We start from the raw sequence: 458,802 nt of genomic DNA, 5'->3' as shown, positions 1-458,802 counted from the left end.
ACGATCGCGCGCTGCGGGCCGATGGCCAGCCCTACCCGTTCTTCCTCGCGCATCCGCTGCAGGCGCCGCTGGAGCAGTTCGACGCTGTGCTGGGCGCGCCCGAAGACTGGTTGGTCGAATGGAAGTGGGATGGCATCCGCGCGCAGCTCGTTTGCCGTGGCAGCCAGACCTGGCTGTGGTCGCGCGGCGAGGAACTGATCACCGAGCGTTTCCCCGAGATCGTCGACGCGGCTGCGGCGCTGCCTGAGGGCACCGTGCTTGATGGCGAGATCGTGATCTGGCAGCAGGGCCGCGCGCAGCCCTTTGCGCTGCTGCAGCAGCGTATCGGCCGCAAGACGCTGAATGCCAAGCTGCTGCGCGAAGCGCCGGCCATCCTGATGGCCTATGACCTGCTCGAATGGCAGGGCGAGGACTGGCGTTCGCGGCCGCAGGCCGAACGCCGTGCGCAGCTGGACCAGGTCATCGCCCGGCATGTGCATCCGTCGCTGGAACTGAGCCCGCGGGTCGAGGCCGATGACTGGCCGCACTTCGCCAGGCTTCGCGAGGCCTCGCGCGATCTCGGCGTGGAGGGCTTTATGCTCAAGGCTGCCAGCGCGGCCTATGGCGCGGGGCGTACCAAGGATGTGGGCGTCTGGTGGAAGTGGAAGATCGACCCGTACTCGGTCGATGCCGTGCTGGTCTACGCGCAGCGTGGACACGGCCGTCGTGCCAGCCTTTATACCGATTTCACCTTTGCGGTCTGGAGCGTGCCGCCCGGCACGCCGGGCCGCACGCTGGTGCCGTTCGCCAAGGCGTATTCCGGCCTGACCGATGAAGAGATGCGCGCGGTCGACGCCATCGTGCGCCGGACCACGGTGGAGCAGTTTGGCCCCGTGCGCAGCGTACAGCCGACACAGGTATTCGAGTTGGGCTTTGAGGGGATCGCCCGAAGCGGACGGCACAAGAGCGGCATCGCGGTGCGCTTTCCGCGCATGCTGCGCTGGCGCACCGACAAGCCGATCGAGGAGGCCGATACGCTGGCCACGCTGGAGGCTATGCTGCCGGGCGCCGGCAAGGTGAATCAGGTGGCAAGCCCTGCTTCATCGAGTACGGAATCGAGCTGAGCCTTCAGCAGACCGAGCAGGCAAAACACACTGAAGCTGGCCTCGGATCGTTCGCATTGCAGTTCCAACAATTGCAGGACACCGTCGAGACGGCGTGGACTTGCTCCAGGCTGGCGTTGGCTGCGGACATATCAATCTTGGACATTTGACCTCCATCGTTGTGGAAGGCCCTGCCGGGTTTGTGGGGAGAGGGGTGGCGGGCCCGACGACGAGGGTGGAAAGCGACCCCAAGAGAACGCTCAGCCTTGCGGCTGCCTCGCCCGGCCCGCCGTAGAAAGAGGCGTGCTTGAGCACGAAGCGTCTTGAGTAGGACGATCCGCTTGGGGGTCGGGTTTCCACACCCGGTCACCGTTGTGCGATGACGGGAACTAGTTTCGCTTCTTGCTGTGATCGTGAGTCGATAGGACGGTTCGCATTTTTTCTCCGGACCGTCTGTGAGTGGGTGATGACTGGCTTGTCGTGCTTGGCAGGCGCAGCTGTTTCGCCGGCGTAGCCGGCGAGTCACTTTTTGTCCGAGCGACAAAAAGTAACCAAAAAACGCGTCGCTTGCCCTAACGGGCGAATATTGATCGTAGCGTACGACGAATTTCGTACGGGTATTAACTTCAGAGCGTGCCTGGCTGCCTGCCGCATGGTGCGCGTCCGCATGCAGGCTTTCAAGCCGTGATTGAACCAGCCCCGAACCTGTCCGTGGCCCCTGCTTCCACCGCTATCGCATCATCGCCTTCGGCTGCTACGCGGCTCACTAGTCGGATTGTCAGAGGCATTAACGGCGCTGGCGTCGGTGCTTCCGCTTCCCCTTCGCCGTTTCATTTTCTTTCGCTGAGCCGCGCGCAGCGCAGCCGTAGGCGATGATGCGATATCGCGGGCAGTGTCGGGCCACGGACAGGTTCAGGGCTCGTTCAATCATTGGCCGAGAGCCTACATACGGTTGCGCACCACGCGGCAGGCAGCGGGGCAGACTCTGAAGCGAGTACCCGTACGAAATTCGTCGCGCACTACGATCAATATTCGTCCGCTAGGACAAGTAAACGCGTTTTTTGGTTACTTTTTGTCGCTCGGACAAAAAGTGACTCGCAGGCTACGCCTGCGAAACAGCTGCGCCTGCCAAGCACGACAAGGCAACCCTATAAGTGGATTCCGCGCTGCATTTCCAATGCCTCACCCACACCCCCCTCTTCAGCGGGGACCGCATCAAACTCATCCCGCCATACCACCCGATCGGGTGTCGTAATCCTCGCGAATCAGTCGCCGATATAACGCTTTCCGCACAACAGCATCCGCAAAGCGGCGACAACGACACATATCGTTTTCCACACGCATCATGCAAATTGACCATGGGGAAAACCCCCTCGGTCCGCACGAGCCTTGCTTTCCCCCATCCCCTTTCATATGCTCGTTACCAGAGTTACGAATACTTACATCTGAGTTCAATGGCGTCTAAGAACGCCATCGGGTTTGATAAGCGTCGGATAGACGCAAACGGGGCGATTCAACATCTCCAAGGGAAGGGACCATCAGCAGACCGGACGGGTACGCTGAAGGGGCTGGAGCGCTGTCGGATCGTAGGGAAAATGCATCCCGCAGGATAGCGAGGCATTTTCCGACCGCAAGTGCGGGTTGTCGCAGGGTTCGCGCTTGCCGCTACAAGAAAAGAGAGCGGCCATGGCCACCATCCTCTTGATCGAGCCTCATCCACTGTTGCGCCTGGGGCTGCGCCATCTGCTGGCGCAAGCACACATCCCCGGGGACCTGATCGATATCGATCCGCTGGCGCCCATTGAATCTGACCTCTGGCTGCATGGCGCAGACCTGCTGGTGTTCGGACTGCCGTCCGACACCGGCACCGGCTGCCAGCAGCTGGCCGAGCTGTGCGAGCACCTGCAGCCGCAACGCGTGCTGGTGCTGGCCGAGTCTCCGGCCGCTGCGCTGGCCACCACCGGCTTGCCCGAGTCCGTGCGCGGCTGCATGCACAAGCACAGCAGTGCCGAGGCGCTGGACGCAGCAGTGCGCCTGGTGCTGGCCGGCGGCGAGTGCTTTCCGTCCCGCATCCAGATGGAAAGCACGGCAGACGCCATGACCGATGCACCGGTCGCGCACAGCATGCTGTCCGACGCGGCGGCCGGCGAGGCCCGCAACGTCGTGGCGCTGCAACGCGGCCATGGTTTGCTGGCGACTGGCACCCACATGGAAACTGCACAGCCCGCACCGCGCACCGTGTCGCTGTCGCAGGTAGGCGGCTACGAAACACCGTCCGCTGGCGCGCACCTGCTCAACATCACCGAGCGGCAGTACGAGGTGCTCGCACTGCTTGCGCGCGGCTATCCGATCAAGACGGTCAGCCGGATCCTCAACATCTCGGTCGCCACCGCCAAGACGCATGCATGCACGCTGTACCAGCGGCTGCACGTGCGCAACAAGGGCGAAGCGGTCTACGTCGCGCTGCAGCGCGGTGCCACGCTCAACTGGGCCGGTCCGCCAACGGCCGGCCAGCCGCAGATGTCGGCGGGCATGGCGGCGGCATAGTCGCTGCCGAGCGGTCTCATCCTTCTGTAGAGCCGGGCTCATCCAAAAGCATGAGGCAGGCGTTGCGGCGGGTTGCTACGTTTCAAGCGAAGGCACGGTGCGCCCCGCTTGCCGCGCTGGGCAGGCGGGTACAACGTGCTCCGATTCTTCAACGGTGGTATTGCTTCCGCGGCCAGGGCCGCCGCTCCATACCGTCAATGTCGACCTATCTGATTGCCAGCAATGAAGTGATGTGCCGGGTCCTGGCCCGCCGGCTGCAGGCGCTCAGCCTGCCCAGCCCGATCCGCTGGCGCGCGCCGCAATGGCTCGACGAAGCCGATGCTTCCATCCCTGCCGAACAAGCCGAAGACCCCGCCGACATGGCGCTGCTCGATTGCAGCGGGGTCGAAGGCGATCAACGCGCACTGCTCGACCGCCTGCACGCCAGGCTGGCGCCGCGGCGCTGGCTGGTGATCTCCGACCGGCTCGACGCTGCGCTGATGCTGCATGCCGCGCTGCTTGGCGCCAGCGGTTGCCTGGCGGCGCCGGTATCGGCCGAACTCGTGTGCGCCGCCACGGCGCTGATCTGGGCGGGTGGCCAGTGTTTCCCGCGCACCGCGCTCACGCTCGGCGGTGGCACGCCGCTGTCCTCCCTCGTTTGCCCGGTGAGGACTACGGCGACCGGATGAGGGCGAACCGCGCGCAACGCGGCTATGCTTGATTTGCCCGCGACAGAAGCTGGTCCCGCTTCAGAGGCCGCCGCCGCGGGAGTGCAAGGGGGTCGTATGGAGTGCGGTCTGGAATTTCTCATCGTGCGCGGCTTTGCCGTGCGCGAAGGGCGAGGCAAGTGGGCATGTTGCTTCGAAATCCGGCTGGCCACGCAAAGCGATGAACCGCTACTGTACCGCGGCGAACTGCATGGCCGGCAATTCGACTGCGAGCTCGCCGCCGCCGAGGCGGCCCGCGAGGCAGGCGAGCGCGAGGCGCGATTGCGCGTGGACAGCCTCAAGGCACTCATCATTGCCCAGCACCGCCACCGCGTCCCGGAATCATTTGTTCCGTAAGCTAAGGCACAGCACGAGCTTTGCGAAAGCGGGAAGGATCGGCGTTCGCGACGTCGATCCGCTCAAGCTTGCCGGCCAGTGCGCCGCGCAGCAGCCGAAGGCGATGATGCGATAACCCTCGCAGCAGGCCGCAGCAGGTCGCCACCATCCATCCCCCAGCAGAGAACCAAAAAAGAAGCCCGCCGACCGGGGGACCATGCGGGCTTTGAACCGTGCCAGCCGTGAAAAGCGCCTGCACGTCCCATCGACGATAGGCAATCGCCGTCCCGCTCTCCATCCGCCAGAAGCACCATGAGTGCGGGGTCGCGCACCAGGCATTCATTCCTCCTTCAACCCTGCCGCAGCCGTGCGATGACGCCCTTCGCGACCCGCCGCGCGCAGGCCCGCGGGACTCTGTGCGCCGTCCAACAGACTGCCGGGAACACGCCGCGCAATGATCGCCAGCACGACCGGTCACAGCAGCAGCGGATACGGTGGGGGAGGCGCGCAGGACAGGAGTAGATGCACGGGCATTCGACTGCAGGCGCGCTGGCGTGTGCAGCCCTGGCCGTGCGCGCCCGCGAACGCAACGTCTTGGCACGCGCGGAGGCCAATGGTGTACGGCGACACAAAGATGCGTGGGCGTGGCGGTCCGGGATTGCGCGGTGGAAATCCGGTCTGGTCGCACGTCAACAGCCACGTCGATCTGTGGATCGAACTGCTGCATGGCCTGGACCTGCCACCGATCGCTGCGCTGCCTTGCACGGTCAGGCAGGCGTTTGAAGCGGACCACTTCACGCAGTGCCGGATACCCGAAGCCGACCTCGAGCGGCTGTTCGGACTGAGCATCCATGCGCTGACCTTGTATGACTCGCTCGAGAGCCACGTGGCCGCGCAGACCAGCCGCGGCAATATCGTGGTGATGGAAGTCGACAGCAGCCAGCTCCCGCCTGCGCCGGGTACGGCCTACCATCGACAGCGCACGCTCTCGTGCATCGGCATCGACGTGATGATCCCCGATGCGCTGGCGGTGGGGTATTTCCATTCGGACGGTTATCACACGGCCAGCGGCGAGGACTACACCGCGCTCTTCGGCCGGGTGGCCGGCACCCGCGACCCGGAAGTCCAGCTCTTCACCCATGCCGACGTGGTGCGCCGCAATCCCTGCACGCACAGCGAGGCATCGTTGCTGCAGGCCTCCCTGGAGCTGTTTCGCTTTCACCTGGCGAACCGCCCGTCCGACAATCCGGTCAGCACCTTCCGCGCCGCATTCCCCGAGCATCTCGAGCGCCTGATGGCGCGTGGCGAGCCCGGCTTTCATCACTATGCGGCCGGCGTGCTGCGCCAGCTCGGCGCCAACTTCGAACTGCTTGCGCGTTATCTGCGCTGGCTGGTCGCGCAGGGCGAGCCGGTGCCCGACAAGACCGCCGAGGCCTGCTACACGATGGCCTCGGAGGCCATGGTCATGCAGTTCCGGCTGATGCGCGCGGTGATCAGCCGCAAGCCCGACACCTGCGAGGATTGCCTGGACCAGCTCGAAGCCTCGTACCAGGCTTGCGTACCGGTGTTGGCACGGCATTTCGCGGGGAGCAAGGCGTGACGACCGTGCCCGCCATCGCCGCGTGCGTGCGCCGCGATGCGCGGCTGCCCGGCGTGCTGCGCGTGCCGGGCGACTGGTCGTGGCTCGAAACCCTGCCTGGCGCCGCGGACAGCCCGGCCTGCCTGGACGAGCGCGCGGCGTGGCTGCCGGCGCCGGTGCCGGGCACCGTGGCCGACGCCTTGCGCGTGGCAGGCCGCTGGCGCGAAACCACGCCAGTCGCGGTGCATCGGCACGATTACTGGTATCGCCTGCGCTTTGCCGGTACCGGGCGCCGGCTGCTGCGCTTGCGCGGCGTGGCCGGCGCGGCGCAGGCCTGGGTGAACGGGCGCCCGATCGCCGCACCGCAGGCACTGTGCGATGCCTGCGATGCCGAAGTGGAGCTGGCTGGCATCAACACCCTGCACCTGTGCTTCCGGGCCAGCGTGCCGCGCCTGCATGCGGCACGCGGCACGCTGTGCTGGCGCACGGCTCCGGCGTTCCAGTCAGCCCGCGTCATCGGACATGCCGCTGCCGAGGACACGCCGCTGCACGCAGTGGGCTTGTTGCAGCCCGTCGAAATGCTTGAACTGGGCGGCAGCGACGTGCTCGCCGATGCCGCGGTGGATCTGCGCGCCGGACTTCACGATGGCGCGGGCCGTGTGGCCCTGCGCCTGCACCTGCACGGTGAAGCACCGGCGCAGGCGAGCCTGAGCCTTTGCAACGCGGATGGCGCCGTGCATGCGCCGCTCTTGCGCGAGAACGCCTTTACGCTGTCCGCCGATGTGCGCGTGGACGCTCCGCGCTTCTGGTGGCCCCATACGCATGGCCAGCCGGCGCAGTATCGCGTGCTGGCCGAAGCGGGCGGACACGTGCTCGATTGCGGCCGGCTCGCCTTGCGCAGCGTGCGCGTCGACCGGCAGGGAAGCGATCCCTTGCCCCGCATCAACGATGTGCCGGTGTTCTGCCGGGGCGCGCGCCTGGACGCCGCCGAGCTGGCTGCGCTCGTGTCGTCGCCGCTGGCCGCGCGCCACCGGTTGCGCCTTGCGCGCGGAGCCGGCCTGAACGCGCTGGTTCTCGATCGCGACTGCGCGCCGCCTGCCGATTTGCACAGCGCCTGCGACGCGGTCGGCATCCTGCTCTGGCGCGAAGGCATGCAAGCGCCCGACACCGCATGGTTTCCCGAGATCGCAGCCGTGCCGTGCGCGCGCACGCTCGATGCGCTTGGCCTGTCGCAAGCGGTCGGCGACGCGCGCTGGAAGGCCGGCGTACTTCACCGGAGCGGCACGCTGTGCGATGCCGAGGACGCGCGCGACCGGCACTTGCTCGCGCTGTACGGCGTGGATCCGCCGCGGCTGCGCCGCACGGATCCGCAGCGTTATCTGCGCCTGTCGCGTGCGCTGGCCGCGGAACTGGCGAACGACTTCATTGCCGGTTGCCGTCGCGTTGGCGGCCAGTCCGGACTGGCGCTGGTGCCGGCGCTGCGCGATGTGGCGCTGGCCAATGGTGCGGGTGTCGTCGATGTGCAGGGACGGCCGAAATCGGCCTGGCATGCAATGCGGGCCGCATGCCGCCCGCTGCAGGTCCTGCTCGGGACCGATGCCGCGGGCCGCCTGCGCGTGGACCTGCTGAACGAGACCGCGAGCGCGCGAGACGTCCGCCTCAGGGTCTGCTGGATCCGCAACGGCATGCACGTACACGCCGAGTCAATGCAAGGGCTGCAGCTGGCGCCACGTCATTCGCTGATGCTGACGCCGCTGCCGCAGCATGGCGAGGCGCCCGAAGCGGGCGATATCGTGCTGGCCACGCTGACCGACGCCCGCAGCGGCGAGCCGCTCAGCCAGGCGGCGCACGTGCCCGATCGCCGCGCGCAGGCGCTGCCGCAGGCGGGCCTGCAAGCCGAAGTGCGACACGACGCGGGGCACTGGTGGCTGCAGATATCGGCCACGCATTTCGCGCGCTGGGTGCATATCGAGGACGATGTGCTGCGGCCGGCGCAGGACTGGTTCCATCTCGCGCCCGGTGCGCGGACGCGCATCCGCCTTTTGCATGAAGGCGGCCATACGTCTCAACCCGGAGTCATGCCCGCCGGCAAGGTGTGGGCGCTGAACCAGGACCACCCCGCCTGCTACGCCGCATAGCGGTACTCCGCCATTGCCCGCGTGCAGGCACGCGCCGCGCGCATGCAGCCCTGCATGTCCGCTTTCCGGCCGACCTACCAATGGATGACGGCGCACCAACCGTCTGCCTACTGTCCCATTGGCAATCCATAGCGCTAAATACAGAAACCGGGTCAGGTGCAATGCCGCGGGGTGCGGGTCCGCGGCAGGCCTGTCCGGGAGGAAACACCAATGAAAAGCGCCGGCACGGCGGGACAAGCCGCCGGCAGGCCGGTCCGGTGCGGCCGAACCCCATGGCAATGTGGCAGCGTGGCGGGGCGGTGACACCGGCAGGTAGATTCTTGCCCGGATACGGGATTGGGGGGTACGGAAATGATCACGCATCGCTCGGATCTGAATGCCAACTATCTGCTCAATGCCTTGCCGCGCAGCGAATGGGAATCGCTGGCGCAGCACATCGAGCTGGTGCGCCTGCGTGCCGGCGAGCTGTTGACGGATTCGGGGCAGCGCATCGTCCATGTGTACTTCCCCACCACGTCGGTGGTGTCGCTGCTGTCCTTGCTGGAAGACGGCGCCACCGTGGAAATCGCCGCGGTCGGCAACGAAGGCCTGGTTGGCGTGCCGGTGGTGACCGGCGGCGACACCATGCCCTGCCGCGTGGAAGTGCGCAGCCCGGGCCTGGCCTACCGCGTCCCCGCGCGGCTGCTGCGCAGCGAGTTGCCGCGCACGCCCACGCTGCAACGGATCACGCTGCTCTACGTGCAGGCCATGCTCACGCAAATCGCGCAGACGGCCGCCTGTAACCGGCACCATTCGCTGAACAAGCAACTGTGCCGCTGGCTGCTGCTGGCGGTGGACCGGCTCAGCTCGAACGAGCTGGTGATCACGCAGCAGGTCATCGCCAACATGCTCGGCGTGCGCCGCGAGGGCGTGACCGAAGCCGCCGGCAAGCTCGAAGACCTTGGCCTGATCCATCACAGCCGCGGCCACATCACGGTGCTGGATCGCTGCGGGCTCGAGAAGCATTCCTGCGAGTGCTACAAGCTGGTCAAGCGCGAATACGACCGCCTGCTGCCGGCACTGGCGCATGCGTGAGGCGGGCACGCCGCACCAGAACCGCCATGGCCGGTGCCGCAGCACACGCTGCGTGTCCGGCCTTCATCGCTTTGAGGATGAGGAGTCGTTTCCGTGAGCAGACTGTCCTATGCCGGTGCACCGGCCGACCGGGAGATGCCCCGGCATGAAGCCCCGGCGGCGCGGGCCTTGCGGGCTCGCGTCCTGATGGACCACCTGGGCTGGATCGTCGCCGCCGGAGCGCTCGGCGCGGCCATCGGCGGCATGGTGGCGCTGTCGTCCCCGCTGGAATACCGTGCCCAGGCGCTGGTGCAGGTGGAAGGCAAGGATGGCGCCGCGCGCAATGCCGCGCAGACGCAGCCGGGCGCGCAGCTCGACGCCGGCCTGCTGCGCAGCCGTGCCATCGTGGCGCCGGTGGTCGAGGCACTGCACCTGGACATCACCGCGCGGCCGGTGCGCGCGCCGCTGCTCGGCGCGCTGTTCGAGCGATGGTCCACGCCGGGCCAGCCGCGTGGCACGTGGCTTGGCTATGCATGGGGCGGCGAGCGGCTCCTGCTGGACCGCCTGGCCGTGCCGGAGCGGCTGGTGGACCAGCCCATGATGTTCGAAGTGCTGCGCGATGGCAGCTACCGCATCAGCTACCAGGACACCGCGCTGGTCGAAGGCGTGGTCGGCGAGAATGCCGCCGGCAACGGCGTGGAGCTGCGCGTGGCGCGCATCGAGGCCGCGCCCGGCACGCGCTTCGTGCTAACGCGCCACGACCCGGCCCGCACCGCCGATGCAATCCGGCAGGGCCTGGTCGTCGACAGCGAAAGCGCCGAGTCCGGTGGCAGCACGGTCCGCGTCGCCTGGCAATCTCCGGAGCCGGATGCCGCCGCCGCGCTCGTCAACGGCGTGACGGCCGCCTACATCCGCGGACAGACCGCCCAGCGCCGCGGCGACGTTGCCGACTCGCTGGCCTTCCTGACCGGCGAGTTGCCGCGCGTACAGGCCGAACTCGCGCGTGCCGAAGAGGCGCAGAGCCGCTATCGCGCCCGCACCGGTTCGATGCAGCCAAGCCGCGACGCGCAATCGTTCCTGAACAACAGCATGGAGTACCAGCGCCAGATCACTGCGCTCAGGATGGAACGGACCAAGCTGCTGCAGCGCTTCACCACGGATGCGAACGAGGTCAAGACCGTCGACAGCCAGATCCAGCAGATGACACGCGATCGCGCCGAGATCGACGCCCGCATGCAGAGCCTGTCGGCCTCCGAACGCGAGTCGGTGGCGCTGGCGCGCGACGTCAAGGTGGCCGAGGACATGTACATGACGCTGCGCACGAAAGTCGAGCAGTTGTCGCTGCTGCGCTCGGACAACTCCAGCCAGATGCGCCTGGTCGACAAGGCCATCGTCCCGGCGCGCTCGGTCGGCCCCGGAGCCTGGCCGTACGTCTCCGGCGGGCTGCTGCTGGGGCTGTGCCTGGGCGTGGCCGGCGTCGGCGTGCGCCAGCGCCTGAAGCCATCGCTGGCCACGGCCAACGATGCCGAGCAGCGGCTTGGCATTGCCATGCTCGGCGATGTCGCCTTCAGCGACGAACAGGCGGAGCTCGAACGCGAGATCGACGCCAAGCGGCGCCTGGGCATTGCCGCGGGCTTTGCGTTGCACGCGAACGGCCGCCTCGAGGCCCCGCGCGCGGGCACGGCGCTGGTCGATGCATCGGCCAGTGACGAGTCCGACAGCGAATACGCGGAAAGCGAACGGCTGCTCAGGCAGGGACTGCATGACCATTTCCTGCTGGCCCGGCGCGCGCCGCATTCGCTCGCCGTGGAGGGGCTGCGCAGCTTGCGCGCGGCGCTGCATTTCTCGCTGCGCGGTGCGCCCGATGGCGTGGTGGCCGTGACCAGCCCCGCGGTGGGTGCGGGCAAGACGTTCTCCGCGGTCAATCTCGCGGTGCTGTTCGCGGAAGCCGGCCAGCGCGTGCTGCTGGTCGATGCGGACCTGCGCCGCGGCAAGATCGCCGACTGGTTCGACCAGCCGCCTGAAGGCGGGCTTGCCGAAGTCCTGGCCGGCCGCCTGCAGATTGCCGAGGCCGTCCGGCCGACCGTGGTCAGCGGGCTGTTCATCCTCACGCACGGCCAGACGCCAGCCAACCCGTCCGAGCTGCTGATGCTGCCAACGCTGGCGGACAACCTGCGCCGCTGCGCGGGCCGCTTCGACCTGGTCATCGTCGACACGCCGCCCGTGATGGCGGTGGCCGACGCGACGCTGGTCGCCAGCCTGGCGGGATCGACGCTGCTGGTCATTCGCGCCGACGCCACGCCGGCGGAGCAGGTCAACGAAACCCTCAAGCGCCTGGCGCGCGCCGATGCTCGGCTGATGGGCGGCATCCTGAATGGCGTGGTGCAGCGGCGCAGCAACCGCGCGGATTTCAACAGCATCAATCCTTACCTCGGGATGCCCTTGCCGCGCGCCGCGATCAAGCATCCGGCGTTGACCAACCATGCCGACAAGGCGGCGGACGCATCCGGTACGAAGGCCGCATGAGGCAGCCCGGCGGCAGCCGGGCGTACCCGTTTCTGCGTGGCCCCATCCGCGTCCATTCCGCGTTCATTCGGCGTCCATTCGGCGTCCGATAGCGATCGGCGCGCGGGTCCCATACCACGATCAGTGTCCTCCGCTCGCGACGATGCATGGCTGCAACATCCGGGGCGATCCGGTGATTCGAACATGCAACGTTCGTGTGGCACCGCACCGATTTCTTCCACTGGTTTAGGCCAAATGGGTGGACACACGGGCAAGCAGCCCGGCCACGGGAGCGCAAGCATGAAAGCAGCGATACGTACCATCCTTTCAGAAGTCGCCCGCCTCGATGTACCGGTGGAGTCGTTGGACGACCAGGCCGACCTGTATGCGGCGGGACTTTCGTCGCTGGCCACCGTGCATGTCATGCTCGCGATGGAGAACGAATTCGGCATCGAGATCCCTGACCGGCTCTTGACCCGCCAGTTGTTCCGCAGCATCAACTCGCTGGCCGCCGCGGCGGAGCTGATCAAGCAAGAACAGGAGGCCGCATGAAACCCGTCCTTGCCAGCGTGGAGCTGGCGCATCCGCGGCCCGATGTCATGGAGGCCGGCGACTGGCTGGCCGCAGCGCATCGCACGGTGCCCGAGGCGGCCCGCTTTGCGGACCAGGTTGACGGCGACGCGCGTTTTCCGCACGAAGCCTTCGCGGTGCTGCGCGAGCAGAAGCTGCTGGGCGCCATGGTGCCGGTGGCCTTCGGTGGCGGCGGCGCGTCCCTGGACACCATCGCAGGCGTCTGCCGCATCCTTGGCGGCGCCTGTGCCTCGACCGGGATGATCTACGCCATGCACCAGATCCAGGTGGCGTGCCTGGTCAACCATGCGAGCGACAGCGCCTGGCATGCGCAGCTGTTGCGGCGCCTGGCCGGCGAACAGTTGCTGCTGGCCTCGGCCACGTCGGAAGAAGCCATCGGCGGCGCCTTGCGCAACAGCGGCTGCGCCATCAATGTCGACGGCGCCAGCCTGCACCTGCTCAAGATGGCGCCGACCATCTCCTATGGCGCGCACGCGGATGGCATTCTCGTGACCGCGCGGCGCAGTGCCGATGCTTCGCCGTCGGACCAGGTCATGGTCAGCGTGCTCAAGCCCGACTATGCGCTGGAAAGCCTGTCCACGTGGGACACGCTGGGCATGCGCGGCACCTGCAGCAATGGCTACCGGCTGGAAGCCCGTGGCCATACCGACCAGGTTCTCCCGGTGCCGTTCGGTGAAATCGCCGACGCCACCATGACGCCCGTGTCGCACATCCTGTGGTCCGCGTTGTGGACCGGCATTGCGGCCGATGCGGTCCAGCGTGCCAAGTCGCTGTTCCAGGGCCAGGCCCGCGCCCGCCCCGGAACACTGCCGCCATCGGCCACGCGCGTGGCGGAAGCCGTGGCCATCATCCAGATGCTGGAAGGCAGGCTCGAACTCGCGCTGACGCACCAGCGCGAGCGTGACGCGGGCCAGAGCATGTCGGCGACTTTCAACCTGGCGGCGGAAATGAATGGCCTGAAGACCAGCGTGTCGGCCATGGCGCTGGAAGCGGTGCATATCGCGATGCTGGTCTGCGGCATGGCTGGCTACAAGCACGGCACACCCTTCAGCCTGGGCCGCCACCTGCGCGACCTGTGGTCCGCGCCGCTCATGATCAACAACGATCGCATCCTGACCAACACCGCCAACCTGTTGCTGGCGGACCGGTCCGCGTAAGGAACCGACCATGGAAAATGCCAGCAGCGCTTATGCGCCGGACGACGAATCGCCGGCCGCTTCCGGCCGCAGCTATGCCTCGCCACAGCCCGCGCCCGATCCGGACGCCGGGCGCCGCGCTTACCGGCAGGCGCTGATCGATGCGCGCGTGCTGTATCCCAGCGCGGTCGACGGCATCTACGGCCGCAGCGGCTTGTTCGAGAGCATCGCCGATGGCCTGAACGCCGCCGTGACCCGGCTTGGCGCCGACCAGCACGCGGAGGTGATGCGCTTTCCCCCGGCCATGCCGCGCCAGGATTTCGAGGCCAGCGAGTACCTCAAGAGCTTTCCGCAACTGGCGGGTACGGTGCATTGCTTCTGCGGCAGCGATCGCGACCACCACCGCCTGCTGGCGCGGCTCGAGCAAGGCGAGGAATGGGCCGACCAGCAGCGCCCGACCGATGTCGTGCTGGCGCCCGCGGCGTGCTATCCGGTGTATCCGCTGATTGCGTCGCGCGGACCCATGCCCGTAGACGGGATGGTGGTCGACGTGCTGACATACTGCTTCCGCCATGAGCCATCGATCGATCCGGCACGCATGCAGATGTTCCGGCAGCGCGAATACGTGCGGCTCGGTACGGCCGAGCAGATCGTCGCGTTCCGTCAGGTGTGGATCGAGCGCGGCAAGCAGCTTGCCGGCATGCTGGAGCTGCCCCATGAGGTCGACCTGGCGAACGATCCGTTCTTTGGCCGCGGCGGCAAGATCGTCGCCGACAGCCAGCGCGAACTGAAGCTGAAGTTCGAACTGCTGGTGCCGATCAACGATGGCGCGCCGCCCACGGCCTGCATGAGTTTCAACTACCACATGGACCATTTTGCCCATGCGTGGCCCTTGCGCACGGCGGACGGCGAGCCGGCCCACACCGGTTGCGTCGGCTTCGGCATCGAGCGCCTGACGCTGGCGTTGCTGCGCCATCACGGCTTCGAGCTGGCGAAGTGGCCGCGGCGCGTGCGCGAGGCGCTCGGGGGCCTCTGACACGCCGCGGCGAGTGCCTCATGACGCAGCACAACTGCCTGGACACCAGCCGTGTGCCGATCTGGGGCGCCGTGCCGGCCGGCCGGCCAGGGATCGGCATCGTGAGCGCCGCGCTCGACGGGGCATGGACCTGGGCGCAAACGGCCGCCGGCGCCGCGCCAAGTCCCGCCGCCTTGCAGGCGGGCATGGCGTGGTTGCCGGCCCCGGTGCCGGGCACCGTCGCCGGCGCGCTGCGCGCCGCGGGGCGCTGGGACGACGCGGCACCGCCGCCCTTGCACGTGCACGACCATTGGTATCGCACCACGTTCGCCGGCCAGGGCCGCAGGACGCTGCGCTTCAACGGCCTGGCCACGGTCGCCGAAGTCTGGCTCAACGGCACGCTGGTCCTGAGCACGCGGCACATGTTTGTCGCGCACGAGGTCGAGGTCGACCTTGCCGGCGACAACGTGCTGCATATCTGCTTTCGCGCGCTCGAACCGTGGCTGCGCAAGCAGCGCGGTCCGGTGCGCTGGAAGCCAAGGATGATCGTGCCGCCGCAGTTGCGCGCGGTGCGCACGACGCTGCTCGGCCACATGCCGGGCTGGTGCCCGCCGGTCCATGCGGTCGGTCCCTGGCGGCCCGTGGAACTGCTGGATCCGGCCAGCGGCGATATCCTGCACGGCCTGCGTGCCGACCTGCGCGCGCGCATGCAGGAACACAGCGGCGTGGTCTCGGTGCGCCTGCATTTTCCGGCAACGGCGCCCGCGTCGGGATCGTTCGCGGTCAGCGACGAAGCGGGAGGCCGCCATCGGGGCGCGTTGACGCGAATCGATGGCCACACGCTGGAAGGTGCCATCCATATCGATCGCCCGCGGCTATGGTGGCCGCATACGCATGGCGAACCGCATCTCTACGGCGTCGAGGCGATGATTGAAGGGCACAGCGTCCACTGCGGCCGCGTGGGCTTTCGCAGTGTCTCGCTCGGCCTGACTGAGGCAATGGGCGAGTTCGCCCCGCACATCAATGGCGAGCGGATCTTCTGCCGCGGCGCCTGCATTTCCAGCGTGGACCTGCCCGGCCTGGCCGATACCGAAGACGCGTCCAGGCGCTGGCTGGCACTGGCGCGCGCGGGCGGCATGAATATGGTCCGCGTGAGCGGCGTGACGTGCTATCCGGGCGACGCCTTCTATCGGGTTTGCGATGAACTGGGCGTGCTGGTCTGGCAAGACTTCATGTTTGCCAACTTCGATTACGGCAGCATCGGACCCGGCGTTGGCCTGACGGACGATGCGGCGCGCGAAGTGGCCGAGTGGCTGACTTCGACGCGCACGCATCCGTCGATCGCGGTGGTCTGCGGTGCCAGCGAAGCGGAGCAGCAGGCCGCCATGCTCGGGGCCGCGCGCAGTGACTGGAAGCAACCGCTGTTCGATGCCTTGATGCCGGACCTGGTTGCCACGCATCGGCCCGATGTCGTGTATGTCGGCAACTCGCCTAGCGGCGGTGCCTTGCCGTTCCAGCCCGATACCGGCGTCAGCCACTATTACGGCGTCGGTGCCTACCAGCGGCCGCTGGCCGACGCGCGCCTGGCGCAGGTGCGGTTCGCCTCCGAATGCCTGGCCTTCGCCAATGTCCCGTGCGACCGCACGCTCGCTGAGAGCGGTTCGCCCCCGCTGCATTCGCCGCGCTGGAAAGCGAGGGTGCCGCGCGATGCCGGCGCCTCGTGGGACTTCGAGGATGTGCGCGAACACTACCTGCGCACCTTGTATGACGTCGATCCCGCGCGCCTGCGCTATGAGCAGCCGCAGCGCTACCTGATGCTGTCGCGCGCGGTGGTGGCCGAGGTGATGAGCGATGTCTTCGCCGAATGGCGGCGTGTCGGCTCGAGTTGCGCGGGCGGGCTGGTCTGGCAGTTCCAGGATCTGCTGCCGGGTGCCGGCTGGGGCATCGTCGATGCGTGCGGCAGGCCCAAATCGGCCTGGCATGCGTTGAGGCAGGCCTGGCAGCCGCTTCAGGTACTGATCACCGATGAAGGCCTCAACGGCCTGCACCTGCACGTGCTCAACGAAACGGCGCAGGCGCGTGCGTTGTGGCTGGAGCTGCGTTGCCTGCGCGATGGCGAGATCGTCGTGGCCCAGGCGCGCCAGCTGGTCCAGCTGCCTGCCCACGGCGCGGCCTGCATAGAGGCGGCGGCGCTGCTCGACCGGTTCTTCGATTTCACCTATGCCTACCGCTTCGGCCCGCCCACGCACGACGTGGTGCACGCAACGCTGCGCGCGGAAGCGGGCGGCGAACCGCTGAGCCAGGCCGTGTACCTGCCTGATCGCCGCGCCGCCGCACTCAAGGCGCCGGATCTGCAAGCCCGGCTCGAACGCGTGGATGACGACTGGTGGCTCACCGTCACGGCCCGGCGCTTCGCACGCTGGGTGCATATCGAAGACCGCAGCTACGACGCCAGCGAGAACTGGTTCCATCTCGCGCCGGGCGACAGCCGGCGGCTTCGGCTCGTGTTCGATGGCCAGGCCGGCGGCGATGCCGCGCCGGCGCCCTCCGGCGAAATCTACGCGCTCAACGCCGAGCACCCGCTTGGCTACGACGGATAGCGGCGCACGACATGCGCGCTGTGGTGCGCGCGATTCCAGTCGCCTGCGAGGCGACGGGAATCGCCGAAGGCTTCAGGCGGCCGCCGCGACTGCGACTGTGGGGCCGAAGGCCGCACGCAGCTTGTCGATGGTCTTCTCGTAGCTGGACTCCAATGCTTCCAGGCTCTGCGTGCAAGGATCGGCGCGGCGGCGCGCTACGGCGCGGGCGAGGCGGAACTGCAGCACCTTTGCTTCCGTTGCGATGGCGCTTGCCGTCTCGGCGGCCTCGGCCGTCAACGTTGTACCGCGGCCCTGCTCGTCGAGCCACCGTAGCCAGTGATGCAGCATCTCGAAGTTAGCACCGAGCTGACGGGGCAGGTTGAAGGTGTAGAGGTGGAAGTAGGCTTCGTCACGCGCCAGCAGCGTATCCATATGCGCGTCGAATTCCTGGCGCCATTGGCTGACGGGATTGATGGCGGGCAGGCGCTCCAGATGCTGGCGCATCAGCGCGACCGAGGCATCTGCCATCGCAGGCATGGCCAGCGCGGGCCGCACGCGCTTGGCGCATTCGGCATAGGGAAACAGGATGTTGCCGTTGCCGCTCAGTTCCGGCGACAGCCGCAACAGGCCGCGATAATCCTCGTCCTGCGCGCTGTGATAGCCGAGGCTGTGGAAATACGAAAGCCGTTGCGCCTGGGGATTGATGTAGTCGATCGCCACCGTGGTCTTGACGTGCTCGCGCCGGTACGCCGTGGCGTGCGTATCGGGCAGGTAGAAGCTGTCGACCTCGACCAGCACCGTATGGCCGCGCTCGACCTGCGCGACGACGTGCGCCAGCAGCGTGTCATAGACCGCCATTTCCTGGACCACCGTGCCGTACAGCGTTTCCAGGTCGGCTTGCGGATACTTGAAGAAGGTGAAGTGGTCGCCTTCGAAGTCCTGCGCCACCGTGAACGGCAGCGCGGCGCGCGGATCGAGGCCCCAGGCGTGCAGCAGTTCGACCCACAGGTCGATATAGCAGTTGGTTTCCTGCCAGATCGCATCGGGACCGTGCAGCGGGTGGGGGGGAAGCGTGGCTGGCGTGGTGGCGTCGAGTCCGCCACCGCCTTCGCTGGGTACGGTCGTAGATTTCATGGGGATCCTCTGCACCGGTCAACGCCGGGCGTGTAGCAAGCCCGATCGTCGAGGCTGACTGTACCGATGCCGCCGGGCTGCATCGGTGCGCTCTCCAACAGATGCCCGGCGCCACGTGGGGACGGGCGTACCGAACACCACTGCATGTGTGGGACTGGCAACAGTGCTCCCGTTTGCCGAGGGCCACAATGTCAGGACAAAGCCCCCGTTCGGGGCATACATAGCCGTCCAGGCCACGATCGGGAGCACAGTAACCATGTCCAAGCCAATGCTGTCTTCCGTCCAGTGCCTGCGTGCCATCGCAGCGATGGCGGTCGTTGCCTACCATTGCGCCGCCACCATACAGATCCAAGGCTGGAAACCGGGGATCGTGAGCCACGCGTCCGCGTGGGGATGGGCGGGCGTCGACATCTTCTTCTTTATCTCCGGCTTCGTCATGGTGATGACGACCGCGGGGCGAGACCGGGGCGTGGTGGCGGCAAGGGAATTCATGGCCGCCCGGATCGCGCGGATCGCCCCGATGTACTGGCTGCTCACAAGCCTGATGCTGGCGATCGTGTGGGTCGTGCCGAGCCTGAAGACGACGGAGTTCACGCTGGCGCAGGCGGTGACTTCGTATCTCTTCCTCCCCTACGAGGTCAGGGAAAGCGGCAGCTATTACCCGATCCTCTATGTTGGCTGGACGCTGACCTACGAGATGTTTTTCTATGCGATTTTTGCCGTGTCGATCTGCTTCGCGGAAGCACGCAGCCGGCTGGTCCTCGTCGCCATTTTCGCAGGGCTTTCCGTCCTGTCATTGACGCGGCCGTCGGCGTACCTCTTCAGGTTCCTGACCGATCCGTTGTTGCTGGAATTCGTATTCGGCTGCCTGTTCGCCTGGGCCTATCGATCCGGCTTCAGAGTCTCCGCGCGGACCGCGGCCGTCATCATTGCCGCAGGTGTGTTGGGGTTCTGCGTAGGGACGCCTGCCTCCGACATGGCGCACAGGGTCGTATGTGCAGGGATTCCGGCAGCGCTGTTGGTCTCGGGGGTGATCCTCAGGGAAGCCGCGGGCGGCTGGAAGGGCAGTGACCTGCTGCAGCAGGTCGGGGACGCATCCTATTCCCTGTACCTGCTGCAGGCGTTCACGATTCCTGCGTTTGCACGGGTGCTGACCGGAGCGGACAAACATCGCCTCCTGCCAGGGGACCTGATCTGCCTGTCGCTGATGTTTGCGTCGGTGCTGGTAGCGGCCTTTGTCTATCGAACCGTTGAGCGTCCTGTCGATATCAGGCTTCGTGCATGGATCAGGGACTATCGGCAGGCGCGTGCCGCCGGGAACGCCGCGCTGGCCCAACAGGCGGCGAGGGTCACGCAACGCGACCACGGGATGTAAGGGTGAAGGGCACACTGTGCCCGCCGCCACATATCGATCATCGGCAGGCGTTTGCGCTCGATTATATTGATCGAATGGTGCAGATCGGCCAGGGTCTGTCTTTGCACAGAGGGCCAGCGCACGATATCAGGCGGGTGACGAGCCTCGTCCTGCGGTGTTCCGCATCCAGGCTGCGAACGTAGTGGCTTGCCCAGGCGACTTTCAAGGCAGGAAGCATCATGAAGCGCATCTTCGACGTGGTTCTCTCCCTGGTGGGCCTGCTGCTGCTCGCCATTCCTCTTCTGGTCCTGATCTGCGCCGTCCGCCGGAAGCTGGGCACGCCGGTCTTTTTCCGGCAGGTGCGGCCAGGACTGCATGGCCAGCCATTCCATATCGTCAAGTTCCGCACCATGACCGATGCGCGCGGGCCGGATGGCGAGTTGCTGCCCGACCCGGACCGGCTCACGAAGTTCGGTGCTTTCCTTCGCGCTACCAGTCTCGACGAGCTGCCCGAGCTCTGGAACGTCCTCAAAGGCGATATGAGCCTGGTGGGCCCGCGTCCGCTGCTGATGGAGTACCTGCCGCTTTACTCGGCGGAACAGGCGCGTCGCCACGATGTCCGTCCGGGCATCACCGGGCTGGCGCAGATCAGCGGGCGCAATGCGATCAGCTGGGAGGAGAAGTTCAGGCTGGACGTGTGGTATGTGGATCATGTGTCGGTGTGGCTGGATATCGTGGTGCTCTGGCGGACGGTCAACAAGGTGCTGGCGCGGGACGGGATCAGTGCGGCGGGAGAGTTCTCGGCGCCACGGTTCAGGGGGAGCCCACGGCATGCGGCGGATGCCGATGTTGGGTAAGGCCTTCAGCATCATCATTCCGCATTTCGCCGAGGCGGATGCAGACGACGATCTGGAGCGAGCGTGCATATTCCCTGGTTCCTAGTTGCGCGGTTTGGCGATGCCTCTTTCCTGTTTCCGCTCGCGGCCTTTGTTGCGATGCGTCTCGCATACCAGGGGCTCTGGAAGCAGGCCTACTACTGGCTCTTCACACTTTGCGCGGGCGCGTCCGCGATCGTCGCCGGAAAGCTGGCTTTCGAGTTCGGTGGGTGGTCCATCCCCTCTGCCAACCTGTACAGCATCAGCGGACACGCCATGCTGACCGCTGCCGTCTATCCGATGTCGTTGACTGTGCTGGGATCGATCTGGGGCGAAAAGGCGGCCCGCATGGGAACGAGGGCCGGCATTGGCGTGGCATTGCTCGCGGCCGTCGCGCTGATCGCAGGCCGCTATCACACGATGGCGGAGACCGTGATCGGCATGGGCATCGGTTTCATCGTGACGTGGGCGAATCTGCGTCCTTCCCGCAGGAAGATCCCGGCTGTCCGGGCGCCCGCCTTGAATGGCCTGCTGCTAGGCCTGGTCCTGGTCGTGCTGGTTCCTGTATCGCTGTATCCGATCCGCGTTCAGCTGTGGTCGAAAGGGTTGGACTGCCTTGGCGTTACCGAGCGATATTCGCGCAGGATAGCGACTGACCCTATCTCCGGCGGGACCGTCGTGACGATCTTTGTCCAGTGGCGTCGTCTACGTTCCTAGCGGGCTCGCCGCAGACGGGACGCATGGTGGCCGCGCAGGCCACGCCCAACCTATTCGTCACGAATGCGGCGTGAAGCAATCTGGTACGCCCCGGAGGTGACGAACTGCCGGTCCTTGACGTTGGACGACACGCCTGTGTGAGAGTCCACCGTGCATTCCGCGCCGACCCTGACGCCGGGATACACCGTGGCGCGGGTACCCAGGAAGCAGCCGGGCCCGACGGCGGAATTGCCATTCAGTACGACATGCGGGGAAAGCACCGAGCAGTGACCGACGGAAGCCCCATGGCCGATGCCGCAGAACGCATTGGCAACCACGCCGTCCTCCACCGATGCATCGCGGCTCACGACGGTAAACGGGAAGATCAACGCGGCCATGCCCAGGCGGGACGATGTTGAAACCAGTGCCGTGGCATGGACATACGACGGCATCATGGCGCCTTGTTGCGATAGCCAGGCGAGTACCTCGCGACGTGCCCCGGGGGCGCCAATGGCAACCATCACCCCTTGATGGGGCGCGGCAACGAACTGCCGGATCGGACCGAGGTTGGGCCGGTCCACGCCATCCGGTACCTTCCCGGGCGTGTCGTCAATGAAGCCGACCACCGGCGGTCCCCCATCCAGGGCTTCCCTGTCAAGGTAATCAAAGAGCTCCAGCCCCAGGCCGCCGGCCCCGGCGATCACGATGGAGACCACTGAGGAAGCAGTGATGAGTGGCATGGCGACCTCGCCTACGTCAGTCACCGGGGCCTGGCAGAGGGCTCCGGCGCGGGACTTGCAAAAAGCCTGGCCTATCTTGCGTATTCCAGGCACACGACGACCGTATCACGCGCGCTTCGAATTCACGTTGCCATATTCGCCAGAGTAACGATATTTGCCAAAGTAGTAGTGTGCCCGGTACCAGCGTCCTTCGACGTTCAGTCCGTTGAAGATCACGCCCCTGACCTCTCCGCCTGCCTGCTGGATCTCCCGCCGCGATGCGACCAGTTCGCTGATCGTGGTGCTTTCCGCACGGACGACCATGAACACGGCACCTGCCTTGCTGGCCAGGATACCGGCGTCGGAGGCCGCCAGTACGGGCGGCGTATCAATCAGGACCAGGTCATAGCGCGACTTGAGTTCGTCCAGCAAGGCGTCCATACCCGGACCCGACAGCAGGTCGGCAGCATGCGGTGGCTCGCTTCCCGTAGGGATGAAATCCAGTCCCGGCGCGACCTGCCGCCGTATCACGCGATCGAGCGGTGCACCCATCAGCAGCTCGGTCAGCCCGGGGCTGCGCTTGTCGTTGAAGCGGCGATGCAGTTCGCCGCGGCGCAGGTCTCCGTCAATGAGCACCACACGATGCCCGGCGGCCGCAATGGCGGCAAAGTTCGAGCAGACGAACGACTTGCCCACTCCGGGGGCGGGCCCGACAAAGACGACCACTTTGTTGTTCCTGCCAGTGATGGCGAACTGCAGTGCGGTCCGGAAGCTCCGCAGACATTCCGTGATCGGGTCATCGGGGTGCTCGGTCGCCAGCAGTCCCACGGGATTGCTCCCGACCGGATCGAGTTGCGACTGCTGTCCGCTGAACGGGATCGTCGAGTACACGATCATCCCGGTCTTCTCCTCGATTTCTTCCGCATCGGCCACGCCCCCGTTCAGTAGCTGGCGCACGATGACCAGCGAGAGTCCGGCCATCAGCCCGGACAGGACCGCAAGCATGCCGATCATCTTGCGATTGGGCCGCACAGGCTTTACCGGAACCTCCGCGGGGTCGACCAGGCGAGCCGTCCCCACCTTGCTGGCCCGCATCAGCCGCAGCTGCTGAACATCGTTGAGCGTGGATTGCAGCATCTCTGAGTTGACCTTGACATCACGCATCAGGCGCAGCACCTTCTGTTCATCGTCGGGAAGCTTCTGGATACGACCGGAAAGACTATTGAGTTCGCCGGTCAGGCCCGCTATCTGGCTGTCGATCAGGCCAATGGCGGGGTGGCCCGACGTGAAACGCGATGCCAGGTCCTGCCGTCGTTGCCTGAGCTCCTGCAGTTTCGTGTGGATCTGCACCTGTTGCGCCAGGAGCAGCTTGGATTCTTCATTCAGGTCCACGGTCCCGCGCTGGTTGCGCATGGCGTTGTACCGGGTCTCCGCGGCCTCCACCTGTTGGCGGAGTTCCGGCAGCTGCTGTTCCAGGAATGCCAGCGATTTTTCGGCTTCCGCTGCCTTGCGTCGCACGTTCTGGTCAACGTAGGCGTCGCCAATTTCATTGAGGATCTGGGCAATCGTATCGGGGGATTCGCCTTCCAGGGAGACGCCGATGACCCCGCTTTGCTTGCCTCGTTCGGCAATGGTCAGCCGCACCTGCAATTGCGCAATCGCATCGCCGCGCGAAATCCGCCGCAGCGTGAAGGCCGTACCCGCCTTGCTGTCCAGTTCGCTCACAAGAAGCGTCACGGGCCCCGCGGCAGTGGAAATCGACAGTGGCTCTCCCACCGTGCCCGTGGCGGTTGCGTTGTCGCTGGAAAATCCGACCCGGTAGTGGCGGTCTCCCAGGGCGGTCAGCAAGATCTTGCGGCCTTCCATGTTTGCCGGCACGTCCAGTTGCCGGACGGTGATCGATTCATGCCCCCAGGCAAAGCCACCCCAGCCGAACAGGCCAGGCGTCGACAGTTCGCGATTGAAGCTGGCGATGACCTTGCCGACCAACGGGAAGTAGCGAGGCTTCGCCTCGATGTAAAGCTGCAGGTTGTCGACCGCTTTGCCCACCACCATGCGGGAACGCAACAGCTCGACTTCGGCACTGGCTGTGGGCTTCACGTCCAGCATCGGAAAAATCCCGGCATTGAGCTTGCCGTTATTGGCGTTGGTGTTGCTGTTGGGCTCTTCCACCTGGACCATCACGTCGCTGCGGTAGATCGGGCTTGCAAGGACCGCGTAGAGGACGCCGATCCCGATGACGATGGCCGCCGTAACCAGGAACGTCCAGCGATAGCGCACCAGGACGTCAAGATAGGCCGTCACGTCGATCGACTTGCCATCGATGTCCCGGCCGCCGGACGTGTCATCGTGCATATCGACCGTTCTCATGGCGAATCTCCATCGGTTTTAGCGGCGGCTGAATCCGCCTCGAATTGCGTGAGCCATGTTTCGATGCCGTGCTTCATCAGCTCAAGCACGATACCGAACATGCTGGCGGAACAGCCGTAAGGATCCGGTACGTCCGCGTACACAAACTCGCAGATTCGATATGTTTTGCCCTGGGCGTGCGGGAAAAGATCCTCCAGCTGCCTGCGCTGCTCGCCATCCATCACAAGAATCAGCTCGGCGGTCGCCACCATGGCCGCGTCGACGGCGCGCGCGCGGTGGGCGGCAAGGTCGCACCCCTCGCTCGCAAGAAGCCTGACGGCGCGCGGATCTGCCTTGGCGCCGATCGGCGGGGCAAGACCCGCGGATGCAACTTCGCAGTCGGGCAAGGCTCGCCTGAACAGGCATGCAGCCATGGGACTGCGACAGACATTGCCGGTGCAGATGATAAGGATTGACCGGATCATGGCATGGCACCTGACTATTTGACGACGCTGGCGGTGCCGAGCACCGGTTGCGTGACGGGCAGCAGCAGGTTGATCACGCGGCTCCAGCGCACCAGGTCGCGCGCATCGACATAGACGACATCCTTGGGCTCAAGCTCGAAGCCCTCGGCGATGGCCAGCGCAACCGGCGAGTTGCCATCCAGGTGGTACACCTTCGGTTCGCCATCCGACATCTTGCGGATCACAAAGATCTGCTCGGCGTTGGCAGAGCCAGGGTTGACACCGCCGGCATCCCCCAACGCCTCGTTCAGGGTCATACGGCCATTTCGCATCAGCAGCGAGGTCGGACGCACCACTTCCCCCGTGACGAAGATCTTGTTGTCTTCCCGCTGCTCGACGCGAACAATATCGCCAGACTTCAGGAGGATCTGCGCAGGGTCCACGCCCTTGGCCAGTAGCGCAGGGATGTTGACATACCAGCTTTGCTCCCCGCGGGTCACGCGCACGCGGCTGTTGTCGCCGGTTTGGTTCAGTACGCCCCCGGCGCGATTGAGTGCCTCGACCAGCGTCATGGGCGCGTCGTCGATGGCCTGCATGCCCGGGACCTTGACTTCACCGTCTACGTACACACGCTGGCTGCGAAAACCCAGTACCCGAACGGTCATCTGCGGATCCCTCACCACGCGCGAGAGGATGCGAGCCATGCGGTCCCTGACTTGGCCTGCTGTCATGCCTGCCACATGCATCACGCCAGCATAGGGAAACTGGATGTCACCTTGCGCGCTGACCACGTACCCAGGCACATTGGACCCACCGCTGGACTGCGGAACCTCGAACGCCGCGCCGATGCTGTACGTTTGCGTAGGAAAGACCAGTTCGGGGTGGTCCCACACCACCACCGAAAGAATGTCGCCGGCGCCGATCCGATAGGGCTCTGGCTTTGCGAACAATTGTTCCACGCGTTCGTTATCCACCCTTGGCTTGCTCTTCAGTTCGCGCACGAGGTCCAGCGTGATCGGCGTCACGTTCGGCACGGCGTCGGGCCCGATCGCCGAAACCTTCGCCTTCGAATCGAAGTACATGCCGGGTGACGCCGCGCATGCACCGAGCAACATCACCGCGACGATCGCGGTCAACATTGACGCGGTGGCATGGCAGCGCCCTTCCAGGCCCAGCCAACCTGATTCCTTTCCTTCAGGGATCGCTCTCATAGCAGTCTCCTTCCTGGGTACGGCCGGACATCGCGCCCGTGCATGCCCGCCTTTGCATCGTAGGAAGGCACCGACCATGCTTCGGTGCGTTCTCGCACACTGAAGGGCCGCGACCAAGCCTGTGGCAGGACGCTCGCGCGGTACGAGGGGCGTTGCGCCCAACAGCGGCCAGCCATCCGCTTTCACCAGGGGCGAAGGACCGATTCGTTCGGCAACCCACCCACCGGTATTGAAGGACGGCGGCCTCGAACGGTAATCTGCGGGCAACGAAAGCCTCAGGTCGAACTGCAGGCCAAGCCATAGGACTCACCCCAAACGCACCCCTGTTAAGTCAATGAAAACCAGCACGCTTGCAGCCAATCTCGGCAATCAGGACCTCTCGGCTCCATTGGCATTGGAAGCCGGCACGGTACGCGTTCTGGTGCTGTCGAAGTACGGGCGGCTTGGAGCATCCTCGCGTCTGCGCGGGCTGCAGTTTCGCCCCTGGCTGGAGCAAGCCGGCTTGTCACTGACGGTGCAGCCACTGCTGTCCGATGCGTTGCTGGGCCAGCGCTACACCGGAGGCGGCTACGGGCTGGCGCCACTTCTCCATGCTTATGCGCGGCGCATGCTTGCGCTGGCCGGGCGGCGGAACTTTGATCTCGTCTGGATCGAGAAGGAAGCGCTTCCCTGGTTGCCAGCCTGGCTCGAGCGCGGACTGCTGAAGGGCGTGCCTTACATTCTCGACTACGACGACGCGCAGTTCCACGTCTACGATCTTCATCGCTCCGCGCTGGTTCGATTCTGGTACGGCCGTCGCCTCGATGCATTGATGGCTGGAGCGCGGCTGGTCACAGCCGGAAACGCCTATCTCGCGGAGCGCGCCAGGCGCGCAGGAGCGCGCTGGGTCGAGACGGTTCCGACTGTCGTTGACCTGAACCGCTATGGCATCCGGCGTCGGTTGAGCGAGGATCCGGCAGCACCATTGCGGCTCGTCTGGATCGGATCTCCCTCTACGGTCGGGTATTTGTCTACGCTGGGGGCGGCGTTGGCTTCGCTGAGCCCTGGTCGTGAATTTGTGCTTCGCGTGATCGGCGGCAGCGTCGCGATCCCGGGCGTGAAGGTGGAATGCTTGCCGTGGACGGAAGATACCGAGGCGCAATGTATCGCGGATTGCGATGTCGGGCTCATGCCCCTGCTCGATTCTCCGTGGGAGCGGGGCAAGTGCGGCTACAAGCTGATCCAGTACATGGCATGCGGCCTTCCGGTGATTGCATCGCCGGTCGGCGTCAACAACGAGATCGTGCGGGATGGCTTCAACGGATTCCTTGCGCGGGACGAAGCGGAATGGACTTCCCGGCTGTCACAGTTGCTGGATGACGGGCACCTGCGGCGCACCATGGGAACCGCGGGACGTGGGCTCGTCGAAAGCCTCTACTGTGTGCAGACGGTGATCCCGAGAATTGCGAACATGTTCTCGCAAGCCGCAACCTCGGGAAGGTGAACGGCGCTCAGCCGAATCCCATCTCGCGCAGCATCACCGCGTTGATCTTGTGAACGTCGTACTTGTACTCGGCGATCTGGCGTGAGCGCTGGCCCATGCGTTCGACCTGTTGCCAGTCCTCGATGAGGCGCATCATTGCGTGCTCCAGTTCGCCGGCGGACTTGACCGGCACCAGCAGGCCATTGTCGCCATCGACAACCGTCTCGCGGCAACCCGGTGCGTCGGTCGTGATAATGGGACGCCCCATCGCCATGGCTTCGAGCACGGCGCGCGGCGTCCCTTCGCCATAGGATGGCAGCACGAACACGTTGCAGTCGGCAATCGCGGGACGTACATCGGACAGGCGCCCAAGGAAATCGACGGTTCCGTCCGCCACCCACGCGTCCAGTTCATGCTGGGCGATCGCATCGGGGCTGGTATCGATCCAGCCTACCAGGCCGAAGCGGGCACCGGAGCGGCGTGCCCGGATGCGCCGGGCCGCTTCCGCATATTCCCGTACGCCCTTGTCGCCCAGCAGGCGGGCGACCAGCAGGAAGCGGGGACCGTCGTCGGGCAAGGGGGTCACCTGGAAGCTGGCGATATCGACGCCGGACCCATTGACGATACAGGACCGCTTGTGGCGGGCCAGTATTCCCGAACGTCGGAACAACGCCTCATCGTCAGGATTCTGGAAAAACGTAATATGGGCCTGCCTGAGCGCCAGCGTGTACAGCCGCAGGACCACCGCGCGCAGGCTGTTCCTGCCCTCTTCATTGCGGAAGGTGTAACCCAGCCCGGTGATCAGCGCGAAGCGGCGCGGTACGCGCGCAAGCCATGCAGCCAGGATGCCGTAGATCACTGGCTTGATCGTATAGCTCATCATGCAGTCGGGCCGGATGCTGCGCATCAGCCGATAAAGCGCGAACAGCGTGCGAAAGTCGGCGAGCGGGTTCTTTCCGGTTCGATCGAGCGGGAAATGGTGCACGACTACGCCGCGCGCTTCCAGCGCGACGCGTACCGGATGTCCTGCCACCAGGCCCGGCGCCGCGACGTGCATTTCCAGTCCACTATCCTGCAATGCTTCCATCAGCGGCCCGCGAAACGCGATCAGCGACTCTGCGTAGCTCGCGATCATCAGAAAGCGCATGCCAGCCTCCTATCGGATGTGGGGATATCGGTGAGCGGCGACGCGGTCCGCTCGGCTGCCTCGTGCCCCAGCCAGGCCTGGAACATGAGCACACACCATAGCGGATGCTGCCAGTTGCGCCGCCCGGACAGATGCTCGGTCCAACGCTGGCGTATCGGTTGCGGGTTCAGGTAGCCTTCCCGCCGCAGGCGCTGCTCGCTCAGAAGATCCTCGGCCCAGTCGCGCAGCGGGCCGCGCAGCCATGCGTCGATCGGAACGCCGAATCCCATCTTCGGCCGCTCGATCAGCGCACGCGGCACATAGCGGTCAAGCACGCGCCTGAGTACCCATTTGGTCGTGTAGCCGGCGTCCTCCTGCCGGATCTTGTAAGCCAGCGGCAGCCGCCAGGCAAACTCCACGACGCGGTGATCGAGGAACGGGATGCGCGTTTCAAGGCTTCGCGCCATGGCCGCGCGGTCGACCTTGGCGAGAATGTCGTCGGGCAAGTAGGTCAGCATGTCGGCCGCCATCATGCGTTCCACGTCGCCGAGCATCGCCAGTGCCGTTGCAGCAGGCGCAAGCAAGGTTGCCGGTTCCGTCCCGCCGATGACGATCGCATCCGGGCATTGCCACTGGGAGACCATGCCGCGATAGAGTTCATCCACGGAGCGCGCGGCCATGACGCCCGCGCCCTTGTGGATCTTCTCTCCCACATGGGACCAGCGCGATGCCATCGGCAGCAGCGCCGCGACGCGATTGATCTGACGCGGAGAGAGGCGGGTCAGGCCCCATGCCGCCGCGGCACGCAACGGACCGGGGATGCGGGCAAGCCGGCCCCACAGCTCTGCCGTGATCTGGTAGCGGTTATAGCCGCCGAACAACTCGTCTCCCGCGTCGCCCGAGAGGGATACCTTCACGTGCTGCCTGGCGAGTTCGCTGACCAGCAGCGTTGGAATCTGCGACGAGTCGGAGAATGGCTCGTCGTAGATCTCCGGCAATCGCGGAATCACTGCCATGGCATGCTCGGGCGACACATACAGTTCGGTGTGGCTGGTGCCCAGGTGGCGGGCGACTGCCTTGGCGTGTGCGGCCTCGTTATAGGCGGCGTCGTGGAAGCCGATCGAGAACGTGCGGATCGGCTGCGTCGACTGGGACTGCATCAGTGCGACCACGGTCGACGAATCGATGCCCCCGGAGAGGAAAGCGCCCAGCGGCACGTCCGCCATCATCTGGCGGCTCACAGCCTCTCGCAGCAGCACATCGAGACTGTCGACGGCTTCCTCGGGACTGCCCGTGAAAGGGTCCTGCCTGCCCTGCAGTGCCGCGGCGGAACCGGACCAGTAGGCGCGCAGAACGGGCTCGGGGGCCTGCATCGACACGGTCAGCAAGTGCGCAGGCGCAAGCTTGGCGATGCCCTGATAGATCGAATGCCCGCCGCTGACGTTGTTGTAGCGCATGTACAAACTGAGGGCGTTGCGGTCGATGCTGGCCTCGAACGCCGGGTGCGGGCGCAGTGCCTTGAGTTCGGATCCGAAGAGGAAGGTACGCGCCTGGCCCGAGCGCTGCCAGCCGTAGTAGAGCGGTTTCTCGCCCAGCCGGTCGCGCGCCAGCGTCAGCGAATGCGTCTGGCGGTCCCACACGGCAAAGGCAAACATGCCGACGGCGCGCCGGAGCGTGGCATCGGCGCCCCACGCGTCGATGCCGGCAAGCAGCGTCTCGGTGTCGGAGTGCCCTCGCCATCGTGGGGCAGCCCCTGCGCCTTCGAGTTCGGCGCGTATGTCGGGATGGTTATAGATTTCGCCATTGAACGCGATGACATAGCGGCCGCTCGCCGAAATCATCGGCTGTTGTCCGGCGGGCGACAGATCGACAATCGCGAGGCGCCGGTGCGCAAAGCCGAATGGGGCGGCAGGATCGCACCAGAGGTCGCCATGGTCCGGCCCCCGGTGAAGAATCCGCTCGCCCATGCGGGTCAGCAAGATCGCACGATCCTCCAGGGAACCCGGGATACCGCCAAGAAATCCAGCAAATCCGCACATCGCGCTCGTCCGTTTTGTCTTCTGTGCCGCTCAGGCGTCCTGCGTCCGGTGCAACCGCACATACCAATGCATGGCCTCGGCCAGTCCGTCGCCAATGCGGTGGGTGGGCTGGTATCCGAGCAACCGTTGCGCCTTGCCGATGTCCGCCTGGCTGTGGCGCACGTCGCCTGCGCGGAAGGCCCGGTAAGTGGGCTCCGTGTTCGCGGGGATGCCGTAGGGGCGAAGCCCGTCGCGCAGAAGCTGGAACAGCGTACTCAGCGTGGTGCGGTCGCCGACGGCGACGTTGTAGACCAGGCTTTCCGCGTCCCCGTCGCTACTGAGCGCGGCCAGCAGGTTGGCCTGCACGGCGTTCGCCACGTAGCAGAAGTCGCGGCTCGTTTCGCCGTCGCCATTGATGTAGACGGTCTCGCGTCGCAGCAATGCGGAGATCCACCGCGGAATCACGGCAGCGTAGGCGCCGTTCGGATCCTGGCGCGGACCGAACACATTGAAGTAGCGCAGTCCGATGGCACGCAAGCCGTAGCAGCGCCCGAAGACGTCGGCGTACAGCTCGTTCGTGTATTTCGTGACCGCGTAGGGGCTCAATGGCTTGCCGATGCGGTCTTCGACCTTGGGCAAGCCAGGGTGGTCGCCGTAGATGCTGCTGCTCGCGGCGTAGACGAAAGCACGCACGCCGGCGTCGCGCGCCGCGACGAGCATGTTCAGGAATCCGCTGATGTTGACGCTGTGGGTCGCGATGGGGTCTTCCAGGCTGCGCGGCACGGAACCCAGCGCGGCCTGGTGCAGCACGAAGTCGACCGGATAGCCGCTCGCGCCGGGCGTTCCTTCGCGCTCCCCCGAACGAAAGCCCATGGCGCTCCGGCAATGCCCGAGGTCCCGGATGTCGCCTTCGATCAACTGGAAGTTTTCCCACTGCGCGGGAGATACCAGCGCCTGGACTTCAAGCAGGTTGCGGCGGTGGCCGGTCGAAAAGTTGTCCAGTCCAACCACGCGCTGGTTCAGGCGCAGCAAGGCTTCCAGCAAGTTGCTGCCGATGAATCCGGCCACTCCAGTCACCAGCCACGTGCACGGGCTGGCAACCAGGTCGGTCCTGAAATTCGCATAGGTGTTGGATTCCATGTGAGCGCTTGCTGAAAGTTCGCTGCTAGAGGCGGGCGTCGACATCGCTGCGCGGCAGAATGCCCTTTACGTCGAACAGCACGGCGTGCGATTTGCCAAAGGCCCGGATCGCCCGCACCCCCATCGTGACAAACTGATGATGTGGCACCGCCAGTACGATGGCATCGTACTGATCATGGCGCGGAAGTTCGCGCAGGCAAGCCAGGCCATACTCGGCTTCGGCTTCTTCGACATCGATCCAGGGGTCGTAGACGTCGATCGTGGCGTTGTAGCCGCGCAGCGTGGTCACGATGTCGACTGCCTTCGTATTGCGAACGTCGGGGCAGTTTTCCTTGAAGGTGAGACCGAGCATGAGGATGCGGCTGTCCAGCACGGAAATGCCCCGGCGCAGCATCAGTTTCACCAGCTCGTCGGCGACATGGATAGCCATCCGGTCGTTGATACGCCGGCCCGCCAGGATGACCTGCGGGTGATAGCCCACCTCCTGCGCCTTATGGGTGAGATAGTAGGGATCCACGCCTATGCAATGTCCTCCCACCAGTCCCGGACGGAAAGGCAGGAAGTTCCATTTCGTGCCGGCTGCCTTCAACACCTCCAGCGTGTCGATGCCCAGCTTGTGGAACAGCAGGCTGAGTTCGTTCATCAACGCGATATTCACGTCGCGCTGGGTGTTCTCTATCACCTTTGCGGCCTCCGCCACGCGAATGCTGCTGGCCCGATGCGTACCGGCCACAATGATCTTGCGGTAAAGCTCGTCGATGGCCTCGCTCACCTCGGGCGTGCTGCCACTGGTGACCTTGCGGATGTCCGGGAGCCGGTGTTCCTTGTCCCCCGGATTGATGCGCTCCGGACTGTAGCCGCAATAGAAATCCACATTGAACTTCAAGCCGCTGTGTTGTTCGAGCAGCGGTACGCAGACTTCTTCGGTCGCGCCGGGATAGACTGTCGATTCATAGATCACGACAGCGTCCTGTCCCATGACGCGGCCCACCGTCTCGCTGGCGCGCACCAGCGGCGTGAGGTCCGGTCGCTTCGCCCTGTCCACAGGCGTTGGCACCGTGACGATAAAGACCTGGCAGCCCTTCAGATCCGCAGGATCGCAGGAGTACTGCAGGCAGCGTGCGCTGCGTAGTTCGTCGTGACTGACCTCGAGCGTCGCGTCCTGTCCGCCACGCAACTCGTCAATGCGTACAGCATTGATATCGAAGCCTACGACCGGGCGTTGTTTGCCGAACTCCACTGCAAGCGGCAGGCCGACATAGCCCAGGCCGATGATGGCAATCTTTGCGTTGCTGAGGTCCATGACCGAAATCTCCGTGATGAGTGGGCCTGGCGGCATGGATGTGGACTTTTAAAGAATTATCGCGGGCAGGCGGCGCCCCGTGCGCAGGGGTTCGTGTCTTGGCGTACAAACGCAGGGCGGTTGAGGACGATCAAGGGCGATAGAAGGCGATCGGGCTCGCGTGGGTCCGGTGCGCCCGTGACAGGTCCGGCTGCTGCGAGCGGAAACGGGTGCTCCTGGTCGCGGGGTGCATCCGCGGCCAGGCGGACTGATGCGCGTGCCGTCGTCAGGAGCTTCCAGGGATTCCGGAGATGCCGACTTGCGCGGGCTTCAGGTTGAGCACGGGCAATGGTGTCGGTTGCCGGGTCTCGTCCGCAACCGCGCCACTGTCGCGCGGTGTGTCGAGCGAACTGTAGGGCGCGTATTCGGGGACCAGGCTTTGCACGGCCACCTGGATGGCAAGCTCATCGCGGGTTTCGCAGGCGGCCAGCAGCTTGCCCAGTTTCTCGCGATACTCCGCTTCGTCCATGGATGGCTCGTGCGAACACATGATGCGTTCATGCTCGCTTGGCGTCACGTCGCCCCCGATCAGCAACTCCTCGTAGAGCTTCTCGCCCGGGCGCAAGCCGACAAACTTGATTTCGATATCGCCCGCGGGATTCTTGCGTGTCTTCTCCACAAGTCCGGACATCTCGATCATGGTGCGGGCAAGGTCAGTGATCCGGACCGGTTTTCCCATGTCGAGGACAAAGACCTCTCCGCCCCTGGCCATGGCGCCGGCCTGGATGACCAGCTGCGCCGCTTCGGGAATCAGCATGAAGAAGCGGATGACGTCGGGGTGCGTGATGGTCACAGGGCCGCCGCTGCGGATCTGTTTGCGGAACAGTGGCACGACCGAGCCGGACGACCCCAGTACATTGCCGAAGCGAACCATCGAGAAGGTGGTGCCGGTATTCGGCCGTGAAGCGGCGGCCTGGAATGCCAGCTCGGCAATGCGCTTGCTGGCGCCCATGATGTTGGTTGGACGTACGGCCTTGTCCGTGGAGATCAGGACACAGGTCTTTACGCCAAAGTGATCGGCCATGTTGGCGATCGTCGCGGTCCCGAGGACGTTGTTGCGAATGCCCTCCGACATGTTCGACTCAACCATCGGAACGTGCTTGTAGGCCGCGGCGTGATAGACGGAGTCGATGCGCTGGCCGCGCATGGCGGCTGCCACGGCTTCGACGTCGCAGACCGAGCCGATGCGCGCGACGATCCGCAACTCGGGAAACGCGCGCCGCAATTCCTGCTCGATGACATAGAGTGCGAATTCGGAATGATCGAAGAGGATGAGCTTGCTCGGTTCCCTGCTGGCGATCTGCCGGCATAGTTCGCTGCCGATGGAGCCGCCCGCGCCGGTAACCATCACGACTTTCCGGTGGGTGCACCTGGCAAACAGCTCTTCGCGCGGCGGCACGATATCCCTGCCCAGGAGATCTTCGATCTTGATGTCGCGGACCGACTGCATGGTGATCTTGCGGTCGACGAGTTCCAGCAACGTTGGCAGTGTCCGCACACTGACCGCGTACTTGTGCAACTTGTCTACGATCTGCTTGCGACGCTTGATGGAGAGAGAAGGCACCGCGAGCACGACTTCATTGATCCCCAACTGGTTGATATGGTCCTTCATGTGGTCGCTGAAATACACAGGCAGATCAGAGAAGATTTTCCTGTCGAGCGTGAGGTCGTCGTCGAAGAAGCAGACGAGGCGGTGGCCGGAACTGGCACGCATGGCGGCGGCCAGCTGCGCCCCGGCTTCACCTGCACCAAAGATGGCGACCCGCAGCACATTGCGGTCGCCAGTCTGTTTGCGCTGTTGGGCGCGTGTGATCACGGCCCGCGCCAGGAAGCGGGAGATGACGACGTATGAGAACGCGATGAACCAGTAGATCAGGAGGCCGGTCCTGGGAAGATGGCCGATCGCCACCAGGTAGGACAGGGCGTAAGTGAGGACGACCAGGCAAGCCAGGCTTGCACCGGAGACCCACAGGACCCTGAGGTCGAAGTATCGAACCACCATTCGATACAGTCCGCTGAGCGAGAAGACAGGAATTGTGCAGGCCGCGATGATCAGCGAAGGCAGGAACCCGTACTGCTGCAGGAGTTCGGTATTGCCGGCGCGCAGGAAGAGCGCCAGGGAGAAGCACACGGGGAGGGCAATCAGGTCCGCGCAGATCATCAGCGCGATCTTTTGCCGGCGAGGAAGGGACGTTAGCCAGACGGGGGGGTAGATCCTCATTTTCGGCAGCTCTTTTTCTACCGGACCTTGAGCAGGGCGGCTCCGGTCGAACCGCTCGCTTTCAGTTCCGACCTGCCACCGAAGTCCCGGCGCCGTCTTGCAGAGCGCGACAGCTGACTTCTCGGTGGCGTCAAGGCGAGTACAGGAACGTTGCGAAAGCAGTCCGCCTGGATCTGCCTTCCTTAGCGACATTATTCATGCGTTGCCGGTCACCGGAAGCGGCGCTGTGTTCGCTGCCGAACGCAGCGTGCCACCGATGAGGCGCAGAATCGGAATCGTTCAAAGGCGTCGCAACGCGCAGGCGTCAGCCGGGTGGCTCTCATTCACCTGGCTAGCTTCATCGAGCCGTGCAACTCTGGTTAGATGAGAAGCGAAGGGGCTGTGGCTACCGACATCCCTGTCTCAAGCTGAGAGAGAAAAGGCGCCACAGCGTCGCGGACGCTCCCGTTGAGAGGGACGAGAGAGAGGATCTATGCTCGACACGCAATTTTCCCCCTGGCCGAGTTTTACTCCGGAAGAAGCTGAAGCGGTTGGCCAGGTTCTCTTGTCCAATCGCGTCAATTACTGGACCGGATCGGAGTGCCGCCAGTTTGAATCCGAGTTCGGCGCCTGGGCGGGCGCCAGGTATGCCATTGCCCTGGCCAACGGCACGTTGGCACTGGACCTTGCGCTCAAAGCCCTCGACATCGGAGCGGGCGACGAGGTGATCGTGACGCCCCGCACTTTTATCGCCAGCATATCGTGCGTTGTCAACGCCGGCGCCACCCCTGTGTTTGTCGATGTGGACGAAGACAGCGGGAACATCTGCGCATCGACGATTGCGCCGGCATTGACTTCCCGTACCAAAGCGATCCTCTGCGTCCACCTGGCAGGATTGTCCTGCGAGATGGACGACATCATGGCACTGGCCCGGTCGCATGGACTGAAGGTGATCGAGGATTGCGCACAGGCGCATGGCGCCCGGTACAAGGGTCGATCGGTCGGCACGATCGGTGACATCGGCGCATGGTCCTTCTGCCAGGACAAGATCATGACCACGGGCGGGGAAGGCGGCATGGTCACGACCAATGACCGCGAACTGTGGTCGCGCATGTGGTCATTCAAGGATCATGGCAAGAGCTGGGAGGCGGTCTACGAGCGCGAGCACCCGGCGGGGTTTCGCTGGGTACACGACTCGTTCGGCACGAACTGGCGCATGATGGAAGTGCAGGCCGCGATCGGCCGCATCCAGTTGCGGCGGATGCCGCAATGGCACGCGCAGCGAACGTCCAACGCCGCCATGCTCACAGAGGCCTTGCGCGCTTGTGCCGCATTGAGGCTGCCTGTGCATCCCTCCCATATGCAGCACGGCTGGTACAAGTTCTACGCCTTCGTGCGTCAGGAGGCTTTGCGTGACGGGTGGACCAGGGATCGGATGATTGCGGAGATCAATGGACAGGGCGTGCCGTGTTATGCCGGCAGCTGTTCCGAGGTCTATCTTGAAAAGGCGTTCGACGGCACCGGGTTGAGGCCTCGGCACAGACTGCCGGCTGCCCGGGAACTCGGCGAGGCCAGCCTGATGTTCCTGGTGCACCCCACGCTGACGGACGCGCAGATGCACAAAACCGCCGAAGTCGCCGTACGGGTAGCCTCGCGCGCAGTGTCCTGCGAGGCGTCGGTGGACCGATGAGAGGCGCTGCGCTGCAGCGAATCCGTGATGCTTCGCTGCAATGCTGGGCGTGGAGGCGGGGCGCGATGGCCATCGCGGATTGCCGCCCTGCACGAGAACTCGGTCCGCACATTCATGTCTGTATTCAGGAACAGGTGGAGTCCGGGTGAGAGCCCGTTCCACCATGTCAGCGAGTCCTGATACGTTTTCGAAGGGGGAGCGATGATTCGAGTCAAGTTCCTTGGGACCGCCTCTTCAGAATGGGCCGCTGCGCTGCAGCGATGTCCGCACGATTGCTACCAGCTCCCTGGCTGGATGCAGGCGGCCGAGTTTGCCGATGGCGGCAAGGCACGCGCCATCTACGCGACCGACGGAGAGCGCGAATTGCTCGTACCGATCATTCGAAGAAGCGTCGATGCTGACTGCTGGGACGCGGTTTCGCCTTACGGGTATGGCGGCCCGGTCTACACGGATGACTGTTCCCGCGACTTCATCGATGCAGCCTTGCGTGCGATCGTCAAGCGCCTGCGTGAGACGGGTTGCGTTTCGTGGTTCATTCGCTTGCATCCATTGCTGAATGCTGACTGGGAGAGCTCCGTCGGCGAGCTCGTCGAGCAAGGCATGACTGTGTCCATCGACTTGACCAAGAGCGAGGAAGAGCACTGGCGGGAGATGCGCACCGATCATCGGCGGAATATCACCAAGGCGCTCAAGGCGGGCGTGACGGCCCATATCGATCGCGATTTTAATGCACTGCCGACGTTTATCCGCCTCTACAATGAGACGATGCGTCGTTTGGGCGCCGCGCCAGGCTACTTCTTTGACGAACGCTACTACTACGCGCTGGTTGCCGAGGCAGGCGCCAACCTGAGACTCTTTGTGGCCGAAGAGGCCGGGGAAATCATCGGCGCCACGCTGTTTTCGGTGGCGTGGGATGCTGGAATTCTCCAGTACTATCTCGTCGGGACAGACCAGCGATACCAGCATCGGCACCCCAGCAAAGTCATGACGCACGCTGCCCGCAATTGGGGACGGGAACGAGGTCTCAAGCGCCTTCACCTGGGTGGCGGGGTCGGCGGATCGTCGCTGGATTCTCTGTTCAGGTTCAAGCGGGGATTCTCTCCCGATACCCATGTTTTCAAGACGCAGCGCGTGGTTGTCCATCCGGAGCGATATGTGCTGCTATGCGGTGGCGATGAGTCGGTCCTGTCTCATTTGGAGGGGTATTTCCCCGCGTATCGACGCGACACCGCAGACGCCGTGGATCACGGCGTCGAAGAAGCCCTCGCTGCGAGCGGGGCTTGCTCGCGATAGGCCCGTCAGGCTGCAGTGCCTGGAAGCCGTGCCCGGTCGTCGAGTTCCGGGTACTCGTGGCCACATTCGCGCAGCAGTCTCCGGAATTGGCCGATCGTGCGCCAGGCGGTGGCTGCGCCTTGCAAGCCCTCTGTCCTGACACACCTCCCCAATATGTCGCTCCATGCCAGCAGAACGAACGCCAGCGCCGTGAAGGGTCGGTGCAGGAGATGCTTGTAGCCCGAAAACATCGCATAAAGCCGCGAAGCATCGCTGAGCTGCGCTTCGTCGGCAAGCGACGCCCTGGCGACACTCCGGTTCACCGCGCTGGGCACCAGTTCAATCCGATGCCCCCGCGCATGGACCGCATGATCGACCAGCTCCACCGTGTCATATCCGCACGAGAGCTGTTCATTGAAGCGCCCCGGATCGAACAGCCGTCGCGGGAACACCGCGCAATGCAGCAACACCGACCGCGGCCGTTCTCCGCACCGGTATTCCGGTGACGGATAGCCGAGGAATGAAGCCTTGCAGGGCCTGCAGCAGCGACCGTCCCGCATCTCCATGCCGGTCAGGATCAACGGCGCTACCGCTTCTCCAACCTGCGCGCGATGGATATAGTCATCGGCGATCCGCTCCGCCATCTGCTGCAAGAAGGTCTCGCCCAGCAGCGTCGTGTCGTCGATGAACAGCACGTGCGAGCCGGTCGCGACGCGCACGAGCCGGTTGCGGTTTGCCGCGGGCGTGCGCCTTGGCCCTTCGAGATACGGGATCGCGGCATACTGCTCGCGCATCATCCGCCGCGTGTCGTAGTTGCTGCTGTCGTCAGACACCAGGATCTCGTGCGGCGGCATGGTCGATGCCAGGACCGAGCGCAAGGTCTGGCGCAGGCCGTCCGGATTGTCGCGCGTGCAGATGCACACGGAAAACGTGGGCAGGAAAGTGCTGGCAGGCATGGCTGACCCCTTCAATCCCCGGCTTGGCCCGGGACAGCGCCGGCCCGCTTGTCTCGCGGGTCTCGGCGTCGGTGCTGGCGTTCAGAGCGTCGGGCTTGCGGCCTCGTAGACGGCCGCTTCGCTATGGCGCGCGATCACGGGGCGCATGCTGCTGTCCCGCGTCACGCGCTCGTCGCCGCTCACCCATTCGAGCGTGGCGCCACGCTGCAACGCGGCGTAGACGGCTTCGCCCTTGTTGCGCACCTTGAGTCGCTGGTAGAGCGTGCAGGCATGGCTCTTCACCGTGGCCACGGAGATGTTCAGCATGCGGCTGACGGTCTTGATCGGATAGCCGCGCGCCAGCAGCACCAGCACCTCGTACTGGCGCGGCGTGATCTTGAGCATCTCGGCTTCGTCGTAGCTCGGCTCGGCCTGGGCCAGCGGCTCTTCGACCGGGCGCGCGCTGCCCGACAACGGCAAGCCAGGCTTGAGCCCGGTGAGGTCGCGCACGGCAACGCTGCTGCGCATGCCGCTGCGCGGCGCGCTGGCGCACGTGGCCAGCGAAAGCTGTTCGGGCAACGCCGTGGCCGGCAGCGGCGTGGCGGACGCCAGCGATTGCGCGACCGGCAGGGCCGGGCGCGATGCCGATGGCAGGGTACCGGTCTCGGCGCTGAACAGCAGGCCTTGCACGGCGGAAACCGCGAGCCGGATGGCGGCCTCGATGACCGCCAGCGATGCCGATTTGGGCAGGCACCCGCAGACGCCGCGCGCGCTTTGGGCATCGGGCATGTGCAGTGGCAACTGATCGGCGAGGATCAGGATGCGCTGGGGCGAAAGGCGTTCGCGAGCGACTTGCAGTTGCGCCCATCCGCTGCGGATGTCGGTGGGCATGCCGAAGACCAGCAGGTCTGCGTTGTGCGGCACATTGTCGTGTCGTCCGAGCTCGTCAGGCGCGAGCGCCGCAACATGACCCGAATCCTGGATGTTCTCGAGCATCTGCAGCAGCCCGAGACGGAGCAAAGGATGCTCCTCGATCAGCAAGGCGTTCATTTGTTTCACTCCCCGTTACTCGGGAGGGAATGCGGGCGCTTTGCGTGTGGGAGACATGACGCGGCAAGCGGGCGCGCGCTGCGTTCCGCTGCTGCCTTGACCCCCGTGCTTCCATGTCCGGCCTGTTCCCTTATCTGCTCGGAACTTGTCGGCGGCTGGAAGATGACCCGAACCCAAACCCGAAAATTACTCACTCCTAAATCGGCTTAAAACCATCTTATGGGGTGGTGGTATGGATTGCAAGCGGCGCTAATCGGCGGGGAGGGAGGGCGTAATGAAGCGAGCTTCATAATACCCGCCGAAAATCCCTCCAAATGGTGGGGGAATGTTGTGAAGGCGCCATGCCGGCGCCCGCGCGCAACCGTATCAGATCTGAGACATCGCTTTGCGGGGTGGTTACAGGCCTGCAACCGATTTGATTATTAGTGGGCTTGCCGTGCCGGATTTATAACCCCTTCGGGGGGATAAAAGAAAATCAAGGGTTATTTAGTGACGCAATTATGAAACGGTCCGAATTACCCGTGTTTACCCATATCTGCGTCTTTTGATGCGCATGCCTGCGCATGCGGTCTAGTGCTTCTGGATGAGAGGGCACTGCCACTTCGGGATGAGGCCGGAGCAGCGTGCGGCGCAGCCGCTCCGTGGCCTTGCCACCAACCTGTCGCGCCGAGGCGGCCCGGCTGGCGCCGCCTCGGCGCGACCCTCAACGCGTCCAGTAGCCGGGGCGCATGACCCAGCCGTGCGGGCCCTGCACCCAGCGGTCCGGCACGTAGCGTTGACCGGGGCGTTGCGCGTGCCAGTAGCCGCCGCGCCAGTCGTAGTGTCCGCCGCGGGACACCCAGTGGCCGGGCACCCAGGCCTGGCCGGGGCGTGCCGGTGGGCGGGCTTCGTAGCGCGGCGCGGGCGGCGGGTGGCCATAGGCGCGGGGACCGTCATGGGCTTGCGCGGGGCTGAGCAGGCCGAAGGTGCCTCCGGCGGCGAGGACGGCTGCGGCGAGAAGGATCTGGCGTTTCATTTTGGTTCTCCTGGTGTCGGGTGGACGGACCGGGCCGTAGGGATCAGTAGCGGTCGTGGTAGTAGTGGTAGCGGGGCGGCGGGCCGCCGCGCGGCGGTACCACGATGCAGGCGGAAAGCAGGGCTGCGGTGGTCGACAGCAGCACGGCCAGGCAGAGGGCGCGTTTCATGTGGGGCTCCGGATCGTTCGCGTTGAACACGGCTTCAATGTAGCGACGCGGCCCCGCGCTGCGTGCTTGCACTTGTAAGTCTGTCTCACATGACGCATGCGTGGCGCGGTGGCCGGAGCTGCCCGGTGGTATCGCCTGCAAAGCCTTGCGGCACAAGGCATTGGCGCAAACGTGCAGGCGCCGCCCGGGTGCCTGCCGTGTCCGGCCAAGGGGTAATGTGGCGTTACATCGGAAATAAGTCTTGCAAAGGATTCGGCGTGCGCGGCCATCCCGCGATGGCTCGCACGCCGCCGTGGCGGCGGCGCAGTCTTACGCAGAATCGGGTACGCCCGAGCATTCGGGCGTCAGGTTGGCGGCAGGCGGCTACGCCGGATGCGGAGCGGCGCCGGCCATGGACCTGGCGTAGCGCGCCGGGTCCAGGCGCATGGTGAGTGCCGCCACCAACGCCACGCAGCCAAGGTGGTACCACCACCCCATCACGAAATCGCCGGTGTGCGAATGCAGTGCCGCGGTGATCCACGGCGCCAGCGAGGCCAGCAGGAAGCCGCCGCCCTGCATCAGCGCGCTCAGTGCGCCCGCGCCGTCGGGGTCGGGCAGGTGGTCAAGCGCCACCACCAGGTACAGCGCGAAGCAACCGCCCAATCCAGCGCCGCCAATGGCGGCCCAGGCATAGGGGGACCATTCGGGCCACAGCGCCAGGCCGGCAAAACCCACGGCCTGCATGGCCAGGGCCGCAGCCATCCACCAGCGGCGGTCCTGCCGGCTGGCGGCTAGCGTAGGCAGCAGCAGCGCGGCGGCGGCCTGGGCCACCGCCATCACGGCCACCAGGCTGCCGCTGCGCGCCACGCTCCAGCCATGCTGCTGGTAGAACGGCGCCAGCCACGCCACGAGCGAGGCATAGCCGCCGTTCATCGCGCCGAAGCAGGCCATCAGCATCCAGGTGCGGCGGCGGCGCAGCAACTGGCTGGCCGGCCGGTGCGCGGCACGGGCAGCGGACGGGGCTGCTGCTGGGGCCGGCAGCGCCCGCCAGGCCAGGACAAGCGCCGCCGCGGTGGGCAGCGCCCACCAGGCCAGGCCTTGCTGCCACGCGCCGGACAGGTCCGAGATCAGCGGGGCCAGCTGCGCGCCGAGCGCGCCGCCGCCCATCAGCGCGGCCGAATACAAACCCATGACCGGGGCCACGCGCCGCGGGAATTCCTGCTTGATGATGCCCGGGAAGGCGGCCTGCACCACGGCCACGCCAAGCCCGCACAGGGCGGCGGTGGCCACCAGGATCGCGCCATCGGCCGCCAGCGCGCGCAGCGCCGATCCCAGGCACAGGGTGGCCAGCGCGACCAGCACCGCGCGGCGTGCGCCGAGCCGCTGGCGGATGGCCGGGGCGGCAAACGCCCCGGCACCCATCAGCAGCATGGGCAGCAGCGTCAGCCAGGCCATGCCTTCGTAGTCCAGCCCCGTGCCGGCGCGTATGGTGGCGGCCAGCGGCCCGACGGCGGTCAGGAACGGCCGCAGGTTCAGGCCGATCGCCACGACCGTGGCCAGGATCAGCCAGCGCGGCGGCGCACGGTGCGAGTCGTCGAACGGCATGGCTTCAGGCGCGCGGCGCACGCGAGCCGTAAAGCTGTGCGGCGGCGATGTCCACCGGCACCCGCTGCAACGGCAGCGGCGGCGGCACCAGGGGCAGGCGCAGCGCCTGGTAGGCGGCTTCGCTGGACAGGCCGTAGGGCGCTGCGTCGTTGTTGTCGAAGGCGTAGTAGACCGCCTGCACGCCGGCCATCGTCATCGCGGCCAGGCACATCGGGCACGGATGGCCGCTGGCATAGACCACGCTGCCGCGCAGGTCCGGCCGGCCGAGCTTGCGGGCGGCGGCGCGCAGCGCTTCCATCTCGGCATGCGTGGTCGGGTCGTGGCTGTGGACGATGTCGTTGACGCCGGTCGCCACGACTTCGCCGTCGATCGCCAGCAGCGCGCCGAACGGGCGGCCGCCGCGGTTCCGGTTGATCAGCGCGAGGTCGACGGCTTCGCGCATGAGTTGTTCGTGGGTTGCCATAGCGTAGCGAAAGTAAGCGCCGGCTCACCGTACGTGCCGTCAACGCGGCCTGCGGGGAGGGGGGCGCAAATGAGGGAGAGCCGTCAATCTACGCCGTGGCTTGGCAATTGGGAAATTAAATGATGAAATCCCCGGCAGTGGAAAACCCAATACCTGATCGCCGTGCATGACGCCCGCCTCGATCCCGCGCTGTTGCAGAGCTTTGTCGCCGTGGCCGAGAGCGGCAGCTTCACGCGCGCGGCGCAACGCGTTCACCTGACCCAGTCGACGGTCAGCCAGCAGGTGCGCAGGCTGGAGGAGCAGCTGGGCTGCCCGCTGCTGGACCGGGGTGGCCGCTATGTCACGACCACGCCCGAAGGCGAGCGCCTGCTGGGCTACGCGCGACGCCTGCAGCAGCTGATGGCCGAAGCCGTGGAGCAGGTGCGGCAGACGTCAGGCCAGGGCGAGATCCGGCTGGGGGTGCCGGAGGATTTCGCGGCGCAGCCGCTGACGGCGATGCTGGCGGGGTTTGCGGATACCTGGCCGGGGATCCGGCTGGAGGTCACCAGTGGTCTCAGCCACGATCTCTGGCAGCGCTTCCAGGACGGCGAACTGGACCTGGCACTGGTCAAGCAGCGCGTCGGCCATGCGGCCGGCATGGCGTGCTGGCCCGAGCCGCTGGCGTGGATCGACAGCCGCACGCGCCCGGCCGTGGCGCGCGACCCGGTGCCGCTGGTGGCGTTCCCGAGCGGCGGCCTCTACCGGGGCGAGATGACGCACGCGCTCGACGCCAGCGGGCGGCGCTGGCGCATCGGCTTCGTCAGCGCCAGCCTGGCCAGCATCAGCGCGGCCGTGGCCGACGGGCTGGGCATCAGCCTGCTGCCGCGCCGGCTCGCAGGGGCGCCGCATCGGCTGCTTGACGACCAGCCGTGGCTAGGCGCCGTACCGGCCATCGAACTGACGCTGCATGCGCAGCCGGAGCCCTCCGCCGCCGCGCGCGACATGATGGAGCGGCTGGTCGCGCTGTGCGACCAGGCCATGGGCGCGAGCGCGGCGCCGCTCAGCTGAAGAACTCGCGGAAGTACCCGGCGCAAGTGCCGGTCTGGCGGAAGGTGTAGGGCAGTTCGACCATGGCGGCGGCGTCGAGCGACCCGAACGGGATGTCCGGCTCGTTGTCCGGGCGGGTGATGTCTTGTTCCTTGCTGTCAGGGTGCTGCGAAGTCATGTCAGGCTCACTGGTGGCGATGAGTTGGGCGGGGTTGCCGCCTGACCCACATCCTAGCGGGCTTGCCGCCGGCGATCAGCCTGCCGCAGTGCAACACACTGTTGCCGTGTTGCGTCCAATGCGCAGCGCCCATGGCGGCGGGGTGCAACGCCGGGGACAGACTATAGTGGCTTAGGGGGTTCGGTCCTGCCCCATGTGTCGAACTCGCCCACCACACCCACACGCCCATATGCCGACAGCCGGCCACCCTGCAGGAGCGCGCCATGCCATTGCCGCCGTGCTTTGCCGACCGACGTGAGGCCGGCCTGTACCTTGGGCGCCGCCTGGCCGAACTCGGTGTGGGCCAGCCGCGCGACGGCGTGCCCGCGCTGGTGCTGGCGCTGCCGCGCGGCGGCGTGCCGGTGGCGTTCGAGGCCGCGCGCGCCATCGGTGCGCGGCTGGACGTGCTGCTGGTGCGCAAGATCGGCGCGCCGGGCTATCCCGAACTGGCGCTCGGCGCCGTCGTGGAAGGCGATGCCGGACGGGATCCGCATACCGTCGTCAATGACGATCCGTGGGTGCGGCGCACGGTCGAAAGCGGGAGCTTCGCCGCTGAACGCGGGCGGCAGATCGACGAGATCGTGCGGCGCCAGCAGCGCTACCGTAATGGCGCACCGCTGCCGCGCCTGGCGGGGCGCACGGTGATCGTGGTCGACGATGGCGTGGCGACCGGCGCCACCATGCGCGCCGCGCTCGAAGGCCTGCGCATGGCAGGCGCCGCGCCGGTGATCGCCGCCGTGCCGGTTGGGGCCGCAGACGGGCTGGCCAGCCTGGAAGCCGCCGCCGACCAGGTGATCTGCCTGAACACGCCGGCCAGCTTCGGTTCGGTGGGCGCGTTCTACCTCGACTTCACCCAGACCAGCGACGAAGAAGCCCTGGCGCTGCTCAGAGAGGCAGCCAACTGGCCGCCGCAGGGGCCGACATAGGCGTCGGGCCGGGTCTCAGCCGCGCGCCAGCCTGGCCTGCAGATGCGGGATCAGCCCGCCCGCGCTCAGGATCTTGCGCAGGAATGCCGGCACCGGTTCGCAGGCGACGGTGGTGCTGTCGTCCAGCAGCAGCACCGCGTTGTCCAGGTCGACCCGGGCCGCCGCGCCATCCGCGAGCCGGCTGGTGTCCGGGCAGACCAGCACCGGCAGGCCGAGATTGATCGCATTGCGGTAGAACAGGCCGCCAAACGATGGCGCCACCACGGCTTGCACGCCCAGCTGGCGCAGTGCCTGCGGCGCCTGCTCGCGCGACGAGCCGATGCCGAACTTGGCACCCGCTACCACCACGTCGCCGGCGCGTACCTGGCCGGGAAATTCCGCACGCAGGCTTTCGAGGCAATGCGAGGCCAGGACCTCCGGCGCGGCCTTCATCCATACCGCCGGCGCCATGGCGTCGGTATCGATGTCGTCGCCAAAGCGCCAGATGCGGCCGGCGCGCGCGGGGAGGGAAGGCTCGCTCATGCGGAAAAGGAAAACGGGGTTCAGAGCAGGGTACGGGGATCGGTGATGCGCCCGGTCACGGCGCTGGCCGCCACCGTCAGCGGCGAGGCCAGCCAGACGGCGCTGCCGGCATCGCCCATGCGCCCGGAAAAATTGCGCGCGGTCGAGGCAATGGCGCGGCTGCCGGCGGGAAAGCGCGCGGCGCCATAGCCGGCACAGGCACCGCAGGCATTGGGCAGCAGTTCGGCGCCCGCTTCGGCCAGGATGGCGAGGGTGCCCTCGCGTTCCGCCTGCTGCTGGTCGCGCACCGAGGCGGGCGCCACCTGCAGGCTGACGCCGGGCGCGACGCGCCGGCCCCGCAGCATCTGCGCCGCCATGCGCAGGTCATCCAGCTTGGCGCCGGTGCAGGCGCCAAGGTAGGCAATCTGCACCGCTTCGCCGGCCGCCTGCTCCACCGGCGCGCTATTGGCCGGCGAATGGGGCGCGGCCACCTGCGGCGCCAGCGCGCCGGCATCGAAGACATGGGTGGCCAGCAGTGGCGCGCCGGCGTCAGTGCGCCACCAGGCCAGGTCGATGCCGGCCAGCGTCGACGCCGGCACGCCCGCCGCCGACAGCCACTCCAGCGTGGTGGCGTCGGGCGCGACCAGGCCGGTCTGCGCGCCAAGCTCGGCGCTCATATTGGCCAGCGTCATGCGTTCCTGCATGGAAAGGGCCGCCACCGCGCTGCCGGCGTACTCGACGGCTTCATAGCGGCCGCCGCCCAGGCCCAGCCGCGCGCACAGGAACAGCATCATGTCCTTGGCGCAGACGCCGGGCGCCAGCGCGCCGTCCCATTGCAGCCGGATGGTCTGCGGCACGCGCAGCCAGATTTCTCCGGTGGCCAGCACGCCGGCCATCTCGGTGGCGCCGACGCCGAACATGTAGGCGCCGAACGCGCCGCCAGTCGGGCTGTGGCTGTCGCCGCCGACGATCAGGCGGCCGGGCAGCACATGTCCGTGCTCGGGCAGCACCACATGGCAGATGCCCTCGCCGTCGATCAGGTGCGCGCCGCTGCGGCGTGTCCAGTCGCGCGTGAAGTGCAGGATCGCTTCGGCCGAGGGATCGCCGGCCGGCACGAAATGGTCGGTCACGACCACGTAGCGCGACGGATCCCACACGGTGACGCCCAGCGTCTCCAGCAGCGGCGCGACACGGCGCGGACCGCTGGAATCGTGCGACATCGCCAGGTCGACCCGGCACATCGCCAGCGCGCCCGGCTCGACATGCGCCTGCCCCGCGGCGCGCGCCACCAGCTTCTGGGCCAGCGTGGCCGGACGGGCGGGCGCCGGGGCTGCGGCCACGTTCATTCCGAGGTGGCCCCCGAATACTTCACCACAGCGGCCCAGCGCTTCACGTCCTGCTTCACGAACGCGGCGAAGGCTTCCGGCGTGGTGCCGAGCGGCTGCGCGCCGTCCGCTTCCAGGCGCTTGTGCACCGCCGGCGCCTCCAGGCCCTTGTGGGCCGCCTGGTAAAGGGCCTGGGTCACGTCTGCCGGCAGCCCGGCCGGTCCGAACAGGCCGAACCAGGCGCTCGATTCAAAGCCCTTGACGGTGGCGCCGATCGGCGCGGCGCCCGGGAACTGCGGCAGCGGCGCGGGGCTGGTCACGCCCAGTACCTTGAGCTTGCCCGCGCGCACGTGCGGCAGGACATTGAGCGTGCTCGCGAACATCAGGTCGCACTGCCCGGCAAGCAGGTCCGTGATGGCCGGCGCGGTGCCCTTGTACGGAATGTTCACGATGTACGTATGGGTCATCATCTTGAACATGTCGCCGGCCAGGTGCACCGACGAACCGACCGAGCCGATGGCGAAGTTAAGCTTGCCGGGCTGCGCGCGCGCCAGCCGGATCAGTTCGGGGACGTTGTTGGCGGGCAGCTTTGGATTCGCCACCAGCACGCTGGGCACCGTCGCCACCAGCGTGATCGGCGTGAAGTCCTGCAGCGGATCGAACGGCAGCTTCTTGTAGAGCGTCGCGTTGATGGTATGGCTGGTGAAGCTCATCAGCAGCGTGGACCCGTCAGGCGCGCTCTTGGCGACCAGGTCGGCGGCGATGTTGCCGCCCGCGCCGGGGCGGTTCTCGACCACCACCGGCTGGCCCAGTTGCTGCGACATTTCTTGCGCGATGCTGCGCGCCAGCGTGTCGGTGGTGCCGCCGGCCGGGGCCCCGACCAGGATGCGGATGGCCTTGCCGCCGGCGATCTGCGCATCCGCCGCCATCGGGACGGCGCACAGCGCCAGCACGCAGGCGCCTGCAGCGGCACGAAGCGCACGAAATCGGGTGGCGAGTGAACGTCTGCGGGTAGACGTGCGCGGACGGAACGACGGCATGACGGCAGCTCCTTGCGAAAAGTGAAAAAGTGATCACGAATGCGCATTATCGCCCGGACCGCGCTCGCGTGGGGCGGTCCCGATGGCGTGGCAGGGCGTTGAGGTGCCTGCCGTGGCCTGTCGCGCGGTATCAGTCGCGCAGGCCGGGGCGGGTTTCGTTTTCCACCCAGACGTTGGTGCTGTCCTCACCGGCCGGCGACAGTTCCATGCGGTACTCGTAGCGATCCGGCCGGTACTGGCCCAGCAGGAACTGGACCGGACGGCCATCGGCGTCCTTGACCACGCGGCGGACCGCCAGCAAGGCGCCGCCGACCGGCACCTCGAGCAGCGGGGCAACCACCACGTCGGCGAGTCGCGCCGACAGGACCTGGCTGGCGCGGCCAAGCCGCACGCCGCTGCTTTCGAGCAGGCGCAGCACCGGCTGCTCCTCGAGCGCCTTGCGCGTGAGCGGGCGGCCCAGTTCGGCGGGCAGGTAGACCGTGATATGGGAGAGCGGCCGGTTGCGGTAGTGCCGCACGCGGATGATCTTCACCACCGGATCGCCCGGGGAGAGATCGAGCGCCTCGGCCACTTCCGGCGTGGCGTGGACCTCGTCGATCGAGATCACCTTCACCGCCGTCTTCTGGCCCATGTCGATGATGTTGTCGAGCAGGCTGGCGCTGCGCTCCTCGGTCGTCGAGACCGGCCTGACCGGATGCGGGTTGACGAAGGTGCCCAGCCCGCGGTGCCGGCGCACCAGTCCTTCCTGGACCAGCCGGTCGAACACCCGCCGCATGGTCACGCGCGACGCGTGGAACTGTTTGGCCAGGTCAATTTCGCCCGGCAGCGGTCCCTGGCCGAAGCGGCCTTCGACAATCTGCTGGCGCAGTACCACGTAAATCTGGTGATACAAGGGGACGACGGCTTCGCTCATGGTTTCGCTTGCGGAGACATGACAACTCTGTAATGCCTCTAATGTACTGTAAATCAGACATAAGTCCTAGATGGACCGTGCAATGAGTGGGTTTCGGCACCGTGACTGCGGCGATTCTGTTGCAACGGTGCACCTGAGACCCGAACGCCGCATTCCAGCTGCGTGCGGACGCCCGCAATGTCTTGCCCAAGCCGCTGCCACAGGGCTTTGCGGCATGCGATCCCGAGGCGATTTCCTCAGCGTGCCACGCCCCGGAACGCCTCTCGGCCTGTGCATCGCCGGGCACCCTGTTTCAGTGCCGATACGCACTCAGGCGCATCGGGCATTCCCGCGTGCGTCTTCTAAGCCGCTGAAAACAATAGGTTTCTGCACTGGGTCCTAAAACCGCCTAGCAGTCAGGCGGGACTCGGTGTCACATCGGTGTGACATGTCGCTTGCGATGCACTGCGGCGAAGGTGGGGGAGGATTGCCAATGGCCCCGGAAAGTTCCCCGGATCGGGCTGGCAAGCCCTTGTCCTGCAAGGGATTGTCCATTCGCGTGCAGAAGCTGGCACCGATTATGCGCAAGGGGAGTCTGGTTTGGCACTGTGCCGGACCGAACCTCCAGCCATCACTCGGGATGGGTGTTGCGCGGAGGCTGAGCCGCTGTGTGAAATTCTCCTGGGAGCTTCATATGAAAAAGACTTTACTGGCGTCGGCGATTGCCTTGGCATTCGGTTTTGGCAGTCAAGCGATGGCGAACCCGACAACGAATGCGGGCGATAGTGGCACGAGCAATGCACAGACCGCAACTGCCAACTCGACTCAGGGCGGCGGCGGTGCACAGGCGAATGAAAATTCACGTGCCTTGAACGTGAATGTCAGCGGCAACACCTCCAACAGGACGTCGAACAGGACTTCAAACAGAACCGTCAACCGTGCCGATCAGGATATGAGCGGCTATGGCAATGCATCGGCGGCCAATGGCAGCACGGCGCAGGCCAATTTCTCGAACTCATTCAACAGCAGCCGGGCACTGGCTGTCAGCCGGCTGAACGGCACGGTTTCCAATAATACCTTCGCCGGCGTAGGCAACATGGCCTGGAATACTGGCGCTACCAGTGCTGGCACGGGCGGCGCCGGCGGTGCTGGCACGGGCGGAGCCGCTGCTGGCGGTACCGGTGGACACGGTACTGGCGGAAACGGCGGAAACGGTGGTAATGGCGGCAATGGCGGTAGCGGCGGCCTGAATGGCAGTGCCACCGCCGGAAACGTGACGAATGGCAGCGCCACGGCGGGCGTCGGTGGTACCGGCGGCGGTGCGGGCGGTGCAGGCGGTGGCGGTGGCAGCGCTACGTCGACTGGCGGTAGCACGCTCAGTGCATCCGGCAGCGCGGGCGGCGATGGCGCAAGTGGCACCAGCCGTGGCGGCGGTGCTCTGAGCGCATCGCTCGGTGCCGGTGGCCGTGGCGGTAGCGCCCTGGGCGCGAGCGGTGGCTTCGGTGGCTTGGCAGGTTCGACGGGCGGCAGCACGGCTGCGACCAGTGGCGCTGGTGCTGGCAGTTCCGCTGGCGCGGGTGCGGGCGGCGGAGCGGGCTCGCCTACGGCTAACGGTTCCGGCGGTACCGCCAGTGGCAGTGGCGGCGCTGGTGGTGCCGGGACTTCGTCGGCCAGCGCAACAGGCGGCGGAGCCGGTGCAACCGGTGGTGCAGGCGGTGCAGGCGGCGCGGCAACGGCTAGCGGCACGGGCGGCGCTTCCACGAGCAATGCTGGCGCTGGCGGCGCGCAAGCGAGCATTGCCGGCAATGGCGGCGCAGGCGGTACGGCTACCAATGGCAGCGCTTCGAGCACGGCCTCCAACGGCAGCGGCGGCGCCGGTGCTGCTGGCGCTGTTGGCGCTGCCGGTGCTGCCGGCGGTGTCGGCAATGGCGGCGCAGGTGCTGGCGGCACGGGTGGTACCGGCAACGGTGCGGTCGGTGGCGTCGGCGGTGCAGGCGGCTATATCTCCGTCAGTGCCGGTTCGTTCCAGATGCAGAACGTCATGACCAGCGTTGGCCAGACCGCTGCCGGCATCATGATCGCCGCGCAGAACAATGGCGCCGGATCGCTGATCCAGCATAGCGTCAACGTGCAGGCGAACATGAACGTCGGCAAGTGAGGCCCCGCACGGCGCGGTCCGGCCAGTCGCTGTCATGGCCGGCCGGACGGTGCCGTCGCAAAGCTTCACGCGGCCGGGTGCGGCATCTCGCGGGGCACCGTTCGCCCCGGCGTGATGCCTTCTCCCGGCCTGTCAGCCTGCGAGTATCGCCATGGGCCGCCGGATGGGGCGGAACGTGGCGATCAACAAGGAGACGCACCATGCGACCGGTTCGCACCGCAGTCACCCTTCTGGGGACGGCATTCCTGGCTTGGCCCTTCGTGCAAGCCAAGGCGGATCCCATGGCGGACCCTGCGTCCGCGGCAGCGCAGGTCAGCGCGGCCAGCGCAACTGGCGTCGGCACGCAAGCCGCTGCAAAGACCGACCTGAACCCAGAGGCCCAGCGCAATCCGTTTGGCCCGAAGATCGTGGCCGTGGCAAGCGACAAGCTTGATGGCGTGCGTGGCGGCGCGGAACTGGTCGTCAACGACATGCGGCTGCACGGCACGGTGGCGGACAATACGACCAACAACTCGATATCCGGCAACAACATCGTGACCGACGGCGCGTTCGCCAATGCGGCGGGCATACCGACGGCAATCCAGAACACCGGCAACAGCGTGCTGATCCAGAACGCGACCATCATCAACGTTCAGTTCAAGTGATGAAGATGCTTCGACGGGGGTGGCTGGGGGTTCTGTCGTTCGCGCTGGCTTTGGGACACACCGCGCCGGCGCTCGCGGACCGGGTGTCAATCTACGGGCCCGTCGGCGAGTACTACAGCGTGCCGGTGACGAGCCTGCGCGAAGCCCGCTTCAAGACCACGGTCCGGCAGCAATACGACTTCAGCTGCGGCTCGGCCGCCGTGGCGACCCTGCTGACCTTCCAGTACGGCGAGCCCGTGACCGAGGAACTGGCCTTCGCCAACATGTACCTCAACGGCGACCAGGCAAAGATCCGCCATGAAGGATTTTCCCTGCTGGACATGAAGCGCTTCCTGGAGTCGCGCGGCTATCAGGCCGACGGCTATGAATTGCCCCTGTCCAAGCTGGAGGAGACGCAGATCCCCGCGATCGTGCTGATCTCCGAAGCGGGCTACCACCACTTCGTGGTGGTCAAGGGGGTCAGGGGGGACCGCGTGCTGATCGGCGATCCCGCGCGCGGCACGCGCTCCATTTCGCGCGAGCATTTCGAGAGCATCTGGGAAAGCCAGCTGCTCTTCGTGATCCATAACCGTACCGAACGTGCGCGGTTCAATCTTGCGGCCGACTGGCGCGTTGCGCCGATGGGCCCCTATTGGATGGGAGTCAACCGGGACAGCTTGTTCTTCACCGTCATGCCAAAGCATGGCGCCAGCGATTTCTGAGGAACACATCATGCTCGAGACGTCCGCTTCATTTCCTGGCCTGGCCGGCAGCCGATGCGGCACGGCGGGGCCGGCCACCGTCCTGTTGCTGCTTGGGGCGGGCATGGCCTATGCTGGTTCCGTGCGCGCGGCCGATGCATCGCCGCCGGACCCGCTCGATGCCGGCGCTATCCCGGCGCAGGCAGCGCTGGCGCGCGGAGACCGCGCAGATGAGATGCCGCCGGACAGCCCTGTCGTCGCCGCGCGCGGCGACATGGCCGGCTGGAAGCCCGTCGCGCAGGAACGGCTCGAAGATGCGCGGGGCGGGTTCGATGCGGGCGGGCTGCAGGTTTCGTTCGGTATCGAACGCGCGGTGTACATCAACGGTGCGCTGGTCGTGGCAACCAGCCTTAATATCCCCGATGTGGGAAGGATCACCACGGAACAGGCCTCTCGCCTGGCCTCGACCCTGGGGCCGTCGATCGTCAGTGCGACCCAGGGCGCTGCCCTCGGTCCGGCGACCGGCGTGTCGGTCGCGGCCGGCAGCACTGGCGGCGCAGACAGCGCGGCCAGTGCAAGTGCGGCGGGCAGTGCCGGCGCGGCAGGCGCCAGCACTGCCTCGGCCGCCGGGGCGACCTCGGTCGCGACCGCGGCCGCCGGCGCGGGTGGCATGCCGGTGACGACGGTCAACACCGGAGCCGCCCAGGTGGTAACCAATGGCGCCTTGACCGTCATCCAGAACGGCCCGGGCAATCTTGCGAACGTCGGCGCGCTGGCGGGCTCGCCGGCCACGGTGATCCAGAACTCGCTGAACAACCAGAGCATACAGAGCGTCATGACCATCGACGCCGGCGTGAACACATTGCAGGCATTCCGATCACAGCTGGCCAACACAGCGCTGAACAGCGCGCTGATGCGGGCCGCGAGCATGAGGTAGTCGTAGCGAAGGCATTGCGCAGTGCAGGCAGCGGACTCCTGCCCAATCAGTCCGCCGTCCGGGGGAGGATAGACGTCATGAAGAAGCGGTCGATGCAGGGCATCCGCAACGCGGGATGCTCGACGTTGCTATTGGTCGGAGGGCTGGCACAGGCCCAGACCTTGCCGGATGCCGGCGCACCGCCCGCACCGGGCATCGAAGCCTTGCAGCACCAGTTGACCGAGCAACAGAGCCAGCTGGAAGTCATGAAGCGCGCGCTGGCCGAGCAGGAAGCGGTCATCAGGGAGCTTCGCAGTGTGATCGGCGACGATGTCCTCGCCAGGAAACGCGGGGGCGCGGGGCCGGGCGTGGCACCCGCGGACTATGCGACCAATGCCGCGGCCGCGGCCGCCGCCGCGAGCGCCACGCAGGGTACGGCGCCCAATGTCGTCAACGCGCCCCAGCAGGTCACGGGCCAGCAGCAGGCCGTTGCGCCACCGCAGCAAGGCCAGCCCCAGCAGGGCGAATCGGCGGACCCGCAGACCATGGCCGGCGTCGAGGAGCCGGTGGGCCAGCCGCCCGAGCGCAACACACGGCCGCCTGAAATTGCTCCGATCACGGACCAGCCCGGCGTGCTGACCGGCGAAGGGAAGCTCGTTGTCGAACCCGGGCTCCAGTACGGCTACTCGTCGAACAATCGCGTGGCCCTGGTCGGCTACACGGTCATTCCCGCCATCCTGATCGGCCTGGTCGACGTGCGCGAGGTCAAGACCACCACGTACCTTGCCTCGGTCGCCTTGCGCTACGGCATCACCAAGCGCCTGGAAATCGAAGCGAAGGTGCCCTATGTCCACGCCTCCGGGTCTACCGTCAGCCGCGAGATTTTCACGGGCACCGCGGTCGACAACGTCTTCAATGCCAGTGGCACCGGCCTCGGCGACGTGGAAGCGACCCTGCGCTACCAGCTCAACTACGGCAATGAAAAGATGCCGTACTTCATCGGCTGGCTGCGCTACAAGTCGGCCACCGGCAAGGACCCGTTCGAAGTCGTCACCGATTGCATCACGCGCTGCGTGGGCAACGCGACCGGCACGGGCCTGCCGCTCGGCCTGCCAACCGGCACGGGCTTCCAGGCGCTTCAGCCTGGCATCACGTGGCTGCTGCCGACCGATCCGGCGGTGTTCTTCGGCACCTTCAGCTACCTGCACAACTTCGCGCGCGACAACGTCAGCCGCACCGTGCTGAATGGCCAGAAGGAAGACCTGGGCAAGATCGCCCCGGGCGACATCTTCGAGTTCAGCTTCGGCATGGGACTCGCGCTCAACGAGAAAGCGTCGTTCTCGATCGGCTACGACCAGGCCATCATCTGGCCGACCAAGCAGAACGGGCAGACGGTGCCGGGCTCCGTGCGCGTGACGCAGGGCACGCTGCTGGTGGGCTACTCCTATCGCTTCAACAACCGCTACACGATCAACCTGTCGGTGGGCGCGGGCCTGACGCGCGACACGCCCGACCTGCAGGTCAATGTGCGTCTGCCGATCACATTCTGAAGCGCTGTTGCGGCGTTTGTGACGCGCGCGGCCGATGCGCGCGTCACATCGCCAGGCCACCGGATTGGTTGCCTTGCACTCGCTGCATGAAGGGCGTACAAAGAAACAACCCCCGTCCCACAGACGGTATCCCCACTTCCGGGACGGCCTGATTAAGGAGACAGACATGCGCAAACGCATCTTCTGGTTATTGCCCGATCTGGTCAGCGCCCGACGTACCATGGACGACCTCCTGCTGGCCCGCGTGGAAAACAGCCACATCCACTTCGTGGCGCGCGACGGGGCCGACATGACGGGCCTGCATGAAGCCAACCTGTTCCAGACTTCCGACATCATCCACGCCGCCGAGATGGGGCTGATGGTCGGCGGCGGCGTGGGCCTGGTGGCGGGCGTGGTGGTGGCCATGTTCCCGATCGTCAGCGATACCCCGCAGTGGGGGCTGGTCGGCGTGCTGGCGGTGCTGGGCGCGGTGTTCGGCGCCTGGGCCTCGAGCATGATCGGCAGCTCGGCGCCCAACAGCCGCTTGCGCGCGTTCGAGAAGGACATCGAGGCGGGCAAGATCCTGCTGATGGTCGACGTGCCGCGCGGCCGTGTCGAGGAAATCGAGATGCGGCTGCAGCAGGCCCATCCGGAAGCCGCGTTCGCCGGCCTGGATCCGGCCGTGCCGGCATTTCCCTGAGCCACGCGATTTGCCATCCTGAACCCGGTAGTTCGATCCCTCCAGGCGCGCCCGTCGGCGCGCCCTGATGCGCGGTTGCGCCTTCGTTCCTGCCTCACACCCGCACCGGCGGCCGGTGCCGGTGTGAGGCCGCAGCAACACTCCCCCGTTCCCCCGTTTGCTCCGATACCCTGCTTGGGGTAATTTGCGAAGCGTCGCTCGCGCCTCGGCGCCGGCGACCGTGACGCTACAACTACAGACACGCCACCAGGCGGAGGGGTCGAGACGATGAAGGCAACATGGATGGCGTGCGGCATGATGGCCGCCGCGCTGGGGTTCGCCGCGCCTGCGGCAATGGCGGAGCCGGGGGTCAGCAAGGCGGCGATCCGCATCGGGCAATCGGCCGGCGTGACCGGGCCGGTGGCGGGTTCGGTCAGGGAACAGATCGAAGGCGCGCAGGTATACCTGCGCGCGGTCAATGCGAACGGCGGCGTCGCGGGGCGCCGCATCGAGCTGGTGACGCTGGACGACGGCTTCGACGCCAAGCGCACGCCGGACAACGTGCGCAAGCTGTTGCAGGACGAGAAGGTCTTCGCGCTCTTCATGGTGCGCGGCACCCCGCAGAACGAAAGCATCCTGCCGATCATCGCGACCGAAAAGGTGCCGCTGGTGGCGCCGCTGACGGGCGCGATCACGCTGCATCGCCCGGTCAACCGCTACGTCTTCAACGTGCGCGCCAAGTACCAGGATGAAGTCGCGCGCGCGATCAACCATCTCGCGACCTCGGGCATGACGCGCATCGGCATCGTCTATGCCAGCGACGGCTTCGGCAAGGACGTGTACGAGGGCTTCAACATCGCGCTGCAGGCGCGCGGCGTCCAGCCGGCCGCATCCGCCAGCTTTACGCGGCCGATGGGCGACATCACGCAGCAGGTGGCGACGGTGAACAAGGCCGATCCGCAGGCGGTGCTGGTGATCGGCTCGGGTTCGGAGGCCGCGCGCGTGATCCGCGACCTGCGCAAGGCCGGCAGTCAGGCGCAGTTCGTCACGCTGTCGAACAACGCGGCTGACTCCTTCATCAAGGAACTTGGGCAGGATGCCCGCGGGCTCATCATCACGCAGGTCGTACCGGGCATGAACTCGAGCCAGATGTCGCTGGCCACCGAATACCGCAGCCTGGCGCGCCAGCAGAACGTGGACCCGACCAATGCCGGCATGGAGGGCTTCATGTCCGCGAAGGTGCTGGTGGAGGGCCTGCGCCGCGCGGGCCCCGACCTGACCCGCGAACGCCTGGTCGCGGCGCTGGAGAACCTGCGCGACTATGACCTTGGCGGCATTCTCATCAGCTACAGCCCGACCCGCCACACGGGCTCGTCCTTTGTCGAGATGTCGATTGTCTCGTCGACGGGCAAGCTGATCCGCTGATCCGAGGCGTCATCGAAGGCAGGGCGTACCCGTTTCTGCGTGGTGCTTCGCTCTGCCTTGCAAGGCCCGCCGCACACACCCTGCCGAACGGCATAATCCCCCAAAGCGTACCCAATTCTGCGTGCCCTCAGCCCCGGCGGCGACGGTAGTGTTCGCGCAGGCAATCGACCATTGCCGCCGCCGCGGCGGAGTCGCCACGCTCGCGCAGCCGCACCAGGCAGATATCCCTGACCAGCGTCGGCATCTGCAGCGGCCGGATCGCCAGCCCTTCGCGCTGGAACTGGAACAGCGCCAGCGACGGCACCACGCTGACGCCCAGCCCGGCCTGCACCAGCGCGGCGACCGTGGCCAGGTGCTCCACTTCCATCACGCTGCTGAGCTTGAGCGGATGCAGCGCGGCATCCAGGTGCTGGCGCACGCTGCTGGTCCGCGACAGGTGGATGAACGGCTGGCCCGCCAGCATCTGCGGAGTGATGCGGCGCTTGCGCGCCAGCGCATGCGTCGCCGGACACACCAGGTGGAAGGTGTCGTGCACCAGCGGCTCGACGCTCAGGTCGTCGTCCTGGGCGGGCGCCGGGGCCAGCGCAAAGTCGGCGCGTCCGCGCCGGACCATATCGATGCAGCCGTCGGCCAGCTGGTCGAACAGCTCCAGCGCAATGCCCGGGTAGCGCTCGCGAAAGACTGCCAGCAGCGGCGGCAGGTCGCCACCGGCAATCGACGGCAGCGCCGCGATGCTGACGCGGCCCTTGCGGCGCTCGGCGTGGTCGCGCAGGTCTTCGAACGCGGCTTCGAAATCGGCCAGCAGGCGCCGCGCGGTTTCCTCGAAGCGCACGCCGTCGGCGCTCAATTCGACATGCCGCGTGGTGCGCTCGAACAGGCGGCTGCCGGCCTGCTCTTCCAGCGTCTGGACCAGCGCGCTGAATGCCGACTGCGACAGGTGGCACGCACGCGCGGCGCGCGTGAAGTTGCGATGGGTGGCCAGCGCCACGAAGGCGCGCAGGTGCTTGACGGAGAGGTTCATGGCAGTCGTGCCGGATTCATCCTGAAAGTCGATAGATTAATCCAAATAATCTGTTTTTTGGTTGATTGAAGCCGGCCTAGAATGAGCCGGAACAATGATGCAACCGTCCCAGACACCATGACCGCTCCCCTGCTGATCGGCTCCGGCGCCGGCTTCTCCGGCGACCGCACCGATGCCGCCCTGCCCGTCGTGCGCACGCAGATCGCCGCGGGCGGACCCGCGGCGCTGATCTTCGAGACGCTGGCCGAGCGCACGCTGGCGCTGGCGCAGCTGGCCCGCCGCAACGACCCTGCGGCCGGCTACGAGCCGCTGCTCGATGCCTTGCTGACGCCCGTGCTCGGCCTCTGCCTGGCGCACGGCATTCCCATCATCGGCAACTTCGGCGCGGCCAATCCGCGCGGCGCGGCGGCGCGCGTGCGCGAGCTGGCGCACGCGCTCGGGCTGTCCGCGCCCCGCGTGGCGGTGGTGGAGGGAGATGATTTGTCGCACGACGCAGGCCGCACGCTGCTGCGCGATATCGTCGGGCCGGCGTTTGCCGAGGCGCGCTTTGTCTGCGCCAATGCGTATATCGGCGCACGCGGCATTGCCGATGCGCTGCAGGCCGGCGCGCAGGTGGTGGTCTGCGGCCGCGTGGCTGACCCGGCGCTGGCGGTGGGCCCGGCCATGGCGCACTTCGGCTGGTCGTGGCAGGACTGGGACCGGCTCGCGGCGGCAACCATGGCCGGCCACCTGCTCGAGTGCGGCGCGCAGGTCACTGGCGGCTACTTCGCCGATCCTGGCAGGAAGGACGTGCCGGACGTCCACGCCGTGGGCTTCCCGATCGCGCAACTCGACGAGGCCGGTGGCATCGAGATCTTCAAGGCCGCCGGCACCGGCGGCTGCGTGGACCTGCGCACGGTCAAGGAGCAGCTGCTGTACGAGGTGCACGACCCGGCTGCGTACCTGACGCCCGACGTGGTTGCGGATATCAGCGCGGTCACCGTCGCGCAGATCGGTCCGGATCGCGTCGCCGTGCGCGATGTGCGCGGCCATGCGCGGCCGGAGCAACTCAAGGCGAACCTGTTTTTCCACGGCGGCTGGATGGCGGAGGGAGAGATCTCCTACGCCGGCCCGAATGCCGCCGCGCGCGCGCGGCTGGCCGCCGATATCGTGCGCCGGCGCATGGCGCTGCTCGGGCACGATGTGCCCATCCGCTTCGACCTGATCGGCGTGCTCAGCGTACTCGCCGACGATGCCGGACGCATGCTGGCGCAAGCGGGCCCGCACGAAGCGGCCGCCGAGGACGTGCGCCTGCGCGCCGCGCTGGCGCACGAGGACATCGCGGTGGCGCAGGCCCTGCTGCGCGAGGTCAACGCGCTGTACACGTGCGGGCCCGCGGGCGGCGGTGGCGTGCGCACCGCGCAGCGCGCGCGGCTCAACGCCATGTCCTGCCTGGTCCCGCGCGATGCGGTGACGCCCGGCCATACCTTCATCGATTGAGCGGAGCCCACGACATGACCGCCACTGCAACGCTCTACCAGTTTGCCCACGGCCGCACCGGCGACAAGGGCAACCGTTCCAACATCAGCGTGATTGCCTATGACGCGCGCGATTTCGATCACCTGGTCGAACACGTGACCGAGGACGCCGTGCGGGCGCTGTTCCGCGACCGCCAGCCCACCGCCGTCACGCGCTATCTCGTGCCGTCGCTGCAGGCGATGAACTTCGTGATCGACGGCGCGCTTGACGGCGGCGTCAACGATGCCTTGAATCTCGACGCGCACGGCAAGGCGCTGTCATTCCGCGTGCTGCAGTTGCAGATCCCGTTGCCGCCGCGCCTGGCTGCGGGCCGCTGAGCAAACGCTTGTCCGCTTATACATCGAATAACACCCTTCAACAGGAGACATCCATGCCAGGTATCCACAGGATCCTTACCGCCGCCGTATTCGCACTGTCCGCGCTGCCTGCTGCACAGGCGCTCGCCGAGTACCCGGACAAGCCGATCCGCTTTGTCGTGCCGTTTGCGGCCGGCAGCGCCACCGACCAGCTTGCGCGCGCGATCGGGCAGGCCGTCACGGTGGACAGCAAGGTCACCGTGGTGGTCGACAACAAGCCCGGCGCCAACGGCTTCATTGCCGCGAGCGATGTCGCCAAGGCCAGTCCCGACGGGTATACCGTCCTCATCACGACCAACACCACGCACGCCGCCAACGAGCACCTGTTCCGCAAGCTGCCGTATGACCCGGTCAAGGACTACGCGCCCATCACGGCGCTGGGGCGCGGCGGCCAGATCATGGTGGTGAACCCGCAGCTTCCGGTGAAGACCGTGGGCGAGTTCATCGCGCTGGCGAAGAAGCAGCCGGGCAAGCTCAGCTTCGGCAGCGGCAGTTCGTCGTCGCGCATCGCCGGCGAGCTGTTCCAGCAGATGGCGCATGTCGAGTTGCTGCACGTGCCCTACAAGAGCAACCCGCTGGCCGTGACCGACCTGCTCGGTAACCAGATCCAGATGATGATCACCGATACCGCCACCGGTCTGCCGCAAGTCAAGAGCGGCAAGCTGCGCGCGCTCGGCGTATCGGGCAAGGCCCGCTCGCCGCTGGCGCCCGATGTCCCGACCATCGACGAAGCGGGCGTCAAGGGCTATGAGATGAGCTACTGGTTCGCGGCGTACGCGCCGGCCGGCACGCCGCCCGCGGTGGTCAACAAGCTCAACGCGATGCTGGTGAAGGCCGCGCGCAGCGACACCGCCGCGAGCTTCTACCACGGCACCGGCACGGAAGTGTTCACGAGCACGCCGGCGGAACTCGCGCGCTTCCAGCAGCAGGAGTCGGCCAAATGGGGCCGAATCATCAAGGCCGCGAATATCCAGCCTGAATAAGGGGAACGCGATTTTCACCTGCAACGGGGCCGCTGGCCCCGTTTGTCTTACGCAGAAGTAGGTACGCTTTTGCCTGGGAGCTAACCGCTAGCCCTTGTCGCGCCTTAAGATACGCGTTCAGCTGTCTGCACCGCAGAAATTTCCGCGCGCGCCCGGCTCATCCAGCCGCCAGCGTCCAGAACGCAAATCAAGAAAGGAACCTGACATGAAGCTGCCGAATGCCTTGCACCATCGACTTGCCCGATCCCTGGTAGCGGGAGCGGTCCTGATCGGCGCGGCGTTGCCGCTGGCCGTGCCCGTTGCGCATGCCGCGCCGCCCACGCAGGTCAGGAGGCAGGCGCCGGGCTACTACCGCATGATGGTGGGGCAGTTCGAGGTGACGGCACTCTACGACGGCTACGTCGACCTGGACCCTAAGCTGTTCAAGTACACCAGCGCGCGTGAAGTGCAGCGCCTGCTGGCGCGCGGCTTCGTCAGCGCGACGCCCGGCATGCAGACAGCCGTCAATGCGTATGTGGTGAATACGGGCAGTCATCTCGTGCTGGTCGATACCGGCGCAGCGAACTGCTTCGGGCCGACGCTGGGCCAGATCGTCACCAACCTGCGCGCGGCGGGCTACGAGCCGGCGCAGGTCGACACCGTGCTGCTCACACACCTGCACGGCGACCATGCCTGCGGTCTTGTTTCCGGCGGCCAGGCGGTGTTTGCCAACGCCACGGTATACGTCGACAAAGCCGATGCCGACTACTGGCTGGGCGATGCCAGCGCGGCTGCGACCGGCAAGGACAGCCAGGCCTTGTTCGGCATGGCGCGTGATGCCGTGGCGCCATACCAGGCCGCCAACCGCTTGCGCACGTTTGATGCGGCCGCGGGTACGGCGCCGGTGCCGGGCGTGCGCACGGTGGCCGCCTACGGCCACACGCCGGGGCATGCGGGTTACCTGTTCACGTCGGGCAAGGAAAGCCTGCTGCTGTGGGGCGACATCGTCCACAACCACGCAGTGCAGTTCCGCCGGCCATCCGTATCGCTCGAATTCGATGTCGACAGCCACGCCGCGGCCGTCACGCGCAGCCGGATCCTGGCCGATGCCGCCAAGGGCAGGTTGTGGGTCGGCGGCGCGCACTTGCCGTTCCCCGGCCTTGGCCACGTGCGCCGGGACACGGTCGGCTATGCGTGGGTGCCGGTCGAATTCGGCCCGATCCGCGCGGACACGCTCGCGGCGCCGCGCGACTAGGCGCAACCAGACACAACTAAGCGCAACAGCTCGGCACATCGCGTCTTCGGCGCACGTCAGTCGAACTGGTAGGAGTACGTCATGTTGAGGCGCGGCGACCGGTGCGAGGCATTGGTGGGTTTGTCGCCGACGGGCTGGGCCACGGACAGGTCGAGCGTGTAGTACTTGCGGTCCGACAGCCGCACGCCCAGCGCCACCGATGACAGCTTGCGATGGGACAGCGAGGCGCTGTTGGAATACACGCGGGCCACGTCGACCCAGAGGTAGGGCTGCACCGTGCGCAGGTACGCCAGGTCGGGCACGAACAGGTGGTTCAGCTCGGCCGCAGCGCCCCAGCCCTTGTCGCCCGCCACTTCGCCGGCCGGATAGCCCAGGCCGAAGAAGCGGCCACCGAAGCTGATCTGCTCGCCCGATGCGAGCCGGTTGGCACTGTACTGGCCGGCTGCGGAGAGGTTGCTGCCGAAGCCGAACGGCAGGTCATTCGATTGCGAGACGAGCAGGCGCGTACGCACGAAATCGAGATCGTTCAGGTTGTTCAGGCGCCGGGCGCCGAGCGCGTCGAAGCCCTTGTACAGCCCGAGCAGGGCATTGCGTGTCTGCCCTTCGCGCCGCTGCACATAGTTCAGCTCGGCGGTGCCGACGCGCACATCGGTGCCCATCGTGACCGCCGTGCCCGAGGCATGGGTATAGCGCTCGAACTGGTCCGTGCCGTAGAAGCCGCCCGTGAGCGTCAGCGCATGCGCATTCGACAGCAGCAGCGGATAGCTCAGCTGGCCGCCGATCCGCTTGGTGTCGTTGACATAGCGCGGATCGAAGCCGAGCGGCGCGAGCGTGGCGTTCTGCGGCACCCCGCGATAGTGCGAAGCGGTCAGCCGGGCCAGCATGCCCTCGGTGCCGATCGGCTGCGCGTAGGAGGCGGCGTAGTACTCCTCGCTGTCGCGGCCCTTGGGGAACAGTGCCGAGACGGAGATCTGCTCGCCCAGCGGCGTCAGGCTGCTGGTGGTGGCGTTGGCAATCGCGCGGAATCCGGGCGACATGTAGTCGATGGCGGTGCCGAAGGTGAACGGCTTGCGCTTGACGTCGAGCACCATCTCGCAGGCGCCGTCGGTGGTCTGTGGCGGCTGCACGGTGGCCGCGACTTGCATGCCGGGCTGCTGCGACAGCACGTTCACATAGCGCTCGAAGGTGTCGCGGCGCAGCGGGCGGTCCTGCGCGAGCCGGTCGGCGATGGCACGCAGGCGGTCCTCCGCCGGACCGGCCTTGCCCTTGACCGTAACCTTGGCGACGTAGCCTTCCACCACCGTGACCAGCACATTGCCGTTTTCGAAGTTCTGCGCCGGCACGAAGGCGAAGGCCAGCGGATAGCCGCGCGCCTCGTACATCTTCGTCACCGCATTGGCGGCTTCCAGCAGCTGGGCGATCGTGATGTCATGGTTCGCCAGCGGCGCGAACTGCGCGGCGATCTCGTCGAACGGCAGCGTCCTGGCGCCCTCGATCTGGAAATGCTTCGGCGTGATCCGCGCATTGAGCAGGTTCTGCATGGCCGCATCCGGACGCGCCACCTCGACCGTGACGCTGCTATCCGGACGGGCCGGTGCGATCTTGGGAAGGGTTGCCGCCGGATCGCCCTGGACCGGGCTGCGCGGATCGGCAAAGACAAGGCTGGAATGGAGCGCGCCGACGCCGACCAGCAGCGCGGCGACACGATGATGTGCACGCATGGCAAAACCCCTGTAAGCAATGCTTTGCGGCTATGGAGGGACGCACCACTGGCGCCAGGGTTGCCGCTACCCTGGCGCCTTTTCAGACAAACAGCCTGGAGCGGTGGTCGCCTTTCGAACTTGGTACTTCGGACTGCGGGACGCGCTTACTTGCGGCCGGACAGGCCGCCGAGCAGGCCGCCAACCAGTCCGGTGACCGGCGCGGTGACGCCCGTGGCCGGGCTCTTGGTGGCGCCTCCCGTAAGACCCGAGACGAGACCGGTGACAGGTGCCAGCGGGCTGGTGCTGCTGCCCGTACCCGTGCCGGCGCTCGTGGGCGTCGCCACGCTGGCGACGGTACTGACCACGCCGCTCACTACGCCACCGACAGGCGCCAGCGGCGAGCCCGCGGGGGCACCGCCGGTTGCTGCAGTCAGGCCACCAGTCAGGCCACCAACGAGACCCGTAACCGGCGCCAGCGGCGAAGCGCTGTTGCCGGTGCCGGCCGTGGTGATGGACCCGAGCACCGGGGCGAGGGCGCCGAGCGGGCTGCTGCCGCTGCCGGCCTGACTATTCACCGCACCGCCCAGGGCGGCGACCGTGTTGCCGGCGCCCGTCACCGTGCTGCCCACGCCTGAAACCAGCGGCGCGCCCGTCTGCGAAAGCGCGGTGCCGCCCGTGGCAAGCGCGCCGCCGACCGTGGCGAGCAGGCCCGCGACCGGCGTGCCAAGCTGGGTGGTGGCGCCCAGCGTCTGCGTGGTGTTGGTCAGCTGCGAAGTGAGCGGCACGATGGCCCGGCTCACGCCCGAGGTCAGCTGTTCCACGGGGCCGCTCGACAGCGCCGTGGCCAGGGAACTGCCGCCCTCGCCCACGGCCCCGCCTGCCTGCGTGACGATGGCACCCAGCGTCGTGGTCAGGGGCGCGAGCGGCGCCAGCGCGCCGGTGCCCAGTCCGCTTACCGCGCTACCGGTGCTGCTGACGGCAGTGCCGAGATCGGCCACCACGTCGCCGGTGCTGGCCACGGTGGTGCCCAACGGATTGGAAGCGTTGGGGATATTGCCCAGCCCGGATTGCAGGCCGGCGCCGAGCGCGCTGATCGCGTCGCCGGCGGATTTCACCGCGTCGCCCAGACCGCTCTGCGTTTGCGACGACAACAGCGGCAAGCCGGCGCCGCCGAGCTGCGTGCCGAGATCGCTCACCGTGCCGCCAGCGCCGGTCACGATCGTGCTGGTCTTGCTGATGACTTCGGAGGTCGGGGTCAAGGCAGCCGGGGTCTTGATGCCGCTGTTGTCGCCGCCTGTATTGCCGTTGTCGCCACCGCTGTTGCCACCGTTAGTGCTGCTGTCACCACCGCCCGTGCCGGTCGTGCCGACCAGGCCCGAGCCATCGCCGCTGTCCCCCGTTCCGGCCTTGGTGCCGGCCGTGCCGGCGGTTCCCATGGAAGTCGATCCGCTCCCGCTCGCGCAGCCGCCAAGGGCCAGGAGCGTGGCAAGCAGTGCCGTCATTGCGATTTGATGTGTGCGCATGATGTTTCCTTTGTCCCGTCGTTGAATCGCATCGCCGCGCCTCGCGTTGGTCTGCTGTTCGCTGCGGGCGTCGGTAGCGGGCATGGCGCAATGGGCGTGCCAATGTGTGCGATGGCGTACGGACAACGCCGGGCGCGGCCGTACCGGTGCCCGCATTGCCTTGCCGGGCCTGCGCTTGCGGCGATTCGCGCGGGGTCTGCCACGGCGCTTTCCCAGGCGTGCGGCGGTGTGCCGGCGCGTTACGCGTTACGTAACGTGTGTCGTGGGATCGGGAACAAACGAGGTCCGGAACGGGCCGTGTTGGAGGCGCCCGGCAAGGGCGCGCGGGCCGCTTCGCGATGCGGGCGATGTTCCGCCGCGGGCGGAACACGTTACGTAGCGCGTAACACCGCGGGCGCCTCGCGAAACCCCACGCCAAGGCCAGGGACGGCTGGCCATGCCGCGGATCGAAACCCGCGCCGCACAAGGCGTTGCGGGTGTTCGCCGCCGGCATGGCGCACCCCGCTGCCGCCCTCGCACCGGCGGCTGGCACGCACCTTGCCACTTCAGGGTCGATGCAGGGCGATCCAATCGCTGGGACAACACGATCAAACGGGGGTCATCGCGGTCACGGACGTGGCAGCGACAACGGGAGCACAACAATGAAAAAGAACACTTCGGCACAACGCCGCATGACATGCCTGGCAGGATCCTGCATGGTCGCGCTGACCCTGGCGAGCGGCTGCGCATCGCACGGCGAAAGCGGCGCGGGGCTCGGGCCCCAGGGCGGCGGCGGGGACATCGTGCCGCCGCCCCAAACGCCTGCCTCGACGACCGACACGACGCCCACCGCCAAGCTGGCCGCAGGCGCGGGCAACACCGTGGTGGCCGCGGGCAACGCCGTGAGCGAGATCGGCAAGCACATCCAGAGCGCCCCGATTCCCCTGTTGCCGACCGACGCGCGCCAGGGCGCCGGCGGCGTCGTGGTCAATGCCGGCGAGACCGTCGGGGCGCTGGGCGCCGGCGTGCGCGATGGACTCGGGCAGATGGGCTCGGTCGCGAACCCGGTCGGCATCACCGTGGCCAGCACCGGCGATGTCGTGCAGAAGGCCGGCGACACGGTGACGAGTGCGGGCCAGCTGGTCAGCGGGCTCGGCACGGAAAAGCTGTCCCCGCTGTCCCCCCTGGTCACGCCGGCCGGTGACGTGGTGCAGAAGGTCGGCATGGCCGTGTCGCACGGCGGCGCCGGCCTGGGCGGGGCGCTTTCGACGGTGCCGGTTGCGCAGCTCACCGAAGGCACCAGCAAGCTGATCGTGCCCCTGACCACCCGGCTCACTGAAAGCACCCAGGCAGTGGGTGCGGCAACCGTCGTCGGCGCTCCCGTGGATGGCCTGCTGTCCAAGGTGGGCTACGGCGTCGCCGGCGGCGGCGGGCTGCTGGCGAACAGCCGCGCCCCCGTGGTGTCCGGACTGGGTGGTGCCGTCGTGGAAGCCGGCAAGACCGTGGGCGCTGCCGGCGCGCTGGTGCACGGTACCGGCGCCGAGGGCGCCAATCCGCTGGGCGCCCTGCTGAACCACCTGCCGCTCGCCGGCGCCGACGGCCGGCAGGGTGGCCCCGGCAGCTGCGAATGCAAGCCGAATGCGCCCCACCACGGCGGCAAGGCTGAAGCCAATCCGCTGGGCATCCTGGCACCCGTGCTGGCGCCGATGACGGCCCTCGCTTCCGGTGGCACCAAGTATTCGACCGGGGAGGTCAAAGCGCTGCCGGCGTCGCCGCTGTCAGGGCTCGGAGTCGGCGGCGGGAACCGCTGAATGTCTGGTCTCCCCTAGGGGTTTTCACGGTGCGCCGTCGCACATCACCCCGTCGCGGCGCATCTTTTTCTTCTGGCTGGCCGGGTGCTCCGCATTCGCCGCAAAGCCAGGCTGCAGGCCGGCCTTCCGCCTGCATCCAACGCTCTTTGACAATCCGGGAAAGCTCGATCGAGGGCTCTCGTTGCAGGAAAACGACTTACTCCCGAAGTAGGGGGGTCGTCATTCAAAGGTGGGGTATGGTTGATACATTTCCTGCCCTATAAGTTGAATGTAGTCAGCGTGAAACTGCAGGAGACGCAGGCGCCAGAGAGCGCTGCGATATTGAACGGGAAGATGTGATGACGATGCTTGAAATCACTTGGGGGTTGAAATCATGAAGAACGTACTGACACGTTTTATTAAGGACGAACGCGGCGCAACGGCTATCGAATATGGCTTGATTGCGGGCCTGATAGCACTGGCCATTGCCGTGGGCGCGGGCAAGCTTGGTACCAACCTGGGGCTGGCCTTTGAGGCCCTGGCGACCAAGGTAGGCGCCTTCCTCTGACCGTGTGAGCCTCGCTTGATCGCCGCGCTGTTCTGCGCGGCGACCCTCTGGACCGATCTGGCATATCGACGTGTTCCGAACGCCTTGCTGGCGGCGGTGCTGGTGGCGCTTGGCCTGGCACTGCTGACCGGCAACGCACCGGAACCGGCGATCCCTGCGCGCCTGCTCGGCGCGGGACTTGGTATCGCCGCCACGCTGCCTGTTTATGCGCTCGGGCGCATGGCGGCGGGCGATGTCAAGTTCCTCGCCGTGGCCGGGCTCTTCACGGGCCCGCACGGACTGGTCACGGTATGGGTCGTCGGCAACCTGTTGGGGCTGGCCCATGCGCTGCTCGCGTATGCCATGGGTTCGCGCGCAGGCACGGCGCCGCAATCCGGTCTCGAACGGCAAGTCAGCAAGGCGCGTGGCATTCCGTACGCTGCGTATCTTGCCGTGGGCATGCTGGTATGGATGGGTGCCGGGGTTTGACCATCCCCTGCACGCAGCAAGGCAAGCGCCGCCGGTCGGCGCACACAAACAAGACCGGGTGAAGCATGCTTTTGCGGGGAAGCAGTTTCGGACGACGGCGCGGCAAAGGCATTGCGGCGCTGGAATTCGCCATCGTTGCGCCGGTGCTGATCGCGATCGTGATCGGCATCGTCTATTACGGCATGGTGCTGACGCTCCAGCAGTTGCTGACCCTGGCCGCGGAAGAGGGCGCGCGCGCGGCGCTGCGCTATCCGGGCGGCGCTGCAGGCAGCAACGCTGCCGCCATGCAGGCGCTGCGCGTCAATGCCGCGGGCAGCACCGCCCTGGCCACCTTGCCCCCGTCCATTGCCGCGCTGATTCCCCAGGCCGGCGTGGCCCAGGCCGTTCCCTGCGCGTCGGCTTCCGGCAACGTTTGCGTGCGTGTCACGCTGAACTTGCCGACGACGCAAATCCTCCCCGCTGTCCCGATGGTGCCGGTGCCGGCGGCCTTGTCTGGCTCGGCAATGGTCCAGCTTTCCCCGGATACGTGACCGAATGCCAGGGTCCGCACCGTCGGGCTTTCCCGTGCCACGCCGATTTTACGCACGCATGCCGTTCGCCAGACCATCAGCGGGAAGGAGTCATTCATGACCAGTAAGCAGATCCGCATCGTTGCCGTCGTTCTCCTGGCCCTGGCGCTGCTGCTTGCCCTGCTCGCGTGGCAGGTGAACAGCCAGTCCGCCGTGCCGCCGAAACCGCAAGCCAGTACGGCCGTGCCCCATCCGGTAGTGGTGACGACGCGCGCGGTCGAGGCCGGCAAGCCCATGCCCGCCGACGCGCTCAAGGTCGAGATTCTGCCGATCGAGCCCGCCGGCGCCTATACCGAGGTCGCGCGGGTGGCAGGGCAGATTCCGCTGGTCAACATCGGCGCGCACGTCCCGGTGCTCGAGAGCCAGCTGCTCGCGGGGCTGGCCGCGCAGATTCCCGAAGGCGAACGCGCGATGGCGATCGCCGTGGACGAAGTGATCGGCGTCGGCCACCAGGTGCAGCCGGGCGATTACATCGACGTGTTCGTGGTCCTGCGCCGCGACAGCCAGGAAATCGGCGCCAGCCAGGCGCGCCTGCTGCTGTCCAGGCTGCGCGTGCTGGCCTACGGCGGCGGCGCCGTCAACGAGCCGGCCAGGCAGCAGCCCGAGCAGATGATGACGCGCCGCGACGGCGCCAAGACCGCGGTGCTGTCGGTGCCGCTGGAACAGGTCAGCAAGCTGGCGATGGCGCAGCAGTCCGGGCGCCTGCTGATGGCCCTGCGCAACCCGCGCGACGAGACTATCCCGAGCGACGGCATGTTCACCGAACCCGCACCGGCCCTGACCGTGCGCGCCGGCGTGCCCGCGGATGCGCCGCGCGCCGCCGCCGACAAGGCGGTGGCCGGCGTGATGCTGGCCGGCATGGCCGGTGGTGCGGCGCCGGCCGCGCGCATGCCGCCGACGCCAGGCGCCGCCCCGCCCAAGGCGCCTGCCGGCGCAGCGCCGGCGCAAGCCCGCTCGGAGCGGCAGCTCGCCGGCGTGGAAGTCATTCGCGCTGGCAAGCGCGAGATCGAATAGCGAATAGCGAGCCGCGCATGAACCATCGAACCCGAGCCGCCACCATGCCCCAGGCCGCGCCGCTGCGCCCATCCATGATGAAGATCCTGTTTGCCTCCCTGCTTGCCGTGGCCATGCTGGCGACAACGACTGCGCCGGCGCAGCAAGCCGAGGGTGCGCGGCCGATGCTGCGCCTGATGGCCGGTGCGCAGAAGGAGATCCGGCCCGCGTTGCCGGTCGAGCGCATTGCGGTCGGCAATCCGGCGGTCGCCGACGCGCTGCTGCTCAAGCAGCGCAGCGGTCCGCCGAGCGTGCTGGTCGTGGCCAGGCAGCCGGGCGTCACCGAGGTCATGATCTGGTCCAAGGGGGCCGCGCCGGTCACCTACAACGTGCAGGTGGATGCCATCGCGTCCGATCCGGATGGCGCCAGCATCAGCTATTCGGCCGCGGGCGCGACCATTGCCGGCCAGTCGCCCGACGCCTATGCCGCGGCACGCGCGCAGACCGCGGCGCGCGCCGCGACCGGCAAGGCCGACGGCAAGGGCGGGCTGGTGGTGGACCGCTCGACCTTGCCAATCAGCGGCACGGTCCAGGTCGATGTGAAGGTGGTGGAAATCAGCAAGACCGTGCTCAAGGAAGTCGGCATCAATTTCTTCCGCAACAACTCGGGCTTTGCTTTCGGCACATTCTCGCCGTCGACGCTGAACAAGTTCACCTTCACGCCCGGCACGGGCGGCGCCAGCGGGAGCTTCAGCGCCGAGATCGCATCGCCGATCAGCAATGCCTTCAACCTGGTCGCGGCGTCGCTGACGCATGGGTTCTTCGCCAATATCAGCCTGCTGGAGGCCAACGGCCTGGCACGCGTGCTGGCCGAGCCGAGCCTGGTGGCGCTGTCCGGCCAGAGCGCGAGCTTCCTGTCGGGCGGCGAGATCCCGATCCCGGTGCCGCAGGCGCTGGGCACCACCACCATCCAGTTCAAGCCGTTCGGCATCGGGCTGACGGTGTCGCCGACAGTCCTGTCGAGCCAGCGCATCGCGCTGAAGGTGGCGCCCGAGGCGAGCGACCTCGATCCGTCGCGCGGCATTTCCATCAACGGCACCATCGTGCCGGCCATCGTCACGCGGCGTGCCGACACCACCATCGAGCTGGGCGACGGCGAGAGCTTCGTGATCGGCGGGCTGGTCAGCCGCAACACCGTCAGCAACGTGAACAAGGTGCCGGTCCTGGGCGACCTGCCGGTGATCGGCTCGTTCTTCAAAAACCTGAATTTCCACCAGGAGGATCGGGAACTGATGATCGTGGTGACGCCGCGGCTGGTGAAGCCGCTGGCCAAGGCGGCGCCGGCCGTCGATGCGGTCAGCGCGGACGGGCGCACCAGCGCCGACCCGGCCGTCTGGGGCAAGTTCGTGGCGGGCGAGTATGTGGATCCGACGCTGCCGGGATTCTCGCGCTAGGCCGGGCACCCTCGTGCAACGCCATGTCTGACATGAAAGAGAGCGGATGATGGACCATTTTCTGCTGCACGCAACACAGGGCGATGTGCGCGACTGGCTCGGCGGGCTGCTGGGCGGCGCCGGTACGCTGATCATGGAAAGCCAGCCGGGCGAGACCTTTGTCGGCCGTGTCGGTGAACTGCGCCCGGGCCTGGTGTTCCTGCATTTTTCGCCGGAGCTCGCGCAGGCCTCGGCCAAGCTTGGCGAGCAGCTGACGCAGGTCTTCCCCGGCTTGCCGCTGGTGGCGGTTGGCCGTGCCGACGAGCCCGGCATGATGCTGGCCGCGCTGCGCATGGGCGTCAGGGACTTCATCGACCTGCGCGACGCGCCGGCCGACGCGATGGCCGTGGTGCGGCGCCTGATGGTGCCGCGCGACCAGGTGCGGCCGGTCGAAAGCGCGCGCCAGGGCAAGATCATGGTGCTGCTCGGCGCGCGCGCGGGCGTGGGCGTGACCACGCTGGCCGTCAACCTGGCCGCCGCGGCCCGCCGCCAGCTGGCCTGCGGCATGTCCGACAAGCCCGACGCACGCGCCGAAGTGCTGCTGCACGACCTGGGCCTGCCGGCGCGCGACGGCGCGCTCTACCTCAACCTGAGCCCGGGCTTCCACTTTGTCGAGGCCGTGCGCAACCGGCGCCGCTTCGACCAGGTGTTCGTGCAGACCGCGCTGTCGCGTCATGCCAATGGCGCTTGCGTCCTGCCCCTGCCGCCTTCGCTGGCCGAACTGCGCGACATCTCGTATTCCGACGCCACCGCGCTGCTGGACCGCCTGCGCGCGTACTTCGACCTGCAGATCGTCGACCTCGGCGGCTTCACCAATACCGAGTTCACGGCGCAACTCGTCAAGGCCGCGGACACCGTGGTGCTGGTCACCGAGCAGAGCGTCGGCGCGATCGTTTCCGCGGCCGAACTGGTGCAGGAACTCAAGACGCGCGAGGTCGAGCGCCAGGACCTGCACCTGGTCGTGTCGCGCTTCGACGCGCGCCTGGGCCTGGATGCCGACATGATCCGCCGCCGCGTGGACGTGCCTACGGTCGGCATCCTGCCCGAGCGCCGCGAAGCGCTGGTGCAGTCGGTCAACCGCGCGGCCGTGCTGGCCGATGATGTTCCCCAAGACCCCTACGTGCGAGCGCTGGTGGACCTGCTGTCCGACACCGGCTACCGCACGGTGCGCCTCACCGAGCCGGCGCTGCTGACCCGCATGCGCAACAAGCTGCCCGTCGCGTTGCGCGCCATGCGCATCGCCCTGCCTGGAAAACTGACATGACGCAAGCGATTGAATTCTCGGACAGTGTGCCCGCACCGTTCCCGGTCTCGCAGGAGTTCCACAACATCAAGGAGGCGGCGCACGAGCATTTGCTCACCCGCATCGAGGAGCTTGGCGCGGAGTTCGGCCGCTGGTCGCGCACCGCCATCCAGCGCTTCGTCGATCTTGAGCTGGAGAGCTTCACGCGGCTGCGGCGCATTCCGATCAACGAAGCGGAACTGCGCCAGATTGCCGAGGCGCTGACCAAGGAGCTGGCCGGCTTCGGCCCCATCGAAGACCTGCTCAACGACCCCGCGGTCGAGGACATCCTGGTCAACGGGCATATGGACGTGTATGTGTCCCGCCACGGCGTTCTCGAACGGATTCCGGTCCGGTTCGCCGACGGCGGCCACCTGCTGCGCATCGTGCGGCGCATCCTGGCCCCGATCGGGCGGCGCCTGGACGAGTCCAATCCCATGGTCGATGCGCGCCTGCCAGACGGCGGGCGTATCAACGTGATCGTGCCGCCACTGGCGCTGGAAGGCCCGGTGGTGTCGATCCGCAAGTTCCGCAAGGACCCGCTCACGCCGGCGGACCTGCAGTCGCTGGGCACCATGAGCCCGGAGATCTCGGAGCTGCTGGAGGCGGCCGTCAAGGCCCGCTGCAATATCCTGGTCAGCGGCGGCACCAGCTCGGGCAAGACGTCGCTGCTGAACGCGCTGGCCACGTTCGTGCCGGACGGCGAGCGCGTGATCACGATCGAAGATACGGCGGAGCTTGCGCTCAACCACCCGCACGTGGTGCGCCTGGAAAGCCGGCCCGGCGGTTTCGAGGGCACCGGCGTGGTGACCATTCGCGACCTGCTGCGCAACAGCCTGCGCATGCGCCCGGACCGCATCATCGTGGGCGAAGTGCGCGGCGGCGAGGTGCTGGAAATGCTGCAGGCCATGAGCACCGGCCACGATGGCTCGATGGGCACCATCCACGCCAGCAGCCCGCGCGAATGCCTGTACCGCCTGGAGATGCTGGCCGGCTTTGCCGGCTTCCAGGGCAGCGAGCTGAGCCTGCGCCGGCAGATCGCCAACGCGATCGATTTCATCGTGCAGATCGGGCGCCTGTCCAATGGCAAGCGCCGCATCCTGTCGATCACGGAAGTGACCGGGCTGGGCGACAACATCGTTTCCACGCAGGAGCTTTACCGCCACGAACCGTTCACGGGCCCGGACGGCGCCGAGGTCGACCGCTGGCTTTCGCTTGGCCTGAACCCGCATTCGCCCAAGCTGGCCCGCATGCGCCCGCAGGGCGGCTTCATGCTGGATGACCGCTTCGATGTCTAGCGCCGCACTGCTGCTCGTGGCCATCGCCCTGGTCATCACCGGCCTGGGGCTGTTGCTGCTGGCCAATGCCCAGTCGCGCGCGCGCAAGGAGCAGGCGGACGCGTTCCTGCGCGCGCAGACGGAGCAGGTCCGGCTGCGCTATGCGCCGGCCCAGGATCCCCAGCTTCAGCAAGCGCCGCGCGACCTGCGGCGACGCTGGCACGACATGCTGCGCCGTGCCGACCTGGCGCCTACACGGCGTAACTACCTGGCCGGCGGCGTGCCATGCGTGCTGCTGACGGTCGTGGGTCTCGCCGCGGGCGGGCTGGTCGGCGCCGCGGCCATGCTCACGGTTTGCGTGGCGGTCGTCGCGTTCGTGCTCTGGAACCGCGTGCGGCGCATCCGCCAGAAGCTGTTGCTGCAGTTGCCGGGCTTCCTCGATGGCGTGGTCCGGCTGATGGCCATCGGCAGCAGCGTGCCGGCGGCGTTCCAGAACTCCATTGCCAATACCGAGGCGCCGCTGCGCCAGTGCCTGGTCCAGGCCGTCCACCTGCAACGCGCCGGCAAGGAACTCGACCAGGCCGTGCTGCAGGTGGGCCGCACCTACCACGTCGAGGAACTGGTGCTGGTGGCCTCGGTGCTGCGCCTGTCGGTGCGCTACGGCGGACGGGCCGACGTGATGATGGAGCGTACCGCCGCCTTCATGCGCGACCGCGAGCAGGCCCAGCGCGAGCTGATGGCGCTGTCGGCCGAAACCCGGCTGTCGGCCTGGATCCTGGGCTTGCTGCCGCTGGTGGTGGCGGGTTCGCTGTTCGTGCTGAACGCGGGCTACATCCTGATGATGTGGCGCGATCCCACGGGCAAGACCATGCTGCTGAGCGCGCTGGGCCTGGAGGTGGCCGGGGCGTTCATGCTGTACCGGCTGGCCAAGTCGATCTGAAGGAACACCATGGACCGCGCCACCTTGATCTCCCTGAGCCTGCTTGCCGCCGCGTGCGGCGTGGCGGCGCTGACCGTGCCGCTGCTGGGCGAGTGGCGCAGGCGCCGGCTGGCCGCGCGCACCCTGGACTCCGCGCTGGCGCGGCGGGGGGCGCCACGAAGCCCGCGACGGGCGCGGCCGCCAGCGGCCAGGGCGCCATGCCGGCCGCCGCGCGGGCCGCGCCAGCGGGTGCGGTGCCCGCGCCGGGCGCGCAGGCCGGCGCCGCCGCGCAGCTGGGGGCGCGCCTGGGTGGGCGCCTCGACGAACACTGGCTCGATTCACGGCTGGGCCGCGCCGTGGTCTCGGCCGAGGACCAGCGCCTGCTCGAACAGTGCGGCTGGCATGGCCTGCGCGCGCGCGTGATATTCGGCATGCTGCGGCTCAACCTGCCGGCGCTGCTCGCCGTCGGCGCCGTGGCCTGGCATGCCAGGCAGGGCGTGCTGGTGTGCGCGGCCTGGGGCTTCGCCACCTTTGCCGTGTCGTACCTGGCGCCCAAGCACTACCTGAGTCGTCGCGCCGGCGCGCGGTCGCGCAGCGTCGAAGACGAACTGCCGGTGCTGATCGACATGCTGCGGCTGCTGCAGGGCGTGGGGCTTTCCATCGACCAGAGCCTGCAGATCATCGTGTCCGAGTTCGGCGCCATGCTGCGCGTGCTGGGCCCGGAACTGGCGTTGTCCAACCAGCAGTTCGCGTCGGGCCGCTCGCGCGAGCAGACGCTGCTGCGCATCGGCCGCCTGTTCGACAGCGAAAACCTGAAGGGGCTGATCACGCTGCTCACGCAGGTGGACCGTCACGGCGGCGCGGTGCAGGAGCCGCTGCGCCTGTTCGGCCAGCGGATGCAGGAAGCGCGCAAGTCGCGCATGAAGGAAGAGATCGGCAGGCTGACGGTCAAGATGACCAGCGTGATGGTGGTCAGCATGCTGCCGGTGTTGCTCATCATCACCGCGGGCCCGGGCTTTCTCGGGGTGATCCGCATGCTGGCACACATGGGGGGAACGAAATGACGCGAGCAGGCCTGCGCATATTGGGAAGGGCCGCGCCGGTGTGCGCGGCCGCCATGCTGGCAGCGTGCGCGACCGCCGACAACGGCACCGCGATGATGAACCAGCAGGCCGAGGCCCAGGTCGAGCTGGCCAAGCTGCGCGACAAGACCGCGCGTGCCGAATACAACGACCAGGCCGTCTACCTGGGCCTGATCCGCAAGATGCAGCAGGAAGGGCTCTACTTTGCCTCGCTCGCGCATATCGAGGTCTACCGGCAGCGCTTTGGCAACGGCTCGGAGATGCTGTCCATGCGCGCCGATGCGCTGCGCGAGACCGGGCAGGATGCCGCGGCGGTCGATGCCTACCGGCAACTGGCCAGCACCGCGCAAGGCGCGCAGGCCGCGCATGCCCGCCATGGCCTGGGCCTGGTTGCCGCGCGCCAGGGCGACTTTGCCCGCGCGGTCCTGGAACTGCGCGAAGCGGCCGCGCTCGACCCGGTCAATCCGCAGATCGCCGGCGACCTGGGCTTTGCGCTGATGCGGGTGGGCGCGCTGCAGGAAGCACGAGTGCCGGTCATGCAGTCGCTTGAACTCGATGCGCGCAATCCGCGCGCCATCAGCAATGCCGCGGTCTGGCTGATGGCCGACGGCAAGCGCAGCCAGGCGACGGCCATCATGCAGCGCGCCGCGCTGCCCGAAGCCACGCGCAGCGCCATCCGCAAGGAGGCCGATCGCGTGGCGCGCGCGGCTGCGGCGCGCGACCGTAATCCGCAACGGCCGGCACCCACGCGAGCGCCGGTGGCCAATGCCAGCGCGACCACCACCACCACCACCGTGGTGTCGATTGCCCGGCCCATCACCGTTGCCACCCAGGAAGGAGCCATCCCATGACACTCCGCACTTGCTTGGCGGCGCTGGCCGCGGGGGCGGCCCTGCAGGCACTGCCCGCGGCCGCGCAGGACGCGCCGCAACTTCCGCAGTCCGGAGTTCCCGGTCTGCCCGGTCTGCCCGATCCTTCCGCTGGCCGCCCGGTCGCTGGCGAAGTGGGCGCGGGCACCCGCGCCATCCTGGCGATCCAGCGGGAGGGCACGCAGGCCGGCGCGCTGGTGCCCATGACGGGCGAACAGGCGGCGCTGGGCTACCAGCGCTACCTCGACAGCTTCCGCTTCGCCTTGCCGCAGTTCTACACCGGGCAGGCCGATGCCACCACGGTGCGGGCCGGATCGGCCGGACAGCCCATCGGCCGATGACGTCGGGCCGGAGACGACCTTCCGCGCGCCAACGCGGCGCGGTCAGCACCGTGGCGGTGATCCTTACCGTCACGCTGGTGTTCGCCGCGCTGGTGTCGATCGATGTCGGGCATGTGTTCTTCCGCCAGCGCCAGTTGCAGAACATGGTCGACCTGGCCGCGCTTTCCGGCGCGCAACAGCTCAAGCTGGCGACCGATGCCGCCGCGCAGGGCGCGGGCGTACTCAGTACTGTGCAGAACATCGGCAGCCAGAATGGCTATCCATCGGGCATTGCCATGGGCTGCGCCAACGTCGCCGCGGGCGGTGCGGACGCCATGACGGCCTGCCTCGGCGTGTGGGACCCGGCGTACACCAGCGGCGCCGATACGGCACGGCATTTCAACGCGGCCTACGACGCGACCAGGCTCTCGCCCAATGCCGTGCGCGTGCAAGCCACGCAGACCGTGCCGATCCTGTTCGTGTTCCCCGGCGGCAAGTCGCGCCAGCTGCATGCGGAAGCCATTGCCAGCGGCAGCCCGCCGGTGGCGGCGTTTTCGCTGGGCAGCGGGCTGCTGGCGTTCAACTCGGCCAACAGCCTGCTGGGCCTGCTGCTGGGCAACTCGGTCAACTTCTCGGCGGCCGACTGGCAGGGCCTGCTCGATGCCAGCGTGACGCTGGACCAGCTCCGGCTCAAGCTCGGCGTGGGCACGGTGGCGGAGCTCCTGAACACCCGGCTCACCTTGCAGCAGTTCGATGCGCTGGTACTGGGCGCTGCGGGCAAGGATGCGCTGCTGACCACGGCCCTCGGCAGCCCGCCCACCCAGCTCGGGCTCAGCGGGGCATCGGCCAACATGACGCTCGCGCAGCTGATCGATCTCGGTGTGCTGGCCCCCGCGGCATCGTCGGCGGCGGAGGTCGGGCTGAACGTGGCGAACCTGCTGCTGGCCGGGGCGCAACTCGCCAATGGCAATGCCGCGCTGACGGTGCCGGTCACGGGTACGCTGCCGGCGGGTCTTGGCGGCCTGAGCGTAAAGCTGCGCGTGATCCAGCCGCCGGTGATGGCGGTCGGTCCGGCGCGCAAAGTCAGCGACAGCCCGGCGACCTGGCAGACCACCGCGCATACGTCGCAGGTAGGGCTGGCACTGGGCGCGAGTGTCAACACCGGCATCGTCAATCTCAACGTGCCGCTCTATGTTGAAGCGGCACGCGCGGACGCATCGCTCACCAGCCTGCAGTGCGCGGCCGCGCCGGCGGACCGGCGCGCCACGCTGCATGTCACGCCTTCGCTGGTGAATGCCTGCCTTGCCAATGCAGCGGGAACGGGGTGCGCGGGCGGGGCCGTCAAAATTGGTACGGTAAGTCTGGTCCTGTTCCCGTTACTTGACGTCTGGGCCTATGACAACCCGCAGCAGGCCGTCGGCGCCGGTACGGACGTCACGCTGGCGCCGGGCGGGCATGCGCAAATTGGCAGTGGCGACCCCGTCGGCGGCGTGCTGCAGAATTTGCTGAAATTGCAGCTCGAGGCAAGGCTGCTCGGCTCGCCGTACCTGGGCGTCGACCTGAGCATCGTGACGCCAGTCCTGGCGCTGCTCGGCACCGCCCTGGACAGCGTCCTTGTTCCCTTGTTGGGCTCCTTGGGCCTGCAACTCGGCACCGCCGATCTCTGGCTGCACAACATTGATTGCAACAATGCCGAACTGGTGTACTGAGCCTTGACCGCGACCCATCGCCTGATCTGATAGCAGAATCCAATGAATAGTGACCGCTGGGCCTACGAAAACCTCGAAGTCTACGTCTGGGAAGGCAAGTACGAGATTGCCGACCGCGTGACGCGCTTCCTGTCGCCGCTTGGCGTGGACGTGATCCGCGCGGGAGCGCTCGAAGCCATGCCGACCGCGGCGCGCACCAAGCCGTGCGTGGCGGTGATCAGCGTCTCGGTGATCGGCGCGGCGCGCTTTACCGCACTCGACTGGGAAGCCGCGCATGGCATGCCGGTGATCTGGGTGGCGGTGCCGGGCCGCGAGGCCGATCCCGGGCGCTTCCCGCCCGAGTATGCGCACATCCTGGCCGACGACTTCACCGGCGCGGACCTGCGCAACCAGATCGGACGATTGTTGCCGCAATTGATGGCCGCGCAGGATGCGGGGGCGCCGCACGCCGACCTGGTGGCCGGCTCACCGGCCATGCAGCAACTGCTCTCGCATGTCGACACCTTTGCCGACTTCAGCAGCAACGTGTTGCTGTACGGCGAGACCGGGGCCGGCAAGGAGCGCATCGCGCAGCTCTTCCATGAGCGCAACCAGACCTACGGCAAGGGCCCGTTCGTGCCGGTGAACTGCGGTGCCATTCCGGACGGGCTGTTCGAATCGCAGTTCTTCGGCCATGCCAAGGGGGCGTTCACCGGCGCATCGTTCGCGCACCGGGGCTTTTTCGAGCAGGCCAATGGCGGCACGCTGTTCCTCGACGAGATCGGCGACCTGCCGCTGTTCCAGCAGGTCAAGCTGCTGCGCGTGCTGGAAGAGAACGTGGTGACCCGGCTCGGTTCGACCATGAACGTGAAGCTTGATTTCCGGCTGGTGGCAGCGACCAACAAGGACTTGCGCGATGCCGTGCGGCAGGGCCGGTTTCGCGCCGACCTGTTTTTCCGCCTGGCAGTGATCGAGATGCGGATCCCCAGCCTGGAAGAGCGCGGCATGGCCGACAAGGTTGCGCTGCTGACGTCCTTCCTGCGCCACATGCTGGGGCCCGCCGCCTTCGACGCCTTGCCGCCGATGCCGGACTGGCTCAAGGGCGCGGTCGGCACCGCGTTCTTCGCCGGCAACGTGCGCGAGCTGCGCAACCTGGCCGAGCGCGTGGGCATTGCCGCGCGCCAGGCGGGCGACTGGGACCCGGACCGCATCCGCCCGTTCTTCTCCATGCTGCACCCCGGCGCCTTCGACGGCAGCGACCGCCAGGCCGACTGGCGCGCCGACGGGGAGGAACGCCGCCGCATCCTGGCCGCGCTCGACGCCAATGGCTGGCGCCGCCAGGACACCGCCGCCAGCCTGGGCATCAGCCGCAAGGTGCTGTGGGAAAAGATGCGCAAATACCAGATTGCCGACAGCGAGGCCGAGCCGGCCTGAGCGCCTGGCGGCGCCCTAGTTCAGGTTGGTGACGTAGTTCGCAAGGTTGCGGATATCGTCGTCGCTCAGGTTGCGCGAGACGCTGGTCATGTTGCCGGCGTCGTTGGTGCGCTTCTTGGCGCGGAAGTCTTCGAGCTGCTTCACGATATACGCGTACTGCTGCCCGGCCACGCGCGGGATCTCGTTCTGGCCGGCGAATCCGCCAAGGTGGCACATGGTGCACAGCACTTCCTCGGACTTCTTGCGGCCGGCCTCCACGCGCGCGGCGTCCACCTTGTAGGTGGAGGGCATCGGCTTCTGCTCGGCGAAGTAGTCGGCCAGGTCCTGCATGTCCTGGCGCGAGAGCGGCGCGGCCATCGGCGACATGACCGGATCGCTGCGGCGGCCTTCCTTGAAGTCGCGCAACTGCAGGGTGAGGTAGCGTGCGGTCTGGCCGGCCAGCACTGGGTAGGCCGGGTTGGTCGAGTTGCCTTGCGGCCCGTGGCAGGCCACGCACACCTGCGCCTTGGCCTGTCCCGCGGCGGCGTCCGCGCGTGCCAGGCCGCTCGCGCCGCCGGCGCACAGCAGCAAGCCAAGCGCCAGCAGCCGCCCCGAGGGGCGGCTGCGGCGCGGTGGGTTCAGGTCTGTCATGAACGTTGCCGGCGTAGGGCTTACTGCACGGCAAAGACAAAGATGCTGTTGCCGCGCTTGAAGTCGAGCTGCGTATTGCCGCCCGCGGCCACGGCGATGTACTGCTTGCCGCCGACCATGTAGGACACCGCCGGCGCATTGACGCCCGCGCCGCACTGGAACTCCCACAGCTTCTTGCCGGTGGCGGCGTCAAAGGCGCGGAACAGGCCATTGCCTTCGCCGTTGAACACCAGGCCGCCCGCGGTGGCCAGCACGCCACCGATCAGCGGCTGCTCGGTCTTGAAGTCCCACTTCACCTTGCCCGTGTCGATATTGACGGCCGACAGCTTGCCCCACTGCTGCTCGCTCGGGATCGTCTTGAAGGCGCCGCCCAGCCAGAGCTTGCCGCCCGGGTACGGCGCGTCTTCCACCTGGTACGTCATCGGCTGGTGCAGGTTGGCCGCATAGGCCAGGCGCAGCTTCGGGTTGAAGGCCATCGGCGACCATTCCACGCCGCCGTTGGCGCCGGGCAGCATGCGCGCGCCGGCAGGCGTCGGCAGCGTCCACATGTTTTCCTGCGGCACCATGGCGTCGGAGAAGCGGATCAGGCGTCCGTCGCGGCGATCATGCACGTAGACGTGGCCGGTCTTGCCGCCGTGGATCACGCCGGGAACCATGGCGCCCTTCTCGTCGCGCACGTCGACCAGGATCGGCGGGCTGACCGCGTCGAGGTCCCAGACGTCATGGGCGATATATTGCGAGTGCCACTTGTAGGCGCCGGTGTTCAAGTCGACGGCGACGAGCGAATCGGTGTAGAGGTTGTCGCCGGGGCGGATCGCGCCGTACAAGTCAGGCGACGGGTTGCCCACGACGAAGATCACGAGCTTGTTGGCGCGGTCGACCGCCGGCGCCATCCACACGCCGCCGCCGAGGGTCTTGTAGAAGTCGCCGCCCTTGTCGGCCAGCATCTTCTTCTCGGCGGCGATGTCGCGCTTCATGTCGCGGCCGGTGGCGTCCTTGGTGGCCCAGACGCCTTCATGGCCCTTGTCGGGAATCGTGTAGAAGGTCCACAGGAGCTTGCCGTCGTTGGCACCGAACGCCTTGACGAAGCCGCGGATGCCGTATTCGCCGCCATTGGTGCCGATCAGGATCTTGTCGTCGACCACCACCGGCGCCATGGTTTCCGAATAGCCCAGTTCAGGATCGGCGATTTGCGTTTCCCACAGCAGCTTGCCGGTCTTCGCGTCCAGCGCCACCAGCTTGGCATCGAGCGTGCCCATGTAGAGACGGTCGCCGCTGATCGCCACGCCGCGGTTGTTGGGGCCGCAGCAGAACGTCGTGACCGGACCCATCTTGTGCTTGTAGTGCCAGAACTCCTTGCCGGTCACCGCGTCGACGGCGTAGACGTGGTTATATGACGTGGTCAGGAACATCACGCCGTTGACGACGATGGGCGCGGTTTCCATCGACTCCATCACGGCAGTCTGGAACACGAACGCGGGCCGCAGCTTGGCGACGTTCTTCGTGTTGATCTGGCTGCCGGCGTAGTAGCGCGTCTGGCCGTAGGAGCCGTTCGAGTGCAGCCAGTCGTTGCTGTTGGTCAGTGCGCCATCGAGCTGTGCCTGGGTGACAGGACGCAGAGCGCCGGACATCGGCGACCCCGCGGTGGTCGCGCCGCCCTGTATCTCCTCGGCGCCGTAGGCGGCGCAGGCAAGGGTCATGAGCAGCAGAGGAAGGGCATGCCGGGAGAGACGACGGACAGAGAGCATGGGACGCTCCTTTTTTCGATCTTGTAGCCCGGGCGCGCCTGTTTCGTGCGCCGGTGCACGGCGCGCGCAAGGACATCGGCGCGGCGCACAGATTGGCCCGGCCGCGCAACGAAGTGGTCCGAGGTGAGGGCAGTATAGGCAAGAATGTGCACAAGACAACCAATACGCGCGGCCTTATGCGGCGCGGGCGCAAGTCGCGCATTCTCCGTGCATTGCAGCATTCCACGCTGCGCTTGAATTTGTGCTTTGCGCACACCAAACTCTTAGCGGTAGCCGCACCGGCCACAGCCTGAAGGAGTCGCAGGATGAACCGCGCAGTGCAGAGAGTTTCCAGGTTGGGGCTGTGCCTGCTCGGGGCAATGTGCCTGCAAGCGCCAGTCCGGGCCCAGGATGACGTCAGTCTGAATGCCCGCCTGCTGGCGTCGGCCCGCGCGGGCGACGAGGCCGGCGTGCGCGGCGCGCTGCAGCAAGGCGCCGCGGTCGATTCGCGCAACCGCATCGGCGACACCGCGCTGATCACCGCGGCCAAGCGCGGGCTGACCGGCATGGCGCGCACGCTGGTCGATCATGGCGCCAATGTCAGCCAGCCGAACCTGCAGGGTGTCACGCCGCTGATGGCGGCGGCGTTCGGCGGCTACCAGGACATCACCGCGATGCTGCTGGAACGCCATGCCGATCTCAACGCGGCGGACCGCATCAGCAAGACCGCGATGGTCTACGCTGCCGGGCAGGGCCAGGCTGGCGTGGTGAAGCAGTTGCTCGATGCCGGCGTGGATGTCAACGCGCGCTACCAGCATGGGCTCACGGCACTGATGTGGGCGGCCGGCTATGACAAAGGTGAGGTCGTGCAGCTGCTGCTGTCGCGCGGTGCCGATGCGGCGCTGCAAGACGACCGCGGGCTGACCGCACGCGCGATTGCCGAGCAGGCCGGCGCGAAGGCAGCGGCGGCCGTCATGGCCGCGCGCCAGTAGCTTGTCTGTCAGGGGGCGTCGATCGAACCGATGCTTTTCGGATAGGTCACCACGCCCCATGCGAGCGGCAGGCCGTCGATTTGCTGCACCGGCTGGTAGGTGCGCGCGTCGAACACCTGCACGGCATTGGAGCGCCCGCACGCGACCAGCAGGCGGGCGTCGTCGGGCGTGAAACTGAAATGCCAGCAGCGCTTGCCTACGGCAATATCGGCCAGCGGCGCATAGCTTTGTCCATCGAACACCTGCAGCGTGTCCGCGCGCGAGGCCGCCACGAACACGCGGGCGCCGCTGCGATCGAACGTGATGCCATAGGGCCCGGTGCGCGTTGGCACTGTGCGCAGCACGCGGTAGTCGTCGGCGGCCAGCACCAGGAACGCGTTGGCCGATTCCAGCGTCACCACATAGCGGCTGCCGTCCGGGCTCGCGCGGATGCCGCGCGGACGGGAGCCCGCGGGCATGGACAGCCGCTGCAGCTGCCGGCCGCTCGCCTTGTCGTAGACGGTGACCGTATCGTCGCCCTCATTGGTGACCAGCATCAGCCGCCCGTCGCGCGAGAACTCGATGCCCTCTGTTTCCAGGCCGCTGCGGATGGTGCGCGCCACGCGCCAGGTCCGCAGGTCGACGACGGCGATTTCGGCTGGCAGCGTCGAGTCGTCGTCCTTCTTGCCCGCTTGCGCGGGCGGCGTCGGTGCGCCAGGCTTTCCCGGTGGCCCGGCGCGCTCGCCGGGCTCGAAGGTGACGAAGGCCTGGTCGCCGGCCACGCGCACGAACTCCGGGTTCTGGCCGATCGGCACGCGCCTCACTTCCTTGCCGGCCGCGACGTCGATCACCGACATATCGCCGGTGTCCTTGTTGGCCGTCAGCAGGTACTTGCCGTCCGGGGTCAGTCCCAGCCCGCGCGGCCCCTTGCCCGCGATGGCCGGACCCGGCAGCCGTTCCATGCGGTCGAGGTCGATCACGGCGATGCCGGCCCCTTCGGTCGAGACAAAGGCCAGCGCCGCGCGGGCCTGGCCCGTCCCGGCCAGCGCGGCGGCAAGCCCCAGCAGCGCGGCGGCACACCGGAATGTCGAGGGTGAGGTCATGACGGCTCCTTGGCGGGAAATGGGTGATATCGGGGTGTGACGACGCGGTTCATCGCCCGTCCCACTCGTAGCGCACGCCGACCAGGAACAGCCGCGGCGCACCGGGCGCGACAAAGCGCTCCACCGGCACCGCGGCGCCCGGCTGCAGCAGCGCTCCGCCCGGGAACAGGTTATAGCCGGCCTGGCCATAGGTGGCGTAGCGCCGGTCGAACACATTGTCGATGCGGCCGTAAACCTGCCAGCGCGGCAGGAACTGCCAGCTCGCGCGCAGGTTCAGCAGCAGGTAGCCGCCGGTAGCGGACAGGCCCGGGTTCTGCGCGCTAAGCGCGCCATCCTCGTTGCCGGCCACCGGCCGCGACGACGACACCAGCAGGTCGCCGCCCACGCTCAGCGCCGCGGTGGCGCGCCAATCGGCGCCAAGCTTGAAACTATGCAGCGGGATGCCCGCCATGCGCGTGCCGGGCTGCACTGCCACCGGCGCCGCAAACGGCGTCTGCAGCGTTCCCTGGGCCTGGTAGGTGGCCTGCGTATAGCTGTAGCCCGCGCGCAGCGTCAGGCGGCCGAGGCGCTGGCGCACGCCCAGTTCCACGCCCTGGTTGCGCGTCTTCGGAAAGTTGGAGAAGTACCCCAGCGGGCTGACCGGGGAACGCTGGAACACGATGTCGTCGCGATTGTCGCTGCGGTACAGCGCCAGCGTGATCTCGCTGGCGTCGGCAGGCTGCCAGCGCCCGCCGAACTCCAGCGTGCGCGTGACCACCTGGCGCAGGAACGGGTCGGCCTGCAGCCCCGTGGGCAGCTGGCAGGCGTTGGCGGGATCGGCGCAGCCGAGCTCGATGGCCGTCGGCATGCGCGTGCCCTGCGAGGCCGAGCCGAACAGAACCAGCCGGTCGAGCAGCCGGTGCGTCAGGCCCAGGGAAGGGTTGATCCGTGAATAGGTGAAACGCTCGTCGGACTGCGTGGGGAGGCTGAGCAGCGTATGGCGGCGGCCCTGGTTCCAGCGTGCGGCCAGCGTCAGGAAGGTGCCTTCGAGCAAACGCATGGTGTCGGTGGCAAACAGGCCCACGGTGCTGTCGCGTCCGTCCAGCGCGGCCTGCGTCAGTACCGGCGCGCCGGCATCGGCAACCGTATTGCGGGCATCGTCGAAGCTGGCCTGCTGCGTGGTCTGCGTGTAGCGCGAACGGTTCAGGTCGAGCGCGGCGCCCAGCGCGAAGCGGTGGGTCTCGCCGTCATGCGACCATTGCATCGACGCGCCGTAGCTGGTCTCGCGCACCGTGGCGCTGTTGTGCACGGCATTGGCAGGCGCATCGTCGGCCTCGCATTCAGCGCTGCCGCCCTGGCCCTGGCAGCCGAGCGCGGTGTCGAGGTAGCCGTCGCTGATATCGCCGCTGTTGGCGCGGGTGCGGGTCTGCCGCATGTAGAGGGTCAGCTGCAGCTGGTCCTGCGCGTTGAACTGGTGCGCGCCGTTGAGGGCCATCTGCAGCGACCGCGACCGCGTCACGTCGGGCGCGGTGTAGATCGCGCGGCGGTCGGCGGCATAGAGGCTGTCCGGCATCAGGCCATTGCCGCTCAGCCGGCTGTCGCTGCCCAGCACGCTCACGTTCCATTGCGTGCCGCTGGTGGAGCGGCCGAGCTTCAAGAACAAGTTGCCCAGGTCGCTGTCCGAGCGGTCGCGCCAGCCGTCCTCGCGCCAGCCCGTGCCGGCAACGTAGGCGTGCCAGCCATCGCCAAGCCTCTGGCCGGCGCTGACATCGAGGCGCGCACGGCCGTAGCTGCCCAGGCTCAGGTCGGTCTCCACGCCCGGGTGGGTCTCGCCGGACTTGGTCTGCAGCGCCAGCGCGCCGCCCAGCGTATTGAGCCCGTAGAGCGGATTGCTGCCCGGCACCAGCGTAATGGTGGCGAGTGCGGCCTCCGGGATCGCGGCCCAGTGGATGACATCGCCCAGCGCCGCGTTCTGGCGCACGCCGTCCAGGTACAGCGACAGCCCTTGCGCGGACCCGAGCGTGGGGGACAGCCGGTAGCCGCGATAGAGGATGTCCTGCGCGAACGGATTGCCCTGCCCGTCGTTGACTACCACGCCGGTCATGGTTTCGGCCAGGAAGGCCGACAGGTTCGGGGCCTTGACCCGTTCCAGGTCGCCGTCGGTCGCGGTCTGTGCATTGCCGGCAAAGGCCTGCCGCTCGATCGTGAAGCCCGGCAGCGGGGTCGGCGCGACGACCGTGACTTCGCGCAGGTTGTGGACCTGGTCGGCGGCTGTTTCGTTCGTCTCTTGCTGCGCTGCCACAGACCATGACACGGGCAGCGCCAGGGCGCCCAGGCAGGGCACGAGCCGGAGCGGACGAGTGCGGCAACGAGTGCGGCAACGGCTGCGGGCCATGGGCTCCCTGTCGCGCTGCGTCGCGCGGGCAAATTGCTGCGGGCTGGACGTAAGTGACTGCGAGTGGCGCAAATGCTACCTAATCTAGTTCAGCGGGCAGGGACTGCCAAGTTGCGCGGCGGTGGGCCCGCTGTTTTTTGCCTAGAGTTTTCAGGTGGGCCCGGGGTTGCGCGCGGGCCGCGTCTTGCGTCCCGTCTCGCGAACAGGAGGAACCGCCCATGCCGATCACCGCAACCGATGTCGATCACGACCGCCGCCGCCTGCTTGGCGCCGCTGCCCTCGCCATGCTCGGCCTGGGCGCCTGCGCGCAAGGCGGCGTGGGCAGCGTTGGAAGCGGTGGAAGCGGTGGCGGGCAGCCGGTCAGGATCGGCGTGATCGGGTCGGGGCGGATAGGCGGGACCGTCGGCGGCCTGTGGGTGAAATCGGGCCATCCGGTGTTGTTCTCCTCGCGCCATCCCGAGTCGCTGAAGGCGCTGGTCGATGCGCTGGGCCCGCTGGCGCGCGCGGGCACGGTCGCCGACGCCATTGCATTCTCGGACGTGCTGTTCCTGGCGACCCCTTACAAGGCGCTGCCCGAACTCGGCCAGGAGAACCCCGGCGCCTGGCGGGGCAAGATCGTTCTGGACGCGACCAATGCCATCGTCCCCAAGGACGGCGCCATGGCCGAGGAGGCGCAGCGCAACGGCATCGGCATCACCACGAGCAAGTACCTCGCGGGTGCGCGCGTGGTGCGCGCGTTCAACTTCATGGGCGCGGCCAACTTCGCCAGGGAACACCATCGCGAGGGCGAACGCATCGCGGTGCCGATTGCCGGCGATGACCCGGCCGCGCTGCGCGTGGCGGAGCAGCTCGTGCGTGATGCGGGGTTTGAACCGGTGGTGGTGGGGCCGCTGGCCAGCGCGGACAAGTTCGCGCCCGGCGGGCCGCTGTTCCGCCAGATCGGCAGCGTGGAGGAGATGCGCAGGAAGATGGGCGTGCAGTAGGCTGGTTGCCGCCAATGGCGGCGACAGGCTCAGGGCCGGCGGCGTTCCATCGCTACCATTGACGGCGTGAAGCCGAGCTGGCCGAAGAACGCCGCTTCGGACGAGCGCGCGGCGCGCAGGACCCAGATGATGTCGGGATCGTTGCCCATGACCTGGCGCACCAGCGCCCGGCCGATGCCCTGGCGGCGATGGCTGGGTGCGACGACGACCATCGACAGGAAGCCATCGGAGACGTCATCGCAAAGCGCGCGCGCGAAGCCGACGATTTCACCCTTGTCGACGGCCACGGCCACATGCTGCGAATTTGCGACCAGGCGGGCGAAGCGTTCGGCGCTGCCTACGCGGTTGTTCCAGCCGTTGGCGATCAGTAGCTGCCTGGCGGCTTCGACCTCTCCAGGCAACAGATTACGGATTTCCATCGGCGGCTCCCCTAGCAAACGCATGTACGGCCCATCGCAGCCCCCTGCCAGGGGCGCCGCGAGTCGAGTACGGCACGGGAAGCCCGGCCGCGCAATTGGCGGAGTGTAGCGAGCGGGGGCAGGCACGTCAATTTGCCACCGCACGCACGCGGTGGCCGCGCCGCTGGCGCTGCCGCGCGGTATGATGGCTGGCATGAACGCCCCCATCTTCTCTTCTGCCCACCCGGCCGATCAGTTGGCTGAGTTCTCCGACGCCGACGCGGCGCTGGCCCGGATCCGCGAGATCTACAACGCTTCGGTGAGCGCGGTGCGCGCGCGCTTCGATGCGTTCGCCACGGGCAAGCCGCTGCCCTCGGCGGCCCACGCGTGCTACCCGTACCTGGGCATCTCCGTGAACATCGAAACCATGGTGACCGACAGCCGGCCATCATGGGGCACGGTGGCCTATCCCGGGGTCTATGGCACCACGGTGACGCGCCCGGACCTGCTCGCCGATTACTACCGCGACCAGATCGAACGGCTGATGCGCTACCACCGCGTGCCCGTGGTGGTGGGCCTGAGCCGCAGGCCGATTCCGCTGCCGTTCGTGATCGAAGCTTCCACCACCGACATCAGCTACACCCAGGCGCGCGAACTCGAAGTGTCGTTCGTGCTGCCGGAGCTGAGCCGCATCGACGATGCCATTGCCAATGGCACGTTCGAGCCGGTGCCCGGCGAAGCGTGGCCGCTGTCGCTGTTCCCGGCCGAGCGCGTGGACCTGGCCTTGCAGCGCCTGTACCACTACACCGGCACCGCGCCCCAGCATTTCCAGCGCTTCGTGCTGTTCACCAACTACCAGCGCTACGTCGACGAATTTATCGCGCTCGGCCGCTCGCTGATGGCCAGCAGCGACGGCGGCGGGTACGCGCGCTTTGTCGAGCCCGGCGACGTGGTGCAGGAGCTTGGCGCGGCCGAGCCCGACGACGCCGACCGCCCGCGTGCGCTGCCGCAGATGCCGGCCTATCACCTGGTGCGCGACGACAAGCTCGGCGTGACGCTGGTCAACATCGGCGTGGGCCCGTCAAATGCCAAGACCATGACCGACCACCTGGCCGTGCTGCGTCCGCACTGCTGGATGATGGTGGGCCATTGCGGCGGCCTGCGGCGCTCGCAGCAGCTTGGCGATTACGTGCTCGCCCACGCCTATGTGCGTGACGACCACGTGCTCGACCATGACCTGCCGCCGTGGGTGCCGGTGCCGCCGATCGCGGAGATCCAGGTGGCGCTGCAGGAAGCGGTGGCGCGCATTACCGGGCTGTCGGGCGGCGAGATGAAGACGCGCATGCGCACGGGTACGGTGGTGTCCACCGACGACCGCAACTGGGAGCTGAAATCGAAGGCGCTGTATGCGCGCTTCAACCAGTCGCGCGCGATCGCCATCGACATGGAAAGCGCGACTGTGGCGGCCAACGGCTTCCGCCTGCGCGTGCCCTATGGCACCTTGCTGTGCGTGTCGGACAAGCCGTTGCACGGCGAGCTCAAGCTGCGCGGCATGGCCAATGCGTTCTATCGCCAGCGGGTCAGCCAGCATATGACCATCGGCCTGGAAGCGGTGCGCATTTTGCGCGAGAACGGCGTTGAACAGCTGCATTCGCGCAAGTTGCGGAGCTTTGACGAGCCGGCGTTTCGCTGAATTGGCGGCCGGTGAACCCAAAAAAGTTCTTAGATTGCGGGGACGGCGTGCTTGGCTGGCGCCGCTGTTTCGCCGGCGTAGCCGGCGAGTATCTTCTTGTCCAAGCGACAAGAAGTCACCAAGAAGCGCGTTTACGTGGTCGACGAACGGCCCGATGGGTAAAGACGGTACAGGGCATAGCCACACTGCCTGCCGCGTAGATGATCAGGATAGACACCTCAGATGAGCGAACCCGGATTACTTGGTGGCTCCTCCTAACCCCGCCATCGGTAGGACGCCTACGGCTGCGCTGCGCGCACTCGGTGAAAACCGAAGGGGAATGGCAGAGGGGAAAGGGAAGCACCGGCCTCTGCGCCGTTGATGTCGTCCCGCCTGCCAACTACTGAGCCGCGCAGCAGCCGAAGGCGATGATGCGATATCGCTCGCAGTGTCGGGCCACGGACAGGTTCGGGGCTGGTTCAATCATTGTTGGAGAGCCTGCATACGGACGCGCACCACGCGGCAGGCAGCCGGGCAGACTCTGAAGCGAGTACCCGTACAACACCCTCAGCACACTACGATCAATATTCGCCCGTTAGGGCAAGCGACGCGTTTCTTTGCTTACTTTCTTGTCGCTTGGACAAGAAAGTGAGTCGCCGGCTACGCCGGCGAAACAGCAGCGCCTGTCAAGCACGACGTCCCCGCAATTCGCCGAAGAACCAAAAAAAAAAGCCAGCGCCTGAAGCGCTGGCCTTTTTTCCTTGGGGCAAACCCCGGATCAGAACCGGTAACCCACACCCATGCTGAACAGCCACGGATCCAGGTTGACCTTGGAGACATTGACGCCGCCGGCCTTCACGTTGCTGGCCAGCCAGACCTTCTTGACGTCGGCATTCAGGAACCAGTTCTTGGTCAGCTTGTAGTCCATGCCGATCTGCAGGGCCGGTGCCACGCTCCAGTTGTCCAGCTGCAGCGTATTGTTGGCGATGTCGGTGCCCCAGATGCGCGTGAAGTTCAGGCCCGCGCCGACGTACGGACGGAAGGTGCCTTCCGGCAGGAAGTGGTACTGCACCAGCAGCGTGGGCGGCAGGTGCTTGAAGGTGCCGATCTTGTTGCCATTCAGGTAGACGTCCTGCTTCTGCGGCACGGTCAGCACCAGTTCAGCGGCGATGTTGCGTGTGAAGAAGTAGGTGACGTCGAGTTCGGGGATCCACTTGTTGTTGACCGTGATCGCGTCCGACGGTACGCCCAGTGCCGGAATGGCATCCGACTTGTCGGCCATGTCCAGGTAAGTCGCGCGCAGGCGAACCATCCAGTTGCCCTGGGTTTCGCCATCGGCGGCGAAGGCGGGCGCGGAAACGGCGCCGAACATGGCAAGTGCGGCGATGGCGGTGCTGGTGGTGCGAGCGACCCGGGTCCGGAGAGAGATCTTGTTCATGGCTTTTTGCTTTGGTCTGGTAAGAAATCGGGAGCCAGTTTGGCCGAGCAGCCGGGACAGGACATTGACCGAAGACAAGGGAGACCCTATCGGAAGTAGGGTCGTAGCGATGGCGCCACAGCGCGGCCCCGCGGCACACAGCACGGCTTCTAAATACATGCGGATTTATTCGTGGCGCGGCCGCGGGGCTCGCCTTAACCTTTGCGTCATGGCCGCAGTCGCGGCCGGTTCCAGGCATGTCGTGGGCGTCCGCAAGGACGTCTTTCCGGGTGTGTCCCGTGGGGGCGGGGCACACCGGTTTTCTTTGCCTGTCCTGCGCTGCCGCACCTTCCTTCCGATCTGTTCCCAACCGATTGTCACGATCGAGACCGCGCGTCACGGATCGTCGCAGTGCGTCGCATGCGGGAATGTCCTCTGAGCCAAAGGGATGGGATGTCTGTCCCGCGCGTAGCCATCCATCGCACCGTGCGCGTCGCGGCTAGCGCGGGCTCGGCGAAAGGATTAGGCCTTGTCGATTATGTACGCCGGCGCTCAATCGTCTGGCCGGTACAGCGGCGCAGCCATTGCGCCTAGTCTGGTAGCGCGGGAAAAAGCAAACGGCAAACGGGGAGGAATCATGACGGCAAGGACCTGGCTTGGCGGGCTCGTGTGCGCGGCGGCGACACTTCTCGTCGCGGCGTGCGGGGGCGGAGGCGGAAGCTCGGGCAGCAGCACCACGCCCACGGCGACGCCCGCCGTCAGCTATACGGCAAAACTGAACGTGACCTCGGCCGAAGTCGGCGTCGGCCGCACGCTGACCCTCAGCGCGGTGGCCGTCGACAACAGCGGCAACGACGTGACCGCGTCCACCAGCTTCGCCTGGACCTCGGCCGACAACGCCGTGGCCTCGGTCGTGGGCAGCACGGCTACGGTCGGCGGCGCGGTGGTGACCGGCGTCAATCCCGGTACGACCACCGTGCAGGTAGTGGCCACGGTCAAGGCCGCCGACAACTCCACCGTGCAACTGCCGGCGCAGTCGGCGACCATCACCGTGGTGCCGGCCTCGGCCACGACCTATAGCCTGTCGGTCCCGAATACCTCATTGTCGATGACCGATGGGCAGACGCTGCCGGTCAAGGTATCGCTGGTCGACAACAACGGCAACGACGTGTCGGCGAACGGAAGCGGCTGGGCGTGGACCAGCAGCGGCACCGCGGTACAGGTCACGCCGGCGCTGAACAGTGCAACGCTGAAGGCCAGCAACAGTTCCACCACCGCTGCCGCCACGGCCAACGTGTCGGTGTCGGTGACGGCGCCGGATGGCCGCCCGCTCGGCGGCGTGATCTTCGTCACGGTGCAGAAGAATGGCACGGCGACGTACCGCGTGGTCACTACGCACAACGGCGACCCGGTCAATGCGCTGCAGGTGCTCAGCACCTATCCGGCCAGCTTCACCGCCCGCGTGCTGCGCAACGACGACCAGGATGTGACCGCGGACTTCGACGGGGCCTGGACCTATGTGCCGACATCGTCGAGCCTGTCCGCCGCGGAAGCCGCGGGTACGCATGACGTGACGGTCAGCACCAGCCTGGCCAAGGGCGCCGGTCCGGTGCAGGGCACGCTCACGGTCACCGCGGTCAGCACCAAGCTGGCGGCGAAGCCAACGGCTAGCCTTAGCGTTGTGGAGAACCCCGAGTGGGCGCTGATGCCTGACGTCCAGCAACCGCTGACGCTGACGATGATCGGCATCCCCATCCCGGTCACCGTGGGCCTGAAGAACTTCGGCAATGACCAGCCTTCGACGGCCTGCACGGGCTGGACCTGGGTCGCCAACGGACCGGTCACGCTGTCGCCGGGTAGCGGTGATAACCAGCGCAACGTGTCACCGACGGCCACCGGCGACTTCACGCTGACCGTCAGCTGCACCAACGTTGCGGACGGCAAGCTCATGACGGTGAAGCTGGTCGGTACCGTCAAGTAGCCCTCAACGCGGGCGTGTTGTCCCGCGGTCCCGAGCGCCCTCCGCAGGAGGGCGTTCTGCTTTTCCGGCCCGGCTATTCGATGCGCAGGGTGGTCGAGCGTACCCGTTTCTGCGTGCTCGCGAGACTATCATCGCGGCGCATTTCCAATGGCATCGCGCGTGCGCTTTTGCGTGCTTGCGGAACAGAAGATCGAGCGAAGTTGCCCTGCGCGGCGCCGCAAGCGTACCCGTTTCTGCGTGCATGGGCGCAAAGGATCCATCGCCTCGACAGGCGTGCGATATGGGCCCCATAGGGCATGTCACGAAAGGCGGGAGAGTGGTCGCGAAGGCGGCAAAAGGGTGCGAGCGTACCCGTTTCTGCGTAGCGATCCGAAGGAGAGAAACGCGCGCCAGAGCGCCCGAATCAGCGCTTGCGTACCAGCTGAATGACTTGTTCGGCGGGTTTGTCCGGCATGCCCCGGGGGCTCGCGGAATTGGAGGCGCAGGTGTTGCAGCCGCCGTCGTCGCAGCCGCTGGCGCAGCCGGCCGCGGCCTGCGGGGCCAGCCGGCGCACCAGCCGTGCGCGCCAGCCGGTGGCCGCCGGGCCGCCGAGGCGCGCGGCCAGTCCGGCCTTCAGGCGTTCGCGCGTGCGCGGCGCGTAGCGGGCCGCCACTGACACCGCGCAGGCCAGCACGATCAGCGGGACCAGCAGGGATTCGACGGCGTGGTAGAGGCTCATGGCGTCAGCTGAACAGCAGGGCGACGCGGTAGGTGATGAACGCGGCCAGGTAGCCCAGGCCGGCCAGGTAGGCGGCCGACGCCGCCATCACCTTCCACGAGTTGGTCTCGCGGCGGATCACCGCCAGCGTGGAGATGCACTGCGGCGCGAACACGTACCAGGCCAGCAGGGCAAGCGCGGTGGCCAGCGACCACTGCTGCGCGATCATCGGGGCCAGCTGCGCCGTCACGGCGTCATCGCTGCCGGACAGCGCGTAGACCGTTGCCAGCGCGCCCACGGCCACCTCGCGCGCCGCCAGCCCCGGCACCAGCGCAATGCAGATCTGCCAGTTGAAGCCCACCGGCGCGAATACATGCTCGAGCGCCTTGCCGATCATGCCCGCGAAGCTGTAGTCGATGGCCGGCCCCGTCGCGCCCGCCGGCGGTGCCGGGAACGTGGCCAGGAACCACAGCAGCACGGTCAGCGCCAGGATCACCTTGCCGACGCGCGCCAGGAAGATACGGGCACGCTCCCACAGCCCCAGCGCCACGTCGCGCGGGTTCGGAATGCGGTACGACGGCAGTTCCATCAGCAGCGGATGGTCGGTGCGGTCGCGGCGGAAATACTTGAGCGCGTAGGCCACCGCCAGCGCGCTGACGATGCCCGCCACGTACAGCGCGAACAGCACCAGCCCCTGCAGGTTGAACAGCCCCATCACCGTGCGTTGCGGGATGAATGCGCCGATCAGCAGCGCATAGACGGGCAAGCGCGCCGAGCACGTCATCAGCGGCGCCACCAGGATGGTGGTGAGCCGGTCGCGCGGGTCCTGGATGGTCCGCGTGGCCATGATGCCGGGGATCGCGCAAGCGAAGCTCGACAACAGCGGAATGAAGGAGCGGCCCGACAGCCCGGCGCCCATCATCAGCCGGTCCAGCAGGAAGGCCGCGCGCGGCAGGTAGCCGGACTCTTCGAGCGTCAGGATGAACAGGAACAGGATCAGGATCTGCGGCAGGAACACGATCACACTGCCCAGGCCAGCGATCAGGCCGTCCACCAGCAGGCTTTTGAGCATGCCGTCGGGCAGTTGTGCGCCGATCATCTCGCCGATCCAGTGCACCCCGCCTTCGAGGCCGTCCATCAGCGGCGCGGCCCACGAGAACACGGCCTGGAACATCAGGAACAGCAGCACGGCCAGCAGCAGCAGGCCCAGCACCGGATGCAGCACGATGCGGTCAAGCTGGTCGTCCAGCGCGGCGGTGCGCGCGGGCATCGACACCGCGGCCTGCAGCAGCCGGTTGACCTCGGCATGCACGTCGAGGTCATCGGCCGGCGGCAGCGCCGGCGGCGCGGGCGGCAGCGTGCCATCGAGCACGCCGAGCAGCGCCGCGGCGCCTTCGCGCTTGATCGCCACGGTCTCCACGACGGGTACGCCGAGCGTGGCCGCGAGCTTGTCGCGGTCGATATGGATGCCGCGCCGCGCCGCCGCATCGCTCATATTGAGCACCACCACCATGGGCAGGCCCAGCCGGCGCAGCTCCAGCACGAAGCGCAGGTGCAGGCGCAGGTTGGTGGCGTCGACGACCGAGACCAGCAGGTCGGGCTTCGGCTCGCCCGGGCGCTTGCCCATGCAGATGTCGCGTGTGATGGCCTCGTCGAGGCTGGCCGCGTGCAGGCTGTACGCGCCCGGCAGGTCCAGGATGCGGATCTGCCTGCCAGCCGGCGAAACGAAGAAGCCTTCCTTGCGTTCCACCGTCACGCCGGCATAGTTCGCCACCTTCTGGCGGCTGCCGGTCAGGCGGTTGAACAACGCGGTCTTGCCGCAGTTGGGATTGCCCACCAGTGCAATGCGCAATGCAGAAGGCAAGCCGGAAGAAGAGGGAGCTGCAGACATAGTCGGGAAGAAGCTCAGGCGGAGCGTTGAGCCGCCTTGGTATCAGGCTGGCCGGCGGCCTCGCTGGCCGCAGCAATGCTGGTAACGGTGGCGCTGACGACTTCGACGCCGATGCGTGCGGCCTCGGAACGGCGCAGCGCGAAGCGCGTGAAGCCGACCTGCGCCACGAGTGGATCCATGCCGAAAGGGCCGAATGCGATCACTTGCACCACCTCGCCAGGGACAAAGCCGAGTTCGCGCAGGCGGCGCGCCACCGGGTCACCGGGCGTGGCGTCGGCCACCGATTGCACTACGGCGGGCGTGCGCCGTGGAAGTTCAGACAACTGCATCATGCTTCCAGTCCGAAGGCGCGGCCGACCGCCGCGCGGACGGCGCGATCCCGCCAGGGTACGTAAATGAAAATCGTTTTCATTGTATCTCAATTGGAGCATCATGTCGGCGCAAGGCGCGACAGGCAAGGCGAGTGGATAGCACAGAATGCCGCGTAGTGGCAAAGGGTGGGACTGAAATCGACACGGCGGGAGGCTTCCGCGCGGCGCGCGGGCGGGGGAATGGGGCGCCCGAGAAATCACGGGGCTCTGGCGTCATGTTCCGAACGGCGGAGGCGGCTTCGATTACTACATTTGTGTTATTGGTGCGACAAAGTCCGGCATGTAAGCTGCAATCACGCTGAACACCCCGTTCCACGCGTACTTCACAGCCACCTGTCTCTGGACCGGTGGCTTTTTCTTTGTGGATTCGGATCCGTTCAGGTCAGCCCGGCCGTGGCCGTCCGCACCATCGCCACGAAATGATCCCGGGCCGGATGGTCAGGCGCAGCCTTCCATGCGCAGTAGACCTCCGACGGCACCCCCGCCGCATCCGCGAGCGGCCGGAACGCTGCCCCGGCCATGCCGGATCTTGCCAGGGCGGCCGGCACGACGGCCACGCCCATCCCCTGCGACACCAGCGACACCACCGACAGCCAGTGGCGCACCTCGTGCCGGATCTGCGGATAGAAGCCGCATGCCGCGCACATTTCGAAGATCCGGCTGTAATAGTCGGGCGAAGCCTTGCGCGAGAACAGCACGAAGGGTTCTGCGCGCAGGTCGGCCAGTGCCACGTCGGCCTGCGCCGCCAGCGCATGGTCCTGCGGCAGGCAGCAGACAAAGGGCTCGCGGTGGACCAGCACCGCGCTCAACTCGTCCGGCAGGCGCCCCGTGTGGACGAAGCCGGCGTCGAGTTCGTTGTGCAGCAGGGCGTCGATCTGTTCCTGCGAGTTGAGCTCGGTCAGCGCCACCTGGATGCCCGGGAAGCTCGCCTGGAAGTCGCGCAGGTACTGCGGCAGGCCCCGGTACAGCATCGACCCGACAAAGCCCACGCGCAGCCGCCCGACCGCGCCAGCCTCGATGTCGCGCGCCAGCACGCGGGCCGCTTCGGCCTGCGCCAGCAGTGCGGTGGCCGATTCGCGGAAGGCCCGCCCGGCCGCCGTCAGCCGCACGCCCCGGCTGTCGCGCTCGAACAGCTTTGCGCCGACCGAGGCCTCCAGCTGCTGGATATTGAGCGACAGCGGCGGCTGCGAGATGGACAGGCGCTTCGCCGCGCGGCCGAAGTGCAGCTCCTCGGCGAGGACCAGGAAGTAGCGCAGGTGTCGGAATTCCATGGCGATATAAAAAACATATTGATCGAGCCAATTTTAGAATTAGACGCGAATCCATGGGAATCCAATAATGGGTGCACACAGGTCCGCGCGCCGGCAAGCCAGCAGGGCGGAAGGCGGGCCAGGCCAATCCCAGGAGACCTTCATGACCAGTGCTGTGCGCTATACCGCACCCCCGGCCGCACCCCAAGCCCACGCCCAATCGGTGGCCCCGCAGGCCGAACACCCGGTGCCCGACCGCCAGGGCGGCAGTCTCTATACCGCCGACCCGGAACTGCGCGCGCTGCTGCCGCTGTACCTGCCGGCGGACCTGCTGAACGTGCTGCAGCCCCACCTGGAGCGCATGGGCGAACTGGCCGGTGGAGTGCTGGACGAGCTGGCCATGCTCGCCGACCAGAACCCGCCCACGCTAACGCACCGCACCCGCAGCGGCATCGACCAGCAGCTGGTGCACAAGCATCCCGCCTACGTGGAACTGGAGCGCGTGGCGTTCTCCGAGTTCGGCCTGGCCGCGGTGTCGCATCGCGCCGGTGTGTTCGGCTGGGACAAGCCGATGCCGCCGGCGGCTAAGTACGCACTCACGTATATGCTGGTACAGGCCGAGTTCGGCCTGTGCTGCCCGCTGTCGATGACGGACTCGCTCACGCGCACGCTGCGCAAGTTCGGCGATCCGGCGCTGGTCGAGCGCTTTATGCCCAACCTGACCACGCAGGTGTTTGAAGACCTGTTCCAGGGCGCGATGTTCATGACCGAGCAAGGCGCCGGCTCCGACGTGGCCGCCACCGCCACGCGAGCCGTGCGCGACCCGGAGGCCGAAGGCGGCTGGCGCCTGATTGGCGACAAGTGGTTCTGCTCCAACCCCGACGCCGGGCTGGCCATGGTGCTGGCGCGTGTCGAGGACGAGGCCGGCAACGCCGTGCCCGGCCACAAGGGCGTGTCGCTGTTCCTGCTGCCGCGCAAGCTGGCCGATGGCAGCGACAACCGCTACCGCATCATCCGCCTCAAGGACAAGCTCGGCACGCGCTCGATGGCCAGCGGCGAGATCCGCCTGGAAGGCGCCAGCGCGTACCTGGTCGGCGAACTGGGCCGCGGCTTCGTGCAGATGGCGGACATGATCAACAACTCGCGCCTGTCCAACGGCGTGCGCGCCGCCGGCCTGATGCGCCGCGCGCTGACCGAGGGCCTGTTTATCGCCCGCGAGCGCAAGGCCTTCGGCAAGCGCCTGGAAGACATGCCGCTGATGCGCCGCCAGCTGCTCAAGCTGACGCTGCCGACCGAGCAGGCGCGCACCATGGTGTTCCAGACCGCCGAAGCGCTGCGCCGCGCCGATGCCGGCGAAGCGGACGCTTACCCGCTCATGCGCATCCTGACGCCGCTGACCAAGTTCCGCGCCTGCCGTGACGCCCGCAAGGTGACCGGCGATGCCATGGAGATCCGCGGCGGCTGCGGCTATATCGAGGAATGGAGCGACCCGCGCCTGGTGCGCGACGCCCACCTCGGCTCGATCTGGGAAGGCACCAGCAATATCGTCGCGCTGGACGTCCTGCGCGCTATCCGCCGCGAAGGCTCCTTGCCGGCGCTGCGTGCGCACCTGGCCGGCCTGCTGGCCGACACGCCGCTGCATGCCACCGCCCGCGCCACCTTTGAATCCGCCATCGAGCGCGCCGCCGCCTTTGCCGCGAGCGCGGCCGAAGCCGGCGCCGAGGGCGACCTGCTGGCCCGCCAGGCGGCCTCCGCCCTCTATCACGTGACCACGGCCGTAGCGATGGCCTGGGAAGCCGGCCAGATCGGTTCGGTGCGCCGCATGCGGCTGGCGCAACTGGTGCTGCGCCACCGCGTGCTGCCGCAAGACCCGCTGTCCGCGCAGGCCGAGCCGGAATGGCTGGCCGAAACCGTCGCGCCGCCGGTTGATGGCGTCGTGCGCGCCGCCGGCGCGGTGGACGAGGTCAACGTGTTCTGACCATTTTCTGAATTTCCGAAGTACCCAGCCCCCGGCGGCACCGCAAAACGGTGCCGTCCATCGCATCGCCCGACATCCCCGAGGGCAATGCGAGACGACCCATACCAGGAGACAAGCCATGCAACTCTGGCACCGTATCGCGGCCATCGCCGCCTGCACGCTCTGCGTCAGCGCCACCCCCGCCTTCGCGCAGAAGGACTACCCTTCCAAGCCGATCATGATGGTCGTGACCTACCCGCCGGGCGGTCCCACCGATGCCATGGCGCGCACGCTGGCCGCGGCCCTCAAGACCAGCCTGGGCCAGACCGTGGTGGTCGAGAACCGCGCGGGCGCCGGCGGCAATATCGGCGCCGAAGCCGTGGCGCGCGCCGAGCCCGACGGCTACACGCTGATGTTCGGCACCTCGGCGCCGCTGGCCATCAACGTGAGCCTCTATCGCAAGATCAACTACGACCCGGTCAAGAGCTTCGCGCCCGTGATCCAGATCGGCCAGCTGCCGAACGTGCTGGTGGTCAACCCGAGCGTGCCGGCCAAGAACGTCAGCGAGCTGATTGCCTATGGCAAGGCGCATCCGGGCAAGCTCAGCTATGCCTCGTCGGGCAACGGTGCGTCGTCGCACCTGGCCGGCGTGCTGTTCAACAACCTGGCCGGCACCGACTTCCAGCACGTGCCCTACAAGGGCACCGGCCCTGCGCTCAATGACCTCCTGGGCGGCCAGGTCAGCATGACCTTCACCGACGTGCTGACCGCGCTGCCGTTCATCAAGAGCGGCAAGGTGCGCGCGCTGGGCGTGACCACCAAGGCGCGCTCGCAGGCGCTGCCTGACGTGCCGACGGTCGCCGAGCAGGGCGTGGCCGGTTTCGACGTATCCGTGTTCTTCGGCGTCGTCGCCCCGGCCGGCACGCCCGCGCCGGTGATCGCCAAGCTGAACCACGCTTTCGCCGAGGCGCTGCAGAAGCCCGAGGTACGCAAGACGCTGCTGGCGCAAGGCCTGGAGTTCGCACCGTCCACCACGCCCGAGCAGCTCGGCAGTTTCGTCAAGTCCGAGGTCAGCAAGTGGCACACGGTCGTGCAGAAGTCCGGCGCGCAACTCGACTGACCGGGAGCGATGTCATGACGCAATCCAAGACGGGCGCGCTGGCCGGCATCCGCGTGGTGGACCTGTCGCGCATCCTGGGCGGCCCGTATTGCGGGCAGATCCTCGGTGACCACGGCGCCGACGTGCTGAAGATCGAACCGCCGCAGGGCGACGACACGCGTACCTGGGGCCCCCCGTTCAAGGACGGCGTGGCGTCGTACTACTTCGGCCTGAACCGCAACAAGCGCGTGATGAAGCTGGATCTCACGGCCGATACGGACCGCAGCGTGCTGCTCGCGCTGCTCGAAGACGCGGACGTGCTGGTGGAAAACTTCAAGACCGGCACCATGGAGAAATGGGGGCTTGGCTTTGACACGTTGTCGGCGCGCTTCCCGCGGCTCGTGCATTGCCGGGTCTCGGGCTTTGGCGCGGATGGTCCGCTCGGGGGTCTCCCTGGCTATGACGCCGCGGTGCAGGCCATGGCTGGCCTCATGAGCATCAACGGCGAGGCCGATGGCGATGCCTTGCGCGTCGGGCTGCCGGTGGTCGACATGGTGACGGGCATGAATGCCGCGCTAGGCGTGCTGCTGGCGCTGCAGGAACGCGAGCGCAGCGGGCGCGGGCAGTTCGTCGAAGCGGCGCTGTATGACTCTGGCCTGTCGCTGCTGCATCCGCATGCGGCGAACTGGTTCATGAATGGCAAGACGCCGGTGCGGACCGGCAATGCTCATCCGAATATCTATCCGTATGACACGGTCGCCACGGGCACGGATCCGATCTTCCTCGCCGTGGGCAATGACCGGCAGTTCCGCATCCTGTGCGAGTTCCTGCAAGTGCCTGCGTTGGCGGATGACGAGCGCTATGCCACGGCCGGTGCGCGTTCGGTGAATCGCGTCGCCCTGAAGGCCGAGCTGGAAGCGCAGATGCGCGAGAGGGACGGCAAGGTGCTGGCCGATACCCTTGTCGCTGCCGGCGTGCCGTGCGCGCCGGTGTTGTCGGTGCCGGATGCCTTGCAGCATCCGCATACCGTGCATCGCGAGATGGTGGTGGAGATGGAAGGCGGCTATCGCGGCTTGGGAGCGCCCGTGAAGCTGAGCCGGACACCTGCGACGTATCGGTTTGCGCCGCTGACGGAAGGGGATCGATTCTTGGACAGCGAGAAGAGCCCCGATAGTGTTTGACCCTGTCGGGCCAGCCGCCAAAGCGATGTGACGCGGGTTCCCATCTCACAATAGTTTACCGCTCACATATGAGGTTTAAAGTGGGAATTTCGCTCATATGTGAGCGCTAAAAAGGATGCGCTGCTTCCGGCGCCGGTGGCGCGCGCGCCTTGGTGGAAGACTTCGCGCCTGCCTTCGAAAACAAGCAGATGCGCATCGCCAGGACACTCTTGAAGTAGCAAATAGCAGCGATCCGGTCGGCTCGCCGCCACAGCTGTCATGGCATTTTTCGCCACGCGAGTTGTCATTGGCGACCTGGCTCGCGCGATAGCCTCTCAGAACAACGTATACCCGCCGTCGATGACGAACGTATCCCCTGTGTGATACCCCGACGCTGAACTCATCAAATACACCGCAATCCCCGCGAAGTCAGAGCCCTCGCCCCAGCGCCGCATCGGCACGCGTTTGCCGACCATTTCCTGGAACGTCGCATTGGCCTGCGCATTGCTGGTCATTTCAGTCTTGATCCATCCCGGCAGCACGGAATGCGCCCGAATGCCATGCCGCGCGTATTCCACCGAAAGCCCGCGCATCATGGAAATCAGCCCGCCCTTGGTCGCCGCGTAGTGTTCGTTGCGCGCCGCGCCCTCGATGGCAGCAACAGAGGCCGTGCCAACCAGCACGCCCCCATTCCCCTGCGCGAGCAACTGCCGCGCCGCCGCGCGCAGCGTAAAAAACGCGCCGTCAAGGTTGACCCGCAACACGCGATGCCAGTCTTCCGTACCCATTTCTTCGAAGCGTGTGCCACGCGCTGAAACGCCCGCATTGGCGAAACAGCCGTCGAGACGACCCAGCGCGGCCAGCGTGCCATCCATGGCCGCGGCGACGGAAGATTCGTTGCTGACATCGCAGAGTGCCGTATGGACCTTGCGCCCATACTGCGCCAGCCGCTCGGCAGCGGCGGCATTCTTCTGCGCGTTGGTGCCCCAGATCGCGACATCGGCACCTGCCTGGGCCAGGCCCTCGGCCATGCCGAGGCCGATGCCGCCATTGCCGCCGGTGACGAGCGCCACCTTGCCGGTAAGGTCAAATGGGGTGAAAGCCATGATCTGTCTCCTTTGAGGATAAGGCGCCCGCTCTTGGCGGCGGGCGGATCAGATCATGCTAAGAGGCGACGTTGCGGGCAGGCATCGTCGGATGCGACGAAACCCGCCTGTAGCCCCGGAGGAGCTTAACCCGGGATCATTCCGGGCAGCACATATGCCTGCACCACCGTGATGATGCCGATGATCACCGCGAACAGCAGGCTGTGCTTGACCGTGAAGCGGAACAGTTCCGACTCCTTGCCCACCAGCCCCGTCGCCGCGCACGCCACCGCGATCGATTGCGGCGAGATCATCTTGGCCGTCACGCCGCCCGTGGTGTTGGCGGCTACCAGCAGCGTGTCCGACACGCCGATCTGGTGCGCCGTGGTGTTCTGCAGCGAGCAGAACAACGCGTTCGACGACGTGTCCGAGCCCGTCAGGAACACGCCGAGCCAGCCCAGGAACGGCGAGAAGAACGGGAACGCTGCGCCGGTGCCCGCGAGCAGCAGCGCAAGCGTCGAGGACATGCCCGAGTAATTGGCCACGAACGCAAATGCCAGCACCAGGCCGATCGACAGGATCGGGCGGCCCAGTTCCACCACCGTTTCTCCGAAGGTCGACACCAGCTCGCGCGGCTTCATGCGCAGCAGCACGGCCGAGATCAGCGCGGTCAGCAGGATGGCGGTGCCCACGGCCGACAGCAGGTCGAGCTTGAGCACGGCTTCATACGGCTTGGGCGATGCCACGATCGGCGCGGCCTTGACCACCAGCTGGTCCAGCCCCGGTACCTTGAACTTCAGCACCGTGCCGGCCAGCGCGCCATTGCCGGCGAACAGCGCCTTGAACGGCTGCAGGCTCCACACCGTGACGATGGCCGTCAGGATGCCGAACGGCGCCCACGCGCGGATCGTCTGCGCAGCGGTGTACGGGGACTTGCGGTTGCCGCCGTTCTGCACGCCGTTGCTGAAGCCGCCGCCACCAAACGCCGACATCGCCATGGTGCCGCCGCGGATATTGCCACCCCCGTTGCCACCCGCATTGCCGCCCGCGCGCTGCGAAGCGCTGCGCGGCTTCCACACCTTCAGGAACGCCGCCAGCGATACCAGGCTCACCAGCGCCGAGGTAATGTCCGGCAGCTCGGGCCCGATATGGTTCGACGTGAAGTACTGCGTCACGGCAAAGCTGGCACCGGTCACCAGCGCGGCCGGCCACGTTTCGCGCACGCCCTTGGCGCCGTCCATCATGAACACCAGCCAGAACGGCACCATCAGCGACAGCAGCGGCAGCTGGCGGCCCGCCATCGCGCCGATGTGCATCGCGTCGATGCCCGTCACCTGCCCGGCCACGATGATGGGAATGCCCATTGCGCCGAAGGCCACCGGCGCGGTATTGGCGATCAGGCAGAGGCCCGCCGCATAGAGCGGATTGAAGCCAAGGCCCACCAGCAGCGCGGCGGTGATGGCCACCGGTGCGCCGAAGCCGGCCGCGCCTTCCAGGAACGCGCCGAAGGCAAAGCCGATCAGCAGCATCTGCAGGCGCTGGTCGTCGGTGATCGACAGCACGGACGCGCGGATCACGTCGAACTGTCCGGTCTTGACCACGATCTTGTAGAGGAACACCGCGGTCACGATGATCCACGCAATCGGCCACAGGCCGTAGGCAAAGCCGAAGCCCGCCGCCGCCAGCGCCTGCTGCGCCGGCATGCCATAGGCGATGATCGCCACGCCGAGCGAAAGCAGCAGCGTCACCGCCGCGGCCACATGGCCCTTCAGGCGAAACAGCGCCAGGGCCACGAAGAAGAACAGGATGGGAATGGCCGCCGCCAGGGAGGACAGCCATAGGCTGCCCAGCGGTGTATAGATTTGGGTCCAGGGTTGCATGCTCGGTCTCCTACTTCATTGGTGTTTCGGTCGATCTTTGTTGTTGTGGGCAAACGCGTGCGCGCCGACGCATCGCTGGTTTGCTCCGCTCTCCCGCTAGCGGGAGAGGGGCTGGGGGAGAGGGCAGGCCGTTGCTATGCGATAGCGCATCGCTTCGTGGACGCGCAGGCCCTCTCCCCAACCCTCTCCCGCAAGCGGGAGAGGGGGCACACAGTCGGCCTCGTTGCAGGCCTGCAGCAGTCCCTACTCCGGCTGCCCCTTGTCTTTCAGCAAATCCGACAGACTCCGCGCCGCAGGCGTCAGTGGCGTCCGGTGCTGCGTCCACCCCATCTGCTTCGCCGGCGTCAGCGCACGCAAGCGCGTAGCCGCCCAACGGAACATGCGATAAGCCTTCGGATGCGAGAACGCCCCGCTCCAGAAGCGCCAGATCAGGTGTTCGCCGCGGCTGAACTTGGCGCCCTGTCCACGCAGCGGATGCGCCACCTGTTCCTCGGGGTTGCGATTCGCTTCCGTGCGCAGGCGCACCAGCAGTTGCGGAATCGGGATGCGCACCGGGCAGACCTCTCCGCATGCGCCGCACAGGCTCGATGCCGTGGGCAGGTCCGCAGTCGCTTCCAGTCCCAGCAGATGCGGCGAGATGATCTTGCCGATCGGCCCCGGATACGTCGTGCCATACGCATGGCCGCCAATGCGCGTATAGACCGGGCAATGGTTCATGCAGGCGCCACAGCGAATGCACTGCAGCGTCGCGCGCAGCTGCTCGTCGGCATAGGCCTGCGTGCGCCCGTTGTCGAGCAGCACCAGGTGTACTTCGCGTGGGCCATCGCGCTCCCCTTCGCGGCGCGGGCCCGAGATCAGATTGAAGTAGGTCGTGATGGCCTGCCCCGTAGCCGAACGCGTCAGCAGGCTCGACAGCGGCACGATGTGTTCTAGCCGCGCCACCACCTTCTCCATGCCCATGATGGCGATATGCACGTCCGGCACCGTGGTCGACAGGCGCCCGTTGCCCTCGTTCTCCACCAGCCACAGCGTGCCCGTATCCGCCGCCGCGAAGTTCACGCCGGACAGGCCGATATCCGCCTCGACAAACGCCTGGCGCAAGGCACGGCGACCGGTCTGGATCAGCGCGTCCACGTCTTCCGTATAAGGCGTGTCGGGGATGTGCTGCTCGAACAGCGTGGCGATATCGCCCTTGGTCTTGTGGATCGCCGGCATGACGATGTGCGAGGGCTTTTCGCCGGCCAGCTGGACGATGTACTCGCCCATGTCCGACTCGATGCAGTCCACGCCGCGCTCGGCCAGGTAATGGTTCAGCTCGATTTCCTCGCTGGCCATCGACTTGCCCTTGATCACGCGCTTTGCCTGCTTCGCTTGGGCAATGCGATGGATGATCGCGTTGGCCTCGTCGGCGGTCTCGGCCCAGTGCACCTGCACGCCGGCAGCGGTCAGGTTGCTTTCAAGCTGCACCAGCAGGTCGGGCAAGTTGGCCAGCGCGTGCTGGCGGATCGCCTCGCCCAGGTCGCGCAGGTGCTCCAGCTCATCGGCATCCGGGAACTGCGCCAGGCGCTTACCCTGCAAAAAATCCATCGCGCCGCGAAAGCTCTTGCGCAGCTTGGGGTCGTCCAGCGCCTCGCGGGCGCGCGTCTTGAAGTCCTGTGACGGGACGAAGTGCAGCGTGCTTTCGCTCATGCCTGGCTCCCTGCGTCGATGTCATCGACGATGACGACCCACATCCGGCGCGGACCATGCGCGCCATAGGCCAGGGTTTGCTGGATATCGGACGTCTTGGACGGGCCCGACACCATGACGAGGTTCGTGGGCATGCCATCGCGCCAGCGTTCGGTGCGCGCGGCCGTGTGCAGGTCGGCATGCAGCGTGGAGGCATGCACCAGCGCCACATGCAGCGGCGGCACCAGCGACACCGTGCGCGGCGAGCCCGCATCGGGCGCCAGGATCAGCGTGCCGGTGGCGGCAATGCCGGAGCGCGCGACCGTGAAGCCGGCATCGACGCTGTCGAACAGCTCGGCTTTCCATTGCTCGATCGGGCGGTCATAGCCGATGGCTTCGACCTGCGGCGGCAAGGCTTGCTTCAGCGCTGCGCCGGCGGTTTGCGATGGGTCCAGCAGCAGGCGCCGCACACCGGCCTGCGCGAGCTTGTCCGCGAGCAGCGCGGGCCAGGCCGCAGCGGTCACGCACCAGACCTCGGCGTGCGAGGCTTCCAGTGCAGCCTGCATCGATGCAACGCGTGCCTCGAATCCATCTGCAATGGGTGCGCATGCGGCGTAGTGCGCGTCGATGCGGCCATCGATCTGCGCGGTGGTGGTGGCACTAGTTGCCGGCGCGGCGGCACGCAGCCGGCCCAGCATGCGTTCGCGTGCGGTGAGTGCGGTCATGCTGCCCCTCCGGTGCGGCGCCACAAGAAGCTGGCCAGGTGCTCGACCTCCAGCGGCGCGCCGTCATGCGTGGCGGTGTGGCCGATATTGAGCAGGCAGCCGCAATCGGCGGACACCAGCCGGTTGCAGCCCGTGGCGCAGGCGGAGGCGACCTTGTCGCGCACCATCGCGCCGGAGATATCCGGATGCTTGAGCGAGAACGTGCCGCCAAAGCCGCAGCACTCGGATTCGCGTTCATGTTCCACGCGCGTCACGCCGGGCAGGGCATCGACCACTGCCACGCCATGGGCGCGCGTACCCATTTCTCGACGGGCGCCGCACGAGGTATGCAGCACGATTCGCTCGGCCTGACCGCCCGGCAGCGCGTGGCCGAAGTCGACCTTGAGCACGTGCAGCAGGAATTCGGTGAGTTCGTAGATGCGCTCGGCCAGCGCGCGGGCCTTGGGCCCGGCGATGGGGTCATCGGCAAACAGCTGCGGCCAGTGGTGCCGCATCATGCCGGCGCAGGAGCCGGATGGGACGATGACCGGCCACGGCTCGCTGAACAGGTCCAGCTGCGCGCGCGCGACGTCGCGGGCCTGGTCGGGATTGCCGCTGCTGTAGGCCGGTTGCCCGCAGCAGCTCTGCGCGCGCGGAAAATGTACGGTCAGCCCTTCGCGCTCCAGCAGCCGCACGGCGTCGAGGCCGGCCTGTGGCACGAACAAGTCGACCAGGCAGGTCGCAAACAGGTAGACCTGCGTGGGGGCAGCGGTGGGGTATTGCCTGTCCTTCATGTCTCGCTCCATACGCGCTGGCATCGCACGTTCGGGGGCATAATTCCCGCTTCCGCGCTACAGTACAAATTGGTTGGACCACTTTGCGCCGGGATCACATCGGCCAGCGCGGGCGGTCGGGCAACGTCAGGAAGGGAAAGAGCGATGGCAACGGGGACGCACGGAGGCGGGCGCGGACGCGTCGAAGCGGTAATGCGGCGCATGGAGACGGCGTTGCTCGACGGCAGCTGGCCCGCGGGCGCACGGCTGCCGGCCGAGCGCGTACTGGCCGAGCAATACGACGTGGCGCGCAACACCGTGCGCGAGGCGATCCAGCGCCTGGCCGCGCGCGGGCTGCTGCAAAGCCGGCGCGGCGCGGGCGTCTACGTGACCGACCAGCTGCGCTCAGGCATCGCCTCGCCGTGGGGCCAGCTCGTGGCCGACCATCCGGCGCTGCGCGACGACATCCTGGAATTCCGCCGCGTGCTCGAAGGCGCCACCGCCTACTTCGCCGCGCTGCGCGGCGACGATGAAGACCGCGAACGCATCCGCGGCCTGATGGCGGAACTCGAACGCGCACGCCTGGTGGACGACAAGCAGGCCGAGGCGGACGCTGACACGCGTCTGCACGACGCCATTGCGCAGGCGTCGCACAACACCATGTTCCTGCACCTGCATACCAGCGTCATCAGCATGCTGCGCGAACACATCACCATCAGCGGCACCGGCCTGCGCGAAGAGGGCGAGGCCATGTCCGCGCTGCTGCTGCTGCAGCACCGCACGGTGTGCGATGCCATCTGCGCGCGCCGCCCGGAAGAGGCGCGCACCGCCATGCAGACGCATATCGATTTTGTGCGGACGTGGGTGGAAAGCGGAGGCGGGGCGGACAAGAGCGTGGACTAGTTTCAGTGCTACCACCGGGTGCGGGACCGCACGTCCCCGCCACGCCTCACACCAGCCCGGCAAGGGTCAGCTCGCGCTTCAGGTAGGCGTAGAAGATCGGCCCCGCAATCACGCCCGGAATGCCGTACAGCGTTTCCATGAGCAGCATCACGATCAGCAACTCCCACGCGGCCGCCTGGATGCGCGCGCCGATGATGCGCGCGTTCAGGAAATACTCGAGCTTGTGGATCACCACCAGGAAGAACAGCGACGCCACCGCGATCGGCAGCGATACCGACAGCGAAGCCACCACGATGGCCGTATTCGAAATCAGGTTGCCCAGCACCGGCAGCAGCCCGGCCACGAAGGTAATGACCACCAGCGTCTTCGACAACGGCAGGTGCACATCGAACAAATGCAGCACCACCAGCAGGTAGATGGCCGTCAGCAACGTATTGATGATCGAGATCTGGATCTGCGCGAAGATGAACTGCGCAAACGCCTGCTGCAGCGCCCGCGCGCGCGCGACCAGCGCCGTCGCCAGCGGCCGGCGGTTGGGGCGCGACACCGCGCGGTAGAGTGCCACCATGGCGCCGATGACCATGCCGATGATGATATGCAGCAGCGTGCGCAGGACCTCGGCCCCGAGCTTCTGCGCCATCTGCGCGTGTTCGCGCAGCCAGTGGATCATGGTGTTGGCGAGCTCCTCGACGGTGCTCGGCAGCGCGCCGCTGACCCAGTCGGGCAACTGGCCGCGCGACTGGTCGATGATGTCGGCGATGTGGTTCATCAGGGTGTCCAGCGTGCCTTCGCCGCTGACAAAGCGCACCAGAGCCCAGACCCCGAGCGACAGCGCCAGCAGGATCACGATGGACAGGATGGCCACCGCCAGCGCGTCGTGCCGCTGGTTCAGGCGCTTCAGGCGCGGGGCCAGCACGTCGACCAGCGAGTACAGCAGCAGGCCGGAAAGCAGGGCCGCGACGAGGTTGGCCTGGAGCACCGTCCACAGCGCCAGGGCGGTGAGCAGGTAAGACGCGCCGACCACGGTGAACCACGCCGCCGGAAGCAGGCGAGGGGTGGGCGGCGGGGGTTGGTGATCCATCTGACTCTCCGGCGTAGGGGTTGCCCCGGCGGCATTTGCACGTGCCGGATGCACGAGCTGCCGACGGTAGCGCTGGAGGTCGATTTTCAGGGCTGGATTGAGACTAGGCAAGCACCTCGAAGCCAGTCACTTGACGGACAACCATGCAAGTCACTGGAAAGGCGCGCGCCTGCCCACGTTTTATCGCTTGATGGCACGGAAGCCGATCTCCTAGCATAGAGGCGCCAGCCAATGGACGCGCAAGGCGGAGTACCTGACATGACGGTTACGCATCAAGGGACGGCCGCGAAGACTCAGGAGGTGAGGGCTATGTCTTCCACAAGCATTGAGATGTACGACCACGACGGCGATGGCGTCCTGACCATTCGGGACGATGGCGCCGAATTTTCAGGGGTCACGCTCGACCTTTCGAACCTGTTCGGGGAAGACGTGGTGGCGGAGCTTGACAAGCACCAGTTGCTCGAATGGTGCGAGACGGTCGCGGCACATCTCCGTAGTCAGGGCGTCACGCCAAGTTCAGCCGCGCCAGACAGTTGCGCTGGAAAAACCAGTCAGAGCCGGACAAAAAAGGAACCCGGCGTCGAGGAACTCTTGCAATCGACGCCTCCGGCATAGGGTTGCAGGCCGCCGCGCCCATCTGAACGAGGGAGGCCGGCGAAAAATTGATACCCGATGAATGAGGGTTTCCGGTCCTGGTGTGCGAGCCCCAGCGACATCGCGGGGGCTCGCACAGGAAGAATCCTGTTCCACTGTATCGCGGATACTCACTCCTCCTGGAACGCCTCCTCGCGCTTCGCCTTGATCGACGGCAGCGCCACCACGGCAACCAGTGCAGCCGCGGCAACCAGCAGCCCCAGCGACAGCGGCCGCGAGACGAACACCGAGAAATCACCGCGCGACAGCAGCAGCGTCCGGCGGAAGTTTTCCTCCATCATCGGCCCGAGCACGAAGCCGAGCAGCAGCGGCGCAGGTTCGCAGCGAAGCTTCAGGAACAGGTAGCCCACCAGACCGCACGATGCAGCAACGAACACGTCGAAGACCGTGTTGTTGACCGAGTACACGCCAATACTGCAGAACACCAGGATGGCCGGGTACAGGAAGCGGTACGGCACGGTCAGCAGCTTCACCCAGATGCCGATCAGCGGCAGGTTAAGCACCACCAGCATCAGGTTGCCGATCCACATCGAGGCAATCAGACCCCAGAACAGCGCGGGGTTGCTCGTCATGACCTGCGGCCCCGGCTGGATGTTGTGGATCGTCATGGCCCCAACCATCAGCGCCATCACGGCGTTTGGCGGAATGCCCAGCGTCAGCAGCGGAATGAACGACGTCTGCGCGGCCGCATTGTTGGCGGACTCGGGCCCCGCTACGCCTTCGATCGCGCCCTTGCCGAATTCATGCGCGTACTTTGACGTCTTCTTCTCGAGCGAATAGGCGGCAAACGATGCCAGCGATGCGCCGCCGCCAGGCAGGATGCCGAGCGCCGACCCGAGCATGGTTCCGCGCAGCACGGCGGGAATCATGCGGCGGAAATCCTCGCGCGTGGGGAACAGGCCGGCTACCTTGTCGGTGAACGTCTCGCGCGTCTCCTTCTGCTCCAGGTTCGCGATGATCTCCGCAAAGCCAAACAGGCCCATGGCAAGCGCGGTGATGCTGATGCCGTCGGTCAGCTCCGGCACGTCGAACGAGAAGCGCGCCGCGCCCGAATTGACGTCGGTGCCCACCAGCCCAAGAAGCAGGCCCAGCACGATCATCGCCACGGCCTTGACCAGCGAGCCCGAAGCCAGCACCACGGCGCCGATCAGGCCAAGCACCATCAGCGAGAAGTACTCGGCGGGACCAAACTTGAAAGCGAGTTCGGACAACGGCGTGGCGAAGGCCGCCAGAATCAGCGTGGCCACGCTGCCCGCGAAAAACGAACCCAGCCCGGCGGTCGCCAGCGCGACCCCGGCGCGGCCGCGCCGCGCCATCTGGTAGCCGTCCAGCGTGGTGCAGACCGATGACGATTCGCCGGGCAGGTTGACCAGGATTGCCGTGGTCGACCCGCCATACTGCGCGCCGTAGTAGATGCCCGCCAGCATGATCAACGCAGCCACCGGCGGCAGCGAATAGGTCACGGGCAACAACATGGCGATGGTGGCGAGGGGGCCCAGCCCCGGCAGCACACCGATCAGCGTCCCGAGCACGCAACCCAGGAAGGCATAGGCCAGGTTCTGCAGGGAAAGCGCTGTCGAAAAGCCCAGCGCCAGATGGCTCAACAATTCCATGTCGTCTCCCTTAGTTGGCGAGGAACGCCGGCCATACCGGCATCTGCAGGTTGATGCCGTACACGAACGCCAGCGTGCTGATGACCACCAGCACGACGGCGTTCAGCACCGCGCCTTTCCACGTGAATTCGTGACTGGCCATCGATGAAACGAGCACCAGCACCAGCACGGAAAGCACCATGCCCAGTGGCTTGAGGATGAGGCCGAACAGCACCACCGAGCCAAGCACCCACAAGAGCGTCTTGATGTCCCATCGCGCCATGCGGTCCGCCTCGCCCTTGGCCGATGTCGAGCCGATCGCCACGACCGCGCCCAGCAACGCCAGCACGATCCCGAGCCAGAACGGAAAATAGCCAGGCCCCATGCGGGCCGCCGTTCCCATCGTGTAGCCGCGGGCGACGAAAGAAAAGCCCAGCCCGACGGCGATGAACATCAGTCCGGACAGGAAGTCCGTTTGTCTGCGTATCTGCATTGATTGTCCCCCGTTATATGCCCGTACCCCGCACGTCCGCTGTCATTCAACGGCCGCCAGGGTGTCGGGAGAGCGAGACAATACATCATGTTGTGATGTATTTGGCTTTGGCTTGGGGTTATCCCCGACGAATTTCCAGGGCGATGTGCGGGTCTCGGCAAATACATCATGTCGTGATGAATTCATGTATGCCAATGTCTGGTTCTTGCGGGCCGCGCATGCGACCTGGTTCGGGCCGGTCCGGCACCTTCGTCGGGCCGCGGTCGATGATGCCGCCAACGACCGGTAAAATCCGAAGAAAACAATGGGTTGCAGCCTGGAGACGGTCAATGGTTCGCTTGCTGATGTTGTTGTTGGGGGTGGATTACCTGCGCTCGCGCTGGAAAGCGCTGGCGTGGGCCGGTGCCGTCAGCATGGTGGTTGGCACCGTGCTGTTCATCGATGCCCTCGACGGCAAACTGGATTTCCCGATCGCGCCGTTTGCCTGGCTGCTGCTGCTCGAAGGCCTGGCCACGCTGGCGGTGGCGTCGACGGGGATGGGCGGCCAGCGCACGCTGCGCTACGTGAAAGGCACGGCGTTCAGCTTGGCCGCCGTTCTCGTGCTGGCCGGCCATCAGCATGGCCACATGATCCTGTCGCTGATCTTCGGCGTGCTGTTCCTGGCCGATGGCCTGCTGCAGGTGGTGTCCGCGCGTGTAGTGCGTTTTCGTACCTGGCGGATTGCCATGGCGGGCGGCATGGCCGAGATCGCGCTGGGGATCTTCTTTATCCAGCCCTACCCGACGCATTACGTCGGCACCGTGCCGTACTGCCTGGGACTCGGCCTGATCTTCGGTGGCTGGAACATGCTGTTGCTCGGCGCGCGCGTGCGGCGGCTGGCAGGCAACCCGGGCGCCACGGACCATGCGGAATCCGCCGGCGCTGCACCGGACGCCGGCGCGCGCCGGTTGACGACCTGGGATGGCCCGCCCGCGAACGGCGAGCGTGCGCTGACCGTGCATGTCTGGACGCCGGTCGGCACCGCAAAGTCCGAGGCGCGCCGGCAGCCGATCATCGATCGCTATATCGCGGCGGTGGATCGCGATGGCGTGATCTCCACCGGCCACGCCGCGATGGAATCGCCCGAGGGCATCTACATCAGCCTCTATCCCGCGGTCGAGATCGACCGCTCGCCCGACGATTTCGCGCGGCTGCTGCGCGCCACGCGCGAGAACGATGTGCCCGGCAAGTTCCAGCCGGACTATCCGACCGAGTCGCAGGCATGGTGCCCCTCGACCGTGCAGGTCCGCATCCGCAACTACGATGCGCGCCGCCTGCGCGCGTTCTGGGATGCGTACCGTCAGGACACCACCTACAACCTCACGCATCGCAACTGTTCGAGCACGGTGGCGCGCGCCCTCGATGCCGCGCTGGAGGGCGCCGCAACGCGCGTCTGGGCGCGGCTCACTGGGTGGTGGCCACTATTTCGCCTGCTGCTGACACCGGAGCTGTGGGTGGCGGCACACCTGCGCAAGCGCGCCGCAACGATGGCATGGACGCCGGGGCTGACGCTCGACTATGCGCGGGCGATGAGCATGCTGGCGGACCCGAGGCCGTTCGCATGGGCGTCGGTGTTCCGTGGCAGAGGCCGGCGCAGGGCTTCGCAAGAATCGGCGCGGGAGTCGCGCTAGCGGGCCGCGAGCGCGACCATGCGCTTGGGGCAGCACCTCTACATTCTTGGACGTCGAGGGGAATTCCCACATGGATGAAATGATCACGGGACACGTCTTTATTGCCACGAGTCTTGACGGCTTTATCGCCCGGCCCGACGGGGATATCGGCTGGCTGCTGGAGCGCGATGATCCCGCCGAGGACCACGGCTATACGCGCTTCATTGCCGACAAGGACGCGATCGTCATGGGCCGGGGCTGCTACGAAAAAATCCTGACGATGGGCGATTGGGCTTATGAACGGCCCGTGCTCGTGCTGTCGCGGCAACTGGCAGGCACGCCAGTGCCGGGGACGCTGCGGGGAAAGGTGCGTTTCTCCGATTGCACGCCGGCGCAGGCCATGGCGCAGCTGGAGGCCGAGGGCGTGCGTCGTGTGTACGTGGATGGCGGCCAGTTGGTGCAGTCGTTCCTGCGCGACGGACTGATTACCGACCTTGTCGTCACCACCGTGCCGGTGTTGATCGGGGCAGGCAGGCCGTTGTTCGGCGGCTTGCCGCGCGACGTAAGCCTGGCGCTCGAATCGAGCCGCCACTTTCCCTCTGGGCTGGTGCAGTCCAGCTATCGCGTGCTGCGCGGGTGAATGGACACGCGAGGCCGATTGACGGGCGCGTCCCGCTCACGGCAGGCAAGCCGTTCCCGTTGCACGCTTACTTCAAGCCCAGCGTGAACGGCAGCAGCAGCGCATTCACCAGCAGCAAGCCATAGGCAACGGTCATGGCCGCCGGGATGTGGGATCGCGGCCCGCCCTGTGCGCGCGCGGCACGGCGGGTCCACAGGAATCCTGCGCCCATGCCCAGGATGGCAAGCCCGGAAATCAGGCTCTCCATGGCCATCGCCGCCGGATTACGTTTCCCCGGGCTGCTGTCGATGTCTTGCGCGACGGCGGGGACAGCCGGCGGTTCGGTGGCGGCGGCGGTCATCTGCGTCGGGTTGGCAGGTTCTGGTCTGGCTTGCATGACAGGTGGCTCAGGCGGTGCCGCTTCCGCTTGCGCTGGCTGTGCCGGCGCAGCGTTCGATGTCGGCTCGTGAACCACGGGGTCTCGCGTTGCCGCAATCGCGGCGGGCGGGACGGCTGGCCGGACCGGCGCATGACGCATGGCCTCCCGGTCCCTCCAGAATTTCGCAAACAGGCTTTCCAGGCAGCGTGCCGATTCGCAGGCATCACGCCGCACGCGCCATGCCGCAATGTCCGCGTCCTGGATGGTGCCCTTGTGCAGCATCCTCTGCTGCTCGGCGTAGAGGCGCTCGTAGCGTGCCGAGAGCGCGGAGGACTGGCAGATCAGGTGCCCCTGATGTGTGGGGGGAGGTCGTGAGTCGTCGTCGGCCAGCTTGCATCGCATTCCCGCGCCATACGGGTCTTCGCAGTGAATCGAAGATCCCCCGCCCCGCGACTTGCATGCGATGTCGGAGGCCCATGCACCGGTGACAGCACCAAGGCTCATGGCGAAGCCGACGACCACGATGGCGGCCCGGCGCACGATGACCCTCTTCATTCTGATTCCCCTTCGAAACGGCCCGAGGTTCCAAGCTAGTCGATAGTCGGCGAGGTACCCAAGTTCGCGCTAAAGCGCGGGTGCGGTAGCGCACTTGGTACGGCGTTGGCGGGGAAAAAATGCCTGCTGTCCTGCTCATGCGGGCAGAGCGTCGTGTCCGGCCGCGCATTCTCCACTTGGCAGCAAATGCAAACTCGGCGGTGCGCAATGCAAATCAGGCCGGCTGCGAAGACCCTATATTGGCCTGGAGCGAACCCACGGACGCGGATCGCGAACCATCCCGACGGAGGAAGACATTGACAGTGAGCGTTCTAAGAAGCATACAGTCCGCCGCCTATGCACTGGGCGGTCAACACGCGGCCGCAAGAGCGCGGCATCTCGCGCGCGATATCCGTGCATTCATCAGCGAGGCCGGGGCCACTTCGAATGATGTGGACGGGGATGATCGGGTGAAAGCGAAGATCTGGCAGAGGACGCGTCGTTGCTCCGAGAAGGAGTTGCTGTTTCTCTATGCCGTGGACAAGGAGGTAGCGATGCTTTGCGAAAGCGTCGCGCGACAGCACCTCCAGATGGACCTGCTATAGCCGCGCGCAGCCGCATTTCCGGGACTGATCAGCGACCGGGCTTGCCATCTCGTGCTACGATCCGCGCAAATGAAAAAGCCCATCTACTACACCTGCCAGAACCAGTCCTGCGGAGCCCGCTGGGAGTCCACCGAAGTGGTCGTCGCCAACGAGGGCCAGGGCCCACTGTTCCGCTGCCCGATCTGCGGCGCGCGCAATGCGCTGGCCGCCCGCGAAGAGAACGGCGTGACCGTCTATCGTCAACGTCGCACGACGGGCTCCTGACTGCCAGCTTGCCAGCGTCGAATCCCGATGGGATCGGCGCTCGGATATGGAAACAATTGCACCGGGTGCGAGGCAAAACTTGCAGGTGCGCCCTCGTGCTGCCTCCACGCCTCTTACGCCAACGCGCGCGATGCCAGGCCGCTCAGACCGGATCGCCAAAGCTCACATCGCCTCGGCATGGATTTTGCGACATACCGGGTACATCCGTGTGAAACGCATGTGCTATGCATAGCGAGGAGGTTCTCATGAACATAGTCTGGCTTGTCGGAGCGGTAGTGATCATCCTCGCCATCCTGAGCTTCTTCGGATTGCGATAGGGTCTTTTGACCGGTGGCGGAGGCCTGTGAACGGCCTCCGCCCTTTATTTCGCATCGTTGTAGACCGTCGCCCGCGATACACCAAGATGCTGGGCGATGGTGTCCATGGATCGCCGCAGGTCCAGATAGCCCTCTTCCCTGAGCTTCTGCATGAGTGCCTTGCGTTGCCCGGTGCGCAGCGCTTGCGGCGTCGTGGCCAGGTTGACCGCGAATCTGTCGATGCGCTCGCGTATCGCATCGGCGCTGGCCGGGTCCAGCGATTCCCTGGCCGCCTCGCCCTTCGTCCCGGAAAACTGTTCAAGCAAGCTGGCGATGCCACGAAACATCGTCACGTCGACGTTCAGGCAAAGGGCGGCAAAGTAATGGCCCGTCGAATCCTTGATGCCGATGGATGTGCTCTTGGCGCGCCTGCCGTCGGAAAACTGGTTGGCGTAGTTCGCCAGGACCTGCGGATAGTTGTCATCGGCAATCCGGGCCAGGCCAAGCTCCGTGGCGGGATCCCCCACATGGCGGCCGGACAGGTTGTTATGGATCGCAAGAATCGCGTGCCGGGGAGAACGCAGGTCGTGAACCACCACTTCGGTGAACGGCGCCAGCGTTTCTCCCAGTCCCGCAGCAATCTGCTTCACCTGTTCCAGCATCGCCTGCTGCTCGACCGTGAACTTCGGTTTTGCCATATCTATACATTTCATCCATTTTTGCACGCATTGTATCGGTTATAGATGAAGCGAAGGACGGGCGCTTGGTCCTGCCCTTGTCGTCTGCTATACCTCCAATGGTTGTCATGCCGGAGGTGCCCATGCCGCTTGTTTTCCGACTTGCACGCGCTGACGAACTGGCGCGCGCCGAAGCACTGGTCACCCACAGCATCAACGACCTGACCGTGCGCCACGGGTTCGGGCCGATCGCCACGACGCGGTCTCCGGAGTTCCAGGCGTTCTGCCTTCGCGACGACCCGCGCGGCGTGTGGGTGGCCGAGGAGGCGGGCGAGATGGTCGGCTTTGCCCTGAGCTGGGTCTGCGGCCGGCTGTGGTTCCTGGCGGAACTGTTCGTTGCGCCCGGCCAGCAGGGGCGGGGCATCGGCAATGCATTGCTGGAGCGCACCCTGGAGCAGGCAAGCCAGGCCGGTGCGACCGAAAGAAGCCTGATTACCTTCGCCTTCAATGTCGTGTCCCAGGCGCTGTATGTGCGTTACGGTTTGCTTCCGCGCGTGCCGATTCATTTGTGCAGCGCGGAGCGGGATGCCATGGCGCGCCATGCGCACGAACCCGTGCTTCGCGCGACGCCGATCCAGGCCACCGCCCTCGATCTTGAAACGCTGCGGCAGATCGACATCGCGGTCCTGGGCGTTTCGCGGGAAAAACACCACAGGTACCTGCTTGGCGTTCCCCAAATGGCTGGTGTCTTCTTCGAGGATGGAGGCGAGCGCGTCGGCTATGCCTACGTTTCCGCCACGGGCCACATCGGCCCGATGGCGGTCATGCACGCGCCTGCGATGCCCGGCGCATTCCGTACCGCGCTGGCGATGGCCATCGCCGGAGACGCCAGGCAGATCTCCGTATTCGTGCCGGGGACGAGCGATGCCCTGGCGATTGCGACCGGGCTGGGGATGCGATTCGCGCTGCCAATGGTGCTGATGGCTACGCACGACTGCGGCGACTGGACGCGCTATGTCCCGCGCAATCCGGGCTTCATGTGAGGCCACACGGCCTGCGCCGGCGCAGGCCCGCGCGGCGCGGCACGGTTCAGAAAAGATCTTCCACGTGGTCCTGTTGCGAGCGAATATCTTCCGGACTGAGAACGATATAGCCGAGGGACCTCAGTAGCTGCACGGCCTCCAGTTCGGCATCGAGATACACCGGCCGTTCAGGGCGTCGCAAGCGCGGCACGGCCATTTGCGGGAAGGTCGCATGGGCGTTCGACGCGCCATGGCTCTCGAGCCGCCTGGCCGTATGGACGCGGTAGTGCTCCAGGTCGCTTTTCCAGCAGACGTCCGCGGCGGCATTGAACCTGGCGGTGCAAAGGCGCAACCGCTTCAGCGCGGTCAGCCAACGCACGAAGGCGTCGCGATCCGATGGCTCGTAACCCTTCAGCAAGACGTCGATATGGTCCAGCACCGTGTCTCCTGCGGCGGCCTGATCGTCTTCCAGTAGGGAGAGCTCGAGCGCCGCGCGCTGGTACCCGTCCTGGTCATAGAGCGCGCATTCGCTGGCCAGCACGCCTTCATGCAGCAGCTCGCACAGCAGGGCCCATGTCCTTGGATTCTTGTCGAGCCTGCCTTCGAGCGTGGGATCGAGCTGGCCAAGAATTTCGGGGATGGGGCGATCCGCATTCGACAGGATGGCCTCGGCAAAGGCCGTCGCGTTCTCCGATGGCCTGTCGCCGCGTGCCAGCCGCTGCGCGGACGCGTCCTTGAGTTCGCGGATTTCCGCCGCGGTATCGACCGCTTGCTTCCATGCATAGGCTTCGAGGTTCGCCGACAGCTTGCGCGCCGGCCTGGCCAGTTGCCCGGCCAGCGTCTGGACCACGCTCACGCATAGCTTGCAGCGGCATTCCAGGCGGCCCGCATGCAGGAAGCCGGCGTACAGCCGTTCCTGATGTCCGCAGTGCGCGCATTCGACAGAGAATCCGCCCTGCCGCGCCGGCCGCTGCATGGCGAGCAGGCCATCGACCTGATACTGCGCCTGTCCGTCGCAGCATGGACAGAGCCATTGCAGCTTGTGCGCGCCGTCGCGCGGGGCCACCGCGCGGTCGAACTGGCGTTCGATGGCACTGCGCGGAATGCCCTGCGATCGCCCGAGCACGTCCGCGGAGTAGCGCCAATAGCAGTAGGAGTGGGCGGCGGCGGCCGCCTCCGGGCTCAGGCGCTGCAGCGCCGGCAGCAGGCTGGTGCTGCGCCGGATGTCGTCCGCGTGCACATCGATCAGCGCTGCTCCGCCCGGCAACACGGCTTCCAGGGCGGCGCGGCTTTGCGCCAGGAAATCCGGCACGTGAACCCGCCGGATAAGGTCCTCGTTCTCGAGCCAGAAGAGGTGCCCGGGGAGGGTCTCCAGCGCCTCGATGCCGGCCCGGACTTCCGATATGCCCGGACAGGCAAGAAATGTGAAAGGCCTACTGAACAGGAAATTATCAGCCATGCGTTTGACAGCGGTGTTACCCGCCCACGAGCCTTCAATCACCCCGTTTGGGACCGATTCACCCCTGAACCTCGGTAAAGACGATCTCGGCGGACAATGCTCTTTTCATGGCGCCGTCCGCTGTTGGGGACTTTCCCCTTCTTGCTTTTTGTGGGTATTTTGACTCTCGCACAGATTTGCACCTGTTGCAGGAACAGCATAGGCGATGCCAACGTATCTTTGCAAATCGGAGACGACGGCCACCTTGCTGCGCGTAGCATCGGCGCGCCGCAGTTCGGAGGTGAAGAGCACAACGCTGTTGCGGATCCGAAAGGGCGATTTCGCGGCGTTATCTCTACGCGGCGTTCTCCGAATCTCGCCGAGCCACGCGGTCCCCGATCCCGGGGTTGGATTCGCCATCCCGGGTCGCAATCAATGCCTGAGGCGCCAGCGGAATCAGCGGCAGGATCAGCGCATACACCACGGTGGTTGCCATCACGCAGTAGGTGAATCCGTGCGTGGCGTCGCTGTTGTAGATCCATGAGCCCAGCAGATCGCCGGCGCGCGCCGAGAGCGCGAGCACGCCATCGACCAGCATCATCAGGGTGCCTTGCAGGCCTGGCGGACAGGACCGGATCGCGAGATCGAAATAGGCCGCCGTGGCGATGCCGCCCATCAGCCCGATCGGGGCCGCCAGGACCAGGGCGAGATCGGCCGAGTGGATGAATGCCAGCGGAATCATCTGCGGCACCGCGATGATCGTTCCCCACCACAGCAGCTTGCGCAGCGATACGCGCTTGCACAGGAAGCCATAGAGCAGGAAGGTCGGCACGAAGGCGGCGGCGAAGATGCCGTTGTAGTAGGAATAGATCGAATCCGAGGCATGCAGCGTATTGGCCAGGTGGAACTGCAGCGGCGTGGCGGAGCCTGGCGCAAAGTTCCACAGGAAGCAGATAAGCACCGCCGGATAGACTGCCTTATGACTGGCCAGCCGCCGGACATTGCCAACGAAATCCGTACTTCTGGCCAGCGGCTTGTCGTAGAGATGCCTGAACACCGACGCGGGTTTCCATCGTGCCAGCACCGCAATCAGCAGGTTGAACGCGGCGACCAGGAAGAAGGCGTCCGCCGGGGCAAGATGATCGGACACATAGCCCGAAGCAAAGGCTCCCGCCACGACCGGCACCGAGCCGATCACGTTCCAGAGTGCGCTCAGGCGTCCGGACATCAGCTTCTCCTGGCCCACCAGCGCGATCAGCCCCTGATAGGCCGCGGCGACAAAGCGGGACGACGTCATCGCCAGCAGCATCCCGACGAGCAGCCCCGCGTATGAGAAGCCCGAGAATGCCATCCACAGGCATGCCGCCGCGGTGACCGGCGCGAACAGCAGGAAGAAGCCGCGATCGCGCAGTCCCATCGGGTTCCATTGGTCGCGCGCCAGGCCAAAGGCGAAGGCCAGGTAGACGGGGATGCCGGTCAGCAGCCGGAATACCGAGATCTGCGTCGCCGTCGCGTGCAACGCGTTCTTGAGTATGTATGTCGTCTGGATATCCACCAGCGCGCCGGCCGGCGTTGCCAGGTAGATGAACAGGGTCATCCAGCCGAAATACAGCAGGGTTTGGTTGCTGCGTTCAGAACCATCACGATCATTACGTCCGGGGTCTGCCTGCATGTTGCGGCTCCGGTTGCCGCCTGGGTGTTGAGCCCGCAAGCCAGTCTCGCGCGGCTCAATCAGACAACGATAAAAGAATAGGCGGTGCACACGTCAGCGCTGGGCAAGAGACTGAACTTCCACCCTCGGCGAGGCGTTCTCGCCATATGGCGTCAAATGCCAACGCGAATGCAACTTATGCCGAGCCGGTCGCAGGCTGGCCAAGCCACGACAACGCGTCAGTGAGCGACAGCACCGTGGTGCGCGAATCGAACGCCGTGGAAAAGAGATGATCGTGCACGACCGGGTCGGGGTCGTAGCAGCAGTCCTTGACCGTAACCAGGCGGAAGTCCGCATCGCTCGCGTAAGCCACCGATGACAGCACCACGCCGGTCGACGCAATCCCCACCATGAGCAAGGTATCGATACCCTGGGCGGACAACCGCAACTGCAGGTCGGTACCAAAGAACACGCTGGCACGATGTGCGATGATGACTGGTTCCGTGGCCTGCCGTCGGAGCTCCGGCGAGACCTGATCGTCGACGAAAAGACCGAGCCGCTTGATCCCTTGCCCGTTCCGGTTTATCGGACTGATTTCCGGATAGCCCGGACTGAAGTGGATCTTCGCGAAATAGATGCTGACACCGCTGGCCCGCGCGGCGTCGCACAGTTTGCGCGTATTGGCCAGCAGCGCGGGGGCGACCGATGGGAACAGCGTGAGGATGTCGGTCTGATAATGCATGACCAGCAGCGCCGTTTTTGCGGGAACGATAGGCGGCATAGGGCTTCGCGATGAATGAGCGACGATCGACTCTATCACGCAGGCGCCGCCCCACCCAGGCGAATGCAGGCGCCGCAACTTCTCCGGATTGCGCACCACATGGGGTTCTCTGGTTTGGGCTAGCACCAGCATCGGCGCCGTTGATGCCCCCGACTCACCGACTAGTGAGCCGCGCAGCAGCCGAAGGCGATGATGCGATAACGCGCGCAGTGTCGGGCCACGGACAGGTTCGGGGCTGGTTCAATCATTGTCGGAGAGCCTGCATACGGACGCGCACCATGCGGCAGGCAGCCGGGCACGCTCTGAAGCGAATCCCCGTACAACACCCTCAGCACACTACGATCAATATTCGCCCGTTAGGGCAAGCGACGCGTTTCTTTGCCTACTTTCTTGTCGCTCGGACAAGAAAGTAGGTCGCCGGCTACGCCGGCGAAACAGCCGCGTATGTCAAGAACGACGCCCGCAATTCGCCGAAGAACCTTCCTTTTCCCGCATGACCCCTAATTGCCCCCTGCCTGCCCCCTCCAATCGCCAGCCCAGCGCCATTAAACCTGTCCGATTTCCCACGTAAAATCTGCCTCCGCCGCCATGTATCGGCGCAATGTCTCAACACTTCGGATGCACGTCGACCTTCTTACCCTTTACCTCCTGGCGATCGGAACGCTGCTCGCCAGTGCCGGCATGACGCTCTGGGAGCATCGTGCCAATCCCCGGCGCAGCAGGTCGTTGCGGATCCTGGCGGCAGGGTTTGCAACGCTCGCGATGGGCTGCGCCGCCGTGCTGTGCCGGCGGGAACTGCCGGGCGCGCTGGGCGCGGCCCTCAGCAATCTCATCATCCTCAGCGGCTACCTGCTGGTCATGGGCGGCGTGGCATCGTTGCGCGGCCGGCGGTATCGTGCCGCGCCGGCTGGCCTGCTCGTCTTGATGGCGCTGGTCTGGGCGGTTGCGGGATCGCGCTGGCAGGACGTCGTGTGGAACTACGTCTGTGCATTACCGATCGCGCTCATCAGCGCCATGACCGCCTGGGAGATGCTGCGCTGCGAGGCGATGAAGCGGCTGCCTGCGCGGATGATCGTCGTGGCGGTGGCCGGCGTCCATGCCGTGCTCTATGCCGGCCGCGCGTTCGTGCTGCCCTGGCTGGTCGCCGGGTACGGGCCGGCGATCCAGGCGATCGCGAGCAAGGCCACGATCTACGAGGGCGTCCTGTACTCGGTGATCCTGCCGATGGCGCTGCTCAAGCTGATCCGCGAGGAAGCGCACGGCCAGCTCCTGCGTGAATCCCAGACCGACTACCTGACCCGTCTCGGCAATCGCCGGTGGTTCTTTGAAGAGGGCGCGCGCGTCATCGATGCCGGGGCGGGGCGCGGCGCGGTGTCCGTGCTTGCGTTCGACCTTGACCAGTTCAAGGCCATCAACGATCTCTACGGCCACCAGACTGGTGACAAGGTGCTGAAGTCCTTCGCCGAAACCGCGCGAACCGTGGTCGGACCCGACGCGATCCTGGCCCGGATCGGCGGCGAAGAATTCGCCGCGCTGCTGTCCGGCGACGATGCCCGCCGCGCCAGGGCACTGGGCGAGGCCGTCGCCAGGCGCTTTGCCGAGGCGACGACCAGCCACGCCGACAGTCCCGGCGTGGCGGCAACGGTCAGCATCGGCCTGGCGCAGTTCGAAGGCGAAGTGCCGGCGCTGGTCGACGGGCTCGCCGCGGCCGACCAGGCCTTGTATCGCGCGAAATCGCTGGGCGGAAACCGGCTCGAACTCGCGTAAGGCCAGAGGCGTCGCGCCTGCGGTCAGCGGCTCATTGACCCTCAGGGAGCCCTCAGGGAGCCCTGCAGGCTAAGCAGGTTCTGTGGCGCCACGCGGATCAGTCCGCCGCGCGGGCTGTCGATATCCGCGATCAGCGCGAGCGAAAGCGCTACCGTCAGCGGCATGATCAGCAGCAGTCCGATCCGCGCGCGCGAGGTCCGCGCGCCGTAGCCCTGCATCACGCTGCTGAACACCGCGATGGCGACCATCAGCCCCCACGCCGCCACCGGAATGCGGTTTCGCCATGCGGCTTCCGCATACCCCTGCGCGTTGATGACGTCGTTCATGCCGCTGACGGCCAGCGCGGTGATCGGGGTTGGCGTCTTCCGCGCGGCGTCGCGCACGACCTGCCACATCTCGTCCTCAAGCTGCGCCGTGGCGGCGCCGATCGCCTCCAGGCCCTGCCCGCCATGCGCGCCGTAGTAGCGAATGCGCTGTTCCAGATAGCGGACCAGCAGCGTCCGGGCCTTGTCGCCGCCTTCCGTGTCCATCAGGTCGGCCCGCAGGTATTCCGTGCCGATCGCGTTGGCCTCCTCTTCTTCCAGGTTCTTGCGCTGGTCGTAACGTCCTACCGCCATCGACAGGGTAAAGCCGATCAGCAGGGCGAGCAGCGTCAGCGTGGCGCCCTGGACGATGGTGAAGTCCTCGCGGTGATCGTCGGCGATCGGCCGCATGCGGCGCAGCACCAGCGACCCGATCGCCGTGGCCGAGGCAAGCAGGACCAGCAACAGGACAAAGAGGACGGCCGGGTGTCGCAGGAGCTGGCTCATAAGCATCCACAAGGAGACGTGCAAGCGGATGGCGCCGGCCCCGCTGAGCGCGATGCCTCATGATCGGCGCATGCCAGGGGAAGCAGGAACGGATCGACGCCCGCTATGGGTAAGCCATTCTATGGACAGTCGCCGCAGCTGAAGCGATGCGTCGAAAAGTTTCAGCCGGCAGAAGAAACCGCTTAAGTCGTCGACGCCAGCCCGGGCGCCACCGTCAGGACGGCCGCAGCCATGCACGGTGCGATGGGCTGGCGATGCGAGGCGCCAGGCAGAGCGGACTACAGGCCCGCCCGGGCGGCTTCGATGGCGGCGATGTCGATCTTGCGCATGGTCATCATCGCGTCGAAGGCGCGCTTGGCTGCGGCGCGGTCCGGGTCGGTATAGGCCGCGGTGAGCGCGCGCGGGGTGATCTGCCAGGACAGCCCCCAGCGGTCCTTGCACCAGCCGCAGTCGCTTTCCTGGCCGCCATTGCCGACGATGGCATTCCACAGGCGGTCGGTTTCGGCCTGGTCGTCCGTGGCGATCTGGAACGAGAAGGCTTCGGAGTGCTTGAAGTGCGGACCGCCGTTCAGGCCGATGCAGGGAATGCCGGCCACGGTGAATTCGACGGTCAGGACATCGCCCGCCCTGCCATCGGGATAGTCGCCCGGCGCGCGGTGCACGGCGTGGACCGCGCTGTCAGGAAAGGTCTTGGCGTAGAAGTTGGCGGCTTCAAGGGCGCCGCCGTCAAACCAAAGACAGACCGTGTTCTTGCTGATCATTCCGAGTCTCCTTGAAACGTCGAACAAAGGCATGTGTCGCCAATCACGGGCCTGCCGGATGTGACGGATGCCGGGTGGGGTGCCTCCACTGTCTCACACTCTTGTGGCGCGGAGAGGCCCGAACTTTTCACCCAATGAAAATTCCATGCGTTTGATTGACGCCATTTCCGGCGGCTTCCTACCATGGGCGCCAGAGTTTCCCTCGATGAAACCCCTTCCAGCGCACATCGCGCCCAGGAGACAGCCGATGACTGCATTTCCGCGTCAGCCCATGCTGGCGGCCCTGCCGCTGCTCTGCGCCATGCTTGCCGCGCCGGCAAGCGCCGCCGAAGCGTTCCCGACCAAGCCGATCCGGCTCGTGGTGCCGTTCACGCCGGGCGGTACCACCGACATCCTCGCGCGGCTGGTGGCGCAGAAATCGGGCGAGGTGCTGGGGCAATCGGTCGTCGTCGACAACCGGCCCGGTGCCGGCGGCAATATCGGGGCCGAAGCCGTCGCGCGCAGCACGCCGGATGGCTATACGCTGCTGATGGGAACGCTGGGCACGCAAGTCACCAACCAGTTCATCTACGCGCGCATGCCCTATGACAGCGCGCACGATTTCACGCCCGTGACCCTGGTGGCCAATTCTCCGAACGTGCTGCTCGTGAACAGCACGCTGCAGGCCGGCTCCGTGAGCGAGCTGATTGCGCTCGCGAAGAAGGAGCCGGGAAAGATCAACTACGCCTCGACGAGCACCGGCGGCTCTCCCCATCTCTCCGGCGAGCTGCTGAACTCGATGGCGGGCATCACCATGCAGCACGTGCCCTACAAAGGCGCGGCGCCCGCGATGACGGACCTGCTCGCGGGACAGGTCAACCTGATGTTCGACAACCTGCCCTCCGCGCTCGCGCAGATCCAGGCGGGCAAGGTGAAGGCGCTTGCCGTGACCAGCGTGAAGCGGGCATCGGTGCTGCCTGCCGTGCCGACCGTGCGCGAATCGGGACTGCCCGGCTACGAAGTGAACTCGTGGTTCGGCTTGCTGGCACCGGCCGGCACGCCGCCGGAGCGCGTGCGCCAGCTCCAGCAGGCCGTCGACAAGGTGCTGGCGATGCCCGACGTGCGCAAGCGCATCGAGCAGCTCGGCGCGGAGCCGGGCGGCGAAGGCTCCGCCGCGTTTGCCGCGCAGCTGAAGGCCGATACCGAGAAGTGGTCGCGCGTCATCAAGACCGCCGGCATCAAGGCGCAATGACCGGCGCATCTGCATTGCATCCCCCTGGCAACTCCAACCCTTGACGTCATGACCCAGAAGACAACGCTTCGCATCGGTTCCGGATCGGGCTGGTGGGGCGACCGCGTGGAACCCGCGGAACGCTCCGCGCGGCTTGGCCAGCTCGACTACCTCTGCTTCGAGACCATGGCCGAGGCGACCGTATCGGCCGCGCAGGTGCGCAAGCGGCGCGATCCGTCGTTCGGCGGCTACGACAGCTATCTCGACGAACGCATGCGCGCCGTGCTGCCCCATTGCATCGCGAACGGCACGCGCATCATCAGCAACCAGGGCTGGATCAATCCGCTCGGTGCTGCACGGCGCGTGGCCGCGCTGTGCCGGGAACTCGGGCTGCCGGACGTGAAGATCGCCGCCGTGACCACGACCGATCTCACCGGCAGCATCTGCGAACTCGATCTCGCCTTGCTGGAAAGCGGCGAGCACGTGTCGACGCTGCGTGAAACGCTGATCAGCGCGGAGCCCTACGAGGGCGTGGGCCCGATCGTCGAAGCGCTGCGTGCCGGGGCCCAGATCGTGATCACGGGCCGCGTCGCCGATCCGTCGCTGTTCCTGGCGCCGATGATCCACGAATTCGGCTGGCAGGTTGACGATGTCGCGCGGCTGGCGCGCGGCAGCGCCATCGGCCACCTGCTCGAATGCGGGGCGCAGGTGACGGGCGGCTACTTTGGCGACCCGGGCTACAAGGACGTGCCCGAGCCGTGGAACCTGGCGTTCCCGATCGCCGAGGTGGAAGCCGACGGCAGCGCGGTGATCTCGAAAGTGCCGGACAGCGGCGGCCGCATCGACCTACAGACCGTCAAGGAGCAGATGTTCTATGAAGTCCACGATCCGCGTCGCTATATCACGCCGGATGTGATCGTCGACTTCTCGACCGCCGTGCTGGAGCAGCTTGGCCCGGACCGCGTGCGCATCAGCGGCGTGAGCGGACTGCCGCGCACCGATACGCTCAAGGTCTCGCTGGGCTGCACGGAAGGCCATATCGGCGAGGACATGTTCTTCTATGCCGGCCCGGGCTGCCTGGAGAAAGCTAAGCTCGCCAAACGCATCCTTGAAGAACGCTTCGCCATGGCGGCGTTGCAAGCCGATGAACTTCGCATCGATTTCCTCGGCGTGAATGCCGTGCATGGCGCGGCTTCCCCCGAGCCGGCCTGCGAGCCCAACGAGATCGCGGTGCGCGTGGCGGCTCGCACGCGCACGCGTGAAGAAGCGGCCAAGGTGGGCCGCGAGATCGACAGCATGGCCGTGTGCGGACTGGCCTCGACCGGCAAGCGCGTGCCCCACCAGGACCGCACGCGCGAGATCATCGGCGTGTGGTCGGCACTGGTGCCGCGCGCGCTGGTGCGGTCGCAGGTCCAGTTCCTCTGATGGTCCAAACCGAACCGGGAGACGTCATCATGCGCGTACCGCTGCGCCGCCTCGCCCACAGCCGTTCCGGCGACAAGGGCAATACTTCGAACACGGCCGTCATTGCCTATGCGCCGGAGTTCTATCCGCATATCAAGGAGCAGCTCACGGCGGACGCCTTCAAGGCGCACTATGGCACGCTGATCACCGGACCGGTCACGCGCCACGACGTGGACGGCCTGCAGGTGCTCAACTTCGTTGCCGAAGGGGCGCTGGGCGGCGGCGTATCGCGCAGCCTGGCTATCGATAACTATGGTAAGGCGCTGGCCAGTGCCGTGCTGCGCTTCGAGGTGGAGATTCCGGACACGCTGGCATCGCTGCTGCGCGGTCCACGCTGAGCGCCAGCGGGCACCACGACGCGTGTCCACGCGCCGGTGATGCGGCGCGCTTCCTGCCGCAGCTGGCGTGCCATGGCGGCTTCGCGGCTGCGGATGCGGCCGCTCAGCGCCGCCACGCTGAGCGCGCCGATGGGCCGCCCTTCGTAGTCGAGGATCGGCACGGCGATGCCGCCCATGCCGTCCACGACCCAGTCCAGGAACAGCACATAGCCGCGCGCGCGTGCCGCGTCGGCCTCGGCGGCGATCGATGGCGCGTCGAGCCTGGGATAGCTTTCGAGCTTGCGCGCGGTCTGCTGGAGACGCCGCGCGCGCTCGGCCGGCGGCAGCCACGCCAGCACCGCCAGGCTGCCTGCGCCGACACCGAGTGGACGGCGCGTGCCGACCGTCACGTAGTTCGCATGAATTGGGAAGGTGCCGGTGACGAGATCCGAACAGACCGCCTCGCCCCGGCTGGCTTCCGTCAGCACCGCGGTGTCTTCGAACGTCTCCTGAAGCCGCTGCAGTGCCGGGTGCGCCAGCTGGCGCAGATCTACGCGGCGCTGGCCCACGTCAGCGAGCTGGAACACCTCGGGGCCGATGCCATAGCGCCGCTTGTCATCGCGCGTGGCGAAGCCTTCCTGCACCAGCATGTCGAGCAGGCGCGACGTGGTGGCGGGGTCGAGGCCGGTGGCGCGCGCCACGTCGCTCATGCGGCGCACTTCGGGGTCGGATAGCGCGCGCAGTACCGCAAGCGCGCGCTGCACGGGGGAGGGGCGCGACGTCATGGCGCGGCCCCTAGCCGAGGGTCCGGTCAGCCATGCTTCGACGCCCCCAGCGTGTCGCGCTTGATCTTCTTCGCGAGCGACCACTTGTGGACTTCGGTCGGGCCGTCGTAGATCCGGAACGCGCGCAATTCGCGGAACGCCTGTTCGACGATGGTGTCGCGCGACACGCCGTTGCCGCCCAGGATCTGCACGCAGCGGTCCGCGACGCGGAACAGCGCTTCGGACACGGCCACCTTGGCCATCGAGCTTTCGGTGGTGCCGGCCGACCCTGTATCGAGCACGCCGGCGCACCAGTCGATCATCAGCGCCGCCTGCTGCAGGTCGATCAGGTTTTCCGCCAGCATGAAGCCAACGCCCTCATGGTCGATCAGCAGCTTGCCGAAGGCCTTGCGCGTGGTGGCGTAGGCGCGTGCGATCTCGTCCGCGCGCGCGACCGTACCGAACCAGCGCATGCAATGCGACAGGCGCGCCGGCGACAACCGTACCTGTGCATAGCGGAAGCCTTCGTTGGCTTCGCCCAGCACCTGGTCGGCCGGCACGCGCAGGTTGTCGATCACGACCAGCGCATGGCCGCCCGGCATCGAGCTGTCGATGGTGTCGATCACGCGCTCGGTGCGGATGGCGGGGTGGGGCAGGTCGACCAGGAACATGGTGGCCTGCGCGCGTTCGCCGTCGCCGGTACGCGCCATCACGATGCCGACCTTCGCGCCCTCGGCGCCGGTGATGAACTTCTTGCGGCCGTTGATGACCCAGTCGTCGCCGTCGCGAACGGCGGTGGTGGTCAGCATCGACGGGTCCGACCCCGCGCCGCCGTCTTCGGCGGGCTCGGTCATGAAGAATGCGGAGCGCGCGTCGCCGCGCACGAGCGGCTCAAGAAAGCGTGCCTTCTGCGCGGCGGATGCCACCTTGCCGAGCAGGAACATATTGCCTTCGTCAGGCGCCATGGTATTGACGGCGACCGGGCCGAGCGGCGACAGGCCCGAGCGCTTGAGCACGGCGGCGGTTTCGCGCTGGTCCAGGTGGCTGCCATCGGCAAGGATGTGCGGCGTCATGACGCCGGCCGCGCGCGCCTTCGCGCGCAGCTCCTCGACCAGTTCGGCGGTGGGGCCGTGCGCGGTGCAGCGCGGATCTTGTTCGTATGGGGCCACGACATCGCGCACGAAGCGCTCGACGCGGTCAGCGATCTGCTCGCTGCGTTCGGTAGGGCAGGGTGTGAACATGGTTGCGTTTCCCTCAGAGGGTATTGACCAGGTGGCCGCCGTCGACGGCCAGCACGGCGCCCGTCATATAACGCGAGGCATCGGAGGCGAGCAGCAGCAGCGGGCCGTCCAGATCTTCGAGCTGTCCCAGGCGGCGTTGCGGAATGCGCTGGATCAGCGCCTTGCCGGCATCGGTCTGCCAGAAGTCGCGGTTGAGTTCGGTGTCGATGTAGCCGGGGGCGATGGCGTTTACGCGAATGCCGTGGCGCGCCCATTCCAGCGCGAGGGTCTTGGTCAGTTGCACGACGCCGGCCTTGGACACAGCATAGGACACCACGCCGCCTGCCTGCCGCAGCCCGAGGATCGACGCCACGTTGATGACGCTGCCGCCACCGCGTGCGCGCATGCCGGGGCCCAGGGCCTGCGCCAGGAAGAACATGCCCTTGAGATTGGTGTCCATCACGTTATCCCAGTCTGCCTCGGCATGGGTGAGGGCAGGGCCCTCGCGAACCAGGCCGGCGTTGTTGACGAGGATGTCGATGGGGCCGGCGTTTTCCACCAGCGCCGCGCGCGATGCGGCACTGGTCACATCCAGCGCCACGCACTGCGCGCGGCCGTACTGTTCCACCTGCTTCGCGACCGATTGCAGCGCGTCGATGCGCCGTGCGGCCAGCACCACTTCCGCGCCATGGGCGGCCAGCCGCTGCGCAAAGTGCGCCCCCAGGCCGCTAGATGCCCCGGTAACCAGCGCTCGTTTGCCGGCAAGGCCGAGCAACGTCTCTCCCATCAAGGTCTCCGTTTGTTTGCATAATAGGATCGGATTGTAGGATGATTTCATCCTATGTCAACGGCTTTGGATCGGGACGACCGGCCAATCCATTAGAATCGCGCCCGTGCCAAGAATGACTTTCTCTTCCCCTGATATGTCCAGCGATACGCCCGTTGTGTCCGGCCCGGCGGGCCGCAGCGCTTCCGACACTGTGTTCTTCGGCATCGTGAATGGTCTGGAGCTGGGAGGCTTCGCGCCTGGCCAGCGGCTGGTGGAAACCGACCTGGTGGCGCAATTCGGCGTCGGCCGCAATTCGGTGCGGGAGGCGCTGCAGCGGTTGGCGGCTGAGGGTATTGTCGACCTCCCGCGTCATCGGGGTGCGATCATCCGGCGGTTGAGTCTGCAGGAAACCCTGGACGTGCTGGATGTCGCGGAACGCATGACGGGTCTGCTAGCGCGCGCGGCCACGCGCGGCTGTGCGAATCGGTCGCTTGTGCAGGCCTTGCGGGCTTCGGTACAGGGACTGGTCGCGGCGGAAAAGGCTCATGACATGGAGGCCTTTTCCGGTAACCGGCGGCACTTTTACCGCACGCTGCTGGAGATGGGCGATAACCGCGAACTGCGGCGGCTGTTTCCAACCATCCACATGCCGATCGTGCACGCGCAGCACCGGCTCGCTTCGCTGCCACGCATGCGGCTGGATGACTATCGGCGTATCGCTACGGCGGTGCTTTCCGGGGATCCTGATGCGGCCGAGGTGGCCGGGGCGGCGCATGTGAAGAATGTGCGGGGGGCGATTTTGGGAAGAGATGGGTTTTGACCCGGTGTTCGTGCTTGGCAGGCGCCGCTGTTTCGCAGGCGTAGCCTGCGAGTCACTTTTTGTCCGAGCGACAAAAAGTAACCAAAAAACGCGTTTGCTTGTCCTAACGGACGAATATTGATCATAGTGTGCGAAGAATTTCGTACGGGTATTCGCTTCAGAGCCTGCCCCGCTGCCTGCCGCGTGGAGCGCGTCCGTATGCAGGCTCTCCGACAATGATTGAACCAGCCCCGAACCTGTCCGTGGCCCGACACTGCCAGCGTTATCGCATCATCGCCTTCGGCTGCTGCGCGGCTCACTAGTCGGTGAGTCGGGGGCATCAACGGCGCCGATGCTGGTGCTTCTCGGCTACGCCGGCGAAACGTCAGCGCCCGCCAAGCACAACACCCCCCATCATCCCATCTCGTTATACAGAAGTAGGACCGCCTCCACGCTGTGGCATGGAGCCTGAGGCCGCGGCAATTTCAAGGTAAGGGGTTGTTAACTTCGACAGACTCGCGTTTACTCTCGGATTTTCGTGCAGCAATGAGCAACGAGTCGGGGGCATGGGTGGACGAGGAATTTGAGAGTCTGGATCTTGGTGATCCGCGGCGGGATCGACGGGCCAAGGAGTTGCTCAAACGGTTTGCGGCCCTGCCTACGGCCAGCATTCCCGGCGCATGCGATGACTGGTCGCAAACCATTGCGGCGTATCGCTTTCTCAGCAATGAGCAGATCGATTGGCGGGACGTGATGCAGCCGCATTGGGAACGCACGGCGGCCAGAGTCGCACAGTTCCCGGTGGTGCTGTGTATCGCTGATACGACCGAGCTGAACTTCAATGGCCAGGAGATGAACGGGCTGGGTCCGTTGAGCTACGAAGCCCAGCGGGGCATGTATTTGCATCCGACCTACGCGGTGACGCCTGACCGTGAACCTCTGGGGGTGATCGATGCCTGGATGTGGGCTCGCGAGCCAAAGGACGCCGACGGGAACCGCGGCGGGATCAAGGAAAGCGTACGCTGGATTGAGGGGTACGAACGGGTGGCGGAGCAAGCCGCGATGCTGCCCCAGACACGGCTGGTGTATGTGACGGATCGCGAGGGGGACATCGCCGAGTTGCTGGCGCGCGCCCAGGAACTTGGCCAACCGGCCGACTGGCTGATCCGCAGTCAACACAACCGCAACCTTGCTGAGGGCGGCAAGTTGTGGGGTAGCGTCGACGCAAGCCCGGTACTCGGGGAAATCACCTTTATCTTGCCAGGGCGTGCAGGCCAGAAAGCGCGCGAGGTCAGACAGGAACTACGCGCAAAACGTATGAGGCTGCCCGGTCTGGATGGCCCTGCGCTTACCTGTGTAGAGGCCAGGGAGATAGGAGCGCCCGCAGGCATCAAGCCAGTGGTTTGGCGGCTGTTGACGAACCGAGAAGCGCAGGACGCCGATGCTGTCATCGAGCTCGTCGACTGGTACCGAGCCCGATGGGAAGTGGAGATGTTCTTCCATGTCCTGAAGACCGGCTGCAAGGTCGAAGCGCTACAGCTATCGCACATGGATCGTGTAGAGCGGGCCTTGGCGCTGTATATGGTGGTGGCGTGGCGCATTGCCCGCCTGATGCGGTTGGGCAGAACCTGCCCGGATCTTGATGCGTCGCTGTTCTTTGATGCCGACGAGATTCGGGGAGCATACGTGCTCTCCAAGAAAGCTCGCCCGAAGACACCGGTCACACTCAATCAGATGATTCGGTTGGTTGCTTCCCTGGGTGGCTTCCTTGGGCGGAAGAGCGATGGCGAGCCCGGCGCTAAGACGATCTGGATCGGCATGCAGCGAACCATGGACGCCGCGCTCACCATTCAAGCACTACGGGAAGAGTCGTGACTTCCGTATAAGGAAATGCCATCATCCCCCCATATCTCCCTTCACCAACGAACCATTTACCTTCAATGAGTTATGGGCAACGCCCATGCCAGCCAGCATACTGACCCCGCATTCATAAAAGCGGCCACGTGCACGCGCTTGGGCAAGAACAAAAAACAAGCGCCGCAATTTCAGCCATCCGACGGCAGCCGGTACGAAGGCAGTGTGAACGGCGCCGCCGTGGGTTTCTGGGGAGGTGGGATATGTTTGCCGGATTCCAGGCATTGCCGGGCACCATCGTGCCGTTCCAGTATGACCTGCTCCTGGTGGGGCTGTCTTTCCTGATCTCGGTGTGCGGCGCCTACGTCGGGCTGCGATGGTCACGACGCATGCGCGGGCGTGACGGGCGCGTCGATATCGACCGCCTGCTATGCGCCGCGGCCAGCATCGGCGGCGGCGCCGTTTGGTCGATGCACTTTATCGGTATGGTCGCCTACCACACGCCAACCCATCGCGAATTCGACATGTTGCTGACCCTGCTGTCGCTGGTGGCAGTGATGGTGCCGGTCGGCGCAGGCCTTGTCATCGCCTCGCGCCCACAAGGCAACCGCAGCGGCAATGCCATCAAGGGCGGCGTGCTGACCGGCCTCGGGGTCGTTGCCATGCACTACACCGGCATGGCGGCGATCCACTCGAATACGCTGTTCGACTGGAATCCCTTCATCGTCGGACTGTCCGTCCTGATCGCGGTCGTGGTCTCTGTGATCGGCCTGTGGCTGGCGACTACGGTAAAGAGCGGGCCGCTGCAATTCGGCGCCGCCATCGTGATCGGCCTCGCGGTTTGCGGCATGCACTATACGGGTATGTCGGCCGGCACCATGATCTGCACCAGCCCAACCTACTCGCCGGATCTCTTCGCGATCGAGGGCGGCAATGTCGGCTATGCCGTGTTCGCGATGACACTGGTCATGCTGATGGTGACCCTGCTGATCGAAGCCAGCCGTAGCGGCCGCATCGCGCGCGCCGCGGAGGCAAGAACGCGCTGAACGCGCCCGCTATGCTGCAGCGAAGGCCAGCGCCCACGCGTGCTCGCGCACGTCCGCTGGCCAATCCGCGATCAGTGCCCCGACGCGCGCACGGTCATCCGCAAACCGGACTACACGAGCGTGACGTCCGTAGCCCCCGAGGCCACTTCGATCACCTGCACGCTGGCCGTGGCCGGTTGGGCTGGCGCTGTGGTGCCCTCCAGCGGCTTCATCACATGGAAGGCGCAACTGAGCTTCGCAGGGGTGAGCGTCACCAGCGCATAGCCTTCGGCATTGGTCCGGACGTGCCGCAGCCACGGGTTGAAGGTGCGCAGCGTGGCATCGAGGGTGTTCACCACCGCGCCGCCCGCGTTGGTGTAGATCAGGTCGTGCAGCGCCGCGAAGGCCTGGTCGTTGTCGACCAGCGCGCGCAGCCGGCTCAGCAGCGTGTTGCTCGATACCCCGGCCGTGACGAGGTCGACCATGACAGATGTCGGGCTCGCGGCATCGTAGTCGTCCATCACCTGTCCGGCGAAGAACGCATGGATATCGCCGCTCAGCGTGACCACGTTGCGCACGCCGTGGGTCTTCAGGAACGCCATCAGGTTCTTGCGCTCGGCGTTGTAGCCGTCCCACTGGTCGGCATTGAGGATGAGTCGGTCAAGCAGTTCGATCGGCGGCAGGCGCTTGTCGATGAATGGCTTGATGGTCGAGTCGAAGGTGGCGCTGCTGATGCCCACGCGCGACGCCACGTTGCGCAACGCGGTGTACGCCAGTCCCGCCAGCGTGCCAGCCGCCCTGGCGCCACGCAGGTCGCTGGCCAGCGCGGCGGCCGCGTCGGCCACCACAGGTGCCAGCAAGCTGTTGAGCTGCGCGAGTTCCTTTGCGATCAGGTCGGCGAGCGCTTGCGGGATGTCCACCTGCATGCGCAGCATGGCCAGTTCGTTGCCCCACAGCTTCCACGTGGTGTTGGCGCCGCCGACATGGTCCTGCCACCAGGCGCGCTGGGTGTCGCCCAGCATGCTCACCGGCGTCAGCGCATTGCCCGCAGCCGCGATCTTGTCGGCCTCGGCGGCGGCCAGCGTGTCGGCTCGCACAAACTGCCGGCTGCCGATCGCGCCCCCGGTCGACGTCTCCGGAATGATGTGGTCGGCACGGTAGAGGCGCTCGTCGGTCATCAACAGCGTGGCCAGGTTGCCGAACGTGAACGACCGGTAGATCTGGATGTTCTGGAACGAAGGATTGTTCAGGTCGATCGTGACATCGGCCGGCAGAAACTCGAACCACGCCTGGTTGGCACTGCGCCGCCGCGCGGTGCGCGGTGTCGCGTCGTCGGTGGCGCTGTAGGTCTGGCGGTCCTGCCAGCAGTTGTCGGAGAACTCGTGGTCGTCCCAGATGGCGATCACCGGGAAGGCTGCGTGCAGCGTCTGCAAACGCGTGTCGCTGCGATAGTTGCGGTACAGGTATCGATAATCGGCGAGCGTGGTGGCATACACCGAGCCGTCCGGCAGCGCGGTGCCGTTCGGCAGTTGCAGGACGCCATGCCGGTCCTCGACGTTGCCGTTGCGCGAACCGCCGGGCACGGCCTCGTAGATGTAGTCGCCCACGTGGACGACGAAGTCCAGGTCCTGCTGCGCAAGTTCTTCCATGCCGGCCCAGTGGTTGACGTTCCAGTCCTGGCAGCAGATGAAGGCAAAGCGCAGTTGCGACAGCGGCGTGCCGGCGGGCGCGGCGGTACGCGTGCGGCCGACCGTGCTGGCTCGGTCGCCGAGCATGAAGCGGTAGTAGTACTGCGTCGACGGCGAGAGACCAGTGACCTTGTTGCGCAAGGTGTAGTCCCAGTCGGGCAGCGCGGGAAGCAGCTGGTTGACGAGCAGCGTGCCGAAGTCCTGCTGCGCCGACACCTGGAGCCGCACCTGCACCGGCCGCTGGCCGTTGCTGCCGTCCACACGCGTCCAGACCACGACGCTGTCAGGCTTCGGGTCGCCCGAAGCGACGCCGTGCAGGAAGTTGAAGTTCTCGGGATTTCCCATGTCGGAGGGCTGTGGCTCCGAGTCGCCGCCGCCGCCGCATGCGGCGAGTCCGCCGGCGGCTACGGAAACGGTCATGAAGCTTCCCCACTTGAGGAACTGGCGGCGGTCCATGGCGCTTCTCCTTATGCTGTTACCGCATGGGTGGCATCTGGATACTAGGTATCGAACCGCAGGGTCGCTGTCGGTGTCGGGCCGACAACGCTATAGGAGGAGGACGACACCGGAAAGCGGGATGCCCGGGAAGGCACGTGTCGGCGCTGCACCCGCTGTGCAATATCGCGGCATTCCGGACACGCAGCCGGTTGCTTGCAAATCCGAACGACTATAGTAGCCATACCGGCACACGCCATCGCTCCGGGGAGCCCGCGCCCATGGCCTTTGTCCACACGGTTGGCCAGCACCGCCACGTCTTCGCCGACCTGCGTACCTTGCTGGCCAAGGCCAGCCCTCCCCGGTCCGGCGACTGCCTGGCCGGCATTGCCGCCGCGAGCGAGGAAGAGCGCATGGCGGCGCGCATGGCACTTGCCGCCGTGCCGTTGTCGCACTTCTTGTCCGAAGCGCTGGTCCCGTATGAGGACGACGAGGTGACCCGCCTGATCCTCGACAGCCACGATGCCGGCGCTTTCGCCGAGATTGCATCCCTCACGGTGGGCGACTTCCGCAACTGGCTATTGCTGCACGAGACCGACAACGCCACGCTCGCACGCGTGGCGCGTGGCATCACGCCCGAGATGGCCGCGGCGGTCAGCAAGCTCATGCGCAACCAGGATCTTGTCGCGGTCGCGCGCAAGTGTCGCGTGGTCACGCGCTTTCGCAGCACGGTCGGCTTGCCGGGCCGCCTGTCCGTGCGGCTGCAGCCGAACCATCCGACCGACGATCCCAAGGGCATTGCGGCGTCGATCATCGACGGGCTGATGTATGGCTGCGGCGATGCGACCATCGGCGTCAATCCGGCATCGGACAACCTCGGTGCGATCGTGTCGCTGCTGCGCATGATCGATGACCTGCGCTGCCGCTTCGATATCCCCACGCAGTCCTGCGTGCTAACGCATGTCACCCACACCCTGCGCGCCATGGAGCAGGGCGCGCCGGTGGACCTGGTGTTCCAATCGGTGGCGGGCAGCGAGCGCGCCAACGCTGCGTTCGGCATCAGCCTGTCGCTGCTGGCCGAGGCGCATGATGCCGCGCAGTCGCTGGCGCGCGGCACGGTCGGCAACAACGTGATGTACTTCGAGACCGGGCAGGGCAGCGCGCTGTCGGCCAACGCGCACCATGGCGTGGACCAGCAGACCATGGAAGCGCGCGCCTATGCGGTGGCGCGGCGGTTCTCGCCGCTGCTGGTCAATACGGTGGTGGGCTTCATCGGCCCCGAGTACCTGTATGACGGCAAGCAGATCATCCGTGCCGGGCTCGAAGACCATTTCTGCGGCAAGCTGCTGGGCGTGCCGATGGGCTGCGACGTCTGCTACACCAACCATGCCGAGGCCGACCAGGACGACATGGACACGCTGCTGACGCTGTTCGGCGTGGCGGGCATCAACTTCATCATGGGCGTGCCGGGGGCCGACGACATCATGCTGAACTACCAGAGCACGTCGTTCCACGACGCGCTGTACCTGCGCGAGGTCCTGGGCCTGGGGCCCGCGCCGGAGTTCGAGGCCTGGCTGCAGCGCATGGGCATCGCCGATGCCAGCGGACGCCTGCTCGAGCCCGCGGACCGGCAGCCGCTGCTTGAACTGGCGCATTCGCTGTAGCCGACGCCATGACCCAACCACCGTCCACCGTCACGCAGCACAATCCCTGGCAGCAGTTGCGCCAGTTCACGCGTGCGCGCATTGCGCTCGGCCGCGCCGGGCACAGCCAGACGACCGACACCGTGCTGGCCTTCGGTCTGGCGCATGCGCAGGCACGCGATGCGGTGCACTTGCCGCTGGATCGTGCGGCCGTCGAAGCCGCGCTCGCGCAGGCCGGGTTTGCCAGCGTGCCGGTCCACAGCGCCGCGCCCGATCGCGCGCATTACCTGCGCCGCCCCGACCTGGGCCGCAGGCTCGATGAGGCCAGCCGTGCGCGGCTGGCGAAGGCGCATGCCGAGCCGGTGCCCGATGTGGTCTTCGTCATTGCCGATGGCCTGTCCGCGCTGGCTGCGCAGGGTCACGCGGTGCCGCTGCTGCGTGCCGTGCGCGAACGGCTGCCGCAGGACTGGACCGTGGCGCCGGTCGTGATCGCCGAACAAGCGCGCGTGGCGCTGGGCGATGAAGTGGGCGAGCTGACCGGCGCGCGCCAGGTCGTGATGCTGATCGGCGAACGGCCGGGGCTCAGTTCGCCCGACAGCCTGGGCCTCTACCTGACCTATGCGCCGCGCGTCGGCCGCACGGACGCGGAGCGCAACTGCATCTCCAACGTGCGCCCCGAAGGCTTGCCCTACGCGCAGGCGGCCGAGCGGCTGGTATTCCTGCTGCGCGGCGCGGCCGCGCTTGGTTGTTCCGGCGTGGCGCTCAAGGATGACAGCGCACCGGCGCTGCCGGGCGACGCGGCCGCAACGTCATGACTCGGAGAACGATATGCAAGCCGATATCCACCTGCAGGCCTGGCTGGAATCGCATGCCGCCAATGGGGTGACGATGATCGCCGCCTATGTCAGCGCGGCGCGCGAGGCGGATCTGCAGTACGACATCCGGTTGCGCAGCAGCGGGCAGGGAAGCTCGTCGTCCGTCGCGCAGAGCGGCACGGTGCACGTGCAGCAGAACCAGCCCAGTCAGCTGTCTTCCATGGCAGTGACGCCGGTGCCGGGCGGCAATTGTGAAGTGGGGCTGACGCTGCGGGACGGGAACACGGTGGTGGCTCGGTACACGCTTGACTGCAGTGCAAAGTAAAGGGTTCTTCGGCGAATTGCGGGGTGTCGTTCTTGGCTGGCGTGGCAAAAAGCCAGTCGCGCTGCGCGCACGGTGAAAACCAAAGGGGAATGGCAGAGGGGAAAGGGAAGCACCAGCAACTGCGCCGTTGATGTCGTCCCACCTGCCGACTTGTGAGCCGCGTAGCAGCCGAAGGCGATGATGCGATAACGCTGGTAGTGTCGGGCCACGGACAGGTTCGGGGCTGGTTCAATCATTGCTGGAGAGCCTGCAGGCGGACGCGCACCATGCGGCAGGCAGCGGGGCATACTCTGAAGCGAGTACCCGTACGAAATTCTCCGCACACTACGATCAATATTCGTCCGTTAGGACAAGCCAACGCGTTTTTTGGTTACTTTTTGTCGCTCGGACAAAAAGTGACTCGCAGGCTACGCCTGCGAAACGGCCACGTCTGCCAAGAGCGACGTCCCCGTCATAACCAGTGAACTCTGCCGAGCAGCACCAAGCACGACGTCCCGTAATTCAGCGAAGAATCAAACAAAAAACGGCCGGCGCATTGCCGGCCGTTGTGTCGTCGCGAGAACCCATCTACATCATGCGCCGCGAGAAGTGCCCCGGTTCGGCATCCGACATCAGGTTCGAAAACTGATCCATGCTCATGTGCACCAGCTCCTGGTGGTCGCCCGCCTCGAAATACACGTCGGGGTGTTTCATCAGGCTGTCGTCGACATAGGTCTGCATGCCATACGCCATGGCCACGGGCGGGATCGCGCCGAGGTCGCAGTCCTTGAAGACCTCACGAATTTCATCTTCATGCGCCAGCACCAGCTTGCGGCCTGTCTGCTCGCACAGCGCAGCCATGTGCAGGTGATGGTTCGACGGGATCACGGCGGCGACATAGCCGTTCTCGTCTTCCAGCAGCAGGGTCTTGGCCAGGCGGTCTCCGGGTACGTGCGCAGCCTCGGCAGTGGCCATGCTGCTGAGGGTGTAGGGATGGTGGACGATGTCGTACTGCGTATTCTTGCTGCTCATGCAGCTCGCCAGCGTGCTTGCCAGGGCCATGATTGCTCCTCTGGATGCGAAGGCCGGTCGCTCCCGGGCAACCGGCGGGGACAAGGGTTTTCCTTGTGTACCTACTATAGACGGTGGGGTCAGCCCTGGCGTGCCGCTGCGCTATCGTGCAGCCGCGGCCACACGGCCTGGAGTTCGGCTTTCAGGAAGGTCAGCAGGCAGCGCGTGGCCAGCGTCTGGTAGCGGTTGGGCATGGTCAGCATATAGAGCCGGCTGCCGAACACGCTGATGCGATAGCCGTCCAGCAGCGAGGTGAGCGCGCCGCTGGCCAGTTCGTCGCCAATGGCGTAGATCGGGAACAGCCCGATGCCCAGCCCGGCCATCACCCCTTCCTTCAGGAACGCGAAGTTGTCGGAACTGAGCGTGGGCTCCAGCACGACCTGCTCGCGCGCGGCGCCGCCATGCGGAGGCGTACCCGATACCTTGAGCTTCTGACCGACCGGCGACGCGCATACCACCGCGTGCCCGCCCAACTCCGCCAATACCTTCGGCGCCGGGTGCGCCGCCAGGTAGGCCGGTGCGCCGCAGACCACCCAGTCGACTTCGCCGATCTCCGTCGCCACCACTGAATCGGGCGGCGTGGAGATGATGCGCAAGGCCACGTCGACGTCTTCCGACACCAGGTTATGCACGCGGTTGTCGAACACCACGTCGAGCAGGATGTCGGGATAGCGCTGCTTGAACTGCACCAGCAATGGCGACAGCATGGTGTGGCCGAGGCCGGTCGGCACCGACAGCCGCACATGGCCCTGCATGCTCTTGCCCATATTGCTGATGAGCGCATTGGCCGCTGCGACCTCGCCCAGGATATTGCGGCCGTGCTCATAGAGCCCGGCACCCACGGGCGTGGGTTCCACGTGGCGCGTGGTCCGCCGCAGCAACTGGACGCCCAGCTCTTCTTCCAGCGCCTTCAGGTGGTAGCTGACATTGGCCCGCGTCATCTTGAGCTTGCGCGCGGCGGCGCTGAGGTTGCCGGCATCGACGATGTCGACGAACAGGCGCAGGGCGTTGAGATCCATGGATGGGGGAAGAAGGCGGTTCGGGGTGCAGGCTGCCGGCGGCAGCATCCGCCCCGTAGTGTGCCACGCGCAGCCGGCGACACCTGCCGCCGGCACGGCGTTCAGTGCTCGTGATGGAGGTACCTGGCCTGGCGCGGCAGGCGCAGGCTGACCAGGAAGGCGACCACCATCATCGCGGTGACATACCAGTAGAACGCGGTCTCGTGGCCGACGGATTTGAGCCCCAGCGCCACGTATTCGGCCGTGCCGCCAAACGCTGCGTTGGCAATCGCATAGGCCAGGCCAACGCCAAGCGCCCGCACTTCGGCCGGGAACATTTCCGCCTTCACGATACCGCTGATCGACGTATAGAAGCTGACGATGGCCAGCGCCACGGCGATCAGCACGAACGCCAGTTCCGGGCTCGACACAGTACGCAGCGCAGTCAGGATCGGCACCGTGGCCAGCGCGCCGAGCGCGCCGAACAGCAGCATGTTGCTGCGGCGGCCGATGCGGTCCGACAACGCGCCGAACACGGGCTGCATGCACATGTACAGGAACAGGCAGCCGGTCATCACGTAGCTGGCCGTCTTGATCGACATGCCGGCCGTGTTGACCAGGTACTTCTGCATATACGTGGTGAAGGTGTAGAAGATCAGCGAGCCGCCGGCGGTGTAGCCCAGCACGGTGAAGAAGGCGGCCTTGTGGTTGCGGAAGATCTCCGCGACGCTGCCGGCTTCCTTGCTGCCGCGCGTGGCCGCAGACGAGGTCTCGTGCAGCGTGCGGCGCAGGAACAGCGCCACTACCGCGGTGATCGCGCCGACCACGAACGGAATGCGCCAGCCCCAGGCCTTGAGTTCCGCTTCATCGAGCAGCTGCTGCAGGATCACCACCACCAGCACCGCCAGCAACTGGCCGCCGATCAGCGTGACGTACTGGAACGACGAGAAGAACCCGCGCCGTCCGCGCAGCGCCACCTCGCTCATATAAGTGGCCGTGGTGCCGTATTCGCCGCCAACCGACAAGCCCTGGATCAGGCGCGCGAGCAGCAGCAGCGCCGGCGCCCAGTTGCCGATGCTGGCATAAGTCGGCAGGCCGGCAATCAGCAGCGAGCCGAAGCACATCATCAGCACCGAGATCACCATGGAGTTCTTGCGGCCGTGGCGGTTACCCGGATCAGGGACCGCTGCACACCCCGACATGGTGCAGAAGTCTATTGCGCTGCAACATTCGTTACGTGGCGACGGGGCTGGCGGCCGATTGTCCCGTTTCCTGGACACACTGTCTCGCGGGTGCGACGCTGCCGCAGCATGCCGGGCCGCTTGAAACACGCGCGCCGGTGGACAATGATGAGCCTGAGCGTCCCCGATTCCATGCCGATGTCCCCTTCCTTGCGCAGATGGCTGTGCCTGATGCTGCTCGTGACGAGCGAGCCATCGTGGGCCCAGGACCTGGTCGAATGCAGGCGCATCGACAAGGAGCAACTGGCGTCCGCCAGCACCGAGACGCTGCTGTTCCTGCGCTGCCGCGCGCGCCGCATCGCCTACGAGGCCCCGCGGCTCAAAGGCGTGTCGCAGCGCGCCAGGGACGACGTCATGTTCGCGTGCCTGGACCAGGCCGATGCGGTCGAGCATCAGCTGCGCGTGCGGCATGGCTATACGCGCGAGTCGCTGGCGCGCGAACACTGCGAATAGAAGCCCGGAAGGCGACGCCACTCAGCGGATAAAGCTGCCGAGCCCCTCGTGGTCGTAATACTCCAGCCACACCTGGTCGCTGGCAAAGGCCGCGCGCGAGATCGTGCCCGGGGTCGCGTTCTCGTTGTGGAGCGTGAAGGTGAAGACATCGCCGTCCCAGTGTGTCAGCGGCAACACCAGCGGCCTGGCACCGAGCGTCATCACCAGCGTGCCGCCTTGCTCGGCGACCTGCAGCGGCCCGTAGTAGTCGTTGCGATAGGTGCCGGTGTAGGCCGACTGCGCGCGCGCCGGCAAGGGGTTGGCGGGCGGCGGCTGTCCCAGCAGCCGGCCTTCGGGCCGCAGCAGCGATGCCAGGCCATCACCGAAGATCTTGCCCCAGTCGCGGCGGAAGGCGCCGAACTGGACCAAATCGAGGAACTGCGCGTTCAGCGTTTCGGGGATGCCGATCGGGTACCCGTTGGTCAGCGTGACGATGGCCAGCTTCAGCGCCGGCAGCGCGGTGAAGCTGGTCGCCGCACCCACCGCGAAGGCGCCCGAATGGCTGTAGGAGGTCAGGCCCAGCTCCGTCGTGCCGATGTTGAAGCCGTAGCCGTAGTAGCCCGCCGGGCGGCCGTTGACGGGCGGGCTGCTTTGCATCTGCTGGGCCAGTGCGGGCGCCAGGGCTGCGGCATCGACGATGTGCTGGCCGGCATAGTCGCCGCTGGCCAGCAGCATGGCCAGCCATTTCGCCATGTCGTTGACCGAGGAACTGACCCCGCCCGCGGGCGATTGCGCATCCGGCATGGTGCCCAGGCCCTGCACCCAGCTGTCGTTGACTTTCACGTGCCCCAGCGCCCGGTTGTCGCGCGCGGCAAAGTCGGCATAGCGCGAACTGGTGCGGGTCATGCCCAGCGGCTGGTAGATGGCCTGTTCCGACAGCGTGGCCCAGTCGACGCCGGCCGCGGTCGCCACGGCTTCTGCCGCGGCGGTCATGCCGAAGTTGGTGTACGCGTAGGCCGCGCGCAGCGGGTTCAGCGGCAAGAAGCGCAGGCGCGTGAGCACCTCGCGGCGATCGTAGCCCATGTCTTCGAGCCGGTCGCCGGCATGGTCGGGCAGCCCGGATCGATGCGCATAGAAATCGCCAACGGTGACGGCTTGCGTGGTGTCGGCCTCCGACAGCGCGAACCACGGCAGCTGCTGGATGACGGGCGTGTCCCAGCGGATGCTGCCGCGCCCGACCTGCCGTGCCACCACGGTGGCGCCGATCGGCTTGGACACCGAGGCCAGCTGGAACACGGTATCGGCGTCGACCGGCGCGGGGTCGCTCACCACCCGGCGGCCGAAGCCCCTGGCGTAGACGGTCTGGTTGCCGCGCACCACGGCGACGGCCATGCCGGGCACGCCGGAACTGGCCATCAGGTTGGCGGCCAGCGTATCGACCTGTGCGATCGCCTGCGTGATCTGCGCGTCGGGGACAGGGCCGGGCTGCGGCGGCGGGTCGGTATCGTCATTGCCGCCACAGGCGGGCAGGGCGGGGGCCAGCAGGCCACTTAGCGCGGCGCCCAGGAAACGGCGACGGTCTTGTTGTTGTGCCACGGCGGCTCTCCTGGCGGGAAGGCGCTGCATGCGCCGGCAGATAGCAAGTACTGTAGGCGATGGGGCGCGGGCGGTGTGTGCGGTGCGCCGCATCAACGCGTCTGGGCAGGGAGGGAACCGGGTTGCGGCGCCGGGCCGCGGAGGCCCATTGGTGCGATAGCACACTGACGGCTTCGCGCGCCGCTGCCCGCGGACGGTTCGCGGAATGGTGCTGCGCGGTACCCCGCTCATTCTTTGCGGTGGCGCGGCACCAGTCCCGCCGCCGCGACCGCGCGAGCCGCCAGCAGTGGCTTCGCATCGCTCACGGCATCCTGCGTGGCCCGCTGCAGCACGAATTCGCGAAAGCGCTGCGCGGCCGTGCGTGACGTGATCTCGCCATTCCAGACGGCCACCACCGGCTCGACGCGGGCATCGAGCTCGAAGCGCAGCACCCGCGCCACCTTGGCCGATGTCAGTTGCGCCGCGATGCGCTCCGGAAATACCGACAGGTAGTGCCCGGTCTGCATCAGGCTGGCCGTGGCCGCGACATCGCTGGTGCGGATGCCGCGTGACGGCGCGGGTGCGCCAAGCGCGTGGAAGGCCACCTGCAGCAAATGAAGCATGCGCGACCCTGTGGCCGGGATGCACCATTGCTGCTCGGACAAGGCCTGCGCCGTCAGCTTGCGGCGCGCCAGCAGCGGATGGTCCGGGCTGGCAACGACGACCACCTTCTGCGCGGGCACGACGGGCGTGCTGCGCAGCGCGGGCTGCGACAGGCGCGGATCGCCGTACGCGAACAGCAGGTCCAGCGAGCCGTGCAGCAATTGCTCGGCCAGTTCGCCGATCCCGCCTTCGATCACGCTGATCTCTACACGCGGGTTGTCGCGGTAGAAGTCGCTCATGGCCTGCGCCAGGAACGGCTGCACCGACATGGTCCGGAACGCCAGCCGCAGTTCGCCCTGGTTGCCCGCGCGTACCGCGTGCATGGACTCCGCCAGGCGTTCGAGCTGCGCCAGCAGCACCTGCGCATGGGCCGCCATCTCGCGGCCCGGTTCCGTCAGTTCCAGCCCGCGGCGCCCGCGCGCGAACAGTGCCATGCCGACGATGTCCTCGATCTCCGCGAGCGTTTTCGACACGGCGGCCGGACTGACATGGAAGCGCGCGGCGACTGCCGCCGCGGTCTGCATCTCGCCCAATGCCACGATGACGCGCAGGTGGCGCAGCTTCAGGCGAGCAAGCGGGAAGCCGGCGGATTCGAGCGGATCGGCGGAAGGCATGGACGGCATATCGCGGCTTGCTGTGAAGTTAACCATTTTCTCAACTTGGAGACATTTTAATTCGCTTTTTGTGAAAGTGGAGTTCCCCTATAGTCGGCCGGGTCCGAAACATTCAAGACGAGGCATCCAGACCTCGGAAGGAGACTGATGATCCGTACGACCCGACTTGCCGCCGTGCTTCGCAGTGCTTTCGCCGGCACGGCCCTGGTGGCGATGACGTATGCCGGTGCCGCCGCCGGCGCAGCGTGGCCCGACCGGCCCTTGCGCCTGGTGGTGCCGTTCCCGGCCGGTGGTTCCTACGACATCGTCGGCCGCACGCTGGCACGCAAGCTCGAAACGCGGCTCGGCCAGCCCGTGGTGGTGGAGAACATCGCCGGCGGCGCCACGGTGCCGGGCGCGCTGTCCGTGCTCAAGGAAAAGGCCGACGGCAACACGCTGCTGCTCGCGAGCGACGGCACGCTCAATATCAATCCGCACACGATCAAGGGCCTGCGTTACCGCCCGGACACCGATTTCACGCCGGTTACCGTTCTGAATACGGTGCCGCACTGGATCATCACGCGCACCGATCGCAAGGAGACCAACCTGGCCGAGCTGACGGCGTATATCCGCCAGAACCCGGGCAAGGTGTCGATCAGCATCAATACCGTCGGCGGCGCCGCGCATCTCGCGCTGGCGGACTGGAAGCGCCGCAACGGGCTGGACTTCACCATCGTGCCTTACCGTGGCTCGCCGCCGGCCATGGCGGACCTGATCGGGGGCCAGACCTATGCGCATGTCGATGTGATCGGCTCCTCGGTCAACTATGTCAGCGACGGCAAGGCCAGGCCGCTGGCCGCGCTGCAGGGCAAGCCCGTGGCGCAGTTCCCGAACCTGGCGTTGCAGAAGGCCGACAGCAAGGAAGGACTGCTGATCGGTGCGAACCTGTCGCTCGTCGTCAAGGCGGGCACGCCGCCCGAGACCATCGACCGTCTCTACAAGGAAGTGAAGGCCAGCGTCCAGGAGCCTGACTTCCAGGCGCGGCTGCAGACGCTTGCGTATGAGTCCGTGCTGGCGCCCCCGGCGGAAAGCCGCCGCTTCCTGCACGCGGAGACGCTGCGCTATGGCGCGATCGCGCGCAACGTCGATCTCGAAGCCAACTGATTCTCGCGGCACGCCCCGCACAGGAGTCCATACCATGCGTTTTGTCATTGCCCTGATGCGGCATGAAACCAATACCTTCTCGCCGATCCCGACGCCGCTGCACGCGTTCAATCGCGGCAGCACTGATGGCCCGTTGCACGGCGAGGAAGCCGCGCGCGCCTGCCGTGGCACCAACAGCGCCGCGGCAGCGTTCATCGATCTGGTCGAGCGCCAGGGCGACACGTTCGTGATGCCGCTGATGGCCAACGCGGTGCCCAGCGGCGTGGTCACGGCCGACGCGTTCGAGTCGATGGCGGCAACCATTGTCGCGGCGGTGCGTGAAGGCTGCGATGCGGTCATGCTCGACCTGCACGGCGCGATGGTGGCGGAGGGCTATCCCGATGCCGAAGGCGAACTGCTGGCGCGCATCCGTGCCGTGGCGCCCGATGTGCCGATTGCCGTGTCGCTCGACTTCCACGCGAACTTCAGCGCGGCGCTGATCGACAACGCCACCGTCATCGCGGGCTACTGCACTTATCCGCACGTCGATGTCTACGAGACCGGCGCCCGCGCCGCGCGCACGCTGATGGCCGCGCTGCGCGGCGAGGCCCGCCCGGTGATGCTGTGGCGCACGCTGCCGATGCTCACGCACATGCTGCGCCAGACCCCGCGCGAACAGCCGATGAAGGACATCATGGACCGCGCCATGGCCGCCGAGTGCGATGGCGAAGTGCTGAACGCATCGGTGTTCGGCGGTTTCCCGCTGGCCGACATTGCGCATACCGGGCTGACGGTCGTGATCGTCGCCGATGCCGACCGCGCCGAGGCAGGCCGCCGGCTGCTCGACGACCTGTGCGGCATGGCCTGGGAACGCCGCGCCGATTTCGTGTTTCCAATCGAGCCGATGGAGGCCTCGATCGCGCGGGCGCGCACTGCCGAGGCAGGGCCGGTGATCCTGGTCGACCACGGCGACAACTGCGGCGCCGGTGGCCCAACCGACGAGATGACGGTGCTGGCCGAAGTGCTGCGGCAAGGACTGGAGGGCGTGGTGGCCGGGCCGTTCTGGGACCCGGTCGCGGTCGCGCAGCTGATCGATGGGGGCGTCGGCAGCACTGTGACGCTCGAGGTCGGCGGCAAGACCGATATGCCGGCGCTGGGGCTGAAGGGCCGCCCGCTGACGCTGACGGGGCGGGTCCAGTGCATCACCGACGGCAACTACCAGGTGACCGGGCCGATGTTCACGGGCATGAAGCTGAGCCTGGGCCGCACCGTCGTGCTGGACGTGAACGGCACGCTCGTGGTGGTCTGCGAGAAGCCGCAGGAGCCGTTCGATACGGGCGTGTTCACGCACGCGGGCATCGACCTGTCGCGCCGCAAGTACGTGCTGATCAAGTCGCGCCAGCATTTCCGCGCGGGCTTCGAGCCGATTGCGAAGGACATCGTGCTGGTGGCGGGCCCCGGCGTCTGCAGCTCAGACTACAGCTTGTTCCCGTTCCGCAATTTGCGGCGCCCGATCTATCCGCTTGAAGCGGATACCACGCTGCAGGCCGCCTGAGCAAAGGAGTCAATATGCCGTTCCGAATCGTCCTGAAGCGCCTCGCGGCTGTTTTGAGCGTGGCCCTCGGCGTCAGCGCCGTATCCAGTGCTGCCGCGGCCGCGGGCAGCGAAACCCCCACGCGCATCGTGGTCGGCTTCGCGGCCGGCGGCGCGCTCGATATCTTCGCGCGCACGCTGGCGGAGAAGTTGCGCGTATCGCTGAACACGCCGGTGCTGGTCGAGAACCGCCCGGGCGCTTCGGCGCGGCTGGCACTCGACACAGTCCGGCGCGCGCACCCGGATGGCAAGACCATCCTGATCTCGCCCGCGCCGCCGTTCACCATCTTTCCGCTGACCTACAAGCAACTGCCTTACGATCCCGACAAGGATCTCGTGCCCGTCGCCTATCTGGCAGACGTGCCGCTGGTGGCATCGACCGGGGCGGGCCAGCCCTATCGCACCATGCAGGAATACCTGGCGTGGGTGAAGCGCCAGCCGGCCAAGGGCGGTGTCGGGCTGGTCACGCTTGGCGGCACCATCCACTTCGGCGTGCTGACGCTGAGCAAGGAAATCGGCGTGCCGCTGTTGCCGACCGCTTATCGCGGCGCGGTGATGATGCTGACCGATGAGATCGGCGGGACGCTGCCGCTTGGTATCGATGCCGTTGGCGGCCAGATGGAGTTGTACCGCGCCGGCAAGATTCGCTTCCTTGGCGTCACCGGCACGAAGCGAACGTCGTTGCTGCCCGATGTGCCGACGCTTGCCGAAGCCGGCGCACCGGGCTTTGAATTGGCGTCGGGCTGGTACTCGGCGTTCGTCCCGGCGGGCACGCCGCCGGCGACTGTAGCGCAGCTCGAAAAGGCCTTGCTTGACGCGACCCGGTCGACGGATGTCCGCGAAAAGATGGCGGCCTTGGGCATGGAGGTGAACGGTCAATCCGGCGCCACGCTGCGCAAGATGATCCGCGACCAGCGTGCGCAGTGGAAGCCCGTGGTGGAGGCGTCGGGCTTCACGGCCAGCGATTGATGGCGGGAGGGGAGGTGACGACTCCCCGCTCGAAGCAGATACCACGCTGCAGGCCGGCCTCGCACCGGACCAAAAACTTCAAAATAGGTCTTGTAATGAGATCGATTCCCATTTACCATGGCATCACTGTCTGACGCAGCGGCAACGCAAACCAGACAAGCCGGTCAGCCTGGCACCGTCGCCACCGTCGCCACCGTCGCCATCGTCGCGATACGCGGCGAACCAGCCGGACTGCCGGAAAGAATTTCCGGATCGTCGCCAGCAGGCGGCATCCTGTTACCGACTTTTGTGGGGACCGCTCCGTAACGCGGAGCGTTTGGCAGTAGCCAGTCGCCGAATGGTCGGGAAAGCAACCAGACCCCGCTTTCCCGACCGCGTCATCCGTCGACAAGCCAGGCCGCCTTTTTATTCCGCGCGCCGTACAGCACGGCGCCACGTCCGGGACGCACCGCAAGGGCGCTCCGGACGTCTTCCCGCCATTTCAGCAGTTTCCCCGACGCCGTCCACGGACGGCGACCGCAGCCGCATGCCATGCCAACCGTGATGTCCGATCCTGCCCACCTCAAGCGCGCCGGCCTCAAGGCGACGTCGCCCCGCATGCGCGTCCTGGAGGTGTTCCGTACCTGCGAGCGGCGCCACCTGAGCGCCGAGGATGTCTACCGCATCCTGCTCGCGCAGGACGATGACGCCGGGCTCTCGACCGTGTACCGCGTGCTCAACCAGCTGGTGCAGGCCGAGATCCTGCTGCGCCACAGCTTCGAGTCGGACCACGCGGTGTTCGAGCTCAACGAAGGTGGTCACCACGATCACCTGATCTGCGTGAGCTGCGGACGCGTCGAGGAATTCCGGGACGAGAGGATCGAGCAGCGCCAGCGCCAGGTCGCGGCGGATAACGACTTCGCGCTGCGCGAGCACATGCTGGTCCTGTATGGCATCTGCCCCGAATGCCGGGCGGAAACGCCAGCCGGCTGACCGGCGGGGCGCGACTAGCGGAGCTGATCATGGAGCGACTGCCCAAGCCTCTGTCCGAACTGAAGCGCCTGATCAACGTCTGCCTGCGCCAGGAGCCGGGCTGCCAGGACTGCCAGCTGCGCGCGCTTTGCGTGCACCGGCCGGACCATACCGGCTGCAACTGGAGCGCCGAAGTGGATTTTCCCGAGCGCACCGAAGCCGATGCCGTGCGCAACCTGCGCCAGGCGCGGCGCGTGGTGATGCTGGTGCGCGAGCGCTACAACGTCGTCGCCAGCACCTGAATCCCTGCTCTCAGCCGCGCGCGGGCTCGGGTTGCGGTAGCGGGCGTGCCGGGCGCAGCACCATCCACACAGCGCCGCCGATCAGCGCGCCACCGGCGAGGTGCGCCCAGGACAGCGACTCATTGAGGAACAGCGCGCCCCAGACAATGCCGAACGGCGGAATCAGGAATGTGACCGTCAGCGAGCGCACCGGGCCCAGATCGGCAATCAACCGGTAATAGAGGATATAGGCCAGCGCGGTGCAGACCACGCCGAGCCCGAGCATGGCGCCCCACACCCCGGCGCCGGCATCGGGCAGCGTATTGTGCTGCGCCAGCGAGCCAAGGCTGAACGGGAGCAGGAACAGCGTAGCCCCGACCAGGCTGCCGGCGGCGACCAGGCGGCTGTCCAGCCCGCCGCGTTCGGTGATCCAGCGCCGCGTCAGGAAGCCGGCCAGCCCGTAGCAAGCCGTCGCCACCAGGCACGCCAGCGCGCCAAGCAGCACGTCCACCGAAAACGCCACGGGCCCGGTACGCGTGAGCACGGCCACGCCCGCAATGCCCAGCATCACGCCGGCCGCCTTGGCGCGCGTCAGGCGCTCGGCGAAAAACAGGGTGCCGATCAGCACACCCATCAGCGGCGTCATGGCATTGAACACGGCGGAGTATCCCGCCGGCAGCCAGAGCGCGGCAATGGCATACATGGCGAACGGAATACCGGAATTCACCACGCCCACCGTGAGCACGGCCGGCCATTTGCCGCGCATGTCCCAGCGCAAGCCGAGCAAGGGCAGGCAGGCGGCGAGCGTGACCGCGCCAATCAGCACCCGCACGAAGGCAGCTGTCAAGGGCCCGAGCACGGGCGCCCCGATACGGATAAACAGGAAGCTGGCGCCCCAGAGAGCGGCCAGCGAGAGCAGGCGGACAAGATCGGCGGGTTTCATGGTTCTGCGTCTGGACATCGGCATGGCGAATTAAACGCCCACGCCCGGTTCAGTCGCAAGCCGTTTTCGGACCCGTTCATTTGGGGCGGCGAAACCGGTGCATCTCGCAAAATACGCACAAATCATCATGAAAGGCGGCAGTTCCTTCCATTTTTGCGAGGAAATCGGCCGATCCGTTAGCACCCCTGCGACGTGACCTTGCAAGGAGCTTTCAGCGGCACCCCTCCATAGAGGGGGATATGCGACAGGCGCGTGACAATGGCACTTCGATCAAACTAAAATCTGGTCTGCGCCAGAGTTAATTGACCCCTCCGACGCATTCCCGACAAGCCGCCAGGAACCTGGCGGCTTCTTTTTTGCCGCAACCAGGCGCAAGCTTGGCATTTGCCGGCATGTTTGCAAGTTGCCACGGCGATCCCGCCGGTCGCGCATGCTCCACATTGCATAACTTGCGTCAACCGGCCTTCACCGTTCCGCGTTGCCTGCGACATGAAACGACAGTTCCTGGGCTTGCTCGCCCGTGTTTACGTCCTGCAGTTCGCCATGGAAGTCCCAGCGACCGTGGCCATGCTCGCAGAAATGTTGATGGAATATGGCTTCCAGGTCGATATCGGCAGCGTGAGGCCGCTGTTGCGCGCGTTGCAGATGGAAGGCTACCTGCAGAGCGTATTGCGCGACGGCATCGGCCGCGTCTATCTGCTCACCGAGCAGGGCCGTGAAGAATTGCGGTCCAGCCGTGAGCGCATCGACGACCTGTACCGTCGCCTGCACGCGCCGGATGCGGAAACCACGGCTCCGAACCACGCCTGAGTCCCTTTGCGCACTTCCCACGCAGGGTGGCGAGTTCGCGTGAGCGTAGCGTACCCATTTCTGCGCGACGAATGGGTATTCCATCCAAAGCCCGGCTGCACAGGGCGCGCTCGGTGAAAACCGAAGGGAAGGAAGCACCGGCACCAGCGCCGGTGATGCCCCCAACTCACCGACTTGTGAGCCGCGCCGCAGCCGTAGGCGATGATGCGATAACGCTGGCAGTGTCGGGCCACGGACAGGTTCGGGGCTGGTTCAATCATTGTCGGAAAGCCTGCAGTCGGTTGCGCACCACGCGGCAGGCAGCGGGGCAGACTCTGAAGCGAATACCCGTACGAAATTCTTCGCACACTACGATCAATATTCGTCCGTTAGGACAAGCGACGCGTTTTTTGGTTACTTTTTGTCGCTCGGACAAAAAGTGACTCGCAGGCTACGCCTGCGAAACAGCGGCGCCCGCCAAGCACGCCGCCCCGCAATTCTCCGAAGATCCAAAAAATGCAGTTGACCGGCCCGCTCCCAGCAAACTATTCCGATGGGCCTATCGGCTGATTTTTGGGTTCGGTGTCAGTTTCGGCGTCCGATTCGCGCCAGGCATCGGCCGGCATCATGCGTTCGAAGCCGCTGTCGAGCACCTCGCGCAGCGTCTCGGGTCCGACCGCGCGGCAGAACAGGTAGCCCTGCAGGGCATCGCAGCCGCGCTCGCGCAGGAATCCGAACTGCGCCATGGTTTCCACCCCCTCGGCCACGACCTTGAGGTGCAGCTGGTGGCCGAGCGCGATGATTGCCGCCGCCACGACCTGGTCATGCCCCGGGGTGGCGACGTCGTCGACGAAGGATTTGTCGATCTTGACCCGGTTGATCGGCAGCCGCGTCAGGTAGTGCAGGCCCGAATAGCCGGTGCCGAAATCGTCGATCGAGATCTGCACGCCCAGCTCGCGCAGGCGGTGGAAGGCGTCGATGGTGGTCTCGGCGCCGTCGACCAGGATCCCCTCGGTCACCTCGATGGCGAGGCTCGCCGGCGGCAGTCCGGTCTGCTGCAGGCAGCGCGCGACCACGTCGGGAAACCCGGCCTGGCGCAACTGCAGCGGCGAGATGTTCACGGCCACCTCCATATCGCGGCCCAGCGCCACGCGCAGCGCCTGGATGTCGCGGCAGGCCGTGGCCAGCGTCCATTCGCCAAGCGCGCCGATCAGGCCGCATTGCTCGGCGATGGGGATGAACTCGGCCGGCGACATCGTGCCGCGCTCCGGCGTCTGCCAGGCGATCAGCGCTTCCACGCCGGTCACGGCCAGCGTGCTGGTATCGACGATGGGCTGGTAGCGCAGGTTGAACTCGTGCTCGTCGAGCGCCCGGCGCAGCAGCCCCTCGATGGTGAGGCGTGCAAGGGCCGCTTCGCCCATCTCGCTGGCAAAGCGGCGCTGCTGCGCGCGGCCGCCCTGCTTGGCGGCGTACAGGGCGGCATCGGCCGACTTGAGCAGGTCGGTCAGCGATTCGCCGTCGGTCGGGAACATCGCGATGCCCAGCGACGGCGTCACGCGCAGCCGCTGGCCGTCGATATCGAGCGCTTCGGACACCCGCGCCAGGATCTTGGAGGCGGCCAGCTCGGCTTCGCTGTCCTGGCGCAGCCCGCTCAGCACCACGGCGAACTCGTCGCCGCCCATGCGCGCGACCAGGTCGCCGTGGCGTACGGCAGCCTTGAGGCGGTCGGCAATGGTACGCAGCACGTCGTCGCCGACCGGATGGCCCAGCGAGTCGTTGATGTGCTTGAAATGATCGAGATCGAGCAGCAGCAGGCCCACGCGCTCGCCGTGGCGCCGCGCGTGCAGCAGCAGCACTTCGCCGCGCTCGGTCAGCCCGACGCGGTTGGGCAGGCCGGTCAGCGCGTCATGCATCGCCAGGTGGCGGATGTACTCGTCCACGCGGTGGCGTTCGGTCAGGTCGCAGGCAATGGCCTGGTACGCGCGCGGCTGGCCGTCTTCGGCCGGCAACGTGCACAACGTCACCTGCACCGGCAGGCGCGAGCCGCCCTTGCGCACCCACGTCCATTCGCGCTCGTCGACCAGCCCCAGGCGCGCCTTCGCCACCAGCGCGGGCAGCCCCGGCGCGACGGCTTCGCCGAGCTCGCGCGTCAGTTCGCGCGCGCGTTCGGCCAGTTCATCGGCCACATGCAGGTCGGCGTAGCGCATGCCGGCGGCCATCCCCGGGTCGGGATACCAGAGCATGTGCTGGCCCGCGCAATTGATGCCGGTGATGCACCCGTCTTCATCGAAGGTGATGACGGACATGGGCGCGTGGTCGGCCAGGCTCGCATAGCGGCCGGCCTGCACGGCAGCCTGCTGGCGCGCCTGCCACAACTCGTCCAGGTCGGTCAGGATCCAGAGCGTGCGGGCGGGCCCGCCGGCACCGATGCCCGGCAGTCGCGCCATGCCGGCCCGCAGCGGGAAGCGGCTGCCATCCGCGCGCACGCCTTCCAGCTCGCGCTGGGCCGACGCCGGTCCGGACCGCGCGACCGATGCCATCGCAATGCCGGCCACCCCGGGCACCAGCCTGGCCAGCGCGCGGCCCTGCAAATCCTCGGCACTGGTGCCGAAGAGCTGTGCCGCGCGCGCGCTCGCGCTGGTTACCTTGCCCTCGGCATCGGTCACCAGGAAGCCGTCCGCGGCAAGCGCCATGCAGGCCTGCAGCATGGCGTGGTCGGCCTCGCGGCGGTTGTCGGCCGCCATGGCGTCCTGCCGGGCGGCCTGGCGCTGGCGTGCCAGCGCAAAGGTCAGCAGCGTCACCAGCAGCGTGGCCAGCGTGCCGGCGGCCGCCACCATGCGGGCGCGCTCGGTGCCCTGGGCCGCTTCGAATGCCGGGCGCGACGCCGCGCGCAAGGTCCAGGTCCGCCCGCCGTAGTCGAACTGGCGTTCGGCGGCGAGCATGGGAAGGTGTCCGTCGTCACGGCGCTCGCCGTCGGTGAGATCGCCGGACAAGAGCCGGCCGCGCGCGCTGACGGGACCTTCATGGAGTGCCAGCACCAGCTCGCTCGCGGCGCGTCCCGTCACGCTGCGCATCAGGTCGCCCAGCCGCAGCGACGTATAGACATAGCCGATGACTGCGGCGCGCCGATCCTCGGCATTGCTGAACGCTTCGCCGCCGCCATACACCGGCAGGGCCACCAGCGCGCCAAGCTGGTGCGTCGGCGACTCGGCCTCGCGCTGCAGCTCCAGCCCGCCGGTCGCGCGCGGCTCGCCGCTGTCGCGGGCGGCTTCCAGCGCGGCGCGGCGCGACGGGTCGGACAGCAGGTCGAAGCCGAGCATCCGGGCGTTGCGCCCGGCCAGCGGCTCGATATAGAAGACAGGCACGTAGAGATCGCGCAGCCCCGGCGGCGTAATGCTGAAATCGGGCAGGCCGTCGCGGCGGGCGGCGGCGGCCAGGCGGGCCGCGCCATCGCCCGGGACCACCGGGGCATAGCCGACGGATTGCGTGCCGGGCGGCAGCTCGTCGAACTGCGCCGCGTACAGGTAGTTGCGCCACTGGGCGCGCGACGTGGCCGGGTGGGCAGTCATCAGCGCCGCCACGCCACGCAGCAACTGGTCGTTCTCCTGCAGCCGCGTGCGCAGCGCGACCGTGGCATCGGCCAGCAGCGCGTCGAAGCGCTGCTGCGCCAGCCGCTGCTCGGGTTGCGCCGCCTGCCGCCAGGCCGCCGCCGTCAGCAGCGTGCCGCCCGCGGCAACCAGCAGCGCGAGCAACACGGGCACGGCGGACGAGGGCAAACGCAGTTTCATGGCGGACGGGATTTGTAGATTGCCGCGCGGCATACGCCCGCGCCCTTGCAGGCATCGCGGCACTATACCTTGGCACGTCGCACGCGCACAGTCCCGCACCGCACCGTCCCCGCTCTCCCAACGGGACAGCCCGGCAGGCGGGCAATGTCACCCCACACACATTGCCCACCTGCCGTGACGCCGCCGGGTATGGTAGGGTTGTGCCGCTTGCGTTCCATTGCGCCCCCGCTTGCGCGGACACGGCCCGCAGCAAGCCGAATTCCGAACATCGCCCCCGCATGCCCGTCTTCTTGCCCACGCTGAAAGCGCGTATCGCGTTGATCACCACGGTTTTGGCCGCGGTGTTCGGCACGGGCATCGTGCTCACTTCGCTGTACGCGGTCCACCGCGACCTGCATGACGTGCTCCAGGACGAGCAGGACTCGATCGTCAAGCTGTCCGCCGACCAGCTCGACACCGCCATGCAAGACCGCATCATGCTGCTGAAGCAGCAGGCCGGGCAGCTTGGCGGCCTGCTCGCCACGGCGCGCGGCGCGCAGTCGCACGCCGCGCTGATCCAGGCACTGGCGCAGGTCCGGCGCGCCATTCCCGTTCCCGGCGCGTTCAACGGCCTGATGGTGGCCGACGCGCGCGGCACCGCGCTGGGCGACGGCGGCATGCTCGCCGAAGTCGGCGACCGCGGCTATTTCCGCGAAGCGGCACGCACGCGTGCGCCGGTGGTCAGCCCGCCGATCCGGGCGCGCACCAACGACCGCCTCGGCGTGATCGTGGCGGTGCCGGTCCTGTCGGCGCAAGGGCAGTTTACCGGCCTGGTGGGTGGCTGGCTCGACCTGTCGAGCTCCAACTTTCTCGCGGAAGTCCTGCACAACCGGCTCGGGACCACGGGCTTCTATTGCCTGGTGTCGGCAGGCAGCCGCCCGGTCTACGTGCAGCATCCCGATCCGGCGCAGGCGCGCCAGCCCGCCCGCGCCATTGGCGATACCTGCGGCCAGGAGGACCGCGCCGCGCTGTTCGAATTCCTGACGCCCACGCGCCCGGTGGTCTCGCGCTACCTGATGTCGACCACGGGCTGGGAACTCGTGGCGCTGCTCCCGGCGCGCGAGGCCTACACGCCGCTGCACCGCATGCAGGAGCGCCTGCTGCTGCTGGCGGGGCTGGCGCTGCTGCTGGCGGCCGCGTCCATCTGGCTGGCCGTGCGCTACCTGCTGGCGCCGCTGACGCGGCTGCATGAGGTGGTCCGGGACAGCACCTCCGACCTGTCCGCCTTCGAACGGCTGCCCGAGCGGCAGCATCGCGACGAGATCGGCGACCTGGCGCGCGCGTTCACCCGCCTGATGCGCGACGTGCGCGACCGCCGCCACGAACTGGACCGCAGCGAGCGGCGCCTGCGCGCCGTGACCGACACGCTGCCGTCGCTGCTGGCCTTTGTCGATACGGAGGAGCGCTATGTGTTCAACAACATCGCCTATGAACACACCTTCGGCATGACGCTGGACGAACTGCGCGGCAAGACCGTGCGCGAAGTGCTGGGCGAAACGCGCTATGCCAGGGCCCAGCCGTTCCTGCAGCGCGCGCTGGCGGGTGCCGTGGTGACCTTCGAATCCGAGGACAGCGATCCCGAATACCACTGCATGGAAACCAGCTACCGCCCCGAATGGAGCGCGGATGGCAGCGAAGTGGTCGGCGTGCATATCCACGTGCAGGACATCACGCCGCGCAAGCTGGAAACCCTGCGCCTGTCGCATATTTCCAGCACCGACCACCTGACCCAGCTATTGAACCGCAGCGCGTTCGAAAGCCGGCTGCAGCACGCCATGGCGGACTGCCGCGAAACCGGCGGGATGATGGCGTTGCTGTTCCTGGACATGGACCGCTTCAAGGCGGTCAACGACATCCACGGGCATGCGGCGGGCGACCTGCTGCTGCAGGCTTTTGCCAAGCGCGTGCTCGGCTGCGTGCGCAAGCAGGACGCGGTGGCGCGCGTCGGCGGCGACGAATTCGCGGTCATCCTCGAATGCGTCGGCAGCGCGGCCGCGGCCCGCAGCGTGGCCACCGCCATCCTGTGCGCGGTAGGGCAGCGCTTTGAGTTCGAGGGCATGTTCGCCGATGTCGACGTCAGCATCGGCGTGGCGTTGTACGACGGCGGCCCGATACAGGACAGCGAGCTGCTGCGCCTGGCTGACGTGCTGCTGTACCGCGCCAAGAGCGCCGGACGGGGCCGGTACGAGATCGGCCCGCCGGAACTTGTGACCGCCGACAGCGCTCAGTGAACCGTGCCGCGCGAGGGGCCACCCGGGCTACCGGGCTCTTCGCCGCCGTCGCTGCCAGGCTCATACGACACATGACGGCCGTCGCTGGACTGGTAGCCCAGCTGCGCGTCGGCGCCGAGCATCTTCTGCCAGGCGATCATGGCCTCGGCCACGGCGTTGGACTCGCCCTTGAAGACCACCACATCGTTGCCGCAGGACGGGCACTGCCCGCCAAAGACGGCATCGATGCCGGGCAGGCCGGGCACGTCCAGCTCGTCGAATTCCTGAAATGCTGTCTTGCAGTGGCCGCAGACCAGTTGCGCAGGGCGCAAGGCCTCCTTCTTCGCACGCGCCTCTTCCGCCCGCTGCTCGGGGGTACCCCGCCGTTTTGCCTCGCCCATGATGTCCTTCCTTTCCTGCCACATGTGAATGCCGTGTTTCCGATTAGAGCATGGCTTGGGGCGGCTGGTGCCGCTGCCATGGCCATTGCCGCGATCGGCGTGCGGCGCAGGCGGCATTGTAGATCACTGCTGTGCAGCAAACCCGTCCCGGCAGGACGCGTCGGCGCCTGCTATTGTGGATAACGGTTGCCCGCGACTGCCGTTTCAGTCACCGCGGGTTTCTGCCTGTTGCCGTCACCGACCCCCAAAGGAGGACGCTCACATGATCCGACCCACCGTGCAGGAAAACGCCCGCCGCTACGCCGACTGCATTGCCGCCTGCAATGCCTGCGCCGCCGCCGCGCTCAAGTGCGCCGCGGCGTGCCTGGAAGAGCCTGACGTGCGCAAGATGGCGCGCTGCATCGCGCTGGACATGGACTGTGCCGGCATTGCGCAGCTTGCCGCGTCGTACATGCTGCGCAACAGCGAATTCGCGCCGCTGGTCTGCGAGGACTGTGCCGAAGTCTGCAAGTGGTGCAAGGAGGAATGCGAGCGCCACGATGCCGAACACTGCCAGGAGTGCGCGCGCGCGTGCGCGGCGTGCATGGAGGCCTGCCTGAAGATGACGGCCTAGCCGTCCATGGACCCACGGCCGGCGCCATCGAGGATGCCGGCCACATCACTCGACGCCTGCCACGGCCGGCGTCCGCTTCGGCATCCGCTCGCGCCGGCGCGGGACAATGCGCCGGCATCGCTGACGGCGCTGCAGGACACAATCAAGCACTATTCTGAAAGACAGCCTTGGGCGGTCATGCCGCGCCACAGCAATCTTCTCCCTCTCCCCGTTGCCAGGAGCTTGTCAATGTCCGCACCGTCTTCCTCCGCCACCCGCATCGAAAAGGACAGTCTCGGCGATGTGCCGGTACCCGCCGACCACCTGTGGGGCGCGCAGACCGAACGCTCGCGCCAGAATTTCCGCATCGGCAATGAAAAGATGCCGCCGGCGCTGATTGAAGCGTTCGCCATCCTCAAGCTGTGCGCCGCGCGCGCCAACCGCGAGCTGGACGTACTGCCGCAGGAACTGGCCGGCGCCATCGAACAGGCCGCTGGCGAAGTGATCGAAGGCCGCTGGCCCGATGAATTCCCGCTGTCGGTCTGGCAAACGGGTTCGGGCACCCAGACCAATATGAACCTCAACGAGGTCATCTCCAACCGCGCCATCCAGCTGCTCGGCGGCCAGGTGGGCAGCAAGAAGCCGGTGCACCCGAACGACCACGTCAACGCGAGCCAGTCGTCCAACGACAGCTTTCCGACGGCCATGCATATCGCCGCCACGCGTGCGATCCAGCAGAAGCTGCTGCCCGCGCTGGAGCTGCTGCAGCAGACCTTCGCGCGCAAGGTCGATGCGTTCGCCGATATCGTCAAGGTGGGCCGCACGCACTTGCAGGATGCCGTGCCGCTGACGCTCGGCCAGGAGTTCTCCGGCTATATGACGCAGGTGGCCGACGCGCAGTCGCGGCTGCAGCAGGCCATGCTGCGCGCGATGCCGGTCGCGCAGGGTGGCACGGCGGTCGGCACCGGCCTGAACGCGCCACCGGGATTCGCCGCCGCGTTCGCGCGCGCGCTGGCCGACTACACCGGCCTGCCGTTCGAGCCCGCGCCGAACCGCTATGCCCTGCAGGCCGCGCACGATGCGCTGGCCGACCTGTCCGGCGCGCTCAACACCACCGCATCGTCGTTCCTGAAGATCGCGCGAGATTTCATGCTGCTCGGCTCGGGCCCGCGCGCGGGGTTTGCCGAGTTGCAACTGCCGGCCAACGAGCCGGGGTCGTCGATCATGCCGGGCAAGGTCAATCCGACACAGGCCGAGGCTCTGGCGATGGTGTGCTGCCGGGTGATCGGCAACCACACCACCGTCACGCTGGCCAATGCGCTGGGCACACTTGAACTCAATGCGTACAAGCCGGTGATCGTCTATAGCCTGCTGCAATCGGTAACGTTGCTGGCCGATGCGGCGTCGAGCTTCGCCGAGCATATGGTCGAAGGGGTGGAAGCTGACCGGGAGCGCATTGCCGAACTGCTTGAACGGTCGCTGATGCCGGTGACCGCGCTCAATCCGCATATTGGCTATGACAAGGCCGCCGAGATCGCGAAGCTGGCGGTCAAGCGCAATCTGTCGCTGCGCGAGGCGGCGATCGCGTCTGGACACGTGACGGAGGAACAGTTTGCGGAGTGGATTGATTTGAAGGGGATGACCAGGGAGGTGTAGGGCTGCAAGGCGGGACATTGCTTGGGCGATGTCCCGTCCGCCATCAGCGTGTTGCAGTACGCTGCCTCTACTGGCGCGAGGCCAAGTTAGCGCGCGCCTGCGGCTCACGGCCCACGAAGATGCGCGACGGCAATACGAAGCCGCGCAGCGCCAGCATCTCCAGCGGCCCCTGGCCGACTTCGGTGCGCATCTGGTAACTCAGGGGATAGACCACTTCGGCCGGCGGCGGCAGTTTTGCGGCCCGGGCCGTCAGGCTGTCGGGATCGTAGCGGTCTTGCTCGCGCCCTTCGTCCGGACGATCGTTGCTGTCGGTCTTCGCCGCCTTGGTGTCCACGTGTGTATCCGGCATCCCCTGCCAGGTCAACTGGTAGGTTGCGCTGTCCAGCGGCTCGACCCGCGCCCGCTCCAGCATACGCACCAAGCCCCAGCGGCCGCCGAACTCATAGCTCTTGTTGGTACCGGCCTTCTCGGTCTGCCATTGCAGGCGGGTGCCCAGATCCTGGGTATTGTTTGCAGGCCACGCCACCATCTGCCAGGTCTCGCGCTGGTTGTAGTAGTGCAGCTTCTGGCCATCGAGCGTCAGCAGCGTGTCCGTCAGGCCCGGCGTGGGGATTGGCTTGAGCTCGAATCGGTACTGCGGCTCTCCTTGCGCCAGCATGTGGGCGGCGATGCGCTGCAGGGTGTTGATCGCCTTTAGAAAGGCCGGATCGAAAGCCAGTGTCTGGCCGCCGGTCGCCGCCGGCACCCATTGATCGCCTTGCAACTCCAGCACACCGGCCAGTTGCGTGCCAAGGAACGCTGCGATCAGCCCGGTCTGCGGGCGCAGGAAGCGCGCCAACTCTGGCAGCGATGCATCATTCGCTGTGTCCGCAAATGGATAGCGTCCGGCGAACGCACGGCCCCACGTCATCGCGATGCCCTGCCGCCACGCGTCGTTCAGGCTCGCTTGCGCGGGTTGCAGCACCGTCTGCGTTGCCTGGGCGATGGGCCGCACGAACAGCGCCTCACCCATGCCTGCCCATTGGCTGCCGAGGCTCGCCGCCATCAACTGCGCATAGGCCTGGGTATCGGCCAACTCCGAGCCCTTGCCCTGGAACAGCGCCTGCGCCATCTGCCGGGCATGCGCATCGGCATCCGCGCTGTTGCTGACCTGCTGCAGCCGCAGGCGCAGCACCGTGGCGCGGTCGAGGAAGCGTTGCAGGCTCAGGTCCCCATTGCTGCCGGGATTAGCGTTGACGCTCTGGCCCTGTCCCACCAGCCGCAGCACCGGGCCGAACGCGGCGCCGAGCGGGCCCGCCGTATCGGGCTTGATCGCCTCGGGACCAGCAGCCTTCTTGCCGAGCAGATCCTGCGCCTTGGCCACGAGCGTGTCGGACAGGGAATCCTTGCGGGCACCCGCGCCGCCCTGGTACTCGAGCGATTTCATCAATGCGATCACTGGCGACTGGCGGGTATCGGCCATCAGTTTGAGCTGGTCGATCGCGGCTGGCAGCGTGGGCGCGGGCTCCCATTGCAAGCTGTTCATGAAACCCTGCCAGCGGTCTGCGTAGTCGGCGAAGTATTGTTCGGTCAGAGCCGCCTGCAGCGCTTCGGCGGAGCGGCCTGTTGTCGGTTGCGTCTGGGAATTGCCGTCGGTCAGCACCCAGTCGCTGGCGATCTCTGTCCGCTTTGCAGCCGTCTCGATCGCGGGAGCGACATATCCCTCGTAGGCCTGGCGGGTGAAGACGCCCGGCACGATCGCCGCCGTGCGCATCAGCCCGCGGGGATCAGTGCCTGATGTGAGAGATACCAGGTTCTGGTCGGGGTATTTGCTGCGGCCGTTATCGTCGAAGGATTTGATGATGCCCTGGTAGACCGTGTCCTCGGCATTGCGCTCCCCGATCACCGCCAGCAAGGTCTGGCGCGCGCCGGACACCAGCTCGGGCCGGGGCTCGATGCGCCACGCCGGGTTGGCCTTCAGGTGCTGCGCGTAGAACTTCAGCAGGCGTTCGGCGAGATCCTGCTGCTCGCCTGGCGTGATGCGCGCGTCGGTGGACCAGTGCTGCGCCAATTGCGGGGCAAGGAAAGCAGCGTCGGCGCGCTCGGGGTTGGCGAGCATCAAATACGTCTTGAGCTTCTGGTGGCCCCCGAGCGCCCAGCGGCTGGTTTGCTCGTCCAGCGAGTCGGTCCGCATTTGCGCGAGATCCACCAATGATGCTTCCAGGTCCTGCTGGATGGGCGCGATGAGCAACCGACGGCTGGCCTGTGCGTACGGATTCCACAAAGCGTCGAGCACCGCCGGATCGCGGTTCAGGCCGAAGCGAGTCGCAAGCGGCGCGTGATGCTCGGTGCGGGTCTCGTAGCGCTCGATTTGCTGCTGCAGGGCAAGCAGCGCATGCAGGCGCGCGGCGGCGTTGGGGGCTGATTGAATGTCGGTCACGGTCTGCCGGGCGGCACGTATGTCGCGCCCGTTCAGTAACGCGGACATCAGGATGCCGACGCTCCACAGACCGATCGCGGCCAACGCAATGGTGGAGAACATTGTGACGGGGTGCCAGCCGATGCGCCGGCCCGGCTGGCGGCGGGCGGATTCGCCCAGGTATTGCCAGAGGGGCAGCTCGGCACCTGCTTCGCCGTTCGCATCGGCCGCAGCAGGGCTGGGATATGGCGCGAATACGATGCCGTTTAGCGCAATGCGCCCGCGCTGGTTGTTCACTATGCCGCCGATCCAGTCGGCGAGCGCCTTGGCACGGGTGTCAAGCCGTACGGAAAGCTCGCCCATATAGCGGTCGCGCTTGTTGTGAATCAGTTGTTCGATGCTGCGATCCGACAGTTGATCGCGAAGGGACTCAAGTGCCTGCGCGATGGCGTCGGCGTTCGCTTGACGCGGCAGCTCGCAGCCGATTACCGGCGTATTGCCGTTGGCTGCTACGTCGGTCTGCGCGACATCGAGCAGGTAGACCGGGGCGGACCAGTGCAAGATTTCGGCGATGCGGGCCAGGCGGATCCCATAGGGAACGGTGCCGCCGCGTTGCGCGGGCAGATTGGTCTCGCCATCGGTGGTGAGGACCACCGCATCGACCGGGCGACGGCGGCGTAGCTTGTAGAGCTGCAGAAGCCAATCGTTATCCGGCTGACCGTCCTGGCCGCTCTTGCACCACAGCAGCACCATATCTGGCAGGCCCAGCCAGCCCTGTTCGGCGAGACCAGGAAGGAACTTGGCGATGACATGATCCTCGCCGGTCAGAAGTAACCAGGTTCGGCTGTAGCGCCAGCGAAATCCATACTGCTGCCTCAAGGTCTGATGAAGATGTTCCAGAGGCTTCAATGCCGTACTCGGCCGACCATCTACAGCAACAATACTCGCCTGAGTTGTGCCAGTCATCGCAGATGCGCGGAGTGCCAGCCACCGCTTCAACGAAGCGAGTGCATCCTCCCAGCGGATCAGGCGATCAAATGACGCGAGAATGGCTGCCACCAGCGCACCAAGTGCTACCGCCAATAGCCAATGGCTTCGCGCTTCAGGCGTCTTGATGCCTATGGAATCGCCCCATAGCCATATGGCACCGGCGACCAGTAGGGCAAGTACGAGTATCGAGACCAGATCGATCCGCAGCTTCTTCATTGTTTGAAAAGCAACTCTCTGCTCGTGTATCGAGCTAACTTGGATTGGCCGTCATGGAGGCGAACCATCCCCGAGAACTCATATATCCATATACGACGAGTGCTGTGACGGTATCAGTAGCGGGCTCGGCATACAGCGACAGACACAAAGGTCGTCGCTTAAAGCCGCTTGTCGCCCGTCAGGTCCCGTCATCGCCAAGCGCGGGCCGACGCAAACGATCCGCCCCATTGTCTTGCAGACCGGGCACCAAACCGGGTCGTTTTCATAGGCCTGCTCACGACCGCCCAGCACGTCGCCACTATCTCCGCCAGCAACGACTCCACCCAACGTGGTGAAATCCCCCTTCATGATGTCGTAACGCCTTAGCAAGATTCGCTCCTTGTGCACGATCTTCCGGCTTTGATCTCGTCTCTTGCAATCACTGCCGAATCACAGCGACATCCACGCAGTCCCGGCCGCCGACAAGAATGATCTGATTTTGGAAATCGTCGGACAGCGATCCGGCAGCGCACGCGATTGCCAGCCAAGGTGCCGCTGCCCCAGCATGCCCTACGGTCTGATCGAGATCCAAAGGCTGCGTTTCCAGCCCCATCGGCATGGCCGCACTGCGCAGCATCCCGGCCTTTACGGCATCGACGCCGGTCTGCCAGGCCCCCTTTATGTCCGACGCCCTGGTATCGCCCCATTTAAGGGCATGTGCCAGGGTGTCGTTCGACTGGACCAACGAACCGCGTACCGGACGATGGAGGTTGGCCTCACGTAACAAAGCCAGCCTGCTGGCTGCTTCATCCGGCATAAGCAGTACTGCTACACCGGCTTCAGCGGTGCCCGGGGGCGGCGTGTCGCTCAGTACCGGATGCAGCTGAATGACCACAATCAACCTCGCCTCACGTCCATCTTGGGCGACAATTTCGTCGAGCCAGCCATCAACAACATAAAGACCGGCGGGATCAGGCTCTTCGACAATTTCCATCGTTCGAAGCCGATGGTCTTGCCAGGCTTTCCGCCAGAGGGCCACATAGTCCTGCCTGCCCAAGCCACTGCAGACCCACAGGCGAACGCTTAGATTGATGTGCAGGGGCACCGCCCGAATTTGTTCTGCAAGTTCGCCAAGCAACTCTGAATACAGCCATTGCGTCACGGTCCGATGACGCTCTTCATCTTTTTCTATCCCGCCGGCCACAAGGTGTACGCCTGGCACTTCCAACCAGCGAGCCCTCACTGGATCGCCTTCGTTCGCGATGGACTTCTGACTGCTGAGCTTGACCGTACCAGCCTGTATGCCGGACACCGCGTTTACATTCCGGTCCGACGAGATTCGATGCGCTGCAGCGAGCACTGCCAACGGACGAGCCGCTACAGCAAAGACGTGTTCGTTGTACTGGCGAATCGCTTCGTTGTGCATCACAACATCAAGCTTGCGGCCTTCGTGATGGCCATACCTGCGCAGCACTAGCCAGACCGGCACACCAATGGGGAAGAGGGTAATGGTTGCCCAGAATCGCCATGTGTGGGTCGGCAACTGCTTTGGCCATAGCAAGAGGACCGCAAAAATGCCACCTAGCACCATGACCAAGAATGCTATTACCCATATCAACCGAGACGGCTGATTGGTGATCTCCGGCTCTTCTGTCGGCAGACGCGCGAAATCAACCGCCATGCGTCGCTCCGATCATTCCATGCGCGACGAAGCGACGGGACGCATGGCAAGGTCGCACTCGGCGTGGCGCCAGCGTGCAACAACACCATCGCTGGATTCGTGACGCTTCTGGTGAGCGGATGGGAAGACATCCTCACACAGATAGCGCATGGCTTCCCCCACGGAGAGGTTGCGCGCTGAGGCCGACGAGTACCCCGAAGCCAGCATCGATACCGGCGCGGCTGACATGGCCAAAAGCATGCGGCGGCGAGTGAACTTGCTCATACGGCCCCCGGACGCAGACGCATGGAACCCACCACGGCATCCCACAACTCCAGCGCTTCCTCGTCGCTGGCGAACGATTCCTTGTTGGTGAGGTAGGCGCTTTCGCCGACTTGCAGCGATACATTCAGGTTGGGCTCGGCCAGCGAATCGGCCTTGCCCGGCGCCTCCCACTTGAAACCATAGGTTCGCTTGCCGTCCTGCGTGCCAGCCACCAGGATCTCATCAGCCTCGATTGGACCAACCGAACGCGGACGATTGCGCAACTGGGCAACACCGGCCACCGCGCCTAGCAATCCGGCCAGGATGCCGCCGGCCCGCTGTCGCAGACCTGGCTCGACTTGATACTGCGTATAAGCTGTAATCCTGAATGACACATCGGGCTTACCTGCCAGTTGAATCACCATCTCCCAGCTTTCCCGGTTCATGTCCACATCTGCCAGAATCGTGTCGTTGGCCACGTAACCAAGGCTCGTCGGTATTCCTCCAGATGGAATCTCTCGCCATTTCAGTGCCAAATCTTCACACGCGGATAGTGCCGACGCCTTGCGGCTCGGCGACACGTCTCCCGAGTACTGCAATGTTCTGGACCCAGCTCGAAAGTAGGAGTCGAAGTGGTAGTACTCGATGCTCAAGTCCAACGAGGAGACAAGTGTCACCGATCCATTGGCGTGGGGCACATGCTCGACGAACAAGCTACCGCCCGACTTCCTTCGCATTGCTCGAAGCTCCTGCTCCCTTCGAGCTACTAATTCGTTGAACTGTTGGTCCGTCTGGACTGCCGGTAGCAGTTCAATCGGCACCTTGTTGTACTTATAGCTTTCGATCAGCCTTGCACTATCTGGGACATCCACCAGATGCCTGCCAATGGCGCGGGTTCTCGTTCCTTCTTTCACACTGACTCCTTTTTGTGCCATTGGGCTTGCTGGGTGATTTTTATGATGGCGAACATCGTGGCATAGAGTGAACGCTGATACTTGTCGCCATAGCTCTCCTGATGGTCGTAACAGTAGTTCGCATTCCGTCTTCCTGGATTTTCCTGTCCATGCGCAAAGCTCAATGCGATTCCGGCCATGCCAGGCGCTGCGCCAGAGGGAACCGGTACGGTGCCGTCTCCGGGGCAATCAGGTTCACCGATCGTCAGGCTGAACCCACCTGACGTCCTCAACTTCCCATTGCCATCGTCGCTGACGATGCTGATATCGCTCGGCTCCAGCGCGCCAATACCTACACCTTCCCAAGCCACCGCTCCCCACGTGAACCGATCCTTGCTCGCCATCATGCTTGTCCCGAACAGGCCGCCATTGTCGTTGTCGGCCTTGCGCAAACCTTGCGCGCCATAGTGAGCATAGGTGGGTACCTTGTATCGCTTCTCGATGCCCTCGTGAAACTCTCTCACCTTAGCAATTGTCTGACTCAAGGCTTCACGAGGCGTCTCCCTCTCCAACTTATTGACCTTCTCTGACTGTGCTACTGCTTTCTTACCATCTGTATTCATCAGCCCCAAATTGCTATCCGGCACCAGCCCATACCACGCCGGTGAAAGATAAATCTCGCTATAGGGATCACCATTGCTCGGCAACGGCGGCATGATATCCACACCGGTCCTCTTGTCCCGCAATCTGAGCCACGGCTTGCCATCGTTGTAGTCCGCCGTGGGCAACAATTCCAATCCCCCTGGTGCTTGCGACAGAATGGCAACCACATCCGCAGCGTTCCGACCGAGAAACAATTGCTCTACCCCCTCGAAGCCCGCGCGCATGCGCTTGTACGTGGCCGGCGCACCAGTAGCGGGTTGTACACCGTGCGAGACACCAAGCACTTTGTCGCATTGGTGGATTTCCGTGAGCGCGCGGCTCACCAGTCCACCCATCGAATGGGTAACGACGATGACCTTATCAGCCATCACGCGCCCCGGCTTCTTACGTCGGATGCTGCACTGATTGTTCCCCTTGCCATCCGGTGTGTCCTCGACGACTACCGTCCTCCCTTCGTTGTAGTACGGCAGAATCTTGTTCTCGATCAGATCCTTGATGGCCGCACCGGAGTCGCGGTTGCTTTGCAGCCAGTTGTAGCCGCCTGCCCAAACGTCGAACTGGTAGTTGGCGGCGTGGAGGATTTCGTCGCGAGTCAGTGCCTCGCCACCTTCAGCTCCCCAATCGGCAGGTGCGTCATGCCCGAAGTCCGCTGCCCAGTTCTTCAAGTCCGCCTCGCAACGGGTGAAGTCATACTCCGCCAGCGAATTCAGAAGATATTGCAATTGAGCCATGAACGGATGGTAGGAGGAGCGCATCAATGCCCCCCAACCGCGAGCCACCAACACGTTCTTCGGGAGCCCGCTCTGCCCGGCATCGATTGGACCGCTGGGATCGATTTCTACGGTCTCTGTTGCCAGATCACCGGCACGCTCTTTCGTATTTTTGAATAGATAGTTGAACAACTGCCCGATCAGATCCGCGGCACCCCGAAGGTCGGTATTGGGAGGCCGCCAGACGACGTTCTTTCCTTCCTTCTTCCTCAGATTGGTTCCCATGATCCCGGGCAAGAAAAGGATAGGAATCACGTAAGGCTTGGCGAGAATAATCTTCTCGCGCTGATCCTCTGCTGGTGTCAGCGTGGCTGAACTGTACTGATCGCCATCGTTGTCGACGACGCTGGGGATTAACACGGGGTTCGCTTCGGCCATGGTATTGCTCAAACTCGGTTGGGCAGATCAATCCATCAGTCGGATTCGCAGCGGCTCGACAAACAAGCTCTTCTGGAGCGGCACCCTGCCAGCCGGATCCGTCATCATCTTGAGTTTGGTGCCATCGCCACGCAGGATTTCAACGCGCGCGTTGGCAAGCGGCTCTCCTGTGGAAGGATTGCGAATCACGTAAGCGTCATGGAAGTTCGCATGCTTCCATGTATTCATTTCCTGCGCCAGGGAACTCGGACCCTGGCGGCTGAACGCGACCGACCTGATCGTTCGCTCTCCTCGCGTGCCATCTTCGATTCCGGTCGACGACATGCGAAGATAGGAGCCACCACACTTGAGCAGCAGTTCATCCTTGGCCTCGATAACGACACGTCCGTTCGCGCTGGAGATCGTCATGTTCTTGTCTGCCAGCAGCCGGACCTCATCGCTCTGCGCCTCGATCTCGATCTTCCCTCTTGCTGCGAACAATTTGATGCCCGCCTTCTGCGCAAAGATGGATACCAGTTCGCCCGCCGCGACAGTAATGCGCTTAAGTATGCTGAGATCGGCGCTGCCGCCAGTTGTGGCGATCAGGTTTCCTGAAGCGCTCAGCTGCAAGTCGGCACCCGATGCCAGTGCTATGCCGGCCGGTGCGCTAACAAGGATTCCAGCCTTCTTGAGTTCCTTCAACGTGTCTTCGAACAGCGCCTTCTGCCTGTCGTAATCGGCTGCAACGGCTTGCGCAGCGCCGGCGGCCGCAGCCAACGCTTCGCTTTGCTGCAGGGCCTGCTGGAGCAGGCCCTGCGCCGCATCCATATCAAGCTGCTTCCCGCCGGCATTGGGCTGATCGTCGACCGAAACAAACAGCCCCTTGCCGCTCCGGATCGCTCCCCAGCCCGAGGTTCTCAGTTCGAACCCGTCCCCCCGCTTCTTCCCCTGGTGATCAACGAGGTAGCCTAGATTGAGTTGCGTCTTGCCGCCGTACTCGGTGGACAGCTTGATCCCTTCCTGCCCCTTCCTATCCTCAAACCGCAGCTTGTTATTGCTCTGCGTTCGAATCACATTGCGCGACAGCCACCCGTCCTGATTCGTGATCAGGTTCTCATGCTGGCTGTTGTGCTGCACGCTTGCGATATACGGCTTATTGGGATTGCCATCGCGAAAGGCCACATCCACGTAAGTGCCATCGAGCAGCGGGAAGTGGAAGCCCGTCTGCAACGCCCCGGCAAACGGCTTGGCCAGCGCAAGCGGCACGCTCTCGCCGCCGTTTGGCCATTCGTCGAAATCCACATCGAAGCGGACCGTGTAGTGCCCTTGCTGCGTCAGGTAGGCATACTTGTACCGGCCGGGCGAGGTAACGCGCGCACTCAGCGTGCCTTGGATCTTCGGCCAGTTGTCTTCGTCCATCGGCAAACGGTAACGCCGGTCCGACGGGATGGACTTGAAAGCATTGCGGTAGGCCGCATCGCGCGCCCCGCTGTGAACGACTTCGGTGATCACCTGCCCGTTCGGCGCATCAGGCAGCGCCATGTCCATGCGCAGAATGCGCGCCGGCCGCAACGCCAGCACATTGCTCTCGCCAGCGAAGATCAACTGCTCGGCAAATTTCGCCTCGTGTCGCAATTGCGCCTCCCACTTGCCTCCGTCGAAGTCCAGGTGGTGCGTGCCATAGACATAAGACTGGCCGTAGGTCGTCGTCTCCTTCGGCGCGACATTGGCTTCGCCGGTAAGGCGCTCCCACGCGAGATCAGGATTGAAGTCGGCGACCCGGATCGATTCCGGTACCGTCTTCGCATGGGTCTGCAGCGAAAACACCGTTTCCTGTCCGGACTCCAGCCCGGCTGTCTCCCGGTAGGGCACCCGCAGTTCGGGCTGGTAGATGTAGTGGTCGATATCGTCTCCGAACACCACCATCTCGCCGAATTTCCCGGGCGTGAAATAGCAGTACAAGCCCTCCTGTTCCATCAGCAAGCGGATGTATGACCAATCCGACAATTGATGCTGAAAGCGGAACTTGTGTTCGGGGTATTTCCGACGCAGCCTGAAGTCAAACTGGTGGCCTTGCAGGTCGTGACGGCGCAAGATCGTTTCAATGATCTGCGGAGCTGTCTGGTGCTGGTAAATCCGGCTGGCACGCGTCAGTTGCAGCCGCGCAACAAGCGGCTCGACCACGATTTCGTATCCGCAGAAGTCGTGTGTCTGCCTGGTTTTGCTAAACCGCGTGACGCAGCCAGCGAACTTGCGCGGCTCCGTGTCGTCGCCCGCGTCGATCAGGAAGGTGGCTGCCTTGCCCAGATAGTCGGCACGGTCCAATTCAAGCGGGTGCATGAGCTGGATAGTGAGGGTGTAGGGTTCACCCATCCGCTCCACCGCCTCGAAGGAAACCACGGACAGCGCCGCAGCACTTGCCGTGCCGGGCACTTGCAGGAAATACGCCTGCCGCCCGGTAAGTCCCCTGAGCAGCGTGCTGCCGTTAGTCTTGAGTCCTTCCATCAGATCCGCCATTCCCCGGGCTCCGTTGTCAGCGCAATCAAACCTGCGGCAGTAACGATGCATCGCCGATGCATCGTCCTGTGGGCCGCACGGTAAGCGCTTTCCCTTACGCCGGGAACCCCTTGGGATCCGTATTCAAACCATTTGTCGATCTATGACAAAATTCGATGCGGGTTAGAAATTTCCCTATTTCTTCTCAAGAATCGACGTGTTAATGAACGAGCGCAAAAATTATCGGGTGCGTTTGACAAGATCGGCGTTCGACCACGGAGCACACCAGCATGGATTCCACCCTCGCCCAATCCTGGCTATCCTTCAGCGAACCCGTAGCCGCAGCCCGCGCCGCCGGCCGCCCTTTGGTCGCACTGGAATCAACCATCATCGCGCACGGCATGCCTTACCCGGAGAACGTTCGCACGGCGCGAGAGGTGGAGAGGGTGATCCGCGACCTCGGCGCCGAGCCCGCGACCATCGCCCTGATCGACGGGCGCATCCGCATCGGACTCTCAGACGAAGAACTCGAACGGCTCGGCCACTCGGGCCAGGCACACAAGGTAAGCCGCCGCGACCTGCCGGCCGTGCTGGCTAGCGGCGAACTTGGCGCCACCACGGTGGCCGGCACGATGATTTGCGCGGCCCTGGCCGGCATCGAGGTCTTCGTCACCGGCGGCATTGGCGGCGTGCACCGCGGCGCGCGAGAGACCTTCGATATCTCCGCCGACCTGCAGGAACTGGCGCAGACTTCCGTCGCAGTGGTATGCGCCGGCGCCAAGTCGATCCTCGATATCGGGCTCACGCTCGAATATCTCGAAACCCATGGCGTGCCGGTGCTCAGTTGCGAGCAAGATAATTTCGCGGCGTTCTACACGCGCGACAGCGGGTTTCGTGCGGATTACAGATTGGATGATCCCGCTGAACAGGCGCGTTTCGTCCGCACCAAATGGGATCTGGGCCTCGCGGGCGGCGTGCTGCTGAGCACGCCAGTGCCGGAGTCGGCAGCGATGCCCTCAGCGGACATCGATGCGCTGACGCAGCAGGCGCTCGATGAAGCCCGGGTGCAAGGCATCACCGGCAAGGCGGTGACGCCGTTCCTGCTGGCACGCATCAAGGCGCTCACAGGCGGTCGCAGCCTGGCGACCAATATCGCGCTGGTAAAACACAACGCCGAAGTCGGCGCCAGGCTCGCACTGGCGCTGGCCCAGGCCGCGCGCGGCGCCAGGCCAGCTTAGGGTCGGCCCGGCGCGGCACCTCGGCGCGCGGGAGCCGGAATCTGCACTTCAGTCCTTCGCCTTCTCAGGCGGCAGCGCCTTGCCGAGCAGCTTGCCAAGCAGGCCGGTCTTGCCGGCGTTCTGCTGGCCCTTGGTCTTCGGCAACGCGCCGGCGCGGTTGGCGCCTGCCTGCTTCATGTTGTTGTTGATCTTCAGGCCCTTGTTCTTTTCGAGATCGGTTTTCTTCACGGACATCATCCCAGGAGTCGAGCCCCGCATTGTACGCAGTGCGCCAGCCCGCGGGGCAAAGCCGGCCGTCTGGCCTACTTGCCGAACGCGCTGAATTTCAGCGCCAGGAACTCCACGAAAAGCCGAATGCGCGACGACAACTGGTGGCGCTGCTGGTACACGGCATAGATATTCGCCTCCGGCGTCGCATACTGCGGCAACACCTGCACCAGCCGGCCACTGCGCAGGTAGCGCTCGATATCCCACTCCGCGCGCATGACGATGCCGTGGCCTTCCAGCGCCCAGTGCACGGCGATCTCGCCATCGTTCGTCGTGACGTTGCCGCGCACGTGGATCGACTCCGTGCGCACTTTGCCGCCCTTCACTGGCGTCAGGCGCCATACGCCATAGGCGTCGCTGCCCTGGCGGATGCCGATGCAGTTATGGCGCAGCAGGTCCGAAGGCGTCTGCGGCACGCCACGCTCGCGCAGGTACTTCGGCGACGCGCACAGCAGGCGGCGGTTGGGCGCCAGCAGCCTGGCAACGATGCGGGCATCGGGCGGCTCGCCAAAACGCACACAGACATCGAAGGCGTCTTCGGTCAGCGGCGGCGGATCGGCCGAGAGCTGCAGCTGCACGTCGACGTCCGGGTACTTGCGGCTGTATTCCGAGATCACCGGCGCCACGTGCATGCGGCCGAAGCCGAGTGTGGCATTGACGCGCAGCAGCCCGCTGGGCCGGCCCCTGGCGCTGGTGAGCAGCTGCTGCAAGTCGTCGATCTCGCCCAGGATCCGCCGCGCATGCTCCAGGAACACTTCGCCCTCCGGCGTCAGGCTCATGCGCCGCGTCGTCCGCGTCACCAGCGGCATGCCGATGCGCGATTCCATCTGCGCCAGCCGCTTGCTGACCGCCGCCGTGGTGATGCCCAGGTCGCGCGCGGCGGCGCTCAGGCTGCCAGCCGTCGCCACCGCGGCGAAGAAGCCCAGTTCCGACGGCTGGATACCGCTCGTGGTGGCCATGTCGCTGTTAACCTCAGGTTAATAATGGTTTAACTCTAGCGCCGATCCAAAACCTCGTCTACCGGCCAGAATCCCCTCACGCAATTCAGCGGTGATCCCGACAGGAGACGAAGGATGAAGACGTACAAGATCGCAACGATTCCGGGCGACGGCATTGGCAAGGAAGTGGTGCCGGCCGGGCGCGAGGTGATGGAAGCGCTGGCCGCCGCGGGCGCGGGCTTTCGCTTCGAGTTCGAGGACTTCGCCTGGGGCGGCGACTACTACCGCCAGCATGGCGTGATGATGCCGGCGAACGGCCTCGACGCGCTGCGCGACAAGGACGCGATCCTGTTCGGCTCGGCCGGCGATAACCAGATCCCCGACCACATCACGCTGTGGGGCCTGCGCCTGAAGATCTGCCAGGGCTTCGACCAGTACGCCAACGTGCGCCCAACGCGCATCCTGCCCGGCATTGATGGCCCCCTCAAGCGCTGCGCGCCAGAGGACCTCGACTGGGTCATCGTGCGCGAGAACTCCGAAGGCGAATACTCGGGCGTGGGCGGCCGCGTCCACCAGGGCCATCCGATCGAAGCCGCGACCGACGTATCGATGATGACCCGCGTCGGCGTGGAACGCATCCTGCGCTTCGCGTTCAAGCTGGCGCAATCGCGCCCGCGCAAGCTGCTGACGGTCATTACCAAGTCCAACGCCCAGCGCCACGCCATGGTGATGTGGGACGAAGTCGCCATGCAGGTCGCGAAGGATTTCCCGGACGTTACGTGGGACAAGGAACTTGTCGATGCCGCCACCGCGCGCATGGTCAACCGTCCGAAGACGCTCGACACCATCGTCGCCACCAACTTGCACGCCGATATCCTGAGCGACCTGGCCGCCGCCCTCGCGGGCAGCCTGGGCATCGCGCCGACCGGCAATATCGACCCGGAGCGCCGCTACCCGTCCATGTTCGAGCCGATCCACGGCTCGGCGTTCGACATCATGGGCAAGGGCCTGGCCAATCCGGTTGGCACCTTCTGGTCGGTCGTGATGCTGCTGGAGCACCTCGGCGAGCAAGCCGCCGCACAGCGTCTGATGGCCGCCATCGAAGCCGTTACCGCGAACCCTGCTCTGCATACCGGCGACCTCGGCGGCAAGGCCCGCACGGTGGACGTGACCAAGGCCGTCTGCGACTTCCTTGCCGCGAACCAGCAGGCCAAGGCGGCCTGAGCCGTACCCCCGCCCGGCGCTCGCCGGGCAATGCCAGGCACGCCTGGCCCTGCGGACGCAAACCAACGCCCCCAAGAGCGGCGCCCGCAGGCGCATTTCGCAGAACCCGCAGGAGACAGCAAATGATTCAACGGCTACTAGGAAAGCTGTATGTCCAGGTATTGATCGGCGTGACCGCTGGCGTCTTGCTCGGCGTGTGGGCGCCCGATATCGGCAGCAGCCTGAAGCCGCTTGGTGATGTGTTCATCAAGCTGATCAAGATGGTGTTCGCACCGATCATCTTCGCCACCGTGGTGCTGGGCATCGCCCGCATGGAAAACATGAAGGAGCTGGGCCGCGTCGGTGTACGGGCGCTGCTCTATTTCGAACTGCTGTCCACCTTCGCCCTGGCGCTCGGCCTGATCGTCGTGAACGTGGTCCAGCCCGGCGCCGGCATGAATGTCGATGCCTCGCACCTTGACGCCAAGGCCATCGCCAGCTACACGCACGCCGCCGAGACGCCGCACACCTTCGTCGAGTTCCTGATGAACCTGGTGCCGTCGAGCGTGATCGACGCACTGGCGCGCAACGACATCCTGCAGATCCTGGTGTTCGCCACCCTGTTCGGCATTGCGCTGTCGCATATCGGTGCGCGCGCCAAACCGGTGGTCGACTTCCTGGAGTCCTTCACGCACGGCATCTTCACGATCGTGGGGATGATCATGCGCCTCGCCCCCATCGCCGCGTTCGGCGCCATGGCCTTTACCGTAGGCAAGTATGGCCTGGGCTCGGTGGTATCGCTGGGCAAGCTGATGGGCACGATGTACCTCACCTGCTTCCTGTTCGTCGTGATCGTGCTCGGCGGCGTGGCACGGGTCTCCGGCTTCAGCCTGTGGAAATTCCTAAAGTACATCCGCGACGAACTGTTCACGGTGCTCGGCACCAGCTCGTCGGAATCGGTGGTGCCGCAGCTGATGCGCAAGCTGGAGAACGCCGGCGTGTCCAAGCCGGTCGTCGGCCTGGTGGTGCCGTCCGGCCTGACGTTCAACCCGGACGGCCAGTGCATCTACTACACGATGGCCGCGATCTTCATCGCGCAGGCCACCAACACGCCGCTGACGCTGATGGACCAGATCGTCGTGCTCGGTGTGCTGCTGCTGACGTCGAAAGGCTCGGCGGGCGTGACCGGATCGGGCTTCATCACGCTGGCGGCGACGCTGGCCTCGCTCGGCAAGATTCCCGTGGCCGGCATGGTGCTGCTGCTTGGCGTGGACCGGTTCATGTCGGAGGCGCGCGCCATCACCAACACGATCGGCAATGCGGTCGGCACGCTCGCGATTGCACGCTGGGTCGGCGCAGTCGATCAGCAGCGCCTGCAGGATGCGCTGGATGGCAAGGTCGTCGACGAGGAGCCGGGCGAGGGCCAGCAGCCGGAAGCGGCGGCGATCGGCACCCGCATGATTCCTGTGGCCGATCGGCACGCTGGCCTCCAGCACTGAAATGACGGAACCGACCATGGATGCCCTGCAGGCCCGTTCGCTGCTCCAGCACATGTTCCGCGCCGCCATCGACGCCGCGCAGCCTTCGCTGACCCTCGCCGCCCACCTGCCCGAACGGCCACGCGGCCGCACGGTGGTAATCGGCGCGGGGAAGGCCTCGGCGGCCATGGCCCACGCCTTCGAGGCCGCATGGCCGTGGCCCGTCGAAGGTCTCGTGGTGACGCGCTACGGTTACGCGGTGCCGTGCGAGCGCATCGAGATCGTCGAAGCGGCGCACCCGGTGCCGGATGCGAACGGCTTTCACGCAGCGCGCCGGATGCTCGAGATGGTGTCGGGCCTGACGGAAGACGACCTTGTGATCTGCCTGGTGTCGGGTGGTGGTTCTTCGCTGCTGCCGTTGCCGCTGGCCGGCGTGTCGCTGGAAGACAAGCAGGCGATCAATCGCGCGCTGCTGGCCTGCGGCGCCACGATTACGGAGATGAATTGCGTGCGCCGCCACCTCTCCGCGATCAAGGGCGGTCGGCTGGCGGCAGCGTGCCACCCGGCGCGCGTCTGCAACCTGCTGCTGTCGGACGTGCCCGGCGACGACCCGATCGATATCGCCTCCGGCCCGACAGTGGCCGACCCCACCACGCGTGACGACGCCATCGACATCGTCCGACGCTATGGCATCGACGTGCCGCGCCATGTGCTCGACGCGCTGGCCTCCGACGCGGCCGAAACCATCAAGTCTGGCGACCCGCGCCTGCCGCGCATGCAAACCGCATTGATCGCCACGCCACGGCTTGCCTTGCAAGCGGCGGCGCAAGTCGCGCGGAACGCGGGCTTGCCCGTGTTCGTGCTCGGCGATGCGATCGAGGGGGAGGCGCGCGAGGTCGGCAAGGTGCTCGGCGGCATCGCGCTCGAAGTCGCCAACCATGGCCAGCCGTTCGCGGCGCCGTGCGTGCTGCTCTCGGGCGGGGAGACCACCGTGACGGTGCGCGGCAAGGGGCGCGGCGGACGCAACGTCGAATACCTGCTGTCGCTCGCACTCACGCTGCGCGGCAAGGCGGGTGTCTATGCGCTCGCCGGCGACACCGATGGCGTGGACGGACAGGAAGAAATCGCCGGCGCCATCGTCACGCCCGACACGCTGCAGCGCGCGTGGCGGCTCGGCATCCGCCCGCAGGATGCGCTGGCCGCCAACGACGGGCACGGCTTCTTCGAGGCCCTTGGCGACGCCGTCGTCACGGGCCCCACCATGACCAACGTGAACGATTTCCGCGCGATCCTGATCGCGCGCTGACAGGAGTAAAGCATGAGACGCCTTCGCAACGCCAAGATCGTGGCAACACTGGGGCCGGCAAGTTCGACACCCGAGAGCATCGATGCGCTGTTCGAAGCTGGCGCCGATGTGTTCCGGCTCAATTTCAGCCACGGCAGCCATGACGACCACAAGCAGCGCCTGGACAGCATCCGCGCCATCGAGCGCGAGCGGGGCCGCCCGATTGGCGTGCTGCTGGACTTGCAAGGTCCCAAGCTGCGCATCGGCACGTTTGCCGACAGCCCCGTGCAACTGGCCGCGCGGGCGCCGTTCCGCCTAGACCTCGACGCTGCCGTGCCGGGTTCGCAAACTCGCGTCAGCCTGCCGCACCCGGAGATTTTCGCCGCGCTGGGCGAAGGCACCGAACTGCTGCTCGACGACGGCAAGATTCGCCTGCGCGTGGAGCAGTGCGGCGCCGACTTCGCGCAGACGACGGTGATCAACGGCGGCGCGCTGTCGGATCGCAAGGGGGTGAATGTGCCAGGCGTGGTGCTGCCGCTCTCGGCGATGACCGAGAAAGATCGCCGCGACCTGGACTTCGGCCTCACGCTCGGTGTCGACTGGATCGCGCTGTCGTTCGTGCAGCGCGCCGAGGACATCCAGGAGATCAAGCAGATCGTGCAGGGCCGCGCCGGCATCGTTGCCAAGCTCGAAAAACCCGCGGCGATCCAGAGCCTGGAGGCCATCGTCGCCGAAGCGGACGCCGTGATGGTCGCGCGTGGCGACCTGGGCGTGGAGATGCCCGCGGAACTGGTGCCATCGTTGCAGAAGCAGATCGTGCGCGCCTGCCGCAAGGCTGGCAAGCCGGTGATCGTGGCCACGCAGATGCTCGAATCGATGGTTGCGTCGCCCGTGCCGACGCGCGCGGAGGCTTCGGACGTGGCGACCGCGGTCTACGACGGCGCCGATGCCGTGATGCTGTCGGCCGAGTCGGCTTCCGGCCGCTACCCGGTGGAAGCCGTGACGATGATGGACAGCATCATCACGCGCACGGAATCGGACCCGCTTTACCACGACGCCATCCAGGCGTCGCATACCCCGCCGCGCGCCGAGGCCGCGGATGCCATCGGCTACGCGATCCGCCATGTCGCAGGCCTGCTCAAGGTGCCGGCGACCGTTGCCTACACCAGCTCGGGCTACTCGGCCCTGCGCATGGCGCGCGAGCGTCCCGAAGTGCCAATCCTCGGCATGACGCCGCGCGTGGCCACCGCCCGGCGGCTGGCGCTGGCGTGGGGCGTGCATGCCGTGCTGTGCCACGAAGTGGTGGACGTGCTGGAGATGACGGAGCTGGCCAGCCGCACCGTGCTGGAGGAACGCTTCGGCGAGCGTGGCGAATCGATCGTCATCTCGGCAGGGCTTCCATTCACGGTTGCCGGGACCACCAACTTGCTGCGCATCGCACAGGTGCAATGAATCGGCGAGACGGAAGACACCACCATCGCCGATCCCGCAACAAAGACTTACCCACACGCAAACCATAACCATCCCAACAGGAGACAGCCAATGCGCACACCCCTTGCTTTGCGGAACATCGTTCGCCTTTCCGTGCTGGCGGTCGGCTTCGCCGCTTCTTCGGCCGCGCTATCGCAGGAATGGCCCGCGCGGCCGATCAGCCTGGTGGTGCCGTTCCCGTCCGGCGGCACGACCGATGTGCTGGCACGCGCGATCGGCGACCAGTTATCGAAGAACCTCGGGCAGCCTGTCATCGTCGAAAACCGGCCCGGCGCCGGCGCGACGGTTGGCGCGGACTATGTGGCCAAGGCGAAGCCGGACGGCTACACGCTGCTGATGGGCGCGGTGCACCACACCATTGCAACGAGCGTCTACAAGAAGCTGCCCTACAGCTTCCAGAAGGATCTGGCTCCGGTGGCCACGGTGGCGATGGTGCCGAACGTGCTCGTCATCAACGCCGCGAAGACGCCGGCGAAGAACGTCGCGGAACTGGTTGCACTGGCGAAGAAGTCGCCGACGGAGTTCGCGTATGGCTCGAACGGCAACGGCACGGCGCAGCACCTGATCGGCACGCAGTTCCAGGCGGAGACCGGCGCGTCGTTGCTGCATGTGCCTTACAAGGGCAGCGGTCCGCTGACGACAGATTTGCTGGGCGGGCAGGTGACGATGTCGTTCGATACGCTGACCACGGTGCTGCCGCATATCAAGGCCGGCAAGCTCAGGGCCCTGGCCGTGACGACGGCGAAGCGATCCAGCGTGCTGCCCGATGTGCCGACGCTTGAAGAGTCGGGGCTGAAGGGCTTTGATATCGGCACGTGGTTCGGCGTGCTGGCGCCCGCGGCGACGCCGAAGCCGATCCTGGCCAGGCTCAGCGCCGAGATCGTGAAGATCGTGAAATCGCAGGATTTTCAGCAGCGCATGCTGGCCGCGGGCGCGGAGCCCATGGTGGGCACGGCGGATGAGTTTGCCAAGCGCATCAATGATGAGACGGTGAAGTTCGCGAAGCTGGTGAAGGAAGGGAAGGTGGCGATCGAGTAGATGGATATGGCCGCTCGGCAGTCAAAAAAGGCCGCGATGCAATCGCGGCCTCTGTCCCTGGCGTGGCGCGAAATGCCCTCTATGCCACCCTCTTCGCATTAATCACCGCCTCCGCCACACTAGCCGGCGCTTCGGCGTAGTGCTTGAACTCCATCGTAAATGTCGCGCGGCCCTGCGTGAGCGAGCGCAGCGACGTGGAGTAGCCGAACATCGTCGCCAGCGGCACCTCGGCGCGCACCACCTTGCCCCCGCCGCCCGCGATCTCTTCCATCCCGTGCACCATGCCGCGCCGTGACGAGAGATCGCCCATTACATTGCCGGTGAATTCCTCCGGCGTTTCCACTTCCACCGACATCATCGGCTCAAGCAGGATCGGCTTGGCCCGCTTCATGCCCTCGCGGAACGCCATCGAGCCGGCCATGCGGAACGCATTCTCGTTCGAATCCACGTCGTGGTACGAACCGAATACCAGCGTAGCTTTCACATCGACAATCGGATACCCCGCCAGCACGCCGGCGGTCAGCGTTTCACGAATGCCCTTGTCCACCGCCGGGATAAATTCGCGCGGCACCACGCCGCCCTTGATGGCGTCGACGAACTCGTAGCCGCCGCCGTGCGGCATCGGCTCGATGTTGAGCACCACGTGGCCGTACTGGCCGCGTCCGCCTGACTGCTTGATGAACTTGCCCTCGACATCCTTCGCCGCCTGCCGGATGGTCTCGCGATAGGCCACCTGCGGCTTGCCCACCGATGCTTCCACGCCGAACTCGCGCCGCATCCGGTCGACCAGGATCTCCAGGTGCAGCTCGCCCATGCCGGAAATAATGGTCTGCCCGGATTCCTCGTCGGTCGTCACGCGGAACGACGGATCCTCCTGCGCCAGCCGGTTCAGGGCGACGCCCATCTTCTCCTGGTCCGCCTTGGTCTTCGGCTCCACCGCCTGCGAGATCACGGGTTCCGGGAAGCTCATGCGTTCCAGGATGATGACCTTGTTCGGGTCGCACAGCGTGTCGCCAGTGGTGGCTTCCTTCAGCCCCACCGCCGCGGCGATATCGCCGGCACGCACTTCCTTGATCTCCTGGCGCACGTTGGCGTGCATCTGCAGGATGCGCCCCAGCCGCTCGCGCTTGGACTTGACCGGGTTGTAAACCGTGTCGCCGGAATGGACCACGCCCGAATACACGCGGAAGAAGATCAGCTGGCCGACAAACGGATCCGTCATGATCTTGAACGCCAGCGCCGAGAACGGCTCGTCGTCGCTCGGATGGCGCTCGGCCTCGCGGTCGTCCTCGGTATGGCCCAGGATGGCGGGCACGTCGGCGGGCGAGGGCAGGTAGTCGATCACCGCGTCCAGCATGCTCTGCACGCCCTTGTTCTTGAACGCGCTGCCGCACAGCATCGGCACGATCTCGTTGGCGATGGTGCGCTTGCGCAAGCCCTGCTTGATCTGCGCCTCGGTCAGCGGTTCGCCGGACAGGTATTGCTCGAGCAGCGTCTCGTCGGCCTCGGCCGCGGCTTCGATCATCTTGTCGCGCCATTCCTGCGCGATGGGCAGCAGCTCGGCCGGGATGTCCCGGTACTCGAAGCGCACACCCTGGCTCTCGTCGTCCCAGACCACGGCCTTCATCTTGACCAGGTCGACCACGCCCTGGAAATGGTCCTCGGCGCCGACCGGAATCTGGATCGGCACGGCGCGGCCCTTGAGCCGGTCGGCGATCTGGGTCTGCACGCGGAAGAAGTCCGCGCCGACGCGGTCCATCTTGTTGACGAACGCGATGCGCGGCACGTTGTACTTGTTGGCCTGGCGCCAGACCGTCTCGGACTGCGGCTGCACGCCGCCGACCGCGTCATAGACCATGCAGGCGCCATCGAGCACGCGCATGGAGCGCTCGACTTCGATGGTGAAGTCGACGTGCCCCGGCGTGTCGATGATGTTGATGCGGTGCTCAGGGTAGTTGCCGGCCATGCCCTTCCAGAACGCCGTGGTCGCCGCCGACGTGATGGTGATGCCGCGCTCCTGCTCCTGCTCCATCCAGTCCATCGTCGCGGCGCCGTCGTGCACTTCCCCCAGCTTGTGGTTGACGCCGGTATAGAACAGGATGCGCTCCGTCGTCGTCGTCTTGCCGGCGTCGATATGGGCACTGATGCCGATATTGCGGTAGCGCTCGATGGGGGTTTTGCGGGACACGGCGATCTCTCCGGGATGACCTCAGTTAAGTAGAGTAGCACCTGCCGCGCAACCCCGTTTGTCCCTGCGCGCGGAAGGGGCGGCCATCGGGGCGCGCTGCGCGCCGTCCGTCGTCCGCGTGCGGCAGGCCGGTGAATCCGGCGTCCTGGCGGCCTATAAGAGCAAAGAAATTGCTTCGTCAGATGCAGATTCATCTGCATTGCGGTTCCACCGCATTTCAGCGCCTGAGCGCCTGCCTATACTTGCCCCTTCGTGTCCCGCGTCTACCTCCTGCGGGTGACAGTCTTCCGGCGCCCGGGCGCCTTCCTGACCGATTCCTATACAGAGTGACAGACAGGCAAGCATGGCTAGCGTCCTGATCGTTGATGATCATCCCGCGTGGCGGCTGGTGATGAGATCGCAGCTTTCCCAACTGCTCGGCGTGGAGCATATTCTCGAAGCCGACAATGGCCAGTGCGCGATCGAAGCGGTGCGCCAGCACAAGCCCGACCTGGTGATGCTCGACCTCGACATTCCACGCATCGGCGGCCTCGATGTGGCTGCCCGCGTGCGCGATATGCATCCGGCGGTGCGCGTCCTTGTCGTGACCGCGCTCGATCCGGCCGTGTTCGTGTCGCGCGCGTGGCAGGCGGGCGCGCAGGGCTTTGTCAGCAAGACGCAGGACATCCAGGAAATCCTGCGCGCGGTGGAATCCGTGCTGGCTGGCTATACGGTTTTTCCGGCACTGCCACGGCGCGGCGCCCACGGGCCGGCGTTGTGCGGCGACGAGGAAAACCTGCGGCGCCTTTCCGACAAGGAACTCGGGGTGCTGAAGATGCTGGCGCGCGGCATGACGTACAAGGACATCAGCCGCGAACTGTTTATCAGCAACAAGACCGTCAGCAGCTACAAGGCCCGTATCATGGCCAAGCTGCAGATCGGCTCGCTGGTGGAACTGGTGGATTTTGCCCGGCGTTGCAAGCTGATCCAGTAAGGCCGGCCGCGGGGGGCCCAGGCTCAAGGAATTTGAAGGTCCCATGCAGTCGGCGCACGTGCAGGCTGGCTGCAGCGCTGGCAAACTGTCGGTCTATCCAAATGAAAGACCAAGGCGGGGGGACGGCTGTGGGCGAGTTGCAGACCATGCTGGAAAACCATGGGCTGATGCTGGTGTTCCTCAACGTGCTGGCGGAACAGGCGGGCCTGCCGATTCCGGCGTATCCGATGCTGTTCGTGGCCGGCGCACTGGGCGTGCAGGAGACCGGCCCGTCGATCGGCGCGGTGCTGGCGACCGTGATCGCGGCTTGCCTCATCGCGGATACCGCCTGGTATTTTGCCGGCCGCCGGCTGGGCCAGCCCATGCTGCGCACCATCTGCAAGGTGTCGATGTCGCCCGACACCTGCATCCGCCAGACCCAGTCGCTTTACCTGCGCGTGGGGCCGCGTTCGCTGGTCTTCGCCAAGCTGCTGCCCGGTGCCGGCGCGCTCTCCACGGCCATGGCCGGCATGACGGCCACGCCGCTGCCGGTATTCCTGTTCTATGACGCCGTCGGCGCGCTGGTCTGGGCCGGCGCGGCGCTGCTGGTCGGGGTGGTGTTCAGTGACTTTGTCGATGTCATTCTGGCTGCCTTCAGCGAGTACGGGCACCTGGCGGTGCTGGTCTGCGTGGGCGCCTTCGCGCTGTTCCTGGCCTGGCGCATCTGGTGGCGTTTCCGGCTGTTGCGCCGGACGCGGCGGGTGCCGCGCATGACCGTCGATGAACTCGAGGCCCGCCGCCGCGCCGGCACGCTGCCGCTGGTGCTCGACGTCCGCGCCCATGGCCCCGCGCCGATCGAGCGCATCCCGGGTGCCATGGTCGTGGACATGCACGGATCGCTCGATGCGCTGCGCGACCAGCTGGCATCGCGCGACATCGTCGTCTACTGCGCCTGTCCGCACGAGATTTCGGCGGCCATCCTGGCCGAGCGGCTCCGCGCCGCGGGCCATCCACAGACCTTTGCCCTGGCGGGCGGCTTCGACGAGTGGAAGCGCCTGCACGGCGGCACCGAGGCGCCGCCGCAGGCCGCGGAAGCGGCCAACGACGCGGCAGCCGGCTGATCCGCCTTGCCCGGGGATGACCGGGCGGAAGTCTCAGCGCTTGCCGGCAGTCTGGAACACCGTCAGGTCCGGGTAGACCGCGCGGATCTTTTCCCACTCGGTGGCGTTGAAGAACTGGCACTTGCCCGCGCCAAAGCGCTTGCCCACTTCCACGCAGAAGCGCACGGCCTCGGCAATGTCGATCTCGTGGTTGGCCGACGTGGCGCTGCCCGATACGACTGATTGTGCTGTCACCGCCACACCCACCACCGGCGCATGTGTGGCCACGTGCGGCTGCATGATGCTGTTGAAGTGGTACAGGCCGTTGTGGTACGGCGTGATGTCCTGTTGCGAGATCGGGAACGTGACGGCGGGGCAGCCGGTGGTCGATTCCATGGTCGCAACCAGGTCCGGGCTCACGCGCAGGATGTAACCCTGCATGGCCGTCGGGGAAATCGCGAAGCCGCGATGCTTGATGATGCTGTTGCCCTTGGACGCGTCGATCGACAGGATGGCGTCCATCTCCGGCAGCACCTGGTGGTCGTTCATGGTGTCCGACGACACCGGCATGCTCATGAACGGCACCGGGTCGTGTGGCTGCATCGACACATTGGTCGACAGGTGCGTCGTGACGATGACGTCGCCGGCCACGTGATCGCCGCGCGACTTCATCTGCGCGAGCTTGAGCGCCACGGCCAGGCAGCCGATCGGGCCATCCGCGTCGGACACAAGGCCGACCAGCTCGGGCCGCGCGCCGATGGCGCCATTGCGGCCGATCACGCCCAGCGTGGGCGCTTTGCCGCCGCCGCGCTTGCCGTTGGTGCCAGGAATCACGATGGTGATGAAGTCGCTGGTGTTGGCGGTGTTTTCTGGCGGTGCGTTGTGCACCGTGGTCACTTCGACCGTCACGCCGGCTTCGGCGTAGGACGCGAACAGTTCCCGGACCACAGCACCGTTGGCGTTCGGGCTGTCCAGGGCTTCATGAATGACCAGCGTCTGCTGCAGGGCCATGGTTTTTCTCCAAGTGAAAGGCGAGGGTGGCCGCGCAAGCGTGCGTGCGCGGCGTGGAATATCAATCAGAACTGGTGGCGCAGGCCGACCATGACGGTGGTCTGGTTGTCGTTGCCGTCGAGACGGCGGCCGCTGTCGCCGGTCCAGTTGGTGGTGTTGTTGCCGAACAGGCCGGACCAGTCGCCGCGCACCCAGTCGTAGGCCACGGCCAGGTAGGCGTCGGTGCGCTTGCTGAACGCGTAGTCCGCGACTGCGTAGGCGGTGGTGCGGTTGCCGCTGAAGTTGTCGGCGCGCGTGCGGTTGTGCATCACGCTGCCCGTCAGCGTCACGTTGCCGGTGATGGCGTAGTTGGCGCCGACGGTGAAGAAGTCGTCGCGGCGGCTGCCGTTGAAGACCGAATTGATGGCCGCGCGGTTGGTCGGCGTCGGCGCGGTCGACATGCTCGTGATGGTGGCCGTGTCGGTGCCGCCGCGCGACGAATCGAAGCCGCCGTCGCGGTCGCTGTAGATATAGTTGGCAAAGAGGTTGCCGCGGCCGACGGATGCCTTCAGGCCTGCCATGTAGATGCGGGCCGCACGGCTCTGGATATCGCGGGTTTGCTGGAAGTCGCCGATCGCCGTGATCGGGCCGGCCGCGTACTTGAGGCCCAGCGATACCGACGAGCTTGCCGAACCTTTGCCTGCCGTTTCACCGAGCGCATATTCGGCGATCACCGAGACCGGGCCGAAGTTGCCGGTGTAGCTGAGCGCGTTGTCGTAGCGCTGGCCGGTCAGGTAGACCATCCACGAATTGGACGGCGCCGCGCCGACACCGAGCGGGTCGACGTAGTACAGCATGGTGTTGGCCGTGGTGTACTGCCGGCCCATGGCCAGTTCGCCCCAGCGGTTGCCGATCTTCACATAGGCCTGGCGGCCGAACAGCTGCCCCTGCTGGTCCAGCTTGCCGGTATCGGTTAGGAAGCCGTTCTCCAGCACGAAGCCGGCCTTGACCCCATCGCCCAGGTCTTCGTTGCCGCGCAGGCCGAAGCGGCTGCCCGACAGGAAGCCCTCGCCGCCCTGCTGCAGGCCGAGCACGGCATCGCCGGCAGGGTTGGAGTGTGTCTGGTACGTCAGGCCGCTGTCGATGACGCCGTACAGCGTCAGACCGGACTGTTGCGCCATGGCGGCGGCAGGCAGGCTCAGCAGCAGCGGCAGGGCCGCGCGGGCGGCGCGGCGGACGGGGTGGCTCATTGTGGTTTCTCCTCCAGAGGGTAATAGGGTGCTCGCACCGGGCGGATCGCCGCGCCGGTGTGGGGTTTGATTTGTTGTACTAGGGGGGCTGCCTACATAGCCTGCCGGTTTGCTCCCCTCTCCCACGGGGTGGGAGAGGGGAGCAATACCGTGGTTCATTCCGACGCCTGCACGGTCTCAGATCGCAAAGCCCGGCCAGTCCTGCATTCCCGCCGGACCCTTGATGCGCGACAGCGCAAAGGTCTCGCCTTCACGAATGGTCTCGACCTTGCCTTCGGCCGGGAAACACAGCGCATGGCGCTCGCCCAGCACCGTCCCATGGGTGCCGTCGCTGTACAGCGCCGAACCCTCCGGCAACGCGAACACCTGCTCTGGCGCATTGATATTCAGGAACTCGGCCAGGCGCTCTTCACGGCTTTCGCCGTTATGGCCGGCCGGCTTGCCGCTGATGAAGTGCGGGTTGATCTGGAACGGCACCAGCCCGAGCGCGCGCAGCGACGGCGGCTGCACGATCGGCATGTCGTTGGTGGTGCGGATGGTCGGGCAGGCCACGTTGCTGCCCGCGCTCCAGCCCACGTACGGCGTGCCGGCGCGCACCTTCGCGCGGATCGCGTCGACGATGCCGGCGTCATACATGCGCTTGAGCAGCGCAAAGGTGTTGCCGCCGCCCACGGCGATGGCCTGGGCCTCGTTCACGGCGCGCAGCGGATCGGCGCTGTGGTGGATCGACTCCAGCGCGTAGCCCAGCCGTTCGAACACCGGCTTGACCATGCCTTCATAGGTGTCGAAGCTGAACGTCACGCCCGCGAACGGCACGAACAGCACCTTGCGCGGTTCCTTGCGCAGCAGCGTGTGGATCTGCTCGCCGGCGTGCTCGAGATAGCCGAGGTTGTCCTTGCGCGAGCTGCTCATCAGGAGGATGCGTTGGGTCATGTCTGGGTTTCCTTCAGGGATTCGGTTCGGGGGCTCAGGCCACGGCGGCGCGGATCAGCGCGGCCACGCGGTCGATTTCCTCGTGGGTGTTGAAGTAGTGCAGCGACACGCGCGCCATGGTCGACACGCCATAGCGCGCGAGGATCGCGTCCGCCATGAAGTTGCCGGCTTCGATGATGCATTGCTGCGCTTCGAGCGCGGCGACGATGGTGGCCGGGTCCACGCCACGCACGTTGAACGGCACGATGCCGATGCGGTCGGCCACGTTGGCCGGGCCGTACAGCTCGAAGCCGGGGATCGACGAGAACTTCGCCACCGCGTATTCGGTCAGGTCACGCACGCGTGCCTCGATGGCGTCGATGCCGATCTGCATGGCGTAGTCGATGGCCGTGCCCATGCCCAGGATCGCCGGCACGATCGGGCAGCCCGCCTCGAAGCGGCGGGCGCCGGCCACGAACGACAGCGCGCCGGTTGCGCGGTCATAGGCGCCGTTCCACCAGCCGGCCAGCGCCGGCTCGATCTGCTCGATCAGCGCGCGGCGCACATACAGGAAGCCCGAGCCCTCGGTCGCGCGCAGCGCCTTGCGGCCGCAGCCGGCCAGGACATCGCAATCGAGTTCGGCCACGTCCGAGCGCAGCATGCCCACGCTCTGCGCGGCATTGACCAGCGACAGCACGCCGTGGCGGCGCGCCACGGCGCAGATCTGCGCGGCGGGCTGCACCGCGCCCGTCGAGTTGGGCAGGTGCGAGAACGTCAGCAGGCGCGTGCGCGGCGTGATGGCCGCATCAAAGGCCTCCGGCGACAGCAGGCCTTCGGCATTGGCCGCCACCATCTTCACCACGATGCCGTAGGTTTGCTCAAGGCGGCGCCACGGCAGCAGGTTGCTGAGCATCTCGGTGTCGGCCACCAGCACTTCGTCGCCGGCCTGCCAGGCAATGCCGCGCGCGATCAGCGAGATGCTTTCGGTCGCGTTCTTGGTGAAGGCGATCTCGTCGGCCGCCGCGTTCAGCAGCGACGCGAGCTTGCCGCGCACCGCGTCCACGCGCGCATAGGTCTCCTTGCGGAACGCCGGCAGGTAGATGCCGACGTGGCCGGTATCGAGCAGGTAGCTGCGCACGGTGTCGAGCACCGCATCGGGCGGCAGCGATGCCGCTGCCGTGTCGAGGTAGATGGTGGAGGCCGTCAGCGGGGTGCCGGCACGGATCGCTTGGATATCCATGGAACGTCTCAGGTAATGCGAATGCGGGAGGAGTGTGTTACTTGCGCAGCTTGGTGACCGAGCCGATGAAGCTGAACAGCGCATCGCCCGCGATCACGCCGCCGGCAAAGGCGCTCATCTCGGCAACGTGTTTGTCGCCGCGCAGGCGCTGCACGATGAAGCGGATCAGCAGGCCGGCCAACACTGCCCAGCCGGCCAGCGGCGAGGCGATCAGCATGCCGGTCGAGAGCAGGATGCCGAGCTGGCGCTTGGAGCCGCCAATCAGCTGCAGCAGCGCGCCAGGGATCGCCCAGATCACCAGGTTGCGCGCGATTTCCGCCGACGAGCCGGCCTTGATCGACGCCGCGTAGACGCGGTCGACGGGCGGGATCAGGTTCTGTGCGAAGAAGCTGCCGTGGAACACCAGCACCACCACCGCGGCCACGGCGAAGCCGATCATCGCGGCCAGGAACTGCTGCTTGCGGCCGGCCAGTTCGGCTTCCATGTCGCGGCCTTCGCCGCGCAGCAGGTAGCCGGTCTTGAGGTCATAGCCCATGTCGGCGAAGGCCGGACCAGTGGCGGCCGAGAAGCCCACCAGCACTGCCAGCGCCGTCGGCGGGAAGCCGATCAGGATGCCGATGGTCAGCGTGATCAGCGCCACCGCGAAGGCCGGGAACCAGCCCGAATGCATCGCGGCGATGCCGACGATCAGCTCGTGCACATAGGCGGCGAACGCGGCGTAGAGCACGAAGACGACGAGCATGCCGAGCGACATGTCGGACACGTGGCCGGCCAGCACCGAGATCAGCAGCGCGATGGCCAGGTAGATCAGGAAGCCGCCGGACAGGATGCGGCTGGCGCGCGAGGCCGGCACTTCGACGGTGCGCGCGTCGGCAGCCGGCGCGTGGCGCGCGCGGCGGATCTCCACCGCCACCTGGAACAGCGCGACGATGCCGGCGCCGATCATGAGGCCGTGCGGGATGTAGGCCTTGGCAATATCCACGCCGGTCACTGCCACCGAGTAGCCGCGCACCAGCAGGCCGATGCCGAACATGGTCAGCGCCGCCAGGTTGCCGAGGAACGCTGCGCCGAACGCGGACATCGGCACCCCGAGCCATGCGCCGCCGACGCCCACGGCAATGCCCAGCCCCAGGAACGCCGCCTTGCGGCCGCCGCGATCGCCGGCCCAGATGGCTTCGGCGGTGGCAATGCCCGCGGGCCACGTGCCCGTGGCCGGGAAAATCTTGCTGCCGAACAGGAAGTACAGCATGGCGCCGTCGACGAACATGGCGATCACCGCGCCAATCAGCATCGGCGAGGCCAGTTCCGGCATGCCCATCGCATACGGCACGCCGATCGGGATCATCAGCGAATTGGCCGCGCCGAACGTGGCCGACGAGATCGCGGTCTGCACCAGGTTCTGGCGTTCGAGCACGCGGAAACGGCGCGTGATTTCAAGCGGGATGCGCGAGAACACGATGGCGATCAGCGCGCCGATGATCGAGGTATTGGCGGAGATGCCCAGCGACACGATCAGCTGCATGCCGATCATCGCGCCGAACACGGACAGCACGACGGAAACCAGCAGCAGGAGCGGCTCCATGAAGCGCGTTCTTGTCGCTGGTTGCGCCACCCCCGGCGCGTTCAGTTCTGTTTGCATAGGCGTCATGTCTACCGTTCCTCCCTAGTGTTGTCTCGTTTTGCGCGCCCCGCCAGTTCCGCTGGCCGCCCGCTGTTTGTGGTGTGTGGTCAGCGCAGGAACCCTGTCACCGGCCCGATGGTGTCGCGTGCGGCCCGCAGCGCATCGAGCAGGCGCGGCAAGGCGTGTTCATCGAGCCGTTGCAGCGGCCCGGCAATCGCGAGCGAGCCGATCACGGCGCGCGTGTCGCGGCTGTACAAGGGCACCGCCAGTCCGGCCACGGTCGCCGCGGATTCCTCGCAGGTGTAGGACCAGCCTTCGGCACGGACTCGAACCAGACGCGCTTCGAGTTCTTCATCGGCCAGGCCCGCGCGTTGTGCCACGCGCTGCCGCAGTGCTTCCGGCTGGAAGGCCAGGATGGCCTTGGCATGGGCGCCCGCATCGAGCGCGAAGCGCTGGCCCACCTCGATCGAAAAGCGGAGCTGGTGCTGGCTCTGCGCGATGTCCGTGCACAGGCCTTCGTCACCGTCCAGCCACGACAGGAACACGGTCTCGCCGCTCTGGCGCACCAGCGCTTCGAGCGCGGGCTGCACGACCTCGGCCGGCGAAAACGTCTTGCGCATGACCTGGCCCAGTTCGAACCAGCGCAGACCCAGGCCATAGCGGCCCATGGCGTCCTGCACCAGGAAGCCGTTGGCGGCGAAGGTGGCGAGCATGCGATGGACCACGGCGTGATGCACGCCGCTTTCGCGCGCCAGTTCGCGAACGCCCCAGCTTGGCTGGCGCGCGTTGAAGTGGGTCAACAGCGCCAGTGCGCCGTCGAGGGTCTTGAGCATTTCCGTTGCCTTGTGTCTCTTATACAGAGACAACGTCTCTGATACAGAGAAATGCTAGGCCTCGGTGACCCTCTCCAACAATCAGGGTTAACGCGCATACGACGGGATACGGTCGGGCACGAGACGTTGGCGTCTCATGTGAGGGAGTGGCTGGAGAGCGTCCTATACTTGGCACGGATCCTTCGCCACGGAGGCGTTCATGCCTGCAGAAGACCACGGATTCAGCGACGAAGCCGTCCGGATCGCGCAAAGGCGCCGGCAGCTTGGCATTCCGGCGCGCCCCGGCGCGGACATGCGCAACTGGGCCCTCGCGCTGTCCGGCGGTGGCATTCGCAGCGCCACGTTCTGCCTCGGTGTGCTACAGGCTCTGGCGGGCACGCCGTTGCGGCCGACGGCTGAAACTGATGGCGCGCAGCCAGGGGCGCCCGCTCCGCCGGCCTCGCTGCTGCCCCAGTTCGACTACCTGTCCACGGTCAGCGGCGGCGGCTTCCTCGGTGCCTTCTTCACCAGCCTGTTCGTGCCGGGCCGCCTGCGGCGCGGCACGAACCCGGTACAAGCGGCGGCCGACGCGTACCACACGCTGCAATGCGAGCCGCCCGGGCGCATCCGCACATCGGTGTCCTATGCAGCCGACCCGGGCCGCGGCGCCGTGGCGTGGCTGCGCGAGAACGGCCGCTACCTGTCGCCGACCGGCGCCGGCGACAACCTCTACGCCGCCGTGCTGGTCCTGCGCAACTGGCTGGCGATGCATTACGTGATCGGCAGCGCGCTGCTGCTCGTGCTGGCCTTGCTGGCGCTGGGCCAGTACATGGTCACGGGCATGTCGTACAGCCTCGGCCGCTACGAGATGGACTTGCTTCATGACGCGCGCCAGGCGTTCAACCAGGGCGAATGCATGGTCTGGTGGAGCACCTTGCTGTGGTTGCCGGTGGGCACGGCGCTGTTGCTGGCCGTGCCGCCCGGGCTGGCCTACTGGATGGTGTATCCGCGTGCCAGCGACCCGCAGTCGGCGGCCCGCTTCTTCAGCCCCGGCCCGATCGTCGCGACGCTGGTGGCCATCCTGCTGCTGCTGGCGGCGCGGTGGGTCGTGTGGCTGGGCCCGGGACTGGTGCTGGCCTGCATCCTGGCGGCGGCTGGCGCGCTGACAATGCTGGCCGTGCTGTGCTGTCTGGCCCTGCTTGTCCCGGCGCCGCGCGCGGTATCGGACTATCGCGTGCGCGCCACGCGCGCCTTGCGCGGCGCGGTGACGCTGACGCTGTGGCTGCTGGCGCTAGGGATGGCCGACACCATCGCGCGCACGACCTTCCTCTATGCCTCCATGACCGCATCGGCATGGCGCGCGGGCGTTCCAGCCGGCGTGCTTGCCGCGCTGGTCTGGCTGGTACGCTACAGCGCCAGCCTGCGCGACGAAGGCAAGCGGGACAGTGCCGATACGCCTTGGCGCGCGCTGCAGGCGCACCTGCCCGTATCGCTGATGGCCGGGGCGCTGGCCGCGCTGCTGGCGCTGCTGGTGTACGTGCTGTGGTCGTGGCTGGTGCTGGTCGTGCGCTGGAACGGCCGGGAGCCAGTGGACTGGCTCGTGTTCGGCAATGCCTATACCGGCCCGGTGCTCGTCGTATTGGTGCTGGTGGCGCTGTTGCTTGCGGTCGTGGCGGGGCGCTTCACCGGCTTCCTGAACCTGTCGACGCTGCAGCCGTTCTATGCGGCGCGGCTCACGCGCGCCTACCTTGGCGCATCGAACGGCGAGCGCTTCGTCCCGCATCCGGCGAACAGGCAAGGGCGCGAGCGCTTCAGCGTGGCCGAGCCCGTGCCCGGCGACCAGCTCAGCCTGAACACGTACTACGATCCGCGCGTGCTGGCGCCGCTGCACCTGATCAACGTCACGCTGAACCAGACCGTCGATCCGGCCGAGCAACTGGTGCAGCGCGACCGCAAAGGCAAGCCGCTGTGCGTCGGCCCTGGCCCCAGCGTAGTCCAGCCCGGGGCGGCGCAGACGCTGCCATCCGATAGTTATGCGCGCTTTCTTGTCGACGGGCGTCCTTGTTGTCCGGACCTGTCGCATCCGGGAACGGCCCGCGTGGCCGATTCCCGCACCGTGGGCGACTGGATCGCGATTTCCGGCGCGACGCTGGCGACCGGCATCGGGCGGGCCACGACGCTCGGCACGTCGCTGCTGATGGGTTTGGCGAATCTGCGGCTCGGTACCTGGTGGCCGTCTTACCTGCATGACGGTCCGCGCCATGCGGGCCACGTGCCGGCTGCGCAGCGCCTGCCCGAGCGTGCCACGCACCCGGTGCTGGCGCGCTTCAGCGCGTTGTTCCGCACGCAGTATTGCCTCGCTTGCGAGCTCGCCGCGCGCTTCCACGGCATGCATCGCGGCTGGCAGTACCTGTCGGACGGCGGGCACTTCGACAACACCGGCGTGTACGAGCTGTTGCGCCCGGGCCGCGATGTGTCACTGGTCGTGCTGTGCGATGCCGGCGGCGATCCCGACTACCGCTTCGGCGACCTGGCCAACCTGATCCGGCTCGCGCGGATCGACCATGGCCTGGAAATCGTGGTGGATATCGAAGCTGCCACTACACACCCGGTGCTGAGCACGGTGTTCGGCGTGCCGGAAGATTTTGGTACGCAGACCAATGGCGCGGCGGCGGGCAAATGCGCGGTGCTGCTGAATGTGTACCGCGCGGGCCCGGCTGTAGAGCGGCGTGATCCGGTCTGCCGCATCGTCCTGCTCAAGCCGCGGCTGGCGGACTGGGCGCCGGCCGATGTGCAGCAGTACGGCGCGGACCGTCCGGCCTTTCCACAGGAGGCCACCTCCGACCAGTTCTTCGACGAGGCGCAGTGGGAAAGCTATCGCGCGCTGGGCCACGCCATCGGCGCGCGCGTCTTTGGCGGCGCGGTGGGGCAGGCGCTAATGGCGGGCTGAATGCGGAAACCCGGATCAGCGCACGAAGCCGATCACATCTTCGAGCCGGCTGCTGGCATCGCGCAGGGCCTCCAGCAGGCGCGGCACCGCATCGTCGCCGAGCCGCTGCTGCGGACCGGCAATCGCCACCGAGCCGATCACCGCGCTGCGGTCGCGCGACCACAGCGGCAGCGCCAGCCCGGCCACGCTCGCGGCGGCTTCCTCTCGGGTATGCGCCCAGCCGTGCTGGCGCACCTCGTCAAGCTGGGCTTCGATCGTGTCGCGGTCCAGCGTGGTATGCGGCCCCATCTTCTCCATGCCCTGGCGGTAGACCTCGTCGCGGAACGCGTCGTCCTGGAAGGCGAGCATGGCCTTGGCGTGCGCGCCCGCATAAAGCGGAAAGCGCTCGCCCAGTTCGATCGAGAAGCGCAACTGGTGCTGACTCTGCACCAGCCCCACGCACAGGCCCTCATGGCCGTCGAGCCACGACAGGAAGACCGTTTCGCCACTTTGCGCGGCCAATTTTTCCAGTACCGGGCGCACGATCTCGTCAGGCGAGAAGCTCTTGCGCACGACCTGGCCCAGCTCGAACAGGCGCAGGCCGAGCGAGTACTTGCCGGTGGCCGCGTCCTGCACCAGGAAGCCGTTGGCCGCGAAAGTAGCCAGCACGCGATGCACCACTGCGTAGTGCACGCCGCTGTGCTTGGCGAGTTCGCGCACCCCCCAGGTGGGCTGCCGCACGGTGAAGTGGGTCAGCAAGGCCAGGGCGCCGTCCAAAGTCTTGAGTGTCATACCGATATTTTGCTTCGCATGGGGCAGCATGGTACGGGACAAGCGGCGCTGCGCTCAATCCTTCCGCCGAAAAGCCTCGCGCCGATAACCACGCCGCCGGTAAGGCCGCGTGACGGCCGCCAGCGCGATTGCCGGGGGCTTACTAAGATAGCGGACGTTTTCGATTCCCCCGCGCATCGGTGCCGACGCGCCAAGGCAGCTTCCATGACGACCCCGATTCCCTATTCCGTTCTCGACCTGGCCCCCATCGCACAAGGCAGCGATGCCGGCCAGGCCATGCGCAACGCGCTCGACCTGGCACAGCACGCCGAGCGCCTGGGCTACCGCCGCTTCTGGCTGGCCGAGCACCACAATATGCCCGGCATCGCCAGCGCTGCCACCGCCGTGCTGATCGGCTACGTGGCCAATGGCACGCGCACCATCCGCGTGGGCTCGGGCGGCGTCATGCTGCCCAACCACTCGCCGCTGGTGGTGGCCGAGCAGTTCGGCACGCTGGCCTCGCTGTTCCCGGGCCGCATCGACCTTGGCCTGGGCCGCGCGCCCGGCACCGACCAGGCAACGGCGCGCGCGCTGCGCCGGCAGCTGTCGCAGGACACGGCCGACTCGTTCCCGCAGGATGTGGAAGAACTGCAGGCCTATTTCGATGACGTGCGCCCGGGCCAGCGCCTGCGCGCGGTGCCCGGCGCGGGCCTGAAGGTGCCGCTGTGGCTGCTTGGCTCCAGCCTGTTCAGCGCGCAATTGTCGGCGGCAATGGGCCTGCCGTTCGCATTTGCCTCGCATTTCGCGCCGGGCTTCATGCGCCAGGCCGTCGACCTGTACCGGCGGACCTTCCGGCCTTCCGCGCAGCTGGAGCGGCCCTACGTGATGCTTGGCCTCAATGTGTTCGCGGCGCAGACCGACGCCGAGGCCCGGCGCCTGTTCAGCTCCTTGCAGCAGCAGTTCCTGGCGCTCGTGCGCGGCACGCCGGGGCAGTTGCGCGCGCCCGTGGACGATATCGAGGCGCTGTGGAACGAGAGCGAGGCCGACCATATCCGCCGTTCGCTCGCGTGCTCGGTGGTGGGGAGTCCGGAAACCGTGCGCGCCGGCATGCAGCGCTTTGTCGATGACCTGCGGCCGGACGAACTGATGCTGACCGGCCAGATCTTCCACCACGCCGCGCGCCTGCGCTCGTTCGAGATTGCCGCCGACACGGCGCGTGCGCTGACGCCGGCGGCCTGAAGGGGAAACCACTGTCATTCCCGCCTGCGCGGGAACGACGGTGGTTAGCTGAACGGCATTACTTCGAAGGCCCGGGCAATGTCCTGTCCCCACCGTACTGGAATGCCGCCTGGCGCACATGGCTGCGGCGGCGATGACATCGGTTTGCACCGTCCCGACCGCGTCGGATACAGTAAGCAGCCAGTACAGAGTCGCGCCACGACGCGACCGGTTCGCCAGTCCGCCAATGTGCCCTCCGCGGCGCACGCCGCGGAGACGACAAGGAGACAGCGATGGACCTGCGGCAACGCGAGCACATCGAGACGGTAGTCCACGCCACCACCTACCTGCCGCCACCCGCGCTGCCCGCGGAGCGGCCCACGCACGATGCCGTGATCGAGAATTCGTGGCGGCGCTGCGTGCACCAGTACGGGCTGGACCCGTCGCGCATGCAGGAAGCCCGCATCGTGCCGCAGACGCGGCTGCGCGAACACCAGCAACGCATCGACGATTTCGCGCGCATCGCGCGCCATGGGCTCGAGAGCCTGTACGCCCAGGTCGCGGGCCTCGGCTACGTGGTGCTGCTGACCGATGCGCAGGGCGTGACCGTCGACTACATCGGCGATGCGCGCACCGATACCGACCTGCGCCATGCCGGCCTGTACCTGGGCGCGGAATGGAGCGAGTGCGGCGCGGGCACGTGCGCCGTCGGCACGGCCTTGTTCACGGGCGAAGCCCTGACCGTGCACCAGGCCGATCATTTCGACGCCACCCACATTCCGCTGACCTGCACCGCAGCGCCGCTGTTCGATACGCACGGCAACCTGCACGCGATCCTGGACATCTCCGCGCTGACGTCGCCAAATGCCAAGGACAGCCAGGGGCTGGCGCTGCAGCTGGTGCGCATCTACGCGGCCCATATCGAGAACGCGAATTTCCTGCGCGCGCATCACCGCGACTGGATCCTCAAGCTGAACGTCGCCCCCGAGTTCGTCGACGTCAACCCGGAGTACCTGCTCGCACTGGATGACAGCGGCCGCATTGTCGGACACAACCACCGCGCGCGGCGCATGCTGGAAGGGGAACTGGCCACCGGCACGGTGCTGGGCCAGTCGTTCGAGACGCTGTTCAACGCGCGGCTCGAAGACCTGGGCCGCTATGTCTACTCGCGTCCGAGCGAGCAGCGCCTGGTGGCGCTGAACCGCAGCGGTGGCCTGCTGTACCTGAGCGTGATGCCGCCCGCCTTGCGCTGGCAGGCTAGTGGCACGCAGGAGCGGCCCGCGCCGCTGCCGGAGCCGCTGGCGGCATTGTGCGGCGGTGATCCGGCGCTGCAGCAGCAACTGCAGCGTGCGGCGCGGCTGGTGGATTCCCCGATCAACCTGCTCATCAACGGCGAAACCGGCAGCGGCAAGGAGTACTTTGCCAAGGCGCTGCACCTGGCCAGCGCGCGCCGCGGACAGCCGTTCGTGGCGGTGAACTGCGCCGCCATTCCGGAAACGCTGATCGAGAGCGAGCTGTTTGGCCACCTGCCCAACAGCTTCTCGGGCGCCGGGCCGCGCGGCAAGCGCGGGCTGATCCAGGAAGCGGACGGCGGCACGCTGTTCCTCGACGAGATCGGCGACATGCCGCGCGAGCTGCAGTCGCGGCTGTTGCGCGTGCTGGCCGAGGGCGAGGTGCTGCCGATCGGCGCGGCGCGTCCGGTGCCGGTCCGCCTGCGCGTGATTTCGGCGACCCATCACCGGCTGGAAGACCTGGTGGCGCAGGGACGTTTCCGCGAGGACCTGTTCTACCGGCTCAACGGTGCGCGCTTCGCGCTGCCGCCATTGCGCGATCGCACCGACTTCGAATGGCTCGTGCAGAAGATGCTCGATGAAGGCGGCCAGCGCGGCATCACGTTGTCGCCGCAGGCGCGCGATCAGCTCTGCCACCACCGCTGGCCCGGCAACCTGCGCGAGTTGCGCAACGTGCTGGAGTACGCGCGTGCCGTCTGCGCCGGCGGGTATATCGATGCCCATGACCTGCCCGATGGCCTGGGCGCGCCGATGCGAGTGTCCGCCGTGCCGGTGCTGCCCCCGCAGCCGGATGACGCGCCGGAACTGCCGCCCGAAGCCATGCTGCTGATGCAGTACCTGCGTGCGTCAGGCTGGAACCTGAGCGCCGTGGCGCGGCAGATCGGCGTGAGCCGCATGACGCTGTACCGCCGCATGGAGCGCTACGGCATCCAGTCTCCCAACCGCCGCGACGGCGACCCGCCCCAGTCGTAACGGCCATCACGGCCATCACGGCCATAAAGCTGCCAACGATACAGCTGTCCAGCGCTGTACACCTGCGCTGTGACACCTGTCACGCCATGAACGCCGCCGGCACGGCCCGCGCGGCGGCCTGACCCGCGTTTCCTGCGGGTTATCCCGCAATTTTCCTGGTCCCCTGGGTCGCTACAGCGCGCCGCGCATGCTGGCATAGCCATTGCAATCTGCCTGTCAGCACAACGACAACAGACAGGAGACAGGCCATGCAAGCACGGTCCGACGGTGCGCCGCTGGTAGGCATCATCGCCAACCCGGTGTCGGCGCGCGATATCCGCCGCGTGATTGCCAATGCCAACAGCCTGCAGCTGGCCGATCGCGTCAACATCGTGCTGCGGCTGCTGGCCGCGCTGTCGGCCTGCGGCATCGAGCGCGTGATGATGATGCCGGATCGCGAAGGCTTGCGCGTCATGCTCGCGCGCCACCTGAGCCGCCACCTGAGCCGCCACCTGAGCCGCCACCAGGGGCCGGACGCCGGGCTGCCGGCGGTCGAGTACATCGACATGCCGGTCACGGCGCGCGTCGACGATACGCTGAATGCGGCGCGCCACATGGCCGATGCCGGCGTGGCCGTGATCATCGTGCTCGGCGGCGACGGCACGCACCGTGCGGTGGTGCGCGAATGCGGCGGCGTGCCGATCGCGGGCCTGTCCACCGGCACCAACAACGCGTTTCCGGAAATGCGCGAGCCGACCATCACCGGGCTGGCGGCGGGTTTGTATGCGATGGGACAGGTGCCGGCCTCGCAGGCGCTCGCATCGAACAAGCGGCTCGATATCGTGATCCGCGATGCCGACGGCGGCTTCCGGCGCGATATCGCGCTTGTCGACGCGGTGATTGCCCACGAACACTTCATCGGCGCGCGGGCGCTGTGGAAGGCCGACACGCTGGCGGCCGTGTATGTGGCGTTCGCCGATCCGCAGGCCATTGGCCTGTCCGCCATCGCCGGGCTGCTGGAGCCGCTGGGCCGGCGCGAGCCGGGCGGCCTCGCGATCGAGCTGGCCGTGCCGGGGCAAGGCGAGTTCGTGCTGCGCGCACCGATCGCCCCGGGCCTGCTGTGCCCCGTCGACGTGGCGGGCTGGCAGTACCTCGAACATGCGCGGCCGCATCGCGTGCGCCAGCGGTCCGGCATCGTCGCGCTCGACGGCGAGCGCGAACTGGCCTTCGGGCCCTGCGACGAAGTCAGCATCACCCTGCACGAACACGCGTTCCGCAGCATCGACGTGGCCGCGTGCATGCGCTATGCCGCGCGCGAGCGGCTGATGCGCAGCGTATCCCTCACGCAACCAGCAATCACGTATTGAGCAAGCCGTACCACCCCAACCCAAGGAGACAACCATGAGCGCCAGTGCCATGCAAACCGGCCCCAGCGGGCTCGACAGGGAGACCCTGCTGACGGTGTATCGCAAGATGCGCACCATCCGCGATTTCGAGGAACGCCTGCACGTGGACTTCGGCCGCGGGGACATTCCGGGCTTTGTGCACCTTTACGCGGGCGAGGAAGCCGCCGGTGTCGGCATCCTCCATCACCTCCATGATGGCGACCGCATCGCCAGCACGCACCGCGGCCACGGCCACTGCATTGCCAAGGGCGTCGACCCGGTGGCGATGATGAAGGAGATCTACGGCAAGAAGGGCGGTTCGTGCAACGGCAAGGGCGGCTCGATGCATATCGCCGATCTGTCCAAGGGCATGATGGGCGCCAACGGCATCCTGGGCGCGGGCGCGCCACTGGTCTGCGGCGCCGCGCTGGCCGCCAAGTTCCGCGGCAAGGGCGAGGTCGGCATTACCTTCTGCGGCGACGGCGCCTCGAACCAGGGCACCTTCCTCGAAAGCCTGAACCTGGCCGCCGTGTGGAACCTGCCGGTGATCTTCGTGATCGAGAACAACGGCTATGCGGAGTCGACCTCGCGCGACTACGGCACCGCAGTGGACAGCTATGTGGATCGCGCGGCCGGCTTCGGTATTCCCGGCGTGACTGTGGACGGTACCGACTTCTTCGCCGTGCACGAGGCCGCCGGAGAAGTCATCCGCCGCGCGCGCGAAGGCGGCGGCCCGGCGCTGCTCGAATGCAAGATGGTTCGCTTCTACGGCCACTTCGAAGGCGATGCGCAGACCTATCGCGCGGCCGGCGAACTTGACGATATCCGCGCCAATCGCGATTGCCTGAAGCTGTTCACGCGCACGGTGACGCAGGGCGGCGTGATCTCGCGCGAGGAGTTCGAGGCGATCGATCGCGAAGTCGCCGCGCTGATCGAGCACGCGGTGCAGGAAGCCAAGGCCGCGCCGCTGCCTGGGCCGGAAGATCTGTTGACCGATGTCTATGTGAGCTACTGAATCGCCAACCCGACACAGCTATTCCATCATCAGGAGACAGAACATGGCTCGCAAACTGAGCATCAAGCTGGCGATCAACGAGGCGATCGACCAGGAAATGACGCGTGACCCCAGTGTGATCATGCTGGGCGAAGACATTGTCGGCGGCGCCGGCGCGGACGGCGAAAAGGACGCCTGGGGCGGCGTGCTCGGCGTAACCAAGGGCCTGTATGCCAAGCATGGCGACCGGCTGCTCGATACGCCGCTGTCGGAATCGGCCTATGTGGGCGCGGCGATCGGCGCGGCGGCCTGCGGCATGCGGCCCATCGCGGAGCTGATGTTCATCGACTTCATGGGCGTGTGCTTCGACCAGATCTTCAACCAGGCCGCGAAGTTCCGCTACATGTTCGGCGGCAAGGCCGAGACGCCGGTGGTGATCCGCGCGATGGTCGGCGCAGGCTTCCGCGCGGCCGCGCAGCACAGCCAGATGCTGACGCCGCTGTTCACGCATATCCCGGGCCTGAAGGTCGTGTGTCCGTCCACGCCATATGACACCAAGGGCTTGCTGATCCAGGCCATCCGCGACAACGACCCGGTGATCTTCTGCGAGCACAAGAACCTGTACGGGCTGGAGGGCGACGTGCCCGAAGGCGCTTACACGATCCCGTTCGGCGAGGCCAATATCGCGCGCGACGGCAAGGACGTGACCATCGTTGCGTACGGGCTGATGGTGCATCGCGCGCTGGACGCGGCGGCGACGCTGGCAAAGGAAGGCGTGGAAGCGGAAGTGATCGACCTGCGCACGCTGTCGCCGCTGGACATGGATACGGTACTCGAATCGGTCGAGAACACCGGCCGCCTCGTCGTCGTGGATGAGGCGAGCCCGCGCTGCAATATCGCAACCGATATTTCGGCGCAGGTGGCGCAGCAGGCGTTCGGCGCGCTCAAGGCCGGCATCGAGATGGTCTGCCCGCCGCACACGCCGGTGCCGTTCTCGCCGACGCTGGAAGACCTGTATATCCCCAGCGCCGCGCACGTAGTCGCAGCGGTGCGCAAGACCATGAAGGGAGGCAAGCACTGATGGCCGCACCAATTACCCCGATCGTGATGCCCAAGTGGGGCCTGTCGATGAAGGAAGGCACCATCAATGCCTGGCTCGTCGACGAAGGCGCCGAGATCTCGGTGGGCATGCCGATCCTCGATGTGGAAACCGACAAGATCGCCAACGCCGTCGAGGCGCCCGACGCCGGCACCCTGCGCCGCAAGGTGGCCGGCGTGGGCGAGGTGCTGCCGGTCAAGGCTTTGCTTGGCGTGCTGGCGTCAGCGGAGGTGAGCGATGCGGAAATCGATGCCTACATTGCGGCTTATGAAACGCCGGCGGACGACGGCGACGAGGAGGAGGCCGGACCCGCGTACCAGTATGCCGACGTCGACGGCATCCACGTCCGCTATGCCCGCAAGGGCAACGCGGAGCAGGCGGTGCTCTTCCTCCATGGATTTGGCGGTGACCTGGACAACTGGCTGTTCAACCTCGACGCCCTCGCCGACGCGTACACCGTGGTGGCGCTTGACCTGCCCGGTCACGGACAGACGTCGCCGCGGCTCGCGGGCACGACGCTGGCGGAGATGGCCGGCTTTGTAGCGCGCTTCCTCGACACGGTGGGCATCGATTCGGCACACGTGGTGGGCCACTCCATGGGCGGCGGCATTGCCGCGCAGCTCGCCGTGGATGCGCCGCGGCGCGTGCGCTCGGTGGCGCTGGTGTCGCCGGCGGGCCTGGGCGACGAGATCAACAACGGTTATACCGAGGGCTTTGTCAGCGCGCAGTCGCGGCGCGAACTCAAGCCCGTGGTCGAGCTGCTGTTCGCCAACCCGGAGCTGGTCAGCCGGCAGATGCTGGACGACCTGCTGCGCTACAAGCGGCTCGACGGCGTGCAGGAATCGCTGTCCGCGCTCGGCGCGAGCCTGTTCGCCGGGGGCCGCCAGCGGGAACTGCCTGGTCAGCGGCTGGCAGATACGGGTACGCGCACGCTGGTGGTGTGGGGCGCGCAGGATCGCATCATCCCCAGCGCGCACGCGCAGAATGCGCCGGCCGGCGCCACGGTGAAGGTGTTCGACGATGCCGGGCACATGAGCCAGATGGAGAAGGCCAGCGACTTCAACGCGCTGCTGCGCAAGCACCTGGCTGGCTGAGGCAAGTGGCGCGGGCAGATTGCAGTACCGTCCGCGCCGCGCCTTGTCTCGCGCGGCCTGCTATCGTGTGACAGGCCACTGCCAGGACGAATTCCATGCCATTTGCGTTCATCGAAACCGATCCCGCCGAAGACGATCCGCTGCAGGCCGAACTGGCGCTTCTCGATCTTGCTACGCAAGGGGATCCGGTTGCCCAGTTGTGGGAAGCACCGGACTCGCTGGTGGTGCCGCGCAGTTACCTGCGATACGAGCGATTCGAAGCGGCGCGCGCCAGCTTCGCGCGGCGCGGCTGCCCGGTCTGGTTGCGCATGTCGGGCGGCGGGCTGGTGCCGCAGGGTCCGGGCATCCTGAACCTGAGCCTCGCGTACCGCGTGGACGGACCGCCCGGCGCGCTGAGCGAGGCGGTGTACCTGCACCTGTGCGAGGTCGTCGGGCAGGCGCTGCGCGGGCTTGACGTCGAGACCCACTGGCAGGCGGTGGACGGTTCCTTCTGCGACGGCCGCTTCAACCTTGCGTGGGGGCCGCCGGGTCAAGCGCGCAAGATCGCCGGAACGGCCCAGTACTGGCGCCGCGCGCCCGCGGCCGTGCAGGCGCCGGATGGCCAGCGCCACCTGGTGCTGGCGCATGCGGTGCTGCTCGTCAGCGCGGATCCGGTCGCGATCACGCGGCGTGCCAATGATTTCGAGGCCGAGGCGGGCACCGGCCGGCACTACGACGCCGACAAGGTGGTCAGTGTGCAGCAGGCCATCGGCAGCGCCGCAACGGACGGAACAACGTTGATGGCGCAGGTCATCGAGGCGCTCAAGGCCAGCGCGGCCACCACGCCGCCGCCGCACGCCTAGTGCCTAGCGCGCAGGGAGGAAGCGCAGATCGCCGTACCAGGCACGCGTTGTCGCGCCGGTATTGTCGGTATCGGTCAGCAGCCCATAGCCGGAGATCTTGCCGGGCGATTCGTGGAACGCCCGTTCGTAGTCCTGCGCGATATTGCGGCGCAGGCTCTGCCACTGACCTGCGTCGCCAGGACGGCCGGAGACCACGATCATCTGCACGCGGTCCGTGTGCGGATTGGGGATGATGCTGCCGGGCGCCGCCGAGGTCGACCAGATATACATCAGCGTCGCGTAGGGCAGGTCTTCGCCGCCGAAGCGCTTGGCCAACTCGATGCTGGCGCGGTCGCCGAACGCCAGCTTCTCCTTGTCGCCCTCGAAGAAGAACACCAGCCGCGCGGGAGCGTCTTCCTTGCTGCCCTCATTGTTATTGGCGCCTTCAATGGGGGCTTGCGCTTTCCAGCGCCAGGCGACGACCGGCGTGCGGCGCAGGTCGATATTGCCCTTGTGCATCAGCGCCGAGGCCGCAGCGCTGGCGTCGGCCTGCAGGACAGTGGTGGCGCCATCCTTCACCAGGCTGTAGCGAGTCTCGGCCTTGCCGTGGACGACTGGCAGGTTCTTCCAGTCGGCCGGCACCGGCGCGCCGGGACGCAGGGCGGAGAACGCGATGCCGGGCTGGTCGTCCTGTGCTGGCAGCGCCGGGGTTGCGAGCAAGGTGGCACTACACAGCAGGGCGCGCAGCAGCGATCCCGTCTGCCTGTGTGCGCGCCAGTTGGACGGGATAGGCATGGCGGTATCGCTCCGGTTGCTGGGCATTGCTGAATTGTAGTGAGATGGCGCACTTTCCGTTGCGCCAGGCAATGCCGGATCGGGTGCGAGTGGGAGCGAGGCGCGGCGGCCGCTGGCATCGCGCTGACAGGACTGGCCGCCAGGAACTGGCGCAGCGCTGCGCGCAGCTTGAAAAAAATCGCGGCCCGCACAGGGGCCGCTAATCGGGAATGCGAGGAGGTCAGTTTCCTCATGAGGCTTTATCGGCGCAATGGCGCGCATCGAGACCCCTCTTTGGTAGGGACAGTGTCCTGGCTCGCGTCCCGATCATGCGATCAGGTAATTTGGGCCCGTGGGGGGAACGGTGGCGGCGCGCCGCTTCTGGACATTCGCCATCAGTTCCGCGTGGGCGGCGTCGAGCCAGTCGACGCGGTGGCGGACAGGATCGTTTGGCGAGAGGTCGCGCGCGGGAATCTCGCGCAGGAAGTAGCGCACCATGTTTCCAGCGCGCGCGGGGACCGGCATCATCCCCAGCAACTGATGCCGGGCCAGCAGGCGCCGGCTCGCCGCATGGCGCAGCCCGGCCCACGCGGTACGGCCCAGCGCAATGTACAAGGCGTCGGGGCGCATCTGCCGGATCGCGCCGAGGAAGTGGGTGTCGAACGCGGCGCTCAGCATCGGTGTTGCGAGCAGGTCTTCCAGCGTGCCGTCGAAGGCAAGCCCGCGGCGCGTGGTGGCGAACGGCAGCAGGGCCAGCGGCTGGAACTGCTCGAAGCCTTCATTCCACAGCGCCGCAGCGTGCGGCAGTCCGACCAGTTCCGGCGCGCGGAAATGATCGAGCATGCGGATCAGGTTAGGCCGGACCAGCTGGCCGCCCAGTTCGACGCGGCGCTTGTTCTCGCGCTGGATCACGCGGGCAGGCGTGCGGGCCTGCAGCAACTCCTCCGTCACCGTCGCCGCGAGCCGCACATGGGCGTGCCCGGGCGTCGTACTGACCAGCACCAGGCGGGCGCCGGAGTTGTGATGCTCGTGCGGCACGTACGTCATCGTGTACGTGCCGTCCTCGCCGACCAGAATGGGCTTGGCGATCACGCCAGCAGCGCCCGTGCGCCGGATCTGGGCGCAATATTCTTCGATGTAATTCGTCAAGATGCCCCCGCTCCACAGCGATAAAGGTGCTGCCTTTTTCTTTTTTATTCATGGTAAGACGCGCAGCTGGCTGCCTACAAAATAGCGAGTGGCGTCTTCAGCGCTTGGCACCATGAGCTTGGTGGGGCAGCGAACAAAGGCGGTGCATTCGGCCAACAGGCGCTGGCGCCGGTCTGCCGGATGGCTCGTCTGCCGCTACCGTACCCATGGTGTGGGTCAAGACGATGACGCGATCAGCTCGATAGCGTGGTGTCGATGACAATCTCGGCCGACAATGACTTGTGCACCGGGCACTTGTTGGCCACGCGTAGCAAGTCTTCGAGGATCTTGGCGTCAAGGTCGCCGGCGACATGCACCTCGCGCTTCATCGCATAGCGGCCATTGCTCTCCTCGTGGGTCACGGAGGCCTGGATGGAGGCCACGGCATAGCCCTTGCGCTTGGCATAGAGCTGGAGCGTAAGCACCGTGCACGCCGCGAGCGCCGAATCCAGCAGGTCATGCGGGTTCGGATACTGTGGGTTGCCGCCGGCGGAGTGGTCCAGGTCGGCTTGCCAGTTCGCCTCGCCATTGCTCAGGTTGCAGAGCGTATTGCCCTGGCTCGGCTGCCACGTCGCTTGGATAGTCATCGAACGTCCTTGTCCTTATAGGGGCCGGAGTTCGGCCCGGGAGTAACGATTCTATACAGTCATCGGCGGCAGGACCGCACTAGTGTCTAAAGCGTTACTTTTCGACCTTCTCGAATTATTTCGCTGAATCGCTTGCCAAAGCCGGCGCACCCCCGTACTATTCGCCCCCTCGCAACACAACGCGGCGCTGCAAAGCAGACGCAGCAAGGGTTGTGGGGTTGATCGGGTGGTTCGGCGGCGCGAAGTTGGCGCGACGAACCGGAGCAAAAAAGATTGCTGACCTGGTTGACGAAACGAAGAAAGTGCTACATAATCTCGTTTCTCTGCTGCAGACAACGCAGCGCGCTGAACGGCAAAGCCGGCAGCGAAGTTCTTTAACAACCAAACAACCGATAAGTGTGGGCGCTGGGTAGCGGACGCACGAGGTCTTCGGACTTCGGAGCTTCACAAGTTATACAGTGCTCGCACAGCAAAACGTGACTGGGTCTTCGGATCTGGTCAGTCAGTTTTCTGAGAGTGAGCGACCGCTCGAAAGAGCGAGGGTCTTCGGACCCACACAGAGATTGAACTGAAGAGTTTGATCCTGGCTCAGATTGAACGCTGGCGGCATGCCTTACACATGCAAGTCGAACGGCAGCGCGGGCTTCGGCCTGGCGGCGAGTGGCGAACGGGTGAGTAATACATCGGAACGTGCCCTGTCGTGGGGGATAACTAGTCGAAAGATTAGCTAATACCGCATACGACCTGAGGGTGAAAGCGGGGGACCGGTAACGGCCTCGCGCGACAGGAGCGGCCGATGTCTGATTAGCTAGTTGGTGGGGTAAAGGCCTACCAAGGCGACGATCAGTAGCTGGTCTGAGAGGACGATCAGCCACACTGGGACTGAGACACGGCCCAGACTCCTACGGGAGGCAGCAGTGGGGAATTTTGGACAATGGGGGCAACCCTGATCCAGCAATGCCGCGTGTGTGAAGAAGGCCTTCGGGTTGTAAAGCACTTTTGTCCGGAAAGAAAACGTCCTGGTTAATACCTGGGGCGGATGACGGTACCGGAAGAATAAGCACCGGCTAACTACGTGCCAGCAGCCGCGGTAATACGTAGGGTGCGAGCGTTAATCGGAATTACTGGGCGTAAAGCGTGCGCAGGCGGTTTGATAAGACAGGCGTGAAATCCCCGAGCTTAACTTGGGAATGGCGCTTGTGACTGTCAGGCTAGAGTATGTCAGAGGGGGGTAGAATTCCACGTGTAGCAGTGAAATGCGTAGAGATGTGGAGGAATACCGATGGCGAAGGCAGCCCCCTGGGACGTCACTGACGCTCATGCACGAAAGCGTGGGGAGCAAACAGGATTAGATACCCTGGTAGTCCACGCCCTAAACGATGTCAACTAGTTGTTGGGGATTCATTTCTTCAGTAACGTAGCTAACGCGTGAAGTTGACCGCCTGGGGAGTACGGTCGCAAGATTAAAACTCAAAGGAATTGACGGGGACCCGCACAAGCGGTGGATGATGTGGATTAATTCGATGCAACGCGAAAAACCTTACCTACCCTTGACATGCCACTAACGAAGCAGAGATGCATCAGGTGCCCGAAAGGGAAAGTGGACACAGGTGCTGCATGGCTGTCGTCAGCTCGTGTCGTGAGATGTTGGGTTAAGTCCCGCAACGAGCGCAACCCTTGTCTCTAGTTGCTACGAAAGGGCACTCTAGAGAGACTGCCGGTGACAAACCGGAGGAAGGTGGGGATGACGTCAAGTCCTCATGGCCCTTATGGGTAGGGCTTCACACGTCATACAATGGTGCGTACAGAGGGTTGCCAACCCGCGAGGGGGAGCTAATCCCAGAAAACGCATCGTAGTCCGGATCGTAGTCTGCAACTCGACTACGTGAAGCTGGAATCGCTAGTAATCGCGGATCAGCATGCCGCGGTGAATACGTTCCCGGGTCTTGTACACACCGCCCGTCACACCATGGGAGTGGGTTTTGCCAGAAGTAGTTAGCCTAACCGCAAGGAGGGCGATTACCACGGCAGGGTTCATGACTGGGGTGAAGTCGTAACAAGGTAGCCGTATCGGAAGGTGCGGCTGGATCACCTCCTTTCCAGAGGCGCGCGTTCTGCGTGTCCAGTGTCCACACTTATCGGTTTGTTTGCTGTTACAGCCAAGGGTCTGTAGCTCAGGTGGTTAGAGCACCGTCTTGATAAGGCGGGGGTCGTAGGTTCAAGTCCTACCAGACCCACCAAGTTATCCGAGGGGGGATTAGCTCAGCTGGGAGAGCACCTGCTTTGCAAGCAGGGGGTCGTCGGTTCGATCCCGTCATCCTCCACCATCGCTCTGACGAGTGAGTTGCGGAAACCTGGAATTGGTTGTCAAAGGAAAGCATTTGATTGAGTGCTTCCCTTTGGCATTGCCAAGCGAGCGCGGGTCTATCCTGCGCATCGGCTGTTCTTTAACAATATGGGATGTAGTAAAGGTGTCGCGCGAGCGTTGATGAGACGCTGCAGTACAAACGCGATACCGGGTTGTGATTGTATCAACCAAAATGTATTTAAGTGATCGAAAGATGACTTGGAATACGGCACAAATGCGAGAACTCACCTGTAGCGATAGTGTCGCTGAGACACACTCGTTATAGGGTCAAGCGAACAAGTGCATGTGGTGGATGCCTTGGCGATCACAGGCGATGAAGGACGCGGTAGCCTGCGAAAAGCTTCGGGGAGCTGGCAAACAAGCTTTGATCCGGAGATGTCCGAATGGGGAAACCCGGCCCGCATGGGTCATCCCTTGCTGAATACATAGGCAAGGGAAGCGAACGCGGCGAACTGAAACATCTAAGTAGCTGCAGGAACAGAAATCAACCGAGATTCCCAGAGTAGTGGCGAACGAAATGGGAAGAGCCTTGTACTCTTTAGCAGTGTTGTTAGCAGAACGGGATGGAAAGCCCGGCCATAGCAGGTGATAGCCCTGTATGCGAAAACAGCGTTGTGGAACTAGGTGTACGAGAAGTAGGGCGGGACACGTGAAATCCTGTCTGAAGATGGGGGGACCATCCTCCAAGGCTAAATACTCGTGATCGACCGATAGTGAACCAGTACCGTGAGGGAAAGGCGAAAAGAACCCCGGGAGGGGAGTGAAATAGATCCTGAAACCGCATGCATACAAACAGTCGGAGCCTGGAAACGGGTGACGGCGTACCTTTTGTATAATGGGTCAGCGACTTACATTCAGTGGCAAGCTTAACCGATTAGGGCAGGCGTAGCGAAAGCGAGTCCGAACAGGGCGTTCAGTCGCTGGGTGTAGACCCGAAACCAGATGATCTATCCATGGCCAGGTTGAAGGTGCGGTAACACGTACTGGAGGACCGAACCCACTAACGTTGAAAAGTTAGGGGATGAGCTGTGGATAGGGGTGAAAGGCTAAACAAATCTGGAAATAGCTGGTTCTCTCCGAAAACTATTTAGGTAGTGCCTCGTGTCTCACCTTCGGGGGTAGAGCACTGTCATGGTTGGGGGGTCTATTGCTGATTACCCCGCCATAGCAAACTCCGAATACCGAAGAGTGCAATCACGGGAGACAGACATCGGGTGCTAACGTCCGGTGTCAAGAGGGAAACAACCCAGACCGCCAGCTAAGGTCCCCAAATATAGCTAAGTGGGAAACGAAGTGGGAAGGCTAAAACAGTCAGGAGGTTGGCTTAGAAGCAGCCACCCTTTAAAGAAAGCGTAATAGCTCACTGATCGAGTCGTCCTGCGCGGAAGATGTAACGGGGCTAAGCTATATACCGAAGCTGCGGACGCACAGCAATGTGCGTGGTAGGAGAGCGTTCCGTAAGCCTGTGAAGGTGTCTTGTAAAGGATGCTGGAGGTATCGGAAGTGCGAATGCTGACATGAGTAGCGATAAAGGGGGTGAAAGGCCCCCTCGCCGTAAGCCCAAGGTTTCCTACGCAACGTTCATCGGCGTAGGGTGAGTCGGCCCCTAAGGCGAGGCAGAGATGCGTAGCTGATGGGAAGCAGGTTAATATTCCTGCACCGTCGTATGATGCGATGGGGGGACGGATCGCGGAAGGTTGTCCGGGTGTTGGAAGTCCCGGTCCCTGCATTGGAGAAGGCGCTTAGGCAAATCCGGGCGCGGGATTCAAGGATGTGGGGCGAGCGGCCTAGTGCTGCGAAGCAATTGGAAGTGGTTCCAAGAAAAGCCTCTAAGCTTCAGTCATACGAGACCGTACCGCAAACCGACACAGGTGGGCGAGATGAGTATTCTAAGGCGCTTGAGAGAACTCGGGAGAAGGAACTCGGCAAATTGGTACCGTAACTTCGGGATAAGGTACGCCCTGGTAGCTTGACTGGCCTGCGCCAGAAGGGTGAAGGGGTTGCAATAAAATGGTGGCTGCGACTGTTTAATAAAAACACAGCACTCTGCAAACACGAAAGTGGACGTATAGGGTGTGACGCCTGCCCGGTGCCGGAAGATTAAATGATGGGGTGCAAGCTCTTGATTGAAGTCCCGGTAAACGGCGGCCGTAACTATAACGGTCCTAAGGTAGCGAAATTCCTTGTCGGGTAAGTTCCGACCTGCACGAATGGCGTAACGATGGCCACACTGTCTCCTCCCGAGACTCAGCGAAGTTGAAGTGTTTGTGATGATGCAATCTCCCCGCGGCTAGACGGAAAGACCCCATGAACCTTTACTGTAGCTTTGCATTGGACTTTGAACCGATCTGTGTAGGATAGGTGGGAGGCTTTGAAGCGTGGACGCTAGTCTACGTGGAGCCGTCCTTGAAATACCACCCTGGTTTGTTTGAGGTTCTAACCTTGGCCCGTGAATCCGGGTCGGGGACAGTGCATGGTAGGCAGTTTGACTGGGGCGGTCTCCTCCCAAAGTGTAACGGAGGAGTTCGAAGGTACGCTTGGTACGGTCGGACATCGTACCTAAAGTGCAATGGCAAAAGCGTGCTTAACTGCGAGACCGACAAGTCGAGCAGGTGCGAAAGCAGGACATAGTGATCCGGTGGTTCTGAATGGAAGGGCCATCGCTCAACGGATAAAAGGTACTCTGGGGATAACAGGCTGATACCGCCCAAGAGTTCATATCGACGGCGGTGTTTGGCACCTCGATGTCGGCTCATCTCATCCTGGGGCTGTAGCCGGTCCCAAGGGTATGGCTGTTCGCCATTTAAAGAGGTACGTGAGCTGGGTTTAAAACGTCGTGAGACAGTTTGGTCCCTATCTGCCGTGGGCGTTGGAATCTTGACGGGGGCTGCTCCTAGTACGAGAGGACCGGAGTGGACGTACCGCTGGTGTACCTGTTGTCTCGCCAGAGGCATCGCAGGGTAGCTATGTACGGAAGAGATAACCGCTGAAAGCATCTAAGCGGGAAACTCGCCTGAAGATGAGGATTCCCTGGCGGCTTGACCGCCTTGAAGGGTCGTTCGAGACCAGGACGTTGATAGGCTGGGTGTGGAAGCGCAGTAATGCGTTAAGCTAACCAGTACTAATTGCCCGTAAGGCTTGATCCTATAACCAGTGTGTTTTAGCCTGGTGGGTCGATCGCCTTGTGCCGGCTGATACAGCACAACCCAAGACTACAAAGACTACATCCCGAATTGGTGGCGTTGGACGAACTGCCCAGCGCCACAACCCCTTATGCCTGGTGACCATAGCGAGTTGGAACCACCCCTTCCCATCCCGAACAGGTCCGTGAAACGACTCCGCGCCGATGATAGTGCGGATTACCCGTGTGAAAGTAGGTCATCGCCAGGCTCTTACAATGCAAAACCCCTCGACAGCGTGTGCTGCGAGGGGTTTTTGCTTTGGTGGCTGCGTTCGCGCATGGCGAACCGGATTAATATCGCATGATCGTGTTTTTCGAATCAGAATCTCATGGCGATTGAGCGCCCGTGGTACCTCTATCTGCTTGAATGCACGGGCGGCTCGATCTACACCGGCATTACCACGGACGTGGCGCGCCGCTTCGCGCAGCATCAGGCCGGCAAAGGCGCGAAATACACGCGTTCGCGCAAACCGTTACGGATACTGGGACAGATTTCATTTCCATCGAAATCCGAAGCGTTGAAAGCGGAATTGGCGACGAAGCGCATGAGTCCGGCCGAAAAGATGGCATTTTGCGCGACGCTGGAGCAGCATGGCTCCTGAAACAAAAAAGGCGTACGCCGCAATGGCGTACGCCTTTTTATTTGGTTCTTCACCGATTTCCGGGGAAGGCCGCCCGGATCTTCAGGAAGAAGTAATGGTCATCACGGAAGCCATAGGCCATCCGTTTGATGACCTTGATCCGGTTATTGATGCCCTCCACCAGATTGGTTCCCAACGGCCAGCGGCTATGAGCCAGGATGCCTGGCAGGTAAGGCTTGAGGCGTTTGGCGAACAGGCAAAGAGGTGCGATGCCGCTGGCCATGGCGCGCTCGTACCACCCTTGCCAGAAGCGCCGGGCGTAGCCGGGATGCCGGTATGTCCAAAGTGTCTTGAGATCGTCCTTGAGCACGTAGACGGTCATCAGCGCTTGGTTGGCCGCCAGTATTTCATCAAGCCGGATCTGATCGGCCTCACGGGTAACGTTCTCGCGGTTGCGCAACAGCAACCAGCGAGAAGACTTCACCACCTTACGGGCCGCCTTGTCGCCGCGTAGCCGATTGGCCTCATCCACCCTAACGCGATCGATGACTTCACGGCCGTACTTGGCCACCACATGGAACAGGTCATAGACGACCTGTGCGTGCGGGCAATGCATCTGCACTTCAAGGTCGTAGGCGGTATTCATGTCCATCACTGCGGCGCGAATCTTGGCGCAGCCTTCGGGGCCAAGTAGCTCGAAGAAGGGTCGGATTTCCTCTCGCGAGCGTCCGCGCCCAACCCAGAGTACCCGCTTGCTCGACGGCTCAACGATGACCGTGGCATAGCGATGGCCCTTCTGGATAGCAAACTCGTCCATCGCGATCACGGTGACGCCTTTCAGGTCGACCGGCCCCAGTTCCCGTTCCAGATGACGCAGGTCGATGCGCTTGACCGTAGTCCAGGCCAATTGATAGAAGGCAGCGACATGGCGCAACGACATGACCTTGCACAGTCGCGCTACGCTGGCGGCTAGCCGCGTTGTCACCCGCGCATAGGGTGCGAGCCAGTCCAGGCGTTCCAGCTTCGGGCCACATTGCCGGCAAGCTAGACGAAGTCGCGGCACGACCAACTCCACCGGAGTCTCGAACATAGGCAGATCCCGCACGCGTCGCTCTACCCGATCGTGGATACTGCTAACGCCTCGACCACAGCCATCGCAGCACCGCCTCCGGCGCCCCTTAGGTTCCAGCCGGATGAGGCAAATACGTTGCCCATTACGGGTCTCTTCCCAGCTATCGCGCAGGCGATAGCCTTCCCAGCAGCCGAGCTGGGCCATACAATCGCGCAGGGCCAACCTCCACCTTCCTGATTCTTGTTGTGTCGCAACTCCAAGATAACAGTGGTGGGCGCGTTGGCCCTTTTTGTTTCTATACGGTCACGCAGATCGGCGAAGAACCTTTTATTTGCTAGTTCTGACCGGTCAGACTACCGTCAACGTCACTTCAATATTGCCGCGCGTCGCGTTCGAGTACGGGCAAACCTGGTGCGCCTCCTCGACCAGCTTTTCCACGGCTTCGCGCTCGAAGCCCGGAACGGAGATCTTCAGTTCAGCCTGGATGCCAAAACCCTGAGGGATTGGACCGATGCCGACCGAGCCCTCGATCGACGTATCCGCCGGCAGCACGATCTTCTGCTGGGCAGCCACATGACGCATGGCGCCGATAAAACAGGCCGAATAGCCGGCCGCGAACAGTTGCTCCGGATTCAGGCCGTCGCCCTTGCCGCCCATTTCCTTTGGCAGAGCCAGCTTGGCATCGAGCTGGCCGTCGGACGTCACCGCGCGGCCGTCGCGGCCTCCGGTGGCGGTGGCATGGGCGGTGTACAGGACTTTTTCGAGTTTCATGGAAGCTCCAGGATAGTGTGACCCATCAGGGCAAGTGAGCCACCGCTCTGACCTTCAGGCGGCTGCTCAGGGATCAGTCGCGCATGTTCCAGCGTCGACCGTAATGCATGCAGGCGCTGCGTTAGTGCCTGAATTTCAGTGATCGGACACTGCGTTGCGCATAGCAATTTTTCCGGGATGCTGACCGCGGACTGTCGCAGCTTGCGGCCTGCATCCGTCAATGCCACCAGCACGCGGCGCTCATCGTCGGCATCCCGCCTGCGACTCACCAGCCCAGCGCCTTCCAGTCGTTTCAACAGCGGCGTCAGCGTGCCGGAGTCCAGCGCCAGGCGGTTCCCGAGTTCAGATACCGTCTGCCGCTCGTGCTCCCACAGCACGAGCATGACCAGATATTGCGGATAAGTGAGTCCGAGCTCATCCAGCATCGGCTTGTATACCTTGGTCATCGCAAGCGATGTCGAGTAGAGAGCAAAACATAGCTGCCGGTCGAGCAGCAGCCAGTCTTCCTTGCGTTCGTTGATCGTGTTATCCATGTCGATATATTAGACACAATTAGATTGTGTGCAAGATAAATTTGAAATTTACGAAAAGTGACGCATGGGGCGGCCGTCGCTTTAAGGGTGTCTTAAGTCTCGCTGGTTAGTATCCAACCGTCGCGCCACCTCGCTTACCCGCACCGGCGCCCGCGTATTGCTGCGAAAGGAGATTCCATGATTCGCCAGACCATTGCACGTACCGCCATTGGTTTTGCCGCGCTTGCCGCGATCGGTGGTGGCTATGCTTACCTGCAGAAGGAAGTCATCACACCGGGGTACGCCGCGTCCGCGCCTGCCACGGTGGCCGCGCCGGGGCAGCCCGTCGCGGTGGCCTCGCCGATCGATTTTTCCGGCATTGTCGATCAGTACGGACCCGCCGTCGTCAACATCAGCGTGACCGCGCGCGCGCAGCGCACGGCCATGCAGGCGCCGTCCGGAATGGATCCTGACGATCCGCTGTTCCAGTTTTTCAAGCGGTTCGGCCCGCAGTTCCAGGGTCCGCAAAGCGGCCAGCAACTGGTAAAGGGCCTGGGCTCGGGCTTTATCGTCAGCCCTGACGGCCTGATCCTGACCAATGCGCACGTCGTTGACGGCGCGCAGGAGGTCACCGTGAAACTGACCGATCGTCGCGAGTTCAAAGCCAAGGTGCTGGGCACCGACCCGCAGACCGACGTGGCGGTGATCCGCATCGATGCCAAGGACCTGCCGGTGGTCCGTCTGGGCGATCCGTCGCGCGTAAGGGTTGGAGAGCCCGTGCTGGCCATCGGCTCGCCCTATGGATTCGAGAACACCGTGACCGCGGGCATTGTCAGCGCGAAATCGCGTTCGCTGCCTGACGATACCTACGTCCCGTTCATCCAGACCGACGTTGCCGTGAACCCGGGCAACTCGGGCGGCCCGCTGTTCAACCAGCGTGGCGAGGTGATCGGCATCAACTCGCAGATCTATAGCCAGACCGGCGGCTACCAGGGGCTCTCGTTCGCCATTCCGATCAACGTGGCAACGAAGGTCGAGCAGCAACTGGTGGCGCATGGCAAGGTTACGCGTGGCCGGCTTGGCATCTCGGTGCAGGAAGTCAACCAGGCCCTGGCGCAGTCCTTCGGCCTGCCCAAGCCTTCCGGTGCGCTGGTCAATTCGGTCGAGCCGGACAGCCCGGCGGCCAAGGCCGGCCTCAAGCCTGGCGACGTGATCGTGCAACTCGACAATGAGGTCATCGACCATTCGGGAGACCTGCCCGAACACGTCGCGGATATCAAGCCGGGCACCGACACGTCGCTGAAGATTATCCGCAAGGGCCAGCCCATGACGCTGTCAGTGAAGGTGGGAGCTGCCAAGGAGGAGTCCGTCGCGCAGAAGGGCGGCGACAATCAGGCGGGCGGCCGGCTCGGGCTGGCCGTGCGTCCGTTGACGCCTGCGGAGAAGCGCCAAAGCGGGATCGAGGGCGGCCTCGTGGTGGAAGACGTTGCCGGTCCCGCCGCGCGCGTGGGAATCCAGCCCGGCGACGTGATCCTGTCGCTAAACGGTACGCCGATCGGTTCGGCCGACCAGTTGCGCGCGCTGGTGGCCAAGTCCGGCAAGCAGGTGGCACTGCTGGTTCAACGCGACGAAGCACGTATCTTCATTCCGCTCGACCTTGGCTGACATCCGCGCAAGCGTTTACCGATAAGGCTTCCGGGTCTTTCGGTCGCCGTATACCGGAGGTATACGGCGACGTTTACGGGCGGTATACGGACCGTATACGAACCGGGTATACCACCCGCGAAGCCTTGCCGGAAGCGGGTTTCGGCGCAAGGAAGGGCTTACAGAAAGCGCGGCAGCAGGTATGATCTCGACTGCGATGCACGAAGCATGCGGCGGCACGGCCCGCCGACCTTGGTTCCTGCGCATTAGACAGAACAAGGAAGTCTATGCAGTTGGATTTCACCCGAGCCATTACACCGGGTCCCGAGAGAGCGCGGCGCCTTGCGCCCACCGCTCAATCTGCGCCGAGCCCCCGGCGGCGCAAGAAGGAAGCGCCCCCGCACTGGGAGCGCGGTTACCGTTCGCATTTTTACCGCAACGAGCGCGGCGAGAAGCTGGGCGAGGTTCGCCTGTCCGACCGCGGCGACGTGCCGGTGGTCTATCACTGGGCGGCGGGCAACTATTCCGGCGCTGAAGGATCGCTGGTCCATGCGCGTGCGCGCGTGGAAGAGACGATCGGCTTTGGCATGCGCCAGCTTTCGCTGTTCTGAGTTCTGAGTTCTGAGTTTCCTCGGGTCGCCACGTCGATGGCACCGCCCCACGTAGCGCCTTAGTCCAGGCGGCGCTGCAGCAGCATGTACACCGCAGCGGTCAGCGCCAGCACCGCAATCAGGCGGTAGAGATCCTCGCAAGCAATCAGACGGGACTGTTGTTCCACCATCCCGCCAAGCTGAGCCAACGCGCCATGGCGAGCCTGCGCTTCATCCAGGCCTCGAGACACCAGTGCGGCCTGTACCGACTGTATCCAGAGCTGAGCTTCCGCGGTCCGTTGCCCCAACGCGTGCACCAGGCTGTCATGCACGGCGAACTGCCGGTTTTGCAGCAACACCGCGCCAATGGCCGAGGCAAAGGAACTGGCAATCTGCCGCATCAGGTTCTTGCTGCGGTAGCCGTGCGCAAACTCTTCGCCGCTCAGTGAGCGGAATGTCAGACCTGCGATCGGGATGATGACCAGCACGCCGAACAGTCCCTTGCCGACCAGGCCCCAGGCCAGCGCGGGCGGTCCGGCATCCGGCGGCATGCGCGAGAACCACCACGCGGTGGCGGCCATCAGCAGCAAGCCTGTCACCATCAGCGGCTTCTTGCGCGTCATGCGTGGTGCGTACCGCAGGTAGACCATGACCCCAGTCAGGCTCACCAGCGCGGCAAACGTGTTGAGCCATCCGGTCGTGGCGAGCGGAATCCGCAGCGCTTGCTCCGCGTAGATCGGAAACACGTAGGCGCTGAGGTTGTTGATCATGTAGTACACGAAGTACATCCCGATCCCGGCCAGGTAGACCGGGTTGCGCAGTGCCCGCAGGTGCAGCACCGGCGCCTCATGGTGCCACTGATGCCATAGGAAGACAGCGAGCAAGCCCAGGCCGGCAGCGGCGATCAGCGCGAGCCGTATCGGATGGGAAAAGACGTCGAAGCGGGCCTCGGTCATGGCGGCCTGCAGCGTGACCACCGCTGCGCCGAACAGCAGCAGCGGGCCGAGCGCGGGGCTCGGGGCGGGGCGGCGCGGTTCCGCGTCCGGCAGCAACACCCAGGCGCCCAGGGTGGCAAGCGCGGCAAACGGCAGCGCGCCGTAGAACACGTCTTGCCACACGCCGCGATCGACCAGTTCAGCCGCGAACGCAGGCCCGAGGGCGCTCGCCACGAAGATGCCCGTCATGAAGATGCGGCTCGCGCGCGGCCGGTCAGCCGGGCCAAACAGGACGGCGACCAGGATGCGGCAACTCGTGAACAGCGCGCCGCCGCCGAATCCCTGCACGAAGCGCGCGCCTGCGAGTTGCGTGAGCGAGTGGCTGGTGGCCGCGGCGAGCGTGCCCGCCATGAAGATCAGCAGCGCGCCGGTCACGTAGTAGCGGTAGCCGAAGCGGCGCGACAACCATTGCTGCTTGAGGATCATGAGCATGCTGCCCACGGCGTAGGCGGCTTGCGCCAGCGCGAAGCTGCGAGGATCCGCGTCGACACCGCCCATGATGTGGCTCGATGCGAACACGAACATGATGTTCTCGAGGAACTCCACGCCGGTGGCCAGGGCCAGCAGCATCATCAGCAGGGTCTGGCGCTGCCGGTGGCTGAGCCACCGCAGCCAGCGCAAGCTCAGGCGCAGCTGCCAGAGCGGTTGCCAGCGGGGTCCCGCACTCATGGCTGCAGCGCCTGCAGGCTCTGATGCAGCCGGTTCAGTACGCGCGTGCTTGCGGCCACGCTGCTTTCGCCCACCGGTGCCCAGGCCTCGCCATAAGCCGCGTGGACCAGCGGTAGCGCTCGCTCCAGGAGCCGCCGGCCGGCCGGTGTGAGCGTCAGCTCGAGCGCGCGGCGATCCTGCGCGGAAGCCTGGCGACGAACCAGGCCGCGCACTTCCAGGCCGTCGAGCAGCCGGGTCATCTGCGTGCGCGTGGCGTCGATCGTTGCGCCAAGCTCGGACGGCATGCTCGGTTGCCCTTCGTCGACGGCCAGCATGCTGAGCACCAGGTACTGGCTCATGTCCAGGTCGAACGGGGCCAGCGTCCGGTTGATGTGGTCGCGCAGCAGGCGCGCGGTGCGAAGCAGCAGGCGGGACGCCAGGATCAGGTCGTGGGGTGCGTCCGGATGGGCGGCGCTGAAGCGCTCGATACGTTGCTCGAAGGACATGGCGGAGAGGGCACACAATCGCGGCTTGGCTGCGCGAGTGCTTTCATCTGAAATAGTTACGGATGAAATTATATCAGATGGGACCAATCTCGCCAGTCACCGTGTTCTGGCCATGCCGCATGCGAAGGCTGGTCGACACGTGGCGCGCGCCCTTGCGCAGCTTTGCGATTTCCGCCGTCCGCCGTGCTTCTGGTATGGCGCCATACCGCAGGCCGATGTAGGTGCCGATGAAGGCATGAATGGCCGACGCCGCGTGCGGCAGCCGGGCCGCCGCGCGTTGGGCGAATGCCTGCGGACCCTCTGCCGCGCCGCGCTCGCAACCATGCCGCGCCAGCATGCGGCAGACCTGCGCATAGCTCGCTTCGACCGGGTCGAGCCGGCGGCGGCGCAGCCACAGTGGCACCAGTGCCAGCAAGCTCAGGGCGGCCAGCCCGCAGGCGAGCCCTTGTGCCACGCTGATGCCAGGCAGCCATTCTCCGAAGAGCCGCTCCTGCTGGCTGCGATCGTACTGCAGGATCCAGCGCTGCCATGAGTAGGTCAGCCCGTCGTAGGCCCAGCGCAAGTTGCGCAGCCAGCCGGCTTCCTGGCCCGGCGACCAGACCCCGGATTCCTGCCCGCCCAGGGCGGCATCGAGCCCCTGTTCGACACGGCTGGGGGCCACCGCGCTGGTCGGGTCCACGCGTACCCAGCCGCGTCCGTCCAGCCAGACCTCGGCCCAGGCGTGGGCGTCGGCCTGCCGCACGATGTAGTGGCGTCCGATCGGGTTGTACTCGCCGCCCAGGTAGCCGGCCACCACGCGTGCCGGCACCCCCGCCGCGCGCATCAGGAAGACGAAGCTGCTCGCGTAGTGTTCGCAGAAGCCGCGATGCGTGTCGAACAAGAAGCTGTCGACCTGTTCCGTGCCGAGCGGCGGTGGCCGCAGCGTATAGCCGAACGGCGCCGAGGCGAACAGGCGCAACGCGGCCTGCACGCGCTGTGCCGGCTCGGCGTAGCTGCCGGCCCAGCGCGCGGCCAGCTCGCGTGCGCGCGGGTTGCCCGGCGGCAGCCTCAGGGCCAGTGACCGGGTGCGCGCCGACAGGGGTTCGGGCGCGGACATCAGCGCGGAGCGTGCCCGGTAGCGGATGCGCTGGTCCACCGGCGTAGCCAGGAAATACTCGCCATCCGCGGAGACCCGCGCATTGACGTTCGATGACACCGCCACGCCGCGGTCCAGCGTGAACAGCCAGCGCTGCTGGCTGGGCTCGAGCGTGACGGTGTAGTCGACGTTGCCGGCTTGCCGTGCGCCGACCGGTGGCGAAGGCTCCGCGTGCGTCGTGGACTGCTGGCGTTGCGGCATCGGCAGCCAGCTTGCGCCGTCGAACTGCCACAGCACCAGGGCGCGCCAGTAGAGCGCCCCCGACGGCGGCGCATCGCCATCGATCTCCGCGCGCAAGGCGATCTCCGTCGAGCGTACGAGCTGCCCGACGCTGCCCGGACGCATCACGTCGCTGATGCCGGTCCGGGCCATCGGCGCCGATGGCGGTAGTTGCCACAACGGACGTTCCAGGCGCGGGAACAGGACGAACAGCACGAGCGCCCACGGCAGGCCGATCAACGCCATGCGGCCGAGCAGCGGCCAGATGGCCAGCCGGCCTCGCGCCTCCGGATGGTGCAGCAATAGCCAGTTGCGCAGCACCCATGCACCGATCGCCACGCTGTACAGGGCCAGCCAGAACGGCTGGTCGGAAAGGTAGAGCGTCAGCAGCAGGTAGAACGACAGCTGCGTGACCAGGGTCGCGTCCGCCAGGCTGTGGCACTCCAGCAGCTTGAGCACGACAAAGGCGCCCAGCATGGCGACGGCGAGGTCGCGCACGGTGGCGCCGCCATCCTGCCAGATCAGCGCGGCGGCGATGCCAAGAACCAGCACGGCCGCCACGGCAAGGATCGCCCGCGAGGGCAGCGGCGCACGCCTGCGCCACAGCAGCCAGCGCCAGCCCAGCAGCGCGAGCAGCAGCAGGCTGATCGACACCGGCAGCATGCGCGCCTGCGGCGCGAGTACCAGCGCGAGCTGTCCGAGCAGGATGCCGTGATCCTGGTGCGCGAGCGGGCGTGCCGACGTGCTCATGCAGCCCCTCCATGGCCCGGCGCGCGCCACAGCGCCAGCGCCTCCAGGCAGGCGCGGCGATGAACCGCGCCGTGGGCGGGCCGGATCTCCACGCCCGGCAGGCGCAGGCCGACTTCCGCCTCGTCGCCGGCCGCCAGCAGCCACGCACACAGCCGCGACAGCCGGGCCTCGGCCGGCATGCCAGCGGGCAGGGCGTGCCAGTCCAGCCAGCGCATCGGCCGCGCGGGCGGCTCGCCGGCGCGACTCATCCAGCGGCCGGTGCGCGCGCTGTGCTTCCAGGCAATGCGATGCAGCGGATCGCCGCTGAGGTACTTGCGCAACTGGTCGATGCCTTCGTCGGTGGCATGGCCGTTGGTGTTGCCGTCTTCACCCGCGTCCAGCGCGGCCATCGGGGGCAGCGGCGGGGCGGCCGGCTCTGGCGCCGGAAAGACCAGCACCGACAGGCCCAGGTCCGCATATCCCCAGACCCGGAACAGCCCGAACGGAAAGCGGCTGGACACCGTGACGCGGGGCACGCGCAGCCAGCCGCGTCGCGTAGCCGGCACCAGCAGTGTCAGCGTGCCGTCGCTGGTCGGATCCAGCGTGACGCTGGACGGCGCAGCCGCAGGCATGGCGGCGATGCGGCCTTCAATGCCGATGCGGGCCTGAGTGTCGGTATTGGACAGCCGCAGCGCGAATGCCGCGTCCTGGCCGGCGAAGGCATCCCTGGCGGGCACACCGGGTTCGGCCGTTACGCAGAGGTCGAGCAGGTTCCGATACGCCGTCCACATGCATGCCATGCCGATGCCCGCCAGCAGGAAGGTAAGCCCGAAGCCCAGGCTGATGTTGTAGTTCAGCGAGGTCACCAGCATGGCCAGCAGCAGGACGGCGAAGCCGAGGCCGCCGCGCGTGGGCAGGATATAGAGGCGCCTGCGGTCCAGCCGCACCTCGCGTTGCTCGGCGACTCGCGGAAGCCGGAACCAGCGCCGCCGGTATGGCGCGGCGCCGGGCAGCGGCAACGCGGCATGGCGGGTGGCCGCGGACCGGTCGCGCGGCATGGCCGTCAGGGGATGGGCACGCCGGCCAGCAACGCGGCCACGCTGTCCGTGCCGGTCCGCGCGCCGGCGGGCTCCAGGCGGTGTGCGGCCACAGCGCTAAAGACTGCCTGCACGTCTTCGGGCAGCACCATTTCACGTTGGTCGAGCAAGGCCCACGCCCGCGCACAGGCCAGCAATGCCAGCCCCGCGCGCGGCGACAACCCGGCCGCGAACGCGCTGCTGGTGCGCGTGGCCTGCACCAGCGCCAGCACGTAGTCGACCAGCGCGGGGCTGGCGTAGACCTGTGCCGCGGCGTCCTGGAAGGCCAGTACCTGCGCCGCGTCCATGACCGGCTCGACCTGCGGCGGCGTGGAGCCGCCCAGGTACAGCACGCGTTCGAACGCGGCGTCGGGGTAGCCCAGCGACAGCCGCATGGTGAAGCGGTCCAGCTGGGATTCGGGCAGTGCGTGCGTGCCGAGCTGTTCGAGCGGATTCTGCGTGGCGATCACGAAAAACGGCGACGGCAGTGCGTGCGTGGCGCCGTCATGCGTGACCTGGCCTTCGGCCATGGCTTCGAGCAGCGCGCTCTGCGTCTTGGGCGGGGCCCGGTTGATTTCGTCGGCCAGCACCACCTGCGCGAAAACCGGCCCGCGATGGAAGCGGAAATCTGCCGAGTCGCGCACGAACACCGAAACGCCGATCAGGTCGGCGGGCAGCAGGTCGCTCGTGAACTGGACGCGCTGGTACTGGAGCCCGAGCGTGCGGGCCAGCGCGTGCGCCAGCGTGGTCTTGCCCACGCCGGGCAGGTCTTCCAGCAGCAGGTGGCCGCGCGCCAGCATGCACGCCAGCGCCAGGCGGATCTGGCGCGGCTTGCCCAGCACGATGCGGCCAAGCCGGGCCTGGGCTTCGGCGAGCGTAGCGACGATCCGCGGGCGAGCAGTCACGTTGGCCTCGGCTGGAAGACTGGGAATTCGCGCATTGTAGCGGCGTGCGGCTTGCACGGCACAGTCTGTTTCCGCACGAAGACAGCATTTGCCGGGTTGCACGCGCCCGCCAGGCCGGGCGAGGTCCGCCCGGTTCTGGCATCATCAACGTGTCGGCCGTGTCCTGGCCTGAATTTCCCCCTGCCGCAATGACCTCCCCGCTGGACGCTTCCCCCTTCCCGTCTGCCACTTCCAACGAACCCGATCCCGCCGCGCTGCAGCGCCTGGCCGAGGCATTCCACCAGGATGGCTTCGTCGTCCTGCGCGGCTTTGCTCCCGAGCACGCGTGCGCGGCGCTGGAGGCGGTGACGCGTACCCACCTGAACGCGGCCATTCCGCCCGTGGAGTTCGAGGCCGACCTGGGCTATCCGGGGGCGCCGGCCCATCGCGATGCCACCGGCGGCGGCACGGTCAGGCGCCTGCGGCAGGCCTACGGCCGCGACCAGGTGTTTCGCGACTGGGCTACCGACCCGCGCCTGGTGGCCGTGGTGCAGTCCCTGCTCGGCGAACCGGCGCGCATCACGCTGGCGCACCATAACTGCGTGATGACCAAGCATCCGCACTACGGCAGCCAGACCGGCTGGCACCGCGATACCCGCTACTGGTCGTTCATCAGCCCGGAGCTGGTGACAGTGTGGCTGGCGCTGGGCGACGAGGACGAGCGCAACGGCGTCCTGCGCGTCATCCCGGGCTCGCACAAGGCGCGGCTCGAGCCGGGCCAGCTTGACCCGGCCGAGTTCCTGATCGAAGCGCATCCGGCCAGCGAGCCCTTGCTGCAGGGCGCCGCGTCGCTGGCGCTGCATCGCGGTGACGTGCTGTTCTTTGACAGCCGGCTGTTCCATGCCGCGGGGCGCAACAGCTCGAATGCGGTGAAGCTGTCGGTGGCGTTCGCCTACTTTGGCGCGAGCAATCGCCCGATAGAGGGCACGCGCTCGGCGGAGTTCGGCAGCGTCGAACTGTAGCGCCGGCTTTCGGGGAGATTTCGGGGCGATTTCGGGGCGAGCCTGTGCCGCTCAGGTGCGCAGGCCGACCAGTCCCGAGATCTTGCCGGCCGCTTCCAGCAGCGGAGGCAGGAAGCGCTCGAGCATTTCCGCGGCGCTGGTGCGGTTGGCCTGCCCGCTGATATTGAGCGCGGCAATGGTGTGGCCGGCACGGTTGCGGATGGGCGCGGCCAGCGACACCAGGCCCTCTTCGAGCTCCTGGTCGTTCAGTGCCCAGCCACGCGCGCCGATATCGGCGACAACGGCCTTGAGCGCGGCAGGATCGGTGACGGTGCGGCTCGTGTGCGCGCGCAGTTCGGTATTGCGCAGCACGCGGTCCAGTTCGTCATCGGACAGGCCGGCCAGCAGCACGCGTCCCATGGACGTGCAATAGGCCGGCAACCGGCTGCCGATCGACAGGTTGATGGTCATGATCTTGCGGGCAGGCACGCGCAGCACGTAGACGATCTCGGTGCCGTCGAGCACGGAGATCGAGCAGCTTTCATGGACCTGCTGCGAGAGCGTCTCCATGATCGGCTCGGCCAGGTTCCAGAACGGCATCGAGGTCAGGTAGGCGAAGCCGAGATCCAGGATCCTGGGCGTCAGGCGGAACAGCCGGCCTTCCGCCTGCACATAGCCAAGACCTACCAGTGTCAGCAGGATGCGGCGCGCGCCGGCGCGCGTCAGGCCGCTGGCCTGGGCGATTTCCGTCAGCGTCTGTGCCGGGTGTTCGGCGTTGAAGGCGCGGATCACGGACAGCCCACGTGCAAAGGACTGCACATAGCTGTCGCTGGGCTTTTCGGGCGTGGTGGCGGAGGTGGCGGCGCTTTCCGCGGTAGGTCGGGGGTCGGCGGGACTGGCCATCTGTCAGGCACCGGCAGGTCGCCGGATGGGCACGCAAAGGCCGAAAGGGTAGAGGAAATACGGCGATTTCGCCAGTGCAGGCCGATGCACGCGCGGGCGGCGCCCCATCCGGAGCGCCGCCGCCATGCTGTCTCCTGACCGTTATCCCGTGAGCCCGGTCAGCGGAAGCTCTTCTGCAGCAGGACGAAAACGGCCATCACCACGCACAGCGCCGCAAAGCCGTGCAGCATGTCCATGCCGGCCAGCAGCGTGGCCTGCCGGTCGATTTCAAGCGAGATTTTCGCCAGGCTGGACGGGGACAGCGCGTCCGGCGTCTGCAGCGCGGGGGTGAAGCGCGTGACGTGCTCGACCAGGTGCGTCCGATGCGCGGCCAGGCCGTCCTGCATGAAGACGCTGGCCAGGCCCGTGCCGCTGGCCGAGGCGATCTGCTTGCAGACGTTCTTGAACTGGTACGCGTGCGAGAAATCCTCGACCGGGAGGTCGAGATACGTCATCGACGCCACCTGGACCATCAGCAACACCGGTGTCAGGCCTTCGAGCAGCACCACCGGGACCAGCGCATAGTCCGGCGCGCCCGGCATCAGCTGGTAGGACAGCAGCATGGCCGCGCACGCATAGATGATGAAGCCGATGGCGATCACGCGGCGCTTGCGGAAGACCAGCGCCATGCCCAGCGTGATGATCACCGCGCCGATGGCGGAGACGGTGCCGCTGGTCGAGAGCAGCATGCAGGTGGAGCGGAAGGTCAGGCCCAGGCCGCTTTGCGTCAGCGTCGGCAGCAGGAACGCCCAGGCCGACGACAGCAGGTAGTACAGCGCGTAGAACCCCAGCCCATACAGGTACTGGCGTCCGGCCAGGCGCGAGAAGTCGATCCATGGGTCCGGATGCCGGTACAGCCGCCAGCCGCTGAACGCGAACAGGCCCACGCCAAGCAGCGCGGCCAGCGGCATCTGCGGCGAGCTGAAGAAGCGGGTGTAGCGCATTTCCTGCAGCGTGTGCAGGAACACCAGCGCGCCCAGCGCCGCGGCGATGGCGGCCGGCCAGTCCAGCGTGGACACCGGTGGATGCGGATCGCGCGGAGCGCGCGTCGGATAGGTGGCGATGACCGACAGCAGCACCGGCAGCGAGATCCCGGCCTGGAACAGGAACACCGCGCGCCAGCCGATATCGTCCAGGAAGATGCTGGTCAGCCAGGGCGTGATGGCCAGCATGGCAAACGCGCCGCCGCCAAAACGCAGCATCAGCGGCGCGCGCTCGGCCGGCGTGGACACCAGTTGCACCAGGATGCGTGACGCCGCGAACAGACCGCCCGCGCCGAGTCCTTGCACGGCCTTGCCGGCAATCAGTCCGCTCGGGCTGGCGGCTTCGGCGCACAGCAGCGAGCCGAGGACGAACACCAGCAGAGAGGCGATGGTGAAGCGCTTGTAGGTGGTCCGGCGCGCAATCTGGTCGAGCACCATGTTCATCAGCACCGCCGTGGCGGCATAGGCCGAGACGGCGTACAGGTAATCTTCGGGCGCGGCGCCCACGCCGCCCTGGATGTGCTGGCTGGCGACGCCCATCATGAGCGTGGAAGAGAAGTCGATGCCGGTGACCAGCCCGAGCGTCAGCCCGAACAGCGACAGCCGCCAGTGGCCCATTTCCGGGTGGCTGGCGATCTGCATGCGAGGGCGTTGGGGGGCGGCGGCAGCCATGGTGACCTGGCCTTTGGCGTCAGGGGCGCCAGATACTGCGGAGACGGACGTTTGTTGCATCGCTAAAGCATAATGTTGCCTTCCGTCTGGAACTACAGCTTGTCAGGGAAACTTTGTCCGGTGAATGAAACAATCCAGTGGAATGATTGGGAGGCGTTCTGCTGCGTAGTCGAGCAGGGCACATTTACGGCAGCGGCGGAACAGCTCGATTGCCCGAAATCGCGCGTCTCGGCGGCCGTGGCGCGCCTGGAGACCGCCATTGGCGCCAAGCTGCTGGAGCGCACCACGCGCCGCATGCGGCTGACCGATGCCGGCAGCGCGGTCTATCGCGACGTGGCGCCGCTGTTCGCGCGCCTGCGAGAAATCCGCCAGGAAACGCTCGCGCGCGAAGAGCGCGTGCAGGGCGTGCTGCGCATTGCCACGCCTTACGAATTCGGCGCCCAGCAGCTGGGCGGCATCATCTGCCGCACGCTGGCGGCCCATCCGGCGCTGGACGTTTCGGTCGAAATCACGCAAGGCCTGGTCGATCCGATCCGCGACGGGTTTGACGTGGCGTTCGTGATCGTCGACGCCGACCTGCCGGATTCCGGCACGGTGGCGCGCCGCATCTACCACGTGGAGCGCGGGCTCTTTGCGGCGCCGGCCCTGGCGGCCAGCCTGCCGCCCCTGATGCGGCCCGAGGACCTGGCCAATCTGCCGACGCTGACCACGCCGGGCGATACCGTCTGGGAATTCCAGCGCGATGACGAGTGCTTCACCGTGCCGATCCGGCCGCGCATGCAGACCTTCAACGCGGAACTGCGGCTGCAGGGCGCGCTGGCGGGACTGGGCATTGCCAAGTTGTCGGTGAATTACTGCGAGGCGGAAATGGCGCAGGGCAGGCTGGTGCGCGTGCTGCCCGAATTCCCGCTGCCGCCGCTGAGGGCGTTTGCGCTGCTGCCAGACCGGCGTCTGCAGCCGCGCAAGGTGCGGGCGTTCATGGAGGCGATCGAGTCGATGCTGGAGCCCGAACTGGGCCAGGATGCCATGGCCGGCCCGGTCTTCTGACCGGGCGGAGATGCGGGGGACTATCTGTTCAGCAAGGGGGCTCAGGCGCCGTCGGTGAAGGCGCTGCGGGCTTCATTGACGGCGCGGGCACCGTCCGTGTACGGGTCGCGCTTGCCGAGGTTGGCGCCATCGGTGAACGGATCCACCTTGCCCAGCTTGGCCCCGTCGGTGTACGGGTCGCGCTTGCCGTTGTTGGCGCCGTCCAGGAACGGGTCGACGTTGCCCACGCGGGCGACGCCGCCATCCAGGCGGGCCAGGTCCGAAACCGGCTCGGCGGCGTGGGCGCCGGCAGCTGCGGCCAGCGTCAGGCCGAGCGCGCAAAGAAGCGAGGTGGCAAGGTTGCGGCGTTGTGCGAGGGTCTTCATGATCGTGTCCTTCTTTGTCAGGGTTTGTGGCGTCCGCCACGTTGACCTGTAATGTAGGACCTCGAAGACCGGGGAAAAAGGGTCAATCCTCGACACACTGTCCTGCTGTCTGAACAATGTCATCACGGCGTCATGAGGACGCCTTCATGAAGACCCCATATTGGCGGACTGGCTCAGTAGCGCATGCCGAACACGCCCACGCTCAGCCGGGCGATGATCATCAGCAGGATCTGCGCGACCAGGAACAGCACCAGTGGCGACATGTCGAACCCGCCCAGGCGCGGCATGACGCGCTGGATCGGGCGCAGCAGCGGCGCGGTGAGGTGGTTGATGGCCGGCGTCACGGGCGAATGCGGGTTCACCCACGACAGGATCGCCATCAGCAGCGTCACCCACATCACCAGGCTGATGCCCCACTTGAGCACATAGAGCAGCGCGGCCAGCAGCAGCATTGGCAGGAAGGCGAGCAGCTCGCCGCCGGTCAGCGTGGCTACGAGGAGCAGGAACGCCAGCGCGGTAAGCCAGGCGCTGATGACCGTGGCCCAGTCGATGCCGCCCAGTCCGGGAATGACCCGGCGCAACGGCCGCACCAGCCAGTCAGTGACCTGAAAGACACCTTGCGAGACCGGGTTGCGCGTGGGCATGCGCGTGAACTGCATCCACACGCGCAGCAGCAGGGCCATGCCGAACAGGGTAAAGACGGTATCGAGCAGGAAGAGGGCGATTTCCGTGAACATCGGTCAGATTTCCGTGGCGGAGGTAAAGGTGTCTGCAACCGCACAGATTCTGCCATAGCCGGATGCCCTGACGGCGCGGCTTCGCATCAGGCGTTGTGGCGGGACACGCCCGGACTTGCCCCTATAATTGCGTCGATCCGATTTTTGCCGCCAGCCGTCCCGTGCGCGGACGCGCGGCTATTCCGTCTTACCCGCCGTCTTACCCACCTATGCCCAGCAAGTCCGCCTCCGCGAAACCGTCGCCGCTCAACAAGCCGGACTTCGAGGCGCTTTCCGACTTCCGCTACCAGCTCCGGCGCTTTCTCCGCTTCTCGGAAGACGCGGCCCGCGATGAAGGCGTGACCGTGCAGCAGTACCTGCTGATGCTCCATATCCGCGGCAGCGCCGGCAAGGACTGGGCGTCGATCGGCGAACTGGCCGAGCGGCTGCAGGCCAAGCAGCATGGCGTGGTGGCGCTGGTGAACCGCTGCGAGGCTGCCGGCCTGGTCAAGCGCAAGCTCAATAGCGAAGACCGTCGCGTGGTCGAGGTGCATCTGCTCGCGAAAGGCGAGCGCTGCCTGAACCGGCTGGCCGTGCAGCACCGGACCGAACTGGAATCGTTGCGCGGTACCTTCCGCGTGGCGCGCATTACCGCATTCAACGACGACGAAGCCGAGCGCGACTGAAGCCGGTGCGCTGCGACGGTTGGCCGTGCGGTTACAGCCAGTTACCAATCACAATTCGTGGTGACACCCGCCGGGCGCTGCTGGCCCTAGACTCGCGCGCATTCCCAACACGCGAATTCGCAGGAGTCGTTTCCATGTCCATCCCCTTTCGTTCGGTTGTGCTTGCGGTGCTCGGTGCCGGCGCGCTGGCCGGTTGCGTGACCGCGCCCTATGGTGGTTATTCGGGAGGCTATGGTTCCTACGGCAGCAGCGCCGCCACACAGGCGGGCTATCCACAAGCGTCCTACCCGCAGGGTTCTTATCCGCAGACGTCTTACCCGCAACAGGGCTATCCGCAGGCAGGCTACCCGCAGCAGCAGGGCTATCCGCAACCGGGCTACCAGCAGGGCTATCCGGCCGACAATGGCTATGGCAACAACGGCGCCGAACAGTATGGCGTGCGTTATGGCTGGGTGGAGTCGATTGAAGTCGTGCAGGGGCAGGCAGCGTCCACGAGCGGCGCCGGCGCGGTGGTCGGGGGCGTCGTGGGCGGGCTGCTGGGGCACCAGGTTGGCGGCGGGCGCGGCAACACCGTGGCCACCATCGGCGGCGCGGTCGTTGGCGCCCTGGCCGGCAACGAAGTGGAAAAGCGTGGTAGCGCCGTGCCGCCGGCCTATCGGGTGCGGGTCAGGACCAATGACAATGGGTACCTGACGGTGACGCAGGCCAATCCTTACCAGCTTCGCAACGGGGACAGGGTGAAGGTGGAGAACGGCGTGGCGGTGCCATATTGATGGTGGGTTAGGGACTGGGATGTCCCGCCTGCCGACTACTGAGCCGCGCAGCAGCCGAAGGCGATGATGCGATAGGGACGTGTCAGGAATTTCGTGTGCTGAGGTCGTTGTAAGAAATCTCAGCCGATGGCGTTGGTGAATCGCTCGCCAAACAGAATGGCGAACTGATTGACTGCCTGCCGCCAGGTGATAGGCGGCATCTTCCAATCCTTTTCGATGTTGCGCAAGGCCAGAAACAACAGCTTGCTGGCCGCTTCGTCGCTGGGGAAGTGGCCTCGATTCTTGACGATCTTGCGCAACTGCATGTGCATGCTTTCAATGGCGTTGGTCGTATATATGATTCTGCGTACTTCCGGTGGATAGGCAAAGAAGGGAATCACTTGCTCCCACTGGCGTTGCCACATGGCCGCGACGGTAGGGAATTTACGACCCCATTCGCCTTGGGAGAAAGCCTCCAGCGCCGCTGCTGCCGCATCGGCCGTGGCGGCCTGATAGATCGGCTTGAGCGCCGCAGCGAGCGGCTTGCGATCCTTCCAACTCGCCAGACTCAGCGAATTGCGGATGAGATGCACAATGCAGGTCTGGATCTGGGCATCCGGATAGACCGCTTCGATCGCCTCGGGAAAGCCGCGCAAGCCATCGACCACTGCGATTAGGATGTCGTTCAAACCGCGGTTCTTCAATTCGTTGAAGACCTTCAGCCAGAACTTGGCGCCCTCGGTTTGCTCGATCCACAGGCCCAGTACTTCCTTGCGGCCGTCGGCCCGAATGCCCAGCGCCAGATAGACCGCCTTGTTCTTGACCGTGCCTTCGTCGCGAATCTTCAGCCGGAGCGCGTCAAAGTACACGATCGGATACATGGCCTCGAGCGGCCGTTGCTGCCATTGCTCGACGTCGGCCAGCACCTCATCCGTGACCGTGGAAATCAGATCGGGCGACACCTGGAGCCCGTATAGCTCCAGCAGATGGCCCTGAATCTCGCGCACGCTCATGCCGCGCGCATACATGCTGATGACGTGGTCGTCGAAGCCTGGAAGCCGGCGTTGATACTTGCCAACCAACTGCGGCTCGAACGTTGCCTGCCGATCGCGCGGGATATCGAGCGTCAGCTCGCCGTTGGGCGTAATGACTGTCTTGGGGCTCTTGCCGTTGCGGTGGTTGCCGGCTTTGCCTTGCTCCGCCTCGCTCTCCAGGTGATGAGTCAGTTCGGCCGCCAACATTCGCTCGGCCAATTGCTTCTTCAACTGCCCAGCCAGGCCTGATTCGCCGAGGATCGACTCGGCATCTTTGTTCTGGACCTGCGCCAGCAGTTGATCGATCAGTTCATCAGGGAACAGCTTGGGTGCCTTCGGGCTCTTGCTCTTCTTGGTCACTGTTGTGTCGGTCATAGGACGTTTCCGTAATCGTCTCATGACCTCGTCACACTAAAAATCTGACAGGCTCTAGCGCTAGCAGTGTCGGGCCACGGACAGTTTCGGGGCTGGTTCAATCATTGTCCGAGAGCCTGCAGACGGACGCGCACCACGCGGCAGGCAGCCGGGCAGTCTCTGAAGCGAGTACCCGTACAACACTCTCAGCACACTACGATCAATATTCGCCCGTTAGGGCAAGCGACGCGTTTCTTTGCTTACTTTCTTGTCGCTTGGACAAGAAAGTAAGTCGCCGGCTACGCCGGCGAAACAGCCGCATCTGCCAAGAACAACGCCCCCGCAATTCGGCGATGAACCAGATTTAACCCCCCTCCCCAAACAACCCCACATAGTCCTCCCTCAACTTCCGCTTGAGCAACTTCCCCGCCGTATTGCGCGGCAGGTCCGCCACGAACACCACCCGCTTGGGCACCTTGAACGGTGCCAGCGCATTGCGCGCATGGGCCACCAGCGCTTCCTCGCTGGCCGTGGCATCGCGTTTGAGCACAACGCACGCGGTCACGGCTTCCACCCATTTGGGATGAGCCAGCGCGAACACCGCAACTTCGGCAACAGCGGGGTGGGTGTACAGGCATTCCTCGACTTCCCGGCTCGACACCAGCACGCCGCCCGAGTTGATCACATCCTTGATGCGGTCCACGACATACAGATAGCCCGCTTCATCCATATAGCCGAGGTCCCCCGAATGGAACCAGCCGCCAACAAAGGCCTCGGTAGTCTGCTCAGGCTTGTCCCAATATTCAGTCAGCAGTTGCGGCGAGCGGTGCACGATCTCGCCGAGCGTACCGGGCGCGACGTCGTTCATCTTCTCATCGACGATACGCGTCTCCACATTGAGGACCGGCCGCCCAGCCGAAGCTGGCCGCGCGGCATGCTCGTCCGGGCCGAGCACCGTGGCGAGCGGACCGATCTCGCTCTGCCCATAGCAGTTGTAGAAGCGCAGCGCGGGCAGCTTCCCCTGCAGTTCCAGCAGCACCGGCACCGGCATGATCGACGCGCCGTAGTACGCCTTGGTCAGCGTACCCAGGCGCGCAGGCTCGAAGTCGACGTGGCGCAGCAAGGCGATCCACACCGTGGGCGGCGCAAAGAAGCTGGTGATCCCTTCTTCATGGATGGTGCGCAGGCAAAAGCCCGCCTCGGGGCTGTCGGCGATCAGCGTGGTGCCGCCGCACAGCAGCAGCGGCATCAGGAACACATGCATCTGCGCCGAATGGTAGAGCGGCAGCGCCGCCAGCGAATAGTCGCCGGCCCGCACGTCGCAGGCCGCGATGGTGCTCACGTACTCGGCCAGCAGCGCACGATGCGTGAGCACGGCGCCCTTGGGGGCCGACGTGGTCCCGGAGGTGTACAGGATCTGCGCCGGCATTTCCTCGGCGAGATCGGACAGCACCGGTGCGACCGGGCCGTGCGAGGCCGCCAGCAGGATGTCGCGCTCGCCGCCGCCATGCAGCGTGCCGCTCACGCGGCAAGGCAACCCTTGCACGCGCTCGGCGAGCGACGGATCGGCGAAGATCGCGCTCGCGCCCGACTGCGTGACGATGTACTCCGCCTCGGCACGCGTCATCGAAAAATTGACCGGCACATGGATCAGGCCGGAACGCAGGCAGGCCAGCCACAGCAGTACGTAGGCGTCGGAGTTCTTGCCGAAGGCCGCGACGCGATCGCCGGGCCGCAGGCCCCACTGCGCCAGCGCGCCCGCCACGCGTGCGGCGGCGGCGTCGAGCTGCTGGTAGGTCCAGCTGCGCGCGCCGAAGCGGATGGCGGTCTTGGTGGGGTGGCGCCGCACGGCACGGGCCACGGCATCGGGAATGGTGTTGCGCAGGGCGCGCTGCTGCTCTGACTGCATGGTGGTCTCCGTCGTTTGGTTTGGATCCAGCAAGTCTTGAAGCTCAGCAGCGCAGCATACGGTTGCGGTGCGCCCATGGCAAGGCCGGCCCCTCGGGCGAGGGGCCGGGCCGCTTACAGCGACTGGGCCAGGAAGGCCAGTGCGCGGCCGTGTGCCAGGGCCGCGCTGTGCTGGTGGTAGCTCGCGCGCGCCCAGCAGTTGAAGCCGTGGTCGGCGCCTTCGTAGACAAAGACCTCGGTGCCGCGCTTGCCGGCCACTGCGGCGCGCACGTTGGCGACGTCATCGGGCGTGATATGCGCGTCGAGCGCGCCATAGTGGAACTGCACCGGCACGTTCAGCGTGCTGGCTTCCTGCAGGTTGTTCTGGATGCCGCCGCCGTAGTACGGCACGGCGGCATTGACCAGGCCGCGCGCCGCGCTCAGATAGGCCAGCAGGCCGCCAAAGCAATAACCCACCGCAGCCACCTTGCTGCCGGCACCGGTGTGGGCGCGCAGCGCGCGTACGGTCGCGGCGATGTCGCGCACGGTGGCTTCGACGTCCACCGACTTGCGCAACGCCATGCCACGCTTCATGTCGTCGCCGGCATAGCCGAGTTCGACGCGCGGGGCATCGCGCCAGAACACGTCGGGGGCGAGTACGGTGTAGCCGTCGGCCGCATACTGGTCCGCCACGCCGCGGATATGTTCGTTGACGCCGAAGATCTCCTGCAGCAGCACGATGGCAGGGCCGTCAGGCTGCACGCCCGCGGGCGGGAGGCTCAGGTAGGCGTCGAAGCTGCCCGTGTCGGCGTCGACGCGAATCCACTTGCTGTTGGGAATGGCTGGCATGATGGCGGGTTCCAGTTGGATTGAGGGGTGGCAAAACCGCAAGTTTGCCACCGCTCGCCGATTCATGCCGCGGCCGCGTCAGTACGCCGACGACTGCTGGTAGCGCGCTTTCCAGTTGTCGGTATAGGCCTTGACCACGGCCGCGTCGCCGCGGATCAGCATGCCGTTCTCGGCGTTGCGTTCCTGGGCCGACTTGGTGAAGTTGAACGAGCCGGTGAACACGGCCTGGTCGTCGAACACCATGACCTTGTTGTGGGCGATGGCGGGCTTGGTGTCGATCACGACCGGGATGCCCGCGTGCTTGAGGAACGTGGCGCTGGTATAGCGCTCGCTTACCTGGCTCTTGTCGAGGATCACGCGCACGTCCACGCCGCGCTTGTGCGCCTGCGCCACGGCCTCTGCGATCGGCTTGCTGGTGAAGGAGTAGGCCTGGATCAGCAGCCGCTGGCGCGTGCCGCGGATGGCGTTGACGAGCAGGTCCTGGCAGCTTACGCCGTCCGGCACGAAGCACAGGGTGTAGCCGCTGCCCGAGGCAAACGGCCGGGCGTTGACGGGCCGTGCCGAAGCGTCCGGCCTTGCGTTCTGGCCCGGCGCGGCCGGCAGTTTCGCGATGGCCTCGTTGAAAGTATTGCTGAGGGAGTCGGTGATGCTGTCGAGTGCCGAAGTGGAGCGGGCCTGGGCCAGGCCGGTTGCGCAGGCGGCGAGCAGCAGGGCGGACAGGGCCGCGCGCTTGAATCGATGGTTCACGTTGCTATTCGGTTCGGGGACGGAGGCCCCGCATGCCACGCCGCGCGGCAATGCGGGCCCGCAGCGTAGCAGCACGCTTCACACGGGACAAGCGGCCCGTGTGTAACAGTCCTTTTCGCCGCATGCGTCTACTGGGTTTTCGCCGTGGGCGTGCCTATGATGGATGGAACCGCGCCGGGTGCCAGCCGGCCAAGGAGAAGGGGCTATGAGCGACCATACCTACAAGCTCGTCGAGATCGTCGGTTCGTCGGCCGACGGCTGCGACGCTGCCATCCGCAATGCCATCACCAAGGCCAGCGAGACCATCAAGCATATCGATTGGTTCGAGGTCGTCGAAACTCGCGGCCATATCGCGGACGGCAAGGTCGCGCATTTCCAGGTGACGCTGAAGATCGGCTTCCGCGTGAGCTGAGCGCGCGCGGACAGGCGGATCCCCTTGACGTCGAAGTGCGATTCGCCGATCCGTTCGTTGCCGTGTTTCCCTGCGCCTGGTCCGTGTCGTGCGCGAACCGGCGGGCGCGTGCCCACGATGAAGGCGCGTGACAGGTCTCCCGACGCGTGGGACCGCTTCTACATCCTCGATGAACGCAATGAACCGCGGCAGGTTGATGGCCGCAGTGAATGGTCGCGCTGGATGGAGGAGAACGATCCCGTATTCCGCCGTACCGTGCTGGACGCCAGCGGCAGTACGGTGACGACCCGCTTTCGCGGGGTGTCCGAAGCCGCGCCGGTGGACACGCCGCTATTCATCACGCGCGTGGCCGGCATGGCGGACGCTGCGGAGAACCGCAGCTACGGGGCCCGTTCCCTGCAAGCGGCGCTGGCGCAGCACGAACGCATCGTGCAGGCGCTGCTGGCCGGCGCACGCGGTCGACACAGCACGGAGTGACCTTGCCAGTGCCGCGGGAAAGAACGGAGTCCGTACGGAAGGGTCCAATTTGAGTCGCTGGACTGCCGGCGCGGGCGCCAATGGAGGATCCATCATGGATGACGCGGCCTTCGTACATGCCCACGCCGCCCATGCCCGCTGGCAGGAAGCGCTGAGCGACTGCCGCTCGCAACTGGAAGCCCAGCTTGCCGTGCAGCAGGCGCAGCACGGCAATGCCGTCGCGCTGACGCTGGGCTGGTGCTACCTGAGCGATTACTACGCCCCGGCGGCCGAGCGCATTCTCGATGCGCTGCAGCGCGAGTGGCCTGGCGTCGCCTGGGTCGGAACCTCCGCGGTCGGTGTCTGCGCCTGCGGCGTCGAGTACATCGACGAGCCCGCCATGGTGTTGATGGCGGCGCCGCTGCCGCGTGATGCCTTCCAGCTGTTTTCGGGCCGCAAGCCGTTGCCGGCCGCCTCATCCGGCTTCATCCCCTATGCCGCGCTGGTGCATGCGGAAGCCTCGACGCCCGACCTGCAGGACCTGCTGCGCGAACTGAGCGAACGCATCGCCACCGGCTATCTGTTCGGCGGCTTGTCGTCGGCACGCAACCGGACGCTGCAGATGGCCGACGGCATCTACTCGGGCGGCTTGTCGGGGGTCTTGTTCGGCCCGCGGGTCGGCCTGATCTCGCGCGTGACGCAGGGATGCCAGCCGATCGGGCCCGCGCGCACCGTGACACGCGTGGACCGCAACCTGCTGTTCACGCTGGACGACGAACCGGCGCTCGACTGCGTCCTGAAGGATCTCGGGCTCGGGCGCGACGCGCCCCCGCAGGAGATGGCCCAGGCCTTGTCGGGAACACTGGCCGGCCTGAGCGCCGGGGCGGACGACGCGCCCCGGCTGCCGGGCAGGTTCGGCGCCGAGACCATGGTGCGGCATCTGATGGGACTGGACGTGCAGCATCGCGTACTGGCGCTGGCAGACGTGGCCGAGCCCGGCATGCGGCTCGCATTCTGCACCCAGAACCCGGGGGCGGCGCGCACCGACCTGATGCGCATCGCCACGGAGATCCGCGCCGAGATCGAGAGCGGCACGGTCGGGCGGGTGCTGGGCGGTCTTTATATCAGTTGCTCCGGACGTGGCGGCCCGCATTTCGGCGGCCCCAGCGCCGAGCTGCAGCTGGTGCGCCGCGCGCTCGGCGAATTGCCACTGGCCGGGTTCTTCGCCAACGGCGAGATCGCGCGCGACCACCTGTACGGCTACACGGGCGTGCTGACGGTGTTCACCGGAGCGCCAGGGGCCTGACACGGCAAGCAAGACCGGTGGGCGGTCCGCGCAGTTATGATGCCGGCTGTACTGCGTGCCGCCGTGGCGGACACGCCACCCTCACCCCGCAGACCAGGTATCCACATTGCGCTTCCTGCACACCGCCGACTGGCATCTCGGCCGGCTCTTCCATGCCCGCAGCCTGATCGAAGACCAGGCCCATATCCTCGACCAGTTTGTCGAGCTGGTGCGCGCCGAGCGCCCCGACGCTGTGCTGATCGCCGGCGACGTGTACGACCGGGCCGTGCCGCCGCCAGAAGCGGTCGCGCTGCTGGACGACGTCCTGGCGCGGATCGTCCTGGATGCGGGCGTGCCCGTGGTGCTGATCGCTGGCAACCATGACAGCGCGCAGCGGCTGGAATTCGGCGCCAGGCTGATGCAGTCGCAAGGCCTGCACGTGGCCGGCTGCACGTCCGCCACGCCCGCCAGCGTGGCGTTGCACGACGCGCACGGCGAGGTGCGCATTTATGCGCTGCCCTATGCCGAACCCGCCGTCGTGCGTGACGCGCTGGGCGCCGAACTGCCCACGCATGAAGCGGCGTTGTGCGCGCAATTGGACGCCATCCGTGCAAACCATCCGCCCGGCATGCGCTCGGTGGTGGTGGGTCACGCCTTCGTCGTCGGCGGCGCGGTCAGCGAGTCGGAGCGGCCCTTGTCGGTGGGCGGCAGCGGCGCGGTGGCGGCGCAGGCGTTCGACGGCTTCGACCTGGTGGCATTGGGCCACCTGCACCGGCCCCAGACGATCGACGGGCGGGTGCACTATGCGGGCTCGCTGCTGAAGTATTCGCTGTCGGAGTGCAGCCATGAAAAGTCGGTGTCGATGATCGAGCTTGGGCCCGACGGCAGCGTACAGATCACGCCCAGGCCGCTGCGGCCGCTGCGCGACCTGCGCATCGTGGAAGGCGAGCTGGCGGCACTGATTGCTGCTGGCGCCGATGACGCGCGGCGCGATGACTACGTCTATGCGCGCCTGACCGAGACTGGCGCGCTGCTGGACCCGATGGCAAAGCTGCGCCAGGTCTATCCCAACGCGCTCGCGGTCGAGCGCACCGTACTGTCCCGTGCCGGAGCCGCTGGCGATGCCGCGCGGCGGTTGCGCGAACAAAGTACCGGCGAGCTTTTTGCCAGCTTCTTCCGCGAAGTGGCCGATGCCGAACTCGATGATGGCCAGCGCGCCGCGCTGGAGCAGGTGCTGGCCGGCATGGCCGCCGCGCAGAGGGAGTCGGCATGAGGCCATTGCACCTGACGATGCAGGCCTTCGGACCGTTTTCCGGCACTGAGGCGATCGATTTCACGCAGCTGGGCGAGCAGGCCTTCTTCCTGATCCACGGCCCGACCGGTGCCGGCAAGACCACGTTGCTCGACGCGATCTGCTTTGCGCTGTATGGCGACACCTCGGGCGGCGAGCGCTCCGCGCAGGCCATGCGCAGCGCCAATGCCGCGCCCGGGCTGCGCACGGAAGTCGTGCTCGAATTCGGTCTTGGCGCGCAGCGCTACCGCGTCGTGCGTTCGCCGGCGCAAGAGCGGCCGAAGCAGCGCGGCGAAGGCATGGTCACCGAGACCGCCAAGGCACAGCTAGATGCCTGGGAGGGCGAGGGCTGGGTCAGCAAGGCCGGGCAGCCAGCCAAGGTCAGCGATGCCCTCCGCGAGTTGCTGGGGTTCGACAGCGCGCAGTTCCGCCAGGTCATCGTGCTGCCGCAGGGACGCTTCCGCGAATTGCTGACGGCGAGTTCGCAGGCGCGGCAAGGCATCCTGGAGCGCTTGTTCCGCACCGAGCTGTACCGGCGCGTGGAAGAACTGCTGAAAAGCGAGGCGGCCGGCATCCGGCGCGATGCCGAGCGCATCGTCGACCAGCGCCAGGCGCTGCTGCGCCAGTTCGATATGGAGTCGACCGATGCGCTGGCCGTGGAGATCGCGCAGCTCGAGCAGGCATTGCAAGACCTGCAGCAACAGGAGCAATCCGCACGCGTCGGCCACGCCACCGCGCAAACGGCCTTGCAAGGCGCGGAGCAGGTAGCGGCACGGCTGCGCGAACGTGCCGACGCGCACGCCGCCCATGAGGCCTTGCTGGCGCGCAAGGCGGCGACCGACGAACAACGCCTGCGGCTGCACGAGGCGCGACGTGCCACCCAGGCGTGGCCTGCCATCCAGCACCTGGAAACGACGGCACGCGACCAGCAGGCCGCACAGGCAGCGGGAGAGCAGGCGGCCAGCGCGCTGCGGCAGCAGCAACGGTTGGCGGCGCAAGCGTCTGAGCGGCTGCAGGTCGAGCTTGGGCGCGGCGACGTGCGCGAAGCTGCCCAACGCCGCGTGATGGCGTTCGAGGCGCTGCTTCCCCGCGCGCGCCAGCTTGGCAACCTGCGCCAGTCGCTGGAGGCCGCCGCGCGGCAGCAGGCCGATGCGCTTGCCGCGCGTGACCGGGCCGCACAAGCGCTGGCGCAGAGGCAGGTGGAACTGGCCACTGCCGAAGCCGACCAGCGCCAGGCACAGGTGCTGGCCGCACAGTTGCAGACCCTCGGCCTGCAGCTGCAAGCAGCCCAGGCGCGGGTGAAGCAGATGGCCCGCTACCGGCAGACCGGACAAGCCGCGGCGAAGGCGCGCGAGGCACTGGCGCGCTGCGACGCGGCGGCTGCCCGTGCCATCACGCACCGTGACACGCTGCGAACGGCCCTGACCGCGACAGAGTCCGCCTGGCGCGCTGGCCAGGCCGCGCGCCTTGCCGCCGTGCTGGCGACCGGCGAGGCGTGTCCGGTCTGCGGCGGCACCGATCATCCGGCGCTGGCGCAGCACACCGCGGAACTGGTTTCGGACGATGCGCTCGAGCAGGCGCGTGGCGCCTCGCGCGAGGCCGATGATGCCGCCGTGCGCGCCGTCACCGCGCGGCACACCGCACAGGGCGAAGTGGAACGGTTGGCCGTGCAACTCGCCGAAGTCGCGGCGGATCTCGGCGACGCCGCGCTGCAGGCGGTGGAGGCCACGGCACAGGAACTGACCGTGCAGACCGCCACGCTCGAGCGGGAGCTCGCTGCCGCGCAGGCATCGTCTGACCGGCTGGCCCGGATGCCGGCGGTCATCGAAGAACGGCGGGCGGTGCTTTCGGCGGCGGACGATGCCCACCGCAAGACGTGCGCCACGGTGGATTCCACGGCCTGGTCACTCGCGCAGCTGCAGGGGGAGTGGCGTGCGGAGTGCGCACAACTGCCCGAAGACGCGCGCGATCCCGAAGCGATCGAAGCCGCCCTGCAGCATGCCCGCGCCCAGTTCACCGCGCTCGGCGGTGCGCTGGAGGCGGCGCAAGCGGCCGACAAGCAAGCCGGGGCCGCGCTGGCGCGGGCCGAAGCCGCCAGCCAGTCGGCACAGGCCGTGCTGGCCCGCGCGGGCGAGCGCCTGCTGGAAGCGCGAACCGCGGCGCACGCCATGCTGGCCGCGTCGGGCTTTGCCGACATGGCGGCCTTTGGCTCGGCCCGGCTGGACGCCGCGGCGATCGAAGCGCTGGACGATGCGGTGCGCCTCTACGATGAAGCCCTTGCGGTGTCCGCGCATGGCCTGTCGCGCGCCATCGCGGCGGCCGAGGGGTTGTCGGTGCCGGACCTGGATGGCGTGCGCATGGCCGCGTTGACCGCCGCCGCTGCGGTGGAAGGCATCGTCCGGCAGCAGGCCGACCGTGCGCGCATGCGCGACAACCTGCTGCAATGCCAAAGGCAGCTCGATGCCCTGGCCGCGGCCAACAGCGAGATCGAAGCGCGCTACGCCATCCTCGGACGGCTCGCGGAAGTCGCCAACGGGAACAACCCGCGCCGCATGACGTTCCAGCGTTTCGTGCTGGCCACGCTGCTCGACGAAGTGCTGGAGGCCGCCTCCGTGCGCCTGCTGGCCATGAGCCGTGGCCGCTATACCTTGCAGCGCGTGCGCGAGCAGGCCGACCAGCGCTCGGCCGGCGGGCTCGACCTGGAGGTGTTCGACTACGACACCGGCGCGGCGCGGCCGGCCAATACGCTGTCAGGCGGCGAAGGGTTCCTGGCCTCGCTGTCGCTGGCGCTCGGGCTGGCCGATGTGGTCCAGTCGCGCTCGGGCGGCATCCAGCTAGACACGCTGTTCGTCGACGAGGGGTTTGGCACGCTCGATCCGGAAAGCCTGGACTTTGCCATCCGCACGCTGCTGGACTTGCAGCAGGCGGGAAGGCTGGTGGGGATCATCTCGCATGTCGCGGAACTGCGCGAACGCATCGACGTGCGGCTCGAAGTCCGGCCTGGCACCGCGGGTAGCCGGGCGGTGCTGCAACTGCCCTGAGCGCGGCGCTTTTGAGGGGTTGTTCAGCGTTCAGGCCGCGAACACCTTCTGGCAGCGGATGGCCATGATTTGCGCCTCGAAGGCCCGGGCGGCCAGGCGCGGCAGCGGCAAGCGCGGGCGGGCTGGGGGTGCTTGCCGGGCGGGCTCGGAAGGCAGAATATCCAGCATCCAGTCCTGCCGCGTGGTACGCAGGATCCGGTCGAGTGCGGCCTGATGCTTGCTTGTCCCGGAAGGCTTGGGGCTGGCGAAGGCGCGTGCCATGATTTCCGACTCCTCTTTCTGTTCTGGTCCGGCCACGTCGTGCCGGACTGTTTCTGGTGCAGACTTGCCGTGGCGTGCCGGGTGGTCCGGTGGGCGGTCGTCTTGTGGCTGGTCTTGATCCAAGCATAGGCAGGCGCGGGCCGCGGCCGTATCGCTACCGGGCCGATTGTGGCGTCGGCTCAGTCCTACACAGGGGACGCGAACAGTGGCGGCAGTACAGCGGGGCAAGCTGGTTGCATGCGCGGCCGATTACCGGACAAGCTCTTTGCCGTTGCCTTGACCCGTGTTTGGCGCGGGGTGTACTCTGTTCAGAGTGCGAATTCAAGTTCGTAATAAGAACAAATTCAAACGCTTATTTCTGTTGGAACCCGTCATGGCTAGCGCGCCGTCATCCGGTGCTTGCGCCAGACGCCCGTCCGGCAGGGATCGCCCGGAGACAGTTTTTGCGTGCCGCGCCTTGCGGCCGGTCCCGGCACCTGCCAGACCCTCATCCCGGACTGGAACGCAAGTGATCAACAAGATATTTGACTCGGTGGAAGCGGCGATGGCCGGCATCCACGACGGCGCCACGATCCTGATCGGCGGCTTCGGCATGGCTGGCATGCCGGCGGAACTGATCGACGCGCTGATTGCGCAGGGCGCGCGCGACCTTACCATCGTCAACAACAACGCCGGCAACGGCGACACCGGCCTGGCCGCGCTGCTCAAGACCAAGCGCGTGCGCAAGATCATCTGCTCGTTCCCGCGCCAGGCGGACTCCTATGTGTTCGATTCGCTGTACCACGCCGGCGAGATCGAACTGGAACTGGTGCCGCAGGGCAACCTGGCCGAGCGCATCCGCGCCGCCGGTGCCGGCATCGGCGGCTTCTTCACGCGCACGGCCTACGGCACGCCGCTGGCCGAAGGCAAGGAAACCCGCATCATCGACGGCCAGGGCTATGTGTTCGAAAAGCCCATCCAGGCCGACTTCGCCCTGATCAAGGCCGACAAGGCCGACCGCTGGGGCAACCTGACCTACCGCAAGACCGCTCGCAACTTCGGCCCGATCATGGCCATGGCTGCCAAGTGCCCCATCGTCCAGGTGAGCCACCTGGTGGAGCTGGGCGAACTGGACCCGGAGCACATCGTGACGCCGGGCCTGTTCGTCAAGCGCGTGGTGAAGGTCTGAGCGAGAAGGAGAGCGAACATGCAAAAACTGACCCGCGACCAGATGGCCGCCCGTGTGGCCAAGGACATCCCCGAAGGTGCCGTGGTGAATCTCGGCATCGGCCTGCCCACGCTGGTGGGCAACCACCTGCCGGCCGACAAGGAAATCCTGCTGCACAGTGAAAACGGCCTGCTCGGCATGGGCTCCGCGCCCGCACCGGGCGAGGAAGACGGCGACCTGATCAATGCCGGCAAGCAGCCCGTGACGATCAAGGCCGGCGGCTCGTACTTCCACCATGCCGATTCGTTCGCCATGATGCGCGGCGGCCACCTCGACTTCTGCGTGCTGGGCGCGTTCCAGGTCTCCGAGAAGGGCGACCTTGCCAACTGGCACACCGGCGCACCGGGCGCCATCCCCGCCGTGGGCGGCGCGATGGACCTGGCCATCGGCGCCAAGCAGGTGTTCGTGATGATGGAGCACCTGACCAAGCAGGGCGAAAGCAAGATCGTGCCGCTGTGCACCTATCCGCTGACCGGCATCGGCTGCGTGACGCGCATCTACACTGATCTGGCCACCATCGACGTGACCGCCGACGGGCTGGTTGCGCGCGACCTGGTGGAGGGGCTGGGCTTCGACGAGCTGCAGCGCCTGACCGGCGTGACCCTGATCCAGGGCTGACCCCTGACATCCTGACATCAAGACCGAGAGAGAGACATGAACGAAGCCTTTATCTGCGACGCCATCCGTACCCCCATCGGCCGCTACGGCGGCAGCCTGTCCGCCGTGCGTGCGGACGACCTGGGTGCGGTGCCCCTGAAGGCGCTGATGGCGCGCAACCCGAACCTGGACTGGTCCGCCATCGATGACGTGATCTACGGCAACGCCAACCAGGCCGGCGAAGACAACCGCAACGTGGCGCGCATGTCGGCGCTGCTGGCCGGCCTGCCGCAGGACGTGCCGGGCGCGACGCTGAACCGCCTGTGCGGCTCGGGCATGGACGCCACCGGTACGGCCGCGCGCGCCATCAAGGCTGGCGAAGCCACGCTGATGATCGCCGGCGGCGTGGAAAGCATGAGCCGCGCCCCGTTCGTGATGGGCAAGGCCACCAGCGCGTTCTCGCGCGATGCGCAGATTTTCGACACCACCATCGGCTGGCGTTTCGTCAACCCGGCGATGCGCGCGGCCTATGGCGTCGATTCGATGCCCGAGACGGCCGAGAACGTGGCCACCGACTACAAGATCGGCCGCGAAGACCAGGACCTGATGGCGCTGCGCAGCCAGGAGCGCGCCTCGCGCGCCCAGGCCGACGGCACGCTGGCGCAGGAAATCACGCCGGTCAGCATCGCGCAGAAGAAGGGCGATGCGATCGTCGTCGACCGTGACGAGCACCCGCGCGCCACCAGCATGGAAGCGCTGGCCAAGCTGCGCCCGATCGTGCGCGCGGACGGCACCATCACCGCCGGCAATGCCTCGGGCGTGAACGACGGCGCCTGCGCGATCCTGCTGGCGAGCGAAGCCGGCATCAAGCAACATGGCCTGACGCCGCGTGCGCGCATCGTCGGCATGGCAACCGCCGGCGTGGCGCCGCGCGTGATGGGCATCGGCCCGGCACCGGCCACGCAGAAGCTGATGAAGCAACTGGGCATGACGCTGGACCAGATCGACGTGATCGAACTGAACGAAGCGTTCGCCGCGCAAGGCCTGGCCGTGCTGCGTGAACTGGGCATCGCCGACGACGACAAGCGCGTCAACCCGAATGGCGGCGCAATCGCGCTGGGCCACCCGCTCGGCATGAGCGGCGCGCGCCTGGTGACCACCGCGATGTACCAGCTGCACCGCACCGGCGGCCGCTTCGCGCTGTGCACCATGTGCATCGGCGTGGGCCAGGGCATCGCCATGGTGATCGAACGCGTTTGATGGGTTTGCTCCCCTCTCCGGCTTGCTGGAGAGGGGCCGGGGGAGAGGGCAGGCGTGTGGCAAGCACGATAGCCCGACTCTTTGTGGCAGCACCTGCCCTCTCCCCAACCCTCTCCCGCAAGCGGGAGAGGGAGCAGGACAGCGGTCTTTATTGAGTGAGTTGAAGATGTCTCTCCCCAACGCCACGATCGTCACCGGCGCCAGTTCCGGTATCGGGCGCGCCATCAGCGAAATGCTGCTGGCAGACGGCACCACCCGCGTAGTCAATATCGACTACACCGAGCCGGGCTGGTCCCATCCCAACATGACGTTTTTCCAGGCTGACCTGACCAATGCCGAGGCGACATGCGCCGTGGCGCAGCAGGTCACCTCGCAGTTCGCCGTCACGCGGCTGGTGAACAATGCGGGCGCGACGCGCCCCGGCACCGCCGACACGGCCACTGTGGCCGACCTCGACTATGTCGTTGGCCTGCACCTGCAGGCAGCGATGCTGCTCACGCAGGCCTGCCTGCCGGCCATGCGCGCCGCCGGGTTTGGCCGCGTGGTCAACATGGCGTCGCGCGCGGCGCTGGGCAAGCCCGAGCGCGTGGTGTACTCGGCCACCAAGGCCGGGCTGATCGGCATGACGCGCACGCTGGCGATGGAGCTTGGCGGCGACGGCATCACCGTGAATGCGGTGGCGCCGGGCCCGATCGCCACGGAGTTGTTCCGCAAGAGCAATCCAGAAGGCAGCGAACAGACTCGCCGCATCCTGGCGAGCATCGCCGTGAAGCGCATGGGTACGCCGGAAGACGTGGCGCGCGCCGCGCTGTTCTTCCTCTCGCCCGACAACGGCTTTGTCACGGGCCAGGTGCTCTATGTCTGCGGCGGAACCACGCTTGGCGTGGCACCGGTCTGATCGCGCGGACTTCAGGCATTCACAAGAACAGACGTTAATAAAGCGTCATATCAGGATGTGATCCTTGCGGTCACAGCCGGCACGAAGACAGCGTCACCGCGCTGTCTTCTTCCAGGGCAGCAATCACGCTATCCAGCATTCGCCCGCGACAGACACGATGCGCGCGGGGGCAACAAGGACAACCGGAGTAAACCGATGAGACTCGATTCCCAGACTTCCACGACCCGCCGCCGCCTGCTGGCCGCAGGCGTTGCGCTGGCCACCACCATTGCCGGCTTTGCCGGCGCGGCGCATGCGCAAGGTGGCTACCCGACCAAGCCGATCACGATGATCGTGCCGTTCTCGGCCGGTGGCACCACCGACATCCTGGCCCGCATCGTCGGCCTGCAACTGGGCAAGGTGCTCGGCCAGCCCGTGGTGATCGACAACCGTCCGGGCGCGGGCGGCAATATCGGCGCATCGCTGGCCGCCAAGGCGCCGGGCGATGGCTATACGCTGTTCATGGGCACCATCGGCACCCACGCCATCAACCAGTCGCTGTATTCCAAGCTGCCGTATGACCCGGTCAAGGATTTCGCACCGATCACCCGCGTGGCGATGGTGCCGAACCTGGTGGTGGTGAACCCGAAGGTGCCGGTGCACAACATCAAGGAACTGGTTGCCTACGTGAAGGCCAACCCGGACAAGCTGTCCTACGGTTCGTCGGGCAGCGGCTCGTCGATGCACCTGTCGGGCGAGCTGTTCAACTCGATGACGGGCCTGCACATCCAGCACATCCCGTACAAGGGCAGCGCGCCTGCCGTGAACGACCTGCTGGGCAACCAGATCGGCCTGATGTTCGACAACATGCCGTCGTCGTATCCGCACGTGAAGGCCGGCAAGCTGCGCGCCATCGCCGTGACTTCGGCCAAGCGCTCGCCGGCGCTGCCCAACGTGCCGACCGTGGCGGAATCGGGCGTGCCCGGCTATGAAGCGACGTCGTGGTTCGCGCTGTACGCGACCGCCGGCACGCCGCAAGCCATCGTCGACCGCCTGAACGCCGAAGTGGTGAAGATCCTGGCCATGCCGGAAGTCAAGAAGCAGATGGCCGACCAGGGCGCCGAGCCGTATCCGGAAAAGCCGGCCCAGCTGGCTGCGTTCATGAAGAGCGAGACCGCCAAGTGGGCGAAGGTGGTGAAGGCCTCGGGCGCGACCGTGGACTGATCCTGGCGATAGCTTTGCCTTGAAGAGAGCCGGCCCCTGGGCCGGCTCTTTGCCTTGGTGCCGCTGAACCTGCGTGCCGACTCAGGCGGGAAGGCAAAAGAAAACCCGCAAGTATCGGCGGGTTCAATCCGTGCCCAATGGCGGGCCGGAGGAGACAACCGGCAGGTTATCCCGGAGGAGGCTTGACTATCCCAGGCAGTACTTCACCACCTGCTCTTCGACGCCCACGAAGCGCACGAGCTGGCGCAGGCCGCTCGCGTATTCCTTGATGTGGTGGCCGTCGGGCGTATCCGGCAGCCGGTAGTAGACCGGTGCGCGGACCGGCAGCACCGCGATTTCGCTCGCCGGGTCCTGCCCGGCATCAGCCTCCCAGGCGACGTCACGGTCTTCTGCAAGATCGTGTCCTCTCATTTCCATTGGCTCCGGTGATAAAGCGCGAGCAGGGTGGGGGCGATGCCCGTCTCGCGCAGACAGATCGTATTGTTTGCAATGTATGCCATGCTCCCCAAAAATGCCATTCAGCATTTTTTAATTCAGAGACGCATGTGTTTTCAAAATTGTCGGTTTTGTCGGTTCACCGGAAATGTCGTCTCGCCGACGCATCAGCCGGAGCGGCGCCCGCGGCTATCGCGTAAAGCCTTGCGCTACCATAGCGCGGTCCCGAGAAGCTTGCGGTCGCATGCTTTCCGGCCTTCAATCGCCAGCCTGGCTCCCCTTCCAGCCGAATGTCGACACAGCACGCCCTGTTGATTTCCCTGATCGAGAAACCGTCGTCCGGTTATGACCTGGCGCGCCGGTTCGATCGTTCCATCGGCTATTTCTGGCACGCCACGCACCAGCAGATCTATCGCGAACTTGGACGCATGGCCGATCACGGCTGGATTGCCGCAGAGGAAACCGATCCGGGCAATGACGCCGACGGCAACGCCGCGCCCAATGGCGAAGAGAAGAAAAGCCGCAAGAAGGTGTACCACGTGCTGCCAGCCGGGCGCGACGAACTGGTGCGGTGGGTGCTGGAGCCCGGCGCGGGCCTGGACCAGCGCGAGGAGATCCTGGTCAAGCTGCGCGCGGATGCGGCGATCGGCCCACTGGGCCTGGCCGATGAAATGCGCCGGCTGATCGCGCTGCACCAGGCCCGGCTGGAGACCTACCAGGCCATCGAGCGCCGGGACTTTGCCGACGCCCGCCGGGACCGTGCGCAGCAACTGCGCCTGGCATTGCTGCGCCGGGGCATTCGTTTCGAACAGGACTGGGTGGCCTGGGGCAACGATCTGATGCCCCTGCTGGCGACGCCTGCGGGCGATCGCCAGGACTGAGCCCTTTTCTTTCCCGTCCCGTTTCCGCTGCGTCAGGCGATGTCCGCGGCCCGTGCCTGCGGCGCGCCGGCGGCATCGGGCAGGCCGAGGCGGCGGCGGGCGAGCGCATACTCTTCGGCAAAGCGGCGCACCAGTTCGGCGGCCGGCACCACGCGCTTGATGGCGCCCACACCCTGGCCGGCACCCCAGATATCCTTCCACGCCTTTGCGCTGGCCGAGCCGAAATTCATCTTCGACGGATCCGATTGCGGCAGGGCCGCAGGGTCCAGGCCCGCGCGCTCGATGCTGCCGCGCAGGTAGTTGCCATGCACGCCGGTGAACAGGTTCGAGTAGACGATGTCATTCGCGCTGCTGTCCACGATCATCTGCTTGTAGCCGTCCTGTGCGTTGGCTTCCTGCGTGGCGATGAAGGCCGAGCCGATGTAGGCCAGGTCCGCGCCCGCGGCCTGCGCGGCCAGGATGGCGTCGCCGCTCGAAATCGCGCCCGACAGCAGCAGCGGGCCGTCGAACCACTCGCGGATTTCATGCAGCAGCGCGAACGGCGACAGCGTGCCGGCATGGCCGCCCGCGCCTGCCGCCACGGCCACCAGCCCGTCGGCACCCTTTTCGATCGCCTTGCGCGCAAAGGCGTTGTTGATGACATCGTGCAGCACGATGCCGCCGTACGAATGCACCGCCTCGTTGACCTCGGTGCGCGCGCCCAGCGACGTGATCACGATGGGCACCTTGTAGCGCACGCACATTTCCAGATCATGCTCGAGCCGGTCGTTGGACTTGTGCACGATCTGGTTGACGGCGAACGGCGCGGCCGGGCGGTCCGGGTGCCTGGCGTCGTGTTCCGCCAGTTCCGTCGTGATGCGGTCCAGCCACTCTTCCAGCTTCGGCGCCGGCCGCGCATTGAGCGCGGGGAACGATCCGACCACGCCGGCCTTGCACTGGGCAATGACGAGGTCGGGGTTGGAGATGATGAACAGCGGCGAGCACACGACCGGCAGCGAAAGCCGGTTCTTCAACTGGGCGGGAAGGGACATGCGAAAAGCTCCTCGGTGGAATCGGGCGGGGTGGCTTCAGGCCGCCCCGGTAAGTACTTGCTTCTGGCTGGACAGGCGTGCGCCCATGGCGGCGCCGAGTGCCTGCAGGCCGCTCAGCGGGCGGATCATGACTTCGAACTCGGCGATCTTGCCGGCGGCGTCGAAGCGGATCATGTCGATGCCCTTCAACTGCTTGCCGTCCACGTCGGCGCTGAACTCGAGCACCACGCTGTGTCCGTCGTCGCTGACGAAGCTGCGGTGATAGCGGAAGTCCTGGAAGACCTGGTTCACGGTCGTCAGCACCAGCACGATGGCGGCGCGGCCCGGATACGGCGTGTGGGCCACGGGCGAGCGGAACACCACGTCGTCGGCCATGATGTCGCCGAGCCGTTCGAAGTCATGCGTGGCAAGCATCTCGTGCCAGGCGGCAAGCGTGGCACGGGCGTTCGGAATCAGCGCAGCGGCATTCATGGATGGTGGTCTCCTCGTTCTTCGTGGTCAAAGCTGCCGGGCAATTTTCACTATGCAACCAGTTGCATGAATGAACGAAAGGTAGCATGCCGAAGACGCGCTCGCAAGCTCGGGCTGCATGACGCCCGCTGCGGGCGCCAGGCCAGTGACGCCTTGTCTACAATATGCGCATTGCCGTTACCTTTTGCCGGAGAGTCAGTGACCACTCAGCGCAGCCAGCCCAGCGCGGACGGACCGCAGGCAGCCCTGTTCGATGCCGACCTGGCCAGTTGGCGCAGCCATCCCGAGCGTGCCTTCGATGGCTGGCTGGCGCGCAACGGCTTCCGTCACGGCACCAGCGTGGTCTATCGCGCCATGTGGGGAAAACTGCTGCGCTGGTCGGCCGAACGCGGGCTGGCGCCGCTATCGTGGTCGGCCGGCCAGATTGGCGAATTCCTGGATGAACAGGATCTCCACAAGTCCCATCGCTATCGATATACCCGGCTGATCGAGCGGATCTATAACCATCTCTCCCATCTTGACGAAGGACTGCACAACCCGGCCAGCCAGGCGGTGCGCGCGCATCTGGCCGAGGGCGAGAACGATCCGACCGCCTTCCTGCTGCCCGGCGAGCGCGACCTGTTGATCGCGCGCGTGCTCGGGCCGGCCGGGGAGACCGCAGCGGATGGGGCCGACGCTTCGCCCACGGCGTGGAAGCGCGCGCGCGACGCCGCGATGGTGGCGGTGCTGCTGGGCGCAGGGTTGAAGGTGGGGGAATTGCGCGGATTGCGGACCCGGGCCATCGACAGCGGCCACGCCGGACGCGTGGTGCTGCGCATGGCCAAGCCCGAGAGTGGCCGTACCTACGAAGCGCCGCTGTTTGCCTTTGCCCACCGGCCATTGAGCGCATGGCTTTCGCTGCGCGAGGCGTCGGGCACGCTGGGCGAACTGGTGTTCCCGGCCATGCCGAGCGGGCGGCCCATGCATGCCGCCTCCGTGTATCGACGCGTGGAGCTGCTGCTCGACCAGGCCGGCGTGCTGTCGGCGCGCAGCGAACGGGCATCGCCGCAGACGCTGCGCAATACCTGCGGCGCCATGCATTTCGAGGCGGGCGCATCGCCGGCCACGGTGTCGCAATGGCTCGGCATGCGCGATTTCGAGTCCGGCTGGCGGCTGCGTGCCGCCCATGAGGCATGGGTTGCCCGGGCTGGCTTGCATGCGGGCGACGGCGCCGACGACTAAACCCGGCATTGCCGGGAGGCCGGCCTTTGTGCGGGTGGGCGATAATAGCCGATGCTCCGGCGTAAGCGTCGCCTCCGGCACCGGGCCCGTGGCGGCATGTCATGGCCGATGTTCGCCCATCCTTTTTCGTGAGTTACTGATTTCCAATGTCCCAGACTTTGCTTCTTACCGGCGCCACCGGCTATATCGCTTCCCATACCTGGGTGGCATTGCTCAATGCCGGCTACCAGGTGATCGGCCTCGATAATCTGTGCAATAGCAGCCGGGTGGTGGTGGACCGGATCGCAACCATTACCGGACAGACACCAAATTTTGTCGAAGGCGATGTCCGCGACCGCGCCTTGCTGGATCGCCTGTTCGCCGAGCATCGCATTGCCGGCGCCATCCATTTCGCGGCGCTCAAGGCGGTGGGTGAATCGGTCAGCCAGCCGCTCGAGTATTACAGCAACAACCTGGACGGCCTGGTTACCCTGTGTGCCGCCATGCGTGACGCGGGCGTAAAGCAACTGGTGTTCAGTTCGTCGGCCACGGTGTATGGCAATCCGCATACGGTTCCGATTCTCGAGGATTTTCCGCTTTCAGCAACCAATCCGTATGGACAGACCAAGCTGATGGGCGAGCAAATCCTGCGCGATCTGGAAAAATCAGATCCGGCGTGGCGCATTGCCTACCTCCGGTATTTCAACCCGGTCGGGGCGCATGAAAGCGGCCTGATCGGCGAAGACCCGCGCGGCATCCCGAATAACCTGATGCCCTATGTCGCCCAGGTGGCTGGCGGCCGTCGGGAAAAACTGATGGTATTCGGCGGCGACTACCCGACGCCGGATGGCACCGGCGTACGCGATTACATCCACGTCTGCGATCTTGCGGATGGACACCTGGCCGCACTGGTCTGCCTGCGGGATCGCGGACAGAGCATGACGGTCAACCTGGGAACGGGCCGTGGCTACAGCGTGCTCGAGGTGGCGGCCGCCTACGAGCGGGCCAGCGGGCGCCCGGTGCCCCACGAGATCGTGGCGCGCCGGCCGGGCGATATTGCATCGTGCTATGCCGATCCGACGCTGGCGCACCAGTTGCTGGGCTGGCAGGCGCGCCATGACCTTGACCGCATGTGCGAGGACTCGTGGCGCTGGCAGTCCACCAATCCGAACGGCTTTGAAGCCTGAGACCCTGGCGCGTACCCGTTTCTGCGTGGCCGCGAGGATCGGATAAGCGTCGGATAAGCGTCGGATAAGCGGCTGACGCCGCAAGTAAAAACGCCACGGATCTCCGTGGCGTTTTTGTTGCGACTACAGCGATTGCATCAGCGGATCAGGAAATCTTCCACCGATTTGCCGGCTGCCAGGGCCTGGGTCAACCAACCCGGGCGCTTGCCGCGGCCCGTCCAGGTGTTGCCGGCGCTGTCGCGATAACGCACCGGCACCTTGCGGTTGGCGACCTTCTTGCCGGCTGCGGCCTTCACGCCAAAACCGAGATCTTCCGCCGTCAACCCATATTGGTCGATTTTTTCGCGAATATCGGCAATCACTGCAGCCTGCTCACGTGCCTTGATTTCTTCGGCCTGCTTTTGCAGTTCGTTGATTTTCTGAACGATTTCCTGATAAGTCGCCATTTGATCCTCGTGTATCGGGTGAGTGCGGAATGTCGAAAGGCATTATATCGGGCTAACGCGCCGCTGCAAATCTCTCATCCGCAATGGAACCGCAAATTAAGAAGATTCTCTATCGATATTGCCCTGAACTTTTGCGATCGCACCGTGTCACGCCGCGGTTATGCACCGTGGCGACCGAGCGAATGGCCTGGATGCAGCGCAGTCAACTGGCAAATCGATCATTTGTTTTGGATCGCAACGCTGCCGGCTGTGCCTGCGATCTTTGCCGATATGAAAAAACACATAATTGATAACCGGCTCCGAAGAACTGGCGGAAATGCCATTTTTCCACGTGCTCGATGGCTCCAGCGACGGGTTGCGTGGCGTATATCCGACATTTTTTATGCTGCACTGCAAATGCCGGCGCTGACTCAAGAACCGAATGGGCAGGCCGTTATCCGGGGCAGGGCGGGGCGTCGGAGGAGGCGGTCCGCCGTACCGGGACCAGGGGTGTGTCCCGTGGATTGGCTACCGTCGCATTCATCATGTCATTCGAAAACAATATTCAGATCAAGACCCTGCTCAGGGGCGCCATGGCCGCGCTGTCACTGCTGCTGATCCTTATGGGCGGCGTGGGGCTGCACGGCATCTCGCAAAGCAATGACGCGCTGAAGGAAACCTACTCGAACCAGCTGGCTTCGACGGTGGCGCTCAGCGACGCCATGCTGGCCACGACGCGCATGCGCCTGGCGCTCGACCGCAGCGTAATGCAGGGCGAGCTGGATGATCCGAAAATCAGCGTCGACCGCTCGAAGGTGTTTGTCGAGGCCGGGGACGCCGCATGGAAGCGGTATATGAGCCTGCCGCAAGACGAGCAGGAAAAGGCGCTCGCCGCCGACCTCGAGCGCAAGCGCGCCGACTTCATGGCAAAGGGGATCGAACCGCTGCAGCAGGCGGCCCTGGCCGGCAACCAGGAAGAGGCAGTGCGCCTGGCCAGCAAGGTCATGCCCCAACTGCAGCGCACCATGACTACGGCGCACGAGACCCTGCAAAAATTCCAGATGACGACCGGCCAGGCCAGTTTCGAAGACTCGCAGACGCGCTTCGCGCGCACCCGCATGCTGTCGGTCGCGCTGATCGCCGTCGGCCTCGTGCTGGCTGGCTTGTGCACGGCCACGCTGAACCGCGCCATCGTCCGCCCGGTGGAAGAAGCGCTGAAGGTGATGGAGCGGATCGCGCGCGGTGACCTGACCTCGCGCATCACCGCGGTGTCCCGCAATGAGGTCGGCCGCATGATGCAGGCGCTGGCCGCCATGCAGGACAGCCTGCACAAGATCGTGTCCGACGTACGCGTGGGCGCGGATTCCATGGCTTCGGCCACCGAGCAGATTTCCAGCGGCAACCTGGACCTGTCCCAGCGCACCGAGGAGCAGGCGTCGTCGCTCGAGCAAACTGCGGCAAGCATGGAGGAACTGACCACGGTGGTGCGCCAGAACGCCGACAATGCCCGTCAGGCCGGGGTGCTGGCCGGCGAGGCTTCGCAGATCGCCCTCAAGGGCGGCGATGTGGTGGGCCGCGTGGTCGATACCATGAACGAGATCAACGGCGCCTCGCGCAAGGTGGTCGAGATCATCAGCGTGATCGAAGGCATTGCCTTCCAGACCAACATCCTCGCGCTCAATGCCGCGGTCGAAGCGGCGCGCGCAGGGGAGCAGGGCCGCGGCTTTGCGGTGGTGGCCGGCGAGGTGCGCAGCCTGGCGCAGCGCTCGGCGTCCGCGGCCAAGGAGATCGAGGCGCTGATCAGCGAATCCGGGCAGCGCGTCGAAAACGGGACGCGCCTGGTGGCCGAGGCGGGCCAGACCATGGGCGAGATCGTGCAGGCCGTGCGCCGGGTCACTGACATCATGAACGAGATCGGCGCCGCCTCGCAGGAGCAGACCAGCGGCATCGAGCAGGTGAACCAGGCCGTCAACCAGATGGATCAGGTCACGCAGCAGAATGCCGCGCTGGTGGAGGAAGCGGCCGCGGCGGCCGGTTCGCTGGATGAACAGGCCCGCAAGCTGAAAAACGTGGTGTCGGTCTTCAATCTGGGCAGCGCAACGGGTACAGTCTCGCAGCCCGTCGCGCGCGTTCTGCCGGCAGCCGCAGCCACGCCGCGTGCGGCGGCCGCGGTGGCACGGCCGGCCCGGGTAACCCCTGCTGTTGCCGTATCGCGTGGATCGGACGATGACTGGAGCGCTTTCTAGCATGGCTGAGGTCTTGCCCTGTTCACATCGCGACCGCAAACTGCCATGATTCCGGGTTTGTTCCGCATCGTCCCAACGTCCGCGCATTCTTCTTATCACAGCGCAATCGCATGATCGCCTTGAGTACCGCCCTTTTGCTGTTGGCCGCCCTGCTCGGCGTGGCCGCCGTTCTCGGCGGCCGCCAGGCACGGCCAGCGGCCGGCGGCGGCCCGATGCGCGCGCTGTCCTGGTCTGCCACGTTGTTGTCGCAGCTGACGGTGGGTTTGCCCTTCGTGGTGGTGGTCGGCTCCGGCGGCGTGCCGGCGGCCAACGAGACCGCGCAATTGGCGGGCGCCTTTGCCGTCGCGGCGATGGCGACGTCGGCAGGCAAGACGCTGTCCGGCTGGCTCAGGCAGGGCGTCCGGCTCTGGCGTGGCGCGGCCATTGCCTCTGCGCTGGCTGGTGCGGGGCTGGTGGCCGTAGCCGGCACGCGGCTTGGGAGATTCTGCGGCACGGGTTCCATGACCGCCCGCGCCTGCATCGATGCCGCGGGGTTGCCGCATCCGGCCTGGCTGGCGGGTGGGCTGACCGCGCTGTGCCTGTTGATGTTCGCGTTCCATCAAGCGCAGTCGCGCGGCTGGATGGCCGGGCCCAGGCACCATGGCGGGGGCGTTGCCGATGACCTGCCGGACGACGCGCCGGGCGCGCTGCGCGTGGCCGAGTCGCGGCAGATCCGGCGCAGCGGCCGCATACCCGGACGCCTTGTCGTTCGCCCCGGCGCACGTGGCCAGGGCACCGTGGCCGAGTACAGCGTGGCCACCGCCATGCCGGACCGCATCGCCTTCGGCCGCTGGCTGGACCAGGCGGTCGCGCAGGCGCGCCTGTCCGAAGGCAGCTGTGCCGTCCTGCTCATCCACGTGGCGGACTTCCGCGAAGTCGACGAAGTCTTCGAAGTGCGCGCCGACGACATCCTGGCGCAGGACGCCGGCGCGCTCGCACAGGCCGCGCTGGAGCCCCACGATTTCCTGGCCAGGCTGGCACGCGACGAATTCGCGGTCGGCGTGCCTGAAATGGTCCACCATGGCCGCGCCCAGGAGTTGGGCTCGCGCGTCCTTGGCTCGCTGGCCGAGTTCGTGGCCGCGCGCGGCCTGCAGATGCAGATCGGCGTGAACATCGGCATCGCCGTCTATCCGCGCGATGCGCAGACGTCCGAGTCCCTGATGCAGGCGGCCCGCGTGAGCCTGACCGAGGCCCGCGAAAGCGGCTCCAACCAGGTGCGCCTGTTCAACAGCGCGGCCGGCGAGCGCGCCCGCCGCACGCGCGTGATCCGGCGCGATCTCTGGACCGCGATCCAGGACGACGCGCTGTCGCTGCAGTTCCAGCCGAAGTTCGACGCGCGGCGGCGCCTGCTGGTCGGTGCCGAGGCGCTTTGCCGCTGGCGCCACCCGGCACTCGGCCAGGTCAGTCCGGCCGAGTTCATTGCGGTGGCCGAGCAGTCGAGCCAGATCGACAAGCTCGACGACTGGGTCATCTCGAGCGTGTGCCGGCATGTGCGCCAGTGGCAGGACGCCGGGCTCCCGCTGGTGCCGGTGGCCATCAACGTATCGGGTTTGCGCTTTGCCAGCCGCAATTTCCCGCAATACCTGCTCGAGCAGATTCACCAGCACGACATCCCGCCCTCGGCCATCACGCTCGAAATCACCGAGACCGCGGCCATGAAGGACATCGGCAAGTCGCTCGAAACGCTGGCCGAGCTGCAATCGCTCGGCATCCAGGTGGCGCTCGACGACTTCGGCAGCGGCTATTCCAGTCTCGGCTACCTGAAGCGGCTGCGCGTGGGCACGCTGAAGATCGACCGGACGCTGATCGGCGGCCTCGATGCCGACGCGCAGGGCCAGGCCATTGTCGGCTCCATGGTGGCGCTTGCCCACGAGCTGCGCATGAAGGTGGTGGCCGAAGGCGTCGAATCGCTGTCGCAGCTCGAGATCCTCAACGCGATGGGCTGCGATGAAGTGCAGGGCTTCCTGCTGTCGCTGCCGCTGGACGCGGCGCGCTTCGCCGAAGCGCTCGAGCAAAAGGCCTCCGCCAGGGAAGTGCAGCCGGTGCGCTGAGACGCTGCGCCGCACTGCCGTCTGTGCGGGACGCCGCCGTCCCCCTGCCGTCCCCCTCAAGCCCCTGCACTGGCCTGCCGATAATCACTTCGGCAGGCTGCCGGCGCCCAGATGGCGATCCGCGCAGTCCGCGCCGGCTTGTCCGCCGCCGGCAGCGCCATGCCCCTGGTCGGATCCAGCCGCCATGCGCTTTCGGAGCACCAATGCCTCCCATGTCCGTCCCCAGCATCCTCGTCGTCGATGATTCGCCGTCCCTGCGCCGCATGATTGCCGCGTGCCTGCGGGCCGGCGGCTATGCGGTGACCGAGGCCGCCGACGGCGACCAGGCGCGCGCACTGGCCATGGAGACCGGCTTCGACATGCTGCTGACCGACCAGGTCATGCCGGGCATGGACGGATTGACGCTGATCCGCCACCTGCGCGCCACCGAACGCTATGCGGGCATTCCCATCCTGATGCTGACCACGGAAGCCGACGAGCGTATCCGCGAACAGGCGCGCGAGGCGGGGGCTTCGGGCTTCTTGCCCAAGCCGTTCGATCCCGATCAGCTGATGGCCGCCGTGGCCGCATTGGCTGGCTGAATGGCCATCCCCCTCTAACGAAGGGGGTGGTTTGTCGCGAGTCGCCCTTCAGACACTCGCCGCGCTGCCGTAAATAACGGGGGACAAAGTGAAAGTCCCCGTGCCGCTGCCGCCTGCATGCTGTCGGCGGGCACGAGTCACAGCAGCCAACCGGGGGGCAAGCAACCATGAAGCATATCGACAAGGTGGAAGGCGCCGGCGAGGAATTCCTGACCTTCACGCTCGGCCGAGAGGAATACGGCGTTGACATCCTGAAGGTCCAGGAGATCCGCGGCTACGAGTCCGTGACGCAGATTGCCAATGCGCCGGACTACATCAAGGGCGTGATCAACCTGCGCGGCAAGATCGTCCCGATCATCGACCTGCGCATCAAGTTCCGCCAGGAAAAGGTCAGCTACGACCAGTACACCGTCGTGATCATCGTCGACCTGAGCGACCGCACCACCGGCATCGTCGTCGATGGCGTGTCGGATGTGCTGACGCTGGCGCCCGACCAGATCCGGGCCACGCCGCATTTCACCAGCGAGCTTGCCACCGACTATATCCGCGGCCTCGGCTCGGTCGACTCGCGCATGCTGATCCTGGTGAACATCGAAAAGCTCCTCAACACCGACGAGCTCGCCGCGCTCGAAGTGCTGTCCTGAGCCCGCCAAAGGCCCCGGTTGCCCGGCCACGGGATCCAATCCCGCCTGGCCCGGCCAGTATCACCGGCACGTACCACGTGCCGTCGCCCCCAAACCGCTTTGAGTTGTGCCGCCGTCGTAGCCGCAGTCCCGAAGCCAGCCGTTAATGTCATACATGCGAAACAACCAACCCGTCACGCAAAACGAATACGCGCTTTCTCCTGACGACTACCTGATTTCGCGCACGGACCTGAAGGGCCGCATCACCTTTGCCAACCGCACGTTCATCGAGGCCAGCGGCTTCAGCGCGCAGGAACTGCTGGGCGCGGCGCACAACCTCGTGCGACATCCCGATATGCCCCCGGAAGCGTTCGCCGACCTGTGGCAGAACATCCAGGCCGGCCGTTCGTGGGTGGGCGTGGTCAAGAACCGCCGCAAGAATGGCGACTACTACTGGGTCAGCGCTACGGTCACGCCGACCCATGTCGATGGCCGGCTGGCAGGCTACACCTCGGTGCGTTCGATGGCGACGCGCGAGCAGATCGAAGCCGCCAGCGCTGCCTATGCGCGCTTTCGCGAGGGGCGCGCGAATGGCCTGGCCATTCGGGAAGGCGAGGTGGTACGCACCGGCCTGGCCGGCGTCTTCGGTCGCGCCACGCGCCTGAACCTGCGCCGGCGCATCCTGTGGTCGCAAGCCGGCGGGCTGGTGTGGTTCCTGGCCGCGCTGCTGGGCGCCGAAGCCTTTGGCGGTGCCGCCATCGGCGCCGTGCGCCCGTGGTTGTGGGGCGGCTTTGCGCTGGCCGTGGCCACCGCCTTTGTCACCGGCACGATGCTGCTGTCGCGCGTGCATCGTCCGGTGAGCCAGATGCTCGACTTTGCGCTGCGCATGGGCGCGGGCGATCTCACCACCAGCTTCGAACACCGCGCGCGCGATGAAGTGGGCGCGCTTGCGCAGGCCATGCAGACCATGCAGCGCAGCCTGCTGTCTGTCGTGCATGAGATCCAGGAAGGGATGGCCAGCATTTCGTCGGCAACACGCCAGGTGGCCGCGGGCAATAACGACCTGTCGCAGCGCACGGAGCAGCAGGCCGCGTCGTTGGAAGAAACGGCATCGAGCATGGAGGAGCTGACCAGCACGGTGCGCCAGAACGCGGACAACGCGCGGCAGGCGAGCGGGCTGGCGGCGAACGCGTCGGAAACCGCGGTGCGCGGCGGGGAGGTGGTCGGTCGCGTGGTCAACACGATGGAAGAGATCAACGATGCGTCGCGCAAGATCGTCGACATCATCGGCGTGATCGAAGGCATTGCGTTCCAGACCAACATCCTGGCGCTGAATGCGGCCGTGGAAGCGGCGCGGGCCGGCGAGCAGGGCCGCGGCTTCGCGGTGGTGGCGGGCGAGGTGCGCAGCCTGGCGCAGCGCAGCGCGAACGCGGCGAAGGAAATCAAGGGCCTGATCGGCGACACCGTGGCGCGCGTGGACAACGGCACGGCGCTGGTGGGCCGGGCGGGCACGACGATGAACGAGATCGTGCAGGCGGTGAAGCGCGTGACCGACATCATGGGCGAGATCAGCGCGGCGTCGGCCGAACAGAGTTCGGGCATCGAGCAGGTGAACCAGGCCGTGGCGCAGATGGACGAGGTGACGCAGCAGAACGCGGCACTGGTGGAACAGGCAGCGGCCGCGGCAGGTGCGCTCGAAGAGCAGGCCGGGCGCCTGCGCGACGCGGTGGCGACATTCCGCGTCAGCATGCAGGCAGAGGTGCGTCCGCAACGGCCGCGCCGCGCCGACATGGCGCAGCCAATGTCCCTGGCGCAGACCTGAGACTGGAGCCCGGGGCGTACAAGATCATTCGTTTAAGGGGGGAGTTTCTATGCATTGGTTCAATCAACTGCGGGTCACGACCAGGCTGGTTGGCGGGTTCCTGGTGGTCGCCGTGATCGGCGCTTTCATGGGGCTGCTGGGCGTCGTCAACATGGGGCGCATGGCCGACTGGACGGGCAAGATCTACAACAACGACTTACAGGCGCTGAAAGCCGTGCAGGATGCCAATATCAACCTGGTCTATGCCAGCCGCGCGCAGATCGCGCTGCTGTCGGCGTCGACCATGGGCGAGCGCAGCATCGAGAAAGAGCAGATCGCCAAGTCGCTCGCGACCATGGAGGAGCGCATCAAGCAGGTGGCCGACACGTTCGAGCAACCGGAGGGCCAGGCGCTGGTCAAGCAGTACCGGACCCTCACGCCGGCGTTCCGCGAACGCATGGGCAAATATACGGAGCTGGTCAGCAAGCAGCCGCTCGATACCTCGCAGTTCGAAAGCACCGTCTTCAGCGAAAGCGCCGACCTGCTCAAGGACAGCCACGCGCTCGAAGAGGTCATGGCGAAGATGGTCAAGCGTCGCGATGACCGCGCGCGCAACAACATGGAGGAAGCGCGCAGCGTGTACACCGGCACCCGCCTGTGGATGCTCGGGCTGGTGCTTGGTGGACTGGCGCTGTCCGTGCTGCTCGGCGCATTGCTGGCGCGCGCGCTGTCGCGCCAGCTCGGCGGCGAGCCCGCCTATGCCGTGGCCATTGCCTCGCGCATTGCCGAAGGGGATTTCTCGGCCGAGGTGACGACGCGCGCTGGCGACCGCGACAGCCTGGTCCACGCGATGAAGCAGATGCAGCAGCAGCTCTCGGGCATGGTGCGCGACTTCAAGGAATCGGCGGAATCCATCGGCACGGCCTCGCGCGAAATCGCCGCGGGCAACAACGACCTGTCGCAGCGCACGGAGCAGCAGGCCGCGTCGTTGGAAGAAACGGCATCGAGCATGGAGGAGCTGACCAGCACGGTGCGCCAGAACGCGGACAACGCGCGGCAGGCGAGCGGGCTGGCGGCGAACGCGTCGGAAACCGCGGTGCGCGGCGGCGAAGTGGTCGGTCGCGTGGTCAACACGATGGAAGAGATCAACGATGCGTCGCGCAAGATCGTCGACATCATCGGCGTGATCGAAGGCATTGCGTTCCAGACCAACATCCTGGCGCTGAATGCGGCCGTGGAAGCGGCGCGTGCCGGCGAGCAGGGCCGCGGCTTCGCGGTGGTGGCGGGCGAGGTGCGCAGCCTGGCGCAGCGCAGCGCGAACGCGGCGAAGGAAATCAAGGGCCTGATCGGCGACACCGTGGCGCGCGTGGACAACGGCACGGCGCTGGTGGGCCAGGCGGGCACGACGATGAACGAGATCGTGCAGGCGGTGAAGCGTGTGACCGACATCATGGGCGAGATCAGCGCGGCGTCGGCCGAACAGAGTTCGGGCATCGAGCAGGTGAACCAGGCCGTGGCGCAGATGGACGAGGTGACGCAGCAGAACGCGGCGCTGGTGGAACAGGCGGCGGCCGCCGCTGGTTCGCTCCAGGACCAGGCGGGTCGCCTGCAGACGGCAGTTGGCACATTCCGCCTGGGTGCGGATGGCACGCCTGCGCCGGCCCGCTTCGAGCCGGCCGCTTCGGTCCGGACCGCCGTGCGGCCGTCCGGCAAGGCCAGGCCGCAAGCCGCGCGCAAGACCGCGCGGGCCGGCAAGGCGGCGCAGGACGTTGCTCCGGCGGTATCCGCGGCAGCCGATGCCGCCAGTGAACCGGTGACCCAGCCGGCCACGACCGTCCGCGCGGCCCCGCGGGCGGCCGTGCCCGCCACGGCGGACAACGGGGACTGGAGCGCGTTCTGAGCCCCGGCGGCCGGCAAACGTTGCAACGGGTTGCCGGCCGCCTTTGCCTTCGATGCCATGAATACCAATATCACCCTGGCCTTGTCGCCAGATGACGTGGCCAGGCTGCGCCGCGAGTTCGTCGATTTCGTCGCCCTGTCGACGAACTTCGACAAGGACTTCCTGCCGCCTGAGTTCAATGACTTCCTGCGGGCCCGGCTGCTCCAGCACGACGGTCCGCTGACGGAACGCGCGGTCATGCGGCTGCTGGCCAGCGGCGAATATGGCTGGGCGCGCAAGGTGTTCGACAAGCAGTTGCCCAATGCCCTCTCGTCGCTGATGCGCGATGCGCGGCGATTCGGCTTTGGCCTGGCCGTGCAGTCGGACTGGACGCCGCAACAGCGCTTCGAGCATGCGCGCGAGTGGGCGGCCCAGGTGCTGGCCGAGTGCGGCGCCGATGCCGCGTTCACCGAAGCGCTTGCCTCCCAGGTTGCTGCTTCGGCAGAGGATGTCCGGGTGCTGGAGGAGCGCATGCGTGCGCCGGCATGGGTGCTGGCGGAAAGCCTGCGGCAGCGCGCCTATGACCTGATGTATGCGTTGCAGACCGAGGAAAACGAGACCCTGGGGCGTTCGCGAGTCGGAGAATTGCGGGCCACGCTGACGCTGGCGCTGCAGTACGGATCGGTCCAGGCCGAAGAAGCCAACCGCGTACTCGAACAGGCCGCGCGGGCGCGGCCGCATCTGTTCCAGGAAGCGCCCGATGATGTGTTCGCCCGGCTGGCCGCGTGGTTGCGGCGACTGTTCAGTTCGTCACATTCGGGTTCGTCAATAGTGGAATCCCGGTAAACGCCGCCGAATCAGCGGATGCAATGACTTAGTCGTTGCAGCTTTGCGTTACATCAAACGTTTCAGGCCGGTTTTGTTACAAAATTTGGTCAGCCATGTATCTTTCGTGCGACATTAGGGTTCCCCCTGCGTAAGTAGGGATTGGCATGGCGGGCAGAATGCCGATATAAACGTGACAGTTTCACTTACACTCTGTAACACTTGTAACGATTCAGTGCGGAGAGTAAGGGAAGCCGGGCTGAAGTTCCTATTGTCGTACGTAGTACCCGTCTGAGACGCATGTAAACGATCTGGTCGCCGACAGCCCTCTACTGGGGCCGCCGGTAAGCGCCGGACAAGCGCAAGGCGGGTTTTTGGTAGCGGGGAAAAATTGGAAAGCAGTGAAGTTCTCCAGGAGATCAGGGAGGTTAACCTCGCCTATCTGCTGCTCGCACAACGCTTGGTGCGAGAAAACCAGGTAGAAGCCATGTTCAGGCTTGGTGTCAGCAAGGAAATTGCTGACATCCTCGCCAAGCTGACGTCGGCGCAACTCGTGAAGCTCGCGGCATCGAACATGGTGCTGTGCAGGTTCCGCTTTGACGACCACGCGCTTCTGTCCACCCTCACCCATACGGCCAAGAGCCACGATATGCAGCAGATGCACGCTGCAATCCTGCTTGCCCGTCAGCCTGTGGAGTCGCTCAATTGACCGCGCTCCTGCAGGCGCCTTCCACGCGCAGCATTGCCTCCGCGTCGGTTCCCAGCCGCAAGAGCGTACTCCAGGATGCCAACCAGACCCAGCTCGCCATCGAACTGATCGGCCTGGGTGCGCGCCTGCAGGTGCTCGAGGCCGAGACCACGCTCTCGCGCGACCGGCTGATCCGCCTCTACAAGGAGCTGCGGGGCGTTTCACCGCCCAAGGGCATGCTCCCGTTCTCGACGGACTGGTTCACCACCTGGCTGCCGAATATCCACTCGTCGGTGTTCTTCTCCGCGTACCAGTTCATGGTGCAGGAAGGCGAGACCGTGGGTATCCGTGCGGTGGTGGCTGCATACCGTCTGTATCTCGAGCATGTTTCGCTGCTCGGCGGCGAAATTGTCTTAAGTTTCACCCGTGCCTGGACGTTAGTACGGTTCTTCGAGAGCAATATGCTGCAGCTTTCCGGTTGCACGTGTTGCGGCGGAAAGTTCGTCACGCACGCCTATGAGCCGCACGCGAACTTCGTGTGCAGCCTGTGCCGTCCGCCATCGCGTGCCGGGAAGGTGAAGAAGCAGCCCTCGAAGAACGCCGCCGCCTTGCAGACCGAAGCCTGATCCTGGTTGAGGTCCGCCAGGCTGGCAAGCTGCGCAGCACTGGCGGACCGGATGTCCCAGTCCGCCCTGTGCAACGGGCAATCGTGCGTGATAGACGCGCTTTTTTGACGGGGATCCGATCGTGCTAGTAGTTCTTGGCTATATCGTCGTGGTAGCGGCGGTGCTTGGCGGTTATGCCATGACCGGCGGCCACATGGGCGCGCTATATCAACCGGCGGAGCTTGTGATCATCGGTGGCGCTGCCGCCGGTGCCTTCATCGCCACCAATACCACCAAGGCCCTCAAGGCGACGCTCAAGGCGCTGCCGGGCCTGTTCAAGAGCTCCAAGTACAAGAAGGAACTGTACCTGGACGTCATGTCGCTGCTGTACGTGCTGCTGTCCAAGGCACGCCGCGAAGGCATCCTGTTCCTCGAGAAGGAAATTGCCGACCCGGCTGCGAGCAGCGTGTTCAGCCAGTATCCGCGCATCCTGTCCGACCCCGTCGTGATGGAGTTCCTGACCGACTACCTGCGCATGATGGTCAACGGCAACATGAATGCGTTCGAGATCGAGGCCCTGATGGACCACGAGATCGAAACCTTCCGCCACGAGGCCGAGATTCCCGCGCATGCGCTGTCGCGCGTCGGCGATGCGCTGCCCGCGTTCGGCATCGTGGCCGCAGTGATGGGCGTGGTGCATGCGCTGGCTTCGGCCGACCTGCCGCCGGCCGAGCTCGGCGCGCTGATCGCCCACGCCATGGTCGGTACGTTCCTGGGCATCCTGCTGGCCTACGGCTTTGTTTCGCCGCTGGCGGCGCGCATCGAGCTGCAGGTGTCGGAGAACGTCAAGGTCTACGAGTGCATCAAGGTCGTCCTGCTGGCTTCGCTCAATGGCTACGCACCGCTGGTGGCCGTGGAGTTCGGACGCAAGGTGCTGTACTCCACGGTGCGGCCGTCGTTCCTCGAGCTGGACGACCACGTCCGCGAAGTCAAGAGCCTGAGCTGATCCTGCCGAGACACCGTCATGAGCAGCGCAAACGATATGCGTCCGATCATCGTCCGCAGGGCGAAGTCGCACGCCAAGCCACATGGCAACCACAGCTGGAAGATTGCCTACGCCGACTTCATGACGGCGATGATGGCGCTCTTCCTGGTGCTGTGGCTGCTGTCCAGCGCCAACAAGAAAACCCTCGAAGGCGTTGCCGAGTATTTCCGCATGCCGCTGAAAGTCGCCATTGTCGGCGGCGAAAAAAGCAGCCAGTCGCCCAGCGTGATTCCCGGCGGCGGCCTGGACGTGATGCGCAAGGACGGCGAAGTCGCGCGTGCGCATGACAATGACCCGTCCGCGGAACAGCGCCGCAACGAATACCAGGAAGCGCAGCGCCTGCGAGCGCTCAAGAGCCGGCTCGAAGAGATCATCGAGAACAACCCGATGCTCAGGCAATTCCGCCCGCAGCTGCTGCTCGACATCACCAGCGAAGGCCTGCGCATCCAGATCCTCGATACGCAGAACCGCCCGATGTTCCGGACCGGCCGCGCGGAGGTGGAGCCGTATATGCGCGCGATCCTGCGCGAGATCGGCCCGGTCCTCAACGAACTGCCCAACAAGGTCAGCCTGTCCGGCCACACGGATGCCGCCAATTATTCCAACGGCGAGCGCACGTACAGCAACTGGGAACTGTCCAGCGACCGCGCCAATGCCTCGCGGCGCGAGCTGATCGCCGGTGGCATGCAGGAAGGCAAAGTGCTGCGCGTGCTGGGACTGGCGGCCACCATGCCGCTGGACAAGGGCGACCTGCTCGCCCCGGTGAACCGGCGCATCAGCATCGTGGTGCTGAACCACAAGGCCCAGGCCAGGTTCGAGGCGGAGAACGCCAGCGCGGCGGAGGTCACGGTGCAGGCCCAGGCCGGCAAGGCGGCCGGCGCGATGCAGCAAGGGCTGGCCGCGTCCGCCCCGGCGGCGCCCAAGGCAAAGACGGAATGATGCGTTGCCGCCATGCACGGCGGCAGCGCTTAGCGCAGTAACTTAGTGAGTCAGGACGCCAATGTCTGTCGATATCGATATCACACAGTTTTACCAGACCTTCTTTGAAGAAGCGGAAGAGCTGCTCGTTGAAATGGAGCAGCTGCTGCTTGGCCTGGACATCGAGTCGCCCGACCCGGAAGACCTCAACGCGATCTTCCGTGCCGCGCACTCCATCAAGGGCGGCGCGGCGACCTTCGGGTTCGCGGCACTGACCGAAACCACGCATATCTTCGAGAACCTGCTGGACCGTACGCGCCGCCAGGAACTGGCGTTGTCCAGGACCATCATCGACACCTTTCTGGAAACCAAGGACGTGTTGCAAGATCAGCTCAACGCCTACCGAAACGGCACCGAACCCGATCCGCAAACGCTGGCGCGCATTTGCGCCGTGCTGCAGCAGCTGGCCCAGGAGGCGAACGGCACGGCCGCACCTGCGCCGGCAGCCGCGCCGGCGCCCGCTGCAGCCGCAGCCCCCGCCGCCGCGGCCGTTGGCGGTGGCCTGAAGGTCCGGCTGATCAAGGTGTCCGCCTCCGATCAGGCCCTGCTGCGCGAAGAGCTTGCCAACCTGGGCGAGATCACCGGCCAGCAGGAAGAAAACGGCGAACTGGTGATCTGGCTGAACAGCCAGTGCGACGCCGACGACATCATCGCGGTCTGTTGCTTCGTGATCGATACCGACCAGATCGTGGTCGAGGTCGCCGGAGCTTCCGCCACGGCCGCCCCGGCCGCGGAGCCCGTCGCAGCGCCTGCCGCCGCACCCGCACCCACACCCGTTTCGGCACCGGCAGCCGCCGCGCCGGCTGCACCGGCGGCCAAGGAAAAGGCCAGGCCGGCGGCCGCCGCTGCGCACAGCCAGGAATCCGGTTCGATCCGCGTGCCGACCGAAAAGGTCGACCAGATCATCAACCTGGTGGGCGAACTGGTCATTACCCAGTCGATGCTGGCGCAGACGGCGTCCTCGCTCGACCCGGTGCTGTTCGACCGCCTGTTCTCCGGCATGGGCCAGCTTGAGCGCAATGCGCGCGACCTGCAGGAGTCGGTGATGTCCATCCGCATGATGCCGATGGACTATGTGTTCTCGCGTTTCCCGCGCCTGGTGCGCGACCTGGCTGGCAAGCTCGGCAAGCAGATCGACTTGGTCACGTTCGGCAAGGCGACCGAGCTCGACAAGAGCCTGATCGAACGCATCATCGACCCGCTGACCCACCTGGTGCGCAACAGCCTGGACCATGGCATCGAGACACCGGACAAGCGCGTGGCCGCGGGCAAGGACCCTACCGGCCAACTCATCCTGTCCGCGCAGCATCATGGCGGCAACATCGTGATCGAGGTCAGTGACGACGGCGGTGGCCTGAACCGCGAACGCATCCTGGCCAAGGCGATCCAGAACGGCCTGCCCGTGTCCGAGAACATCAGCGACGAGGAAGTCTGGCAACTGATCTTCGCGCCGGGCTTCTCGACGGCCGAAGTGGTGACCGACGTGTCGGGCCGCGGCGTGGGGATGGACGTGGTCAAGCGCAACATCCAGGAGATGGGCGGCCACGTGGAAATCAGCTGCCGTCCGGGCCTGGGCACCACCATCCGCATCGTGCTGCCGCTGACGCTGGCGATCCTTGACGGCATGTCGGTCAGGGTCGGCGAGGAAACCTTCATCCTGCCGCTGAATTGCGTGATGGAATCGCTGCAGCCGAAGTCCGAGGACATCCATACCGCGGCCAACTCTGACCGCGTCATGCATGTGCGTGGCGAGTACCTGCCGCTGCTGGAGATGCACCGCGTCTTCAACGTGGCCGACGCGCTGCAAGAGCCGACGCAAGGGATCGCCGTGATCCTGCAAGCCGAAGGCAAGCGCTTCGCCCTGCTGGTGGACCAGCTCATCGGCCAGCACCAGGTCGTGCTGAAAAACCTGGAAACGAACTACCGCAAGGTGCCGTGCATTTCCGCCGCCACCATCCTGGGCGACGGCAGCGTGGCGCTGATCGTCGATGTCGGGGCGCTGCAGCGCACCGGCGTGCGCCGGCAGGAACCCGCGCTGGCCCAGTAATCGTCCAATCAAAGGAGAACTAGACATCATGGCCGGCATCGGACAGATCGATACCCCCGGAAGCGAGGCTTCTGGCCAGGAGTTCCTGGTGTTCACGCTGGGGACGGAAGAGTACGGGATCGACATCCTCAAGGTGCAGGAGATCCGCAGCTATGAAACCGTGACGCGCATTGCCAGCGCACCGGACTTCATGAAGGGCGTGACCAACCTGCGCGGCGTGATCGTGCCCATCGTCGACCTGCGGCTGAAGTTCCGCCTGGGCAACGTGCGCTACGACCACCAGACCGTGGTGATCATCCTGAACGTGGCGGGCCGCGTGGTGGGCATCGTCGTCGATGGCGTGTCCGACGTGCTGACGCTGACCGGCGACGCCATCAAGCCGGCCCCGGAGTTCGGCGTGTCGGTGTCCACCGAGCACCTGACGGGCCTGGCCACGGTCGAGGGCCGCATGCTGGTGCTGATCGACATCGAGCGCCTGATCACCAGCCCGGATATGGAACTGATCGAAGCCGAGGCTGCGTAAGCGGCGCCTCTGGCGCAACCATCCGCAGCCCCCAGCGTTACCAAGCCTTGCCACGCGAACCCATGACGCCCAACCGTACCGCCGCCAGCTTTGCCCAAGGCGCGCCAGCCGCCACCGCGGCGGCAGCCGCCTTGCGGCGCGACGAGTCGCGCGATTTCCTGCTGACGGAGCGCGATTTCGAGAAAATCCGCGCGCTGATTCACCGGCGTGCGGGCATTTCGCTGGGCAGCCACAAGCGCGAAATGGTGTACTCGCGCCTGGCGCGGCGCCTGCGGGCGCTGCAGCTGGCAGACTTCGCCAGCTACCTCGCCATCCTGGATGCCGACGACGCATCGCCGGAGTGGGAGTATTTCACCAACTCGCTCACCACCAACCTGACATCGTTCTTCCGCGAGGCGCATCACTTCCCCTTGCTGGCCGAGCATGCCAAGAAGACCGGCAGGCCGTACAGCGTCTGGTGCTGCGCGGCATCGACGGGGGAAGAGCCGTACTCGATCGCCATGACGCTGGCCGAGGCGCTCGGCGATCGCGCGGCGACGGTGCTGGCCACCGATATCGACACGCAGGTACTGGCCAAGGCGCGCGCCGGCGTGTATTCGGAAGAGCAGGTCGCGCGCCTCTCGCCAGAGCGGCTCAAGCGCTTCTTCCTGAAAGGCACCGGCCAGCGCGCGGGCTCGGTCAAGGTCAAGCCCGAGGTGGCATCCGCCATCACGTTCGAGCCGCTCAACCTGCTTGCGCCCGACTGGGGCATCCGCGAACGCTTCGATGTGATCTTCTGCCGTAACGTGATGATCTACTTCGACAAGCCGACGCAGGGCCGCATCCTGGAGCGCTTCGCGCCGTTGCTCAAGCCGGGCGGCCTGCTGTTCGCCGGCCATTCGGAGAACTTCTCCTACGTCACGCGCGCGTTCCAGCTGCGCGGCCAGACCGTGTACGAACTGGCGACGGACGCCGCCCGCGCAGGAAGGCTCTGATGCGTACGCCCCACCTTCCCGAAGCCATTGCCACGCGCAAGTACTTCGATCGCGAGTTCGATCGCCAGGCGATCAAGCTGCTGCCGAACGAGTACTACGTGACCGGCGAGGATGTGGTGCTGACCACCGTGCTCGGCTCCTGCGTCGCCGCGTGCATTCGCGACGAAAAGGCCGGCGTGGGCGGCATGAACCATTTCATGCTGCCCGATGACGAAGGCGGTACTGCAGACCGCATGCTGTCCGCGTCGATGCGCTATGGCTGCTACGCGCTGGAAGTGCTGATCAACGAGCTGCTCAAGATGGGCGCGCGGCGCGAGCGCCTGGAGGCCAAGGTCTTCGGCGGCGGCGCGGTGCTTGCCAACATGACCACGCTGAACATTGGCGACCGCAACGCGGATTTCGTGTTGCGCTACCTGAAGACCGAAGAAATCCGCGTGGCCGCGCAGGACCTGCGCGGCCCGCATGCAAGGCGCGTGAGCTATTTCCCGGTCACCGGCCTGGCATTGGTGCGCCGCCTGACGCGCCAGGACGACCAGGTCTCGGTCGAACGCGACGAGCGCGCGCTGGCGCGCGCCATCGCGACGTCCGGCACGGCGCCGGCGCGAGGCGGAGAGCTCTTTGGGCGCGCGCCGGCGACGCGCGTGCCTTCCTGAACGAACAGAACGCAGAACGACTATGACTGCTGCCAAGATCAAGGTGCTGTGCGTGGATGACTCCGCGCTGATCCGCAGCCTGATGACGGAAATCATCAACAGCCAGCCCGACATGGAAGTGGTCGGGACTGCGCCGGACCCGCTCGTGGCGCGTGACATGATCAAGCGCCTGAATCCCGACGTGCTCACGCTCGACGTCGAAATGCCGCGCATGGACGGCCTGGACTTCCTGGAGCGGCTGATGCGGCTGCGCCCGATGCCGGTGCTGATGGTGTCGTCGCTGACCGAGCGCGGTTCCGAGATCACCATGCGCGCGCTGGAGCTGGGCGCGGTGGACTTCGTCACCAAGCCGAAGCTGGGCATCCGCGACGGCCTGATGGACTACACCGACACCATCGCGGACAAGATCCGCGCCGCGTCGCGCGCACGCGTGCGCCAGGCCCATGTGCCGGAAACCGGCACGGCCGCCGCCGCGCCGATCCTGCGCAGCCCGCTGCTGTCGACCGAGAAGCTGATCATCCTGGGTGCCTCGACCGGCGGCACGGAGGCGATCAAGGAATTCCTGATGCCACTGCCCCCGGACAGCCCTGCCGTGCTGATCGTGCAGCATATGCCGGCAGGCTTTACGCGTTCGTTCGCGCAGCGCCTGGAGGGCCTGTGCCGCATCACGGTCAAGGAAGCCGTGCACGGCGAACGCGTGCTGCCCGGCTACGCCTACATTGCGCCCGGAGATTCGCACCTGCGCCTGGCACGCAGCGGGGCCAACTACGTGGCTCACCTGTCGCAGGAAGCGCCGGTCAACCGCCATCGCCCCTCCGTGGACGTGCTGTTTGATTCGGCCGCCGAACACGGCGGCAAGAACGTGATTGGCGTGATCCTGACCGGCATGGGCAAGGATGGCGCCAAGGGCATGATGCGGATGCGCGAAGCCGGTGCCTACAACCTGGCGCAGGATGAAAGCACCTGTATCGTGTTTGGCATGCCGAAGGAGGCGATCGCCGCCGGCGGCGTGCATGAAGTCGTGCCTTTGCACGCGATGACCCAGCGCGTGATGGCGCGGCTGGCCACTTACGGGACCCGCGCGCAACGGGTCTGAGATAACGGAGCCGGACTGTTTCCGACTGGTCCGGACCCGACAAACGAACGACATTCCACAACTGCATCTACCGGAGCCTTAAAAGTGGACAAGAGCATCAGGATCCTCGTGGTCGACGACTTCCCGACCATGCGTCGGATCATTCGCAACCTGCTCAAGGAGCTGGGCTTCAATAACGTCGAGGAAGCCGAAGACGGCGCCGCCGGGCTGGAGAAGGCCAGGGACGGCAGCTTCCAGTTCGTGATCTCCGACTGGAACATGCCCAATATGGACGGCCTGAGCATGCTGCAGGCGATCCGCGCCGACGCCGCCATCGGCAAGACGCCGGTGCTGATGGTGACGGCCGAAGCCAAGAAGGAGAACATCATTGCCGCGGCCCAGGCCGGCGCCAACGGCTACGTGGTCAAGCCGTTCACCGCCGCGACGCTGGACGAGAAGATCACCAAGATCTTCGAGAAGCTGGGCGGCTGAAGCCGACGGAGCGTCCCATGACCCCGACTATTCCGAACGATTCCGCCGAACAACTGATCCTGCGCATCGGCAACCTGACGCGGATGCTGCGCGACAACATGCGCGAGCTCGGCCTTGACAAGGAAATCGAGCGCGCCGCCCAGGCCATTCCCGATGCACGCGACCGCCTGAACTACATTGCGGTCATGACCGAGCAGGCGGCCGAGCGCACGCTCAATGCCGTGGAGCTGGCCCAGCCGATCCAGTCCGCCATCGAGCAGCAGGCCGAAGGCCTGGACAAGCGCTGGGACGCCTGGTTCGAAACGCCGGTCGAGCTCGGCGATGCCCGCGCGCTGGTGCTCGACACGCGCGCCTTCCTGGCCGAGGTGCCGAAGCAGGCCCGCGCCACCGGCAGCCATCTGCTGGACATCATGATGGCGCAGGACTTCCAGGACCTGACCGGCCAGGTCATCAAGAAGATGATGGACATGATCCGCACGCTCGAGCATGAGTTGCTCCAGGTGCTGATCGAGAACGTGCCGACGGAGCGCCGCACGGAGGTCCAGGCCGCCACGCTGCTCAACGGTCCGCAAGTCAATCCCGAGGGCAAGGCGGATGTGGTGTCCGACCAGTCCCAGGTGGACGACCTGCTGGCCAGCCTGGGGTTCTGAGGCGTAAAAAAGGGGCGCGCGGTTCCAGCCCTCTCCCGCTTGCGGGAGAGGGAGCAAACATTTTTTTTTCCGTTCGTCGTGAAGGTGGCGCGACAGCCCGCCGAGCCGCTTCCTAACCTCCTAGCTGGAAGCGATTGGAGAGTTCTTCGACGATTGACGCCTGTAGTCTGTCGCGCGATACCTTGAGTGGATCACGATCGGCGGACGATGCCATCCAACGCTTGAACTCGACAAACGCCATTGGACTGATTGTTGTCATGCGAGCCATTCGTCCGGTCACGGAAACGATTGGTGTCGAAAAAGGTGTGGCTCCTAGCAAGACATTCGCGCGTCGCGCTTGGACAGCCCAGAGATCGTCTTCATCGTCGGTTAGTTGAAGCGGGTGGGGATCAAGGTCTGCCGCCTCACGACGCAGGATGTCCACCTCGAACCCTTTTGCGTTCACTGCCGTAAAGAGTTGATCGTCCCGAATCTCAAACGTGCTATCTACCTTTCGTAGCACATCCAGCATCGAGAGCTCCAAGTTCTTCATTCGGGAAGCAAACTGCAGGCGCTTGCGCGTATCCCAAAGGAGGTCGACGTCGCGCGTTGCGAGCGCGCGTTCTTGCAAGCGAACCCCGGCCGCCGCTTCATATGCGTATAGGGCGTGTGTCCCGATGACGATGAAATGCTCGGCGATATTGAGCCGTGCCATTACCTGCAAGATGGCGACGAGGATGTCTGGCGCGCGTCCGACGCGGACCGCCCGGTTCAGGCGACGATGCCGGTCAAGCTCGTCGGTGAGAGTCTTCAACCTCGTTTCGGCGGCTTCCTTACGCGTGACGAATCGGGAATACATCTCCTCGGTCTTCTCGGAACGCACCCCCAAGCTTTTCTGCTTGTTGTCGACGCCAGTTCGTATCAGGTACTCGCGGCCTTTCGCGGTTCTCCACAGCATGCCGCCACGGACTTCTGCGGCCTTGGCTCGAGCTGATTCCCACGCTTCGAACACGGCTTTCGCATCGACGAACTGTCGCAGTGCATCCTCATCCAGGTCGATCCAGGGATCCATGGCGTTTCAGTATAAAACTGGCGTATGGAGAGTTTATACTGAAACCTCTTTGTGCTAAAGGCGCCGCTCATGCCAATGAGCGATGACCGGGCGCACGCCTTCGGCGGGCCTGTTACTTGATTCGCCGCTGGGATGCTCGTGCACCTAACCCTATGTCGTGACGGCGCAAGTAACCATGCCCAACTAGCGCTGCGACTCCACAACCTCCAACCCATTCTCAACACACCATTGCCTCAGCGCTCTTTCAACAGCCTCGGCTTCAAATGCATACCACAGCTCCAGAATGCCTTTGCGCTCCAGCAACCCCTTGAAACGAGCATAAGCCCCTTTCCGTCTGAAGTCTCCTTTCACCTGTTCGTAGCACTCAGGAATCTTGTCTTCAACAAACTCAAGCGCGAGATATTTTCCCAGACCGAGTTCTGTCTGATGCGGTATCTCAAGGTAGCGGTCCGACGTCTCGAGGTCGTCAGGAATCTCTTCCTCAACGACGTCGTTGACATTTGAAGTCCAATAGAATTTGCCCGTATCGATCGAGACATACGCGTTGTTCTCGTACGGCGCTCCAGAGCTAACGAAGTCGAAAGCCATGGAAAGATCGTCAAATTTGATGGCGACCATGCCAGACTCCATGATGGCAAGTTGAACGACCCCAGAGATGTTCGGCGATAGCCGGCATCGGTCTTTTCATGGGACCAACGCACCATAGTACCGTAGCTCTTGCCGTGGCCCGGCAGCCCGAATCCATCGACATCAGTGCCTATTGCGTCGCTGCGCGACTAGTACCTCGACCTCACACGGATGTTAAGAAGTCTGGGAGGCCTTTTCGTTCGCTTTCAACAGAACAACCCCTCGAGCAATCGCGCCGCAGAAAAGAATAACGCCAACCCTTCCGGGTTGGCGTTCAGTGAGCGGGCCAAGGCGCCTTCAGCGCACCGCATGCCGGCGGCTTCGTCAGCATATCCGCTAAAGACTCCCGACCCGTCCGCCGTTAACCCAGACGGTCCCTCATTTCCCAAACAGCACCCAATTCACCCGCCTTTTCGCGCGAATGGGAATCCCACCCCGCTTCGATAATCCCCGCTGACGAATAGCGGCCTGCCGCTTCGCACGGAGCGTGGATGTCCGAAGAAAGCGATCTCGAGAAGACCGAACCCGCCTCACCCCGGCGCCTGGAAAAGGCGCGCGAGGAGGGGCAGGTCGTTCGCTCGCGCGAGCTCGCCACATTGATCATGCTGACCACCGGCGTGGCCGGCCTGTGGACGTTCGGTGGCGTGCTGGGCCGCGCGCTGGATACCGTCATGCGGCAGTCGCTGCGCTTCGAGCCTGCCACGGCGTTCGATCCCTCGCGCATGCTGACGGCCTTCGCCAGCGTGATCTGGGAAAGCCTGCTTGCCTTCCTGCCGTTGCTGCTGCTGTTCGGCGTGGCAGCACTGGCCGCGCCGTTGCTGACCGGAGGCTGGACCTTCTCCACCAAGGTCCTGGCGCCGAACTTTGGCCGCATGTCGCCGCTCTCGGGACTGGGCCGGATGTTCTCCGCGCATTCGCTGGCGGAACTGTTCAAAACCATCGCGAAGTCCTTGCTGGTCGGCAGTGTCGGCGCCTGGGTCGTCTGGCACCGCCTGCCCGACGCCATCGCGCTGATGAACGCGCCGGTCCAGGAGGCCTTGCTGCACATGCTGGACATGGTCCTGCATTGCTGCCTGGCGGTGGTGCTGTCGCTGCTGGTCGTGGCCGCCATCGACGTGCCATGGCAGTTCTACGAGCACTTCAAGAAGCTGCGCATGACCAAGGAAGAGGTCAAGCAGGAATTCAAGGAAAGCGAAGGCGACCCGCATATCAAGGGCCGCATCCGCCAGCAGCAGCGTGCCATGGCACGGCGCCGGATGATGGCGGAAGTGCCCAAGGCCGACGTGGTGGTGACCAACCCCACGCACTTTGCCGTGGCGCTGCGCTATGAGGAAGGCCGCATGGGTGCGCCGCGCGTGGTGGCCAAGGGTACCGACGAGGTCGCCGCGCGCATCCGCGCCCTGGCGGCCGAGCACCGCATTCCGCTGATGTCCGCGCCGCCGCTGGCGCGCGCGCTGCACCGCCACGTGGAACTGAACCGCGAAATCCCGGCCGGCCTCTATGCCGCCGTCGCCGAGGTCCTGGCCTGGGTCTATCAACTGAAACACTGGCACTACTCGCAGGGCCCGCAGCCGTCCGCGCCCGTCGACCTCATGGTGCCGGATGAACTTGCCGTTCCGGAAAGCCGCGCATGAACGCTTTGAACTCCCTGCTGAACCTGCCTGGCCTGCGCAATGCCGGCCAGCTGAAGGCGATGACCGGGCCGCTGCTGATCGTCATGATCCTCGGGATGATGATCCTGCCGCTGCCCGCGTTCGTGCTGGACCTGTTGTTCACGTTCAATATCGCGCTGGCGATCATGGTGCTGATGGTCAGCATGTACACGCAGAAGCCGCTCGATTTCGCGGCGTTTCCGGCGGTGCTGCTGTTCACGACGCTGCTGCGCCTGTCGCTCAACGTGGCGTCGACGCGCGTTGTGCTGCTGGAGGGCCATACCGGTCCGGACGCCGCCGGCAAGGTCATCGAGGCGTTCGGCCACTTCCTGGTCGGTGGCAACTTCGCGGTCGGCATCGTGGTGTTCGCGATCCTGGTGGTGATCAACTTCATGGTCATCACCAAGGGCGCGGGGCGGATTGCCGAGGTGGGCGCGCGCTTCATGCTGGATTCCATGCCCGGCAAGCAGATGTCGATCGACGCCGACCTGAACGCCGGCCTGATCAACGAAGAGCAGGCCAAGAAGCGCCGCGCCGAAGTCGCGCAGGAGTCGGACTTCTACGGCGCCATGGACGGCGCCAGCAAGTTCGTGCGCGGCGATGCCGTGGCCGGCCTGCTGATCATGTTTATCAACGTCGCCGCCGGCATGGTAGTGGGCATGGTCCAGCATGACCTGGACTTCGGCACCGCCGTGCACAACTACACGCTGCTGACCATTGGCGACGGCCTGGTCGCGCAGATCCCGGCATTGGTGATCTCGACGGCCGCCGGCGTGATCGTGTCGCGCGTGTCGAACGAACAGGACGTGGGCGAGCAGCTCACCGGCCAGCTCTTTACGAACCCGCGCGTGCTGTACCTGACGGCCGGCATTATCGGCATGATGGGCATCATCCCCGGCATGCCGCATATCGCCTTCCTGCTGCTGGCCGGCGGCATGGCCTGGCTGGGACGCCATCTGGCGCGCCGGGCGGTCACCACGGAACAGACCCGGCAGCGCGAAGAGCGCGCGCCGGCCGCGGCACAGGAATCGACCGAAGCAAGCTGGGACGACGTCACGCTGGTCGACCCGCTTGGCATGGAAGTCGGCTATCGCCTGATCACGCTGGTGGACCGCGCACAGGATGGCGAACTGCTTGGCCGCATCAAGAGCATCCGCAAGAAAGTGGCGCAGGAGATCGGCTTCCTGGTGCCGGTCGTGCATATCCGGGACAACCTCGAACTCAAGCCTAACGCCTACCGCATTACGCTCAAGGGCGTCGAGATCGGACGTGGCGAAGCCATGCCGGGCCAGTGGATGGCGATCAACCCGGGGCAGGTCAGCGGCACGCTGCCCGGCGCGGCGACGAAGGATCCCGCCTTTGGCCTGCCCGCTGTCTGGATCGACGCCGGCATGAAGGAGCAGGCGCAGGCCTACGGCTACACCGTGGTGGACGCCGGCACCGTGGTCGCCACGCACCTGAACCACCTGATCCACATGCATGCCGCCGAGTTGCTGGGCCGCCAGGAAGTGCAGTTGCTGCTCGATCGCATCGCCAAGGAAGCGCCGAAGCTCACCGAGGACCTGGTGCCCAAGGCGATCTCGCTCACGGCGCTGCAGAAGATCCTGCAGAACCTGCTCGACGAAGGCGTGCCCATCCGCGACATGCGGACCATCCTCGACGTGATCGCCGAGCACGCCCCGAAGATCAGCGACCCGAACGAGTTGACTGCGCTGGTGCGCCAGTCGCTGGGCCGGGCCATTACGCAGCAGCTGTTCCCCAATGGCGCGGACCTGCAGGTGATCGGCCTCGATGCCGGCCTCGAACGCGTGCTGTCGCAGGCGCTCACCAATGGCGGCGGCATCGAGCCAGGACTGGCCGATGCGCTGCTGCAGCAGACCCAGGGTGCCGTCGTCCGGCAGGAGCAGATGGGGCTGGATCCGGTGCTGCTGGTGCCGTCGCAGTTGCGCCCCCTGATGGCGCGCTTCCTGCGGCGCACCATGCCGCAGCTGAGGGTGTTGTCCCATGCCGAAGTGCCGGACAACCGCAATATCCGTATTACCGCAATGATCGGTGCGTGAGGAACGCAAGATGAGCGTAGCGAAATTCGTCGCGGCCAACGGCCGTGAAGCCATGCGCAAGGTGCGCGAAGCCATGGGCCCCGACGCCGTGGTGCTGTCCAACCGCACCATCGACGGCGGCGTCGAGATCGTCGCCATGCGCGATGCCGATCTCAGCGCCACCTCGGCCGGCGCGCAAGTCTACGTTGCGCCGGAGCCAGTCGTGGCAGCGCCCGAGCCGGCCGCCATCGGCGACCTGCGCGGCGAGCTGCAGTCCATGCGCGCGCTGCTCGAACGCCAGCTGGCGGGGCTGGCTCCGGCGGCCGCCACGAGCGCGGTGGCCGCGGGCGATCCGCTGCGCGAATCGCTGTTTGGCTGGATGGTCGGGGCCGGCTTCTCGGCGCAGCTCGCGCGCACGCTGCTGGCCAGGCTGCCGGTAGGCTGCGACCGACCGGCGGCCATGACGTGGATCCGCGCCGAGTTGGCCAGCAAGGTGCCGGTGCTCGGCAACGAAGATGCCTTGTTCGACCAGGGCGGCGTGCTGGCGCTGATCGGGCCCACCGGCGTGGGCAAGACCACCACCACCGCCAAGCTCGCGGCGCGCTACGTGCTGCGCCACGGCCCCGAGCGCCTGGCGCTGCTGACCACCGACAGCTTCCGTATCGGCGCGCACGAGCAGCTGCGCATCTACGGCGACATCCTGGGCGTGCCCGTGCATGCGGTGAAAGATGCCGCCGACCTGCGCTTCGCGCTGGCGGCGATGAAGGACAAGCACCTGGTGATCATCGATACCGTCGGCATGAGCCAGCGCGACCGCAACCTGTCCGAGCAGATCGCCATGCTCGCGGGCGTGCAGGCGCCGGTACAGCGCGTGCTGCTGCTTAACGGCGCCAGCCATGGCGACACCCTCAATGAAGTGGTGCATGCCTACCGCCATGACGCCGTGCCCGAAGGCGGCGGTGTCGACGGCTGCATCATCAGCAAAGTGGATGAAGCCACGCACGTGGGCTCCGTGCTGGACGTGGTGATCCGTCACCGCCTGCCGGTGTTCTACGTGTCGACCGGACAACGCGTGCCGGAGCACCTCGAACTCGCCAATGGCGCCACGATGGTCGAGCGCGCCTTCCTGACGCCGCGCCGCGGTTCGGTGTTTGCCGATGCCGACGCGGCGCGCAGGCAGGCCGGCAGCCTGGACGACGCACCGGCCCGCCAGGGCGGTGCCGATGACGTGCTGCGTTCGCTGACCGACAGCGCGGATGCGCTGGGCCAGTGCGTAAGCGAACTCAATGCCGCGCAGCATGGCTTTGAACTGGCTCGCCAGCTCTGGCAGCAGCGCGCTGCCGACGCGCCCACGCTGCGGCCGATGGCGCAGCAGGTGCGCGAGGCTGTCTGCCGCGACGTGCACCGCGAATGCGACCAGTTCGTGCTGTCGCTGGCGGCCACGCTGCAGGTGCCCGTCCCTGGCCGCCGCGCGCCGCAGTCGATGCTGCATACGCTATGGCTTGGCGATCGCATCGGCATGCCGCTGGCCGCCACGGTCACCCCGGCTGGCCGTGCTGGCCAGGCCATGGGCGAGGCCGAGGCCGAAGCCGCCACGCTGCGCGCCACGCTCGGTGCGGCCCGGCCTGTCGTCCATCTGGTCGATGCGCTGCCCGCGGCTGCCACGCTGACGCGCTGGCAGCAATCCGGCGAACGCTGGGTGGCCGCCGCGCGCAAGACCGCGCGCGTGATCTGCGGTGGCACCGCGTGGAAGCTGGACGCCCTGGCCGAAACGCTGACCTTCCACGCCGTGGGCGAAGTCCCGGTGCGCGGCCGCGATGCCGTACAGTGGCTGGCAACGACCGAGGTACGCGTGCCCGAGGGCCCCGTTCGCGGCCGCGGCGCGCCGGAAGGCGGCATCGACGCCCATCTCGTGATCGCAAGGACGGTCGACTACGCCTCGGGCGAGCTGCTCGATACTCGCTATCTGCTGTGCGATCCGCAACTGTCGGGCCACGCCGCGCAGGCCGCGCGCTGGTCGCTGTGGGCGGACAACGCCGAAGTCCAGTTCCGCACGCTGCGCCATGCGCTGGACCATTTCGCGCAAGACGGCGAGGGCGCCAGCGCCGCCGGCGGCGGCCTGGCCGCGCTCCAGCTGGGCGTGACCGCGCTGCGCCTGGAACATTCGCCGACGGTTACGGCGCCGGCCTTCCTGGCTCGCCTGGCGGGCCGCAGCGGGACGCGCCAGCCGGGCAGTGACGCGGTGGCCGGGCCGGTGCTGAATGAAGGCATGGGCCGCCTGCTGGCCTTGCTGGACGTGCTGGAAAGCTATCCGGGCCGCCAGTCGGATGGCACGCCTGATACCGTTGATCTCCTCGAAAGCGACGACACCGCCGCTGCCATCGGTGCCGCGCAACCTGCTGTGGCGGCGCCCGCCGGTCCGATGTCCGGACTGCCCGAACTCATGGCTCCGGGAGTCACGTCGTGAGCACGCTGGCGGTGGACCAGGCCGAGAGCCTGCGACGCATGCTGGCGCCGCGCGTCACGCGCCGCATCGCCGTGGTGGCCAGCGAACCGGGAGCGGGGGGAACCACCATTGCATCTGGCCTGGCGCATGCCTTGTCGATGCAAGGCGAACGCGTGCTGCTCGTCGATGAGGACCCGGCCGGCCGTGCCGTAAGACTGACCGGCGCGGAACCTGCCGGCTCGTTTGCCGACGTACGGGCAGGCCGCTTGACGCTGGAGGCAGCGCTCGGCGCGCGTCCGGCGGGCGCTGTCGCGGTATTGCCGGCTGGTACGCCCCAGTTGAACGTCGCGCAATGGCCCGATTCGCTGTCAGGCTTTCGCAGCGTGCTGATCGATGCCGTGACGGACGCGGACGGTGCGCTGTCCGCGCTGGCCGGCGCCGTGCACAACGTGCTGGTGGTGATGCGCCCGGAGCTGGCCTCGATCACCGCGGCCTATGCCTGCATCAAGCGCCTGCATCATCTGTACGCCTACCGGCATTTCCAGCTGGTGGTCAACATGGCGCCCGCCGACGCCGCGGTGCAGGCCATTGCCGGAAACCTGGCGCGCACCGCGCGACAATACCTTGGCGTCGAGATCGGCAGCGCTGGCTGGCTGCCCGCCGACCCGCTGGTGACGCGCAGCGTGCAGCTCGGGCGCTGTGTGGTGGAAGCCTACCCGGCTGCGCCAGCCACGATTGCATTGCGCCGGGCCGCCAGTGGCATGGGCGCATGGCCGTTGCGCGCAGAGCCTGTCACGGCCGCGCCATCCGCCGTGGCAGCCTGAACGCATGACCGTTCTCAACGGAAAACGACCCCGACCCTGACCCGCCGGCCCGCCATGCGGGCAGGCTTTGCAAGCAAGCATTCACGAGAATTCCACCATGTACACGATCCAGGGAAAGCTCGAACAGGCCGCCGTGGTCAAGACCCACGCGCAGCTGGTGCGCCGCATCGCGCTGCAACTGGCCGCAAAGCTGCCGGCCAGCGTGCAGATCGATGACCTGATCCAGGCCGGCATGATCGGCCTGCTCGACGCGGCCAAGCGCTATGAGGACACGCATGGCGCGCGTTTCGAGACCTACGCCAGCCAGCGTATCCGCGGCGCCATGCTCGACGAGGTACGGGCCAACGACTGGCAGTCGCGCAGCCTGCGCCAGTTCACGCGCCGCATCGAACGCACGCAGCGCGGCCTGGAACAGAAGCTCGGCCGCGCACCGCTCGACTCGGAAGTCGCGCAGGAACTGGAAATGCCGCTGGACGACTACCATGTCTTGCTCAACGAGGTCTATGGCTGCCAGCTCCTTCACTACGAAGACTTCGAGCGCTCGGGCGAAGAAGACTTTCTCGACCGCCATCTTGGCGTCAGCGAAGACGGCAATCCGCTCACGCAGCTGATGGAAAACGGCATGCGCGAAGCGCTGATCCGCGCCATCGACCGGCTGCCCGAGCGCGAAAAGCTCGTGCTGTCGCTGTGCTATGACCAGGAACTCAACCTGCGCGAGATCGGCGCGGTGCTCGAGGTGACCGAATCGCGCGTCTGCCAGATCCGCGGGCAGGCCATCACGCGCCTGCGCAATCAATTGCGCGGCATGCTCTGATGCGCGGCCGGTCAGGCATCGGACGGGTTGTCCTGCAAGCCATGGCGGCCGTGCTGGCGGCGATCGCCACCGCTGCATGGGCCGCGCCCGAGGCCGGCACGCGGCATACCTGGAGCGCATCTGTCAACGGACCGGCGCTGTATGGCCGCGGCCAGCGCACCGTTTCTCCTCCGATCCTGCCAAGCGGCAACCTGCCGCAATCCGAAGGCATCGTCACCTCGGTGCGCTGGCACTACAGCTTTGTCGCGACACCGCCGGTGGACCTGCAGGCTTACCTCTGCAATGCCCAGCGTTGCGTGATGCTGCCGCAGTCGGAAGGCAGGACCGACGCCTTCGATGGCGACGACGCGACGCAGGGCTTTGTGTTTGCCTTCAGGCTGCCCGGGCAGGGTGCGGTGGCGCCTGTGCTGCAGGGCAGGAGCAACCAGGTCATCGTAGGGTTCCGTTGACGGACAGCGTGCCAGCACCGGTGTGACGCTCAAGCCCACATCGGTATCGCCGCCTGGCACCCGCGCGCTGTCCTGTTTCCACGTTTCCGTTCATTCGGTAGCATGTGGCCATACTGTCTCGTGGCAGTGTTCGCGGCCCCTTGTAGCCAATCCCTTCCGTAGCGATGCCGTCGGATCCTGCAGGACGCGATTTCCTGCGGAGAGGGGCCGCCTCGTCACTAGCTTCAGTCGGCCATGCGCTGCGTGCGGGCTGGATGCGTTGGAGGATCAAATGGAAGATCAAGTTGCAGACGTGCTGATCATCGGCGCGGGGCCCGCGGGCGCCGTGGCGGCCGGGCTGCTGCGTCGTCAGGGTATTGGCGTGATGGTGCTCGAGAAGGAGACCTTCCCGCGCTTTTCCATTGGCGAGAGCCTGCTGCCGCAGAGCATGGAATACATCGAGGCGGCCGGCATGCTGCAGGCCGTGGTGGAAGCCGGCTTCCAGTACAAGAACGGCGCGGCGTTTGCGCGTGGCGACCGTTATGTCGATTTCGATTTTCGCGACAAATTCTCGTCCGGCTGGGGAACTACCTACCAGGTACAGCGGGCCGATTTCGATCATGTGCTGATCCGCGAGGCGGCGAAGCAGGGCGCGGAAGTCCGCTTCCGGCACCAGGTGACCGATGTGGACGTATCGGGGGCGCAGCCGGTCGTGACCGTGCGCGATCCCGATGGCAACAACTACCGAGTCACCAGCCGCTTCCTGCTCGATGCCTCCGGCTTCGGGCGCATCCTGCCGCGGCTGCTGCAGCTCGAAACGCCATCCGGCTTTCCGGTGCGCAGCGCCATCTTCACGCATGTCGAAGACCGCGTGATGCCGGGCACCTTCGACCGCAACAAGATTCGCGTCGGCATTCATCCGCGGCATGTGGATGTCTGGTACTGGACCATTCCGTTTTCGAACGGCCGCTGTTCACTGGGCGTGGTCGCCGAGAAGGCATTCCTTGACGGCTATGCGGGCAGCGACACGCAGCGGCTGCAGGCACTGGTGAACGAGGATCCGGCGCTGTCGGGCCTGCTGGCCAATGCGGTCTGGGATACCCCTGCACGCCATATCGCGGGCTATGCGGCAAACGTGAAATCGCTGTGGGGCAATGGCTACGCGTTGCTCGGCAACGCGGGCGAATTCCTCGATCCCGTCTTCTCGTCGGGTGTGACGATCGCGTTCAAGTCGGCAAGCCTGGCGGCGGGATGCATCGTGCGCGAATTCGCGGGCGAGACGGTGGACTGGGAGGCCGACTATGCGCGCATCCTGAAGTCAGGTGTGGATTGCTTCCGTACGTTTGTCGACGCCTGGTATGCCGGGAGTTTCCAGAAACTCGTCTTTCATCCCAATGCCACGCCCGATATCCGTCGCATGATTTCCGCCGTGCTGGCCGGTTATGCGTGGGACCGATCGAATCCGTTCGTCAGGGACCCTCAGCGGGGTCTTAGCGTGCTCGGGCAGTATTGCGACGATTGAACGCCGCCGGCATCAGCCGCTGGCCAGGCTAACGCCGCCGACGCCGGCGGCGGCCTTGCCGTTCTTGCCGTACAGGCCGGAATCGCCGCCGCTGTGCTGGCGCAGCACGTTGATGGCTTCGCGTGTGTGGTCCAGGTGCGCGGAGACGATCGCGCCATTGATCTGGTTTTTGTCTCGTGCGCCGCGCGCGGCGAAAATGAGCTTGCGCCAGGCATCGCCCACGGCCGGGTCGATATTGCGGCCGAGCAACTGGCCCTGCGGGCCGGCGCGCAGGCCGAGCGCGGCCATCTGGGCTTCGCGTGCGGCAACCTGGCGCGAAAGCGCCTGACCCAGCTCCACCTTGCGCGTGAGCAGCCCGCTCAGGGACTGGAAATCCCCGTCCTTGAGGGCTTCGCGCTCTTCGGTGAGCAGTTGGCCGAACGCCGTGACGGCTTCGGCTTCTTTCTGCAGGCTCTGGATCAGGGGCTGGCTCATGGCTGGCTGTTATCAGTGGATGTCGCCCTGGCCCAGTTCGCGCAAGGTGGCAATCAGGCCATCGGCGATCTTGCCCGGATCGATCTTGATCCGGCCTTCGGCGATAGCCTGGCGGATCTCTTCGACCTTGGCGGTGTCGATGTCGTCGTCGGATTCGTTGGCCAGGCGGCTGCCGATTTCACGGACCTGCGCGGCCAGCGGGCTCACGCTCACGCCGCTCGCAGGGGCGGCGGGAGCACTCTGCGCGGCCGCAGGCCGCACAGGGCTGTCCGCAGCCGGGGCGTCGGCCGGCCTGGACGTAGTGGAATGGTTGATCTTCACGGGCGTTCCTTGCTGGGTTCCCTTGTCATTACGGACGCCGCGGCGAAATCTTTAGGAAATTCTCGCCCCGACGGCAGGATTGGCCCGCATTGTCGCACGCCGGCCAGCCCTGCATCCCAGTGTCCCATGATGCATTTTCAGTGGTTTATTGCAGCACGACGGTGTCGCCGCTGCGCACCAGGCCGCTGACGACCTGGCCGTTGCGCAGGCGGATCTGCACGGTATTGCCAATGGCCGCATCGGCGAGGACCTTGCCTTCGCTGCTGATCTGGAACGCTTCACCTTCTACCGCGACGGTGACGGTCTGCCCGGACTTCACGGCAATCGATTTCTTCAGCAGGTCGCTGCGCATTGGCGAGCCCGCCGCGATGCGGTTCGCGGTGACCGCGCCCACGACCTGCGCCGGGTCGGTGATCACGGCCCTGGGCAGCGTGGAAAGGTCGCCCTGGCGCACCTCAAGGTCGGCCGGCGTCACCGGCTCGCCGGGGCCGAGCGCGCGCGTGGCGACGTAGTAATCGGACAGGACCGACACGCGCGCCTGCATATAGCGGATCCACGGCCGCTCGCCGCCGCAGCGCACGCCTACCGAGATGCGGCCCCAGGGGGAAGCGCCCGGCGGCAGGAACGGATCGGGCGACACGCACTCGGGCGCGCGGCCGCCTGACGGGGGCTGCACCTGGACGCTGGCCTTGCCCGGCAAGCCGGCGGTCTGGCGCAGCAGGAACTGCTCGACCGATGCGCGCACCGGGTCTTCCGGAAACGGATTAGGCGCCTGCGCGGCGACCGGGGCGGCTTGTGCCGGTGCGGCCATGGGCGCGCCGGCCATGACCGACAGGACGCCTCCCGCCACCAGGCCCAGCGCCGCACGCATGGCGGCGCGATCAATCTTCTTCATGTCTTCATCCCAGCAAGGACGATGTGGCCACCACGGGAAAGATCCAGCCATCCCGCAGCCGCACGCAAGGAAACGGGTCCCATTGTAGGGAGGCGGTGCCGGGCAAGCCCTCCGAATTGCACGGATTTCCCGTCCTTATTCATCCGATTGGCGTGACAGGGGTGAACCTAAGATGCGATCCCTGAAGAAGGTCGCCCTTCGTCGTTTGCCTGAAGGTTGCTCCAAACGGAGATGCATACATGATTGACAGACTCGACGCGGCATTTCGCTTCCAGCAGGAAGCGCTGAGCCTGCGGACCCAGCGGCAGTCGGTGATTGCCTCCAACATCGCGCACGCGGATACGCCGGGCTACAAGGCCCGCGATTTCGATTTCTCGAGCACGCTGGCGCAGACCATCGAGCGCGGCCACCGTCCCGAGGGCGTGTCGCTGTCGACCACGTCCGTGCGCCACTTGCCGGCGCAGGCGCCGACCCGCGATGACGCCGACCTGGCCTACCGCATTCCGCTGCAGTCGAGCGTCGACGGCAACACGGTCGAAATGGATACCGAGCGCGTGGCTTTCGCCGACAACTCGGTGCACTTCGAGTCCAACCTGACCGTGGTGAGTTCCAAGATCAAGACCATGCTGGCTGCAATCCAGCAGTAAGCGCCGGAGAGACGCATGCCAGCAATGAACATCTTCGACGTCGCGGGCTCGGCCATGGCGGCGCAGTCGCAGCGCATGAACGTGACCGCGTCCAACCTGGCCAATGCCGACAGCGTGGTCAGCCCCGACGGGCAAGCCTACCGCGCCAAGCAGGTCATCTTCGGCATGGCGCCCACGCCCGGCCAGAGCGATGTGGGCGGCGTACAGGTGCAGGGCGTGATGGAAGACCCGTCCCCGCCGCGCCTGGTGCACAACCCCACGCACCCGATGGCCAACGCAGAGGGCTATGTGGTGATGCCCAACGTCAACCCGGTGGAGGAGATGGTCAACATGATCTCGGCCTCGCGTTCCTACCAGGCGAACGTAGAGGTGCTGAACAGCGCCAAGAACATGATGCTCAAGACGCTGACCATCGGCCAGTAACCACAACGGAATCTTCAACGCGACATGACGACTACCTCTTCGGTCAACAGCACCGGCGGCACCAGCAGCACTTCGGGCATCAACGATGCGCTCAAGAGCGGCAGCGCGAGCGCGGCGGACCTGCAGAACAACTTCCTCACGATGCTCGTGACGCAGATGAACAACCAGGATCCGCTCAATCCGATGGACAACTCGCAGCTCACCTCGCAGCTGGCGCAGATTTCCACCGTGAGCAGCATGCAGACCATGAACACGACGCTGAACCAGCTGCTCGGCCAGGTCAGCGCCAGCCGCGCCATGGACTCCGCGTCGCTGATCGGCCGCACGGTGATGGTGCCGGGTTCCCACGTATCGGTCGCGGACGGCGTGGCCGGCAAGCTCGGCGTCGACCTGCCTTCCACCGCCGATGCCGTGACCGTCAACGTGCTCGACAAGGACGGCAACGTGGTGCGCACCATCGACATGAAGGGCCAGACCGCCGGCGTGCACGACATTGCCTGGGATGGCAGGAACGACGCCGGCAACGCTGTGGCCGACGGCGACTACACCTTCAAGGTCAATGCCACGGCCAACGGTGCCTCGGTGCAGCCGGTGGCGCTGATCTACGGCAAGGTCCAGAGCATCAGCGGCGATACGGCTGGCGTGCAGGTCGATATCGGCAATGGCCAGACCGCGGGCGTGGACGACGTCCGCCGCATTCTCTAATCGCGTGGGCGGCCGGCTACCGCCGGCCATTCATCGGAAAACCGGAAAAAAGGAGCAACCATGGGTTTCGGTCAGGGCTTAAGCGGCATTGACGCCGCCGCGCAGAATCTCGATGTGATCGGCAACAACATCGCCAACGCCAACACGGTTGGCTTCAAGCAGTCGAGCGTGCAGTTCGCCGACGTCTTCGCCGGCGCGCAGGTGGGCCTCGGCACACGCGTGAGCAAGGTGGTGCAGTCGTTCGAACAGGGCAATATCACATCAACCGGACGTTCGCTCGACGTGGCAATCACGAACGGCAATGGCTTCTTCCGACTGCAGGATGCCGCGGGCCAGGTGTACTACTCGCGCAACGGCCAGTTCCTGAGCACCGCCGATGGCCACCTGACCAATGGACAAGGGCTGATGCTGACCGGCTATCCGCCTGGCGTGACCGCCGGTGCCGGCGTCCAGCCGCAACCGCTGGTGGTGCCCAATGCGCAGATGGCGCCCAAGGACACCAAGAACGTGGCCATCCAGCTCAACCTGGACTCGGGCGCGACCGTGATCACGCCGGCCACATTCCCGGCCAGCGGCACAGTTCCTCCCGCGTCCAGCTTTAACTACGCCACGACGCTGCAGGTATACGATTCGCTGGGCAATCCGCAGCAACTGACCGCATATTTCGTGAAGCAGCCGGTAGTTGCCGGCCCGCCGCCGACCTCGCCGTGGACGATGTCGGTGCGCGACACGTCCGGCAACGAGGTGGCCACCAATACCGTGTCATTCGATGCCAGCGGCAATATGATCCCGGTCGCCGGCGGCCCGGCACTGGCTAATCCGATCACCATCCCGGCCGCCACGCTGAACAACGGTGCGACGACGCTGACAGCCAAAATCGACCTGACCGGTTCGACGCAATACAAGGGTGATAACGACCCCAAGGGAATCACCCAGGACGGCTACGCCAGCGGCACCTTGCTGGGCTATCAGATCCAGAACGACGGCACGATTCTCGCGAGCTACTCGAACCAGCAGACCAAGTCGCTGGGGCAGGTGGTGCTGGCCGGTTTCGGCAACCCGGAAGGCCTGCAAGCTGCCGGTGACAATGTCTGGACCGCCACCAACAATTCGGGCACGGCGTTGCTCAATGCCCCGGGCGGCGCGCTCGGGCAGCTCAAGTCCAACGCCGTCGAGAGTTCCAACGTGAACCTGTCGAGCGAACTGGTCAACCTGATCGTCGCGCAGCGCAACTACCAGGCCAACGCCCAGACCATCAAGGCGCAGGACCAGGTCATGCAGACCCTGATGAACATCTGATCATGCACGGGACCCACCCCACGGACGCAGCCAGGCAGGACCTATGGACCGCATGATCTACACCGCCCTGTCGGGCGCCAAGCAGATTCTCGACCAGCAAGCCGCCGTGTCGAACAATCTGGCCAATGTCTCGACGCCGGCCTTCCGCGCGCAGATCAATATGTATCGCGCGGTGCCGGTGGTGGGGCAGGAGTCGCCTACGCGCGCCTTCACGCTGACCTCGACGCCGGGCGCCGACATGCGCGCCGGCCCGCTGACCTACACCGGCCGGCCGCTCGACGTTGCCCTGCAGGGCAACGGCTGGCTGGTGGTGCAGGCGCGCGACGGCAGCGAAGCCTATACCCGCGCGGGCTCGCTGCAGGTCGCGCAGGACGGGCAGGTGCAGACCAGCAACGGCCTGCCGGTGATGGGCGACGGCGGCCCGCTGTCGGTGCCGCCGGGTTCGCAAGTCACCATCGGCAGCGACGGCACCATCACCGCGCGGGGTCCTGGCGAGGCGTCCGCCGGCCTGGCGCAAGTCGGCAAGCTGCGTGTGGTGAACCCGCCGGCAGAGGCGATTGCGCGCGGCGATGACGGATTGTTCCGCCTGCGTCCCGGCGCGCAGCCGCTGGAGGCCGATCCGACCGTGCGCGTGGTGTCGGGCGCGCTGGAAGGCAGCAACGTCAACCCGACCGAAGCCATGGTCGACATGATTGCCAATGCGCGCCGCTTCGAGATGCAGATGAAGATGATCACCGGCGCAGACACCAACGACCAGCGCGCCAACCAGCTGCTCTCGACCAACTGAAGCGGCCGCGCCGCCAACCCGTGAACACATGACGCGCCGCTGCCAGCGGCGCGACGCAGGACACCAAGGAACCACATGATCCGCTCTCTCTGGATTGCCAAGACCGGCCTCGATGCGCAGCAGACGCAGATGGACGTGATCTCGAACAACCTCGCCAACGTCTCGACCAACGGCTTCAAGCGTGGCCGCGCGGTGTTCGAGGACCTGATGTACCAGAACATCCGTCAGCCCGGCGCGCTGTCGTCGGACCAGACCACGCTGCCTTCGGGCCTGCAACTCGGCACCGGCGTCCGTCCGGTGGCCACGGAACGCATCCACACCCAGGGCAATCCGCAGCAGACCGGCAATGCGAAGGACGTGGCCATCATCGGCCAGGGCTTCTTCCAGGTGGCGATGCCCGATGGCACCACGGCCTACACGCGCGACGGCTCGTTCCAGGTCGACCAGAACGGACAGATGGTGACTTCGAGCGGCTTCGTGATCCAGCCGGCCATTACCGTGCCGGCGAACGCCACGTCGATGACCATTGCCCGCGACGGCACGGTCTCGGTGACTCAGCCCGGATCGAGCAACAACGTGCAGGTCGGCCAGCTCCAGCTCGCCACTTTCATGAATCCGACCGGCCTGGAAAGCATGGGCGAGAACCTGTACGTGCAGACCGATGCCTCGGGCGCGCCCAACACCACCGTACCGGGCCTGAACGGCGCGGGCGTGCTGCAGCAGAACTACGTGGAAGCCTCCAACGTCAACGTCGTGGAAGAGCTGGTCAGCATGATCCAGACCCAGCGCGCCTACGAGATCAACAGCAAGGCGGTGCAGACATCGGACCAGATGCTGCAGCGCCTGACCCAGATGAGCTGACGGAGCGATGATGGCCAACATGCTTTCCCGCCTGGGCGCGCGCGTTCTGTATTGCCTGGCCGGCCTGGCATTGCTGGCCAGCGGCGGCTGCGCGCTGATGCCGCGCGAGCCGCTTGTACAGTTGCCGACCACCGCGCGCGCCGAACCGCGCCCCATGGGGCCGGCCACCGGTTCGATCTTTGCCTCCTCTTACGCCGGCAATCCGCTGTTCGAGGACCGCCGTCCGCGCAACGTCGGCGACATCCTGACGATCGTCATTACCGAGAACGTCAACGCCACCAAGAACTCGGGCACCAATGCCAGCCGTACCGGCAACACCTCGCTGGCCTTCGACGCCGTGCCCAAGGCACTGGCAGGCTTGTTCAGCAGCAGCTCGAACGCCAGCATCAATGGCGCCAACGGGCTCAAGGCCAGCGGTGGCGCCAGCGCGGCCAACACCTTCAACGGCACCATCACCGTGACCGTGCTGGAGGTGCTGGCGAACGGCAATCTGGTGGTGTCAGGCGAAAAGCAACTGGCCATCAACCAGGGTGCGGAATTTATCCGCTTCTCGGGCGTGGTCAATCCCCGCACCATCACCGGCGACAACGGTGTGCTGTCTACCCAGGTGGCCGATGCGCGCATCGAGTACACCGCCAAGGGCTACATCGACGAAGCACAGAACATGGGCTGGCTGCAGCGCTTCTTCCTCAATGTCTCTCCGTTCTGATCCGTCCATGTCCGCTCCGATGCTTGCCCGTTTTATGTCAAGCCTGCTCAAGGCCAGTATCACCGCGCTGACCGTGGTGGTGGCGTTCGGCTTTGCCGCGAACTTTGCCCATGCGGAGCGCCTGAAGAACCTGGCGACGTTCCAGGGCGTGCGCGATAACCCGCTGGTGGGCTACGGCCTGGTGGTCGGCCTGGACAATACCGGCGACCAGACCATGCAGACGCCGTTCACCACGCAGAGCCTGACCAATATGCTCTCGCAGCTCGGCATCACGTTGCCGGCGGGCAAGAACATGCAGCTCAAGAACGTGGCGGCGGTGATCGTGACGGCCACGCTGCCGGCGTTTGCGCAGCCGGGCAGCCAGCTCGACATCGTGGTGTCGTCGATGGGCAATGCCAAGAGCCTGCGCGGCGGTACGTTGCTGATGACGCCGCTCAAGGGCGCGGACGGACAGGTCTATGCCATCGCGCAGGGCAATATGCTGGTCGGCGGTGCCGGGGCCTCGGCCAACGGCAGCAAGGTACAGGTCAACCAGCTGGCAGTGGGCCGCATTGCCAATGGCGCCATTGTCGAGCGCGCGGTAGCGGCGTTCCAGCCTGACGGCGGCATCATCAACCTGGAGCTGAAGGACACGGATTTCGGCACGGCCGAGCGCGTGGTGGAGGCCATCAACCGCTCCATGGGCGGCGGCGTTGCCGCCGCGCTGGACGGGCGTGTCGTACAGGTGCGCGCACCGGCGTCGCCCGCGGCACGCGTAGGCTTCCTGGCCCGCATCGAGAGCATCGACGTCACGCCGGCGAAGGCCGCGGCCAAGGTGATCCTGAACGCCCGCACGGGTTCCATCGTGATGAACCAGGCTGTGACCGTGGATGACTGCGCGGTGGCGCACGGCAATCTTTCGGTGGTGATCAATACGCAGCCGGTCATCAGCCAACCCGCGCCGTTCAGCGGTGGGCAGACCGTGGTGGCGCCGGTGTCGCAGATCGACATGAAGCAGCAGGGCGGATCGCTGCAGATGGTGAAGGCCGGTGCATCGCTGGCGGCCGTGGTCAAGGGCCTGAACGCGCTGGGCGCGACCCCCGCGGACCTGCAGACCATCCTGGAGGCCATGCGTGCCGCCGGAGCGCTGCGCGCCGAACTGGAGATCATCTGATGGACAGCGGCATTGCAGCGCAGGCGAACCTGTCGCAGCGCTTCGCGCTGGACACGCAGGGCTTCGAGGGGCTCAAGCAGAGCGCACGCAACAGTTCCGACCCGGGCACGCTGCGTGCCGCGGCCAGGCAGTTCGAGGCCGTGTTCACGCAGATGGTCCTCAAGAGCATGCGCGATGCCACGCCGCAGGAAGGTGTGTTCGACAGCGAGCAAGGCAAGCTTTACATGTCGATGCTCGACCAGCAGCTCGCGCAGCAGATGTCGTCACGCGGCATCGGCCTGGCGGAGGTGATGGTGCGTCAGCTGGCGCGGGCTACCGGCGCGCAGGATCCCCAGGGCGTGATCGGCGCTACCTCCGCGCCAGGTGCCAAGGGCACGGCCGCGGCCGACGCCGAGATGGCCCAACTGCTGGACAGCCGCGGCGCCAGCGCAGCCGCCACGTCCGATGGCGATGTGCCTGCCATCGGCACCGTGGTGCCGGGCACGAGCTGGAACCCGATGGCGGGCCTGCGTCAATACCGCTCGCAGGACTATGGCGGGCAGGGCCAGGGGCAGGGAGAAAGCACTCTCGGGCCGTTGCCCGACGATGCGCCGGCCCATGTCACGGCTTTTGTCTCGCGCATGTCCGGCCCGGCGGAGGCGGCATCGCGCGCAAGCGGCGTGCCGGCGCGGCTGATCGTCGGACAGGCTGCGCTGGAATCCGGCTGGGGCCGGCGCGAGATCGCGCACCCGGACGGCAGCACGACCTTCAACGTGTTTGGCATCAAGGCCGGCGCAAACTGGAAGGGCCGCGTGGCCGAAGTCACGACGACCGAGTATGTCGACGGCCAGCCGCAGAAGGTGCGTGCGCGCTTCCGCGCCTATGGCTCGTATGACGAGGCCTGCGCCGACTACGCGCGCCTGCTGACCAATAATCCGCGCTACTCGGCGGTGGTATCGGCGGGCTCGGCCGACGAAGCCGCGCATGGGCTGCAGCGGGCGGGATACGCCACGGATCCGGCCTACGGGCACAAGCTGGTGCAGATCATGAAGAAGGTTTCGGCATAGACATTCGCCCAGCCTTCCCTGGCATCCGGATGGCCCTAAAGACTGCCGCCGCGATTGCCGATAACTAGCACATTCCCTGCCTCCGCGCCGATGTGCCGGAGGCAACCAACAGCATCCGGGGTCAGCGCAACATGTCTCTCTTCAACATTGGTCTTTCCGGTCTGAATACTGCGCAGAACGCGCTGACGACGACCGGCCACAACTTTGCCAACGCGGCCACTGATGGCTACACGCGGCAGAACACCATCGTGGCATCGTCGGGCGGCCAGTACACCAGCCAGGGATTCTTCGGCCAGGGTTCGAATACCACCACGGTGATACGCGTCTATGACGAGTTCCTGACCGGCCAGCTGCGCGGCGCGCAGTCGGCGAGTTCGTCGCTGTCGACCTATGCCGACCAGATCAGCCAGATCGACAATCTGCTGGCAGACCAGAAGGGTGGCTTGGCGCCGCTGATGCAGAAATACTTCGCCGCCGTGCAGGCGGTGGCGGACACCCCCGCTGACCCGGCGGCACGCCAGGGTATGTTGTCGGCGGGCCAGGCGCTCGTGGGCCAGATGCGCGCGGCCAGCAATTATTTCGATCAACTGCAGTCGGGCGTGAACACACAGGTCGGCACTGCTGTCGATCAGATCAATTCCTATACCAGGCAGATCGCCAACCTTAACGGCGAGATCACCAAGCTCAAGGCAGCCTCCGGCGGCCAGCCGCCCAACGATCTGCTGGATCAGCGCGACCAGGCCGTGGCCGAGCTGACCAAGCTGGTCGGCGCCAAGGTGGTGGTGCAGGACGGCGGCACCTACAACGTGTTCGTCGGCAACGGCCAGCCGCTGGTGATGGGTAATGATTCCTACGCATTGAAGGCCATTCCCTCGGCGGCCGATTCGAGCCGGACGGTGGTGGGCCTTACGCTGCCCAACGGCACGGTATATGAGAGCGAAGCGGGTTCCATCACCGGCGGGTCACTGGGCGGTCTGCTGCAGTTCCGCACCGAGACGCTGGACTCGGCACAGAACGCGATCGGCCGCCTGTCACTGGCGCTTGGCCAGTCGTTCAATGACCAGCACAAGCTCGGCATGGATCTGAACGGTGCCGTCGGCAACGACATGTTCACGCTGGGTACGGCGACTACGCAGCCCAATTCGAACAATACCGGCAGTGCCCAGGCACAGACCACGATCACCAGTGCCTCGGCGCTCACCACAAGCGACTACACCCTGCAGTTCGACGGCGCCAATTACACACTGACCCGGCTGTCGGATAAGACGGTGGTGGCCACGCAACCTGCCAGTGCTACGTTGCCGCTCACCATCGGTGCGGACGGCTTCAGCGTGCAGGTCAGTTCGGGTATGGCTCAAAACGACTCGTTCTCGATCCAGCCGACCCGCCATGCGGCCAGCGCCTTCGACATGGCCATCAGTGACCCTGCCAAGATCGCAGCGGCCTCCCCGGCGCGGGTGGATGCTGTGGTGACGAATACCGGCACCGGCACGGCCTCGCTGGCCGCAGTGTCCTCGCCCTTCACCCCCCCGGCCGCCAAGATCACCGCGACATACGGTGCTGCCGGCTATACGTTCGTGGACGAGAAAAACAATGTCATCACCCCGAGCAGTACCGTCGTCAATGGCGCGAACACTGAGTACACCATCGGTGGCCTGACCTTCAGCTTTGGCGGGGCGCCGAGCGCGGGCGACCAGTTTACGCTGTCGCTGTCGGCGACCACCGGTGCGGTGTCCAACAATGGCAATGCATTAGCTTTGGCCAAGCTGCAGAACGCCAAAACCATCGGCGGCGTGTCGAGCTTCAACGACGCCTATGCCCAGCTCGTCAATGACGTCGGCACGCGCGCGAAGTCCGTGCAGATTGCCTCGACATCGCAGGGCAGCATCACGACCCAGATTCGCACGGCCCAGCAATCGGTGTCGGGCGTGAACATGGATGAAGAAACGGTTTCCATGCTCAAGTTCCAGCAGCTCTACCAGGCCAACGCCCGCGTGATCCAGACGGCCAGCACGCTGTTCGACACCATCATCGGCATTGGCCGGTAAGCGGACCAGATCAAGAATTCGAGAAGGAACAGACAATGCGCGTCGCAAGCTCCACGCTTTACCAGCAAGGCCTGGCCTCGATGAACATGCAGCAGTCGTCGCTGCTGCACATCCAGCAGCAGCTCGGCACTGGCCGCAAGGTACTCACGCCCTCCGACGATCCGGTTGCCGCCACGCGCGCGCTGACCATTTCGCAGGCCAGCGCGGTCAACAGCCAGTACGCCACCTCGCGCACGCAGGCCAATATCGCGCTGGGCACGGAAGAAAACACGCTTTCGACCGTGACCACGGTCACGCAGAACATCCAGACGCTGCTGGTGCAGGCCGGCAACGGTACGATGAGCGACGTGGACCGCGCCTCGCTGGCCACGGCACTCCAGGGCCAGTATGACCAGTTGCTCGGCCTGGCCAATGCCGACGACGGCAATGGCCAGTACCTGTTCGGCGGTACAAAATCCGGCTCGGCGCCGTTCGTGCAAGGCGGCGGTGGCGTCCAGTACGTCGGCAATACCGAGCAGCAGCAGCTCCAGGTCGACGTGTCTCGCCAGATGCCGGCCGGCAGCAATGGCCGTGAAGTCTTCCAGAGCGTGCAAAGCTCGGCCGGCTACGTGCTCCAGGGCAACAGCGCGAACACCGGCACCGCGACCTATGGCCAGGTATCCACGACCGATCCGACCAATCCGCTCTACGGCACTGCGCTCACGCTGACGTTCGACGATAGCAGCGGCACGATGCAGTACACCATCAAGGATCCTTCCGGCGCCGCGGTGGCTGGCACGCCGATGAATTACACCGACCCCGGTCAGATTTCCGCGGCTGGCATTACCTTCACGGTCAAGGGGACGCCCAAGAATGGCGACACCATTTCCATGGACCCGGCCAGCCAGGGCAGCACCGACATGTTCGCCAACCTGAAATCGGTGATCGACGCCCTGGGCAAGCCGACGGCAACCGACGCAGACTCGGCCAACCTGTCGAACACCCTCGCCACCGGCCTCCGCCAGTTCTCGAACTCGCTGGACAATGTGCTGACCGTTCGCGCCTCGGTGGGTTCGCGCATGCAGGAGCTGGATGCGCTGAACATCATCGGCACCAACCGGGGCCAGTCGTATTCAGACACGTTGTCCAGCGTTCAGGACCTGGACTACGCTGCGGCGATAACCGAGTACTATCAGCGCCAGACTGCGCTGCAAGGTGCGCAGCAGTCGTTTATGCAAATTCAGGGTATGAATTTGTTTAAATATTTGTAAGGCTTGGGTTCCCGTTGGTCCATCGCCGTGCTGTGCGATGGACCAACTGCTAGGACGAGATAGCAAGCTCGATCAAGCGGTTGAGAGTGTCGATCGCAATGGTGTCGCCATCCTCGTGCAAGGCAATCGCGACGCCCATGGCCGTTTCCGGCGAGACACACAGCGACATCATCCACCCGTCGCGGTCCGCTCCAAGACGTGGACGCTGATCCACCATCGCAAGAGAATAAGAGAACGGTCGCTCGTCACACCGGGGGCGGCGTCTACTGCTCTTTGCATGCATTCCGGTGCGAGCAGCGCCTCGGGGTGCTTAAAGGGGCGCTTGAAGTTTCTTTCGTCAAAGACTTGCAACTTGGCCATGTCCGCATTATTATTCGCTCCCCGCTCGCAGAGCACCGCAAGCGGGAGCGATTTTCTGGCAGAAACTCAAATGAGTACGCCGTCCGGAATAAAGAATTTTTCAGAAGTAGTTGCATAATCGCTGAATGTTCTTTATAGTCTCGCTTCTTCGCTGCTGACGCAAACGCAGCGACGCAAAACGGCAAAGCCGTTTGCGCAGTTCTTTAACAACCAAACAACCGATAAGTGTGGGCGCTTGATAGCGGATGCGAAAGACTTCGGTCTTTTAGCTCAAAAGTTATACAGTGCTCGCACAGCAAAACGTGACTGGGTCTTCGGATCTGGTCAGTCAGTTTTCTGAGAGTGAGCGACCGCTCGAAAGAGCGAGGGTCTTCGGACCCACACAGAGATTGAACTGAAGAGTTTGATCCTGGCTCAGATTGAACGCTGGCGGCATGCCTTACACATGCAAGTCGAACGGCAGCGCGGGCTTCGGCCTGGCGGCGAGTGGCGAACGGGTGAGTAATACATCGGAACGTGCCCTGTCGTGGGGGATAACTAGTCGAAAGATTAGCTAATACCGCATACGACCTGAGGGTGAAAGCGGGGGACCGGTAACGGCCTCGCGCGACAGGAGCGGCCGATGTCTGATTAGCTAGTTGGTGGGGTAAAGGCCTACCAAGGCGACGATCAGTAGCTGGTCTGAGAGGACGATCAGCCACACTGGGACTGAGACACGGCCCAGACTCCTACGGGAGGCAGCAGTGGGGAATTTTGGACAATGGGGGCAACCCTGATCCAGCAATGCCGCGTGTGTGAAGAAGGCCTTCGGGTTGTAAAGCACTTTTGTCCGGAAAGAAAACGTCCTGGTTAATACCTGGGGCGGATGACGGTACCGGAAGAATAAGCACCGGCTAACTACGTGCCAGCAGCCGCGGTAATACGTAGGGTGCGAGCGTTAATCGGAATTACTGGGCGTAAAGCGTGCGCAGGCGGTTTGATAAGACAGGCGTGAAATCCCCGAGCTTAACTTGGGAATGGCGCTTGTGACTGTCAGGCTAGAGTATGTCAGAGGGGGGTAGAATTCCACGTGTAGCAGTGAAATGCGTAGAGATGTGGAGGAATACCGATGGCGAAGGCAGCCCCCTGGGACGTCACTGACGCTCATGCACGAAAGCGTGGGGAGCAAACAGGATTAGATACCCTGGTAGTCCACGCCCTAAACGATGTCAACTAGTTGTTGGGGATTCATTTCTTCAGTAACGTAGCTAACGCGTGAAGTTGACCGCCTGGGGAGTACGGTCGCAAGATTAAAACTCAAAGGAATTGACGGGGACCCGCACAAGCGGTGGATGATGTGGATTAATTCGATGCAACGCGAAAAACCTTACCTACCCTTGACATGCCACTAACGAAGCAGAGATGCATCAGGTGCCCGAAAGGGAAAGTGGACACAGGTGCTGCATGGCTGTCGTCAGCTCGTGTCGTGAGATGTTGGGTTAAGTCCCGCAACGAGCGCAACCCTTGTCTCTAGTTGCTACGAAAGGGCACTCTAGAGAGACTGCCGGTGACAAACCGGAGGAAGGTGGGGATGACGTCAAGTCCTCATGGCCCTTATGGGTAGGGCTTCACACGTCATACAATGGTGCGTACAGAGGGTTGCCAACCCGCGAGGGGGAGCTAATCCCAGAAAACGCATCGTAGTCCGGATCGTAGTCTGCAACTCGACTACGTGAAGCTGGAATCGCTAGTAATCGCGGATCAGCATGCCGCGGTGAATACGTTCCCGGGTCTTGTACACACCGCCCGTCACACCATGGGAGTGGGTTTTGCCAGAAGTAGTTAGCCTAACCGCAAGGAGGGCGATTACCACGGCAGGGTTCATGACTGGGGTGAAGTCGTAACAAGGTAGCCGTATCGGAAGGTGCGGCTGGATCACCTCCTTTCCAGAGCGTGCATCTAACGTCGAGCGTTCACACTTATCGGTTTGTTTGTTGTTTCAGCCTGGGCTGAAGCCAAATGCAAGCGCTTAAATCCAAGCGCTTGCATTTGGCATTTGCCAAGCGAGCGCGGGTCTATCCTGCGCATCGGCTGTTCTTTAACAATATGGGATGTAGTAAAGGTGTCGCGCGAGCGTTGATGAGACGCTGTAGTACAAAACGCGATACCGGGTTGTGATTGTATCAACCAAAATGTATTTAAGTGATCGAAAGATGACTTGGAATACGGCACAAATGCGAGAACTCACCTGTAGCGAATGGTCTCACTGAGACACACTCGTTATAGGGTCAAGCGAACAAGTGCATGTGGTGGATGCCTTGGCGATCACAGGCGATGAAGGACGCGGTAGCCTGCGAAAAGCTTCGGGGAGCTGGCAAACAAGCTTTGATCCGGAGATGTCCGAATGGGGAAACCCGGCCCGCATGGGTCATCCCTTGCTGAATACATAGGCAAGGGAAGCGAACGCGGCGAACTGAAACATCTAAGTAGCTGCAGGAACAGAAATCAACCGAGATTCCCAGAGTAGTGGCGAACGAAATGGGAAGAGCCTTGTACTCTTTAGCAGTGTTGTTAGCAGAACGGGATGGAAAGCCCGGCCATAGCAGGTGATAGCCCTGTATGCGAAAACAGCGTTGTGGAACTAGGTGTACGAGAAGTAGGGCGGGACACGTGAAATCCTGTCTGAAGATGGGGGGACCATCCTCCAAGGCTAAATACTCGTGATCGACCGATAGTGAACCAGTACCGTGAGGGAAAGGCGAAAAGAACCCCGGGAGGGGAGTGAAATAGATCCTGAAACCGCATGCATACAAACAGTCGGAGCCTGGAAACGGGTGACGGCGTACCTTTTGTATAATGGGTCAGCGACTTACATTCAGTGGCAAGCTTAACCGATTAGGGCAGGCGTAGCGAAAGCGAGTCCGAACAGGGCGTTCAGTCGCTGGGTGTAGACCCGAAACCAGATGATCTATCCATGGCCAGGTTGAAGGTGCGGTAACACGTACTGGAGGACCGAACCCACTAACGTTGAAAAGTTAGGGGATGAGCTGTGGATAGGGGTGAAAGGCTAAACAAATCTGGAAATAGCTGGTTCTCTCCGAAAACTATTTAGGTAGTGCCTCGTGTCTCACCTTCGGGGGTAGAGCACTGTCATGGTTGGGGGGTCTATTGCTGATTACCCCGCCATAGCAAACTCCGAATACCGAAGAGTGCAATCACGGGAGACAGACATCGGGTGCTAACGTCCGGTGTCAAGAGGGAAACAACCCAGACCGCCAGCTAAGGTCCCCAAATATAGCTAAGTGGGAAACGAAGTGGGAAGGCTAAAACAGTCAGGAGGTTGGCTTAGAAGCAGCCACCCTTTAAAGAAAGCGTAATAGCTCACTGATCGAGTCGTCCTGCGCGGAAGATGTAACGGGGCTAAGCTATATACCGAAGCTGCGGACGCACAGCAATGTGCGTGGTAGGAGAGCGTTCCGTAAGCCTGTGAAGGTGTCTTGTAAAGGATGCTGGAGGTATCGGAAGTGCGAATGCTGACATGAGTAGCGATAAAGGGGGTGAAAGGCCCCCTCGCCGTAAGCCCAAGGTTTCCTACGCAACGTTCATCGGCGTAGGGTGAGTCGGCCCCTAAGGCGAGGCAGAGATGCGTAGCTGATGGGAAGCAGGTTAATATTCCTGCACCGTCGTATGATGCGATGGGGGGACGGATCGCGGAAGGTTGTCCGGGTGTTGGAAGTCCCGGTCCCTGCATTGGAGAAGGCGCTTAGGCAAATCCGGGCGCGGGATTCAAGGATGTGGGGCGAGCGGCCTAGTGCTGCGAAGCAATTGGAAGTGGTTCCAAGAAAAGCCTCTAAGCTTCAGTCATACGAGACCGTACCGCAAACCGACACAGGTGGGCGAGATGAGTATTCTAAGGCGCTTGAGAGAACTCGGGAGAAGGAACTCGGCAAATTGGTACCGTAACTTCGGGATAAGGTACGCCCTGGTAGCTTGACTGGCCTGCGCCAGAAGGGTGAAGGGGTTGCAATAAAATGGTGGCTGCGACTGTTTAATAAAAACACAGCACTCTGCAAACACGAAAGTGGACGTATAGGGTGTGACGCCTGCCCGGTGCCGGAAGATTAAATGATGGGGTGCAAGCTCTTGATTGAAGTCCCGGTAAACGGCGGCCGTAACTATAACGGTCCTAAGGTAGCGAAATTCCTTGTCGGGTAAGTTCCGACCTGCACGAATGGCGTAACGATGGCCACACTGTCTCCTCCCGAGACTCAGCGAAGTTGAAGTGTTTGTGATGATGCAATCTCCCCGCGGCTAGACGGAAAGACCCCATGAACCTTTACTGTAGCTTTGCATTGGACTTTGAACCGATCTGTGTAGGATAGGTGGGAGGCTTTGAAGCGTGGACGCTAGTCTACGTGGAGCCGTCCTTGAAATACCACCCTGGTTTGTTTGAGGTTCTAACCTTGGCCCGTGAATCCGGGTCGGGGACAGTGCATGGTAGGCAGTTTGACTGGGGCGGTCTCCTCCCAAAGTGTAACGGAGGAGTTCGAAGGTACGCTTGGTACGGTCGGACATCGTACCTAAAGTGCAATGGCAAAAGCGTGCTTAACTGCGAGACCGACAAGTCGAGCAGGTGCGAAAGCAGGACATAGTGATCCGGTGGTTCTGAATGGAAGGGCCATCGCTCAACGGATAAAAGGTACTCTGGGGATAACAGGCTGATACCGCCCAAGAGTTCATATCGACGGCGGTGTTTGGCACCTCGATGTCGGCTCATCTCATCCTGGGGCTGTAGCCGGTCCCAAGGGTATGGCTGTTCGCCATTTAAAGAGGTACGTGAGCTGGGTTTAAAACGTCGTGAGACAGTTTGGTCCCTATCTGCCGTGGGCGTTGGAATCTTGACGGGGGCTGCTCCTAGTACGAGAGGACCGGAGTGGACGTACCGCTGGTGTACCTGTTGTCTCGCCAGAGGCATCGCAGGGTAGCTATGTACGGAAGAGATAACCGCTGAAAGCATCTAAGCGGGAAACTCGCCTGAAGATGAGGATTCCCTGGCGGCTTGACCGCCTTGAAGGGTCGTTCGAGACCAGGACGTTGATAGGCTGGGTGTGGAAGCGCAGTAATGCGTTAAGCTAACCAGTACTAATTGCCCGTAAGGCTTGATCCTATAACCAGTGTGTTTTAGCCTGGTGGGTCGATCGCCTTGTGCCGGCTGATACAGCACAACCCAAGACTACAAAGACTACATCCCGAATTGGTGGCGTTGGACGAACTGCCCAGCGCCACAACCCCTTATGCCTGGTGACCATAGCGAGTTGGAACCACCCCTTCCCATCCCGAACAGGTCCGTGAAACGACTCCGCGCCGATGATAGTGCGGATTACCCGTGTGAAAGTAGGTCATCGCCAGGCTCTTACAATGCAAAACCCCTCGACAGCATGTGCTGCGAGGGGTTTTTGCTTTGCACGTCTAGATAACCGGTTGCCGGCCGCTGACGGCAAGGATGATTGGCCGCCGTCCGACTGAAGAAGTCGATCCGTTTGATCCTGAGCAAGCCTAGATATAGTGTCCGGTGAATAATACGCCCCTACATTTAGTGCTTGAGGGGCGCAATGGGATCGAATTCACACAGGACCCTGGTTGACGTGGAATCGTCCGTCAACGAGTACCTGAACCGAGAGGACTGGCGCGTCAACGCCAATGCCAACCAGGGCTACTCGCTGGGAGGGCTGATCCTCAACGTTGCGGGCAAAGTTACCGCCAATTACTGGCTGTCACATGTCTACGCTCCCGCAGCCGGAACGGCCCATCGCGAGGGCGACCTTCACATCCACGATCTCGACATGCTGTCCGGCTACTGTGCCGGCTGGTCCCTGCGCACGCTGTTGCATGAGGGACTGAATGGCGTGCCCGGCAAGGTAGAGGCCGCACCGCCGCGGCACATGTCGAGCGCGGTCGGCCAGATCGTGAACTTCCTTGGCACCATGCAGAACGAGTGGGCGGGGGCGCAGGCGTTCTCGTCGTTCGATACCTACATGGCCCCCTTCGTGCGCAAGGACAGCATGTCCTACGCCGAGGTCCGGCAACACATGCAGGAACTGATCTACAACCTCAACGTGCCGTCGCGCTGGGGCACGCAGACTCCGTTCACCAACCTCACGTTCGACTGGACCTGCCCAGAAGACCTGCGTGAACAGGTGCCGGTGATCGGCGGCGAGGAAATGCCGTTCCGCTATGGCGACCTGCAGGCCGAGATGGACGTGATCAATCGCGCCTATATCGAAGTCATGACCGAAGGCGATGCCCTTGGCCGCGTCTTCACCTTCCCGATTCCCACCTACAACATCACGCCGGACTTCCCCTGGGAAAGCCAGAATGCCGCGCAGCTGTTCGACATGACGGCCAAGTACGGATTGCCGTATTTCCAGAACTTCGTGAACTCCGAGCTCAAGCCGAACATGGTTCGGTCCATGTGCTGCCGGCTCCAGCTCGATCTGCGCGAACTGCTCAAACGCGGCAACGGCCTGTTCGGCAGCGCGGAGCAGACTGGCTCGCTGGGCGTGGTCACCATCAACTGCGCGCGGCTGGGCTATCTGAATGCAGGCGACGAAGCCGGCCTGTTGCAGCGGCTCGATAACCTGCTCGATATCGGCCGCGATTCGCTCGAAGCCAAGCGCGAGCTGATCCAGAAGCTGATGGACCAGGGCCTGTTCCCGTACACCCGGCGTTACCTCGGCACGCTGCGCAATCACTTCTCGACGCTCGGGGTGAATGGCCTCAACGAGATGATCCGCAACTTCACCGACGATATCCACGACATCACCACGGACTGGGGTCGCGGCTTCGCGCTGCGCGTGCTCGACCATGTGCGCGCGCGCATTGTCGAATACCAGGAAGCGACCGGCCATATGTATAACCTGGAGGCCACGCCGGCCGAGGGCACTACCTATCGCTTCGCGCGGGAGGACCGTAAACGCTGGCCCGGCATTCTGCAGGCCGGTACGGCGGAGCAGCCTTACTACACCAATTCCTCGCAGCTGCCGGCCGGCTTCACCGATGATCCCTTCGAAGCCCTGGCGCAGCAGGAAGCGCTGCAAGCCAAATACACCGGCGGTACCGTGCTGCATCTCTACATGGGCGAGCGCCTGTCCAGCGGCGAGGCTTGCAAGCGCCTGGTACGCCGGGCGCTTGAAAATTTCCGCCTGCCGTACATCACGGTCACGCCCACGTTTTCAATCTGCCCGACGCATGGCTACCTGGCCGGCGAGCACGTCTATTGCCCGAAGTGCGACGAGGATGTTCTCGCCCGCAAACGCCTGCAGCAAGCCGCATGAATTTCCCAACCCCAGCAAGGAGAACCACCATGATCAGCCAACCGCAACGCCTGGAAGCCACCGTAGAACTCGAGGACCATGAACGCCAGCGCTGCGAAGTCTGGACGCGCGTGATGGGTTATCACCGTCCCGTCGCCAGCTTCAACACCGGCAAGAAGGGAGAGCACGCCGAGCGCCGCTTCTTTGCCGAGCAGCGCTGCGCGGCCTGATGCCATGGGTAGCCTGCGCATCGGCGGCCTGACGCCACTGACCAGCATCGACTTTCCCGGCCGGCTTGCCGCGGTGGTGTTCTGTCAGGGTTGCCCGTGGCGCTGCGGCTACTGTCATAACGCCCACCTGATTCCTGCGCGCGGGACCGACCTGCTGCCATGGAATCAGGTGATGGATTTCCTGGCGAACCGGCGTGGCCTGCTGGACGGCGTCGTGTTCTCCGGCGGCGAGCCCACGCTGCAGGCATCGCTGACCGATGCCGTGCGCGAAGTCCGCGCCATGGGTTTCCAGGCGGCTCTGCACACCGCAGGCATGTACCCGGAGCGGCTCGCGTCAGTGCTGCCGCTGATGGACTGGATTGGCCTCGATATCAAGGGGCCTGCACATTGCTACGACGCGATCACAGGCACGCCCGGCGGCGGCTCCCGCGTGATGGCGTCGCTGGATCTTGTCGTCGCGAGCGGCGTGGACTACGAATGCCGCACCACGTGGGATCCGGCGCTGTTCAGCGAAGACGAACTGGACGATCTCGTCGGTACGCTGGCGGCGCGTGGCGTCCGTCATTGGGCTTTGCAGCCGCGTGGCACGGCGGGCAGACCCTGCGTGGCCGCGGCCGATATCGCCCACCGATTGAAAGCCGCGTATCCGCATATCTCCATGCGGCTGCCTGCTGCCTGAGCGACACGACGGCCGTCCTTGCGCCGAACGGCCAAGCGTGTCGCCACGCTGGAATCAAACGCCATTACTCCGGCTGAATTCCCGCTTCCTTGACCACCTTGCCCCACTTCGCGAGGTCCGATTTGATCAACGCCGCATACTCCTGCGGCGTGCCGCCTTGCACGTCGATGCCCGCGGTTTCCAGCTTGGCCCGCACCTCCGGCAGCTTCAGTGCCGCGTTGATCTCTGTGTTCAGCCTGGCCACGATCTCCCTGGGCGTGCCCGCCGGCGCGAGGAAGCCGCCGTTGGTGTTGGCGTCATAGCCCTTGAGCCCTTGTTCCTCGGCGGTGGGGACATTGGGCAACGCCTTGGAACGCTTGCGCGTTGACACGGCAAGCGCGCGCACATTGCCCGATTTCACCTGCTCCTGGATTGCGCTGATGGTGTCGATGTAAAGCACCGTGCGGCCAGCGATCAGGTCGGGATGCGCCGCGGACGAGCCCTTGTAAGGCACCAGCAGCACCGGCGCACCACTGACCATGCGGAACATCTCGGCGGCCATTTCCTGCGCGCTGCCGCGGCCCGACGTGGCCACCTTCGCTTCGGCCGGGTTGGCCTTCATCCAGCTCACCAGCTCGGGCACCGTCTTCGCCGGCAGTTTGGGGTAAGCGGCGAACACCAGCGGGATCTCGTGCGTGTAGACGATCGGCTCGAAGCTCTTCTCAGGGTCCCAGCCGAGATTCTTGAACAGGAACTTGTTGATGTTATGGCTGCCGCCGACGATGCCGATGGTGTAGCCATCGGGCTTGGCATTGGCCAGGACCGCGGTGCCCAGGTTGTTGGAGGCGCCGGGGCGGTTCTCGACGATGAACGGTTGGCCGAACTTTACCGACAGCTTCTCGCCGACGACGCGGGCGATCAGGTCAATGCCGCCGCCGGCCGGCGCGGGGACGATGATGGTGACGGGTCGCGTTGGATAGTTGCCTTGGGCACCGGCCACGCCGGGCGCCATCATGATGGCGGCACAACCGGCCATCGTGCCGATCAGGGTGCTGAATCTGCTTGGGGTGAATCGCATGGGGTGTCTCCGTCTGGATGCTGGTCAACTTCAGTCAACTCTGGTGGCTCCCACGGATGCGAGGCCCGTGGGAATGTGGGCGGGGATGTCAGCCGCGGCCGACGAACGGCATGGCGCTGGCCATGACGGTCATGTTCAGGACATTGGTGTCCAGCGGCAGCGATGCCATGTGGCACACGGCATTGGCCACGTGGCTCGCGTCCATCATTGGTTCGGGCGCGACCGTGCCATTGGCCTGGAGCACGCCGCGCGTCATGCGCTCGGACAACTCGGTCAGCGCATTGCCGATATCGACCTGGCCAGCGGCGATGTTGAAGGCGCGGCCATCGAGCGCCAGCGCCTTGGTCAGGCCCGTGACAGCGTGCTTGCTGGCCGTATAGGGCGCGGTGAACGGCCGCGGCGTATGCGCGGAAATCGAGCCATTGTTGATGATGCGGCCGCCCTGCGGCGACTGGCGCCGCATCAGCGCGAATGCCGCGCGCGCGCACAGGAACACGCCCGTGACGTTGGTGTTGATCACGGCGAACCATTTCTCCAGCGGCAGCTCGTCCATCGGCACAGCGGGTGCGTTGACGCCGGCGTTGTTGAACAGCAGGTCCAGCCGGCCGAACTCGCGCTCGATCGTGTCGAACAGCGCCTGCACGCTCGCAGGGTCGGTCACGTCCGCGGGGACGGCCATCGCGGCCTGGCCGCGTGCTGCGGCTTCGGCCGCCAGCGCCTGCAGCGGCTCGGCACGCCGGCCGGCCAGCACGACGGTCCAGCCGTCTTCCAGCAGCGCGAGCGCGGTGCGGCGGCCTACGCCGCTGCCGGCACCGGTGACCAGGGCGATCTTTCGGGATGCGGTCAAGATGAGCTCCAATGAACAATGAATACTGCGATGTCGGAAGGCAGTGCAGAGTTTGTGTTGTGGTTATCCGCTGATGGTCAGCCTGATATCGCCGATGCCGTCGACGCCAGCATCGATCACATCACCGCGCTGCAACGGCCCGACGCCTGCCGGCGTGCCGGTGAAGATCAGGTCGCCAGGCATCAGCGTGACGGAGCGGGAAAGCATGGCCACCAGCTCGGGCACTCGCCAGAGCAGTCCCGACAGATCGGCACGCTGGCGCTCGGCCCCGTTGACCGACAGGCGGATGGCGCCTGCGCTCGGGTGGCCGCAGCGCGATGCCGGCACGATGGGGCTGCATGGTGCGGAGTGGTCGAAGGCCTTCGCGGGCTCCCACGGGCCACCGGTCTGCTTGGCCTGCTGTTGCAGGTCGCGGCGCGTCATGTCGAGACCGACCGCATAGCCCCAGATATGCGCGCAGGCATCGTCCGGATCGATGTCGCGTCCACCGCGGCCGATCGCCGCGACCAGCTCCACCTCATGGCAAAACTCGTCGGTGGCTGGCGGATGGGGCAAGGCGTCGCCCGCCGCTTCGACGGCGGTTGCCGGCTTCATAAACCACGCAGGCATGTCGCGCGGTGCAGCTTCGTCCGGCGTCCAACGGTAGTTGCGCCCGATGCAGAAGACCCGTGCGACCGGGAAATGCGCGGTGCTGTCCGCGACGGGCAGCGTGCGTGGCGGCAGCGGCGGCACAACGAAATCCATCATGGCGTTCCGGTTCCGAAGATGTTGACTCAGCTTGACTCAGGTGGTCAGGCTCATGGCCGGACGCTCGCCAGCCAGCGCTTGCGCCACGCTGTCCAGCACCATCTGCGCCATGGCGCCGCGCGTCTCCCACGTGGCACTTGCGCGGTGGGCTTGCAGCGTGGTGCGTTCCGATTGGCGAAGCGTCAATGGCACGCGCGGTTCATCGACGAAGACGTCGAGCCCGGCGCCCGCGATGCGGCCCGCTTCGATGGCCTGCGCGAGGTCGGTCTCGTTGACGAGCCGACCGCGTGCCACGTTGACCAGGTAGCCCTGCGGGCCAAGTGCATCGAGCACGCCTGCATCGATGAGCCCCTCGGCCTTGTCGGCGGCCGCGCACAGCACCAGCGCATCGCTTTCGCGCGCCAGTTCAAGCAGGTCGGCGACGTATGCGTGGGGCACGTCGTCCATGGCGCGCAGGTCCGTATAGCGGATCGGGCAACCGAACGCAGCCGCGCGCGTGGCGACGGCACGGCCCACGCGACCCATGCCGACGATGCCGACGCGCATGCCGCTGAAGCGGCGCGCCAGCGGAATCGCGGACGGCGATGGATGCAGTTCCCACTGGCCGTCGCGAACAAAGCGGTCGCCCGCGCAGAGGTTGCGGCAGGCCGCGATCAGCAGGCCGATGGCCAGATCGGCCACATCCTCGGTCAGCGCGCCGAGCGTGGCGGTGACGGGCAGGCCACGCTCGCGGCAATAGGCCAGGTCCACCGCATCGGTGCCCACGCCGTTGACGGCCACGACCTTCAGCGCCGGCAGCTGCTCCAGCATCGCGCGGGAGATTCCGGTGTGGCCTCCCGTGATCACTGCCTCGATGGAGGAGCCTTGCTCTCGCAGCCACGTGGCCTGATCCGGGATTTCGAAGTACTTATGGACTGCGTAGCGCGCGGCAAGCGCCTCATTGGCGGCGGGAATCAAGATTGGATTCAGTTGCAGGATCTGCGGCTTCATGGTCGGTGTCGTGAGGCTTGGAAGAAGTAGGAATATCGTAGGCAATAGTTGATTGATCGCGCAATATTGATATATAAAATCAACATAAATCCGTTTTCAGCGAGTGATTGATGAGTTCATGGATATCGATGGACGAGGCCTGCACACGCCTCGGGGTTCGGCCGCAGACCGTGTATGCCTATGTCAGCCGCGGCAAGATCGAGGTCATGTCCGATCCGGCCGATACGCGCCGCAGCCTGTACCGCGCCGAAGACGTGGCAACGCTCGCCAAACGCAAGCAGGCCGGCCGCAAGCACGAGACCTTGGCCACCAACACGCTGTTCGGCTCGGAGCCCAGCATCCCGACGGCCATTTCCACGTTCGTGCGCGAAAGGCTGTATTACCGCGGTGAGGATGCGGTGGCGCTGGCGGCATCGGCCACCGTGGAAGAGGCGGCGCACCTGCTGTGGGATGCGGACCGGATTGCGGACTTCTCATCGTCGGCACGCGTCGCCCGGCCCGGACGTGTGGCTGCGTTCAAGACCCTCGCGGAACTGGCTGCCACGGGCCATTCCACGCACGGCCGCATGACGCGCGTGCTGCATGGCGAATGCCAGAGCCTGGTCGGGCAAATCGCCAACGCCTTTGGCGCGCAGCCGGGGCAACAGCCATTGCACCTGCGGTTCGCGCAGGGTTGGGGACAGCCGGCGCCGGTGGCCGAACTGCTGCGGACCGCGATGGTTCTGCTGGCCGACCACGAGCTGACGAGTTCGGCGTTTGCGGCGCGCATCGCGGCATCTACCGGCGCCTCGCTGCCGGCTTGCCTGCTGTCCGGCCTGACGACGTTGTCAGGACCGTTGCACGGCGATGCATCGGGACGGGTGAAGGCACTGTTCAGCGAGCTGGAGCGGCAAGGCGAGGACGAGGTCATTGCCCATCACCTGTCGACCGGCCTGCCGCTCGCCGGATTCGGCCATCACCTTTATCCGGAGGGCGATCCGCGCGCGAAGGCGCTTCTGAATTTGTTCGAGCCTCCGCGTGTGATCGCGCGCTTCATCGAGAAAGCAACGCGGCTGACCGGTCTTCAGCCGAACATTGACGTGGCCCTGGCGGCATTGGTGACGCACTACGGACTGCCGGAGGATGCGGCATTCGGCATGTTTGCGACAGCGCGCAGCGTGGGGCTGCTTGCGCACAGCCTGGAGCAGTTGACTGTCGGACAGGTCATCCGTCCACGTGGACGCTACGTCGGGGTAGCGCCCGGACGGGACTGACACCGGTCAAGGACCAGCGCCTTGCCGATTGCCTCAAGGGCCTCGCGTACCCGGTAGGCTTCTTCGTCGCTGGCAGCGTTGGCGCGGATATCCTGCCATGTGAGTCGCTGTGTGAGATCGCGCGCGACATGGGCGTCGACGGGCAAACGCGGGGCGCACACCGGGTTTGAGCCGATGAACGGCGCCTGTGGCTTCGCTTCGGCGTCAATGCTGTCGTAATGGCGCGGGCATGGCCCGTTGCAGCCAGAGCAGCGCGATTGCCGAAACGATGACCGGCGGCAGGATCAGTGCCGTCACGGTGCCCCAGCCGAACACGGCGAGCAGGCTGCCGGAAACGAACGAGCCCACGACCATCGCACCAAACACGACGAAGTCGTTGATCGACTGCACGCGGGTGCCTTCCGCGGCCGTATGGCAGGTCAGCACCATCGCCGATGCGCCGAGGAAGCCGAAGTTCCAGCCGGCGCCAAGCAGGACCAGCGCTATCCAGAAGTGGCTGACCGACATGCCGTGCATGCCGACCACGGCTGCCAGGGCGGTCAACACCAGTCCTGCAAGAATGACCGCGGATTCGCCGAAGCGGGCGATCAGGCGCCCCGTGAAGAAGCTCGGCGCATACATCGCGATCACGTGCATCTCGATGCCGTAGTTCGAATAGAGACGTGGAATCCCGCACAACTCCATGGCCAGGGGCGCGGAGGTCATCATGAAGTTCATCATCATGTAGCTGACCACGCCGCACAGCATGGCCACCCTCAGCGTCGGCTGGCGAAGGATTTCACGAATCGGCCGGCCCGCGTTGTGGCGCGGTCCGGCAGGCACAGCGTGGAACCGAACGCCTCGCAGCACCCATGCGGATAGCGCTGCAACCGCGGCGGAAGCCAGATAGGTCACCGCATAGGCATAGGGCGGCCAGAGGTTCATGGTGGCGGAAACGAGTTGAGGACCGAGAACCCCGGCCGCGACACCACCGGCAAGCACCAGCGATAGCGCTCGTGGCTTCTCTTGGTGGCTCACACACTCCGCAGCCGCGAAGCGGAAGGTCAGCACCACCGCGGCATAGGCACCGCCGAACAGCATCGAAACGCAATACAGCGTGAAGGACTGCGCCACAAGGGCGACGGCCGCCAGCAGTCCGATGAGGACGCCGCAGACATTGCCCGCCAGAAACGCGGCGGGCCTGCCAAAGCGGCGTGCCAGCACGCCAACCGGCAGCGTCGACAGCGCCATGCCGACTACGAACAGCGAGATCGGCAGCGTGGCAAGTTCCGGACGCGGCGACAGCATGTTGCCGATGATGGCGCCCGTGGCATAGACCACGGTGGAATTGGCACCTGCAAGCGCTTGCGCGATGGCGAGCCGGGCGACGGACGAGTTCGAATACATGGGGCGTAGGGGAGTCGGGTCAGAGAGCGGGAGGCGTCATGGTCAGTACCATCCGGAATTTGACGGCGCCTTCTTTCAGGAGCCGGTACGCTTCAGGCGCGCGTTCCAGCGGCATGGTCTGGAAGCGGGGACGGGCGTCGACCAGAACGCTGAAATCGAGCGAGCGTTCGCATTCGAAAGGCGTGCCCGTCAACGACCCATGTACCCGGCGCTCTCCGCCAACCAGGTGTCTTGGGGCGATGGACAACGCTTCCTTGCCCGCACCCAGAACGACCATGCGTCCCTGCGGCGTGAGTGCGGGAAACAAGCCGGAGATCGTGGCGGCATGGCCGATCGTGGTCACGATGGCCTGCACGCCACCGATGCGCTGCAGTTCGGCGGCGGCGTCGGCTTCATCGGTGTCCAGGTAAAGATGCGCGCCGAGCCCGGCCACATCCTCGGCGATATCAGCACCACGTCCGATGGCGATGACCCTGAAGCCCATCTTTCTCGCATACTGCAGCGCCATGTGCCCAAGGCCGCCAATGCCGAGGATCGCCACCGCATCACCGGGCTGCGCGCCGGAACGCCGTAGCGCGTTGAACGTCGCGATGCCCGCGCAGAGGATCGGCGCCGCTTCCTCCGAACCGAGCGCTTCCGGGATGGAAACCAGGCCCGTCGCGCGGGCCAGCACCATTTCTGCATATCCGCCGTCGCAATTCGCGCCGACGAAGGACTGGTTGCGGCATAGCTGGAACTCGCCGCGCCAGCATTGCGCGCACGCGTTGCAATGGCCGCCGAGACGACCCACACCGACGCGCTCGCCGATCTTCCAGATGCCCGGCACACCACTGCCAAGCGCCGCAATGCGCCCGACGATTTCATGTCCCGGCACGCGTGGCGGTGTCAGGGACGGATCGGCCTGCTCGATGTCGCCAATATCGGCGCCGCACATGCCACAGGCTTCCACTTCGATCAGCACCTCTGCGGGGCCCGGCATGGGGGTGTTGCGTTCCACCAGTTCAAGTTGGCCGGGGCGGCTGACCTGCATGGCGCGGTAGGTTTGTTTGATGGTCATGGTTCGAGGGGTATGGATACGTTGCGCCCGAGGTCTTGCAAGGATGCAATGCCAAGCCTTGCGGCATCGATAGCGCCCGCAACGTAACCGGGGAAGTTCGGGGACCACTCGCTGGCGATTCCGGTCATGCGGCCCTTCCATGGATACGCCAGGGCGGCGCGGGCAGGCGCCACGGCATGGTGGCCCAGGCCGGATTCCAGGTCGGCGGTCGTGGCAGTCAATGGATCGATCGCCCAATCCTTGATGAAGTCACGTTGCGGGGCGGCCGCCTGCGGCCCGAACAGACGGGCAAGCTGGGCCCGGCAAAGAGCGCGCAGGTCGCTCTGCGTGACGTTGCTGCGCGTGCGCGCGGGAATGCCGAAGAATCCGAACAGCGCGGCGCTTCCGCCGGGCATGGTCGCATCGTGGATTTCGGACAAGGGGCCGACCGCGCTTCGTGCTTCGCCGGACAGGCCGTCGGTTCGCCAGAATGGAGTGTCGTAGACGGCTACGTACTTGGCATGGGCGGCCATCCAGGTAGGGGTGGCACGCCATTGCTGGATAAGTTGCGGCGGCAACGCGGGCGAGAAATCGATGGTTTCGCTCGCCAGGCGCGGCGGAAGGGCCAGCAGTACGTGCGCGGCGCGCATGTTTGTGATGCCGCCGGACGCATCGCAACTTTCCACTTCGATGCTGTGGTCCGCAATGTGAATGCGTCGCACCGTCTGCCCGGTGATGATGCGTGACGCATCGACGCGCGCGAGCAAGGCCTCAATCAATGCCCCCATGCCGCCTTTCAGCCGCATCGCCGTTGGAGCCTCCGGAAACCCGCGGATTCGCAGGGGCGCCGCAGTGGCGGTGCGCTCCGCGATCATCTCGCCAGCGTCATGTTGGGCGAATCTTTCCAGCCGCAGGGCATGGATCAGGCTATCGAGCTGACGGTGATACGCTGGCCAGAACCAGGTCGGTCCAAGATCCACGCGATCGACCGTGCCGGATGCAGTGCCGGACGATCGCACTGTGTTCTCTGATGCCTGCAACGACAGGATGCGGCCCCCGAGCGTGTCCCGCGCCTCGATCAGCAGGTAGTCGTTCATGCCTTGCTGTTCAAGCAGTGCGGCCGCATACAGGCCGCTCAGTCCGCCGCCAACAATGACGAATCGTGCGCTATGCATGGATTGCCTCCGCGCTCGCCGGGACCAGCTCGGCCCGCTTGACGTAGAGGGTCGCACCGTGTGTCCCTGCGACGATTCGCGCCGGATCGCCAGCGGGGAATCGCATCCAGGTACCACGCGGATAGCGATGGCCGTCGCAGTGCGCTTCGCCGTCGAGCATCAGCAGTTCGACATCGCCCTCGACACGGAACCTGCCGCCAGGCGGCAAGCGTTGAAGCCAGACGCGTTCCACGTCGTTCGCGCACAGGTGGCACACTTCGCCGTCCGCATGGGTTTGCCAATGGCGCGGATCGCGCGTGTCGATGCGTACCACCTGGCGGTCCCGCGGTGCCATCTGCTGCAGCTTCACGAAAATGATGGCGCCTCCGGCGCTCGACGGCTGATGCGAGGACCCTGGAGGATTGCGCAGGTACCAGCCGGCCGGATAGTGCTGGTCGCCTTCCGAGAAGGTGCCGGACAGCACCAGGATTTCCTCGCCCTGCGGGTGCAGGTGGCGTGGGAAACAGGAATCCGGCGCGTATCGCACGATACTCGTGGCCCGCGCGTCTTCGCCGCCAAGCCTGTCCAGCATCACGCGCTCGATGCCCCCTTGTGGCGAGCCTACCCACTGATACTGATGCGGCGCGACGATGGCGCGTTGCGTGAAATCCGCGTTCACGAGCATGGGAAATCCTTCGAATAGGGGCGCGCGCGGATAAAAAGAAAATCTGTTATTGATCTTCCTGCCCACCGGACGCCTCGGCGTTGCACTGGCCGACAATGCGGAATTCAGCGGAATTCTTGAACATCTCTCTGCCCCTGACAAACGAGATAAACTCCTTTTGTCTGAAAGAAAATCTTTAGTGATGAAGTCGCCCGTACACCTGAACGCGCTGCGCGCCTTCGAAGCCAGCGCCCGACACCAGAGCTTCTCAGCGGCGGCGGCCGAGCTTCATGTCACGCCGGCCGCGGTGGGACAGCTCGTGCGCACGCTGGAGGATTTGCTCGGCGTGCCGCTGTTCCAGCGGGTTTCCAGCGGAAGAATCCGGCTGATTGCCACCGAAGCGGCGGAACGTGCGTTGCCCGATATCCGCGCGGGCTTTGACAGGCTCATGCTTGGCCTGGAGCGGTTGAAAGCGGGCGCGACCAGCGGCGTGCTGACGGTGACCGTCAGTCCCGCCTTTGCCGCCAAGTGGTTGTTGCCGCGCATCGACCGGTTCCAGAGCGCATGGCCCGACACGGACGTGCGCCTGGAGACCAGCCTCAAGCCGGTGGATTTCGTGGCGCAGGGTATCGATATCGGCGTGCGCTATGGCACGGGGATATGGCCGGGCCTGATGGCGGAAAGGCTCATGGATGAGGAGGTCTATCCGGTGTGCTCTCCTAAGCTGCTGCGCCAGCGCGGCGTTAGCCGGCCGGATGATCTCGCGGGAGAGGTGCTGATCCATGACCTGTCGATGGAGGGGCACGCCGGCTTTCCTTCGTGGGATGGCTGGCTGCGCAAGGCGGGCATCCAGGACGCCATCACCACGCGCGGCATGCAGATCAATAATTCCGCGGCTGTCCTGCAGGCCGCTGCGGAAGGACAGGGCATCGCGCTCGCGCGCAGCGTGATGGCGCGCGAGGATCTCGCAAGCGGGCGTCTGGTACGGCTGTTTCCCGAAATCCGCTTTGTATCGCCCCTCGCCTATTTCGTCGTGTACCGCGGCGAGTGTTCCAGTCTTCCGCGGCTCGCAGCCTTTAGGGACTGGTTGATTGAGGAAGCGGCTGGGGACCGTTCCGTGCCGGCGAATGTGTCCCAGGTCCGCCGCCGCCGCCCGGGCGCGAGATAAGGCCCTATGGTAAGGTTGGCCGGACAAGCTCATGGAATCATGGTGATGCATGGGCGGCACTTATTTGCTGTTTGCTGTTTGGAGAATGACGCAGCGTGAGTGATGCAAAGCAGGACCTGCGGCGCAAGCTGTGGGCCGAGAGAGTGGAAAACAGCAGGGCATTGCGCCTGAGCGTGCCGCCGGAGGCCAGGCCCGCGCCGGTCAGCCGGCAGGAGTGGCTGCGCCAGCGCAAGGCGCAATTGCAGGCGGCCCGTGCCGCTGCCAAGCAAAGGCGCGACCTGCTGAAGGCCGAAATCCTGTCGGCCGCGCGCGATATCGCGCGCGAGGAACGCGTTGCCGCGCGGCTGGAAACGGAACGCCTGAAGGCGGAAGCCAAAACCGAGCGGACCCACGCGCGCGAGGACGAGCGGGCCGCGGCCAAGTTCGAGCGCGGCCAGCCCGCGCGCCCGGCGTCAAAACGAAAGACGCTCTCGCAGGAGAAGCGCAAGCTGGTTTCCTACACCGACCTGCTGCGCATGCGCAAGTAATCAGGTCGCGCAGGCCGGCTCGGAGCCAGCTTCCTCATTTTCCGTTTGGGACTCATGCGCGCAGAGCGCCAGCAGACCGCGCTGCAGATCGTCGATCAGGTCCTGCGGATCTTCCAGTCCCACATGCACGCGCACGGCCTGTCCCTGGTAGGGCCACCGCGAACCCGTGCATCCCTTGCCCGGCGTGAACGGGATCGCAAGGCTTTCATAGCCGCCCCAGGAAACACCCAGTCCGAAATGCTCGAGTGCGTCGATAAAGGCCGCGAGCGATGTCTGCGATTGCGTGCGCAGCACCATCGAGAAGAGTCCGCAGGCGCCGGTAAAGTCGCGCTTCCATAGCGCGTGTCCGGGGTGGGAGGGCAAGGCCGGATGCAACACCGCCTCGACCTGCGGTTGCCGCTCCAGCCATTGCGCGACCTGCAGGCCGGATTGCCAGTGGCGCTGCAACCTGACGGCCATGGTGCGCAGGCCGCGCAGGGCCAGATAGGTATCATCGGGGCCCGCCGTCTGCCCCAGGTCGTACGTCGTCTGCTTGACCAGCGGCCAGGTGTCCCGATTGCAGGTCACCACGCCGAGCATGGCGTCGGAATGGCCCACGATGTATTTCGTGGCGGCCTGGATCGATACGTCGACACCGTGCGCGAACGGCTTGAAGAATAGCGGCGTCCCCCAGGTGTTATCCATGACGACATAGGCGCCGTGCCGGTGCGCCGCGGCGGAGATGGCGGGAATGTCCTGGATGTCGAGCGTCTCGGAGCCCGGCGATTCCACATAGACGACGCGCGTATTGGGCCGGAACAGCGACTCGATCGGCTTGCCGTCGACCGGATCATAGGTCTCGACTTCGACGCCGAAGCGCGCCATGACGCGCTCCAGGAACGCGCGTGTCGGCGAATAGGCGCTGTCGCTCACCAGGACGTGGTCGCCCGAAGACAGCAGCGCGGTCAGCGCGGTCGTGACCGCGGCAAGGCCGGAAGGAAAGACCAGCGATCGATAGCCGCCTTCAAGCTCGGCAATGGCTTCTTCGAACGCATGCGTCGTGGGCGTGCCATAGCGGCCATAGGTCGTGGCGCCAGGCTCTTCCGCTGCGCGCGCGCGCTTCATCTCTTCCCATTCGGCCATCGAACCCGCGAGGATGGTCGAGGCCCGGAAGATCGGGGTATTGACGACGCCGCCGAAGCGTTCCGGATGGCGGCCGGCACAAACGAGTTGGGTGCTTTCCTTCATAGGATCTCCATGGATGTTCGATGCGGCAACCGCGCCCGCGGATGCCGCCGGGATGTCTGGTCAGCCGGCAGAGGGCTGGAGGGCAGCGGCCTGGAGCGCGTCGCGATAGGCGAACAGCGCCGGTGCGCCGCCGGTATGCAGGAACAGCACCGGACCGTCGCCGTCGAAGCGCTTGCGCACCACGCCGTCGAGCAAACCGGCCATCGCTTTGCCCGTGTAGACCGGGTCGAGCAGCACGCCCTCCATGCGGCCCAGTAGCCGGATCGCGTCGAGCGTGCCTGTGTTGGGCTCGCCATAGCGCGGCAGGAAGTACTCGTCCCACAATTGGAGCCGCATTTCGGTGGGCACTTCGATGTCGAGCAAATCCGCGGTGCCGTCGATCAGCCCCGCGACCTTGGGCGCCTGGGCTTCGACAGTCCGCGAGACGGTGACACCGACAACCTGCGTATGCGGCATGGCATGGGCCAGTGCAAACGCGAGCCCGCCATGCGTGCCGGCACTGCCGGACGCCAGTACGACGGCCGAGAATGAAACGTCCATTGCCTTCGCTTGCTGTGCCAGTTCCAGGCCCGCCTGCACATAACCCAACGCGCCGAGCGGATTGGAGCCGCCGATCGGCACGACGTAAGGCTTGTACCCATCGCCACGCAGCCGTTCGGCCAGTGCCTGCAGTTGCGCATCGGCGTTGTCGAGAGAGGCCACCGGCTCGCTGCGCGCGTCGAACAGGTCGAGCAGCAGGCGGTTGCCGCTGTGCAGGTAATCGACGTCGGTGGTGCAGGTGGGGTTCTCCAGCAACGCGTGGCAGCGCAGTCCCAGACGGGCCGCGACAGCGGCTGTCTGCCGGACATGGTTCGACTGGATCGCGCCCGCTGTCACCAGCGTATCGGCACCCTGTCGCAACGCATCGGCGGCCAGGAATTCAAGCTTGCGCAGCTTGTTGCCGCCAAAGGCAAGCGGCGTGGTGTCATCGCGCTTGATATAGACATCGCGGCCGAACATGGCGGACAAGCGGCCAAGCTTCTGCAGGGGCGTCACCGCGCCAACCAGGTCGAGGCGGGAGAATGACGCAAGGCGATCCGAGATTTTCATGGGGTTTGTTCTTTGAGGAGATAAACGCGCGCCCGCATCAGTGCAGGATCTTCGCCAGGAATTCCTTTGCACGGGCCGATTTCGGATCGCCGAAGAAGGCCTCCTTGCCGGTGTCTTCAACGATGGCGCCGCTATCCATGAAGATCACGCGGTTGGCCACCTTCTTCGCGAACCCCATCTCATGAGTGACACAGATCATCGTCATGCCTTCGCGCGCCAGTCCGGTCATGACGTCGAGCACCTCGTTGATCATTTCCGGATCGAGCGCCGACGTCGGTTCATCGAACAGCATGGCGACCGGGTCCATCGACAAGGCGCGTGCAATGGCGACGCGCTGCTGCTGTCCACCGGAAAGCTGCGCGGGAAATTTGGCGGCATGGGTTTTCAGGCCGACGCGGTCGAGCAGTCGCAAGCCCTTCTCGCGGGCCTCGTCCTTGCCGCGCTTGAGCACCTTGACCTGCGCCAGCGACAGGTTGTCGAGAATGCTCAGGTGCGGGAACAGCTCGAAATGCTGGAACACCATGCCGACCCGCGAGCACAGCTGCGCGAGGTTGATCTTCGGATCGCCGACGCTGACGCCGTCCACGCTGATGCGACCCTGCTGGAACGCTTCAAGCCCGTTGACCGTCTTGATCAGCGTGGATTTCCCCGAACCCGACGGGCCGCAGATCACCACGACCTCGCCCTTCTCCACGCGCGTGCTGCATCCATCCAGCACCTTGAATTGTCCGTACCATTTCGATACGCCTTCGAGGGCAATCATGTCTTGTCTCCTGCTTGCAGAGTGTTGTTGTGGGGCTTTGCTGGGTAGCGCTGATCAGCGCGTCACCCGCAGGGTCAGCCGTGCCTCGATGCGCCTTTGCACCCATGACAAGCCGGTGCTGAGCAGCCAGTAGATGGCGGCCACCGACAGGTACAAGGGCAGCGGCTGGAACGTGGAGGCAATGATTTCCTGCGACGATCTCAGCAGCTCGGTGACGGTGATGACCGACACCAGCGAGGTGTCCTTGATCAGGCTGATGAGTGTGTTGCCGAGGCTCGGCACAGCCAGGCGCAAGGCCTGCGGGCAGACGATGTAGCGCAGCGTCTGGAGGTGGCTCAACCCGAGGCTGTGTGCCGCGCTCCATTGCCCGCGGCTGATTCCCAGGATCGCGCCGCGCATGCTCTCCGACAGGTAGGCGCCGGCATTGGCGGTGAGGGTCAGGATGCCCGCGCTGGTCGGGTCCAGGGAGATGCCGAGATCGGGCAGGCCGTAGTAGACGACGAACATCTGCACCAGCAGCGGCGTGCCGCGCATGACGCTGACATAGGCGCGCGCGATGCCGCTGAGGACGGGGTTGGCGCTGATGCCCATGATGGCGACGACGATCCCGACCAGCAGGCCGAAGATCATCGAGGCCAGGGCAAACTTCACGGTGATCGCGGCGCCTTGCAGGAGCACCGGCGAGGCATGAATAATCAGGTCAATAGGGTTCATGATGCGATCCATTGCGGTGGCCAGGCACGCCCGTTCCGGATTGGACGGGCGTGTCGTCAGGCGTGGCCGCGATTACTGTGCGAGGGGTTGGCTGGCGTCGGTGCCAAGCCACTGGACGGACAGTTTGCGCAAGGTGCCGTCCTGCTGCAGCGCATTCAGCGCGTCGTCGATTGCCTTGGCGAACTTCGGGTTGCCCTTGCGGAACGGAATGCCCATTTCGAGCTTCGTTCCGGCCAGCAGCGCGCCGGTACGCAGCGGCAGGTTGGCGTTCTTGATCAGGTACGGCAGCATCAGGCGGTCATTGAGCGCGGCATCGATACGGCCGGCCGCGAGATCCCGCAGGTTTTCCGAGGTGCCGGGATAGGTCTGCACCTGGATGCCGGGCACTGTCTTCGCCAGGTCGGCATAGTTGCTGCCCAGCGTGACGCCGACGGATTTGCCCTTCAGAGTTTCCAGCGACGCGAACTCGCGTTTGTCGTTGCTGCGCTGAAGCACCTGGACCGCGGAATAGACGTAGGGCTGCGTGAAATCGAGCGCCTGCTTGCGCGCCGGCGTCATGCTGACCTGGTTGACGATCACGTCGAACTTGCCGGCCTGCAGGCCCGCGATGATGCCGCTCCATTCGGTGGTGACAAACTGGGCCTTGAGGCCCATCTTCTCTGCCACCGCCCGGGCCACCGCGACGTCGAAGCCATCGAGTTGGCCCTGGGCGTTGCGATAGCCGAACGGCGGATACGTGCCCTCCATGCCGACCTTCAGGACGCCGCTGGCCTTGACGGTGTCGAGCAGGTCTTCAGCCTGTACGGCGGGTGCGGTGAAACCGAGGACGGTCGCGATCAGCGCCCCCTGCAACAGCGATTGCAGCAGCTTCATGCCTTGTCTCCAATGTGGTTATAGGTCTTGTCGAAGGGCAGCATCAGTGCCCGACAGGTCTGTGAAACGACGTTCCTGACCGCTGACGGAGCCCTCGCCGGCCCCGGCGACGTCGCGCGATCAACTCGCTATGTCGTCCAGGCCGTGAGGGAAATCGTAGTGATCCGTCAGGGGAAAAAACTTTCAAAAGACTGAGAGGTGAAGCGCGTTCGTGGAATATTTTTCTCCGTACATCGGGTTAATGACAACGGAGTTCCTGATATCCGGAATGAAGCGCAAAATGCCTCTCCCTTGGGCAACGGCTTCGCGAATCCGCGCTCAGCCTGCCGGGCGCGCTACGCCATATTGCGACGACAGGTAGCGGCGGATGTGGTCGGGGGAGTCGATGAACTGGGTCTGGCCGGCCAAGCGGACCTCCACGCCGTTGTCGACCGGCGCGCGCCCGGCGCCGAGCACCAGCACCGGGGCGGACTGGTTGGCTTCGCCGATCAGTTCGACGATCGCCTGGCGCGGCCGCGGGGCGTCGATGTACTCGACATCGATCTCGTTGCGCAGTTGCGGGAAGAAGCTGAGCAGGCCTTCGACAGCAATCGCGTCGCCGCAGTAGAAGGGGCCTTCCGTGCCTTGATAGAAGCCCGGGCGGAGCATCAGTAGCTTGTCTTTCACGTTGTCTCTCTCTATGGGTTGAAGTGGGTGGTGGTCGCCGTTCCGTTTGCTTGCCGGCCCGTGAACCACGGGACAAAGGATAGGGTCGGGCCGGGCAACCCACTAGTGGCACGAACGACAATTAACGTCCGGATCATGCCAAAATCACGCAGGGGGCGAATCGCGCGAAACATGACTCGGGTTTCGTCCACCAGGTGATCCCGACAACTGTTTCAATCGATCTCTCGTGCCAAAGAATCCATCGCAATCCGGTGCCAGTGGCGGTCTGGTCGCCGTCGTCGTCTACGACGGCCTGAGCCTGTTTGAATACGGCTGCGCCGTTGAAGTCTTTGGTCTGCCCAGGCCGGAAATGGGCGACGCGTGGTATCGCTTCGCGACCTGCTCGGCCGATGCGGGGACGTTGCGCGGGGCGGGCGGCATCCAGGTGCAGGCCGACAGCGGTCTGGAACTGCTGTCGAAGGCGAAGACCATTATCATCCCCGGGTGGCGGGGGATCGAAGCCGATGTGCCGGAGGCGCTTTGCCAAGCCTTGCGCAAGGCGAACAAGCGCGGGGCGCGCGTCATGTCGATCTGCACCGGTGCGTTTGTGCTGGCCGCAGCGGGATTGCTCGATGGCAAGCGCGCGACGACGCACTGGCGTCATGCGGCGGCCCTCGCGCAGCGGTATCCGGAAGTACGCGTGGAGGCGGACGTGCTCTACGTCGATGCCGGCGATGTCCTGACTTCGGCAGGCAGTGCGGCGGGCATCGACCTGTGCCTGCACCTGATTCGCCGGGACTTTGGCCCGCGCGCGGCCAACCAGGTCGCGCGGCGGCTGGTCATGCCCCCTCACCGTGAAGGCGGGCAGGCGCAATACATTGCGGAGCCGGTGTCGAAGCGCAGCAGTGCGTCGCTGGCGCCCCTGCTGGACGGGGTTCGCGCCACCTTGGGAGAGGACTGGCCGATTGCCAGGATGGCCGAGCAGACGGCAATGAGCGCCCGCACCTTCCAGCGCCACTTCGTCAATATGATGGCCATGCCGCCGGGTGAGTGGCTGCTCATCGAACGGATCAGCCGGGCACGGGTGTTGCTCGAAGAGACGGCCTTATCGCTGGACGATATTGCCGTGCAAGTCGGCTTCGGCGCCGCGGCGACCTTGCGCAATCACTTCCGCGCCCGGCTTGGAACCAGCCCCGGTGACTATCGGCGGCGTTTCAGTGCATCAGACGAGCATTGATTCCGGAGAACGGCGCAGCAGGTTTTCGAAGCGGCGGTTGGGTGTTTGAGTTTCCAAAGCGAATTGCATCTTCCGCGCCGCAGCGGTAGTTGCCCGCCCTATAGTGGAACTCGGATACAGGTGCGCCGGCGCGGGCCAGCTCCGCGTACCTCCGCCTCGACATCGCGTCGGCGAAGCCATCCGGGCCGATGAAGCCTGCAGCCTGGGTCGTGGCCGCCGGCCATCCACTTTCCTGGAGGCCTCCATGCTCTACCGGTTCATGGAGTATCAGCGCGCAATGTTCGCGCCATTTGCTGCGTGGGCAGCGAACGCGGCAAGCGCGCTTTCCGATCACGGTAACTTCCTGTCGCGGTTACCAGGCGCTCCCGCCTTTGCCGCTGGTTACGAGATGCTGTACCGGCTCGGACAAGGCAACGACAAGCCCGGGTTCAGCATTGCCGCCGTTGAGCACAACGGCTGCGTCATCCCGGTCGTCGAGCAAGTCGTCGTGAAGCGGGCGTTTTGCCGCCTCTTGCGCTTCGCCACGGCTACGGCCGCACCAGGGGCCGCGGAGCCGCCACGACCGGCCGTGCTGGTCTGTGCGCCGCTTGCCGGGCATCACGCCGTCATTGTGCGCGAGGTCGTCGAAAGCTTGTTGCCCGAACATATCGTCTATGTGACGGACTGGATCGATGCGTGCTGCGTTCCACTGGCGGAGGGACCGTTTCACCTGGATGACTACGTCACCGAACTTCAGGCGTTCATCCGCCGGATCGGCGCGGCACAAGCGCTGCACGTGATTGCCATCTGCCAGGCCACCGTGCCGGCCCTGGCGGCGGTTTCGCTGTTGGCCAGCGCGGACGAGCCCACGCCAAGGAGCCTGATCCTGATCGGCGGGCCGATCGATGCGCGTCACAGCCCGACCGCGGTCGGGAGACTGGCCGCGGACCACCCTCTGGTGTGGTTCCAACGGAATCTGATCTATACCGTGCCCGACCGCTACGCGGGTGCCGGCCGCAAGGTGTACCCGAATTTCCTTCAGCTTGCCGGCTTGATGGCGGCGCAGCCGGGTCTCTTGCCGGCATCGCACTGGCACTATTATTCGGAACTTGCGCTGGGTAATTACAAGCGTGCCGAAGCGCTCCGGCGCGTTTGCGAGGCCTACCTCGCAGTGCTCGACATGGCGGCCGAGTTCTATCTGGATACCATCGAGATCGTGTTCCAGCAATTTCGCCTGGCGCGCGGCAATTGGTTCGTGCGGGGCGAGCTTGTGCGTCCGCAAGACATCCGCGCGACTACGCTGCTCACCATAGAAGGCGACCACGACGCCATTTCCGGTTGCGGGCAGACCCGGGCGGCGCACGAATTGTGCCGGGGCATTGCGGCACGCGACAAGCGGCACGTCACGGCGCCGCGGTGCGGTCACTACGATCTGTTCAGTGGCCCGCGATGGCACTTCGAGATCTACCCTGGCATCCAGGCCGTGATGCGGCAGGGTAGCTAGCGCCACATGCCGGCCCCGGACTCGCCTGCGCTCCGCTGCAGCGCAGCACATCCATCCCTTGAATCCGCCGGCAAGACGGTTTAGGGTACATGCTCGGTGTGCGCAGAAGACTCAGCGCGTCCTTGCACCGGGTTCACGCAGTGCCTTTCAACCGTCCTCCGTGGAGCTACCTCCACGGGGCAGCAGTCGTTGTTCCTTTTTTCGCACCCGACAAAGGAGCCTTCTATGAGGGCAAGGATGTCAACCCCCTTCAGTATCGGGATTTCATATAGGCGGCTCGATACCGTCTTTTCCTTGCAAGCCATTATTTTTCGTTTCGCGGACTGACGCGGCGGGCGAAAGTGGGAGGTCGGGGTGCTAAATACCGGCCATTGCCGGACTACCTTCTATCCGTGCCGGCGTGGAAGCCGGGCACCACATACCATATGCGCAAAGCGCTGGGATTACCCCTGTTACCTGCGCGCCCCATCTGAAAGGACGGCTACCCGCGGGGGTAGCCCGGCTCCTTTACGGGCGCGCTGACCTACAATCGTACCGCGTCGCTCTCGATGCTTGGATCGGAATCACCTCCACTATGGTTTGAGGCTTGCGCCGGGGGGAATCTCCCCGTACTCGAGGTAGCGCCACAGGGCAATTGCCAATCGACGGGCAAGTGCGACAATGCCAACGCGCCGCATGCGCTTGCTGCCTGGCGCGAAGCGCTCATTGAACCACTGCGTGAGCTGACTAGTTGGCTGGTAGCGTAACCAGTTCCATGCCAGTTCGATCATGAGCCATCTCGAGCGTTTGTTGCCCGCCTTGCTGATGCCTTGCTCGACGTGACTTTCGCCACTACTGTAAGGCGTCGGTGCCAATCCCAGGCAGCCGGCGATTTCGCGCCGGTTGTGAAATCGCCGCCAGCCAAACAGTTCCTTGTTTAGGAGCCAGGCACTGCCCACGCCGATCCCGCTGAGTCGCGCGAGCAGCGCGATGGCGGGCTGCTCGCCGCTCTTCACTGCCTGGTGCTGCTGGGTTTCGATGTTCTTGATCTGCGCGACGACCAACGCCAGTCGCGCGACTTCACGCTCGATCTCAGCAGCTAAACCAGCGGGTAGTTGCGAACCATGATCGTTCCACCAGTGGTTCCAGGATCGGTCCCCGATCCGAGCGACCCGCAGGTTGTGCAATACCAGCAGTGAACGAATCCGGTTGCTATGGGCGGTGCGTTCCTGTTTGAGTCGACCGAGTTCGCGATGCAAACGCCGCTCGTCTTCCTGCTCTTCGGTTGGGATCCGCGCGACTGCCCATACGCGCCGCTCGCCGACGTAGTAACGCATCAACATCGAGAGCAGCTTGTCGCTGTCGAGCCGGTCGGTCTTGGCCCGCCGCGCACGGCGGTTGACTTCAATACTGGCCGAATCCACGACCAGGTTACCGATACCTTTTTCCGTTAACCAACGGTGCAGCCAGAAGCCGTCGCGGCCAGCTTCGTAGCAACTACGCACCGGGGCTTGCGGCGCTAGTCCAAAGCGTGCTTTGGCCTTGGCAATCACTTGCAGGACTGCATTCAGGTCGCCAGCCACAAGCGTATGCCGGCTCGGTCCATGCCCGCCGTCGCCCAGCGACAGCTTCCAGCTCTTCTCGCCCAGTTCAAAAGCCATGTACAGCCAGCCGGTGATCGGCGTACTCTGCCCATGAAGGGCTGTGTCAGGCGTGTCCATTTGCGTGCTCCTTTAGAGAAACGAGAGTGCGAATCTTCGTTTTACTCCAGGAGTTGCCTCCGCGGCCCTTCATAGTATCTGACATGCTCAGTCCGCATGAAATCGCCGCGCTGCTTCTGCTAGGCGATGCACAAGACATTGACGATCTCGAACCGGAACAACTGGATGGACTGCTGCTCCACAAACTGGTGACGCTGGAGCAGGGCCACGGCAACGGCAATGTCCACCCTCGCTTGACGCGTCAGGGGTATTCCATGCTCGATGCGATGCGCCGCATTCCATAGCCTGGCAAGGTGTCGGCGCGCGGACTTTACCCGAGCGTGCCGCCGAGCTTCGCGCTGATCGCTTGTGCCGCGCCGCGCACCGTGGGAATCAGCGCGCGCAGGCGTGGCTCGTCGGTGGAATCGGTCGTGCCGGTAACGCTGACGGCTGCCACGGTCTTGCCGCTGGCATCGCGGATCGGTACCGCGACGCAGCGGATGCCAGGCGCATTTTCTTCGAGGTCGAACGCATAGCCGCCTTGCGCGTAGGTGCGCATGCCGGCCAGCCAGGTGTCCAGCGGCAAGTGGATGTTGCCGCGCTCGGCATCGTACTGGTAGCGGGTGCGCCACGACGCCTCGCTCTCGTCGAGGATCAGCGCCTTGCCCACGCCCGTGCAGCAAACCGGCTTGCGTCCCCCGATGCGCGAATTGACGCCGATGGGACGCTGGGCATCGATCTTGTCGAGATAGATGATTTCGTCGCCATCGAGCATGGCCAGGTGGACGGTATCGCGCGTCTCGTCCGCGAGTTGCTCGATGTTCTGCCGCGCACTGCGGGCGATATCGGAATCACGGTAGGCGGCGAAGCCAAGCTCCAGCAGCCGTGCGCCCAGGCGGTAGCCACGGCGCGGTTCGAATTGCAGGTAGCGGGCTTGTACCAGTGCTGAGGCCAGCCGGTGGGTGGTGCTGAACGCCACACCGGTACGGTCGGCGATTTCCTGCACGGACTGGCAGCCGTCGGCAACGGCGTCGACCACATCCAGTCCGCGGAAAAGCGTCTGGCTGGCCAGGGTTCGAGTGGGGTTTGGCGTTCTTGACATGGCACGAAGTGTAACGCCGCCGGTGGGTGACCCACCAGCGGCGCCACGCTGTTGCTGCCCGGGCATCACACGATGCCCGGGCAGCACTGCCTTAGCGGTTCTTGAGCAGATCCAGCGCGACGTCGACGATCATGTCTTCCTGGCCGCCGACCATGCGGCGCTTGCCCAGTTCGACCAGGATGTCCACGGCCTTCAGGCCGTATTTGTTCGCGGCGATTTCGGAGTGGCGCAGGAAGCTGGAATAGACCCCGGCATAGCCGAGCGCCAGCGTTTCGCGGTCGACGCGGACCGGGCGGTCCTGCAGCGGCCGCACGATGTCGTCGGCGGCGTCCATCAGCTTGTACAGGTCCGTGCCATGTTCCCAGCCCAGGCGTTCGATGGCGGCGATAAACACTTCCAGCGGCGCGTTGCCGGCGCCGGCGCCCATGCCGGCCAGCGATGCGTCGATGCGGTCGCAGCCTTCTTCCACGGCGACGATCGAGTTGGCCACGCCGAGCGACAGGTTGTGGTGGGCGTGGATGCCCGTATGCGTGCTCGGGTCGAGCACCGCCTTCAGCGCGCGGAAGCGGTCGCGCACGTCCTGCATGCCCAGCGCGCCGCCCGAGTCCACCACGTAGATGGTGGTGGCGCCATACGATTCCATCTTCTTCGCCTCGGCCGCGAGGTTTTCCGGCGTGGTCATGTGGCTCATCATCAGGAAGCCCACGGTGTCCATGCCGAGTTCGCGTGCGCGTTCGATGTGCTGGCGCGACACATCGGCTTCGGTGCAATGCGTGGCCACGCGCACGATGCGCGCGCCGGCCTTGAAGGCATTGTCGAGATCGTGGATGGTGCCGATGCCGGGCAGCAGCAGCGTGGCGATCTTCGCGTGTTCGATCTCGCCCGCGACCGCTTCGATCCATTCGAGATCGGTGTGGGCGCCGAAGCCGTAGTTGAAGCTGGAGCCCTGCAGGCCGTCGCCGTGTGCCACTTCGATCGAATCGACGCGGGCCTGGTCCAGCGCGCGGGCGATGTCCTTGACGTTCTGGATCGAGTACTGGTGGCGGATGGCGTGGCTGCCATCGCGCAGCGTCACGTCGGAGATATAGAGTTTCTTGCCGGGATTGAAAGTCATGGCGCGTTTCCTCAGGCGTTCAGTGCGCATTGCGCCATGCGTTCGGCGGTGGCGAGCGCGGCGGAGGTCATGATGTCGAGATTGCCGGCGTAGGCAGGCAGGTAGTGCGCCGCGCCTTCCACCTCCAGGAACACCGAGGTCTTGAGGCCGCTGAAGCGGCCCAGGCCCGGGATGTTCAGCGGCGCATCGGCGGGGATCACGTCGAACTGCACGCGCTGCTTGAGCCGGTAGCCCGGCACATAGGCCTGCACGGCGGCGGCCATGTCGTTGATCGATGCTTCGACTTCTGTCTGGTTGGCGGCATCGCTGAGCACGTACACGGTGTCGCGCATGATCAGCGGCGGTTCCGCCGGGTTCAGCACGATGATGGCCTTGCCCTTGGTCGCGCCGCCGATGACCTCGATCGCCTTCGACGTGGTCTCGGTGAACTCGTCGATGTTGGCGCGCGTGCCGGGGCCGGCCGACTTGCTGCTGATCGATGCGACGATCTCCGCGTAGTGCACCTTCGCCACGCGCGACACCGCGGCGACCATCGGAATGGTGGCCTGGCCGCCGCAGGTGACCATGTTCACGTTACGCGCGTCGAGACGCGATTCCAGGTTGACCACGGGCACGCAGTACGGGCCGATGGCCGCTGGCGTCAGGTCGATCATGCGGATGTCCGGCTTCACCTCGCGCAGCCGCGCGTCGTTCCTGATATGGGCGCCCGCGCTCGTGGCGTCGAACACCACGTCGATGTCCTGGAAGACGGGAAGGTTCAGCAGGCCTTCCACGCCCTCATGCGTGGTGGCCACGCCCATGCGGGCGGCGCGCGCCAGGCCGTCCGACGCGGGGTCGATGCCGACCATGGCGCCCATTTCCAGGTGTTTCCCGTGGCGCAGGATCTTGATCATCAAGTCCGTGCCGATATTGCCCGATCCGATGATCGCGGCCTTCAGTTTCCGATTTGCCAATGGAGCCTCCGTCCTCGGGGCCGCCATGGCGGCGAACCCCATTTTTTTGAAGTGCTGTGAGTCGCAGGCCAAGACATCGCCGATCCGGGCCGGGAATGCTCCTGCGCTGCGGGGCAAGATTACTCCTCGGTTTCTGAAATATCAACATGTAAGATCTGTTATCATATATTGAGATAAAAAGTGAAAGGAGCGCCGCGCTGAAAGGCTGCCCGAGTATCGATCGGGTCATATAGGCGGTGGCGTGAGAGCTATTCGCTACTTCGCGTCATCGGGGCAGCCGTGCCGCAGCGGCGCCTTGTGCCGCCTATCGCGTCGGTGACATCGAATCGAATAAACGCCTGCGCGCAAAAGTTTCACTTCGCCTGGCGTTGGCGTCGTGGAGAATGGCATCCACTGTGGCTGCGGCTGTGCCACAAGACGGGCATTCGGGCGGGGCTTTCAAGCCCCGCGAGCTGGCCTTTCATGCAGCGCTTGATCGCGCGCATCACCCGAACTGAGGCGGGTATCGCGCATTGGTGTCCGGTAAGACCAAGGGCCGTTCAACGGAGAACTTCATGGCACGCATCAAAGCTCTGAGCTTGCTTGTTGTCACGCTCGCGGCGTGCAGCAGCACGCCGCCGCAGTCTTCCAATCCACCGGCGAGTCCGCCGGCACAGGCCACCACCGCTCCGGCGCAGACGCCGGCAAGCGCCGCGCCTGTCGATGCCAAGGCCGTCGACCCGGCGGCCATCCAGGCCCTGAAAAGCATGGGGGCGTACCTGCAAACGCTGAAGCAGTTCGAAGTGATGATCGAACTGTCAGGCGAACGCGTGCTGGCGGATGGTCAGAAGCTTCAGCACACTGCGACGGCGGATCTCGACGTGCAGCGCCCGAACAAGCTCCGTGCCGATATGCGCACCGTCAACGGGCGTCGCGAGCTGATCTATGACGGGAAGACCGTGACGCTCTACACGCCTGCGCAGAAGTACTACTCGCAGGCCAGGTTCGATGACAACCTGGGCGTTCTTGCCCAGCGCCTGCGCGAGCGCTTCGCCCTCGAAATCCCCTCGACCGACCTGTTCCTGTGGGGCACCGATGCCGCGCCGATGGACAATATGCAATCGGCGATGAACGCCGGGCAGGACATTGTCGGCGGCGAGGTCTGCGACCACTACGTGTTCCGGCAGGGAGAGATCGACTGGCAGATCTGGATCGCCACCGGCGCCCGCCCGCTGCCGCGCAAGCTGGTCATCACCAACCGCGCCGACGAGGCACGGCCCCAGTCGGTCACGCTCTACAAGTGGAGGCTGAGTCCGAAGTTCGGCAACGACGTCTTCGCGTTCAAGCCGCCGAAGGATGCCAAGGTGGCCGAATTCGTTCCGGTCAAGGCCAGGTAAAGGAGCGATGCCATGACATACCTATCCTGCAAGCGATTCGTGGTGGGCCTGGCGGTCCTGGGGCTGGCGACGGCTGGCTGGACACTTCCGGCGCAGGCACGGCCGGGCGGCGGCGGCCACGGCGGTGGCGGCTTGGGCGGCGGCGCGCATGCCGGCGGTGGACGCGCTGGCGGCGAGGCGCAGGGTGCGCGCCAGGTCAACAACCAGCGCGCCGACGTGCGCACCAACAATGTTCGCAGCAGCAGCGTGAACAACGTCAATAACGTCAATGCCAATCGCAACGTCAACGTCAACTCCAACCGCAACGTCAACGTGAACGTCGACAACAACGGATGCTGCGGCGGCGGTTGGGACCATCCGGTGGCAGCGGCGGCGGCCGTGACGGCTACCGTGGCGGTCACGGCTGCGGCGATTGGCTCGATGGTCCGGACCGTGCCGCCGGGCTGCGTGCCGGTGAACTATGGCGGCATGGTGTACCAGCAATGCGGTGCCACGTGGTACGCACCGCAGGGGTCGCAGTACATGGTGGTCAACCCGCCGTACTGACGGACCGGAGCAGGGCGGGGCCGCCAGTCCGTGTGCGCTGGCGGCCGCCTTTCACGGCGGCTTATACTGCGGAGGCGAAATGCGTTTGCGAAACGCGCGCCCCCAGACCCATGGCTCCGGTGGCCGCCAGCTTCGATTCGATCAACAGGAGCCTCCATGCATTCACCCATGATCCGCGCGCTGAGCGCCGCAGCGACGGCGATGCTGCTGGCCGCGGCTTCATCGGCAGCGTTCGCCGCCCCGCCCCCGGATAGCCGGCCTCTGGTGCTGGATACCCACAGTGGCATCAGCGACGGCAAGCGCGGCGGCACCGAGCTTCAGACCGCACCGCTTTCGCCACGCGGCGCAGCGGGGCCGCAGCAGAACATCGCACCGGAGGCGCAGTATCCGCTCGTCGTTGCACCGTACATCGAGGTGCCTGGTGGCGGGCAGAAACCTCCTTATCCTTCGCCGCGTCCGCGGCCTGCGCCACATATGCCGTAGAGCGGGACGTCGGATGGGCGCTGCGCGGCGGTCATCCGGTTGACGGGCTTTCCGGAAGCCGTTGCGGCTTGCGTGCCGGCACCTCCCACCACGACGGCAACATCTCCTGCACCTCCGCACGCGAATACCGGTCATCGATCAGCCACACCACGCCGCGGTCCTGCCGGGTGCGGATCACGCGGCCGGCTGCCTGGATGACCTTGCGCAGTCCCGGATACAGGTAGGCGTAGTCATAGCCATAGCCCTGGCCGAAGGCGGCTTCCATCCGCTCGCGCAGTTGTTCGTTGACAGGGTTCACCTGCGGCAGGCCCAGCGTGGCCACGAATGCGCCAATCAGCCGGTCGCCGGGAAGATCGACGCCTTCCGAGAACACGCCGCCCAGCACCGCGAAGCCAATGCCCTGACCGCCGGGCGCAAATGCCTCCAGGAATGCCGCCTGCCCGGCCTCGGTCATGCCGCGTGCCTGAGACCAGCTCGGGATATCGGGATGATGCTCGGCCAGCATGGCGGCGGCCTGCCGGAGGTAGTCATGGCTGCTGAAGAACGCCAGGTAGTTGCCGGGGCGCTGCGCGAACTGGTCGGCCATCAGTGCGACGATGGCCGGGAGCGAACGCTGCCGGTGGCTATAGCGCGTAGAGATATGGCGCGCGACATGCACGTCGAGCTGCTCCGCCTGGAATGGCGATGGCACTTCGACCCACACCGCACTGCCCGGCACGCCAAGCAGGTTGCGGTAGTAGTCGGCCGGCTGCAGCGTGGCCGAGAACAGCGTGGTCGAATGCGCGCCCGCGAATCGCGGGGCGAGGTACGGCGCGGGCAACAGGTTGCGCACGCATAGCGCGGCATCCATGCCGCCACGCTGGCGCGGCGTGCGCGTGATATCAAACAGCGAATGCTTGCCGCCGTATTCCGTCAGTTGTTCGGACAGGCGCAGGAAATGCATCGCGTCGAAATAGAAGCGCTCCAGTGCGGCATCGTGCCGCTGCGGCTGCGCGCTCATGTCGTCAATGATGGCAGTGCATAGCTGAGCGAGTGCCTCGATGAACGCGGCGGGCTCTTCATCGCGCGTTTCGTAGGTGGCCTCGCTGGATTTGGCGAGTGCGCTCCATTGCCGGTTGACCCGGTTCATCTCGCGCTTCAGCGTGCCAGGGGCCGACAGCCGCACGCCGCGGAAGACGGCATGGTCGAGCGTGACCGTGTACATGGCGCGGCCGCGTTCGACCAGGTTGTGCGCTTCGTCCACCAGCACGCTGACGCGCCATTCGTTCATCGCGGCCAGCGCATACAGCATCGCGCTGCGATCGAAGTAGTAGTTGTAGTCGGCCACTACCAGATCGCTCCAGCGGATCATCTCCTGCGCGAGGTAATACGGGCAGACCTCGTGCGCGCGGGCGATCTCCCGCACGCTTTGGCCGTCGAGCAGCGCCGCATGGCTGGCAGCGTCGCGCGCGGCGGGCAGGCGGTCGTAGAAGCCCTTCGCCAGCGGGCAAGAATCTCCATGGCAGGCCAGGTCGGGATGCTCGCACGCCTTGTCGCGCGCCATCAGTTCCAGCACACGCAGCGGCGCATCGCCGGGCTGGCGGCGCAATTGCGCGGTGGCCTGCAGCGCCACGGCGCGGCCCGTCGAGCGCGCGGACAGGAAGAAGATCTTGTCGAGACGCTGCGTGGGCATGGCCTTCAGCGCGGGAAACACCGTGCCGATCGATTTGCCGATGCCGGTCGGTGCCTGTGCCAGCAACGTGCGCGCACTGGCGTTGGCCTTGTAGACCGATTCGGCCAGCAGGCGCTGCCCGTCGCGGAACGTGCCATGAGGAAAGGCCAGTGCCTGCAGCCCGGCATCGCGATCGCTGCGATGCGCGATTTCCCGTTCGGCCCATTGCATGAAGCGGCGGCAGCTGCCCTCGAAAAACGCGCGCAGCGCCGTGGCGTCGCAGCGTTCCTTCAGCACGCGCTCGCGCTGGCTCTGGATATCGAAATACACCAGCGCCACGTCGATCTGCGCAAGGTTGCGCGACTCGCACAACAGCCAGCCGTAGATTTTCGCCTGCGCCCAGTGCAAGGCCTGGTGGTTCTGCGGGATCTCGATCTTGTCGCCGCGAACTGTCTTGATTTCTTCGACGCGGTTGGCCACGGGATCGTAGCCATCGGCGCGCCCGCGCACGCGCAGGCCTTCGAACTGGCCCGACAGCGTGACTTCGGACTCATAGCCGGACCCGCGGCGGCTGGTAACGACCCCATGGCCCGCCACGCCTTCCTGCCCGGTAGGCGAGGGCGTAAAGCGCAGGTCGAGGTCGCCCGCCTTGGCCGTGAATTCGCACAGCGTGCGGACGGCGACGGTATAGCGGGGCGGATCGGTTGGCGTGACGGACAAGGCGCGGGACGGCGAGGATTGCGGGGCTGTATGAATATACAGTGATCCAGCGCCTTCGGAAATATGCAATCCGCGTGTTCCCGACTAGCGGCGCGGAATCCTCCGCTGGCTGCTGCAGAACGACCAATATAGTGATTTACCCTATGAACACTACATACAAATCATGTACTTACGTTGATTGTAATTACAGATTACGTATCTTATACTCCGCCCGGTTGCGCGACACCTTAATCAAAACGCCTCAATCGAAGGACACAAGGACAAGGAGACAACCGTCATGCAATCCACGAGCCCAGCCACGACGATGGCGATTCCGCGCAGCAGCGTGCGCTGGAAAATCTTCCTGATGATGCTGCTGCTGGTGGCCATCAACTACATCGACCGTGCCTCGCTGTCGGTGGCCATGCCGCTGATTGCCAAGGAGTTCGACCTGAGTCCGGCGATGCAGGGGCTGATCCTCAGCTCCTTCTTCTGGACCTACGCCTTCATGCAGGTGCCGGGCGGCATGCTGGCCGACAAGTACAAGCCGCGCATCGTGATTGCCTGCGCCACCGTATTCTGGGGCTTCTTCCAGGCCATCGCGGCGGCCTGCACCAACGCCACTTCGCTGATGCTGACCCGCCTCGGGCTGGGCGCCGCCGAAGCGCCGATCTATCCGGCCGGCGGCAAGCTCAATGCGATCTGGATGACGAAGAACGAACGCGGCCGCGGCGCCACGCTGCTGGATGGCGGCGCACCGCTGGGCGCGGCGCTCGGCTCGCTCATCATCGCCGGGCTGATCAGCGAACTGGGATCGTGGCGCCTGTCGTTTGTGGTGGCGGGCGTGGGCACGGTGCTGGCCGGCTTCGTGGCGTGGTGGTACATCCGCAATTCGCCGCGCGAGCACAGCGGCGTCAATGAACAGGAGGCCCGTCATATCGAGGACGCGCTTGCCCTGGAGCACAGCGAGGAGCCGGCCAACCTGAGCGGCCGTTCGCTGGACTTCTTCAAGTACCGCTCGGTGTGGTGCATGGCGATCAGCTGGATGTGCTTCAACGCCGTGTTCTACGGCCTGCTGACCTGGATGCCGACCTACCTGAGCAAGGCCCGCGGCTTCGACCTGAAGACCATGGGCGGCGCGAGCTTCATCATCTTCTTCGCGGGCTTTGTCGGCGAACTGATCGGCGGCTGGATCGCCGACAAGTGGAAGGAGGCCGGCGGACGTCCCAACGTCGTGATGCGCACGCTGTTCGGGATCGCCGCCGTGGTGGCCACGGTGTCGATCTTCTCGGTGGCCTATGTCACTGATCCGGTGCTGGTGGTCGTGCTGCTGTCCTCGACCCTGTTCTTCCTGCGCTGGTGCGGCCTGTTCTGGTCGGTGCCGTCGATGCTGGGCACGCGCAACAAGGTGGGCTTTCTCGGCGGCGTGATGAACCTGGGCGGCAATATCGCCGGCATCAGCGTGCCGATCATCGTCGGCCTGATCGTGCAGGCCACGGGCTCGTACTTCCTGGCGCTGATGTTCTTTGCCGCCTGCGGTGTCGGCCTGCTGTTCGCATCCACCAGCATCGACTACGAGAAAAAGATTCCGGTCTGACGTCAACACGGCAGGACAGCAGGAACCGGAACACAGCAATTCCCGCATGAACAACAAGGAGGCGCCGCCCGTCGCGGACGGCGCTTGTCAGCGCATTGGCAGGAATCCCCAAACAAGGAAAACATGAAGCTCAAACTCATCGCCATTTCGGCTGGTCTGCTTGCATCGGCTGGCGCTTATGCCCAATCCAGCGTGACGCTTTACGGCGTGGTTGACGTCGGTATCGAGTATCTGAACAGCGTCCCGAATGCGGCCAAGAACAGTTCCAGCCTGGTGGCCATGCAATCGGGCAACCAGTCGGGTTCGCGCTGGGGCTTGCGCGGCGTAGAGGATCTGGGCGGCGGGCTGAAGGGCATCTATACGCTGGAGAGCGGTTTCAATATGGATGACGGCAAGATGGCCCAGGGCGGCCGGCTGTTTGGCCGCGCCGCATATGTCGGCTTGCAAAGCCGCTGGGGCCAACTGACCCTGGGACGCCACACGTCGCCGTTCTGGGATTTCTCCGGCGCATTCGATCCGATGGGCAACGCAGGCCGCTTCGCCATCGGCGCACAAGACCCGTTCATGCTTGGCCAGCGTGCGGACAACTCGGCCAAGTATGTTGGCAACTTCGGTGGCCTGACGGTGACCGGCCTGTACAGCTTCAACTACAACAACGCGGAAGTTCCGGGCAACTTCACCAACGGCCGGGAGTATTCGGTGCTGGCAACTTACGCCGCTGGCCCGTTGTCGGTCGGTGTCGTGTACGACCAGACCAACCAGTCGTCCGCCGCCGCCCTGTCCAGCAACCAGTTGATCCGCCGCGCGGCGATTGCCGGCAACTATGCATTTGGCCCGGCCAAGCTCTATGCCGGCTACCGTTACGCGCGCTCGTTCAATGGCGCTTCGCTGCCTGGCACTGCGGGTGCGGCGAATACCTATGCCAACCTCGCGTGGGCTGGACTGGGTTATCAGCTGACACCGACCTTCTCGCTGACCGGCGCGGCGTACTACCAGAACCTCGCCAACGCGCACGTCGGCAACCCGTGGCAATTCGTTGCGACGGCCGACTATCTCCTATCGAAGCGCACCGACGTGTACGCGACCATGGCTTACGCGGTGAACAGCAATCCGCGTTCGGGGCTAGGCGTGAACGGATTCAACGATGTGCTGGGTGCATCGTCAAGCGAACAGGTGGTGCCAGGCAAGAACCAGTTTGGCGCCGTAGTTGGCGTTCGCCACAAGTTCTGAGCGGTCGGCAGATTGCGCAATGAGCCCGGTTCTTCCGGGCTTTTTTTTGCGCCAACGCCGATCCGCGTGATTCTTAGCGCTCCTTATCTTCGTATGCTCTCATCCATTCGCTCAAAGATTCAGGCCATCTCCACTGGCATCGTCGTGACGGCCCTGGCACTGACGGCTGGCGTGACCTATGTCATCGTCCGCAACAGCAATCTCGAAACGATTCAGCAGAATCTCGACGCCATCGCGACCGGCCATGGCCTGGCGCTCGATGAGTGGGTGGCGGCCAAGGCCACGATGGTGAGCGCCGCGGCCGAACAGATTGCCCCGGGCGATCCGCAAGGCATCGTCCGCCAGTTGCAGAAGGCCGGCGCATTCCCGATTACCACCGCGGGCTGGAAGGACAAGTCCTTCGTGGCCAGCAAGGATCGCATGCCGGAAGGCTTCGATCCGACCGCGCGTCCCTGGTACAAGGAAACCGTGGCGGCGGGGAAGCCGATTGTCTCCACGCCCTACGCCGATGCCGCGAGCGGCAAGCCCTTCGTCTCGTTTGCCGCGCCGATCGTGCGTAGCGGTGCATTGGACGGCGTGGTGTCGGCGGTTGTGTCGCTGGATGGCGTTCGCGCCGTCGTTGCCGCGGTGCATCCGACTCCGGAGAGCCTGGGCTTTGTGGTGGACAAGGACGGAACTATCCTGGCGCACCCGCAGGACAAGTACATCCGCAAGCCGGCGCTTGAGTTGTCGCCGGCGCTGACGCCGCAGACGCTGGCGTCGCTGGCGACGGAGACCACGCCGCTAGAGGTCGAGCTGGATGGCACGGCCAAGCTGCTGCGCGCCAAGCCGATTCATGGCACCAACTGGCAACTGGTGGTGGCGCTGGACAAGGCAGAGGCCACGGCAGCGCTGAACAGCGTGGTCAAGGCGTCGGCCATTGCCATCGTGCTGTTGGCGGCCGTCGCAGCGTTGCTGAGCGGCGTGCTTACCGCGCGGGCATTCAGCCGGCTGTCGGGCGTTCGGGATGCGATGAACGAGATCGGATCGGGTGATGGTGATTTGACGCAACGGCTGCCTGCCGCAGGGCGTGACGAGGTGACGCAGATTGCGGTCTCATTCAATACCTTTGTCGAGAAACTCGGGGGCGTGTTGTTGCGGATTCGCCATGGCAGCGAGTCCGTGAAGATTGCGACCCGCGAGATCGAAGCCGGCAATCAGGACCTTTCGCGCCGGACCGAAATGGCGGCCAGCAATCTGGAGGAAACGGTCGCTTCGCTGTCCGAGCTGACGGGTTCCGTGAGGCGATCCGCCGAAGCGACGGTGCAGGCCACGCGTCTTGCCTCATCCGCGAGCGAGGCCGCTGCGCGGGGCGGTACGGTGGTGTCGGATGTGGTGGCGACGATGGCGGACATCGCGCAGTCTTCCGCGAAGATCGTGGAGATCATCGGGGTGATTGATGGCATCGCGTTCCAGACCAATATCCTGGCGCTGAATGCGTCGGTGGAAGCGGCGCGCGCCGGCGAGCATGGGAAGGGCTTTGCGGTGGTGGCGAATGAAGTGCGTGGGCTTTCTCATCGCTGCGCGACGGCTGCGAAAGAGATCAAGGCGTTGATCGAGGCTTCCGATCTCAGCGTTCAGTCGGGCGCGCAACGCGTGCAGGCGGCGGGGGAGGCGATGAAGGAAATCGACGATGGCATTCGTCGCGTTACTTCGCTGATTGGGGAGATCAGTGCGTCCATGGGGGATCAGGCCACCGGGATCAGCCAGATCAACCAGGCTGTGGAGGAGATGGAACAGGCAACGCAGCAGAACGCGGCGTTGGTGGAGCAGGCGACTGCGGCGTCATCGCTGTTGAATGAGCAGGCTCATACGTTGGCGGAGGCGGTGGGGGAGTTTAGGTTGGGGGAGGGGGGAAATAATCGGTGATGACCAGGGCGTCGCTCTTGGCATGCGCCGCGGGCCTGTCAGAAATTTTGTGTTTAGGGCATAACATGTCGCCAAGGAGCATGTCATGCCACGTAGAAACAAGACGAGTCAGGCCGCCGATCGTGAGCTGCCGATCATTCCCGAGGATCTGATCGCCCATTTCGTAAAGGGCCCGATGACTGCCGAGGCCGTGCAGGACGCCTCAATGGCATTCAAGAAGGCCCTGATCGAGCGGGCCTTGGGCGCTGAACTCGGTCATCATCTGGGCTACCCGGCTGGCGCTGAGCGCCCAGCCGGCACAGCCAATCAACGCAATGGCAAGAGTGCTAAGACGGTTTTGACCGAGGACGGGCCGCTGCGAGTGGATATTCCGCGCGACCGCGACGGCAGCTTCGATCCGATCCTGATTCCCAAGCACGAGCGACGCTTCACCGGGTTCGACGACAAGATCGTCGCCATGTACGCCCGCGGCATGACCGTGCGCGAGATCCAGGCGTTTCTGGCCGAACAGTACGGCACCGAGGTGTCGCCAGAATTCATCAGTTCTGTAACTGATGCAGTCATGGACGAGGTCACCACCTGGCAAGCCCGCCCGCTGGAGGCGATGTACCCGGTGGTGTTCTTCGACGCGCTGCGGGTCAAGATGCGTGAGGACGGCGTGGTACGCAACAAGGCCGTCTATCTGGCCTTGGGCGTGCTGCCCGACGGCACGCGCGACATCCTGGGCCTGTGGATCGAGAGCACCGAAGGCGCCAAGTTCTGGATGAAGGTGTTCAACGACCTGAAGATCCGTGGCACGCAGGACATCCTGATTGCAGTGACCGACGGGCTCAAGGGCATGGAACAGGCCCTGAACGCGGTGTTCCCGGCCACGACGCTACAGACCTGCATCGTGCATCTGATCCGAAACAGCTTGAGCTACGCCGGTTGGAAAGAGCGCCGGACCGTGGCTGCGGCGCTTAAGCCCGTGTACACCGCGCCCACTGTTGAGGCGGCGCTGGCCGAACTGGCGGCGTTCGAGCAGAGCGAATGGGCTAAGAAATACCCCCCGATCGCCGCGTCCTGGCGTCGCGCCTGGGATCAGGTGATCCCGTTCTTTACATTCCCACCGGCGATCCGCAAGATCATCTACACGACGAACGCGATCGAGAGCATCAACGCGCAACTACGTAAGATCATCAAGACTCGGGGGCACTTCCCCAGTGACGAGGCGGCAACGAAGCTGCTATGGCTGGCCCTGCGCAACATCACCGGTAAGTGGGGCAGCTCAACGCATGACTGGAAGGCTGCCATGAACCAGTTTGCGATTCTCTATGAGGAACGCTTTACCCACCCGCATCACTGAGATAATGCTGGCTCACCGGTTAAGTCGACGGTGCGCCTTTAACTGCCCTGAACACAAAAACGCTGACAGGCCCTGCGCCGCTGTTTCGCCGGCGGCGCCTGCCAAGGGCGACAACCCAGTCATAACCCCAGAACCCCGCCGGCTACGCCGGCGAAACAGCGGCGCATGCCAAGCGCGACAACCCAGTCATCGCCAGCCAGGCCCGCAAAAATCCCTTACTTCGCCGTAGGCATCGCAAACTCCGCCCCCCGCGCCATATCATCCGGCCACCGCTGCATGACACTCTTCTGCCGCGTATAAAACCGCACGCCTTCCTCCCCATACGCATGCATGTCGCCGAACAGCGAGCGCTTCCAGCCGCCGAAGCCGTGCCACGCCATCGGCACCGGAATCGGCACGTTGATGCCAACCATCCCGACCTCGATCCTGCGCGCGAACTCGCGCGCAACCTGGCCATCACGCGTGTAGCAAGCCACGCCGTTGCCAAACTCATGGTCATTAACCAGCTTCGCAGCCTGCGCAAAATCATCCACCCGCACGCATGACAGCACCGGCCCGAAGATCTCCTCCTTGTAGATGCGCATGTCAGGCGTGACGTTGTCGAACAGCGTGCCACCGGTAAAGAAGCCTTGCTCGTGCCCCGGCACCTTGTAGTTGCGGCCATCGACCACCAGCTTCGCGCCTTCTTCCACGCCAAGAGCGATGTAGTTCTCGATGCGTTCCAGCGCCTGCCCAGTGACCACCGGCCCCATCTCGGCCGCCGCATCCATGCCGTTGCGGATCACCAGCTCCCGCGCACGGGCTTCCAGCTTCGGCAGGATCTTGTCGGCCACGTCGCCAACCAGCACCGCGACCGAGATCGCCATGCAACGCTCGCCGGCAGAGCCGTAGGCCGCACCGATAAGCCCATCCACGGCCTGGTCGATATCCGCGTCCGGCATCACCACCATGTGGTTCTTGGCGCCGCCCAGCGCCTGCACGCGCTTGCCCAGCCGCGCGCCGGTCTCGTAGATGTAGTTGGCGATCGGCGTGGAGCCGACGAAGCTAACCGCCTTCACGTCGGCGTGATGGAGCAGGGCGTCAACCACGGTCTTGTCGCCCTGCACGACGTTGAACACGCCATCGGGCAGGCCCGCCTGCTTGAGCAGCGCGGCCATGAACAGCGATGCCGAAGGATCGCGCTCGCTCGGCTTCAGGATGAAGCAGTTGCCGGCCGCGATCGCCACCGGGAACATCCAGCACGGCACCATGCAAGGGAAGTTGAACGGCGTGATGCCGGCCACCACACCCAATGGCTGGCGCAGCGTCCAGTTGTCCATGCCGGTCGAGACCTGGTCCGTGAAATCGCCCTTGAGCAGCTGCGGAATCCCGCAGGCGAATTCGATGATGTCGATGCCGCGGCTGACTTCGCCGGCGGCGTCGCTCAATACCTTGCCGTGCTCGGCCGTGATGATGGCGGCCAGCTCGTCCTTGTGCTGGTTCATCAGCTCCAGGAACTTCAGCATGACGCGCGCGCGCCGGATCGGCGGCGTGTCGGCCCACCTGGGGAATGCCGCCAGCGAGCTGGCGACCGCGGCATCGACGTCCTCGACCGTGCCAAGCCGGACCTGCCGCGCCACCGCACCGGTAGCCGGATTGAACACGGCCTGCGAGCGCGTGCCCGAACCCGCGAAGCGTTCGCCGGAAACAAAGTGGATCACGTCTGCGGAGTCGTTGTAAGGCGCGGTCATGGAAATCTCCTGTGCGGTCTGGCGAGCCTGCAAGGCCGCCGTGTCTGGGAATGAGGCGAGTGTAGGAAGGCGCGCGAGTCGCGGCTAGCCACCCGCAGGCGAATTCACTGTTCAGGATTTTTAGATACTGGCATGCTATAGACACGAACTATAGGCGTCTCAAGTGATGCGAAAGGAGTCTCTGGATGACAAAAGCCAACGTAGAGGAACTCTGGGAGCACCTGCACTGGCTGGTCGTACTGCAGCAGCAGGGCAGCTTCAGCAAGGCCGCCGCGCGGCTAGGCGTCAGCAAGGCGTCGATGAGCCAGCACATCGCCGACCTCGAAAAGGCAGCCGGCATCATGCTCGTGCAGCGCACCACGCGCAGCGCCACGCTGACCGATGCCGGCCGGCAACTGGTCGATTCGATGCGCGGCGCCTTCGAGCAGATCGCCGCGGGCTACGCCAATGTCCGTGACCTGGCCGGCGCCCCGCGCGGCTTCCTGCGCGTCACCGCGCCGGTGGCGTTTTCCAGGCAGCAGCTGGTGCCCTTGCTGCCCGGATTCCTGCGCCGCTATCCGCAGATCCAGGTCGAGCTGGACATGTCCGATCGCCTGCGCCCGCTCGCGCAGGAAGGCTTCGACATTGCCGTGCGGCATACCTCCACGCCTCCCGAAACCCATGTCGCCTGGACGCTGGCCGCGACGCGCACGGTGCTGGTGGCCAGCCGTTCGTATCTCAGGACCCGAAGCGCGCCCGAATTGCCGCAGGCACTGGCCGATCACGCCTGCCTGCACTATCCGCGCCGGCAAGGCACCGCCACATGGACCTTTGTGCCCGAATCGCCGGACGCGAGCGCGGGGCATGCCGATCCGGTCACGGTCCCCGTCGCCGGTCCGCTCGCGGTCAACAACAGCGAGGCGTTGCGGGATGCCGCCATTGAAGGCCTCGGTATCGCGCTGCTGCCGGACTTCAGCGCCCAGTCCGCGCTGGAAAGCGGCAGGCTGGTCGAACTGCTGCCGCAGTGGCGCGCGACCGGAGCGTTTGGTGACTGGCTCTACGCCATCCGGCCGTACTCCGCACACGCGTCGCGCGTTTCGCAGGTGCTGGTCGAGTACCTGAGGGAGTCGTTCTCGCAAGGCTTTGCGTTCCGCCCGCCGGCACAGGTCTGAGGTCGATCGCAATGAGATATCCAAAAGTCACATTGCGATCTTAACTTCAAAAAATATCAACTTATATCCAATTGCTTCAGGAATATCGATTACTTAAACTTTATTCAACCCAACCACAGAAGACCACGGCCGGAATAGAACGGTCGGGTACGGAGACAAATGCTCGGTTCGGAACTCGTCATCCAGGCGCTTGCACGCCGCGGTGTCACCACCCTTTTCAGTCTGTCCGGCAACCAGATCATGCCGCTCTACGACGCGTGCATCGATGCCGGCATCCGCATCGTCCACGTCCGCCATGAAGCCGCAGCGGTATTCATGGCCGATGCGTGGTCGCAGGTCACGGGCGAACTCGGCGTAGCGCTGCTGACTGCCGCGCCGGGTATCGCCAACGGTATTGCGCCGCTGTTCTCCGCGTCGCAGGCCGAGAGCGCCGTGCTGGTGTTGTCGGGCGACTCGTCCGTGGCCGAAGACGGCATGGGTGCGTTCCAGGAACTGGACCAGGCGGCCATGACGGCGCCGCTGACCAAATGGTCAAAGCGCGTGACCGATGCCCGCTCGCTCGTCTCCACGCTGGACACCGCCGTGTCGACCGCAATGGCCGATCGTCGCGGCCCGGTTCACCTGGCATTGCCGTTCGACCTGATGACGCGCGAATCCGGCCTCGATGCGCTGCCGCCGCAGATGCTCGATGCCAAACCGGTGGAGCCGGCCGCGAGCACCATCGAGACCATCGCGCAGTTGCTGGGCCAGGCACGCCGGCCGCTGATTCTTGCGGGACCGACGCTGTGCCGGGACCGCAATCGCCGGGCGCTGCCCGCACATAGCCAGGCCTTGAACGCGCCGATCATGCCGATGGAAAGCCCGCGCGGATTGCGTGATCCGTCGCTGGGCGCGATTGCCGAGGTCGTCTCGGAATCCGACCTGATCATCCTGCTCGGCAAGCGCCTCGACTTCACGGTGGGATTTGGCCGCGAGAACGTCTTTGGCAAGACGGCCCGAGTTGTGGCGATCGATCCCGACGTGGATATGCTGCGCCGCGCGGAAAGGCTGCTCGGCGACCGCCTTGCCGCGCGCTGCGTGGCGGATGTGTCCGTCGCACTTGAGCGGCTGGAGCAAGCATCGCGACCGCCCGGGCAGGATCGCCTTGCGTGGATGGAGCGTGTTGACGCAGCGCGGCGGGAACGCGGGCAGGCGCCGGCCGGATCGGAAGCGGATATCCATCCACGCGCCTTGTGCGAAACCGTCAATCAGTTCCTCAACGGTGTACCCGAACCGATCCTGGTCTGCGATGGCGGTGAGTTCGGCCAGTGGGCACAGGCGTTCTGCACCGCGCCGACGCGAATCATCAACGGCGTGTCCGGCGCGATCGGCGGCGGCATCTGCTATGCCATCGCCGCGAAGATCGCCCGGCCCGAGGCCACGGTTGTCCTGCTGATGGGCGATGGCACCGCGGGCTTCCATCTTTCCGAATTCGACACCGCGGTGCGCGAACAGGCCGGCGTCATTGCCGTGATCGGCAACGACCTGCGCTGGAACGCGGAACACGTCATCCAGCAACGCACCTACGGCGAAGACCGACTGATCGGCTGCGGGCTGAGCGCCGCGGCACGCTACGACGCGGCGGTGGCCGGGCTGGGCGGGTTCGGGGCGTTCGTCGAACGCATCGATGCGCTGGCGCCTGCATTGCAGGCAGCGCTCGACAGCGGCAAGCCCGCATGCATCAACGTCCGCATGGAAGGCGAGCCCGCGCCGGTGTTCGCGCGCAACCAGGCTGGCGCATCGGCGCATTGAACGACACGAAGGGGGAGACAGTGATGGAGGCGACCAAGGCCGCGCAGCGCATGCTCACGGTACGCATTGCACGCGGCACCGAAGAGGGCAGCTTCACCACCTACGAGGTGCCATGGCGTGAAAACCAGACCGTACTCGATGTGGTCACCGAGGTGCAGCGCCGCCTCGACCCGACGCTGTCCTACCGCTTCGCGTGCCGCGTCGGCGTATGCGGCTCCTGCGCGATGACCGTCAACGGCCGTCCGCGCTGGACCTGCCGCACGCACGTGAGCCGCGTGGAAGAGGATGGCGTGATCGTGATCGAGCCGTTGCGCAATATGCCGCGCATCAAGGATCTCGTGGTCGATATGTCGGAGTTCTTCGACAAGTGGAAGAAGGCCGGCAATACCTTCGTCGGCACGGCCACGCGCGACGATCCGCCGGCCGCCGTCTCGCCGGCCAGCCGCAAGCGCAAGATGGCCGACGCCGCGATCGAATGCATCAACTGCGGGGTCTGCTATGCGGCCTGCGATGTGGTGTCGTGGGACAAGGAATACCTCGGGCCGGCCGCGCTGAACCGCGCCTGGACGCTGTTCAACGACGAGCGCCACGCCGACCCCAAGGACGTGCTGCGCAAGGCCACCTCCGGCAGCGGCTGCAATGCCTGTCACACGCAAGGCAATTGCATGACGCACTGCCCGGTCAGCCTGAGCCCGACGGGGAGCATCGCGGGCCTGAAGAAGAACGCACTGCTGCAGTTCCTGAAGGGAGGCTGATCATGGAGCAGCGTCTGTTCGCCTTGCAGCGTCTCACGGCCATGATCATGGCGCCGTTCGTGCTGGTGCACCTGGGTGTCATCCTCTATGCGGTGCGCGGCGGCCTGACGGCGGCCGAGATCCTGTCGCGCACGCAGGGCAGCTGGATCTGGATTCCGTTCTATTCGCTGTTCGTGCTCAGCGTGGCGGTCCATGTGCCGATCGGCCTGCGCAACATCCTGATCGAATGGGCGCGGCTGAGCCGTAACGGCGCATCGGTGGCGTGCCTGCTGTTTGGCCTGCTGCTGTTGGCCATGGGACTGCGCGCGGTGGCGGCGGTCGGAGGGTTCTGGTCATGAAGTCGCCACGCAATCATCGCGCGTACTGGGCGTTCCTGGGCCATCGGCTCTCGGGGCTGGCGCTGGGCCTCTTTCTTCCCGCGCATTTCTATGTGCTCGGCCTGGCGCTGGACCAGCGTGCCCGCATGGACGCGTTCCTGAAGTTCGCCGACATGGGCGCGGTGAAGTTCGGGGAATGGGGGCTGGTGCTGCTGCTGTCCATTCATATGTGCTTCGGCCTGCGGCTGCTGGCGCTGGAACTGTTGCCGTGGAGCTCCACGCGCGACGCACGGCTGTCGTGGATCGGCTGGGGCGGCGCGCTGTCGCTGCTGGTCGGCGTGGTCTTTGCCCTGGGGGTAATCTGAATGCAAATCGAGAACCACAAGACGGATATCCTGATCCTCGGGACTGGCGGTGCGGGCCTGTTCGCGGCGCTGCACGCCAAGAAGGCCAACCCCGCGCTGAAGGTGTCGGTGGCGGTCAAGGGGCTGCTCGGCAAATGCGGCTGTACGCGCATGGTGCAGGGCGGCTACAACGTGGCGCTGTCCTCCGGCGATTCGGTCGAACGCCATTTCATGGACACGATCGAGGGCGGCAAGTGGCTGCCACGGCAGGACCTGGCCTGGCGTCTCGTGGAAGGCGCGGTCGAGCGCGTGCGCGAACTTGAAAACGAGATCGGCTGCTTCTTCGACCGCAACCCCGACGGCACGCTGCACCAGAAGGCCTTCGCGGGGCAGAGCTTTGACCGCACCGTGCACAAGGCCGACCTGACCGGCATCGAGATCATCAACCGGCTGATGGAGCAGGTGCGCGCGCTCGATGTGGAAGAGATGGAAGAGCACCGCGCGATCGAGCTGATCCCCGCTGCGGACGGCTCCGGCATCGCGGGCGTGCTGTTCATCGACATGCGTCGCGGCACCTATCGCTTCGTGCAGGCCAAGGCTGTTCTGCTGGCCACCGGTGCCGGTCCGACGATGTATCGCTATCACACGCCGTCGGGCGACAAGACCTGCGATGGCCTGGCCATGGCGATGCGCTACGGCCTGAGCCTGCGCGACATGGAGATGGTGCAGTTCCATCCGACCGGCCTGCTCGGCGGCCCCGATACGCGCATGACGGGGACGGTGCTCGAAGAAGGCCTGCGCGGCGCGGGCGGCTGGTTGCTCAATGGCGACGGCGACCGCTTCATGACGAACTACGACGCACGTGGCGAACGCGCGACGCGCGACGTGGTCAGCCGCGGCATCTACGCAGAGATGCGCGCCGGCCGCACCGGCCCGATGGGCGGCGTCTATATCCAGATGAGCCACCTCGGGCCGGAGAAGGTGGCGAAGACCTTCCCGGGCATGGTCAACCGCTGCAGCGACTGCGGTTTCGATCTCGCGGGCGGCAGGGTCGAGGTTGTGCCTACCGCTCACTACTTGATGGGCGGTGTCGAATTCAATGTGGATTGCAGCACCGCATCGCCAGGGCTGTTCGCCGCTGGCGAGGACTGCGGCGGCGTCCATGGCGCGAACCGCCTCGGCGGCAACGGGGTGGCGAACTCGACGGTCTTCGGCGGCATCGCGGGCGATGCCATGGCGGCCTATGTCCCGGGCGTGAAGCAATGGAAGGAGCCGGACCGCCGCGTGATCGCCGATGGCATCGCGCGCGCCGAGTATCCGTTCTCGAAGCCGGCGGGCGCGATCCACGAGCTACGCGACGCGCTCGCGCAGACCATGTGGGACGACGTCGGCGTGCTGCGCCATGAGGCCGCGATGCAGCGCGGACTGGAATCGGTCGCGTCGCACCAGCGCGCGTTGATGGCCATTGGCGTGCCCGACGGCGACCGGCGCTACAACGTGACCTGGCATGACTGGCTGAACCTGCAAAGCCTGGTGGACATGTCGCGCGTCATCACGGTTTCCGCGCTGGCACGCGAGAACAGCCGCGGCGCGCATTTCCGCGAAGACTTCCCCGAGGCGGGGGACCTGCACAGCAGCCGCTACACCCGCGTGAGCGCCGATGGCGACGATCTTCGCCTGGAGATGGTCCCTGTCAAGTTCGATATTGTCCGGCCCGGCACGTCGCTGATCACTGGCGAAGCTGGCCAACCCCCGAAAGTTGCCGCATAGAGGACCGCTACGATGACCATTTCCATCGATCGGGTCGAGGAAGCCGCGTTCGAGATCATGAAACGCGCCGCGATCGAGATCCCCAAGGACTACAAGCAAGGCATCCAGGCCCTGCAGAAGACCGAGACCGGCAAGCTGCCGCGCTTCGTCATCCACGCGATGCAGGACAACTGGGAAGCCGCCGACGAGGACCGTCGCCCGATGTGCGCGGACACCGGGCTGCCGCGCTACTACGTGAAGGTCGGCAATGAAGCAGCGGTCCAGCGCGGCTTTGTCGCGGTCGAGCGGGCGCTGCGCAAGGCGACCGCCGACGCCACGCTGGCCGTGCCGCTGCGCCCGAACCGGGTGCATCCGCTCTGGCGCACCGACAACAACAACAACGTCGGCATCAACGCGCCGGAGATCGAATGGTCGTTCGAGCCGGATGCCGACTGGGTCGAGATCACCACGGTGCACAAGGGCGGCCTGTTCGGCACCGACTACCGCATGCTGTTCCCCGGTGACGGCATCGACGGCATCAAGCGCTTCGTGCTCGATACGCTGATCGCGTTCGGCAAGCGCGGCCTGGCGTGCCAGCCGGCCATCGTCGGCATCGGGTTGGGCGGCTCCAAGGATACGTGCATGCAGCTCGGCAAGCAGGCGGCCTGCCTGCGCGTAGTGGGCGATCGCAACCCCGATCCGAAGATCGCCGAACTTGAGCTGGAACTGATGAAGCTCGGAAACTCCATCGGCATGGGCGCGATGGGCTTTGTCGGCTCATCGATGGTGGTCGATTGCCACATCGAGGTCGGCCATACCCACACGGGCGGCATGCCGATCAGCCTGCATACGTTCTGCCTGTCGTCGCGGCGCGCCACCGCACGCATCCACGCGGGCGGCGAGATCGAGTACCGCACCGACCCGCAGTGGTTCACCCCTTACCTGCGCAGGGAGACAGTCGAATGGTAAGCCCGCAAGACGATGACCTGAAGGTCTTCCATATCAACCTGCCTGCCACCACGGAAGACATTGCCCGCCTGGAACTGGGCGCGGCGGTCTACCTGAATGGCGTGATCTACACCGCCCGAGAGGGCGTCTACAAGAAGGTGCTCGACGAGGGCCTTGAGCCACCGGTCGAGCTGCGCGGACTCAGCAACGTCAACTTCCACTGCTCGCCGGCTGCGGCGCCCGATGGCCATGGCGGCTACAACGTCGGCGCGGTGACCGCCACCGCGAGCTTCCGCTTCTCGAAGTGGATTCCGAAGTGGATGGAGCAGACCGGCTGCCGCATCTTCATCGGCAAGGGCGGCATGCCCGCCGACGACTACAAGCGCGTGCTGGCGCCCGGCGGCGCGGTCTACCTGACGACGGTCGGATACGGCACGGGCGCGCTGCTGGGCCGCGGCATCAAGCGCGTGCGCGATGTGTTCTGGCTCGACGAGCTTGGCATCGCGCAGGCCATGTGGATGTTCGAGGTCGAGAACTTCGGCCCGTTCATCGTCGAGAGCGACCTGGACGGCAACTCGCTCTTTGCGCAGCACGCCGAAGTCATCAACGCCGGTATCGAGAAGCTCTACGCCGGGCTCAAGCCGCCTGCGCTGCATCGCTACGGCGAGACCGACGACCGCAAGAATGAAGTGATGTAGCCCCGCACTCACAACACACTGCAGCGAACCGGCAAGGAACGGACATGATCATCGATTTCCGACTGCGGCCGCCACTCGGCGGCTTCCTGAACACCCTGATGTATTCGGCCGGCGAGCGCCGCGACGGCTTCACGCGCACGGTCGGCTTCGAGCCTTCACCAGCCGCGCAGCAGCAGTCGATGGGCCTGCTGATGCAGGAGATGGATGCGGCTGGTGTTGACAAGGGCGTTGTCGTGGGGCGCCTTGCCGGCACGCTCGGCAGCGTATCGAACGACGACGTGGCGCGCATCGTGCGCGATTACCCCGGGCGTTTCATCGGCGCGGCGTCCATCGATCCGACCGATCGCGTGGCCGCCTGCAAGACCATTTCGAATGCCGTCGCCGGCGGCTTCAAGGCCATCAACATCGAGCCGGGCTCGTACCCGATCCCGATGTACGCCGACGACCGCCGCCTGTACCCGATCTACGCGCATTGCGAAGACCTGGACGTGCCGGTGATCCTGATGGTGGGCGGCACCGCGGGCCCGGACCTGAGCTACTCGGACCCGATACGCACGGACCGCGTACTCACCGATTTCCCGAGGCTCAAGGTCGTGGTGGTCCATGGCGGCTGGCCGTGGGTCACGGAGATCCTCCACATCGCATTCCGAAGACCCAACCTGTACCTGTCGCCGGATATGTATTTCTCCAGGATGCCGGGCTGGGAAGAGTACGTGAAGGCGGCCGATACCTTCCTGGCCGACCGGATGCTGTACGCAAGCTCGTTCCCGTTCTGCCCGGTGCGCGACTACAAGCAGTGGTTCGAAACGCTGCCAATTCGTGCGGAGAACATGGAGAAGGTCATGGGCGGCAACGCGCGCCGCCTGCTGGGGCTTTAGGGTACGTGGCGTGCGTCCGTGCGGCACAATGACGGCGCACCGAACCCCCTGATATCGAGTCGAATATGGACGTCAAGACGCTCTACACCCTGGTCGCCATCGCGGATCGCGGCAGCTTCGCCGAAGCCGGCAACGCGATCGGCCTGTCGCTGTCCGCCGTGAGCATGCAGATGCGCGCGCTGGAAGAAGAACTGGGCATGACCATCTTCGACCGCAGCCGCAGGCCGCCGATCCTCACGGATGCCGGGCTCGCCTTCACCAACCGGGCGCGCGACCTGCTGACCCACTGGGAAAGCATGAGCGCGGCGCTCAAGCGCGAAGCGGCGGGCGGCGTGCTCAAGCTAGGCTCGGTGCACACCTGTGTGTCCGGCCTGCTGCCGCTGGCGCTCAAGCGGCTGCAGCAGCAGGGGCATCGTCTCGACATCCACCTGACCACGGGGCTAACGCATGACCTGGAGCGCGCCGTGCAACGACGCCAGCTCGATGTCGCGGTAGTCACCGAGCCCGAAGTGCCGCGCCTGGACCTGGAGTTCACGCCGTTCTTCAATGAAGAGTTCGTGGTCATCACGCATGTCACGACGCGTGGCGATTCGGACAAGGGCGTGCTCGAAACGACGCCGTATGTGCGCTTCAATCGCACGGCGCGCGTGGGATTCCTGGTCCAGGAAGAAATGGTGCGCCGGCAGATTGCGGTGCGGTCGACCATGGAGATCGACACGCTGGAAGGTGTCATCTGCATGGTTGCGAACGGCCTTGGCTCCTCGGTGGTGCCCGCGCGCGGCGTGGAGAATGAATTCCCGGCGTCGATCCGTACCATTCCGTTCGGATCGCCGCCGCTGATGCGCCGGCTCGGCATCCTGGTCCCGCGCGACAACCCGCGCGCGCACCTGTCCCGGTTGTTGCTGGATGCGCTGACGGCCGTCACCGAGCCGGCCAGCGCGCCCGACGACGGCCGGCCCAGGCTGGTCCGCAAGCGCTAGCGACGACGGTCGTCCTGCATCAAGGCGGACAGTCGAAGAAGAATAGCGTCCGGCCGGATCGATAAAGAACTGCATTGAATTTAAATGCGGGATGGATATTTGCTTTCTGAAATTTAATTTTATTAACCAGTTTAACTGGTGATCATCACCAAAACATCAGGTTTTTGTTTAAGGAAATTCTTTATTAGCCTCGATTGAAGACAATGCGTTGCACACGATAGCCGCGACGGACAGCGGCACCACAAAGGAGACAGCGATGACACGACTTGGCATTGGAAGCGCACTCAGGCATTGGCAGGGACACGCACGGCAATGGCTGCATCGCTTGCGCGCGAATCCCATTCTCGAGGAGTTGCGTGGCGGCGCGGGCGCCAGGCGGCACGCGGGCTCAACGGCGGTAGCCATGTTCGCCTTTGCCATCGCACCGCTGTACATGACGCCGGCACATGCGGAGGAATGGCCGAACAAGCCGGTCCGACTGGTCGTGCCGTTTGCATCGGGCGGCGCCACGGACCTGCTGGCGCGTGCTTTGGCGCTGGAGCTGGGCAAGCAATGGAAGCAGCCCGTGGTTGTGGACAACCGTCCCGGCGCCGGCGGTGCCGTCGGCGCGGAAGTCGTCGCCAAGTCGGCAGCCGACGGCTACACGCTGCTGCTGGCTTCGGGCAGCATGTTCACGGTGAATCCGTACATCTACCACAAGCTGCCGTATTCCACGCAGAGCTTCGAGATGATCAGCAAGGTGGCCAGCGGCCCGATGGTCGTCACGGTCAATACCAAGGTCCCGGCCAAGACTGTGGCGGAACTCATCAGCTATGCGAAAGCCAATCCCGGCAAGCTCACCTTTGGCTCGGCGGGCAACGGCAGCCAGGTCCATATCGCGAGCGAGGCATTTGCCGAGGCTGCGGGCATGGAGGTCGTGCACGTGCCGTACAAGGGGGATGGCCCGGCCTATGCGGACCTGATGGCCGGCGTGATCGACATGACCGTGGGCAATATCAATGGCATCTCGCCGCTGCTCAAGGGCAATCGCCTGCGCGCGCTGGCCGTGACGGGCAAGGAGCGCTCGCCGCTGCTGCCCGACGTGCCGACGGTGGCCGAAGCCGGACTGCCGGGCTTCAGCTTCTATGGCTGGTTCGCGCTGATGGCGCCCGCGGGCACCTCGAAAGACCTGACCGCAAAGATGTATGCCGATCTCGAACGTGCCGTCTCGGAGCCCAGCATGCAGCGCTACCTTGCCGCACAGGGCATGACGAAGACACTGTCGCCGAATGGCCGCCTGGTCGAGGAGATCGCGCAGGAATCGGGCCGCTGGAAGGTGCTGGTGGCAAGACGGAAGATCTCGGCCAACTGAGCGTGGCTGTCCGATACAGAGCGTACCCACAGTCGGCTGGACGGTGGCGCCTGAGCCGCCGCTGTCCGGAAGCGGAGACAAGCGTCATGGATCCAATGTTTCGCAGGCTCATGCGGTTTGCCATGCCCGGCATGGCAATGGCCAGTGCTGTCACGGCGCTGCCTGCCACTGCGCAGCCCACGCAGCAGTACCCGAGCCGGCCGGTCACGATCGTCGTGCCGTTCAGCGCAGGCGGTGATGCGGACCAGTCCGCGCGCAACCTGTCGGTCACGGCCTCCACCATGCTCGGGCAGCCGGTCGTGGTGATGAACCGGCCTGGCGCCAACGGTGCCATCGGCTCGCAGGCGGCGAAGGACGCGGCGCCGGATGGCTATACGCTGCTGCTGGCCAGGGTTGGCTCGCAGGTGCTGCTTCCCGCCATCCAGGATTCGGGGCTTCAGTACAAGTGGAACGACTTCACGTTTATCGGCCTGCTTGAACTGAACCCGGTGGTCTGCGTCGTACATCCGGAATCGAAGTACAAGACCATCGCGGATCTGGCGGCCGAACTGCAGGCGCATCCCGGCAAGCTGAACTACAGCGCATCGGGCCCGGCCACCGTGCTGAACCTTGCGCCGCAGTTGCTGCTGCAAAGCCTGAATCTCAAGCCGGCCGATGCCGTCAGCGTGAACTACAAGGGCGGCAGCGAGGCGGCGCTCGCCGTGATCTCGAAGGAGGTCGATTTCAGCTGCCCCAACCTGAGCTCCGTGTCGGGGCAGCTTTCGGGCGGCAAGCTGCGCGCGCTGGTGACCACCACGCCGGAGCGGCTCAAGCAGCTTCCGGAGGTGCCGACCGTGCGCGAGGCTGGCTTCCCGAAGCTGGAAGCGGTGATTGGCTGGAGCGCGCTGTACGGCCCGCCGAAGCTGTCGCCGGACATCGTCGGGAAGTGGGCCGGCGTACTGAAGGCGGCGGCGGGCGATGCGCGCTGGATTTCCGCCAACGCGACATATGGGGGCATCCCGCGCGTCCTGACGCCCGAAGAGACCTCAAGGTATGTATCGGAAAGCTTTGCGACGTACCAGTCGCTGGCCCGCAGTGTAGGCATCAAGGTGCAGTAGCGTGACGACGACAACAAGAACGGGCTGACAGCATGGGTAGCGAGCATTACGCGATCCTGGGGGCGACCATTGCCGCCGCCTACACGGTATTCGGGCTGACCGGCTTTGGCGCGGCGATGGTGGCGGTGCCCGTGCTGGTCCAGTTCATTCCGCTGCAGTTCGTGGTGCCCATGCTGTTGCTGCTGGACCTTGTCACGACCACCATGGTCGGCTTGCGCAACCGCAAGTCCATTGCGCGCTCCGAGCTGCTGCGGCTGGTGCCGTCCATGGTCGCCGGGGTGGCGCTTGGCACCACGGTGCTGGCCAGGGTCGAGTCGCGCTGGCTGCTGGTCGGCCTTGGCGTATTCGTGCTGGGCATGACGGGCCGCGCGTTGTTTCGTCCTGCTGCGGCCAGCGCGCAGGCCGCCGGCACGGCATGGTCGGCGCCGGCGGGTATCGTTGGCGGTGTGTTCAGCGCGTTGTTCGGGACGGGCGGGCCGATCTACACCATGTACCTGTCCAGGCGACTGCCGCACCTCGACGAGTTCCGCGCCACGATCGCGGCGGTGATCCTGGTCAGTGCGGGCATGCGCCTGGTTGCGTTTGCCAGCAGCGGACTGCTGCAGCAGGCTGACCTGCTGCGCAGCGCGGCGTTCGCTGTGCCGTTCAGCCTGGCGGGGCTGGCTGTGGGGTCACGGCTGCGCAAGCGATTCCCTGCCGACGTGGTGCGGCGCGTGCTGATGCTGTTCCTGGCGGCCAGTGGGGCGTCGGTGCTTTGCCGGGGGTTGATGATGTAGCGACATATGGTTGGCGCGTCGTCATCGCATCTGGCAGGGTACAACAGTTACGGATTTTCATACCTAGTTAGTTCCGGATTGCGCGCATTTTTTCGTCCGCAAAGCCAACGCTGACAAGGCATATCCGTAACTATTGTGTCTTGCACCTTGCGGCTTTGTTGCACTGCGATTTTGCGGGAATTCAAGCAGACTTTTTCCGCTTCACATCTCAAATCTAGACCTGTTCGCTGCCTTTGTGAGGTCCAGCGCAAGCCGAGGCTAGATGCTTGGGGTGGTCGCGACAGTGCCCGCTAAGCTACCTGGTCACATTCCGGACTTCCGCGCCCGAGTCGTCTTGGCGGCCGCATTGTTGCCTTTGGCCGTTTTCGCGGCTGCCTTATTCTTGGCCATCTGCTTCGAGGCTTTTGCTTCACGAGATTCTTTCGGCAGCCGGGGCGTTAGGTCCAGCACGCGCGCCATGACCCGCGCTTCGCCGCCAAGCCGTTGCTGCGCAAGCTGCGCTGCATCGGTCAGCATCGCTTGAAGCTGGTGCCGGTCCATGGGCTCACCGGTGTCCGGGTGGTACCACCGTTTTGCCGGGTTGGCCACGGTTACCAACAAGCAGCCGGCCTTCGCGTTGCGGGCATACATGTACTTCCTGACCAACTGCGTCTCGATCGTATCCCGCAATTCCTTCCCGGTTCTAGGCTTCTCGCCAATCTTCAGCTCGATTGTTGCCTGATACCGCGACAGCGCACGGAATCGAATGTCTGTCTCCTTGCCATCCACGGTGACGCCTTCCTGGTCGATGGTGTAGGCCCCCTTTGACATCATGTCGAGCTCGTGCGCAATGGCGGGGCGGAGCGTGTTCTCATCGGTCACCTTCGCCCAGGCGGCTTTGGGACTTGCGTCGATGCCCATCAGGTCCTGCAGATCATCCAGCCTGTCATTGAGCAGGTGCGCCATGTCGGTGGTGGTCATCGGCGCGAGTTCATTGCCCTGGAAGAGTCGCGCGAGCTCCTCCATTGAGATCACACTGGCATCGGTCTCTTCCGCCAGGCGCTCGTGTGCCAACGCAGCGATGCGGTCTTTGGTGTGGGCAAACAGTGGATCGGTGGACATTGCCAGCTTCGCCCGATACGCCTGCGCACCAGTTGCCTGGATCAGCGCGTCGAACACCTGCCGTCGCCCGGTCTCGGCGTTGTCTCGGGGACCCGGTGAGTAGGCATCCTCATGCTGTTCATCTACTGCCGGAACGACATGTCGGTTGATCTCTTGATTCAGGCGCAGCAACGTCTCCGGCGCCAGCGCCGCGCTCCATTTGGGCCCTCCTTCGACACCCCGCTCGCTAAACAGACTGCCGATGGCTGTCACGGCAACGCCCCTGCGTTCGACTGGCAGGACGCTAAGCGCGCGAAAAAGCAGGGCGGCGCCCCGCAGTGGATTCAGTCGCATCAGCACAGGCAGCCAGAAGAACAAAAACGGCCCTTGCTTCGCCGCAATGACCTCGCGCGTGGCCAGCTCCATAAGCCAGCGCTTCGTCTCCGAGATGCCATGGACCAGCAGCACACGCACAACTTGATCCAGCTTTGCTTCCGCCACCGGATTGTGACGGCCGTGCATCAGCTTCTTGCCAGGGCCGCGAAGCCACAGGACCAAGCGGCGTTCCAACACCCGGGCGATCTCGATGCGGCCGTATCGCAAGCTCTGCAGCAACACCGAGTGCCAGCCGCCGTCGCCGCCCTTCCCCTTGAGCTCACTTTCAATTTCGCCGCCAAGCACTAGTTCGACGACCTGAGGGTGGGCATCCGCCAGCGCCGCGAGCCAATCAGGCAGGCCATTCAGTTCCACCAGCGCGTACCGAACGGCCAACTCGGCCTCGACGGCGCTGACAGAGCGTGTCCAACGGGGATCCTCTGCTTCGGCGTACAGCCCCATCAGCCCATACGTCCAGACCACAAGATAGGTGTTCTTCTCCTTGCGCTCGGACGGGAGCGTGGGCTTCATGTTCCGCCAGTACGCCAGCAAGCTTCTGCGTATGGTTTCAGTTACCGGGCCTGTGAAGCATTTCTCAAGGAATTCGCGATCCCAGCGCACCCTGTCGCCGCGCGAACGCTTGCTCAACACCCTCGACAGATTCCAAAGCGTGCCGTTGACACGGCCGGGTGCCAGCGCCAGCGCCGGCCGTTCGGCTAGCTCCTTCCAGAAGGCGGTCCATTCAACCCGGTAGTCGGCCTGCTTGAGGGCATGAAGTTCAGCGCGCTTACGCTCTTGCTCTTGTGCCTCAAGCACTTGACGCGTCGGCACACTTCCCTTGATGAGCTCATTCAGTTCTGCCGTGAGTGCGGGTGAATCCTTCACGGCTTCGCGTACTGCCTCCATCTCTGGCGACACGTCGGTCCGCGCGAAGTAGGTTGTCATGCGGAGCAGCAGCGACCGTCGCGCCTTGTCGGTGGCGACATTGGCTAGATCGCGAAGCACCCAGGGTCCGTCCTTTTCCATGCTGTACTGCAGTGGCCCCTGAAACATCAGGCGAGCAAGCACAGCCTGGGGTGATCGTCGCGGCTCAAGGCGGGCGACGCACGCCAGGTCGGCTTCGAAGACGGCCCGGCGCTTCTGCGCCGGCAACTCGCCTAACAACTCCGCCAGTTTGCGGTTGCGATCGTTGTCCAACGACGAATAGCCGGCGGCCCTGAAGCCCAGTACCGCCGCGTCGATCAGGTCGGGCGCTCGACTTCCATCCCGCAGGAGGCGCGCGCTCAGGCCGCGCAGGATGTAGGACACTTGCAGCCGCCCCTTGCGATCGTTGAGGCTGTCCTCAGCCTTGTCCACGACGACCGAGCTGCGGGTCAGCGCAAGCACCCCGGGCAGCAATGATTCCAGCCTCTCGCGACTGACAGAAACGCGCTCAAGCATGGCCGCCATGCCGCTGGGGAAGAAGTCGTCCCGCCTCGACGCGCGCGGGATGGAGGCCAGCAGCCGAACGAGCTGATCGTCCGTCACGTTCTTCGGATAGAAATTCTGAGCGACCCACCGGCCAATGCGATGGCCCCAACCGGGCTGGGATGACGCCACGGCTTCAACTAAAGCATCGATGCGGTAGTCGTCCAGCTCAACCAGCGCTTTCAAGGACTCAAATCGCTCCCGGTCCTCGCCAGCCTCTTTCTCGGCGACCGACATCGCCAGATCGGAGCACTGCTTGTATCGACCTACGGCGATCAGCTGCAAGAGGATCTGGCGGACCTCGGGGTTCTCGATGCCGGCCGACCAAGCCTCCAGGATGACCTGGTGCAGCGGCTGCCGGGCAAGCCGTTCGAGCTGAAGGCTTGGAATCTCCAGGCCCCGCCATTTCCCCGCGCCGTGCCGCTGGACGTACGCCCGCAGCGCTTGGGCGCACTGATCCTCACTGAGTGACTCGGGATCACCGTACAGCAAAAGGGTGCTCGGTTCGACCTTCAACACCGTGTCAAAAAACTCCGGACGCATCATGGCGAGCCAGGCAGCCACGGGCCGCATGGACGGCTTCGGCAGCAACACCTGGGTATCAGAGAGGCTGAACAGCATCCGCTTGGCTGCCGAAACAGCAAGCGCGCCGGAGCCGACCAGGTGATCTATCTCGGCGGAGGCCAAGAACTCCAGCACGGACCGGTGATGAAAGCGGACCCGACCATAGCCGCCCTCCGCGAATATAGGCCGCTGCAGCAGCGTCTCGATCTCGCTGGACGTGAAGTCTGAGAGCAGCTCATCTGGAACCAGCGGCGCGTCGCCCGAGCCTTCAACATCAGCGCCGGCGCTGTGCCGAATCGTGAGGCGACGACTGAGGATGGCCGCGAGCGCCAACCTCTGGACGCCGGTGCGCGCCTGGTCCAGCGTCAGGTCAGCCGGCTCCTTCCGCTTGCGGCGCGCGCGTAGCCTCGCCTCGATATGACACTTCAGCTGCTCATAGTGCGAGCGGATCTTGCCGTGATCCCGCCAGCTGTCGCACAGCTCAATCAGGTCCTGGGGGCGGCGCGCGAAGTCCTCCGCGTGCCGGGCACGAATCTCCTCAAGCAGCTTCTCGGGGTTCTTAACGCCTTGGCCTCGTGCAAACTCGGCGATCTCCTCGTCGGAGAACGGCAGCAGCGTCACTTCCCGGAAAGACGGGGATCGATCCTTGTCGGCGTCGGTCGGCCCTTCAAGCGCTGTCCGGACGAACGCTTCGCCGTGCGCTTCATCGATCGCGACCTTCGGCACCGGCAGCACGTCCGCGAAGGCCCGCCGGTCAATGTCGACGGGGCGCGACGTCACGACAACCGTTGCCCGACCCAGCGCCCCTTCCAGATCCTCGTGCACGCGCTTGAGCGCATTGCGAAAGTCCCCGTGCACCAACTGCAGCTCGTCAATAGAGTCGAAGAAGAAGTAACCGATCTGGGACGAAGAGGCCCGCCAGTCGTCGAATCGCTTCTTGAACTGCTCGCCATTGAGCGCCGATCGAATACCGCGGGCGGCCACCGTTTCGAGCCGCAGGAAGAAGGCGGCCTCACCGCTCTTGAAGAGGTCCTCGGCCTGCGTTTCGCATTCATGCGTTTTGCCTGCCCCCGCCTCTGCGACCAACAGGACCCGCTGGGACTCCAGCAGCGTGGACCATTCAATGGTTTGGCCGAGGTAGACATTTGCGTGGTTGTTGATGAACGTTTCAGATGCGGCGGCTGTGGCGTTCACGCCAAATCTTCGTTTCATAGCCTCAGTTCTTCAGTAGTCCCATACTGGCTTAGTTGCGCCCGCTGCAACCATCGCGGGACGCTCCTCAGCCAGCCTGTAGGTTTGCTCGCTGCGGGTTCTTTGCAGGACGAAGCCACAGGACGCCATGCATTCTTAAGGGCAGCTTTCTGGCGAGCAATTCACAGGCGTAGTTGACTGCTCTCGATAGGGGGTGCTCAACATTGTCGCGACTGATCAGATCTAGTAGCCCGCGGCGACGAGTTGCTTGAAGTCCGACACGAAATCTCGTCGCAAATAAAAGGTCCGGTACGCCTTCTCCACCATCGCGAAGTACTGGTCGGGCTTGTTCCACGTAACCTCATTCAACACCTCGCCGGCGGGTCCCTCCTTGGCGTGATAGTCGTTGTACTTCACGAGATCCTCAAATCGAAAACCCAGGCGTGCGAGCTGCTGATAGGTGCGCCGTTCAACCGCGTCTACCGGCTCGGAAAGGCTCGCTGCGACCGAGGCCGCCACAATGTGCTTGCGCGTCGTGAACGCGTCGTCCCATCCCGACAGCATCTGCTCGTAGTCAAGTAGGCTCTCCGTCACTGGATCACGCAACCCGCGATCGCGGCTCAGTTGCTTCTGTGCTCGGACAAAGTCCTTGTAGAGCGCGAAGTAGGCCAGCGTTGCGCCCGACGATACCGCAAACGAAATTGTCTCCCTTGCCAGGCGTGCGTTTTCCTTGTGGCCACCAATGATGAAGTAGGCCTTGGTAAAGATTCCTTCGTCGCGAAGTCTCCTGAACAGATTCCTGATCACCTGATTCGTGAACTTACGACCACCTGCCTTGATGCTGTGCCGTCGCGCTGCATTGCCCGACTCCACGCCGAACGCCAACATGTTGCAGCCCGCCGCAGAGAGAAGGTTGACAAACCCACCCCTCTCGCCCTGCGCTTCGTACGCGTCGAAGTCCTCAAGCCTAAAGATGCCGCGCCAAGTCAGGCTGCCGCTCCGCTCGCGTCGGATTGTTGCAAGTCCATTCAGGAACCGCTCGGCCCAGGCAACTCCTTCTTTCACTCGGACGCTCCCTGCGTTTTCCGGCGATGCGATCTGAGGGAGCAGGTTGTCATCGATGAACTGAATTCGCAGATTGGGATGCGAAGCCGCGAGCTGGCGTATTTCCTCCAAGATGGAGTCGACCTCGCGCCGACGCTCGCCTTTGCTCAGACTTCGTCGCTCGGTGCAGAAGCTGCAGTTCCAGTCGCAGCCCTTGGACATCACCACATGGGCCTCGTGAACGCGACCCTTCACATCCCGTGTCCTGCCTGGCTCGTACTGCCCCTCAGGACCAGCGTACAGCCTCCGGTCCAGTTGGATCTTCATCCAGCCCAAGTCCCTGACCGGCTTGTCCACGCCCGCAATGGCGGCCACGGACAGTGCCTCAACGTCGCGCAGGGCGACGAAGCTGCTGTGCGGGTTCGCAACCAACCCATTGCTCAGCGGCCAGGGGGTCGGCGTCTTGAGCGCCTCCACCAACAGCTCGAGGTTGCCAACGGCGTCATCGGAGATCGCGAAATCCCAGTTGTCTCGGTCGCCCTCATCTATGGCCGAGAACTGCCAGCCGTCAAGGTTGGCCGCAGGCCCGCCGACCACCAGAACAGGTCGTCCAGTCGCGTTGCGGATCCGGCTGAGCATCTGCCGAGTAGACCGAACCGTGCTGATAACCGTGTTGAAACCGATCAGGTTGAACGTCTTGGCTCGATTGAATACATCGGTGGCCAAGTGCGGGAACCGGTGGCAGTCGACCAGGTGGACGTCATGCCCAAGATTCGAAATGTGGGTTGCCAACAGCCCGAGGCCAAGAGGAGGTGTGCTGGTTTTCGATGCTGCCCTACCTGCATCGGTTTGGACGGAGATTGGTGGCAGGACCAACAGCACTCGCTTGACGAACTCAGCTGCGCGTTCGCGTGCGTCAATGACTTCGGGATGCATCTGGCGGCCCAATGGGCCGCCTTCATGCCCCACGCTGGGCCCAAATAGCTCCCTCGACTTGGGGAAGTCCGTCAACGTGAACTTTGCCAGCTGAGCTGGCCACGGATCCTTCGAACTGTGCTCCTCGCGGTAGTGGTGCAAGAACTCCCGAGTCAGCCAGGGATGCCCGCCATCGAACGAGACGGCAATATCAACAATCTTGCCAAGCTCGGCACATAGTGTGCGGCCAGAGCCTGAAAACGCATCCGACGACGCCAAACGGACGCGCAGCACAGGAGAAAAGGCGAGGTCAAGCGCGGCCCATCGGATGGCCTCTTCTTCATCGTTGGCCATCGCCTCCAGCACATGGAATACATGCGCACTCGAGATGGATACTGTGATCATCCCCGCCGCGAGCCGCTTGTCGCCACGCCAGGTCTTGGTCACATCATTCTTCGGGTCCAGCCGGTTGAAAAACCCGATCGGCTGTTCCATCGACTGTCGCGCGGCGTCGGGTTTCAAGCTGAACAGCGCCAGCGCTGTAGGTGCAATGTCGGCCTCACGCTGAAGCAGTTCACCGATGTCAAACGGCCTTGCCATGGCCCTCGCACATCGCGCTGATTCCTCGGCGAAGTCTGGGAGCGTTTCCGTGTCGATCACGCGTTTGAGGTTGGGATTGGCCACGCAAAGGCGAGCCACACGAATGCGCAACGCACGATCGTGCGGGAGATACTTGACCAGGGGTTCAAGGAAATCTCTGGCCTGGTCATCGAACCGACCGTCAAAGTCGGCCGAATAGCGCGACAAGTAAAAGAGCAGTTCCTTGCGCAGGAACCCATCCACGAATATGCGGTCGCGCATCACGTCAGGCAGGAGTGCTTTGAAGTCGCCGAAGTTCTTCGACAGCTTGGTGGCGGCGGCCAGGAATCTCCAACACAGATCGAGGAACACCGTGTCGAGAATCGGCAGTCCGCCTGCTTTGACATGACCGGCCAATGCCTCAGAGATCGCCTTCCCTATCGTCTCCAATGCCGTTTTGAATTCCCGCCGATCCTTCATGGTCGCAGTGGCGCCGACATCGCTGAAGAAGTTCATCGCGGAACAAACCTGGCCCCAGTCGCGCTCGACATGCCCGGATTGGCACGCTTCCAGCGCGGTCAATATCATTTCGGCGCCAGCGGCCCCGTCTCGACTATCGACCGCTCGCTGCGCGGCCAACTGACGCTGAAACCAGTCTCGCGGGTTCGCCCATGGCCACTTGGCATTGGCCAGGAGCTCGGCAGCACAGCCTTCCCAGGTGAACAACTGCCTGATGAGTGGCGCAAGTTCCATCGCGGCCTTCTTGCGGGCCGGGTACTCGTGCACCATCTTTTGAACTGCATCGCGCAGCGCATTCGTGTCCTGCTCGGAGGGGTGCCCGGCCGGTGATCCGCCTGCCATGACGACGGGAAGCACCCCAGAAAAATCCGAGTCTGGGAACCGATCCCGAAGCTGACCGACCAGGACAGCTAGGCCGGATTGAGTAGAGCAGACCAATGGAACGCCTGCACAAAGCGCCTCCCATCCAGCCAGCCCGAAGCCTTCGTGCCATGACGGCATCAGCGCCACGTCAGCGTTGATGACGTAGTCATGCAGATCTTCCTGCCGGTTCGTGAATGGTATCGGTTCCAGTTCAAAAGCGGCGTCCTCCCGGACGTCCCTTTTCAACACGTCGATGAGTTCGCCGTCCTTCTCGGGATCGACACCACACACATTGAAGTGCCCACGCAGCGCCCAGCGCCCAGGGGTTGCACTCGACCTTTCCGCGACATAGGCAGCTTTCACAGCGCGAACTGCCAGCACCCCGTTCTTGATTGGGTCGTCCTCGAGGCCTAGTCTGCCGCTCATATAGAAACTAAGCGCTCCATCGCCTTCGGCTTGTGCCCTGATGGTTGAACTCCCAGGTGTCAGTGCAAAGACCCGGTCCTTACGATCGCGACGCGCCTTCTGAAATCCATCGGCCAGCAGTGGCCCGATGGCAAAGGCAAAGTCGGCGGCAGAGACAACGGCGTGCTGCCTGCGCGACTTCTCGAAGACGCTAGGCAACGACTGGCCCTTGCGTCGCGAGTATTCGGCGTAGTCCATGTGACTGATCACTGCCGACTTCACCGACGTGTCGCGGCCCAGCCGAATCTGCAGATCCTTGGCGCAGTCGATGGCCAATTGACCCGTCTTCAGGTCATGCCCGATGACTAGCAGCCCTTCAATATCGGGCAGCGGCGTCTTCAGAACCTCTTTGAGAACGGCCTCCAGAACCACGTCGGCCTCAAAGGTCCTAGGACTGATGACCTCGACCTTCAAGGGAGTGGCTGTCTTCAACGCCTCCTCAACGACGCAAATGCACCGGCCGCCCTTGGGAAGAATGTTGGCGGCGCCTCGCGCCAACCCCGTGTTGACCACGTTGATGCCACCATGCGCGCTGCCCCAAGCGGTGGCAATACAGACAACGATGTAGGCCAATTCTCTCTCCTCCCTGTTCATTTGACGGCAGAACCCACTTGCCACACGGGCCGTTTCTGACCGCCTGTGTCTTCTGCTTCTTGCCGTAACCAGCCGCCAGATTATTGTTCATTTCAGCAGGCGCAAATCGGTATGGCGCGTTTCGCGCCATTCTGACATAGAGCGCATGATGAATGCATCGAGGTGTCGAAGCCTTGGGATCAGCGCGACAAGCCATGCGCAGTGATCTGGAACGACATAGCTGCGACTTCGGCGGACAGGGCCCGGCGCGACGCGAGGTACCGCGCCGCGGCGTCGCGCCGCTTCTTGTGGGTGCCCGGAGAGGTCCAGTCCAGCGTGTCGAGGAACAGGCGCCAGTCAGACTGCGGCGTGGCAAAGACCCAGCGCTCGACCTCGGCACCGTCGGGCAGCCACAGCTTCTCGGTCAGCGCCTCCAGCTCGCGGCAGAAGAAGTCGTAGTCGAGCCCGCTCACGGAGTCCCGGATGCCTTCGCCCTTACCGAAGGACAGGCGGATGCCGTTGCCATCGATCAGCTCGAAGACCGGCTCCCCGTCGGCGCCAGCGCGCCAGTTCTGCGCGCGCAGGGCCAGGATCGATTTGGCGAGCCACTGGTCCAGGATGTAGGCGCCCTTGCAGCCGAAGAAGTACATGATCTTGGTGAAGAACGACGGCCCGATGCCGCGCAGCAAGCGCCGTCGGCGCAGTTGGCGAAAGCGCTCATAGGCTTCTGCCCGCGTAAGCGTGGGCAGCTCGGCCAGCAGCGGCAGCAGGTTCGGCATGGATTCGGCCACCCTCCAGTTGTTCTCCCTGCCGGGCCCCATGTTGGCGCCGCCGTATGCCAGAGCCGTGTAGGCGCGAAGATCGGGGTCGATTGTTTCGTTATGGCAGGCCATCCACGTCTCGTCGCGGCTGAGTTTGCAGCGTAGCTCGGGGTGCGCCGCGCAACGGGCGGCCAGCGCGTGGTTTCCCCAGGACCGGGCCCACGCTTCGGTGCTGTACCCCCGCCAAGCACGGGGATCATCCTGTGCGATCAGCGTGTCGAGGGTGGCCTGGTGCCAGTGGTTGGCAGGAATGCCGGCGTCAGAATGCAACGAAGCCATCGTGAATCTCCTAGATTGGGAAGAAATCGATGGCTTCAGATTGCGGCCGCCACCGCGTCAGATTGCCATCGGTAAAGACTCTCTGCGGTGCTGACGGTCGATCAGCACTGCAGAAAATCCGTACCGAGGCACTATCTAGCCGGGATACCCAGGTGATCCTGGGCCGTCCAGTTGGCGTGAACCTCTTGCGATCAAGGTCACCCCGGCGTGAATGGACTGGGTGAACAGTGTCGTTGCGTGCTCACCTCGGGAGCGGAAGTCTATCGAAACGCCTGGCAAACAGTCAAGCGCCCGCCGGACAACCCACAGGCGACCTCTTCCTCGAGGAGCAGGGTGAGCGTCCAGCTTGCTATCCGCTCCTTGGAAATTGGCGGTTCTTCGCGACTCGGAGGCGTACTGAAGCGACGTTAATCGGAGCCAAAAGCCTTGCGGTGGCAAAGGAGTCTCTGTCCTTTCGGTGCTTAATAGGCGGCTGCTCCTCCGCCAACTCGGTCATTGGAACCGCGCCTTCAGATGACTCAAATTTTCCGCGCAGGCAGGTTGCTCTCCGATCTCGGTAGGCGGGGCTCTCTGCTTAGAATCGGTCCACCACTTTGAACAGATGGCTGGCGGCCAACTGCTGTACTGATTGCTCGATGCACCACCACGAAAGCCGCCGACTCAAGGCGGCTTTTGTATTATTGGGGCACTGATAAACGGTCATGTATGTGGCCGGACTACGTTCAAATTGGGCTAAGGGAGATTTTATGAGCAAGATGTGGATGATCCGGGCCGATGGCGGCCGTCTCTACGAGGATTTTCGCAATAGCGGGATCGCCGCTATCGGATGGACGCAGCTTGCTCACCATGCCAAGGCGGGTATGACGAAGAAGGAACTGGCCAAACTGCACCTAACCATAGCGCCGGAAACGAAAGAAAAGGTGGCGGTTTCAGTTGCGTCGCAGGTGTGGCGCTTCATGAATGAAGTCAGTGTGGACGACTTGATTGTCACATACTCGCCAGCCAACCGCACTTACCTGGTAGGCAAGGTAACTGGTGGGTGCGAAAGCCAGACTGATCTGATGGAAGCGGGCATGCCACTGGCGCGAACAGTTGTGTGGCAAGAGCGGGAAGTCAACCGCGATGATTTGACTGACGCCGCTAAGACCAGTCTCGGATCAATGCTGGCGGTGTTCGTGGTGCCCACGTTCGCTGCACACGAATTGCTTGGCACAACCGCTGATCAGTCGGGTCAGGATGTCCCGGAGACGGAGGAAGCAGCAGAGGCAGAGGTTGATCCATTGGCAGAGATGGAATGGTCCGTCGATGCACTCAAACAACTTGAATGGAAGCGGTTTGAGATGCTGTGCGTGTGGTACTACGAAGCTATGGGCTTCACTGTCGATACGGTGCCGCAAGGGGCTGATGGTGGAGTCGATGCGACCCTGTACATGAAGGGGAAGTCTGATCCCATTGCATTGGTCCAGTGCAAGGCGTGGCGTGCACCGGTCAAGGTGGAACCGGTCCGGGCGCTTGGCGGCGTCATGCATTCAAAGAGGGTTAGGCGGGGCATCTTCTGGTCGCTGGCAGGTTTCATCGGCCAGCCGGTCCAGGACTACGCCAAAGAAGCAGGCATTCAGTTGCTGGACGGTGCGGGCATTGTTGAACGTATTAACGCCTTGGATGCTGAAAAGCGAGATGAATTGTTGGCGCGGGCGTTTGAAGGTGACTACCAGACTCCAACCTGTGTAGCCTGCGGCGTAAAGATGGTGGTCCGTCAGGGCGACGGCGGGTCTTTTTGGGGTTGTCACAACTACCGGAAGGGATGCAGGGTTAGGCTTCCACGTGCCGCCTAAGTCGGTGTGGCACCGGGGGCGCCCATGAAGCCAGCTGGTTCTCGCCTGAACGCCGGGTTTGCCGTGAAGTATGACGGTCAACTGCGCCGCGATGCGGGCAGGTGCAGTGGAGTTCCGCATTGCGTCAATTGCTAGTTGCACAGGGAAGCAGATGAGCGTCCTTGCCAGCGGGTGGATTCCGCGTTAGGACTTTCCACGGCACAATCACGATATTGCTACAGTTGGTCGATGCTGAGTCGCAGCATTCTCGCGAACCTCACGCAACCTTGAAATGGTCCACCGATTGGCCGGCGTTCACTGCGCGCTGAAGCCATTCGGGGCGGCTGCCGCGGCCGTCCCAGCTATGACCTTCCGCGTCTCTGTAGCGAACGACATGGGCCTTCTGGCGGTTGTCACTCGGCGTGATTGCAGCAAAGCAGTCAGCGGCAATCAGGTCGTCGATGGCGATGCCATGCTTGGCCATCTGAGATTTTACCCAGAGAATTGCGGCCGCGCGCTCCCGTAGTAGTTGCGCATCTGAGAGATGTTCAACGAGAGGCGAGTTGGAGGTGTTGAGACTGAGCATCGTTAGGATTCGCTCACGTTAGCATTGAACAGAGGCATCACTAGCTACAGCATCAAGGGTATTCTACCGCCATTGATATACGTTCGGAGGAGGCCATGGTCTACCCCGTTGCAGTTGAAGTGGTCAGCATCGATGACGACATTGGCGTCCAGTTCCAGTATCAAATTGGTGGGTACAACCAAATCTTTGCGGTTAGCAGTGAAGCCTTGGAGGACCATTTCGGTCCTGCGCTTGCAGGCCTATCCGCTGAGGATAGGGGTCGAGAAATTCTCGGCGCGTTCATGCATGGATGGCAACGCATCAGAGATGCTGCGGCCAGGAGTCGAAGCGTGCCAAGCGACCACTGCATAGTCCTGACGTCCAGCAACCTCTAGCCTAACTCAGGTTCAGGCCACTTCGACCAAGCGCGGGACAACTCAGAGCGGATTATCGACGTTCACCGGCTCCGCTCGGTACACCGACCAAAAATAGTGCGAGTGTCGGTGGTGTCGGGCTCGCATCAGCTTCGCGAAGGAGCGAACTCTCCCTGCCGGTCCCGCGTCCATTTCGACCTCTTGATGGAGCTGCTGCGTCGATGCACGTGGCAGCAGACTCAAGACGGCCGAAACATACTGCCCAGGGATGCGTGCGAGGATGCCGTTTGCTCCAAGCGATGGCGGCTCGTTGAGGCTGTCCCCTCGAAGATGGCACTTTGAAGCCAGTTGGCTATTACCCACGATGCTATTCCTCCATCCCGCTACTTCGGTCAGCCAGCGCCTGTAGCGACTGCTATCCGATGAATCTCCCCAACGCGATTGCACTAAACCCGGCCAGGGCCAACACGGACGCCGAGCCTATCGCGCTGGAGATGTCCATACGCGCGCAACGGAGCGACGTCTTGGTGCGTCGACGCGGGGAAGACCAAGCTCGCCAGCGCAGCGGACTCGATGCCGAACGAGCCGCACGCCGGGCAGGTGAACCTGAACCCGCGTAGCGGGGACGACCGTATCCGTTCCGCAGCCGCGCCGCACAACGGGCAATTCGCAGGTTCAGGGAGCATGGTTTGAATCCGGTGACCACTGTATAAATATACAGTGGGTAGTATAGCGAACCGTCCTCATAATGGAAGATGCTCAGATGTGGCGTGTACGACATGTCTTGGCGGCGACTATTGGGCGCAGGGAACCGGCACGATTCGTGCCGCGGATGTCTTGAGAGAGCATGTCCCGGTCCGAGCGGGTCATTTCGGCGACAGCCTGTGCGATGGCCTGCTGTGATGATTTCCGCAGGAATGGCCTGAATGGGCGAGATGCAATGTTGTGTGGACCGCCTTGGAACTGGCCTTTGCATACGGCGCCGCGAGGCTTGAATTGGAACCTGTCGCGCGAGTTCGGCGTGTAACGACAAGAGCAATAGTCCCTCGGCAATGTTCTTAGGATGTGGCGGCCAGTGGTTTCCCGCATGCTGTCGCCCGCCAATGACTAGCGGCCCCTACAGAGACACCTTAGTGCCCATCGCTCGGCTAGACACCGAGCGTTCCGCGAGACGCCTTCCGCGAGAAATTCATGCCTTGAAACGCCAAATGAAGTGGCTACACTGAAGGCGAGCGACCATATGGTTGCTCCCTGGTGGCCCTCAAGAAATAGAACTAGACATCTGGGACCACTGCCTTCCACTCAATCCGTTTCGCCAGCATCCAATACCAGGACAAATTTGTTCGTTCTGAACACGCGTACGCTTGGCGCCCAACTTCGTGTGTGGACGTCGGTAGTCCGCGTGTCTTCGGATAAGCGATTGCTCTTCTGGCAAGTAAGCGGCAAGGAGTTGGTAATGCCAATCTGGAGCGTCCCGCCCGTAGAGCTGGAGCCGGAGATAGTTCTTCGTAAGTGGCGTGTTTTTGAGACAGAACGCGGCGAACACCACTTTGTTGGGCAGAACATTGAGCGCGCGAGCGGAAGAGTCAGCTCGGCAATCGTGACATTCGATAGAGAGTCGAGAACGGGCACCACGCAAAGTGGTCGGAGATACGTCCTACAGGGTCCCTCAGGCCGGGATGACGCTGCAATGCACACATGGTCATTATGGAAGATGGTCAATGAGGTGAAATCCGAAAAGAATGTCAGCCCGGATTACGGGGCCTGTCAGAAATTTTGTGTTTAGGGCATAACATGTCGCCAAGGAGCATGTCATGCCACGTAGAAACAAGACGAGTCAGGCCGCCGATCGTGAGCTGCCGATCATTCCCGAGGATCTGATCGCCCATTTCGTAAAGGGCCCGATGACTGCCGAGGCCGTGCAGGACGCCTCAATGGCATTCAAGAAGGCCCTGATCGAGCGGGCCTTGGGCGCTGAACTCGGTCATCATCTGGGCTACCCGGCTGGCGCTGAGCGCCCAGCCGGCACAGCCAATCAACGCAATGGCAAGAGTGCTAAGACGGTTTTGACCGAGGACGGGCCGCTGCGAGTGGATATTCCGCGCGACCGCGACGGCAGCTTCGATCCGATCCTGATTCCCAAGCACGAGCGACGCTTCACCGGGTTCGACGACAAGATCGTCGCCATGTACGCCCGCGGCATGACCGTGCGCGAGATCCAGGCGTTTCTGGCCGAACAGTACGGCACCGAGGTGTCGCCAGAATTCATCAGTTCTGTAACTGATGCAGTCATGGACGAGGTCACCACCTGGCAAGCCCGCCCGCTGGAGGCGATGTACCCGGTGGTGTTCTTCGACGCGCTGCGGGTCAAGATGCGTGAGGACGGCGTGGTACGCAACAAGGCCGTCTATCTGGCCTTGGGCGTGCTGCCCGACGGCACGCGCGACATCCTGGGCCTGTGGATCGAGAGCACCGAAGGCGCCAAGTTCTGGATGAAGGTGTTCAACGACCTGAAGATCCGTGGCACGCAGGACATCCTGATTGCAGTGACCGACGGGCTCAAGGGCATGGAACAGGCCCTGAACGCGGTGTTCCCGGCCACGACGCTACAGACCTGCATCGTGCATCTGATCCGAAACAGCTTGAGCTACGCCGGTTGGAAAGAGCGCCGGACCGTGGCTGCGGCGCTTAAGCCCGTGTACACCGCGCCCACTGTTGAGGCGGCGCTGGCCGAACTGGCGGCGTTCGAGCAGAGCGAATGGGCTAAGAAATACCCCCCGATCGCCGCGTCCTGGCGTCGCGCCTGGGATCAGGTGATCCCGTTCTTTACATTCCCACCGGCGATCCGCAAGATCATCTACACGACGAACGCGATCGAGAGCATCAACGCGCAACTACGTAAGATCATCAAGACTCGGGGGCACTTCCCCAGTGACGAGGCGGCAACGAAGCTGCTATGGCTGGCCCTGCGCAACATCACCGGTAAGTGGGGCAGCTCAACGCATGACTGGAAGGCTGCCATGAACCAGTTTGCGATTCTCTATGAGGAACGCTTTACCCACCCGCATCACTGAGATAATGCTGGCTCACCGGTTAAGTCGACGGTGCGCCTTTAACTGCCCTGAACACAAAAACGCTGACAGGCCCGGATTACGAAGCGCGGCAAGACGATCCGGCATCGGAAACCCAGCAGCCGGGAACTTCCTCGCTCTGACTATCCCGACCGACGCCGCGCCAGCTGCCAACATGTTGCCCCACTAATAGAACGACATTGCGGCAGCGGAGCCGATCACTGGAAGGTACGTCCTCAGCATTCTTGCTGAGTAACTCAAAGGAGTTGGTATGGACAGTCATGTACTCCACAAATGCCGGCCCGTTTTGAGCGCGAATAGGCCAGCAAGACGCCTCGCGCTCGCCGGCGAGGGCAGAGTAACCTCGTCTTGCGAGGGGTGCACAACCATCCGAGATTGGCGACTGCTTCGCACCTACCGCGGGACACTTCACTTGACAGGCCGCATCGGTCAGCGAAAGGAGATCTGGGCAACTCCGCCGATCATTCGAATCGACGTAACCCTGCAAGTCGCCGTCGCCAGCAACCGCTCGAGGTATCTGATGCTAGGCGAACCAGGAGCAGCTTCTAGCGCGGCGGATCTGGTCTCACTCTTGGCAGTGTTTGACGAGAGTCTTTTAGCGACGGAGGACGTCACGCATGTGCTTGCCAATCGCCTCAATGCTGGGTCACTCTATCTGGATTCCCTTTACACCGCGGCGAGCCGACACATCTCAGAATTCTATGAAGAATCCGCTTGATTTTTTGCTGTGACGAAGTACATTGTAGGTGCGTAACACAACGCACCTACTGAGGTCACCAAATAGAACTCCTCCCGACCTCGCATTCCCTTCAGTGACATTCTGTCTCGCTGGCATGGGACAAACGTCTTATCTCGCCATCACAATGTTGGTCAACTGAGGAGCACTCGAATCATCGGTTGCTCTGCTTTTTGTTCATCGCGCTGGAAATGCCGGCTGCCTCAGCAAGGTCGCTCTGGTCTACGAACCGGATGAACTCCGGAATTGGCGCCACCGAGGCCGTTTGCAGCACCAGCGTGAACGGGAATCCACCACTTGCGATCTGAGCGGCGAGTTTCTCAGGGCGAGCATGGACGCCGACTGTCTCAAGCCGGCAGCACAGCTCTTCGATGCTAAGGTCTTGGCGCCTTAGTTCATGGAGAAATACATGGCTAGCAGCGGCTTCCCATGACTCATCCGAGTCGATAAATTTCGCCCAATGCCTAGGGAACTCAGAGTTTGCTGCGTGTAGGAGCAAGAGGAAGTAAGCGAGGCTATATGTCCCGCGTTGGAACTTGCTCTCAGCACCTCGGAACGTCTCTGGCACACCCATAGCGGAAATTCTATTGGTGAATTCATCAACTGATACGTCTTTGCGCGCAAGAATCGCGCGAGCAGTCCGTGCGGCCAGTCGAGACCATGGCGTACTCGTATGGGTCAATTTTTGACTTCCTTTTGAATGAAGTCGAATAGTAAGGTGCGTGAAACCTAGACAGCGAGCGCAATTGAATAACCATGCGCATGGGCATCCGACATGATGGGCTGTCTATGTCAAACCATTGTAGACGTTCCAAAGCCTTACTGTGCGCCCTGCGAGTAAAGATGGTTTTTTGAAAGAGGAGTCGCCATGGGCAATTGCGCAACTCTCTATCTGGGCTTCGAAGGTGTACTGCATCCGAACCTAGTCTCATTCTATGGACAACGATTGCCGCGTTTGCGTGCAAGCGGGCACACGCTCTTTGAGAACAACTGCATTCTGGAGTCGGTGATCGATGCATATCCTGACGCGGCAATCGTGCTGCACAACTGGTGGGTGCCACTGTTGGGATACCACGCGGCCATCGAGATGCTTCCTGAGTCGGTGCGGACCAAAGTCATTGGCGCAACGTGGAGAAGCATTAAAGGTCCACGTGCTCGCTTGACGATGACCGGACCGCGGAGAGGCTGGCTTGACGAAGACCTCAGGCGGAGGAGGCCAGAACATCCGGTCCTTCTCGATTGTGACTTCGGTCAGGCCACGGCAGCGTTAGCAGATTGCTCGTGCATCGTAGACGAATGGCATGGTCTGGCTGTGGCGGGTGCCAAAGAGCGGCTTTCGTCGCTACTGAGGGGGGATTGTACGGTTCACAGAAACGTGCGCCCCTCCGGGGCAGTGAACCAAGCTGACGCGAGCCGTCTATTTGCATGGCACGAATCTACGTGCCTAGACTAGTAAAAGAAAATTAATTTTTTACTATAGAGCAATTTAGTAAAACTTCAACTTTGCATCGTGGACGCCGATTTCGACACTTTTCTATTTAAAATAAAAGAAAAAGACGCCATAAAACGTAGGAGGAACAAAACCAATGAATCGAAAGACTAATTGGAAGACTTCAGAGTTCACTGCTCGGTGACGCCGCGCGGACTTCCCCTCGTTGCGTAACATGGTGTTGGGACCGCCGTCGGGTCCGATGATCGGCCTTCCGGCGGTAAGCTCCGTTGTCTCTGTTCACACGTGCGGCTGCGCGGGCACTGGCCCTGACGTGTCGATGTCGCTTCGTACGGCGCGACTAACCAGTGAATCGAATCACCCTTCGCGGCTGAGGGGTAGTCGCGCGTGTCTGAACTCGCCACTCGCAAGAGCAGTTTGGAGTCGCTCACTATGGCCACTTCTACAAACTCCAACGTACCCCAAGCCCCCGCCTCTGTGATAGTGGTTGGAACAGAAAACCCGTTTCTGAAGGGTCTTCCAAAGATTCCGACGGTCGATGAGGCAAGGAAAGCCTTGCTGTCGCTCGGCAAGCCCGGGCAAGCAATGAATGGCCAACAGTCACCGAAGGACAGTGAACTGGCTGCGCGGCTTCTGATACCTACCGATGTTCACGCAAGGATTCTAGCCGATCTGATGGAGTTGGTCTGGGCCTCGTACGAATCAAGAAGCCCACATGACCCAGAGTACCGAATGCGGGCATTTGATGCGAATCTGTTCCTGAGGGAACGACCGCGAAACCCGGCCGACCCAGATAGCAGGCCACTGAGAATCCTTTCGGTTCCAAAGAAGAGTCAGAAATCGAGGCATGATATCCCGAGGGGCTACATAGTTTGCGCTCCCGCACAATGCGGTCGGACCAGGCTCGCCGACGCCATTGAAGCGTACGTCGGGAGAGGCACAAAATGGGAGCCTTCAACGCCCTTCGAACAATTCCTCATCAAGAGCGGTGGCTTGGCTTCACAGTTCATTCGGATTCGGACCCTACGGGTTGCGTGGCCATTGGACGGGCGCCTCAAGGCATTCCTTTACAACATGTTCTGCGCCATCAACGCGGCTCTGGGTCCCTACGCCAAGCTCGAATGGAACTCGCGCTGTTGCGCTAGCGAACTTCATATCGAAGCAGCACTGTGCGCCCACGGAGTCGTGACCAACCTTGGCTTGCTCATCGTGGAAAAAATCAACACTCGCGAAGCGACGTCCGAGCGCGCCATGAAGATTTGGAGCGCTCTTGGACGGTTCACATGGACGACTGGGATTCCGGTGGTGTGCTTCGTCACGCCGGGCGCGCTCACGGGGCTCGCTAGCCAGAGTGGCGCGATTGGCTGCCTGTGCACCACGGGCCCGCGGTATATCCGCCCTTTCGCGTGTGGCTCAACGTCATGGAAGGCGGTGGTCAACGCCATCTTCGCGCTGTGCTTTCCGTTTGCCAAGGCAAAGCGTCCGCCTCTTTGGCTATATGAAGTTCTATGGGCCATGACCTTGGGCCACCCAGGCGTAGCCGTGTGTGCGTGCCGCGCAGTGTCTGAAGACATGCGAAGCAAACGATTGACTGTACTAGAGCAAACTTACTTCTGCACGATAGCAGTCCCATCATTGTCTTTGTACATCCCGCATCTGAAAGCGATCGTGCAAATGCACGGAAAGGGAGAGTTCACTAGCGCAAGCATGCTTCGGCATGGGGACTGGCTTCCGTACGAGTTCATGATGAAGACGATACTGCCGCTTGAACTCTCTATACCTTTGCCATCTCAGGAAACTCTGGAAGCGTCGTAAACCATCGGGGGCAACATGATCCCTACCTTCTTTCCTGCTGCTGACGGCGAGACGGCGTTCGACCTGCTGTGCAGCGCAGCCACATCGACAGGGGATGCAGCTATTCAAAGAGCTGTGGCCATTGCCTTCGTACGATGTGCCCCTCTCATCTATACGGTGCCATGCCGGGTTGCTCGCTTTTGTGAACTGACGCAGCGCATATACGGAAGCGAACAACAGGTGTTGGGCGCGCACTCCCTCCTGAACTATGCGAAGAGCAGTCTGTCGCAGGCACGCGCAGCGAGGGTCGAAAGCCAACTTATACATGGCACCGGATGCATCGCGACGGTACACGCTCCCGGACTTTTGGAGTCCACGCACCGGTATGGACTCAGGTGTCCGGAGTGCACAAAGGAGGCTCTTGCAACTGTCGGCCGAGAGATCTCGCATTGCCATGAATGCTTACCGTATGTGACCTATTGCCCAAAACACCTGGTCCCGCTTGTCCTCGCCTACCCCTGCTCAACGTATGAGTCGCGATGTCGGACCCGAGCTGACGGCGTGCGTAGGGAAAACAGCGTCGTATTCTCAGAAAAGTCGTGGCTGGCAGCCATCTCTGACATTGACGGGGATGCACTACAGCCATTGCGCGCGTTGCTAGTGGAGCGCAAGTACATCAATTCCTCGAACAGGCTTGCTGCAGAACAAATCAGTGAAGACTTCGCCAAGAAGTTCTCGGCGGGTTTTGAGGACTGTCGCCTTACCGAACTTGCTCAGAGCCCGGTGGTCGCAAGACGAATTTGCCACGGGATACGTCGTCCTGACCAGGCCGGTGTTCAACCGGCGCTAGCGATTCTGATGCGCTGGTTCCTTGAAGATTCCAACGGTTGCGCGGCGCCGCGATCGACGGCTGCACGAGGAAATCCATGCACCCAGTCGGAGCAAGTGACAAGTAGCCTCAGAAAAGCAAGGCGGACTGAGTGGCTTACGATGCTTGAGGAACATCCCGCGGCAACCAGGACGATGCTTCGGAGGCGGAGGTGGAGGCTGTACACATGGATGCGCACGAACGACGGGCGTTGGCTTGATGCTCACCTCCCCGAACGTATTGTTCCCCTGCGCAAACGTGCCCACGAGGGGTACTCGGAAACGATGATCGGCGTTCTGGCTGCATCAACGCCACGCAGCACTTGCACGCGGACGGGGCTACCTGCCTCTCGGTCGGCCTATCGGATGCGCATGGGGCTCGGACTGAGGGAGGCCATATTCGCTAACGCAAAGCAAACCGCTTCGGGCGAAAGCTGGATGCGGAAGCACATTGATTCGCGACAGGCATTCGTCAAGGAACGTATCGAATGGGCCGTTGCACGGCTTCGCGAGCGCAATGAGTTGATTTCCGTGGCATCTGTCTCCAAGGTAGCGAAGCTCCGCTGGGAGACTGTGCGTACGTCTCTAAATGCAGAGAAGTTCAAGTAGCAGCGCGGGAGGCCAACATGGCTTTAAGAATTATGTACCGAGACATACTTCCAGGAGAGGTAATTGCAACCTACTTCAGATCGCAGCGCTACGCAATAGCACCGGCTTTCGAGGAACGGGATGACTTCGGGTGGCCAAAACGTTACTGGCGTGAAATGAGTTGGGCGCTTCCGAATGACATCCTCAGAGCCTGTCTCTTCCTGGGGCTTTCCGAAGAAGCAGCACTATCCATGTTGGACCATAACACTCTGGTTCCAGCGTTAGGAAGAATCCTCCCTGACGAAGCTAAGGAACAGTTGATTCAACATCACCTCCATAGCAGAATCAAAGCGGCGGCTACGTTATGCGGATTGAGGCACCGATCTATGCCAAATCACAGTGCATGGAGGCCTGCACTGTGCAAAAGCTGTCTGGCAGAAGATGTTACACCGAATGGAGACGCGTTCTGGCGTATCCAATTCATTCTGAACGAAGTCACGTACTGTTGGCGACACCAGGAGCCGCTGCTGATCAATTGCGAAGTCTGCGGATCCTCGAAGCGGTCTTACCTCATGACATCCAGCCCAAGTCTGGAGTGTCTGTGTGGCCATCAGCGTGTGCCGGCAATAAGACCAGCGAACTCAGCGCAGGAAGAGGTGGAGATTGAGTTCGCTTCTGCATGGGCTGCAATGCTTGATGCATCAGTTTTGCCGGAACTCAAATTTGAGACAGTACGGCGTCTGATTCAGAATCAGATGAAGATTCTGGGAATCATTGGTGACGGAGTAACTCATCGGAGAGTGTGGGATGACTTCGCGACAGAAACGCCGTATTCCGTGAAGTTGGACAGAGCAGGTCTTAATGCCGGAATCTGCAAGAAGTTAGCAGGAATTAAGCATGGTGTCATTCCTAGGAATTCCATTGAAATCGTACTTCTTCTGATGTCGCTATTTGGTGGTTGGCGAAACGCAATCGACGCTCTCCGTTCGAAGAGAATGACTTCCGAGGACGCGAGTCTATTGGTCGTTCGACCGGAGGAGGGGGCCGATTGTAAGAAGAAGGCATACAGGAAGACATATAGGGAGACATACAAGCAGAGAAAGTTTGCGGAGGTTGTGGCGCGAGCGAGTGAGTTTGGCGTCAAATACAAAAAGATCAAGCAGACGTATCCGCGGAGTACGCATGCAGAACTAATGGCACGATTGAACTGGCTGGAGAGAATGGTACTGACTCTTGCTCGTCTCAAAGAGCTTGGAATTGAGCCGGCCACTGTGCACGACAGAGCAGGACAAGTAGCCAGGCACGACACAGCGCTGGCTGCCTACATCGCACGTAGACCCGCAGCACTTCGCTCAAACGGATTCTCAGGGCGGCTCTCCTCCTGGAAGTTGCGGCAGGGATTCCCATCCATTAACTCATTTGCGGGGCTGCTCGACAGCGGGATGCTTCCCCAAACAAAGGAGGCACTGCTCAAGTACGAAGAGACAAGCGAAGACTATCGGCGACGCCTCCTGAAAGTGAAAGTTGCAAGGGGATTCCTGAGGCAGATTCCGGTGGGCGAGGAGGACCGAGTCGATTGCCTCGCTGACAAAGAAGTGAGGCGGCTCAGCGACAATGCTGCCTTCACGAAGTGGCGGTTAAGGAACCGGAGGCTGTCACAGTCTTAGTGCTGACTGACATCATGTCGCCCCCCCTAGGGTTCAAGCGTGCGGATCCTAGGTGAAGGTACTCAGGGCGTGCGACAAGCCGAGGGGGCGAGAAAGGCTAAGTTGAAAGGAAACGAGCAGACTGATGCTCTGAGCGCAGCTACGATGCCCTTGCTCCGGCGGAGCGACATTGGGGACCGTTCTGGCGGTCAATCCGTATGTCATCGACATACGCGAGCATTACCTCATTCGTAGATAGGAGGATGCCATGGACATCTTCGCGGTGACTAAGGCTCCTTTCGTGACGCCGCCGAACATTATCCTGCCACCGTGGGACGTGAACGGCCAGCTTCATGGCGAAGGTTACAAGGCTGCCAAGAAGGCGCGAACACAGAGGCTGATCAGTACGCGTGCAACGCACAGAGGCATGAAGTTTAAGCGAAGGTACGAGTCCCTCGCTCAAACGGAATTCTATCCGTTGATTGCGCTGGCCTTCAATCCGTATGTTCTCGATACCCGCGACCAGTATCCTATCCTGAAACCGGGAGCATTTGAGCGCGCCGTCAAAAGCGGTCGACGTCTGTACAAGACGGAGCAAATGACGATCGATATTGTCGTCACGTTGCTGCTTCCACCGGAGGCGCATCTGCATTATCACGGGATCTCCGTGAAATCGGCGAGCAAGGAGACATTTGGCGACAAAGATAAAAGACGCCTGAAGCGCGAGCAAGAAGCGCTGGAGGAACTCGGATGGACTTGGCAACTCATGCTCAGCAATCCGTATCAAGGATATGAGCTTTCCAATTGCCAGGTCATGTTTCGAACGATTCGTGATCAGGATGTGGTGAGCCTGTACGACGAGGCGAAGCTATTCGCCTGCTACTTGATGACCCGATCAACGGAGGGTCGCATGACGTCTGTAATGAGTCGCGTAGCGAAGCAACTCGGCATCTCAGCGGATAGAGCGCATCAGCTGTTTGCCATCGCGGTTAGTTTTGGCATGCTCAGGATTGACCATACAAAGCCGCTCAGGCCAGACAAGGATCTTCATCTGCTCCGTTAGCGGTCGGCAGGAGACGGCTATGGAAGCCAATCATGTAATGCCTGGAGACCTGGTGCGGCAGAGCGACATCCTGCCGCCCAAAGCGACGGAATCACAATTGCTATGGCTCGCCGAAGTTGGAGCCTCGGAATGGCCTGCAGGATTGCGTCGGTTCAATGTCTTCAATTGCCCGACGCTAGCCGTCGGGAGCTGTGAAGCCGAAGCCATGCGACGGGCAATCGCGTGGGACCCTTTCACCAAGACCCTCTATGCACAGAAGGTCTGGGCTGGAAAGGCCCCGGACGGAAGTCGGAAGCTGGAGAGACTTATGTGTTTCGGTCAGTCTCAGGAAGTATTCGTTATTCCGGATACGATCAGGCCTGCATTCATGGATTGCCCAGTTGCGGAGGTCCCCCCGTCAGCGCTAGTCGGATTGCAGCATCGCAATGCGCTGCTGTACGCGATATTGATGGTCGACAAGGTCGGAAGCGGCGACCCGAAGGACTTCGCCATCAACGACGAAGTTATCTTCGATTGTGACGCCCTTAACCGGAGAGTTACCGAAGTGCTTGCGGCTTTGGGGCGCGGGGTGACATACAAGACTTATCTTCTGGAGCTGGTCCGGAAGTACTTTCACTATGGCGGTGGGAGTACCGCTCTGCTTAGGCTCACGTCACTAAGGGGCGCTCCAGGAGTGCTACGAGCAGGCCGGAACAGGAGCAAGCCAGGACCGCTGTCCTTTGACGAGAGACTTGGCAAGGCTGAGGCGTTTCTCAATGGGAAAAAGACGTTCAAACGTCGGGCTCCGGTGGGGTCGCTTGACATCAAGAAGTTCGCCAGGGGGCTGAAAGAGTTCTGGGCTCGTGGTAGACAGACCTTTAGGCAGACGTGGCGCCTCATCAAGCGGCTCTTTTACTCAAAGCGGTCGAAGTGGGGCATTCCGACCTTCCGGATGTTCATGCACCATGCTCCAGGAATCATCATTCGCGACAATCTGAAGTCCCTGCGGAACGGTGTGGTCATCAGCGCTCAGTACGATGGGGCCATGCCCGGCCAATCGAGCGATATGACGTTTGGTGTCATTGACATCGTCGACATCGATGGCTGGATACCGAAGGTGGGTGTTGCCGTCAAGGTGAAGGGGAAGATTGTCAAAACTACCATCACGGTCGTCTTCGCAGTTTCCCGCCTCACAGGCGCCGTTCTGGGGTGGGACTTTGCCTTGAAAGCTGAAAACGGCGAGAGCTTTAGACGATGTATCGCTTCCGTTTTCCTACCAAAGCAACGACGAGCCAGTGCCCTTGGCTTGGGAGTCCTAAAGGGACTTCTCCACGGGAACATCGACACGGTGTATGTCGATAACGGGGCTGGCGCATCGGAGTCGGTTGTTGCCACCGCCGTGGATAAGATGGGCTTAATTCGAGAGCTTGCTCCCCCTTCACAAGGCCAGAAAAAAGGGAGAATCGAGTCACTGAATGCCGCGCTTATCCGCATGATGGCCGAAGACAACCTCGGCGTGACTCGGGACACCAACGCACTCGCAAAGGAAATGCGGCGGCTGTACCAGAGAAAAGGTAAGGCGATGCCGCTCGACGACCTTGAACGGTACATCCTCAGGGCGTTCAATTATCACAACCTCTGCCACGACGTCTCCGACCTCCGCACGGAGGAGATGCGGAGGGCTGATGTTGACATCTACCCTGCTGAACTCCATCGGTACTCGCAACGGATGCGATTTGGGGACGCCGCGAGAACTTACAGCGAAGAGGAGGTGAATGACCGGTTCCTGGATTGGGTGCAGCGAGCGTGTCGTAAGGGGATCGTGCATTTTCGCGGCGCCAGGTGGACCTCAAGAGGGCTGGTTGACTACTTTAATGAGGGTGCGAAGTCTCCCGGCAAGACCAAGAGTCGTTCAGTGTGGCTCAAGCCGCTGACCGGATTTCAGCGCGTACTTATGTGGAGGCGGCCAGACGGTGTCAAAGAGCGCCTAGAGATGGTGCCGGAGGACGCGCGCAAGTACGGCACCGCGTCGTGGACGAAGATGGACGTCTATGAGTTTGATGACCAATACAGGAAGGTCAAGATGGCGAAGAAGACTCCTAGCCTTCGTGCGCAGATGTCCAATCAGGAGCATCAACAGCATGTTGAAGCCGAGCAGCGTCGCGGCAATCCGCTCGCCTGTGCGGTTGGGTCGACGGTCAATGCTGCAAAGGATGCTGCAGCGCTGAAGCGTGATCAAGAAGCCGGCAAGGCCGAAGCTGCGTCTTACAACATCCAGCCGCCAGGCGTCCATGCAGAAGGCACAGAGGCCGTCGGCCAGTCGTCCAATCCACTCGACCGGGATAATGAGGACTTCTTTAAGAAGGAGGGCCTGCTCTGAGACGCGCAGTGCTTTCGGGGCAACTTTTCGGCTCCAGCCATCGAAACCTGTTGGTTGCCTGCGGGCTCATAACGCTCTGCAGCGGGCCGTAGTCGACCCCTCCCGGTCATTGGATTCCAGCAACGGTTACGGCCGTTTGCAAGCTACTGCGGTCATTGGTGAATCCTTAACCACATCGATGCAATTCGATGAGTCAGGAGACGGCGGCATCCGCATACCTCGGAATGCTCACACGAGTGCATCGGATGCGTCGTAGTTCCGAAGTTCGCGCCGAAGGATCTTGCCAACATTGGAGCTCGGTAGCGCATCGACGAAGCGGATGATCCTGGGCACCTTGTAGGCTGCCATACCTGCACTGCAGTGGGCGAGTAAGGCACCCTCGGTTACCTCGACGCCTGGTGCTATGGTGACATACAGCTTGACCGCTTCGCCAGTCCGTTCATCAGGGACGCCGACGCAGGCGCATTCGGCTACGCCGGGAAAGCTGCTGGCAACTGCTTCGACTTCATTGGGGTACACATTGAAGCCAGAGACGATAATCATGTCCTTCTTACGGTCGACAATCCTCAGCGACCCTCCTGCATCGAAGATGCCGACGTCGCCGGTGCGGAAGTAGCCGTCCGAGGTGAACGCCGTTGCATTGGCCTCCGGCTTGTTCCAGTAGCCGCGCATCACTTGCGGCCCCTTGACGCAGATCTCCCCGGCAATTCCGATGCTTACCTCCCTGTCCTGGCTGTCGAGTAGCTTGACATCGGTTGATGGCACGGGCAGTCCAGTGGTGCCGGTGAAGTAGGTGGTGAACGGCGGGTTGAACGACAAGACCGGCGATGTTTCTGACAAGCCATAGCCTTCGCGAATAAAGCTGCCCGTCACCGATTCCCATTGCTCCGAGACGACTTTGATTACCGCTGCCCCGCCACCAGCGGATAGCTTCAGCCGCGACCAGTCGACTTCAGACAAGCGTGGGTGAGCAGCCAGTCCTGCATACAATGTGTTGACGCCAACGAAGATCGTTGGTCGGGCGGCTCTCAGCACATCGATCAGCGTGCCCAGGTCCCGGGGATTTGGCACAAGCCAGTTCTCGGCGCCGACGGAGAACCCGGTGAGGAAATTCAACGCCAGCGCAAAGATATGGTAGAGCGGGATCGCGGTGACGATGACCTCGTCGCCCGGCACAAGCATGTCGGGCATAAAGGCCTTGAACTGCTCGATATTGGCTATGAGGTTTCGATGTGTAAGCTCGGCCCCCTTGGAGAGGCCGGTCGTACCACCGGTGTATTGCAGAAGGAGCAAGTCATCACCGCTCACACTCACCGGGTCGAACCCGAGTGCCTCGCCGCGTGCAATGGCTTCCGGCAACTTCGTTGCACCTTGCAATGACTCGTCGACTGCCGGGCCCGGGATCGCGGCGCCACTGCCGTCGCCGGGGCTGACCGTGATGACCGTCCTGATTCGCGTGTTGCTGATCACCTCCGTGAGGGTAGGTGTGGCGCCGTCGTAGACAAGGATCGTTTCGACGCCGGCGTCATTGAGCTGATGTTCGAGTTCCCGGGCAGTGTACTGCGGGTTGACGTTGACCTGGACGCCGCCGGCCTTCGTGACGCCAACGAAGGCAATTGGGAATGCCGGGAGGTTAGGCAGCATAACGGCAACACGGTCGCCCTTCCTCACTCCCGCCATCTTCTGCAGATACGCCGCCAGCGCGGAGGATTGGCGATCGACATCCGCATAGGTCAGCGATTGTCCGAATGCATGAAAGGCTGGCCTGTTCGCGAATTGGCTCATGGCAGCTTCCAGCAACGCGTTAACGGAGGGATAGCGATCGGCGTTGATGTCGACGGGGATTGAACCGTAGGACTGGATCCAGTGTCTGTTGGGCATTTGGATTTCGATGACAAGTGGGGGAAGGTTTCGCGAGACCGGGCCGATGTCATGCCGCGCTGTGCAATGCCGAATTGTTCGACGCGCAGGGGGTCTCGTGGACAGCATGCCAAGTCTCTACTTGGCCGCTGGGCTACACAGGCACGGCGAGGAAGATGGAGCGGGGAGTTTTCATACCCTGGGGCAGCTCTGCTGTTTCTCAACGCGTGTTGCGATGGACACATTACGTGTCTGCGACAACGCTCACATTTAATTCGGCACGATTCGAAGAAACCAGCATTCGATCGGTGCCTGCCCCCGCAGACCTGTCATAAAGAACAAACCTGCGGGCGTGCTCATGTGTTTAGACTGTTGCCACTGGTGTGACCGGCGAGCCAGCCGCTCCTGGCAATCGCAGCGGTGGAGCGGTAAGCAGGAACCTGTTGCGACCATGCTCGCGAAGCCACCGATTTAGGGGCGAGAGCAACCATTGCTCTCCGAGCGGCACTCCCAGCTTGAACAGGCAATGTTCGTGGATGGTGCTCGTAGCGCCCGGTGGTGGTGGCAGAATCTCAACAGCGCGATTGTCCGAAATGAGGGCCGCGACGCCGGAGTCCGTGATCCATTGCAGCAGTCGGGAGTCGGATCCATCGAGTCCCGCGCAACTGTTATGCAGTCGCCATGGGTCTGGTGCTCGGTTCATCTCGAGCAGCAGTTCGTCGAAACCCGTGCATAGACACAGCATGTCTCCGGTTTCGACTTCCACTCCGTCGTCATCGAGAATTCGCATGAGTTCGTCATAGCCCACGCGGCGGTGTTCGCGGCCAAAATGATTGAACAAGTCGACCATCACGCCACGCCCTTGCACGCAAGTCGCGGCCATCGCGTCGATGCCCAGTGGTCCTGCGCTCACGCCTTCATAGCGCGCCCATTCCTCGACGTCCTCTCGGGGCGGTGGCGTCACGATGTGTTCGCCGCCACGCCATCCGTTGTAGTAGACGACCTCGTTGACACCGTCGCCGTCCGCATCAAACTCAGCGCCGACGTGCGCAAGGCTGTCCCATTGCGTTGAGTATTGGGTGGAGAGAAGCACGGCATCGTCGCAGACTACCGACTGCCGCGCCGCTCCCGGCACATGTCGAGAGTGGTTGTGAAAGCACTGGCCACCATGCATCGCCGCGAACAACCGGGGCGGGTGTCGTCGGGGATTGGCGACATTGCCTCCGGGGTAGTCGAGCGGTAGGCTCAAGCAGAACGCAATGCCTTCCCGCGCCTCCGCAAGACCCTGCCTGACCTTTGCTGGCGTCAGGAGATTCAACCTGCCAATCTGATCTGTGTCACCGAAATCGCCCCAGTTAGACCCTTCCGGCCGACGTATCCATCGCTTGCCCATGCGGACTCCTTGAACTCAAGCTACGGTTCAACCATACAAGTCAAGGAGTTTATTTGTCAATATCGATTGTTATTGTCGATATATTGTTTAGACCGGTAAAACTCCGTTGTAATTGACCTTCCAGCGTACGAGCGGCAACTCGTTTTGCTGTTCCCATGCATGCGCCACCCATCCCGCGATGCGCCCTAGTCGTACCAGATTCGCGTCCGGATCGGCGCCGATTTGGCGGTTCACATAAGCCGCAAGTAGGGCGAAATCAGGTTGCTTGCCAGTCAGATCAGCGGCGAGGTCTATGGCGGACTTGAAGCGTGCAAAGTCTCGGTCGGTGTCCAACAGGGATTGCAATGAGGCCCACAGCGCCGCCGCGCGAGGGTCTGGAGCATCGAATGGCGAGTAGCCGAAGCCTGGAATGTCTTCGCTCTCCCGTACGCGAGTCCTGACCGGCTCGGTTGCATCTGACGCATGGTCTATTTCGGTCAAGAAACGGGAAAACGCCCCGACGCGAACAGTCGGCAAACGTCGGCCTGTGACGGCGGAAAGTCCTGCAATGACGCAGCGATAAGGCGTCGCGCCAGTGCTCGCAGCCGCGCGAGCGACATAGGTTGCTGGATGCAGCGCCTGGTCGGCCGAAAGTACGAGAACCCTGCGTGCCGCATCCTCAAGCTTCGGCCCGCATTTGGTTATTGCACCGATGTAGCGATGCAGCGGCAGCGCGGCCGGAGTGGACTGTCCCAGCATCCAGGCAGCGAACCAGCGCAAGACGTCTGCCCCGGAGCGAAGAAATCCATGCTTACCGAGGTCATGCGCGCGAGGATTGGCTCCTTCCACGGCGGGAAGCAGCATGATGGCGCGGTCTAGCGCACCGTAGCTCGTACAGGCCTTGAGCAATGCATCACTGTGCGCGGGAAGCCCCGTCGCAGGTCCATCAAAGGGATCAAAGTCACCGGCATCCCACAGGAGCCGGGCAACCTCCTCCAGGGTGGCCTTCTCTGCTAGATCAATGGCGCTTACGCCGCGATAGAAGGAGCCTGCCTCAGTCATCAAGGTGATGGCTGAGGAACCCGTGAGACCCGGTGCAGTGTCGCGTGCAGAAGCAGGCGCAATCCCCGATTTGATTTGTTCAATATCCGAGCGCAAGTAGCGACTGACCCGGCTCCCGCGCGTCTTGTGCGCACGGATGTTCTTTCGGCTGACGTAGGTGTAAAGCGTCGACACGCTGACATTCAGCGCGCTTGCCGCTTCCTCGGCCGTCATGTAGAGGCCATCGCTGGAGCCCAGCGATACGGGAGTTGTGCGAGCCATGATCGTGTTGAATCGGAGTCAATATATCGATGATTATCATCGAGATTGACTGGAGTCGCTACATACATCGACACTTGTCTCAATCGGACGATTCTCCGTCCGGATGGAGACAACATGATGGAATGCAGATTCATTGCCGCGAGCGGGATGCTCGGCATCGGCGTCCCAGAAGATAGTTTGCGCAAAGCGATGGCGTGCAAGCCACATTTCGTTGCGGCCGATGCCGGCACAACGGACGCCGGTCCGTTTGCGTTGGGGGAGGGCGTCTGCGCCTTTCCACGTGAGGCCATCCTGCGAGACCTCACCACGCTGTTGCGAAATACCGTGCCCGCCAAGGTTCCGTTGCTAATTGGCTCGGTGGGAACTGGCGGCGCGGACGTGCATGTTGACTGGTTCATGGAGATCGTGCGCGAAGTCGCGGCCTCCGAGGGCCTGCAGCTCAAGGTCGCGGAGATTCGCTCGGAGCAGTCAAAGGACTTCTTGCTGCAGAAGCTCAGGCAAGGGCAAATCTGCCCGCTGGACCCTGCGCCCCATTTCGACGAATCGACGATCCAGCGCAGCGTGCGGGTTGTCGGCATGATGGGCATCGAACCGCTGCAGGCGGCGCTCGCCGCCGACGTCGATCTTGTCGTGGCTGGGCGCTGCAGCGATCCGGCGCTCTATGCGGCAATGCCGATTCAGATGGGCCTTCCGCCTGGATTGGCCTGGCACGCGGGCAAAGTCGTCGAATGCGGGCCCTCGGTTTGTGAAAAGCCCGCGCACGGGATGATCGTCGGCTATGTTCGGCCGGACGAAGTGGTGATCCAGCCGGTCGGCCCTGGCTTGCGTTGCACGACGCAATCCGTCGCCGCGCACAGTCTCTATGAGAACGCCGATCCGTTTTGCTTTACCGAGGCTTCCGGCGTACTGGATATCAGTAAGACCGTCTACGAGCAGATTGACGAGACAAGCGTGCGATTAAGTGGAAGCACGTTCCGTCCAGCCGACCAGTTCACCATCAAGCTCGAAGGCGCCGAACTAGTCGGATATCAAAGCATCATGGTTGGCGGCATCCGCGATCCCTTCATCCTGGGCGAGTTCGACGATTGGCTCGGCAAGGTGAAGGAGCGTGTTCGGCTTTCCGTCGAACGGGTATTCGGAAAGTCATTGGAAGGGATGGGGGCCCGAATCGACTATCACGCGTACGGCCGTGACGGCGTGATGGGGACGCTCGAGCCCGACCGCGCGCGAGTGCCACACGAGGTCGGGCTCGTCGTCGAAGCAACCGCGGCCGACCAGCAGACAGCTACCGCCCTAGTGCAATTGGTTCGGCAACCACTGCTGCACCAGCCCACGACCAAGTGGAAGGGATCCATCACGGGTTTCGCTTGTCTGCATAACCCGGCGCACATTGAACGGGGTCCCGTGTATGCCTTCAACATGAACCACGTCGTCCTGCCGGACTCGCCAGTGTCAATGTTTCGGACCGTCATTACTCGTATCCAGGAGAAAAACGATGCAACTCTCTGATATCGCAGCGATGGTCCGTAGCAAGAACGCTGGCCCGTTTGTTCTGACCTTTGACATTCTGTTCAGCGATGACGAGAGCTATCAACTCGTGAAGCGCTCTGGCGCGCTCAACGTGGAGATGTTCTCGCGCCTATATCAGACTGCGCCCGAAAAGGTCCGCTTCTTCGAATGCGACAGCGCTCGGGCATTCAAGTTCAGCATCCGGCATCCAACGACGCAAGGTGCGCTGGGAGCATCCGATCTGCACGGAGGGCAGCAGTTCATTCCGCTGCTGAGCGTCCGGATCGCCTGACCGATCCACCAAAGAGGAGACACCGTGAACAAAATGTTGATGGCCGCAAGAGCCAGGGACAGCCGCGCGCCCGCGCGTGACGATTCCAAGACTGCCGCCGCAGTAGCGCAGATCGGCGCGCGCATTGATGCACTGGAGGGGTCGAAGCGCCTGTGGGGCTGGCTCGCCCTGATCGCTGTGGGCGGCTTCTTCGAAATTTACGACCTTGCCTTGGCGGCCCCCATCTCACCGGGTCTTGTGGCGGCGGGGATTTTTAGGACCGGCAACGCTGGCTTGTTCGGATTTTCTGATCAGGCAACCTTCATCTCTGCCACCTTCCTCGGCCTGTATCTCGGCGTCATTGGATTTGCTGGACTCGGAGATCGGCTCGGTCGCAAAGCAGTGTTCGCCTACGCACTGGTCTTCTACGCTCTTGCCACGTTCGTCATGGGACTGCAAGACGACGCAGTCTGGGTCTGCTTATGGCGGTTCCTGGCTGGTGTCGGACTCGGCGCTGAGTCGGTTGCGATTGACTGCTTTGTCGTGGAAATCATGCCGAAGCGCCTGCGCGGGAAGGCGTTCGGTATGGTCAAGTCCATCGAATATTCCGCGATCCCGGTCGCGGCGCTGCTCGCAGCGCTCTTGATTCCGCATTCTGTACTTGGCGTCGATGGGTGGAGGTGGTTGACGTTCCTTCCAGCGATCGGCGCGGCTGCATTCTGGATACTCCGTCGAAACTTGCCGGAGTCCCCGCGCTGGCTTGCATCGCAAGGGCGTTCGGAGGAGGCACACGCGGTGCTCGATGCCTTCGACGGACGAGGGTGGGACAGAAGCCGTCCCGCGCCGGTTTCGCCAGCAGCGACTGAGCCCCGCCCGCAACACAGAGTTGCGCCGCGCTATGTCAGGAATGCGATGTTGATGATGATCGCCTACTTCGTCTTCCAGAACATCGCCTACTACGGATTCAGTAATTGGATCCCAACCTTGCTGGAGGCGCAGGGTGTACCACTGAAGCACAGCTTGTTCTATACCTTCGGCGTTAGTCTTGCAGCGCCGTTGGGCCCAATTCTGATCGCGTTGTCGGCAGACCGATTCGAGCGCAAACACCAGATTGTCGCTATCGGCTTGGTTTCTATTCCCTTGGGGCTGATCTTTGCTCATTCCACTTCCCCCATTGTCTGGATCAGCACAGGTATCGGATTGACATTCGCAAATGCGGCCTTGAGCTACCACAGTCACGCCTATCAAAGTGAAATTTTTCCCACGTCCATACGGGCTCGCGCTGTCGGTTTCGTGTACTCATTTACGAGACTATCGGCAGCGGTCAGCGGATACATCGTTGCCTTTGCATTGACCAGCGGCGGTGTCCCGACGGTTTTCCTAACGATCAGCGTCTGCATGCTCGTTGCGCTGCTCAGTATCGGGTTGTTCGGGCCGCGAACGCGCGATAGGAGCTTTGAAGAGATCTCAGGGCAACCGTGAACAAACCAGTCGACATGAGTACTGGCGCTGAATGCCAAGGACAAATGTCGACAAGAAAAATAATTTAACAACGAGGAGACAAGGAATGAAAAAGGGAAAGGTCGCACTGGCGGCGTTCATTACATTGGCCAGCGGGACAGTTTTGGCGCAGAGCGGCATAACGTTGTATGGCGTCATGGATGCCAACATTGAATACGTCAGCAACCTGTCAAAGATCAGTTCGACGCAGAGCGGATTTCCAGGGCCTGGCGCGAGTCGATTCGCCTTGAACTCCGGCGGCATTTCAGGCTCCCGCTGGGGGATGCGGGGAGTCGAGGATCTCGGTGATGGTCTCAAGGCGGTATTCGCGCTCGAAAGCGGGGTAGATATCGATACAGGTAAGTCCGGTCAGTCCGGCCGCTTGTTTGGCCGCCAGGCGTTCGTCGGCATTGACCGGCGTGATGTTGGGCGGCTGACACTAGGGCGGCAATATTCGGCGACATTCGATACGTTCTCGAACTTCTCGCCAACTGCGTACTCGAGTCAGTATGAACCAATTGCAGCCATGGTCGGACTCGACCTTCGGTCCGACAACACGGTTAAGTACACCGGCAAGTTCGGTCCAGTGACCGCCGTTGCCCACTGGTCGTTTGGTAACGGCGTTGCCGGCAGCGGCGAGACGCCGGGGCAGTTCCGACGAGACAGTGGCTATGGCCTGGGGATGACCTACCTTGATCAGGGTCTCGGGCTGGCAGTGACGTTCGATCAATTCAATCCGACGCTCGCCGCCGGTGCCCCGCCCGGAAGCTTTAAGCGAGCGGGTGCCGCGGTCAGCTACACGTGGACCAATCTGAAACTGGTGAGCGGATTTCGATGGGGTCTGAACAAGGATGGCAAGAATGCGACGCTGGCGCGCGACAACATGTATTGGGTCGGCGCGAACTATCAGCTCAATGCGCTCGGCCTGACTCTCGCGTACTACTACGACGACCTCAAGAACCTCAACGGTGTCAACGCCAAGAACCCCTGGCAACTGGCTTTCATTGCCGACTACAGTTTTTCCAAGCGAACCGACGTCTACCTGACACTGGGGTATGTGAAGAATTCCGGTCTCGAGTTCGATAACTCGGCTGTCTTCTATGCGAATGGCTACCCGCTTGGGGCGGATAAGCAGAGCATGTTGGGGGCGGCAGTCGGTATACGCCACAAATTCTAGGTTGGCTTGAGCTAACTCGCTTGCGATTCCGGCCTTTCGAATAGACAGCGCCCGACATGACGTCAGCCGCTTTTACTGCGGCGTTGGTCTCTGCTCGCATCGATCGCCTTCCATTTGATGTCACCTTGTGGTCATGACTTTCAGGATCTCGTTGGGTGGGTTCTCGGAGGACTATGCTTTGCCGGCAGCGATTCTTCGTCCTTTGGAGGGCCGGAACATTTCTCAAAGACTGGCTGGAACACGTGGGGGTTGACGGTGCCGATACAGCTTTACGTGGATGGCGTCAGTTTTCCGGCCGTATGTTGCCTCTACCGCCGCCCCCGCTGCGGTGGTTGAAATCATGGGATAAGCACACAGTAGCGCTCGCGCCAATTGTGACAAGGAGATGATGGATGCGCGAGATCGAAATCAACGGCGGAGATGACCACGTCACCGCGTTTGTGGGAGCCATTGCGTGCGAACTCGAGCGAACCTTGGATGTCAAGGGACATGCCTGTCTGGCTGTGTCCGGGGACCACTCTTCAGTACCCGTCTTCGCTGCCTTGCAGCAACAGCGACTCGGCTGGGACCGCGTGGAGGTGATCCTTGTGGATGAGCGCATGGTGCCGCTCAATCATGAGGACAGCAACGCGCGCTTGGTCTGTGACATCCTGCTGCGCAACGCGGCGGCAAAAGCGGAATTTCTGCCGCCAGTGCCGCTGTATTGTTGGGAAGCCGACGATATCGATACCTCCGCCGTAGTTGCCAAACTCAATCGAAACTACCGACAGCCGGATATTGTGGTCCTTGGCTTGGGCGAGGACGGCCACACCGCATCGTTGTTCGCAGACGCCCCCGAACTAAAGGCTGCGCTTTCGCTGGAGAAGGATCCAGGCTATCTCTCCCTAAGCCCGCGCGCTGCGCCTCACAAGCGAGTGAGCCTAAACCTCAGTGCGCTGTTGGGGGCTTGCCGAATCATTCTGGGATTTAGCGGAGTATGGAAAAAAGAGGTCTTCGACGCTGCGGCACTGGAGCTCACGCCGGTGCTGCCAGTAAGCTATCTCTTGCATCAAAATAGGGTGCCGGTTGATGTCTATTGGGGGAGGTAGTCGCGGGAGGATTCGCAGCGCATTTCATAGCAGAGGAGGCCGTCAGTAGGAGTAGCCTCCTGCATGACGCCCTGCATTATGGTGGCCGACTACCGCCCGACGCTGATCACAACCCGAGGACTTCTACAAGGAAGAGTGCATGCTCTGATAGAGCCCGCTAGGGGGCGACTATGCCGCTTCCAACCATCCAGAGCTGTTGCACCTTTCGGCCAGAATGAGTACGGGCAGTTCCCGCAGCTAAAGGGGCTGAGCCGCCGCAATAAGGAACTGCCGCACGGCGGCCAAATGCCTGATGGAGAACGAGAACGGAGATCTAGGCGCTCATCCGGAACTATCCAGAGCAACCTCTCCCGTTCGAGGAGCTTTCCGCCGCCCCATACTTGAACGAATCAACCTGTGGCTTGCGCTGTTCCCTGTGCATCCCTGTAGCCTTTCCAAATCGAAATACTACAAGCTCCACGAGCAGCGCAGTTCTACTGCTAGCGGGCCACTCGTGCCGCGACAAGCATGTCGTAAAGCAGCCGCGCCGCCGGCGGCAACGGCCGGCCGCGCCGCGCGATCAGTCCAAGCGTGCGCGTGATGCGCGGCGACTCCAGCGGAATTGCTGCCAGACCACGCTTGTTGTCGGGCGGCAGCGCCATGCGCGGCACCACGCCGATGCCAAGCCCGGCCTGCACCAGGCTCACTAGCGCAGGCACATGATGGACCTCGCAGTACGAGCGTGGCCGCGTAGCGACGCGCGCCAGTGCCTGATCGATCAGGAAGCGGTTGCCGCTGCCCTGCGCGAGCGTGATGTAGTCGTACTGGCTGAGGTCGTCCCAGGTCACGCGCTTGCGCGCTGCCAACGGATGACCGATCTGGCATGCCACGACGAACGGTTCCTCGATCAGCGGCAAAAATTCGATATCGGCCTCCTGGGTGCCGATGTAGGTCAGGCCGAAGTCGGCATCGCCGCGCGTCACAGCCAGCAGCACATCGGCCGATGACTCGTCCATGACGCGCAACCGGATGCCCGGATAGCGCGCGTGATAGGCCTCCACCACCGCAGGCAGGAAATAGCCGACTGCCGACGGCACGCACGCGAGCGTGACCTCGCCTGACAGCCGCTCGGCCACGTCGCGTATGCCCAGCATCGCTTCCTCAAGTTCATTCAGCACGTTGCGCGCTTTATGCACGAAGGTCCGGCCCACGGTGGTCAATTCAACCTTGCGCGTCGTACGCGTAAACAGTTCGACGCCCAGTGCCTCCTCAAGCTTGTCCACGCGCCGCGATAGCGCGGACTGGGACAGAAACATTGCTTCCGAGGCGGCGCGGAAGCTGCCGAGGTCGGCTACCGCCAGAAAGGCCCGCAGATCGGCCAGATCGAAATTCATGTGTCAGGCGCAAGAATTCATCGAATATTTGCACTTTACAGTGTAATGGGTCGCCGGAGATCATTGCCCATCGAAAAAAGCGCAGCACGGAGACAGGGTAATCGTGCCCTCAGACAGGCTGCGCCCCATCCCAATAGAGGATCGACATGCAACGACCTTCCGATAGCACCCCGGCCAAACACTGGGGCCGCAAGTTGCTGCTGACGTTGTGCGCTTTCGCCACGTGCGCGGGAATGCCGGCAGCAGCGCAGAGTTGGACTCCCACGCGGCCGATTCGCCTGATCGTGCCCTACGGGCCGGGGGGCAGCTCCGATGTGATTGCACGCGTAATCGCAGCGGAGATGTCGAAGGGACTCGGTCAGCAGGTCGTGGTCGACAACAAGGGGGGCGGGCAGGGCGTGATCGCGATGCAGGATGCCGCGCGCGCTGAACCGGACGGTTACACGATGGTGCTCGGGCACGTTGGCACCCTGACCGTCAATCCGGCCATGATGGCGAAGCTGCCTTACGACCCCGAGAAGGACTTCGTGCCCGTGACGCTGCTGGCCAAGGTCCCGATGGTGTTTGCGGTAGGCCCGAGCGTGCACGCGGCCAACCTGTCCGCATTCCTTGCCAAGGCGCAAGCCAGGCCCGGTGCAATGACTTATGGCTCGGCCGGCAATGGCAGCGCCGGCAATCTCGCTTTCGAAATGCTCAAGGTTACCGCGCACGTGGACCTCATGCATGTGCCATACAAGGGCACCGGCGCGCAGATGACCGATCTGCTTGCCGGCAACATCGATGCGGCCTCGGCCGGCCTGCCGGGTTTCTTGCCGCATGTGAAAGCCGGCAAGCTGCGCATCCTCGCGGTGGGCGCGGCGCAGCGTCTGCCCGCGATTCCCAATGTGCCTACGGTGGCCGAACAGGGCTACCCCGGTTTCGAAAGCTCGCAATGGTTCGGCCTGCTGGTGCCGGCCCGCACGCCCGCCTCCGTGGTCGCACGCCTGCATGCTGAAGCGGTAAAGGCGCTCGCGGCCCCCGCGGTGCGACAGCGGCTCAAGGAGGATGCGAGCACGCCCGTGGGCGAGGGCACGCAGGCGTTTGCGCGCTTTATCCATACCGAGCAGCAGCGCTGGGGTGCCGTTGTGCGCAACGCGCATCTGAAAGCCAACTGATTTTCCGTCGTCTCTATACCGAGCTACTCATGCAAGCAAATCGCGTCATCCTGCCCGAGGCAGAACTCCGTCAACTTGGCAGCCAGGCTTTCCAGGGTCTGGGCCTGCCCGCCGCCGATGCCGACGAGGTGGTCAACGTACTCGTCATGGCCGACCTGTTCGGGCTCAACACGCACGGCCTCTCGCGCATCGAATCGTATGGCGAGCGGCTCCAGGTCGGCGGCATTGCCACCAAGGTAGAAATCATCACCGAGCAGGTGGCACCGGCCCTGGTCAAGGTCGATGGGGCCAACGCGGTAGGCCCGCTGGCCGGCATGCGGGGCTTGCGCGCAGCGATGGAAGTCGCGCGTGAATGTGGCATCGGCATGGCGCTTGTGCGTGGCAGCAACCACTTCGGCCCGATTTCGCCGTACAGCCATATCGCGGCGGAGGCCGGCTTCGCCAGCATGATCGGCAGCAACGCTACCACCACGATCGCCCCTTGGGGTGGCAGCGATGCGCGCCTCGGCAACAGCCCGCTCGGGTTCGGCGTGCCTGGACACGATGGTCGTCACTTCCTGCTGGACATGGCAATGAGCGTCGTGGCGCGCGCCAAGATCCGCAATGCGCTGAAGGCTGGTGAGGCGATTCCGGATACCTGGGCGACCGACGCACAAGGGCGCAGGACTACTGATCCGCACGCCGCGCTTGAAGGCTTCCTGCTGCCGATCGGCGGTCACAAGGGCTACGGCCTGGCGCTGCTTGTCGACCTGTTCGCGGGGCTGCTGTCCGATGCCGCGTATCTCACCCATGTGAAGTCGTGGGTCGATGCCCCCGATGAGCCGCAAAACCTCGGCCACTTCTTCATCCTGATCGATACGCGGCGCCTCGGCTCGGCTCAATGGCTGGCCAGCCGCATGAAAGACTTCGCAGCGATCCTGCACGGCAGTGCGCCCACCGAGAGCGGCAAGCCGGTGGTCGTGCCAGGCGAGATCGAACTCGGCAAGCTGGCGCAGCAGCGCGCGCAGGGCATTGCGCTGGACGCGGCCACGGTGGCATTGCTGCAGCAGCACGCCGCCAAGGTCCCGGCCTGAGCCTCCTCGGCGCCCATACTATCCATAAGCAGAACCGGGAGACTCGCATGCGCTTCAAGACTGTAGTCATGACACTGCTACTGAGTATCGCAGGCGGCACCGCCATGGCTCAACCATGGCCGGCCAGGCCGATCCGCATGGTCGTGCCTTATGCTGCCGGAGGCGCCGCCGACATTACGGCGCGCATCATCGGCCACAAGATGACCGAGACACTGGGTGTACCGATCGTCGTCGAGAACCGCGGCGGAGCCAACGGCAGCATCGGCACCGACTTCGTCGCCAAGTCCGCGCCCGATGGCTACACATTGCTGCTGGTGGCCAGCGGGCCGATCGTGGTGAATCCGTCGCTCTACCCGAAGGTGCCTTATGACCCTATCAAGGATCTGGCACCGGTGAGCCAGATCACGAGCTATCAATATGCATTGGTGGTGGCCAGCAATTCGCCGATCCGCAGCGTGCCGGACCTGGTTCAACGCGCCAGGGCCAACCCGGGCAAGCTCAGCTATGGCTCCACCGGCATCGGCGGCGGCGGTCATCTGGCCGGCGAACTACTCGGCACGGTGACCGGCGCCACACTCACCCATGTGCCGTACAAGGGCAGCGCTCCGGCCCTGGCGGACCTGCTCGGCGGCCAGTTGTCGTTCACGTTCGATACCGTGGTGACGGCCGCGCCGCAGATCGCGGCCGGCAAGCTGCGTGCATTCGCGGTCTCCGGCATGAAGCGCGCGAGCGGGCTGCCGCAGTTGCCGACCATGAATGAGCTCGGCTACAAGGGCTTCGATATCACGCAGTTCCAGGGCCTGTTCGTGCCGGCCAAGACCGATCCCGCGATCATCGAGCGACTGCATCAGGCCGTGGTGCAGGCGCTCAGGCAGCCCGATGTGATCCGCCGCCTGGGCACCGAGGGCGGAAATGAACTGGTCGGCAACACGCCGGCGGAGTTCGCCAAACTGATTCGGTCGGATTCGGCGATGTACGCCAAGCTGATCAAGGACGCCAACGTCAAACCGGAGTAATCCATGTACCAGGTAGACGTACTGATTCAAGGTTTCCCCGGCCGTGCCATCTGCCATGGCGGCCTCGGCTGGAGCACCGTGACGCTTCTGCGTGGCCATGACCGCAAGATTCTGGTGGACGTCGGTGCCTTCGGCGTGCGCAAGCCGCTGGCGAACCAGTTGGAGGCGCATGGCGTCAAGCCGTCGGAAATCACGGACGTGGTGCTGACCCACGCGCATTATGACCATGCGGTGAACTACATTCTGTTCCCGAACGCCACCGTGTGGATCGGCGCCGACGAGTTGCGCTGGGCAGCCGCGCAGCCGCCGGGCTTCAATCCGCTGCCCGAACTCTATGTGCACGCGCTCGAGACGGGCGAGCAGGTACGGCGAGTTCAGCCTGACATCGAGTTCCTGCCGGGATTGCAGGCCATCGCCGCACCTGGCCACACGCCCGGTCATCTGTTGTTCTACCTGTCCGCCAATGAGGTTCCCGTGCTCTTCACCGGAGATGCAGCGAAGAACCGTGCCGAGCTGCTGTCGGGCCATGTGGATGCGAGCGAAAACCATGCTAACAGCGAGCGATCGCTGCGGACCATCTGGCGCTGGTGGCGCGAAGTGCCCGGCACGCTGCTGATTCCGGGGCACGACCTCACCATGCGGCTGGATCAGAACGGGCAACCGGAATACATCGGCAAGCGCGCTGCGGCGATTGCCGCCTGGTTCTCCGAGAGCCTCGCGCAGTCCACCCAATTCGACCTTACGAGCGCGGCGTCGCACGCGTCACAGCAACCCTTTCGGACAGGAGTCTCGAACTCATGATTGCCATCGATCCTCAGCACGTTGCCGAGCTGGCACCCACGGGCGTGCTACGCGCCTCCATCAATGTCGGCAATCCGATTCTGGCCAACCTAGGCGCGGACGGTCAGCCGTTCGGCGTCTCAGTCGACCTCGCGCGTGAATTTGCACGCCGAGTCGGCGTGGACGCCCACCTGGTCGTCATCGATTCGGCCGGAAAATCCGTCGAAGCCGTGACCAGCGAGCAGGCCGATTTCGGCTTCTTCGCAGTGGATCCGGTCCGTGGTGCGGGCATTTCATTCACGGCGCCGTATGTGCTGATCGAGGGCGCCTATCTGGTCCGTGACACATCGCCCCTGCGCGACAACGCCGAGGTAGACCGGGCCGGCTGCCGGGTCACCGTGGGCAAGGGGAGTGCCTACGACCTGTATCTCTCGCGCGAACTCAAGCAGGCCGAGATTGTGCGGGCCCCAACCTCGCCAGCCGTGGTGGACACGTTCCTTGAGGAGAACCTCGACGTCGCCGCCGGCGTGCGCCAGCAGCTCGAGGCTGACGCAAAGCGCGTGCCGGGCCTGCGGCTCTTGCCTGGCCGTTTCATGGTGATCCAGCAGGCAATGGGCCTGCCAAAGGCACGTAGCGCTGCCACGGTGGAACTGCTGCGCCAGTTTGTCGAGGAGATGAAGGCCAGCGGCTTCGTGGCCGCCGCGCTCAGGCGGCATGCAATCGAGGGCGCATCCGTGGCGCCGGCCCAGTCGTAAGTTCCGCCAAGTCACCCGCCTGCAGCACCCAATCCAGTCGTACCTCCTTCACGCCGCGAGCCCGGCGCGTGGGCGGCGTTTTGCCATCGATTTTGCAATGGCATGCCACCGGACATCAAAACCAGAAGAGGAGACGTTCACCATGAGTACGCGTTCGCTTAGTCCGAGGCTATTGCTGGCGCCGATGGCGCTGGCATGCATCAGCGCTTCGGCAAATGCCCAGTCCAACGTTACCCTCTGGGGTATTCTCGATGCCGGCGTGCGGTATTCCACCAATGCCAACCCCGCCGGAAACGGCAAGTTCGAGCTGTCTGAGGGGCCGGTTTTTGGCTCGCGTGTTGGTATCAAGGGAGAGGAAAAGCTTGGCGGCGGCAGTACAGCGTTCTTCGAACTCGAAAGCGGCATCGACATGGGCACCGCCACGTCGCTGCAGTCCAGTGCGAGCGGCGGCTACACGCAGCAGTCCACGAACGGGCAGGGCCGGCTGTTCGGCCGACAGGCGCTTGTCGGGATCGATACGAATCTCGGCGCGCTCTCGTTCGGCCGCCAGTATTCAGTCGGCTACCAGGCGATGGCCGTGGCCCAGGCGTTCGGCAACCCGAACCTCGATACCCTGGTCATCGTTTCCAACTACACAGGCAACCGGCAGGATAACTCTGTCAAATACGAACTAAGGCTCCGCAATTTCCGCGTGTCGGGTGACTACGCGTTTGGCGAAACATCGGGTGATTCGCGCGCGAACTCGGGCGGGGGTCTGGCAGTGAGCTATGCGGCGGGCAATCTCAGCGCGGCGGCCACGGCAGTGAGCCTCAATAGTGCTGACGGCAAGGAGACGCGCAATGTCTATGGTCTCGGCGGGGCCTATACGATGGGCCTGTTCAAGGCTTCGCTGGGCTATCTTGGCGTGCGTTACCGCACCCAGGACACGCGCAACGACGTGCTGATTGCCGGACTGACGTACAACCCGAACTCGCCATGGCGCATTGGGATCGGCGGCTTCCGCGACTGGCAGCATGACAAGACCGGCGGGCGCACGGCGGTGTATAGCGTGGTCGACTACCGCTTCTCGAAGCGCACGACGGCGTATCTAGAAGTGGATCACAACCGCATTACCGGAGCCTACACGCTAATCAAGTCGCAGGGCGCGACAGGGAACAAGTACGGCGGCACGCTGGGCCTGCGCCATAATTTCTGAGTGCCCCGGGAGACCGGCAAGGAGTAGGTGGTGCAAGTCCACTACGATGAAGGAATAGCGAACCACATCGGTCCCGAGCCCGAGACGTGCGCAGGCCACCGCGATGTGGTCGGCGTAGCGTCTATAGTGGAACGTGAGGACTAGTCATTGAGCCGCGATAGATGAGTAGTCCACGGAACTGACGCGGTTCAGATCGCTGAAGGCAATATAAGGAGTGGTGAACGCAAGCTTCTCGACGACCGGGCGTGGTCTAAGACCATTGCACGCACCGACAGTGTTTGCGCGGGAACAAGGAGATATCTCGGCTGGCCAGGGGCATCATCGACGGGGCAGCATCGGGAATTCGCGGAGTCGTGGCCGATGATGAACAGACAGGAGAAATCAGTCTTCGCCGTGTTAGTGAAGAAACCAGCGAATAATACTGGGGACCGACTGCGGAGTGGGTGGAGCGAAGGACGGGGCAGTCCAATGCGTGCCGGACATAGAACCGGATAAGCGAGCAACAGGAATCGGACCGTTTGTACTTCGGAGCCGCACGGCAGCGGAAGAAGGAGTGGTTCACCACGCTTCTGCATCACATCGCGGTCGACCGGCTTCGGTCGCCCCGCCGAGACGACAAATCCCAGCGGAGGTGAACGACCGAATTCTGTCGCCTAGTCGACATCCAAGCGTATGAGTGGCAACACTGTCGAATGACCCCTCAAGCTACTGCGGTCATTGGTGAAACCTTAGCCACACCGATGCAATTCGATGAGTCAGGAGACGGCGGCATCCGCATGCCTCGGAATGCTCACTCGAGTGTATCGGATGCGTCGTAGTTCCGAAGTTCGCGCCGAAGGATCTTGCCAACATTGGACTTCGGCAGCGCATCGACGAAGCGGATGATCCTGGGCACCTTGTAGGCTGCCATTACGGCTCTGCAGTGGGCGAGTAGGGCATTCTCGGTCACCTCGATGCCTGGTGCTTTGCTAACGTATAGCTTGACCGATTCGCCGGTTCGTTCATCCGGCACGCCGACACAGGCGCATTCGGCCACGCCAGGAAAGCTGCTGGCAACTGCTTCCACTTCATTGGGGTAGACGTTGAAGCCAGAGACGATGATCATGTCCTTCTTGCGATCGACAATTCTCAGCGACCCTCCTGCGTCGAAGATGCCGACGTCGCCGGTGCGGAAGTAGCCGTCCGAGGTGAACGCCGTTGCATTGGCCTCCGGCTTGTTCCAGTAGCCGCGCATCACTTGCGGCCCCTTGACGCAGATCTCCCCGGCAATTCCGATGCTTACCTCCCTGTCCTGGCTGTCGAGTAGCTTGACATCGGTTGATGGCACGGGCAGTCCAGTGGTGCCGGTGAAGTAGGTGGTGAACTGCGGGTTGAACGACAAGACCGGCGATGTTTCTGACAAGCCATAGCCTTCGCGAATAAAGCTGCCCGTCACCGATTCCCATTGCTCCGAGACGACTTTGATTACCGCTGCCCCGCCACCAGCGGATAGCTTCAGCCGCGACCAGTCGACTTCAGACAAGCGTGGGTGAGCAGCCAGTCCTGCATACAATGTGTTGACGCCAACGAAGATCGTTGGTCGGGCGGCTCTCAGCACATCGATCAGCGTGCCCAGGTCCCGGGGATTTGGCACAAGCCAGTTCTCGGCGCCGACGGAGAACCCGGTGAGGAAATTCAACGCCAGCGCAAAGATATGGTAGAGCGGGATCGCGGTGACGATGACCTCGTCGCCCGGCACAAGCATGTCGGGCATAAAGGCCTTGAACTGCTCGATATTGGCTATGAGGTTTCGATGTGTAAGCTCGGCCCCCTTGGAGAGGCCGGTCGTACCACCGGTGTATTGCAGAAGGAGCAAGTCATCACCGCTCACACTCACCGGGTCGAACCCGAGTGCCTCGCCGCGTGCAATGGCTTCCGGCAACTTCGTTGCACCTTGCAATGACTCGTCGACTGCCGGGCCCGGGATCGCGGCGCCACTGCCGTCGCCGGGGCTGACCGTGATGACCGTCCTGATTCGCGTGTTGCTGATCACCTCCGTGAGGGTAGGTGTGGCGCCGTCGTAGACAAGGATCGTTTCGACGCCGGCGTCATTGAGCTGATGTTCGAGTTCCCGGGCAGTGTACTGCGGGTTGACGTTGACCTGGACGCCGCCGGCCTTCGTGACGCCAACGAAGGCAATTGGGAATGCCGGGAGGTTAGGCAGCATAACGGCAACACGGTCGCCCTTCCTCACTCCCGCCATCTTCTGCAGATACGCCGCCAGCGCGGAGGATTGGCGATCGACATCCGCATAGGTCAGCGATTGTCCGAATGCATGAAAGGCTGGCCTGTTCGCGAATTGGCTCATGGCAGCTTCCAGCAACGCGTTAACGGAGGGATAGCGATCGGCGTTGATGTCGACGGGGATTGAACCGTAGGACTGGATCCAGTGTCTGTTGGGCATTTGGATTTCGATGACAAGTGGGGGTAGATTTCGCGAGACCGGGCCGATGTCATGCCGCGCCGTGCAATGCCGAATCGGCCGGCGCGCATGGGGTCTCCTGGAAGGCATGCCAGGCCCCTTCTTGGCCGCTGGGCTACACAGGCACGGCGAGACAGATGAAGCGAAGTTTCTATACCTGAGGAGGAAAGCTATGCTGTTTCTCAACGCGTTTCGCGATTTCGGTCGGTGCCAGACCCCGCAGATCCATTGCAAAGAACAAACCTGCGGGTGTGCTCAGAGGTTTAGACTGTTGCCACTGGTGTGACCGGCGAGCCAGCCGCTCCTGGCAACCGCAGCGGCGGAGCGGTAAGCAGGAACCTGTTGCGACCATGCTCGCGCAGCCACCGGGGCCGTGCGAAGACTAGCAGCCGACCTCCGATTCCGGCGCTCAGTCCATTTGGAGGCCAGTTTCCTTTACCAGTTCCGAGTATCTCCGCCGTTCACTGCTCAGGAAACGGACGGCTTCTTCCCGCGAACTGATACGAATGATTGAACCGAGCTTGGACATGGTCTCCTTGACAGCCGGCGCACCGTACGCCTGAACGATCGCACTGTGAATTCGATCTGCTTGGGTTGGAGGCAGCCCCTTGGGTGCGATCATCGCGCTCCAGCCTTCGATTTGAAAATTGAGAATGCCCTGCTCAGCAAATGTCGGTAGATCGGGCGAGGTGGGCACCCGCTTTAGACTGGCCACGCCGATGCCCCGCAGCGTCCTGTCAGTTATGTATTGCTGGACGGACGGCAGTGCACTGACGCACCAGTCGATTTGCCCGCCAACTAGGTCGGAGATCATAGGACCAACCCCCTTGTAAGGGATGTGGTTGGCTTTGGCCCCAACTTCCTTCAGGAACAATTCACCAGCGAGATGCAACTGGGTACCGTTGCCCGACGACCCAAAGTTCAATTTCCCAGGGCGCTCCTTCATCAAGGCGACAAGCTCATGCGCATTCTTCGCACGAAGCCTAGGATTTGCCACGACGACGAGCGGCGCAGCACCGATGATCGCGATGGGCGTGATATCGCGGACTGGATCGAACGTCGCCGCCTTGTAAAGGCTAGGAAAGATTACGTGGTTGACGGAGATCATGGCGAGAGTCGTGCCATCCGGAGGGGCTTTTATCAGCGCCAACGTGCCGAGCAAACCACCTGCGCCCGGCAAGTTATCCACGACCACAGAACTACCGAGCGCCTTTGCCAACTCAGGCTGGACTGCTCGGGCGCCAATATCCAGGCTCGAGGCGGGGCTCACCGGCAAAATCAGCCGAACTGGAGTGGGGCTGGCCACAGCTTCCCGATTGGCGATATCCAGCCCCAGCAACGGGATTAATGCAATAGTCCGCAGGACGTCGCGGCGAGCGACATTGTGGTCTTCTCTCGTCATGACCAGATATTTGGGTGTCTCGTGGGAGTCACGAGTATGGCGAGACCACAAGTCGGGTACAAACCTTATTTTTCGATGCCGGCCTTCGATCTTTTCGATGCCTAAAGCGCGCTACGAACTGCGCTTGGGCCTGGCGGAGCCTTCCTGTACTATCGGGATATATCTCCAATAGCCGTCTATGGCGATTCTGACTTCCCCCGCTCACATGCAGTAACGTCTGACCTGTACTGCACTCGCAAGGACACTGAGATATTCAATGAGGCTTGAGGACCCACAATCGCTACGACTGTTCATCGCTGTCTGTGAAACCGGAAGCATCGCGACTGCTGCTGTGCGAGAGGCCATCTCGCCATCCGCGCTGAGTAAGCGCATTTCTGACCTTGAGGAATCGCTTGGCACCGCGCTGCTACATCGGGGTCAACGCGGTGTCAGGCCAACCGCGGCGGGTGAGGCACTTACCATTCATGCACGGCGCATCCTGGACGAGCTTCAGCGCATGCGCTATGAGGTTGGCGAGTACGGCGACGGCGTTCGCGGCCATGTTCGAATTTTGGCCGTCTCAACCTCGATAGTTGAGTTCCTAACAGAGGATTTGACGTCGTTTCTCACTGCCTACCCTCACGTTCGAGTTAGTTTGGACGAACGCGTGACTGAGGACGTAGTGCACGGCATTGAAAGCGGCTTGGCAGATATCGGGATCTGCCGCAAGCTCACAGTTGCAGGGCTTGACGTCTACCCCGCCGGCACCGATCACTATGCAGTCGTCGTCGGCGAACATCATCCGCTTGCATCCAAAAGCAGTGTCAAGTTTGAGGAGACGCTCGCATACGAGCATGTCGGTTTGCCGCAGAATGCGGCGATGCGCATCATCGAGGATCGCTTTGCCACCGATCTGGCGCGGGAGGTGAGAATGCGATTTTTCGTCTCCAGCTTTGACGCAGCGCTGCGCGTGGTGAGCTCGGGGCTAGCGCTCAGCATCTTGCCCGTGGAGGCTATCGAGCGATTCCGCGCAATTTACAACCTGCGCATCCTCGCGCTGACTGAATCGTGGGCCACTCAGGAATTCATCGTGTGCGCGCGAGACGCCGCTCTGCTTTCTCCGGCAGCGCGACAATTGCTAAAGCATCTTGTGGCCTCCAGGGCAGGCAGCGCTGAACGCCCTCCGGTTCGGTAAGCGGCCATCGCCGTTGACGAAGGCAACCATCCAAAAAAGTCGCTTCAGCACTGTAGAAGGTGTCATCACAATGATGTGAGCTTCTTCACATCAACGCAGAGATGACAACTTCCATGACTGCTTCCCGCAGCGTCAAAGTACTGGTCCCTTGTGGCTCGCTGGGCGTCGGCGTGCGCCCCGAAGAAATCCGATACGGAATCGATCAGGGAGCCGACGTAATTGCCACTGATGCGGGCTCCACCGACAGTGGTGCGGCCTATCTCGCACTGGGCATCTCCAAGAACACACGCGAAGCCGTAATCGCAGACCTGACGGTCCTCATGGCCGCGCAGGCCGAGCGGAAAATCCCATTGCTGATCGGAACGTCTGGCCAAGCCGGCGGCGATTCCGGCGTGAATTGGACCCGCGACATTGTTGTCGAAGTCGCTCAGAAGCTTGGAACAAGGCCGCGCATTGCCCTGCTTTATTCTGAACAAAGCAAGGAGGCTTTAAAGCGCAAGCATGCGGAAGGCAAGATTCGCCCATTGTCCCCCTCTCCGGAGATCGATGACGCACTCATCGAATCCTGCGATCACATCGTCGCTGTAATGGGGCCGGAGCCGTACATTGCCGCACTGAGGGAGGGCGCGGATATTGTCGTGGGTGGAAGGACATCTGACCCGGCTGTGCTTGCCGCGCTCCCATTAATGCATGGGACGCCCCCAGGCCTCGCCTGGCATGCGGGCAAGATTGGCGAATGCGGCGCACTTTGCTCGGCGGATCCGACGGCTGGATCTGGCGTTTTGCTTTGCATCGATGCCGACGGCTTCCGGGTGGAAGCGCTCTCGCCCAACAACCGTTGCACCCCAAACAGCGTCTCCGCGCACATGCTGTACGAAAACAGCAATCCATTCAGGTTGGTCGAGCCGGGCGGACATCTCGACGTCTGCGAAGCGCGGTATGCATCGGCCGACGACCGCACAGTACAGGTATCGGGGGCAAAGTGGGAGCCGATGCCCTACACCATGAAACTCGAAGGCGCTTCAACTGGCAAGTTCCAGACCATGATGTTGGTGGGCATCCTTGACCCCGCGGTACTGGCCGACCCCGACCGCTTCCATGACCGGCTCCTCGCCAAACTGCATGAGCGGGTCGGCAGGGTCATCGGAAGTGCTGCAGGTGACTACCACCTCTCCCTACGTATGTATGGTTGGAACGGCGTCTCAGGGCAGCCGAAACCTGGCGGCGGCCAATTGCCGATGGAGATCGGGATGATGTTCGTGGCAACGGCAAGTACTCAGGAAATGGCTACGCACATCACAAAGGCCTGCAATCCCATCTTCTTTCATTTTCCCGCGAAGTCCGGCACCGAACTGCCTAGCTATGGCTTCCCGTTCTCGCCTGCGGAAGTTGAGCGCGGTCCCGTATACGAATTCCGCCTGAACCATGTGGTGGAAGTCGAACATCCACTCGAACTGGTGCGCATCGACTGGTTAGACCTGTCTGATGCTGCGTCGAACCTGGAGGCGAAAAAACATGCCTAAGCTTCGCGATGTAACAAGGAACGTGCGCTCGAAGAACGCTGGTCCATATTGGGTCACGATAGATATTAGCTTCGATGGCTATGACAGCTTCTCCACCTATCACGAAAGCAGCGCGATCGGAGCTGCCGCAATCGGAGCGGCTTATGGTGTTGAACCAGCATTGGTGAAGCATTTCCCCGTTCCGGATCTCTTCGTTCTGAAGATCTCGTATCCACGGCAGAGTCCGCAAGGCGGTATCGAGGAACGAGACATGCACTGCGGCCAGCAATATGCACGATTACTCGAAATAGAGCTTGGATAGTAGAGCGGCTAGAACAAGTAACAAGGAGACGAAGTGGAAAAGAGTGCTATTGACGCCATCACGTTGGAGATCTGGTGGAGCAGGCTGGTGGCCATCGCCGACGAAGCTGCGACTACGCTTGTGCGTACCGCTTTCTCGACCATTATTCGAGAATCGAATGACTACTGTGTGGTCCTTCTGAGCTCTCTCGGCGAGACGATTGCGGAATGCCGCGCGGGCATTCCCGCATTTGCCGCGATTATGGGCGCCATGACGCGGAGTGTCCTGGCGAAATACCCGGTCGAAAGTTGGCAGCCAGGTGATTGCGTCATTACCAACAATCCATGGATCGCCACTGGCCACTTGCCGGATGTCGCCATGGTGACACCGATCTTCAGGGACGACCTGCTGGTGGGGTTCTGCGCCACGGCAGCGCATGTGCCCGACATCGGAGGGACGGCCAACATGGGCGTCACCGACTTGATCTCGGAGGGGGTGCTGATCCCCCCGATTCGCATGTGCCGGGCCGGCGAGCGCAACGATGACATGCTGAACCTCTTCCTCAGCAATGTCAGGTTGCCTGAACAGGTGCTAGGCGATTTGAACGCACAAGTTGCTGCACACGAAGTGTGTCGGCGTCGTGCGCTCGAGTTCCTCAGCGACACCGGTAACGCTGACTTTGTTGCGCTTTCGGCAGCCGTGCAGAACAAGGCAGAGGGCGTAATGCGCCAAGCCATCAAGGCGATTCCCGATGGCGTCTATCGCTCGGAGTTGCACGCCGACGGCGTGGAAGGACAGGAGACAGTAATCGCGTGTGCCATCACAGTGGCCGGCGACTCGCTAACTGTCGACTACACGGGTAGCTCACCGCAGGTCCAGCACAGCATCAACTGCACAATCAACTACACCACGGCCTATACGATCTACCCGATCAAGATACTGCTCGATCCACAGACACGTCGTAACCACGGGTCGTATGTGCCCATCAAGGTGATTGCCGAGGAAGGCTCAATCCTCAATGCGAAGTTTCCCGCACCGGTGATGGCTCGACATCTTACGGGTCATCTTTTGAGTTGCGCAGTCTACCAGGCGCTTGCTGAGGTGCTGCCAGACCGGGTGCTTGCCGACAGCGGAGGCTCGCCCGCCTTGCGAGTGCAGTTCGCAGGTCGCGGATCGGACAAGATGCCGTTCTCCTTGATTCTATTCGCCAGCGCTGGAATGGGAGCCTCTGCACTAGCTGATGGACTGTCGACCACGGCATTCCCGTCGAACTCGGGCGGAGGGAGCATCGAGGCGTTGGAAGTCACCGCTCCGCTCCTCTTTAACAAGAAGGAGTATCGCACCGACTCAGGAGGCGCGGGTCGCCATCGCGGCGGACTGGGGCAGGACATCGAGGTGCAGAACATCACAGGGGCGCCGTTGCGAGTGGTGCTGCTGGGAGACCGAGAGAGGAATCCGGCGCTGGGCGTAATGGGCGGACATCCAGGAGAGCTTTCGCGAGTTCGGTTCGAAGACGGTACCAAGGCCTCGCTGAAATCTGTGAACTCCCTCGCGTCGGGCGGTCGGGTCACGTTGTCTTTCGCAGGCGGTGGTGGATTCGGCTCGCCAGGCGAGCGAAATGTCGAAGCAATCGCGGCAGATATCGCGAATGGATTTGTCACTCCAGAGCGCGCTTTGGAAGACTACGGCTTTGGGCTCGGGATGAGGACTGAGGTGGAATGAGCAGCATGAACAAGACAACTCGAATTGGCGTTGACATCGGCGGCACCTTCACGGATTTCGTATTGCACGACGAGGCGAGGGGCCTTACGTGGACTGGGAAGCGTCTTACTACACCGGAGGCGCCCAGCCTGGCGATTCTCGAAGGAATCGAACGGCTGATGTCTGAAACTGGTACTTCGCCGGGACAGATTCACAGCATCGTTCACGGCACCACGTTGATTACCAACACAGTGCTCGAACGAACGGGTTCCAGGGTCGGCTTGCTCACGACGGATGGCTTTCGGGACATTCTCGAAATGGGTCGTGAGATTCGCTTTGACGTCGATGACCTTTATGCCCGCCCTGCACCGGCTATTGTCCCGCGGCCGCTGCGCTTAGGCATACCTGGTCGAATCCGGGCTGATGGCAGCGTGCACCAACCCTTGGGCGAGGAAGTTCTTCGGGGCGCCATACGCGAACTCGTGGAGGTTCAGAAGATCGAGGCGTTGGCAATTGGATTCCTGCACTCCTACGTTAATCCCGTCCACGAGCTCCGTGCCCGCGAGATTGTAGGGGAGATGTATCCAGATTTGCTGGTTACGCTGTCGGCAAATGTGGCGCCGGAGATTCGCGAGTATGAGCGGATCAATACTGCCTGTGTCAATGCCTATGTTCAGCCGCGTGTCCATGCTTATCTCGACAGCCTCGAGCAAGATCTTGGCCGCATCGGCTTTGATGGGCAGCTTTACATCATGCTCTCCAGTGGAGGCATTACAACGATCGACGAAGCTAAGGCTTTCCCGGTTCGCCTCCTAGAGTCAGGTCCCGCCGCAGGCGCGATGGCCGCGGCATACATTTCGCGCGAAACAGCGGAGAGCCGGGTCATCTCGTTCGACATGGGTGGTACAACTGCGAAGATGTGCTTGGTAGAGGACGGTCAACCGCATATCAAGCACGAGTTCGAAGCGGGTCGCCTGGACAAGTTCAAGCCCGGCTCCGGGTTGCCGCTCAAGCTTACCGTTGTCGACATGATCGAAATCAGTGTCGGCGGGTGCTCCATCGCGTCGGTCGATGAGATTGGACTGCTCAAGGTTGGGCCACGTAGCGCAGGATCGATGCCGGGACCAGTTAGCTACGGTCGTGGAGGAAGCGAGCCGACCGTGACGGACTCGGATCTTCTTGTCGGCTATCTCGACCCACAAGCTTTCTTGGGAGGAGAGATGGAGTTGTCGGTCAGCCGTGTCGAAACAGCAATGCTGTCGCGCTTGGCCGAGCCGCTCAATATGGAAGTTCGGCCGGTTGCCATTGGTATTCAGGCCGTGGTGACAGAGACGATGGCGGCTGCGACTCGCGTTCACATGGCAGAAAAGGGCAAGGATCCGCGCGCCTATTCAATGGTCGCCTTCGGTGGAGCCGGTCCAGTTCACGCCTATGCTCTCGCGAAGCTGTTGAAGGTTCGTCGGGTCATTATTCCGATGGGAGCTGGCGTGATCTCCGCCTTTGGCTTCTTGATCACGGCTCCTACAGTCAATGATGTTCGAGGTTACATCGCGCCCTTAAAGAAGGTCGACTGGATTCGTGTTGCCTGCCTCTACGCGGAAATGGAGGCACGCGCTGTGGAGCTCCTGCGCAAAGCGGGCGGGGGTGAGTTGGAGATCGAACTCACTCGTTCAGCGGATATGCGCTATCTCGGGCAAGGATTCGAGGTTGAAGTGACGCTGCCGACCGGCGAACTCAACCCGACTCACGAGCCGATGGTCGGTGAGGCATTTGCGACCACCTATGCATCGCAGTTTGGACGTGTCATTGGCGACGTCCCAGTCGAAGTGGTCAACTTGCGTCTCTCGGCTCGGATGCCTGGCTCCACGATTAACCTGGCCTATTCGCTGGTGGAGACGGCTGCCGTGCGTGGAAAGCGCAACATCTACTTTGCCGAGTTCGGCGATGTGACGGCGACCGTCTACGACCGCTATGCGCTCCGACCTGGTGCAGTGATCAACGGTCCTGCAGTGTTCGAAGAGCGCGAGTCGTCATTCAGTGTCGGCCCGGACTGTACGGTCACGGTGGACTCGAGTTTCAACTTAGTTGCCGACATCGGGATGTCTCCGCTAGCTGCCACCTCAACCAACCGTGCTGCCAAGGTAGCAGTCTCGCCATGAGAAGTAAGATTCTTGTCACCCAACGCCATTTCGATGAAGCGGCCATTGCCTACTTGAGGGAACGTGGCTGCGACGTCGTGATTGCGGAACTACCGGCTGGGCGGGCTGATGGCGATGTCCCCCACGAGACGTTGCTACAGTGGCTCTGTGGAGCATCAGGATGGATCGTCGGCCACGCCCACGTCCCCCGGGAACTGCTGGCCGCGCTCCCCGACTTGCGTGTGGTCGCGCGCCGCGGTGTGGGGTACGAGCGGATTGATACACAGTCGGTGCAAGAATTGGGCCGCGTGGCAACCATTGCCGCTGGCACCAACGACGCCACCGTCGCGGATCTGACCATCGGGCTGATGCTGGGTCTGGGGCGCCGCTTTCGTGAGTGCGGGGACGGCCTGAGACGGGGAGTATGGAGCATTCCGCTTGGTTCGGACCTCTATCGGAAGACAGTCGGGATTGTCGGCTTCGGTCGCATCGGCCAGGCGGTCGCACGTCGTCTCAAGGGTTTCGAGGTCAACGTCCTTGTGCATAGTCCATCGGTTCCCCAGGCGCATGAAGTATCCGAGGACCTAAGGTTCGTGGAACTAGAGACCCTTCTCGCCGAGTCTGACTATGTCACCTTGCACGCGCCTCTGACAGACCGGACACGGTTTCTCATGCGTCGGGAGACCATCGAGCATATGAAGCCCACTGCCTTTTTGATCAACACCGCTCGTGGTGGGCTGGTAGAGGATCGTGATCTGCTCGCCGCGCTACAGTCTGGCCGGCTTGCAGGCGCAGGGCTCGACGTGTTCGTGAGTGAGTCAGATCCTGGTTACGAAGCAGTAACTTACGCGTTGGCAAACCTGCCGAATGTCATCGTCTTGCCGCACGCAGGCGCGTCCACAAGCGAAGCGCTTGCGCGCATGAACTTGATGGCAGCACGCTGCGTCGCAGCCGTGCTGACCGGCGATGAGCCGCCTGCGGGTTGCGTCATTGCGGACGGACGCCGTACGGAGAGACACGGGCCGCATAGTCTGCGAGTTCGCGTACCTCGGCAATTCCTTGGGAATGACCTGGTATGACCAACGAGATACTGAACCCACAGGAGGCGAAGCGAACGGTTCGGAAGATTATTGTCCGGACGCTGCCGTTCGCCTTCTTGCTGTACGCCATGGCTTTCCTAGACCGAGTTAACCTTGGATACGCTGCGCTGCAGATGAACCATGAACTCGGTCTCACCAGCGAGGGATTCGGCTTCGCTGCCGGACTGTTCTTTGTTGGCAACGTCCTGTTTGAAGTGCCAAGTAACCTAGCGCTGATGCGCTACGGCCCGAGGGTATGGATTGCGCGGATCATCGTCACGTGGGGAATCATTGCTGCACTGACGGCGTTTGTGCAATCTGCGACGCAACTCTATCTGCTGAGATTCCTTCTCGGGGTGGCGGAGGCGGGATTCATCCCAGGAATGGTCTATTACTTCTCCCTGTGGGTTCTTGAAAAAGACCGTGCATTTGCTATGGGAGCATTCCTTGTTGCGATGCCGGTGACCTACTTAGCCGGCGCTCCGGCCAGCACGGCGCTCATGGGAGCCTTTACCTCGCTAGGGCTGTCGGGCTGGAGATGGATGTTGTTTGTCGAAGCCGTGCCTGCGATATTCGCTGGCATTGCCTGTTACTGGCTTCTGCCCGATAGCCCGGCCGTGGTGTCATGGCTTAGTCCGTCCGAGAAGAAATGGCTGGATCATGAGTTTGAACGCGAGCGGCTCGCTCGTCCGAAGGTCCGGGACCTGAGTCCGTTGCAGGTACTCCTGAATCCAGTTGTCCTGTTCCTGTCGCTCATTTACTTCCTATCGCAGATGGGCGCACTCGGCATTGGATTCTGGCTGCCACAGATTGTGAGGGAGCTCTCCAGGGACTTTTCGCTGACGACGGTTGGCTTCTTGTCAGGTCTTCCTTACGCAGTAACTACAGTGGGGGTTCTGATCTGGGCACGGCTGTCTGACATCAAACGCGAGCGTAAGTGGTTCACTGTCGTTGCACTTGCAGCCGGAGGCGTTGGCCTGCTACTGGCCGGAACCTCGACGAGTCCAATGGCCGCCCTGCTCGCGATAACGGTGGCCTTGGTTGGAATTTTTGCTAACAAGCCTCCCTTCTTTGCCATGCTTAATGACTTGTTTTCAAAGCCGACGCTAGCAATCTCGGTTGCGGTCATCACAGCAATTGGCAACATGGGCGGCTTCGTCGGCCCGTACCTGGTTGGTGTTGCCAGCCACGTTAATGGCGCGGCAAAGGGCGGGCTGTTCGTAATGAGCGGATCTTTACTTGCCGCAGCCCTCCTTACTGCTGTACTTCGAGTCACGCGCCCCCCTGCGCGGCAGACGCTCTGCGCGCCTGCACCCTAAGCGGCTCTGAGGCGAGCAGAAAGGCCGCCTGATTCAATCTACCCGAGTACCACTACACGAGAGGCCGCACGCGTGTCGGCCTCAAAGGAGGCCTTTTACCAAAAAATTATTAACCGTCAACACAACAGAAATTTGACGAAAAGTGGAGGAGACATTAGCGTGAAAAATAAGAAGTTATATTTCTGGATTCTTGCTGCATTGGTATCGAAAGCTGCGCTTGCCCAGAACAGCGTCATCCTATACGGGGTGGTAGACGAGAACATAGAGTACGTCAGCAACTTGTCGAGCATTGCACCGGGGCAACCAGGTTTCCCCAGTAACGGAAAGACCAGGTTAGGACTTACGTCCGGTGGGTTGTCCGGGTCTCGCTGGGGCTTGCGCGGTACGGAGGACCTCGGCGGGGGACTGAAAGCGGTTTTCGTTCTGGAGAGTGGATTTGGCGCTGACGATGGCAAGTTGCAGAATAGCGGCCGGTTGTTCGGGCGTCAGAGCTTCGTCGGGCTGGAGAGCGCCAGCATTGGTCGGCTGACATTTGGGCGCCAGTACACGGCGATTTTTGACGCCTTCAGCAACTTCTCCCCAACCGGTTTTTCCACTCAATATGAGCCGATCGCGGCGGAACTGGGGCTCGACTTCCGCTCGGACAATGTGGTCAAGTACACCGGAATCTTTGGCCCAGTCACGGCGATTGCTGACTGGTCATTCGGAAATGGCGTGGCTGGCGCAGGCGAGGTGCCGGGGCAGTTCCGTCGCGATAGCGGGTACGGCGCAGCGGTCACGTACTTGGGTGGGAACTTTGGTGCGGCGATCGCGTTCAATCAGTTCAACCCCACCCTTGCGCAGGGCGCGCCTTTCGGAGACTTCAGGAAGGCCGGTGCTGCACTGAGTTATACCGTCGGCCCTGCCAAGTTTATGGCTGGCTACCGCTGGGGGCTCAACAAGACAGGCAGCGGCACCACCGTAGTGCGTGACGATATGTACTGGATTGGCGCGAACTACGATGTAGGAACTGCTCTTCGACTTAAGCTGGCTTACTTCTATGATGATGTCAAGAACCTCGCCGGTGTGAATGTTAGCAATCCTTGGCAAGTTTCGTTCGTCGCTGACTACAACTTATCCAAGCGGACGGACGTGTACCTGACTACTGCATTTGCGAAGAATTCCGGGCTGAATTTCGATACATCCGCAGTAAGCTTCGCCAATGGCTACTACCTTGGTCGGGACAAAAACGGGATGCTTGGTGTCGCGCTCGGGATTCGTCATAAGTTCTAGTGTGTCTGCTTGCCGAAGTATCCTTTCGACCCGAGTAATGGAGGCCGTGGTACGTCGAAGCCCTAGCTAAATGGATTTCCTGCCAGTGTGCCGGAGGGTATCGGTGTTGGTTGCTACAATCCGCTCGCCGCGATCCTTCGCTGGTGAGAACGTCGATCCTCTCTACACTACGCGGGAACTCGAACTCCAACTCAAATTGGAGGACTTCGATGCTGCGGCGATCGTCACTTGCGATGCATTCATGAAGAAGCTAGAGAACGCGACTGCGAGTACCTCAGTCACCGAAGATGTTCCGGCTTCCGCAAATGACCTGGGACGGGGTGCGATGCTTCGGCAAGCCGCAGCGCGAGCCATGTGGAAGTGACATTTGCAGCCAAGCATTGTTCGGCTACTCGCAAGCGGATCCTTATTCCTTATGAACATGCTGGATACCCATACCGTCGATGAAATGGTGCTCGCGCTCCTCTGGCTGAATCAACAGAGTCCGAGCCGCGCGTGGAAAAGCCTGAACTGGGATGCATTGAGCCGATTACACAAGAAAGGCATGATTGGCGATCCAGTTAGTCACGCAAAGACGGTCGAGTTTACCGACGGTGGTCTGCGCGAGGCGGGACGGTTGGCCTCTCAGTACTTCATTCGCCCAGAGGAGGCAGGGTGAATGACGAAGCCAAGTGATCACATCCGGCAGCGCGCCTTGACGATGTCGTGTCGAGGTCTCGATCGAGGTGCCGACTCTGGGTCCCTTAGCCCCAATACCCAATTCATCCCATGGCTCTGGCACGCGACAACACGTATTCGATCGGCGCGAACATGGCGCCACGTTGCCAGCCGTATGTTGCCTCTACCGCCGCACTCGCTGCGGTGGTTGAAATCGTGGGATGAGCACACGGTAGCGCTAACGCCAGTTGTGACACGGAGATGATGGATGCGCGAGATCGAAATCAACGGCGGCAATGACCACGTCACCGCACTTGCGGGGGCCATTGCGTGCGAACTCGAGCGGACCTTGGCTGTCAAGGGACACGCCTGTCTGGCTGTGTCCGGGGACCACTCTCCAGTACCCGTCTTCACTGCCTTGCAGCAACAGCGACTCGGCTGGGACCGGGTGGAAGTGATCCTTGTGGACGAGCGCATGGTGCCGCTCAATCATGAGGCCAGCAACGCGCGCCTGGTCTGTGACACCCTGCTGCGCAACGCGGCGGCGAAAGCGGAATTTCTTCCGCCCGTGCCACCGTATTGTTGGGAAGCCGACGATATCGATACCTCCGCCGTAGTTGCCAAACTCAATCGAAACTACCGACAGCCGGATATTGTGGTGCTTGGCATGGGCGAGGACGGCCACACCGCATCGTTGTTCGCGGACGCCCCGGAACTGAAGGCCGCACTTTCGCTGGAAAAGGACCCAGGCTATCTCTCCCTAAGCCCGCGCGCTGCGCCTCACAAGCGAGTGAGCCTAAACCTCAGAGCGCTGTTGGGGGCTCGCCGAATCATTCTGGGATTTAGCGGAGTATGGAAAAAGGAGGTCTTCGACGCTGCGGCGCTGGAGCTCACGCAGGTGCTGCCAGTAAGCTATCTCCGGCATCAAGACAGGACGCCGGTTGATGTCTTTTGGGAGAAGTAGTAGCGGGCGGGCTTCTGGCCGCTTCAAAGGCTTCCAGCTCATGAGTGTACTTCGTACTTTTCTTGTGTGGTTTTGCCTCGCCAGCGGTAACTCCTCGTTACGTCAGCCAGCGTGCAGTAAGCACTGCTCTGTTGCTTGAGTTGTTGCGCAGGTTTGTGCACCTCTAAGCAATGAACAAAATCAAGTTCCACTGTGCGCCCAAGTGTCCATTATGCAGGGCGCCACGCAACTGACGGCCTCCTCTGCTACCTCGAATATGAAGCGCGTTGCGAAGCCATTTGCCGGAAAGCTCAACCCGATTAAGCTAAGGGTCGATCAGCGACCTTCCTCCTCCCTGAAACTAGCGCGAGGCTTGTTGGGGTTCATCGGTAATTTGTTTGTGTGAATCGAAAAAGCATCTCTTCTCAGTCATTGGCCTTGGCTGGATCGGACGGCTGCAATGGCCGATGAAGGTGGCCGTCTGGATGACGATCCGGCCAGCATTCCGGTCGAACGCCACAAGCGGCGAGCGAAGACGGATCGGCTCGATGTCATCAAGCTGGTGATCAACCTGCGCGCATGGCTTCGCGGCGAGCGCGATCGCATGCGCGTAGTTCACGTGCCATCGCCGCAGGACGAAGCGTCGCGACACCTGATGCGCGATCGCGGACAACTGCAGAAGGAAGTGCTGCAGCACCGCGACCGCATGCGCAAACTGCTGACCACATTCGGCTGCTGGGATGAAGTGGATCCCAGACACTTCGCCGGTCGGCTTGCCCGTGACGAGGTGAAGTGTCACGACGGCGCGCCGTTGCCGCCCGAAATGCGCGAGCGGCTGCTGCGCGAGTGCGAACGGCTGGCGCTGGCGCAGCAGCAACTCGCGGTACTGGAGAAGACGCGACAGGCAAGCCTGCCCGCACCCGCGCGCCAGCGACGCGATGACCTGGCGCGCCTGAAAGGAATTGGGGAAGTTGGCGCGTCGCGCCTCGCGATGGAACTGTTCTGGAGGGAGTTCAGCAACCGGCGCCAGGTGGGTGCCTGTACGGGGCTGGTGGCCCAGCCCTACGACAGCGGCGAGAGCCAGGTCGACCAGGGCATCAGCAAACAGGGCAACGCGTGCGTGCGTTACTGGTCGAGATGGCATGGTGCTGGCTGCGCCACCAGCCCGATAGCGTACTCACGCGCTGGTTCAAGGCGCGCACCCAGAGCACTGGACCAAACCGGCGGGCCCGGCGAATCGCGATCGTTGCGGTCGCACGGCGACTCGCCATTGCACTGTGGCGTTATCTGAAAGACGGTGAGATTCCCGAAGGCGCACGCCTGAAGTCGGCGTAAGGCCCCTAAAAGAGCTTGCAGGAAGGAGGTAACGGTCGGTCAGTCAACTTCGCAAGCAGAAACGGTCTGAGGTGAACATGCCCGTGCTCCTCCTGGGTTGCTGATGCAACCGATGTATTTAGATGGGGCATGTTCCTGGGGGGATTGATTCCGGTGTCATGCGCATGCAGGATGAGGCCGGCCAAGCGCCGGTGGATAGAAGGTTGTCAGACGTCACGTCTGACGCGCGCATAAACCTGGGGTGCTTCAGACCTCGCTGTTGTGAGCCCGATCTGGATTAAAGGAACTTGACAATCCACTGCTCATAGAAGGAGGAGCCTGCTCTGACACAAACCCGTTAGGGTAGCCTTGCCGCCACCGCCATCCGGAACTGTTGGAGTTTTCGGTCAGAAAGAAGAAGTACAGGGTGAAGAGCGCCTCGATTCTGCCCTCGTCCTTCAGGAACACGGGCGCGATCTCATGCACGGTCTTGACCTGTTCGAAGCGCTTTTCGATCATGGGCTGGCCCTTGTGGGCTTCCAGTACCTGGGCCGGTGACAGGCTGCGATCGTTGGTCATCAGCGGGTACATGCCATCGCTTTTATGGTCATAGGCGATGGCCTCATCGTCCGTGATCCACTCGACGTCAAATCGCCGCTTGGTGATCTTGCGGTAAGCGGTCTCGGGTCCGGGGCGACCCCGCTGCGTCTGCTTGTACTGATGCTCTTCGCGCACGGTGCGGCGGACCTTCAGGTAGCGGCCGACGTGGTGCTTCTCGAGAATCACCTTGAGCTGCAGATCGATCTCGGCGGCGCCCCGCAGTCTCGTCTTTGCGCCGGCGAGCCGTGTGCGTAACTGCTGGAGCGCTTCAGTGGCCGCGGCGATGTTTCTGCGCCGCCGGCGCGCTCCAGACCCACACGACCGGCCAGCCTTCGGCAGACGGTAACGGCGCCCGATAGGCATACCAGCAGTCGCGCGGCCCCTCGCTATAGCGCCGATTGGGCCGGTCGCACACACAGGTCCAATCGGGAGTGTTGGTCTGGATCCAGTGGCGGAACTCGCTGTCTTCCAACCGATTGCGGGGCATCACGGTAACGAAGCGCCCGCCTGCACGATCAATGTAGTCCGTATTTTTCGCGAACACAGTTTCGAATCGGCTACATAGAGAAAATCGCTGCGCCCTGCCACGGCTCGCAGCGTATTCCAGGTCTCGATGTGGGTGCGCGAGTCGCTCGCGTTGCCGTCGGTACAGCGAAACGCGATGGGAACGTTGCCGTCGGCGGTCATGGTGAGGATGAACAGCAACTGCTTCAGATCGGGGCGATGGTCCTTCGAGTGGCCATAGGTGATCACCGGTGCGGTTCGCCCGCGAATCTTGCGGCCTGAGGCGCCACGATAGCTGCCGCAGAAGCGGATTGAAGTGCTGTCGTTATGGCACTCGTCGAAGTTCACGCCGAAACGCTCCCCGACCGCCAACGCCACCTCGGTCAACAAGCCCGCCCGGTCGGCGTCAAACAGTCGATCCAGTGCGCGTCCGAGCCGATCATCGCCGAGGTGAGCCATCTCCTCGGCACGGATGCCGAACATCCCACTGGCGAAGCCGTGCACGGTGTCGTGCTGGCGGTAAATCGGCTCGCGTTCGACGATGATCGAGCGCAGCAGGACCCCCAGGGCTCTGGCGTGAGAAACCGCACAGCGTGCGTCCGAGGGGACGTGTCGATCGAGCACGTCCTCCAGGCCGATGCGTTGAATGAAGTGATTGATGAGGGGTAAAGGTCCCAAGCGCTCGCTGTGAAGGATGAAGCGAGCCTGGTGCGGAGAAGGTTCTTGCGTGCCTTTCATTCTGTCGCTAAGCTTAGCGACAGAAGTTTAAAAGTCAAGTTTATGCCACGCCGCCCCGAAACCATCATCAAGCAAGCCCACGAGCGGATCGAGCGCATCCGGGAGACGCTCAATGCGATCGACTATCTGTGTTCTGGGACGCTACTGGAACGCATGAAGGTCTGCGGCAAGCCGGGCTGCCGCTGCGCCCAGGATTCCAACGCACGCCATGGCCCGTACTATGAATGGGGGCACATGAAAGGCGGCAAGCTTGTCCATCGCACGGTCTCACCCGAGCAAGCCGCCGTGTTGCGGCATGCAATCGCCAACTATCGGCAAGCGAAGAAGCTGATGCAGGCGTGGGAGGACGAAACCGAACGCCTGATAGACGCCGAAACTCCCCGCAACCCCTGAACTACCGGGCGCCCGGGAAATTACGCGGAAATTCAATCGGCGACCTGCGGAAAGTAAGGCTAAATGCCTGATTGAGAACGGAAATCCCGGTGCTCATCCGGAACTATCCGGTGCGTCAGGAGGTTAGCAGTCGTATTGCAGTCACCGATCCCGCCCAAAGGAGCAGTCCTCCGGCGGCGCTGGACCCGCGGGTGAATCCGGCCGCTCACATCCAGGTCAGCGTTGCCTCTGTAAAGAGGTTACCGGGCATGAGATAGTCGCCGTGTTCGATGGCAAGATCCTCAAGATGTTGCAGCGTATCGTCAGACAGCGCGGTCAAGTCGAACCTGCAGTAGAGGTGGCGCTGCCGGAATGTGGCCTTCGCCATGCGCAGGCCGCGTACCAATGCTTCGGCGGAAGCCACGGAGACATGTTCGACAGCGCGATACTGGACGTCGACACCGTATTGACGGCCGAGTTGCTCAAGTTCAATCGCATCCTGCCATGCGGTCTCGTAGTCCAACTCAAGCGTGCCGGCAGCGCGACCATGGATGTGTTCCACTGCGCTGCCCCGGTCGCGTGCGGTATATGTGCTCATTCGTGGCCCTCCAAATGCCGCTCAGTCGAGCTTGATATTTGCCTCCCTGATCAGGGTGCTGAATCTGGCCTTCTCCTGCCTGATGTATGCGGTGAAGTCCGCCGTCTGGGACGCCGTGGCGCTGAATCCATACTCGCCCAATACCTTGACCGCCTTTTCCGAAGCCAACGCCTTCGCGACTTCATTCCGAATACGTTGAGTCAGTTCGGCGGGCATTCTCGCGGGCCCCCACAAGCCATACCAGGAAACCATCTCGAAGCCGGTCAATCCCGACTCCGCAACCGTCGGAACGTCCGGCAACGCGGCAATGCGCTTCGCACTGGTGACGGCAAGCGGCTTCAGCTTTCCACTCTTCACATGGGGCAACGTCGATGGCAAGGCATCCACCATGGCATCGATGTGTCCGCCCATGACTTCTGTCAACGCCGGAGCCGTACCCTTGTAGGGAATGATCTCGAACTGGAGCTTGCCGTCGTGCTTGATCGCTTCTTCGGCAAGGTGGCTAGCCGAGCCGACTGCTGAGGTTCCAAATGTGTACTTCCCGGGCGCCTTGCGGATGGCGGTCATGAACTCCTTGAGGTCCTTTGCAGGAACACCGGGATGCGCTGTCACCAGCATCGGGACGCTACCCAGTTGCGTGATCGCTGTGAAGTCCTTTTCGATGTCATAGGTCTTTGCGCTCATCAGCATCGGGGTGGCCACGAAGGTCGATGCCTGCACCAGCAAGGTATATCCGTCCGGAGCGGAGCTCGCCACCAGCTTGCTACCCAGCGTTCCGCTGGCTCCAGGTCGGTTATCGACAATGAATTGCTGGCCAAGGCTTTCGCTCAGGCGTTGTGCAACAACCCGCGTGACAGCGTCCACGGTTCCACCCGCGGGATACGGAACAACGATTCTGACGGGCTTGTTGGGGTAGGTCTGGCTGAAAGCCAACGTGGCGACAAGACCAAAGCTTGTGGCCAGTAGCGCTCTCAAGATACCTTTCATTGTTGTCTCCTGATATTGATTTGCATGCTTGCCCCTCTGCCTCGACGGGCGAGCGTCCAGAGAATGGATTTTGCCTCTGCTGAGTTGGCCAGAGCCCTTGCGATAAACAGGTATGGCGCCGACTCAGAAGACATGCTTTATGCCGATCATCGCACCAAACTGGTTGCCACCCGGTGCCGGCGCACTGGTTGCGACGGCGCTGCCACTACTTACTGACAAGGCCAGTTGGCCGCGGTTATCAATGAAGCCAGTCGTGAGATAGGCGGAGGTCCGCTTGGAGAAGGCGTAGGTACCGCGCAGGGCCGCGAGCCATGCCTTGTTGGCACTATGGTTGAATCCCAGATAGTAGATCTGCCCCGCGAGATTGAAGGCGGGTGTGATGTCGTAGGCCAGGCCCGCATAGTACAACTGGCTGTGGGACGTGGTGCTGCCCTCATTGTTCCGGAAGGTACCACCGATGCCGAGCTTTGCCTTGGACAGGACCATGTAGCCGCCAAAGTGCAGGCGGTCATCCTTGAGGCCGCTGTTTACCAGCCCGCCTGCAGCACCGGGGCCTCCGCGCAGGGAATCATACGCAGTCGCCAAGCCCCACCAGCTCGCGTCATACCGCAGCATCACTGACCATTCCCGGCAGGCCTTGCTGTCGGCAGGATTTTCCCCGGCGCAGTTGGTTCCCGCGGGGTTCTGGCCAGCATTGACTGTGTCGCGCCCAAGGCTGTAAGTCGCGCCGACAGTCAATCCGCCGAACGTTCCCTTGTACGCGATGGCGTTGTCGGCACGGGCATTGGGCCGATAACTGTCCAACGCGTTGGCGCCGTAGATGTTCGGCCCCAGTACGTCGGAGTCCAGCGTCGACCAGAAGGTCATCGTCCACTGACGGCCGAAGGAGAGTTGTCCCCAGCGATTACTCAGCCCGACAAAGGCCTGGCGACCGAACAAGCGTCCTCCCTGGTTCGACGATCCGGAGTCAGCGCCAAAGCCGGATTCCACGACGAAGATAGATTTCAGGCCTCCCCCAAGATCTTCCGTCCCGCGCATCCCCCAGCGCGAAGGCACGGACGCAGTGAGGTTTGGCATCCGCACGACACTGTCCTTGCTGGCACCGATATTGTTCACATACTCGACGCCAGTGTCGACAACGCCGTAAAGCGTTACCGTTTGTGCCGAAGCGAACAGCGGCGCAGCGCACAAAAGGCCCGCGCACCATTTCACGCAACTCCTCATGGGTGTCTCCTTGTTATTGCGAGTGGTTACAAAGTTGCGAAGGGCAGACGAGCGGCCGCCTCTCCGCGCGGAGCGCTCGATACCATTCGTGTGGTTGGCTAGCAGAGAGGCTGAGTCCGATGGTTGCCGCGAAGCGTCTGACCGCAGCGGTCTGCACCGCTGCGTTGGCATGTCAGCCAGTCAGGGTGAAATCTCTTCCAGTGGTCGGTTGGTGGTCTCGGTCATTCGGGTTGCCGCGACAAGGCCGACTACGCAGACACCCGCAAACATCAGGAAGACGGTGGCAATACCCTGTCCCGTCAGCACCATGCCGACAACAGCGGGTGCGGTGGCGGAGGCAGCTCGTAGCCATGACGTTGCCAGGCCGGTTCCGATCGCACGGATACGCGTGGGATAGATTTCCGGCGTGTACAGGTACAGCAGCACCGTTGCCGAACCCATGACCGCATAGGCTGAGGAAGCCAGCAGCATGACCGACCAGGGACTGGTGGCCCCGGAGGCTCCAAGGACGGCGAGTAGGATGCCACTGACAATGAAACACCCCATGGCCCAGCGCCGACGACCCACGCGATCCACCGACAGCGCACAGACAAGAACGGCACAGGTGCTGAGTACGTTGGAGAGGGAGGCCATGTGCAGCGATTCCTGCAGTGGCAGGTGATAGACCGTCTTGTACAGGCTCGGCAACCAGTTGTTGATGCCATTCGCAACGAAATAGGAACTCGCCCACAGCAGCCATACCACCACCGTACGGCCACGATAAAACGGCGAGAACAGCTCCTTCCAGGTGCCCTTTTTCTGCGATTGGAGCCCTTCGTACAGTTCCGAGATACGCCGAGCCATCTCTGCGGCATTGTGCTGCGGATCAAGGTTTCGCTTGGGGGTGCTCGCTTCGATTTCGCCTATCACGCGCTCCGCGTCGTCGAAGCGGCCTTTGCCGATCAGCCATCGCGGTGATTCCGGCAACCGCATGATCAGCAGCGCTACGAGCAAGCCGGGAATCCCACCCACCAGGAACATGTACTCCCAGCCAAAGCGGGGGACCAGGAACGCGCCGACCTGGGCGGCCAGCATCAGGCCGATCGGGAAGATCAGTTCATAGAGGATGAAAAAGCGCCCACGCCCATGGGCCTGCGACAGCTCGTTGATATAGGTGGCTGCAACCGGTACCTCGCCGCCGACGCCAATGCCCTGGATGAAACGGCACATGAACAGCATCTGGAAGTTTCCCGTCAAGGCGCACGCTACGCTCATGACCGACATCAGGCCGACCGTCACAGTGGCGCTTGGTACCCGGCCAATGCGCTCGGCGAGCCATCCGAAGCATAGTGCACCGATGACCTGCCCAAGGTATCCGGCCGCAATCAGGATCCCGATATCTCGCGGCGACAGATGCCAGAGCCCCACCAGGACCGGCATGACGAACGCCAGTGAAAGCGCATCGAAGGCGTCGAACAGGGTGGCACTGCCCATGACAATGCGGGCCTTGGTGTGCCATCTGCTAAAGGGAACGTTCTCGATGCGAAAGAGCAGTTGCGCCGCCCGCTGCCGCGGATCAAATGGCGCACTGCTTGTTGTATCGCTTCTGCCACTGTTGTACATGGGTGCAACCGTAGTGGTGTCCATGCTGTCTCCAAGTTGACTGGCTCGTGGTGTGCGAGCACCGGCCATCTTTTTCTTATGTCGTCGGCTTCCACTGTCGGCATGGCCTTCTTGCTACCGGAGCTGCTGGAAACCCGTTGAGTGCGGGCCCTCCAGAAGGTCCAGTCAGCCTGATGCCTTGCGTTCCGCCCGTTTGTGCCGCCTTGCATGCTGGCTGCGGCATAACGGGAGAGGCCAATTCCCGGGCTCGAGACCCGGCGGGCACAGCCTTGTGGCTGCGCCTGCCATCGTTCAGCCTACGATGCCGGCGGCGCGCATCGCGTTGGCGATCTCAATGTCAGCACCCGGGGCGAGTGGCAGCAGCGGCGAGCGCACGGTGGCGTGTTCCAGGATGCCACGTGCCACCAGGGCGTGCTTGAGCGCCACAGTGCCTTCCATGTGCGAGCCGCGGTGGTAGACGTTCTTCGTGACCGGCAGCAGGCGATCGTGGATGGCGCGGGCGGCCTTGTAGTCCCGTGCCTTGCCGGCCTTGATCAGCTCGACCAGCAGTTCCGGTGCGATGTTGCCGTAGCCCACCAGCAGACCATCCACGTCAAACATGGTGTGCAGCAGGTATTCGTCGTGACAGCTCAGAATCTGCAAATCAGGGCGCTCGCGACGAATCACGGGGATCTCGGTGTCCCAGCGGCGCATGTTGCGCACGCCGTTCTTCATTGCGAACACGCCGGGCTGCGCCGCGATGTCGAGCTGGGTTTCCAGATCGTAGGTGCACTTGGTTGCATCGGGGTACTGGAACAGGATCAGCGGCAGCCCACTGGTCTCAAACACTTGGCGGTACTTGTCCTGAGGCGCGCCCTTCTGGTAGCCAAAGCGCAGCCAGCCGTGCGAGGGGTAGAGCAGGCCGGCGGACGCGCCCGCCTGGACCGCGCGCTTGGCTTCCTCGGCGGCTACCTCGGTCCCTTCCAACGTGATGCCGGCGATGATGGGAATGGCGCCATTGACTGCCTCGACGAAGGTTTCGATGACCTTCATCTGCTCCGCCTGCGTCAGAAAGGTGCCTTCGCCTGCGTGGCCGAGCACGGTCAGGCTCTTCACGCCATCGATGCTGCCGAGCCAAGCGCCCAGCTTCTTGCAGGCGGCGTAGTCCACCGCGCCGTCGCGGGTGAAGGGCGTAACGGGGGCAGGATTGAGGCCGCGGAGGTCGATGTCTTTCATGTCACTTCCTGTATGAGTATGGGGTTCACCGGGTGCCGGATGCTTTGCCCGGAGAGCCTGCCGCCGTTGGTGTCTCCATAACGGTGGCGGGCATGTGAGGCAGTCTAGGAGTCGCCATGTCATGCCGGAAGTGTCATGTTGGATATTTCAGATATACTGATTCCGTATAGCGTGGAAGCCAAGGCAAGCGATGGACTACTCCGCATGGAAACTGTTCCTGGCGGCTGCCGACTTGGGCAGTCTGAGCAAGGTGGCTCAGTCCTATGGCACGAGCCAGCCTCACGTCAGCCGTCAACTTAATGAACTTGAGCAGGAGTGCGGGGGGCGTCTGTTCCAGCGCACGGGTCGTGGGGTGGTGCTTACCGAATTCGGCGAGCGCGTGGCGCCCAAGGTCCGGGCGTGGGTGGCAGGCACGGACCAACTGCTCAACGACATCCACTCGACCTCAGGCAAGCCGATCGGCACGGTTCGTATCGGCATCCTGCCTTCCATGGCGCATCCACTGGTCAGTACGCTGTATTACCGCTTGAAGGAGCGCTACCCCCTGGTGCAACTCAGTGTGCGCGAGGGGCAAGGCGCACAACTGGAGAACTGGCTGGAAGCGGGACACGTCGATCTGGCTATTCTGTTCCGCCATAGTCCGATGCCAAAGCACGGCGACGTGTACCTGGTCGAAACTGCGACCTACCTTGTGGGCGCCGAGGGGGACAGCGTGACCGCCAACCCCACCGTACAGTTTTCCGCGCTGCACAATCTTCCCTTGGTAATGTTCTGCCGACCCAATAGCTGGCGCGACCGATTGGATCAATTGGCACTGGAGCATGGTGTTGCGCTGAATGTCGCAGTGGAGGCCGATTCGCTAAGCCTGCAGACCCATATCGTCGCCGACGGGGGCATGTATGCGCTGCTGGGGCCGTATGCGATTTCGAATGCCGGCCGAGATTGCCGCTTGCAGGCATCGAAGATCATCGATCCAGAAATCACTCGCCATATTGCGTTGGCCATGTCGCGCCACGGCGAACTCACGTTAGCGTGCCGCACAGTCATGCAGCTTGTTCGTGAGATTGCGCAATTCGGAGGGTCGGAGTCGACGGGGCGTGGCGTCGAGGTGTCAACTTGAGATTGGCTGCAATAAGTTCTCGACCCTGCTGCACGTCTGGCTTGAAATGCGTCTGCGCGCCTCGCGCTTAGTTGATGGCTGGAGTCTGAACGGAGACGGAGGACGTGTGGCGTGATTTAGCATTGCAGTCGCGGCGAAGGAAGGTACACGACCCCTATGTCCATGTCGCAACTATGTGTAGGTCGCGGTGAAGCGTATAGTCGAGTCCGCCGGCGGCGCGGGTTCTTGGATGGTTGATCATTGCACACCTGCGCATAGTTTCCGCTGCGGATCGACGGGGTGTCGTCACTTGAGAGGCTACGATGGCGGCCGCGGGCTGACGTGCCGAACCAGGGCATTACCTCGCGCCCGGCCAGCAGAACACCACGACCGCGTCAGCGTTATGGTGATTCCAAACCGAGGAAAAGGACGACGGCCGTTGCGTGATTGAAGCCTGCCGACACACGAAGCATCGATCATGGGCGTGGGATGCGGGCAGGCGGCTCAGACGAACGTTATAACTATGCGCAGGCATTGTCGCGGCAGGTCCCCACCATGGTGGCTCCAGCACCAATGATTGCACGCCATCTGCGCATAGTTATGACCTGAGCATAGGGGTCGCTATGTAGAGGTTTACATAGCGACCCGAAGCGTCCTTCGGGCACGCACAAAGTTACCAGCAGGCTTCCCGTGCGCAGCGACCGCCTGAACTTCGCGGTTACAGATCGTACGAATGACGCTTAATGGCCTGGGGGCGGGAATCCGAGAGATGTTGGCACGACCGCAAATGCCGTAACAACAATTTTGCGTCCCTGCTACGCATAGCTGGAGGGCGGCGGCGGTGGCGATGTAGTCGCGGGCGTGAACGTAGTAGCACCTGACGTCCTGCCAGACTAACGATTCAGCAATGTAGGGCCCTGGATCAGGCTAAAGGCGTTGAATTGCTCCAGCGCCTGGTTGACGTAGTCGGCTTCGGATAACTCAGGTCCCATGGCCGCTGCCGTGAGCCTGAGACTCGGGCTTTCGTCATATCGTGAGGTAAGGCGCCATTGGAAAATCGCCTTCATTATTCCGGCTGCACTCTGACATGACAAGACCACACGCCAGGATGATGGGTTCTCTGGCTCGAAGGTCGCCGGCTCGGCCGCTACACCGTCAGCTTCTCAGTGCCAATGCGCTTGGGGCGGCGTATGCACCGAAACTACGTGACCGGTGGGGCGGGGCGGCGTCCGGCCTGAACTCGTTTATGTGGGTCCGGCACTTTTCCGAGCGGGTATTTGCCGTGGCTCACCAACGGAGATGATTGCCTGCGTCCGACCCATCCGAGCGGTGAGACCCGGAACGCTCAGAACGAGGTCAGCATTGGCTCTCATTGGGGGTAGCGGAATCGGTCGCCACAGGCATCTCTGTCATACACGAGTTGAACTGCGACATAGGTAACGCGCACAGCTCGATCATCGCCCATAGTCATGAGCACGAAGAGCTGTTCGGCAATGTCGCTGCAGAATTCGTTGCGGAAGGCAAGCAGCCCAGGACGACCTGACCGAAACGGCCGTCCCGGTAGCACCGCTTGTCACGGGAAGGACGGCCACACTGCCATGCAATGTCAGTTGTATCCAAGCACCGCGACTGCGGCGACATCTGGCCGATCAATGGAATCCATCAACACCTCTGTGGGCTTCTTCAAAGGCTGCGACAACAGCGCGGTGTCCCCGCCTTGTGCCGGTCGCCCAGTGCAAATTGCCCGGTGTCTGCCGGTGATCGGAGGAAAAAAAATGGAATCGGAATTTACGGTGGCGATCATTTCATTTCCTTTGAAGACGAGGTCTCAGAAAGTTCGGAAGAGGGCGACCGATAGGCACCGACCGGCCGAGGCTCGTGGTGCGATGGCCGGGGCCGGTTGCGTTTGACAATCATGACGACGGCGAGGATCACCGGAGCAATCAATAGACCCTCGACGAGTTCCGGGTCGAATGGGAGTTTCAGGACGTGCAGGGCTTTTAACGCGGCCGCGGCGAGAGAGAGAACGTAGTAGGAGATCGCCGCTACTGACAGTCCCTCGACGGCATGCTGCAAGTGCAACTGGTTTTTCGAGGTACGGTCCAGCCCGGCAAGTAGTCGCGTGACGTCCCGCTCCTGGGCAAGATTGACGCGGGTTCGTAACAAGTCGACCGCGCGTGCCACCCGCGCCGCGATCTCTTCATGCCGCGTCCAGATGCTTTTGCACGTCTCCATGGCTGGAGTAAAGCGTCGCTCCATGAACTCCGTGACCATTGGCATCCCCTCGATTCGCTGTTCCCGCAACTCCTGGATTCGCGCCAGGACGAGCCGCTCGTATGCCCGCGATGCACTGAAACGTCCACCGTGTCCGGAAAACGATTCCACGCGGGCGGCCAGCTCGGTCAGCCTCACAAGCAAGGCGGCGTCGTCGTCTCCCGCATCGCGGGAGTTCATGCCATGCATGAGATCCTGCAGCGATGCTTGAATCTCGTCGAGATCGTTACCCAATCGCCGCGCTACCGGGAAGGCGAGCAGCGCCATCATGCGATAGGTTTCGATCTCGCACACGCGCTGCAGCAGCCTGCCGCCCTGTTCTTCGCGAAAATCCTGGTCGATCGCAAGGAAACGCATGTAGCCGTCGGATCCGATGCGCCAGTCGCTGAAGATCTTCCCGCCACCGAGCACATCGCTGCCGACGAGGATAGGGCCGACCATCCATTTGCGCAGATCGTCGCACGCGGAGTCAACTGCTCCTCCCGATATCAACTCCATGCGCAAGGCGTGGAATCGAAGCCCCGACATCATGTTGAGCCATCGGGCTGGAATGCCATTGATGGCGAGATCGTTGAAGTAGTCGAAATCGGTGCGGGAGGCAACGAATGTGAAGGTGGAAAACTCGGTATGGCGTTCCCACTTCAGGTGCCAGCCGAAGGCTGATGCCGTGGTGTAGTGCCGGACCCCATCGACTGGCGTGTTGATGCTTGTCTCAATACACAATGCGTGCAATAGTCGTTCATGGATCCCCGCATGGTTGTCAGCGTAGATGGCGTAGTGCGTCACCGAGGCGCTTCCATTCACGCGCAGGAACGGACGTGCATGCAATTCTGCGACCAGCGCGGCGCGCAGGGGATGGTCTGAAACGGATCCAAGGTCGACTGAGTTGTCCAATTTGTTCGGTAGAGGCGAGAACTTCAGTAGTAAAATATCGCATGCGTCTTTTAACAAAAACGCATAAAATTAATCGTTGACTCAGCATTTTTCAATGCAAATTAATGCACCTGATCACGACATTTTAGGACAGTCGTTGGAGAGTCACGGTCGGATAGGCAGTATTCGCCGAAGCGGGCGTCCCGGCGTGCCTGTATTCCTCAGCACGCCGGGACGGCAAACCGATGCCCGCGTGTGCCGGCATTCAAGCATCGATGTCTGACAACCCAGACGACGCTGCGCAAAGCGCGGACATCAGCAGTTTGTAAGGAGGCTGTGCATCGTTCTAGTGCCTCCTCGTCCGGAAACATCCTCATTTCCGCGGCGCTGCCTAAAGCGACAGCAATATCGAATTGAGACCCGGAAAAGAGTGCATGTCTTAGAAGATTCGCTAGGCGATTCTCGAGCATTAGCTCGTTGGCTTCCCGCGCCATAGCAACGTCACGCCGAATCCTCTTAACCGATGCTCTGATGTGATGCAGTATGTCGGAAGCAGTCGGTTGTCTGCTATTAGACACCACGCCCATCCGGCTTCCCGATTGAAATAGTGCCATACTGCCAAGCTCGAGGTTGCGTTGAACTATCACTCTCCGAGATACGCAGCGCGTACCTTAGGGTCGTCCAGCATTTTCTGCGCATTTCCATTTATCGTGATGAGCCCGGATTCCATCACATACCCCCGGTGGGCGGCCTGCAGCGCCAGGCGTGCATTCTGCTCAACGAGAAGAACAGGCACGCCCTGCGCCGAAACTTGGCGGATGACGTCAAAGATCTTCTCGACCATGATGGGAGAGAGACCCATCGAGGGCTCATCGAGCAGGAGAAGCTTAGGCCTGCTCATCAAGGCTCGAGCCATAGCCAGCATCTGTTGCTCGCCACCGGACATGGTTCCGGCCAACTGATTGGCTCGCTCCTTCAACCGTGGAAACGTCTCGAACATCCGCTCGATGTCATCTCTAATCCCGATGTGGTCGTCTCGGGTATATGCACCCATCTGCAGGTTCTCGACGATTGTCATGCGCGAGAAGACTCCGCGGCCTTCAGGGACCATGACAAGGCCCTGCTTGAGCAACGTGAAGCCCGGCACGCCTCTGATCGATTTGCCAAGGTACTGGATATCGCCGCCGGCCCACGATTGCAGGCCTGTGATCGCCTTCATCGTTGTAGTCTTGCCCGCACCATTTGCGCCAATGAGCGTCACCAACTCGCCATCCCGAATCTCGAGATCAACGCCCTTGACGGCCTGGATACCGCCGTAGGCGACCTTCAACGCCGATATCTTCAAAATGATTGGTTTCATTTGCGTGTTCCTTCTCAATGCGCCGCCGCACCGAGGTAAGCTTCGATTACTGCTGGATTGCTCTTTACTTCCTGGGGAAGCCCTTGAGCAATCACTCGTCCGTAGTCCAATACCGAAATTCGACTGCAAAGGCCCATCATCATCTTGACGTCGTGCTCAATGAGAAGAATCGTTTTCCCGTCATCGCGAATTTTCTCCAGCAATCCGCGCAACTCAATTTTCTCGGTTGCGTTCATCCCCGCTGCCGGTTCGTCCAAGGCAAGGAGCTTGGGGTCCGTGGCAAGAGCACGGGCAATTTCTAGACGACGCTGATGGCCATACGAAAGATTGCGCGAAGTAAAGTTGGCATACTTTCCGATGCCAACGTAGTCGAGAAGATGATGGGCCAATTCCTCAATAGCCAGTTCTTCGTACCGAACTGAACGCGGTCGAAGGATGGCCCCGAGCACGCCAGCTTTAGTGCGAACGTGCCGTCCGACCATTACGTTCTCTAACGCGGTCATGTCCCCGAACAGACGGATGTTCTGGAACGTCCGGGCAATGCCCGTTCTTGCCACCTGGTGTACCGCAGTTGGCTGATAGGCATCGCCTCCTAGCTTGAACTCTCCGGAATCGGGAGCGTAGAGGCCAGTGATGACGTTGAAGAACGTCGTCTTGCCTGCACCGTTCGGACCAATAAGGCCGTAGATTTCCCCGGCTCTGATCTTTAAGCCGACATCCGACAGGGCCTGTAGCCCGCCGAAACGCTTGTTAGCTCCCTTAACTGAGAGAAGGTACTCGGAATTGCTCATGTCGAATTTCCTAATCAGAAACGGCCAACACTGTCTGCACGACGCAGCACGGGGCGGTCTTCCTTTCTCGGCGACGGCCAGAGACCCGCCGGGCGATAAAGCATCACAATGACCAAAGCGAGACCAAACATCAGTTGGCGAAGCACCTCCGCTTCGATGACGACGTGGCCAAACAGGCCCGTTTGGATGGGCTCTGCAACGACGCGCAACAGTTCCTGAAAGCCTACCAACAATACTGCACCAAGAATGACGCCTGGGATGTGGCCCATACCGCCAAGGACCACTATGGCGAGGATGTAAATCGATTCCCAGAGGCTGAACGACTCTGGAGACACGAATCCTTGGAATGCGCTGAACACCGCTCCGGACGCCCCACCAAAAGAGGCGCCCATCGCGAAGGCTAGGAGCTTCATGTTTCTCGTATTAATGCCCATCGCCTTGGCCGCAATCTCGTCCTCGCGGATTGCGACCCACGCGCGTCCGATACGGGAGTTTTGAAGGCGCACGCAGATGAAGATGACTACCATTACCAGGATCACGAGGAGGTAGTAATACAGGAAGACTGACGTGAGCTTGTAGCCGAAGATCTCGTGTGACGTTGAGAAGTCGAAGCCGAAGATGCGAATGGGGTCTACGGCGGTGATTCCCTTGGGACCATTGGTGATATTCACTGGACGGTCTAGGTTATTCATGAAGATGCGGATGATCTCGCCGAAGCCCAGCGTAACGATAGCAAGGTAGTCACCGCGCAATTTCAGCGTTGGGGCGCCTAGAAGTGCTCCAAAGGTAGCCGCTACGAGGATGGCGGCTGGCAACACCACCCACATCGAAATGTGCATGCCATCCGGGAACAACTGGGCAATCCACTCGAACTGGCTTGCCAGGTGAGGAGACCCGAGCAAAGCCATGCTGTAGGCGCCTACAGCATAAAAGGCAATATAGCCAAGGTCCAGCAGACCGGCGAAGCCTACAACGATGTTTAGGCCCAGCGCTAGCATGATATAGAGCAGCGCAAAGTCCAAGACGCGTACCCAATAGGTTCCACCAGCCATTTGTATAAGGAATGGCGCGACGACCGCAAGCGCAAGTAGCGCAAGCAAGGCGGAGGAGGTCTTGGTTGGTACTTGCGAGGGTGCCGGCAGTGCGGCAGAGGGAGTTTGAGTATTCATAGCTTCCTTTGGCTCAGGCGCGGTCAGCGACACGTTCACCCATGATGCCGGCCGGGCGGAGGACGAGGACGACAATCAGGACGATGAAGGCGAAGACGTCTTGGTAGTTGGAGCCGAAGACCCCGTTCGTCAGGTCACCGATGTATCCGGCTCCCAGGGCTTCAATAAGGCCCAAAAGCATTCCCCCTACCATTGCGCCGGCCAGGTTCCCGATTCCGCCAAGCACTGCAGCTGTGAAGGCTTTTAGTCCTGGAATGAATCCCATATAGAAGTGGGCATTGCCGTAGTTTGTGGCCATCATGATTCCAGCCAGGGCTGCCAAAGTTGCGCCAATCATGAAAGTCGCCGTGATGACGAAATTCGGATTTACACCCATAAGACCGGCGACGCGAGGATTCTCAGCCGTAGCACGCATTGCACGACCGAGTTTCGTACGATTCACCAGAGTAAGCAGACCGGCCATTACCATTACTGCCAAGCCAATAATGACTAGTTCCTTGCCTGTGATGGTGGCACCGGTCGAGGCGACGGAAATGGGCTCAGACGGAAGGAGCTGAGGAAAGGTTAGCGGGTTCCGCGACCAAATCAGCATGCCCACAGTCTGGAGAATGATTGAAACGCCAATAGCGGTAATAAGCGGAGCCAAGCGAGGCGCATTTCGTAATGGTCGATATGCGACGCGCTCGATGACACTGGCGAGAAGAGCGCAGATTGGCATGGAAATCAGTGTGGCTAGGACAAGCGTCAGCCAATCAGGGAGACTTGGAACAAGCGCCTTCAGGCCAGTGATGGCAGATAGGGCTGTCAGCGCACCAATCATTAGTACGTCGCCATGGGCGAAGTTGATGATGCCGAGAATCCCATAGACCATCGTATAGCCGAGGGCGATGAGCGCATATATGCTGCCCAGCACCAGCCCATTGATAAGTTGCTGAATCAGAACATCCATATCGAATCCAAATGTCATCAGCTTTGGGCGGTGAACCCTGACGCTGGCAACGAAGGTATCTGGCCTTGGGCGTGCTGCCCGACGGCACGCGCGACATCCTGGGCCTGTGGATCGAGAGCACCGAAGGCGCCAAGTTCTGGATGAAGGTGTTCAACGACCTGAAGATCCGTGGCACGCAGGACATCCTGATTGCAGTGACCGACGGGCTCAAGGGCATGGAACAGGCCCTGAACGCGGTGTTCCCGGCCACGACGCTACAGACCTGCATCGTGCATCTGATCCGAAACAGCTTGAGCTACGCCGGTTGGAAAGAGCGCCGGACCGTGGCTGCGGCGCTTAAGCCCGTGTACACCGCGCCCACTGTTGAGGCGGCGCTGGCCGAACTGGCGGCGTTCGAGCAGAGCGAATGGGCTAAGAAATACCCCCCGATCGCCGCGTCCTGGCGTCGCGCCTGGGATCAGGTGATCCCGTTCTTTACATTCCCACCGGCGATCCGCAAGATCATCTACACGACGAACGCGATCGAGAGCATCAACGCGCAACTACGTAAGATCATCAAGACTCGGGGGCACTTCCCCAGTGACGAGGCGGCAACGAAGCTGCTATGGCTGGCCCTGCGCAACATCACCGGTAAGTGGGGCAGCTCAACGCATGACTGGAAGGCTGCCATGAACCAGTTTGCGATTCTCTATGAGGAACGCTTTACCCACCCGCATCACTGAGATAATGCTGGCTCACCGGTTAAGTCGACGGTGCGCCTTTAACTGCCCTGAACACAAAAACGCTGACAGGCCCCGTTCGCCAGTCTCTCATGGACCGTTGCCACAAACTCCGTGCCTACTACCAGCGCCGGCATGAGAGAAAAACTGAACGTTGTCACTGCGACGTTGCGCGAGTAGTCGAGTCGCTTGACCGAGCCTGCTTCAAAAGATGTGTCGCGATCCGGCCCCGGCGGCTGCACCACCACGTGCCCAGCATTCAAGTACCGAGCGATCGTCAATTCTCCTTGTGCTAACGCACTCTTGCTCCAGACCGCCGAAACGAAGCGCTCCTCATACAGAACCTCCACAGGGTGGTCTGCCGACACCAGTCCCCGCGGAATAATCAACAAGTCCGCCTCACCACGCTCAAGTGCTCGTTGAGGATTGGAAACATGCGGAAGGAGATCAAATTGCGCCCTTGAGCGTTGTTCTGTCGCGATGGACAGAATTTTTGGCATAAGAACGGCTTGAGTGTAATCAGATGCAAAGATCCGGAAGATTCGAGTCGTCTCACTCGGAATGAAATCCGGCTGCATTGCAATCGTACTGTCGACCCGCAGCAGTACGTCTCGTACTGCTGTGTGCAGCCCCTCGGCGCGGGGAGTAGGTTCCATTTTGCGTCCGACTTGCACCAGAAGCTCGTCATCGAAGTAGTCACGCAGGCGACCCAGTGCGCTGCTCATCGCGGAGGGACTCATATGCAAGCGCTCGGCAGCCCGAGTGATGCTGCGCTCCACAAGCAGAGCATCCAGCGCAACCAACAAGTTCAAATCCAGACGATTGAAGCGCATAAGGGTTTACCTTAAATGATTCCACGGAATCGAATTGTCGCATCCATTGAAACGATTTTTCGGGTGGGTGGTGCAAGTATAAGCTTTGCACCAGATCAAAACGAAGTTAGGAGACTACATGTTCCCGGTCCGAGCGCTCCGCGCTCTTTTGCCTTTGGCAACCGCGTCCGCACACACAAGCCGGACAACAGCGAGCAATGGATGGCGCGCTGGACGCCTTCTCAATCTGCTCGGAATTGTTGGTGCTGCGTGGTGCGTAACCGCTGGTGCGCAGGTGGCCCCGGCTCCACAACTTTCTTCCGGCACTCGCCTGATCACGCTTGGCACGCAAGGCGGTCCTCTCCCGGCAGGACACCGCGCCCAGCCCGCAAATGCCGTGCTTTTACAGGGGCGCGTCTATCTGGTGGATGCGGGAAATGGCGTGGTGCAGCAACTCAGACTTGCGGGGATCGACTATCGCCGCATCGACCAGATCTTCATCACCCATAACCATGACGACCACAATGCCGACTGGGGCACGCTAATGGGCCTGCAGTGGAGTACCGGACGTCGGAAAGCAGTGCATGTGTATGGACCGGCCGGCACTGAGTCAATGCTCCAGGGGTATCTCAGGTATTTCGAGCCAAATGCGCGCATTCGTATGTCCGACGCGAAGATTTCCCAGGCACCCGAGTCCCTCTTCAAAGCGAGTGACATCCGTGGCGCCGGGCTCGTGTATCAGGATGACCTGATCAAGGTAACGGCCATCGAAAATTGCCACTTTCACTTTGAATCGGGCTCGCCTGCGGCATTAGACCAGGACAAATCATGGGCATTTCGCTTCCAGACGCCAGATCGCGTGATCGTGTTTAGCGGCGACACCGGTAAGTGCGCGAACATGACCGAGTTTGCCAAGGATGCCGACATCCTCGTGCATGAAGTAATCAGCCTTCCCCTGATTGAGGACAGCCTGAAGAAATTCATGAGCTCGCAACCGGGAAAGTCTCCTCCTGGGCTGCTTGAAAGTCTTATGCGGCATATGGCCGAGGATCACACCGTTCCTGAGGACATCGGGCGGCTGGCGCAAGCAGGCCATGTGAAGAAGGTCGTTCTCACCCATGTCGTCCCCGGCCGCGATACCGATCCGGATACCGCCTATACGGACGGCGTGTCGAAGTTCTACAAGGGCCCGGTAGTTCTGGCCCGCGATCTGATGGAGTTTTAAACGTGTTTCGCTACTTCCCGACCAACTACGTATGGAACTTGTCCATCGACCTCGCGATCGAGATGGGTGCCCGCATCGGTGAGATCGAGGAGATGTGCGCGCCATTGCAGGACGCAGCGCGTCAACCCGACGCAGCCGGCACCCAGGCATTCCGCGAGACGTGGGAAAGGATGGCCGACAAGCTTTGCGGCCTTGCCGAGGAAGACGAGTCGGCGGGTCGCGTGCTTTCCGCCGGCGAAAAGTATAACCGTGCTGCTATCTACTACCTGACTTGCGAGCGACTCCAGGCCCATAACGCTCCGGGCCGTCTGGAACTGTATCAGCGCTTTCTTGCGGTTTTCGGTCGAGGCATCGGCCTTTCCAGAGAAAACTGCGAGCGGATCGAGATTCCATACGAAGGCGGACATCTGTCGGCGCTCTATGTTCGTGCCGAGGGCGTCGTCGGCCGTGCGCCGATCCTCTTGCAGGTCAATGGCCTGGATTCCACGAAGGAAATGAAGTACCGCGTAGGGCTGCCCGCGTGGCTCGCCAAACGTGGTGTCGCGTCCCTGATCATTGACCAGCCGGGCACCGGCGAGGCCCTGCGCCTGCAAGGCATGACGGCACGCTTTGACAGTGAACACTGGGCAAGCCGCGTGGTTGACTGGCTGGAGGCGCGCGAAGACGTTGACCCGAAGCGCATCGGCATGGAGGGTGTTTCGCTTGGCGGGTACTACTGTCCGCGGGCCGTTGCATTCGAGCCGCGCTTCGCATGCGGGGTGGTCTGGGGGGCCAATCACGACTGGCGCGACGTCCAGAAGCGGCGCCTGGAAAAGGAGGGCAGCTTTCCCGTTCCGCATTACTGGGCGCACGTACGCTGGGTGTGGGGCGCGAAGGACATTGACGACTTCATGAAGATCGCCGAGGACGTTCACCTCGACGGCATTCTTGACCGCATCAAGGTGCCCTTCCTCGTGACGCACGGCGAGAAGGACTCGCAAATCCCGCTCAAGTGGGCACAACGCACCTACGAGCAACTCATCAACAGTCCCAAGCGCGAACTGAAAATTTTTACAGAGCGCGAGGGTGGGGTACAGCACTCGAGCTTCGATAACAGTATCAACGCTGGCCAATACATTGCCGACTGGGTCGCCGAGACGCTCGGCGGCCACGTAGCCTAAGTGGAGTATCAATATGAAAATCATTGGACCGGACGCGCTGATCTTCGGTGTAGACGACCTTGAAGGGTGCGCGCAGTATCTAGTCGACTATGGCCTCTTTGACCAAGGCGACGGTCGATTTGCGGCGCTCGACGGCACAGGCATCATTCTTAAGCGCTCGGATGAGCCTGACCTCCCGCCGGCCTTGCCTACCGGCAGCCTGCTGAGGAAAACAATCTACGGCGTCGCCGACACCGCGACGCTTGACGCCATCGCAGCCGAATTGCAGCGCGACCGCGAGGTTCGCCGACTTCTCGATGGTTCGATCGAGGCTGTCGACGACATGGGATTCGTTCTCGGCTTCCAGCTCACTGTGCGCAAGCCGTTAAACATGGCGGCGGAGTTATCGAACGCTCCTGGCGCGGCCGTTCGCCGAGGTATCAATGTAATTGGCGCCTCGCAGAATGAGCCGGCGTTACCCAGGACGCTGTCCCATGTAGTCTATTTCGTCCCTGACGCAGCGCGCGCCGAAGCCTTCTACGAGCGCCTCGGTTTCGTGACGACGGATCGGTTCACGGGTGTTGGTCCCTTCATGCGACCCGCAGGCACTGAAGACCATCACACCATCTTCATGATCCAGACGCCTCCGCATATGAAAGGCGTGGAGCATTTCACGTTCCACATGGGCGGCCCAACGGAAGTCCTGCTGGCAGGCACGCGCTTTGCGGAAAAGGGATATCAGTCCTTCTGGGGCCCGGGGCGCCACAAGTTCGGCTCGAACTGGTTCTGGTACTTCAACAGCCCGCTCGGATGTCACGTCGAGTACGACGCCGACATGGATCTTCATGATGAAGCGTGGACTGCACGAGAGGCGCCAATGAGTGCCGATGCGTCCCAGATTTTCCTGTTTCAGCACCGGCAAAAATGGGCCCCTGGCGGACCGCCTTCCAAGCCATAGGCGGAATCGACCGTGCCGTCCGAACAGCCAGGCATACGCCTGTTTCATACCGGGGAGCTGGACCGGTGGCAGGAAGGCGGCTCCCGCGGGTTTGATCCCGGTGGAACGGGCCGGGATACGGTCTTCGTTGTTCGGCGTGGGGGCCTGCATGCCTATGTGAACTCCTGCCCTCACTGGCCCGGGACACCTCTCGCCTGGCGGAAGGACAAATACCTTGATGCGGATGGGGGACACATCGTCTGCAGCGCCCACGGTGCCCGGTTTTCTATCGCCACTGGCGTTTGCGTATCCGGCCCCTGCATGGGCCAAGGTCTTACGCCGCTGGCGCTCATTCAATCCGATGATGGCGAGATCTGCCTCGCAAATCTGGACTTAAAGAATACGAGATCATGACCTCGCGTGCTAAGCACATCCTTATTATCGGCGGCGGCTTCTCCGGCATGTCCGCGGCAATCCAGTTGCGCAAGCTGGGCATGTCCGTCGATCTCGTGGAGATCGATGGCGGATGGCGTTCCTATGGGGCAGGTATCAGCCTCGGGGGCGCAACGCTTCGCGCGTTCCGTACCTTGGGCGTTCTCGAAGAATTCCTGCGGGAGGGCAGTGCGTCAGACGGAATGGAACTGTATCGTTCCGACGGTACGCCAATCGCCACGCTTCCAACCCCCCGCATCGCCGGACCGGACATACCAGGCGGCGGAGCGATCATGCGACCGACGCTGGCCCGCATTCTTGCGGACGCAACGAGGGCTTCGGGTGCCAGGGTCACGCTCGGGTGCACGTTCACTTCGATCGAGGAGGGCGCCGAAGGCGTCGAAGTCCGGTTCACCGATGGGAAACGGGAGCGCTACGACTTGATCATTGGCGCGGACGGTCTCTACTCTAATACCCGGGAGCGACTTTTTCCGAATGCACCGAAACCGCAATACAGTGGTCAGGGCGTATGGCGTGCGGTTCTTCCGCGTCCGCCGGAAGTCAAGACCGCAATGATGTGGGTCGGCGGCAAGGTCAAGCCGGGCATCAATCCGGTGTCGACCACAAAGATGTACATGTTTATTACGGAAAATCGTCGGAACAATGAGCACATTGATCCCGCCGATTTTCCCCGCCTCATGTCGGAACTCATTGCCGATTTCACGGCGCCCATTATTCAGCAGATGCGCGGTCATTTGCAGTCCGCCGATGCCCAGATCATCTATCGGCCGCTTGAAGGATTGCTCATGCCCCAGCCATGGTATGCCGGCCGCGTGGTCCTGATTGGAGATGCCATCCACGCAACCACGCCGCATCTGGCTTCTGGAGCCTGCATCGGCATCGAGGACGCAGTTGTGCTCGCCGAGGAATTAGGCCGGCAGCAGGAACTGGGCGAGGCGCTGCAGGCGTTTCAGAACCGCCGTTGGGACAGATGCAGCATGGTGGTCCGGAACTCCGCGCGACTCGGAGAGATCGAGATCAACGGAGGCGATAAGGAAGAGCATGCGCGGATCATGCGCGACTCAATGATGGCTCTTGCAGCGACGATCTAGCCGGTTGCCTCGACAGAACACAATTATTTGATAGGAGACGCACAAGATGACGAGCACCGAACGCTGGCCAGGGCGCTTTGCCCTGATGGTCGCGCACTGCGCCGGCATGATCGATCTCGTGGCACTGCCAGTCTGGGTCGGGACGTTGATCGACTCCTTCCACTTCGACGCGCAACAGGCTGGCGGCCTTGCTACCCTGTTCCTGTCCGGAGCCGTTGCAAGCAGCCTGTTTTTTGCGCCCAGACTGCACCGAATCAAGGGCAGGACGGCGGCCTGCCTCGGATATGGCATTGCGGCGCTGGCTTTCGGCTGCGTCGCCCTGACCAATTCCTACGCGGTCATGGCGGTGTTCCACGTGCTCGCGGGGGCATCGGCTTCCTGCGGCCTGACTTTCACGCACGGCACAATTGCACGCAGCACCAATCCTCATCGCCTGTTCGCGATCGTCGGCACGGCACTCGGCCTTTTCGCCATCGCCTTCCTTGGAGGCGTCCCGCATCTTGTCGCGGCAACGGGCGGGGCGTCCCTGTTCATGCTGTTTGGCGGGATCATGGCCCTTGCCGCGGTCGTGTGTCTGGCGCTATTTCCATCCCCGCAATGTTCGACCAAGGCTGCGCCTGGTGGGGACGCAGCGCGTGCCGCGATCGATTCCTCGGTTTGGTTCTGCGTGGCGGGCATCGGCAGTATTGCGCTCGTGCAGGCGATGGTTTTCAGCTTCGTCGAACGCATCGGAACGGATCGGGGCTTCGGTCTGGCTGCGGTGACCGGCGTGCTGATCGCACTCGGGGTAGTCAATCTGTTTCCCGCGGCGGCTGCAGCGGTCCTTGAGCATCGCATCTCGCGCAGAACCGTGGTTAGCATCGGTCCGGGGGTTCAGGCCGTGCTGGCACTGGCAATCTCGCAAAGCTCCACGTTCGCCCCATTTGCCGCAGGCACGATTTTCTTCGCGGCGACGATGATCTTCACCCACACCTTCGCATTCGGGCTCGTTGCCAGTCTCGATAGGACCGGACGGGTGTTGGCGGCTACTCCAGCAATGCTCATGGTGGGAGCAGCCATTGGTCCGATTTTGGGGGGGACACTGATCAAGCATGCCGGATACGGCAGCGTGGGAATTGCAGCGGTGGTTATCGATGTCATCGCCATCTTTTGCTTCGCACGCATTCGACAACGCGATGCCTCCTTTGTGCACATCGCCTGACGCAGAGAGAGATCATGATTGCGAAAACAAAGCACTGGTTTATTGACCTTTCCATTTATCTTGAGAACGACGTGCTATCGGATCCCCCGCCGCTGGCGCCAAAAATCACCTATCAGAAGCACGCTGAGACCGTACACGAGTTCATGGCAATGCTTCCAGGTACGGTGCCGGAGGACTTCCCGGACGGTGAGGCCGCCGCCGCGGAATGGGTAACGCTCACGACTCATAATGGTACGCATCTGGACGCGCCATACCATTTCCATTCGACAATGGATGCCAAACTCGGCAAAAAACGCGCGTCGATGACGATCGATGAAGTGCCGCTGGAATGGTGTTTTCAATCGGCTGTCAAACTCGATTTCCGTCACTTTCCCGACGGCTACGTTGCGACCGCGGCGGATGTCGAGGCGGAGTTGCAGCGCATTGGATATGTTCTCCAGCCCCTGGACATCGTACTCGTCAATACACGTGCCGGCTCGCGCTATGGCCAGAGCGACTATCTCCAGGCGGGTTGCGGCATGGGATACGAAGCGACGATGTATCTGCTCGAGCACGGTGTCCGGCTGACCGGAACGGATGCCTGGAGTTGGGACGCACCGTTTTCCTATACAGCCAGGAAGATCGCCGAGACTGGCAACAAGGCTCTCATCTGGGAAGGGCACAAGGCCGGCCGCGACATTGGGTATTGCCACCTCGAGAAACTCCATAACCTTGAGGCGCTTCCGCCCAGCGGCTTCATCGTAAGCTGCTTTCCGCACAAGATTCGCGGTGCCTCCGCGGGCTGGACGCGCGCGGTGGCAATCCTGAATGCGCCGCAATAGCGCGATCCCCTGATGCTGTGAACATTTTTTGCCGGCGATCGCTGGCTAGCCCGGCCGCAGCGCGGCCGCGGCGTCTTGCACCCATCAACTATAAAACGGGAGACAAATATTATGAAAGAGGTCATCACATCGGTGGTGTTCCTTTCTGCTGCCTATGCACTGCCTGCATCGGCCGAGTCGGCAGTGACCATCTACGGGATTCTCGACGAGGGGATCCAATATTCGAGCGTCACGAATCAAGGCAGCCTGACACAAATGCTGCCGATCGCGCACGTACCGTCGCGGATCGGCTTCTTGGGTAAGGAAGATCTGGGAAGTGGTTTGAGTGCAGTGTTCCGGCTGGAGCAAGGGCTCGCGTTGGATACCGGCAGCCAGATTCCTTCGACGCGCCTGTTCGGGCGAGCCGCATATGTCGGCCTGAACTCGAACTCGCTGGGTGAACTCCGCCTCGGCCGCGATTACGCGCTGATGCAGATCGAGCTGGGGCGATACGACTTGGATCACCTGTCGCCATATTCGCCGGCGCTGGCGGCGCAGCAATCCAACTTCGATCAGACGTCGCAAGACAACATGATCAAGTACATCAGTCCGAGTTGGCATGGCTTCTCCGCGCAAGGGACGCTTGCGTTAGGGGAGCGTGCGGCGGTTCTTCCGGCTGCGGGCCCGCAGATTGTCGGACCCGGCATTACCCGAAACGGCTATGGGGCGATGATTGAATACGAAGGCGAGTCGTTCGGCGGAGGGATTGCCTATCAGAGCCGAAGTCAATCCCTGAATGCAGGCGGTGAAGCCAATCAAAAGCTGATCGCCGCGGGGGGGATTTACAAGTTCTCGAAGGTCGATATCGGCGGCATGTTCTGGCAGCAACGTAACGACCTGTCAAACGGACGAACCCCCGTGACCAATGTCTGGATGCTGGGAGCAGTCTGGAAAGTAATGCCTGCCCTGGAACTCGTCGGCCAATTTGGCTGGGCAAACGACAACGGGATGGTGTACTCAACCGGGGCCACGAAAGCCAAAGGCTCGAATACCTGGCTCAATCTTGGCGCGACGTATCGCTTTTCCAAGCGGACAGCAATCTACACGCGTATCGGGCGAATCACCGATGACGATGGAGGCTTCAACGGCCGGCCGAACCTGGCAGCCCCGTCGGTGCAAGCTACTCCGCTCCCCACTGGGAGATCCGCACGCGCGATCACGGTCGGCCTTCGCCATCGCTTCTGAGAAACTGAATATGAGATTCGCCACATTGAAGAATGACACGCGTGATGGGCAGCTCGTGCTCGTTTCACGTGATCTGACGTCGGCACTTGCCGTGCCGGGCGTGGCCACTTCCCTGCTCGACGCATTGGAGCGCTGGGAGGATGTCGCCCCCGAACTGCAGTCTATTTCCGACGAGTTGAATGGAGGGCGCGTGGTGCAGGCGATGGCGTTCGATCCGCGAAATTGTGCGGCGCCGCTGCCGCGCAGTCCGCAATGGTGCGATGCATCGGCCTTCCTCAATCACGGCAGACTAATGGAGAGCGCATTCAATACTCCCCCCATCCCTGATTTTGAAATGATTCCCGTGATGTACCAGGGCGCGAGCGATGATTTTCTCGGGCCGGCCGAAGATGTTCCTTTGCCTTCCGAAGCGGACGGTATCGATTTCGAAGGCGAATTTGGCGTCATCGTTGGTCCGGTCAGGATGTCGGCCCTGCCTGACGAGGCGCTGAAAGCCGTGCGCCTCATCGTTCAGGTTAACGATTGGAGTCTCAGGTCACTCGGGCCACGCGAGATGAAGTCGGGCTTTGGGTTTCTTCAGGCAAAGCCTTCCACCAGTTTCGCGCCTGTGGCCGTAACGCCCGATGAACTCGGGGATGCCTGGCGCGATGGCAGGGTCCACATGAGGTTGCACGTTTCCTGGAACGGAGAGCTTCTTGGGGAGCCACATGGCGGTGAGATGAATTTCTGCTTTGGGCAACTTGTCGCCCACGCGGCCAGAACCCGTCGGCTTAGTGCAGGCACCATCATCGGGTCCGGGACCGTTTCCAATGTGTCTCGCTCAGCAGGGTCAGCTTGCATCGCCGAGCGACGCGTCATCGAAATGATTGAAAACGGTTCTCCTTCGACACCATTCATGCGCTTTCGGGATCGGGTTCGCATGGAAGCTTGCTTCGAGGACGGGCGGTGCGGCCCTTTTGGAATCATTGACCAGCAGGTAGTCGCGGCGCGCTGAGACTCGGCACGCTGATTGTGAATTCCGATCTGGCGCGTTGCGACAGACGAAAAATTCGAGATGATCAAGTGAAAATTCAAAATAGATGTGGCCTATTAAACAGCCTGCTGGCGATTTTCATAGTAATTGCCGGGTTGGCTGGTTGCGGGGGAGGGGATCAGGGAAATGTGAAGACCGCATTCGCCACGATCCACAACTTCGTCGTGCCTGACCCACTGACCGGTGATGACGGCCTGCCTCCAAATTCGCTTTCCCCGCTAAGATACGGTGCCCCAGCATTGCATCTTGATCTTGCCGGCAATGGCATAGAGGAACATGCGGCGACGATCTCCTACTTCGATGGCAAGTACTACATGTACGGAGAGAAGTGGGCGTGCGGAGCCCTGGTTTTCTTCTCTGGCGGAGGCACACCGCCTTCGTATCCTGCCGGAGACTATGGGGGTGACTGCGGCCTTACGGCCTATTCATCCGCGGACCTGACAAATTGGAAGCGTGAGTCCCTCTACCAGCCAACTGTAAATAGTGGCAGGCCAAGCAAACCACAAGTGCACTGGAGCCCCGGTCTCCAGAAGTATGTCCTTTGGTTCAAGGCTGGTGAAAACCTGTCACGCACTGGCGGCCTCTACTATGCAATTGGCGACACTCCCGTGGGTCCGTGGGGTGTTGCTAAAGTGGCGAGTGGCGACTATCTCGCTCACGACTTCGATATCGCGGTCGGTCCTGACGGGGCGGCGTATATCTTAACTGATATGTTTTCGGGGCAATACGATGCTAGTTCGCCCAGTGGCAAACGTCCTTTGTGGGATGTGTGGGTGCAACGGCTTAACAAAGACATGACCGGCACGGTCGGAACGCCCGAGACGCAAGTCAGACTCATGCATGCCGTGGACTTCGAGGCGGTAGGCTTCTTCGAGCACGACGGTCATTGGTACATCTCTGGCGGTCCCACTTGCGGGAACTGCCAGGTACCGATTCAGTATGTCAGTGCGCCTGCTGCGCTTGGACCGTGGAGCAATGAGACCGGCGACACGGGGGCCGCGCTTACCGCCGGTACGGAGATCTCGGCCGATGGATGCACCGGCCAGAGCAAGGGTGCCAACATGCTGCCATCGGCTGACGGCCCGGTCGTACTCGGCGCTGTCTGGGGCTATCGAACTGGCCCAACGAACTTGACCTCAAACGGCAAGGTCATACATGGCGACAATAGCCAATCGATTTCGAGTACCTATTGGTTCCCCATAGAGTTTGATGGGCAGCATCGAGTCAAGCACTTGAACTGCGCGGCCAGCGTTTCGGTGCCATTGGCAGATACGGCAAGTCATGCGGTCGATGCGCCGGCGAAGTACCAGCCAGATTGCCGCATTCGCAACAACGCCATGATCGAGCAGAAATGGACTATCTCCGCAGACAGCAGTGGCTCGCTGCAAATTCCGGTGTTCCAGCGCACTGATGACAAGGGCCCTTATAATCAAGCCGGTCCGATCATGGATGCTCCGCTTGTCATCAGTGTCGAATTGGCGAATGGAACGAAGAGGAGTGTGTCGATCAATCCTCAGGACATTTCCTGGTCGCCTGAGACAGTTACGGTACCGCTAGGCGGCGCGGATCTGAGGGGTACCGAAGCGAAAGTCACACTGGCCACAGCCGCGACCAATGGCTGTTATGGGGTAGTTGCCGGCTCGACGGCTAACGGCGCAAGCACCGCAAATGCGTATTCCGCAACTGTCAATGGCGTAACAAAGGCCGCCCCTAACGCCAGCTTGTACTTCAAAGACCAGGCTCAGTAGTTGGCATGGGCACGAGGCGTAACCGCTCCGCCCTATCTGGCTAGCGCAGCAGCACTCAAGCTTGCATCCGTAAAGATTATTGCGGATGCAAGCTTGATGCAAGAAACGAATAAGGGGTGCACAGCCCCTCATTCTTTGTTTGGGCGATACCTATTACATGGCATTCTCGCGATAAATTGCTTCCGCCCCCGGGCGCCGTGTCAGCGTTCGTCGGGAAGCTGGCTGTTCGGATTGTCTCCGGCTGCCCGTGAACCGCGTTTGCACGCTGACTGTAACGTGGACATCGCTGCGATTGTAAACCGTGGCTTGGATCGGCCCATCATGAACCGCTCGCCTTTCGGAGCTCAATGACCGATTGCAGGGTAGAGCCGCCGATTGAATGTCGGACGGGCGGCATTGTCAAATGGCGGCTTCTGGCCCGACTACGGCCCGACGCTGAACACAACCGAGTGCACGGGCAGTTGCCCTATCCACGATCAGGCCAACGGGGACCCCTTCAAGAACGAGGGGACTGCTCTGACATAAGCCCGTTAGGCTAACCTTGCCGCCCCCGCCATCCGGAACTGTTGGAGTTTTCGGTCAAAAAGAGTTCAGGAGGAATTCCCGCAGCCAAGGGGTCTCGGCCGCCGCAATTCGGAGCTGCTGCGCGGCTGCTAAATGCCTGATTGAGAAAGGAAATCTCGGCGGTCATCCGGAACTATCCGGTGTGTCAATCCGTAACTGTTGTACCTTGCCACATCCGCATCACGATGCCCGTGGCTTGCGCCGATCGAGGGGGCCAGCCGTTCTCCGCTGAACCCCTGACGCTGCCGCTTCAGCAACCGGTATAAACGGCCTCGCGGCGCTCGGAAAAGGCCGCGATACCCTCGTGCGAGTCGCGCGTCATCAGCAGTTGCCGCTGAAGCGCGGCTTCTTCATGCAGCGAGTCTTCCAGCCCTGTGTCGTAGCCAGCGAGCACCGCGCGGCGCGCTGCGACGACAGCAAGCGGGCCATTGGCTGCAATCTGGCGCGCAATCGCCAGCGTCGCCTGTTCCAGTGAATCGGCTGGCACGAGTTCCGTGACCAGCCCGTAGTTCAGGGCGAAGTTCGCGTCAAAGGTGTCGCCAGTCAGGATCATCCGCATGGCCACGCCCAGTCCGGCAACTTTGGTCAGCCGTTGGGTGCCGCCGCCACCGGGCAGGATTCCCAAGCGTACCTCAGGCAATCCGAAGCGGGCGTTTGGCGTGCCGATGCGGATATCGCAGGCCAGCGCCAGTTCAAGGCCTCCCGCCACGCAATAACCGTCGATGGCGGCAATCGTCGGCTTGACGATGTCGTGCGCCCCGGTCATTCCACCGAAACTAATGACCGATGTGGGCATCTCGCTGGCTGCGATCTCGCGCCGGTACGGCAGGTAGTCGCCGATATCCGCGCCGGTGCAGAAGGCGCGTCCACCCGTGCCGGACAGGATGGCTACCCGTAGCCTGGGATCTTCGTTATAGCGCTGCCAGGCGTTCGCTAACGCCTGGTCGTGTGCAACGTCCAGCGCGTTGTGGCGATCGGGACGGTTGATGGCGATATGGGCGATGGTGTTGTCGATGACGTGGAAGTCGATGGGCATGGCTTGGGTTCCGCAGAATGCAATGTTGAGGTTGAAGGGGCCGCTCAGCGCGGCCCGCGTGGAATGGGTTTGAGGACGCCGCGCTCGATCCACGCGAGCAGCACGTTCATCGCGACGCCGATCACCGCAACGACGAACAGCACCGCGAACACGGCTGGAGCGTCGAAGTCGCGTTGGGCGGACAGCAGCGTGCACCCGATGCCTGGTTGCGTGGCCAGCATCTCCACAAGCATGGTGACGATGATCGCCAACGGCACCGCAACGCGCAGTCCGGCCATCACGGCCGGCATGAGGGATGGCGCGTAGATGTTTCTCAACCGGCTCCAGCGTGAAAGCCGCAGGGTACGACCGGTGTTGACGAGTGTGGGATGCATGGTCCGCGTCGCTTGCTGGACATTGAGCAGCACCGGCCAGAGGGTCGCGAGCGCCACGACCGATACGGCCATGCCTGCGCTGCTCCCCACCAGCAGCATCGCGACGGGCACGACGGTCGGGGGTGGAATAGATCGCAGAAACTCAAGCGTGGGTGCCAGGGTGTCCGAGGCGGCTCGCCGTACGCCGAGTGTCGCGCCGATGGCGGTGCCGGTTACACCGGCCACCAGCACCGACAGCAGCACGGTCGTCAGCGTGGCCAGCACGGCCGATGTCAGTTCGCCAGTTGCCATCATCGCGGCGCCCTGTGCCAGCCACGCTTGTGGCGGCGGCGCGACCAGTGAATCCGGATCGCCAAGCGCTGCCCACGCACACAGGAGCGCCGCCGGCACGGCCAGACCCGCTAACGATTGATACGGCTTGTTCATAGGATGGCTCCTTCAGGATATTTGTGCCAGGCCTGGCAGCAGGCGCCGGATGGCCAGGTCAAGGGCCTGGTTGGCGCACACGCCAAGCAGGCCGATTGCCGCCAGATAGGCGAAGGTCTCGCTGGCACGCATGGCTTCCTGCGCGCTGACCAGACCCCATCCGAGGCCAGCCGGGTTGCCGACCATTTCCGCCACGACACTGACGACGAGGCACAGGCTGAAGCTGAGCCTGGCGCCGACGACGATGTGCCGGAATGCCGCCGGCGTGACCACGCAACGCCATGCGTGCCATCGGCCGAGATGCAGGGTGGCCGCCACCTCGAAGATCCTCGGGTGCAGGCGTTCGATGCCGGCGCGGCTGTTCAGGATCAGCGGCCAGATGCTGGCGAATACCGTCACCGTGATTTCCGTCTTCCACGAAAAGCCGAATACCAGCACGGCCAGGGGAATGAGCGCGATGGCTGGCAAGGGCCTGAGCAGTTCGATCGACAGTGACAGCGCGGTGCGCAGCGCAGGGCTGTAGCCGAGTGCGACGCCAAGTGGTATGCCGACCAGCAGGCACACGGCCCAGCTCGCCAGCGCGGCCCCAAAGGTGTGGGCGGCATCGGCCGGCTGTCGGCCGTCGGCAACGGCATCGCCCAGGCCGCGCACGATCTGCACGGGGGTTGGCAGGAGGTTGACCCCCGGATGCGCCAGGGCGGCCAATTGCCAGGTCGCAACCAGCGCTAGCGGCAATAGCCATGCAAACGATCGGGTTAGCGGGGGTGTCATCGGGCAGCTCCATGCAGGCGTTCCAGCAAGGTGTGCCGTGCGTGCAGGTAAGCGGGCATTTCCTTGGTGGCGATCTGGTTGCGCGTGGCGGGAAGGTCGGGGCGGATCTCGGAGGCGATCCGTCCGGGCGAGCCGGCAAGCAGCACCACGCGGTCGGCCAGGTAGATGGCCTCGTCCACATCGTGGGTGATGAAGACGATGGTGGCACCCGTGCTGGCCTGTATGTTGCGCAATTCGTCCTGCAACTTTGACTTGGTCATGGCATCGAGCGCGCCAAAGGGCTCGTCCATTAGGAGGACTTTGGGCTCGAGCGCAAGGGCGCGGGCAATCTGCAAGCGTTGCTGCATGCCGCCAGAGAGCTTCGCAGGGTACTCGTGCTCCACGTGTTTCAGGCCGACAAGCTTGAGCGCGGTGTCGATGCGTGTCTCACGCTCCGCGCCGGACAGCGTGGTCTCGATGCCAAGCGCCACGTTGCCCCGTACGGTGCGCCACGGCAACAGCGCATTGCCATAGTCCTGGAAAACGGTGACGACGCCTTCCGGCGGGCCCGCGAACGGCTTGCCTTGGTAAAGGATGGCACCTCCGGTGGGCGCGCAGAAACCGCCCAGCGCACGCAGCAGCGTGGTCTTCCCCGTGCCGGACCCGCCTACCATGCACAGGAACTCCTGCTGACTGATCTCCAGGTCGATGCCTTGCAGTACCACCTTGTCACCGGTGGCGGCGGCAAGCCGGATTTCTGCGGCTGCACAGTGAAATACGGATGTGTTCATGGCTGGGTGTAGGAAAGGGTGGAGCCGGCGGCGCTAGGGATCTGGCGGATTGCGCCCACCGAGGCGGAGGCCTTGGTCCAGGTGTCGATATCGCTGTCGCTGATTCGCGTCGTGTAGGCGGGCAGGCGAACCTTGCCGGCCACCGCCTCGGGCAGCCGTGTCCATTTCATTAGTACGGCGCGGGCGGCCTTGTCTTCCTTGCCGATGTACGCAATTGCGTCATCGAGCGCGGCACGCCACGCGCTGACGGCGTCGCGGTGGCTCCTCGCCCATCGGCCGTCTGCCATCCAGCAGGTGAGAATCACGGGATCGCCGACCGACAGCATCGGATTGCCCAGGCTTTTGACGGGGACCTTCATCGGCGCGGACGCAAACGGCTCGACGATCTCTGCGGCGGCAACACGGCCTGTGGCCAGTTGGTCGCCCATGTTGGCGAAAGCCATCTCCTGAAACGCGACGTCCCTGGGATCCACGCCGTGCTGGCGCAGCGCGTTCAAGGTGGCAACGTGGATTACGCCGTTGAGCGAAGGCGTGGCCACGACCTGGCCCTTCAGGTCGGCAATGCTGCGCACAGGGCCGTTGGCATTGGCGACCAGGCGCATTTGCGGGTTTTGCGACAGTTCCTGCGTGTTGCCCGCGATTCCCACGACGTCGAGCTTGCGCAGCCGCGCCTTGATGATGTCGATGGGCGTGCAGCCCGATACGTCGAACTGGCGGCCGAGCGCGCCCAGCACTGTCGAAACGTTCTGAACGGTCGTAATCTCGACATCGAGTCCATGTGCCTCGAACAGGCCTGTGTCCTTGGCGATCCACAAGGGCAGCCATGCGGCCGACACGACGGAAGCCACCCTTACGCGCGTCTGCGGAACCTGCTCAGCGCGCGCCATGTGTGGGGCGGCTGTCGCCGCCAATATGAGCCCGCAGGCAAGCAATCGAAAGGGCAATAGCACGGCAGTCTCCTTGATTCGGCAATCGGAGTCAGGACTGTATCGAAAACGTTATCGTAAGTGGGAGTCCGTATTTTCCCTTATCAGAGTTGCCTTTATGTTGACCTTCTCAAGATAACGGCCTACTGTAACATCAATCAATCGAAAACGTTTTCGAAAACGAGAAGGGGAAGGCGATGAGAGGTATGAAACTGGTATGTGCCGTTGCGATGTGCCTGGCCGGAAGCGCGGGCGCGCAGTCGGCGTGGCCGACCAAACCGGTGCGCCTGGTTGTGCCGTATGCGGCAGGCGGCCCCGTGGACAACCTGGCGCGCGCATTGTCCGCGCAACTGTCCACGGTTTGGGGCCAGCCGGTGATCGTCGACAATAGGCCTGGCGGCAACGAGGTGATTGGTGCGGCGGCAGTGGCCAAGGCCCCGGGCGACGGCTACACGCTGTTGCTGGCCACCGATGCGGCTGCGACGTTGAATCCCTACGTGTTCAGGAAGCTGCCTTACGATCCCGTCAAGGAGCTGGCGCCGATCACGCGCGTGGCCATGGCCAACATGGCGGTTGCCGTGTCGAACTCGCTACCCGTGACAGACCTGCGCAGTTTCGTGGCCTATGCAAAGGCGCACCCGGGCCAGATCAGCTACGGCTCCGCCGGCATCGGTAATGGCACCCACCTGTCTCTGGCCTGGTTTGCAAAGGAAAACGGCATAGAGATGGTCCATGTGCCGTACAAGGGGCTGGCCCCAGCGCTCCAGGATGTCATGGCCGGCACGATTCAGGTGACCATCGGCGCAGGATCGGTGGTGGGGCCCTTTGCGCAGAGCGGCAAGGTCAAGGCCCTCGCCATCAGCGGAAAACACCGTGCCTCGATCCTGCCCAGCGTGCCGACGTTTGCCGAGGCTGGCTTCCCGAAGTTCGATGCGAGCTTTCCGTTCAGCCTGCTGGCGCCTGGAAACACACCCGAGCCATTGCGGCAGAAGATCTATGCGGACGTCAAGAAGGTGGTCATGACAGAGCAATTCCGGACCGAGAACTTGGAAAAATATGCGCTTGACCCGGTGCTCGACTCGCCCCAGGAGTTTGCCAAGGCGCTGGTCAAGGACCGCGCGCTCGCGGCTGAAAAGGTGAAGGCTTCGGGCGCGCAACTCGACTAGCAGGCTGGGACCAAAAGACCGACACTCATTTACTGCGGCGCACGTCTCCGGAACCTCGAGACATGCGCCGTTTCAACACTTGCAACACAGAAATGCCCATGGAAGACGACGTCTACTTCTTTCGCCCTGAGGCCGGCCACGGCCTGCCGCACGATCCGTTCAAGGCCATTGTGGCGCCACGCATCATCGGCTGGATATCGAGTGTCGACAGTGCGGGGAATGCCAATCTCGCGCCCTACAGCTTCTGTTCGGCCGTTTGTTCGAATCCCCATGTCATCGCATTTTCAAGCGAGGGCTACAAGGACAGCGTGCGAAACATCGAGGCCACGCGCGAGTTCGCCTGGAATTTCGTGAGCCGGGAACTGGCCGAGCCGATGAATGCTACGTCTGAACCGGTGGCACATGGCGTGGACGAATTCCGACTGGCGGGCATCGAGTCGGCGCCGGGGCGCGCGATCTCGGTGCCTCACGTGGCGGCATCGCCTGCCGCGATGGAATGCCGGTTGCTCTGCGTCACGGAGTTGAAGGACCTAAACGGCGTATCCACCGACCACTGGGTCGTTTTCGGTCAGGTCGTGGGTGTCCATATCCGGCGGGAATACCTGCGCGATGGCAAGTTCGATACGTTTCTTGCAGATCCGGTCCTGCGCGCAGGATATCGGGCCGACTACATGCACGGCGGCAAGCGCTTAGAGCTCTATCGACCCTACTGATCGCAATCCGCCAGGCGGAAAAGAAAAGGCTCACCGTTTCAGGACGGTGAGCCTTTTATCGGGGCGAGACAAAGCGGGCTGGGCCGGCCGTCCGCCCTGGTGGCAGCGGTCAGCGTTCGCGCCTTAACTGTGCCAGGTGCCGGGTATGGCGATGGCGGACGGTCCAAACCAAGGCCCGCAGTACCGAGATGCGCGATGTGCGCAGCGCCTCGGTGCATCCTTCCAGCACCGAAACTTCGGGAAATATGCGCAGTTCCGCGGCGCTTCCCAGTGCGACGGCGATCTCGGACAACGATTGCGAGGCAATTGCATTACGGAGCAGACGGTCGAGACGCTGCTGGACCGCCTGCTCCAGATCGCCTTCGCGACGCGCCTGCGCGGTGACGTCCTTCACGCAGGCGCGTATCCGATGCAGCAGTTCGCTGGTGGATAGCGCGTCTCCTGCGTGGGGGCGAGGGTCCTTGTGCATACGGATACCTCCTGCCTTGGCGAGCTCGAAGCGGGCGTTGGCGCTCAGCTTTCGTCCGCCGGCCGCAGGTGAGCACCGGCTTCGTGCTCGATCCGCAGGTACAGTGTTTCGGCCATCGGCTGGCGCATCTCCTCCAGGATATGGCCGACCAGGCCCACCGAGCGGGCCGCAACCGCCAGGCCCCGGCAGATCTTCCATGAAATTCCCATCTCGGATGCCACGGCGGCCATGGCGCCGGTAACGTTGACGGGCAGGGCACGGTTGGCTTGCCGCTCGGCTTCGCTGCCCAGTGCCTGCATCAGGCGGATGTAAGGGCCGTCGAATCCGGTCTCGCTGGCTACCTTGAAAAGCGCTGGCGTGCGGGGGTCGATCGGCTTGTGGAACGGATGGCCGATGCCCGGAATGATTTCCTTGCGGCTGCGATAGCCTGCGACGATGTTGCCGGCAAGCGCGTCGATGTCGATGCCTTCGTCGTTGCCGTCGGGCAGCGATTCCTGCAGCAACCGGGCGGCATTGTCGAGTGACCCCACGAACACCGAGCCGAGCCCGAGCAGGCCTGCCGCGACGGCGGCCTGAACCGACTCGGGCGCGCCGCAGTACGTCATGCGGGTGGCGAGGGAGGACGGTGTGATGCCGTGCTCGACCAGAATCACCATCATGGCGTTGAACATGCGCAATTCGTTGTTTTCGGGCAGTCGACCGAAAATCTGGAGAAACGCCATCTGCCCGAAATCGAGTTTGCCCACGATGTCCTCGCAAAGATCGAGGCCGTGGATGACCACGCGTTTCGGCGTGGCCCAGGCGATGTCGGAGCGGATTTCCTTCTGTTTCATGATGTCTTCCTCTTGGAGTCCTGCTGGGTTGGTTGGGTCTGAAGGTAGTCCTTGGCGAGATCGCGCAGCACGTGCTTGAGGATCTTGACGCCGTTCGGGCCGTCGACTTGCGGGAAGCTTTCCAGCGCGACGATGCGCCGGGGCATCTTGAAGCCGGCGATGCCACGCTTGCAGAAGTCGAGCAACTCGGCTTCGCTGGCGTGGCCGTCGCCTGCGCGGATAAAGGCCACGGCTACGTCGCCTTCGCCTTCCTGATGCACCCCCACCACCTGCGCCGCAGCCACCGCAGGATGCGTCACCAGGAATTCCTCGATCTCGGCGGGGTCGACAAGGTAGCCGCGCAGGCGCAGCGTGTCCTTGAGCCGCGAGAGGTACTGGAACGCGTTTGCGTCGGCGCGCGCCAGATCGCCGGTACGCAGCCAGCCATCGGCGGTGAATGCCTCGGCCGTGGCCGTGGGATTGTTCAGGTACCCAGCCGTGATGTTGTAGCCCCGCAGTTGAAGTTCACCTTGTTCGCCTTCGGCGACCTGTTCGCCAGTGGCCGGGTCGGCAATGCGAAACGCAATGTCCGGCGAAACAGGGCATCCGCCCGCCATGCGCCTTTCTTCGGCATTCGCTTCGGCGCTGCGTATCGCAGCCAGGGCGAAACACTCCGACATGCCATAGAGCGCCGTGAGCGGCACCCGCCATCCATCCCAGGCCTTGCGGATGATGTTGCCCCCGAGGCCGGCGAATTCGGCGAAGCCGCCACGACGCCATCGGCTGAGGTTGCAGGCCGGCACGTTGAGGACCATGTCGAGCATGGCATCCGAACCGTAGAAGTGCGTGACATGGTGCCGGGCGATGGCATCGGCAGCAGCCTGCGGCTTGAATACCGGCAGGAACACGCAGGCAGCGCCGGCCGCAAGCGATGCCAGGGCAACGGTGAATCCCATGACTCCATACAGCGGCAACGCGCAGAGCGTGGCGTCGCCGGGGCGCATATCCGTGGCCTTCGCTACGTTGAAGGCGTGGGTCACGATACCGGATTGCGTGTGTATGGCGAGCTTCGGCTTGCCCGTGGTACCCGAGGTGCTGAAAGTGCACCAAGGGTCGGTTCCGGCTCCGTCGACCGCTTCGAGAGGCGCGAAGGTCTGCCACATGAATTGGTCGCTGTACGGTACGTCGACCACATGTTTCACGGCGCTGACGGACTGCTGGATGGCCGACGCCGCTTCGATATAGTCGAAATCGAGGAACCGTGTTGGCACCACCAGCATTCGTGCCTGTGCGGTATTGACGACGTGCAGGGCTTCGGCTGTGCGCAGGCGCGTACTGACCGGAACCACGAGCACGCCCAGCTGCGCGGCGCCGAACAGCAATTGCAGCCAGACGGCGCCATCGGGCAGCCAGACTGCCAGGGTGTCGCCTCGGCGCAGGCCCATCTCCTGGAGAAAGCTGGCCGCGCGTTGCGATGCAACCTTGAGTTCGTGCCGGCTGACGCAATTTTCACCCTGATGGAATGCCGCAAGCTGGGGTGCGTGGCCGTCGAGGATATGCTGAGGCATGGCGACGTTCCTCACTGCGCAAGCGCGGCACGCGCGATCTGCAGGCGCTGCATTTCGGACGTGCCCTCGCCAATGCGGAACGCTCGCGCATCGCGATAGAAGCGCTCGACCGGAAGCTCGCACATATAGCCCATCCCCCCAAAGATCTGCAGCACGCGGTCACTGACGCGGCAGCCCATCTCGCTTGCAAACAGCTTGGCGCGCGATGCGGCGATACGCGCGTTGGGGTCGCTCGCATCGACCAGCTCGGCCGCACGGCCAATCAACAGGCGTGCGGCTTCGATATCGACATCGTTGTCGGCGATCATGAACTGTATGCCCTGGTGCTGGCCGATCGGGCTGCCGAAAGCCTTGCGTTCATTGGCGTACTCGCACGCCATGGCCTGCGCGCGCGATGCCAGGCCCAGCGAGCGGCTGGCCGACAGCAGCCGGTCCTGATTAATCGAACTCATCATGCCAAGGAAGCCTGCGTTTGGCGCGCCAAGCACATCGGCGTCGGGCACGAAGCAGTCTTCGAGCGTAAAGCCGTTCAGGTGGTAGCCGCGCCAGCCCATCTTCTTGTACCGCGTCATGCCGACCACCCCGGGATTGCCCTGGCGCACGATGAAAGTACCGAAGCGGTCCTTGAGCGATGCCGCCGGATCCGTAACGGCCAGGATGATGATGTAGTCGGCCGTTTCCGCATGCGAGATGAAATGCTTGCTGCCGTTGAGCTGCCATCCGCCGGGCACCTTGGTGGCCCGGGTCTTCAACCCGCCAAGGTCGGAGCCGGAATTTGGCTCCGTCAACGCATAGGTGATGGTCTTCCTGCCTGCGAGGACGTCGGGCAGTAACGTTTCGCGTTGCGCGGCATCGACTTGCGTCAGTTGCAGCGGAAGGTGCCCGAAGACCTCGCTCAGCGGTACGGAGGTGTAGGTCAGTTCTTCCAGAATCGCCACCTTGGCCGCCGCGGAAAGGCCCGGTCCCCCGGCGGATTCCGGGAGGTTGAATCCGTAGAGGCCGAGTTCGGCCACTTCGGCGCGCAGGCGTGCCAGCAGCGCGGTATCGACGTCGTCGTCGGTCTCGATCTGCTGTTCGAGCGGCACCAGCCGCTGGCGTACGAACCGGTGGGCTGTCTCGCGGATCATCGACAGTTCGGTGTCTTGATTTGAGTGATGCATGAGTTGCTCCTCGCTGGAATTACAGGGAAATTCGAATGTCATTCGAAAACGTTTTCGATGAGAGTAGGGGGAAGTCGAAGTCAAGTCAAGAGCGAGGCGGCGAGTCGAGGGGAAAACGGTTTCGGAACGGGTTTAGGCGGAGGCGCATCTGTGAGCGATAATGTCGCGCATAGCACCCTGGGGAATGCAATTGGACATCAAGGAATTTGCCGCTCATCTGAAACTGTCGGTGAGCACCGTCTCCAAGGCCATTAACGGGCGCGCGGATGTGAGCCGCGACACGCGCGAGCGGGTGTTGAAGGCTGCGGCCGAGCTGGGATTCAGCCCCGATCCCGCCGGGCGGCGCCTGCGCCGGCAGTCATCGGACACAATTGGCTTTGTCATCTCTGCGCCGCAGACGCAGTTCGCGCATCCGTTCTTCCTGAACATGCTTGCAGGCATTGACGAGGCGCTGGACGGCACGAACTTCCAGGTCATCATCGCTTCGGGGCGAACCGTGGAGACCGAGATCGATGTCTTCAGGCGTCTGGTCGAACGGCAGCGTGTGGATGCGCTGCTCTTCGGCCGTACACGTCGCCAGGACGAGCGCATCGAATACCTGCTCGAGAAGGACGTGCCGTTTGTCGCCTACGGGCGCAGCGACAGTTCGCGGGACTTTCCGTTTGTGGATATCGACCATACGGTGGTCGGCCGCGACGGGGGCGCGCGCTTTATCGCGCTGGGCCACAGGCGCATTGCCCTTATCCACTCGCCCGAATTCCTGATGTTCAGCTACTACGAGCGGCTTGGCTATGAGCAAGCGCTACGCGCTGCCGGCATCGAGATTGATCCGGCATTGTGTGTGGAAGAGTCCATGACCGAAGAGGGCGGCCTGCGAGCGGCGCGTCAGCTCCTGGCGCTGCCAAATCCGCCTACGGCGTTTGTCTGCGGGCATGACATGGTGGCTGTGGGAGCCATGCGAGCCATCGCCGAAGCGGGCAAGGTGGCTGGCCAAGACATAGGAGTGATTGGCGGAGACGACCATCCCGTGGGCAGGTTGATCACACCCGCGCTGACCACGTTTTCGGCGGAAACCCACCGTGTCGGCCGGCGTATGGTCGAGATGCTGCTCGCGCGCCTGGAGGGTGCCGACCCCCGGACCTTGCAGGAAGTCTGGGCCCCCGAATTGATACTGCGTTCTTCGGACGGGCCTCCGAGAGCACGTTGATGCCCTAAACCAGCACCGTGCGCAAGCGTTGACTTGCGCTCTCGACGCCTGCGTGCTACCTTGCTTCGAAAACGTTTTCGAAATATACCAAGCTATCGAAGAGGAGGTGCTGAAGTGATGAAAAAGGCGTGTGACATAGAGGGTCTGCCTGGGCGGTTTTCCAGCCGCCTTATGCTTCGCAACGCGGATACCGACCAATTCCGGCACATCAACAATGCAGCCGTTGCAACGCTGCTGGAAGAGGCGCGAATGGCCATCTTTACAGAGGGCGGATTGCGCGACTCCATGCAGGACAGGCACGTCGTGGTGGCGCATCTCGCGATCGACTTCATCGCCGAGATCTTCTACCCGGGGGAGATCGAAGTACGCACCATGCCCGTCAGCACGGGCAATACGTCGTTCGAGCTGACGCAAGCGCTGTATGCAGGCGAAAAGCTGTGTGCGCGTGCCAGCGCAACATGCGTGCTGATGGATTCGAATCAGAGCCGCCCGACGCCCCTGCC

Annotated in this window: 390 protein-coding genes, 2 tRNA genes, 6 rRNA genes and 3 pseudogenes (2 of these 401 only partly in view); 236 read left to right on the top strand and 165 right to left on the bottom strand. The window is 64.3% G+C overall.

Features of this window, described 5'->3' with window-relative positions; genetic code table 11:
• From ACIGJB_RS28965 to ACIGJB_RS28950, 4 genes are all read left to right on the top strand, one after another.
• Positions 1 to 1,103 carry the 3' portion of an ATP-dependent DNA ligase gene (locus tag ACIGJB_RS28965; protein ID WP_483733367.1) on the top strand. Its footprint begins 598 nt before the window's first position, so 1,103 of the gene's 1,701 nt are visible here — the last part of the coding sequence; its start codon lies beyond the left edge, outside the window; the stop codon is at positions 1,101 to 1,103.
• A 1,665-nt stretch (positions 1,104 to 2,768) separates the two neighbouring features.
• Positions 2,769 to 3,629 carry a helix-turn-helix transcriptional regulator gene (locus ACIGJB_RS28960; RefSeq protein WP_483733366.1) on the top strand — a complete coding sequence of 287 codons (861 nt, stop codon included), beginning with the start codon at positions 2,769 to 2,771 and terminating at the stop codon, positions 3,627 to 3,629.
• A 197-nt stretch (positions 3,630 to 3,826) separates the two neighbouring features.
• A complete protein-coding gene (locus ACIGJB_RS28955; RefSeq protein ID WP_483733365.1) occupies positions 3,827 to 4,297 on the top strand; it encodes a DNA-binding response regulator in 471 nt (156 codons plus the stop codon).
• A 96-nt stretch (positions 4,298 to 4,393) separates the two neighbouring features.
• Positions 4,394 to 4,672: a hypothetical protein gene (locus ACIGJB_RS28950; RefSeq protein WP_483734696.1), complete on the top strand. Its 279-nt coding sequence runs from the start codon at positions 4,394 to 4,396 to the stop codon at positions 4,670 to 4,672.
• Between the two features lies 1 nt (position 4,673).
• Here ACIGJB_RS28950 and ACIGJB_RS28945 read toward each other — a convergent pair whose 3' ends face one another.
• Positions 4,674 to 4,994: a hypothetical protein gene (locus ACIGJB_RS28945; RefSeq protein WP_483733364.1), complete on the bottom strand. Its 321-nt coding sequence runs from the start codon at positions 4,992 to 4,994 to the stop codon at positions 4,674 to 4,676.
• 273 nt (positions 4,995 to 5,267) lie between these two features.
• On the opposite strand from ACIGJB_RS28945, the gene ACIGJB_RS28940 reads away from it, so the two are divergent.
• The 8 genes from ACIGJB_RS28940 to ACIGJB_RS28905 all read left to right on the top strand — a co-directional run bounded on the left by ACIGJB_RS28940 (position 5,268) and on the right by ACIGJB_RS28905 (position 17,268).
• Complete coding sequence (locus ACIGJB_RS28940; RefSeq protein ID WP_483734695.1) at positions 5,268 to 6,251, top strand: DUF1839 family protein; 984 nt, start codon at positions 5,268 to 5,270, stop codon at positions 6,249 to 6,251.
• Positions 6,248 to 8,368 (top strand): glycoside hydrolase family 2 protein, encoded by a 2,121-nt coding sequence (locus ACIGJB_RS28935; protein ID WP_483733363.1) that lies wholly within the window; start codon positions 6,248 to 6,250, stop codon positions 8,366 to 8,368. Before ACIGJB_RS28940 ends, ACIGJB_RS28935 begins: the two co-directional genes overlap by 4 nt.
• A 351-nt stretch (positions 8,369 to 8,719) precedes the next feature.
• Positions 8,720 to 9,442, top strand: coding sequence for a Crp/Fnr family transcriptional regulator (locus ACIGJB_RS28930; RefSeq protein WP_483712814.1), 723 nt, complete (start codon positions 8,720 to 8,722; stop codon positions 9,440 to 9,442).
• Between the two features lie 93 nt (positions 9,443 to 9,535).
• Positions 9,536 to 11,947, top strand: coding sequence for a polysaccharide biosynthesis tyrosine autokinase (locus ACIGJB_RS28925; RefSeq protein ID WP_483733362.1), 2,412 nt, complete (start codon positions 9,536 to 9,538; stop codon positions 11,945 to 11,947).
• A 279-nt stretch (positions 11,948 to 12,226) separates the two neighbouring features.
• Positions 12,227 to 12,478: an acyl carrier protein gene (locus tag ACIGJB_RS28920; RefSeq protein WP_483712812.1), complete on the top strand. Its 252-nt coding sequence runs from the start codon at positions 12,227 to 12,229 to the stop codon at positions 12,476 to 12,478.
• Positions 12,475 to 13,674 carry an acyl-CoA dehydrogenase family protein gene (locus ACIGJB_RS28915; protein ID WP_483733361.1) on the top strand — a complete coding sequence of 400 codons (1,200 nt, stop codon included), beginning with the start codon at positions 12,475 to 12,477 and terminating at the stop codon, positions 13,672 to 13,674. The genes ACIGJB_RS28920 and ACIGJB_RS28915 overlap by 4 nt, the downstream gene beginning before the upstream one ends.
• A gap of 10 nt (positions 13,675 to 13,684) precedes the next feature.
• The gene (locus ACIGJB_RS28910; protein ID WP_483733360.1) at positions 13,685 to 14,689 is read left to right on the top strand and encodes an amino acid--[acyl-carrier-protein] ligase; all 1,005 of its coding nucleotides are present in this window, start codon (positions 13,685 to 13,687) and stop codon (positions 14,687 to 14,689) included.
• A 20-nt stretch (positions 14,690 to 14,709) separates the two neighbouring features.
• Positions 14,710 to 17,268, top strand: a complete 2,559-nt coding sequence (locus tag ACIGJB_RS28905) for a beta-mannosidase (RefSeq protein WP_483733359.1) — start codon at positions 14,710 to 14,712, stop codon at positions 17,266 to 17,268.
• A 72-nt stretch (positions 17,269 to 17,340) separates the two neighbouring features.
• Here the strand turns inward: ACIGJB_RS28905 and ACIGJB_RS28900 are convergent, their stop codons facing one another.
• Positions 17,341 to 18,381 (bottom strand): DUF1839 family protein, encoded by a 1,041-nt coding sequence (locus ACIGJB_RS28900; RefSeq protein ID WP_483733358.1) that lies wholly within the window; start codon positions 18,379 to 18,381, stop codon positions 17,341 to 17,343.
• Between the two features lie 256 nt (positions 18,382 to 18,637).
• Between ACIGJB_RS28900 and ACIGJB_RS28895 the strand changes: the two genes are divergently transcribed.
• From ACIGJB_RS28895 to ACIGJB_RS28885, 3 genes are all read left to right on the top strand, one after another.
• Positions 18,638 to 19,756, top strand: a complete 1,119-nt coding sequence (locus ACIGJB_RS28895) for an acyltransferase family protein (protein ID WP_483733357.1) — start codon at positions 18,638 to 18,640, stop codon at positions 19,754 to 19,756.
• Positions 19,757 to 19,974: 218 nt separating this feature from the next.
• Entirely contained in the window at positions 19,975 to 20,592 is a 618-nt protein-coding gene (locus tag ACIGJB_RS28890) for a sugar transferase (protein ID WP_483733356.1), read from the top strand.
• Between the two features lie 63 nt (positions 20,593 to 20,655).
• A complete protein-coding gene (locus tag ACIGJB_RS28885) occupies positions 20,656 to 21,327 on the top strand; it encodes a hypothetical protein (RefSeq protein ID WP_483733355.1) in 672 nt (223 codons plus the stop codon).
• 50 nt (positions 21,328 to 21,377) lie between these two features.
• Here the strand turns inward: ACIGJB_RS28885 and ACIGJB_RS28880 are convergent, their stop codons facing one another.
• The 4 genes from ACIGJB_RS28880 to ACIGJB_RS28865 all read right to left on the bottom strand — a co-directional run bounded on the left by ACIGJB_RS28880 (position 21,378) and on the right by ACIGJB_RS28865 (position 25,977).
• Positions 21,378 to 22,046: an acetyltransferase gene (locus ACIGJB_RS28880; RefSeq protein WP_483733354.1), complete on the bottom strand. Its 669-nt coding sequence runs from the start codon at positions 22,044 to 22,046 to the stop codon at positions 21,378 to 21,380.
• A 105-nt stretch (positions 22,047 to 22,151) separates the two neighbouring features.
• On the bottom strand, positions 22,152 to 24,395 hold the full coding sequence (locus ACIGJB_RS28875; protein WP_483733353.1) for a polysaccharide biosynthesis tyrosine autokinase: 2,244 nt from the start codon (positions 24,393 to 24,395) through the stop codon (positions 22,152 to 22,154).
• Positions 24,392 to 24,859 (bottom strand): low molecular weight protein-tyrosine-phosphatase, encoded by a 468-nt coding sequence (locus ACIGJB_RS28870; protein WP_483733352.1) that lies wholly within the window; start codon positions 24,857 to 24,859, stop codon positions 24,392 to 24,394. The genes ACIGJB_RS28875 and ACIGJB_RS28870 overlap by 4 nt, the downstream gene beginning before the upstream one ends.
• Before the next feature lie 14 nt (positions 24,860 to 24,873).
• Positions 24,874 to 25,977 carry a polysaccharide biosynthesis/export family protein gene (locus tag ACIGJB_RS28865; protein ID WP_483734694.1) on the bottom strand — a complete coding sequence of 368 codons (1,104 nt, stop codon included), beginning with the start codon at positions 25,975 to 25,977 and terminating at the stop codon, positions 24,874 to 24,876.
• Between the two features lie 406 nt (positions 25,978 to 26,383).
• On the opposite strand from ACIGJB_RS28865, the gene ACIGJB_RS28860 reads away from it, so the two are divergent.
• A complete protein-coding gene (locus ACIGJB_RS28860; protein WP_483733351.1) occupies positions 26,384 to 27,532 on the top strand; it encodes a glycosyltransferase family 4 protein in 1,149 nt (382 codons plus the stop codon).
• Positions 27,533 to 27,539: 7 nt separating this feature from the next.
• Here ACIGJB_RS28860 and ACIGJB_RS28855 read toward each other — a convergent pair whose 3' ends face one another.
• The 5 genes from ACIGJB_RS28855 to ACIGJB_RS28835 form a co-directional block, all read right to left on the bottom strand.
• The gene (locus tag ACIGJB_RS28855) at positions 27,540 to 28,658 is read right to left on the bottom strand and encodes a glycosyltransferase family 4 protein (protein ID WP_483733350.1); all 1,119 of its coding nucleotides are present in this window, start codon (positions 28,656 to 28,658) and stop codon (positions 27,540 to 27,542) included.
• Positions 28,646 to 30,676, bottom strand: a complete 2,031-nt coding sequence (gene asnB / locus ACIGJB_RS28850) for an asparagine synthase (glutamine-hydrolyzing) (protein ID WP_483733349.1) — start codon at positions 30,674 to 30,676, stop codon at positions 28,646 to 28,648. The genes ACIGJB_RS28855 and asnB overlap by 13 nt, the downstream gene beginning before the upstream one ends.
• A 30-nt stretch (positions 30,677 to 30,706) precedes the next feature.
• Positions 30,707 to 31,795 carry an NAD-dependent epimerase/dehydratase family protein gene (locus ACIGJB_RS28845; RefSeq protein WP_483733348.1) on the bottom strand — a complete coding sequence of 363 codons (1,089 nt, stop codon included), beginning with the start codon at positions 31,793 to 31,795 and terminating at the stop codon, positions 30,707 to 30,709.
• A 25-nt stretch (positions 31,796 to 31,820) separates the two neighbouring features.
• Positions 31,821 to 33,098 (bottom strand): Vi polysaccharide biosynthesis UDP-N-acetylglucosamine C-6 dehydrogenase TviB, encoded by a 1,278-nt coding sequence (gene tviB, locus ACIGJB_RS28840; protein ID WP_483733347.1) that lies wholly within the window; start codon positions 33,096 to 33,098, stop codon positions 31,821 to 31,823.
• A gap of 265 nt (positions 33,099 to 33,363) precedes the next feature.
• Entirely contained in the window at positions 33,364 to 35,358 is a 1,995-nt protein-coding gene (locus ACIGJB_RS28835; RefSeq protein ID WP_483734693.1) for a polysaccharide biosynthesis protein, read from the bottom strand.
• 472 nt (positions 35,359 to 35,830) lie between these two features.
• Here ACIGJB_RS28835 and ACIGJB_RS28830 point away from each other — a divergent pair, with 472 nt between their 5' ends.
• Entirely contained in the window at positions 35,831 to 37,027 is a 1,197-nt protein-coding gene (locus tag ACIGJB_RS28830) for a DegT/DnrJ/EryC1/StrS family aminotransferase (protein ID WP_483733346.1), read from the top strand.
• A 201-nt stretch (positions 37,028 to 37,228) separates the two neighbouring features.
• Complete coding sequence (locus ACIGJB_RS28825) at positions 37,229 to 38,320, top strand: GNAT family N-acetyltransferase (RefSeq protein WP_483733345.1); 1,092 nt, start codon at positions 37,229 to 37,231, stop codon at positions 38,318 to 38,320.
• Between the two features lie 5 nt (positions 38,321 to 38,325).
• Here the strand turns inward: ACIGJB_RS28825 and ACIGJB_RS28820 are convergent, their stop codons facing one another.
• The 6 genes from ACIGJB_RS28820 to ACIGJB_RS28795 all read right to left on the bottom strand — a co-directional run bounded on the left by ACIGJB_RS28820 (position 38,326) and on the right by ACIGJB_RS28795 (position 43,515).
• A complete protein-coding gene (locus tag ACIGJB_RS28820; protein WP_483733344.1) occupies positions 38,326 to 39,255 on the bottom strand; it encodes a glycosyltransferase in 930 nt (309 codons plus the stop codon).
• Between the two features lie 81 nt (positions 39,256 to 39,336).
• Positions 39,337 to 40,284, bottom strand: a complete 948-nt coding sequence (locus ACIGJB_RS28815; protein WP_483733343.1) for a response regulator transcription factor — start codon at positions 40,282 to 40,284, stop codon at positions 39,337 to 39,339.
• Between the two features lie 703 nt (positions 40,285 to 40,987).
• Positions 40,988 to 41,299, bottom strand: a complete 312-nt coding sequence (locus ACIGJB_RS28810; protein ID WP_483733342.1) for a hypothetical protein — start codon at positions 41,297 to 41,299, stop codon at positions 40,988 to 40,990.
• Between the two features lie 43 nt (positions 41,300 to 41,342).
• Positions 41,343 to 41,468 carry a hypothetical protein gene (locus ACIGJB_RS28805; RefSeq protein WP_041680323.1) on the bottom strand — a complete coding sequence of 42 codons (126 nt, stop codon included), beginning with the start codon at positions 41,466 to 41,468 and terminating at the stop codon, positions 41,343 to 41,345.
• 363 nt (positions 41,469 to 41,831) lie between these two features.
• Positions 41,832 to 43,052: a cyanate transporter gene (locus ACIGJB_RS28800; protein WP_483733341.1), complete on the bottom strand. Its 1,221-nt coding sequence runs from the start codon at positions 43,050 to 43,052 to the stop codon at positions 41,832 to 41,834.
• Between the two features lie 4 nt (positions 43,053 to 43,056).
• On the bottom strand, positions 43,057 to 43,515 hold the full coding sequence (locus tag ACIGJB_RS28795; RefSeq protein WP_483733340.1) for a nucleoside deaminase: 459 nt from the start codon (positions 43,513 to 43,515) through the stop codon (positions 43,057 to 43,059).
• Between the two features lie 162 nt (positions 43,516 to 43,677).
• Here ACIGJB_RS28795 and ACIGJB_RS28790 point away from each other — a divergent pair, with 162 nt between their 5' ends.
• On the top strand, positions 43,678 to 44,562 hold the full coding sequence (locus tag ACIGJB_RS28790; protein ID WP_483733339.1) for a LysR family transcriptional regulator: 885 nt from the start codon (positions 43,678 to 43,680) through the stop codon (positions 44,560 to 44,562).
• Here ACIGJB_RS28790 and ACIGJB_RS28785 read toward each other — a convergent pair.
• Positions 44,555 to 44,719 carry a hypothetical protein gene (locus ACIGJB_RS28785; protein ID WP_483733338.1) on the bottom strand — a complete coding sequence of 55 codons (165 nt, stop codon included), beginning with the start codon at positions 44,717 to 44,719 and terminating at the stop codon, positions 44,555 to 44,557. The two genes, ACIGJB_RS28790 and ACIGJB_RS28785, sit on opposite strands and share 8 nt — an antisense overlap.
• 263 nt (positions 44,720 to 44,982) lie before the next feature.
• On the opposite strand from ACIGJB_RS28785, the gene ACIGJB_RS28780 reads away from it, so the two are divergent.
• The gene (locus ACIGJB_RS28780) at positions 44,983 to 45,684 is read left to right on the top strand and encodes a phosphoribosyltransferase (RefSeq protein ID WP_483733337.1); all 702 of its coding nucleotides are present in this window, start codon (positions 44,983 to 44,985) and stop codon (positions 45,682 to 45,684) included.
• A gap of 15 nt (positions 45,685 to 45,699) precedes the next feature.
• Here the strand turns inward: ACIGJB_RS28780 and ACIGJB_RS28775 are convergent, their stop codons facing one another.
• From ACIGJB_RS28775 to ACIGJB_RS28760, 4 genes are all read right to left on the bottom strand, one after another.
• Positions 45,700 to 46,206 (bottom strand): LeuD/DmdB family oxidoreductase small subunit, encoded by a 507-nt coding sequence (locus ACIGJB_RS28775; RefSeq protein ID WP_483733336.1) that lies wholly within the window; start codon positions 46,204 to 46,206, stop codon positions 45,700 to 45,702.
• Positions 46,207 to 46,226: 20 nt separating this feature from the next.
• Positions 46,227 to 47,531, bottom strand: a complete 1,305-nt coding sequence (locus ACIGJB_RS28770) for a 3-isopropylmalate dehydratase large subunit (protein ID WP_483733335.1) — start codon at positions 47,529 to 47,531, stop codon at positions 46,227 to 46,229.
• Positions 47,528 to 48,550, bottom strand: coding sequence for a tripartite tricarboxylate transporter substrate binding protein (locus tag ACIGJB_RS28765; RefSeq protein WP_483733334.1), 1,023 nt, complete (start codon positions 48,548 to 48,550; stop codon positions 47,528 to 47,530). Before ACIGJB_RS28765 ends, ACIGJB_RS28770 begins: the two co-directional genes overlap by 4 nt.
• A gap of 130 nt (positions 48,551 to 48,680) precedes the next feature.
• Positions 48,681 to 49,463, bottom strand: a complete 783-nt coding sequence (locus ACIGJB_RS28760) for a GntR family transcriptional regulator (RefSeq protein WP_483712766.1) — start codon at positions 49,461 to 49,463, stop codon at positions 48,681 to 48,683.
• Positions 49,464 to 50,136: 673 nt separating this feature from the next.
• On the opposite strand from ACIGJB_RS28760, the gene ACIGJB_RS28755 reads away from it, so the two are divergent.
• The 7 genes from ACIGJB_RS28755 (at position 50,137) to ACIGJB_RS28725 (ending at position 57,473) form a co-directional block, all read left to right on the top strand.
• The gene (locus ACIGJB_RS28755) at positions 50,137 to 51,600 is read left to right on the top strand and encodes a hypothetical protein (protein ID WP_483733333.1); all 1,464 of its coding nucleotides are present in this window, start codon (positions 50,137 to 50,139) and stop codon (positions 51,598 to 51,600) included.
• Positions 51,601 to 51,800: 200 nt separating this feature from the next.
• On the top strand, positions 51,801 to 52,244 hold the full coding sequence (locus ACIGJB_RS28750) for a hypothetical protein (protein ID WP_483733332.1): 444 nt from the start codon (positions 51,801 to 51,803) through the stop codon (positions 52,242 to 52,244).
• Positions 52,244 to 52,945 carry a C39 family peptidase gene (locus ACIGJB_RS28745; protein WP_483733331.1) on the top strand — a complete coding sequence of 234 codons (702 nt, stop codon included), beginning with the start codon at positions 52,244 to 52,246 and terminating at the stop codon, positions 52,943 to 52,945. Before ACIGJB_RS28750 ends, ACIGJB_RS28745 begins: the two co-directional genes overlap by 1 nt.
• A 10-nt stretch (positions 52,946 to 52,955) precedes the next feature.
• A complete protein-coding gene (locus ACIGJB_RS28740) occupies positions 52,956 to 53,861 on the top strand; it encodes a flagellin (RefSeq protein WP_483733330.1) in 906 nt (301 codons plus the stop codon).
• A gap of 77 nt (positions 53,862 to 53,938) precedes the next feature.
• Positions 53,939 to 55,390: an acetate kinase gene (locus tag ACIGJB_RS28735; RefSeq protein WP_483733329.1), complete on the top strand. Its 1,452-nt coding sequence runs from the start codon at positions 53,939 to 53,941 to the stop codon at positions 55,388 to 55,390.
• A 166-nt stretch (positions 55,391 to 55,556) separates the two neighbouring features.
• The gene (locus ACIGJB_RS28730) at positions 55,557 to 56,069 is read left to right on the top strand and encodes a DUF1269 domain-containing protein (protein ID WP_483733328.1); all 513 of its coding nucleotides are present in this window, start codon (positions 55,557 to 55,559) and stop codon (positions 56,067 to 56,069) included.
• 267 nt (positions 56,070 to 56,336) lie between these two features.
• Positions 56,337 to 57,473, top strand: coding sequence for an ABC transporter substrate-binding protein (locus ACIGJB_RS28725; protein WP_483733327.1), 1,137 nt, complete (start codon positions 56,337 to 56,339; stop codon positions 57,471 to 57,473).
• A 127-nt stretch (positions 57,474 to 57,600) separates the two neighbouring features.
• On the opposite strand, the gene ACIGJB_RS28720 is transcribed toward ACIGJB_RS28725, so the two are convergent.
• Positions 57,601 to 58,494, bottom strand: a complete 894-nt coding sequence (locus tag ACIGJB_RS28720; protein ID WP_483733326.1) for a LysR family transcriptional regulator — start codon at positions 58,492 to 58,494, stop codon at positions 57,601 to 57,603.
• A gap of 117 nt (positions 58,495 to 58,611) precedes the next feature.
• Between ACIGJB_RS28720 and ACIGJB_RS28715 the strand changes: the two genes are divergently transcribed.
• The 4 genes from ACIGJB_RS28715 (at position 58,612) to ACIGJB_RS28700 (ending at position 62,585) form a co-directional block, all read left to right on the top strand.
• Entirely contained in the window at positions 58,612 to 59,973 is a 1,362-nt protein-coding gene (locus ACIGJB_RS28715) for an acyclic terpene utilization AtuA family protein (protein ID WP_483733325.1), read from the top strand.
• A gap of 14 nt (positions 59,974 to 59,987) precedes the next feature.
• Positions 59,988 to 60,329, top strand: a complete 342-nt coding sequence (locus ACIGJB_RS28710) for an AtuA-related protein (RefSeq protein ID WP_483733324.1) — start codon at positions 59,988 to 59,990, stop codon at positions 60,327 to 60,329.
• A 53-nt stretch (positions 60,330 to 60,382) separates the two neighbouring features.
• On the top strand, positions 60,383 to 61,351 hold the full coding sequence (locus ACIGJB_RS28705; protein ID WP_483733323.1) for a Bug family tripartite tricarboxylate transporter substrate binding protein: 969 nt from the start codon (positions 60,383 to 60,385) through the stop codon (positions 61,349 to 61,351).
• A gap of 205 nt (positions 61,352 to 61,556) precedes the next feature.
• Entirely contained in the window at positions 61,557 to 62,585 is a 1,029-nt protein-coding gene (locus ACIGJB_RS28700) for an MBL fold metallo-hydrolase (RefSeq protein WP_483733322.1), read from the top strand.
• Positions 62,586 to 62,641: 56 nt separating this feature from the next.
• On the opposite strand, the gene ACIGJB_RS28695 is transcribed toward ACIGJB_RS28700, so the two are convergent.
• Positions 62,642 to 64,306, bottom strand: a complete 1,665-nt coding sequence (locus ACIGJB_RS28695) for a ShlB/FhaC/HecB family hemolysin secretion/activation protein (protein ID WP_483733321.1) — start codon at positions 64,304 to 64,306, stop codon at positions 62,642 to 62,644.
• Positions 64,307 to 64,452: 146 nt separating this feature from the next.
• The gene (locus tag ACIGJB_RS28690) at positions 64,453 to 65,811 is read right to left on the bottom strand and encodes a collagen-like triple helix repeat-containing protein (RefSeq protein ID WP_483733320.1); all 1,359 of its coding nucleotides are present in this window, start codon (positions 65,809 to 65,811) and stop codon (positions 64,453 to 64,455) included.
• A gap of 695 nt (positions 65,812 to 66,506) precedes the next feature.
• On the opposite strand from ACIGJB_RS28690, the gene ACIGJB_RS28685 reads away from it, so the two are divergent.
• The 14 genes from ACIGJB_RS28685 (at position 66,507) to ACIGJB_RS28620 (ending at position 80,542) form a co-directional block, all read left to right on the top strand.
• Positions 66,507 to 67,601 (top strand): collagen-like triple helix repeat-containing protein, encoded by a 1,095-nt coding sequence (locus tag ACIGJB_RS28685; RefSeq protein ID WP_483733319.1) that lies wholly within the window; start codon positions 66,507 to 66,509, stop codon positions 67,599 to 67,601.
• Positions 67,602 to 67,974: 373 nt separating this feature from the next.
• Complete coding sequence (locus tag ACIGJB_RS28680; RefSeq protein ID WP_483733318.1) at positions 67,975 to 68,148, top strand: Flp family type IVb pilin; 174 nt, start codon at positions 67,975 to 67,977, stop codon at positions 68,146 to 68,148.
• A gap of 15 nt (positions 68,149 to 68,163) precedes the next feature.
• A complete protein-coding gene (locus ACIGJB_RS28675) occupies positions 68,164 to 68,616 on the top strand; it encodes a prepilin peptidase (RefSeq protein WP_483733317.1) in 453 nt (150 codons plus the stop codon).
• A 65-nt stretch (positions 68,617 to 68,681) separates the two neighbouring features.
• Positions 68,682 to 69,146 (top strand): TadE family protein, encoded by a 465-nt coding sequence (locus ACIGJB_RS28670; RefSeq protein WP_483733316.1) that lies wholly within the window; start codon positions 68,682 to 68,684, stop codon positions 69,144 to 69,146.
• 96 nt (positions 69,147 to 69,242) lie between these two features.
• Positions 69,243 to 70,199, top strand: a complete 957-nt coding sequence (gene cpaB, locus ACIGJB_RS28665) for a Flp pilus assembly protein CpaB (protein ID WP_483733315.1) — start codon at positions 69,243 to 69,245, stop codon at positions 70,197 to 70,199.
• A 77-nt stretch (positions 70,200 to 70,276) separates the two neighbouring features.
• Complete coding sequence (locus tag ACIGJB_RS28660; protein ID WP_483734692.1) at positions 70,277 to 71,632, top strand: type II and III secretion system protein family protein; 1,356 nt, start codon at positions 70,277 to 70,279, stop codon at positions 71,630 to 71,632.
• Positions 71,633 to 71,681: 49 nt separating this feature from the next.
• Positions 71,682 to 72,935 (top strand): pilus assembly protein, encoded by a 1,254-nt coding sequence (locus ACIGJB_RS28655; protein WP_483734691.1) that lies wholly within the window; start codon positions 71,682 to 71,684, stop codon positions 72,933 to 72,935.
• Complete coding sequence (locus tag ACIGJB_RS28650; protein ID WP_483733314.1) at positions 72,932 to 74,251, top strand: TadA family conjugal transfer-associated ATPase; 1,320 nt, start codon at positions 72,932 to 72,934, stop codon at positions 74,249 to 74,251. The genes ACIGJB_RS28655 and ACIGJB_RS28650 overlap by 4 nt, the downstream gene beginning before the upstream one ends.
• The gene (locus tag ACIGJB_RS28645) at positions 74,244 to 75,170 is read left to right on the top strand and encodes a type II secretion system F family protein (protein WP_483733313.1); all 927 of its coding nucleotides are present in this window, start codon (positions 74,244 to 74,246) and stop codon (positions 75,168 to 75,170) included. The genes ACIGJB_RS28650 and ACIGJB_RS28645 overlap by 8 nt, the downstream gene beginning before the upstream one ends.
• Positions 75,171 to 75,367: 197 nt before the next feature.
• On the top strand, positions 75,368 to 76,213 hold the full coding sequence (locus ACIGJB_RS28640; RefSeq protein WP_483733312.1) for a type II secretion system F family protein: 846 nt from the start codon (positions 75,368 to 75,370) through the stop codon (positions 76,211 to 76,213).
• On the top strand, positions 76,210 to 77,082 hold the full coding sequence (locus ACIGJB_RS28635) for a tetratricopeptide repeat protein (protein ID WP_483733311.1): 873 nt from the start codon (positions 76,210 to 76,212) through the stop codon (positions 77,080 to 77,082). Before ACIGJB_RS28640 ends, ACIGJB_RS28635 begins: the two co-directional genes overlap by 4 nt.
• Positions 77,079 to 77,441, top strand: a complete 363-nt coding sequence (locus ACIGJB_RS28630; protein ID WP_483733310.1) for a DUF3613 domain-containing protein — start codon at positions 77,079 to 77,081, stop codon at positions 77,439 to 77,441. The genes ACIGJB_RS28635 and ACIGJB_RS28630 overlap by 4 nt, the downstream gene beginning before the upstream one ends.
• A complete protein-coding gene (locus ACIGJB_RS28625) occupies positions 77,438 to 79,129 on the top strand; it encodes a TadG family pilus assembly protein (protein WP_483733309.1) in 1,692 nt (563 codons plus the stop codon). The genes ACIGJB_RS28630 and ACIGJB_RS28625 overlap by 4 nt, the downstream gene beginning before the upstream one ends.
• A 42-nt stretch (positions 79,130 to 79,171) precedes the next feature.
• Positions 79,172 to 80,542, top strand: a complete 1,371-nt coding sequence (locus ACIGJB_RS28620; RefSeq protein ID WP_483733308.1) for a sigma 54-interacting transcriptional regulator — start codon at positions 79,172 to 79,174, stop codon at positions 80,540 to 80,542.
• A 15-nt stretch (positions 80,543 to 80,557) separates the two neighbouring features.
• On the opposite strand, the gene ACIGJB_RS28615 is transcribed toward ACIGJB_RS28620, so the two are convergent.
• Together ACIGJB_RS28615 and ACIGJB_RS28610 are read right to left on the bottom strand one after the other, a co-directional pair.
• Positions 80,558 to 81,172: a c-type cytochrome gene (locus ACIGJB_RS28615; RefSeq protein ID WP_483733307.1), complete on the bottom strand. Its 615-nt coding sequence runs from the start codon at positions 81,170 to 81,172 to the stop codon at positions 80,558 to 80,560.
• A gap of 20 nt (positions 81,173 to 81,192) precedes the next feature.
• Positions 81,193 to 82,872, bottom strand: a complete 1,680-nt coding sequence (locus tag ACIGJB_RS28610) for an outer membrane protein assembly factor BamB family protein (RefSeq protein WP_483734690.1) — start codon at positions 82,870 to 82,872, stop codon at positions 81,193 to 81,195.
• Positions 82,873 to 83,225: 353 nt separating this feature from the next.
• Between ACIGJB_RS28610 and ACIGJB_RS28605 the strand changes: the two genes are divergently transcribed.
• Entirely contained in the window at positions 83,226 to 83,891 is a 666-nt protein-coding gene (locus ACIGJB_RS28605) for an ankyrin repeat domain-containing protein (protein ID WP_483733306.1), read from the top strand.
• Between the two features lie 8 nt (positions 83,892 to 83,899).
• On the opposite strand, the gene ACIGJB_RS28600 is transcribed toward ACIGJB_RS28605, so the two are convergent.
• Entirely contained in the window at positions 83,900 to 84,973 is a 1,074-nt protein-coding gene (locus ACIGJB_RS28600; protein WP_483733305.1) for a YVTN family beta-propeller repeat protein, read from the bottom strand.
• 49 nt (positions 84,974 to 85,022) lie between these two features.
• Complete coding sequence (locus ACIGJB_RS28595) at positions 85,023 to 87,266, bottom strand: TonB-dependent receptor (RefSeq protein ID WP_483733304.1); 2,244 nt, start codon at positions 87,264 to 87,266, stop codon at positions 85,023 to 85,025.
• A 299-nt stretch (positions 87,267 to 87,565) separates the two neighbouring features.
• Between ACIGJB_RS28595 and ACIGJB_RS28590 the strand changes: the two genes are divergently transcribed.
• A complete protein-coding gene (locus tag ACIGJB_RS28590) occupies positions 87,566 to 88,330 on the top strand; it encodes an NADPH-dependent F420 reductase (RefSeq protein WP_483733303.1) in 765 nt (254 codons plus the stop codon).
• 29 nt (positions 88,331 to 88,359) lie between these two features.
• Here the strand turns inward: ACIGJB_RS28590 and ACIGJB_RS28585 are convergent, their stop codons facing one another.
• Entirely contained in the window at positions 88,360 to 88,749 is a 390-nt protein-coding gene (locus tag ACIGJB_RS28585; RefSeq protein ID WP_483712739.1) for a GNAT family N-acetyltransferase, read from the bottom strand.
• A 184-nt stretch (positions 88,750 to 88,933) separates the two neighbouring features.
• Here ACIGJB_RS28585 and ACIGJB_RS28580 point away from each other — a divergent pair, with 184 nt between their 5' ends.
• On the top strand, positions 88,934 to 90,421 hold the full coding sequence (locus tag ACIGJB_RS28580; RefSeq protein WP_483734689.1) for an AMP nucleosidase: 1,488 nt from the start codon (positions 88,934 to 88,936) through the stop codon (positions 90,419 to 90,421).
• A gap of 757 nt (positions 90,422 to 91,178) precedes the next feature.
• On the opposite strand, the gene ACIGJB_RS28575 is transcribed toward ACIGJB_RS28580, so the two are convergent.
• A complete protein-coding gene (locus ACIGJB_RS28575; RefSeq protein WP_483733302.1) occupies positions 91,179 to 91,838 on the bottom strand; it encodes an OmpW/AlkL family protein in 660 nt (219 codons plus the stop codon).
• Between the two features lie 616 nt (positions 91,839 to 92,454).
• Here ACIGJB_RS28575 and ACIGJB_RS28570 point away from each other — a divergent pair.
• Entirely contained in the window at positions 92,455 to 93,798 is a 1,344-nt protein-coding gene (locus ACIGJB_RS28570) for a hypothetical protein (RefSeq protein WP_483733301.1), read from the top strand.
• A gap of 403 nt (positions 93,799 to 94,201) precedes the next feature.
• Here the strand turns inward: ACIGJB_RS28570 and ACIGJB_RS28565 are convergent, their stop codons facing one another.
• The 4 genes from ACIGJB_RS28565 to ACIGJB_RS28550 all read right to left on the bottom strand — a co-directional run bounded on the left by ACIGJB_RS28565 (position 94,202) and on the right by ACIGJB_RS28550 (position 98,028).
• Positions 94,202 to 94,516 carry a DUF6587 family protein gene (locus tag ACIGJB_RS28565; RefSeq protein ID WP_483733300.1) on the bottom strand — a complete coding sequence of 105 codons (315 nt, stop codon included), beginning with the start codon at positions 94,514 to 94,516 and terminating at the stop codon, positions 94,202 to 94,204.
• Positions 94,517 to 94,520: 4 nt separating this feature from the next.
• Entirely contained in the window at positions 94,521 to 96,386 is a 1,866-nt protein-coding gene (gene feoB, locus ACIGJB_RS28560; RefSeq protein ID WP_483733299.1) for a ferrous iron transport protein B, read from the bottom strand.
• Between the two features lie 14 nt (positions 96,387 to 96,400).
• Positions 96,401 to 96,715: a FeoA family protein gene (locus tag ACIGJB_RS28555; protein WP_483734688.1), complete on the bottom strand. Its 315-nt coding sequence runs from the start codon at positions 96,713 to 96,715 to the stop codon at positions 96,401 to 96,403.
• A gap of 419 nt (positions 96,716 to 97,134) precedes the next feature.
• On the bottom strand, positions 97,135 to 98,028 hold the full coding sequence (locus ACIGJB_RS28550; protein ID WP_483733298.1) for a LysR family transcriptional regulator: 894 nt from the start codon (positions 98,026 to 98,028) through the stop codon (positions 97,135 to 97,137).
• Positions 98,029 to 98,170: 142 nt separating this feature from the next.
• On the opposite strand from ACIGJB_RS28550, the gene ACIGJB_RS28545 reads away from it, so the two are divergent.
• The 3 genes from ACIGJB_RS28545 to ACIGJB_RS28535 all read left to right on the top strand — a co-directional run bounded on the left by ACIGJB_RS28545 (position 98,171) and on the right by ACIGJB_RS28535 (position 102,244).
• A complete protein-coding gene (locus tag ACIGJB_RS28545; RefSeq protein WP_483733297.1) occupies positions 98,171 to 99,985 on the top strand; it encodes an acyl-CoA dehydrogenase family protein in 1,815 nt (604 codons plus the stop codon).
• 118 nt (positions 99,986 to 100,103) lie between these two features.
• Positions 100,104 to 101,084: a Bug family tripartite tricarboxylate transporter substrate binding protein gene (locus ACIGJB_RS28540; RefSeq protein WP_483733296.1), complete on the top strand. Its 981-nt coding sequence runs from the start codon at positions 100,104 to 100,106 to the stop codon at positions 101,082 to 101,084.
• A 14-nt stretch (positions 101,085 to 101,098) separates the two neighbouring features.
• Positions 101,099 to 102,244 (top strand): CaiB/BaiF CoA transferase family protein, encoded by a 1,146-nt coding sequence (locus tag ACIGJB_RS28535; protein ID WP_483733295.1) that lies wholly within the window; start codon positions 101,099 to 101,101, stop codon positions 102,242 to 102,244.
• 314 nt (positions 102,245 to 102,558) lie between these two features.
• Here ACIGJB_RS28535 and ACIGJB_RS28530 read toward each other — a convergent pair whose 3' ends face one another.
• From ACIGJB_RS28530 to ACIGJB_RS28510, 5 genes are all read right to left on the bottom strand, one after another.
• Complete coding sequence (locus ACIGJB_RS28530; RefSeq protein ID WP_483733294.1) at positions 102,559 to 103,329, bottom strand: SDR family NAD(P)-dependent oxidoreductase; 771 nt, start codon at positions 103,327 to 103,329, stop codon at positions 102,559 to 102,561.
• 125 nt (positions 103,330 to 103,454) lie between these two features.
• Positions 103,455 to 105,188, bottom strand: a complete 1,734-nt coding sequence (locus ACIGJB_RS28525) for a lactate permease LctP family transporter (RefSeq protein WP_483733293.1) — start codon at positions 105,186 to 105,188, stop codon at positions 103,455 to 103,457.
• A 243-nt stretch (positions 105,189 to 105,431) separates the two neighbouring features.
• Positions 105,432 to 106,877: a LutB/LldF family L-lactate oxidation iron-sulfur protein gene (locus ACIGJB_RS28520; protein WP_483733292.1), complete on the bottom strand. Its 1,446-nt coding sequence runs from the start codon at positions 106,875 to 106,877 to the stop codon at positions 105,432 to 105,434.
• Entirely contained in the window at positions 106,874 to 107,581 is a 708-nt protein-coding gene (locus ACIGJB_RS28515; RefSeq protein WP_483733291.1) for a LutC/YkgG family protein, read from the bottom strand. Before ACIGJB_RS28515 ends, ACIGJB_RS28520 begins: the two co-directional genes overlap by 4 nt.
• Positions 107,578 to 108,354, bottom strand: a complete 777-nt coding sequence (locus tag ACIGJB_RS28510) for a (Fe-S)-binding protein (protein WP_483733290.1) — start codon at positions 108,352 to 108,354, stop codon at positions 107,578 to 107,580. The genes ACIGJB_RS28515 and ACIGJB_RS28510 overlap by 4 nt, the downstream gene beginning before the upstream one ends.
• A 144-nt stretch (positions 108,355 to 108,498) precedes the next feature.
• Between ACIGJB_RS28510 and ACIGJB_RS28505 the strand changes: the two genes are divergently transcribed.
• Complete coding sequence (locus ACIGJB_RS28505; RefSeq protein ID WP_483733289.1) at positions 108,499 to 109,236, top strand: FadR/GntR family transcriptional regulator; 738 nt, start codon at positions 108,499 to 108,501, stop codon at positions 109,234 to 109,236.
• Positions 109,237 to 109,282: 46 nt separating this feature from the next.
• Here the strand turns inward: ACIGJB_RS28505 and ACIGJB_RS28500 are convergent, their stop codons facing one another.
• Positions 109,283 to 110,317: an AI-2E family transporter gene (locus ACIGJB_RS28500; RefSeq protein ID WP_483733288.1), complete on the bottom strand. Its 1,035-nt coding sequence runs from the start codon at positions 110,315 to 110,317 to the stop codon at positions 109,283 to 109,285.
• A gap of 309 nt (positions 110,318 to 110,626) precedes the next feature.
• Between ACIGJB_RS28500 and ACIGJB_RS28495 the strand changes: the two genes are divergently transcribed.
• On the top strand, positions 110,627 to 110,932 hold the full coding sequence (locus ACIGJB_RS28495) for a hypothetical protein (protein ID WP_483733287.1): 306 nt from the start codon (positions 110,627 to 110,629) through the stop codon (positions 110,930 to 110,932).
• Between the two features lie 149 nt (positions 110,933 to 111,081).
• Here the strand turns inward: ACIGJB_RS28495 and ACIGJB_RS28490 are convergent, their stop codons facing one another.
• Together ACIGJB_RS28490 and ACIGJB_RS28485 are read right to left on the bottom strand one after the other, a co-directional pair.
• Positions 111,082 to 112,584, bottom strand: coding sequence for a tripartite tricarboxylate transporter permease (locus ACIGJB_RS28490; protein ID WP_483733286.1), 1,503 nt, complete (start codon positions 112,582 to 112,584; stop codon positions 111,082 to 111,084).
• 10 nt (positions 112,585 to 112,594) lie between these two features.
• Positions 112,595 to 113,056 (bottom strand): tripartite tricarboxylate transporter TctB family protein, encoded by a 462-nt coding sequence (locus ACIGJB_RS28485; RefSeq protein ID WP_483733285.1) that lies wholly within the window; start codon positions 113,054 to 113,056, stop codon positions 112,595 to 112,597.
• A gap of 329 nt (positions 113,057 to 113,385) precedes the next feature.
• On the opposite strand from ACIGJB_RS28485, the gene ACIGJB_RS28480 reads away from it, so the two are divergent.
• Positions 113,386 to 114,726 carry an HdeD family acid-resistance protein gene (locus ACIGJB_RS28480; RefSeq protein WP_483733284.1) on the top strand — a complete coding sequence of 447 codons (1,341 nt, stop codon included), beginning with the start codon at positions 113,386 to 113,388 and terminating at the stop codon, positions 114,724 to 114,726.
• 79 nt (positions 114,727 to 114,805) lie between these two features.
• Positions 114,806 to 115,345, top strand: coding sequence for a dihydrofolate reductase family protein (locus tag ACIGJB_RS28475; protein ID WP_483734687.1), 540 nt, complete (start codon positions 114,806 to 114,808; stop codon positions 115,343 to 115,345).
• Between the two features lie 67 nt (positions 115,346 to 115,412).
• Here ACIGJB_RS28475 and ACIGJB_RS28470 read toward each other — a convergent pair whose 3' ends face one another.
• Positions 115,413 to 116,243, bottom strand: a complete 831-nt coding sequence (locus tag ACIGJB_RS28470) for a GntR family transcriptional regulator (RefSeq protein ID WP_483733283.1) — start codon at positions 116,241 to 116,243, stop codon at positions 115,413 to 115,415.
• Positions 116,244 to 116,377: 134 nt separating this feature from the next.
• Between ACIGJB_RS28470 and ACIGJB_RS28465 the strand changes: the two genes are divergently transcribed.
• Together ACIGJB_RS28465 and ACIGJB_RS28460 are read left to right on the top strand one after the other, a co-directional pair.
• On the top strand, positions 116,378 to 116,842 hold the full coding sequence (locus ACIGJB_RS28465) for a hypothetical protein (RefSeq protein WP_483733282.1): 465 nt from the start codon (positions 116,378 to 116,380) through the stop codon (positions 116,840 to 116,842).
• Positions 116,843 to 116,911: 69 nt separating this feature from the next.
• Complete coding sequence (locus ACIGJB_RS28460; RefSeq protein WP_483712709.1) at positions 116,912 to 117,106, top strand: hypothetical protein; 195 nt, start codon at positions 116,912 to 116,914, stop codon at positions 117,104 to 117,106.
• A 361-nt stretch (positions 117,107 to 117,467) separates the two neighbouring features.
• Here the strand turns inward: ACIGJB_RS28460 and ACIGJB_RS28455 are convergent, their stop codons facing one another.
• Positions 117,468 to 118,100, bottom strand: coding sequence for a helix-turn-helix transcriptional regulator (locus ACIGJB_RS28455; protein ID WP_483734686.1), 633 nt, complete (start codon positions 118,098 to 118,100; stop codon positions 117,468 to 117,470).
• Between the two features lie 122 nt (positions 118,101 to 118,222).
• Here ACIGJB_RS28455 and ACIGJB_RS28450 point away from each other — a divergent pair, with 122 nt between their 5' ends.
• The gene (locus tag ACIGJB_RS28450) at positions 118,223 to 119,122 is read left to right on the top strand and encodes an N-acetyltransferase family protein (RefSeq protein WP_483733281.1); all 900 of its coding nucleotides are present in this window, start codon (positions 118,223 to 118,225) and stop codon (positions 119,120 to 119,122) included.
• 46 nt (positions 119,123 to 119,168) lie between these two features.
• Here ACIGJB_RS28450 and ACIGJB_RS28445 read toward each other — a convergent pair whose 3' ends face one another.
• The 3 genes from ACIGJB_RS28445 to ACIGJB_RS28435 form a co-directional block, all read right to left on the bottom strand.
• A complete protein-coding gene (locus tag ACIGJB_RS28445; protein WP_483733280.1) occupies positions 119,169 to 120,560 on the bottom strand; it encodes a hypothetical protein in 1,392 nt (463 codons plus the stop codon).
• 334 nt (positions 120,561 to 120,894) lie between these two features.
• Positions 120,895 to 122,211, bottom strand: coding sequence for an MFS transporter (locus ACIGJB_RS28440; protein ID WP_483733279.1), 1,317 nt, complete (start codon positions 122,209 to 122,211; stop codon positions 120,895 to 120,897).
• Positions 122,212 to 122,386: 175 nt separating this feature from the next.
• The gene (locus ACIGJB_RS28435) at positions 122,387 to 122,971 is read right to left on the bottom strand and encodes a cysteine hydrolase family protein (RefSeq protein WP_483734685.1); all 585 of its coding nucleotides are present in this window, start codon (positions 122,969 to 122,971) and stop codon (positions 122,387 to 122,389) included.
• Between the two features lie 618 nt (positions 122,972 to 123,589).
• On the opposite strand from ACIGJB_RS28435, the gene ACIGJB_RS28430 reads away from it, so the two are divergent.
• A complete protein-coding gene (locus ACIGJB_RS28430) occupies positions 123,590 to 124,738 on the top strand; it encodes a GGDEF domain-containing protein (RefSeq protein WP_483733278.1) in 1,149 nt (382 codons plus the stop codon).
• Positions 124,739 to 124,779: 41 nt separating this feature from the next.
• Here ACIGJB_RS28430 and ACIGJB_RS28425 read toward each other — a convergent pair whose 3' ends face one another.
• Both ACIGJB_RS28425 and ACIGJB_RS28420 read right to left on the bottom strand, forming a co-directional pair.
• Entirely contained in the window at positions 124,780 to 125,547 is a 768-nt protein-coding gene (locus ACIGJB_RS28425) for a bestrophin-like domain (RefSeq protein WP_483733277.1), read from the bottom strand.
• A gap of 278 nt (positions 125,548 to 125,825) precedes the next feature.
• Positions 125,826 to 126,308, bottom strand: coding sequence for a VOC family protein (locus tag ACIGJB_RS28420; protein WP_483733276.1), 483 nt, complete (start codon positions 126,306 to 126,308; stop codon positions 125,826 to 125,828).
• A gap of 247 nt (positions 126,309 to 126,555) precedes the next feature.
• On the opposite strand from ACIGJB_RS28420, the gene ACIGJB_RS28415 reads away from it, so the two are divergent.
• Genes ACIGJB_RS28415 through ACIGJB_RS28405 form a run of 3 tightly spaced genes read left to right on the top strand, consistent with a single transcriptional unit; the run spans position 126,556 to position 129,320 of the window.
• Positions 126,556 to 127,539 (top strand): Bug family tripartite tricarboxylate transporter substrate binding protein, encoded by a 984-nt coding sequence (locus ACIGJB_RS28415; RefSeq protein WP_483733275.1) that lies wholly within the window; start codon positions 126,556 to 126,558, stop codon positions 127,537 to 127,539.
• Between the two features lie 48 nt (positions 127,540 to 127,587).
• Positions 127,588 to 128,943, top strand: a complete 1,356-nt coding sequence (locus ACIGJB_RS28410; protein WP_483733274.1) for an acyclic terpene utilization AtuA family protein — start codon at positions 127,588 to 127,590, stop codon at positions 128,941 to 128,943.
• Positions 128,944 to 128,972: 29 nt separating this feature from the next.
• Positions 128,973 to 129,320: an AtuA-related protein gene (locus tag ACIGJB_RS28405; RefSeq protein ID WP_483734684.1), complete on the top strand. Its 348-nt coding sequence runs from the start codon at positions 128,973 to 128,975 to the stop codon at positions 129,318 to 129,320.
• On the opposite strand, the gene ACIGJB_RS28400 is transcribed toward ACIGJB_RS28405, so the two are convergent.
• From ACIGJB_RS28400 to ACIGJB_RS28390, 3 genes are read right to left on the bottom strand one after another with little or no spacing between them, the layout of a single operon-like run.
• Positions 129,233 to 130,084, bottom strand: a complete 852-nt coding sequence (locus ACIGJB_RS28400) for an IclR family transcriptional regulator (RefSeq protein ID WP_483733273.1) — start codon at positions 130,082 to 130,084, stop codon at positions 129,233 to 129,235. The two genes, ACIGJB_RS28405 and ACIGJB_RS28400, sit on opposite strands and share 88 nt — an antisense overlap.
• Before the next feature lie 26 nt (positions 130,085 to 130,110).
• Positions 130,111 to 131,304 carry an acyl-CoA dehydrogenase family protein gene (locus ACIGJB_RS28395; protein ID WP_483733272.1) on the bottom strand — a complete coding sequence of 398 codons (1,194 nt, stop codon included), beginning with the start codon at positions 131,302 to 131,304 and terminating at the stop codon, positions 130,111 to 130,113.
• A 13-nt stretch (positions 131,305 to 131,317) separates the two neighbouring features.
• Complete coding sequence (locus tag ACIGJB_RS28390) at positions 131,318 to 132,070, bottom strand: SDR family NAD(P)-dependent oxidoreductase (protein WP_483733271.1); 753 nt, start codon at positions 132,068 to 132,070, stop codon at positions 131,318 to 131,320.
• Positions 132,071 to 132,206: 136 nt separating this feature from the next.
• Between ACIGJB_RS28390 and ACIGJB_RS28385 the strand changes: the two genes are divergently transcribed.
• From ACIGJB_RS28385 to ACIGJB_RS28375, 3 genes are all read left to right on the top strand, one after another.
• Complete coding sequence (locus ACIGJB_RS28385; RefSeq protein WP_483734683.1) at positions 132,207 to 132,872, top strand: GntR family transcriptional regulator; 666 nt, start codon at positions 132,207 to 132,209, stop codon at positions 132,870 to 132,872.
• A gap of 525 nt (positions 132,873 to 133,397) precedes the next feature.
• Positions 133,398 to 134,726 carry an IS4 family transposase gene (locus ACIGJB_RS28380; RefSeq protein WP_483733270.1) on the top strand — a complete coding sequence of 443 codons (1,329 nt, stop codon included), beginning with the start codon at positions 133,398 to 133,400 and terminating at the stop codon, positions 134,724 to 134,726.
• 242 nt (positions 134,727 to 134,968) lie between these two features.
• Positions 134,969 to 135,751, top strand: a complete 783-nt coding sequence (locus ACIGJB_RS28375) for an MHYT domain-containing protein (RefSeq protein WP_483733269.1) — start codon at positions 134,969 to 134,971, stop codon at positions 135,749 to 135,751.
• A gap of 110 nt (positions 135,752 to 135,861) precedes the next feature.
• Here the strand turns inward: ACIGJB_RS28375 and ACIGJB_RS28370 are convergent, their stop codons facing one another.
• On the bottom strand, positions 135,862 to 137,874 hold the full coding sequence (locus ACIGJB_RS28370; RefSeq protein WP_483733268.1) for an alkaline phosphatase D family protein: 2,013 nt from the start codon (positions 137,872 to 137,874) through the stop codon (positions 135,862 to 135,864).
• A gap of 260 nt (positions 137,875 to 138,134) precedes the next feature.
• On the opposite strand from ACIGJB_RS28370, the gene ACIGJB_RS28365 reads away from it, so the two are divergent.
• Genes ACIGJB_RS28365 through csgH form a run of 3 tightly spaced genes read left to right on the top strand, consistent with a single transcriptional unit; the run spans position 138,135 to position 140,636 of the window.
• Positions 138,135 to 139,517, top strand: coding sequence for an ethanolamine ammonia-lyase subunit EutB (locus ACIGJB_RS28365; RefSeq protein WP_483733267.1), 1,383 nt, complete (start codon positions 138,135 to 138,137; stop codon positions 139,515 to 139,517).
• A gap of 8 nt (positions 139,518 to 139,525) precedes the next feature.
• Positions 139,526 to 140,311 (top strand): ethanolamine ammonia-lyase subunit EutC, encoded by a 786-nt coding sequence (gene eutC, locus ACIGJB_RS28360; protein WP_483733266.1) that lies wholly within the window; start codon positions 139,526 to 139,528, stop codon positions 140,309 to 140,311.
• 13 nt (positions 140,312 to 140,324) lie between these two features.
• Positions 140,325 to 140,636 (top strand): curli-like amyloid fiber formation chaperone CsgH, encoded by a 312-nt coding sequence (csgH, locus tag ACIGJB_RS28355; RefSeq protein WP_483733265.1) that lies wholly within the window; start codon positions 140,325 to 140,327, stop codon positions 140,634 to 140,636.
• A gap of 567 nt (positions 140,637 to 141,203) precedes the next feature.
• Here the strand turns inward: csgH and ACIGJB_RS28350 are convergent.
• The 3 genes from ACIGJB_RS28350 to ACIGJB_RS28340 all read right to left on the bottom strand — a co-directional run bounded on the left by ACIGJB_RS28350 (position 141,204) and on the right by ACIGJB_RS28340 (position 143,964).
• Complete coding sequence (locus tag ACIGJB_RS28350; protein ID WP_483712679.1) at positions 141,204 to 141,677, bottom strand: aminoacyl-tRNA deacylase; 474 nt, start codon at positions 141,675 to 141,677, stop codon at positions 141,204 to 141,206.
• 89 nt (positions 141,678 to 141,766) lie between these two features.
• Positions 141,767 to 142,705, bottom strand: a complete 939-nt coding sequence (locus ACIGJB_RS28345) for a LysR family transcriptional regulator (protein ID WP_483733264.1) — start codon at positions 142,703 to 142,705, stop codon at positions 141,767 to 141,769.
• 101 nt (positions 142,706 to 142,806) lie between these two features.
• Positions 142,807 to 143,964, bottom strand: coding sequence for an MFS family transporter (locus ACIGJB_RS28340; protein ID WP_483733263.1), 1,158 nt, complete (start codon positions 143,962 to 143,964; stop codon positions 142,807 to 142,809).
• A gap of 99 nt (positions 143,965 to 144,063) precedes the next feature.
• Here ACIGJB_RS28340 and ACIGJB_RS28335 point away from each other — a divergent pair, with 99 nt between their 5' ends.
• A complete protein-coding gene (locus tag ACIGJB_RS28335; protein ID WP_483733262.1) occupies positions 144,064 to 144,378 on the top strand; it encodes a hypothetical protein in 315 nt (104 codons plus the stop codon).
• 21 nt (positions 144,379 to 144,399) lie between these two features.
• Here ACIGJB_RS28335 and ACIGJB_RS28330 read toward each other — a convergent pair whose 3' ends face one another.
• Both ACIGJB_RS28330 and ACIGJB_RS28325 read right to left on the bottom strand, forming a co-directional pair.
• Positions 144,400 to 145,983 (bottom strand): serine hydrolase, encoded by a 1,584-nt coding sequence (locus tag ACIGJB_RS28330; protein ID WP_483733261.1) that lies wholly within the window; start codon positions 145,981 to 145,983, stop codon positions 144,400 to 144,402.
• Positions 145,984 to 146,180: 197 nt separating this feature from the next.
• Positions 146,181 to 147,209 (bottom strand): LysR family transcriptional regulator, encoded by a 1,029-nt coding sequence (locus ACIGJB_RS28325; protein ID WP_483733260.1) that lies wholly within the window; start codon positions 147,207 to 147,209, stop codon positions 146,181 to 146,183.
• Positions 147,210 to 147,356: 147 nt separating this feature from the next.
• Between ACIGJB_RS28325 and ACIGJB_RS28320 the strand changes: the two genes are divergently transcribed.
• The 5 genes from ACIGJB_RS28320 to ACIGJB_RS28300 all read left to right on the top strand — a co-directional run bounded on the left by ACIGJB_RS28320 (position 147,357) and on the right by ACIGJB_RS28300 (position 152,146).
• Positions 147,357 to 148,352, top strand: coding sequence for a Bug family tripartite tricarboxylate transporter substrate binding protein (locus tag ACIGJB_RS28320; RefSeq protein ID WP_483733259.1), 996 nt, complete (start codon positions 147,357 to 147,359; stop codon positions 148,350 to 148,352).
• Between the two features lie 34 nt (positions 148,353 to 148,386).
• The gene (locus ACIGJB_RS28315) at positions 148,387 to 149,886 is read left to right on the top strand and encodes a M81 family metallopeptidase (protein WP_483733258.1); all 1,500 of its coding nucleotides are present in this window, start codon (positions 148,387 to 148,389) and stop codon (positions 149,884 to 149,886) included.
• A 14-nt stretch (positions 149,887 to 149,900) separates the two neighbouring features.
• Positions 149,901 to 150,893, top strand: a complete 993-nt coding sequence (locus tag ACIGJB_RS28310; protein WP_483733257.1) for a tripartite tricarboxylate transporter substrate-binding protein — start codon at positions 149,901 to 149,903, stop codon at positions 150,891 to 150,893.
• 531 nt (positions 150,894 to 151,424) lie between these two features.
• Entirely contained in the window at positions 151,425 to 151,865 is a 441-nt protein-coding gene (fur, locus tag ACIGJB_RS28305; protein WP_483712667.1) for a ferric iron uptake transcriptional regulator, read from the top strand.
• Between the two features lie 29 nt (positions 151,866 to 151,894).
• Positions 151,895 to 152,146, top strand: coding sequence for a hypothetical protein (locus ACIGJB_RS28300; protein WP_483733256.1), 252 nt, complete (start codon positions 151,895 to 151,897; stop codon positions 152,144 to 152,146).
• Positions 152,147 to 152,156: 10 nt separating this feature from the next.
• Here ACIGJB_RS28300 and ACIGJB_RS28295 read toward each other — a convergent pair whose 3' ends face one another.
• A complete protein-coding gene (locus tag ACIGJB_RS28295; protein WP_483733255.1) occupies positions 152,157 to 153,068 on the bottom strand; it encodes a DMT family transporter in 912 nt (303 codons plus the stop codon).
• Between the two features lie 489 nt (positions 153,069 to 153,557).
• Here ACIGJB_RS28295 and ACIGJB_RS28290 point away from each other — a divergent pair, with 489 nt between their 5' ends.
• Entirely contained in the window at positions 153,558 to 153,878 is a 321-nt protein-coding gene (locus ACIGJB_RS28290; protein ID WP_483733254.1) for a PadR family transcriptional regulator, read from the top strand.
• Positions 153,879 to 154,402: 524 nt separating this feature from the next.
• Here the strand turns inward: ACIGJB_RS28290 and ACIGJB_RS28285 are convergent.
• A complete protein-coding gene (locus ACIGJB_RS28285; RefSeq protein ID WP_483733253.1) occupies positions 154,403 to 157,645 on the bottom strand; it encodes a bifunctional diguanylate cyclase/phosphodiesterase in 3,243 nt (1,080 codons plus the stop codon).
• A 278-nt stretch (positions 157,646 to 157,923) separates the two neighbouring features.
• Between ACIGJB_RS28285 and ACIGJB_RS28280 the strand changes: the two genes are divergently transcribed.
• A complete protein-coding gene (locus tag ACIGJB_RS28280) occupies positions 157,924 to 159,915 on the top strand; it encodes a sensor domain-containing diguanylate cyclase (RefSeq protein WP_483733252.1) in 1,992 nt (663 codons plus the stop codon).
• Here the strand turns inward: ACIGJB_RS28280 and ACIGJB_RS28275 are convergent.
• Positions 159,909 to 160,295 carry a hypothetical protein gene (locus tag ACIGJB_RS28275; protein WP_483733251.1) on the bottom strand — a complete coding sequence of 129 codons (387 nt, stop codon included), beginning with the start codon at positions 160,293 to 160,295 and terminating at the stop codon, positions 159,909 to 159,911. The two genes, ACIGJB_RS28280 and ACIGJB_RS28275, sit on opposite strands and share 7 nt — an antisense overlap.
• 262 nt (positions 160,296 to 160,557) lie before the next feature.
• On the opposite strand from ACIGJB_RS28275, the gene ACIGJB_RS28270 reads away from it, so the two are divergent.
• Positions 160,558 to 160,908: a four-helix bundle copper-binding protein gene (locus tag ACIGJB_RS28270; RefSeq protein ID WP_483712660.1), complete on the top strand. Its 351-nt coding sequence runs from the start codon at positions 160,558 to 160,560 to the stop codon at positions 160,906 to 160,908.
• A 228-nt stretch (positions 160,909 to 161,136) separates the two neighbouring features.
• Positions 161,137 to 162,543: a class II fumarate hydratase gene (gene fumC / locus ACIGJB_RS28265; RefSeq protein WP_483733250.1), complete on the top strand. Its 1,407-nt coding sequence runs from the start codon at positions 161,137 to 161,139 to the stop codon at positions 162,541 to 162,543.
• Between the two features lie 67 nt (positions 162,544 to 162,610).
• Here the strand turns inward: fumC and ACIGJB_RS28260 are convergent, their stop codons facing one another.
• The 7 genes from ACIGJB_RS28260 to ACIGJB_RS28230 all read right to left on the bottom strand — a co-directional run bounded on the left by ACIGJB_RS28260 (position 162,611) and on the right by ACIGJB_RS28230 (position 173,250).
• Positions 162,611 to 166,147, bottom strand: a complete 3,537-nt coding sequence (locus tag ACIGJB_RS28260) for an ImcF-related family protein (RefSeq protein WP_483733249.1) — start codon at positions 166,145 to 166,147, stop codon at positions 162,611 to 162,613.
• A gap of 78 nt (positions 166,148 to 166,225) precedes the next feature.
• Entirely contained in the window at positions 166,226 to 166,495 is a 270-nt protein-coding gene (locus ACIGJB_RS28255) for a PAAR domain-containing protein (RefSeq protein WP_483733248.1), read from the bottom strand.
• 70 nt (positions 166,496 to 166,565) lie between these two features.
• A complete protein-coding gene (locus ACIGJB_RS28250; protein WP_483733247.1) occupies positions 166,566 to 167,807 on the bottom strand; it encodes a hypothetical protein in 1,242 nt (413 codons plus the stop codon).
• A gap of 12 nt (positions 167,808 to 167,819) precedes the next feature.
• Positions 167,820 to 168,071: a hypothetical protein gene (locus ACIGJB_RS28245; protein ID WP_483733246.1), complete on the bottom strand. Its 252-nt coding sequence runs from the start codon at positions 168,069 to 168,071 to the stop codon at positions 167,820 to 167,822.
• On the bottom strand, positions 168,068 to 168,964 hold the full coding sequence (locus ACIGJB_RS28240; RefSeq protein WP_483733245.1) for a T6SS immunity protein Tli4 family protein: 897 nt from the start codon (positions 168,962 to 168,964) through the stop codon (positions 168,068 to 168,070). The genes ACIGJB_RS28245 and ACIGJB_RS28240 overlap by 4 nt, the downstream gene beginning before the upstream one ends.
• Positions 168,961 to 170,754 (bottom strand): esterase/lipase family protein, encoded by a 1,794-nt coding sequence (locus ACIGJB_RS28235; RefSeq protein ID WP_483733244.1) that lies wholly within the window; start codon positions 170,752 to 170,754, stop codon positions 168,961 to 168,963. The genes ACIGJB_RS28240 and ACIGJB_RS28235 overlap by 4 nt, the downstream gene beginning before the upstream one ends.
• Positions 170,755 to 170,781: 27 nt before the next feature.
• Entirely contained in the window at positions 170,782 to 173,250 is a 2,469-nt protein-coding gene (locus ACIGJB_RS28230; protein WP_483733243.1) for a type VI secretion system Vgr family protein, read from the bottom strand.
• Positions 173,251 to 173,519: 269 nt separating this feature from the next.
• On the opposite strand from ACIGJB_RS28230, the gene ACIGJB_RS28225 reads away from it, so the two are divergent.
• Positions 173,520 to 174,467, top strand: a complete 948-nt coding sequence (locus tag ACIGJB_RS28225) for a pseudouridine-5'-phosphate glycosidase (RefSeq protein WP_483733242.1) — start codon at positions 173,520 to 173,522, stop codon at positions 174,465 to 174,467.
• 48 nt (positions 174,468 to 174,515) lie between these two features.
• Here the strand turns inward: ACIGJB_RS28225 and ACIGJB_RS28220 are convergent, their stop codons facing one another.
• Positions 174,516 to 174,701, bottom strand: coding sequence for a hypothetical protein (locus ACIGJB_RS28220; protein WP_483714413.1), 186 nt, complete (start codon positions 174,699 to 174,701; stop codon positions 174,516 to 174,518).
• Between the two features lie 68 nt (positions 174,702 to 174,769).
• On the bottom strand, positions 174,770 to 175,693 hold the full coding sequence (locus ACIGJB_RS28215) for a LysR family transcriptional regulator (protein WP_483733241.1): 924 nt from the start codon (positions 175,691 to 175,693) through the stop codon (positions 174,770 to 174,772).
• Between the two features lie 114 nt (positions 175,694 to 175,807).
• Here ACIGJB_RS28215 and ACIGJB_RS28210 point away from each other — a divergent pair, with 114 nt between their 5' ends.
• From ACIGJB_RS28210 to ACIGJB_RS28190, 5 genes are all read left to right on the top strand, one after another.
• Positions 175,808 to 176,896, top strand: a complete 1,089-nt coding sequence (locus ACIGJB_RS28210; RefSeq protein WP_483733240.1) for a tartrate dehydrogenase — start codon at positions 175,808 to 175,810, stop codon at positions 176,894 to 176,896.
• A 122-nt stretch (positions 176,897 to 177,018) separates the two neighbouring features.
• Complete coding sequence (locus ACIGJB_RS28205) at positions 177,019 to 178,374, top strand: dicarboxylate/amino acid:cation symporter (protein WP_483733239.1); 1,356 nt, start codon at positions 177,019 to 177,021, stop codon at positions 178,372 to 178,374.
• Between the two features lie 16 nt (positions 178,375 to 178,390).
• The gene (locus tag ACIGJB_RS28200; protein WP_483733238.1) at positions 178,391 to 179,659 is read left to right on the top strand and encodes a glycerate kinase type-2 family protein; all 1,269 of its coding nucleotides are present in this window, start codon (positions 178,391 to 178,393) and stop codon (positions 179,657 to 179,659) included.
• Positions 179,660 to 179,671: 12 nt separating this feature from the next.
• The gene (pyk, locus tag ACIGJB_RS28195; RefSeq protein WP_483733237.1) at positions 179,672 to 181,090 is read left to right on the top strand and encodes a pyruvate kinase; all 1,419 of its coding nucleotides are present in this window, start codon (positions 179,672 to 179,674) and stop codon (positions 181,088 to 181,090) included.
• A 90-nt stretch (positions 181,091 to 181,180) separates the two neighbouring features.
• Positions 181,181 to 182,167, top strand: coding sequence for a Bug family tripartite tricarboxylate transporter substrate binding protein (locus ACIGJB_RS28190; protein WP_483733236.1), 987 nt, complete (start codon positions 181,181 to 181,183; stop codon positions 182,165 to 182,167).
• Between the two features lie 79 nt (positions 182,168 to 182,246).
• On the opposite strand, the gene fusA is transcribed toward ACIGJB_RS28190, so the two are convergent.
• The gene (fusA, locus tag ACIGJB_RS28185) at positions 182,247 to 184,355 is read right to left on the bottom strand and encodes an elongation factor G (RefSeq protein ID WP_483733235.1); all 2,109 of its coding nucleotides are present in this window, start codon (positions 184,353 to 184,355) and stop codon (positions 182,247 to 182,249) included.
• A 343-nt stretch (positions 184,356 to 184,698) separates the two neighbouring features.
• Here fusA and ACIGJB_RS28180 point away from each other — a divergent pair, with 343 nt between their 5' ends.
• Together ACIGJB_RS28180 and ACIGJB_RS28175 are read left to right on the top strand one after the other, a co-directional pair.
• The gene (locus ACIGJB_RS28180; RefSeq protein WP_483733234.1) at positions 184,699 to 185,328 is read left to right on the top strand and encodes a response regulator; all 630 of its coding nucleotides are present in this window, start codon (positions 184,699 to 184,701) and stop codon (positions 185,326 to 185,328) included.
• Positions 185,329 to 185,456: 128 nt separating this feature from the next.
• Positions 185,457 to 186,428 carry a DedA family protein/thiosulfate sulfurtransferase GlpE gene (locus tag ACIGJB_RS28175; protein WP_483734682.1) on the top strand — a complete coding sequence of 324 codons (972 nt, stop codon included), beginning with the start codon at positions 185,457 to 185,459 and terminating at the stop codon, positions 186,426 to 186,428.
• A 33-nt stretch (positions 186,429 to 186,461) separates the two neighbouring features.
• Here the strand turns inward: ACIGJB_RS28175 and ACIGJB_RS28170 are convergent, their stop codons facing one another.
• The 6 genes from ACIGJB_RS28170 to ACIGJB_RS28145 all read right to left on the bottom strand — a co-directional run bounded on the left by ACIGJB_RS28170 (position 186,462) and on the right by ACIGJB_RS28145 (position 193,253).
• Entirely contained in the window at positions 186,462 to 187,418 is a 957-nt protein-coding gene (locus ACIGJB_RS28170; RefSeq protein ID WP_483733233.1) for a DUF1177 domain-containing protein, read from the bottom strand.
• A gap of 65 nt (positions 187,419 to 187,483) precedes the next feature.
• Positions 187,484 to 188,647 carry a porin gene (locus ACIGJB_RS28165; protein WP_483733232.1) on the bottom strand — a complete coding sequence of 388 codons (1,164 nt, stop codon included), beginning with the start codon at positions 188,645 to 188,647 and terminating at the stop codon, positions 187,484 to 187,486.
• 177 nt (positions 188,648 to 188,824) lie between these two features.
• Positions 188,825 to 189,580, bottom strand: a complete 756-nt coding sequence (pepE, locus tag ACIGJB_RS28160) for a dipeptidase PepE (protein ID WP_483733231.1) — start codon at positions 189,578 to 189,580, stop codon at positions 188,825 to 188,827.
• A gap of 34 nt (positions 189,581 to 189,614) precedes the next feature.
• A complete protein-coding gene (locus ACIGJB_RS28155) occupies positions 189,615 to 190,799 on the bottom strand; it encodes an aminotransferase class V-fold PLP-dependent enzyme (RefSeq protein ID WP_483733230.1) in 1,185 nt (394 codons plus the stop codon).
• 37 nt (positions 190,800 to 190,836) lie between these two features.
• Complete coding sequence (locus ACIGJB_RS28150; protein WP_483733229.1) at positions 190,837 to 192,447, bottom strand: OPT/YSL family transporter; 1,611 nt, start codon at positions 192,445 to 192,447, stop codon at positions 190,837 to 190,839.
• 80 nt (positions 192,448 to 192,527) lie between these two features.
• Positions 192,528 to 193,253 carry an IclR family transcriptional regulator gene (locus ACIGJB_RS28145; RefSeq protein WP_483733228.1) on the bottom strand — a complete coding sequence of 242 codons (726 nt, stop codon included), beginning with the start codon at positions 193,251 to 193,253 and terminating at the stop codon, positions 192,528 to 192,530.
• 199 nt (positions 193,254 to 193,452) lie between these two features.
• On the opposite strand from ACIGJB_RS28145, the gene ACIGJB_RS28140 reads away from it, so the two are divergent.
• Positions 193,453 to 196,182 carry a hypothetical protein gene (locus ACIGJB_RS28140; protein ID WP_483733227.1) on the top strand — a complete coding sequence of 910 codons (2,730 nt, stop codon included), beginning with the start codon at positions 193,453 to 193,455 and terminating at the stop codon, positions 196,180 to 196,182.
• 15 nt (positions 196,183 to 196,197) lie between these two features.
• Here the strand turns inward: ACIGJB_RS28140 and ACIGJB_RS28135 are convergent, their stop codons facing one another.
• Positions 196,198 to 196,953 (bottom strand): IclR family transcriptional regulator, encoded by a 756-nt coding sequence (locus tag ACIGJB_RS28135; RefSeq protein ID WP_483733226.1) that lies wholly within the window; start codon positions 196,951 to 196,953, stop codon positions 196,198 to 196,200.
• Between the two features lie 204 nt (positions 196,954 to 197,157).
• On the opposite strand from ACIGJB_RS28135, the gene ACIGJB_RS28130 reads away from it, so the two are divergent.
• The 7 genes from ACIGJB_RS28130 to ACIGJB_RS28100 all read left to right on the top strand — a co-directional run bounded on the left by ACIGJB_RS28130 (position 197,158) and on the right by ACIGJB_RS28100 (position 205,807).
• Positions 197,158 to 198,171, top strand: a complete 1,014-nt coding sequence (locus tag ACIGJB_RS28130) for an LLM class flavin-dependent oxidoreductase (protein WP_483733225.1) — start codon at positions 197,158 to 197,160, stop codon at positions 198,169 to 198,171.
• 272 nt (positions 198,172 to 198,443) lie between these two features.
• Positions 198,444 to 200,414 (top strand): sigma-54-dependent Fis family transcriptional regulator, encoded by a 1,971-nt coding sequence (locus ACIGJB_RS28125; RefSeq protein WP_483733224.1) that lies wholly within the window; start codon positions 198,444 to 198,446, stop codon positions 200,412 to 200,414.
• A 248-nt stretch (positions 200,415 to 200,662) separates the two neighbouring features.
• Entirely contained in the window at positions 200,663 to 201,760 is a 1,098-nt protein-coding gene (locus tag ACIGJB_RS28120; RefSeq protein ID WP_483733223.1) for an ATP-NAD kinase family protein, read from the top strand.
• A gap of 34 nt (positions 201,761 to 201,794) precedes the next feature.
• A complete protein-coding gene (locus ACIGJB_RS28115) occupies positions 201,795 to 202,793 on the top strand; it encodes a thiamine pyrophosphate-dependent dehydrogenase E1 component subunit alpha (protein ID WP_483733222.1) in 999 nt (332 codons plus the stop codon).
• Between the two features lie 43 nt (positions 202,794 to 202,836).
• Positions 202,837 to 203,853 (top strand): alpha-ketoacid dehydrogenase subunit beta, encoded by a 1,017-nt coding sequence (locus ACIGJB_RS28110; RefSeq protein ID WP_211950366.1) that lies wholly within the window; start codon positions 202,837 to 202,839, stop codon positions 203,851 to 203,853.
• Complete coding sequence (locus tag ACIGJB_RS28105) at positions 203,853 to 204,965, top strand: acetoin dehydrogenase dihydrolipoyllysine-residue acetyltransferase subunit (RefSeq protein ID WP_483733221.1); 1,113 nt, start codon at positions 203,853 to 203,855, stop codon at positions 204,963 to 204,965. Before ACIGJB_RS28110 ends, ACIGJB_RS28105 begins: the two co-directional genes overlap by 1 nt.
• A gap of 95 nt (positions 204,966 to 205,060) precedes the next feature.
• On the top strand, positions 205,061 to 205,807 hold the full coding sequence (locus ACIGJB_RS28100) for a lipoate--protein ligase family protein (protein WP_483733220.1): 747 nt from the start codon (positions 205,061 to 205,063) through the stop codon (positions 205,805 to 205,807).
• Between the two features lie 3 nt (positions 205,808 to 205,810).
• Here the strand turns inward: ACIGJB_RS28100 and ACIGJB_RS28095 are convergent, their stop codons facing one another.
• From ACIGJB_RS28095 to ACIGJB_RS28085, 3 genes are all read right to left on the bottom strand, one after another.
• Positions 205,811 to 206,581, bottom strand: coding sequence for a DUF3047 domain-containing protein (locus ACIGJB_RS28095; RefSeq protein ID WP_483733219.1), 771 nt, complete (start codon positions 206,579 to 206,581; stop codon positions 205,811 to 205,813).
• A 306-nt stretch (positions 206,582 to 206,887) separates the two neighbouring features.
• Entirely contained in the window at positions 206,888 to 207,709 is an 822-nt protein-coding gene (locus ACIGJB_RS28090; RefSeq protein ID WP_483733218.1) for a hypothetical protein, read from the bottom strand.
• 233 nt (positions 207,710 to 207,942) lie between these two features.
• Positions 207,943 to 208,335 carry an OsmC family protein gene (locus ACIGJB_RS28085; RefSeq protein ID WP_483733217.1) on the bottom strand — a complete coding sequence of 131 codons (393 nt, stop codon included), beginning with the start codon at positions 208,333 to 208,335 and terminating at the stop codon, positions 207,943 to 207,945.
• A gap of 565 nt (positions 208,336 to 208,900) precedes the next feature.
• Here ACIGJB_RS28085 and ACIGJB_RS28080 point away from each other — a divergent pair.
• The 6 genes from ACIGJB_RS28080 to ACIGJB_RS28055 all read left to right on the top strand — a co-directional run bounded on the left by ACIGJB_RS28080 (position 208,901) and on the right by ACIGJB_RS28055 (position 214,486).
• A 16S ribosomal RNA gene (locus ACIGJB_RS28080) occupies positions 208,901 to 210,434 on the top strand.
• A 64-nt stretch (positions 210,435 to 210,498) separates the two neighbouring features.
• Positions 210,499 to 210,575: transfer RNA gene (locus ACIGJB_RS28075), tRNA-Ile, on the top strand.
• A gap of 11 nt (positions 210,576 to 210,586) precedes the next feature.
• Positions 210,587 to 210,662, top strand: a tRNA-Ala gene (locus ACIGJB_RS28070).
• Positions 210,663 to 210,968: 306 nt separating this feature from the next.
• A 23S ribosomal RNA gene (locus ACIGJB_RS28065) occupies positions 210,969 to 213,849 on the top strand.
• A 130-nt stretch (positions 213,850 to 213,979) separates the two neighbouring features.
• Positions 213,980 to 214,093, top strand: a 5S ribosomal RNA gene (gene rrf, locus ACIGJB_RS28060).
• Together the 16S, 23S and 5S rRNA genes with 2 tRNA genes alongside form the textbook arrangement of a ribosomal RNA operon.
• Positions 214,094 to 214,213: 120 nt before the next feature.
• Positions 214,214 to 214,486, top strand: a complete 273-nt coding sequence (locus ACIGJB_RS28055) for a GIY-YIG nuclease family protein (RefSeq protein ID WP_483733216.1) — start codon at positions 214,214 to 214,216, stop codon at positions 214,484 to 214,486.
• 49 nt (positions 214,487 to 214,535) lie between these two features.
• Here the strand turns inward: ACIGJB_RS28055 and ACIGJB_RS28050 are convergent, their stop codons facing one another.
• The 3 genes from ACIGJB_RS28050 to ACIGJB_RS28040 all read right to left on the bottom strand — a co-directional run bounded on the left by ACIGJB_RS28050 (position 214,536) and on the right by ACIGJB_RS28040 (position 216,841).
• The gene (locus tag ACIGJB_RS28050) at positions 214,536 to 215,741 is read right to left on the bottom strand and encodes an ISL3 family transposase (protein ID WP_483729871.1); all 1,206 of its coding nucleotides are present in this window, start codon (positions 215,739 to 215,741) and stop codon (positions 214,536 to 214,538) included.
• A 144-nt stretch (positions 215,742 to 215,885) separates the two neighbouring features.
• Positions 215,886 to 216,308 carry an organic hydroperoxide resistance protein gene (locus ACIGJB_RS28045; protein WP_483733215.1) on the bottom strand — a complete coding sequence of 141 codons (423 nt, stop codon included), beginning with the start codon at positions 216,306 to 216,308 and terminating at the stop codon, positions 215,886 to 215,888.
• Positions 216,305 to 216,841 (bottom strand): MarR family winged helix-turn-helix transcriptional regulator, encoded by a 537-nt coding sequence (locus tag ACIGJB_RS28040; RefSeq protein ID WP_483733214.1) that lies wholly within the window; start codon positions 216,839 to 216,841, stop codon positions 216,305 to 216,307. The genes ACIGJB_RS28045 and ACIGJB_RS28040 overlap by 4 nt, the downstream gene beginning before the upstream one ends.
• 177 nt (positions 216,842 to 217,018) lie before the next feature.
• Between ACIGJB_RS28040 and ACIGJB_RS28035 the strand changes: the two genes are divergently transcribed.
• Both ACIGJB_RS28035 and ACIGJB_RS28030 read left to right on the top strand, forming a co-directional pair.
• Entirely contained in the window at positions 217,019 to 218,485 is a 1,467-nt protein-coding gene (locus tag ACIGJB_RS28035) for a DegQ family serine endoprotease (protein WP_483733213.1), read from the top strand.
• Positions 218,486 to 218,751: 266 nt separating this feature from the next.
• Entirely contained in the window at positions 218,752 to 219,075 is a 324-nt protein-coding gene (locus tag ACIGJB_RS28030; RefSeq protein ID WP_483712613.1) for a hypothetical protein, read from the top strand.
• A gap of 59 nt (positions 219,076 to 219,134) precedes the next feature.
• Here ACIGJB_RS28030 and ACIGJB_RS28025 read toward each other — a convergent pair whose 3' ends face one another.
• From ACIGJB_RS28025 to ACIGJB_RS28005, 5 genes are all read right to left on the bottom strand, one after another.
• Positions 219,135 to 220,718, bottom strand: a complete 1,584-nt coding sequence (locus tag ACIGJB_RS28025) for an MFS transporter (protein ID WP_483733212.1) — start codon at positions 220,716 to 220,718, stop codon at positions 219,135 to 219,137.
• Positions 220,715 to 221,203 carry a MarR family winged helix-turn-helix transcriptional regulator gene (locus ACIGJB_RS28020; RefSeq protein WP_483733211.1) on the bottom strand — a complete coding sequence of 163 codons (489 nt, stop codon included), beginning with the start codon at positions 221,201 to 221,203 and terminating at the stop codon, positions 220,715 to 220,717. The genes ACIGJB_RS28025 and ACIGJB_RS28020 overlap by 4 nt, the downstream gene beginning before the upstream one ends.
• Before the next feature lie 73 nt (positions 221,204 to 221,276).
• The gene (locus tag ACIGJB_RS28015) at positions 221,277 to 223,307 is read right to left on the bottom strand and encodes a transglutaminase TgpA family protein (protein WP_483733210.1); all 2,031 of its coding nucleotides are present in this window, start codon (positions 223,305 to 223,307) and stop codon (positions 221,277 to 221,279) included.
• Positions 223,304 to 224,344, bottom strand: coding sequence for a DUF58 domain-containing protein (locus tag ACIGJB_RS28010; RefSeq protein ID WP_483733209.1), 1,041 nt, complete (start codon positions 224,342 to 224,344; stop codon positions 223,304 to 223,306). The genes ACIGJB_RS28015 and ACIGJB_RS28010 overlap by 4 nt, the downstream gene beginning before the upstream one ends.
• Positions 224,345 to 224,349: 5 nt before the next feature.
• A complete protein-coding gene (locus ACIGJB_RS28005; protein WP_483733208.1) occupies positions 224,350 to 225,267 on the bottom strand; it encodes an AAA family ATPase in 918 nt (305 codons plus the stop codon).
• A 188-nt stretch (positions 225,268 to 225,455) separates the two neighbouring features.
• On the opposite strand from ACIGJB_RS28005, the gene ACIGJB_RS28000 reads away from it, so the two are divergent.
• Complete coding sequence (locus tag ACIGJB_RS28000) at positions 225,456 to 226,268, top strand: phytanoyl-CoA dioxygenase family protein (protein WP_483733207.1); 813 nt, start codon at positions 225,456 to 225,458, stop codon at positions 226,266 to 226,268.
• A 51-nt stretch (positions 226,269 to 226,319) separates the two neighbouring features.
• On the opposite strand, the gene ACIGJB_RS27995 is transcribed toward ACIGJB_RS28000, so the two are convergent.
• The gene (locus tag ACIGJB_RS27995) at positions 226,320 to 227,150 is read right to left on the bottom strand and encodes an IclR family transcriptional regulator (protein ID WP_483733206.1); all 831 of its coding nucleotides are present in this window, start codon (positions 227,148 to 227,150) and stop codon (positions 226,320 to 226,322) included.
• Between the two features lie 158 nt (positions 227,151 to 227,308).
• Positions 227,309 to 228,844 carry an MFS transporter gene (locus ACIGJB_RS27990; RefSeq protein ID WP_483733205.1) on the bottom strand — a complete coding sequence of 512 codons (1,536 nt, stop codon included), beginning with the start codon at positions 228,842 to 228,844 and terminating at the stop codon, positions 227,309 to 227,311.
• Positions 228,845 to 228,964: 120 nt separating this feature from the next.
• On the opposite strand from ACIGJB_RS27990, the gene ACIGJB_RS27985 reads away from it, so the two are divergent.
• A complete protein-coding gene (locus ACIGJB_RS27985) occupies positions 228,965 to 229,891 on the top strand; it encodes a LysR family transcriptional regulator (RefSeq protein WP_483733204.1) in 927 nt (308 codons plus the stop codon).
• A 41-nt stretch (positions 229,892 to 229,932) separates the two neighbouring features.
• On the opposite strand, the gene ACIGJB_RS27980 is transcribed toward ACIGJB_RS27985, so the two are convergent.
• Together ACIGJB_RS27980 and ACIGJB_RS27975 are read right to left on the bottom strand one after the other, a co-directional pair.
• On the bottom strand, positions 229,933 to 230,256 hold the full coding sequence (locus ACIGJB_RS27980) for a hypothetical protein (RefSeq protein ID WP_483733203.1): 324 nt from the start codon (positions 230,254 to 230,256) through the stop codon (positions 229,933 to 229,935).
• Between the two features lie 173 nt (positions 230,257 to 230,429).
• A complete protein-coding gene (locus ACIGJB_RS27975; RefSeq protein WP_483733202.1) occupies positions 230,430 to 230,993 on the bottom strand; it encodes a YggT family protein in 564 nt (187 codons plus the stop codon).
• Positions 230,994 to 231,202: 209 nt separating this feature from the next.
• Between ACIGJB_RS27975 and ACIGJB_RS27970 the strand changes: the two genes are divergently transcribed.
• Together ACIGJB_RS27970 and ACIGJB_RS27965 are read left to right on the top strand one after the other, a co-directional pair.
• Positions 231,203 to 231,658: a MarR family winged helix-turn-helix transcriptional regulator gene (locus ACIGJB_RS27970; protein ID WP_483733201.1), complete on the top strand. Its 456-nt coding sequence runs from the start codon at positions 231,203 to 231,205 to the stop codon at positions 231,656 to 231,658.
• A gap of 134 nt (positions 231,659 to 231,792) precedes the next feature.
• Positions 231,793 to 232,431, top strand: coding sequence for an outer membrane lipoprotein (locus tag ACIGJB_RS27965; RefSeq protein WP_483733200.1), 639 nt, complete (start codon positions 231,793 to 231,795; stop codon positions 232,429 to 232,431).
• 119 nt (positions 232,432 to 232,550) lie between these two features.
• On the opposite strand, the gene ACIGJB_RS27960 is transcribed toward ACIGJB_RS27965, so the two are convergent.
• The 4 genes from ACIGJB_RS27960 to ACIGJB_RS27945 all read right to left on the bottom strand — a co-directional run bounded on the left by ACIGJB_RS27960 (position 232,551) and on the right by ACIGJB_RS27945 (position 237,281).
• Positions 232,551 to 233,819, bottom strand: coding sequence for an IS256 family transposase (locus tag ACIGJB_RS27960; RefSeq protein ID WP_483729500.1), 1,269 nt, complete (start codon positions 233,817 to 233,819; stop codon positions 232,551 to 232,553).
• A 343-nt stretch (positions 233,820 to 234,162) separates the two neighbouring features.
• Positions 234,163 to 235,707 (bottom strand): acyl-CoA synthetase, encoded by a 1,545-nt coding sequence (locus ACIGJB_RS27955; protein ID WP_483733199.1) that lies wholly within the window; start codon positions 235,705 to 235,707, stop codon positions 234,163 to 234,165.
• A gap of 113 nt (positions 235,708 to 235,820) precedes the next feature.
• On the bottom strand, positions 235,821 to 236,534 hold the full coding sequence (locus tag ACIGJB_RS27950) for a dienelactone hydrolase family protein (RefSeq protein ID WP_483733198.1): 714 nt from the start codon (positions 236,532 to 236,534) through the stop codon (positions 235,821 to 235,823).
• Positions 236,535 to 236,612: 78 nt separating this feature from the next.
• Entirely contained in the window at positions 236,613 to 237,281 is a 669-nt protein-coding gene (locus ACIGJB_RS27945) for a phospholipase D family nuclease (protein ID WP_483712592.1), read from the bottom strand.
• Between the two features lie 205 nt (positions 237,282 to 237,486).
• On the opposite strand from ACIGJB_RS27945, the gene ACIGJB_RS27940 reads away from it, so the two are divergent.
• The 5 genes from ACIGJB_RS27940 to ACIGJB_RS27920 all read left to right on the top strand — a co-directional run bounded on the left by ACIGJB_RS27940 (position 237,487) and on the right by ACIGJB_RS27920 (position 243,766).
• The gene (locus ACIGJB_RS27940) at positions 237,487 to 237,693 is read left to right on the top strand and encodes a dodecin (protein WP_483733197.1); all 207 of its coding nucleotides are present in this window, start codon (positions 237,487 to 237,489) and stop codon (positions 237,691 to 237,693) included.
• 117 nt (positions 237,694 to 237,810) lie between these two features.
• A complete protein-coding gene (locus ACIGJB_RS27935) occupies positions 237,811 to 238,170 on the top strand; it encodes a hypothetical protein (RefSeq protein ID WP_483734681.1) in 360 nt (119 codons plus the stop codon).
• A gap of 94 nt (positions 238,171 to 238,264) precedes the next feature.
• Positions 238,265 to 239,455, top strand: coding sequence for an FIST signal transduction protein (locus ACIGJB_RS27930; RefSeq protein WP_483733196.1), 1,191 nt, complete (start codon positions 238,265 to 238,267; stop codon positions 239,453 to 239,455).
• A 106-nt stretch (positions 239,456 to 239,561) separates the two neighbouring features.
• Entirely contained in the window at positions 239,562 to 240,707 is a 1,146-nt protein-coding gene (locus ACIGJB_RS27925) for an exonuclease SbcCD subunit D (RefSeq protein ID WP_483733195.1), read from the top strand.
• Entirely contained in the window at positions 240,704 to 243,766 is a 3,063-nt protein-coding gene (locus tag ACIGJB_RS27920) for an AAA family ATPase (RefSeq protein ID WP_483733194.1), read from the top strand. Before ACIGJB_RS27925 ends, ACIGJB_RS27920 begins: the two co-directional genes overlap by 4 nt.
• Before the next feature lie 30 nt (positions 243,767 to 243,796).
• Here ACIGJB_RS27920 and ACIGJB_RS27915 read toward each other — a convergent pair whose 3' ends face one another.
• Positions 243,797 to 244,027 carry a hypothetical protein gene (locus ACIGJB_RS27915; RefSeq protein ID WP_483733193.1) on the bottom strand — a complete coding sequence of 77 codons (231 nt, stop codon included), beginning with the start codon at positions 244,025 to 244,027 and terminating at the stop codon, positions 243,797 to 243,799.
• 508 nt (positions 244,028 to 244,535) lie between these two features.
• On the opposite strand from ACIGJB_RS27915, the gene ACIGJB_RS27910 reads away from it, so the two are divergent.
• From ACIGJB_RS27910 to ACIGJB_RS27890, 5 genes are all read left to right on the top strand, one after another.
• Positions 244,536 to 245,195 (top strand): 3-oxoacid CoA-transferase subunit A, encoded by a 660-nt coding sequence (locus ACIGJB_RS27910; RefSeq protein ID WP_483733192.1) that lies wholly within the window; start codon positions 244,536 to 244,538, stop codon positions 245,193 to 245,195.
• Positions 245,196 to 245,213: 18 nt separating this feature from the next.
• A complete protein-coding gene (locus tag ACIGJB_RS27905) occupies positions 245,214 to 245,852 on the top strand; it encodes a 3-oxoacid CoA-transferase subunit B (protein WP_483733191.1) in 639 nt (212 codons plus the stop codon).
• Between the two features lie 36 nt (positions 245,853 to 245,888).
• Entirely contained in the window at positions 245,889 to 247,091 is a 1,203-nt protein-coding gene (gene pcaF / locus ACIGJB_RS27900; RefSeq protein WP_483733190.1) for a 3-oxoadipyl-CoA thiolase, read from the top strand.
• 166 nt (positions 247,092 to 247,257) lie between these two features.
• A complete protein-coding gene (locus ACIGJB_RS27895; RefSeq protein ID WP_483733189.1) occupies positions 247,258 to 247,989 on the top strand; it encodes an SDR family NAD(P)-dependent oxidoreductase in 732 nt (243 codons plus the stop codon).
• 195 nt (positions 247,990 to 248,184) lie between these two features.
• Complete coding sequence (locus tag ACIGJB_RS27890; protein WP_483733188.1) at positions 248,185 to 249,192, top strand: Bug family tripartite tricarboxylate transporter substrate binding protein; 1,008 nt, start codon at positions 248,185 to 248,187, stop codon at positions 249,190 to 249,192.
• 186 nt (positions 249,193 to 249,378) lie between these two features.
• Here the strand turns inward: ACIGJB_RS27890 and ACIGJB_RS27885 are convergent, their stop codons facing one another.
• Positions 249,379 to 249,603 (bottom strand): hypothetical protein, encoded by a 225-nt coding sequence (locus tag ACIGJB_RS27885; protein ID WP_483733187.1) that lies wholly within the window; start codon positions 249,601 to 249,603, stop codon positions 249,379 to 249,381.
• 314 nt (positions 249,604 to 249,917) lie between these two features.
• Here ACIGJB_RS27885 and ACIGJB_RS27880 point away from each other — a divergent pair, with 314 nt between their 5' ends.
• Positions 249,918 to 250,508 carry a PadR family transcriptional regulator gene (locus tag ACIGJB_RS27880; RefSeq protein WP_483733186.1) on the top strand — a complete coding sequence of 197 codons (591 nt, stop codon included), beginning with the start codon at positions 249,918 to 249,920 and terminating at the stop codon, positions 250,506 to 250,508.
• A gap of 32 nt (positions 250,509 to 250,540) precedes the next feature.
• On the opposite strand, the gene ACIGJB_RS27875 is transcribed toward ACIGJB_RS27880, so the two are convergent.
• Together ACIGJB_RS27875 and ACIGJB_RS27870 are read right to left on the bottom strand one after the other, a co-directional pair.
• Complete coding sequence (locus tag ACIGJB_RS27875) at positions 250,541 to 251,539, bottom strand: NAD(P)H-dependent flavin oxidoreductase (RefSeq protein ID WP_483733185.1); 999 nt, start codon at positions 251,537 to 251,539, stop codon at positions 250,541 to 250,543.
• A 36-nt stretch (positions 251,540 to 251,575) separates the two neighbouring features.
• Positions 251,576 to 252,010, bottom strand: a complete 435-nt coding sequence (locus ACIGJB_RS27870) for a nuclear transport factor 2 family protein (RefSeq protein WP_483733184.1) — start codon at positions 252,008 to 252,010, stop codon at positions 251,576 to 251,578.
• A 198-nt stretch (positions 252,011 to 252,208) separates the two neighbouring features.
• Here ACIGJB_RS27870 and ACIGJB_RS27865 point away from each other — a divergent pair, with 198 nt between their 5' ends.
• Both ACIGJB_RS27865 and galE read left to right on the top strand, forming a co-directional pair.
• Complete coding sequence (locus ACIGJB_RS27865; RefSeq protein ID WP_483733183.1) at positions 252,209 to 253,231, top strand: tyrosine-type recombinase/integrase; 1,023 nt, start codon at positions 252,209 to 252,211, stop codon at positions 253,229 to 253,231.
• A 146-nt stretch (positions 253,232 to 253,377) separates the two neighbouring features.
• Positions 253,378 to 254,397, top strand: a complete 1,020-nt coding sequence (gene galE / locus ACIGJB_RS27860) for a UDP-glucose 4-epimerase GalE (protein WP_483733182.1) — start codon at positions 253,378 to 253,380, stop codon at positions 254,395 to 254,397.
• A 137-nt stretch (positions 254,398 to 254,534) separates the two neighbouring features.
• Here the strand turns inward: galE and ACIGJB_RS27855 are convergent, their stop codons facing one another.
• Positions 254,535 to 254,843, bottom strand: a complete 309-nt coding sequence (locus ACIGJB_RS27855) for an H-NS histone family protein (RefSeq protein ID WP_483733181.1) — start codon at positions 254,841 to 254,843, stop codon at positions 254,535 to 254,537.
• A gap of 524 nt (positions 254,844 to 255,367) precedes the next feature.
• Here ACIGJB_RS27855 and ACIGJB_RS27850 point away from each other — a divergent pair.
• The 18 genes from ACIGJB_RS27850 to cheZ all read left to right on the top strand — a co-directional run bounded on the left by ACIGJB_RS27850 (position 255,368) and on the right by cheZ (position 274,597).
• Positions 255,368 to 257,068 (top strand): methyl-accepting chemotaxis protein, encoded by a 1,701-nt coding sequence (locus ACIGJB_RS27850; protein ID WP_483733180.1) that lies wholly within the window; start codon positions 255,368 to 255,370, stop codon positions 257,066 to 257,068.
• A gap of 110 nt (positions 257,069 to 257,178) precedes the next feature.
• A complete protein-coding gene (locus ACIGJB_RS27845) occupies positions 257,179 to 259,158 on the top strand; it encodes a putative bifunctional diguanylate cyclase/phosphodiesterase (RefSeq protein ID WP_483733179.1) in 1,980 nt (659 codons plus the stop codon).
• Positions 259,159 to 259,370: 212 nt separating this feature from the next.
• Positions 259,371 to 259,739, top strand: coding sequence for a response regulator (locus tag ACIGJB_RS27840; protein WP_483733178.1), 369 nt, complete (start codon positions 259,371 to 259,373; stop codon positions 259,737 to 259,739).
• Between the two features lie 167 nt (positions 259,740 to 259,906).
• Entirely contained in the window at positions 259,907 to 260,383 is a 477-nt protein-coding gene (locus ACIGJB_RS27835) for a chemotaxis protein CheW (RefSeq protein WP_483733177.1), read from the top strand.
• Between the two features lie 154 nt (positions 260,384 to 260,537).
• Entirely contained in the window at positions 260,538 to 262,184 is a 1,647-nt protein-coding gene (locus ACIGJB_RS27830; protein WP_483733176.1) for a methyl-accepting chemotaxis protein, read from the top strand.
• 49 nt (positions 262,185 to 262,233) lie between these two features.
• Positions 262,234 to 264,063 (top strand): methyl-accepting chemotaxis protein, encoded by a 1,830-nt coding sequence (locus tag ACIGJB_RS27825; RefSeq protein WP_483733175.1) that lies wholly within the window; start codon positions 262,234 to 262,236, stop codon positions 264,061 to 264,063.
• Positions 264,064 to 264,120: 57 nt separating this feature from the next.
• Positions 264,121 to 264,888, top strand: coding sequence for a DUF4088 family protein (locus tag ACIGJB_RS27820; RefSeq protein WP_483733174.1), 768 nt, complete (start codon positions 264,121 to 264,123; stop codon positions 264,886 to 264,888).
• 370 nt (positions 264,889 to 265,258) lie between these two features.
• Positions 265,259 to 265,576, top strand: a complete 318-nt coding sequence (gene flhD, locus ACIGJB_RS27815) for a flagellar transcriptional regulator FlhD (RefSeq protein WP_211950543.1) — start codon at positions 265,259 to 265,261, stop codon at positions 265,574 to 265,576.
• Positions 265,573 to 266,181, top strand: a complete 609-nt coding sequence (gene flhC, locus ACIGJB_RS27810) for a flagellar transcriptional regulator FlhC (protein WP_483733173.1) — start codon at positions 265,573 to 265,575, stop codon at positions 266,179 to 266,181. The genes flhD and flhC overlap by 4 nt, the downstream gene beginning before the upstream one ends.
• A gap of 121 nt (positions 266,182 to 266,302) precedes the next feature.
• Entirely contained in the window at positions 266,303 to 267,166 is an 864-nt protein-coding gene (motA, locus tag ACIGJB_RS27805; RefSeq protein ID WP_011301714.1) for a flagellar motor stator protein MotA, read from the top strand.
• A gap of 18 nt (positions 267,167 to 267,184) precedes the next feature.
• Positions 267,185 to 268,144, top strand: coding sequence for a flagellar motor protein MotB (gene motB / locus ACIGJB_RS27800; RefSeq protein ID WP_483733172.1), 960 nt, complete (start codon positions 267,185 to 267,187; stop codon positions 268,142 to 268,144).
• Positions 268,145 to 268,205: 61 nt separating this feature from the next.
• Positions 268,206 to 270,230, top strand: a complete 2,025-nt coding sequence (gene cheA, locus ACIGJB_RS27795) for a chemotaxis protein CheA (RefSeq protein WP_483733171.1) — start codon at positions 268,206 to 268,208, stop codon at positions 270,228 to 270,230.
• 28 nt (positions 270,231 to 270,258) lie between these two features.
• Complete coding sequence (locus ACIGJB_RS27790) at positions 270,259 to 270,753, top strand: chemotaxis protein CheW (RefSeq protein WP_483733170.1); 495 nt, start codon at positions 270,259 to 270,261, stop codon at positions 270,751 to 270,753.
• A gap of 62 nt (positions 270,754 to 270,815) precedes the next feature.
• Positions 270,816 to 271,727 carry a CheR family methyltransferase gene (locus tag ACIGJB_RS27785; RefSeq protein ID WP_483733169.1) on the top strand — a complete coding sequence of 304 codons (912 nt, stop codon included), beginning with the start codon at positions 270,816 to 270,818 and terminating at the stop codon, positions 271,725 to 271,727.
• Positions 271,727 to 272,380, top strand: a complete 654-nt coding sequence (gene cheD, locus ACIGJB_RS27780) for a chemoreceptor glutamine deamidase CheD (protein ID WP_483712535.1) — start codon at positions 271,727 to 271,729, stop codon at positions 272,378 to 272,380. Before ACIGJB_RS27785 ends, cheD begins: the two co-directional genes overlap by 1 nt.
• Positions 272,381 to 272,402: 22 nt before the next feature.
• Entirely contained in the window at positions 272,403 to 273,476 is a 1,074-nt protein-coding gene (locus ACIGJB_RS27775; RefSeq protein WP_483733168.1) for a protein-glutamate methylesterase/protein-glutamine glutaminase, read from the top strand.
• 84 nt (positions 273,477 to 273,560) lie between these two features.
• Positions 273,561 to 273,947 (top strand): chemotaxis response regulator CheY, encoded by a 387-nt coding sequence (gene cheY, locus ACIGJB_RS27770; RefSeq protein WP_483733167.1) that lies wholly within the window; start codon positions 273,561 to 273,563, stop codon positions 273,945 to 273,947.
• A 17-nt stretch (positions 273,948 to 273,964) separates the two neighbouring features.
• Entirely contained in the window at positions 273,965 to 274,597 is a 633-nt protein-coding gene (gene cheZ / locus ACIGJB_RS27765) for a protein phosphatase CheZ (protein WP_483733166.1), read from the top strand.
• A gap of 112 nt (positions 274,598 to 274,709) precedes the next feature.
• On the opposite strand, the gene ACIGJB_RS27760 is transcribed toward cheZ, so the two are convergent.
• Positions 274,710 to 275,648, bottom strand: coding sequence for a GSU2403 family nucleotidyltransferase fold protein (locus ACIGJB_RS27760; protein WP_483733165.1), 939 nt, complete (start codon positions 275,646 to 275,648; stop codon positions 274,710 to 274,712).
• Between the two features lie 183 nt (positions 275,649 to 275,831).
• Positions 275,832 to 276,266 carry a hypothetical protein gene (locus ACIGJB_RS27755; RefSeq protein WP_483733164.1) on the bottom strand — a complete coding sequence of 145 codons (435 nt, stop codon included), beginning with the start codon at positions 276,264 to 276,266 and terminating at the stop codon, positions 275,832 to 275,834.
• A gap of 500 nt (positions 276,267 to 276,766) precedes the next feature.
• Between ACIGJB_RS27755 and flhB the strand changes: the two genes are divergently transcribed.
• From flhB to ACIGJB_RS27720, 7 genes are all read left to right on the top strand, one after another.
• Complete coding sequence (gene flhB / locus ACIGJB_RS27750; protein WP_483733163.1) at positions 276,767 to 277,909, top strand: flagellar biosynthesis protein FlhB; 1,143 nt, start codon at positions 276,767 to 276,769, stop codon at positions 277,907 to 277,909.
• Complete coding sequence (gene flhA / locus ACIGJB_RS27745) at positions 277,906 to 279,987, top strand: flagellar biosynthesis protein FlhA (RefSeq protein WP_483733162.1); 2,082 nt, start codon at positions 277,906 to 277,908, stop codon at positions 279,985 to 279,987. Before flhB ends, flhA begins: the two co-directional genes overlap by 4 nt.
• A 10-nt stretch (positions 279,988 to 279,997) precedes the next feature.
• Positions 279,998 to 282,433, top strand: coding sequence for a flagellar biosynthesis GTPase FlhF (gene flhF / locus ACIGJB_RS27740; protein WP_483733161.1), 2,436 nt, complete (start codon positions 279,998 to 280,000; stop codon positions 282,431 to 282,433).
• On the top strand, positions 282,430 to 283,236 hold the full coding sequence (locus ACIGJB_RS27735; RefSeq protein ID WP_483733160.1) for a MinD/ParA family ATP-binding protein: 807 nt from the start codon (positions 282,430 to 282,432) through the stop codon (positions 283,234 to 283,236). Before flhF ends, ACIGJB_RS27735 begins: the two co-directional genes overlap by 4 nt.
• 97 nt (positions 283,237 to 283,333) lie before the next feature.
• Positions 283,334 to 284,050: an RNA polymerase sigma factor FliA gene (locus ACIGJB_RS27730; protein WP_483733159.1), complete on the top strand. Its 717-nt coding sequence runs from the start codon at positions 283,334 to 283,336 to the stop codon at positions 284,048 to 284,050.
• Positions 284,050 to 284,499: a flagellar protein FlhE gene (locus tag ACIGJB_RS27725; RefSeq protein ID WP_483733158.1), complete on the top strand. Its 450-nt coding sequence runs from the start codon at positions 284,050 to 284,052 to the stop codon at positions 284,497 to 284,499. Before ACIGJB_RS27730 ends, ACIGJB_RS27725 begins: the two co-directional genes overlap by 1 nt.
• 271 nt (positions 284,500 to 284,770) lie before the next feature.
• Complete coding sequence (locus ACIGJB_RS27720) at positions 284,771 to 286,000, top strand: NAD(P)/FAD-dependent oxidoreductase (protein WP_483733157.1); 1,230 nt, start codon at positions 284,771 to 284,773, stop codon at positions 285,998 to 286,000.
• Positions 286,001 to 286,012: 12 nt separating this feature from the next.
• Here the strand turns inward: ACIGJB_RS27720 and ACIGJB_RS27715 are convergent, their stop codons facing one another.
• The 3 genes from ACIGJB_RS27715 to flgA form a co-directional block, all read right to left on the bottom strand.
• Positions 286,013 to 286,474 (bottom strand): flagella synthesis protein FlgN, encoded by a 462-nt coding sequence (locus tag ACIGJB_RS27715; protein WP_483733156.1) that lies wholly within the window; start codon positions 286,472 to 286,474, stop codon positions 286,013 to 286,015.
• 12 nt (positions 286,475 to 286,486) lie between these two features.
• Complete coding sequence (gene flgM / locus ACIGJB_RS27710; protein WP_483733155.1) at positions 286,487 to 286,795, bottom strand: flagellar biosynthesis anti-sigma factor FlgM; 309 nt, start codon at positions 286,793 to 286,795, stop codon at positions 286,487 to 286,489.
• Positions 286,796 to 286,940: 145 nt separating this feature from the next.
• Positions 286,941 to 287,690, bottom strand: coding sequence for a flagellar basal body P-ring formation chaperone FlgA (gene flgA / locus ACIGJB_RS27705; RefSeq protein WP_483733154.1), 750 nt, complete (start codon positions 287,688 to 287,690; stop codon positions 286,941 to 286,943).
• A 239-nt stretch (positions 287,691 to 287,929) separates the two neighbouring features.
• Here flgA and flgB point away from each other — a divergent pair, with 239 nt between their 5' ends.
• From flgB to flgL, 11 genes are all read left to right on the top strand, one after another.
• On the top strand, positions 287,930 to 288,337 hold the full coding sequence (gene flgB, locus ACIGJB_RS27700) for a flagellar basal body rod protein FlgB (protein WP_483733153.1): 408 nt from the start codon (positions 287,930 to 287,932) through the stop codon (positions 288,335 to 288,337).
• A 15-nt stretch (positions 288,338 to 288,352) separates the two neighbouring features.
• The gene (flgC, locus tag ACIGJB_RS27695) at positions 288,353 to 288,760 is read left to right on the top strand and encodes a flagellar basal body rod protein FlgC (protein WP_483712518.1); all 408 of its coding nucleotides are present in this window, start codon (positions 288,353 to 288,355) and stop codon (positions 288,758 to 288,760) included.
• A gap of 24 nt (positions 288,761 to 288,784) precedes the next feature.
• Positions 288,785 to 289,465, top strand: a complete 681-nt coding sequence (gene flgD / locus ACIGJB_RS27690) for a flagellar hook assembly protein FlgD (RefSeq protein WP_483733152.1) — start codon at positions 288,785 to 288,787, stop codon at positions 289,463 to 289,465.
• A gap of 60 nt (positions 289,466 to 289,525) precedes the next feature.
• The gene (gene flgE, locus ACIGJB_RS27685) at positions 289,526 to 290,764 is read left to right on the top strand and encodes a flagellar hook protein FlgE (RefSeq protein ID WP_483733151.1); all 1,239 of its coding nucleotides are present in this window, start codon (positions 289,526 to 289,528) and stop codon (positions 290,762 to 290,764) included.
• A 43-nt stretch (positions 290,765 to 290,807) separates the two neighbouring features.
• Positions 290,808 to 291,551: a flagellar basal-body rod protein FlgF gene (gene flgF / locus ACIGJB_RS27680; protein ID WP_483733150.1), complete on the top strand. Its 744-nt coding sequence runs from the start codon at positions 290,808 to 290,810 to the stop codon at positions 291,549 to 291,551.
• 75 nt (positions 291,552 to 291,626) lie between these two features.
• On the top strand, positions 291,627 to 292,412 hold the full coding sequence (gene flgG, locus ACIGJB_RS27675; RefSeq protein ID WP_483712513.1) for a flagellar basal-body rod protein FlgG: 786 nt from the start codon (positions 291,627 to 291,629) through the stop codon (positions 292,410 to 292,412).
• Positions 292,413 to 292,422: 10 nt separating this feature from the next.
• On the top strand, positions 292,423 to 293,121 hold the full coding sequence (flgH, locus tag ACIGJB_RS27670) for a flagellar basal body L-ring protein FlgH (RefSeq protein ID WP_483734680.1): 699 nt from the start codon (positions 292,423 to 292,425) through the stop codon (positions 293,119 to 293,121).
• Positions 293,105 to 294,274, top strand: coding sequence for a flagellar basal body P-ring protein FlgI (locus ACIGJB_RS27665; RefSeq protein ID WP_483733149.1), 1,170 nt, complete (start codon positions 293,105 to 293,107; stop codon positions 294,272 to 294,274). Before flgH ends, ACIGJB_RS27665 begins: the two co-directional genes overlap by 17 nt.
• Positions 294,274 to 295,320, top strand: coding sequence for a flagellar assembly peptidoglycan hydrolase FlgJ (flgJ, locus tag ACIGJB_RS27660; RefSeq protein ID WP_483733148.1), 1,047 nt, complete (start codon positions 294,274 to 294,276; stop codon positions 295,318 to 295,320). Before ACIGJB_RS27665 ends, flgJ begins: the two co-directional genes overlap by 1 nt.
• 131 nt (positions 295,321 to 295,451) lie before the next feature.
• Positions 295,452 to 297,368 carry a flagellar hook-associated protein FlgK gene (gene flgK, locus ACIGJB_RS27655; protein ID WP_483733147.1) on the top strand — a complete coding sequence of 639 codons (1,917 nt, stop codon included), beginning with the start codon at positions 295,452 to 295,454 and terminating at the stop codon, positions 297,366 to 297,368.
• Positions 297,369 to 297,403: 35 nt separating this feature from the next.
• The gene (flgL, locus tag ACIGJB_RS27650; RefSeq protein WP_483733146.1) at positions 297,404 to 298,618 is read left to right on the top strand and encodes a flagellar hook-associated protein FlgL; all 1,215 of its coding nucleotides are present in this window, start codon (positions 297,404 to 297,406) and stop codon (positions 298,616 to 298,618) included.
• A 49-nt stretch (positions 298,619 to 298,667) separates the two neighbouring features.
• Here flgL and ACIGJB_RS27645 read toward each other — a convergent pair whose 3' ends face one another.
• Positions 298,668 to 298,790, bottom strand: coding sequence for a hypothetical protein (locus ACIGJB_RS27645; protein WP_483733145.1), 123 nt, complete (start codon positions 298,788 to 298,790; stop codon positions 298,668 to 298,670).
• Positions 298,791 to 299,369: 579 nt separating this feature from the next.
• On the opposite strand from ACIGJB_RS27645, the gene ACIGJB_RS27640 reads away from it, so the two are divergent.
• From ACIGJB_RS27640 to ACIGJB_RS27615, 6 genes are all read left to right on the top strand, one after another.
• A 16S ribosomal RNA gene (locus tag ACIGJB_RS27640) occupies positions 299,370 to 300,903 on the top strand.
• A gap of 340 nt (positions 300,904 to 301,243) precedes the next feature.
• A 23S ribosomal RNA gene (locus ACIGJB_RS27635) occupies positions 301,244 to 304,124 on the top strand.
• A gap of 130 nt (positions 304,125 to 304,254) precedes the next feature.
• A 5S ribosomal RNA gene (gene rrf / locus ACIGJB_RS27630) occupies positions 304,255 to 304,368 on the top strand.
• A 201-nt stretch (positions 304,369 to 304,569) separates the two neighbouring features.
• The gene (locus ACIGJB_RS27625) at positions 304,570 to 306,291 is read left to right on the top strand and encodes a ribonucleoside triphosphate reductase (protein WP_483733144.1); all 1,722 of its coding nucleotides are present in this window, start codon (positions 304,570 to 304,572) and stop codon (positions 306,289 to 306,291) included.
• A 29-nt stretch (positions 306,292 to 306,320) separates the two neighbouring features.
• On the top strand, positions 306,321 to 306,500 hold the full coding sequence (gene nrdD, locus ACIGJB_RS27620; RefSeq protein WP_483733143.1) for an anaerobic ribonucleoside-triphosphate reductase: 180 nt from the start codon (positions 306,321 to 306,323) through the stop codon (positions 306,498 to 306,500).
• 4 nt (positions 306,501 to 306,504) lie between these two features.
• Positions 306,505 to 307,179, top strand: coding sequence for an anaerobic ribonucleoside-triphosphate reductase activating protein (locus ACIGJB_RS27615; protein WP_483733142.1), 675 nt, complete (start codon positions 306,505 to 306,507; stop codon positions 307,177 to 307,179).
• Between the two features lie 64 nt (positions 307,180 to 307,243).
• Here the strand turns inward: ACIGJB_RS27615 and ACIGJB_RS27610 are convergent, their stop codons facing one another.
• The 4 genes from ACIGJB_RS27610 to ACIGJB_RS27595 all read right to left on the bottom strand — a co-directional run bounded on the left by ACIGJB_RS27610 (position 307,244) and on the right by ACIGJB_RS27595 (position 310,820).
• Positions 307,244 to 308,194 carry a Bug family tripartite tricarboxylate transporter substrate binding protein gene (locus ACIGJB_RS27610; RefSeq protein WP_483734679.1) on the bottom strand — a complete coding sequence of 317 codons (951 nt, stop codon included), beginning with the start codon at positions 308,192 to 308,194 and terminating at the stop codon, positions 307,244 to 307,246.
• A gap of 130 nt (positions 308,195 to 308,324) precedes the next feature.
• Positions 308,325 to 309,083 carry an SDR family oxidoreductase gene (locus ACIGJB_RS27605; RefSeq protein WP_483733141.1) on the bottom strand — a complete coding sequence of 253 codons (759 nt, stop codon included), beginning with the start codon at positions 309,081 to 309,083 and terminating at the stop codon, positions 308,325 to 308,327.
• A 63-nt stretch (positions 309,084 to 309,146) separates the two neighbouring features.
• Positions 309,147 to 309,830 carry a fumarylacetoacetate hydrolase family protein gene (locus tag ACIGJB_RS27600; protein ID WP_483733140.1) on the bottom strand — a complete coding sequence of 228 codons (684 nt, stop codon included), beginning with the start codon at positions 309,828 to 309,830 and terminating at the stop codon, positions 309,147 to 309,149.
• Between the two features lie 36 nt (positions 309,831 to 309,866).
• A complete protein-coding gene (locus ACIGJB_RS27595; RefSeq protein WP_483733139.1) occupies positions 309,867 to 310,820 on the bottom strand; it encodes a 2-hydroxyacid dehydrogenase in 954 nt (317 codons plus the stop codon).
• Positions 310,821 to 310,930: 110 nt separating this feature from the next.
• Between ACIGJB_RS27595 and ACIGJB_RS27590 the strand changes: the two genes are divergently transcribed.
• Positions 310,931 to 312,073: a citrate synthase gene (locus ACIGJB_RS27590; protein ID WP_483733138.1), complete on the top strand. Its 1,143-nt coding sequence runs from the start codon at positions 310,931 to 310,933 to the stop codon at positions 312,071 to 312,073.
• On the opposite strand, the gene ACIGJB_RS27585 is transcribed toward ACIGJB_RS27590, so the two are convergent.
• From ACIGJB_RS27585 to ACIGJB_RS27565, 5 genes are read right to left on the bottom strand one after another with little or no spacing between them, the layout of a single operon-like run.
• A complete protein-coding gene (locus ACIGJB_RS27585; protein ID WP_483733137.1) occupies positions 312,043 to 312,234 on the bottom strand; it encodes a DUF7706 family protein in 192 nt (63 codons plus the stop codon). The two genes, ACIGJB_RS27590 and ACIGJB_RS27585, sit on opposite strands and share 31 nt — an antisense overlap.
• Before the next feature lie 43 nt (positions 312,235 to 312,277).
• Complete coding sequence (locus ACIGJB_RS27580) at positions 312,278 to 313,459, bottom strand: MFS transporter (RefSeq protein ID WP_483733136.1); 1,182 nt, start codon at positions 313,457 to 313,459, stop codon at positions 312,278 to 312,280.
• 19 nt (positions 313,460 to 313,478) lie between these two features.
• Positions 313,479 to 314,516: an alcohol dehydrogenase catalytic domain-containing protein gene (locus tag ACIGJB_RS27575; RefSeq protein WP_483734678.1), complete on the bottom strand. Its 1,038-nt coding sequence runs from the start codon at positions 314,514 to 314,516 to the stop codon at positions 313,479 to 313,481.
• Complete coding sequence (locus ACIGJB_RS27570; RefSeq protein ID WP_483733135.1) at positions 314,513 to 315,670, bottom strand: flavin monoamine oxidase family protein; 1,158 nt, start codon at positions 315,668 to 315,670, stop codon at positions 314,513 to 314,515. Before ACIGJB_RS27570 ends, ACIGJB_RS27575 begins: the two co-directional genes overlap by 4 nt.
• Positions 315,663 to 316,334 (bottom strand): cupin domain-containing protein, encoded by a 672-nt coding sequence (locus tag ACIGJB_RS27565; RefSeq protein WP_483733134.1) that lies wholly within the window; start codon positions 316,332 to 316,334, stop codon positions 315,663 to 315,665. Before ACIGJB_RS27565 ends, ACIGJB_RS27570 begins: the two co-directional genes overlap by 8 nt.
• Before the next feature lie 181 nt (positions 316,335 to 316,515).
• Here ACIGJB_RS27565 and gcvA point away from each other — a divergent pair, with 181 nt between their 5' ends.
• Positions 316,516 to 317,481 (top strand): transcriptional regulator GcvA, encoded by a 966-nt coding sequence (gene gcvA / locus ACIGJB_RS27560; RefSeq protein WP_483734677.1) that lies wholly within the window; start codon positions 316,516 to 316,518, stop codon positions 317,479 to 317,481.
• Positions 317,482 to 317,576: 95 nt separating this feature from the next.
• On the top strand, positions 317,577 to 318,008 hold the full coding sequence (locus ACIGJB_RS27555; RefSeq protein ID WP_483733133.1) for a hypothetical protein: 432 nt from the start codon (positions 317,577 to 317,579) through the stop codon (positions 318,006 to 318,008).
• Here the strand turns inward: ACIGJB_RS27555 and metC are convergent, their stop codons facing one another.
• The 6 genes from metC to ACIGJB_RS27525 form a co-directional block, all read right to left on the bottom strand.
• Positions 318,009 to 319,235, bottom strand: a complete 1,227-nt coding sequence (gene metC, locus ACIGJB_RS27550) for a cystathionine beta-lyase (protein ID WP_483733132.1) — start codon at positions 319,233 to 319,235, stop codon at positions 318,009 to 318,011.
• A 60-nt stretch (positions 319,236 to 319,295) separates the two neighbouring features.
• Positions 319,296 to 320,324 (bottom strand): D-cysteine desulfhydrase, encoded by a 1,029-nt coding sequence (locus ACIGJB_RS27545; RefSeq protein WP_483733131.1) that lies wholly within the window; start codon positions 320,322 to 320,324, stop codon positions 319,296 to 319,298.
• 37 nt (positions 320,325 to 320,361) lie between these two features.
• The gene (locus ACIGJB_RS27540; RefSeq protein WP_483733130.1) at positions 320,362 to 321,087 is read right to left on the bottom strand and encodes an amino acid ABC transporter ATP-binding protein; all 726 of its coding nucleotides are present in this window, start codon (positions 321,085 to 321,087) and stop codon (positions 320,362 to 320,364) included.
• Positions 321,088 to 321,141: 54 nt separating this feature from the next.
• Complete coding sequence (locus tag ACIGJB_RS27535) at positions 321,142 to 321,801, bottom strand: amino acid ABC transporter permease (RefSeq protein ID WP_483712487.1); 660 nt, start codon at positions 321,799 to 321,801, stop codon at positions 321,142 to 321,144.
• Between the two features lie 72 nt (positions 321,802 to 321,873).
• Positions 321,874 to 322,674, bottom strand: a complete 801-nt coding sequence (locus ACIGJB_RS27530) for a transporter substrate-binding domain-containing protein (protein WP_483733129.1) — start codon at positions 322,672 to 322,674, stop codon at positions 321,874 to 321,876.
• A gap of 318 nt (positions 322,675 to 322,992) precedes the next feature.
• Entirely contained in the window at positions 322,993 to 323,340 is a 348-nt protein-coding gene (locus ACIGJB_RS27525; RefSeq protein ID WP_483733128.1) for a DUF3088 domain-containing protein, read from the bottom strand.
• 226 nt (positions 323,341 to 323,566) lie between these two features.
• Between ACIGJB_RS27525 and ftrA the strand changes: the two genes are divergently transcribed.
• Together ftrA and phaZ are read left to right on the top strand one after the other, a co-directional pair.
• The gene (ftrA, locus tag ACIGJB_RS27520) at positions 323,567 to 324,556 is read left to right on the top strand and encodes a transcriptional regulator FtrA (protein ID WP_483733127.1); all 990 of its coding nucleotides are present in this window, start codon (positions 323,567 to 323,569) and stop codon (positions 324,554 to 324,556) included.
• A 244-nt stretch (positions 324,557 to 324,800) separates the two neighbouring features.
• Entirely contained in the window at positions 324,801 to 326,039 is a 1,239-nt protein-coding gene (gene phaZ / locus ACIGJB_RS27515) for a polyhydroxyalkanoate depolymerase (RefSeq protein WP_483733126.1), read from the top strand.
• Positions 326,040 to 326,611: 572 nt separating this feature from the next.
• On the opposite strand, the gene ACIGJB_RS27510 is transcribed toward phaZ, so the two are convergent.
• Entirely contained in the window at positions 326,612 to 327,739 is a 1,128-nt protein-coding gene (locus ACIGJB_RS27510) for an IS110 family RNA-guided transposase (protein ID WP_483733125.1), read from the bottom strand.
• A gap of 83 nt (positions 327,740 to 327,822) precedes the next feature.
• Between ACIGJB_RS27510 and ACIGJB_RS27505 the strand changes: the two genes are divergently transcribed.
• Positions 327,823 to 328,023, top strand: a complete 201-nt coding sequence (locus tag ACIGJB_RS27505) for a hypothetical protein (RefSeq protein WP_483733124.1) — start codon at positions 327,823 to 327,825, stop codon at positions 328,021 to 328,023.
• Positions 328,024 to 328,049: 26 nt separating this feature from the next.
• Here the strand turns inward: ACIGJB_RS27505 and ACIGJB_RS27500 are convergent, their stop codons facing one another.
• From ACIGJB_RS27500 to ACIGJB_RS27490, 3 genes are all read right to left on the bottom strand, one after another.
• Entirely contained in the window at positions 328,050 to 328,820 is a 771-nt protein-coding gene (locus ACIGJB_RS27500; RefSeq protein WP_483733123.1) for an IclR family transcriptional regulator, read from the bottom strand.
• A gap of 91 nt (positions 328,821 to 328,911) precedes the next feature.
• On the bottom strand, positions 328,912 to 329,934 hold the full coding sequence (gene dmpG, locus ACIGJB_RS27495) for a 4-hydroxy-2-oxovalerate aldolase (RefSeq protein WP_483733122.1): 1,023 nt from the start codon (positions 329,932 to 329,934) through the stop codon (positions 328,912 to 328,914).
• Positions 329,935 to 329,945: 11 nt separating this feature from the next.
• Positions 329,946 to 330,914, bottom strand: coding sequence for an acetaldehyde dehydrogenase (acetylating) (locus ACIGJB_RS27490; protein ID WP_483733121.1), 969 nt, complete (start codon positions 330,912 to 330,914; stop codon positions 329,946 to 329,948).
• Positions 330,915 to 331,441: 527 nt separating this feature from the next.
• Here ACIGJB_RS27490 and ACIGJB_RS27485 point away from each other — a divergent pair.
• The 3 genes from ACIGJB_RS27485 to ACIGJB_RS27475 all read left to right on the top strand — a co-directional run bounded on the left by ACIGJB_RS27485 (position 331,442) and on the right by ACIGJB_RS27475 (position 333,292).
• Positions 331,442 to 332,263 carry a DUF2092 domain-containing protein gene (locus tag ACIGJB_RS27485; RefSeq protein WP_483733120.1) on the top strand — a complete coding sequence of 274 codons (822 nt, stop codon included), beginning with the start codon at positions 331,442 to 331,444 and terminating at the stop codon, positions 332,261 to 332,263.
• 12 nt (positions 332,264 to 332,275) lie between these two features.
• Positions 332,276 to 332,809: a hypothetical protein gene (locus tag ACIGJB_RS27480; protein WP_483733119.1), complete on the top strand. Its 534-nt coding sequence runs from the start codon at positions 332,276 to 332,278 to the stop codon at positions 332,807 to 332,809.
• A 156-nt stretch (positions 332,810 to 332,965) separates the two neighbouring features.
• The gene (locus ACIGJB_RS27475; protein WP_483733118.1) at positions 332,966 to 333,292 is read left to right on the top strand and encodes a hypothetical protein; all 327 of its coding nucleotides are present in this window, start codon (positions 332,966 to 332,968) and stop codon (positions 333,290 to 333,292) included.
• A gap of 31 nt (positions 333,293 to 333,323) precedes the next feature.
• Here ACIGJB_RS27475 and ACIGJB_RS27470 read toward each other — a convergent pair whose 3' ends face one another.
• Positions 333,324 to 335,663, bottom strand: a complete 2,340-nt coding sequence (locus ACIGJB_RS27470) for an ATP-dependent DNA helicase (RefSeq protein WP_483733117.1) — start codon at positions 335,661 to 335,663, stop codon at positions 333,324 to 333,326.
• A gap of 277 nt (positions 335,664 to 335,940) precedes the next feature.
• Here ACIGJB_RS27470 and ACIGJB_RS27465 point away from each other — a divergent pair, with 277 nt between their 5' ends.
• The 4 genes from ACIGJB_RS27465 to ACIGJB_RS27450 all read left to right on the top strand — a co-directional run bounded on the left by ACIGJB_RS27465 (position 335,941) and on the right by ACIGJB_RS27450 (position 341,722).
• On the top strand, positions 335,941 to 337,239 hold the full coding sequence (locus ACIGJB_RS27465) for an MFS transporter (RefSeq protein WP_483733116.1): 1,299 nt from the start codon (positions 335,941 to 335,943) through the stop codon (positions 337,237 to 337,239).
• Between the two features lie 123 nt (positions 337,240 to 337,362).
• Positions 337,363 to 338,469, top strand: coding sequence for a porin (locus tag ACIGJB_RS27460; RefSeq protein WP_483733115.1), 1,107 nt, complete (start codon positions 337,363 to 337,365; stop codon positions 338,467 to 338,469).
• Between the two features lie 93 nt (positions 338,470 to 338,562).
• Positions 338,563 to 340,377, top strand: coding sequence for a methyl-accepting chemotaxis protein (locus ACIGJB_RS27455; RefSeq protein WP_483734676.1), 1,815 nt, complete (start codon positions 338,563 to 338,565; stop codon positions 340,375 to 340,377).
• An 85-nt stretch (positions 340,378 to 340,462) separates the two neighbouring features.
• A complete protein-coding gene (locus ACIGJB_RS27450) occupies positions 340,463 to 341,722 on the top strand; it encodes an IS256 family transposase (protein WP_483730391.1) in 1,260 nt (419 codons plus the stop codon).
• Between the two features lie 215 nt (positions 341,723 to 341,937).
• On the opposite strand, the gene ACIGJB_RS27445 is transcribed toward ACIGJB_RS27450, so the two are convergent.
• Entirely contained in the window at positions 341,938 to 343,452 is a 1,515-nt protein-coding gene (locus ACIGJB_RS27445; protein WP_483733114.1) for a CoA-acylating methylmalonate-semialdehyde dehydrogenase, read from the bottom strand.
• 185 nt (positions 343,453 to 343,637) lie between these two features.
• On the opposite strand from ACIGJB_RS27445, the gene ACIGJB_RS27440 reads away from it, so the two are divergent.
• From ACIGJB_RS27440 to ACIGJB_RS27380, 13 genes are all read left to right on the top strand, one after another.
• Entirely contained in the window at positions 343,638 to 344,603 is a 966-nt protein-coding gene (locus ACIGJB_RS27440) for a LysR family transcriptional regulator (RefSeq protein WP_483733113.1), read from the top strand.
• 159 nt (positions 344,604 to 344,762) lie between these two features.
• Entirely contained in the window at positions 344,763 to 346,394 is a 1,632-nt protein-coding gene (locus tag ACIGJB_RS27435) for a thiamine pyrophosphate-binding protein (protein WP_483733112.1), read from the top strand.
• 23 nt (positions 346,395 to 346,417) lie between these two features.
• Positions 346,418 to 347,149, top strand: coding sequence for a succinate dehydrogenase/fumarate reductase iron-sulfur subunit (locus ACIGJB_RS27430; RefSeq protein ID WP_483733111.1), 732 nt, complete (start codon positions 346,418 to 346,420; stop codon positions 347,147 to 347,149).
• Between the two features lie 2 nt (positions 347,150 to 347,151).
• Positions 347,152 to 347,487, top strand: coding sequence for a succinate dehydrogenase (locus tag ACIGJB_RS27425; protein WP_483733110.1), 336 nt, complete (start codon positions 347,152 to 347,154; stop codon positions 347,485 to 347,487).
• Positions 347,484 to 347,831: a succinate dehydrogenase/fumarate reductase transmembrane subunit gene (locus tag ACIGJB_RS27420; protein ID WP_211957183.1), complete on the top strand. Its 348-nt coding sequence runs from the start codon at positions 347,484 to 347,486 to the stop codon at positions 347,829 to 347,831. The genes ACIGJB_RS27425 and ACIGJB_RS27420 overlap by 4 nt, the downstream gene beginning before the upstream one ends.
• Positions 347,832 to 349,580: an L-aspartate oxidase gene (locus tag ACIGJB_RS27415; protein WP_483733109.1), complete on the top strand. Its 1,749-nt coding sequence runs from the start codon at positions 347,832 to 347,834 to the stop codon at positions 349,578 to 349,580.
• A gap of 12 nt (positions 349,581 to 349,592) precedes the next feature.
• Positions 349,593 to 350,528 carry a fumarate hydratase gene (locus tag ACIGJB_RS27410; RefSeq protein ID WP_211947610.1) on the top strand — a complete coding sequence of 312 codons (936 nt, stop codon included), beginning with the start codon at positions 349,593 to 349,595 and terminating at the stop codon, positions 350,526 to 350,528.
• Entirely contained in the window at positions 350,522 to 351,205 is a 684-nt protein-coding gene (locus ACIGJB_RS27405) for a fumarate hydratase C-terminal domain-containing protein (RefSeq protein ID WP_483733108.1), read from the top strand. Before ACIGJB_RS27410 ends, ACIGJB_RS27405 begins: the two co-directional genes overlap by 7 nt.
• Positions 351,206 to 351,249: 44 nt before the next feature.
• Positions 351,250 to 352,083: an amidohydrolase family protein gene (locus tag ACIGJB_RS27400; protein WP_483733107.1), complete on the top strand. Its 834-nt coding sequence runs from the start codon at positions 351,250 to 351,252 to the stop codon at positions 352,081 to 352,083.
• A gap of 65 nt (positions 352,084 to 352,148) precedes the next feature.
• Positions 352,149 to 353,063 carry a LysR family transcriptional regulator gene (locus ACIGJB_RS27395; RefSeq protein ID WP_483733106.1) on the top strand — a complete coding sequence of 305 codons (915 nt, stop codon included), beginning with the start codon at positions 352,149 to 352,151 and terminating at the stop codon, positions 353,061 to 353,063.
• A gap of 256 nt (positions 353,064 to 353,319) precedes the next feature.
• Positions 353,320 to 354,414 carry a Bug family tripartite tricarboxylate transporter substrate binding protein gene (locus ACIGJB_RS27390; protein ID WP_483733105.1) on the top strand — a complete coding sequence of 365 codons (1,095 nt, stop codon included), beginning with the start codon at positions 353,320 to 353,322 and terminating at the stop codon, positions 354,412 to 354,414.
• Positions 354,415 to 354,500: 86 nt separating this feature from the next.
• Positions 354,501 to 355,511, top strand: coding sequence for a Bug family tripartite tricarboxylate transporter substrate binding protein (locus ACIGJB_RS27385; protein ID WP_483733104.1), 1,011 nt, complete (start codon positions 354,501 to 354,503; stop codon positions 355,509 to 355,511).
• A 32-nt stretch (positions 355,512 to 355,543) separates the two neighbouring features.
• The gene (locus tag ACIGJB_RS27380; RefSeq protein ID WP_483733103.1) at positions 355,544 to 356,287 is read left to right on the top strand and encodes a sulfite exporter TauE/SafE family protein; all 744 of its coding nucleotides are present in this window, start codon (positions 355,544 to 355,546) and stop codon (positions 356,285 to 356,287) included.
• A gap of 303 nt (positions 356,288 to 356,590) precedes the next feature.
• Here the strand turns inward: ACIGJB_RS27380 and ACIGJB_RS27375 are convergent, their stop codons facing one another.
• From ACIGJB_RS27375 to ACIGJB_RS27365, 3 genes are all read right to left on the bottom strand, one after another.
• Positions 356,591 to 360,967 carry an NACHT domain-containing protein gene (locus ACIGJB_RS27375; protein ID WP_483733102.1) on the bottom strand — a complete coding sequence of 1,459 codons (4,377 nt, stop codon included), beginning with the start codon at positions 360,965 to 360,967 and terminating at the stop codon, positions 356,591 to 356,593.
• Positions 360,968 to 361,207: 240 nt separating this feature from the next.
• Entirely contained in the window at positions 361,208 to 365,422 is a 4,215-nt protein-coding gene (locus tag ACIGJB_RS27370) for a radical SAM protein (RefSeq protein WP_483733101.1), read from the bottom strand.
• 200 nt (positions 365,423 to 365,622) lie between these two features.
• Entirely contained in the window at positions 365,623 to 366,522 is a 900-nt protein-coding gene (locus tag ACIGJB_RS27365) for an 8-oxoguanine DNA glycosylase OGG fold protein (protein ID WP_483733100.1), read from the bottom strand.
• A 746-nt stretch (positions 366,523 to 367,268) separates the two neighbouring features.
• On the opposite strand from ACIGJB_RS27365, the gene ACIGJB_RS27360 reads away from it, so the two are divergent.
• Positions 367,269 to 368,357, top strand: a complete 1,089-nt coding sequence (locus ACIGJB_RS27360) for a restriction endonuclease (RefSeq protein WP_483733099.1) — start codon at positions 367,269 to 367,271, stop codon at positions 368,355 to 368,357.
• Positions 368,358 to 368,613: 256 nt separating this feature from the next.
• Here ACIGJB_RS27360 and ACIGJB_RS27355 read toward each other — a convergent pair whose 3' ends face one another.
• Positions 368,614 to 368,922, bottom strand: a complete 309-nt coding sequence (locus ACIGJB_RS27355) for an H-NS histone family protein (RefSeq protein WP_483733098.1) — start codon at positions 368,920 to 368,922, stop codon at positions 368,614 to 368,616.
• A 95-nt stretch (positions 368,923 to 369,017) separates the two neighbouring features.
• Here ACIGJB_RS27355 and ACIGJB_RS27350 point away from each other — a divergent pair, with 95 nt between their 5' ends.
• Both ACIGJB_RS27350 and ACIGJB_RS27345 read left to right on the top strand, forming a co-directional pair.
• Positions 369,018 to 369,296, top strand: a complete 279-nt coding sequence (locus ACIGJB_RS27350) for a DUF1488 family protein (protein WP_483733097.1) — start codon at positions 369,018 to 369,020, stop codon at positions 369,294 to 369,296.
• 1,793 nt (positions 369,297 to 371,089) lie between these two features.
• The gene (locus tag ACIGJB_RS27345) at positions 371,090 to 372,349 is read left to right on the top strand and encodes an IS256 family transposase (RefSeq protein ID WP_483730391.1); all 1,260 of its coding nucleotides are present in this window, start codon (positions 371,090 to 371,092) and stop codon (positions 372,347 to 372,349) included.
• 908 nt (positions 372,350 to 373,257) lie between these two features.
• Here the strand turns inward: ACIGJB_RS27345 and ACIGJB_RS27340 are convergent.
• Positions 373,258 to 373,785 carry a DUF6471 domain-containing protein gene (locus ACIGJB_RS27340; RefSeq protein ID WP_483733096.1) on the bottom strand — a complete coding sequence of 176 codons (528 nt, stop codon included), beginning with the start codon at positions 373,783 to 373,785 and terminating at the stop codon, positions 373,258 to 373,260.
• 186 nt (positions 373,786 to 373,971) lie between these two features.
• Between ACIGJB_RS27340 and ACIGJB_RS27335 the strand changes: the two genes are divergently transcribed.
• From ACIGJB_RS27335 to ACIGJB_RS27310, 6 genes are all read left to right on the top strand, one after another.
• The gene (locus ACIGJB_RS27335) at positions 373,972 to 374,556 is read left to right on the top strand and encodes an HAD domain-containing protein (protein WP_483733095.1); all 585 of its coding nucleotides are present in this window, start codon (positions 373,972 to 373,974) and stop codon (positions 374,554 to 374,556) included.
• 1,071 nt (positions 374,557 to 375,627) lie between these two features.
• Positions 375,628 to 376,368, top strand: a complete 741-nt coding sequence (locus ACIGJB_RS27330) for a hypothetical protein (RefSeq protein ID WP_483733094.1) — start codon at positions 375,628 to 375,630, stop codon at positions 376,366 to 376,368.
• Positions 376,369 to 376,383: 15 nt separating this feature from the next.
• On the top strand, positions 376,384 to 377,823 hold the full coding sequence (locus ACIGJB_RS27325; protein ID WP_483733093.1) for a TnsD family Tn7-like transposition protein: 1,440 nt from the start codon (positions 376,384 to 376,386) through the stop codon (positions 377,821 to 377,823).
• 635 nt (positions 377,824 to 378,458) lie between these two features.
• Positions 378,459 to 379,469 carry a hypothetical protein gene (locus tag ACIGJB_RS27320; protein ID WP_483733092.1) on the top strand — a complete coding sequence of 337 codons (1,011 nt, stop codon included), beginning with the start codon at positions 378,459 to 378,461 and terminating at the stop codon, positions 379,467 to 379,469.
• A gap of 247 nt (positions 379,470 to 379,716) precedes the next feature.
• Positions 379,717 to 380,511 (top strand): PDDEXK family nuclease, encoded by a 795-nt coding sequence (locus ACIGJB_RS27315; protein WP_483733091.1) that lies wholly within the window; start codon positions 379,717 to 379,719, stop codon positions 380,509 to 380,511.
• Positions 380,512 to 380,530: 19 nt separating this feature from the next.
• The gene (locus ACIGJB_RS27310) at positions 380,531 to 382,870 is read left to right on the top strand and encodes a hypothetical protein (RefSeq protein WP_483733090.1); all 2,340 of its coding nucleotides are present in this window, start codon (positions 380,531 to 380,533) and stop codon (positions 382,868 to 382,870) included.
• Positions 382,871 to 383,098: 228 nt separating this feature from the next.
• Here the strand turns inward: ACIGJB_RS27310 and ACIGJB_RS27305 are convergent, their stop codons facing one another.
• From ACIGJB_RS27305 to ACIGJB_RS27295, 3 genes are all read right to left on the bottom strand, one after another.
• Positions 383,099 to 384,751, bottom strand: a complete 1,653-nt coding sequence (locus ACIGJB_RS27305) for an AMP-binding protein (RefSeq protein ID WP_483733089.1) — start codon at positions 384,749 to 384,751, stop codon at positions 383,099 to 383,101.
• A gap of 343 nt (positions 384,752 to 385,094) precedes the next feature.
• Positions 385,095 to 386,123, bottom strand: a complete 1,029-nt coding sequence (locus ACIGJB_RS27300) for a cyclase family protein (RefSeq protein WP_483733088.1) — start codon at positions 386,121 to 386,123, stop codon at positions 385,095 to 385,097.
• Positions 386,124 to 386,210: 87 nt separating this feature from the next.
• Positions 386,211 to 387,425 carry a citrate synthase family protein gene (locus ACIGJB_RS27295; protein WP_483733087.1) on the bottom strand — a complete coding sequence of 405 codons (1,215 nt, stop codon included), beginning with the start codon at positions 387,423 to 387,425 and terminating at the stop codon, positions 386,211 to 386,213.
• Between the two features lie 114 nt (positions 387,426 to 387,539).
• Between ACIGJB_RS27295 and ACIGJB_RS27290 the strand changes: the two genes are divergently transcribed.
• The 5 genes from ACIGJB_RS27290 to pgl (ACIGJB_RS27270) all read left to right on the top strand — a co-directional run bounded on the left by ACIGJB_RS27290 (position 387,540) and on the right by pgl (ACIGJB_RS27270) (position 392,970).
• Positions 387,540 to 388,934: an acyclic terpene utilization AtuA family protein gene (locus ACIGJB_RS27290; protein WP_483733086.1), complete on the top strand. Its 1,395-nt coding sequence runs from the start codon at positions 387,540 to 387,542 to the stop codon at positions 388,932 to 388,934.
• Complete coding sequence (locus ACIGJB_RS27285) at positions 388,921 to 389,226, top strand: DUF4387 domain-containing protein (protein ID WP_483733085.1); 306 nt, start codon at positions 388,921 to 388,923, stop codon at positions 389,224 to 389,226. The genes ACIGJB_RS27290 and ACIGJB_RS27285 overlap by 14 nt, the downstream gene beginning before the upstream one ends.
• Before the next feature lie 33 nt (positions 389,227 to 389,259).
• Entirely contained in the window at positions 389,260 to 390,687 is a 1,428-nt protein-coding gene (locus ACIGJB_RS27280; protein ID WP_483734675.1) for an MFS transporter, read from the top strand.
• Positions 390,688 to 390,772: 85 nt separating this feature from the next.
• Entirely contained in the window at positions 390,773 to 391,882 is a 1,110-nt protein-coding gene (locus ACIGJB_RS27275) for a porin (protein WP_483733084.1), read from the top strand.
• Between the two features lie 392 nt (positions 391,883 to 392,274).
• Positions 392,275 to 392,970, top strand: a complete 696-nt coding sequence (gene pgl, locus ACIGJB_RS27270; RefSeq protein ID WP_483733083.1) for a 6-phosphogluconolactonase — start codon at positions 392,275 to 392,277, stop codon at positions 392,968 to 392,970.
• Between the two features lie 479 nt (positions 392,971 to 393,449).
• Here the strand turns inward: pgl (ACIGJB_RS27270) and ACIGJB_RS27265 are convergent, their stop codons facing one another.
• Complete coding sequence (locus tag ACIGJB_RS27265; protein ID WP_483733082.1) at positions 393,450 to 394,343, bottom strand: LysR family transcriptional regulator; 894 nt, start codon at positions 394,341 to 394,343, stop codon at positions 393,450 to 393,452.
• A 146-nt stretch (positions 394,344 to 394,489) separates the two neighbouring features.
• Here ACIGJB_RS27265 and ACIGJB_RS27260 point away from each other — a divergent pair, with 146 nt between their 5' ends.
• The 6 genes from ACIGJB_RS27260 (at position 394,490) to ACIGJB_RS27235 (ending at position 400,316) form a co-directional block, all read left to right on the top strand.
• Complete coding sequence (locus ACIGJB_RS27260; protein WP_483733081.1) at positions 394,490 to 395,497, top strand: Bug family tripartite tricarboxylate transporter substrate binding protein; 1,008 nt, start codon at positions 394,490 to 394,492, stop codon at positions 395,495 to 395,497.
• 29 nt (positions 395,498 to 395,526) lie between these two features.
• Positions 395,527 to 396,570 carry an Ldh family oxidoreductase gene (locus ACIGJB_RS27255; protein WP_483733080.1) on the top strand — a complete coding sequence of 348 codons (1,044 nt, stop codon included), beginning with the start codon at positions 395,527 to 395,529 and terminating at the stop codon, positions 396,568 to 396,570.
• Between the two features lie 47 nt (positions 396,571 to 396,617).
• Positions 396,618 to 397,586, top strand: a complete 969-nt coding sequence (locus tag ACIGJB_RS27250; RefSeq protein ID WP_483733079.1) for a Bug family tripartite tricarboxylate transporter substrate binding protein — start codon at positions 396,618 to 396,620, stop codon at positions 397,584 to 397,586.
• Positions 397,587 to 397,589: 3 nt separating this feature from the next.
• Positions 397,590 to 398,387: an MBL fold metallo-hydrolase gene (locus tag ACIGJB_RS27245; protein WP_483733078.1), complete on the top strand. Its 798-nt coding sequence runs from the start codon at positions 397,590 to 397,592 to the stop codon at positions 398,385 to 398,387.
• Positions 398,384 to 399,121 (top strand): ABC transporter substrate-binding protein, encoded by a 738-nt coding sequence (locus ACIGJB_RS27240; RefSeq protein WP_483733077.1) that lies wholly within the window; start codon positions 398,384 to 398,386, stop codon positions 399,119 to 399,121. The genes ACIGJB_RS27245 and ACIGJB_RS27240 overlap by 4 nt, the downstream gene beginning before the upstream one ends.
• Before the next feature lie 142 nt (positions 399,122 to 399,263).
• Positions 399,264 to 400,316: a porin gene (locus ACIGJB_RS27235; RefSeq protein ID WP_483733076.1), complete on the top strand. Its 1,053-nt coding sequence runs from the start codon at positions 399,264 to 399,266 to the stop codon at positions 400,314 to 400,316.
• Positions 400,317 to 401,106: 790 nt separating this feature from the next.
• On the opposite strand, the gene ACIGJB_RS27230 is transcribed toward ACIGJB_RS27235, so the two are convergent.
• The 3 genes and pseudogenes from ACIGJB_RS27230 to ACIGJB_RS27220 form a co-directional block, all read right to left on the bottom strand.
• A complete protein-coding gene (locus ACIGJB_RS27230; protein WP_483733075.1) occupies positions 401,107 to 402,759 on the bottom strand; it encodes an AMP-binding protein in 1,653 nt (550 codons plus the stop codon).
• A 281-nt stretch (positions 402,760 to 403,040) separates the two neighbouring features.
• Positions 403,041 to 403,145: pseudogene (locus ACIGJB_RS27225) on the bottom strand (cyclase family protein); the annotation flags it as partial.
• A 41-nt stretch (positions 403,146 to 403,186) separates the two neighbouring features.
• Positions 403,187 to 404,179 (bottom strand): Bug family tripartite tricarboxylate transporter substrate binding protein, encoded by a 993-nt coding sequence (locus ACIGJB_RS27220; RefSeq protein WP_483733074.1) that lies wholly within the window; start codon positions 404,177 to 404,179, stop codon positions 403,187 to 403,189.
• A 256-nt stretch (positions 404,180 to 404,435) separates the two neighbouring features.
• Here ACIGJB_RS27220 and ACIGJB_RS27215 point away from each other — a divergent pair, with 256 nt between their 5' ends.
• The 11 genes and pseudogenes from ACIGJB_RS27215 to ACIGJB_RS27165 form a co-directional block, all read left to right on the top strand.
• A complete protein-coding gene (locus ACIGJB_RS27215) occupies positions 404,436 to 405,353 on the top strand; it encodes a LysR family transcriptional regulator (protein ID WP_483733073.1) in 918 nt (305 codons plus the stop codon).
• 113 nt (positions 405,354 to 405,466) lie between these two features.
• A complete protein-coding gene (locus tag ACIGJB_RS27210; RefSeq protein WP_483733072.1) occupies positions 405,467 to 406,876 on the top strand; it encodes an acyclic terpene utilization AtuA family protein in 1,410 nt (469 codons plus the stop codon).
• Positions 406,869 to 407,177 carry a DUF4387 family protein gene (locus ACIGJB_RS27205; protein ID WP_483733071.1) on the top strand — a complete coding sequence of 103 codons (309 nt, stop codon included), beginning with the start codon at positions 406,869 to 406,871 and terminating at the stop codon, positions 407,175 to 407,177. The genes ACIGJB_RS27210 and ACIGJB_RS27205 overlap by 8 nt, the downstream gene beginning before the upstream one ends.
• 33 nt (positions 407,178 to 407,210) lie before the next feature.
• Positions 407,211 to 408,878: a hydantoinase B/oxoprolinase family protein gene (locus tag ACIGJB_RS27200; protein WP_483733070.1), complete on the top strand. Its 1,668-nt coding sequence runs from the start codon at positions 407,211 to 407,213 to the stop codon at positions 408,876 to 408,878.
• 5 nt (positions 408,879 to 408,883) lie between these two features.
• A complete protein-coding gene (locus ACIGJB_RS27195; RefSeq protein WP_483733069.1) occupies positions 408,884 to 411,016 on the top strand; it encodes a hydantoinase/oxoprolinase family protein in 2,133 nt (710 codons plus the stop codon).
• Positions 411,013 to 412,074 (top strand): phosphoglycerate dehydrogenase, encoded by a 1,062-nt coding sequence (locus ACIGJB_RS27190; protein ID WP_483733068.1) that lies wholly within the window; start codon positions 411,013 to 411,015, stop codon positions 412,072 to 412,074. Before ACIGJB_RS27195 ends, ACIGJB_RS27190 begins: the two co-directional genes overlap by 4 nt.
• Entirely contained in the window at positions 412,071 to 413,393 is a 1,323-nt protein-coding gene (locus ACIGJB_RS27185; RefSeq protein ID WP_483733067.1) for an MFS transporter, read from the top strand. The genes ACIGJB_RS27190 and ACIGJB_RS27185 overlap by 4 nt, the downstream gene beginning before the upstream one ends.
• A gap of 159 nt (positions 413,394 to 413,552) precedes the next feature.
• Positions 413,553 to 414,665 (top strand): porin, encoded by a 1,113-nt coding sequence (locus ACIGJB_RS27180; protein WP_483733066.1) that lies wholly within the window; start codon positions 413,553 to 413,555, stop codon positions 414,663 to 414,665.
• Between the two features lie 415 nt (positions 414,666 to 415,080).
• The gene (locus tag ACIGJB_RS27175) at positions 415,081 to 415,323 is read left to right on the top strand and encodes a DUF6429 family protein (protein ID WP_483733065.1); all 243 of its coding nucleotides are present in this window, start codon (positions 415,081 to 415,083) and stop codon (positions 415,321 to 415,323) included.
• Between the two features lie 267 nt (positions 415,324 to 415,590).
• Positions 415,591 to 416,286 (top strand): 6-phosphogluconolactonase, encoded by a 696-nt coding sequence (gene pgl, locus ACIGJB_RS27170; protein WP_483733064.1) that lies wholly within the window; start codon positions 415,591 to 415,593, stop codon positions 416,284 to 416,286.
• A 469-nt stretch (positions 416,287 to 416,755) separates the two neighbouring features.
• A pseudogene (locus tag ACIGJB_RS27165) lies at positions 416,756 to 417,600 on the top strand (IS110 family RNA-guided transposase); the annotation flags it as partial.
• Between the two features lie 246 nt (positions 417,601 to 417,846).
• Here the strand turns inward: ACIGJB_RS27165 and ACIGJB_RS27160 are convergent.
• Both ACIGJB_RS27160 and ACIGJB_RS27155 read right to left on the bottom strand, forming a co-directional pair.
• Positions 417,847 to 418,542, bottom strand: coding sequence for a hypothetical protein (locus ACIGJB_RS27160; protein ID WP_483733063.1), 696 nt, complete (start codon positions 418,540 to 418,542; stop codon positions 417,847 to 417,849).
• Between the two features lie 123 nt (positions 418,543 to 418,665).
• On the bottom strand, positions 418,666 to 419,421 hold the full coding sequence (locus tag ACIGJB_RS27155; protein ID WP_483733062.1) for an IS1634 family transposase: 756 nt from the start codon (positions 419,419 to 419,421) through the stop codon (positions 418,666 to 418,668).
• Here ACIGJB_RS27155 and ACIGJB_RS27150 point away from each other — a divergent pair.
• Positions 419,407 to 419,814: a DUF6788 family protein gene (locus ACIGJB_RS27150; protein WP_483733061.1), complete on the top strand. Its 408-nt coding sequence runs from the start codon at positions 419,407 to 419,409 to the stop codon at positions 419,812 to 419,814. The two genes, ACIGJB_RS27155 and ACIGJB_RS27150, sit on opposite strands and share 15 nt — an antisense overlap.
• Positions 419,815 to 420,019: 205 nt before the next feature.
• On the opposite strand, the gene ACIGJB_RS27145 is transcribed toward ACIGJB_RS27150, so the two are convergent.
• The 5 genes from ACIGJB_RS27145 to ACIGJB_RS27125 form a co-directional block, all read right to left on the bottom strand.
• Entirely contained in the window at positions 420,020 to 420,391 is a 372-nt protein-coding gene (locus ACIGJB_RS27145; RefSeq protein WP_483733060.1) for a PHA-granule associated protein 4, read from the bottom strand.
• A 21-nt stretch (positions 420,392 to 420,412) separates the two neighbouring features.
• Positions 420,413 to 421,378, bottom strand: a complete 966-nt coding sequence (locus ACIGJB_RS27140) for a Bug family tripartite tricarboxylate transporter substrate binding protein (protein ID WP_483733059.1) — start codon at positions 421,376 to 421,378, stop codon at positions 420,413 to 420,415.
• Positions 421,379 to 421,501: 123 nt separating this feature from the next.
• Positions 421,502 to 422,602: a porin gene (locus tag ACIGJB_RS27135; protein ID WP_483733058.1), complete on the bottom strand. Its 1,101-nt coding sequence runs from the start codon at positions 422,600 to 422,602 to the stop codon at positions 421,502 to 421,504.
• 180 nt (positions 422,603 to 422,782) lie between these two features.
• Complete coding sequence (locus tag ACIGJB_RS27130; protein WP_483734674.1) at positions 422,783 to 424,204, bottom strand: MFS transporter; 1,422 nt, start codon at positions 424,202 to 424,204, stop codon at positions 422,783 to 422,785.
• Positions 424,205 to 424,495: 291 nt separating this feature from the next.
• Positions 424,496 to 425,419 carry a dihydrodipicolinate synthase family protein gene (locus tag ACIGJB_RS27125; RefSeq protein ID WP_058697654.1) on the bottom strand — a complete coding sequence of 308 codons (924 nt, stop codon included), beginning with the start codon at positions 425,417 to 425,419 and terminating at the stop codon, positions 424,496 to 424,498.
• 190 nt (positions 425,420 to 425,609) lie between these two features.
• On the opposite strand from ACIGJB_RS27125, the gene ACIGJB_RS27120 reads away from it, so the two are divergent.
• Positions 425,610 to 426,539 (top strand): LysR family transcriptional regulator, encoded by a 930-nt coding sequence (locus ACIGJB_RS27120; RefSeq protein WP_483733057.1) that lies wholly within the window; start codon positions 425,610 to 425,612, stop codon positions 426,537 to 426,539.
• 1,585 nt (positions 426,540 to 428,124) lie between these two features.
• Here the strand turns inward: ACIGJB_RS27120 and ACIGJB_RS27115 are convergent.
• The 6 genes from ACIGJB_RS27115 to ACIGJB_RS27090 all read right to left on the bottom strand — a co-directional run bounded on the left by ACIGJB_RS27115 (position 428,125) and on the right by ACIGJB_RS27090 (position 433,934).
• A complete protein-coding gene (locus ACIGJB_RS27115) occupies positions 428,125 to 428,322 on the bottom strand; it encodes a hypothetical protein (RefSeq protein ID WP_483733056.1) in 198 nt (65 codons plus the stop codon).
• Positions 428,319 to 429,686: a DUF3422 family protein gene (locus ACIGJB_RS27110; protein WP_483733055.1), complete on the bottom strand. Its 1,368-nt coding sequence runs from the start codon at positions 429,684 to 429,686 to the stop codon at positions 428,319 to 428,321. Before ACIGJB_RS27110 ends, ACIGJB_RS27115 begins: the two co-directional genes overlap by 4 nt.
• 622 nt (positions 429,687 to 430,308) lie before the next feature.
• The gene (locus ACIGJB_RS27105) at positions 430,309 to 431,025 is read right to left on the bottom strand and encodes an ABC transporter ATP-binding protein (protein WP_483733054.1); all 717 of its coding nucleotides are present in this window, start codon (positions 431,023 to 431,025) and stop codon (positions 430,309 to 430,311) included.
• A gap of 14 nt (positions 431,026 to 431,039) precedes the next feature.
• The gene (locus ACIGJB_RS27100) at positions 431,040 to 431,816 is read right to left on the bottom strand and encodes an ABC transporter ATP-binding protein (protein WP_483733053.1); all 777 of its coding nucleotides are present in this window, start codon (positions 431,814 to 431,816) and stop codon (positions 431,040 to 431,042) included.
• A gap of 14 nt (positions 431,817 to 431,830) precedes the next feature.
• Positions 431,831 to 432,985 (bottom strand): ABC transporter permease subunit, encoded by a 1,155-nt coding sequence (locus ACIGJB_RS27095; protein ID WP_483734673.1) that lies wholly within the window; start codon positions 432,983 to 432,985, stop codon positions 431,831 to 431,833.
• A 13-nt stretch (positions 432,986 to 432,998) separates the two neighbouring features.
• On the bottom strand, positions 432,999 to 433,934 hold the full coding sequence (locus tag ACIGJB_RS27090; RefSeq protein ID WP_483733052.1) for a branched-chain amino acid ABC transporter permease: 936 nt from the start codon (positions 433,932 to 433,934) through the stop codon (positions 432,999 to 433,001).
• A gap of 56 nt (positions 433,935 to 433,990) precedes the next feature.
• Between ACIGJB_RS27090 and ACIGJB_RS27085 the strand changes: the two are divergent.
• A pseudogene (locus ACIGJB_RS27085) lies at positions 433,991 to 434,656 on the top strand (IS256 family transposase); the annotation flags it as partial.
• Between the two features lie 38 nt (positions 434,657 to 434,694).
• Here the strand turns inward: ACIGJB_RS27085 and ACIGJB_RS27080 are convergent.
• The gene (locus ACIGJB_RS27080; protein ID WP_483733051.1) at positions 434,695 to 435,486 is read right to left on the bottom strand and encodes a LysR family transcriptional regulator; all 792 of its coding nucleotides are present in this window, start codon (positions 435,484 to 435,486) and stop codon (positions 434,695 to 434,697) included.
• 118 nt (positions 435,487 to 435,604) lie between these two features.
• Here ACIGJB_RS27080 and ACIGJB_RS27075 point away from each other — a divergent pair, with 118 nt between their 5' ends.
• From ACIGJB_RS27075 to ACIGJB_RS27030, 10 genes are all read left to right on the top strand, one after another.
• Positions 435,605 to 436,690 carry an MBL fold metallo-hydrolase gene (locus tag ACIGJB_RS27075; protein WP_483733050.1) on the top strand — a complete coding sequence of 362 codons (1,086 nt, stop codon included), beginning with the start codon at positions 435,605 to 435,607 and terminating at the stop codon, positions 436,688 to 436,690.
• A 2-nt stretch (positions 436,691 to 436,692) separates the two neighbouring features.
• Positions 436,693 to 437,850 (top strand): alpha/beta hydrolase family protein, encoded by a 1,158-nt coding sequence (locus tag ACIGJB_RS27070; protein WP_483733049.1) that lies wholly within the window; start codon positions 436,693 to 436,695, stop codon positions 437,848 to 437,850.
• A gap of 13 nt (positions 437,851 to 437,863) precedes the next feature.
• Positions 437,864 to 438,787, top strand: coding sequence for a VOC family protein (locus ACIGJB_RS27065; RefSeq protein ID WP_483733048.1), 924 nt, complete (start codon positions 437,864 to 437,866; stop codon positions 438,785 to 438,787).
• 12 nt (positions 438,788 to 438,799) lie between these two features.
• On the top strand, positions 438,800 to 439,180 hold the full coding sequence (locus ACIGJB_RS27060; RefSeq protein ID WP_483733047.1) for a Rieske (2Fe-2S) protein: 381 nt from the start codon (positions 438,800 to 438,802) through the stop codon (positions 439,178 to 439,180).
• Entirely contained in the window at positions 439,177 to 440,310 is a 1,134-nt protein-coding gene (locus tag ACIGJB_RS27055) for an FAD-dependent oxidoreductase (protein ID WP_483733046.1), read from the top strand. Before ACIGJB_RS27060 ends, ACIGJB_RS27055 begins: the two co-directional genes overlap by 4 nt.
• A 46-nt stretch (positions 440,311 to 440,356) precedes the next feature.
• Positions 440,357 to 441,511, top strand: coding sequence for an MFS transporter (locus ACIGJB_RS27050; protein ID WP_483733045.1), 1,155 nt, complete (start codon positions 440,357 to 440,359; stop codon positions 441,509 to 441,511).
• 14 nt (positions 441,512 to 441,525) lie between these two features.
• Positions 441,526 to 442,332 (top strand): cyclase family protein, encoded by an 807-nt coding sequence (locus ACIGJB_RS27045; protein ID WP_483733044.1) that lies wholly within the window; start codon positions 441,526 to 441,528, stop codon positions 442,330 to 442,332.
• 111 nt (positions 442,333 to 442,443) lie between these two features.
• Positions 442,444 to 443,556, top strand: coding sequence for a porin (locus ACIGJB_RS27040; RefSeq protein ID WP_483733043.1), 1,113 nt, complete (start codon positions 442,444 to 442,446; stop codon positions 443,554 to 443,556).
• Positions 443,557 to 443,566: 10 nt separating this feature from the next.
• Complete coding sequence (locus ACIGJB_RS27035; RefSeq protein ID WP_483733042.1) at positions 443,567 to 444,550, top strand: fumarylacetoacetate hydrolase family protein; 984 nt, start codon at positions 443,567 to 443,569, stop codon at positions 444,548 to 444,550.
• A 17-nt stretch (positions 444,551 to 444,567) separates the two neighbouring features.
• Positions 444,568 to 446,337, top strand: a complete 1,770-nt coding sequence (locus ACIGJB_RS27030; protein WP_483733041.1) for a family 43 glycosylhydrolase — start codon at positions 444,568 to 444,570, stop codon at positions 446,335 to 446,337.
• A gap of 814 nt (positions 446,338 to 447,151) precedes the next feature.
• Here ACIGJB_RS27030 and ACIGJB_RS27025 read toward each other — a convergent pair.
• The 5 genes from ACIGJB_RS27025 to ACIGJB_RS27005 are packed head-to-tail and all read right to left on the bottom strand — an operon-like array spanning position 447,152 to position 451,165.
• On the bottom strand, positions 447,152 to 447,937 hold the full coding sequence (locus ACIGJB_RS27025; protein ID WP_483733040.1) for an enoyl-CoA hydratase/isomerase family protein: 786 nt from the start codon (positions 447,935 to 447,937) through the stop codon (positions 447,152 to 447,154).
• A 44-nt stretch (positions 447,938 to 447,981) separates the two neighbouring features.
• Positions 447,982 to 448,737 carry an ABC transporter permease gene (locus ACIGJB_RS27020; protein ID WP_483733039.1) on the bottom strand — a complete coding sequence of 252 codons (756 nt, stop codon included), beginning with the start codon at positions 448,735 to 448,737 and terminating at the stop codon, positions 447,982 to 447,984.
• Positions 448,738 to 448,749: 12 nt separating this feature from the next.
• The gene (locus tag ACIGJB_RS27015; RefSeq protein ID WP_483733038.1) at positions 448,750 to 449,508 is read right to left on the bottom strand and encodes an ABC transporter permease; all 759 of its coding nucleotides are present in this window, start codon (positions 449,506 to 449,508) and stop codon (positions 448,750 to 448,752) included.
• On the bottom strand, positions 449,505 to 450,278 hold the full coding sequence (locus ACIGJB_RS27010; protein WP_483733037.1) for an ABC transporter ATP-binding protein: 774 nt from the start codon (positions 450,276 to 450,278) through the stop codon (positions 449,505 to 449,507). Before ACIGJB_RS27010 ends, ACIGJB_RS27015 begins: the two co-directional genes overlap by 4 nt.
• Positions 450,275 to 451,165 carry an ABC transporter substrate-binding protein gene (locus ACIGJB_RS27005; RefSeq protein ID WP_483733036.1) on the bottom strand — a complete coding sequence of 297 codons (891 nt, stop codon included), beginning with the start codon at positions 451,163 to 451,165 and terminating at the stop codon, positions 450,275 to 450,277. Before ACIGJB_RS27005 ends, ACIGJB_RS27010 begins: the two co-directional genes overlap by 4 nt.
• A 245-nt stretch (positions 451,166 to 451,410) precedes the next feature.
• Here ACIGJB_RS27005 and ACIGJB_RS27000 point away from each other — a divergent pair, with 245 nt between their 5' ends.
• The gene (locus ACIGJB_RS27000; protein ID WP_483733035.1) at positions 451,411 to 452,370 is read left to right on the top strand and encodes a Bug family tripartite tricarboxylate transporter substrate binding protein; all 960 of its coding nucleotides are present in this window, start codon (positions 451,411 to 451,413) and stop codon (positions 452,368 to 452,370) included.
• Positions 452,371 to 452,468: 98 nt separating this feature from the next.
• Positions 452,469 to 453,083, top strand: a complete 615-nt coding sequence (locus ACIGJB_RS26995) for a flavin reductase family protein (protein ID WP_483733034.1) — start codon at positions 452,469 to 452,471, stop codon at positions 453,081 to 453,083.
• 109 nt (positions 453,084 to 453,192) lie between these two features.
• Here ACIGJB_RS26995 and ACIGJB_RS26990 read toward each other — a convergent pair whose 3' ends face one another.
• The 4 genes from ACIGJB_RS26990 to ACIGJB_RS26975 are packed head-to-tail and all read right to left on the bottom strand — an operon-like array spanning position 453,193 to position 457,092.
• Positions 453,193 to 453,552 carry a hypothetical protein gene (locus ACIGJB_RS26990; protein ID WP_483733033.1) on the bottom strand — a complete coding sequence of 120 codons (360 nt, stop codon included), beginning with the start codon at positions 453,550 to 453,552 and terminating at the stop codon, positions 453,193 to 453,195.
• Positions 453,553 to 453,596: 44 nt separating this feature from the next.
• Complete coding sequence (locus ACIGJB_RS26985; RefSeq protein ID WP_483733032.1) at positions 453,597 to 454,385, bottom strand: citryl-CoA lyase; 789 nt, start codon at positions 454,383 to 454,385, stop codon at positions 453,597 to 453,599.
• Positions 454,382 to 455,932, bottom strand: coding sequence for an AMP-binding protein (locus ACIGJB_RS26980; protein WP_483733031.1), 1,551 nt, complete (start codon positions 455,930 to 455,932; stop codon positions 454,382 to 454,384). Before ACIGJB_RS26980 ends, ACIGJB_RS26985 begins: the two co-directional genes overlap by 4 nt.
• An 11-nt stretch (positions 455,933 to 455,943) precedes the next feature.
• Entirely contained in the window at positions 455,944 to 457,092 is a 1,149-nt protein-coding gene (locus ACIGJB_RS26975; protein WP_483733030.1) for an acyl-CoA dehydrogenase family protein, read from the bottom strand.
• 190 nt (positions 457,093 to 457,282) lie between these two features.
• Here ACIGJB_RS26975 and ACIGJB_RS26970 point away from each other — a divergent pair, with 190 nt between their 5' ends.
• Together ACIGJB_RS26970 and ACIGJB_RS26965 are read left to right on the top strand one after the other, a co-directional pair.
• Entirely contained in the window at positions 457,283 to 458,299 is a 1,017-nt protein-coding gene (locus tag ACIGJB_RS26970) for a LacI family DNA-binding transcriptional regulator (RefSeq protein WP_483733029.1), read from the top strand.
• 117 nt (positions 458,300 to 458,416) lie between these two features.
• Positions 458,417 to 458,802, top strand: the 5' portion of a protein-coding gene (locus ACIGJB_RS26965; RefSeq protein ID WP_483734672.1) for an acyl-CoA thioesterase. The gene runs 85 nt beyond the window's last position; 386 of the gene's 471 nt are visible here — the first part of the coding sequence; its start codon is at positions 458,417 to 458,419; its stop codon lies off the right edge, out of view.

The sequence above is a fragment of the Cupriavidus sp. C2SS-8b genome (assembly GCF_057073745.1).
Note: the sequence above shows the minus strand (reverse complement) of the source record. Positions and strands in the feature narration are given on the sequence as shown.

Bases quoted from the DNA above. Each gene is read 5' to 3' on its own strand.
- ACIGJB_RS28960 (WP_483733366.1), top strand. From the start codon at position 2,769: ATGGCCACCATCCTCTTGATCGAGCCTCATCCACTGTTGCGCCTGGGG.
- ACIGJB_RS28955 (WP_483733365.1), top strand. From the start codon at position 3,827: ATGTCGACCTATCTGATTGCCAGCAATGAAGTGATGTGCCGGGTCCTG.
- ACIGJB_RS28950 (WP_483734696.1), top strand. From the start codon at position 4,394: ATGGAGTGCGGTCTGGAATTTCTCATCGTGCGCGGCTTTGCCGTGCGC.
- ACIGJB_RS28945 (WP_483733364.1), bottom strand. From the start codon at position 4,994: ATGAATGCCTGGTGCGCGACCCCGCACTCATGGTGCTTCTGGCGGATG.
- ACIGJB_RS28930 (WP_483712814.1), top strand. From the start codon at position 8,720: ATGATCACGCATCGCTCGGATCTGAATGCCAACTATCTGCTCAATGCC.
- ACIGJB_RS28920 (WP_483712812.1), top strand. From the start codon at position 12,227: ATGAAAGCAGCGATACGTACCATCCTTTCAGAAGTCGCCCGCCTCGAT.
- ACIGJB_RS28915 (WP_483733361.1), top strand. From the start codon at position 12,475: ATGAAACCCGTCCTTGCCAGCGTGGAGCTGGCGCATCCGCGGCCCGAT.
- ACIGJB_RS28910 (WP_483733360.1), top strand. From the start codon at position 13,685: ATGGAAAATGCCAGCAGCGCTTATGCGCCGGACGACGAATCGCCGGCC.
- ACIGJB_RS28905 (WP_483733359.1), top strand. From the start codon at position 14,710: ATGACGCAGCACAACTGCCTGGACACCAGCCGTGTGCCGATCTGGGGC.
- ACIGJB_RS28900 (WP_483733358.1), bottom strand. From the start codon at position 18,381: ATGAAATCTACGACCGTACCCAGCGAAGGCGGTGGCGGACTCGACGCC.
- ACIGJB_RS28895 (WP_483733357.1), top strand. From the start codon at position 18,638: ATGTCCAAGCCAATGCTGTCTTCCGTCCAGTGCCTGCGTGCCATCGCA.
- ACIGJB_RS28890 (WP_483733356.1), top strand. From the start codon at position 19,975: ATGAAGCGCATCTTCGACGTGGTTCTCTCCCTGGTGGGCCTGCTGCTG.
- ACIGJB_RS28880 (WP_483733354.1), bottom strand. From the start codon at position 22,046: ATGCCACTCATCACTGCTTCCTCAGTGGTCTCCATCGTGATCGCCGGG.
- ACIGJB_RS28875 (WP_483733353.1), bottom strand. From the start codon at position 24,395: ATGAGAACGGTCGATATGCACGATGACACGTCCGGCGGCCGGGACATC.
- ACIGJB_RS28870 (WP_483733352.1), bottom strand. From the start codon at position 24,859: ATGATCCGGTCAATCCTTATCATCTGCACCGGCAATGTCTGTCGCAGT.
- ACIGJB_RS28865 (WP_483734694.1), bottom strand. From the start codon at position 25,977: ATGTTGACCGCGATCGTCGCGGTGATGTTGCTCGGTGCATGCGCGGCG.
- ACIGJB_RS28860 (WP_483733351.1), top strand. From the start codon at position 26,384: ATGAAAACCAGCACGCTTGCAGCCAATCTCGGCAATCAGGACCTCTCG.
- ACIGJB_RS28855 (WP_483733350.1), bottom strand. From the start codon at position 28,658: ATGCGCTTTCTGATGATCGCGAGCTACGCAGAGTCGCTGATCGCGTTT.
- asnB (WP_483733349.1), bottom strand. From the start codon at position 30,676: ATGTGCGGATTTGCTGGATTTCTTGGCGGTATCCCGGGTTCCCTGGAG.
- ACIGJB_RS28845 (WP_483733348.1), bottom strand. From the start codon at position 31,795: ATGGAATCCAACACCTATGCGAATTTCAGGACCGACCTGGTTGCCAGC.
- tviB (WP_483733347.1), bottom strand. From the start codon at position 33,098: ATGGACCTCAGCAACGCAAAGATTGCCATCATCGGCCTGGGCTATGTC.
- ACIGJB_RS28835 (WP_483734693.1), bottom strand. From the start codon at position 35,358: ATGAGGATCTACCCCCCCGTCTGGCTAACGTCCCTTCCTCGCCGGCAA.
- ACIGJB_RS28830 (WP_483733346.1), top strand. From the start codon at position 35,831: ATGCTCGACACGCAATTTTCCCCCTGGCCGAGTTTTACTCCGGAAGAA.
- ACIGJB_RS28825 (WP_483733345.1), top strand. From the start codon at position 37,229: ATGATTCGAGTCAAGTTCCTTGGGACCGCCTCTTCAGAATGGGCCGCT.
- ACIGJB_RS28820 (WP_483733344.1), bottom strand. From the start codon at position 39,255: ATGCCTGCCAGCACTTTCCTGCCCACGTTTTCCGTGTGCATCTGCACG.
- ACIGJB_RS28815 (WP_483733343.1), bottom strand. From the start codon at position 40,284: ATGAACGCCTTGCTGATCGAGGAGCATCCTTTGCTCCGTCTCGGGCTG.
- ACIGJB_RS28810 (WP_483733342.1), bottom strand. From the start codon at position 41,299: ATGAAACGCCAGATCCTTCTCGCCGCAGCCGTCCTCGCCGCCGGAGGC.
- ACIGJB_RS28805 (WP_041680323.1), bottom strand. From the start codon at position 41,468: ATGAAACGCGCCCTCTGCCTGGCCGTGCTGCTGTCGACCACCGCAGCC.
- ACIGJB_RS28800 (WP_483733341.1), bottom strand. From the start codon at position 43,052: ATGCCGTTCGACGACTCGCACCGTGCGCCGCCGCGCTGGCTGATCCTG.
- ACIGJB_RS28795 (WP_483733340.1), bottom strand. From the start codon at position 43,515: ATGGCAACCCACGAACAACTCATGCGCGAAGCCGTCGACCTCGCGCTG.
- ACIGJB_RS28785 (WP_483733338.1), bottom strand. From the start codon at position 44,719: ATGACTTCGCAGCACCCTGACAGCAAGGAACAAGACATCACCCGCCCG.
- ACIGJB_RS28780 (WP_483733337.1), top strand. From the start codon at position 44,983: ATGCCATTGCCGCCGTGCTTTGCCGACCGACGTGAGGCCGGCCTGTAC.
- ACIGJB_RS28775 (WP_483733336.1), bottom strand. From the start codon at position 46,206: ATGAGCGAGCCTTCCCTCCCCGCGCGCGCCGGCCGCATCTGGCGCTTT.
- ACIGJB_RS28770 (WP_483733335.1), bottom strand. From the start codon at position 47,531: ATGAACGTGGCCGCAGCCCCGGCGCCCGCCCGTCCGGCCACGCTGGCC.
- ACIGJB_RS28765 (WP_483733334.1), bottom strand. From the start codon at position 48,550: ATGCCGTCGTTCCGTCCGCGCACGTCTACCCGCAGACGTTCACTCGCC.
- ACIGJB_RS28760 (WP_483712766.1), bottom strand. From the start codon at position 49,463: ATGAGCGAAGCCGTCGTCCCCTTGTATCACCAGATTTACGTGGTACTG.
- ACIGJB_RS28755 (WP_483733333.1), top strand. From the start codon at position 50,137: ATGAAAAAGACTTTACTGGCGTCGGCGATTGCCTTGGCATTCGGTTTT.
- ACIGJB_RS28750 (WP_483733332.1), top strand. From the start codon at position 51,801: ATGCGACCGGTTCGCACCGCAGTCACCCTTCTGGGGACGGCATTCCTG.
- ACIGJB_RS28745 (WP_483733331.1), top strand. From the start codon at position 52,244: ATGAAGATGCTTCGACGGGGGTGGCTGGGGGTTCTGTCGTTCGCGCTG.
- ACIGJB_RS28740 (WP_483733330.1), top strand. From the start codon at position 52,956: ATGCTCGAGACGTCCGCTTCATTTCCTGGCCTGGCCGGCAGCCGATGC.
- ACIGJB_RS28735 (WP_483733329.1), top strand. From the start codon at position 53,939: ATGAAGAAGCGGTCGATGCAGGGCATCCGCAACGCGGGATGCTCGACG.
- ACIGJB_RS28730 (WP_483733328.1), top strand. From the start codon at position 55,557: ATGCGCAAACGCATCTTCTGGTTATTGCCCGATCTGGTCAGCGCCCGA.
- ACIGJB_RS28725 (WP_483733327.1), top strand. From the start codon at position 56,337: ATGAAGGCAACATGGATGGCGTGCGGCATGATGGCCGCCGCGCTGGGG.
- ACIGJB_RS28720 (WP_483733326.1), bottom strand. From the start codon at position 58,494: ATGAACCTCTCCGTCAAGCACCTGCGCGCCTTCGTGGCGCTGGCCACC.
- ACIGJB_RS28715 (WP_483733325.1), top strand. From the start codon at position 58,612: ATGACCGCTCCCCTGCTGATCGGCTCCGGCGCCGGCTTCTCCGGCGAC.
- ACIGJB_RS28710 (WP_483733324.1), top strand. From the start codon at position 59,988: ATGACCGCCACTGCAACGCTCTACCAGTTTGCCCACGGCCGCACCGGC.
- ACIGJB_RS28705 (WP_483733323.1), top strand. From the start codon at position 60,383: ATGCCAGGTATCCACAGGATCCTTACCGCCGCCGTATTCGCACTGTCC.
- ACIGJB_RS28700 (WP_483733322.1), top strand. From the start codon at position 61,557: ATGAAGCTGCCGAATGCCTTGCACCATCGACTTGCCCGATCCCTGGTA.
- ACIGJB_RS28695 (WP_483733321.1), bottom strand. From the start codon at position 64,306: ATGCGTGCACATCATCGTGTCGCCGCGCTGCTGGTCGGCGTCGGCGCG.
- ACIGJB_RS28690 (WP_483733320.1), bottom strand. From the start codon at position 65,811: ATGCGCACACATCAAATCGCAATGACGGCACTGCTTGCCACGCTCCTG.
- ACIGJB_RS28685 (WP_483733319.1), top strand. From the start codon at position 66,507: ATGGTCGCGCTGACCCTGGCGAGCGGCTGCGCATCGCACGGCGAAAGC.
- ACIGJB_RS28680 (WP_483733318.1), top strand. From the start codon at position 67,975: ATGAAGAACGTACTGACACGTTTTATTAAGGACGAACGCGGCGCAACG.
- ACIGJB_RS28670 (WP_483733316.1), top strand. From the start codon at position 68,682: ATGCTTTTGCGGGGAAGCAGTTTCGGACGACGGCGCGGCAAAGGCATT.
- cpaB (WP_483733315.1), top strand. From the start codon at position 69,243: ATGACCAGTAAGCAGATCCGCATCGTTGCCGTCGTTCTCCTGGCCCTG.
- ACIGJB_RS28660 (WP_483734692.1), top strand. From the start codon at position 70,277: ATGAAGATCCTGTTTGCCTCCCTGCTTGCCGTGGCCATGCTGGCGACA.
- ACIGJB_RS28655 (WP_483734691.1), top strand. From the start codon at position 71,682: ATGGACCATTTTCTGCTGCACGCAACACAGGGCGATGTGCGCGACTGG.
- ACIGJB_RS28650 (WP_483733314.1), top strand. From the start codon at position 72,932: ATGACGCAAGCGATTGAATTCTCGGACAGTGTGCCCGCACCGTTCCCG.
- ACIGJB_RS28645 (WP_483733313.1), top strand. From the start codon at position 74,244: ATGTCTAGCGCCGCACTGCTGCTCGTGGCCATCGCCCTGGTCATCACC.
- ACIGJB_RS28640 (WP_483733312.1), top strand. From the start codon at position 75,368: ATGCCGGCCGCCGCGCGGGCCGCGCCAGCGGGTGCGGTGCCCGCGCCG.
- ACIGJB_RS28635 (WP_483733311.1), top strand. From the start codon at position 76,210: ATGACGCGAGCAGGCCTGCGCATATTGGGAAGGGCCGCGCCGGTGTGC.
- ACIGJB_RS28630 (WP_483733310.1), top strand. From the start codon at position 77,079: ATGACACTCCGCACTTGCTTGGCGGCGCTGGCCGCGGGGGCGGCCCTG.
- ACIGJB_RS28625 (WP_483733309.1), top strand. From the start codon at position 77,438: ATGACGTCGGGCCGGAGACGACCTTCCGCGCGCCAACGCGGCGCGGTC.
- ACIGJB_RS28620 (WP_483733308.1), top strand. From the start codon at position 79,172: ATGAATAGTGACCGCTGGGCCTACGAAAACCTCGAAGTCTACGTCTGG.
- ACIGJB_RS28615 (WP_483733307.1), bottom strand. From the start codon at position 81,172: ATGACAGACCTGAACCCACCGCGCCGCAGCCGCCCCTCGGGGCGGCTG.
- ACIGJB_RS28610 (WP_483734690.1), bottom strand. From the start codon at position 82,872: ATGACCCTTGCCTGCGCCGCCTACGGCGCCGAGGAGATACAGGGCGGC.
- ACIGJB_RS28605 (WP_483733306.1), top strand. From the start codon at position 83,226: ATGAACCGCGCAGTGCAGAGAGTTTCCAGGTTGGGGCTGTGCCTGCTC.
- ACIGJB_RS28600 (WP_483733305.1), bottom strand. From the start codon at position 84,973: ATGACCTCACCCTCGACATTCCGGTGTGCCGCCGCGCTGCTGGGGCTT.
- ACIGJB_RS28590 (WP_483733303.1), top strand. From the start codon at position 87,566: ATGCCGATCACCGCAACCGATGTCGATCACGACCGCCGCCGCCTGCTT.
- ACIGJB_RS28585 (WP_483712739.1), bottom strand. From the start codon at position 88,749: ATGGAAATCCGTAATCTGTTGCCTGGAGAGGTCGAAGCCGCCAGGCAG.
- ACIGJB_RS28580 (WP_483734689.1), top strand. From the start codon at position 88,934: ATGGCTGGCATGAACGCCCCCATCTTCTCTTCTGCCCACCCGGCCGAT.
- ACIGJB_RS28575 (WP_483733302.1), bottom strand. From the start codon at position 91,838: ATGAACAAGATCTCTCTCCGGACCCGGGTCGCTCGCACCACCAGCACC.
- ACIGJB_RS28570 (WP_483733301.1), top strand. From the start codon at position 92,455: ATGACGGCAAGGACCTGGCTTGGCGGGCTCGTGTGCGCGGCGGCGACA.
- ACIGJB_RS28565 (WP_483733300.1), bottom strand. From the start codon at position 94,516: ATGAGCCTCTACCACGCCGTCGAATCCCTGCTGGTCCCGCTGATCGTG.
- feoB (WP_483733299.1), bottom strand. From the start codon at position 96,386: ATGTCTGCAGCTCCCTCTTCTTCCGGCTTGCCTTCTGCATTGCGCATT.
- ACIGJB_RS28555 (WP_483734688.1), bottom strand. From the start codon at position 96,715: ATGCAGTTGTCTGAACTTCCACGGCGCACGCCCGCCGTAGTGCAATCG.
- ACIGJB_RS28550 (WP_483733298.1), bottom strand. From the start codon at position 98,028: ATGGAATTCCGACACCTGCGCTACTTCCTGGTCCTCGCCGAGGAGCTG.
- ACIGJB_RS28545 (WP_483733297.1), top strand. From the start codon at position 98,171: ATGACCAGTGCTGTGCGCTATACCGCACCCCCGGCCGCACCCCAAGCC.
- ACIGJB_RS28540 (WP_483733296.1), top strand. From the start codon at position 100,104: ATGCAACTCTGGCACCGTATCGCGGCCATCGCCGCCTGCACGCTCTGC.
- ACIGJB_RS28535 (WP_483733295.1), top strand. From the start codon at position 101,099: ATGACGCAATCCAAGACGGGCGCGCTGGCCGGCATCCGCGTGGTGGAC.
- ACIGJB_RS28530 (WP_483733294.1), bottom strand. From the start codon at position 103,329: ATGGCTTTCACCCCATTTGACCTTACCGGCAAGGTGGCGCTCGTCACC.
- ACIGJB_RS28525 (WP_483733293.1), bottom strand. From the start codon at position 105,188: ATGCAACCCTGGACCCAAATCTATACACCGCTGGGCAGCCTATGGCTG.
- ACIGJB_RS28520 (WP_483733292.1), bottom strand. From the start codon at position 106,877: ATGAGCGAAAGCACGCTGCACTTCGTCCCGTCACAGGACTTCAAGACG.
- ACIGJB_RS28515 (WP_483733291.1), bottom strand. From the start codon at position 107,581: ATGACCGCACTCACCGCACGCGAACGCATGCTGGGCCGGCTGCGTGCC.
- ACIGJB_RS28510 (WP_483733290.1), bottom strand. From the start codon at position 108,354: ATGAAGGACAGGCAATACCCCACCGCTGCCCCCACGCAGGTCTACCTG.
- ACIGJB_RS28505 (WP_483733289.1), top strand. From the start codon at position 108,499: ATGGCAACGGGGACGCACGGAGGCGGGCGCGGACGCGTCGAAGCGGTA.
- ACIGJB_RS28500 (WP_483733288.1), bottom strand. From the start codon at position 110,317: ATGGATCACCAACCCCCGCCGCCCACCCCTCGCCTGCTTCCGGCGGCG.
- ACIGJB_RS28495 (WP_483733287.1), top strand. From the start codon at position 110,627: ATGTCTTCCACAAGCATTGAGATGTACGACCACGACGGCGATGGCGTC.
- ACIGJB_RS28490 (WP_483733286.1), bottom strand. From the start codon at position 112,584: ATGGAATTGTTGAGCCATCTGGCGCTGGGCTTTTCGACAGCGCTTTCC.
- ACIGJB_RS28485 (WP_483733285.1), bottom strand. From the start codon at position 113,056: ATGCAGATACGCAGACAAACGGACTTCCTGTCCGGACTGATGTTCATC.
- ACIGJB_RS28480 (WP_483733284.1), top strand. From the start codon at position 113,386: ATGGTTCGCTTGCTGATGTTGTTGTTGGGGGTGGATTACCTGCGCTCG.
- ACIGJB_RS28475 (WP_483734687.1), top strand. From the start codon at position 114,806: ATGATCACGGGACACGTCTTTATTGCCACGAGTCTTGACGGCTTTATC.
- ACIGJB_RS28465 (WP_483733282.1), top strand. From the start codon at position 116,378: ATGCCTGCTGTCCTGCTCATGCGGGCAGAGCGTCGTGTCCGGCCGCGC.
- ACIGJB_RS28460 (WP_483712709.1), top strand. From the start codon at position 116,912: ATGAAAAAGCCCATCTACTACACCTGCCAGAACCAGTCCTGCGGAGCC.
- ACIGJB_RS28455 (WP_483734686.1), bottom strand. From the start codon at position 118,100: ATGGCAAAACCGAAGTTCACGGTCGAGCAGCAGGCGATGCTGGAACAG.
- ACIGJB_RS28450 (WP_483733281.1), top strand. From the start codon at position 118,223: ATGCCGCTTGTTTTCCGACTTGCACGCGCTGACGAACTGGCGCGCGCC.
- ACIGJB_RS28445 (WP_483733280.1), bottom strand. From the start codon at position 120,560: ATGGCTGATAATTTCCTGTTCAGTAGGCCTTTCACATTTCTTGCCTGT.
- ACIGJB_RS28440 (WP_483733279.1), bottom strand. From the start codon at position 122,211: ATGCAGGCAGACCCCGGACGTAATGATCGTGATGGTTCTGAACGCAGC.
- ACIGJB_RS28435 (WP_483734685.1), bottom strand. From the start codon at position 122,971: ATGCCGCCTATCGTTCCCGCAAAAACGGCGCTGCTGGTCATGCATTAT.
- ACIGJB_RS28430 (WP_483733278.1), top strand. From the start codon at position 123,590: ATGCACGTCGACCTTCTTACCCTTTACCTCCTGGCGATCGGAACGCTG.
- ACIGJB_RS28425 (WP_483733277.1), bottom strand. From the start codon at position 125,547: ATGAGCCAGCTCCTGCGACACCCGGCCGTCCTCTTTGTCCTGTTGCTG.
- ACIGJB_RS28420 (WP_483733276.1), bottom strand. From the start codon at position 126,308: ATGATCAGCAAGAACACGGTCTGTCTTTGGTTTGACGGCGGCGCCCTT.
- ACIGJB_RS28415 (WP_483733275.1), top strand. From the start codon at position 126,556: ATGACTGCATTTCCGCGTCAGCCCATGCTGGCGGCCCTGCCGCTGCTC.
- ACIGJB_RS28410 (WP_483733274.1), top strand. From the start codon at position 127,588: ATGACCCAGAAGACAACGCTTCGCATCGGTTCCGGATCGGGCTGGTGG.
- ACIGJB_RS28405 (WP_483734684.1), top strand. From the start codon at position 128,973: ATGCGCGTACCGCTGCGCCGCCTCGCCCACAGCCGTTCCGGCGACAAG.
- ACIGJB_RS28400 (WP_483733273.1), bottom strand. From the start codon at position 130,084: ATGACGTCGCGCCCCTCCCCCGTGCAGCGCGCGCTTGCGGTACTGCGC.
- ACIGJB_RS28395 (WP_483733272.1), bottom strand. From the start codon at position 131,304: ATGTTCACACCCTGCCCTACCGAACGCAGCGAGCAGATCGCTGACCGC.
- ACIGJB_RS28390 (WP_483733271.1), bottom strand. From the start codon at position 132,070: ATGGGAGAGACGTTGCTCGGCCTTGCCGGCAAACGAGCGCTGGTTACC.
- ACIGJB_RS28385 (WP_483734683.1), top strand. From the start codon at position 132,207: ATGTCCAGCGATACGCCCGTTGTGTCCGGCCCGGCGGGCCGCAGCGCT.
- ACIGJB_RS28380 (WP_483733270.1), top strand. From the start codon at position 133,398: ATGAGCAACGAGTCGGGGGCATGGGTGGACGAGGAATTTGAGAGTCTG.
- ACIGJB_RS28375 (WP_483733269.1), top strand. From the start codon at position 134,969: ATGTTTGCCGGATTCCAGGCATTGCCGGGCACCATCGTGCCGTTCCAG.
- ACIGJB_RS28370 (WP_483733268.1), bottom strand. From the start codon at position 137,874: ATGGACCGCCGCCAGTTCCTCAAGTGGGGAAGCTTCATGACCGTTTCC.
- ACIGJB_RS28365 (WP_483733267.1), top strand. From the start codon at position 138,135: ATGGCCTTTGTCCACACGGTTGGCCAGCACCGCCACGTCTTCGCCGAC.
- eutC (WP_483733266.1), top strand. From the start codon at position 139,526: ATGACCCAACCACCGTCCACCGTCACGCAGCACAATCCCTGGCAGCAG.
- csgH (WP_483733265.1), top strand. From the start codon at position 140,325: ATGCAAGCCGATATCCACCTGCAGGCCTGGCTGGAATCGCATGCCGCC.
- ACIGJB_RS28350 (WP_483712679.1), bottom strand. From the start codon at position 141,677: ATGGCCCTGGCAAGCACGCTGGCGAGCTGCATGAGCAGCAAGAATACG.
- ACIGJB_RS28345 (WP_483733264.1), bottom strand. From the start codon at position 142,705: ATGGATCTCAACGCCCTGCGCCTGTTCGTCGACATCGTCGATGCCGGC.
- ACIGJB_RS28335 (WP_483733262.1), top strand. From the start codon at position 144,064: ATGTCCCCTTCCTTGCGCAGATGGCTGTGCCTGATGCTGCTCGTGACG.
- ACIGJB_RS28330 (WP_483733261.1), bottom strand. From the start codon at position 145,983: ATGCAGCGCCTTCCCGCCAGGAGAGCCGCCGTGGCACAACAACAAGAC.
- ACIGJB_RS28325 (WP_483733260.1), bottom strand. From the start codon at position 147,209: ATGCCTTCCGCCGATCCGCTCGAATCCGCCGGCTTCCCGCTTGCTCGC.
- ACIGJB_RS28320 (WP_483733259.1), top strand. From the start codon at position 147,357: ATGATCCGTACGACCCGACTTGCCGCCGTGCTTCGCAGTGCTTTCGCC.
- ACIGJB_RS28315 (WP_483733258.1), top strand. From the start codon at position 148,387: ATGCGTTTTGTCATTGCCCTGATGCGGCATGAAACCAATACCTTCTCG.
- ACIGJB_RS28310 (WP_483733257.1), top strand. From the start codon at position 149,901: ATGCCGTTCCGAATCGTCCTGAAGCGCCTCGCGGCTGTTTTGAGCGTG.
- fur (WP_483712667.1), top strand. From the start codon at position 151,425: ATGCCAACCGTGATGTCCGATCCTGCCCACCTCAAGCGCGCCGGCCTC.
- ACIGJB_RS28300 (WP_483733256.1), top strand. From the start codon at position 151,895: ATGGAGCGACTGCCCAAGCCTCTGTCCGAACTGAAGCGCCTGATCAAC.
- ACIGJB_RS28295 (WP_483733255.1), bottom strand. From the start codon at position 153,068: ATGAAACCCGCCGATCTTGTCCGCCTGCTCTCGCTGGCCGCTCTCTGG.
- ACIGJB_RS28290 (WP_483733254.1), top strand. From the start codon at position 153,558: ATGAAACGACAGTTCCTGGGCTTGCTCGCCCGTGTTTACGTCCTGCAG.
- ACIGJB_RS28285 (WP_483733253.1), bottom strand. From the start codon at position 157,645: ATGAAACTGCGTTTGCCCTCGTCCGCCGTGCCCGTGTTGCTCGCGCTG.
- ACIGJB_RS28280 (WP_483733252.1), top strand. From the start codon at position 157,924: ATGCCCGTCTTCTTGCCCACGCTGAAAGCGCGTATCGCGTTGATCACC.
- ACIGJB_RS28275 (WP_483733251.1), bottom strand. From the start codon at position 160,295: ATGGGCGAGGCAAAACGGCGGGGTACCCCCGAGCAGCGGGCGGAAGAG.
- ACIGJB_RS28270 (WP_483712660.1), top strand. From the start codon at position 160,558: ATGATCCGACCCACCGTGCAGGAAAACGCCCGCCGCTACGCCGACTGC.
- fumC (WP_483733250.1), top strand. From the start codon at position 161,137: ATGTCCGCACCGTCTTCCTCCGCCACCCGCATCGAAAAGGACAGTCTC.
- ACIGJB_RS28260 (WP_483733249.1), bottom strand. From the start codon at position 166,147: ATGAAGAAGCTGCGGATCGATCTGGTCTCGATACTCGTACTTGCCCTA.
- ACIGJB_RS28255 (WP_483733248.1), bottom strand. From the start codon at position 166,495: ATGAAGGGGGATTTCACCACGTTGGGTGGAGTCGTTGCTGGCGGAGAT.
- ACIGJB_RS28250 (WP_483733247.1), bottom strand. From the start codon at position 167,807: ATGGCGGTTGATTTCGCGCGTCTGCCGACAGAAGAGCCGGAGATCACC.
- ACIGJB_RS28245 (WP_483733246.1), bottom strand. From the start codon at position 168,071: ATGAGCAAGTTCACTCGCCGCCGCATGCTTTTGGCCATGTCAGCCGCG.
- ACIGJB_RS28235 (WP_483733244.1), bottom strand. From the start codon at position 170,754: ATGGCCGAAGCGAACCCCGTGTTAATCCCCAGCGTCGTCGACAACGAT.
- ACIGJB_RS28230 (WP_483733243.1), bottom strand. From the start codon at position 173,250: ATGGCGGATCTGATGGAAGGACTCAAGACTAACGGCAGCACGCTGCTC.
- ACIGJB_RS28225 (WP_483733242.1), top strand. From the start codon at position 173,520: ATGGATTCCACCCTCGCCCAATCCTGGCTATCCTTCAGCGAACCCGTA.
- ACIGJB_RS28220 (WP_483714413.1), bottom strand. From the start codon at position 174,701: ATGTCCGTGAAGAAAACCGATCTCGAAAAGAACAAGGGCCTGAAGATC.
- ACIGJB_RS28215 (WP_483733241.1), bottom strand. From the start codon at position 175,693: ATGGCCACCACGAGCGGTATCCAGCCGTCGGAACTGGGCTTCTTCGCC.
- ACIGJB_RS28210 (WP_483733240.1), top strand. From the start codon at position 175,808: ATGAAGACGTACAAGATCGCAACGATTCCGGGCGACGGCATTGGCAAG.
- ACIGJB_RS28205 (WP_483733239.1), top strand. From the start codon at position 177,019: ATGATTCAACGGCTACTAGGAAAGCTGTATGTCCAGGTATTGATCGGC.
- ACIGJB_RS28200 (WP_483733238.1), top strand. From the start codon at position 178,391: ATGGATGCCCTGCAGGCCCGTTCGCTGCTCCAGCACATGTTCCGCGCC.
- pyk (WP_483733237.1), top strand. From the start codon at position 179,672: ATGAGACGCCTTCGCAACGCCAAGATCGTGGCAACACTGGGGCCGGCA.
- ACIGJB_RS28190 (WP_483733236.1), top strand. From the start codon at position 181,181: ATGCGCACACCCCTTGCTTTGCGGAACATCGTTCGCCTTTCCGTGCTG.
- ACIGJB_RS28180 (WP_483733234.1), top strand. From the start codon at position 184,699: ATGGCTAGCGTCCTGATCGTTGATGATCATCCCGCGTGGCGGCTGGTG.
- ACIGJB_RS28170 (WP_483733233.1), bottom strand. From the start codon at position 187,418: ATGGCCCTGCAGCAGACGCTGGTCATTCATGAAGCCCTGGACAGCCCG.
- ACIGJB_RS28165 (WP_483733232.1), bottom strand. From the start codon at position 188,647: ATGAGCCACCCCGTCCGCCGCGCCGCCCGCGCGGCCCTGCCGCTGCTG.
- pepE (WP_483733231.1), bottom strand. From the start codon at position 189,580: ATGACCCAACGCATCCTCCTGATGAGCAGCTCGCGCAAGGACAACCTC.
- ACIGJB_RS28155 (WP_483733230.1), bottom strand. From the start codon at position 190,799: ATGGATATCCAAGCGATCCGTGCCGGCACCCCGCTGACGGCCTCCACC.
- ACIGJB_RS28150 (WP_483733229.1), bottom strand. From the start codon at position 192,447: ATGACGCCTATGCAAACAGAACTGAACGCGCCGGGGGTGGCGCAACCA.
- ACIGJB_RS28145 (WP_483733228.1), bottom strand. From the start codon at position 193,253: ATGCTCAAGACCCTCGACGGCGCACTGGCGCTGTTGACCCACTTCAAC.
- ACIGJB_RS28140 (WP_483733227.1), top strand. From the start codon at position 193,453: ATGCCTGCAGAAGACCACGGATTCAGCGACGAAGCCGTCCGGATCGCG.
- ACIGJB_RS28135 (WP_483733226.1), bottom strand. From the start codon at position 196,953: ATGACACTCAAGACTTTGGACGGCGCCCTGGCCTTGCTGACCCACTTC.
- ACIGJB_RS28130 (WP_483733225.1), top strand. From the start codon at position 197,158: ATGACGACCCCGATTCCCTATTCCGTTCTCGACCTGGCCCCCATCGCA.
- ACIGJB_RS28125 (WP_483733224.1), top strand. From the start codon at position 198,444: ATGGACCTGCGGCAACGCGAGCACATCGAGACGGTAGTCCACGCCACC.
- ACIGJB_RS28120 (WP_483733223.1), top strand. From the start codon at position 200,663: ATGCAAGCACGGTCCGACGGTGCGCCGCTGGTAGGCATCATCGCCAAC.
- ACIGJB_RS28115 (WP_483733222.1), top strand. From the start codon at position 201,795: ATGAGCGCCAGTGCCATGCAAACCGGCCCCAGCGGGCTCGACAGGGAG.
- ACIGJB_RS28110 (WP_211950366.1), top strand. From the start codon at position 202,837: ATGGCTCGCAAACTGAGCATCAAGCTGGCGATCAACGAGGCGATCGAC.
- ACIGJB_RS28105 (WP_483733221.1), top strand. From the start codon at position 203,853: ATGGCCGCACCAATTACCCCGATCGTGATGCCCAAGTGGGGCCTGTCG.
- ACIGJB_RS28100 (WP_483733220.1), top strand. From the start codon at position 205,061: ATGCCATTTGCGTTCATCGAAACCGATCCCGCCGAAGACGATCCGCTG.
- ACIGJB_RS28095 (WP_483733219.1), bottom strand. From the start codon at position 206,581: ATGCCTATCCCGTCCAACTGGCGCGCACACAGGCAGACGGGATCGCTG.
- ACIGJB_RS28085 (WP_483733217.1), bottom strand. From the start codon at position 208,335: ATGACTATCCAAGCGACGTGGCAGCCGAGCCAGGGCAATACGCTCTGC.
- ACIGJB_RS28055 (WP_483733216.1), top strand. From the start codon at position 214,214: ATGGCGATTGAGCGCCCGTGGTACCTCTATCTGCTTGAATGCACGGGC.
- ACIGJB_RS28050 (WP_483729871.1), bottom strand. From the start codon at position 215,741: ATGGCCCAGCTCGGCTGCTGGGAAGGCTATCGCCTGCGCGATAGCTGG.
- ACIGJB_RS28045 (WP_483733215.1), bottom strand. From the start codon at position 216,308: ATGAAACTCGAAAAAGTCCTGTACACCGCCCATGCCACCGCCACCGGA.
- ACIGJB_RS28040 (WP_483733214.1), bottom strand. From the start codon at position 216,841: ATGGATAACACGATCAACGAACGCAAGGAAGACTGGCTGCTGCTCGAC.
- ACIGJB_RS28035 (WP_483733213.1), top strand. From the start codon at position 217,019: ATGATTCGCCAGACCATTGCACGTACCGCCATTGGTTTTGCCGCGCTT.
- ACIGJB_RS28030 (WP_483712613.1), top strand. From the start codon at position 218,752: ATGCAGTTGGATTTCACCCGAGCCATTACACCGGGTCCCGAGAGAGCG.
- ACIGJB_RS28025 (WP_483733212.1), bottom strand. From the start codon at position 220,718: ATGAGTGCGGGACCCCGCTGGCAACCGCTCTGGCAGCTGCGCCTGAGC.
- ACIGJB_RS28020 (WP_483733211.1), bottom strand. From the start codon at position 221,203: ATGTCCTTCGAGCAACGTATCGAGCGCTTCAGCGCCGCCCATCCGGAC.
- ACIGJB_RS28015 (WP_483733210.1), bottom strand. From the start codon at position 223,307: ATGAGCACGTCGGCACGCCCGCTCGCGCACCAGGATCACGGCATCCTG.
- ACIGJB_RS28010 (WP_483733209.1), bottom strand. From the start codon at position 224,344: ATGCCGCGCGACCGGTCCGCGGCCACCCGCCATGCCGCGTTGCCGCTG.
- ACIGJB_RS28000 (WP_483733207.1), top strand. From the start codon at position 225,456: ATGACCTCCCCGCTGGACGCTTCCCCCTTCCCGTCTGCCACTTCCAAC.
- ACIGJB_RS27995 (WP_483733206.1), bottom strand. From the start codon at position 227,150: ATGGCCAGTCCCGCCGACCCCCGACCTACCGCGGAAAGCGCCGCCACC.
- ACIGJB_RS27990 (WP_483733205.1), bottom strand. From the start codon at position 228,844: ATGGCTGCCGCCGCCCCCCAACGCCCTCGCATGCAGATCGCCAGCCAC.
- ACIGJB_RS27980 (WP_483733203.1), bottom strand. From the start codon at position 230,256: ATGAAGACCCTCGCACAACGCCGCAACCTTGCCACCTCGCTTCTTTGC.
- ACIGJB_RS27975 (WP_483733202.1), bottom strand. From the start codon at position 230,993: ATGTTCACGGAAATCGCCCTCTTCCTGCTCGATACCGTCTTTACCCTG.
- ACIGJB_RS27970 (WP_483733201.1), top strand. From the start codon at position 231,203: ATGCCCAGCAAGTCCGCCTCCGCGAAACCGTCGCCGCTCAACAAGCCG.
- ACIGJB_RS27965 (WP_483733200.1), top strand. From the start codon at position 231,793: ATGTCCATCCCCTTTCGTTCGGTTGTGCTTGCGGTGCTCGGTGCCGGC.
- ACIGJB_RS27960 (WP_483729500.1), bottom strand. From the start codon at position 233,819: ATGACCGACACAACAGTGACCAAGAAGAGCAAGAGCCCGAAGGCACCC.
- ACIGJB_RS27955 (WP_483733199.1), bottom strand. From the start codon at position 235,707: ATGCAGTCAGAGCAGCAGCGCGCCCTGCGCAACACCATTCCCGATGCC.
- ACIGJB_RS27950 (WP_483733198.1), bottom strand. From the start codon at position 236,534: ATGCCAGCCATTCCCAACAGCAAGTGGATTCGCGTCGACGCCGACACG.
- ACIGJB_RS27940 (WP_483733197.1), top strand. From the start codon at position 237,487: ATGAGCGACCATACCTACAAGCTCGTCGAGATCGTCGGTTCGTCGGCC.
- ACIGJB_RS27935 (WP_483734681.1), top strand. From the start codon at position 237,811: ATGAAGGCGCGTGACAGGTCTCCCGACGCGTGGGACCGCTTCTACATC.
- ACIGJB_RS27930 (WP_483733196.1), top strand. From the start codon at position 238,265: ATGGATGACGCGGCCTTCGTACATGCCCACGCCGCCCATGCCCGCTGG.
- ACIGJB_RS27920 (WP_483733194.1), top strand. From the start codon at position 240,704: ATGAGGCCATTGCACCTGACGATGCAGGCCTTCGGACCGTTTTCCGGC.
- ACIGJB_RS27915 (WP_483733193.1), bottom strand. From the start codon at position 244,027: ATGGCACGCGCCTTCGCCAGCCCCAAGCCTTCCGGGACAAGCAAGCAT.
- ACIGJB_RS27905 (WP_483733191.1), top strand. From the start codon at position 245,214: ATGCAAAAACTGACCCGCGACCAGATGGCCGCCCGTGTGGCCAAGGAC.
- pcaF (WP_483733190.1), top strand. From the start codon at position 245,889: ATGAACGAAGCCTTTATCTGCGACGCCATCCGTACCCCCATCGGCCGC.
- ACIGJB_RS27895 (WP_483733189.1), top strand. From the start codon at position 247,258: ATGTCTCTCCCCAACGCCACGATCGTCACCGGCGCCAGTTCCGGTATC.
- ACIGJB_RS27890 (WP_483733188.1), top strand. From the start codon at position 248,185: ATGAGACTCGATTCCCAGACTTCCACGACCCGCCGCCGCCTGCTGGCC.
- ACIGJB_RS27885 (WP_483733187.1), bottom strand. From the start codon at position 249,603: ATGAGAGGACACGATCTTGCAGAAGACCGTGACGTCGCCTGGGAGGCT.
- ACIGJB_RS27880 (WP_483733186.1), top strand. From the start codon at position 249,918: ATGTCGACACAGCACGCCCTGTTGATTTCCCTGATCGAGAAACCGTCG.
- ACIGJB_RS27875 (WP_483733185.1), bottom strand. From the start codon at position 251,539: ATGTCCCTTCCCGCCCAGTTGAAGAACCGGCTTTCGCTGCCGGTCGTG.
- ACIGJB_RS27870 (WP_483733184.1), bottom strand. From the start codon at position 252,010: ATGAATGCCGCTGCGCTGATTCCGAACGCCCGTGCCACGCTTGCCGCC.
- galE (WP_483733182.1), top strand. From the start codon at position 253,378: ATGTCCCAGACTTTGCTTCTTACCGGCGCCACCGGCTATATCGCTTCC.
- ACIGJB_RS27855 (WP_483733181.1), bottom strand. From the start codon at position 254,843: ATGGCGACTTATCAGGAAATCGTTCAGAAAATCAACGAACTGCAAAAG.
- ACIGJB_RS27850 (WP_483733180.1), top strand. From the start codon at position 255,368: ATGTCATTCGAAAACAATATTCAGATCAAGACCCTGCTCAGGGGCGCC.
- ACIGJB_RS27845 (WP_483733179.1), top strand. From the start codon at position 257,179: ATGATCGCCTTGAGTACCGCCCTTTTGCTGTTGGCCGCCCTGCTCGGC.
- ACIGJB_RS27840 (WP_483733178.1), top strand. From the start codon at position 259,371: ATGTCCGTCCCCAGCATCCTCGTCGTCGATGATTCGCCGTCCCTGCGC.
- ACIGJB_RS27835 (WP_483733177.1), top strand. From the start codon at position 259,907: ATGAAGCATATCGACAAGGTGGAAGGCGCCGGCGAGGAATTCCTGACC.
- ACIGJB_RS27830 (WP_483733176.1), top strand. From the start codon at position 260,538: ATGCGAAACAACCAACCCGTCACGCAAAACGAATACGCGCTTTCTCCT.
- ACIGJB_RS27825 (WP_483733175.1), top strand. From the start codon at position 262,234: ATGCATTGGTTCAATCAACTGCGGGTCACGACCAGGCTGGTTGGCGGG.
- ACIGJB_RS27820 (WP_483733174.1), top strand. From the start codon at position 264,121: ATGAATACCAATATCACCCTGGCCTTGTCGCCAGATGACGTGGCCAGG.
- motB (WP_483733172.1), top strand. From the start codon at position 267,185: ATGAGCAGCGCAAACGATATGCGTCCGATCATCGTCCGCAGGGCGAAG.
- cheA (WP_483733171.1), top strand. From the start codon at position 268,206: ATGTCTGTCGATATCGATATCACACAGTTTTACCAGACCTTCTTTGAA.
- ACIGJB_RS27790 (WP_483733170.1), top strand. From the start codon at position 270,259: ATGGCCGGCATCGGACAGATCGATACCCCCGGAAGCGAGGCTTCTGGC.
- ACIGJB_RS27785 (WP_483733169.1), top strand. From the start codon at position 270,816: ATGACGCCCAACCGTACCGCCGCCAGCTTTGCCCAAGGCGCGCCAGCC.
- cheD (WP_483712535.1), top strand. From the start codon at position 271,727: ATGCGTACGCCCCACCTTCCCGAAGCCATTGCCACGCGCAAGTACTTC.
- ACIGJB_RS27775 (WP_483733168.1), top strand. From the start codon at position 272,403: ATGACTGCTGCCAAGATCAAGGTGCTGTGCGTGGATGACTCCGCGCTG.
- cheZ (WP_483733166.1), top strand. From the start codon at position 273,965: ATGACCCCGACTATTCCGAACGATTCCGCCGAACAACTGATCCTGCGC.
- ACIGJB_RS27760 (WP_483733165.1), bottom strand. From the start codon at position 275,648: ATGGATCCCTGGATCGACCTGGATGAGGATGCACTGCGACAGTTCGTC.
- ACIGJB_RS27755 (WP_483733164.1), bottom strand. From the start codon at position 276,266: ATGGTCGCCATCAAATTTGACGATCTTTCCATGGCTTTCGACTTCGTT.
- flhB (WP_483733163.1), top strand. From the start codon at position 276,767: ATGTCCGAAGAAAGCGATCTCGAGAAGACCGAACCCGCCTCACCCCGG.
- flhA (WP_483733162.1), top strand. From the start codon at position 277,906: ATGAACGCTTTGAACTCCCTGCTGAACCTGCCTGGCCTGCGCAATGCC.
- flhF (WP_483733161.1), top strand. From the start codon at position 279,998: ATGAGCGTAGCGAAATTCGTCGCGGCCAACGGCCGTGAAGCCATGCGC.
- ACIGJB_RS27730 (WP_483733159.1), top strand. From the start codon at position 283,334: ATGTACACGATCCAGGGAAAGCTCGAACAGGCCGCCGTGGTCAAGACC.
- ACIGJB_RS27725 (WP_483733158.1), top strand. From the start codon at position 284,050: ATGCGCGGCCGGTCAGGCATCGGACGGGTTGTCCTGCAAGCCATGGCG.
- ACIGJB_RS27720 (WP_483733157.1), top strand. From the start codon at position 284,771: ATGGAAGATCAAGTTGCAGACGTGCTGATCATCGGCGCGGGGCCCGCG.
- ACIGJB_RS27715 (WP_483733156.1), bottom strand. From the start codon at position 286,474: ATGAGCCAGCCCCTGATCCAGAGCCTGCAGAAAGAAGCCGAAGCCGTC.
- flgA (WP_483733154.1), bottom strand. From the start codon at position 287,690: ATGAAGAAGATTGATCGCGCCGCCATGCGTGCGGCGCTGGGCCTGGTG.
- flgB (WP_483733153.1), top strand. From the start codon at position 287,930: ATGATTGACAGACTCGACGCGGCATTTCGCTTCCAGCAGGAAGCGCTG.
- flgC (WP_483712518.1), top strand. From the start codon at position 288,353: ATGCCAGCAATGAACATCTTCGACGTCGCGGGCTCGGCCATGGCGGCG.
- flgD (WP_483733152.1), top strand. From the start codon at position 288,785: ATGACGACTACCTCTTCGGTCAACAGCACCGGCGGCACCAGCAGCACT.
- flgE (WP_483733151.1), top strand. From the start codon at position 289,526: ATGGGTTTCGGTCAGGGCTTAAGCGGCATTGACGCCGCCGCGCAGAAT.
- flgF (WP_483733150.1), top strand. From the start codon at position 290,808: ATGGACCGCATGATCTACACCGCCCTGTCGGGCGCCAAGCAGATTCTC.
- flgG (WP_483712513.1), top strand. From the start codon at position 291,627: ATGATCCGCTCTCTCTGGATTGCCAAGACCGGCCTCGATGCGCAGCAG.
- flgH (WP_483734680.1), top strand. From the start codon at position 292,423: ATGGCCAACATGCTTTCCCGCCTGGGCGCGCGCGTTCTGTATTGCCTG.
- ACIGJB_RS27665 (WP_483733149.1), top strand. From the start codon at position 293,105: ATGTCTCTCCGTTCTGATCCGTCCATGTCCGCTCCGATGCTTGCCCGT.
- flgJ (WP_483733148.1), top strand. From the start codon at position 294,274: ATGGACAGCGGCATTGCAGCGCAGGCGAACCTGTCGCAGCGCTTCGCG.
- flgK (WP_483733147.1), top strand. From the start codon at position 295,452: ATGTCTCTCTTCAACATTGGTCTTTCCGGTCTGAATACTGCGCAGAAC.
- flgL (WP_483733146.1), top strand. From the start codon at position 297,404: ATGCGCGTCGCAAGCTCCACGCTTTACCAGCAAGGCCTGGCCTCGATG.
- ACIGJB_RS27645 (WP_483733145.1), bottom strand. From the start codon at position 298,790: ATGATGTCGCTGTGTGTCTCGCCGGAAACGGCCATGGGCGTCGCGATT.
- ACIGJB_RS27625 (WP_483733144.1), top strand. From the start codon at position 304,570: ATGGGATCGAATTCACACAGGACCCTGGTTGACGTGGAATCGTCCGTC.
- nrdD (WP_483733143.1), top strand. From the start codon at position 306,321: ATGATCAGCCAACCGCAACGCCTGGAAGCCACCGTAGAACTCGAGGAC.
- ACIGJB_RS27615 (WP_483733142.1), top strand. From the start codon at position 306,505: ATGGGTAGCCTGCGCATCGGCGGCCTGACGCCACTGACCAGCATCGAC.
- ACIGJB_RS27610 (WP_483734679.1), bottom strand. From the start codon at position 308,194: ATGGCCGGTTGTGCCGCCATCATGATGGCGCCCGGCGTGGCCGGTGCC.
- ACIGJB_RS27600 (WP_483733140.1), bottom strand. From the start codon at position 309,830: ATGATGGATTTCGTTGTGCCGCCGCTGCCGCCACGCACGCTGCCCGTC.
- ACIGJB_RS27595 (WP_483733139.1), bottom strand. From the start codon at position 310,820: ATGAAGCCGCAGATCCTGCAACTGAATCCAATCTTGATTCCCGCCGCC.
- ACIGJB_RS27590 (WP_483733138.1), top strand. From the start codon at position 310,931: ATGAGTTCATGGATATCGATGGACGAGGCCTGCACACGCCTCGGGGTT.
- ACIGJB_RS27580 (WP_483733136.1), bottom strand. From the start codon at position 313,459: ATGTATTCGAACTCGTCCGTCGCCCGGCTCGCCATCGCGCAAGCGCTT.
- ACIGJB_RS27575 (WP_483734678.1), bottom strand. From the start codon at position 314,516: ATGACCATCAAACAAACCTACCGCGCCATGCAGGTCAGCCGCCCCGGC.
- ACIGJB_RS27570 (WP_483733135.1), bottom strand. From the start codon at position 315,670: ATGCATAGCGCACGATTCGTCATTGTTGGCGGCGGACTGAGCGGCCTG.
- ACIGJB_RS27565 (WP_483733134.1), bottom strand. From the start codon at position 316,334: ATGCTCGTGAACGCGGATTTCACGCAACGCGCCATCGTCGCGCCGCAT.
- gcvA (WP_483734677.1), top strand. From the start codon at position 316,516: ATGAAGTCGCCCGTACACCTGAACGCGCTGCGCGCCTTCGAAGCCAGC.
- metC (WP_483733132.1), bottom strand. From the start codon at position 319,235: ATGAAGGAAAGCACCCAACTCGTTTGTGCCGGCCGCCATCCGGAACGC.
- ACIGJB_RS27545 (WP_483733131.1), bottom strand. From the start codon at position 320,324: ATGAAAATCTCGGATCGCCTTGCGTCATTCTCCCGCCTCGACCTGGTT.
- ACIGJB_RS27540 (WP_483733130.1), bottom strand. From the start codon at position 321,087: ATGATTGCCCTCGAAGGCGTATCGAAATGGTACGGACAATTCAAGGTG.
- ACIGJB_RS27535 (WP_483712487.1), bottom strand. From the start codon at position 321,801: ATGAACCCTATTGACCTGATTATTCATGCCTCGCCGGTGCTCCTGCAA.
- ACIGJB_RS27530 (WP_483733129.1), bottom strand. From the start codon at position 322,674: ATGAAGCTGCTGCAATCGCTGTTGCAGGGGGCGCTGATCGCGACCGTC.
- phaZ (WP_483733126.1), top strand. From the start codon at position 324,801: ATGCTCTACCGGTTCATGGAGTATCAGCGCGCAATGTTCGCGCCATTT.
- ACIGJB_RS27510 (WP_483733125.1), bottom strand. From the start codon at position 327,739: ATGGACACGCCTGACACAGCCCTTCATGGGCAGAGTACGCCGATCACC.
- ACIGJB_RS27505 (WP_483733124.1), top strand. From the start codon at position 327,823: ATGCTCAGTCCGCATGAAATCGCCGCGCTGCTTCTGCTAGGCGATGCA.
- ACIGJB_RS27500 (WP_483733123.1), bottom strand. From the start codon at position 328,820: ATGTCAAGAACGCCAAACCCCACTCGAACCCTGGCCAGCCAGACGCTT.
- dmpG (WP_483733122.1), bottom strand. From the start codon at position 329,934: ATGACTTTCAATCCCGGCAAGAAACTCTATATCTCCGACGTGACGCTG.
- ACIGJB_RS27490 (WP_483733121.1), bottom strand. From the start codon at position 330,914: ATGGCGGCCCCGAGGACGGAGGCTCCATTGGCAAATCGGAAACTGAAG.
- ACIGJB_RS27485 (WP_483733120.1), top strand. From the start codon at position 331,442: ATGGCACGCATCAAAGCTCTGAGCTTGCTTGTTGTCACGCTCGCGGCG.
- ACIGJB_RS27480 (WP_483733119.1), top strand. From the start codon at position 332,276: ATGACATACCTATCCTGCAAGCGATTCGTGGTGGGCCTGGCGGTCCTG.
- ACIGJB_RS27475 (WP_483733118.1), top strand. From the start codon at position 332,966: ATGCATTCACCCATGATCCGCGCGCTGAGCGCCGCAGCGACGGCGATG.
- ACIGJB_RS27465 (WP_483733116.1), top strand. From the start codon at position 335,941: ATGCAATCCACGAGCCCAGCCACGACGATGGCGATTCCGCGCAGCAGC.
- ACIGJB_RS27460 (WP_483733115.1), top strand. From the start codon at position 337,363: ATGAAGCTCAAACTCATCGCCATTTCGGCTGGTCTGCTTGCATCGGCT.
- ACIGJB_RS27455 (WP_483734676.1), top strand. From the start codon at position 338,563: ATGCTCTCATCCATTCGCTCAAAGATTCAGGCCATCTCCACTGGCATC.
- ACIGJB_RS27450 (WP_483730391.1), top strand. From the start codon at position 340,463: ATGCCACGTAGAAACAAGACGAGTCAGGCCGCCGATCGTGAGCTGCCG.
- ACIGJB_RS27445 (WP_483733114.1), bottom strand. From the start codon at position 343,452: ATGACCGCGCCTTACAACGACTCCGCAGACGTGATCCACTTTGTTTCC.
- ACIGJB_RS27440 (WP_483733113.1), top strand. From the start codon at position 343,638: ATGACAAAAGCCAACGTAGAGGAACTCTGGGAGCACCTGCACTGGCTG.
- ACIGJB_RS27435 (WP_483733112.1), top strand. From the start codon at position 344,763: ATGCTCGGTTCGGAACTCGTCATCCAGGCGCTTGCACGCCGCGGTGTC.
- ACIGJB_RS27430 (WP_483733111.1), top strand. From the start codon at position 346,418: ATGGAGGCGACCAAGGCCGCGCAGCGCATGCTCACGGTACGCATTGCA.
- ACIGJB_RS27425 (WP_483733110.1), top strand. From the start codon at position 347,152: ATGGAGCAGCGTCTGTTCGCCTTGCAGCGTCTCACGGCCATGATCATG.
- ACIGJB_RS27420 (WP_211957183.1), top strand. From the start codon at position 347,484: ATGAAGTCGCCACGCAATCATCGCGCGTACTGGGCGTTCCTGGGCCAT.
- ACIGJB_RS27415 (WP_483733109.1), top strand. From the start codon at position 347,832: ATGCAAATCGAGAACCACAAGACGGATATCCTGATCCTCGGGACTGGC.
- ACIGJB_RS27410 (WP_211947610.1), top strand. From the start codon at position 349,593: ATGACCATTTCCATCGATCGGGTCGAGGAAGCCGCGTTCGAGATCATG.
- ACIGJB_RS27405 (WP_483733108.1), top strand. From the start codon at position 350,522: ATGGTAAGCCCGCAAGACGATGACCTGAAGGTCTTCCATATCAACCTG.
- ACIGJB_RS27400 (WP_483733107.1), top strand. From the start codon at position 351,250: ATGATCATCGATTTCCGACTGCGGCCGCCACTCGGCGGCTTCCTGAAC.
- ACIGJB_RS27395 (WP_483733106.1), top strand. From the start codon at position 352,149: ATGGACGTCAAGACGCTCTACACCCTGGTCGCCATCGCGGATCGCGGC.
- ACIGJB_RS27390 (WP_483733105.1), top strand. From the start codon at position 353,320: ATGACACGACTTGGCATTGGAAGCGCACTCAGGCATTGGCAGGGACAC.
- ACIGJB_RS27385 (WP_483733104.1), top strand. From the start codon at position 354,501: ATGGATCCAATGTTTCGCAGGCTCATGCGGTTTGCCATGCCCGGCATG.
- ACIGJB_RS27380 (WP_483733103.1), top strand. From the start codon at position 355,544: ATGGGTAGCGAGCATTACGCGATCCTGGGGGCGACCATTGCCGCCGCC.
- ACIGJB_RS27365 (WP_483733100.1), bottom strand. From the start codon at position 366,522: ATGGCTTCGTTGCATTCTGACGCCGGCATTCCTGCCAACCACTGGCAC.
- ACIGJB_RS27360 (WP_483733099.1), top strand. From the start codon at position 367,269: ATGAGCAAGATGTGGATGATCCGGGCCGATGGCGGCCGTCTCTACGAG.
- ACIGJB_RS27355 (WP_483733098.1), bottom strand. From the start codon at position 368,922: ATGCTCAGTCTCAACACCTCCAACTCGCCTCTCGTTGAACATCTCTCA.
- ACIGJB_RS27350 (WP_483733097.1), top strand. From the start codon at position 369,018: ATGGTCTACCCCGTTGCAGTTGAAGTGGTCAGCATCGATGACGACATT.
- ACIGJB_RS27345 (WP_483730391.1), top strand. From the start codon at position 371,090: ATGCCACGTAGAAACAAGACGAGTCAGGCCGCCGATCGTGAGCTGCCG.
- ACIGJB_RS27335 (WP_483733095.1), top strand. From the start codon at position 373,972: ATGGGCAATTGCGCAACTCTCTATCTGGGCTTCGAAGGTGTACTGCAT.
- ACIGJB_RS27330 (WP_483733094.1), top strand. From the start codon at position 375,628: ATGTTCTGCGCCATCAACGCGGCTCTGGGTCCCTACGCCAAGCTCGAA.
- ACIGJB_RS27325 (WP_483733093.1), top strand. From the start codon at position 376,384: ATGATCCCTACCTTCTTTCCTGCTGCTGACGGCGAGACGGCGTTCGAC.
- ACIGJB_RS27315 (WP_483733091.1), top strand. From the start codon at position 379,717: ATGGACATCTTCGCGGTGACTAAGGCTCCTTTCGTGACGCCGCCGAAC.
- ACIGJB_RS27310 (WP_483733090.1), top strand. From the start codon at position 380,531: ATGGAAGCCAATCATGTAATGCCTGGAGACCTGGTGCGGCAGAGCGAC.
- ACIGJB_RS27305 (WP_483733089.1), bottom strand. From the start codon at position 384,751: ATGCCCAACAGACACTGGATCCAGTCCTACGGTTCAATCCCCGTCGAC.
- ACIGJB_RS27300 (WP_483733088.1), bottom strand. From the start codon at position 386,123: ATGGGCAAGCGATGGATACGTCGGCCGGAAGGGTCTAACTGGGGCGAT.
- ACIGJB_RS27295 (WP_483733087.1), bottom strand. From the start codon at position 387,425: ATGGCTCGCACAACTCCCGTATCGCTGGGCTCCAGCGATGGCCTCTAC.
- ACIGJB_RS27290 (WP_483733086.1), top strand. From the start codon at position 387,540: ATGATGGAATGCAGATTCATTGCCGCGAGCGGGATGCTCGGCATCGGC.
- ACIGJB_RS27285 (WP_483733085.1), top strand. From the start codon at position 388,921: ATGCAACTCTCTGATATCGCAGCGATGGTCCGTAGCAAGAACGCTGGC.
- ACIGJB_RS27280 (WP_483734675.1), top strand. From the start codon at position 389,260: ATGTTGATGGCCGCAAGAGCCAGGGACAGCCGCGCGCCCGCGCGTGAC.
- ACIGJB_RS27275 (WP_483733084.1), top strand. From the start codon at position 390,773: ATGAAAAAGGGAAAGGTCGCACTGGCGGCGTTCATTACATTGGCCAGC.
- pgl (WP_483733083.1), top strand. From the start codon at position 392,275: ATGCGCGAGATCGAAATCAACGGCGGAGATGACCACGTCACCGCGTTT.
- ACIGJB_RS27265 (WP_483733082.1), bottom strand. From the start codon at position 394,343: ATGAATTTCGATCTGGCCGATCTGCGGGCCTTTCTGGCGGTAGCCGAC.
- ACIGJB_RS27260 (WP_483733081.1), top strand. From the start codon at position 394,490: ATGCAACGACCTTCCGATAGCACCCCGGCCAAACACTGGGGCCGCAAG.
- ACIGJB_RS27255 (WP_483733080.1), top strand. From the start codon at position 395,527: ATGCAAGCAAATCGCGTCATCCTGCCCGAGGCAGAACTCCGTCAACTT.
- ACIGJB_RS27250 (WP_483733079.1), top strand. From the start codon at position 396,618: ATGCGCTTCAAGACTGTAGTCATGACACTGCTACTGAGTATCGCAGGC.
- ACIGJB_RS27245 (WP_483733078.1), top strand. From the start codon at position 397,590: ATGTACCAGGTAGACGTACTGATTCAAGGTTTCCCCGGCCGTGCCATC.
- ACIGJB_RS27240 (WP_483733077.1), top strand. From the start codon at position 398,384: ATGATTGCCATCGATCCTCAGCACGTTGCCGAGCTGGCACCCACGGGC.
- ACIGJB_RS27235 (WP_483733076.1), top strand. From the start codon at position 399,264: ATGAGTACGCGTTCGCTTAGTCCGAGGCTATTGCTGGCGCCGATGGCG.
- ACIGJB_RS27230 (WP_483733075.1), bottom strand. From the start codon at position 402,759: ATGCCCAACAGACACTGGATCCAGTCCTACGGTTCAATCCCCGTCGAC.
- ACIGJB_RS27220 (WP_483733074.1), bottom strand. From the start codon at position 404,179: ATGACGAGAGAAGACCACAATGTCGCTCGCCGCGACGTCCTGCGGACT.
- ACIGJB_RS27215 (WP_483733073.1), top strand. From the start codon at position 404,436: ATGAGGCTTGAGGACCCACAATCGCTACGACTGTTCATCGCTGTCTGT.
- ACIGJB_RS27210 (WP_483733072.1), top strand. From the start codon at position 405,467: ATGACTGCTTCCCGCAGCGTCAAAGTACTGGTCCCTTGTGGCTCGCTG.
- ACIGJB_RS27205 (WP_483733071.1), top strand. From the start codon at position 406,869: ATGCCTAAGCTTCGCGATGTAACAAGGAACGTGCGCTCGAAGAACGCT.
- ACIGJB_RS27195 (WP_483733069.1), top strand. From the start codon at position 408,884: ATGAACAAGACAACTCGAATTGGCGTTGACATCGGCGGCACCTTCACG.
- ACIGJB_RS27190 (WP_483733068.1), top strand. From the start codon at position 411,013: ATGAGAAGTAAGATTCTTGTCACCCAACGCCATTTCGATGAAGCGGCC.
- ACIGJB_RS27185 (WP_483733067.1), top strand. From the start codon at position 412,071: ATGACCAACGAGATACTGAACCCACAGGAGGCGAAGCGAACGGTTCGG.
- ACIGJB_RS27175 (WP_483733065.1), top strand. From the start codon at position 415,081: ATGAACATGCTGGATACCCATACCGTCGATGAAATGGTGCTCGCGCTC.
- pgl (WP_483733064.1), top strand. From the start codon at position 415,591: ATGCGCGAGATCGAAATCAACGGCGGCAATGACCACGTCACCGCACTT.
- ACIGJB_RS27160 (WP_483733063.1), bottom strand. From the start codon at position 418,542: ATGCCTATCGGGCGCCGTTACCGTCTGCCGAAGGCTGGCCGGTCGTGT.
- ACIGJB_RS27155 (WP_483733062.1), bottom strand. From the start codon at position 419,421: ATGAAAGGCACGCAAGAACCTTCTCCGCACCAGGCTCGCTTCATCCTT.
- ACIGJB_RS27145 (WP_483733060.1), bottom strand. From the start codon at position 420,391: ATGAGCACATATACCGCACGCGACCGGGGCAGCGCAGTGGAACACATC.
- ACIGJB_RS27140 (WP_483733059.1), bottom strand. From the start codon at position 421,378: ATGAAAGGTATCTTGAGAGCGCTACTGGCCACAAGCTTTGGTCTTGTC.
- ACIGJB_RS27135 (WP_483733058.1), bottom strand. From the start codon at position 422,602: ATGAGGAGTTGCGTGAAATGGTGCGCGGGCCTTTTGTGCGCTGCGCCG.
- ACIGJB_RS27130 (WP_483734674.1), bottom strand. From the start codon at position 424,204: ATGTACAACAGTGGCAGAAGCGATACAACAAGCAGTGCGCCATTTGAT.
- ACIGJB_RS27125 (WP_058697654.1), bottom strand. From the start codon at position 425,419: ATGAAAGACATCGACCTCCGCGGCCTCAATCCTGCCCCCGTTACGCCC.
- ACIGJB_RS27120 (WP_483733057.1), top strand. From the start codon at position 425,610: ATGGACTACTCCGCATGGAAACTGTTCCTGGCGGCTGCCGACTTGGGC.
- ACIGJB_RS27115 (WP_483733056.1), bottom strand. From the start codon at position 428,322: ATGATCGCCACCGTAAATTCCGATTCCATTTTTTTTCCTCCGATCACC.
- ACIGJB_RS27105 (WP_483733054.1), bottom strand. From the start codon at position 431,025: ATGAAACCAATCATTTTGAAGATATCGGCGTTGAAGGTCGCCTACGGC.
- ACIGJB_RS27100 (WP_483733053.1), bottom strand. From the start codon at position 431,816: ATGAGCAATTCCGAGTACCTTCTCTCAGTTAAGGGAGCTAACAAGCGT.
- ACIGJB_RS27095 (WP_483734673.1), bottom strand. From the start codon at position 432,985: ATGAATACTCAAACTCCCTCTGCCGCACTGCCGGCACCCTCGCAAGTA.
- ACIGJB_RS27090 (WP_483733052.1), bottom strand. From the start codon at position 433,934: ATGGATGTTCTGATTCAGCAACTTATCAATGGGCTGGTGCTGGGCAGC.
- ACIGJB_RS27080 (WP_483733051.1), bottom strand. From the start codon at position 435,486: ATGCGCTTCAATCGTCTGGATTTGAACTTGTTGGTTGCGCTGGATGCT.
- ACIGJB_RS27075 (WP_483733050.1), top strand. From the start codon at position 435,605: ATGTTCCCGGTCCGAGCGCTCCGCGCTCTTTTGCCTTTGGCAACCGCG.
- ACIGJB_RS27065 (WP_483733048.1), top strand. From the start codon at position 437,864: ATGAAAATCATTGGACCGGACGCGCTGATCTTCGGTGTAGACGACCTT.
- ACIGJB_RS27055 (WP_483733046.1), top strand. From the start codon at position 439,177: ATGACCTCGCGTGCTAAGCACATCCTTATTATCGGCGGCGGCTTCTCC.
- ACIGJB_RS27050 (WP_483733045.1), top strand. From the start codon at position 440,357: ATGACGAGCACCGAACGCTGGCCAGGGCGCTTTGCCCTGATGGTCGCG.
- ACIGJB_RS27045 (WP_483733044.1), top strand. From the start codon at position 441,526: ATGATTGCGAAAACAAAGCACTGGTTTATTGACCTTTCCATTTATCTT.
- ACIGJB_RS27040 (WP_483733043.1), top strand. From the start codon at position 442,444: ATGAAAGAGGTCATCACATCGGTGGTGTTCCTTTCTGCTGCCTATGCA.
- ACIGJB_RS27035 (WP_483733042.1), top strand. From the start codon at position 443,567: ATGAGATTCGCCACATTGAAGAATGACACGCGTGATGGGCAGCTCGTG.
- ACIGJB_RS27025 (WP_483733040.1), bottom strand. From the start codon at position 447,937: ATGCCCATCGACTTCCACGTCATCGACAACACCATCGCCCATATCGCC.
- ACIGJB_RS27020 (WP_483733039.1), bottom strand. From the start codon at position 448,737: ATGAACAAGCCGTATCAATCGTTAGCGGGTCTGGCCGTGCCGGCGGCG.
- ACIGJB_RS27015 (WP_483733038.1), bottom strand. From the start codon at position 449,508: ATGACACCCCCGCTAACCCGATCGTTTGCATGGCTATTGCCGCTAGCG.
- ACIGJB_RS27010 (WP_483733037.1), bottom strand. From the start codon at position 450,278: ATGAACACATCCGTATTTCACTGTGCAGCCGCAGAAATCCGGCTTGCC.
- ACIGJB_RS27005 (WP_483733036.1), bottom strand. From the start codon at position 451,165: ATGGCGCGCGCTGAGCAGGTTCCGCAGACGCGCGTAAGGGTGGCTTCC.
- ACIGJB_RS27000 (WP_483733035.1), top strand. From the start codon at position 451,411: ATGAAACTGGTATGTGCCGTTGCGATGTGCCTGGCCGGAAGCGCGGGC.
- ACIGJB_RS26995 (WP_483733034.1), top strand. From the start codon at position 452,469: ATGGAAGACGACGTCTACTTCTTTCGCCCTGAGGCCGGCCACGGCCTG.
- ACIGJB_RS26990 (WP_483733033.1), bottom strand. From the start codon at position 453,552: ATGCACAAGGACCCTCGCCCCCACGCAGGAGACGCGCTATCCACCAGC.
- ACIGJB_RS26985 (WP_483733032.1), bottom strand. From the start codon at position 454,385: ATGAAACAGAAGGAAATCCGCTCCGACATCGCCTGGGCCACGCCGAAA.
- ACIGJB_RS26980 (WP_483733031.1), bottom strand. From the start codon at position 455,932: ATGCCTCAGCATATCCTCGACGGCCACGCACCCCAGCTTGCGGCATTC.
- ACIGJB_RS26975 (WP_483733030.1), bottom strand. From the start codon at position 457,092: ATGCATCACTCAAATCAAGACACCGAACTGTCGATGATCCGCGAGACA.